The following is a 380114-nucleotide window of genomic DNA, read 5'->3' on the forward strand; positions in this document are numbered from 1 at the left end:
AGGCGCAGCACCACGGGAATTCGATGCCGTCGAGCGTGAAGCCGAAAGCGCCGGCCGCTTTTTGCAGAACCGACCAGGCGGCAGCGGTCATGTCGCGTCCGATGCCGTCACCGGGGATCAATGCGATCTTGTACGGTTTCATGTTCATTGTCCTCAAAGACTGATCAAGACGCTCTTGCTCTTGCGGTTGGCCTGGAACGCCTCGCGGCCGAGATCCTTGCCGATACCGGATTGCTTGTAGCCGCCGGTCGGCAGAATGTGGTCATGCGAACGGCTATAGCGGTTCACCCAGACCGTTCCGGCCTGCAAGCGGCGGGTCAGCCGGATGGCGCGGGAGAGATCACGGGTGAAGAGACCCGCAGCCAGTCCGTAGCTCGGATGGTCGGCGAGCTGCAGGGCTTCCTCTTCGTCCTCGAATGTCTGGAGCGTCAGCACCGGGCCGAAGATCTCCTCGACGATGGCCGGAGAATTCTGATCGACGCCGGCCACCAGTGTCGGGGCATAGAAATAGCCTGGTGCGTCCATGCATGCGCCACCGGCAAGGCAGTCTCCGCCGGCCGCGACGGTCGTGGAGACGATCGCATCGATACGCTGCCTCTGCTTCTCCGAGATGATGGGAGAATACCGGCTTGCCGCGTCCCAGGTCGGGCCGGGGATGATGCCTGTCATCCGGCTCTTGATGGAATCGATCAGCTGGCCTGCGATTTTTTTCTCGACGATCAGTCGTGATCCGGCCACACAGGCTTGGCCCGCATTACCCAGGATGCTCGCCGTGACCGCAGCCGCAGCCTTGTCGAGGTCCGCATCGGCGAAGACGATCTGGGGGCTTTTGCCGCCGAGTTCGAGCGTCATCGGCTTTATGCCGGTGCGGGCGATATTCTCCATGATCGCCGATCCGGCCCGGGTCGAACCCGTGAAGCTGATCTTGGCGACTTCGGGATGGCCGGTGATCGCGTTGCCCGTCGTCATGCCGTCACCCAGCACCACGTTGATCAAACCGGCCGGCAGACCGGCACGTACCGCGAGCTGAGCGAGGTAGATGGTCGAGAACGGCGTCATCTCGGATGGCTTCAAGACGACGGCGTTTCCGGCGGCCAGCGCCGGGCCAAGCTTCCAGGCGGCCATGTTGATCGGGAAGTTCCAGGGCGTGATGGCTCCGATGACGCCATAGGGCTCCGTCATGATCATGCCGAGATTGCCGTCGTCGGTCGGCACGAGATCGCTGCCTTCCTTGTCGGCGAATTCGGCGAAGAAGCGGATCTGCTCTGCCGAAACCGCAACATCGCCTTCGACGAGCTGGCCCACGGGGCGCGTCGACGCGACGGCCTCCAGCCTGGCCAGCGTTTCGGCTTCCCGTTCAATAAGGTCAGCCCAGCGGTGAAGCACGTACAGGCGTTCGCGCGGCCGAACACCGCCCCAATTGCTTTCCCTCAGCGCCGCCTTTGCGGTCTGCACCGCCTTGTCGACAAGATCGGCATCTGCGATCGGGCATTCGGCATAGGCCTTCCCGTCGGAGGGGCGGTGCATCGGGATGACGCCGTTTGCAGCGGTGAAATGGTCGCCGATGAAATGTCCGACGGGAAGAGAAAGACTGTCGGGATCGAAGCTCAGGTCCATGTGTGCCTCCGGTCACTTTACGGAGATGCTATCGGATCGGCGAAGTAGCTTGATCCGATCGCGCCGACCGTTGCGGCGGAAAAACCCGTTTTGAGGCGGTCCTACAGCGTATTCTTCGGTCGGATCCGGATGCGGCGCGGGCCTTGGAAGCCCGCGCCGTGGCGGTGGGGCTCAAGGCGTGACGGTCACGTAGATCTTGCGGACCGTTTCGATCGTCTTCCAGATGCCGACAAAGCCCGGCTTCATGACGAAACTGTCGCCTGCCTTGTAGACGACGGGCTCGCCGCCTTCCGGGGTCAGTTCGATGACGCCGGAGAGAATGTGGCAGAATTCGAAGGTTTCGCCCTTGATCGAACGGGTTACGCCGGGTGTGGCCTCCCAGACGCCGGTGTGCACCGTTTCGTTACGGGCAACATCCTGCGCCCAGGTCTTGAGCTTCGGATCGCCGGAGATCAGCCGGTCCGGAGCGGGAACGTTTTCGCGCGGCGCGAAGGAGGGATTTGGATCAATCGTCTTGAGGAGGGACATCGGTTTCCTTTCGAGGTTGAGGTCAGTAGCCGCGGCGGCGGTCGACAAGACCGAGCGGATCCAGTCCTGCCCGGATCCTTTTGATGTTGTCGATGACGGTGCGCGCGGCGCCATGGGGCTGAGTGACGCTTGCGACATGTGGCGTGAGCAAAATGCGCTCGTGCTTCCAGAACGGGTGCCCGGCGGGCAGCGGTTCTGGATCGGTCACGTCGATCACGGCGCCGGCAAGCCGGCCGTCATCGAGCGCGGACAGCAAGTCTTCGGCAACGAGTTGCGGTCCGCGGCCGACATGCACGAGACCAGCACCCTGCGGCAATTGCTCGAAGAGACCGGAATTGAGGAAGCCGCGGGTCTCGTCGGTCAGCGGCAGCAGGCAGATCAGGATATCTGTCGCGGAAAGCATGGCATGAAGGCCTGCCGCGCCGGCAAAACAGGTGACGCCTTCCAGTTCACGTTCATTGCGGCTCCAGCCGGAAAGCGCGAAGCCGAACGGCTTCAGCCTTTCCAGCACGGCCTGGCCAAGGTTTCCGAGCCCCAGCACGCCGATGCGGCGGTCGGCGGCCTGGACCTGCGGCAAGGCATTCCAGACCTGGTTGCGCTGCTGGCCGAGGTAGGCGGGAAGATTGCGGTGAAGCGCCAGGACTCCAAGCGTCACATATTCCTGCATCATGCGAGTGATGCCGTCTTCGACCATCCGGACGACTTTTACGTGATCGGGGATATGCGTCGTATTGAATTGATCGATACCTGCGCCGATGGAGAACAGCACTTCGAGATTGCGGTAGCGCGGCAGATCGTCAGGAACCGTCCAGGTTATGAGATAGCGCACCGCCTCGGGATCGACCGACGCCGGATCCATGGAGAAGGGAATGTCCGGCAGCTCCCGGGCGAAGGCTTCCTGAAAGATATGGCCGCGGCGGGCATCTGAGTTGAAGAGAAACGTCATGGGCTATTTCTTCCTTCGGTCTTGCGGCATCACGTCCGGCAACGGTGACCGAGAGCCTCGACCAGGGCTTGGCAGGCGGTAAGTTCATCCATGAGAATGAATTCGTCCGGCTTGTGTGCGCGTCCGATATCGCCCGGACCGCAGATGATCGCCTCCAGGCCTGCGCGTTGGTAGAGCCCGGCTTCCGTGCCATAGCTGACGGCCGGCAGCGGTTCGGTGCCCGTCAGTTTCGTCAGTAGATCGGCAAGGGGCGCCGCCCGTGGAAGGGAGAGGGCGGGGTAGGAGCTCAGTGCTTCCCATTCGACCTGGAATCCCCGGTGCTCAAGCGCGGCAGCGGCTTGGCGCACTGGAAAAAGCAGTGCAGCCGGGTCTGCGTTGGAAATCGCCCGCGCTTCGATCTCTAACGTACAGAGGTCGGGAATGATGTTGACAGCCTGCCCGCCGCAGATGGTGCCAACCGAGACAGAGGAATGGGGTGGCTCAAACTCTGTTTCGAACGGTCCTTGTGCGAGAGCGTGGGCGGTCGAAACGGCTGCCTGCAAGACCTCGCCGGCGGCATGGATCGCATTGAGCCCCAGATCGGGTCGCGACGAATGACCGGAGCGCCCTTGCACGGTGACGCGAGCCGCAGCCTTGCCCTTGTGCGCGAGGATGGCGCGCATGTTGCTCGGCTCCCCAACAATGACGCCCAGCGGCGTTTCGCAAAGCTCCGGCAGGCGCGCAATAAGGTGCGGAACGCCGCGGCAACCTGCCTCCTCGTCATAAGAGAAGGCAAGATGTATCGGCCGCATGAGAGGGCTTGCGGCAAGCGTGGGCACAGCCGCCAGGGTTGTGGCCAGAAATCCCTTCATGTCGCTGGTGCCGCGACCGTATACTCTGTCGCCGTCGACGCGCAGCACGAAGGGATCGCTCGTCCAGCCCGTCTCGTTGGCCGGCACGACATCCATGTGACCGGAGAGGACATAACCCGGCTTGTCGCGGGGACCGATCGTCGCAAAAAGGTTGGACCGGTCGCCTTCAGGGCCGGCAATGATCTCAACCATGATGTCGAAGGATCTCAGGTAGCCCCTGATCCACTCAACGATGTTCCTATTCGGCGTTCCGACGACCGACTCGAAACTGACCAGTTTTGCCAAGATGTCCGGGGCGCGCATCGAGGTGTTCCCATGTCCGATTGCCGTCAACGCCTGTGGGAGTGACGTAGTGATCGAGGGCAAGGTTAAGCGCCTGCTAGAAGAATAGCTGCCGAAAGTGCAGCTCATACGGTCAATTCTTGCGCCGCCGTTTGCATACGCAGTCAAATGTTTTGCAGGGTCTCGGCTAAGGTCGGCCAAGCATAATGCCGGCATGCGCGAATATGCAGGCGGCAGATCAGATGGCGGCTGGATCACGAATGGATACAGAAGTACCCGAGAGACTGCATGTCGATGCATTCGAAATGCGCTTTGCCGACATTAAGGATGTCGACCTGTCACAGCTTCAAGCTCTCTCGATGTCGGTGGGGTGGCCGCATCGATCGCAGGACTGGCAGCACCTGCGGGATGTCGGCCGCGGCTTTGTGGCGCTTGACGAAATCGGTAGAGTCTCCGGTTCGACCATGTGGTTCCCGCACGGGGAGAGTTTCGCCACATTCGGCATGCTGATTACCGCACCGCGGCTGCAAACGAACGGTACGGCCAAATGGCTCGTCAAACGGATGCTGGCTGAATGCCACCATGAAAGGTTCAGGCTGAATGCCACGAGAGCGGCGCGCCGGATGTGCGTAACTCTTGGATTTACGCCGAAACAAACGGTCTTTCAGTGTCAGGGCGAGGTTGTCGCCGTGCCCGAGATCGGCAGTCTCAAGCCGGGGCTTCAACTGAGGCGGCTCGAACGCGATGATCTAGATGCAGTCGTCGCTCTGGATGAGCCTGCTTTCGGTACACCGCGCCATCGGCATCTTCTGCGGCTGTTCGAGAGCTCTATCTGCTACGGTCTCTATGACGGCGACAGGCTTATGGCTTATTCCATGCGGCGCCGGTTTGGCCGAGGTTACGTCGTCGGCCCTGTCGTTGCCTATTGTGACGAAGGCGCAATTGCCGTCGTTCAGCCGCATGTCGCCGCGCATTTTGGCAGCTTTCTCCGGCTCGATACGCATTTCGACACAGGTCCATTCGCCGATTTCGTGCAGCAAAGCGGAATGTCTGTCTTTGACACCGTAACAACCATGGTTTCCTGCGAGGCGGCCGCCTATGGTAGCCCAAACATCGGTTCTCCGATAGTTTTCGCCCTTGCTTCGCAGTCTTTCGGATGATCGCGGAGTGGTGCCATCCAGACAAATCGCACTACGATTCCAAAGCCCAGTTCACGACAGCCTAGCGCGCTTGATTAGAAGATTAACATTACCGGCAATAAAGTAATCTCTCAGGAAAATAGAGGAGACACTCTATGCACCGTCCACGGAGTTGCAGACGATCTCGTAGTTCCTGGCGAATTCATCGAATGTGCTCAGCGCTGCCTGTCCTTCGGGTTCGACATGGGCGACTTCGGGATCGTCTCCTGAGAACGTCTTGATAGCTTCGATCGAGTCCCAAAGAGTTACGGCCACGAACTCAACCTCACCGTTCACGACGCGGCGCATCAGATACGCACCCTTGCTTCCCGCAATATTCTTGAGGTTCTGAACAACCTTGGTCGTGAAGTGGCGAGAGTATTCGTCTGCCTTTTCAGTCGTAGCTCGTGCGTGCCATGTTCGGGCGATCATGTCATTCTCCTGGCGATTGATTCAGTTTCGTAGCCTCCGCCGCGCTTCCCACTGTGGCAAGCATAGGGGAGGTATGCTCGGAGACCTTCCTGCTGACTTTGCGGTCAGACGAGCGCGCCTACAAGGTCGTGCCCCCAACTCCGCAAATGCCTCGTGCTGGAAGCGGCCTACGCAGCTTATTCTCCACCGATCTCGTCGCCACAGCCAGAGCCCTTGGAGAACGACAGGTTTGGGCCGGTAACCATTGTTCTGTACCTTGTGGTTCAGCGATGCGTATTGGCGAAAATTGTACCGAACTTCCCGTTCCCGCGGCGAATTGCAGGGTCGCCAGGCATTGAGCAAAGTATGTATGCTGCGGCATCGACGTGGAGATTCGTCATAACGGCGGATTCCCGAGGTGACGCGCCGAGATAAAAGGAATCGCGCGATGTATTGGTACAGCGATCGTGTTCCAGGTATGAGTCTCATGCACGCGGACTTCACAACGCACGACTATGCTCCACATATGCATGATGCTTTCGTTATCGCCATTACCGAGGCCGGTGGCGCTGAAGTAAGTAGTCGGCACGTCGTGGAGCCTGTCTGTCCTTCCGTTTTGTTCGTTTCCAATCCGCAAGAGCGACAGTCGGCACGCATGGGGCATAGCAAGCGGTGGCTCTACCGTTCCTTCTACCTCACCGAACAAGCCGCCACGCACATTGCTCGTCGTTTGCGTATCGAAACCGCGCCCTATTTCACGCGAAGCATGTTCGAGAATGCCGATTTGATCGCTCGGTTCAGCCGCCTGCATCGCACACTTGAGGTGGACGAGGACAGCGTGCGGACCGAGGAAGCTCTGATTGATGCCTTCAGCGAATTGTTCCTGCGTTATGGCAGCGGCGGGGCTCGGCCGGACCGGGCGCCAGGGGACGGCCGATCGGGTGATCGAGTTGATGCACGCACGACACGACGAACGTCTAGCTCTTGAGGAACTTGCGTGTGTCGCCGGCCTGACCAGCTTTCAACTCATAGATTTGTTCAAGCGTACTGTCGGGCTCACGCCGCACGCCTATTTGATCCAGTTCCGCCTAAGCGCCGCCCGCCGCCATCTCAAGCAGGGATATGCGCTGGCTGAGAGCGCACTGGCGGCGGGCTTTTGCGATCAAAGTGCGCTGACGAAGCATTTCAGGCGTAGCTACGGCATCACGCCACTGCAGTTCGCCGAAGCCGTCCGGGCGGGCTAGCTCCAGGAGTTCAGTTCGCTACCGCGCCGTGATCAAAACACCGGCGGCAGTCAGGTTCCGCTCAGAAATCTTGACCAATAATATACCGAGCGGGCGAGTGCGCCAAAGGTTCATACGCGGTGGTATGACGTATATCGGCAGATATCTCGCCTGCTGTAGCGGACGTAACGAGGCAATGCTAAGCTCGACCGTGACTCAGACCGAGACGTGAAAGCAATGCCGGACGCTCCTATTCTGCCCATAGATGATCCCTTGCTGTGCAGGCCATCTCTGCCGGTGGATGTCGTCAACGAAGCCGTCAAACGGTTGGCGGAGGAAATGTTCGCGATCATGGATCGTGAGCAGGGAGCGGGATTGGCTGCAGTGCAGATCGGAAAACCTTTGCGTCTTGTCGTGATCGACACACTAGACAGCCACAAGCAGCGTCACCGTCTTGCCATGATCAACGCTGAAATCATTAGCGTTTCCGAAGATCTGGTCATTGGTGAAGAAGGCTGCCTGTCAATGCCAGGCTACGGTATTCCTGTTCCGCGCTACCGCGAGGTCAACATATCCTATCGTGACCTCGATGGGCGAGACCACCATTTGCACGCGACGGGGCCGCTTGCGGTTTGCGTGCAGCACGAGGTTGACCATACAAACGGCGTCCTGTTCTTTGACCGGGTCTCGAGGCTGCGGCGTCAGCGCGCAAAAGATTATTTCCGCAAAGTTCGACGTCACCACGAAGTCCAACTATCCTAGGAAGCTCCAGAACATCCGCCGTCGACACGATCCCGGCCTTGACTTTCGGCAAAACCTCGATCCGCTGCAGATTGGGCTCGCCCATCGCAATCAGTCCTATCCGCAATCTCCCACATCATCAAATGGCAGTTTGGAAGGAAGCTCAGTACAGACTGGAAAATCGAAAACGACATTGCCTTTATTACGGAAATCGCGGGGGAGGCGCCTCTTATTCAAAGGGGAAGAGTCATGGAATTTAGAGAGGCGCAGATCATCAAGTATGATCTTCGGATACCCGTTCATTCGGACAATGCATGAGATGGAATATACAGCATAACCACCTATTATTTATTGCCTGAAGAGCAGACAACGACGGTCATGCTCATCCAAGAGGACGACAGAAGCGGAGAGACATTCTATCCGCCGTTGAAAAACATACTCCGAGAGGTTCGACGGGTTGCTGAGGATTACACCACGGATCGCGCATAGAAAATCGCATGTGGTCGGAGGCCCTGCACCGCGGACATCCTCACAGGAAGAATGAGCCGTTCAGCGTGACCCTGGTAAGCTCGCTGCTAGTGCGAGCGCACCGGCGCTCAGCACCGTGACATTTGGCCGACACGCCAGCTCGATCCGGTCGCGGAATCAGGCTATGGCGAAGCCCACGTCTTCCGTGCCGCCGCCGATAGACCGTCAAGAGTACCTTCACGCGCACGATAGAGCATTCCGATGGTGGTATTTGCTAAGTTGGACTTCCCTTATGCAACCCGCCTGCATTCAACGATGTAACGCTCAAGTTCCTCGCCGTTGATTTCGATACCCAAACCTGGTCCGTCAGGAAGATGCACGGCGCCACTCACATCAAGCTGAGGCCTACCAGCCAAATCGAGCAACGGGTTCGGGCCCACGTCGAATTCCAGGTAGGGAAACGCCCCACGCCCGCCGCCCCGATGTTCAGGAAGCGTCGAAACGAGATGCAGGGCCGCGTGAAAATTGACAGCGCTACCCCAAACATGTGGGATGAGCGGGCGATCGTAAATATCCGCCAGCATGCTCACTCTCGAGACACCCGTCAGGCCGCCGCAGATCGCTATATCGGGCTGGAGAATGTCGATACATCCATCCTGCAGCAGAGGAAGGAAGGTTGAAGCCTTGGTAAATGTCTCTCCGCCGGCTATCGACACATCGATGTGATTGGCCGCCAGGCGATACCCCGCAATGTCGCCTGGTTTCGTTGGTTCTTCGATCCACAACAGATTGGCCTCGTCCATAAGCGCGGCTGTGGCGATGGCGCGGCGTGCGGAGCACGACTGGTTGAAATCGACCATAAGATCACAGTCTGATCCAATCTGCCGCCTGGCGGCGAGTACTGCTACGGCATCGTCGTCGATGTTGAAGCCGCTTCGCAGTTTTACCGCCCTAAACCCTTCGGCGAGATAGCCATCAATCTCTCTCTCGAAGTCGCGGTACGGGTGGCCACCAGGCTTGAAGAAGGGGCCACTGGCATAGGCCCGAACTTTGCTGCGTTTAGCACCGCCGAGCAGGGTTGAGAGCGGGATTCCATGGGCACGTGCCGCCAAGTCGTGCAGAGCCATGTCGAGCGCCGAAATTCCCGCAGCCGCGGTCTCGCCTTCGACTGTCCGGCACATGTCATGCCATAGTGATAGAACATGGGTGGGATCCTTGCCCAGGATATGTTTTGCCAGCTGGAACTCGATGACGGCCGCCGCGGTCTGAGGCGATAGCCACGCTTCGCCCCAACCCTTGAGATCACCGGCGACAACCTCAACCAGCAGCGTCTCCCTCTTCGGAAACGAGACAAGCGCGTTGCCGATGGGCTCCGGCAGCACGGCTGCCAGATGATAGAGACGAATTTCATTAATCTTCATTTTTACGCCTTTGCTGCAACGCCGCCTCGATCGTGGCGCGCGAGAAGCTCCCTCATGGTGTACCCGAGAACCAATATCGCCACTGCGGTTGTCACCATGACGGCTGCGAGGAAGAGCAGCGCACCCTGAAACCCGCCCGTGGCATCGCGCACCCAGCCGATAATGGATGGACCGAAGAACCCTCCTGTACTGCCGACGGAGTTGATAAGTGCGATGCCCGCAGCCGCCGCCACTCCAGTCAGCAGTGTCGACGGGAATGTCCAGATGGTCGGAGACGCTCCGCCGATGCCAGCGGCGCCAATCGTAAGACCGATGACTGCAATGATCGGATTGATCGACAATGCGGCGATCAGAAAGCCGACGGCACTGGCGATGAATGGTCCGGCAGTATGCCATACCCGCTCACCGGTTCGGTCGGAATGGCGACCTACGAGGATCATGGCAATCGCCATGAAAGCGGGCGGGATCGCTGCAACAAAACTTGTCTGGAGGTTAGAAAGACCAAATTGCTTGATGAACTGAGGCATCCAGATCGCGATGCCAGTCGTACCCATGACAAGTCCCACGGCGATCAGGCACATCAGCAGGACTCTCCGATCGACAAGCGCTCGCACAACCGAGAAGTGCTCGGTTGCTTCTTGATTTAGGCTATCTTCATCGAGCTGTTTCGTGAGCCAGAGGCGTTCATCGTTTGTCAGAAAATCTGCGGTTTTCGGCGACTCCGGTAGCCTAAAGAAGACGACGAAGCCCATGACAATTGCAGGCAGTGCTTCGATCAGAAACATCCACTGCCAGCCGTGCAGGCCCGCGACGCCCTCGAAATGGTCTATGATCAGTCCCGATAAAGGAGCGCCGATGACGGATGCGAGAGGAACCGCAACGTTGAAAAGAGCAAAGGTTGATCCCCGATAGGCGCGTGGGAACCAAAGCGTGATGTAAAAGATGATGCCGGGGAAGAACCCCGCCTCGGCCGCGCCCAGCAAAATCCGCACGATATAGAAGCTCGCCGGAGACCAGACGAATGCCGTGAGAGCGGATAGTATGCCCCAGCTGATCAGGATACGAGCGATCCAGACACGCGCGCCAACCCTGGCAAGCATCAGGTTGCTCGGCAGTTCGCATAAGACGTAACCTAAGAAGAATATACCGGCACCGAATCCAAACACGGATGCGCTGAACCCAAGATCTGCGTTCATGGTGAGAGCCGCGAAGCCGATGTTCACGCGATCAAGAAACGCCGCAAGGTAGCAAAGCAGCAGGATTGGTATGACCCTCTTGCGTGCCTTTGTGATGATGTCGCTGCCGTCACCCATGAAATTGCTCCTCCCCAAAGCTTGAACTGATTTCCTCTTGCCCTGTTAGCTACATTGACAATCGTGATCAAATTTGATGTTTAAAGATTCTGATATAGGAATTTTAAATATTGCGTATCACGCTTGCTCAGATCGAAGCGTTTTACTGGACCGCGCAGCTCGGTTCCGTGCAAAAGGCGGCTGGGCAGCTCAACCTCGCCCAACCCACGGTCTCCCTCAGGCTTAAAGAGCTGAACGCGTCACTGGGCGTTGAACTGTTTCAACGAACGAGTCGCGGCTTGGAAATGACCGTCCAAGGCCGCGATCTTCTACCGCGGGCCAAAATGATCATGGCGGAGATGCGCGGAATCCAGGAGCAGGAGTTCGATCCGAAAGTCGTTGGTCCTTTGCGGGTCGGTCTAGCGGAAGGATTTGCAGTTACATGTCTTGCACCGCTGCTTGCCGGCCTGTCAGAAGATTATCCCGGGCTGGAGCCGGAATGGATCGTCTCCACGAGCACGACGCTCGAGACGCTGCTGGTTGAAAATAGGCTGGACGTCGCAGTCCTGCTCAATCCCTTGGGCAATGAAAAGCTGGAATTACGCCCGCTTGGGCCACAGCCTACACGATGGGTCGCTCCAACGGCATGGAGCCTCCACGGAACTGTCACGCCAAAACTACTCGCCGACAAGCCGATCATCTCGAATCCGCCCCCATCGGCTATGTATCGCCAAGTCACTCATTGGTTTGCGCTCGCTGGCCTGAAACCCGCCAGGATAATCATCTGCAACAGCGTCGCTGTCATCGCCGAACTGGTGTCGGCTGGGCTCGGGGCCGGAATATTGCCGACACCAATGGCAAAGCGCTACGCGGCGGCCGGTACAATCCATTTCTTGACCTGTGCACCGGAGATCGAAAACGGACGACTTTTCGTGGGATTTCGGACCGACATAAGCGATTTGAAGATTTCGGCATTCGAAAAGACAACACAGCGCGTACTTGCGGAGAGCGGCTATCTGTCCATTGTGCCGGAAAGAAGCCTCGACAGGTAAGAGCCGTCTGCCATTTTGTCGACCGTGAACTTCGCTCGGATCGCCGGTGGAAAGGCGAGCACTGATCTTTCCCGACCGCCTTGACCACAATACGCGCTATGGCAGAGACGACCGCAAGCCTCCTGCGGTCTTAGGACTCAACGCGGTTATCTTTCAGAAGAAGATCTGGCGGGGTCAAGCGTCTTGGTGGAGTCCCATAACGAGGGTGATTTCTTCAGTTCAATGTATCGAGCAGACCCGCCAGGCGATCGGACATGGACTGACCAATTGGTGCGGACCTCGCAGCGCGCGTGCTTTGGCGAAACTCGGAGCCATTTTCTGACCCGAGCGCAGTTGTTCATATTTCACCATTTGGAGAATTGACATTGGCCTGCCCTCGGCTATGCTTTTTTGTGCGCGAAAACTTTTTCGCATTCCGAAACTTTGGGATGGAACAGGATCTTGTCAGTATCTTCAAAGGGTGGAAGAGGCCGCTCGGCAACGTCGATCGACCTGCGCGCCGCTCCAGATCCGGAGCAGTTGCGCAGCACGGTGCAATCGTTGGCGAAGGGCTTTCGTGTTTTGGAGGCTTTCGCGCCCGAACGAGAAGAGTTGACCTTAAGCGAAGTCGCGTTGACGTCCAGGCTGGATCCAGGAACCACGTACCGGATGCTGAATACGCTTGTCGATCTTGGTTATGTTGAACGCATCGAACAAACCAAGCGTTTTCGATTGACCCTTAAGGTTCTCGATTTAGGATTCAACGCGATCGCACATCAGGATCTTCGATCGGTCGTTCGCCCCGTATTGCGCCGGCTTGTAAATGACGTTAGCGAAGCTGTGAGCTTTGGCGTACTGGATGGCGCCGAGGTCCTCTATATCGAACGTGTTCGCGCAGGCGTCACCCGCCTTGGTGTCGACATAAGGCTCGGCACCACCGTTCCCGCACATCAGAGCGTCATTGGCCATAGCATTTTGGCATTCCTCCCGGACGAGGAGCTTCGACGACTTGCGGCACTCCCGCAACGCCAGAGCATCGCCGCTCTTCGGCCTACGCAATGGAGCGACATCGGCCCGTCCTTGGACGAGATCAGGCGAGACGGTTACGCATTGCGTCCCTCAACCCTCAGCGAGGGCCTGCGGATACTCGCCGTTCCGGTCCTCGATGTCGATGGGTTCGCGATGGGTGCACTGAGTGTCGCGTCGCCGGCGGGGCGTATGTCGGAACAGGAATTTGCCAAGCTCGCACTGGAGCCGGTGACGGCGGCCGCCAAAGGCATTGCGCGGGCCATGGAGGCGTCGGGTACCGTAAGCGCCAGTTTCTAGGTTGTAACCGACATCGTCGTCGACAGGAGACGGTTCACACGAACCCGGGAGACGATTGTCACGTCAGGGAGGCATGGATGGAGCAATCCGTCAACGCAGCACAGCTGCATTCAGTGGGATCAATTACCGCACGGCTGGAAAGACTGCCCATCACGAGGCGTCTGGCAATGATCCGCATCGTCATCGGCATCGCAACGTTCTTTGATGCCTACACGGTCCTGGCAATCGCTTTCGCGATGCCGGTTCTCGTGAAGGAATGGCAGCTTACTCCAAGCCAGATCGGAATGATCATTTCAGCCGGTTACGTGGGGCAACTCATCGGGGCCGTTTTCTTCGGCTGCCTCGCCGAGCGGATTGGCCGGCTGAGGGTGCTGATGCTGACGATCACGCTCTTTGTCAGCATGGACATCGCTTGTCTCTTCGCAGGCGGCCCAGTCTGGATGATCCTATTCCGCATTTTTCAAGGGATTGGAACGGGTGGCGAGGTTCCAGTCGCCAGCGCCTATGTCAATGAGATGGTTGGCGCCAAAAAAAGAGGCCGTTTCTTCCTGTTATATGAAGTGATCTTCCCAATCGGGCTGATGTTCGCTGGGATCGTCGGTTATTTCATTGTGCCAGTCTATGGATGGAGAGCAATGTTTGCCGTCGGTCTCGTCCCCGCAGTCATTATGATCCCCCTGCGGTTCCTTATGCCGGAATCGCCGCGTTGGCTCGCTTCACGCGGACGGTTTGTCGAGGCAGATGCGATCGTTTCTGCTTTCGAACAGTCAGCAACCAACAGGGGCGTGAACCTTCCCGACCCGCAGCCCGTCGCCAACACAGCAAAGCCGGTTGCAACCGACTGGAAGGAAATGTTCGGCAGCTTCTACCGCAGACGTACGCTTATGCTGTGGTCACTCTGGTTCTGTGTCTATCTCGTCATCAATGGCATGATCACCTGGATGCCGACGCTTTACCGCGAAACCTTCGGCCTCCCTCTGTCGGCCAGCCTCGGATTCGGCTTTATCACCTCGGCTTGCGGCGTTGCGGCTTCGATCATCTGCGCGCTTCTTATCGACCGTGTTGGCCGGAAGACCTGGTACTCCTGGGCGTTTGCGATCGCCGTGCTGCCGCTTGCCGGCCTGGCGGTCACCGGCGCCGACACGGCAAAACACGTCCTTGTGTTCGTGTCGCTCGGCTACGCGATCGCTCAGACGATCGCATTCTCACTCTATCTCTACACAGCCGAGCTTTATCCGACGCGCCTGCGTGCCCTGGGCGTTGGGTGCGGCAGCGCCTGGCTGCGTCTCGGTTCATCCACTGGGCCGCTGATCGTTGGGGTACTGGCCACACCTCATGGAGTTGGATCGGTCTTCGCGGTCTTCGGAGGGGTTCTTGCCCTTGGAGCAGTGATTACCTGGCTGTTTGCGATTGAAACGGCAGGCAAATCGCTCGAAAGCCTGTCACCGTAAGATGCCTGTGTTCTCCAGCCCAGCCTGGCGACCAACGCGGACTATGCTACGCTGCAATGTGGAGGGTGATGGACAACTCCTTGCCATCACCCTCGTCCGAGAAATTACCATTGAACCTGCGGACAGGTCATTGAGCGGTATCAATCTGGTTCACGCTAACATAGCTGAGGACTAGCTCTTTTATGTGCTTGAGGCGATCCTGTTTCGCTTTCGCGGCGAACAGGTTCCTGCCGAAGACGGCCGACAGCGTATAGTTGTTGGAGAGATAAAAGTAGGAGAGCGAGGCGATCGAGATATAAAGCTGAACGGGGTCGATGCCTAGCTTGAACGTTCCCTCTTCGACGCCGCGTTTCAATATCTGGTCAAGCAGGGCCACCAGTGGCGAATTGAGGTTACGGATATTAGGGAGGCCGCTGATGTGCCGCGCGCGATGGAGATTTTCGCTGTTCAGCAGGGTGATGAAATCGGGATTCGCCAGATAATATTCCCAGGTAAACTCCGTCAGCCTGCAGATGGCTTGCGAGGGAGTCATCTCGGAGAGATTGAGCGCCGACTCCGCGCGTCGAATCTTCGCGTAGGTTTCCGCGAGGACCTCGGTATACAGGGTCTCCTTGTTTTTGAAGTAGTAGAAGATCAGCTTCTTGTCGAGATTGGCTTTTTCGGCAATGCGCGCCATGCGCGCGCCACCTAACCCAAATTCGGCAAATTCGGACCGCGCCACTTCGAGAAGGAGTTTCTTCGATCGATCGGCGTCCCTGGATTTTGTCGTCAGATCGGGCGGGACTGCTTCTTCCAGTTCGAGGCCTTTCACTTTCCGACGCGCCATGCAGCCATCCTTTTCCTTCGGGCAAGGTTCGGCCGCGCCAGGTGTGGCAACCGAACCCAAAACGACCGTCTAATGCGTTAAGTCGTTGAGTTGGGCGCCACTATAGACAAGCGTTCATACCGCGGCCAGCCTTCTCAAGAAGATATCCATCGCAAGCAATGTTTCGAGCAGGCCGCGGTTCAGGCGAATCTTCAAAACTGCGACGTGAAATCCACCTGGGCCAGCTTGTTGATGTTCTTGTTTGCGATGATTACCACGTCTTCCGCCGATAGGCCGGCCTCAGAGAAGGAGCGGATCGTTTCTCGGATGAGATAGGTTCCGCCTTCAGCGTCAAACGGAAAGTCCGTGGCAAAAAAGACCCGCTCTTTTCCAAAGAAATCCAGGCCACAAGACAGGGCGCCGGCGGCCCCGGACAGCGACGTATCTCCAAAGAACGCTTTGAAATAATCAATGACGGGCCGCTTGAGGTCCTTAGGCAGCAGATGAGCGTCCGAAGGAGGTGTCCTGGATCCCATTTCGAGTCCAAGTCCTTGTGCAATGCGGCCTGAGAAGAACGGGATCATGCCACCCATATGGTGGGTAAGGATTCGAAGATGGGGATGACTGTCAAAAAGCCCGGAGAGCGCCAAGCGTGACATGGCGACTGTCGATTCGTATGGCCACCCGAAACACCACCAGATCTCGAACTTCGATTTTTCCTCGGTGGGATAATCCGGAACAGGTCCTTTGATCGGATGAAGCCATACGGGCCGTCCGGCGGCGGCGATCGCATCCCAGATACCCTGGAACTTCTCGTGGTCGAGCGGAGCGCCGCGCACGTGCGTGGGAAGCTGAAACCCGATCGCCCCAATTTCAATCGCACGTTCGATCTCATGTTGTGCCGCCTGTTCGCTTTCCATCGACAGGCCTGCCACAAAATAGGGAAAACGATCAGGATGCGCGCGTACCAGCTCGGCGAGCCCATCGTTCATCAGCTGAGCGAGGGAGGCGGCCTTTTCCGGTTCGGCGATTTCGTCGAACGCCGGCATAGAGGGGGTGAGAACCTGTTGGTAGCCCGCGAACTTGTCCATGAGCCGAAATCGTTCATCAAGATCGAACAGAGGCTTGAGCGACATCCAACGCTTCAATGGGCCAGACATGCTCGAGACAGATTGAATGACCTCGAAATAGGCGGGGGGGAAGATATGGGTCCAGCCGTCGATCAACGGTGTTTGGCTGGCCTGTTTCAGCATATCTGACACTTGTAACTTCCTCCTCGAGAACACTGATTTCTCTCATTGGCCGCTAATCCGCCACAGCGCGTGCTCCGCGGTACGACAACGTTGTTCCTAAACGCATCGAGGAACAAGCGATTTACCGAATAATTCACCAGATGATGAACTGTCAATCTCGTCGGTCTCGACATTCTGCGCAATCGAAAATAATTCTCCATATGGTGAAGTAGATCCTTGACCATCAATATTACCAACTGGTAGGTAATATCAATCAGAAAGGGAGGCTAACATGGCCAACAATAGAGCTATCGGTATCGTGATGCACGGCGTGACCGGCAGAATGGGGATGAATCAGCACCTCATTCGTTCGGTCCTCGCCATCAGGAATCAGGGCGGAGTCGTTCTGTCCGACGGCAGCCGCATAGTCCCAGATCCGATCATCATCGGTCGCGACGGCGCCAAGATCGAAAGGCTTGCAAAGTCTCACAACGTTACCCGCTGGTCGACGGACCTCGACGGCGCTCTGGCCGATCCATACAACGAGATCTTTTTCGACGCCGCCTCGACCAAGCTTCGTCCGAGCTTGCTTCGCAAGGCGATCGATGCCGGAAAGCACGTCTATTGCGAGAAGCCGATTTCCGAAGGTCTTGAGGAGGCGATCGACATCGCCCGCTACGCAGAGTCGAAGGGCGTCAAGAACGGCATCGTTCATGACAAGCTTGATCTACCCGGCCTGGTAAAGTTAAAGCGACTGCGCGACAGCGGCTTTTTCGGCAAGATTCTCTCGGTCAAGGGAGAGTTCGGCTACTGGGTCTTCGAGGGCGATTACCTGCCGGCTCAGCGGCCGAGCTGGAATTATCGCGCGGAAGATGGCGGCGGCATGGTGTCGGACATGCTTTGCCATTGGCGCTACGTCCTCGACAACGTCATCGCTCCCGTCAGATCCGTCAGCTGCACGACTGCGATACATATTGACAAGCGCTGGGATGAGGCCGGCAAGGAATACAGGGCGACTGCCGACGACGCAGCCTACGCGACCTTCCTGCTGGAGGGCGATATTGTGGCCCACATCAATTCGAGCTGGTGCACCCGCGTTCGCCGCGATGATCTCGTTACCTTCCAGATCGACGGCACGCACGGTTCGGCCGTTGCTGGGCTTCACAAGTGCTACAGCCAGCATCGGGTGAATACACCAAAGCCGGTCTGGAATCCCGACGTGCCGCAGCCGTTGAACTTCTACGAGTCCTGGGAGGAGGTACCGGACAATGTTCCGCTTGATAACGGGTTCAAGGTTCAGTGGGAGCAGTTCCTTCGCCACGTTCTGGAAGGTGCTCCATGGCGTTACACGCTTGCCGAAGGGGCTAAGGGCGTTCAACTCGCGGAAGCCGGATACAAGAGCGCCCGAGAGCGCCGCTGGATCGACCTCGAAGACCTGGGGCTTTGAACATGACTTCGGTTGTCCTTCCTACAAAAGATGGTGGGCTTGAGACTTTTGATATCGGGCCTCCCATGGTGGCAACCCAGGGCGTCGAATGGAACCGCACGGCCTACGCGGCAGCACATGTCGTCGTAAATCCCTATGCCGACACCGATCCGTGGCTTGATTGCTCTGTCGACTGGGATCGCACGCTGGCGTTCCGCGAACATCTCTGGTCCAAGGGCTTCGGCGTCGCCGAAGCCATGGACACCGCCCAGCGCGGCATGGGTATGGATTGGCCGACGTCGCTCGAAGTGATCCAGCGGAGCGTCTCGCTCGCGAGGTCGGGCGGTCATCTGATCGCCTGTGGTGCCGGAACCGATCACCTTGCCGCATCTGATGCGGTGACGCTCGACGAAGTCATCGCCGCCTACGAGCAGCAGTGCGAGGCGGTCGAGGCGGCTGGCGGACGCATCATTCTCATGGCTTCCCGGGCACTTGCGAAGGTCGCGAAGTCCCCGGACGACTACCACAAGGTCTACGGTCGGATACTGGGCTCCCTAAAGGAGCCCGCCATCCTTCACTGGCTCGGCGAAATGTTCGATCCGGCGCTCGACGGCTACTGGGGCGATCCGGACCACATGGCCGCGATGGAGACCTGCCTCGGCGTGATCGCCGAGAATGCTTCCAAGATCGACGGGATCAAGATTTCGCTGCTTTCGGCGGAGAAGGAAATCGCCATGCGGCGGCGGCTGCCCGAAGATGTTCGGATGTATACCGGCGATGACTTCAACTATCCGGAACTCATCGCCGGGGACGAGCACGGCTACAGCCACGCCCTTCTTGGAATATTCGATCCGATCGCTACCGCAGCGGCGCAGGCGCTCAGCGCGCTGAACAAGGGGGACAAGGCGACTTACCGTGCCGCATTTGGTCCGACGGTTCCGTTGTCCCGGCACATCTTCAAGGCTCCGACCCGCTTCTACAAGACCGGCGTGGTGTTCATGGCGTACCTGAATGGGCATCAGGATCACTTTACGATGCTGGGCGGCCAGCAGAGCACGCGGTCTGCTCAGCACCTTGGCGACATCGTGCGTCTCGCAAGCAAAGCCGGTCTCTTTGATGACCCTGATCGGGCAGCTGTACGCGCGGCTCGGGTGATGGCGGTCCATGGAATTGGAGTGTGACATGGTGACTGCACAACAGCTTTCCCTCAACACGGCGACCGTCAGGGCGCAGTGGGATCTTCGCCAGGCTATCGAGGGCTGCGCCCGTCACGGCTTCGGCGGAATTTCGCCGTGGCGTGACAAACTCGACGAGATGGGCGCGAGCACGGCCGCCAAGCTGATCCGCGACGCGGGCCTTTCTGTATCAGGCCTTTGCCGAGGAGGATGGTACACGATCGCCGACCCGCTCGACCAGCAAGCCATCGACGACAACAAGAAGGCCATCGACGACGCTGCGACCATCGGCGCTGAGTGCTTGGTCATGGTCGTCGGCGGCATCGTACCGGGCTCGAAAGATATTGCGAGCGCACGGAAGATCGTGGAGGAAGGTCTGGCCCGGTCTCTGGAATATGCCCGCAGCTGCGGCATCAAGATCGCGATCGAGCCGCTGCACCCGATGTATGCGGCGGATCGGGCCTGCGTGAATACTATGCGACAGGCTCTCGACGTCTGCGATCGCCTTGGTCCAGGCATCGGCGTGGCCGTAGACGTCTATCATGTCTGGTGGGATCCGGAAGTCGAGGCACAAATCGACAGGGCCGGCCCTGAGCGGCTTATGGCGTTTCATATCTGCGACTGGCTTGTTCCCACGAACGATCTGCTGCTCGATCGCGGCATGATGGGAGACGGTGTGATCGATATCGCCAGGCTGCGGTCACGCGTAGTGGCCAACGGCTTCTCTGGCCTGAATGAGGTCGAAATCTTTTCTGTCAACAATTGGTGGAAGCGCGATCCCGACGAAGTGATGCGAACCATCATTGAACGGGCAGCCAACTGTTAATACGCCGCGGGGGGGAAGGGAATGAGGATCGGGACTCCTAGGGAGGGTGCCGCCGGTGAAGCGCGTGTTGCGCTGACGCCGGAAAGCGCCGGGCAGCTGCACAAGCTCGGATATGAATGCGTGCTGGAGGCCGGTGCAGGCCAGGCGGCTGGGTTCTCGGATGACGCTTATCGTACCGCAGGCGTCACGGTCGTTGCCGACACGAAGACGTTGTATGAAGCGTCCGACGTGATCGTGAAGGTCCGACCTCCGAGTGCGGCGGAGGCGAGCTATCTCGCCTCCGCACAGACATTGATCTCCTTCTTCTATCCGGCGCAGAACGCAGACCTGCTTGAGGTTTGCCGGGCATCCGGTGCGAGCGTGATCGCCATGGACATGGTGCCGCGGATTTCGCGCGCCCAGAAGATGGATGCACTCTCATCCATGGCCAACATCGCCGGCTATCGCGCAGTCATTGAGGCCGGCAACAATTTCGGCCGCTTCTTCACCGGCCAGGTGACGGCCGCCGGCAAGGTACCGCCGGCGAAGGTGCTGGTCATCGGCGCGGGGGTTGCCGGCCTTGCGGCGATCGGCGTCGCCACCTCGCTCGGCGCCCAGACCTATGCCTTCGACGTGCGTCCGGAGGTCGCCGAGCAGATCGAGAGCATGGGCGCGCAGTTCGTCTATCTCGATTTCGACGGCGATCAGCAGGCCGGCGCCGCCACCGGAGGCTATGCCGTTCCCTCCTCGCCGGAATTCCGCGAGAAGCAGCTTGCGAAGTTCCGGTCACTGGCACCCGAGATGGACATCGTCATCACCACGGCGCTGATCCCCGGCCGCGATGCCCCGAAGCTTTGGCTTGCCGACATGGTGGCGGCGATGAAGCCGGGCTCGGTGGTGGTCGATCTTGCCGCCGAACGCGGCGGCAACTGCGACCTGACGGTCGCCGACCAGCGCATCGTCTCCGACAATGGCGTGATCATCATCGGCTATACGGATTTCCCGAGCCGCATGGCCGCGCAGTCGTCCGCCCTTTACGCCACCAACATCCGCCACATGCTGACCGACCTGACGCCCCGCAAGGACGGCAGGATCGTCCACAACATGGAGGATGACGTCATTCGCGGCGCGACCGTGACGAAGGATGGGGAGATCACCTATCCGCCGCCGCCGCCGAAGATCGCGGCGATTGCCGCGCAGAAGCCGAAGGAAAAGGCGAAGGAGCCGACGCCGGAGGAGAAGCGCGCCGCCGCTGCTGCCGCCTGGAAGGCGCAGACCCGGAACCAGCTCGCCCTTCTCGCCGCGGCCACGGCCCTGCTGCTGATCGCCGGTGCCTATGCGCCGTCCGCCTTCATGAGCCACGTCATCGTCTTCGTGCTCGCCTGTTTCGTGGGCTTCCAGGTCATCTGGAACGTCTCGCATTCGCTGCACACACCGCTGATGGCCGTAACCAACGCCGTCTCCGGCATCGTCATTCTTGGTGCGTTGTTGCAGATCGGCTCTGCCAATGGGGTGGTTGTGGTGCTGGCGGCGCTCTCGGTGCTGATCGCCACGATCAACATCGTCGGCGGTTTCTTCGTGACGCAGCGCATGCTTGCCATGTTCCAGAAGTCGTGATCGAGCAGGGGTAATCAACATGACGATCGGTATTGTTTCGGCCGCTTATCTCGCGGCAGCTGTTCTCTTCATCCTGTCGCTCGGCGGGCTTTCGGGACAAGAAAGCGCCAAGCGCGCCGTCTGGTACGGCATTGTCGGCATGGGTTTTGCCGTGGTCGCTACGATCTTCGGACCTGATGTCGGCAACTGGCTCATCATCGTGCTGATGATCGCGGGCGGCGCGGTGCTCGGGACATACGTCGCGGCCCGCGTGCAGATGACCGAGATGCCGCAGCTCGTGGCCGCACTACACTCCTTCGTCGGCCTTGCCGCCGTCTTCATCGGCTTTAACACCCATATCGAGGCGGCGCATGTCGCGGGTCTGGATGAAGCCTTCCGCGCCGCGCTCACCGGCTTTGCCGCGATCCTCGCCCATAAGGAACCGATGGAATTGTCGATCATGAAGGTCGAGGCCTTCCTCGGCATCTTCATCGGAGCCGTTACCTTCACCGGCTCGGTCATCGCCTTCGGCAAGCTCGCCGGCAAGGTGGACGGCAAGGCGAAGAAGCTGCCGGGCGGACATATCCTCAATGCCGGCGCGGCGCTGCTCTCGGTTGTCCTGCTCGTGCTCTACGTCAACGGCGCCGACATCTGGACGCTCGTCCTCATGACGCTTGCCGCCTTCTTCATCGGCTATCACCTAATCATGGGGATCGGCGGGGCCGACATGCCGGTGGTGGTCTCGATGCTGAACTCCTATTCCGGCTGGGCGGCCGCCGCGATCGGCTTCACGCTCGGCAACGATCTTCTGATCATCACCGGCGCGCTGGTCGGCTCGTCGGGCGCGATCCTCTCCTACATCATGTGCAAGGCGATGAACCGTTCGTTCATCTCGGTCATCCTCGGCGGCTTCGGCGCGACCAGCGGTCCGCAGATGGAGATCATCGGCGAGCAGATCGCCATCGATGCCGACGGCGTGGCGTCCGCGCTCAACGAGGCCGACAGCGTCATCATCGTACCAGGCTACGGCATGGCCGTCGCTCAAGCCCAGCAATCCGTTTCCGAATTGACCCGCAAGCTCCGTGCCGCCGGCAAGCAAGTGCGCTTCGCCATCCACCCGGTCGCCGGCCGGCTGCCGGGCCACATGAACGTGCTGCTCGCCGAGGCCAAGGTGCCCTATGACATCGTGCTCGAGATGGACGAGATCAACGACGACTTCCACGAAACCGACGTCGTTATCGTCATCGGCTCCAACGACATCGTCAATCCGGCCGCCCAGGACGATCCGAACTCGCCGATAGCAGGCATGCCGGTGCTCGAAGTCTGGAAAGCCAAGCAGGTCTTTGTCTCCAAGCGTGGCCAGGGCACAGGCTATTCCGGCATCGAAAATCCGCTCTTCTTCAAGGAAAACACCCGCATGTTCTATGGGGACGCCAAAAACAGCGTGACAGCTCTCTTGCCAAAACTGGCTTGAGAAGCATGAGGCTGTTCGAGGACCCGCTGATGTCGATGCAAAATGCCAAGGACTTGCTGAAGCTGCTTCTCCAACGAAGCCTCGAGAAGGTTTCCGGGGTAAGCATCGTTACGCGAGAGCTCGCCGACAATCCTCGGATCTCGCCGACTCGGATCATTGCAATCGGCAAAGCCGCCGTTTCTATGTACGAAGGCTGCCAGGACCGGTTCTCCGACGTACCCGGCTTTGTCGTAACGAAAGTCGGACACGGCGCGATCTCCAGCCAGAATGCTGAGTTTCTCGAATCCGCACACCCTGTGCCGGATAACAGCTCTCTTTATGCTGGTGAGCGGCTCGTATCGTGGTTGTCCGATGCCCAGGTCGACGACCGCCTGTTGCTGTTGATTTCCGGTGGAGCATCCTCTTTGGTCGAAAAGCTGCGACCCGGCATGTCATTGAATGACCTGCGAGCTTGGACATCGGCAGCATTGGCGGACGGCAGCCCGATCGAAGCCATCAATGCCAAACGTGTCGAACTCTCCGAAATCAAGGGCGGAAAGCTCTTGAGCACTTTCGTCGGCTCCGACGTGGATGTGCTGGCAATATCCGATGTTGTATCAGATGGTATCGACCTGATTGGCTCAGGACTTGCCCATCGCGGCGCCTTCAGGGGACGTTACACGTCGAAGGTACTGACTTCGAACAGATCCCTCAGGCAAGAACTGGCGCAGGGGGCGAATTTCTTCGGGTTCAAGGTTCGGGCCAACGAAGAGAACATGTCCGCTCCGCTAGAGGAGGTGGTTCAGCGACTTCTCGCGCAGACGGCACAGGGGGAACCTGGAATCTACATCTTTGGCGGCGAGCCTACGCTTACGCTGCCTGAAGCTCCTGGAATTGGAGGAAGAGCCCAGGCAATGGCACTTCATCTGGCCAGATCGATAAGCGGACGGCGCGAATACACGATCATGATCGCGGGATCGGATGGAAGCGACGGAGTATCCGAGGCGGCGGGCGCGATTGTCGACGGAGAGACGTTCGGTCGTCTTCCCGGCGGCGAGGAGTATATTCTCCGCGCCGACTCCGGCACATTTTTCCACAAAACGGGAGAGGCTCTATATACAGGTCCGACTGGGACAAATGTCGCTGATGTGGCAGTAGTGCTCAAGCACGCATGACATTCGCTTCCACGCCAATCTGCAACCGGGTGACCCGCCTGATGAGAAAACGAACAGCCAGCTCCGCCGTCGGCCACCAAAGAGATGCGCAAGCCTCTCGGGCCGCGATTTTGAAGGCGGCGCTGAATGAGTTTTCAGAGATGGGCTATGATGGCTCGAGGGTCGACAGGATCGCCCAGAGCGCTGGTGTCAGCAAGCCACTTCTATATGATTATTTCGGCGACAAGGAAGAGCTCTACAGGCACGTTCTTCGAGAAGCTTATCTTCAGATCCGAACGGCCGAACAGGAACTCGATCTTTTATCTTTCTCACCGCAGGACGCCGTTGAAGTGCTCGTGAAATTCACGATCGAGCACTTTCACAAGAACCCTTGGTTTATCCGATTGCTAAACACGGAAAATCTTCGAAAAGGCTCGACGGTCCAAACGATCGAAGACCGGCAACTCATCCAGTCGAACCTTTTGGACAAAGTCGCTGCTATCCTCACGAAAGGCAACGAGACCGGCATTTTCCTTCGACGGGTTAAGCCATTCGACCTCTATCTCATCATTGCGTCTCTCTGCTATTTTCCGGTATCGAACCGGCACACCCTTGAAGGTGTTTTCGGCTACGAATTCGGGCGCGAGAGCCTTATCGCCCACGCAGAACGATCCGCCCAGATGATCGTGGCCTGGCTCAAGACGCCGGACGCGTAAGCCGGCTTTTACATACCTTAGTCTTTCTGCGTACCTGCAATTATGCCGGTCGAGCAACTGCGTCTGTGTCGAGACCTACAAGTGACCGCGACGCATAATTTTATGAGACGATCTCCTTGACTTCGAACCCGTAATTCGCCATTAATTCCCTAGATGGTGAATTGCTGGAGGTCATCGTCGGCGCACGTCGCACTTAGTATGCGTAAGCGCGCTTTTTTGAGCGGGAGGATGTGACGCTCAAAGGCAAGGAGAATCAAGCGGACCGATCCTTTCAGTCTTTGCACCTTCCTTGAAGACGTCGCGAAACACTCCATTGGAAATTCGAAGGAGGAGATTGCATGCATCACAAACTGCTTACGAAAGCCGGGGAGGGGAGGGTCTGATGCGACTGTCGATCAATTCCCCGCTTTTGCGACCGATCTTGCTTGTCGTGGTGCTGGTGGTCGTCTGGGATCTGATGATCCGCATTTTCGCCATTCCTGCCTATCTCATCCCGACGCCCGTCGATGTCGCCGTGCAGATGTATGAGCAGTGGCCGATGTTGCTCTCCGAGACGATACCGACGTTGCAGGCGACCGTGGGTGGCTTCCTGTTATCTGTGATCGTTGGCGTGCCACTGGCGATGTTGATCGCCTATTCCAAGACCGTGGAAAGTTACCTTTATCCGCTCCTTGTGTTTTCGCAGAGCATTCCCAAGGTGGCCATTGCGCCTCTTTTTGTCGTGTGGTTCGGGTTTGGAATCTTCCCCAAGATCATCGTCGCCTTTTTGCTCGGGTTCTTTCCTGTCGTTGTTTCGACCGTCATGGGCTTCAAGTCGCTGGAGGCTGATCTGATCGACCTTGCGAAATCGATGGGAAGCACGCGCCTGAAGATGTTCTACAAGATTAGTCTACCGAACGCGTTGCCAGCCATTTTTTCGAGCATGAAGGTGTCGATCACCCTCTGTGTCGTTGGCGCCGTGGTCGGGGAGTTTGTCGGCTCAAATTCCGGGATCGGCTATGTCCTGCAGCGCGCTAACGGCAATTTCGATCTGCCATTGATGTTCTCCGCCCTGATCATCCTGTCGCTGATGGGCGTGGTGCTGTTCGTCATCATCGACCTGATCGAGAAGCTCATGCTGCCTTGGCATATTTCCAACCGCATTAACGCAGCGAACGCGCATTGACGGCGCAAAAAGAGGAGGAAAAAAGATGAATTTTGCAAAGCTTCTTACGAGGTGCGCGCTCTCGGCCGCGCTTGTTTTGGCAGCCGGGAGCGCGGCGCTAGCTCAACAGACGGAGAAGGCAACTCTGATGTTGAACTGGTATGCTACCGGCCTTCACTCGCCCCTGATCCTCGGCCAACAGAAAGGCTTCTTCAAGGAGGAAGGCGTCGAGCTTGAGATTCAGGAGGGCCGCGGATCCGGTCCTACCGTCCAGGCCGTAGCAGCCAACAACGTGACGATCGGATTTGCCGATTTGACAACGATGATGGCGCTGGCTTCCAAGGGCGCTCCAGTCATTTCGATCGGATCGGCGCTGCAGCGCAGTCCTTTCGCGGTGATCAGTCTCAAGGAAAAGGGCATTGACACACCCGAGAAGGTCAAGGGCCTTACCATCGCTACGACGGCAGGGGATTCTCCGTCCCAGTCGTGGCCGCTCTTCCTCGAGAAGAACGGATTGAAGAATTCTGATTTCAAGACCGTCAGTGGCGATGCGAAGACAAAGGTGAATGCAGTCATCACCGGTCAGGCGGACGCGCTGCTCGGCTTTGCGACCGACCAGGGTAGCCAAATCGAGGCAGCAACGGGCAAGCCAATCACCAACATGTTGTTTGCGGATTTCGGCGTTAACAGCATTGGCTCGTCCTTCATCGTGAATATGCAAACAGTCGAGTCCAATCCTGAACTGCTGCGAAAGTTCATGCGCGCTGCGACCCGTTCTTTTGAATATGCCACGCAGCATCCCGATGAGGCTGTTGACGCCGTTCGCAGCACCTATCCGAACGCGGGCAACAAGGAGAGCCTGATGACCGGCTTGAAGATCGCAATCCCGCTCTTCAAGTCGAAAGAGACGGAAACCCTGCGTCCGCTCCGGGTTACCAAGACACAGGTGGAAGAGACGGTCGCCACCATGATCGCGATCGGAATCCTTAAGGCCTCCGACAATGACGCGTCGAAATACTACACCGATGCATTTCTTCCGTGAGGCCCGACGATGAGATCCGTACGCATTTCCGAGGACCCCATGATAGATGATGCTGCAAGGCTGCAAGACAGGGCCAACCTTATCCAGCTGAACAAGGTCACGAAGAAGTTCGGCGCCTTCGAAGCTTTGCGGCCCATAGATCTTTCGATCAGAGACGGAGAGTTTGTTTCAGTGGTCGGACCGTCTGGTTGCGGCAAAAGTACATTGCTGCGATTGGTGGCCGGCTTGGCGCCAATCACTGAGGGTGAACTTCTGCTGGCGGGGAATCGGATTGCCGGGCCACAGACGGACGTCGGTATCGTGTTCCAGGGCGCAGTGCTTCTGGCTTGGCGCACTATCATCAATAACATCCTTCTTCAGGCGGAAATGCGTAGCATGAACAAGGCGGAGGCCCGTCAGCGGGCCGAAGCCCTGATTGCCATGGCTGGACTGAAGGGTTTCGAAAACAAGTATCCTTGGCAGCTTTCCGGCGGCATGCAGCAACGTGCATCGATCTGCCGCGCCCTGCTGCACGACCCCAAGGTGCTGCTGATGGATGAACCCTTCGGCGCTCTCGACGCAATGACTCGAGAGAAGATGAATGTCGAGTTGCAGCGCATCTGGCTTGAATCGAAGAAAACGGTCCTTCTTATTACCCATAGCATTCCGGAAGCGGTCTACCTTTCCGATCGGGTTGTCGTGATGAGCGAGCGGCCGGGGTCGATCGCAGCGATTTACGACATTAAGTTGCCTCGTCCCCGCGATCTCAGCGTGATGGCGTCTCCAGAATTTGCCTCTTACACTCGCACCATTCGGCAGCACTTTTACGCGCAGGGGTCTCTGGACGACCATTGAAGCGATTTCGACTAGATCGCCGGTGACGACAACTGCAGAACGACTGATGTCGCGGCAATTGGCTGCCGCGACCTGAAGCTTACCCGTATACGAGATGCGCTGACGATCCGCCACACGACGGCCACGTCCACGCCTGCGGCAATCAAGTCCGAGTTTGCGGTGATCCTGAAGTTAGAAGGCCTGTTCCGGCACTACGACAATCGAAGGCAGAAAGCAGGCAGTTCCCGGCCGCGAACGACAATGGTCGAGCTGCCTGGCTATGGCTGCGCTACCAACCGGAGTCGTTTCTCACCTGCCGGTTTAAGGAGAGCGTCGCACGCAATGTGGGGGCGCCTCAAGAAGGCGATGATCGTGGCGCTCGCCCGCAAGCTGCTAGTCGCATTTTGGAAATATCTCAACGCCGGAGTCATCACTGAGGGGCGGTCACGAAGCCCGCCTGATCGGCGACAGCTCAACTGAAAACTAATCCCATCCGCAGGACCTGATCAGTCCTGACGGATCCGGCTGAACGGACCACGGCCCTCATGGGTTTAATAGCCAAGATCAAGAATGGTCCCGTTTCCTGAGCCCCTCCCGCCGCAAGCGGGACCGTGGTGCAGCCGCCCGGAGCGGCGACCGGATGTGACATTTGTACACACTCGCGGACCGCGCCGGTAAACTGTCGGGCTCAGACATGGATGGGCAATAGGCAAAGACGTACTGCCACGGAGATAATCTTTGACTGTAAACTCCTCATGTTAGGAGGATCCAACTGCCCCCCACGACGGCATCTTCGACATTGTGCGTCACTGGCCCGGCCGGGGCGGGCGGTGACCTCGTCAAGGTCTTGACGAAGTTCAAGTGGACCCAAACACCCTGCTCGACAGCTTACAGCGCCGTGCGTCTTACAAGACGCACAAAGGTGGCTGTAGCACTTTGAAATGCTGTATATTTTATCCTTAGATCGGCTCCGATTTAAGGAAACGTGCAGTAGGCGCCTACGTGTGGCAGATCAATTATCCAACGGGAGCGAAAAAGAGCCAGCGGCTGCACAGCGATGCAGATGGCCACAAGCAGGTCGGCTGGCTGCATTCGCTTTGGTTTAGCCGCTAACAGCATTCAACAGATCGTAACGGGAGATCGTGCCGATCGGCCGCTCGCCATCGGATACTGTAATTACTCCATCATGCTCTTTCGCTATCTGAAGAAGCTTGGAAAGCTTGTCGGTTGAGAGAACGGAGGGGCCAGAAAGATTGGGAACTTGTCCGTCGACGATAGGCCGCATCACCTTGCCTGCGGAAACGAGTTCCAGGCGGGAGATGCCCTTCACGAAGTCGGCGACGTAATCGTCGACAGGGGCCGTCACGATTTCCTCTGCTGTTCCGACTTGCACGAACCGTCCGTCCTTCATGATCGCGATGTGGGTGCCCAGTCTAATCGACTCTTCCAGGTCATGGGTAATAAAGACGGTGGTTTTCTTCAGCTCCTTGGAAAGGTCGAGGAACTGCTCCTGAAGCTGGCGTCTGATGAGCGGATCAAGCGCGGAGAAAGGCTCGTCCATCAACAGGATTTCGGGATCGGCGGCCATCGCCCGGGCCAGGCCCACGCGCTGTTTCATGCCACCGGACAACTCCTCTGGGAAGCGGTCGCTCCAGCCGTCGAGGCTCACCAGGCCAAGCTTTTCCATGGCGATGTCATGCCGCTGTTGCCTGCTCATGCCGCGCAGCTCCAAACTCAGGGCGACGTTATCGATCACCGAGCGATGGGGGAGCAGGGCCATGTTCTGGAACACCATTCCCACGCTCTGGGATCGCAACTGCCTGAGCTGAGGGCCGTCCAGCGCGTTAACGTCCTGACCAGCGACGCGGATAATGCCCGCCGTCGGCTCGACAAGACGATTGAGGTGACGCACCAACGTGGACTTTCCGGAACCGGAAAGCCCCATGATACAGAAGATCTCGCCCCTGCCGACGGTAAACGATACATCGGCGACGGCGACAACACATCCGTATTCGGCGAGAATATTCTTCTTACTCAACCCGCGCTCGTTGACGGCCTTCTGTGCGTCCTTCGACTTCTGCCCGAATATTTTCCAGACGTTCCTGCATTCTATAACTGCATCGGTCATTTGTGGCTCCTCAGTTCTTGACAGCCGACGACTGAGGCAATCCGCTCCGCGCTTGCGGCTCTGGTGTCTTGATGAACGATCTCACGATTCCAATTGGACCACGCGTCAGCCATTCGCCTCTCTTCCGGGGTCTTGCGAGCGCTTGTGTTAGTCGGTCCAATACGATTGCGAGGGCAACGATTCCAAGGCCACCTACCGTGGCAAGGCCAATATCGAGCCGCCCGATCCCGCGCAAAACCATCTGACCAAGACCGCCTACGGCGATCATCGAAGCAATGACGACCATCGAAAGCGACATCATTAGCGTCTGGTTGACGCCCGCCATAATCGTTGGAAGTGCCAACGGCAATTGCGCCTTCCAGAGCAATTGGGATTCCGTGGAACCGAAAGCACGCATTGCTTCTACCACATCGCCAGGAACCTGCTTCATCCCGAGATATGTAAGTCGAACAACCGGCGCGACAGCGAAGATGACAGTCACAATGACACCCGGCACGTTACCTATTCCGAACAACATAACGACCGGCACAAGATACACGAACGCAGGTATCGTCTGCATTCCGTCCAGCATCGGGCGGAGGATTGCGTAAAGCATGTCGGATCGCGACGCCCAGATGCCGAGCGGGATGCCGATAACCACGGCGAAAATCAGCGAGGTCAAGACAATCGACAAAGTGAGCATTGTATCCGGCCAGACGCCAATGAAGCCGACAAACAAAAGAGTGGAGGCAAGGCCCAAGGCCAGCCTGATCCCGGCAATTTGCCATGCAACAAGAGTGACGACGACGATGACAAGTGTCGGAGGTATTGTGCTTAATGCTGTCATGAATGACTGAAGCATCGAGTCGATGGGACCTTTCACCGCCTGGAAAAAGGGGCGGTAATTGTCGACCACCCACCTGAGACCAATCGTCATCCAGTCGGCGAGTGGAAGCTTCCCGCAAGCAAACGGATTGAGAATTCCGCATTCTGCCATTTGTTCCCTCTTTTCGTTAGTTTTTGCTTAAGAGTTCTAAATAGCACATCCCGAATACCCTACCGGCGCAAAAAAGTAGCGTCTCAGGTGACTTTATTTCTGCTGTCTTTGTTTCGCCGAGCTCATAAGCTTCCTCTTCGAAGAGAATGGAGACACTGATGAAGCTGACCGGGATCAATGTGTACAACGTCGACGTGCCCGCTGCGGGTGGATACAAAATGGCGTCTGCGACGGTGGTTCATCTCCAGAGCACGGTGGTCGAACTCGTCACGGACGAGGGCATCATCGGCTTCGGTGAAACCTGCCCGATAGGTCCTGTCTACCAGCCTCAGCATATGCTCGGCGCGCGGGCGGCGTTGAAGGAAATCGGGCCGAGCCTTATCGGCCTCGACCCCAGGAACATCGGTCAGTTGAACCGCGCGATGGATGCTGCCCTGAACGGCAGCAGGTATGGGAAGGCTGCCATCGATGTCGCCGCTTGGGACATAACGGGCAAGAGCTATGAGCGGCGGGTATGCGACCTTCTCGGCGGAGCCACAGGAGACACGATTCCGACCTACTTCTCGATCACGACGGCGTCGCCTGACGAAATGGCGAGGGAGGCCCGGGAACGGCAGCTAGAAGGCTATGCCCGCATCCAGCTGAAGATCGGAGGGCGTGACGTCGAGGAGGACATCGAGACTCTGCACAAGGTGAAAGAGGCGGTCAAACCTGGATTGAGGATCGCAGCCGATGCCAACCGCAGTCTTACAAGCCGGGACGCGCTGTTCCTGTCGCAGCGCTGCCGGGACATTTCCATGGTTATGGAGCAACCCTGCAACACGATGGAGGAGATCGCCTCCATTCGCCATCAGCTCTGCCACCCGGTCTACATGGACGAGCTTGCAGAGGACGTGAATAGCGTCATGCGTGCTATTTGTGGCGGTCTGGTAGACGGTTTCGGTATCAAACTGACGAGGGTGGGAGGTATCTCCGCGTTGAGAACGGTTCGGGACATCTGCGACGCCCGCAGCCTTCCCCATACGTGCGACGACGCGTGGGGCGGCGACATCATTGCCGCGGCCTGCGTGCATGTCGGCGCAACGGTAGCACCGTCCCGGTTCGAGGGATCCTGGATCGCCGCGCCCTACATCGAGGGGCACTATGACGAATCCAATCCCGTCCGCATCGAAGGTGGCCGCATCAAGGTGCCGACCGGACCGGGACTAGGCGTAACACCGGACAAGGCGAAGCTAGGCTCACCAGTCATGACGTTTGGCTGAGGCCATCTGGTCAGGAGCGATCTTTCGCTCCTGCTCGGCCATCTCCCGCAACCAGTCCCGGAGGACTTCGGCTGCACCTGATAGTTCTCGGTTATTGTTGGTCGTCAGGTAGTAAGCGCCTGGCGCCGGGATCATGAGATCGGTGAGGCGCACCAATCTCCCCTCATCGATGAAGGCTCGGATTAGTCGATCCCAGCCGACGGCAACGCCTTGGCCAGCCATGGCAGCCTGCACCGCGACGTTGAATTTGCCGAATCTCCGGCCGCCGCCATGCCCATGGGGAATTCCGGCACGCAGAAGAACCTCGTCCCAACTCGCCCAGTCAGGGTCGACCCAGTCGACATGGAGATGTGGCAATTCGCCGAGTTCTGCCGCGGTCACGTCCGGATGCGCTGCCGCAAACGCCGGGCTGCAGACGGGATAGATTGTATCATCGAAGAGCAGTTCAGCTGTCTCGTCGAGCCACGCTCCAAACCCGTAACGGACGCGCAATTCAACCTCGGCGCGACGGTAATCCTTGGCATTGTCCGAAATCAGATGGTCGACTGCGATGTCGGGGTAGCGTCGCCAGAAGTCCGGCATCCGGGGGATAAGCCACATTGTCGCAAAGGCGTCCGTGCAAGCGATGGTCACATTGCGGGCTCGATCACCCCGTTTGATCGCTCGCACCACGTCCGAGGCCTTGGAAAATCCGCTAGCCAGGACGTTGTAAAGCTCTTCACCGGCAGGAGTGAGGGCCACACCCTTTCCATTCCGCAAAAAGAGCGGCACTCCCACCTCCTCTTCGATTGCTTTCACCTGCCGGCTGATGGCGCCTGGCGTGACATTCAGTTCGCTGGCCGCCAATTTAAAACTTAGATGGCGCGCTGACGCCTCAAAGACGGCGAGCGTTGTAAGTGACGGAAGGTCGTAGAACCTACGAACCATTTGGTCCACCCCTCCAGAGCGACTGTGACTGCGAATGCTAGCACAATAGTCAACTGCCGCGTGAGACTTTTGCATTTGGTTATTCACGAACCCTCGGTCATTAGTCTAGTCCGTGCGCGACGTCGAGTTTCCGCACACACAAATCCGGCAGGAGGCAGGCGCAATGAACGCTCAAATTAATGCGACTAGAAGGGGGGGCCGCGACGCTCGCAGGGCGCTTCGAACCACCCCCAGGTTCCAAATGCTTCCCACACTTAAGCGGGGGCTTCCGAACGTGGAGCCTATGAATCGGGAGCAGATCGAGCGCATTCACAACGCTTCAATGGATATTCTTGAAGAAGTCGGTGTCGTGTTCCGCGATCCCATCGCGTTGGAAGACTGGAAACGCGCCGGTGCTGATGTGCGGGAAGAGCGCGTTCATCTCGATCGCGCTCTCGTCATGGACCTCATTAAGACCATCCCGCCCGAGATCAAATACTACGCCCGGAATCCGGAGAACAATGTCGAGCTTGGAGGCAGAAAATCAATTTTTGTTCCGATGACGGGCGCGCCCTACATGCGGGATCTTGACGATGTGCGCCGCGGACCGACGATCGCCGATTTGGAAACGTTTCACAAGCTCGCCCACATGATGCCGGCGCTGCATTCGTCCGCCCATCACATTGTAGAGCCGATGGATATCGTGGTGGCACACCGCCACCTTCACATCACCTACTCATCGATGAAATACTCAGACAAAATGTTCATGGGGATGACGACATCGCCCAAGAACGCCGAAGACGTGCTCGACATGTGCGCCATTCTGTTCGGCGCAGAATTCTTGGAAACACACGCCGTTGCGACGGGAAATTGCAACGGCAACTCCCCGCTCGTGTGGGACCAGACCATGCTCGGAGCCATGCGCGCTTTCAACCGCCGAAATCAGCCGGTTCTATGCTCTCCGTTCGTTCTCGGAGGGGCGAATACTCCTGCGTCGACAGCCGCGGCCGTGGCTCAGTTAAATGCTGAAGCCCTTTCAGCTCTTGCGTATACTCAGGTTGTGCGTCGCGGGTGCCCCGCAATTTACGGACATTACTTGTCGACGGTCTCAATGCAGTCGGGCGCTCCAATGGCTGGAACGCCCGAGATCTCGCTCATGAACTTTATGATCGGGCAGATGGCACGGCACTACAACGTTCCCTGGCGTACCTCAAACCTCCTTGGCGGCGCGAAGATGTTTGACGCACAATCCGGTTATGAAAGCGCCATGACTATGATGGCGGTTCTCATGTCCGGGGCGAACTACATCTGGCATTCGGCGGGATGGAATGAGGCGGGGATGCATTGCTCCATCGCGAAGTTCATGGTCGACTCCGAAGTCTGTGCAATGGGATATCGGATGGCTGAAGGCATAAAGTGGGATGACTTCGACGAGGCTCTCGCAGCCGTGCGTGATGTCGGTCCCGGCGGCCATTACCTCGGACATCCGCATACCCAGGCGAACTTCGAAAAGGCCTTCTTCATTCCGCGGCTTTTCGACAACAATTCGATTGAGCAATGGGTGGCGGACGGCTCCAAAGACATCAAGCAGCGCGCACTTGAACAGGCCCGATACCTCTTGTCGGAATATCAAGAGCCCAAGCTCGACGAAGCAATCGACGAGGAGTTGCGCGCCTACATTGACCGCCGGAGCCGAGAGATCCCTGCGGTCGACGCACTCAATGAAGATCATTGATTTATTGGAGCCTAGCTTTGCCTTGAAGAAGCGAGCCCGGATATGAGGAGACATTCGGAACAAGTGAGCGGGCTAGGCTCCCTGTGGACTGATCGGTTGATGCCCGAAGCTGCCACTTCGATCGCGGATGAAAGCATGACGATCGCCATTCTTCTCTTCCCGGGCTTTTCACTTCTCAGCCTCTCCTCATTTCTCGCACCGTTCGAGACGGCAAATACTATTTTAGGAACACAGAGATATCAGTGGCTATTCGCGAGCGAGTCCGGCATCGCGGAATCCTGCAGCGTCGGTTTGGAGGTGCCCGCCCCGCATCATTTTCTGCAGATCATGCCAAAAATGCCGTCATTTGGTAGGAAGGATATGGTTGTCTTGGTTGCGGATGGCAGCACCGAGCCAAGTACACCGACCGAACTTGCCGGCGCGATACGACGCTGCATCCGCCAGAACACTCCGGTGGTGGCCTTGGGAACGGCAACATGGCTTCTCGCGGAAATGGGCGCACTGGCTAATATGGAGTGTACCATCCATTGGGAGAAGATGGCCGCATTCTCGGAGACCTTCAGGGAACTGCGGGTGAGGGATTCCATCTACACAGACGACGGTGGCATTTGGAGCTGTGCCGGCGAAACTTCTGCATTTGACCTTGCGATCGCTCTGCTCGAAAGAACTATCGGAACACATCTGACAGCCGATATCTGCAAACGCAATGTGGCCGACAGAGCGAGGGACCAGACACATCGCCAAAAGGGCTGGATACCGTGGAGCGCCTATTGTACGAGCGGGAAACTGCTAACAGCCATCTCATTAATGGAGGAGTGTGTCGACGAGCCGCTAACACTTGACCGCATAGCCGATACGGTACGGACCTCTCGGCGGCAACTTGAACGACTATTTGAGACCTACCTTAGCACCACGCCTCACAAATATTACATGAAGCTGCGGCTTGATCGGGCAAAGCAACTCGTCGAGCTCACAAACAAGTCGATCGTCGAGATCGCGATTGCCTGTGGCTTCGTTTCGGCATCGCATTTCTCCAAATGCTATCGACTTCAGTATGGCTGCAGTCCCGCCCAAACAAGACACCTTCGTGCGAGCAACTTGCGTAACTCAAGCACCGTGTCGAGCGGCTGATTTTCGCAGACCTACGGATAGGATCTGGCTTCCATTGGAACGGTCTTTGCAATTGCGCGTCGGTGCAGCCGGAGGAATGGTCGAAGCTGAGCAAACCAAGCGGATCAACGCATTTAAGTCACCTGACGGTCTACTTTTTTGCGGCGTGGACTTCGAAAAACATGTGCTACCACTTTTACAACTCCTCGGGAGGACAAGGTCGCGGTTCCTCTAGGCGCTGAGTGCCGCGCAGCCAAGGACGGTTGAGCGTCGACAAAATAGGGGAACTGAGCCATGAAAATTAGAACTACCGCTGCCATCGTCGCCGCACTTCTGTATTCCGGCGGCCTTGCATCCGCCGCTGACAAAGTCACTCCCGCCTATTCGGGCATTACCGAGGAGCTCTTCCAGACCTATGTTGTATCCCAAGGCTTGACGGAGCTTGGTTATGACGTCGCCGAACCTACTCAAATCCAAATTCAGCTCGCCCATGTTGCAGTCGCCAATGGCGATGCCACATTTTACGCCGCACACTGGGAACCGCTTCACGAAGCATATTGGAAGGAGAACGGAGGCGACGAAAAGCTCGTTCGTCTCGGAAAGCTCTCGACTAACTCCCTACAAGGCTATTTGATCGACAAGAAGACTGCCGATGCCTCCGGCATCAAGTTCCTCGAAGACCTCAAGGATCCGGAGAAGGCGAAGCTATTCGACACCAACGGCAACGGCAAGGCCGACCTCTACGGTTGTGAGCCCGGCTGGGGCTGCGAGCGGGTCATCGAGCACCAGCTCGACGCCTACGGGCTCCGTGACACGGTCGAACATCAGCAGGGCGGTTACTTCACCATCATTCCCGACGCGATCGAGCGCGTGAAGGAAGGCAAGCCAGTTCTCTACTACACCTGGACCCCGCTTTGGGTCTCCGCGATACTGCGCCCGGGCCACGAAGTCATCTGGCTCAATGTCAAGGAAACCTCCCTGCCTGATGGTCAGACCGGCAACACTTCCGTCGAGGGACTCGGCAACCTCGGCTTTCCGGTCAACGATCAGATGGTGATCGCGAATACCAAGTTCGTGAATGCCAATCCGTCTGCCAAGAAGTTTTTCGAGTTGGTGCAAATCCCGGTTGAAGACATCAACGCTGAAAACAAACTCGTCAACGACGGTGAGAAGTCGAACGAGCAGATCATGAAGCATGCCACGGATTGGATCGCCGCCCACAAAACTGAATGGGACCAATGGATCGCGGAAGCCAAGGCCGCGAAGTGATCGAGGGAGCCACGCTGCCGCCGACGAGCGGCAGCGTGGCTCCCTGTATTCGACCGCGGGCGCATGCAAGACCGGAGCCGTACGCTCGTGGTAGCACAAGGCCTGAATGGGCGTCCTCCTCCCGGTCCGAGACCTCGGGCGCCGATGCCATGACGACCACGGATGCGTAGCGACCGCACCCGAAACCGGCCGGATGCCTGAGAGTGCCGCAGCAAAATGGAGAAACCGCTTGAAATTCGAAGGCATCTATACCCCGGCGGTCACGCCACTGGGCCCGGACGGGCAGATTGACAAGAGGGCGTTCGCTGCCGTGCTCGAATCCCTCATCGAGGCGAAGGTGCACGGCATCATCGTCGGAGGATCGACGGGTGAGTACTACTCCCAAACCGCCCAGGAGCGGTTCGATCTTGGCTCCTACGCCAAAGAAGTAATTGGCACGAGAATCCCTCTTATCATCGGCACCGGCGCAACCCGGACCGAGGACTCGGTGGCATACGCGACAGCGGCCAGGGAGATCGGCGCGGACGCGATCCTCGTCTCCTCGCCGCCCTACGCGCTCCCGACGGAGCGAGAGAACGCCGTCCATGCGCTCACCGTAGACCGCGCCGCCAACCTGCCGATCATGCTCTACAACTATCCCGCGCGTATGGGCGTGATGATGAGTGACGAGTACTTCTCCCGCGTGGGTAAGTCGAAGAACGTCGTCGCGATCAAGGAAAGCTCCGGCGAGATGGGCAATGTTCATCTGCTAGCTCGAAAATTCCCGCACATCTCGCTCTCCTGCGGCTGGGATGACCAGGCGCTCGAGTTCTTCGCATGGGGTGCCAAGAGCTGGGTCTGTGCCGGTTCCAACTTCTTGCCCCGGGAGCATGTCGGCCTCTACGAAGCGTGCGTTCTCGAGAAGAACTTCGACAAGGGCCGCGCGATGATGACCGCGATGCTGCCTCTCATGGATTTCCTGGAAATGGGCAAATTCGTCCAGTCCATCAAGCACGGCTGCGAGATCGTCGGACTGAAGACGGGCGGCGTGCGCACGCCGCTTCGCCCGCTTAACTGCGAAGAAAAAAGAACACTCGAGACCGTTATCGCCACTCTCAAGCGCACAGTCGCACAGATCACGTCTGGAGCAAACCATGCATGAACCTTTGACTGCCGCCGAATACAAGTCCATTGCCGCGAATCTCGAGCTGCCGTCGAACTGCTTCATCGACGGCTCCTACCGTCCCGCGAACACCGGCAGGACCTTCACCACAATCAACCCAGCAACAGGTCAAACACTTGGCGAAGTCGCCGCCTGCGATGCGTCGGATGTCGATCACGCTGTTTTCAAGGCCAGGCAGGCGTTCGACGACGGCCGCTGGCGTCTCATTTCGCCGGGCGAGCGCAAGGCCACATTGCTGAAATTCGCGAAACTTCTCGAGCGCAACCGTCACGAGCTCGCCGTCATGGAAAGCCTCGATAGCGGCAAGCCGATCCGGGAATGCCAGACGGTCGACGTCCCTGATACAATTCACACGATCCGCTGGCACGCCGAGCTGATCGATAAGCTTTACGACAATGCCGCCCCCGTAGGGCATAACGCGCTGACCATGGTCGTGCGCGAGCCGGTGGGTGTGGTCGGCTGCGTTCTGCCGTGGAATTTCCCTCTCCTCATGCTCGCCTGGAAGATCGGCCCGGCACTCGCCGCAGGATGCTCTGTGATCGTAAAGCCCGCAGAAGACACGTCGCTGACCACGTTGCGTGTCGCCGAGCTCGCATGCGAAGCCGGGATTCCTGCGGGCGTGTTCAACGTGGTGACGGGAAGTGGCAAGGATGTCGGCGAACCGATCGGGATGCACATGGGCATCGACATGGTGGCTTTCACCGGCTCGACTCCGACCGGCCGCCGCTTCTTGCGCTACGCCGCCGATTCCAACCTGAAGCGTGTCGTCCTCGAATGCGGCGGCAAGAACCCGGCTGTAGTGCTTGATGACGCCGAGGATCTGGATCTCGTCGCCGAACAGGTCGTCAACGGTGCGTTCTGGAACATGGGTGAGAACTGCTCCGCGACCTCGCGACTGATCGTCCACGAAAGTGTGAAGGACGACCTCCTCAACCGCATCGGCGCCTACATGCGCGAATGGAAGACGGGCAATCCGCTCGACCCCGAAAACCGCATCGGCGCGCTTGTGAGCAAGAAGCACTTCGAAAAGGTGAGCTCCTATTTGGACGACGTCAAGAAGGAGAAACTGACGGTAGCCCACGGCGGCAAGACGCAGGATGGCATCTTTGTCGAACCGACGGTCGTCGAGGGCGTGAAAACTTCCAGCCGCCTCTTTCAGGAGGAGATTTTCGGACCGATCCTTTCAGTGACTACGTTTAAGACAATGGCGGAAGCCGTCGCCCTGGCGAACGACACCAACTACGGCCTCACCGCATCGCTGTTCACTGGGAGCCTGAAGAAGGCGATCCGTCTGTCCCGCGAGATCCGCGCTGGCGTTGTTACGGTGAATTGCTTCGGCGAGGGCGACGCCACGACTCCGTTCGGCGGCTATAAGGAATCGGGCTTCGGCGGCCGCGACAAGTCGGTTTTCGCGCATGACAACTATTGCGAACTGAAGACCATTTGGATCGACGTCTCGGATCGCTCAGTGGATGAGACAATCCGATGATCGAAAAGACTGTGAAGCGGCTCCCCGCCGAGAACGGAAGGTCGGGTTGGGAGGCGATCAGCGAGCGCAGGTTTCCCGTCCGCACCCTCGAAGGCAATACCAGCGCCGACTGGTTGATCGTCGGTGCTGGCTTCGCCGGGTTGTCAGCGGCACGTCGTCTCTCCCAGGTCCGGCCCGGCGATAAGGTCGTCGTGCTAGACGCGCGTGAGGTGGCGGTCAACACGGCAGGGCGGAATTCCGGTTTCATGATCGACGTTCCGCATAATCTCTCGTCGGGCGAATACGCCAGCGCAGGAGCGGATGCCTCAAAAATCGAGATGGCGCAGAACCGGTTCGCCATTGGTTTCGCTGCCGAGATTGCCGAGGAGTTCGGCATGTCGTCCGAGACGTTCAACCGATCCGGCAAGATCAACGCCGCCGCGACCGAACGCGGGATGAGGCTCAACGCCAGTTTCGGAAAATCGTTGAAGGCAAACAATGAACCGCATACGTTTCTGGATGCCGCCGAGATGCGAGAACTCGCGGGAACGTCCTACTACATTGGCGGGCTGTTGACGCCCGGTGCGGTGACGATCCAACCCGCCGACTACATCCGCGGCCTCGCGGGCGGCTTGTCGTCCAAGGTCGACATATTCGAGAACTCCCCAGTCACGTCGCTGAGGCGTGCGAATGGAAACTGGACCGCCGTCACCCCTCGCGGGACAGTTACTGCGCCGAAGGTGATCCTCGGGGTGAACGGCCACATCGAGGACTTTGGGCATTACAAGCGTCGGCTAATGCACATCTTCGCCTATGCATCGATGACGGCACCGTTTCCGGCCGACGATCTCGGACGTCGTGCTTCCGGGCGCGATCGTTGGGCCTTGCTGCCCGCCGACTCGATGGGAGCGACAGTTAGGAAGTTCACGACGGAAGGACAGTCTCGTATCGTGATCCGGACCAAATACACTTACGAGACCACCGTCATCGCTTCCCAATCCCGGATGGAGAAGATGGCAAGGGCCCATCGCCGCGCTTTTGACGCGCGGTTTCCCGGACTGCGTGAGATCCCTTTCGAGCACACATGGTCCGGCCGTCTTTGCCTAAGTCGCAATCACGTACCCGCTTTTGGAGAGATCGAAGAGGGCCTCTACTCCGCTTGCTGTGAAAACGGCCTCGGGACGGTGAAAAGCACGCTGGCGGGTATCATGGCGGTCGATCTTGCGACTGGAAAGACATCGCCTGAACTCTCGGAGTTCATGGACAATCCTCCTCCGTCGAAGCTGCCGCCGGAGCCATTCGCCTGGCTCGGCATCAATTCCGTCATTCGTTACCAGGAATTCCGAGCGGGTCGCGAAGGCTGATGTTCGATAGCAGAATGTCGGGGCTACTGAACCAGTTCTCCATAGCTTCCCGTCGCAGCCGCGGCTGATGAAACGTCCGCCGCTGCTTGCGCGACAGCCAAAGCCCGGCCTGTGACATCCAGCTGCGCAGCGTCTCGCGCGTCACCGTCAAGCCATGGTCTTCCGCCAGCTTCTCGCGCGCCAGCGTCGGCCCGAAATCCAGATAGCGTTCGCGGATCAGATCTAGCGCCGCATTGCGAAAATCCTCACTGTGGCGCCGATTGCTCGGTGGTGATCGCTTCTTCGAAACAAGGTCGGCTTCACCGGAACGGTCAGCCTGTGGACCTGACTTCGGCTGAGATTGAGCAGTTCGGCAGCCTGCACAACGCTCAGACGCTGACTGCGGATCTTCCGGACGACTTCGAGGCGATGCAACTCTTTCTGCGACATGGTGATCAAACAGGACACGATAACTCCAACCGCTCATGGTCTGGACCAGGCTGAAGGTCGTCATCCTTACTCCCAACGTTGGCATTGACCAGAACGTCGAGACGCGGGACTGTCGCATCTCTATTGGAGAATCTAAGCCAAGTGCATCATGGCCGGTTTTGAGGGTAGGGGATCAGCTCCCGTCTTGCAAATGCGCCATGAACACCTCGGCCGGCGTTTTGTAGCCGAGGCATTTTCGCGGCTTATTGGCATGTCGCACTTGGAAATAGAATGTACCCCCTTACACACAATGTGGCGGCAAGCTTGAAATGTTGCGGATTCTGCAAAGTTAAAATGTCATCCGCGGCTCTGTCAGCTCGTTAGAAATGCGACACTTGCTCTAACAGTCAGCCCCCGACCTGACCGACTGGGCCGGGTTGCGAGGGAAGGGAGGGGGCGGGCGTGACGCTCCCTCGGCTTTAGCTTCCTCAATCGTGGATATCAGATTGCTTCCGCTTTGCGGCCCTTAGCAGCCATCGGAGGATTGCGGCGACACTTCAACTATCGCGATCAGCAGAAAGCTTTTGCACCACAGTAATATGTCTGGGCGATAGACACCCCCGCTGGCAGCGACGACACCGAGAAGAAGAATGAATTGTCTGGCCTTATGGCCGGACGATGACCTTGATCTCGCCGGACAACGGAGTACCCCCAACCGCGGTGGCAACCTCCTCGAGAGCTATGGTTTTGGTTACCAGCGCGTCCAATTCCAACGCTCCATTCGCGACCATGGCTGCAGCCCGAGAATGCGTGAAGGGATTGAGGAAGGCGGGCCTTATATCGACCTCGTTCACGAGCAGGTCGAACGGCAGGACGGGCACTTCGACGCCCGCTGGCGTCACTCCAAAGAGAACGAAAATGCCACCGCGCCGCGCCATCTGGAGGCCTGTTCGAAAGGTGTCAGCGACGCCCGCACACTCGATGACGACGTAAGCACCGCCTCGGGTAACGTCTCGGACAGCGGAGATGGTGTCTAAGGAGGTCGGATCGAGGGCATGCGTGGCCCCGAGGCGCAGCGCCGTCTGGCGTCTCGATAGTTGTCGCGTGATCAAGATCACCTGGCTTGCTCCAGCCAAGCGGGCCAGTTGCACCATGAGCAGGCCGATCACACCCCCGCCTAGAATGGCCACGCTCTCACCTGGGCGGATCCCGGCTTTATCGATGGCATGGAGGCAGCAAGCAAGCGGTTCGCAGAAGGCACCATGAACCGGATTAAGATCGGAAGGTAGCGTGAATGCCTGATCGTGCGGCACCGCCACATATTCCGCAAAGCCACCGTCTCTGGTCACCCCGATCGCATTGAGGCTCTCGCACAAGTTGACCCGCCCGCGCGCGCAAGCCTGACAACGACCGCAAGCGATGTTTGGGTCCACCGTTACGAGTTCGCCACCGGTAAAGGTCGCCACCCCATCGCCGATCTCTTCGACGATACCACAGAATTCGTGACCTAATGTGACGGGGCGCGCGGTCGGATACTCCCCTTTGTACATGTGGCGATCGGAGCCGCAGATACCGGCGGCTAGGACCCGGACGAGTATCTCACCCGCTCGGACAACTGGTCTATCAACCGCGCGCATGACCATGGACCCGATTGTTTCTAGGCGGACAGCCCTCATTTCTCTCCTCCACAATTGGCGTGCACGACCCGGTGGAATCGTTGCCGATCAACGTGACCTGCACTTTCGCGATGATTCTTGTAAAATTTTCGTCACAAACGACCCTCAGTTGAGGCAATTGCCTCCATCGACATTTAGTGTCTGGCCAACAATGTAGTCGGACTACCGCAACCTTATTATCCAATCGCATCTCTTTTCTCCTTCGGGAGTTGCTCAGCCAGGTGCGCCCGCCACTTGCGGCGCGGGTCTCGGGGTTTACCTGGACCGGAGCGATCGTCGCCGGCCGGTTTCTGGCTTATTGAAAGCCGAATGCTACGCTGCGAAGTCACACGTTCCGCGGGTGTAGAGTTCGAGGGGGCACGATGAACTGCGGATACAGTTGTCCAGCGCCATGCTCGAATCGCGCCACTTCCCCTCCGTTTCGAGCAGCGCCGACTGCCTGGCGAAGTGCGTTCACCGTACGCTTCATTCCCTGGTCCTCTCAATGGGCCAGAGCTTACTTCAAAATGGATTATTTCATCGGGGTAAGGTCACAAGCCATTTCGAGCGGCGGCCTCTGAAAGGGACCTGTGGAGCTGGCGTTTTCGGCCATTCTGCGAACGCCCTGCGGTGGGTGACAAAAAATGCGAGTGAACGCGCGACGCATCCTTTCAGGATCCATAAACCGACCTGCTGCGCTGTCTTCCGTGACATCTTTGACGCTGAGGACCGCCGAACATCCGCAATACTCGTTAGCGTGCTTCACAACTTGGAATTGTGGACAGATTGGAAATTGTTCCACCCTCTGAAAATTAGCCAAAACCGCACTTTAAATTGGACGGACATTGGGTTAAAAATTGTCGCATCATGAGTAAAGAATCGTCGCCTTCATACTACGTCCGAAAAGTCCGCCCTAAGATCGTGGAGGCTCTTTCTGACACCCGCGTCGTGCTGATCTCCGGTCCAAGGCAGGCCGGAAAAACGACGCTAGCTCGAGAATTCATCGCAGACGACCGTCCATACATTACGTTGGACGATATCGGTACTCTGACGGCTGCTCGAAATGATCCGATTGGATTCGTTCGCGGCCTCGACAAAGCCATTATCGACGAAGTGCAGAGAGCACCGGAGTTGATGCTGGCTCTTAAGGAAAGCGTCGATATGGATGACAGGCCCGGCCGATTTCTGCTCACCGGCTCCGCCAATCTTGCGACCGTGCCTGCGATCGCGGACTCCCTTGCCGGCCGCATGGCCGTCGTTTCGCTTCTACCGTTGGCGCAGGCGGAAATCAACGACGCACCTGGGAGATTCCTGGACCTGCTCTTTTCAGGAGAACGGCTCGCCGCAGGAGGACCCCACAAGACCGGACGAGATCTCATCGATGTCGTTTTAAAGGGCGGATACCCGGAAGTGCTGAGACGAGCCAGCCAGAGCCGGCGCCGGGCCTGGCTCGATGACTACGTCTCTCTGATCCTCGATCGTGACGTTCGCGATGTCGCTAACATCGACCAGCTAGACCGACTCCCACGATTGCTCAGGATCCTGGCAGAACATGCTAGCCAACTTACCAACAATTCAAGCTTCGGCTCAGCGCTGTCGCTATCAAGCATCACAGCCCAGAAATACGTTGGCATTCTCGAGCGCCTATATTTATTGAAGCTACTTCCGCCTTGGTCGACAAACAGTCTCAGCCGTCTAGTCAAAACGCCGAAGATGCACTTTCTGGATAGCGGTCTGCTTGCGGCGGTGCGCGACGATGATGAAGAACTGTTGCTGCGGGATCGCGGTCGCTTTGGTCCATTGCTCGAGACATTCGTTGTTTCCGAAGTCATGAAGATTGCAGCATGGACAGATCTTCGACTGACCTTTTCCCATTATCGCACCAAGGATCAGGATGAGGTTGATCTTGTTATCGAAGATAGAAGAGGCCGAGTGGTCGGGATTGAGGTAAAGGCGTCAGCGACGGTGCGCGCATCTGACGTGAGAGGCCTACGACAGCTCCAAGCCGCGACAGGCGATCGTTTCCTGCAGGGTCTTGTTCTTCACGATCATGATCGCATCACGCCATTTGGCGAGCAGATAGCTGCAATACCAATATCGATTCTGTGGATGTTATAACATCACATAATATGTATTATGGAACACTCGGTTTTTTTCTGTTGCTTTAACGGTCGAAACCGCGTTTTTGCAAGGTTGCGGATCCAAACGGTAAAGAGCGGTTTTGGCACGTTCGCTAACGAATCAAACGCGAGCCTTTATGGCCCTGTTGCCGATGCGCTTGCTGCCGGTTTCAGCACCGCCATACGGCACTGCGTCATGGATCATGTTTTCCATAGCGTGAATGCAATGCTCGTTGGTTAGCAGGCCCCTGGTGCTGCCGTCTTCGGCGCCGTTGCTCGGTGGGAATCGAGGCTGTCGTTACCTGACGGCTCCCGTCGCTCGCTGCTCCTCGGCTTTCGCTGCGGCAGAACCGGTTATCTCCATCGGCCGGTCCGTTTCCAGCAGGCTCTTCAGGCTGGAAAGAATCATCGACCACCCGCGAGCGCAGCCTTCCCGGACCCGTGAGTCGGACTGGAAACCGGTATGGGTAACGCAAAGCCGCACCTCTGAGCCGACCGGCTCGATCTCGAACGTCACGCGGGTATGGCCTTCCGCGCGCAATCCAGCATCGAATTCGACACGCATCGTGAATACGAGGCGTCGCGGCGGATCGAACTCGATGATCTCACCCGAATCGGCAAGAATGTCGTTTGCATACCAATTCATCACCCCCCTCGGTTGCCCGCCGCACTCGACGCGGCGTCCGAACCAATAGCGCTCGGTGAACTCCGGTTTCGAGATAGCGTCCCACAGCCTTTCAGGCGTCGTTCGGATGTAGGTGACGTAGACCAGTTCGTTGTTGGCCATGTTTCAACTCCCTTCAAATATCAACATTGGGCAGAAGCACGGCACCTCGGTTTGCGACGGTCCGCATCCGGCTCTTCCCCGTTTTCAATCGCCTCCTTCGAGGCCCTGTTTGAGTTCATGCAGCAGGCTGAGCCGCTTCCGCTCGAACTTGCTCACCCAGCGCTGATAGACATCATGTAGCGGCACGGGATTGAGGAAATGCAGCTTCTCCCGGCCTCGCCTGACGGTGACGACCAGATTGGCCGCCTCCAATATCCCGAGGTGTTGCGTGACGGATTGCCGGGCCATGTCCAGCTTTTCGCAGAGCTGCCTAAGCGTCTGACCATTCCTCTCGTGCAGAAGATCGAGCAGCTTCCTGCGAGTAGGATCGGCCAGCGCCTTGAAAACCTTTTCAGCATCCATTCGCACCTCTCAATCACGAGAGCAATTATGCAGGTAAATACCTGCATGTCAAGGCTCGCTTGAACGGGCTCTGTAGGTTGTGACCAATCGCTGGATGCGTCCGGTCGTCTCTGCCTAAGTCGCAATCACGTACCCGCTGTTTGGTGAGATCGAGGAGGCCTCTATCCCGCCCGCTGTGAAAACGGCCTTGGGACAGTGAAAAGCACGCTGGCGGGTATCATGGCGATCAATCTTGCGACTGGGATGACATCGCCTGAGCTCTCGCAACGGCCGTTTGCGAAACCAGACGATTGCGAAGCCAAATCCCAGCAATCAGCCACTACGCTTACGACTACCCATTTATCCAAATGCGGATTGAGTATCGATCTCGAGGTTGATCAGCTAACCGATCACCTCAAACGATCCCATCGTCACAACATAACCCAACATTAAAGTACAATCCGCAATTTCGATCCGAGACATAGTGCCTTGTCCCGAGCGAGCTTCGCATTCTGCAAAGTTCTCTCAGTCGCAACACATGACGAGGCATCCATGCATATCAAAATTCTCGCGTTCGCCGCCTTTGCCCTTTGCGCCACTATGCCCGCCGTGGCCGCGGACGTGGTCTTAGAACAGCCTACACTCCAAGCCGAACAGCGGTCACATTCGGCTTATGACTGGTCTGGTTTCTATCTCGGTGTTCAAGGCGGATATACCTGGAACCAGGCTACTTTTCTGGGCACAGACCAGGATGTCGACAACGGCACGTTTGGAGCACACGCCGGCTACAATTTCCAGTCCGGAAATATCGTTTACGGCTTCGAAAACGACTTCAACTACAACTTCGAAGACGGTAACGAAGCCAGTCTCGAATGGGACGCTTCCGGACGCGGCCGTGTCGGTTACGCCCTGGATCGGACCCTTGTTTTCGCCACGGCCGGCGTTGCGGTGACTGGCGGCAAGGTCGACGTCCCAGATATCAGGAAGAAAGACGACATTCTGATCGGCTGGACGGCGGGTGGCGGCATCGAGCACGCCGTCACCGACAAAATTCTTGTTCGTGGCGAATATCGCTACTCCGACTTCGGCAGCAAGGACTTCGGCTCGGCGATCGGAGATTTCGGGGCCAACCAGCACAAGGTCATCTTCGGCGCGAGCTACAAGTTCTAATCCCAAGGGCAGCAGCTGAGTTGATTTTCAGGCTGCCCAAGCACCCCCGCGCATTGGCGTTCCCCGGGGCCGAGGCGGAACAGCTATCTCGATGCATTCCAGAAGCCCCCCAACACCGGCAACGGTCGAACCGATCGGCTTCGCCGTATTCCTTACGATCACAGGGAAAAACGCTCCCGAAATAATTCGACCAACCATCCCGACTTGAAGGGAGGCGGTCCGCGGCTTGCGACTAGGGGCAGATTCTTTCAGAGTGTCGCCGATAATAGAATATGCGGACTCGACCGCGGCGTCGGAAGCTCCACGATATTGGCTAGTCCCCAGGGGAGCTAGCATTTTTGCTGAGGTGGTACGGCGTTTAAGCTCTCGTTAGCTATCTTTCTATTACAAAGGTGGTGCTAAGGACTTCGCCTCCCCGCCCGTTCAATGACTGAACAGCCATGTCAATCATCCATGCCATCTCGGTGAACAACGGCCGCCTCAAAGAGCTGACCTTTGGCTCCAAATGGCGTACTCGCCAATTTCGAGCGGACAGAAAACATGCAAAATCACGCGTCCTGGTGATTATCGGCTGTATTGCCGCCGCCTACATCGCCATATTCGCGAAGCTTGCGTATCTAGGGCTCACGCCAGAGGATACGACATCCTCCATTCCGCCAAGCCACGGGCCAGCGTTCCGCCCTGACATCGTCGATCGGAACGGCGAGCTGCTGGCGACCGATATTCGTACTGTATCGATGTACGCGGAGCCGAACCGCGTCGTCGACGTCGATGAGACGGTCGAGAAGCTGGCAGAGTTATTCCCCGATCTGGATAGAAAGGCCCTCTTTCAAAGACTCTCCAACAAGCAGTCGCGATTCATATGGTTGCGCCGGCAGCTGACACCCAAGCAGCAAAGCAAGGTTCTGGCCCTTGGTCTGCCGGCGATCGGCTTTCGCCCGGAGGTTAAACGTTTTTACCCTGGCGGACGCACCGCTGCACATATCCTCGGTTATGTCGATATCGACAATCGCGGGATGGCTGGGATGGAAAAATATCTCGATATGCAAGGCCTGTCGGACCTCGCCGCCACCGGTCTGGCGACCAACGATGCGCTAAAGCCGATTCGCCTGTCGATCGACATCCGCGTGCAAAACATCGTGCACGACGTGGTGTCCAACGCCCTTGATTTATACAAGGGCAAGGCGGCCGGCGCGGTGGTCCTCGACATCCACACGGGAGAGGTCCTTGCCATGGCCTCGGTACCCGACTTCGATCCCAATGACCCGCAGGAGACGGGCGGGGAAGGTTGGTTGAACCGGATGTCTGATGGCACATTTGAGATGGGCTCGACATTCAAGACATTCTCGATGGCCATGGCCTTTGATACCGGATCGGTGAAACTCAACGACACGTTCGACGCGAGTGCACCGCTTCGCTACGGCGGTTTCACCATCCATGACGACCATGACGTGCCGCGCCGCTGGCTGTCTATCCCCGAAATCTTCCGCTACTCGTCCAACATCGGCACGGCGAGGATGATGGATCGGGTCGGCGTGGAGGCTCAGAAGGCATATTTGACGCGATTTGGCCTGCTTTCGAAGCTTCAGACAGAACTGCCCGAGGTGAAAATGCCCAGCCAGCCCAAGGTCTGGAAGAAACTCAATTCGATCACAATCTCCTTCGGCCACGGCGTCGCCACCACACCGTTGCAGACGGCGGTCGCCGGCGCGGCCCTCCTGGACGGCGGCGAACTGATCGAACCGACCTTCCTGCCGCGCACGCGAGAAGAGGCGGAAAAGACCGCAAAAGTCATCGTCAAGATGAGCACCAGCGACGTCATTCGTTCCCTGTTCAAGCTGAACGGCGAACAGGGCTCCGGTCGCCCTGCTGATGTTCCGGGCTATCATGTCGGCGGCAAGACCGGCACAGCGAACAAGGTGATTAACGGGGTTTATTCCCACAAGCTCAGCTTCAATTCCTTCCTTGGAGCCTTTCCGATAGACCATCCCCGATACGTGGTTCTTTCCTTTGTCGATCAGCCGCTTACTGGCGAACACAACCTGACATTCGCGACGAACACGGCAGCACCGATGGTTCGCGATATCATCAGCCGCGCCGCACCGCTGCTCGGCGTGGAACCGGATTTCGGTACTAACCTTTTAGCTTCCTATTGATATCTGCGCCGTTTGGTTGGTTCGCCCTGGAACCTAGAGAAAATAGACAGTGGCGAACCTGCCGCTTTCTTGCCGGGACTTGCCCCGTGAAAGTTACCCATACTCTGGACGCTGACATATCCATCGTGTCCATCAAGATCAGAGGTGAAGTCATATCGGAATTTGGGCAACTTAGAGAAATCAGGAACTCGGGTCGCGGCATGCACTGGTGCTTCACGACTGCGAAATTCTGTTCTCTCATGAACAAGATGTAATCTCGATATATCTTGAATGCCGATATATCGTGACTATATCGGTGGCATGAAACACAAACACATAGGCGAGCCGGGCCGCCACGACATCAAGCCCGGCGAATTCACCGATCATCATCATGGCAGGCATCACCGCCATCTTCGCGGCGGCCGGAGCAGGCGTTTCTTCGACTATGGGGAGCTTCGCCTCCTGCTTCTCGCCATGATCGCCGAGAAGCCTCGCCACGGTTACGAACTCATTAAGGCGATCGAGGGGCGGATGGGCGGGAGCTACAGCCCAAGCCCAGGCGTGATCTATCCGACGCTCGCCTGGCTCGACGACATGGGCTACGCCTTGATCCAGACCGAGGAAGCCGGTCGCAAGCGCTATGGCATCACGGCGGAGGGCGAGGCCTTCCTGACCGCCAATCGCGCCGCGGTCGACGAGCTTGTTGTTCGCGCCAGTGCTGGCGGACCGGATGGTCCTGCTCCCGTGCCGGCGCCGGTTGTGCGCGCGATGGAAAACCTCAAACTCGCCATGCGTCTGCGCCTGAGGCGTGGGTCGATCGACGAGCATGCTGCCGAACGTATCGCCGCCGCACTCGACCAAGCGGCGTGGACGGTAGAGCGCTGTTGAAGCACGGTGCGATGACACCGAATCGCACCATCCCCACTGAACAAGCAGGAGACCGTTATGGACGAGAAAATCGCAACCGTACTCGATGTCTATCACGAGAAGATCCGCGACGAGCGGGAAAGACCCCGGCAATCGCCGCCGGGCGGTCACGATGGTGGTCAGGATCGCTTCATGGCCGTCGGGCCGGATACTGGCCAACTCATCAACATTCTGGCCCGGAGCCTGAGGGCTCCTACCATTCTCGAACTCGGCACTTCCTTCGGTTATTCCGGCATCTGGCTTGCCGAAGCGGCACGGGCGAGCGGCGGCCGCCTAATCACGATGGAGCGCTATGAACATAAGTCGGCCTACGCGCACGAGATGGCGCAAAAGGCCGGGCTCGCCGACTACATCGACTTTAAGGTGGGCGATGCGGTAGAGATGATCCCTGCCCTGCCCGACAAGGCCGACTTCGTACTCGTCGATCTCTACAAGGATCTCTACGTTCCCTGCCTTGAGGCTTTCTATCCCAAGCTCAATTCAGGGGCGATCATCGTGGCTGACAACATGCTGGGCCGCGCCATGCCTGGCGTGAAAGCCTATAGCCATGCCATCCGTGCCAAGCCCGGCATCACCAGCGTGCTGCTACCAGTGGGCGCGGGCATCGAAGTCAGTCGGTTCGAACCGGCCTGAGGGACGAAACATTTCCTGGCCGGCGCGAGGCCATGAACAACGCTTCGATCGCGACAATCGCCTCGCAGAGCTTGCGGTCGGCCATTGCCATTGCCGCGCTTGCCCTTAGTACCGCGAGCTCAGTGCCGGAGGCGGCACAAGCACAAATCCGGCCGCCAGCAAATGCGCGCTGGCGGTCAACTCAACAGTCTCTTTCGGTGTGTGCATCAAGCCCCGTCACCTCCCGCAGAGGTTCTCGTCGTGCTTTGCAAGATCGGGGGCTGATCCCCTACCCTCAAAAGGACATGATGGACTTGGCGTAGCTTCTTACGGACTATTGATTTTCCAAGAATTTTAAGGTTGGTTTTGTTACTGAGCGGGCAACGGCCATCCCATCCATTCGCTGATAGAGCGGCCCATGATTAAGTCGAGATCCCTGTCGGAAAGCCAGGACAACCTTGTAAAGGAATCGATGCACTCATTGTAGGTAACCTTGAGAGGTTCGAGTGAAGTGATGTCGGAACCCCAGAACATCCGTTCGGGACCGAATGTGTCATAGGTTTTGCGCAGATAGGGCGTGAGGTTGTCGAACGGGTAAGAGGAAGCGGATTGCTGCGGTAGACCCGATGCCTTGATGACAACGTTGGGAAACTTCGCCAGCGCAAGAATGGAATCATGCCGAGCAAGTCCGTCCAGGCCGTCCTTGCCAGGAATGGCGCCGAGGGAATCGATACAAAGCTTCATGCCGGGATATTTTTCAATGACCTGCTGCAAAGCCGGTAAAATCGTGGGATAGATCATCAGCGGAATTTTCCTTTGCTCGATGATCGGCCAGAACCAGTCGCCAGATCCATCAGTCATCCAGGCCTGCCCCTTAGATGAGTTCAGAAACAGTCGGAGACCGGCAATTCCTTCACGCTTCATAAGTAAGTCGATGCTCGCCCGCTCGGGTGGGGCGGCGAGGTCGTAGATTCCGAACACACGGAATCGGTCCGGATAGGCTCGCACGGCAGCAAGCGGGGACTCTACGCCGTCGGGGTTCCAAGATACCGGAATAATCACCGCGCGCGCCACGCCAGCGGCTGTCATTTCGGTCAACAGGTCAGTTGCGAGAAACGGTGTTTGCCTGCGCGTAGGCGGTGGCTTGCCGCCCGTCCAGATGTTCACCTGCCCGTCAACGATTGTCTTTGGACGCCGACCGGTTTGGGCGAACGTGTTGCGGATAACCAATGGCGCCGCGATTGCCGTCGCGCTGCCAGCTAGAAAGCTACGCCTTATATATGATTTACTGAATACCATGGACTCCCCTCCCGAGGTTCTTCAGTTTCGTTCCGCCCCTTAACGCGCATAGTGCGGCGTTTCCGATGGGCGTCATTTCAACATACGGCTGCTGCCGTTCATCGATCAAAGTTCGACGCGGTTGATCATGTCCTTCAAACGGTTTTCCAGGAAGCAACGCAGGTTCGGCTTGATGACGCGCATCGCATTGAAAACGCCCTGATCCGTCTGGCCCCCCGTCCATGGAGTCATGAAGACGTTTTCCATGTCCCAAAGCGCGCTTGATTGAGGAAGCGGAAACTCGCTGTAAACATCAAGGCCGGCACCGGCAATCGTTCCATTACGCAGTGCCTCGACAAGTGCCGGCTCATCCACCACCCCTCCGCGAGCCAGATTGATGAGGATGGCCGAGGGTTTCATCGCACTGAGGACAGCCGCATTGATGAGTTTGTCAGTTTCCACCGAATAGGGCACGAGCAGAAGGAGAAAGTCGGCCTCAGCAGCTGCGCTCTTCAGCTCTTCCCTGGCATAAATGCGGTCGAAGCACTCAGGAATGCGCGATGAGCGGGAGACGCCCGTCACCCGCATTCCGAGGGCCTGGAAGACCTTGGCTGCATGTTCGGCGATAGCACCCACGCCGACGATGCAAATCGTACGATTAGCCAGAACCCGGATCTTCGGCCTGTCCGACCGCCTCTGGTCGCGGGTATGAACGATATCCGGTATTGAGCGATAGAAGGCCATCATGTGGAGGATCGCCATCTCAGTGATCTGAACGCCGTGATTGCCTCGGCCGTTCGTCAAAGTGATTCCATGGCCCGCGAGCACAGGTGCAATATGGTCAGTACCCGTCATCGTCACATGGAACCATTTGAGTCGCTGCGACCGTTCCAGGCAGGCTGCATCAAATCCATGACCACGGCTGATGATCGCATCGGCATCTGACAGAGCATCCAGCGCTTCGGTCGCATTTTCGACCGGACGCTGAATGAACTCGACATCGGGAAACTCCGGTTCGAGCATGGCTGCGAACTGGTTCGCGCCGGGAATGAGCAACAAAACTTTGGCGGACACGAACTCGATCCTTTCGGTTTGGTGTGCTTACAGTCAAACAACTGCGCTGGGGCGGCCCGCCGAAAGAGCCTCGGGGGCCGAATCCAAGCGATGGGAGCGTCAGCGTCCGGTCTGCCTTTTCTCGCCGTCCTTGATAAGATCGTCAAAGACCTTGCGAAGGTCGGCGGGCATGTTCAGATAGGCCGAAATTCGCTGTTGAACCAGTTCACCGGGCCATTCCCGCGCGGCCGGGCCCTTGCCGCGAAGCTTTTCCGCGTCAGCGATGAAGGCTGGATCCGTGTCGAGCTGGATAACGGCCTTTCGAAGGATGTCCACGGCTTCCTTGGGGGCGTCCGGCGGCAAAGCAACCCAGCGTCCTGCTACGTTCTGATGCCCGGAAATCATCTCGATCAGCTGCCACACCGGACCTGTCGCCGGTTTGCCGAAATGCTTTTCGTAGAATTCCGCATAGGTCGGAATATCGGGCAGGCGTGAATCGCGGACGCGTTTGCCATTCTCGTCGAGTTGGCCGGACTGGGCGATCGGAACGACCGTGCCGGGAGTGACCAGCGCGCTCCTGGTGATGTTGCTGAAGGCCGTCGCAGACTCTTTGTAGAGATTGATGAAGCCCTGCTGGATCGCTGCACGGCCGCTGGCGTCACCGCTGAAGCCGGTCACGTACTTATAGTCTTCGATGCCGAGCGCCTTTAAAATTGCGCGCGACTTGGTATCGCTCTGCGAATTGTAGGAGTCGCCGCCGAGAACAAGGGTTCCGGGAGCGAGCTTGAAGATGTCTTCAGCTGTCTTTACGCCGCTGCCTGCGTTTGCGGCGACATACATGACGTCGCTGTCGCCGTTTCCGCTGATCACATTGAACCTCGTTAGATCCACCTTGAGGTTGGGCTCACCGAAGAGCTGATACGCCGGACCATAGGAGCCGCAGGCCAGGGTCAAACCATCCTTTTTCGCCTGCAGCCCGACGAAGTTTGTCGCCGCCAAGGCACCCTCGCTGGGCATGTTCTTGACAATGAAGGTCGGGTTACCCGGCACGACACGGCTCAGATGTTCACCTAGCATGCGGCAGGAGATGCTCGATGATCCTCCCGGATCGGCACCATTCACAAAGGTGACGGTTTTGCCGGCGTAGAAATCGGCGGCATGGCTTATAGCCGGAGCCGCCATCATTGTAGCGACGACAGCCAAGGCGGGCGAGATGCGTTTCATGATCTACTCCTCCTCAGATCACTGGTTGCATTGTTGCCGGGTTGATAGTCACGCCCCCGGGACCGCGTGTGCAGGCCAATTCGGGCCCGATTTCGTCAATCGATCTCAAATATATGCTGGGGGGTACGGTGCAGCCGCTCGGTCCCGTTATCCCCGATCAGGAAGTTGTCGCACATCCAGGTCAGGTTGCCTTCGTGACGGTACATCGGATGCACTGCGACGTTCATGCGTGGTCTTATCGGCATCCGTTCGTCAAAACGGATCAGCGGCCGTTCGACGAGGAAATAGCCCTGCCCATGCGCATAGAGCCTGTCCTCCTCCGGGCGCCCGCGCTCGCGAAGGAAGCGGTTATGCGCCTCCCAAACGTCCGCGCAGGATGCTCCTGCACCCAGCATTTCGGTTGTCAGCTTCTGGGCTTCAATGACCGTATTCACCTCATCCTTCATCTTCTGCGTCGCTCTGCCGAAGAGGAAGGTTCTCCCCAGCTCGCAGAAGAAGCCGCCCGGTCCGGCGGTTTCGATCAGAAGGGTAAATTGGTCGCCCTTGTTCATCATTCGGTTCTGCATCTGCCTGAACTGCATCTGCACACCGGAGCCGATTGGCGCGGATGCACCGGAGAGCAGCCCCGTCTCACTGCCTCCCAGCCGCGCGACCTGATCGGCGATGGTTGTTATCTCGAAATCGCGCATGCCGGGGCGGGCTTGTGCCAGCACAGCCTCGAATGCCTGGTCCTGCAATTCCGCCGAACGCCGGATTGCGGCGATTTCCTCGTCACTCTTGATCACCATAAGACCGTCGACGATGTCGGTCGCATCGATAATGCGTGCATTGGCAAGCTTGCCTCGCCTCAGATAGTCCATCAGGGTGTAGCCGATCATACCGGGTCCGACGAGGCCGATCGTGGCACCTGCAAATTCTTCGAGCGCTGTCTCAGTCGCCTCATGAAGATAGGCTTCCGAGAACGTTGCGCCGAGGAAGTAGGGGGCGGACATGGCTCGCTTCACGCCACGCAGAACATCGTCGCCGCCCGGCGGCAGGCGCTTGTCGCCTCCAAAGCCACCGGGGCCGACGACTGTCATCTCCTCGTCCCTCGGAAATATGATGGAGAAATAGATGCCATTGCCGGGCATGCGATCGGTTAGCCATTTGATGTAGCCGCTCGACCATTCGTTGGTCGAAAAGGTGTAAAGTACGTCGATCTTCTTTTCCGCCATTTGCTGACGGAGTGCGGACCACCGCCTTTCCAGTTCAGCGGTGGAGATCGGGTACATCTTCCTGTGGGATATGCCGGGCATGGAGCCTCCGCTGTGTCAAACCGATCGGATTTCGTCAGAGTGGAAGGGCGAACCAGGAGTCGATCCAGGTGACGTGGATGATCTTGTCGAACATGACGTAGATGAACACGAACATGCCGATCGCCTGCCCGAGCGCGATCTTCCAGCTTTCCCGATGCCACAGAAGGTACCCGGCGACGGCGAGCGGGAGGCCCAGCAACTGGCCGAACACGATGGACAGCAGGACGATGAAGATCAGAAAGCCGAACATTGCCACAACGCCTCGAAAGTCGTTCTTCTCCTCCACGACCACGCCGCCTTCGGCGATCCGCTGCTTTTCGGCGCGCCGGCTGCGGATGTCGCAGAACAGTGAGAGCAGCGACAGGGGAATGCCGATCCCGCAGATAATGCCTGGGAAGAACCTGGCGTCGTGCCTCCAATCCTTCGCGGTCCAGAGTGCTGCGGCGAACAGGGCAAGCGCCAGAGCCGACAGGATCATGGAGATGCGGATGCGGCGCAGATCGCTGACGCCGACATCGGAGCCCATCGCGTGCCCGGCGTGTTCGACTTGCTGGCCCGAGGCAAGGCCCTGACGCGTCTTGCGTACCGAGCGGACGGTAAAGAACAGGGCCAGAAGCAGAATGCAGAAGATTGCCATCACCATAGGGCGCTGAACCCAGGTCCAGCCGAGGGCCTGATAGGAGAGATCGAGGTTCTTTTCCAGCACAGGGCCGAGGACGAAACCGAGAATGACCGGCGGGCGCGACAGGCCGGCTCGCTTCATCGCCAAACCGATGATTGTGAAGACCAAGAGCGTGATCCAGTCGGCGATGTCGTTCTGCGTCATCCATGCTCCGACGAAGCAGATGACCAGTACAGCCGGGACAATGAGGTTGGAGCGGACGAAAATGAGCCTAGCGACCTGCCGGCTCCACTGCATCAGCATCAGCGCACCGATGATGTTCGCCAGGATGAGCGTCCAGACGAGCGAGAAGGTGAAGTTCAGGTGGGTCGTCAGCATCTCAGGGCCGGGGCTAATGCCGTGGATGAGAAGGGCACTGAGCAGAAGGGACATGGTCGCCGTCGCCGGGATGCCGAAAGCTACCGTCGGAATAAGTTCGGCGCCCTTTACCGAATGTGTTGAAGCTTCGGGGCCGATCAGGCCGCGCACGTCGCCCTTGCCAAACATGGACTTGTCCTTGGCTGCCTGGACCGCCAAGCCATAAGCAGCCCATTCGGCGACCACGGCGCCGACACCTGGAAGGATGCCGACATAGATGCCGAGCATGCTTGAACGCAGCACGAGCTTCCACTCCCGCATAGCGTCTCGGATGCCCTGCATTAGCTGGCCCTTAGTGCCGGCTTTGGCGAGATCGACCTTGGCGATCGGTTCCTTGGCGACGCCAAGCATGATGATCTCAGGCAGAGCGAACAGGCCGAGCACCACAGGAGCGACCCCTAGTCCGTCCATCAGATAGAGCGTGTCGAAGCTATAGCGGGACATCCCTCCGCGCGGGGCGAAGCCGATGGTCGAAAGTAGCAGTCCGAAGAGGACTGCGATCAAGCCCATTGTTATGGAACGCCCGGTCAGGGTTCCGACGAAGGCCAGTGCAAGCAGGCCCAGCATCAGGAATTCTGGTGGCCCGAAAGCCAGTATGAGCGGCTTGATGATGGGAATGGAAATGGCCAGCGCCAGGGCTCCGGCTATCCCGCTCATGATCGACGTCATGTAGGCCGCGCCAAGCGCTCTCAGACCTTCGCCGCGTTGCGTCATCGGATAGCCATCCAGCACGTTCGCCGCGCTGTTAGGGCTTGGCACACCCAGCAGAACGGCCGTCAAAGTGTCGCCGGTGGTGGTTACAGCAAATACGCCGAGCAAAAGAGCGATGGACGAGCCCGGGTCCATGTGAAATGTGAAGGGGATTAGCAGAGAGAATGTGACCAGTGCTCCAATTCCGGGTACTGCGCCAACATAAAGGCCGATAACTGTTCCGAGGAACAGGAAGCCGATGGCTGGCCACGCGAGGACCAGGCCAAGACCTTGCATCACTGCATCCCAAGTATTCATGCTTTCACTCCCACTCTTGTCCTTTCAAAATTTCCACCTTGGCGGGAACTTCCGCAGACGTGCAGGTGCGTTCTCAACGGAGGCCCTCGCCTTCAAGAGTGGTGAACTAGCTGATCGCCTCGACTGCATCCGCCGCCAGCCTCATGTCAGCGACTCGCGCGCCTTGGTCGATCGCAACAAGGAACCCGGTCTGGATGCAGCCGTCGGCTCTGCGGATCAGCAATTCGTGAGTGACCTTCGACCCGTCAACCACATTAACGGGCGTCGCATCGAGGCCGAGGGGGGCGCAGATGTCCTATGATATCGCGTGACGAAGGCGTTAAGACCGAGGCTCGGCCGAAACAGTTCCTACGGCTAATCCCTGACGCCGCCTCAGGTTTGGAAATCCCGGCATCGTTGCCCCTCCCGTTACAATCCATATTTTGGAATCCTCAGGGTGCATTTTGGATATGGCATGCTCGCCGGTGGCACGACCGCACCTTCCGACCTGGGCATCGGTTTTGGATGCAGCGCTCATTCAGAATCTAGCGGGCTATAGTGGCCAGCCGGCAGCGGCCGCGTTATCCTCCTGCTCCTCCATGTTGCCGAAATGTGATCCGGCGATCATCATCGGGCTCCCCCGCACGAAGATGATCTTTTCTCGCACGCATACTTCCATGACTTTTGCGAAATCTCGTTTCGAGATTCGTGAGCTGCATGCGAATTTCGTGATGTCGGGGAATGGCTAGGTGTTTGAACGCGGCTTGCCTCAGAGGCCTTGCGCCGCGAAACGAAGTGCATCGACGACCATTTTCGCTGCCGACGAAAGCATCGCTCCCTCCCTGGTGAGAAGTGCTATCTTGCGTACGGTTCCTGGTAGCCTAAGAGGTAGTTCGTGCAGCACACCGCTTTTGATCTCGAACGTCATCTGGTTACGTCCAGCAACAGCCAACATGCCACTGGTGCGCAGGACTTCACGGATCAGAGCCGAGTCGCTCGATTCGAGCGAAGGTGCGGGTGGATCGAGCCCCTGGTTGCGGAAGACGTTCTCCGTCATTTTTCGCGCTAATGTGCTCCGGTCGGGCAAAATCCACTGCCACGTCACCAGTTCGCTTAAGGCGATCTCACGTCGAACAGCGAGAGGATGGCCGCTGCGAACGAGAATGCAGAGATCATCATTGAATAGCCATTCGGAAGCGATCTCATGACGCCGCGCGCTGTCACGCAGGATGCCGACAAATATGTCTATTTCACCTGTTCGCAGCCCCTGAATAAGATGAACTCCCGGGCTCTCGACTGAAGTCAACTGCAAGCCAGGATATCGAGACAATAACGCAGCGACTGTGCTTGGAACCAGATACGAGCGACCTACTGGCAACGTGCCGATGACGACCGTTCCTCTGAGTTCGCCGTTGAATGCCGATACGTCTGAAGACAAATGACGTAACTCAGCGAAAACGCGCTTTCCCCGCACGATCAAATTGACCGCCGCATCAGTGGCAACAATGCCCTGCGCTTTCTTTTCAAAAAGTGGCTGACCGATAACCTCTTGCATGCGCGCAAGTGCCATGCTTGCACCGGCCGGCTTTAAGCCGAGTTGCTCGGCCGCCCTCTTAAAGCTTCTAGTCGTTGCGAGGGCGACGACGAGTTGCAGCTTTTTTTCACTGAACAGGTAACTAGCTATGCTGCTTCTTGAGCCTGCGCCTGCGCCTCGGGATCGGACTAGCTCGTCTGCAGCAAAGTGAATCTCAGATTGAATCCGACAAGCTCGGACGTAGACCAGTTCCCCCAGCTCATTGAGCCGCATGCCACGCGGTTCACGATCGAAGAGCGGGAGCCCCATCGCGGCTTCGAGTTGTAGAATTGACCTGCTAACGGCGGATGGCGCCTTGAATAGCTGCTTCGCTGCACCGGCGATGCTTTCTGCCTGCGCAACGGCGACCAAAACCTGTATATTATGGAGTTGCGCTGCGTAATTGTTCGTCGAGGCAGCTGCTGACTTGGCTGCTGGAAGCTCTATCGGATTTCCATTCAGTTCAATGTCGGACTGAACCATCGCGTTCTTCCATTTCAGATCGGGACATTATGCGCGATGCATTGTCGCCACCGCAGAGCCTGAGCGCCCTCGCGTTCCACGCCTGTTGTACTCCGTTGAACCATTTTGGACGGTTCCGCAGGAGCTAACGTCTGCCGCTCTTCTGATAGTGGTGTAGCGGTTGGGATTTACTTTCTCAAGATCACATCGGGCCTGCAGAGACGCCGGGTATAAGACTGCAGATGCGACGCCAGGCTTTCCTGAAGTTTTTGGCGAAAGATGCTTCTTGACGTTCGATCGCTTCGGTTAATTTTTCCTCCGAAAACCTGACTTGGCCGGCGCCCGGACATGAACCACGGTTCGACGCGGCAGTCGTTCCGAAGCGGAGGAACCGCAAAACAGGTGCGTGCGACGCCGTTGGCCACGGCCGTGGGGGCCGGTAACCCGCGATGTCACGTCAACTTTTGCGGGATGGCATATCAACCAATCACCATACGCTCCGTGAATACCGGCTGCAGCTCTCCATCCTGTGATTACAAGGGGCACTTTCCGGATATCGGCGTCATCTCTAATACGAGCCTGCATGTGTGCTGGAGCGCTCAGCGGCTTCATCCATGCACCGGGAGCTGAAGCCGTTAGAACACCACTGTCGGCGGCTATCAAGCGATCTGGGTGCGTTCGAAAGAGTTGGAACGGTCCTGGCCGGCAAGATGGATCAGTCGCTGGCTATCATCTGATCTTCGCTCTTGCCCCTACGCCAGTAGGAAACGACGAGATGCTCAGCTTTCGACAATTTGCGGTTCCGCCGAAAATACTCGCGGATCTGCCTGAAGGCCTCGAACTCGCACGCCGCCCAAGCATAGATCCTCGTCCCTTCAGAGGGAAAGGTCACGCTTCGGATGGCCTCGGTCAGAAGCGCTCCGGGTTGGGACCTTGCTTCCCGGCGACAGAGCCAGCGGATATCGGCGCGTACAGACGACGAAAGCGCCTGGATCTCCTGCCGATCGGCAACCTCGATGAGAATGACTGCGCGTGCTTCGGAAGGCAGGTGCTCGGCCATGCGCGCGATTGCCGGCAACGCCGTTTCATCGCCCGCCAGCAGATACCAGTCCGCTTCGACGAGGCCACCACCGCCGGGGCCGAGGGCGCCGATTACATCGTCCGGACGTGCCCGTTCGGCAAAAGAGGAACCGGGGCCAGCATCCGCATGGCGAACGAAATCGATGTCGATCGTACTTGCGGCTTGGTCGATCGAACGGACTGTATATTTGCGGGTGACTGGCCGCCTTTGCGGGTTTTCCCACTTGATCAGGCCATCCGCTCCTACGCTCGGCCACTGTGGTTCGGCCACATCCTGATGAGGAAGCAGCAGGTTCAGATGCAGTGCATCGAGAGAAAGGAAACGCCGCGCATCATCGCACAGAAATGTGATGCGTCGCATCCTTGGCGTCAAATCACGGACGGTGCCTACCTTCAGGATCGTGAAGTTCGGCGGGCGAGACAGTTCAATGCCGTCACCCTTCCACTCGATCGCAAGCTCTCGCTCATTGGCGAATTCCAGTATATGCGATGCCACCGCCATTCGCATAAAATAGAGACCTTCCAGGCTTGGCGCGGTTACGCGCACAGCGGTGTCATTGCCTTGACGGGAGAAACGGGCTGAGGATCCATTGAAAGACAGTATGCTATCATCGCCGTCCCGTTTATGCTCGGCATTGTGTTCAAGCATATGCGCACAGAGTTTGGCGATCACAACGTCAGCGTTCGAAAGGCTCACGCGTGTCCAGGCATACAGAAGCTCAGACATCATGGCTTGCTCCGAAGTTCGATCCAGAAGGTTCCTTCGAGAGGAACCGCAAGGAAGCGTTGGTTGATGTCCGCTAGCGTTTGCTCAGGGCTAAGATCTGCAAACAACACAGGATGGGTCCATTTCGCGAAACATTCGAAAGCGAGGATGCTCAGCGCTGAAATCGACAGCTGATGCGAAATCCCATAGGCACGACCTTCACGAACCGCCTTCAGTTCCCGTCGGACCCCTTGCGATAGCACCGCCTGAAGTGACGCGCGCGCGCTTTCGGGATTGATCTTGCCGCCAAGGACGAGGCCGTCCTGGGCGGAAAGATGCGGCCCGCCAGTACCGACGTAGACCGAGGGTTCCTCGCCGATGACAGCCTCCGGACTGACGCGGCCGTCATAGCCCGGGATGACATCTTCTCCGACGCTCTTTGCCCCGGCGAGATGCAGATATTCGGTCAGTCGGTTACCGCGGCCGGGCGTGGAGCAGCATTCGGTGCCGGCAAAGGCATCAATGAGGACCAGGGGACGGTCCTTGAGCGAGCTCAGCCGTTCGACGACCGCGCGGTAATGCGAAAGCATGTAGGCGGAAAATTCGTTCGCCTGCGCCTCCCGCCCTATAGCCTTGCCGAGGAGCTCGACGGAGAATCCGACCGCTTCTGCGGGGTTGCTTGTGGTCTTGCCCGGAGCATCGAGGAATATCGTTGGCACGCCGGCAGCCTCAAGACCCGCCGAGATTTCTTCCCACCCCGGATCCCAGAGACTGACGACAAAAAGATCGGGATCGACACTCAGCAGGCTCTCGATATTCGTATTTGGCGGGACGACACCGCCTACGACGGGGATGGAATCTATAGCCGGAAAACGCTGGCGAAATCTGGCGTAGATGCCGCGATCGAGGCGACGTGGAGCAGCCCATCCCGCCAGCTTCGAAACCGGATCGCGATCGATGAGTGCAAGCTCCAGCAGAAGCAGGCTCTCATTGGTCACGATACGCTCTGCGGGCTTCGCCAGCCGGACCTCTCTGCCGGCTGCATCACGCAGCAGGACCTCCGCCCTGCCTGCATCCGCCCAGAAGAGCCCAAACACGACCAGCGCGAACAGGAGGAGAAGAGCCTTCCTGGGAATTACGCTTCTCATTTTGTGCAATTGCATGTCGATTACCATATGTATTTCAGGCTCACGGTGACGGTCCTGCGTGCTCCGTAATTGCAGCTGCCACCGGTCAGGTTGAGGCAATGCGAGACATATTTTTCGTCGAACAGGTTTGAGACGTTCACCTGCAGCTTAGTACCGTCGAACTCGGGCTTGATGGCCCCGAAGTCGTAGGCGGCGCCGATATCGACAAGCGTGCGGGCCGGTATGCGCAGTTCATCGAGATAGGTCACGTCCGTCTGATAGGGTGACATGTAGCGCAGGCCAGCGCTGAGTGAGAGGCCTTCCACCATGTTCGGACGGTAGTTCAGCCATAGGCTGGCCTGGTGCTTCGGCAGCCGCAACACCTCGTTGCCGATAGCAAGCACGTTGGTGGATTCCAGCACTTCGGACTGCGAATAGGCATAGGCGGCGAGTATATCAAGCTCCGGCGTAAGTTCGTATTTGCCCTCGATTTCAATGCCGCGAACACGTTGCTTGCCATCCTGGGCATAACTCACCGGATTGGCCGGCCGTGGGCCGACAGGGGTCAGGGCGTTCTTGATGTCCAGATTGAAGAAGGAGAGTCCGATCATGCCACGACCTTCGACCGGCTCGTACTTGACGCCAAGTTCGAACTGCTCGGCCTCCTGCGCCTTGAAGGGATCGCCCGCGGCGTCCGTTCCCATGACCGGCAGGAAGGCTGTGGAATAGCTGACATAGGGCGCCAGGCCATTGTCGAAGAGATAGGTCAGGCCGGCACGCCAGGTCAGCGCCTTGTCATCGGTTTCAACAGTTCGGTTAGTAAGGCGGTTTTGAGAGTCAATATCAGACAGATCGTACCGCAAGCCAAATGTGCCGAGCCAGCCGCCATAGCGGATCTGGTCCTGCATGTAGAGGCCCAGCTGGTTTTGTGTCTGCATGCCGGACGCCGTCACAGGCGCGACCGGAAAGTCATAGCCGTAGATCGGATCGAGATAGTCGATGCCAGGGACGAACGTGCCCAAGCCGGTATTGCCGAAGTTGGTGCTGGACTTGCCAAGCACATAGTCGATTCCGAACAGCGCCGTATGATCGAAATTGCCGGTGCCGAACTTTGCCTCGAGTTGTGTATCAACCGCGAAAGTCGAGGTCCAATCGTCCGAAACGGCGGTCACACGGCTGAGATCGCTGGTTGGCGTGCCGGCGAACGCAAAGGCCGGGTTGACCAGAACCAGATCCATATGCTGGCCGGAGCGGCCGTAGCGAAGATTTTGCCTGACGGTCCAGGTCTCGTCGAAGGAATGCTCGAACTCGTAGCCGGCATGATAGTAATCGCGCCTGAAACCGCCCCAGTCCGGATCGCCCAGGAAGACGTCGCGCGGGATCTGCCCGTCGGGATTGGGAAGAAGTGTGCCATAAGCCGGGTAGAAGCGCGGATTGAAGATCGGCTCGTCATGCTGATAGTAGCCGTAAAGTGTCAGCGACGTTTCGGCATCGGGCGACCATGTAAGGCTGGGAGCAATCATGCCCTGCCGGTCGCGCTCGTGGTCGATCTGGGTGTGCATGTTACGGGCCTGGCCAAGCAGCCGGTAGGACCAGACGCCATCCTCGCTGATCAGGCCGGTGGTATCGAAGGAGATCTGCGCGCCGAAACCGGACGTACCGATTGAGACCTCATGATACGGCGTTGTCTGCGGCCGCTTGCTGACCTGGTTGACAAGCCCTCCTGGGACCGTTCGTCCGTAAAGGACCGAAGCTGGTCCCTTGATTACCTCGACGCGTTCCAACGCGTAGGGATTGATGGTGGGCGTCGCATAGTTGTTGGGATCGCCTGCAACCGCAAGACCATCGAGCCACATGACCCCGTAGGTGTTGAAGCCGCGGATATAGAGCCAGTCATAGCGAATGTCATAGCCGTTCGATTCGGCAAAGACACCCGGTGTATAACGTAGGGCTTCCGACACAGTATTTGCGCCCTGCTCCGTCATCTGCGCACGGGTGACGACACTGACGGCCTGCGGCGTTTCGAGCAAGGGTGTATCGGTCTTGGAAGCGCTCATACTTTCCGTGGCGACAATGCCCTGGTCCAATCCTCCAGACGCCTCGGATTGAATTACGATCGGCTTTAGCATCGTGCTCTGTGGGGGCTCCTGGGCAAAGACCGCCGCCGCGCAAGCGGTCATCACCGTCGATGCGGGAAGAATACCCAGCCGAAGCCTCCTTCCATTCGAAGTCCTCTTGGCCGATCCATATCTATCCGTATGCCCCACTTTACTGCCCCACTCTTGCATTCGATCGCATATCCTTTAAACTTGATTTAAACAATCAAGTTAATATAACCATTATGAAAACGGTGGGTGGGAGAGCAACGGTTGGATGTTTGCAGGACGATCTCAGACCTTTGCCGAACAATGAAATTACGCCGTCACGCTTTCTCTTGCTTTAAATGGATCAGATGAACACACGTCGAGACACAGGATCCTTGGCAGGCTCTACCGGTCACAGGCGCTTTCGGGTTCGCGATTTCGCCGAACGTACCGGCGTCACGTTCGACAGTCCCGACGATGGGTTGTCTATGGACGATACGCTGATGGAGGGCGATTTCTTCCACCAGGAACTACGACCTGGTCTCGTTCTGCATGTAAGTGATGCCGTCGAGGCGCGGCCCTTCACCGCCTCCTCATATGTCCATGAAGGCCTTTCCTGCATTTTCTTTCTCGACGGGCAGGTCGGGCTGAAGATTGGCGATAGGCATTTTTCGTTTGACGGCCGTCGGAGCGGCTTGATGGAAGGCACCGCTATCATGAGTGCGCGTCCCGAAAGTTTCGAGCGGCAGTCGCAAGGTTCTCAGAGGCTAAGACATCTGGTGGTATCCGCATCACCCGAATGGCTCGATATTGAAGGCTTGCAGGAGCAGGCGGGCGCCAGCGCTGGCAACCATCTCTTCCGTGACCATCTTGCCAATCAGCGTTGGAGACTAACGCCCCGAGCGATTGAGCTTGTTGGCCAGATTGCAAAAGCACCAGCCTTCGCACCTGCTCTTCGCAAACTCCATCTGGAGGGCTGCGCCGTTGGATTGGTCGCGGAAACGCTGACCGCATTGATGCAGGCTAACCACCAGGATGGAGCCAGCGATATGCTAACGCATCACGATCTAATCCGTTTGAAGCGCGCCAAGGAATTCATCGAGACCAGGGTTGAAGAAACACTGAGCGTCGAGGTTATTGCGCGGGAGGCAGGCATCAATCCCAGCGGATTACAGCGACTTTTTCGTCTCTCCGAAAGAACCAGCGTGTTCGGATATGTGCGCAAGCTAAGGTTGGAGAGGGCCCTCGAGGCATTACGGTCCGGAGAAATGAGTATTGCCGAGGCAAGTCTTTTTGCTGGTTACTCGAGCCCAGCCAACTTCGCAACGGCGTTTCGCCATAGGTTCGGTGTGTCGCCTCGTCTGGCTGCTCGCGGCGGATACCGAGCGCCATGAAACAGATTTCCAACCCTGCGAACTGACCGAAGCTGCCTCCACGACCGCTCAGTCGACAGCGCTTCCCAGTTTCAGTCCGACAAGCAGCTCTGTTGCTTCTCAGGCGACGTCAGCAATATTCTTTGACGCATACAATGTCGGATTCGCTGCCTGTCGGGCCCGTTCGACACCGCATCTGCGATAGTGGCGAGCCACGGCTCACGATCCTCGTCAATAAGCGGGATGCTGTTAGCCATCTCTTGAATATTGGCAGGTGTTTGGAAATCTCCCGAGGCGTTGAGCTCCTGATAGAGGCGCAAGCTGTATACCCACGGTTGTCTTGCTGCTATCGGAAACGCCCAGATGACGTCCGGGTCGCGTTCCGAACCGGGCATCTCGGCTTGACGGCTCCTGCTTTACCGACATCAGTTCGCCGTCAGGCGGGCTGACCGACTGCGGAGGTTTCCGGTAAGGCCTGTCATTGTTTCCTCATGAATGAGCCCAAGCGCTCCCGCGACATGCCACCAGCCGTGATCTGCCTGCCTGACGATCATGCATTCTGCACTGACGCCCATGTGGTTTCCCTCGAAGGAGTGGCCAACGGCGATATGTGCGACTTCTTCAGGAAGACCGACGATCAAGCAGACGTACATGCCGAATACGGAATGACGGAAGGTTGGCTGGCCGGCATCGGCAGGCTCCTGTCTCCAGCGTTCGCGGTTAATCGGGTCGAACTCATATGGCTTTCCGACGTCATGACATGCGGCTCCAGCGAGAAGAACGTCCCAATCGATTCTCACCTGAGGATATGTTTGCTCGAACTCGCTGGCGATCAGGTTCGTGTATCTGAAGACACCCCTGACGTGGTCCGCCTGTGTCCCGGCCTTGAGAACCGGCGACCCTGGATTTCCTTCCGGCGGCATGTCCGCAATGCGCTCAAACTCAGAACAGCAAAGCGCATGACTCCACGCCTCCACCACATTCTTCCGCATCTCAGGGTCTGCGATTTGCATGATTTCTGGAAAGTCTTCGAGAACCGCGGCTCTCGTCTCCTGCGTGATCGGACGTCGTAGTCCTGGGTAATGATGTGTCATGCCGTTGCCGTATCGGTTGGTTGGCCGGTGGGGATCGCCGCCGACGTTGTGAATTCGGGTGCGATGGGTTTGCGCGTCATCGTCAGCGTGGTGATCGCCCCTGAGACCAGGAGGCCGGCCGCGATGCCGAACGCCATTTCATATCCGCCCGTCGAGGCGACCACGTAGCCGGTGATGATGGGCGCGATCAGTCCAAAGAAGTTGCCGCCAAGGGCAGTAATGGCAATGACACGCGAGACGTCTCGAGGATTGCCCAAAAGGTCGCTGGCGAGAGAGAAGTTCAAGCCTGCGCCCGTCGTCGAGCCGGTGAGAACCAGGGTCAGAACAATCAGAAGTTCTGTCAGGTTGCTGACGAAGGGCGCCGCGACAATCAGAAGGGACAAAGTTGCCATTGCCGCGATGTAATTGCGTCTCTTGCCGCTTCCGACCGCTTTTGAGGACAGGAACCGGTCGCTTGCTCGTGCGATCACAAGGCTCAGCATGACGGTGACGAGATAGGGGATCGCGGTGAGGTAGCCGGTATTCATCGTCGACAGCTCTTGGGTCGATTGAAGGAATGTCGGGAGCCAAGTAAGGAAGATGTACGCGGTGTAGACCAGGCAAGCTTGGGTTACAACGAGCCCCCAGACGCTCGTTTGCGAGAGCAGGTAGCGCAGTGTCGACGGTGCAGCCCCGCTATCCGATGCCTGCCCCTGGCCATTTCGTTCACTGAGGATTTCCTGCCGCTCGGCGTCGGAAATCCATGATGCCTTTTCTGGAGGCGCATACCAGAACATCCATGCCGCTAGCCAGACATAGCCCAGAAGTCCAAGCAGCACGAAGGACACGCGCCAACCGGCGAATTCGACAAGTCCGGCGGTAACGATCGCGCCGATCGCGGGTCCTGCGGACGAGCCGCCGTTGAGCAGGGTTGTCACCAGGCCCCGCTCCCGCTCCGGAAACCAATCGCGTATCACCCGCCCTGATGCCGGGTAGGAGGATGCTTCGCTTGCGCCCATGACGAGACGAGCTGCGAAGATGAATGCGAATCCCGTCGTCGCTGCTGTCAGTGCGGTCGCTGCGGACCATAGCGCAATGCCACCGCTGATGACGCGCTTGGCGCCCACTCTTTCGACAAGGAGCCCAACCGGGATAAGGCAGACGACGTATGTCCACAGGAACCCCGAGAAGAGATAGCCCATCTGGACGGGAGTGAATCCGTATTCGGCTGCAATGGACTTCGACGCGATCGAAAGAGCAATCCGGTCGATGTAGTTGATGATGACAGCGGTGAAAATAAGAATGGCGATCCATATCCGACGTCGCGGCATGCTTCTCCTCCGAAAATCCAAATCAATGGCCGTGCGAACGAACCTCAGTTGAGCCGCTTGCCGCTCTCGGCATCGAACAGATGGACGGCCGCGCTGTCTGCCCGTAGCCAAAGCGCGTCGCCCGGCGTCACCTTCGGCCGCTCCTTCAGGCAAATCGTAAGCGCTTCGTCGCCATGCCTGAGCAGCAGCAGGGTGTCTGCGCCCGTCGGCTCGACGACATCGACTGTCACCTGCAGCAAGGCCGGATCAGCCACCCCGACGGTCCAGTTTTCGGGACGCAGACCAAGCTTCACAGGTCGCCCTGCCAGCGCGTGGTGGCTCCGTCCAAGCAGGATCCTTCCACCGCAGCCGGTTTCGAAGACGCTCGGATCGGTTTTCGAGACGAGGCCGCCGATGAAGTTCATTCCCGGCGATCCCAGAAATGAAGCGACGAAGAGATTGGCAGGACGATCGTAGAGGTCGAGAGGCGCTCCGATCTGCTCCACGCGTCCATCGCGCATGACCACGATCTTGTCCGCCATCGTCATCGCCTCGACCTGGTCGTGCGTGACGTAGACAGTGGTCGTGCGCAGCCGCTGGTGCAGTTGCTTGATCTCTGCCCTCATTTGAATTCGAAGCTTGGCGTCCAGGTTCGAGAGCGGCTCGTCGAAAAGAAAAACCTGCGGCTTGCGCACGAGCGCCCTTCCCATCGCGACACGCTGTCGCTGTCCTCCGGAAAGTTCCCTCGGGTAGCGGGCCAGGAGGGCCTCGAGCCCCAGTATTTTTGCCGCCTCTTGAACCTTTGCTTTTCTTTCCGCCTCCGAGACGCCTTTTAGCCTCAGAGCGAAGCTCATATTGTCGGCTACCGTCATGTGGGGATACAAGGCGTAATTTTGGAAAACCATTGCAATGTCGCGTTGCTTCGGCGCGACGTCGTTGACCACTTTTTCTCCGATGGCGATCGTTCCTCCCGAGATGGATTCAAGTCCGGCCAACATGCGCAGAAGTGTGGACTTCCCGCAGCCGGAAGGTCCGACCAGAACGACGAATTCACCGTCTTCTATCTCCACGTCGACGCCGTGCAGCACTTTTGCCGCGCCGTAGGCCTTTTCCGTGTTTCTGATGCTTACCGAGCCCATCGGACTCCTCCTTCCGCAAAAGTGGTTACTTTCCGCCATTCGTTTGTGGTTCGTAGGAACCCAATATTCATGGGGTGTTGCTCCCGATCAGGACGCCAGCCCGCCGTCGACGGCATGTATGTGCCCGGTAACGAAACTGCTCATGCTCGATGCGAGGTAGAGCGCAACGTTGGCCACTTCGGCTGGATCGGCGTGACGACGAAGGGGGATCTCCTCGTTGATCAGAGCCGTGACGTCCTTGCCAGTGAGTGAACCGATCTGGTCTTCGATAGAGTGCTGGAATTGATTGTCGATCGGGCCCGGATTGAGCGAGTTGACTCTGATCCCCCGGGGCGCCAGCGCACGCGCCGCTGCGCGCACGACGCCTGTTTGTGCGTGCTTTGACGCAACGTACGCGATGTTCTGGCCGGCACCCTCACCGCCCCTCGTGCCCGCCATGCTTGAAGTGACGATGATGCTGCCACCGTCGCGCATATGCTTCGGTCCATGCTTGCAGGCCAGAAAAGCTCCTTTCACATGTATCTGATATGTCCGGTCGAAAGCCTCCTCGTCGTACTCGCTGAGATCTCCGATGAAGCCGTGGTTGCCGGCGTTGCTGAACAGGACGTCGATCTGGCCCCACCTCGAGGCTGTGGCCTGCAGGTAGGCTTGCACCTCGTTCGAGTTTGAAACGTCGCCGGCGAAGATCGCCACCTGGTCTGAACCGAGTTTTGATCGGACGGCGGAGAGCGCCCGTTCGTCGAGATCTACCAGCATGACCTTGGCGCCGTGCTCCAGAAACAGCATTGCACTGGCAGTTCCGACACTTCCACAGCCGCCGGTGATAACGCAGATCTTGTCTTGCAGCAGCTTCATCGAATTGGTTCCTTGTCGTTCGGGATCATCCGGACTACTTCACGCTACCGGCGACGAAGCCTCTGCCGAGCTGCTTCCTGATCATCGCAAGGGCCACGATCGGTACGATGAAGTAGATGGTCGAACCGGCGAAGATTTGCCCGTAGAGGGGGCCTTGAGGCGGTACGTACCGCATCAGCAAGGGCAGGAAGGTCAGCGCATTTCGATCCGTGAGGACGAGCGCGAATAGGAACTCGTTCCAGCAGAAGCAGAAGATCAGGACAGCGGTCGTCAGGATGGGTCCGGCCGATATCGGCACGATGATCTGCCAGAGGATCGTCCACGAGCTCGCGCCGTCCAGACGGGCCGCCTCGTCGATCGTTAAGGGAATGGCTGCAAAGAAGCCGCGGATCATCCAGATCGAGAAGGGTAGCGAGAACGTCAGATAGGTCGCCGTAAGACCGGTAACGGTGTCGAGATATCCCGTGCTGCGAAAGAAGAGATAGAACGGGATCACCAGAACGATGCTGGGCACCATCCTCATCGCAAGGATTGCAAGCGCCAGACGATTGAACTCATGCCCCAGGCGGGTCATTCCGAATGCTGCCATGGATCCCAGCGCGATCGAGATGGCGGTGCTCAAGGATGCGGTGAGGAAAGAATTTAAGAGAGATCCCCAGAACTGCCCTTGAGAAAGCACGTCCCGATAATTCTCGAAGCCAAGCGTTGCTCCGGCATCAGTCGAAATGGAGAACGACACGTAAAGTGCCCATAGCGGCGGCAGGACAGTGAGCGCGCAAGCGCCCAGCGCAATGATGTAGAGAAGCCCAACCCTCATGCGGCGCTTCCTTGTCGACGGGATCGATTCAGCGCTGCCATGAGAGCAAGCACGAGGCCCATGATGACGACGAACACGATCAGTGCCAAAGCCGCGCCGTATCCCACCTGGAACTCCTGGAAGCTCGTGCTGTATGCGTAATAGTTCAGGATCTCGGTGCTCGTTCCAGGCCCGCCCTGGGTGATGACGATCATGAGGTCGATGTTCTTCAGTGAATCGATAAGACGAAGGAGCAGCGCGACCATCAAAATTGGCTTGAGCAGCGGAATTTCGATCCACCGCAGTACTTGCCATCGCGTCGCCCCGTCGATGATCGCAGCCTCCGTCACCTCTTCGGGAAGAGTAAGCAAGCCAGCGAGCAGGACTGCAAACATGAATGGCGTCCATTGCCAGGTATCCGCCACGATCAGGGAGTAGAGGGCGAGCTGCGGACTGTTCACCCATGCGACTGGCCCGATGCCAAGCCAACCGAGGGCTAAGTTAAAAGCCCCGAACTGCGGGCTGAACATGCTCTTGAAGTAAAACGCCCAGATGAGCGGCGCGATCATGATCGGAATGCATAAAACGACGCGAAAGGCAGCGAAACCGGACCAGCCTTTTGCGAGCCCGTGCCGGATGAGCAGCGCGAGAGCCAGCCCAAGGCCAAGCTGCAGCACCACGGAGATGCCGGTGTACTGCAGCGTGACGCCGACAACCCGAGCGGTATCGACCGACGTCAGGATGTCGGCGAAGTTGCGCGCTCCCGCCCATCGCCTCGTCCCCGAAATGAGATTCCATCGATATAGGCTTGTCGAAACCGCCTGGACCAGGGAGTAGCCTATTGTGCCGGCAAGGCACAATAGGCTTGGCGCGATGAAGGCGTAGGCGACGCACTTTGCCTGGCGCATCAATAGTAGCCCGCGTCACGCATGATCTCGTCGACAGATTTTTGTGCAGTCTCCAGGGCCTCCTTCGGAGAAATCTCGCCGGCAAAAGCCCGGCTGAGCTGCACGCCTACTTCTGCGTCGACCTCACTCCACTCCGGTATCTGTGGCCGGACCTTTGCCACCTTCAGACTGTCAGCGACGGCGGAAAACCACGGCTTTGCAGACGCATTCGCCTCCCATGCCGAGTTCCTGCACGGCTGGCCGCCGTGCTGGACGATCATATTGGACTGGACGTCGCGGCTGTTGAACCAGGCGACGTACTGCGCCGCCGCCTTTGCATCCTGTCCGTACTTCGAAACCGTAAGGCCGAGCCCGCCCATCACGGGCGCGGTCGTCACCGTTCCCTTTGGAGGGACGGCGCTGACGAGCTCGGCTTTCGTCTTCGCGTCGGCCGTTACGTGAGCATCGGGAATCCAGGCCACTGGGTCGAGCGTTCCGAGCCCGGTTGCCATTGCCCGGACTTCATCGCTCTCGGTGTAGGCTGCTCCGCCGGGAGGCATCGTCTTGACCAGTTCAAGCAGGAACGACAGCGTGTCGATGCCGTTCTGATCGGCGAAGATAGGCCTCATGCCATCGTCGAAGAGAACGCCGCCATTCGCCCAATAGATTGGCAGCCAGACCGAAAACGCCTTGGCAAGTCTTTCGGTGCCGGCGATGAAGCCGAAGCGGTTCGCGCTCCGATCGACCACCTTTTGCGAGGCGGTCAGAAGTTCGTCCCACGTCTGGGGCACTGCAAGTCCTGCCGCGTCGAGGTGGGCTTTGTTATAGATCAGGCGCTGGCAATTTCCGATAGTCGCCATCCCGTAGGTCTTCCCATCGGCCCCATACATGTCACGGAAGGTTTGCGGAATGTCACCGAAGAAGTCGTTGAGCTCCTCGGTAGAAATCAGATCGTCCAGTGGCAGCAAATGGCGGGCCTTTGCGTAGCCCTTGAGATAGATGGAGTCGACCTGCACGACGTCATAGGCGGAGCTGTTCGCGGCAAAGGCAGCGACTTGCTTCTGAATGGCCTCGTTATAGCCCATCGTGATGTTGTTGACTTTTATACCGGTGGCTTTCGTGAATTCCGGCGAGAGATCCACGAATGGTTGGCCGAACATGCCTTCGCTCAAAGACAGAACGTTGATCGTGCTCGATGCAGAGATCGCCGGTGCGGGAAATGCCCCTGCAAACGCGGCCGCGCCAGTCAGCGCCGCCGCTCCCTTGATAAGATTGCGTCGAGTAGTCTGAAACTGTTCAGCGTTCGAACTTGTCACCGCAGTGCCCTCCCTGGTGTTCGTGCGGCGAATATTCAGATATAGGTGAATAAAGTCCAATTGGAAAAATTTCCCGATTCCCATAGGAAAGGTCAATGAATAACATAACAATCGCCCAACTGTCGGCGTTTCGTTGGGTCGCGGAGCTCGGTAGTGTCCAAAAGGCGGCTGACCGCCTCAACATCACCCAGCCATCGCTGTCGCTTCGCGTGAAGCAGTTGGAGGCGGAAGTTGAACTGCCGCTCCTTGAACGACATGGCAGAGGCGTAAGGCTCACCCGCCATGGCCATGCCTTTTTGTCTCGCGCCAGGCTCGTGCTGGGCGCCTACGAGGAATTGCTGAGAAAATCTCGTGCGACGGCTCTGGTCGGGCCGTTGAGAATGGGGGTTGCCGAAGGCTTTGCCGTCGCCTCCATGGCGACCCTTATTGCGCGTCTTCGGAAAGACTTTCCGCTTCTTAGACCCGAATGGGTCGTTGCGACCAGTGCGGGCCTTGAGCAACAATTGGCCGACGGCGAGCTGGACATGGCCATCATCGTCGATCCGCTTGGTCTCAGAAACGTCAGACTATTCGCGCTAGGAGTGCAGAGTAACTGTTGGGCCGTGTCTACGGAAGACTTTCCCGACGTCGGCTCATCGCCATCCGAGTTGGCGAAACTGACCGTGATCACGACCCCTCCTCCGACGGCGATGTACCGAGCAACCATGGGGTGGTTTGCGGAAGACAAGGTGACACCAGAGAACCTGTGCCTCTGCTCAAGCCTTAATGCCGCAGTACAACTCGTTGCGGCGGGCTTGGGCGCGGGCATCTTCCCAACCAAGGTCATCGACGCGTATCCCCTCGAAGGCGCAATTCGTAAGCTGAAGGTGGGAGACACACTTCGTGCGGGCCGAGTCTTTGTAGCTGATCGAACCACGTCCGACGAGGCGAGGACCCAAGCCATAATTGCGATAATTGAACAGACTGCGAAGAAGATCGGCTACTTCGACCACTGAATGGTCGCGCGCATAAATCTCATACTATGTCGGCTGGAGCTGTTTCTGCCGCCGGGTCAGCGGCAGCCCGACCTCGGGCGTCGTTCGAACGAATGACCAGGTTTGCAGCGCTGATCGTTCCGCTCAAACAAAACTAGCCAAAAGCGGCACTGCGTAATATCGTTTGATGACGGACGCATGCTTTGGGATGGAGAGCATGGAAAGAGTTGTGGTATCGAACCTCAGGCACCTTCGTGCCTTTCAGATGGTTGCTAAATTCCAGAACGTTCGAAAGGCTGCCGAGGCAGTATGCCTCACTCAACCCGCGGTGACGCAGGCAATTGCAAAGCTCGAGCACCAGATAGGGGTGTCGCTTTTCGAACGCCGTAGCTCCGGTACCTATCCGACGCCGGCAGGGGAAATATTCGCGTCGCGAATTTCAGGCATGTTCGCCCAGATCGAAGACGCACTTGCGGAAGCAGGCGCGGTCAACACTCCAAATCGCTCGCGTGCGTCGGTGGCGGACCGGATAACGCACTCACAGATACGGGCACTGTCCGCAATCGCTGCGGTGGATCTTGAGGACGTGCGGGAATGTTCCGTCATCTCAAAGGCATCGTTGCACAGAGCGGTTCGCGATCTCGAGCGAAGCACCGATCTTATGCTTTTACGCCAAGGTGCAGATGGTGCATCGGCGACCGATGTCGGCCGTATCCTCGCCCGCAGGATCAAGCTTGCCTTGAGCGAGGTTGAGCTCGCGATCAACGAGATAGCGAGTGAGGTCCGGGAACAGGGCGATCGCCTGCGCGTCGGTGCGATGCCGTTGACCGGGAGCCTCATCGTCGCCCCGATTCTCAATGACCTGATGCGCCTTTTTCCGCACGCGCATATCGAAGTTCAGACCGCCGGCCGCAAGGCACTCACGGACGCCTTAAGGCGGGGCCAGATCGATATCTTTGTTGGCCTTCTGTGCGAGCCTCCGGATGCAGACTCACTCGTCAGGGAGCCGCTCGTTTCGCTGCCGTATGTCGTGGTTGCGCGCCCCGATCATCCGCTGGCACTGAAGTCCGACGTCATGATTTCGGACTTCGACGACTACAGTTGGGTTGTTCCGAACCAGAATACAGTTCGCCGTGCGGCCTTCGACCAGTTCAGTCACGCACTGAGCAGCCCACCTAAGGTTGATGTCCAGGCATCGTCCACCTCTACCATCAGCTTACTCGTCGCCGGCAGCGACCGGCTCGGCCTGTTGACCAGACTCGAATTCGAGAATGAAAAGCGGGCGGGCGGGATCGTCGCGATTCCCTTCGGGCCAATCGAGCCGTCGCACTGGCTCGGCATTACGAGGCGGGCGGACTGGTCACCGACGGCCGTGCAGAAGACCTTCATCGACCTCGTACACCGCAAGGCGGCACGCATTGCCAAGGCCGCGAGACCTCAAGCCAAGATAGTTGCGGCATGATCAAGTGCTTTCAATGCTTTGACCGATAAAACCTCGCGGCCCTAATCTAATCCCCTCCGGAAAAAACCGCACCGGCCGGAAGCCAGCATATGCGCCCCGAACGGGCGTAAGCAAATCTAATGGCCGCTCAACCCATTATGATTGGCGGCAAACGGCGGAATGCGAAAAATAGCGATGACGGCGTTTGAATGGTGCAAGCGCGGTTCAACCGTCGCGGAGAGGAGTGCCGCGGTTGACGATTGCGCCTTCGATTGGAACCGGTCGTATCAGGCGGAATGAGTCCCTGGTGCGTCAATAAATCTGAGGAGGAGGAATTCATGAAAAAGACCAGAGCATTTGTTGCAGCTATACTGTTCACTGCTGCTGCGTTGGCAGGAATGTCGGATGCGTTTGCCAGGGATACCCTGCGGGTGGCCACTACCAGGACGTCCGGCTCGGCGACGCTCTACCTAGCCAAAGACAAGGGCTACTTCGACGAGGAAGGCATTGATGTCGAATGGACCTATTTCGAGAACCAGAACGACCTGACTGCCAGCATCATCGCTAGCCAGAACGACGTGGCGACGGCAGGCATTATAGCCGGCTTTTACAATGTCGCCGCCAAGCAGAATCTCAGGGTCATTGCCGGGCTGATCAGCGAGAAGCCGCATTTCGTTTCCGCCACCTACGTGGTGACGCCCAGCGCTTACGAAAAGGGCATCCGTACGCCTAAGGACCTGCTCAACGGCGCCCGGATTGCCATCGCGACAAAAGGTTCGGCGCATCAGTATGCCCTGCTGCGGCTAGCCGACAAGTATGGTGTCGATCCGAACAGCATAAAGGTCGTGACCATGCAATCGAACGGCAACATTCTTGCTGCACTCAAGACGAACGCCGTCGACGCCGCCGTGATGTCGGCCGTTCCCGGAGCGGCGGCGGCCGCGGACGGGGCCGGAAAGATCGCTGGTTACGTTGGTGACGAAACGCCCGGCAACGGCCCCTCCTTCTTCGCGCGTGCCGATGTTGTCAAGACCAAGCGCGACACGATGGTGCGTTTTCTGCGAGCCATGCTGAGAGCGGCCAAGGACTACGACGCCGCCTTCCAGCAACTGGGCAGCGACGGGCGGCCGGTCAGGACGAAAGAGGCCGACGATATCCTCGCGATCGTTTCCAAGTACACTGGGCAGCCGGTTTCGGTCATCAGCGGTGCCATGACCTACATCGAGCCGGATGGCGACTTTCCTGCCTCCGAGATGAAAACCCAGATCGAAACCTGGCAGCAGGTGGGCATGGTCGACAGCTCCGTCACCGCTGACGAACTGCTCGATACGACGCTTCTGAACGATGCGAAATCGAAGAAGACGAACTAGCGATCATCTGCAACGCGTTTTTACAGGTATCAGAATGGATCTGCATATCAATATAGTCGAGCACCGCTACGGATCGCTGGTCGTGCTGAACGACATCAGGTTCGATGTCGCCAGCGGCGAGATTGTCTGTGTCGTCGGCCCCTCCGGCTGCGGAAAATCGACCCTTCTCGGCATTATCGGCGGGCTGGTGCAGCCGGCGTCCGGTGAGGTGACGTTTTCCGGCGAGCGCCATGCCGATTGCCTCAATCCCCTGACCTTCGTGTTTCAGGACTTCGCCTTGCTGCCCTGGCTCTCCGTCAAAAACAATATAGCCTTTGTCCTGAAGCACCATAACCTTGCACCGTCCGTCCGGGATACGCGGATCAGGCAGGCGCTAGCGCGCACGGGACTCACCGACTTCGCCGATGCCTTCCCAAGACAGTTATCCGGTGGGATGCGACAGCGCGTCGGCATTGCAAGGGCACTGGTTGTCCGTCCCGCCGTCCTTCTCATGGACGAACCGTTTTCCGCGCTGGATGCACAGACACGCGAGATCCTGATGGATGACTTTCTCAATCTGTGGCTTAAGGAGCGGATTACCGCGGTCCACATCACCCACAATCTGGATGAGGCGCTGAGACTGGCGGACCGGATCGTGGTTATGTCCAGGCGTCCAGGCCGGATCAAGAAAATCTTCAAACTCACCGTCCCCAAGACCGAGCGAATGGATCCCGAGCGAAAAGTCGAACTGGCGAAGATCCATGACGACATCTGGTCGCTGATCAAAGACGAAGCAATCCTTGCAAATCAGGAGATGGAACATGGCTGATATCGCTCACGCCCCAGCGCAATTCGAACGCTCCGATCCGGTCTCCGGCATCGTGCCGTTCCGTGGCGGAGGCTTTCAGAGCGGCGACGGCAAGCGCAATCCGCTTTCGTGGATCGGTCTGCTCGGGTTGCTCGTGGTATGGCAGGTCGCTTCCTATTTCAACCTGGTCAGCGCAACATTCCTGCCGGGCCCGGTGACGATCCTGGCGACGCTTTACCAGCTCGCGGTCTCCGGCAGTCTCGCGGCGGACATTGCCGCCTCGCTGACCCGCATCGTCATCGGCTGGAGCCTGGGGACGCTCGCGGGACTGATCTTCGGCGTGACCATGGCATTATTTGCACCGATGAGGGCAGTCGGAAAGCCGCTGGTCACTGCGCTCTTTCCCATACCGAAGATCGCGATCCTGCCGCTTCTCATCTTATGGCTCGGGGTTGGCGAACTTCCGAAGATCATGACGATCAGCGTCGGCGTTTTCTTCCCGACGACGATCGCCACCTATTCGAGCATCGACAACGTCCAGCGCAATATCATTCGGATGGCCCAGAGCTTTGGCGTGCCGATGCGCTCCATCATCCGCGACGTACTCCTGCCGGGAGCTCTGCCGGGCATCGTCGCTGGCATGAGGATCACGACAGCCTATTCGCTGACGCTCGTCGTCGCGGCCGAAATGATTGCCGCAGACCGCGGCATCGGAGCCTTCATCATTCTCGCGGGGACACTGATGCGCAGTGACCAGCTGGTTGCCGGCGTAGTCGTGCTCTCGATCATCGGCCTGCTGACGGGGCGTGCCTTGTCCGCGCTCGAGGAAGCCTGGTTCAAATGGCGATGACTGTCCGCGACTTTCATTCAAACTCAAACATTTGAGCACCAAGGAGAAAAACTGTGGAGATAACATTGTCCTTTGACAATGGGCCGGATCTCGAGGAGACGCCCAAGGTCCTGGATATTTTGAAAAAGTACGGTGTGCTCGCGACCTTCTTCCTTGTCTGCAACAAGCTTGAAGCTCCGGCGATGCGCGACATGGCCAAACGCACGAAAGACGAGGGTCACTGGATCGGCAATCATACATTGAGCCATCGGACACCGCTCGGCATGAACCCCGATCCCGGCGCTCCTTTGAGAGAGATCGGACGAGCGCAGGAATTGTTGGGAGACTTAGCGCATCCGCGAAAATTCTTCAGGCCGAATGGAAAAGGACAGGTCGGGCCGCATCTTTTAAGCCGCGCGGCGGTAGAACTCCTGGAGGCGGAAAGGTTCACCTGCATCCTGTGGAGCATCATGCCGCGCGATGGTACCGATCCTCCGGGTTGGGTCGATCGTGCGCTCGGCCACTGCGTCAAATCTCCGCGATCGACGGTCGTTGTGCATGATCGGGTTAACGGCGGAATGCCCTACCTCGAAGACTTCATTGTGAAGGTCCGCCAGGCCGGCGGGACGTTCAACCAGGAATTCAATCCGGAAGTCGTGGCGGTCAGCGAAGGTCGAAGATTGCTGCCTTTCGAAACAATCGCCAGTGACGACAATCAAATACAGGACACCGTGTCCCGATGACTGCACCCATGCCTCTACCGATCATCAACTACACCCCGCCTTTTTGCGTCACCCGCGCCAGCCACATAGCGATGACGGTGACGGATCTGCCGAAAAGCCTGGATTTCTATCAGGAGATCGCCGGGCTGGCGCTGACCGAGCGCATCGGCGATGTGGCATACCTGCGGGGGCTGGAGGAAGATTGCCATCACAGCCTGACATTGACCGGGGCTCGCGGAGGTGATGCCGAATGCGAACAGGTGGGGTTTCGGGTGCGCAGCGATGACGACCTCGACCGGGCAGCGAACTTTTTCGAGGAGCTCGGCCTCGATCCGGTCTGGGCCGATGTGCCGCACCAACAAAAAACCTTACGGGTGCGTGATCCCCAAGGCATCCCGTTGGAGTTCTGCTCAGCGATGACAACACAGCCTCGCCTTCATAGCCGGATAGAACGCCATCGCGGTGGCTGTGCGCTTCGGTTCGACCATACGCAGGTCAACGTATCGGACGTGCGCAAGGCAGCCCAGTTCTTCGCATCCTTCGGCTTCATGATCTCCGATTATGCCTACACGCCGAAGGGCGATATGGTGTCGGCTTTCATGCGCCGGAAGAACAATCCGCATGACATCGTATTCGGCTCACGCACAGGGCCGCGTCTGCATCATTTCGCCTATGTCGTCGAATCCCAGAATCTGCTCCGGGCGGGAGACGTGGCTGCGAGTCTTGGACTAAGCCGGCAGGTCGAGTTTGGCCCGAGCCGACACGGCCAGGATCACGCCGCGTTCATCTATTTGAGAGATCCCGATGGCCATCGCGTCGAGTTACTTGGCCATCCAATCCAACTCGTGGACATGGAGAGCGAGCCCATCGGACGGGATATAACGGACCGGGCTCAGTTCGCACCATGGGGGCAGCTTGCACCCGCGACGTTTCTGGCAGATGCATCGCCTTTTCCAGGTGAGCCACAATACGAGCCGTTGGTTCCCCGGACATGGTAGCTACGGCAGGCTGAGAGTTCGGCTGGAGTTTCCATGTCGGCTCGGGCGGTCGAGGAAGAAACACGACAATGCGACATTCATTTCATTGAGGGAGGATCAGGATGGCGGAAGGGCAACGCAGCAACAGGGTAATCGAGATCGACAGGCAGGGTCTGGACGGTGAGCAGGAACGGATCCTGACCCGTCTGGAAAGCGGCCGCGGGAAGGTCCTGACGCCATATAAGATCTGGATCCATTGCGCCGGTGTCGCCGACGGCATGGAGGTTCTCGGCACCTATCTCAACACGACCGGTTCGATCACCGAGGCGGAGCGCGAGATCGCCATTCTGATGACGGCCGTGTTCTGGAAATCCCCCTTCGTGATCCACGCTCACGCCCGCCACGGGCGCAAGGCCGGTATCGACGAACGGGCGGTCGAGGCCATGCTGGCCGGCAGCCGCGCGGTCTTCAGCGATCAGCGGCAACAGGCCGTCCATGATCTCGTAAGCGATTCACTGGAAGGCGGCTCGATCGAGGACGAAACCTTCGCGCGCTATGAGGCCGTGCTCGGTCGCAGCGGCATTGCGCAGTTCGTCAGCCTCGTCGGCTATTACACCTCGGTGTCGATCGCGATGCGAATGCATGAGGTCGTTCCAGCCGCGCAATAAGCCTAGACAAAAAGGAATCGTCCTGCATGAAGACAATTCAGGTCATCATCGGCAGCGTCAGACCGTCACGCATCGGCGACCAGATCGCTTCCTGGGTGCTGCAGACCGTCAAAGGGCTTACCGATCTCAGGTTCGAGATCGTCGACCTCAAGGACTGGCACCTGCCGCTGGACGACGAGCCGAACCAGCCGAAACACGGCGGCTATGTGCAGCCGCACACGCAGGCATGGAGCGACAAGATAAGGCAGGCGGATGGCTTTATCTTCCTGACGCCGCAGTACAACTGGGGCTATCCGGCGTCGTTGAAGAACGCGCTCGACCATCTCTACTCCGAATGGGAGGCCAAGCCGACCGTGATCGTCAGCTACGGCCACCGCGGCGGTGTCAAGGCGGCCGAGCAGCTCCGCCAGGTGCTGGTTGGCCTGCACATGGTGCCGACGCAGACCGACACCAACCTTTTCCTCGATCGCGGCATGCTGGATACCGACCGGCGGCTCGTCGATGCCGCGACGGCCTTTGCCGATCGCCGGCAGGCGCTCCTGAAATCGATCGGCGAAATGGCTTTCGGGGCGTAGGCGCACTGAGCGCCCGCGTCCTACGCCGTTTCCTTGACGACGGTGTTGCGCAACGTGCCGATCTGGCTGATCGACACTTCGACGACGTCTCCATGCTTCAGGAAGACCGGTGGGGTCCGGCGTGAGCCAACTCCGGCCGGCGTGCCGGTCGCGATGAGATCGCCCGGGCCGAGCGGGATCCAGGTCGTGATGTATTCGATCATGTCGGCGACCGACCAGATCATGTCCCTGGTATTGGCCTTCTGCATCGTGGTGCCGTTGACCTTGAGTTCCAGGTCGAGCGCCTGCACGTCGGCAATCTCATCCGCCGTAACAATAAAGGGGCCGACGGGGCCGGTCCCGACGAAGTTCTTGCCGGCGGTCACCTGCGAGGAATGCCTCTGCCAATCCCGTACGCTCCCCTCGTTCATGCAGCTATAGCCGAATACTTTTTCCAGCGCCTTGCCTGCAGGAAGGTACCGCCCCGTGTCCTGACCGATCACGACGACAAGCTCCGCTTCGAAATCGAGCATGTCCGAGACCCTAGGAATGACCATAGGATCGCCATGCGCGATCAGGGTCTCTGCCCAGCGGGCAAACAGCATCGGCTTGTCATCCGGATTGCGAATGCCTTCCTTCTTGTGTTCTTCGTAATTCAGTCCGATGCAGATGATCTTTCTCGGATTGGGGACGACCGGCAGCAGCCGCAAGTCAGCAAATGCGAAGCCGTGGCGTCCTTCACTCACGAGCTTCCGGCATTCCGCCCTTGGGTTGGCGCCGATGAATTCGATGATATCGCGATAGGGCAGCCGGCTCGAAAGATCGATCACCCGGTCGCCGTCCACCAATCCGTAACGCGCCTCTCCGTCGATCTCAAAGGACACTATTCTCATCGTTTGCCTCCCATGTTGCACGGGGCCGCAACCGGGCCCAGTCAAGCGATATAGGGAGCCCCGACACCTCGCCGCCAATCATATTCCTGCGCTCGGCCATTAATTTGCCAGCTGATATCCGCCCAGTGCCTTGAACCGGTAAGCCAGGACAAGGTGACATTGCCCACGTGTATCTCCCTTGCTCGGCCGCGGTCACAGCTGGCTTCATCCAACGCGTGGGAAGACACCATGCCGTCAAGTCAGATTGAATTTCAGGTCTGGCCCATAAGAAATCATTGGACGCCAATTGCCGTAGCGGGACGCAGCAGACAAACTCACGGCTGTTGAAGAGCGGAGCACTTGCCGTCGTCGCGAAGTCCGTTCTCGACGGACTGCCGAACGGAGCCGACGGGAGGACCCGAAGCGGCGCACTTGGTGTCATCAAATAGAGTAACGGCCTGTGACACCGATAGAATGAACGGGGAGGAAATGATGCCGTTATTGAAAAGGATGCTGCTGCGCGGCGTCGCGGCTGCCGTCGCCATGTCCTTGATGTCCTGGTTGGCACTCGAACCCGCGCGCGCCGATGAAGTCGAGGATTTCTACAAGGGTAAGTCAGTGACATTCCTTGTCAGCGCCCCGGCCGGAAGCCTGACGGACTTCGTTGCCCGCAACTTCGCCGAACATTTCCAATCACACATGGCGGGGCATCCGGATGTCGTCGTCTTAAACCTGCCCGGCGCCGGTGGCATGATGGCTGCGGCCCAGCTGCAGCTGAAGGAAGTCAAGGACGGTACCGTCATCGGCTTTCTGCAGCGAAACAACCTTTACGTGCCGTTGATCGAGGGACCCAAAAGCGGCTTCGACCCGCGCGAACTTCAATGGCTTGGTAGCCTCGAGAAGGTTGCTTACGCGATCGTCGCGATGAACACCGCCGAGGTCAAGACCACTGAGGATCTGTTCACCAAGCCGCTGATCCTCGGCGCGACTGGTTATTCCAATGAAAACCGGACGCTGCCAGCAATGCTCAATGATATGATTGGCACGAAATTCAAGATCATCCATGGCTATGACGCCCGCGGTGAAGTCTATCTTGCCATGGAGCGCGGTGAGGTGGACGGCTGGGCCTCCACGGTGGCTGGCCTTTCGATACCTGATACCAAGCAGATGCTCGACCAGGGCCGGCTGAAGGTGCTTCTGCATCTTGGTTTCGAGAGCCCGGCTCCCTTCGACAACGTGCCGAACCTCTCCTCTTACCTGAAAAAGCCGGAGGACAAGGAGCTCTACGCTTTCTTCACCCGCAGCATGGAGGCAGGCCGTCCGATAGCCGTGCCCAAGGGCGTGCCGAATGACAGATTGGCCGCATTGCGCAAGGCCTTTGACGAGTCGGCCGCCGACCCTGACTTCATCGCGGCCATGAAAGAGAAGGACTACCCGGTCGATCCCATCAATGGGCAAGAGGTCGAACAAGTGCTGAAGGACCTTTACGCCACCTCCGCCCCCACCATGGAAAAGGTGCGTGCGATCATGACCGCCAAAGAGCCGAGGAACTGATCACTGCTATAGCGCCGGAGCCGGAGCCGGACTCCGAGGCCGTTCTGCCGAATTATGAGAGGAAAGTATGATGCCAAGCCGGATTGTCGATATTCATCCGCACGTGATTTCACCGGACACTGTCAAGTACCCGCACGCGCCTCTCGGCGGCGTGCATTCCAACTGGTCTGCCACCCGGCCTGTCAGCTTTGAGCAGATGCTGGTCGAAATGGACGAGTCGGGCGTGGACAAGGCGGCGATCGTCCACTCCTCGACCACTTACGGCTTCGATAATTCATATCTTGCCGACTGCATCGCTCGGATACCCGAGCGCCTCACCGGTGTCTACGCTGTCGATGTGCTGCAACCCGACGCCGTCGAGAAAATCGAGTACTGGCGCGGCCGCGGCATGGGTGGTCTTCGGCTCTTCACCGGCGGCGCAACCAACCAGACCAAGGGAAGCTGGCTGCTGGACCCGGTAACCTTTCCCGTTTGGGAACATTGCCAGGAGATCGGCATGTCGGTGGTGATCCAGACCACGCCCGAGGGCCTCTCTATGGTTGAAGAGCTGCTGAAGCGCTTTCCGCGAGCAAAGATCCTGCTCGATCACATGGGGCGCCCGGTGCTGGAGGATGGCCCGCCGTATGCCGCAGCCAAAAGCCTGTTCGCCATCGCGAAATATCCCAACCTCTACCTCAAGATCACGCCGCGCAGCTTTGATTTGGCCGCCACCGGCCAGGCCACTCCGGATACCTTCTTCCCGAAACTGGTGGCCGAGTTCGGTGCCAACCGACTGGCCTTCGGATCGAATTACCCGGCCTCGCCAGGGCCGCTGAAGAAGCTTGTCGATCAGGGACATGCCTGCTTCGCGAATCTCTCCGACGGAGATCGCTCGTGGATCTGGGCAAAGACTGCCCAGACCATCTATCCGGAACTTGCCGATTGAACTGAAGCGCCCGCAGCGCCCGGCGACGAACGTGTCCGCAGCGATGTGCCGCGCGGGAGGAAGAACAGTATGGAACATATTGCCGGATCCGGCCTATTGGAAGCTGCGGGGCACGCGCTGATCTCGCTCATCTCGCCTGATCGGCTCATATTCCTCTGGTTCGGGGTGCTGGTCGGCCTGATGCTCGGCCTCTTGCCGGGTATCGGTGGTCTGACGGGTTTCGCTCTCCTCGTGCCCTTCACCTACACCATGGACCCCGTCGCAGGACTCGCCATGCTGCTTGGGATGCATGCATCGAACACCATGTCTGATACGATCCCGGCAGTTCTGTTCGGGGTACCGGGCGGTGCGGCCTCGCAGGCCACGGTGCTTGACGGTCTGCGGATGACCAAGCGAGGCGAAGGCGGGCGGGCACTGAGCGCCGCCTATACAAGCTCGCTGATCGGCGGTCTGGTCGGCGCGTTGATCATGGCCGTCGCGCTGCCTTCAGTGCGGCCGCTGGTCCTGTCGATCGCCACGCCCGAGCTTCTCGCGATGACCATCTTCGGGATCGCTATGGTGTCGACCCTGTCGGGACGCGCCCCCCTGCGTGGCATGGTCGCGGCTTGTTTTGGTATCCTGATCGGCATGATCGGCACCAACGTGCAGACCGGGCAGATGCGCTGGACGCTCGATCTGATCTATCTGCGGGAGGGCTTGCCCATCATGCCTGTCCTGCTTGGCGTGTTCGCGCTGCCTGAGCTTTGCGATCTCGCCGTCGGTCGCAAGGCCCTGACTGACAAGCTCGAATTCAGCACCCGCAAGGGAATGTGGCAAGGGGTCAAGGACGCCATCGGGAACTGGTTCATGATCTTGCGCTGCAGCTCGATCGGCACGGTTCTTGGAGCAATCCCCGGTGTATCGAGTGCGGTCACCGACTGGATCGTCTACGGCCATGCGCTGCGGACCGAACGAGGGGCTGACAAGAGCTTCGGCACCGGCGATGTCCGCGGCGTCATCGCGCCGGAATGCGCCGTGAACGCATCGGAAGGCGGGCGACTGGTGCCGCTCCTGGCCTTCGGCGTGCCGGGGGGTGCCGCAGGAGCGATCCTTTTGAACGCGATGATGGTGCAGGGCTTCATTCCGGGTCCGGACATGCTCACGCGCAACCTCGAGCTCACCTATACCCTGGTGTGGTCGCTCGCACTCGCCAATGTCTTCGGCGCCGGACTCTGCTTCCTCCTTTCGGGACAGTTTGCCAAGATCTCCACCCTGCGCTACACGTTGATCCTGCCCAGTATCATGGCGGTCACCTTTGTCGGCGCATTCCAGGGGTCGCGCAGCTGGGGCGATTTTTATGCGCTGCTGATCTTCGGCGTCATCGGCTGGACGATGAAGCGTCTCAAATGGCCGCGCCCGCCGTTGATCCTCGGGCTTGTGCTGGGCGTGCTCATCGAACGCTATCTGGCGATCGCGACACTTCGCTACGGTGCCGACTGGCTGACGCGGCCGGGCGTGATGTTGATCCTTGCCGCCTCGGCCTGGGTCATGCTGAGCCCCCTCTACCGCATCGTTCGTCGCAAGGGGCTGCGCGGGCTCCTGCCGCGCGGCCGATTCTCGGCACAGCCGGAGGATCTGGTCTATGTGTTTTTTCTCGGCATCGCGATGTGGATGCTGATCGAGGCGCAGAGCTGGTTCTTCAACGCGCGTATCGGACCGACCTTCGCAGCCGGCACTCTCATCATTGCCGGATCGATCAGTCTGATCTGGATGCTGTTTTCGGGCCGCGGCAGCGTCGAGCCGGTCGCCGATGACAACGATGGAATTCATATGGATCTCCTGGCCGATGACGACCTCCCGCCAAGGGAGGTTGGCGCGCGCGCGGCACAATTCTTCGGCTGGTATCTATTCTTCCTGTTGGGGACCGCAGTGATCGGCCTGATCCCAACCGTTCCGCTGATGATCGTCGGCTACATGCGAGCCGAGAGGCGCGAACCCTGGGCCCTTAGCTTATCCATCGCGATTGGCGCCACGCTGTTCATCTGGTTGGTGTTCGACCGCATGGTCGCAGTACCCTGGCCACACAGCTACCTCGGCGAGTGGGTGCCGGCACTGCGCGATCTGATTCCATCTGTCTGATCACCTCACCCCAAGGCGACGCCGATGCTGCTGCACCTTTCCCTACTGCTTGAACGGAGATCCTCGAAATGACCGGCACATGCGAACTGACGTTAAAATGCTGCCTGCGCAGCTACCCCTATACCGATGCGATCAAAGCTGGAAACATTACCGTGCCCGGTGTGAAGCTCGACTTTATCGATGTGAAGCCGCATATCGGTGCGTTCCGTCGGATGGTGCGCGAGCTGGAGTTCGACATCTGCGAACTGGCACCGACCACCTATGTGATTGCTCGCGCCTACGGCGTACCGATCAAGGCGCTGCCGATCTTCTTTGTCCGCCGCTTCCATCACGATGGCCTGATGGTCCCGGAAAGCTCCGCCATTCACGGCCCCAAGGACCTGATCGGTAAGAAGGTGGGCGTCCGCGCCTGGTCGGTGACGACGGGAGTCTGGAAGCGGGGCATCCTGCAAAACGAATATGGAGTGGATCCGTCTGAAATCACCTGGGTCGTCGATGACGAGGAGCATGTTGAAGCACTGAAGCTACCCCCCTACGTCCAGCACGCGCCAGAGGGCAAGTCGATCGCCGGCATGTTTGCCGCAGGCGAGATAGACGCGGGCTTCACGGGCGATGCCGGCGTGGGACGCGAGGGCAAGCCGACCGGCGACTGGCACGCTGCCGCGACCCAGCCGACGCATGCCCTTCGTGACGTCTTTGCCGGCGATAAGGGTGCAGAGCGCAGCTATTACGAGCGTACCGGGATCTTCCCGATGCACGGCACCCTTGCCGTGCGTGAGGACGTCCTCGATGCCAATCCGCATCTTGCCCGTGATCTTTACAACGCATTCGTGGCTGCCAGAGCCCCTTATATCGAGGATCTGAAGACTGGCCGCGCCACCGGCAAGCAGGCCGAGAAGGATCGGAAGCTTGCGTCCATCGTCGGCGACCCCCTGCCCTACGGCATCGAAGCCAACCGCACTTCGATCGAAGGGCTGATCCGCTACGCGCATCAGCAGGGGCTCATTCCGCGAAGCTATACGGCCGAAGAGATGTTCGTCGCCTTTTGAAGAACCGCTGGCGTCCCATCCAGAGAGGAGGAAAAGAAAATGACCGGAACCACACGCCGCAACCGGCTGACCGACATTGATCGCAAAAAAATCACGCCTGAGCAGGAGGCGGTGGTTGCAAGGCTCGGCGAGGGCCGCGGGAGGATTCCCACGCCCTTTCGGGTCTGGCTGCACAGTCCGCGCCTCGCAGAAGGAATGGAGGTGATCGGCACATACCTGAACAATGGTGCCCACCTGAGCGATGCGGAATTCGAGGCCGCGACGCTTGCGACTGCGGTGTTCTGGCGCTCTCCTTATGTGGTCACAAACCATACTCGCCATGCGTTGAAAGCGGGTGTACCCGCCAATGCGGTGCAAGCTATCCTTGCTGGCCAAAGGCCTGCGATCGAGGACAAACGGCTGCAGGCGGTCTGCGATTTCGTTGGCGACCTTCTCGCCGGTGCCTCGATTGAAGATGAGCGGTTTGACGCCCACGACGCCGTTCTGGGACGTGAAGGGATCGCCGAACTGACCATCCTTGTCGGCTACTACTCAACCGTGTCGCTGGCGATGCGGCTCCACGAGGTCCCAAGCCGGGGCGACTGACACGACCTCTTGCGCTTTGGCACCGGCAAGGCTGAGGCCTCACATCGAAATCACTGGGCGAGATCATGTCCCGGCGATGGCGGAGGAAGTTTGGTGCAGCGATTGGCGGTATTCACCTCATCGGTCGCCGAGGTCAATTATCTATCGGATGCGCTTTGGAATTATCTCCAAAGCGCGCCAGGATCGCCTATCTGTTGGCGCTCGGCTGAACACCAGGTCGTGACTTGTCCGCGTAGAATGATGGCAGATATCAACCATCTCTGTTTCCTGCCTGCCCGCCGTTAAACCCCCTGACAGCTTGAACGAGGTCATCTCCATGAATTTTCCCAGCTCAGTCGTTTCCAGGCGCCATTTCTTGCTTGGCACTGCAGCCTTGTTCGCGACAACCGGCCCGGTCGCCCGCACCGCGCGCGGACAGGCCCGGCTCGATCAGGTCAATATAATCAGCGCGTCCGGCAATTTGACCGCAATTTTCGAAGAGCTTATGAAACAGCAGGGTTTTCTGGAGAAGTTCGGGCTTACAGCAAAGCCAGTCTATGTTTCCGACGGCTCGAAGTTGCTCGGCAGCCTGATCAACGGAGAGATGGATATATGCCCTCTTGCAGGGTTCGCTAACGTTTTTCCGGCAATTGCGCGCGGCGCCGAGATCAAGCTCGTCAATGGCGGTGTCGTGCTTGGCCAGCAAACGGTGGTCAGCGCCAAGCCGGAGATAAACTCGATCAAGGATCTTGAAGGCAAAACGATCGGGGTCGGCTCGCTTGGAGCGCAATTGCACCAGACTATGGTCGCCCTTCTTCTCAAAAACGGTATCAATCCTGCGCACGTGACCTTTGCAAATATCGGCAGCAGCGCCGACGTGCTGCGGGCTGTCGTCGCAAAGACCGTGGACGCAGGGCCGAGCCAGATCGATGTGATCCCCAATGCTGGCAAAATGGGCATCCACCAGCTGAAAGGCGGCAATATGTGGAGCGATCTGGCGGAATACCCCTTCCAGGGCGGTTTCACCTCCGAGCAGATGATCGGCGCTAAACGCGATCTCCTGGTACGAACGCTTGCCGCGTACGGATCGCTTTTCCGATTTTTGAACGAAGCCGGCTCAAAAGACGCCTTCCTGGCAGCGCGACGAACGGCTCTCAGCGGCTCGGGGGAAGAATTCGACAAGGCCTCCGATTTCCAGTGGACGTTCTTTCAGGATGTCAAACCGTTCGCGCTGGACCTCAAGCTTTCGCCGCAAAGCATAGCCTACATCCAGGACTTGAACGTAAGGCTGGGTGTCCAGAAGGAGACGTTGCCTTATGCGAAGGTCGCCGACATGTCGTTGGCCGAGGATGCGGTAAGAATGATGTGATCGATCCTGAAAACCTTCCGTCAATTGAGGCTTTGCCTGCTGAGCAATTCTGTTAACATCGAATTGGGAGAATGCTTAGCGAGGAGGAAGAATTTATGGAAACCCGCTCGATGCCGAGCCTCCGCCATTTGCGGGTATTTTTGATGGTTGCGGAATTGCAGAGCGTGCGGAAGGCGGCAGACGCCGTATTCTTGAGCCAGCCGGCTGTTACCCAGGCCATAGCAAAAGTTGAAGCCCAGATCGGCGCGGTGCTGTTCGAGCGGCGCAGCAGCGGCACTTATCTCAGTGAGGCAGGTACTATTCTCGCCTCCCGCGCAGCCAGCATGTTCCGCCAAATCCATGAGGCGTTGGCCGGCCTCGGTTTGACCGAGGATTTGGTCGACAGTGTTTCGCAAAGGATCACGCGTTCACAGATCCGTGGCCTGATCGCTGCGGCGGGGGGCACGTCATTTGCCGAAGCCGCCGAGGCGCTGCATCTTTCCCAGGTTTCGCTATATCGCTCCGCGCGAGATCTCGAGCGCACGCTCGGAAGGACCCTTTTTTATAACAGCGTTTCCGGGATTGTCCCGGCGCCGGCTGGGATGGAACTCGCGTGCAGGCTTTCCACAGCGATGAGGGAAGTCGAGTGGGCAATGGAGGAGATAAGGGCGGCGGAAGGAAAGCAGGACGGCGAGCTGCGCGTCGGAGCCATGCCGCTGGCGGGCAGTTTCGTCCTTGGACCCGTTATCCACGAGCTGACGAGACTGTGCCCTGGAGCGCATGTAAACATGCGCACGGGCAGTTGCAGCGCTCTCGCGCGCGCTCTGCAAATCGGTGAAATCGACTTTGTCGTCGGCCTGATCAGGAACACCGTTGATCCTGCCGAGATCGAGCAGGAAGCCCTTTTTTCTTCGCCATACGTGATTGTCGGGCGCCCCGGACACCCACTCAGCAAGAAGGCAAAGATCACACCTGCGGACCTTGAAGCCTTTGACTGGATCGCTCCCAGCAATGGTTCGGTCAGACGGGCAGCGCTCGACCGTCTTCTGGCGTCCATGAAGCGCCCTCCCGTCGCCAACATCGAGGCTTATTCGATATCTACGATCAGGCTGCTGATGAGCGAAAGCGACCGCCTCACCATCATGACCAAATTCGAGTTCGAATGCGAACGGGCTGGAGGAGCACTTGCCATGCTTCCTTACGACCGGATCGAACCAGCCCACACGACAGGTGTGGCCTGGCGCGCAGGGTGGACGCCGACGCCGCTGCATCTGAAGTTTCTCAAATTGCTTCGAGCCCAAGGGGCGAAGATTGCCAGTTCGGACGCCTTGGTGCAGGCGGCCTGACAGCATCCGGCGCGCCTGTAATGGCGTTTCCGTGCAATAACCCGTCTGAACTGGGCAGCGCGCACGCGCCAAGAGTGTCGTCGTGCGGGAACTCGCGAAGCGACCATGAGGAAAGCCCGCCCATGGTCGAGCATTCTGGTTGGCAATCGGTTCCTGTGTCAGACGGCAGCGTGTTTGGCGAGTGCGGCGTTACGCAGGCTGGTCAGGGTCGCGCGCGGCGTGATCGCCTCAGCATCGACACGCAGTTCCAGCACCGCTGGCCCGTCGAAGGCCTGGGCTCTTCGGAAGGCCGGCGCGAAATCCGCCGTCTCCGCGACAATCTCGCCATAAGCGCCGAACGACTTTGCGAAAAGCGCGAAGTCGGGATTGTGGAGATCAGTGGCGATGACACGGCCCGGATAGTGGTTTTCCTGATGCATGCGGATTGTCCCGTACATGCCGTTGTTGATCAGGATCACGATCACCTTCAGCCCGTAGGCGACGGCCGTCGCCATCTCCTGCGAGGTCATCATGAAATCGCCGTCGCCGGCAAAGCAGATCACCGGCGACCCTGGCCGTACGAGCTTTGCGGCAAGCGCTGCCGGAAAGCCGTAGCCCATCGAGCCGCTGGTAGGCGCCAGTTCCGTGCCGAAACGCCGGTACTGATGGAACCGGTGCAGCCAGACGGTAAAATTGCCGGCGCCGTTCGTATAGATCGTCTCCGATGGCATATTTGCTTCGAGCCATTCCACCACTTCGCCGAGCTGGATGTGGCCGGGCGTCGGCGGGCATTTCTGCCAGGCGAGGTACTCGGCGTGAGCCTCCTGCGGGGTCGCCGCCCAGCGCGGTTCGGCGATCGGCTCCATGGTAGCCACCATATGGGCGAATTCACGCGGCGTCGCGTTTATCGCAAGCGTCGGCTGATAGACGCGGCCGAGCTCTTCCGGATCGGGGTGGATGTGGATCAGCGGCTGCAGCGGCGTTGGGATGGCCAACAGCTTGTAGCCGCCGGTTGTCATCTCGGTCAACCGGCCGCCGACGACGATCAGGAGGTCGGAGGCGTTCAGCCGTTCGACCAGTTTCGGATTCGGCCCGATCCCGAGATCGCCGGCATAGCATTCATGTGCATTGTCGAAGCGGTCGGCCCGCCGGAACGTGGTTGCGACCGGAAGCCGGTTGGCTTGTGCAAATCGCTGGATGGCGGATACGGAGGCTTCGTCCCAAGGTGCGCCGCCGAGCAGCATGAAGGGCCGCCCAGCCTTGCCGAGAAGGTCGCGCAGCGCGTCGATCTGGTTCGGCCCGGGCCAGCTTTCCACCAGGCGGTAGGGCTGCGCGTCGCCGACATGCTCGACCACGATCCGCAACATGTCTTCCGGGAGTGCGATGGCCACCGGCCCGGGTCGCCCGCTGGTCGCCACCTGGAAGGCGCGAGCGACGAGTTCGGGGATGCGCGCCGGATCGTCGATCTGGCACGTCCATTTGGTCAATTGACCGAGCATGCGGCGGTAGTCGAGTTCCTGGAACGCCTCGCGTTCCACCTGGTCGCTCGCGACCTGTCCGATGAACAGGATCATCGGCGTCGAATCCTGCATTGCCACATGCAGGCCGGCGCTGGCGTTGCAGGCGCCGGGACCACGCGTCACCATGCAGATGCCTGGCCGGTTCGTGAGCTTGCCATAGGCATCCGCCATCATCGCCGCCCCGCCTTCCTGGCGGCAGGAGACGACGCGGATCGCTGGTGCGTCGTTCAATGCGTCCAGGACGGCGAGATAGCTCTCGCCGGGAACGCAGAAGACCGTGTCGACACCGTGGACCTTGAGCTGGTCCACGATGAGCTGTCCGCCTGTCCGGCGCTGCGTGCTCATCTGCGCTTCCCTCACCGACCGACGAGTTTCAGGGTCTTGTCGAGAGATGCGAAGCTGCGCCGTGGCGGGGTGATCAGGATGCGGTAGCCTTCGGAAATGATGCGCTCGACATTTTCCGGTTCCACATGCGGATGGCCGACCGGGACGTTGTACGCCTTGCAGGTCGCCACGACTTCCGCCATTGCCTCCAGCACGACCGGATGCTCGTATTGCCGTGGATAGCCAAGCTCCTGACTGAGGTCGCCTTCGCCGATCAGCACCGCGCCGATGCCCGGGACACTCTTCAGCATCTCCGGCAGGTTGCGGATACCCGCAGTGTCCTCGATCATCAGCATGACCAGGATCTCCCCTTCCGGGGCCAGCGGCCAGACATCCGCCTTCTTGTAGTATTGCTGGTTGGTCAGGCCCCAATATCGGCACGCCGCATGCGGGCCGTCGCCACGCACACCGGCCGGCTCGTAAAGTGGCGCCGTCTTCAGTCGCGGATAGCGGCAGGCGGAAACAGCGTTATAGGCTTCCTCGACCGTGCTGATATGGGGCCACACGACGCCATAGACGCCGAGGTCCAGCGCCTGCTTGGCGAACCACTGGTTCTTCTCGGCTCCGTTCGGCGGGATGCGCACGATCGGCGTCACCTTCGGCGCCAGCGTCGCGGAACTGACGATCTGGGCGCGGTTGAGAAGGAACTGCATGGAATCGCGCAGCGCCCGGCCGTCCCAGGCTCCATGCTCCTTCTCGATGATGATGCCGTCATAGTTCGATGTGGCGAACGCGATCGCCTCTTCGACATCGGGCTTGGCGAAGGACATGACCGCATGCTTGCCCTGTTCGAGGGCGCGGATCACTCCGTTGAGGCGGGGAAGATCAGACATGGTCTCAACCTTTCTTGGCGTTGGCAATACGATCGAGGATCGGCCCGACGCGCGGATAGACCTTGCGGGCGTTGCCCTCGAAGATCTTGGCGCGGTCGGCATCCGTCAGCCAGGAGACCTGGTCGATGTAGCGCTTCGTATCGTCGTAGTAATGCCCCGTTTCCGGGTCGATGCCGCGCACCGCCCCGACCATCTCCGTGGCGAAGAGGATGTTGTCGACCGGGATGACGCGGGTTAAAAGCTCGATGCCGGCGAGATGATAGACACAGGTGTCGAAGAACACGTTGTTCAAGAGATGCTCGGACAACAGCGGCTTCATGAGGTCCTGCGCCAGTCCGCGGTAGCGGCCCCAGTGATAGGGCACGGCGCCGCCGCCATGCGGGATGATGAACTTCAGCGTCGGAAAATCCTTGAAGAGGTCGCCGGTCAGAAACTGCATGAAGGCTGTCGTATCGCCGTTGATGTAGTGCGCGCCGGTATGATGGAAGCAGGCATTACACGAGCCGCTGACATGGATCATCGCGGGCACGTCGAGCTCAACCATCTTTTCGTAGAGAGGATACCAGAAGCGGTCGGTCAGCGGTGCGTCCTTCCAGTGGCCGCCGGACGGGTCGGGATTGAGGTTGCAGCCGACGAAGCCCAGCTCCTTCACGCAGCGTTCGAGCTCGGGAATGACGCTCGTGATCGCAATATTGGTCGACTGCGGCAGCTGGCATACGCCGATGAACTTGTCCGGATAGAGCTGTGTCACACGGTAGATCAGATCGTTGCAGGCTTCCGACCACACCTGGCTCGTGATGGCATTGCCGATATGGTGGGCCATCTGTCCGGCGATCGGCGAGAAAATCGCGACGTCGATGCCGCGTTCGCGCTGCAGCTTGATCTGGGCGTTCTCCAGGCTTTCGCGGATCTGATCGTCACTGATCTTGATCATCTCCCTGGATGGATTTTTGGAGGGATCCTCAAGCGCTGCGATCTGCAGAGCGCGAAAGTCCTTGAGAGGCTGCGGGGCGGTCGTATAGTGACCGTGGCAATCGACGATCATGAGCGTCTCCTTGTTTTCACGGGCGTTTGGATTTGAATTGCCTTTCCAACGGTCAAACCGGGCACGACGAAAGCCACGCCGGTGATAGCTGCGACCAGCAATCGAATTGATCCGTGGTAAGACCCAGAAGGTTTCGGCCCTCTGGGAAGTTTATGTGCGTTGGGCTGCCCTTAAGGGAGCTGTCCAGTCCTGAAGGCTCCCGACGAGGAGACTGAATTCCAGTTGTCTGACATTCAGCGGCCCCCGTTCGCAATCGTAGGGCTCGTCGACGTCCTGGATTCCAAGCCTCATTGAAAACGGCAGGAGAACCAGTTCCTTCCCGCAGCTGAGCGCCTGCAGTTTCGTGACGGCTGCGCCTTCCGCAACGTCCTTGAGCTTGCGCACCGCGGCTTTGACGTTTTCGTTTACGATCTTTCCCTCGTGAAAGTCGAAAACGAACGGCGACGACGCAAAGCCTTGCTGTTGGAATCTTCGGTCGACAGGCAATACAGTCGAACGGGGGCAGCCGGGTCCGCCATGTCATCGTCCCAGAGGTGGATAGAGCTGTTCGGCGGTCTTCCAGAAGATCCACTCGAGATCGTTTTGCGAAAGCGACGACATCCTTTCCATGCAGCGCCGCAGAAGCTCCTTCAGCGACCCCTCGTTGGCGGGGAAATTCGAGCCCCAGGCCAGTCGGTCGGCGCCGAATTCCTTGACGAGCCGCGGGAAAAAGGTCTCAGGGGTCGCTTTGCCGGCCACGGAAGCATCGGCCGAACGTGGCGTCAGCTTGATGTAGACGTTCTTGAACTGAGCGAGCTCGAAGAACGGCTGTGCGTTGAGATAGGGCGGGCCGTCGGCGATGTCGGCCCGGCCGTGGTGGTCGATCAACACCTTTACCTTCGGAAAGCGCCTGATCATCGTCGTTGCGGCCGGATAGGCGTCTGGGCTCATCTGCAGGCAAATCGACAGGCCTTTTTCGCCAGCATAGTCCCAGGCGGCGAAGCTGCGTTCGTCGTCGATGCCTTCCATCTGCGTCTTGATCGTCGTGCCGATGGTGAAGAGACGAAGTCCGCAGATCCCGCGTGCCATCCAGTAGTCGATCTTCTCGATCGCATCCGGTGCCTTGAGGTCGACGGTGCCGACGCCGGTGAAGCGGTCCGGATACCTGGCTATAGAATCCGTGACATAGCTGTTGTCGTAGCCGTAGGACGTGGACGCCTGCACCATTGCGGATTTGGCGACCCCGGCCTCGTCCATGGCCTGGACCATCTGCTCGGCGCTCACCGGCCGGTCACGCGACCATTCGGACTGGATGCCGCCGAGCGGATCATGCGGGTAGCGCTTGGTATCCTGCGAAATGATATGTGGGTGTATGTCATAGATTTTGCTTGGCATTTAACTATTCCTTTGCAATGCGGCGTGAAGCATCAAGCGTCGGGATCGATGAACATCTCATCGATGGTCAGGCGGCGGGGGATCAGGCCCTGCTGGAAGGCGTAATCATGCATGGCCTGGATGGACGGTAGGTTGGCCTTCATGCCGTAGGGAAGAGGATCGGGCCCGACGACCTTGGTGAGTTCGCGGTAGCGCCTGTCCTCTGCGGTATCGGCCTCGCCTGAACTGAGCTTCTTCAGCCAGGCGTCGTGGGCGTCCACATAGGCCTGGTAGATTGCCTTCGGCACATGCGGGTGATCGCGCACGATATCGTCCTTGACAACGATCAGGCCGTGCATTGGATAGACCTTGGTACGGCGGTACCAGTCGGCCTCAAGTTCGGCGGTATTCGGAAAGAGATCCTGATAGATCTGCGGCATTGGTTTCTGGCCCTCAGCCTCCCACCCGGCCTTCGGAGGGCCCTCGCGGCCGATGCCGGCGCGCGCGGTGAACCCTGCCTGGATCTCGCCCTCGGCCATCATGCCGGCGAGCGACTTGCCTTGCGGGACGTGGATCACATTCTCCGGAAGCCTGAGTTGGGTGACATGCTCCTCGTCGTCGACGACCCACGTGACCTTCTTGTCGTCCAGGCCGAATTCATTGACCAGAATGCCGCGCGTCCACACCCCGGTCGTCACCGAATAGGCCCGCACACCGACTTTCTTGCCCTCGAGGTCTTTGGGCGTCTTGATATCGGCGTCCTCGCGGCAGACGAGACCACCATGATGAAACTTCCGGGACACGAAAATCGGCAGCGCCTTGTAAGGGGCGCCATAGCCGCGCGCGATCATGAACGTTGTCGGCGCCATTTCGCAGACGTCGAACTCAAGCCCGCGCACCATGCGCCGGTAGGCGGCAATAATGGGATCCACCTTGATGAAGTTCGCGTCGATGTCATGCATGGGATAAGTGCCGTCCTTGAGCCCAGAGGTCTGGGGATAATCGGCCACAGCAATATCCAGACGGACGGAGGTCCGTGATTCACTCATTGAACTTTTCCTTCTTTGTGGTTCGGCGGGAGTCGCCTTGATCAGCTCATTCGTCCCGGGCGGCTTTCCAGGGTGCGATCCAGTCTTCGAGCCGTTTGACGAGGATGCTGAGGGCAATACCGAGGAGCATGAGGACCAGGATCGGTACGAACATGGATGCGGTGTCGTACTGGTTCCCGTATTTGATGATGAGGGCGCCAAGCCCTGTGATGGCCGTGAAGAACTCGGCGACGACCATGCCGATGATGGCGCGTCCGATGCCGAGCCTGAGGCCAGTCATCATGTAGGGAAGAGCTGACGGCAGGATGATCTTTTTGAAGATCTGCCGTTCGTTTGCGGCGAACGCGTTGCCGAGTTCGATAAGCTGGTCCGGCACGTTGCGCACGCCGGCGGAAGTGTTGATGAGGACGGGGAACAGCGTCATGATGAAGACGATGAACAGCTTGGCCTCGAAGCCGAGGCCGAACCACAGGGTCACCAGCGGTACGATGGCGACAAGCGGGGTGGCATAGAGGGCGTTGATGGCCCAATCGGTGGCGGCTTCGACCGTTTTATAGCGACCGCTCGCAAGCCCGACGCAGATGCCGAAGGCGGACGAGACGACAAAGCCGACGAGCAGCGTTTTCAGGGATTCCAGCAGGGCCGCGGGCAGTTCGCCGCTGGCGATCATCCGCATGGCGGACTGTGCGATGGCCGATGGGTAGGACATGAACAGCGGGTTGACCTGCCGGCCCAAAAGCTCCCATGCCAGGAGCACGATCACGATCGACGCAAGCCTGATCCAGCGGGTCCGGTTCGAGCGTGGCGGCGGTCCGAGTTCCTCGATCATGTCGTGGGCTCCGGTGCCGGGCTGGTCCTGTACGGCCTGGCCGGAGGCTTGTGCGAGGGTCTTATTGAGCATGGTGTCTGGCTCCTGTCAGGCTGCCGCTGCGGCGCTGGCCGGGGTGTTGCGGATGAGATCCCACATTTCGGCGCGGATGCGCTGGAATTCGGGATCGCCGCGCAGTTCGGGCAATTCCGGTCGGTTGCGTCCGAAGGGGATCTCGATAATTTTTTTGACGCGGCCAGGCTTGGCGCCAAGCACGACGACGCGGTTGCTGAGATAGATGGCCTCATCGAGATCGTGGGTAACGAAAAGCAGCGTCTTGTTGGTCTCGGCCTGGATGCGCAGCAGCTCGTGCTGCAGGACTTCCCGCGTCTGTGCGTCGAGCGCGCTGAAGGGTTCGTCCATCAAAAGGATGGCCGGGTCTATGGCAAGCGCTCGGGCGAGATTGACGCGCTGTTGCATGCCGCCGGAGAGCTCGTGCGGATATTGTTCGGTGGCGTGCCCGAGGCCGACAAGTTCCAGCAGGCGGGTGGACGTTTCGTTACGGGCGCCCTTCGGCACGCCGGCGAGCTCGAGGCCGAACTCGACGTTCTGGCGTGCCGTGCGCCAGGGCAAAAGGCTCGATTGTTGGAAGACGAAGCCGCGGTCCCTGCCCGGCTCGCCGACGGTGTTGCCGTCGACCCGGATGGTTCCGGAATCGAGCCGGATGAGGCCTTGGACGATGCGAAGCAGGGTCGTCTTACCGCAGCCGCTCTCGCCGATCAGCGAGACGATCTCGTTCTCGTAGACGTCGAAGCTCAGACCGCGCAGGACCTGTAGCAGCCCCGCGCCCTCTCCCGACGTCCCTCGGATCCGGAACGCCTTTGAGACGCTCTGTACTGAAAGCTTTATTTTCGTTGTTTGCATTTTTCCTCCAACGCTTGCGAACCGATCCCATCTCAAGGCCGTCTTTCGAAAGCATTGCGGCCGTAGGCTCAGGCGAAACCTGTGCTGCGCTGCCTCAATCCGACGAAAATCGACTTCTCCAAGGAGACGACGATGGTCCTTCCGCTTGCGAGAAGGGTGAGACAATCGCCGGCCGTTCGCCAATTGGAATGCCGTGCCCCCCGATAAGTTCTTTGTGAAGGCGCGGTCGTTCGGACGGCCTTGCCCCGTCGGGAACACCGCCAGACGCGGCTCGAACCAAATTCTTATCAGGTCCGCTGACAATTGAATTGGCGAGGTCCGCCCCGCTGGACCACTTTCTGCAGAGTGGCGGAAGGCTGCCGCCCGATGCAGCGCGCCCGCACGAATTACTATGGGAGAAGTTCATGGATTCTATGTCAAGCACGCCAGTCAAGCTGCGGACGAACCTCGCCGATTACGCGGTTACAAAGGCGCTGAAGAGCGGCTCATTGAGCTCGCCGCTCGTCGATTTTGACTTCTGCGGCCCCAAGACCGCCCATGACGGCTTCAAGCCGATGCTGCGCCAGAATGCCTTCGATGCGGGCGAACTCGCCATCGTCACCTTCCTGCAAGCCAAGATCTACGACAAACCCTATGTTCTGCTCCCGGCGCCGATATCCGGCCGTCTGCAGCACCACTGCATCGGTTTCAACAACGCGCTGAACGACCTGAAGCCGAAGGATATCGAAGGCAAGAAAGTGGGCGTGCGCACCTATGCGCAGACGACCGGCCTCTGGGTGCGCGGCATCCTCCAGGACGAATACGGCGTCGACCTCGAGAAGGTCACTTGGCTGACGATCGACGAGAGCCACCTCGCCGAATATCGTGACCCACCGAATTGCCAGCAGCTGCCGAAGGGCGCGAAGCTGGACGAGATGCTGTTTTCCGGCGAGATCGCCGCGGCGATCCTCGGCAACGACATGCCGGATGATCCGCGGATCAGCACGCTCATTCCTTTCGCGATGGAAGCAGGAAAGAAGTGGTATGAGCGCGAGCATATCGTACCGATCAACCACATGTTTGTCGTCCATCGTGATCTCTCGAAGAAGAGGCCGGACGTCGTCAAGGAGATCTACCGCCTGCTCGTGGAAAGCCGTGCGGCGGCGCCGGCAGCCCTGCTGCCGCCTTTCGGTCTCGAAGCCAATCGCAAGGGTATCCAGCTGGCGATCGACTGGGCCTATGACCAGAAGATCATTCCCCGCAAGCCGAGCGTCGACGAACTGTTCGATGACACGACCGCCGGCCTGGGTGCCTGACCGGCTCGCTGCTTGTGCCCTACCGCTTCGGGCGGGGGGCGTTTGGCGCGTTCGCTTTCACTTTTTGTATTCTCGGCGCGCGCATCAATTTCCGGCGGGTGCTCCACCGCCGGTAGCCATGGGCGATGCTGGCCGCTTTTTCCGGGGGAGCTGCCGGACCGATGAGAAAATCCGGCTCGACATGGTGCTCTGCTGAAGCCATCGGCGCATCCGGATCGAGACTCAAGGCGAGGTCAGTTGCGTCGAAAACCAGAGGGAGGAAATATGTTCGATATCCGTATCACACGTCGTGGCGTCTTGGGCGGAATGCTTGTGGCGGGCGCTCTTGGGCCCCGTCTTGCCATGGCGGCGACGTCAGGCCAGCCCTTGCCGGTCACCGTCGCCAACGCGTCGGGCGCTGTAAACCTGACGATGCAGGAACTGATGAAGCAGCAGGGCTTCCTCGAGGAGTTCGGATTGGCGCCGAACGTCATGGGGGTCGCCGATGGCTCCAAGATTCTCAGCGGCATCGTCGGGGGTAGTATCGATCTCAGCACCATGTCGGGTTTCGGACAGCTTTTTCCGGCCATCGAGCGCGGCGCAGATATCCGTGTTCTCGGTGGTGCCGCGGTGCTGCCATTGCTCGCGCTCTTCACCAGCAAGGCTGACGTGAAGACCTTGAAGGATCTGGAAGGCCGGACGATCGGCACCGGCTCGATCGGCGCGCTCGTCCACCAGTTGATGGTGGCGCTCCTGCGTAAACATGGGGTCGACGTCAACAAGATCCAGTTCGTCAACATCGGCGCCAGCGTGGACATCTTCAAGGGCGCCGCCATGGGCACCATCGATGCCGGTGTCGGCGAACTGGCGATTATCGAGCAGCAGGATCAGTACAAGGTCAGGATGGTCGAAAACGGCAATCTGGCGGTCGAGCTGCCCGAATACACCTACCAGGGCGCTTGGACCTCCAGCGCACTGATCGAGAAGGAGCGCGACAAGCTGGTTCGCACGCTGGCGGCCTACGCGAAGCTCTATCGCTTCGTCCAGACACCGGAGGCGAAGGATGCCTTCTTCAAGGCACGCAAGAGCGTGTTCCCGAATGCCAGCGAGGCGGATAATACCGCGGTCTGGACAATCATTCAGAAGTACAAGCCGTTCGCATCGGATCTGCTTCTCGGCGAGGAGCGGCTGAACTTCATGCAGCAGCTCAACATCGATCTCAAGGTGCAGACCAAGATGCTGCCCCTCGACAAGGTGGCGGATATGTCCATTGCGCGCGATGCCATCGCGCTGTTGAACAAGTAGACATCCGTGCGCGTTCCTCCCGGGCTGTCGATGGTCGGGCTGATGACGGGCGGGTCAACAATGGGATTGTACGTTGCCGCCTGCACCGCCAGGCTCGATCATCCGCCTGTGGGGGATTTTGGTCGACAACCGCTCCGAGCCGCGCGGTCTCGCAGCGCAGCGTTTGATTGACGGGATGTCTTGGCAAAGGGAGAGCGGGTCGGCCATGAACCGAAGCGAAAATACGATGAACGGCGCGGAAGTCGTGGTCAGAATGCTCGAAGCCCATGGTGTGACCCATATTTTCGGACTCTGCGGCGATACCAGCCTGCCCCTTTACGATGCACTCGCCCGCCTTGATCACGGCATAACCCATGTTCTCACGCGCGACGAACGCTCGGCAGCCTATATGGCCGACGGCTATGCCCGCGTCACCGGCAAGGTCGGCGTCTGCGAAGGCCCAAGCGGCGGTGGCGCCACCTATCTTCTGCCCGGACTGGTGGAATCGAACGAATCCTCCGTGCCCATTCTCGCGATCACGACCGACGTTCCTGTGACGGCACGCGGTCACTATCCGCTGACGCAACTCGATCAGGCCCGGCTCTATGCGCCCCTTACGAAGTGGAACAAGGTGATCGACACGGTGGGCGAAATCCCGCACACGCTGCGTACCGCCTTTCGCGCCATGACGACGGGTAAGCCGGGTGCTGCGCATATCGGCCTGCCCTATGACATCCAGAAACAGCGCACCGGCGGGGAAGGCATCTGGGCCCAACCCGAACTTGGCGCGGTTCCAGCCTGGCGCTCAGGCCCCGACCTGACCGCGGTCAAGGCTGCCGCCGATCTCATCATGGATGCCGGCTTTCCGGTCTTCGTCTGCGGCGGCGGCGTGGTCATTTCCGGCGCCATGGACGTGCTGGCGGAGGTCGCAGAGCTGGTCGATGCACCGGTCTGCACGACGATCAGCGGCCAGGGATCGCTGGCGGAAACGCATCCGCTTTGTGTCGGCGTCGTCGGTGCCAATGGCGGAATACCAGCCACCCGCGATGTGCTTGCCCGCGCGGATCTGGTGATCTTCGTCGGCTGCCGCGCCGGCTCGACCTCGACCGAACATCGCACCGTACCTGGCCCTGACGTCACCATCGTCCACGTCGACATCGACCCGATGGTGATCTCCTGCAACTACCACACCGCCGTGGGCGTTGCCGCTGACGCGCGGCTGGCGCTCGAGGCCTTGCGCGACACCTTGAAATCGTCCGTCCGCCCGCTGCCCCTGTCGCGCGGCGCGGCAGCGGTCGTTGCCCGAGCGCAGCAGGAGAAGGCCGAGACGCTCGCAGCCCTCGCCGAGGGCGACCATCGCCCAATCCGGCCGGAGGCCGTCGTCGCGGAACTCAATTCCGCGCTGCCCGACGATGCCATCGTCGTTGCGGACCCCGGCACGCCTTGTCCCTATCTGTCGGCCTACTACCGACTGAAGAGGCCCGGCCGCCATTTCATCACCAATCGTGCGCATGGCGCGCTCGGCTATTCCATGGCCGCTGCGGTGGGCGCCTGGTTCGGGCGACCGTCGGCCAAGGTCGTCTCGGTCATGGGCGACGGCAGCTTCGGCTTCACGGTCGGCGAGCTGGAGACAATCACCCGATATCATGTCCCCCTGACGATGATCGTCTTTTCGAACTCCGTCTTCGGCTGGATCAAGGCCAGCCAGAAGACCGGCTACGGCGAGCGCTATTTCTCGGTTGATTTCAATCGCACCGACCATGCCGCGGTGGCGGAAGCTTACGGCGTGAAGGCTTGGCGCGTGGAGGATCCGGCGGAACTCGGTTCTGTTCTTCGCCGGGCGCTCGTCCATAGCGGTCCCACGCTGATCGATGTGATCAGCCAGCCTCTCCAGGACGCGGCCGCACCTGTGAGCCAGTGGATGGGCTGATCCTCATAGTAACCGAAACCCGGAACGCCGGCGTTTCGCCGGACGCTCCGGGTCCGCCGCGCTTACGATTGATGTGTGGAGGTGGTGGGCGGCGCGACGCTTCGCCGAACGTGATGCGGCAACAGCCGGATCCCCTCCGCCGGCTATTGCCCGGCTTTTGGTATTTCGCCAGAAAGCGCGAGGTGTCGTCTCGCTTGCGTCGTGCGTTCTCCGCGTTTTGGATGACCTTTGCGCCGGTCAAAGAGACGGCACGATATCGGTAAGCCAGGGATAGAGCGTTCCGAGCAGCGTGGGCGGCCAGGCCAGCGTCAGCAGTTTGGCGAACACAATGTACACAAAGATCGTGAGCCCCACCGCCTGTCCGATCACGAGCCTCCAGGGCTCCCGGGCTTCCAGGCGCATATAGCTGATCACGAAGAGCGGAATTGTCGGGATGAGGCCGATGATCGACATGGACGCCATGAACGCGAGCAGCCATCCGAAGAAAATCGCTGCCCTGAGAAGCGTCAGTCCGGGCGAAACGTGGTCGGTGTCGCTCTGCATGTCCATGTGCATTCCCGCCTCGACATCTGCGTCGAGGCGTTCGGCGAGCGAAGGGCCGGACCCCCGTACCCATACGGTCTGAACAAGGTTGCCGATGATCGCTATGAACGCAACAGTCGCGACGATCCGCGGCACCAGTGCGGAGGAGCCGGCCCAGCCCAAGGTGTTGTACATCAGGAACCCGATGGCAAGCAGCAGGAAAACCGAGAACAGATCAGTGGGCTTTAACGCGATCCTGCCGCGCAGCTTCATTGCCTTTCCATTGCCGCTTCGTCCCGCTCTCAGGCGTTTGACGAAAGGAGCGGCAAGCCCGTAGAGCGCGATCGCGAAGAAAACGAGCACGACGGGATGCAGCAGCCAGGCGATGCCGTCGAGTTCGATCGAGATGAACATGTAGCGTTCGATCGCGGCACCAAGTACGACGCCGAGGATCAGGGGAGGACGGGGCCATTTCAGCCGCTTCATTACCCATCCCAGCACGCCGTATACCAGCAGCGCTATGAGATCGCCCCACTCCCGCGAACCACCATAGGCCCCAATATAGATGATGCTGAGCACGCTTGGCAGGATCAGTGTGTAGCGCAGCGTCGCGAGCTTGGCAAACTGGCCGCTGAAGGCGTAGCACAAGCCTGCACCGAAGATGTTGGCGATCGCGATGCTCCACACCATGGAATAGGTGATGCTGAGGTTCTTGCTGAGCATGTCGGGGCCGGGCACAAGGCCCTGGGCGATGAAGGCGCCGAGAATGATCGCCATGCCGGCGCTGCCCGGTATGCCGAAGGCGACCGTCGTCAGCAGCGAGCCACCTTCCTTGGCGTTGTTGGCACTTTCCGAGGCGATGACGCCGCGAACGTCGCCTCGACCGAAGGTCTTGCGGGCACCTTTTTCCGTGCGGCTGGCATGGCCATAGGCCATCCAGTCGATGACGGCGCCGCCAATGCCGGGAATTGCGCCCATCGCCGCGCCGATCCAGCTGCAGCGCAAGACCAGCCACCAATGTTGGAAGCTGTCCCTGGCGCCCTGCATCATGCCCGTCTTGACGCTGTAGCGGACACCTTCGGATATCGAGGTCCTGCCGATGGCGAGATCGCAGAGTTCCGGCAGGGCGAATATGCCGAGCGTGATCGGCACGAGCGGCATGCCGTCCCAAAGATAGAGGCTGTTGAAGGTCCAGCGAAAGGTCCCGGTCCGCGGATCGGTGCCGATCATCGCGATCATGATGCCGATGCACGCTGCCGCAAGGCCGCGTAGCGGCGCATTTCCGCTGAGCGCGGCAACGGTCGAAAGCCCGAGGATGGCAAGGGCGGCCATTTCGGGCGTTCCGACATGCAGCATGATCGGCCGCAGGACCGGCACGGCGATCGCCATCAGCGCCGCACCGAAGAGGCCGCCCATGAGCGATGACATATAGGCGGCGCTAAGCGCCCGGCCGGCCTCTCCGCGCTTTGCCATCGGCAGCCCGTCAAGCACCGTCGCCGCCGAGCCGGCGCCTCCCGGCACGCCGAAAAGAATGGCCGGAATGGGATCGCCGGTCGACGTGGTCGCGCCGAGACCGAGCAGGAATGCAAAGGCCGTATAGGGATCCATCGTGTAGGTGAACGGCAGCAGAAGCGCAGTCCCGGCAAGACCACCGATGCCGGGAAGGATGCCGAGGATGACACCGAGAAGCGCTGCGAAGGCGAGGATCGCCAGGCGCATCGGATCGAAAATGATCTGGAACGCCTCCCATGCGGCACCGAGCATGCTTACGTCAACAACGGATTCCAAAGCTCGTCTCCTGCTTATCCACGCGAATTCCACCGGCATGTATGAGATCTTGATGCAGAATGCGCTCAATTGATCGGACAAAGGGCCGCGCGAGGCTCCTTGCCGCGGGGCCACTGGTGACGGTCGCCGGACTTACTTTGGGGTCAGGAGCTTGCGGACCTTTTCAAGAACGGGGGCGGGTGTCTTGTAAAGGTCGGCGATCACCGCCTCCACTTCCTCCCCCGTGATCGGATCGACTGCCGAATTGACCTTCTTCATCTCGGCCAGGAATTCCGGATCGGCCGCGGCGTCGTTGAAAGCCTTGCGCAGTGCTGCAAGCCGGTCTTCCGGCACGCCCGGCGGAACAGCAAACGGCCGGCCTGCCTTCAACGGCGCGAGCATGAAATTGGCGAGGGCCACCGTATCGGGCTCCTTGGCATAGTCCATGATGCTCGGCACGTTCGGGAAATTGGGATCCTTCTCGAGCGAGACCTGCAAAAGGACGTTGATTTTCTTGTCCTTCAGCCATGCAGCCTCGCTGCCGGCCATCAGGCTGTTGACAGTCTGCATGCGGCCCTGCACCTCGCCGCGTTCCATCGCCAGGCTGATTGCTTCGTTGCCCTCGTAGCCGGTGACGATGGCGAACTTGGCGCCGAAGTACTCGTTCATCATCGCCGCGAAGGTGCGGTTCTCGTTTGCAAAGGAGCTGGCTCCGATCTGGACCGGCGTCGTGAAAAGATCCTCGGCCTTGCTCACCGGTGCAGTGTTCCAGGTGATGACCGTGTAGTTTTCCTTATTGAGGCTACCGAGCCAGCGCACCTGACGTGGGTCGAACTGCTTGTTCTGTTCGGAGACCAGCGGCAGGTAGAAATTATTTCGTTGCAGCAGCGCCACGACGGAGCCGTCCTTCGGTTGGGAACTCTGCAGCTGTAGTGCTGCCTGCATTCCGCTCGCGCCAGGCTGGTTGACGATGATCATCCGCGGCTTGCCGGGGATGTGCTTGGAAAAATACTTCGCAAATTCTCTTGCGAAGAAATCGCTTGCACCGCCCGGCGCGGCGCTGACGACCAGTGTCACGTTGTGCTTACTGTAGAATTCCTCGACGCTTTCCGCCTTGGCGAGCCCGATTGACGCCGCCGCCAGACCCGTCGCAAGGCCTGTGATTTTGATAAGGTTTTGCAGGTTCATGTGTTCCTCCCAATAAGCGTTCCCTTGTCGCGGCTTCAGATCCCGAGATTTGGCCTGGCCTGCCGCAAACGGCGTCATCCGTCATCGAGATCGTATCGATGCTTCCACCGCCAGGACGCGATGTCGCGGTACGCTGCCTCCAGATGTTCTGGTACTCCCAACCGCCATCCAATCCAGATGGTCGATACCGCAATCGTCTCTGCCGTCGCTTCATGTTGCGGTCACTCGGGATCGCCTCTCCTGCCCACGACACATCGACAGCTATCCCATCGCCCGAAGCTCGGGAATATGGCTTTTCGCAAATCTTATCATTGCATGCGGGCTTCTTATTGCCGGCATGCTGGCGACCGTCGGCATGGGGTTCTTGACATGATCCTGGTGGGCCGCCGTCGTGACTTGCGATTTACCCGCTTTCGCTCGACGCGGAATCCCTGATGATTTACACAATCGATCTTGCTATTGATCAAGAATGGGAGAGGTCATGAAAGGGAGGAACCGTGACTTGTCCGAATTCTAACCTGCGGCACCTGCGCGCATTCCAATTGGTGGCCAAGCTTCAGAACGTCCGGAAGGCGGCCGAGGCTGTGCATCTCACGCAGCCTGCGGTGACGCTTGCGATTGCCAAGCTCGAAAAACAGATGGGCGCCGTGCTGTTCGAGCGATCGAGCCGTGGCACCTATACGACTGCCGCCGGAAAACTGCTGGCGGCACGGGTCGATAGAATGTTCGGTCAGATTGACGACGCGCTGGAAGTTGTAGGCATCAACCGTGCGAACACGTCATCTTACTCCGCCGTGATCGACCGCATCACCAGGCCGCAAGTCCGAGCGCTCTGCGCGATCGCGGGCGGTGACCTGGCAAATGTGGACGAAAGCGCGATTTCACGAGCGTCGATCTACCGGACCGCGCGGGACCTCGAAAAGAGCCTCGGCCGGATGCTGATGGTCCGCACCGTCAACGGCCTGACGACTACGGAGGCGGGAGCCACGCTCGGCCGCCGGCTGTCTATCGCGCTTCAGGAGATCAATTACGCACTGGAGGAGATTTCGGCTGAAGAGAACCGTGGGTTTGGCGAATTGCGCATCGGCGCCATGCCACTTTCCGGAAGCTTCGTCGTCGGCCCCGTACTAAATAACCTGACGCAATTCTATCCCGATGCCTGCCTGGAGGTGAAGGTCGGAGAAATCCAGCAGTTAACGGCCGACCTGCAGCATGGAGACATCGACATGTATGTTGGTCTGCTTTCCGGCACGGACGAAATGCAGGAGATTGAACAGGAGCCCCTGGTCGCCCTGCCGTATGTCATTGTTGCCCGGTCGGGCCACCCGCTGTCCTGCAAAAATTCGCTGACATACGAGGACCTTCACGGCTACGACTGGATCGCGCCGGGGCCCCATGCGGCACGCCGCGCCACGTTCGATCGCCTCATCAGCAACCTGACGCGCAAGCCGAACACGATCCAGGTCACCTCCCTTTCGACCATGCGCCTTCTTCTGTCGGGGTCCGATCGCCTGGCGCTTGTCACGCGCTTCGAGTTCGAGCAGGAGAAGGAACTCGGCGCACTTGTCGAAATTTCGTTTGGTCCAATCGAGCCAATCCATTCGCTCGGCATCGCGCGACGCTCCAACTGGATGCCGACACCCCTGCACCAGAAATTCATCGATTTGGTGCGGCGCGAGGCCGACAGGATTTTCGAATCGCAGCTCTGAGAGGCTGATGGAGCACTGCGCAGCCCATCCAGTTGTGTCCGCGCCCTTGATTTCCAAACTTTTGGCAATTGCCCATCACCGCAGTTCGGCTGCGCATGGTCATGCGTGCGCGCCAGTTCCCCTCGCCTGGCAATCTTATCATGTGCCCGTTGATTCTAATGAGCGGCGAGCCCGGCAAGCGTTCATAAGGATGCTGACCGTGCTGCAGCAATCAGAGAGCGTGCCCGATCCATGAACCGAGCCTTTTGCAATCCACCATTCCAAGTTACGCGAGCGAGCCATGTATGCCTCACCACAGGCGATATTGAAGCCTCCCGTGCGTTCTATGAGGACATTGCTGGCCTCAAGGTCAGCCACCGAGAGCCAGATGCGGTCTACATGCGCGGCGTCGAGGAAGTTTGCCATCACAGCCTGATATTGCGGCGGTCCGACGAGCCGCCAAGTTGCGACGCTATCGGTTTTCGCGTGCTGCAGGATGCCGATCTCGATGCTGCAGAGGCCTATTTCCGAGGTATCGGCGAGAGCATCGAATGGATAGACCGGCGGGGCCAGGGGCGGACGCTACTCGTTCGTCATTCCTCCAAAGTTGTTTTCGAGCTGGTCGCGGAAATGGAGACGCTTGCACGAGGCCACACGGAATACCAAGCCCCTCGCGGCGGCAGGGCGTTGCGCCTCGACCACGTGCAGATCGTAGTGCCTGACGTCGGTGCGACCGGTGACAAGTTCGTCGACATGGGATTCCGGGCCTCAGAGGCTATCGTCGAGAGCGGCACCCAACGGTGCATCGGGCTTTTCCTGCATCGCAAGAACAATCCGCATGATCTCGTTCTTGCGATGGGGGCTGGGCCTCGCCTGCATCACTTCGCCTATGTCGTTTCGGACCTGCAATCGGTCTTCCGCGCCTGCGATGTTGCCGGAAGCATGGGCATCGGCAATGACGTAGAGCGGGGGCCGGGGCGGCATGGTCCTGGAAACGGCACCTTCGTCTACTTCCGCGATCCGATGGGACATCGGCTGGAACTTATTCTCCCTCCGATGCAGTACATGGACCAGGAGGAGGAGACGCGTATCTGGACCGCGAGCGAAAAGCACATGATCGTGCCCTGGGGCGGACCGGCGCCGCAGCGCTGGCGTGAGGAGGCGACGGTCTTCACCGGCGTTCCCTTGAGCGGCGATTCACTGGCGCGGTGGACGTCGAGATAATCGAAAGGGCACGGCTGGCGTCTGTGCGGCATGCATTCATTGAGGGGGATCGGCTTGGCGGAAAGGCAACGCATGAAGACAGTTCAGGTGATCATCGGCAGCGTCAGGCCGTCGCGCATCGGCGGCCAGATCGCTTCCTGGGTGCTGCAGACCGTCAAAGGGCTTCCCGATCTCAGGTTCGAGATCGTCGACCTCAAGGACTGGCATCTGCCGCTGGACGACGAGCCGAACCAGCCGAAGCATGGCGGCTATCTGCAGCCGCACACTCAGGCATGGAGCGACAAGGTAAAGCAGGCGGATGGCTTTGTCTTCCTGACGCCGCAGTACAACTGGGGCTATCCGGCGTCGCTGAAGAACGCGCTCGACCATCTCTACTCCGAATGGGAAGCAAAGCCGGCGGTTATCGTCAGCTACGGCCACCGCGGCGGTGTCAAGGCGGCCGAGCAGCTCCGTCAGGTGCTGGTCGGCCTGCACATGATGCCGACGGAAACCGACACCAACCTTTTCCTCGATCACGACATGCTGGATGCCGACCGGCGGCTCGTCGACGCCGCGACGGCCTTTGCCGATCGCCGGCAGACGCTCCTGAAATCGATCGGCGAAATGGCCTTCGGGACACAGGCGCACTGAGTGCGGGGGCGCCATCTACCGTAACGCGCGGCTCCGTGGATCTAAGGACACGCTTCTCATCGCTTGCCTGCCGCTTCGCACGCAGCCGCGATCGGTCTTGACACGAATATACCAAGGCAAGCAGCGCAGACCAGGCTTTCGGCGGGAATGCCAGCCGAGCGCAGTCAAAACTTATCGCCATGACAAACTTATTGATCTTGTTGCTGGCTGATTTTGATGCAGTCTTTGCGCTTACGCCGCAGTGCTTCCGGCCAAGGAGTGCCGGACTTGCGGAGCAAGAGACACAGTCGGCGCGCGCCGGTTACGAGAGCCGTCGAGACGCTTGTCTTGCGGCAGTGGGGAGGTAAACAATGAAGACTGACAGGATCAATCTATCGCGCCGGGATATCATGCGCTCGAGCGGGGCGGCTCTTGCTTTGATGGCCAGCACACCGTTCGACAAGCTGCTCGCGGCCGGCGAGGCAAAGCTTGCCGATCTTCCCTATACCGTCAACATCGTCAATACGAGTTCCAACGCCACGCTCGTCGTCCAGACGCTGATCGATCAGCTCGGTTATTTCAAGGATTTCAACGTTAAGACGACCACCGTCAACGTGGCGGACGGATCGAAGCTCATGGGCAGCCTGATCAGCGCGGAAAGTGATATCTGTATTCTCTCCGGCTTCTCGCAGGTGCTTCCGGCAATCGAGAAGGGGGCTAAGCTCAAGGTCGTGGCGGCAGCCAATCAGCTGATCGCGCAGGCGCTCTACACGAGCGACCCGAACATCAAGAAAGTGGAGGACCTCAGGGGCAAGACCGTGGGGACCGGAGCGATCGGCGCGCTTTTGCACCAGATGATGGTGGCTTTGCTGCGCAAGCACGGAGTCAACCCTAATGACGTGCAGTTCGTCAATATCGGCAGCAGCGCTGCCGTTTTCAAGTCGGTGATTGCCGGCAGGGTGGCTGCAGGGCCGGCGATGACCGACGTGTACGATCAGCAGGCCGCCTACGGTGTTCACGCCATTGCCGATTTCTGGTCGGAACTGCCGGAATATCCCTATCAGGGCTCCTATGCTTCCGACACGGCAATCGAAACCAAACGTGAGGGTCTTGTCCGCGTGCTGGCGGCCTACTGCAAGCTGTATCGCTTCATGATGGAGGATCCAAAGGCCGATGAAGCGTTCATGCAGGCTTACAACACCGCCATTGGCGCAACGGAAGAGGCGCAGGGCCGCATGATGATCAAGTTCACCCGCGAGTACAAGACCTACTCGCGTGATCTTGTCCTCACTCCAAAGCAGATTGACTACATGCAGGATCTGAATCTGGAATTCCAGATCCAGAAGGAGAAGCTTCCTTTCGATAGGGTAGTGGACCTTTCACTTGCCAAGGAGGCGACGAAGCTCCTGGACGGTTGATGCTTCGATACCAGTCCTCGGTCCGTGATTGCCTTGAGCGGCGTCAGGCCCCATCAAGCGCTTGCGGCGTACCGATCTTGATCTCTTCGCGGGATGCATCGTGATCGGTCCCACTCACGATGCCGTAATCTCGGCAAGATAGTCGATAACCGCCCTGACCCTCGCCGGAAGGTGGCGCCCGGCCGGAAATATCACCGACACAGCGCGTCCTTCGACCTGATAAGCTTCAAGGATCGGGATCAGCCTGCGCCCGCCTGCAAATCCTGCCTGAGGGCCCACCATGACGAGTGGACGATGCCCAGTCCCTTTACCGCCGCTTCGCGTAGGGCGTCACCATTGTAGATGGCAAGATTGCCCGAAGTCCGGATGCGCAGCCGTCCCGCCTGTTCGTTCCTGAAGCTCCAGTCGAAGCCGAACCGGCCGTGGATGCAGTTGTGTTCCAACAAATCCTCGGGCTTTTCTGGGGTGCCGTGCTTGGTCAGGTAGGCCGGGGATGCGGCGGTGATCATAGGACCTTTGGTCAGCTGTCGGCGGATCGTACTCGAATCGGCGAGCTCACCGGTATGCACGCCGAGGTCGTAGCCCGATTCGATGAGGTCGACGGACCTGTCACTAAAATGGATCTGCAGCTTCACGTCCGGATATCGGGTGAAAAACTCCTCGAGAGCAGGGACGAGGGTCAAGCGTCCGAACAGGTATGGGACAACGAGCCTTACCGTGCCCTGCACGGATTTGCTGGCCACGTGCATCACGCTCTCGGCCTCTGCGAGATCGACAAGAATCTTCTGCGCGCGCTCGAAAAGCTCCTGGCCCTGCTCGGTGAGGACAAGTTGTCGCGTCGTTCGGTTGAAGAGCCTGACGCGCAACTCATCCTCCAGGCGGCTGATCGCCTTGGTGACGGTCGAGGCGGATGTGCCGAGCTTTTTGGCTGCCGCAGTAAAGCTGCCCTGCTCCGAGACGGCGACGAACATGCGCAACGCGGCAAACTTGTTCAAACCTACTTCCTCACCTTCTCGGAAAAAATTTCACAAGTAATTTTCTAACTAATGCAATTTATCGCGGCAAGACGCTGGCTATATTCGCCAAGGTTTTCTCAACAACAGGCGCCCCAATGCATGACAAGTTCGTTCAGACGGCACATGGTCGGATCCACTTACTGACCGCAGGCAGCGGCACGCCGCTCCTTCTCCTCCATAGCAACGGCGGCTCCGCTTACGAATATGAGCACGTCATCGAGCCACTTTCCGAGCGCTTCGAGGTTTTCGCGTGGGACATGCCGGGCCAGGGCGATTCCGATCCGCTGCTGCGCCATCTCAGCGTTCGCGAATATGCCGATGCGGTCATAGAGACCATGGACGAGCTTGGCCTCGAAAAAGCCATCGTCGCGGGCGCGTCGATCGGCGGGGCGATTTGCGTAGCCCTTGGCGCTCATTATGCTGACCGGTTCCAGAGAATCTTCGTCGTCGAATGCCCGTTCCGCTCAGGCGAGGAGTGGAAAGGCAATTGGGCGAACACCGAAGCCAACTACGCTCCGGTGACCCAAACATTTGAACGCATTGCTCCGCGCCTGCGTGAAGTCACGCCCGAACTTCTCCAGCGCTGGAACATCGACCGCTCCAAAGCGGGATCGAAGACATGCCTCAGCGTCATGTGGGCGCTGCGCGAATATGATATCGCGGCCGACCTTAAGGCATTCCCGGCCGATCAGGTCCTCATCTTCGGGGACAAGAGCCCGACAGTCTCCAAGGCCGCCAATTTCAAGACGATCCTCAAGAGCGTCAGAACTCACATTATCGATAATTGCGGGCACTTCCCGATGATCGACGATCCAGCAAGGTTCGTCGCCATTATCGAAAGCGAATGCACATCGGCCCACTAGCGCAGGAGACGCCATATGAGACTCGGCTATTTCGCGATGCCAATGCATCCGCTTCACAGGTCATGGGCCGAGACCTTGGAAGAGGATCGTCAAGCCGTCATCCTTGCCGACAAGTTGGGTTTTTACGACGCCTTCATCGGGGAACACCTGACCGACCGCGTCGAAAACATCACCAACAGCATGCTGTTTCTCGCGACGCTGATTCATTCGACCGAGAAGATCAAGTTGGCTACGGGCACGACCAACCTCTCCTACATGCACCCGACGCTGATCGCCTCGAATGCGGCCATGTTCGACCATCTGGCCAAGGGACGCTTCATCCTTGGCATCAGCCCCGGCAACCTGCGATCCGACGCCGAGGCACTGGGACAGCTGGAACAGGATCGAGGCAAGATGTTTGCCGAGGCCATAGATGTCATCTTGGAAATCTGGGGCCGTGAGGCGCCTTACAAGATTGATCTGCCGGACAACCGCTTCAAGGTCTCGACCGAACAGACGGCATGGCTCGACCTGGGCATCGGCTATCTCGGACAACCCTTTCAGGCGCCTCGGCCGGAGATCGTGGGAACGGTCGTCGCCCCGTTCTCCAAGGGCGTCGTCCTCATGGGTCAGCGCGATTTCCATCCTCTGTCGGCAAACTTCCTGCAGGCGAAGTGGGCGAAGACGCATTGGGCCAACTATGTCGAAGGCAAGACCTCGGTGGGCCAGCAGGCAAACCCCGCTGACTGGCGCGTCGCGCGCACGATCTTCGTGGCCGACGACGCCGCGACGGCGGCGCGATATGCGGGTGAAGACGCCAGGAGTCCCTACCGCTTCTACTACAACCAGATGCTCACGAAATTCGCCAAGATTGGCCGCCTTCCGCTGTTCAAGGAAAGCCGAGACCAACCCGACGAGGAGGTCACGCTCGACTATGTGCTCGACAAGCTTGTTATCCGCGGGACGGTCAACAACGTCGTGGACCAGATTCTTTCATTACGCGAAGAAGTCGGCAATTTCGGCGAGCTGGTCTATGCGGGCATGGACTGGGTCGATCCGGTGCTCGGCAGACGCTCGATGGAACTCATGGCGACCGAGGTCATGCCGCGCGTCAATGCCGCCATCGGCTTAAGATAGAACCTGACGCGGTCAGCAAAAGCAAATGCCTCCCCGGTTCCTTAAGCCAAGGGAGGCAGGCACGGTCACGAGAGGAGAGACGGCATGAACGGGGCGGAAAGCCTGGTGCGGACGATGGTTGCGTCGGGAGTAGATACGTGTTTCGTAAATCCGGGCACGTCCGAGATGCATTTCGTTGCTGCCCTGGACAGGACCGAGGGCATGCGCTCGGTTCTAGTCCTTTTCGAGGGCGTGGCAACCGGTGCGGCCGACGGCTACTGGCGAATGACTGGCAGGCCTGCCTCGACATTGCTGCATCTCGGCCCGGGCCTTGCCAATGCGCTCGCGAACATCCACAACGCGCGCAAGGCTTCATCCGGAATGGTCAATATCATCGGCGAGCATGCCACCTGGCATCTGGCGTTCGACGCCCCACTTGCCTCGGACATCGAAGGGCTTGCGCGCCCGCTTTCGGATTGGGTGAAGACATCGCGCGGATCGCAATTCATAGGCGCCGACGCTGCAGAAGCGATTGCAATGGCCCATCGGTCGCAGATCGCCTCCCTGATCATGCCGGGCGATGCCGCCTGGGACGGTGGCGGGCGGATTGCGTTGGCCAACGCCGCCGACACACGTGCGACGGTCGATACCGGTGCGGTCGAGGCGGCGGCCCGAGCGCTGCTATCGGGCGAAAAGACCATGATCATCATCGGCGGTCGCTCCATCCGCGGCGAGGCCCTCGAACTGGCCGGGCGCATCGCGGGCAAGACCGGCGCCACACTCGCCACCCAGTTCTTCAGTTCCCGCGTCGAGCGGGGCGCCGGGCGTGTACCCGCCTTCCGCATCCCGTACAATGTAGATGCCGCGCTAACGGCGCTGCGCGATTATCGCCGGATTGTCACCGTCGAGACCCGCGAACCGGTTTCCTTCTTCGCCTATCCCAACAAGCCGAGCCAGATGAAGCATCCCGACGCGGAGCTCATTGAACTATGCCCACGCAGTGTTCATGGGCTCGCCGCTCTCGAGGCGCTTGCCGATGCGGTGGGCGCGAAGCCTTCGCACGCTCGGCATCAGGAGTGGACGGAAGACAGTCTGCCTTCGGGCGCATTGAACCAGACGAGTATCGCGCAGATCCTTTCGGTTCTGATCCCGGAGAATGCGATTGTCATCGACGAATCCGTCACCACGGGGCGCGAGAGCTTTGCGTTGACCGCTGGCGCACGCCCTCACGACTGGCTTCAAAACATGGGTGGCTCCATCGGATATGGAATGCCGGTCGCGACCGGCGCGGCCATCGCCTGCCCGGACCGGCGCGTGATCAGCCTCTCCGGCGACGGCAGCGCGATGTACACGCTTCAAGCACTTTGGACGCAGGCGCGGGAGGGGCTCAATGTGACGACGCTGATCTTTGCAAATCGCGCCTATCAGATCCTGCGGCAGGAATTCGCCGGCGTCGGTGCTGGCGAACCGGGGGAAAAAGCCGCCGCGATGCTCAGCCTCGAAAATCCGTCGCTCGATTTCGTCGCGCTGGCGAGGGGTATGGGTGTTCCAGCAGAACGCGTCGAAACCTGCGAAGCTCTGATTGCGTCGCTTCGCCGTCGGCTTGCCGAGCCCGGCCCGCGTCTCATCGAGGTGGTTCTGTAGGTCGAAATGGAGCGTCTTATGAGTGGAATTGACAGCGAAACGCCTGTCGCGCTGGTGACGGGAGCATCTTACGGCATTGGCGCGGCTACGGCGGTCGCCCTGGCGCGCGACGGCTTTGATCTCGCTATATGCGATCTCTCGACGGATATGCTTGCGGAAGCTGCCGAAGCTATCGGCAGGCTCGGCAGGCGCGTCGATAAAATCACTTTGGACCTGCGGGACGATGCCAGCATTGCTGTGGCCACAGAAACGGCTCTCGATTCGTTCGGCAGGATCGACGTTCTCGTCAACAATGCCGGCATCCCGTTCCGCAAGCCCGCGCTCGAAGTCACCCGCGACGATTTCCATAGGGTGATGGATGTCAATCTGGCAGGGACATTCTTCATGTCCCAAAGGGTTGGAGCACACTGGATCGCCGCCAAGCGACCAGGCGCCATCATCAGCGTCGCCTCGACCCACGGCATTCATGGCGTCCCAGGCAGTTCCACCTACGGCATCGCAAAGGCCGGAATTTCGCACATGACACGCATGCTTGCCATCGAATGGGCGCCACACCGCATTCGTGTCAACGCCATAGCACCCGGCTCCACTGAAACCCCGACCCGCACAGGTCTGTCGGACCCGGCCCGACGCGATGCTCTGCTCAGCCGGTTTCCACTCGGACGGTTCGGCAAGCCAGAGGACATGGCCGAGGCCGTGGCCTATCTAGCCGGGCCCAAGGCGGATTTCATAACCGGACACGTCCTGGTGATCGACGGCGGTCTGACGGCGAAGTGATGACGGGACATAAGGAAAAGCAGACATGAGCGACATCAGCACTCAGCTCCCGGACCACGAGGTGGCGCAAGAAGAAAATTTCTTACGCACGTTGCACTGGGAGAAGTTTTATATCGGCGGCGCCTGGGTTGATCCCGCCGCGTTCGCCGACCGTGAGGTCATAAACCCCGCGACTGAAGCGCCGTTCGCCCGTATTGCGATAGGCAGCGCGGCCGATGTCGACAGGGCTGTGGCAGCCGCTCGGTCGGCCTTTCCCGATTTTGCCGGCACGACCGTCGCCGAACGCGCTGCCTTGATCGAACGTATTCGCGATGCTTGCCTTGCTCGGACCGGCGATCTGGCAAAGGCCATATCGATGGAAATGGGAGCACCGGTGGCTTTCGCGCGGGACTTCCACGTTCCCGCCGGAATCTCGCATCTGACCGAGATTCTGCACGTGCTCGAGGAGTTCCGGTTCGAGCGCAGCATCGGGCGCACGCTGGTGGTCAAGGAGCCGATCGGCGTCTGCGGACTGATCACACCCTGGAACTGGCCGCTCAATCAGACGCTCTGCAAAATCGCGCCTGCGCTTGCCGCCGGATGCACCATGGTGCTCAAGCCCAGTGAGATGGCGCCCGTGAGCGCATTGATCCTCGCGGAGATCATGGAGGCTGCGGCGACGCCCGCTGGGGTCTTCAACCTCGTCAACGGCGACGGTCCCTGTGTGGGCGCCGCGATTGCCGCGCATCCAGATATCGATATGATATCCTTTACCGGCTCGACACGGGCGGGCGTGCTTGTCACGAAGACCGCCGCCGATACGGTCAAGCGCGTCACGCTGGAACTCGGCGGCAAGAGCGCGAACATCCTGCTGCCGGACGTGAATTTCAAGGACGCAGTGACCAAAGGGGTCGCCCGCTGCTTCATCAACAGCGGCCAGTCCTGCAATGCTCCGACCCGTATGCTCGTGCCGCATGACCGGCTCGACGAGGTCAAGACGATTGCGCGGGAAGTGGCGGAGGCGACGACCGTCGGACATCCGTCGGCGGCATTCGCCCTCGGCCCACTTGCCAATAGGCCGCAGTTCGAAAAGGTTCAGCAGATGATCGAAGACGCTATCGCAGAAGGCGCCGAACTGATCTGCGGTGGCCCCGGACGCCCGCCCGGCCTCAACCAGGGCTACTATGCTCGCCCGACCATTTTCGTCGCATCGCCTGACATGACCATCGCGCGCGAGGAGGTCTTCGGCCCGGTGCTGACGATCCTCGGCTATATCGACGAGGACGACGCAGTGCGTATTGCGGAGGCCACCCAATATGGTCTTGCGGGTTATGTTTCCAGCGCCGACAGTGAGCGCGCCCGCCGCATCGCCCGCCGCCTTCGCGCCGGCACGATCCACCTCAACTATCCCGCCCGCGATCCGGCAGCGCCGTTCGGGGGCTACAAGCGTTCCGGTCTCGGGCGGGAATGGGGTGAATTCGGTCTGGAAGACTATCTCGAGATCAAAGGCATTGTCGGATATGGCGCTGCATGAGGCGGTGATTTCGGCTTACTGCATGTCGCGCAAAAGTGCGCAGCGGTTTTGCGGCAACGACATGCATGAAAACAATAGCCTAAAGCCTGTCACGTGAATCTCCTTTCGCGACAGGCTCTAGCGGCGCCGGCGGCATGCGCAATATGCGCATTTTTCGCTATGACGGGGTTTTCGCTGGCGACCCACGACTGCTATCGAGCAGACACAGCGCCAAGAATGGCGCTGCGATGGCCGCGGCCTCACGAGAAGGCGGAGCTGCCAAGTGCAAGAAGCCAAGCTCGGTACCGTCAACCGGGCGAACATTCCTGGCTTGTTCGCAGACATACTCTGCCGCGGGACAAGCATTTCCATACCTTATCTGATGCGCTCGCTCTTGCTGCCCGCGAAGCGCGACAGATGCAGACTGCTTGGGCGAGTTAGGCCCGGGTCGCGCTTCGCAATGCGCGTGGAGCGACAGCAAGTAAACGCGACAGAACCTCTCTCGAGACGCACCAAGCCAACAAGGCGGAAAAACCAAGGGCTGTTCTCAACAACGGCGCATGGCGAAACTGTTTGCATGCTCGTGCCGCAGACCGAAGCTCTAGCTCGATCACGAATATCCGTCGCTGCGGCCATATCCGGATACACCCGTTTGGCTCTTAATTCGGAAATAAATTCATAAATGAATTGCGTATTTTAACCTTTTCATCTGGAGGTGCGACTTGCTTAATATCAAAAATGAAGGGCGTTGGAGCGAGATCGGCACGAGCTAGGCACTCGCCACTCGACAACACTCTTTGCCATTTGCGCGCGCTGGCTGCGTCAGATTTCGGCTGACCCGAAAGATGACAAGGCAACGACGCATACGATGAAATGGCTGGGCGGATCAGGAGGAGATTCGCCCTCACGCGGAAAGGGACGGAGATCGCATGCGCGTTTGTCGCCTGAAAAGTGCCTTTCTGCAAGCCACGTCCGCCCTTGAAACCGAAAGCGGGGCCACCGGCTAGGCTCGGCCACCAAAGCGGGATTGAGGGGACGTCAGCGGCACACGGCAGAGGCGGAGGAGGCCAGCCGTGTCTATGGTCAACGGTGGAGGAGAACGATGCAAATAACAATTGGTTTAGGCAGCGGCGGAATGGCATTTGCTGTCGCGGCCCTTCTTGTTGCGGCTGATCCGCAGTCAGTCAGAGCCGATGAATATCCGAGCAAGCCGATTACGATCATCAACCCGTTTGGACCGGGCGGTCACTCCGACTTGGTCACCAGGCCGTTGGTCGCAGTCGCCAAGCAATATCTCGGGCAGCCGCTCGTGCTGGAGATGAAGCCCGGAGGTCAGGGCATCATTGGCACCGACTATGCCGCCAAAAGCGATCCGGACGGCTATACGCTGCTGACGACCGGCGTCGGCTGGAATGCAGCTTTTCCGGCGATCGAAGGGCGATCGCACGGCCCTGACGACTTCGAGCCAGTCGCACTCATCAGTCAGGAATCGACCTTCCTGACGGTGCGTGCGGACTCCCCCTACAAAACCCTCAAGGACCTCATCGACGACGTGAAAGCCAATCCGGGCAAGATCACCGTCGGTATCGGCGGCCCATACACCACATCCGAGACCTTCTGGCGCTGGATGACCAAAACGCAGGGCGTCAAGGTTCGGCTGGTGAAGTTCGGCGGCGGCGCACAGATGATGCTTGCCGGCCTCGGCGGCCACGTCGACGTCTTCGGCGGTTCCCCTCTTTCTGTCTCCGAGCAGGTTCGCGCAGGAAAGATCAGGCCGCTCGTCTACTATGGTGAGCATCGCCACTCCGATTATCCGGATGTTCCGACGGCGCGCGAGCAGGGGTTGGATATCGCGCTTGAGATCTGGAACGGATTGGCGGCGCCCAAAGGTACACCGAGACCGATTGTCGACAAGCTGGCCAGCGCCATCAAGCAGATGCTCGACGATCCGACCGTCAAGGACGCGATGGAGAAGGCGGGTGAGCATGTCACCTACCTTGGTCCAGACGATTACGCGAAGGAGTGGCGTCAGTCCTACGACTTCTACAGAAATTTGAAGGACGCCTACGCGATCAACGGCCTCGTGGAGCAAGGCGAGGCGCCGAAGCAATAGCCTCTTGCGGTCGGACTGCAGCTCCGGCCGGTTTCTGCACACCAATTCCTTGGCCTGGAGTCGAACGCGCGGGTCGGCTCCAGGCAGGGACCTCTTGGACGGGAATTCGTGAATGGCCAAATACGCCAACATTTTCGCAAGCGTGGCTTTTATCCTGTTTGCCGGCGCCTGCATGGCCGCCTCGCTGCGCCTGCCGCTCGGAACACCCCTGGAACCGATGCCAGGCTTCCTGCCGCTGATCGTCAGCATCTTTCTCTTGTTCGTGTCGCTGTTGCAGCTTGCACAGACATTTCGCGGCATGGCCAAACCTGTCGAGCCGATGGGAGAACACTGGATGCCGCCGGTTGTCATTATCGCCGGCCTGCTGATCTACAGCGCTGCCCTGGAATTAGTGGGATACATCGTCGCGACGACGGGCCTGTCGTTTCTTATCATGCGGATGTTCGAGTCGCGGGCATGGCTGAAATCCATCGTCATCGCTGCCTCGCTTTCCGTGCTCAGCTACATCCTGTTTGACCGCCTGCTGGAGGTACGGCTTCCGCCGGGCCTTCTCAAGGGCCTGCTTTAATCCTCCGGAGCGATCATGGAACTCTTTTCGAACCTTTACCAGGGACTGAGCATCGCGCTGTTGCCGACGAACCTTCTCTACGGATTGATCGGAGCTGTCCTCGGCACCGCCGTGGGCGTGCTGCCCGGCCTTGGTCCCTCCGCGACAATCGCATTGCTGCTGCCCCTCACCTACCAGATGGATCCGGTGGGAGCGATCATCATGCTGGCAGGCATATATTACGGCGCCATGTTCGGCGGCTCGACGACCTCAATCCTGCTTAATATCCCCGGCGAGAATTCATCGGTAGTCACCTGCATCGACGGCTATCAGATGGCTCGCAAGGGAAGAGCGGGAGCCGCGCTCGGCATGTGCGCCATCGGCTCCTTCATCGGCGGCCTGATCAGCGTGGCGATCCTGGTCTTCGTCGCACCGGCGCTGGCCGATGTCGCACTCGACTTCGGGCCGCCGGAATATACTGCCCTGCTGCTGCTCGGTCTGTTCATGGTGGTCTATCTCTCTTCCTCGTCCATCCTCAAAGGCCTAATGGCCATGGGGCTGGGGTGCATTCTTGGCATGGTGGGCCGCGATGTCTCCTACGGCATGGATCGCTTTACCTTCGGCAGCGACTACCTGGTGACCGGTCTGAATTTCGTGCCGGTCGCCATGGGCCTTTACGGGATTTCGGAAGTCCTCCTGAATATGGAGGAGCGTGAAGAGCGTAGCGTCTTCAAGACCAGCCTGACGGGACTATGGCCGACCTTGGCCGATTGGAAGGCCTGCATCGGCCCGATCTTTCGCGGCGGTGCGCTTGGCGCGATTCTCGGTGTGCTGCCTGGCGGCGGCACGGTCATCGCAACTTTCGGCTCCTATGCTATCGAAAAACGCCTGTCCAAGTCCCCCGAAAGATTTGGCCAGGGAGCGATCGAAGGCGTGGCCGCGCCGGAAACGTCCAACAATGCGTCGGCGACCACCGCTTTCGTGCCACTGCTCACGCTGGGTATTCCAACCCACACCGCGCATGCGCTGATCTTCATGGCGATGATGATCCACGGCATCAGGCCGGGACCGCTGCTAATGACAGAGCACCCGGAGATGTTTTGGGGCGTCATTGCCTCGATGATCACCGGCAACTTCCTGCTTCTTCTGCTCAACTTGCCGCTGGTGGGAGTGTGGGCGCGAATGCTGACGATGCCCTACAAATATCTCGTGCTGGTCATCATCACCGTCTGCGTGATTGGCGCCTATAGCGTCAACTACTCCTCCTTCGACGTCGCCGCCATGGCCGTGTTCGGCGCGCTTGGCTATGTGCTGCGAAAGTTTGGCTTCCCCGTCTCCCCGATTGTGCTGTCGATGGTGCTGGTCCCGAACCTTGAGTCCTCCTTCCAGCAATCGATGACGCTTGGCATGGGCGATCCGAGCATTCTCTTCTCACGGCCGATCTCGGGCTCGTTCATGCTGATCATTTGCCTGATCCTGCTGATTCCAGCTGTCAAGTGGCTGTGGAAGCGGCGCAGAAAGTTCAAAGAAGTCAGTCTCGTGTAACGGCATCCAACGATGTCCATTTCAACTGTGGCCAGGAGGAAAACTGAGGACCCTTCTTGACCAGACACCCACCGGTTCCCATGGCGGGTTTTTTTGCTCGACTGATGGATTGAATCAAATTGGAGAAACCACTCGAATGAACCAGGCGGCCATAACCGGCAAATACCGCTTCCTTCTCATCCCGGCATTCAGGCTCCCTGAAACATCACCGTTCCTCCACCGCAAGCTCACCGGTCCCAAGGAGCAAGCGCTGATGAACTTCGCCAGTCTCGCACCTATGCTCGATGATGTGAGCTGGGAGCTGCATCCTGGAGCGCTTGCAAGCTATGGCGACTGGGCGGTGGAGACGCGGGAGGAGTTCTGTTACTCGGCTGCAGCGCGCCTGCCGATCGTGCGGGAGGCGTGCGAAAGCGGACTCTATAACGGGATTGTGCTTCTCGGAGGAGGCGAACCAGGCTTTCTGGAGTCGCGCGAGATCGGCCGGCGCTATCGGATACCGGTCACATCCTGCGCTTTCTCGCAGATGCACGTCGCCACTATGCTCGGCAACAAGTTCAGCGTCATCGACCTCGCTGAAAATCACAATATGTACTACTATAACCTAATCGTGCAGCACCGGATGACTGATCGGTGCGCCTCCATCCGCATGATCAATTTTCCGCATGAACGCCCGGGCTGCGAACCGGGAAGGCCGCTTCACGTGGAGCGGGAAAAGGCTCGCAGCGGCGAGCGCTCGGATGCCGTCGAAGAGGCTGTGGCGGCAGCCATTGCGGCTATCGAGGAGGACGGTGCGGAAGTCATCATCTTCGGCTGCTCCGGCTCATTCTGGCTGCAGCCAATCGTCGAGAAGCGATTAGCGGAGTTGGGCTGGGAGGTGCCGGTGCTGGAGGGTTATCGCTGCGCGATCTCGCTCGCGAAGATTATGGTCGATCTCGGCGTCGACGCCAGCGGTCTGATGTTTCCTGGAGCCAGACCGCGGCGCTGGCGCAAGAAGAAGGTTTTCTAAGTCTCTTCCAGGCGACCGCCCGGACCGATTTTTTATAGGCAACGCCGCAGATCCGATTGGTCGGGATGCGGCCGCCTCGATAGGCTATCGCGGCAGCGATCAGTCTCGATCGCATGCTGCGAGTAGAGCCGGAAGCTTCGTCAGCGCGAGGCGGGCAGATTTGGGCAGGGAATGATGCATCGGATCACGCTCCATCCTACCAACATGTCCGGTGGTTCGGCGGGTATAGCCTTCGGGCCGGATAACAGGCTGGAACGCGGCGCTGCGGCCGACAAGCCTGAGGCAAATTATGCGTCGCCACTCAATCCGCGCAACGCTGCCTTTCACAGTTTCCGCGTCGGAGATCTCGAAATATTTCAGCTCTTTGACGGCGCAACGTCGCGCGAACTGGATCAGGCCATCTTCAAGAATGTCGGCGTTGACGAGGTCAGTTCATCCTTGGAGGCGGCCGGTTTCTCCAAAAACCGGATGCCGAACTCGTACACGATCACCATCGCCCGTATCGGCGGTCAACTCGTGATGTTCGACAGCGGCAACGGCGAAAGCGGCCAGCCGGCGTCGGGGCACTTGCACCGCAATATGCTCTTGGCCGGGCTCAGCCCGACCGACATCTCGAAAATTGTCATCACGCACTTCCATCCCGACCATATCTTCGGGCTGATGTCGAACGCCGGCGAACAAATCTATCCGGATGTCGAGATCCTCGTCCCTGCTGCAGAATATTCCTTTTGGACCGATCCCGATTGCATCAATCAATTGCCCCAGTCGCGCGTGGCGCTGGCAAGGCGCATTCAGGCGACTTTGCCGACCTGGAATAACATCAGCCAGTACGACGCCAACAAAGATGTCTTACCCGGCATCCATGCGATACCCACCTATGGTCACTCGCCCGGTCACACCAGTCTGCTGCTGAGCTCCGGCAATGCACAACTCATGGTCTCGGGCGACGTCACCAATGTCCCCGTCTTGAACATGCATCATCCCCATTGGCATCTCGCGGCAGACCATGATCCGCATTTGGCGGCCGAGACGCGCATTCGCATGCTCGACCGCGTAGCGGCCGACGGAATTGTCTGCACGGGGTACCACTGGGGCATGCCGGGCGCCGGAACCATCATTAGGGACGGCGATGGCTATGCGCTTGTCCCCACCGCCATGGATTGAAGACGGTATCAGGCAAATGCCTGAGCGCTGATTGCGTATCCACGGCTAATCCGCAGGAGGCGGGTACCAGCGTCGGGAGCAATCCGCGTTGGCTTGAGAATTTCCATAGAAGCAGGAGGATGAAATGGAAACGCAATTCACACTGGGTCGTCGGGATGTCATCAAGGCGATCGGAGCGGCCGCAGCCGCTTCTTGGATCGGACCAAGGAAAGCCTTCTCACAGGAGAAGGATCAGGTCGTCAACATCGTCAATACCCGCGGCGTTGCCACGCTCACCATGCAGGAGCTGATGAAGCGTCGCGGCCACCTCGAAGAGATGGGCATCAAGGCGAACATTCTATACGTGGTGGATGCGTCAAAGGTGATGGGCTCGCTTATCAGCGGCGAAAACGACGTGTGTATGTTCTCAGGCATCGGCACCGTTCTGGCGGCGATCGACAAGGGCGCGAAAATCAGGCTGATCGCCGGCTCGCTCGTCAAGCCGGAACATGCCGTTTACGCCAAGAACCCCGACATCAGGTCGGTCACGGATCTTGAAGGCAAGACGCTTGGATCCGGCTCGACGGGCGCCCTTCTCCACACCATGTGGATCGCGCTGCTGCGGAAATATGGCGTCGACGAGACCAAGGTCAGTTTCGTCAACGTCGGCGGCACGCCCGAAGTCTTCCGCGCTGTGGCTGCGGGTGTTGTGGATGCGGGTATTTCGGAGATCGACGTCTATCAGGAACAAGAAAAATACGGCGTCCACGTCATAAAAGAAGGCGACCTTTGGACAGAACTGCCGGAGTTCACTTTCCAGGGCGCCTATGCTTCCGAAGATGCCATCAAGAACAAACGCGATGCGATCGTGCGGACGCTGGCGGCCTACGCCAAGCTCTACAGATACGTGGCGAGTCCCCAGTCGCAACAAGATTTTATCGACGCACAGCTTAACGTGTCCGGCGGCATTCCCAATCCTGCGAAAGCGCAGTGGCAATGGACATTCTTCAAGGACAGCCAGATTTATGCCACGGATCTCGTACTGTCGCAGGAGCGGTTGCGCTACATGCAGGATCTGAACGTCTCGCTAGGTGTGCAAAAACGCCTGCTCCCCTATGCGGAGGCAACGGATATGTCGCTGGCGAAGGAGGCTCTCAGCCTTATCGGTTAATTGCTGGAATTCTACGCCTATTCGCTACCGTGCCCGAGCGGTAGCCAGGGTCGCTTGAAGCTCAAATGACAAAGCTGAGCGCCGCGTGCACCTCGCGCGGCGTACAATTAACCATGCTGGTCATGCCCACGGCGAAAGAACTCGATGTGCATCGAGAAGCGCTTACCCGCATCGCCGGCAAGCCCAGAGCAAACCATCATATCGCCGCGAAAGATGATGGGATTAATCGGCTTGCTGGCCCGATCACCATCAATACTTGCTTTGCTGAGTTTCGGTCCCTGTGGATGGCGGTGACAGAACGAACGTGATCGCCATTGGGGTGAGTCCCCATCGCGGGAAACTTCGGAAAAAAAATCACAAATCACTTGTTAATATAGTCGCTTTCGGAACTGAAAAGGGCAGCTTACATTAACTTCAGCTCTGGTTTTTGAGGTGGAGAAGCGAATGGAACAGGTGGATCTTGTAAGCGAGGCGCGCCGCATGGACAAACAAGCGTTTCGCACCACAATGGGTAAATTTGCGACGGGCGTCGCGGTTTTGACCGCAAGCAATGGGGGGCAGCGCTTTGGGATGACCATCAATTCCCTGACGTCGGTTTCACTTGATCCCCATCAGATCCTGGTTTGCATTAACCACGGCAGTTCGACGGGCAACGCCATCAAGGAGAGTGGAGCTTTCGCCGTCAGCCTTCTTGGCCGGAACCAGCAGGACGTGGCACGCAGCTTCGTCGGCCGGAACGCGGCGCGTTTTGACACCATCGCCTGCACTGATCATGCCGTGGGCCTGCCGATTATAGGGGGAGCACTCGGAAGCCTGGTTTGTCGTGTCAGCGACATAGTGGTCAGCGGCGATCACGACGTGGTGATCGGCGAAGTGATTGAGTGCTGGCAGCGCGATGGCGAACCCTTGGTTTTCTTTGGCGGCGCATATGGCAGATTCGAGGCGGACGCGGCCAAGATCATGACGTGAACCTATGAGAAACGAGGGGCGCGGTTCCATTGATGTATCGAATGTTGGATGTAGGGCGGGCGGTTCACCTAGATGGAACGAACAGGTCCCAGGCGGCGGAGAAGATCGACAGCATTACTCCAGCTATCTGGTCGACCGGAAGCGTTCTCGTGGCGGCGCGCCGCACCACGCAGCGAAGGCGGCGCCCGTTGTCCACTCCCCGCGCGATCATGAGCGATCGGGAGGCAATGCACCCCCTGACGCTATTGCAGGTTCTTCAGCAGATTGATGATCTACGCGCGAATTGAGATATCCAGCGCAGTTACCGGCTCGTCCGGGAACGACCGACGAAGCCCTTTCGGCACTGAACGGAGTCGGTTTGCGCGGGCATCAGAGCTGCCGCGCAAACCGAGCCATTCGATCGCGCGCTGTCAGATCAGCTTCCGTTCGGCAGTACTGAGCAATTCCAGCCCGTCTTCCTTGATAAGGATGTTGTCTTCGAACCGGATCGAATAGGTCTCCGTACGAACCGAAGGCTGGAAGGAAATAACCATACCCGCTTCGAGGATGGTCTCGCGATGGGTCGGATGCGGGAAGTCGTGGAACGGCCCCAGGCCGACGCCGTGGATGGCGAACTGCTGGCAGGGCATGGCAGCCTTGTTGGCCGGATAACCCATATCGCTCATCACCTGACGGATATAATCGAAGATCTCGGCGAAGGTCATTCCGGGCTTAAGATGCTCCATGAACAGATCGTGGGTCTTGTAGAGATCATTGGCGATCTTCACGTATTCGTCCTTGGGTCTGCCGACCACCCATGTGCGGGCAATGTCGAAGCCGTAGCCGTGATAAAGGGCGCCAAGGTCGATGGTGACGAGTTCGCCATCCTCGATCTTCTTCCATTCCGAGGCGAAAGCTCGGTAGTTGGCCGTACGGATGCCGGCCTGGCACATTGTCTCAACCTCGCGCATAGCTCCGAGACGCTTCATCTCGATCTCCATCGCGAACTGCACTTCCATCTCGGTCACGCCTGGTTGCGCGGTCCTGATTGCGACATCGATGGCGGAATGTCCGATGGCGACCGCTTTGCGGATCAGCTCGATCTCGGCAGGCTCCTTGACCGAGCGAGCGATAAACAGCAGGTCGCCCGCTGGCTTGAATTTTGCATCAGGCAGGGCGGCGAGGAGACTATGATAAGTCTTGGTCGTGCAGGTGGTTTCCTCAAAGCCGATATTGCCGGCCTGGAGACCCTTTTCGGCGAGCACCTTGGCCACGCCATCGGCGGCACTTTTGGCAAAGCCGGTGTCATTTACGCGCACGTCCTTGATCCAGGTGCCTTCGCGGATCGCATTCATGGTGATGAAGGCACTGAGGAAGACTGGGTCGTGGTCCTTGAACAGGATGAGCGGCGCTTCGGTGATGTGGGTGTGAGAAAGCGGGTACCACGGCATATGCTGGTAGTGACCACCATAATAGTACTGATTGGTCCAGTTGTGGACGATGAAAGCGTCTAGCTCGTTTGCCTCCATCACCTTGCGAAGCTTGTCGAGGCGCCCTTGGTAGTCGAACTCGGTACCGAAAATATTCATGCACTAACCTTTCTGCCCTACGATCGTGAATATCTGCGCGGCAGTGCCGCGAATGGGTGCCTGCACGTGCACCGCGGAGGCAACGGCGGCATTATCGCCGACCGATTGCTTGAACGATTGTGAGAGAGGGCTCTCCTCCCCTCCGGCCGGAACGAAACCTAGCAAATGGCACCCGAGCCAATAAGGAGGCAAATGAGCATTAGATTTGTGAATAAATTTCCGGAAAAATTCGCTCAGCCCGGAACCCAGCGAAGCCAAAAAATCAATCAAAAAATTGACATTTGTTATTTCCTGAGCAGCACAGAATTCTGCTGTAAATAGCGCGCTCTGGTTGAGGCCAGATTACAGTTCGGAGCCGCCTGCTGAAAGTGCAGTCACCTGTGCCGATTTTGTAATCCTGCTGGAAAGGAACGCAGCACGATGAAAGACGACCGTCCCAGCATTCCAGAGGTTTCGCCCTCTCCTCCGTTCGATATTACCCGCTCGAGCCACGTGCGCTTAACGGTGCGGGATCTCGCCGCCAGCGTGCATTTCTACACCGAAGTGCTGGGAATGGTGGTCAGCGATCTGGATGGCGATTTCGCCTACCTGCGGGGTATCGAAGAGGCTTGCCACCACAGTCTTGTCCTCGTTCGCAGCGACGAAGCCCCGAGCTGCGAGTGCGTTGGCATGCGGGTCCGTTCTGAAGGGGACCTGATCCGTGCCAAGGGTCATTTCGAAAGCCTCGGCGGCGAGGCTCGTTTCATCGAGCGTCCGCACCAGGGGCCAACGTTGCTGACATCGTTCGGTCCGGGTTTCCCACCGGTTGAACTCTGCGCATGGATGCCGATCCTGCCCCGGCTCCTCAACAATTTCGTGGCTCAAAAGGGCGGCCGAGCCCTGCGTCTCGATCATTACCAGTGCGTTATTCCGGACGTGAATGTCGGAGCGGCGCGTTTCATGGCGCTTGGTTTTCGCCCCTCGAAATACACGACCGATGTCGATAGCGGAAAGCTGCTCAGCATCTTTCTGCACCGGAAGAACAATCCCCATGACATCGTACTTGCGCAGGGTGCGGGTCCGCGATTGCATCACGTCGCTTTCATCGTGTCCGACCTGCAGGCCATGTTGCGGGCGTGCGACATCGCAGCCAACCTCGGATTCGGGCGCAATGTCGAGCATGGTCCTGGCCGGCATGGCCCTCCGAACGGAATATTCACCTACTTTCGCGATCCCGACGGACACCGTATCGAATTCGGGCTGCCGCCAATGCAGTACATGGACCCTGAAGAAGTGCCGAATGCCTGGGATTCGACGCAGGGTGTTTCGCTCGTTCCCTGGGGCAGCGGTCCTCCTCAAAGGTGGCGGGAGGAAATGACGCAATTCGCGGGGATTGAGCCGGCCGGAGGGACGTTGGCTCGCTGGACATCGCTTGCGCAGACTGCAGGCGCCGCGGACTAGGCAAGGCAGAGCACTGCTGTTACCCCGCCCACGTCTCGGCCGCGCGCGCCGCTTTTCAGTACGCAAAGCCAAGTTGTCGGCGCAACGACCTGTGTGCCTTCTCTGCTCGCTAATAGGTACGCCAGTCTTGTAGGGGATCTGGAGTAGTGAAAATCACTGTCGCTGCAGTCGGTTGTCAGGATGGAAAGAGGAGTTCCAGCCCTGCATGAACGTTTGAAGGGCTAGGCCTCGCGCTGCCCGCGAATACCCGTCGATCAACCAGGTGCGGATAACGCCGAGCGTCATCCCATGGTCGCATCGGCGGCCGACGGGGCAAATGCAGCCAATATTGTGACAATCAAACCTTGGGAGGAAAAAATGACAGCAGGCATAACCAACCGGCGACAAGTTCTCTTGGCAGGCGCCATAGGAGCAGCAGCAATCGTTGCTCCCCGAAGTGTATTGGGCCAGTCGAGCAACCCTGCAAAGATAACAGTGGTGATGACCCAGGGCGTATCGGGCCTCGCCTTGCACCAGCTTGCAAAAGACAAGGGTTTCTTCGAAGAGTTCAACGTCGTTCCCGAGGTGACCCTCGTATCCGATGGCGCCAAATGCGTATCCGCGCTGCTGAGCGGCACCAGCGAGATCTGCATGTGGTCAGGGTTCAACCAGGTCGTTCCGGCAATCGCCAAGGGCGCCCAGATCAAGATACTTGCGGGAGCTCTGAACGTACCCTCGCTCGCCGTGTATTCGCGGCGCCCGGAGATCAAGACACTTGCCGATGTTCAGGGAAAGGTTATGGGCATCGGTGCACCAGGGTCTGTCTTGCATCAGATGATCGTCTACATGATGACCAAACAGGGGCTGAACCCCGACACCGTCACGTTCCGGAACGTCGGGAGCAATGCCGATATCTTCAAGGCGGTCGTTGCGGGAACGGTCGATGCGGGTCCCTCCGATGTCGATGTTTTCGATCAGCAGCAGCAATTCGGCGTGCATGCCCTCGCGCGCGGCCTGCTGTGGTCGGAGATTCCCGAATACACAAACCAAGCCTCCTATGCATCCGATGCGGCGATCCGGAGCAACCGGGCAAACTTGGTAAAGATTCTGGCCGCCTATGCGAAAGCCTACCGATACGTCTGCAGTCCGGAATCTCGTGACGATTTCATCAAGGCTCGCCAGACGGTGACCGGTGAATCCAACACGCCGCATGCCGTCAGTCAATGGACCTGGATCCAGAAATACCAGCCTTATGCTACCGGTCTGACCCTATCGGATGATCAGATCAATCTGGTTCAGAAACTGAACGTACAGTTCAAATCCCAGACAGAATTGCTTCCCATTGCTTCCGTCGCCGACATGTCGGTAGCGAAGGACGCACTGAAACTGCTCTCCTGATCGACGAGAACCCGGAGCCGCGGTTGGCCCGGGTCTCAAAAACTTCTTAAACGTATGCCTCCGTCCCGTCCGCGCGCTTCTAGAGCGGTTCAGCTTTTCTTTGAATCGCAGAACCGCTCCACCGCTTTGTTTTTACGCAATTCCGGACGGAAAACCGCTTCGCACGTTTCCTGGAATTGCTCCAATGCATGTCGCGCAAAAGTGTGCAGCAGTTTTGCGGCAGCGACATGCATGAAAACAACGGCTTTAGAACCGCCCAGGTTTTGACACCCATTCATCGACAAAGTCAAAAACCCGCTTTTTCGTATCCCCATATTCGGGCCTGCAAGGCTGAAAAAGATGGGTTGCGCCTTCCACAGATGCGTATGTCTTATCTTTTGCCGCCAGATGGTCGAAGATCACTTCGCCGGGAACGATGAGGTAGTGACAACTCATCGTCAGGACGAGCGAAGGAACCGTAACACCCTCGGCATTCGAGGGCGTCGACGTATAGGATGAGGCCCAGTCTATGCCGGTGATGTCATCGGCGGTGAACGCAAAGTCCGCGTTTGCGCGGATGGCCGAGTTCGCCAAAAACCCTCGCACCGTGGTCGAATAGTTCATCGCGCCAAGTTCGTTCAACATGCCGAGCACCTGTTTTCCCCCCGCTGACGGGCGAACCGATTTGATGATTTCCTCGGTACGCGTACCGTCCGCCCGGATCAGAGTGTGCGGCACTTTCGTATGGGCGGCAAAGCTCAGGTCTGGATGATACAGGCGTGCACCGAGTGCCCGGATGCCGACGCCTTTGACGACGAACGGTTCGTCATTGGAAAAGTCACCCTTGCCCTCGTTGATGAGCTTCAGGCGTCCAAGGGCGGCATCGACGATCTCGTTGTTGCGGGCCGCCTGAGCCTTATAGAAACGTCGCGCGAATTCAGGTGTGTAGGCCGCCTTCCTCCCCTCGGCGTCGTAACCGTTTTCCTTGGCAAACATGTCTATGGATTTGTCTCTGACCTTCCCCCCGGCGGCCGGATCGACCGCGCTCATCTGGTGAGCCGCGCCAAGCGTCGGATCGAGCAGTATGAGGCCATCGGGTTTTTCGAGCTTGGCGATCTTCTTGCCGTCGCAGGGAATGATCTTTTTTGAATCCTGGCAGACGGAGGGTCCATGTTCGGCGACGTTCTCGTAGAGTGTGCCCATGTGGGTTCCGCCACTATGGGCAAGCAGAACGACTTTCTCCACGCCAGGTAATTTGCGAAGATATGAGATCCCTTCGGAAATGCTCGGCAGGAAGTCCTCCGGAGGCGCGTCCGGATTGTCACGGTCGCCGCGATAGTTCACGAGCATTACACGATAACCGTGATTTGCCATTGCAGGCCCGGGGAGTTCCTTGAAGTTGTCGCGGTTCGGATGTGAGAACACGAATGCGATGCGTGAATTCGCATTGGATTCGGTCGGTTCGAGAAGCATGCCTTCCGTGTCTGCGCTGAGACGGACGTATTGCGAGCGAAATTTGTCCGGTGTTTGCGAAGCCTCAGCTTGTCCGGATGACTGCTGCGCAAGAAGCGATGCCGGCACCAGGCTCAAGACCACGGTAAGTGCTGCCGATGCGACGTATCTCATAAATAATCCTCCTACTCATCTATGGAGACGCGTTTGCTATTGCGAGCCGAGAGGCGCCCGCCGATCTCATCGATTTCAATCTATCCGATCTTCATCAAATATATCAGTGCCTTAGCATCAACCTGACGAGTTGCTCAGGCAAATTCGATCTCCTCAACCAGTCATAAGAATTTGCTTAAGAGGGGTGGGTAAATGGCGCCGACGACATCAGTCAAGGTATAGCTGTGGTTAGCCAGTGGGCGCGATGAGACCGCCACTTCCCGAACCATCCCGTCATTTGTAAATAGTCTGGAGCTCAACAACGGCGGACAGATCAATGGCACCCAGTGCTGAAAACCAATCCACGTCCCGCGGTCGGAACACGTACCAGGCTATCCTTGCGGCTATCCGTGATGGCGTATACCGCCCGGGTGCTGCACTACGGGAGGAGGAGGTTGCGGCGCGCCTGGGCGTCAGCCGGACACCTGTCAGAGAGGCGCTTGGACGGCTGCAGGAAAAAGGCCTACTGGAAGCAGCGCCGGGTCGGGGATTGGCAGTCGCCATTTTGTCCACACCTCAAATCTTCGAACTCTACGCGATGCGCGAGGAGATGGAGGGTATCGTCGCTCGCTATGCCGCCCACCATGCGACGGACGCCGAGATCGCAAATCTCGAGCGTATCAACTCCGCATTTGCCGGCACCGGAGACGATCCTCGTGCGGCCGCACAGCTCAATCGTGAATTCCACGCGCGGCTCTATGACGCCGCTCGTAACCGTTATCTGCGACAGGCGGTCGAAGATCTGCATGAGACGATTGCGCTTCTGTCCGATACGACTTTCATCCATCCGGGGCGCACTGAAATTGCGGCCCGCGAGCATGAGCTTTTGCTTCAAGCCATACGCAAACGGAATGTAGCGGAGGCTCAGGCGAAAGCAGTGGAGCACATCCGTGAGGCGCTGAAAGTCCGCCTCATAATTTCTGAAATCCAGCCATAGAGCCGACTGTCGCCCACAATCGGGCACATTTGCGGCTTCCCAGACCTGGTATCTTGAAAACGAGCGGTTTGACATCAATCGATATGTGTCTTATCCATCTGCATGCAATTGTATGCAAACGGATTCAACAATGATTGACTCATCGAGGGAATACGATGTGCTCGTCATCGGTGGCGGGAACGCCGCTCTTTGCGCGGCAATCGGCGCTGCCCGCGACGGCGCAAGCGTCTTCATCGTTGAGGCGGCGCCGAAGTTCTATCGCGGCGGCAATACACGGCACACCCGCAATATGCGCTGCGCACATGACACCGCGACTGAGACGCTCTCGGGCCCCTACTCCGAAGAAGAATTTTTCGAGGACCTGCTGCGTGTGACCGGCGGCAACACCGATGAACGCCTCTCGCGAATGATGATCCGGGAATCAAAGGGGATGTTGGACTGGATCGTCGAGCAGGGCGTGAGATTTCAGCCGTCCCTGGGCGGCACATTGAGCCTCGGCCGCACCAACTCGTTTTTCCTCGGCGGCGGTCGGGCGATGCTCAACGCGCTCTATCGTACCGCCGAGGAACTCGGCGTGGAGATCGCCTATGACGCCGAAGTCGTCGGTCTCGAAACGGACAACGGTCATTTCACCTCAGCCTCGGTCATGCACGAAGGGGGCGAACATGCGGTCCGAGCCAAGGCACTGGTTGCGGCCTGCGGCGGGTTCGAGTCGAATTTCGAATGGTTGAAGGAAGGATGGGGCGAGATCGCCGACAATTTCCTGATCCGCGGCACGCCGTACAACCGTGGCACCGTGACGAGGATGCTGGTCAAGCAGGGAGTGAGGCAGATCGGTGATCCGACGCAATGCCATGCGGTCGCGATCGATGCCCGTGCCCCCAAATTCGACGGCGGCATCATAACCCGGCTCGATTGCGTCGTCTTCGGGATTGTCGTGAATAGCCACTGTCAGCGCTTCTACGACGAAGGCGAGGATGTCTGGCCGAAGCGCTACGCAATCTGGGGCCGGCTGGTGGCCGCTCAGCCGGGACAAATCGCCTACATCATCTTCGATGCGAATTCGCTCGAGTTGTTCATGCCGTCGCTATTTCCAGCAATCAGAGCCGATACCGTCTCTGGTCTTGCCGAGAAACTGGATCTGAATCCGTCTGCGCTTTCAGAAACGGTATCGTCCTTCAACGCCGCCGTGCGCCCTGGTCAATTTGATCACACGATCCTGGACAATTGCCGGACGGAGGGCATCGATCCGCCAAAGAGCCATTGGGCACGCCGGATCGAGAAGGCGCCGTTCTACGCCTATCCCGTCCGCCCCGGCATCACGTTCACCTATCTCGGCGTCCAGGTCGACGAAAAGGCGCGCATGGTGATGGCCGACGGCACTTCGGCCCCGAACATGTTCGCGGCCGGCGAGATCATGGCCGGAAACGTGCTTGGCCAAGGCTATGCGGCGGGAATCGGCATGACGATTGGAAGCGTCTTTGGCCGCATCGCCGGACGGGCAGCAGCCGCTGCTGCACGGACGAGCTCGGCACACGTCATGCACGAATCGGCAGTCCTGGAGGGCGCATGAATATTCACGCGACAACAATCGATCTTGCTCACGCCAGCGCAATGCTCGAAGAGGCAGACAGGCTTATGACGGTGTGCAATTCCTGCCGCTACTGCGAAGGATTGTGCGCCGTTTTTCCCGCAATGGAGATGCGCCGTGCCTTTTCGGATGGCGATCTGAACTACCTTGCCAATCTGTGTCACGGGTGCGGCGCCTGCCTGGCCGATTGCCAGTTTGCCCCTCCCCACGAATTCAACGTCAATGTTCCTCGCACACTCGCAGCAGTTCGCGGCGATACCTATCAGGCCTATGCCTGGCCGAGATCTTTCTCGGTGCTCTTTGAACGCAACGGACTTTCCATCGCGTTGATATCCGCCTTGAGCGTCGCCCTTTTCATCGGCGGCTTTGCAGCATGGAATGATCCGGCCACCCTGTTTGGATCTCATCAGGGTTCAGGCGCCTTCTACAGACTCATGCCGCACAACGCGATGGCCGGTCTTTTCATGGCGGTTTCCCTCTATGCAATCGTTGCCGCAGCAATGGGCATCCGCGGTTTCTGGAATGATATCGGAAGGCCCATCGAATCCGTCACACGGCCGACTTCAATCTGGCGGGCAATATGCGATGCCGGCACGCTTCGCTATCTCGACGGAGGCGGAGTGGGTTGCATGAATTCCGATGATGCGCCAACGGACCATCGGCGGCTTTATCACCACGTGACCTTCTACGGCTTCCTGCTCTGCTTTGCTGCTACATCGACGGCGACGCTGTATCACTATCTCCTCGGCATGGAAGCGCCCTATCCCTGGTACGACCTGCCAGTCGTGCTTGGCACGATCGGCGGCTTCGGCCTGGTGATCGGGCCGGTCGGCCTGCTCAAGGCAAAATGGCAGCGGGATCCGCTTCTTGTCGACAAACCGCGATTTGGCATGGATGTAGCTTTCATTGTCATGCTGTTTTTAGCGGGTTTGACGGGCCTGCTGCTCCTTGTCCTCAGAGCTACGCCGGCAATGGGTTTGCTGCTGGCGATCCACCTCGGAGTGGTATTCAGCCTGCTCCTGAGCATGCCCTATGGCAAGTTCATGCATGGCATCTACCGGTTTCTGGCGCTCGTGCGTTATGCCGAAGAGCGCCAGGCCTTCGGAACCGATCGCTAGCAATACGGCCTTTACCGGGCCCTTTTGGCATGGCTTCTCAAGAGATTGAGGAAGCGCGACTGAATGGGCGTGGGCAGCCAGTCCGATCGGGTTGTAATACCCTTTTGCATTGGCGGCAGGTTGGGCGTCCAGTTCAAGACCGAAAGAAGCTTCAATCTCTCTTCCGTTTCAACCTCGTGCCGGTTAACCAGCGTCAGTCGGTCGCTGCAGGTGATGATTGACCGGATCGTCGAGAGCGAACTCGTCTCGATGCCGACACGCGGCCGCTTGTCCGCATGGTCAAAAAGCGCTTCATACTGGCGCCGACGCGGGGACCCTTCTCCCGGGACGATCCAGTCGTAATGTGTCAGGTCCGCAATCGAGATGGTCGGACACGCTGCGAGCGGATGGGCGGCGCGAGCGATGATGCAATAGGGGTCGGAAAAAAGAGGCTCTTCCTCAATGTCGACCGCCCATTCAGGCTTGCGCAGCACGCCAAAAATGACATCGATGGCGCCCGTTCGAAGACTATTGAGTAGAATGTTGTAAGGCGAGTTCGTGACCGACACCCGCGCTTCCGGAAACTGGTTGGTCAAGTCGGCGATTGCTGCCCCGATCAGATAGGCGCCGGACATCGGCAAAGTGCCGATCGCGATCCTGCCGCTTTCAACACCGTCCAGATATCGGATGTCATCTTCGATGGCTTTTATCTCACCGATGGCAAGGCCGATTTTTCTGGCGAACTCGAGGCCGACAGGGGAGAGCACAAGGCCATATTTAGTCGCCTGATAGAGTGGACGTTGCAACGTTGCCTCGATCTCGCGCGCCGCCCGGTGGAGAGACGCTGTTGAAATGCCAACCGAGCGCGCAGCCTGGGAGAAGGACGTGCTTTTCGCGATCGCAAGAAGACAGCGGATCTGTGCACTGGTGATATGCCAGGACAAGGGCTGGGACCCTTCGTTGGCCTTCACATCCCACAAAGCGCGGTCGACCTGGTCTAGGAAGCGCCTGATGCGATGTAGGAATACCTCGCCGGCAGCCGTCGGATAGGATCCGTTCTGTCGGCGATCAAACAGCGGGCGGCCTACGCTCAACTCCATTTTCGCGATTGCCTGGGTGACGGCCGGCTGCGACAGGTTGATCTCCGTCGAGGCACGGCTGACGCTGGCATTTCGGGCAACGGCATCAATGGCTCGCAGATGTCGTATGTTGGGCACAGCGAACCTCGAAGATTCGCTGCTTTCGTCTTCCTGAAATTCGCTCATTAGTTAGTATCAATGGCGTCTGGTGCTACGGACTTCCGCTCAAATCCGCATTGCCGACAGCGCCTCCTCCTTTCCCAGCGTCTAGAAAAATAGCATTTTGATGCCGGAATCCACCCCAAATTGGTTTTCTGCTTTCGCGCGTCTCACCCAAAATCGACTCTGCTGCAACGAAAGAAAAAAGCTGACTTTAGGATAATCTTATATCGTGCCACGCAGTTTCAATTTGCAATGAAGCGGCCGCGAGCGTTCTGTAGGACCACCGGCCTGGATGGGAGCCATGCCTGTCAGAACTGCAATCTCGGGGAGGAGAAACATGCAGATGCCTTGGGAAAGACGAATCCGGAAACTGGCATTCAGCGCCATTGCGATCGTTGGCCTGGCGATTTCCGGTGCGGCTGGCCTGGCGGCCGACTTCCAGCTCGACAAGCCGCTGGAAATGGTGATCGGCAATGCGCCCGGCGGAGCAATGGATCGTCTCGCACGCCTGACTGATGCCTATATGAAATCGGAAAACCTTATTCCTTCCGACAGCATCGTCCTGCCGAAACCCGGCGGCGGTCACGCTGTTGCACTGGCTTACATCAAGAGCCACGCCAAGGACCCTTCGCGGCTGATGGCGGTCAACACCTTGCTGATTTCGAACAATCTGCTCGGCCGCTCTGCACTCAAATACACCGACTTCACGCCCATCTCGATCCTCTACGAAGAGCCGATGATGTTCGCCGTGAGGTATGATTCGCCGATCAAGGATGGCGCGGACCTCGCCCAGCGCCTGAAGGCCGACCCGTCCTCCGTCAGCTTCTCCGTCTCAAGCGGACTGGGAACTGCAAACCACATGGCCGCGGTGCTACTCGCCAAAGCCGTCGGCGCCGACATCAAAGCCCTCAAGGCGGTCAGCTTTGAGTCCGGCAGCGAGGGCATCACCTCCGTTCTCGGCGGTCACGTCGATGTCGTCGTGACACCGCCCGGTTCGATGATGCAGTTCATCGAGACCAAGCAGCTTCGCTTCATCGCTGTTGCCGGCGAACACCGCGCCAGCGCACCGCTGGCGGATGTCCCGACCTGGAAAGAGCTCGGATATGACGTTTCCGTCTCTGCCTGGCGCGGCATCATCGGCCCTCCCGGCCTGACGGCTGCGGAGATCGACTTCTGGCAGAAGGCGTTCGAGGGCTTTCTGAAATCCGAGGAATACAAGAAGAGCGCACAGGAAGAGATCTTCGAGGCCCGCTACCTGAACGCCGCCGACAGCGCGAAATTCCTCGCGGACATGGATGCTCAGTTCCGGCAGTACCTGACCCTGGTCGGCGCAGGCAAGTCGAACTAGCGCCGGTCTTCCTGGCGTCCAATTCGAACAAAACAAAGACTGGAGTCGGAAATGTCCAAGCTGGTCGACAAATCGCGTCTCTTCATGGCTGCCTTCGGTTTCGTGCTGGCCGTCGTCTATGGCACCGCCGCCAGCCGGCTTCCGATCCCGGCTTTCAGTGACCCGGTTGGCCCACGCATGTTTCCATATATCCTCGCAGCCGGCCTTTGCATCGCCTCGGTCGCGCTCCTCATCGAGTATGCTGCGCTGAAAAGACGGGACGGTAACCGCCGGTCCATAGCTGCCGGGGAAGAAGACGGCGTCAGCGGTGTTGCCCTGGCTGCCCTCGGAATGCTGACCGTCTATTACATGGTCTTCGACTATCTCGGCTTCCTTATCGCTTCGATCTTGTTTTTGCTCGCGTTTCTGACCTACAGCAACCGGAGCCAATGGAAGGTGAACCTTATCGTCGCCCTGCTGTTTCCGGCGGCCGCCTATCTTCTTCTCGACACGCTTTTCGGCGCCCGGCTGCCGGAGGGCATCCTTGATTTCGGATAGGTCGCATGGAACAGTTTTTTCACTTCATCGGCGGTTTTGCGGTCGCGCTTGAGCCCATAAACCTGTGGTACGCCTTTCTTGGCTGCGTCATGGGAACGATCGTCGGCGTACTGCCAGGGCTCGGGCCGGCAGCAGGCATGGCCCTTCTGATACCCGCGACCTTCGGCATGGAGCCGGCTTCTGCGATCATCATGCTGGCGGGCCTCTACTATGGTGCGCAATACGGCGGATCGACCACGTCGATCCTGATCAATACGCCCGGCGAGGCATCCTCGGTCATGACCACGCTCGACGGCTTCCAAATGGCGCGATCAGGCCGCGCCGGTGCTGCGCTTGCCGTGGCGGCGATTGGATCCTTCATCGCCGGCACGATCGGCGTCATCCTGCTCAGCGTGCTCGCCGTGCCGTTGTCGCGCCTGGCGCTGACGATCGGTCCTGCGGAATATTTCGCGCTCCTGCTCTTCTCGATGGCTTCGGTTACGTCTCTCACCGGTTCGTCCCTGCCGAAGGCCGCATTCGCGGTGATGATCGGCCTGATGATTGCGACCGTCGGGATCGATCTGCAGAGCGGCACATCGCGCTTTACCGGCGATATCCCGGAATTGCAGGACGGTATCGGCTTCATTGTTGCCGCCGTCGGCCTTTTCGCCATCTCGGAGGTGTTCGTGACGCTCGAGCAGTTGTTCAAGGGCAAGAGCGAGTTTATCGGCATCAAGGGAACGCTCTGGCTTAACCGGGAGGAGTGGCGGCGTGCGCGCATGCCGATCCTGCGCGGCAGCTTCATCGGCTTCTTCAAAGGTATCCTGCCCGGCGGCGGAGCGACGATTGCCACCATTCTGTCCTACAGTCTTGAACGCAGCCTGTCGAAAGAGCCGGAAAAGTTCGGTACCGGCATGATCGAAGGGGTCGCGGGCCCGGAATCAGCCAACAATGCCGCCGCAACCGGCGCCTTCGTGCCGCTGCTGGCGCTCGGCTTGCCGGGCTCGGCCTCGACCGCCATCCTGCTCGGCGCGTTCATGATCTATGGCGTCCAGCCCGGTCCGCAACTGCTGGTCAACGAGCCTCAACTCGTCTGGGGCCTGATCGACAGCATGTATATCGGCAACGTCATCCTGTTCATCCTGAACCTTCCGCTGATCATGCTCTTCGTCCGGATCCTTTACGTACCGGCCGGCATCATGCTCCCGCTCATCCTCGTCGTCGCCAGCATCGGTGTCTACTCGCTGAACGAAAGCGTCGTGGAACTGTTCCTTGCGTTGAGCTTCGGGGTTCTGGGTTACCTGATGCGCAAGCTGTCCATTCCCATTCCGCCGCTCGTGCTTTCGATTGTCCTCGGCGGACTGCTCGAGAAGTCGTTCCGTCAAGCTCTCACCATCTCCGGCGGCGACATCGGCATCCTGGTCGGAAGCCCGATTGCGATCACTCTGCTGCTCGCCAGCGTCTTCGTCTTCTGCATTCCTTTCATCCCGAAGCGAAAGCACACCAAAGTGGAAAGCATTGCGAAATGAACTCGATCTCTACCATCAGCTCAAATCCGTTGGCCTATCGGGCCCTGGCGGCCGCGTTTCATGCAGAGGGAACGGAGGTGCTCTTCACACTGCTCGGCGACGGCAACATGCATTGGGCCGCAAGCCTGACCGAACTCGGCGTGCGCGGCATTTATGCCAGGCATGAGCATGCCGCCTGCGCCATGGCGACCATGTATGCCCGCGCCACACGAAAGGTCGGGGTTGCGTCGGTTACCTGTGGCCCCGGCCTCACCCAAATCATGACGGCTCTCACGACCGCCGCTCAGGCCCGCATACCTCTGGTCGTTTTCGCCGGTGAAAGCCCCATGCACGCCGGCTTTTACAATCAGCATGTCGACCAGCGACCGCTCGTCGTCGCCACCGGTGCCCATTACATCACAGCGCACAGCCTCCAGCGGATGACCGATTACGTGCGGGAAGCATTCTTCCTGGCCCGGACCGAGCGTATGCCGGTCGTGCTCGGTGTCCCGCTTGACCTTCAGAAGCAGATGCTGCCCAAGCCTTACAGCTATGAGCCCTCCTCGTCCGTCATTCCCCACTACGGGCGAATGTCCGCAAACCGTGCGGACGTGGATCGGGCCGTCGAGGCGATCGAACAGTCGAAAAAGATCGTTCTGGTCGCCGGACTAGGTGCCCTCCATTCGCAAGCACAGGCAGATTGCGAAGCATTGGCCGATGCCTGCGGCGGCATGCTGGCGACGACATTGCCCGCGCGAGGCATGTTCGACCATCATCCTTTCGGCATCGGGATTTCGGGCGGCTATGCCCGTGCCACCGGCCGTCGGCTGATGCAGGAAGCAGACCTTCTCATCGCCGTTGGTGCAAGCCTGGCGCACTTCACAGCCGACGGCGGAAAACTCTATCGCTGCGCCAGGACGATCCAGATCGATACCCAGCCGCTCGGCCTCAAGCATGGCCGCAAGGCAGCCGACATTTACGTCCGCGCCGATGCTCGCGAGGGCGTCAGGGCTATTCTCGAGAGGCTGTCAAAAGACCAGCCAGAGCGAAGCTGGCGCAGCGACGCGCTGGCCGAGGAGATTGCGCAGGCGCCGGCGGACGACACCAGCTTTCCACCGCAGCCGGGTGTTATCGACCCGCGCGAAGCCGTCGCAGCGATCGACAGGGTTGTCCCGAAGGATTGGGAGGTCATCAACAGCTCCGGACACTGCGCATATTTCACGGCCCAGCTTCGTGGGCGCAAGCCCGAGAACTTCAACGTCATCCGCGAATTCGGCGCGATCGGCAACGGCCTTTCCTATGCGATGGGCGCGGCCGCCGGCAAGCCGGAGCGCACGATCGTGCTGCTCGACGGCGACGGAAGCTTGCTGATGCATGCCCAGGAACTCGAAACCGTCCGCAGGCACGGGCTGAAGCTTTTGATCTGCGTGCTGAACGACGGCGCCTACGGTTCCGAAATCCATAAGATGCATTCAGACGGCATCAGCGCAGAAGGCGCCACTTTCGGCCGTGGCGACCTGGCTGCTGTCGCGCGCGGCTTTGGCCTGCGCGGCAGGATGATCAACGGCGTCGATCAGTTTGGTCCGGCATTCGAGGAATTCCTGAACGCAGGCCCAGGCGCCGAGCTGTGGGACATCCACATTGCCGATAATGTCACGACACCCGTCATGCGCGCGCATATGAGCCACTAATCGCTCATGTCCGGCATCAATTTCAGTCGAAACGAGAGAGTGCGCGATGCGCTCCGATGGAGGATCCCGATTTCAATGAATGACCACATCCCTCAACACAAAGCCTCGTCGATCGTGTCGCTGGCGCAATGGACCCTTTACACCGATCCGGCTTACATCTCCGATCTCGCGCTTCGGCAGGCCGAGCTGCTGACGCTCGATTCCATCGGGTGCGCTTTTGCCAGCCATGATGCGGGTTCGCCGCGCCGTGTCGCCGAACTCGTGCAGGAACTCGGCGGAAATCCGCAATGCGCCGCAATCGGCCACGGTTTCCGCACCTCGGTTCTGAATGCGACGCTGCTCAACTGCGCCCTTGTGCGATCGCTCGATTTCAATGACGTGCAGTTCATCATGAAGGAGGGCAAGCTTCACGTCGGCGGGCATTGCAGCGATACGCTGGCCTCCGCACTTGCCGTCGGCGAAATGATGGGTTCCCCAGGGCGCGACGTCCTGACGGCGATCGTCATGGGCTATGAGCTGTTCCGCCGGATGCGCAACCTGATGCCCTATTCCTCGGTCTGGGACGGGACCAGTGCGCTCGGCCTAGTGGCCGCGGCAATGGCCGGCAGGCTTCTCAAGCTGGATGTCGAAAAACAGACGAATGCGCTGGCGCTTGCGGCGGCGCGCTGCGCCACCCCCTCGATTGTGCGCTATGGCGAGCTCTCCGGCGCCAAGAACATGGTGAGCGCCTTCACGGCGCAACAGGGCGTGCAGGCAGCACTCCTCGCATCCAAGGGGATGACGGGGCCGAAGCAGATCCTCGACCATAAATGGGGGCTGACGACCGTCTTCGATCCGGCACTCGGAATTGAGGACCTGTGGGCGCCGATCGACAACACGCTCTACATCATGGACTCTCACGTAAAGACCTATGCCTGCATTGGTACCGCGCAGTCGGAAATCGTCGCCGCACTTCAGGCCCATGAGAAGGTGAAGGGCCGGATCGATCAGATCGAGGCGATCGACGTTACCATGGCGGACCTGCCGATCATCCGCAAACAACAGGCGGAAGTGCACCGGCTGACACCGTCGACACGCGAAACCGCGGATCACAGTTTCACTTTCCTTCCGGCGGTCGTGCTGATCGATGGGACGCTGACCAAGAAGCAATTCGACAACCAGCGCTGGGACGAACCGGTGACGAAAGCGCTGACGGCCAAGGTGAGATTGGCGGTCTCCGAGGAACTGTCCGCCCGGGCTCCGACGGCTATGCCGTGCAATCTCAAGATTCGGATGGCCGGCGGCGAGACGATCGAAACCGAGTGCCTCTATCCGCCGGGGCATTCCTTCCCCGATCGCGGCCTCAACGAGGCACCGGTCGTGGAGAAATTCCAGGACATTACCGGCGACTTCATGGACCGTGCGGCTCAGCAGCAGCTGATCGATGGTCTGCTCGACCTGCGAAACGCGGCGTCCGTTGCTGCGGTCATGGGCATGCTGTCCGTTTCGCCGAAACACTAGACGGCCGTCGCCCGTCTCATTCAGTCGTTATAAAAATGGGAGGTAAATGCATGACGACTCGACGCAATGTGATCAAGGCCACCCTGGCGCTGGTCCTCACTACGACAACCGCACAGGTCACCCACGCTCAGACTCCGGAGGAGTTCTACAAGGGCAAGACGGTGACGCTCATCGTCAGCGCCGCTCCGGGCGGCGGCGCCGACCTCTATGCACGCGCCTTCATCAAATACTTCTCGAAGTATCTTCCCGGAAAGCCGAACGTCGTGATCAACAACCTGCCCGGCGCCGGCGGACTCACGGCCGCTGCCCAGCTGCAGAATTCCGAAGCTCGTGATGGCACGGTCGTGGCGATGCTCCAGCGCAACAACCTTTACCTGCCACTCGTCTCAGACGACAAGATCGCCTTCGATCCGCGCAAGGTGGGTTGGCTCGGCAGCCTGAACAAGGAAACCTATGCGCTGGCGACCTGGCAGAATGCACCAGTCAAGAAGATCGACGATCTCTTCACGCAGCCGCTGACCGTTGGCTCTACCTCGTTCAACAACGAGAACCGGACCTTCCCGGCGATCATCAACGAATACCTTGGCGGCAAGATGGATATCGTCGCGGGTTACAAGGGCAATGACGAAATCGCCCTTGCGATGGAGCGCGGCGAAGTGCAGGGGCGTTTCCTGACGGTAACCAGCCTGATGGGCGGCAATGACGCAAGCTGGCTCAAGGAAGGAAAGATCAATGTGATCGCCCAGATGGGCATGGAAGCCAATCCGGCGATCCCGAACGTGCCGCTGATCCTGAACTACGCCAAGGATCCCAAGGTTAAGGCGCTGTTTGAATTCATGTTCCTACCGCTGCAGACCGGCCGCCCGTTTGCGGCTCCGCCGGAGGTCCCTGAAGACCGGCTGGCGGCATTGCGCAAGGCCTTCGAGGACGCCGCCAATGATGCGGAGTTCAAGGATGAACTCGTCAAGCAGAACGCCACGGTCGAACTGGTGGACGGCAAACAGACCGAGGAAATCGTGAAAACGCTTTACGCAACGCCGGATGAGACCATAGAGGCGGTCAAGACTCTCCTCAAACCGCAATAATGCGAGACAGGGCGCGATCCGCTGATCGCGTCCTGCCCACACGCCGCTGACATCTTTCTCACGCCAAGGACGCCCTATGGACGCCTCAACAGCCATGGGCATGCTCAACGCCGCCGGCGATGCGCTGCTCATCATCCTCGACCCGATGCGGCTTGCCATCCTTTGTTTTGCAGCGCTGCTGGGTGTGATTCTCGGCATTGTTCCCGGCATCGGCGGGCTGGCGGGTACCGCACTGCTCTTGCCCTTCACCTTCTCGATGGACCCCTACACCGCTTTCGCCTTCCTTCTCGGACTGAGCGCGACGACATCCACGGGCGACCCCATCCCAGCGATCCTGTTCGGCGTTCCCGGTGGCGCAAGTTCGGCAGCTACGGTCCTTGACGGCCTGCCCATGGCGCGGCGGGGCGAGGCCGGGCGCGCGCTCAGTGCTGCCTACATGTCGTCATTGCTGGGTGGCCTTTTCGGAGCCGCGCTCCTGGGACTTGCCGTACCGATTCTTAGGCCGGTGATGCTCTTCATAGGCACGCCTGAAATGCTCGCCATTTCGATTCTCGGCCTGTCCATGGTCGCCGCACTTTCGAGCAGCGCTCCGCTGAGGGGGCTTGCCGCTGCATCGATCGGCATCATGATTTCGATGGTGGGCTCGGAACCTAGGACCGGTACCTATCGCTGGACTTTCGAAAATCTCTACCTGTGGGAGGGCATCCCGCTTGTTCCGATCACCCTCGGCCTGTTCGCCCTGCCGGAACTATGCGAGATGGCAATCTCCCGCCAGAAATTGCAGCCGGATCAGAAATACGACGTCAACAAAGGCATATGGCAAGGCGCAAAAGATTGCTTCGAGCACTGGTGGCTGATCATGCGCTGCAGCTGGATCGGGACCGCGCTTGGCGCAATCCCGGGCATCGGCGGCTCTGTCGTCGACTGGGTCGCCTATGCTCATGCCGCGCGCAGCGTGAAGGGTGGTCAAAAAACCTTTGGCAGTGGCGACGTAAGAGGCGTCATTGCCTCGGAAAGCTCGAACAACGCCAAGGAAGGCGGCTCTTTAATCACTACCGTTGCCTTCGGTATTCCCGGCACTGCCGGCATGGCGATCATTCTGGGAGCATTTCTGTCGCAAGGGTTGGTCCCAGGTCCGGACATGCTGACCAAGAATCTCAGCGTCACCTATTCGATGGTCTGGAGCATCGCGCTCGCCAACATCGTGGGCGCCGGCCTTTGCTATGCCTTCAGCGGCCAATTCGCCAAAATTGCGACACTGCGCTACACACTGGTGCTGCCGATGGTGGCCTCGATCATTTTCATCGGAGCCTTCGAGGGGTCGCGGCAGTGGGGCGACCTGATCTCCCTGCTCTGCTTCGGCGTGGTCGGCTGGACGATGAAGCGCCTGCGCTGGCCCCGCGCGCCGCTTATCCTCGGCATTGTCCTCGGAGATACGATCGAGCGCCAGCTTTTCATTTCGATCCGCCTCTATGGCGCCGATTGGCTTCTGCGACCGATCGTGCTGATCATACTCTGCATCGCGCTCTATGGCATTCTGCGCCCGATGATCCAAAGCATATTGAACAACCGCCGCAGCGGAGGATCCGGCCTGCGGTTCGCGAAGCCGAAATTTGCGCCTAGCGATCTGTTTGCGGTGGCTTTGCTGATCGTGCTGAGTTACCTCCTGCTGTTGACTGTCGGCTGGCCCTACACGACCCTTCTGGTCCCGAGAATCGTCACTCTGACCGCCATGATGGCGGTTGGACTTTCGCTGTTCAACTCGGTGTTCAGCCGCGGCGCCGTCGCGAAGGCACTGGGGCCTAATGAAGAAGAAGACGACCAGCCACTCTATATGGACAATGTCGGGGAAAACGGACACCTCACCAACAGCGAAATCGGATTGCGCGCCGCTGTTTTCCTGGGTTGGATGCTTTCCTTCTTCCTGTCGATGGCGACGATCGGAATCGTGCCCACGATCTTGTGGTTCGTCATAGCCTATATGCGGTTCGAAGGACGCGAGCGTTGGACGCTGGTACTGCCGATGGCCATCGGTCTTGCTGCATTCGTCTATGTCGTTTTCGATCAGCTCCTGATGATTGCATGGCCGAGGACATTCGTCGGCGCCCTCTTTCCTGCCTTGCAGCAGTTCATCCCGACGCTGCGATGAGAAGAAAAGGGGCAGGCAAGCGATGCGCAGCAAAAAGGTCCGGCCGGCATGAAGTCGACAGCGAGAGATGCGGAGATAGGCGGCGAAACCCGTTTGTCGGCCGTCCTGCAACGCGACGTGCTGCTTTATCTCGTCGGTCGTTTCCTTTGGGTCTGCGCTGTCCAGATCCTCAACGTCGCTGTCGGTTGGCTTATCTACGACGTGACCCGCAGCGCGCTAGCGCTCGGCATGGTGGGCCTTGCGGCATTCGCACCGAAACTGGTCCTCTCGCTCATCTCCGGCATGGTCGCCGACAAATTCGATCGGCGTCTGGTGTGCGGGATCGCCTTTCTCGTCATGAGCCTTGTTACCCTAGGGCTGCTTGTGGTCGCTTTGAGCAGCCCAATCATTCCGGGCGTCGTCTATGCCTTGTTTGTCGTCTTTGGCACCGCAAGAGGTTTTGCCACCCCGGCGTCACAGGCAATGGTGGCCAACCTCGTTCCACGAGAAGTTTTCAGCCGAGTTATCGGCATCTCCTCTTCCACGAGCCAGATGGCGACGATCATCGGCCCGGCCCTCGGCGGCCTGCTTTATGTGATCGGGCCCTGGGCGCCCTTCGCCGTGTCTGCTGCGGCGTTTTTCCTTGCATCGATCCTAAACTTCCTGATTTCAAAAAGGCCACAGGCCAATTCCAAGGCTCCCGTCAAGTTGAGCGATGCCTTTGCCGGCCTCCATTTCATCCGGACGAAGCCGGTCATCCTTGGCGCCATTTCGCTGGACCTCTTCACTGTCTTGCTTGGCGGCGCCACCGCACTGCTTCCGATGATCGCAAGCGAAATACTGCATCTTGGCCCGTTCGGACTCGGCATCCTGCGATCCATGCCGGCGCTCGGGGCGATGTCTCTCGGTCTGACGCTTGCCTACCGTCCAATCAAACGGCACGCCGGTATCAAGCTGTTCATCGCCACCACCACATTCGGGCTGGCGACGATCATCCTCGCGCTTTCCGGCGATCTCTATTTATCGCTTGCGGCTCTTTGGCTGATTGGCGCTTCCGACGTCTTCAGCGTCGTCATCCGCCAGACGCTGGTTCAGAGCGACACGCCTGATGAGATGCGCGGTCGCGTCGCCGCCGTCAATTCTCTGTTCGTGGGCGCTTCCAACGAGCTTGGCGAATTCGAATCCGGGGCGACCGCCGCCGCGTTCGGCCTGGTGCCTGCGATCCTGCTTGGCGGTTTGGGCACGATCGCCGTCTCGGTGATCTGGGCCCTTGCCTTCCCGCAACTCAGGAGACGCGACGGGCTGATCGATCCCTGAGATCGAGCGCCCCAGAAATCCTGCAGTCGCGTGTAGCTCTTCCAGCCTATTCGCAGTCAAAACTTCACGTCCGGCGCAGCTTTGGCTGTTTTCGGCGTCGTCAACGTGCCCCTGGCAAAAATACCCTTCAGTCTTTTCTTATGGAGATTGCTACCCTTACGATTGGCAAGCGCCCAACGAGCCCTCTAGATTTTCTATTGAAGTCAATGGGATATTCCCGAGGTCGGTCAGCGGGCGGCATGTTTTTGCTGACCCCGCTTTTCGCTCGGAATGTCTTCCATAAGCCTAGGGAGGTCTCTGATGGGCGCTGCTTTTGAGCCCCTATCCTTGTCTTTTGCTGTCCGCACATACGGTCATACAGCTGACGTCAAAAACGGTGCGGTACCGATCGAAGGCGTTACGCCGAACTGGATCGAAGTGAAGCCGCAGATTGCAGCTTACCGCCGGATGGTGCGAGAGCTTGAATTCGACGTCTGTGAGCTTGCACCCACGACCTATATTATCGCGAAGGCTTACGGCGTGAAATTCACCGCTCTGCCGGTCTTCGTCTCCCGCCGCTTCCATCATAACGGACTTCTCGTACGCCCCGACGCCGGCATCGAAAAGCCGAGGGACCTTGAGGGCAAGAAGGTCGGGGTCCGCGCTTATTCGGTCACCACGGGTGTTTGGACCCGCGGCATACTGGTCGATGAGTACCGGCTTGACGACCAGAAGGTAACCTGGGTCGTCGACGATGAGGAGCATGTCCAGGCTCTGAACCTGCCGGCGAACGTGATCCACGCACCTGCAGGCAAATCGCTCGCCTCGATGATGGAGACCGGAGAGATCCAGGCAGGCTTTGCGGCCAACGCGGGAATCGGACGGGAAGGCAAGCCTGACCAGAACTGGTCGGAAAAGAATCCGGCCGGCGCGATAGAGTATCGCGAACTGCTGCCCGATGCCGAGCGGCTCGCGGCCGACTGGCACAGGCGTACCGGCATTTATCCGATGCATGGCTTGCTGGTCGTCAAGGACGACGTGCTGAAAGCAAATCCCTGGGTCGCTGGCGCACTCTACAAGGCATTCCGCCAATCAAAGGACCAATATGTCGAGCGTCTCCATGCCGGCAAACATGCCGGCGGCGACGACCGCAAATATCTCGAGCTCGCCAAGGTCGTGGGGTCCGATCCCCTTCCCTACGGCGTTACAGAAAACCGCGCGTCGATCGAGGCGCTGCAGCGCTACGCGAAGCACCAGGGGCTGATCCCGGACGAGCTTCCCCTCAGCGAGCTGTTCGTAGACCCCGCCAGCAAGTGAGATTCAATAGGATTAAGGGAGGCACGGAATGTCCCAGAAGATTCACGATATTCACCCGCACGTCATCTCGAAGGATGACGTTCGTTTCCCCCGCTCGCCGCTCGGCGGCACGCAATCGGACTGGTCCAGGGAGCATCAGGTGACCGTCGAGGACATGGTCGCGGCCATGGACGAGGCGGGCATCGCGAGCTCGGCGCTGGTCCAGTCGGCAACCTGCTACGGCTACAACAACAGCTATGTCACCCACGCGATCGAGCGCTATCCCGACCGCTTCACGGGCGTCGGCACGATCGATGTCCTGCAGCCGGACGCGGTGGATACCATGAAGAGCTGGATGGCGCGCGGCATAACGGGTCTGCGTCTCTATACCGGCGGCAGCAAGCTCGAGTTCGACTTCAGCTGGCTCGACGATCCGCGCTCCTACCCGGTCTGGGAATATGCCGGGGAGAAGGGTGTTTCGATCTGCGTCCAGGCGCGGCCGCCGGCGTTCCCGATCATCGTCGAAATGGCCAAGCGCTTCCCCCAGACGCGCATCATCCTTGACCATCTGGCGCGCATGGATACGACGGACGGCCCCCCCTATGCAAATGCCGCGCCCCTCTTCGGCCTTGCCGCCTACGCCAATATCTATCTGAAGGTGACGCCGCGCTCCTTCGATCTCGCCAATACCGGCAAGGCATCTCCCGAGACCTTCTTCCCGAAGCTGGTCGGCGAATTCGGCGCTAAGCGGATCGCCTTCGGCTCCAACTATCCGGCATCGACGGGCACGCTCAAGCAGATCGTCGATCGCGCGAAGGACAATCTGAAATCCCTGTCGAAGGACGACCAGGACTGGATTTTGGGCCGCACAGCAGAATTCCTGTACCCGAAACTCGCTTGACAGGCAGGAGCCGATCATGACCCATTCCTATCCCACGACCGGCGCCGTCAGGCTGCACACGCTGCTCGCCGAAAAAAACGCCAGCACGAGATCGCTGACGTCCGGGGCTGTGAAGAGCGATCTCGTCATTTTTGATTTCGACGCGCCGGAGCTCATCCACCACGGCTTCAAGCCGATGGTCCGCGAAGGCAAGTTCGACTGGGGCGAGCTGGCGATCGTCACATTCCTGCAAGCGAAATTCTACGGCAAACCTCTGGTGCTGTTGCCGGCCGTCATTGGCGGCCGCTTCCAGCACAATTGCGTCGCCTACAATAGCGCGTTTGGCACGCTCAGGCCTGCGGACCTCAATGGCAAGCGCATCGGCGTGCGCTCCTACACGCAGACGACGGGCGTGTGGATCCGCGGCATCCTGCAGAACGAATATGGAGTCGATCCGGCGAGCGTCCACTGGATCACGTTCGAGGATGCCCACCTTGGCGAGTACAAGGAACCGGCCAACGTCGTAGTGGCTCCGAAAGGCATGAAACTCAAGGACATGCTTTTTGCGGGCGAGGTCGACGCGGCGATGATCGGCAGCGATATGCCGAAGGACGATCGTATCAAGACCGTCATTCCCGATCCGAAGAAGGACGCTTTGGCCTGGCACGCGCGGACCGGTGTCATTCCGATGAACCATATGGTTGTCGTGCGCGAAGAATTGTCGCGGCGGCGCCCCGACGTCGTGCGCGAGATTTACCGCATGCTGCTTGAAAGCCGCGATCTCGACACCCAGCCGGTGGACGGCCTGCAGATGCGTCCATTCGGCGTCGAAGCGCTGCGGCCCTCGCTGGAGATGATTATCGACTATGCGTTCCAGCAGAAAGTTATCGGGCGCAGGCTTTCGGTAGACGAACTGTTCGACGACACAACGCGCAAGCTCGGCGTCTGAAACAAGGAAGAAAAAAACGTGATCATCGATTGCCACGGTCACTATACGACCGCACCCTTCAAGCTCCGGGAGTTTCGCAAGGCGCAGGTTGCCGCATTTGAAAATGGCGGGAAGAAGCCGGACGAGCCGGTCTTTTCCGACGACGAGGTCCGGGAGACCCTCGTTGACGCTCAGTTGAAGCTGCAAAGAGAGCGCGGCACCGATGTCACAATCTTCTCGCCGATCGCCAGCCTCATGGGGCACCATCAGGGCGACGAAGCGATGAGCCAACGCTGGAGCCGCCTTTCCAACAACCTGATCCATCAGGTCTGCAGGCTCTTCCCGGAAAGTTTCGTCGGCGTATGCCAGCTGCCGCAGTCGCCCGGCGCATCGCTTGCCGGTTCCGTTGCGGAGCTCGAACGCTGCGTCACGGAACTTGGCTTCGTCGGTTGCAATCTCAATCCGGACCCCTCCGGAGGACATTGGCAAGGTCCGGCCTTGACCGACCGTTCCTTCTATCCGCTCTACGAGAAGATGGTTGAACTCGACGTTCCGGCGATGATCCACGTGAGCTCCACCTGCACGCCGGCGGTCCATCACACCGGGGCGCATTATCTCGCCGGGGACACGATCGCCTTCATGCAGCTTCTCATGTCTGACATCTTCAGGGATTTCCCGACACTTCGCTTCATCATCCCGCATGGTGGCGGCGCGGTGCCTTTCCACTGGGGACGCTATCGCGGGCTCGCCTATGACCTGAAACGTCCTCCGCTCGCGGAGATGATCCGTGACAACGTGTTCTTCGACACCTGCGTCTACCACTATCCCGGCGTGGCGCTGATGGCGGACGTCATTCCGGTCGACAACATCATCTTCGCATCCGAGATGATCGGCGCCGTGCGCTGCGTCGACCCGGACACGGGTCACTACTTCGACGATACCAAGCGCTACATCGATCGTCTCGCACACCTGACGGACGAGGATCGCCACAAGATCTTCGAGGGCAATGCCCGCAAGGTCTTCCCGCGCCTCGACAAGGCGCTTCCTCACTGAAATGGCTTAGGGAGAAACCAGTCATGACGAGACTGAACGGAATCATCAAGGCGTTCGAAAATGGCCAGAAGGCTTTCGGGACCTTCGCTCCGGCGAGCATGGAATCCGCGCTCTGGGTGTCGTCGGCACCTTATGACGGAGTCATCTATGAGATGGAGCATCGGCCCTGGAACCCGGCCGAGCTCCGCGACACGATGCAGTATATGCTGAGCCGCAAGCAGATCCGTGCCTCTGCCGATTCCGGTCCGTCAGTCACGCCGATCTGCCGAATCCCTGCCAATGGCGGCGAGATGAACCAGTGGCTGGCCAAGCAGGCGCTCGACGTGGGTGTGTTCGGGGTGGTGTGGCCGCATGTCAGCACCGCCGAGCAAGCCTACAACGCGGTAGCTGCCTGCCGCTATCCGCGCCTGAAGACCGCGCCGCGCTATGAGCCCGCGGGGATCCGCGGCGACAGCCCCGGCACGGCCGCGCGTTTCTGGGGTCTTTCGCAGACGGAATACTATCAGAGGGCAGACGTATGGCCGCTCGATCCCCAGGGCGAGATCCTGGTCATCCTGATGATCGAGGATACGCTGGCCATCGAGAATCTCGACGAGATGCTGACAAAGGTGCCTGGTATCGGCGCCGTGCTCATCGGTGAAGGGGATCTCAGCCAGGAACTCGGCTATCCGCGCGAATACGAACATCCGGAAGTCGTCAGGCACATGGCGGAAGTCGTGCGTATCTGCAAGGCGCACGGTGTCCCGGTCGGCCATCCGCATGTCGGCTCCAAGAACGTCGAGCGCGTCATCAACGACGGCTTCGATCTTCTCCTGACGTCGCCCGTGCGCTCCTTCTCCGCGCTCGAAAATGGCCGCAAGCTCGCCGGTCGCGATTGAGAAAGGCATTACCGTCGCACGCTTCGCACCGGCCGCACAATCGACCGGTGCTCCTTCACCCATTTAAGGAACGGGAATGATCACGCAAACGCTTGCGGATTATATCGCCTCCACCGGCACCCGCCAACTACCGGGGGAGGTCCGCCGCTCGGCGATGCATCACCTGATCGACACGGTCGCGGCTATGGTTTCCGGCAGCCTGCTCGAGGCAAGGCCGGGCGCTATCGCTTTCGTCCGCGAATTGTCCGGGCGCGAGCAGGCGACCGTCGTCGGCACCGATATCCTGACCTCGGCGGAGAGCGCCGCCCTTGCCAACGGCATGTTCGCCCATGCCGACGAATCCGACGATTCCCATGGGGCGTCGGTCACCCATCCCGGTTGCTCGATCGTGCCGGCGGCGCTCGCCATCGGCGAGGCGCAGGGCTCGTCGGGTGAGGATTTCCTGCGCGCGATCGTCACCGGCTACGACGTCGGCACGCGCGTTGCAGCGGCAATCGGCGGCGGCGATTTCATGCTGCGCTACCACCATTGCTCATTCGGTGGGATCTTCGGCGCGGCGGCCGCATCGGCCGCACTCCTCGGTCTGGATCCCGCCGGTTGCGCTCGAACGCTGACATTCGCCACCCACCTTGCATCGGGCAGCACTTGCTGGGTGCGCGATCCGGCGCATATCGAAAAGGGCTTCGTTTTCGGGGGCCTTCCGGCCCACAACGGCGTCAAGGCGGCGCTGCTGGGCCGGACGGGCATTCCGACTTCGACCGAGCCGCTTGAAGGCACGCCGGGCCTCTTTGCCGGCTATGCCCGCACATCGAGACCCGCACTTGCAATTGAGGCACTCGGCGACCGTTTCGAGGTGATGCGAACCGCCATCAAGAAGTGGTGTGTGGGCTCCCCCTGCCAGGCTGCACTCGATTCGATCGAGGATCTCCTGAAGCAGCATCGGTTTTCGGCCGATGACGTCGTGGATATCCACGTCACCCTGCCGGAGCGGCGCGTTCTGATCGTCAACAGCAAGATGTCCAATCTCAATCTGTCGCACCTGCTCTCGCTGTTCATCACCGATGGCGGCGTCACGTTCGAATCCGTACACGAAATGTCCCGCATGGCGGATCCGGCGGTGCTTGCATTGCGCAGCCGGGTTCGCATTGAACCGCGTCCCGGTGCGCACCGACGCGAGCATGCGATCATGACGCTCACGCTCAAGGATGGAAGGATCCTCGTGAAGAACCCGCAAACGGTGCGCGGCCAGCCGGAAGACCCGATGGATACCGACGAGGTGATCGCCAAGGCAGAGGGCCTGATCGGTCCCGTGCTCGGCAGTGGTAAGACGGCGCGCTTGATAGAGACGCTGGCGGCGATCGATCGCCTGGACGACGTGCGCAAGCTGCGTCCGCTGCTTCAGCGCGAAACCGCCTGAGGACAGCGCAAGCCCGTTTCGCAAATGGGCGGCACCCAGTCAAAGCCGCGCGCCGCCTAACCTATTTCCAACGACCTTGCAGTCCGGGCCGCCCTATTAGGTCTGAACAGGAGCGTCGAGACAGGAGGCACCGATCAGCAGCACCTCCTTCCCGTTGCCGATCAATGCTTCGCCATGCGGTCGAGCGCGGCATTGAGACGCCCGTAGACCCGGCGCGCATTGCCCTCATAGATCTTCTGGCGGTCGTCATCGGTGAACAACGATACGGCGTCGATGTAGCGCTTGGTATCGTCGAAACGATAGCCGGTCGTGGGATCGACGCCGCGGACTGCGCCGATCATTTCCGATGCGAACAGCACGTTATCAATCGGAATGACCTTCGCCATCAGCTCGATCCCCGGACGATGGTAGACGCAGGTATCGAAGAAGACGTTGTTCAGCAGGAGTTCGTCAAGCGGAGGGCGCTTCAGGTCCTGTGCCAGGCCACGATAACGGCCCCAATGGAAGGGCACGGCCCCGCCGCCATGCGGGATCACGAATTTCAGCGTCGGGAAATCCTTGAACAGGTCCGACAACAGCATCTGCATGAAGGCGGTCGTGTCGCCGCAGAGATAATGGGCTCCGGTCCCATGGAAGGCCGGGTTGCAGGACGCTGCGACGTGAACCATGGCCGGAACGTCGAGCTCGACCATCTTCTCGTAGAACGGATACCAATAGCGGTCGGTAAGCGGCGGGTCGGTCCAGTAGCCGCCGGACGGATCCGGATTGAGATTGCAGCCGACAAAGCCAAGTTCCGTGACGCAACGCTCCAGCTCCTTGATGCAATTGGCCGGTGGCACACCGGGCGACTGCGGCAGCTGGCACACGCCGACGAAGCTCGTCGGGAATATCTGCGTCGCGCGGTAGATGAGATCGTTGCAGACTTCGGCCCAGAGCTGGCTGGTGTTCGCATTGCCAATGTGATGCGACATCTTGCCTGCGCCCGGGGAAAGCAGCGTGACGTCCGTGCCGCGCTCGCGCTGCAGCTTCACCTGATTGTTGAAGAGCGTTTCATGGATCTGGTCGTCGCTGATCTTCAGCGAGTCCCGGGACGGCGTCTTGGTCGGGTCCTTCAGGCCGGCGATCTGTTCCTGTCGAAACAGCGCGAGCGCTTCCGGAGCCGTCGTATAGTGCCCATGGATATCGATGATCATCTCGCTTCTCCTTTTTCGCTTAGGCCGGGATCTTGGCAAGTGCCGGATAGAGCCGCTTGGCGGTGCCCGAGAGGATCCCCACCTGGTCCTTCTCGCTGAGAACCGACACGGCCTTCCGCATCGCATTCACCAGTTCCGGCATCGTCCCTTCGGAAGACGGGTAGTTGGAGCCAAAGGCAATCCTGTCGGAGCCGAACTCCTGCACCAGCTTCGGCAGGAAGCTTTCCGAAGTGGCCTTGCTGTCGGTCGCACTGATGTCTTCAAGCAGCCTCGGCGTCAGCTTGAGGAACATGTTGGGATAAGCGGCGAGGTCGAAAAGCGGCTTCGCCTTGGCATAGGGTGCGCCGTCGCCAACCTTGACGCGGCCGAGATGGTCGAGCAGCAGGCTGACGCCGGGAAACCGCTTCAGGACGGCGTGCACCTGCTTCAGTTCCTCCTCGTTGGCATGGATGTTGATGCAGACCGGAAGCCCCAGGTCCTGGCATTTCTCATAGGCCGGATAGACCCGCGGATCGTCGAGCGAGAGCCACTGCCTGGCGATCGTGCTTCCCTTCGAGAAGATGCGCAGCCCTGTCAGGCCCCTTCCGTGCCAGTAGACGATCTTCTGGACGGCATCATCGGCCAGCACATCGCTGGAAAACACGCCCGTGAACCGATCAGGATACTGTGCAACGGCATCGGCCACGTAGCTGTTGTCGAATCCGTAGGTCGTCGAGGAATGCACGATCGCCGCCTTGGCGACACCCGCCTCCTTCATGCCGGCGATAAGCTGGTCGAGGTCGGTCGAGCGCTCATGCGACCACTCGGAGCGCTTTCCCATCAGGGGAACCACCGGATAGCGGCTGGTATCGCGCGAAACGATATGCGGATGGATGTCGTAGATCTCAATCATCGTGAGCGTCCATGGTTGGAGGGATCGGGTCAGAACTTGTCGGCGTCGATGAAGAGATCTTCGATCGGCAGTTCGCGCGGCATCAGTCCCTGCTGGACGGCATAGAGGCGCAACGTATCGATGGCCGGGCGATTGACGGCGATGCCATAGGGCAGCGGGTCGGGTCCGACGACTGCCGTCTGCTTCAGCATGCGCTTGTCGGTCTTGCTGGTGGCTTCGCCCGAATGAAGCTGGCGAAGGTAGATTTCCTTGGCTTCAACGAAGGCCTTATAGATTTTACGCGCGACGTCGGGGTGCGCGGCCAGGATCGAGTCCTTGATGACCAGCGTGCTGTGCATCGGATAAATACCGGTGCGGCGATACCACTCCGCGCCAAGCTCGTCGGCATTCGGGAAGAGTTCGCGGTAATTGTCGGTCGAGGGTACCGCGTTGGCCGCCCAGCCTTCCTTGGGAGCGCCCTTGCGGCCGATCCCGGCATTGGCGAGGAAGCCCGCCTGGATTCTGCCCTCTGCCATCATGTCGGCGAGTGAGTCGCCCTTCTCGACATGGATGACGTTCGGCGGCAGGACGAGCTGCGGCACATGCTCCTCGTCATCGACCACCCATGTCACCTTGGAGGAATCGAGGCCGAATTCATTGGCGAGGATGCCGCGCGTCCAGACGCCGGTCGTGACGGAATAGGCCCGGACGCCAACCTTCTTGCCTTCCAAATCCTTCGGGCCATTGATGCCCGCATCCGGGCGCACGACGAGACCCGCATGATGGAACCGGCGCTCGAAGAATATCGGCAACGCCTTGTACGGCGCCCCGTAGGCGCGGGCTATGAAATACGTCGTCGGCGCGAGTTCGCAGACGTCGAACTCCACGTCGCGCACCATGCGGCGGAAGGCGGCGATCTGGGGCTCGACCTCGATGAAATCGAAGACGACGCCATCCATCTTGACGCGCCCGTCCTTCAGGGCGGCGGTGTGGCCATGCGTTCTGAGCGCGATGGTCAGGTGAAGTGGTTCGGACATGGGTACTCCTCCATTTGATCGAATATCCGCCGCCCGTCGGGCATGCTGGCGAGCGTGTGGTCGGTATGACTCAGCTATAGTTGGCCGCGTCCTTGCCGCGGTCATCCAAAGCCTCGGCAAAGCCATAAGACTTGCGGTTTCACCGTCGCTCGGTCATCAGCCGCAGCACGCCGTAGAAGCGCTCCACAATCAGCATGAGGATGACGGCGAAGATGATCATCGCGCCGCTGACGGCGGTTATGACCGGGTCGGAGCCCTGCGAGGCGAAGCTGAAGATTTCAGCCGGCAGGGTCGTGTGGCCAGGCAGTGCCAGGAACAGCGAGATCGTCACCTCGTCGAAAGAGATGAGAAAGGCAAAGATCGTCCCCGCAGCCGCACCCGGCGCGATCATCGGCAGGATTATGTGTCTGAGCGTCTGGAACGGCGAGGCGCCCAGGCTGTAGCTCGCCCGTTCCGCCAGCGGATCGAGCGCAAGTACGCTCGTCATCGTCAGGCGGAGCACGAAGGGCAGGCTGATCAGGATATGCCCGGCGATGATGCCGATGGGAGCACTCGGAAGTGCCAACAGGGCCATGAATTGCAGCAGTGCGATCGCCAGGACGATGTGCGGGATCGCCATCGGCATCAGAAGGATCGACAGGATGGTACTGCGGCCTGGAAACTCATAGCGTCCCAGGACCAGCGAAGCGAGGACCCCTAGCGTTCCCGAGACGAGCGCCACCAGCAACGCGATCTGCACGCTGACGACGAGGCCGGATTGAAAATACACGTTCTGCAGCGCCGCTGCGTACCACCTGAACCCGAAGGAGGCGGGCGGAAACCGCACATAGCCCTCGTCGGTGAACGAAACCACCATGATGACAACGAGCGGCAACAGCATGAAGATGCTGAACAGGATCGCGAAGATGCGGCGTGCGAGGTGCCAATGTTCGTTCGAGCGGTTCATTGCAGGGCCTCCTTGAGGTCGCGCCTCTCGAGCAGCCGGTTCATGATGAAGACGAAGGCCAAGGTCATGGCCAGCAGCACGAAAGCGACGGCGCCGCCCATATTCCAGTTCGCGAGCAGGATACTCTGCTGATAGATCATGTAGGCCATGGTCTTGTTGGACGAGCCGCCGAGTAGCAGCGGGGTAGCGAAGGCCGTCATGGCGCTCGCGAACACGATCACGCATCCGGACTGCACCCCTGGCAGGCTCAGCGGCATGATTACGTCGCAAAAACTGCGCCAGCCGGAAGCGCCGAGGCTTGCGGCCGCCGACAGGAGACGCTGGTCCACCTTGAGAAGCGATGCATTGAGCGAAAGCACCATGAACGGGAGGTAGATATGAACGAGACCGAGGATGATTGCCGTCTGCGTGTTCAGGAGATGCAGCGCATAACGTGTCGGCAGCAGCGCGTCGATGAGCCCGTTCGGACTGAACACCACCATCCAGCCATATGTCCTGACGATGACGCTGATGAAGAGCGGCGAGACCACGATCAGCAGCATCACCCGCCGCCAGTTGCTGCGCGAAAAGTAGATGTAAAGCGCGGCGGGATAGGCGAGCGCAAGGGCGACGATAGTTGCCAGCGCACTGAACTTGATCGTCCGCAGCATGATCTCCCAATAGAAGTCGTCGGTGACCACGCTGATGTAATTGGACAGCGTTAGGTGCGTCGCACCCGGCGTGCCCTCCTTCAGGCTGTTGACGAAGATCGCAGCCATCGGGATCACGAAGAAGAAGACGGTGATGACGAGCACCGGCAGCAAAAGAAGGAAAACCGTCGTCTGGCGGCTGAGCCGTCTGGCCGGTAAGGTCACATTGGTGAAGGTTGCGCTCATTGCCCGCCCCCCCTCATGATGCGGCCCGCATCCGCCGCCCAGGACACATCCACCCGATCGCCCGGACGCAGCACCTGCTTGATGTCATTGAGGCGATAGACGAGCAGCGATCCGATCGGCGTATCGACGCGCACGTTGAGTGTACTGCCCAGCGCCGCGATGCCTTCCACGACGCCCGGAAGTACATTTGCCTGTCGCTCGCCGCCGATGCGGATCTCTTCCGGACGCAGAAAGAGCACGGCCGGTGCATCGCCCGACTCGGATTTCAGGCATTGAAATTCATGGACGCCCACCTGGAAAACATTGCGCGCGCGGTCGTCTACGCCGGCGAAAATATTGGCTTGCCCAATAAAACGGGCCACGAACTGGGTCTGCGGTGACCAGTAGATCTCGGAGGGTGTACCGACCTGCTCGAGCCGCCCCTTGTTCATGATGGCGATCCGATCGGCAATGCCGAAGGCTTCCTCCTGGTCATGGGTCACCAGCAGCGTCGTCACTCCGGTTGTCCTCTGGATGCGCTTGAGCTCGGTACGCATCTCCTCGCGAAGCCGTGCATCGAGGTTGGAGAGCGGTTCGTCGAGCAGCATCAGCTGCGGCTCGATCGCCAGCGCGCGGGCGATGGCGACGCGCTGCTGTTCGCCGCCCGACATCTGCCGCGGATACCGCCCGCCCTTGCCTTCGAGCTGGACGAGGCAGAGCAGCTCGGCTGCGCGGCGCTGGATACGCTCCTTGGCTTCGCCTCTTATCTTCAGCCCGTAGCCGATATTCTCCTCGGCCGTCATATGCGGAAACAAAGCATAGCTCTGAAAGACGACGCCCATCTCGCGCCGCTGCGGCGAGACATTGGTAATGTCCCGCCCGGCCAATCCGACCCTTCCCTTGGAAACCTCGGTGAAGCCTGCAATCACCCCGAGCGCTGTGGTCTTGCCCGACCCGGAAGGTCCGAGCAGGCAGAAGAATTCCCCGGGGCTGAGAGATAGGCTCAGCGACTGAATGGCTACAAACGCCCCGTAGGACACCCCTACGTCATCGAGCGACAGAAAAGGCTGCATTCCGAAATTACCCGTCAATTTTAACCACAGAAATCGGTACTTGCCGTGACCCGTTACCGTTCGACCTCCCGGTTCCAGCGCTCGACATATTTCGGCAGGTTCGCCGCGATGTAGCGCCAGTCCGGGATGAACACGCTCTTGAGGTCCGGGAAGTAGATGCGGTCTTCTTCAGGGATCGGCACCGACGAGATGACGGGGGTGTACCCGAAGCCCTCGCGGACCTTCTGCTGGCCCTCAGGCGAAAGCAGGTAGTTGACCCATGCGTGGGCGGCCTTGCGATGGGGAGCCCCCTTCACGACACTTACCCAGGTCTGATAGCCGATACCGCCTTCCTTGGACTGCGACATGCCGATCGGTGTTCCTGCCGTCTTGAGCTGGTAACCGCGGTGTGCCGTCAGGTTGCCAATCCATAGATCACCTTGCTGAAGCGCCGTCTCCATGTTTCCGAGCGATGAATAGAAGTTCAGCATCTGCGGACGCAGCTCCTTGAGCTTGGCAAAAGCCGGATCGACGTTCTTCTCGTCCCCGCCCAGCTGCTTGGCCAAGAGCGCAAGGAACCCGGCCGCGCTCGAAATGTTGATCGACGGCAGCCCGACATGGCCTTTGAAACGGGTGTCCCAAAGATCGAACCAGGAACTCGGCGGCGCCCAGCCGTTCTTCTGGAAGACGGGAATGCTGTACATGAGCTGCACGACGGCGATGCCGATCGGCGCCGCTGCCGCTTCCCTGCCGGCATTTGCCGGAACCTGCGCCAGGTTCGGGACAAGCGATGCATCGAGCGGAGCGACGAGACCCGCATCGATAGCCTGATAGGTCGTGCCGCCGGCAAGCCATATCGCGTCGATGGTAGGGCTTGCCGCCTGTGTGCGCAGTTTCGCTACGTTGTCCGCCGGCTGTCCGGTGATCAGAGTCACGTTGATGTCGCCGTACATTTTCTTGAAGTCCGGGATCAGCATTTCCTCCAGCACCTGCTGCGAGGCCCCGCCTGGCCCGGCAAAAACCAGCTCCGACTCGATGTCGGCGGCGCGAGCGGGCGATGCTCCCCACCCAGGCAATCCTGCGGTTGCAAGATAAGCCCCAGCACCGGCAATCCCTCCAAGGACACCGCGTCGCGTTATGGTCGACAAGGCATTAAAATCACGCAAATCTTCCTTCATAGCGTCTCCTCCCAGCCGTGAATGTCATGCGTCAGGCGATCATTGCCGAGCGTCGGAAGGTTTTACGCATTGAAAAGGGATACCGGGCCATAAGATTTGGCGAATGGCAACTCCGCCCGCGATGATTGCAGTGTGCAAATTGAGCGGGACGGTGGCTTGCGCTGTGCCGTCTCAACGGCGTCTAAGCTATTGTAGAATTGTGGAAACCTTGGACCCGTGCACGAGGCAGTAGTCACTGTCGATGCTCTTCTTTGTTGTAGCGCTCTCGGGTGATTAACTCGGCTAACATGCGTGGTGCCGGCTAGGCCATATTGTCGTGCCGCAAAACTCAGGCTAATTTTCTTGAGGGAGGTAAAACGAGCGACTTCTGCCGCGCACGCGGTAGTTGCGAAGCCGTGCTAAGCCTGCGAGCAAATAGACAGGTATCTCCGCGGATGCTGAGAGGAGCCACGTGCACCGTCTGAGGAGGAGATCATGATTGCGCTACCCAACCTTCGCCACCTGAAGGCCTTGCAGGCTGTCGCCCGTTTGGGAAGCGTTGGCCAGGCTTCGGCCAGCATTCACGTTTCTCAACCGGCCGTCACCCAGGCGATTGCCAAGCTGGAGTCCCAGATCGGAGCTCCGGTTTTCGACCGGCGTCCGACGGGATCCTATCCCACCGAATTCGGAAATATCCTGTTACGCCGGGTGGATCGCTTCTTCGCGATGATGGAGGAAGGCTTTTCGGCCATCTATGGGAGTTCCGAAGTGCAGGATCGGAGCTTTTCGCCGGTCAATATGGTCACGAGCACGCAGATTCGCTCGCTGGTGGCGACGACTGACCCAATGACTGCGACGCAAACGGCAGTCGCCATGGGCGTCTCCGAGACGGCGCTCTACCGGTCAGCCCGCGAACTCGAGCAGATCCTCAACTGTCGCCTGTTTCAGGCTTCCGCCGATGGTGTCATCAACACCCCGGCAGGGGCAGAGCTCACCAGAAAGATTGGGCTTGCCATTAGGGAAATCGAATACGCGCTGGAGGAGGTCGAGGTTGCCAAGGGCCGCGCGGCAACGCAACTAAGCATCGGCGTCCTGCCGATGTCCGCCTCGAACGTGCTCTCGTCAGCCGTCGACGCCCTGACGAGGCGGCATCCAAAGGTCCGTATCAAGATACAGGAGGGCACATACCTCGCGATGCTCAATTGCTTGAGGCTCGGCCAGGTCGATATGAATTTCGGCCTTTTGAGGCGGCCGGACTGGGTTCATGACGTGGTCGAGGAACCGCTGTTCGATGATTCGTTCTGTATCGTCGTGCGCCGGGGGCACCCGCTGCAGCATGCCAAGAACCTTACGCGGGCCGACCTCATGCAATACGAGTGGGTCATGCCTGCTCCTGCCACCCCGCGCCGCCGCGCCATCGAAGAGTTCTTCGCCGGCGAGCCCAGGACATCCTACGCCGTTGAAACTGGCTCGCTCTCCATCATCCGCAGCCTTCTGTCGAACAGCGACCGCATCAGCGTTCTAAGCCGTCACGAAGTCGAGATGGATGATCGAGGTGACCGCTTCTCCATATTGCCGCTGACCCTGAAGCGCCCGTCCGTGAAAGGTGTCACGACAAGGGCGAATTGGCTGCCGACACCATTGCATCTGGAGTTCATCGAGCTTTTGAGGTCCCACACAGCGCAATGCGCGGCACGTGGGTAGTCCAGCAGCCAATCACGGGGACTTGTCGTAAAGGAACCGGAAGGCTTTTCCAGGATAAGGCGAAAAGGCTCGCCGGTTCCCGGGCCGCAGATGATCGGATCGAACCGGGGCGATGCAGCACCTGTTGTTCGGGGGTGACGTCGATCGGCAGCGAAACGGTTGGAAGCCACGCAGGACCGTCCGGGTCCTGCACCCGACCCCATCAGGTAAAGCCGTCAGAGATCTCTGCCCTGATTAGCCGCCGCACCCGGCCGCGAGCGTCGCATTGAGCGCAAGCAGAAATGCACTGCGCCCGGCATGGCGAAATTGATGGATCTGTCCCAATCTGCTCCTGATTCAGCTGTGCGCTCAGCGGTGCCCGTGGCGCGTCGGAACCTCGGGATCGAAATGCTCCCAATGGGAGCCTTCCTTGCGCGCAATGTGCCGCACGAGGATACCGGCTGCGCGTGCGAAGTCCCTGGCACCGATCGCCTCCGCGATCTCGACATGTTCCCGCATGCCGACGCGACAGGAAGCACCACGCCGTCATTCCACGCTGCGCGCGAATTGACCGGGACTGCAGATAACGCTATCGCGCGTTGCCGAAAAGGTCAGGCCGGTTGGTTATCCCGGTCCCGAACACTCGGGATCAGTCGCGAAGGCGAACCCACGGCGCCAATCGATGGTGCTGATTTTGCTGAACACCGGTCAAGCTCCACCTCAAGATCAAGGCAGGCTTTCGTGCTTGCATGGCCACTCGCTTTCTGCCTCTGAGTGGTGATGGGGAGGATCTCGTTCAACCTTGCAAGCGCGATAACGCAACATTGATAAAAAAGGTTCGGCGGCACTGGCCGCCGGACCTTTTTATTCACACGAGATATTTTTGAAACCATGCCACAGTCCGATCCCATGCGAGCTTGGCGGCCTTCTCGTCATAGCGCGGCGTGGAATCGTTGTGAAAGCCATGGTTTACATCTGGGTAGATATACGCCTCGTAGGTCTTGCCCGCCGCCTTTAAGGCCTCTTCGTAAGCGGGCCATCCCTCATTGATGCCCTTATCGAGCCCCGCATAGTGGAGAAGAAGGGGCGCCTTGATGCGAGGAACGTCGGCTGCAGGCGGCTGGCGGCCATAAAACGGTACGGCAACCGCAAGCTCCGGATATGCAACCGCAGCCGCGTTAGCGACGCCGCCGCCGTAGCAAAAGCCGGTAATGCCGACCTTGCCAGTCGTCAGATCGCTATTCATCAGATATTCGACGGCGGCGAAGAAGTCGTTCATTAGCTTTTGCGGATCCACCTGCCGTTGAAGTTCCCGCCCCTTGTCGTCATTGCCAGGATATCCACCCACAGAGGTGAGCCCGTCCGGCGCCAAAGCGATAAAGCCTGACTTTGCAACGCGTCGCGCGACATCCTCGATGTAGGGATTGAGGCCCCGGTTTTCGTGAACGACGACGACCGCAGGGACTTTCCCTTTCATTGCCGTTGGTTTTACCAGATAGCCTCGCACTTCTCCATTTCCGTTGGGAGAGGAATACTGGATATATTCTGCTGAAATGTCTGGATCGGTGAATTCGACTTGCTGAGCCAGCGCGTAGTTCGGGCTCATCGCGGAAAGAATGGCAGCGGCCGTAAGACCGCCGACGGCGTATTTCGCGGCTCGGTCGAGGAACTCGCGTTTAGTAATCCTACCGTGAGCGTAGTAGTCGTAAAGTTCTAGAAGTTCCTGCGGGAAGTCCTTGGCGGTCAACCGTGTCATGGGAGGAAATCCTGTTTCGCTTTCAACCGTATGCACGATAGCGCGAGATCAGCCGGAAAGTGATCACGATTGCGGGAGGTTTCGGTTTGTCAACGCCTAACTCCCTGGCCGCGCCAGCCACGTGCCAGATTGCCAGGTTGGGATTGGCGTCAGGGATCGGTACTGTTATCCCAGCTCACCCTTGCAGAAAGGAGCGGTCGAGAACGCAAGCGCATCATCCGTTCCATGGCGGCAATACGGACCTGGATCTTCCATTCAAACGAAATTAGCTAAAAACGGTACTGCGTAATATCGTCGGTGACTGATGCATGCTTTGGAGAGCGTGGAAACAGTTGTGGCATCGAATCTCAGGCACCTTCGTGCATTTCAAACGGTTGCCAAATTCCAGAACGTGCGAAAGGCTGCACCGCAGCATGCCTCACCCGGCTCACGGACCAATCCTGCTCAACCGACATGGTATCCGCCATCAACGGGCAAGGTGACGCCGGTTACGAATGCCGCCGCCGGCGAACAAAGGAACAGGATCGGTCCTAAAAGATCATCAGTCGTCCCCCAGCGCTTCAAGGCAGAACGCTCGGCAATCTTTTGCTCGCTCTCAGGGACAGACCAAAGAGGCTTCGTCATGTCCGTCCTGTGATAACCAGGTGCGACTGCATTTACGCGGACGCCGTCACGACCGTACTTGTGGGCCATCGCCCGGGTCAATCCGACAATACCGGTCTTGCTGGCAGTATACGAGGGCACGCTCTCGTCGGCCAAGTAGCTCAGCATTGACGCAAAATTGACGATGCTTCCGCCGCTGCGCTTCAATAACGGAAAGGCGGCACGAGAAAGCCGCATGGCGCCGTTGAGGTTGACATCCATGACGTCGAGAAAGACGTCTTCGTGCCATTCCGCATCGGGACGCGCAATACCCTGGCAATTGACGAGCACGTCCAACCTTTGAAACGCAGCAAAGAAACGCTCGACCGCACCGCGATTGCGGACGTCCAGCTTCTCGAACCGCACAGATCCGGCGGCCTGAGCCCGCGCAGTCTCAAGGCGCCCCTCAGAACTTCCCGTCGCGATGACGGTCGCGCCCGCGGTCGCAAAACCTTCTGCCACAGTAAGCCCGATGCCGCTCGTTCCGCCAGATACGACAACCGTCTTGCCCGCCAGAAAATTGGGTGCAAATGCAGCTACACCGTCCATGTCGTTCCCTCCCGTTATCTCCGTGCTGGAGCGGTTCAGCTTTTCATGGAATCGCAGAACCGTTGTAAGCTTTGTTTCTTCGCAATTCCGAACGGAAAACCGCTTCACATTTTTCCTGGAATTGTCTAGATGAGCGCCCTCAACGCGCCCACCACCATCTCTTCGCTGACCGCCATCGGTTCGTTGTGGATGATTTCGCCCGGTCGGCAGGCTCGCCGCGCGACGATCGCAAGCTTTTCATCGGATGGGTCCGTGATGCCGATGTCGGCCAGGCGCGTCGGCAGCCGGACCTGAAGGCAGAACTCGCGAACACGCCGGTATTCATCCTCCCGGCCCTGGATCTTCAGTCCGGCAAGCACGCCGATCGCTACCTTTTCGCCGTGCAGATGGTGATGGACGTCCTCGAGTTCGCAAAGTCCGTGATGAATCGCATGAGCGGCAGCCACCCCGCCGGATTCGAAGCCGATGCCCGAAAGAAGGATATTGGCTTCGACAACGCGCTCAAGCGCGGGGCCGGCCTCCTTCCTGTCGCATTCGGCTAGCGCTGCCGGACCATGTTCGAAGATCGTGTCGCGGCAGAAGCGCGCGACCTCGAGGGCGAGACCGACACCGGGCATCTTCATGCAGTTATGGGCACCGCTCCGGCGGCAGGCGTCGGCCTCATACCACGTCGCCAGCGCATCGCCGATGCCCGCGGCCAGAAAGCGGGCCGGCGCCCTGGCGATCAATGCGGTGTCGACGAGTACGAGGTCAGGATTGCTGGGAAGGAACATGTCGTAAGCAACCGTCCCGTCTTCGTTATAGACCACCGCCAGCGCGCTGCAGGGTGCATCGGAGGCGGCAATGGTCGGAAAGACAATGACCGGAAGATCGAGGTCACGTGCGGCAGCCTTGGTCGTATCCAGCGCTTTGCCACCGCCGACACCGATAATGACCTGCGCATCTGAATTCCGGGCCGCTAAAGCGAGCACGGCTATCTGGCTCTCCGAGCATTCGCCGCCGTGGCAGATGAGTTGTGCCTCGACATGGCCGGAAAGTGCTGCTGCCACGTCTTTTTCGACCAGCTCGAAAATCCCGCGATCGATCAGGGCGATGGCACGCCGGCCAAATCTGCCTGCTTCAATTCCAAGGCGTTCAATCGCACCTGCACCCTGGATATAGCGACCCGGAAACCGGGCGCCGCGGATGATGCCGGCCTCAGCGCCTTCTACCAGCATACATAGCCTCCGTCCGCCAGAACGATCGATCCCGTCATGAGGCTCGACGCTTCGCTTGCTAGAAACAGGATGACGGAGGCGACTTCATCGGTGCGGCCAAGACGGTTCATCGGCGTGCCGCCGACCCAGTGCCGGTACATCTCCGCATCTTCATAGACGTATTTGTTCATTTCGGTGTCGATGTAAGTCGGGGCGACGGAGTTGACGCGAACACCGCGTGCACCCCATTCCGCAGCAAGCGACTTCGTCAGGTGGTGCACGGCCGCCTTCGATGCGTTGTAATTCGCCTGCTCCTGCGGTCGGTTGACGATGAAACCTGACATCGATCCGACGTTGACGATGCTGCCGGCGCCGCGCTCCAGCATGGATTTGCCGAAGGCGCGGCAGCACCAGAAGACGCCGTTCAGGTTTACGTCGATGACTTTGTTCCAGACCTCGTCGGCCATGGTCTCCGCCGGGTGGTTGCTGATCGCGATGCCGGCATTGTTGACGAGGACGTCCACCCGGCCGTGCCGCGCGATGATCGCGTCATGAACCGCTTGGACTGTCCTGACGTCCGTCACGTCGAGCGCCTCGCTGTCGACCTTGTAGCCTTTCGCCACCAGCGCTTCCGTTGCGGTCTTCAGAAGATCGGGGTTCATGTCGGTCAGCACGACCGTGGCGCCAGCCTCCGCCAATGCTTCCGCAGCGGCAAGGCCGATGCCCCGCCCGGCGCCGGTGACCACCGCGATTTTGTCTGTCAGCCTGAATTTATCGAGATACATGAAGCGCATCCTCAAGGGTTGGAATATCGAGCTTGCCCCCCAGGCACTTGGAAAGAGAGGCTCTCAGATCATGGGGCGCAGCGATGATTGTGCCCTCGGGAAAGACCAGATCGCCGCGATGGGGCTCCGGCCAGCCGATTACCGTCATTCCTGCGGCATGACCGGCGATGGCGCCCGGAATGCTGTCTTCCACCACGATGCAGGCCGCCGGCTCGATGCCAAGCAGATAAGCGGCGCGAAGATAGGGCTCCGGATCCGGCTTGCCGTTGCGGACATCATTGCAGCTGACCGAAATCAGTCCCGGCCGCGCAAGGCCGACCGCCCGAAGATTGGCCTCGACGAGTATCCGGTCGGAATTCGACACGATGGCAAAGGGCGTGCCGCTGTCACGTAGCAAGGCAAGGGCTGCTTCCGCGCCCTGACGCATCCGCAGCAACGGAGCCGTCTCCAGATAGGTCCGATATTTCGCCCGGATATAGTCGTCGAATGACGGTGCGAATCCGACGAGGCGCTGCAGGAGGGCATGGCAGTCCTCCCCGCTCAAGCCCGTAATCGTTTCGGCGAGACCATCCGGGATCGAGTAACCCGTGGCGGCAGGGACCGCAGTCATGGCGTCGTAATGCATGCGCTCGCTGTCGACGAGCGCGCCATCCATGTCGAAAAGTACAGCGCACCTGGTCATTGCGGCAATCCGTCGAGGTCGTCGTAGAGCGACTGACTGTGCTCGTAGAGCTTTTCGAAGAAGCCCTGCATCGGTCTGTAGATCTCGGCCCAGCGCGGATCGGGGAGAATTTCCTCGTCGTAAGAGACAAAGGCATCGGCGCCTTCCTCCACGGTCCGGAAACCGCCGGTCGCCGTTGCCGCCATAATGGCGCAGCCGACGAGTCCGCATTCCGGCTCCGCGGGCACGAGGATCGGAAGATCGTAGACGCTCGCCTTGATCTTCATCCAAAGCCTGGTCTTGGCACCGCCGCCGGATGCGATAATGCGCTGCAGAGGCGCCCCGGAAATGCGGTCAAGTATATTGATGTGACGCTTGACGGCGAAGGCGACGCCCTCGAGAACCGCGCGGTGCATGTGCGCGAGACCATGGGCCGCACCGATCCCGAAATACTGCGCCCGCGCGTTGCGGTGGTCACCGAGGCGCTCGCCGGTCAGATATGGCATGAAGAACAATCGTTCCGAACCCGACGGCGCCTCGGCCGCCTTTGCGACGATATCCTCGTAGGAAAACTGCTTTTCGTGAAAGGCACGGCGCGCCCAGCGCATCGCGTCGCCACCCGATTCCAGAAGCATGAAGGCGCCCCAGTTGCCTTCCACTGTACCGACGTTGCAGACCGAAGGATCCAGAAGGGGCTGGCGGGCGATCGCAGTAATGATCGCCGAAGTGCCCATGACCTCCGAACCGATGCCGGGTCGGCAGACGCCCGAGCCGAGAAGGGCCACGGGATAATCGGCGCCACCGACCAGAACCGGCGTGCCTTCCAGAAGATTGGTCTCCACCGCTGCCGCGGCGGTTACACGCCCTAAGACCTCGACCGGATTGCGAAGCGGCGCGAGCTTGCCGCCATCAAGGCCAAGCAGTGCGAGCATCTTCTGCGACCACTCGCCCGTCTTGGGATCCATGAGGAAGCTTGCGCCGCCATCATTGCGATCCATGGCGATTTCACCCGTCAGCCTGAGATTGATGTAGTCCTTCGGCATGAGGACTGCCGCGGTCCGGCTATAGGCGATCGGGTCGTTGTCGCGCAGCCACTGCAGCTTGAACCCCGGCCAGGCCGGGGTCGGCGGATTGGCGCAATCGGCCAGATAGCTTGCCGGCGCATGCGCAGTCTCGAAGGCGGTGACGTAGTCAACGGTCCGCTTGTCATTCCAGAGCGGCGCGGTCTCCCTTACCAATTCACCGCCATCGCCCACGAGCACGGTGCCATGCATCTGGCCACAGGCTGCAACTGCTGCAATCCTCGCCCGCGCACCGGACACCTTGCCCAGAACGTCACGGACGGCACTTGCAACACCCTGCCACCAGTCCTGCGGGCGCTGTTCGGACCACCCGAACTGCGGGACGATCTGCTCGTGCTCACGACTGCAGACGCCGAGGATCTTGCCTTTGGTATCGATGAGGGCTGCGCGTACGCTGCCCGTGCCGACGTCGATGGCGAGAAAGAGATCTTGATGCATGGCTTTCATTCCCGGCGAGGGCGCAATGCTATTTGCGGAACCAGTTGGAGGCGTATTGCAGAAGCATTGCACCGATGATGATGCAGCCCATGAAAACCTGCTGGTGATAGCCGGGCACGCGGGCAAGGTTCATCATATTCGCGATGATGCCGAGCACAATCACACCGACGAACGTATTGAAGACGCCGCCGCGTCCGCCCATCAGGCTTGCACCGCCGATCACGACAGCCGCGATCGCGTCGAGCTCGGAGCCGACGCCGATATTGGCTGAACCAATGCCGGTGCGGCTCGTCGATACGATGCCGGCGGCAGCGGCCAGAACACCGGAAATGACGTAGACGGATGTCGTGTAGTAAGCGACCGGAATGCCGGATAGCCGCACCGCCTCGACATTTGAACCGATCGCCTTCACGAGACGGCCGAAGCGCGTGAAGACAAGCACGATGCCGGCGACGACGAAGACCATTGCCATCAGAACGACAGGATAAGGAATGGTCGCGATCGAACCCGAGCCGAAAGTCGTGATGAGTGCACCGGCATCGCCCATCTGGATAGGCTGTCCGGCCGAGACAATGAGCGAGAGGCCGCGGGCAACCGTCATCATGGCAAGGGTCGTGACGAATGGCGGCAGTTTCAGGAAGGCGACAAGGACGCCCGATACCAGGCCGCATGCCGCCCCTGCCAGCAGCGCGCCACCGACCGAAGCACCGGTGCCGTAATCCTGGATGATGATGGCCGAAAGCACGCTGCCGAGCGCGGCAACGGAGCCGACGGAAAGGTCGATGCCACGCGTCAGGATCACGAACAGCATGCCGATCGCCATCAGGCTCGTGCCGGCGCTCTGGCGCAGCACGTTTATGATGTTGCGCTGCGTCAGGAAGACATCCGACATCGAGCTCGCAACGATGAGGAGCGCGATCAAAATGGCAATCGTTCCATAGCGATGCAGGATGTTGCTGATGTTCAGCGAATGCGGGCGGTGGGCGGTTTCAGTAAGTTCGGTCACGGCTTTACCCAATCAATTACTGGTCGCGATGGCTTCGGCCTGCGTGACGGTGTTGACCATCGCCAGCTTCAGCAGTTTCTCTTCTGTATAATTTTCGGGATCGAGCGATCCGGTCAGTTCCCCCTCCCGCATCACAAGGATGCGGTCGCAGAGTCCGAAGAGCTCGATATGTTCGGACGATATGACAAGGATTGCCCGACCCTCGGCCGCAAGCGACTTGATGAGGGAATAGATTTCAGTCTTGGCACCGACGTCCACCCCGCGGGTGGGTTCATCGAAGATCAGGAGATCGCCATCGGCGTGAAACCATTTGGCAAGCACGACCTTTTGCTGGTTGCCGCCCGACAGACTGGATGTCGGATCGTTGAGGCTATCCGCCTTGATCCGCAAACGTGATGCCAGTTTCTCGACGGTTTTCATTTCGGCAGAGCGGCGGACAAAACCGAAGGCATTCACGAGCGGCGCCAGCTTCGACATGGTGGCATTGACACGGATCGGGAAATCCAGAACGAGACCCTGTTCTTTCCGGCTTTCGGGCACAAGGCCGATGCCGGCCTTGACGGCATCGCGCGGACTGTTGATGCGGACTTCCTTGCCGCGCAGGAATATCCGTCCGGACGTCGCCCGTTCCGCCCCGAATATCATTCGCACCAGCTCCGTCCGCCCGGCGCCGACAAGCCCTCCGAGGCCTACAATCTCGCCTGCCCGCACGCTCAGCGAAACATCGCGAATGCGTGCGCCATCGGAAAGGCTTTCGACGCGCAACACCTCCTCACCGCGCTTGCGTTCGACGTCCTCACCGAAAAGCGCCCTCAGCGAGCGGCCAACCATCATCCGGATCACGTCATCGATTTCGACATCCTTGCGATCGACCGTCGCAACGGAGGCCCCATCCTTCATCACCGTGATCCGATCGGCGATCCGAAACACCTCGTCGAGACGATGCGAAATATAGATAATACCCACGCCGCGGGCGCGCAGGGTGCGAATGATGCCAAGCAGGCGCTCGGCGTCGCGGACGGACAGCACCGCAGTCGGCTCATCGAAGACCATGACACCGGCATTGCGGGAAAGCGCTTTGGCAATTTCCACGACCTGCTGATGGGCAACGGAGAGATCCGAAACCGTGGCGGACGGCGATATCGAAAAGCCGAGGCTGGAAATGAGATCGGCAGCGCGCTGATTGAGATCGCGCCAGGAAATAACGGAAGGGATTTCGGCGAGGAAGATATTTTCCGCGACCGTCAGATCGGTCGCCAGCGCCATTTCCTGATGGATGATCGCGATGCCCTTGTCGAGAGCATCCATCGGTCCGCGAAACTGCTGTTCCGCGCCGCCAACCTTCACGGTCCCCGCCTCCGGGATGTATTCGCCGCCAAGCACGCGCATGAGCGTCGACTTGCCTGCACCGTTTTCACCCAGGAGCGCATGAACTTCACCGGCGCGAAGCGCAAAATCCACGCCTTGCAAGGCGCGAACACCGCCGAAGGTCTTTCGGATCCCGGTCAGCTCAACAACAGTTTCCATAGCGTCACATTCTACAGGTCGTGATCCGATGCCAATCGCTCCATGAACATCAAACGCATGCCCGGCGTCGGCACCAAAGGTCTTCGAATGGGTGGACCGGCGCGGCGGACGCCGCACCGGCCACAGGGAAGATCTGGTCTTAGAATACCGCGTCCTTCTTGAGATACTTGTCGACATTGTCCTTGGTGATCGCCGTCGGCGTCGTATAGGTGATCTTGGAGATGTCGGCAGGCAGGTTGCCGTCGAGGGCCTTCTTGGCAAGATCGACGGCGGTGGCGGCCACAAGCGCCGGATCGTTCAGGCCCGTTGCGCCATATTTGCCGTCCTTGATGGACTGAAGCGCTTCCTTCTGTCCGTCCGCAGCTGCCAGGAAGAGCACGCCATCCAGGTGGTTTGCCTGCTCCATGGCCTTCTGCGCGCCGAGAACCATCGAGTCGTTCTCGCCGAGCACGACGTTGACATCAGGGTTGGCCGTCAGAAGGTCTTCCATCGCCTTGAGGCCGCCCTCGTTGGTCCAGCCGCCCCAGCCCTGGCCGACGACTTCAAAATGGGCTCGCCCTTCGTTGCGCAGCTGTCCTTCCGTCAGGCCGGCGAGCACGCCGAGGCGACGCTCCTGGCCGACTTCATTGCCCTTGTCGCCGGAGATCAGCGCGATCTTCAGGTCCTTGCCCTTGGTGTTGTCGGCTAGCCACTGGCCGACGAGCAGGCCGTTCTGGGAGTTCGAGGACTGCACGAGAGTGACGAAGTTGGCTTGCGGATCGATCGTCGAGTCGATGACGAAGACCTTGACGCCGGCTGCCGTCGCAGCGTTGACGGCCGGGACGAGACCCTTGCTGTCGCGCGGATTGATGATCAGCGCGCCGATGCCCTGCGCGACCATGTCTTCCACATCGGCGACCTGCTTGTTCAGATCGTTCTGGCCATCGACGGAGATGACTTCGCAGCCGAGTTCTTCGGCGTGCTTCTTGGCGGAGACTTCCTGTGCGGCGAAATAGGGCGCGTCGAGCGTCTTCATGGAAACGCCGATCTTGCAATCGGCAGCCTCGGCAGCCGACATTGCCAGCAGCGATGCAGCCGCGCCGAGGGCCAGCTTCATTACGGTCTTTTTCATATCTTTTCTCCTCCGAGTGGGCGCACCAGGCGCGAGCCAGTTCCATTGGCTGATATGTAGCGTAATTACGCACTTTTTTGGCGTCAACATATTTTTTAGGCGTTTCTCGTAATTTCGATGGGAATATTGCCCAAAAATTTCGCTTGCACGTGCAATGTGATCTATTTATGTAATTTTACTACCAAATGGAGGATGCATCATGATGCGGGAACCAGTCTCGAGTATCGTCGATCCGGTCGGCGGCGGAATGAGCGGAAATACGGGCCGCTATGAGAAGCGCCTGAGCGATCTCAATGGACTCTACGCTGACGCGGAGGCGTATCGGGCTCTGCTGAAAAAGGTCGGCGACATCGTCGTCTACGACGTGGAAGACTATCGTCCGGGCACACATAGCGGCGACCTGATCTACGGCGTCACGCGCATGAATCCCGGCCGCGTCGGTGATGAGTACTTCCTGACGCGTGGCCACATTCACGCCAAGGCAGACCGTCCGGAGATCTATTTCGGCCAGAAAGGCCACGGGCTGATGCAGCTCGAATCGCCGGAAGGCGAGACCCGCATCGTCGAGATAAAGCCGCAGACCATTTGCTATGTGCCGCCCTTCTGGATCCACCGGTCGATCAACATCGGAGACGAGGACCTGGTCATGGTCTTCGCCTACCCATCCGATAGCGGCCAGGATTACGGGATCATCGAAACATCGAACGGCATGCGCCACCGTGTCATGGCCAGAGACGGCGGCGGCTGGCAGCTCTTCGAAAACTCCGCCTACATGCCGCGCAGCGCCGAAACTGCCCGCACCCTGATGAAGACCTACGCCTGACGTGGTCCCGCCATATTGGAGAAATTTTGACCATGAAGAACCCAATCGACCTGATTGCCGGTCTCGGCGTCGTCCCGGTCATCGCCATCGAGCGTGCTTCGGATGCGGTCGCGCTTGCCGATGCACTTCTCGAAGGCGGATTGCCAGTTGCCGAAATCACGTTCCGTACGGAGGCTGCGGCAGATGTGCTCGCGGCCATGCGGGACGCCCGTCCGGAGCTCTGCATAGGCGCCGGCACCGTGCTCGACACCTCCAATCTTAAGAAAGCGATCGACGCCGGTGCGCGTTTCGGGCTGGCGCCGGGTTTTGACCCGGAGATCGTCGATGCCGCGAAAGCCGCCGGCCTGCCGTTCTGCCCAGGCATCATGACGCCCTCCGATCTGACCTTGGCGGCTGCCCGTGGTGTGCGGCTTGCAAAATTCTTTCCGGCCGGCGTCGCCGGCGGCCCGAAGGCTCTGTCAGGCATTTCCGCCCCCTTTGCCCATCTCGGTATCCGCTTCATTCCGACCGGTGGCGTGACCGAGGCAACGATCGGTGAATGGCTGGCGCTAAAGCAGGTCATTGCCGTCGGCGGCACCTGGATCGCCAAGACCGAAGATATTCGGGAAGGACGTTTCGCAGCGATCGCAAGGAATGCGGCAGCAGCCGTGAAGGTCGCCGAGGAAGCCCTGGAGAAGCGCGCGTGAGCACCTACGAACCAGCAACGAGCCCGACCCTCTATTTCATCGGCGTCACGACCGGCAAGAGTTCGATCATGAAGGTCTTCCCCGCCTGGGCCGAGTATCTCGGCCTGAAGAATGCGGTCATCAAGGGGATCGACTTCAAGCTGCACGATGATCCTTCCGCATACCGGAAGGCCGTCGAATTCATCCGCGACGACCCGCTGTCGATGGGGGCGCTGGTCACCACCCACAAGATCGATCTCTTCCATGCCTGCCGGGACCTCTTCGACGTGATCGATCCTCACGCCCTGTTGATGGACGAAACGAGCTGCATTTCCAAGCGCAATGGCAAGCTCGTCTGCCATGCGAAGGATCCGATATCTTCAGGTCTGTCGATCGATGGATTCCTCGGTGAAGACTACTATGAAAAGAACGATTCGGATCTCTTCTCGATGGGTGCCGGAGGCTCGACGATCGCGTTGACCTGGCATCTGATGCGCAAAAGCCGCGGCAACAACGTGCCGGCCCGGATCGTCGTGACAAACCGCAGCGAGCATCGGCTGGACGAGATCAGGCGCATTCACCAGCAGATCGAAAGCAGCGTCCCGGTGGAATATCTCCTGGCTGAAAGGCCCGAAGACAATGATGCGGTTCTCAAGACGCTGAAACCCGGCTCGCTCGTCATCAATGCCACGGGTCTCGGCAAGGACGCGCCGGGTTCGCCGCTTACTGATGCCGCGATATTCCCGGTGCGTTCCGTCGCCTGGGATCTGAACTATCGAGGCGACCTGATCTTTCTGGATCAAGCCCGGCGGCAGCAGGGCGCAAAGTCGCTGCAGATCGAAGACGGCTGGACCTATTTCATCCACGGATGGACGCAGGTGATCGCCGAGGTGTTCGATGTCGTCATCCCGACGGCCGGGCCGTCGTTTGATCGGATTTCGGAGATCGCGCTCAAGGCGGCAGGGAGATAAGGATGAACCAGCGCATTCTGGTCACACCGCGCTCGCTGACGGCCGAGCCTCATCCTGATGTCGAACGCATGAGAGAGAGCGGCTTCGAGATCGTCTATTCGACCGCCGGCGCCATGCCGAGCGAGCAGGAGCTGATCGATCTTGTGCCCGGCTGCGTCGGCTGGCTGGCCGGCGTGGAGCCCGTGACGCCGAAGATCATCGAAGCAGCGGAGAAGTTGAGGGTCATCAGCCGCAACGGCGTCGGCATCGACAATCTGCCGTTGGACGTACTCAACAAGCGCGGCGTCAAGGTGATGATCGCCGAAGGCGCCAATTCGATGGGCGTTGCCGAACTGACCATCGGCCTGATCTTCAGCGCCTTGCGATCGATCCCGCATTCCGATGCCGGCATCAAATCCGGTGGCTGGCCGCGGCTGCGTGGTTCGGAAATCCATGGCCGGACGGTCGGCATCGTCGGTTGCGGGGCGATCGGCCGCGAGGTTGCGCGCATGGTCATTGCGCTTGGCGCGCGCGTGGTCGCATTCGATCCTGTCCGGCCAAATCTCGACCTCCCCTCGCAAGCCTTTGCCTATGCGGACGTCGACGCCATCATTGCAGAATCCGACATCCTGTCGCTGCATTGCCCGCTGCCGCGCGACGGTTCGACTTTCCTGGATCGGCGACGGATCCTCGCAAGCAAAGAAGGTCAGGTTCTCATCAACACCGCACGCGCCCGGCTGGTGGATGAGGACGCGCTGATAGAGGCTCTCGATGCCGGCCATATCGGCTGCTATGCGACCGACGTGTTCGAACAGGAGCCGCCGGCCTCTCTCGATCTCGCGGCTCATCGCCGCGTCATCGCAACCAGCCATATCGGTGGCTTCACCGCTGAAAGCGTCGATCGCGCGACGCGGATCGCCGCCAACAACCTGCTTGCGGCACTGAAATCGTGAGGCAGACCATGCGCGGCGAGCTTCAAGAGAATCCGTTCGAAGGTCCCCTTAACGAGTGCTTGAACAGGCGCCCTGAAGGCGGCCTTCGGATCTTTTGGCTGGGCCAGGCAGGCTTCGTTGTCGATATCGGCGGATACCGACTCGTCATCGACCCCTATCTGTCCAATACGCTCGCCGAAAAATATGCAGGCACGCCGCGTCCGCATATCCGTATGATGCCGCCGCCCATCCTCGCGGAGTGTGTTCCTTTCGTCGACCTCGTGCTTTGCACGCATGCGCATACGGATCATATGGATCCAGGCACGTTGCCACCGTTGCTCCGAGCCAATCCGTCGGCGAAATTGGTGGTACCCCGCGCGACGCGCCAGCAAGCTGTTGATCGATCCATCACGGCGGAGGAGCACCTTGTGCTTGCGCGGGCCGGAGAGAAACTTTTCCCCCTGCCCGACCTGTCGATCATCCCGACAAGGGCCGCGCATGAAACTCTCGAAACCGACGCCGAAGGCAATCATCGCTTTCTCGGCTACGTCATCGATGCCGGATCCGTGCGTATCTGGCACTCGGGCGATTGCGTCCCTTTCCCCGGTCTGGAGAGCGAGGTCAGCGCGTTTATGCCAGACATCGCACTGCTGCCCGTCAACGGCAGGCGCCCCGAGCTCTCCGGTCACGGCGTGCCTGGAAACTTCTCCCTCGAGGAGGCGATCGAGATCGCGCGCGGTGTCGGCGTCACGGACGTGGTCGCCCACCATTATGGGCTCTTCGACTTTAATACCGAAAGTCCGCAGACCATTGATGCCGCAGTCGCTTCGGTGAAAGACGTGCATCTTCATCGCGCCAGGACCAATGTTGCGTTTTCCTGGCGTGGCGCATGATGTGCTCAATACAGAGCCGTGCCTCTTATGAGACGCACAAAGGTCGCTGTAACACCTTGAACTGCTGCATGGACGCGGTCTTGCTCTGGCAGAACGAAACTCTTAGCCTTTGTGCAAGAGCCGGATGATTTCAGGTCGAATCGATCTGAAATCTGAATCCGCCTCTCAATCAAAAAGTAAGAGCGGGATGTCACTCGAAAACCGCGCACACTTTTCGGCATCCCGCTCTAAACAATGCAGGAAAGGCGATCCGCATGGATAGCGACATCCGGACCAACAGCGGCCGGAACATCATCGAGATCATCAGGACGATGCGCCCAGAATTGCGCAAATCTGATCGCAAGGTGGCCGATGTCGTGCTGGAGGATCCGCGCCGCATCTTGAATGCGACGGTTGGCGAGACCGCTGCTCTTGCTGAGGTCAGCCAGCCGACCGTGTTGCGTTTCACGGCGGCGATCGGTTGCAGCGGCTTCCAGGACTTCAAGATACGGCTTGCCCAGAGCCTCGCCTTCGGCACGCCTGCAACGCATTCCGTATTGCTCGATACCGACGGTCCGGAAGTCATTGCCGAGAAGATCTTCGACTATACGATGACGAGCCTCGATTGGGCGCGTTCCAAGCTCGACAAGGCTGCGCTGAACAAGGCGATCGACGTCCTGTCGGCCGCCCGTTCGATTGTCTTCTTCGGATTTGGCGCCTCCGGCATCGTTGCACGTGACGCCCAGCAGAAGTTTCCTCTTTTCGGCGTTCCCTGCGGTGCCGAACTGGATTCGCATCAGCAGCTGATGGTGGCTTCGATGATGAAGCCGGGCGACGTCGCCTTCGTTATTTCAAACACGGGCACGACACGGTCGATCATCGAGATCGCCCGCATCGCCAGTGATAACGGCGCAGTCGTCATCTGTCTCACCGGATCGGAATCGCCGCTGACGCATTACTGTGATGTCGCGTTGATCGTCGAGACTCTTGAAAACACCAACATGTATACGCCGACCATCTCCCGCATCGCCGCGCTGGTCGTCATCGACATCCTGTCGACGAGTGTTGCCATGCGGCGGCCCGAGAGCGAGCGCGCCCGCATCAGCCAGATGAAACGGCAGCTGAGCGATATGCGAAAGATGCAGCCGATCTGACCGGCACTCACGGTCGGAAGAGCATGCCGGGATTCATTCCTGTTTTCCGTATCGATCACCCCCCTTGAGCGCGGCCAGCTCGTGAGCTTGCGCAGACTGCAGCCCATGGCATAAGCGATCGCCAGGCAGTCGGGCATGAGGGAAGCCAGTTGTGCTTCGGCCTCGCTTACGAAGGCTGCGAGGTCCGAAAGCGAGACGGATACGTCGGTCCGCAGATGCCGTCCGCGTTTGGCCTGCCCCTCGACCGTGCCTTCCCGGAAATGCCAGAGCGTTCTTGTCTGCGCTTCGGAAGCGGCGATGACGCCGTCCATGACGAGTTCGCGTTCAAGACCGAGTTCGAGAAACCTCTGCATCAGCTCCGGAATATCGACCAGGCCGGAGCCGGAGATCTCCAGCAGAACATAGGCCGGATGCTCGGCTGAAAGCGGCACGACGAGATCCGGCATGGCTTCCCGCGCCAAGGTGAAGGCTGCCGGCGGCATGAATTCAAAAGCCGACATCAGATCGCAACATTCTCGGCGTGCAAGCCGATAGAGTGCCACGGCATCTTCCAATGAGCCGACGGCGAGCAACGCCGTTTCGCGTTGCGTCGGCAGCGGTGTCAACTTGACGGCGACTGTGGTGGCGATGCCGGGCCGGCGATCGGAACTGGCCCAGAGTCAATGAGCGGTTGCCGATCCGGCTTGGGAGATTGTCGGCAGTCTTAGAAAATTCGACGGCCTGCCTTCATCACGAATACCGGCGCTTCCAAGCTCTTTATGCGTGTCAGCGGGTTGTCGGTCACCGCAATCAAATCCGCACGTTTTCCCCTCTCGATGGATCCGGTCTCCTCCGCAATACCGAGAGCTTCGGCAGCAACACTCGTACCTGCCTGAAGCGCCTGCTTGTGGCTCATCCCGGCGTCGACCGCGAGCGCGAATTCCATGGCGGCCTCCCGCAGCGGATGTGTCGGGGCACCAATCAAATCCGTGCCGAGCGCGAAGCGAACACCGGCCTTCAGCCCAAGCCGCAAATCATGCAGCATGACTTGCCAGTGCCGTTCATAGACTGTCCGCTCCCAATCGGGATAGTGGAAGCTGTCGTAAGCGCGACGATGGAAGTGGACCTGCGAGAGGGTTGTGACAACAATCTTGCGAGCTTCGACCAGCCTGGTCCGCGTTTCTGGCGTGATGCCATAACCATGTTCGATGATGTCGATCCCGCCGTCCAGCGCAAGAACAACCGCAGCTTCACCGATGGCATGTGCGCTTACTTTCAGGCCATTGCGATGCGCCTCCTCGACAGCGGCTTTGACCTCATCCAGCCCGTAAGCGGGAATCTGGCTCAGAGGATCATCCCCCCAGGCGTGATATCGGTCATGAACGCCGCCCTTGGAGAGCCCGAGCTTGATGAAGTCGGCTCCATCGCGAACCCGCTCTCGCACCGCTCGTCTTACGCCATCAACCCCATCAGCAAGTTCTCCGCTAAGACGGGCTGCCGCAAGCGGCGTTCCGTTCGTGTCCCAGGTACCCGATGTGGACGAAATGAACCCTCCCGCCACCTTCAAGGTCGGCCCGTCGGCCAATCCTTCGTCAATCGCCCGGCGAACTTGCGGGCCAATGTTCGAGCCAAGGCATCGCGCGGCGGTAAAGCCTGCCTGCAGCATCTCGCGCAATTCGCTCAATGAACGGGCGGCGCGATAGGCTTCTCGTTCGGTTGCCAGGGTGTGGAGGCGGGTACTGTCGACTCCAAACGTATGGATATGACAGTCGATCATGCCCGGCATAAGCGTCGCGTTCGTCAAATCGATGGCGTCGCATCCCTCAGGTACGGGAATGTCCGCGTTCTTGCCGACGGCAATGATGGATCCTGCTTCGACGAGGACAGCGCCGTTTTCGATGGCATCCAATTCCCCCCCGGCAAGCACGACGGCTGCACTAATCCTCTTGATGTTGGCCATTGCGCCTCGAATTTGTTCGATTTAAGACAAACATTTAAAATGTTATGTACTGGATTTGACATATCAAGTTCTTCATGTCAAACGAATGGCACCGGAGGGGACTTCATGGGCATGGCATCATCTCAGACACGCCTGAGGACAAGCGCACTGGACGTGCTGGCGACGAGCGGGCCGCAATCGCGCGCCGAACTTGCGCGCCGTATCGGCACCTCTCGCTCGACGGCGTCTCTGCTCGTTGCATCTTTGATCGCCGACGGCTTGGTCGAGGAAATCGAAAGCGACGGCGAAGCGTCGAAATCGGCGGGAAGACCAGGGACAAGAGTCGCACTCACCAATCCCAAAGGCTATTACGTTGGGATCGATTTCGGCCGCATCTTCATCAAAGCCGCCGTCTCTGATGCCAACTACCGCATAATCGAACAAATCTCCGGTGATTTCGACATCGACATGCCGGCCGAGGCCGCGCTGGACTTTGCGGCAGAAAAGGTCGATCGGATCGTATCTGCCGCCGGAATTGATCGCTCGGAGATCAACGCCGTCGGGATAGGTGTCCCAGGTCCGGTCGATGCTGCCACAGGCCGTCTTCACGCAGGCTCCATCCTCGCCCGCTGGGTCGGCACGGATGTCCCCGGAGGGTTGTCGAAACGGCTTCGCTTGCCGGTTTATATGGACAACGACGCCAACCTCGGGGCACTCGCGGAAAGCGTTTATGGCGCCGCGCGGCAAGCCAGTGTCGCTCTCTACGTTCTGTTGTCCGTGGGCGTCGGTCTCGGTATCGTCATCAACGGTCAGGTCTTTCGCGGCGCGAGCGGCATCGCAGGTGAACTGGGTCACGTAGTCGTCGATGAGCATGGTGACGTTTGCCGCTGCGGCAGCCGCGGTTGTCTGGAGGCAAAGATCTCCGTCAACGCGTTGGCAAAGGCCCTGAGTGCCTCCCATGGAAATATAACTTCCGATGAAATGTTGAGGCAGGCCGTGGCCGGCGATGTTGGCGCCAACCGGATCGTGGCGGACGCAGGAGCCCTTGCGGGCCGCTCTGTCGGAGCCCTGTGCAGTTATTTCAACCCGGATATCGTCATCGTCGGCGGTGAATTGATGCGGGCAGGCGAAAGCCTGCTTGCGCCGCTCAAGGACTCGATGCGGCGCTTCTCGATCGCTCGAGCCACCGAGAACGTCAGGGTCGTACCGGCTGCTCTCGGCGAACAGGCAGAGCTTATCGGCACCCTCTTGTTTGCGGGCGAGAAGCATCGCCAGGCAGCGACCGTCGCCCAGCTTTTTGGAGATCAGGAATAATGACAACAACCCCGACAGAGGTCCGCCAAGGCCAGGGCAATGGCTCGCGATTGCGCTGGTCGGCGCTGTCCGGCTACGCGCTGCCGATCATATTCGTGCTGCTGCTCATCATTTTCAGTCTGACGATTCCCTATTTCGCCACCTGGGCAAACTTCGCCAACGTGCTGCAGCGCAACTCGATCATCGGCATCGTCGCCTGCGGCATGCTGCTGATGATCGTCACGGGCGGCTTCGATCTTTCGGTGGGAGCGGTCGGCGCCATGTCCTCTGTCGTCGCTGCCGCCGTCATCGTTCAATATTCGATCCCCCTTGGCGTTCTTACGGCGCTCGCACTCGGCCTTCTCGTCGGATTGGCCAATGGCTTCTTCATCGCCAAGATCGGTATTAGTCCTTTCGTGACGACGCTTGCCACCCAGGTTCTTGTCACGGGCTTCCTCTTCGTCGGGACGGCGGCGCAACCGGTCTACGGCGTCCCCGAAGCCTTCACCGTCCTTGGCCTTGGCCGCATCGGACCGGTGCCCATCCCGACCATCATCTTCGCGGTCGTGGCATTGATTACCTGGGCCATTCTCCGCTTCACGACGCTCGGTCACTACATCTACATCGTCGGCGGCAACAAGCAGGCAGCCCGGCTTGCCGGCATCAACGTCGACCGCGTTCTGCTCGTTACCTACGCATTGGGTGCGCTGTTTGCGGCCGTCGCAGGGATCGTCCTTCTGGGGCAGACCAATATCGGCCAGCCTGCGAGCGCCACGGACTGGCCTTTGACCGCGATCGCAGCCGTTGTCGTCGGGGGCGTACCGCTTTCCGGCGGGGTTGGCCAGGTCTGGAGTGCCGTGCTCGGCACCCTTCTTCTCGGCATCATCGCCAATGCTCTCAACCTGCTGGGCGTCTCGCCTTTCTGGCAGCCGGCCGTGACCGGTGCCGTCATTCTCGTGGCCGTCGGCCTCGACAGCTATCACCGCAAGCAGCGCGAAATGCGCTGAAACCCTAGAGGAGGAAATGCAATGAAAGACATCTCTCGCCGACACGTGCTCGTTGGAGCGTCGGCCATTGCCGTGCTCGCCACCACAGGATTGACACGCGCCCAGGAGGGAAAGCGGGTCGGATTCATGATCTGGAACACTTCCGTGCCGTTCTATTCGAATCTGATCAAAATGGCCAAGGAGACTGCTGAAAAGAACGGCATCAAGCTCGACATCCAAAGCGGCAACGGTGATCTGGCGACGCAGATCTCGATCGTCCAGCAGTTCATCGCGCAGCAGGTCGACATGATCATGATCGCGCCGAGCGATCCGAAGGGTATTGTTCCGGTAATCCGGCAGGCCAGCGCCGCCAACATCCCGGTCATGGCGGTCAACACCAAGGCAGACGTCAGCACCGGCGCCAAGGTCCTCACCTATGTCGGCGTCGACGACTTCGCCTTCGGTCAACGTCAGGGTGAACTGGTGGTCAAGGCCGTCGGCGAGAAGGCAAAGATCGCCTACATTCTCGGCAAGCTCGGCACCTCTGCCCAACTCGACCGCGAAGCGGGACTGTTGGATACATTGAAGAAATATCCCGGTATCGAGATCGTCGAAAAACAGGCAGCCGACTGGGACAACTCGAAGGCTCTGGCGATCACGCAGGATTATCTGAGCAAGTATCAGCCGGGCGCCATCGCAGCCATCGTCGATCAGGGTCCTGAGGGCGTCAACGGAGCCAACTTTGCCGCGGAAAATGGACGCACGGATGTCAAGTTCGTCATGGGCGACTACCCGGCCGACGTGCGGAATGCCATCATCAAGGGCACGGTCTATGGAACAGTAAACCAGGATCCTGCCCCGCAAGGCACGACGGCGATCGACGATGCGGTGCTGTTCTTCGCCGGCAAGGCTGACCAGATCCCAACGCCCAATCATTTCCTGGATCTGCCGATCATCACCAAGGAAAATGTCGAGCAGTTCAAGGCTGCCTGGGGCGGCTGATGTCGAACGGTAAGTCGATGCTTCTGGAAATGCGGAACATCCGCAAGGCATTTTCGGGTGTTCAAGTACTTCGCGGTGTCGACTTCTCGCTAAAACCCGGCGAGATTCACGCTCTTGTCGGCCACAACGGCGCCGGCAAGAGCACTTTGATGAAAGTCCTTGGCGGCAATTATGCCGATTACGAAGGCGACATTTTGCTTTTTGGCGAGGATGTCCATCTGCGTAGCCCCAAAGATGCGCTGGAGCGAGGCGTTGCAATCATCTACCAGGACTTCTCACTCGTTCCCGAGTTGACAGTCGCAGAAAACATCGCGCTCGGACGCGAGCCGAAAGGATCGCTGCGCGGGACCATTGCACACAAGAAGATGCGCGAACGATCGGCCGCAGAGGCAGCAAGTCTTGGCATATCGCTCCCCATGGATGAGCCGGTGCGTGCGCTGGGGGTCGGCGGGCAACAACTCACCGAAATCGTGCGAGCCTGCTCCAAGGACGTCCGCATCCTCGTCATGGACGAGCCGACGGCACGCCTGGCGCCAGCGGAACGCGAGCTGCTTTTTGCGACGATGCGCCGGATGGCGACAGAGCGGCAGGTCGGCATTGTCTATATCAGCCATTTCCTCGAGGAGGTCTGCCGGCTGGCTGACCGCATCACATTGATGCGCGATGGCAAGGTCGTCGAGTCAGGCCCCGGCAGCACTTACAGCGTCGACACGCTGGCCCATCTTCTGGTCGGCCACGACATGCCGGAAAAGGTCGTATCAGCAACACCCTCGACCGAGCACCCTCCCCATGAAGAAGCGTTATCTGCTTCCGGTCTGATTATCCATGGACGCCCACCGGTAGACTTCACCATCCGCAAGGGTGAGATCGTCGGCCTTGCCGGCCTCGTCGGATCCGGGCGCACCCGGCTTGCCCGCGCCCTTATCGGCGATGTTCGCTCGCGAGGCTCGATCAGTATTGCCGGCCGACCGATGGGGCGCCTGACACCCGAGAAAGCCACAAGAAACGGTCTTGCCCTCGTGCCGGAAGATCGCAAGGCAACAGGCCTTGCTCTCGGGGCTTCGGTCGAAGCCAATATTGCCGTCAGTGCTCTCGCAAAGTTCATGTCGGTTGCGGGGGTCGTGCTGCCGGGCAGCCGCCGACGGCTGGCGGAAGAGATGATCCGACGTTTTGTCATCCGGCCGCCGGATCGCAATAAGATCGTCGGCAACCTGAGCGGCGGAAACGCTCAAAAAGTACTGTTGGCGCGGGCGGTCGGCTCAAGGCCTGCCGCCCTCATTCTGGATCAACCAACGGCCGGTGTGGACATTGGCGCCAAAGGCGAGCTGCACAAGCAGATTCGATTGGCGGCCCAACAGGGAGCCGGCGTGCTCGTGATCTCCGACGATCTCGATGAGCTTCTCGATCTCAGCGATACTGTGCTCGTTATGAATGCAGGCGCTGTGACTGCGAGGTATAAAAAGGAAAAGATGACGCGTGCGAAGCTACTTGCCGCGATCAGCAGATCGCGAGAAGGCCGCTGATCGTCAGCGGCTCCTGAATGCTTTGAGGGCGTCGAGCATCGCTTGCCCCTTCTTTGTCCCCCGCAGGTCGAGCAGGTCGGTGAAGGTGAAAACACAAACGCCTTCGACAGCCGACGATTCGAGGGCTTCAAGTGCCCGGGCAAACTCATCTGCGGTGATTTCCGCACGACGTCCTCTGCCTGCATGCATGCCATCGAGATAGAGTGCGCTGCCCTGCAAGGTGCATATCGCCTTCTGGCCGCTCCTGCGGATAATGTCGGAAGCGACCTCGGCAGGCCATAGCTCCGACTTTGCGAGGATCTGGTGGTAGGCCATGACCTCGAAAATATCGACCACGCTCGCTAGCATCGACATATCCTGCCCAAATACCTCTTCAACCGCATTGTCGAAGTCCGAACGGAAGAACGGCAGTGTGTTGATCGAATACTGAAGCCCTTGCTTTATCGGGGCCAGTGCATCTCGAATGCGTGCAATTGCCTTGACGGTCTTCTCGCATTTCCAGCGTGTCCAGGCATCGCGATGCTGCGACAGGATGAGCGTTGATGCGTCGATCGGATCGGCAATCGGAACATCCCGGCCCGTGTCGCGGTTGAAACGCTGCAGCGTCTCTTTCGAAAAGCAGTATTCCGGCTTGTCACTGCGAGCGTCTCCGTCCAGCCATGTTTCCCAGAACCCCGGCCAGCGAATGAAGCCAAGGTGCACGGCATCGGGCTGGAGTGCTGCCACCCCGCGCTCCAGCAGCCCGATCTTATGCGCAAGGTTTTCTTCACGATCGGGGGGAAGACCAACGTACCAGTCCTGTTGCCGGCCAGGTTTGCCCCACTGATCAATAGTGACGAGCTCCGGATGCGTCTGTGAGAACAGCGGGTCGAAACAAATGTTGAGGCAGGCGAAATAGGCGATACCGCGCTCCCTCAGAAGCTCGCGAAAAACGACGTCGTCGAGCGCTTCGTAAGCAGCGCGATCGACGTCCGATACGCTGCTGGTCACGGCCGAGTTCGGCATCGGCAAGAACTTGCTCTGCGCAATGACGTAAGTCGCGCCCCAATCCGCGAGCAGATCGGCGGCTTTCTCAGGCGTTAGCCGATGTCTCAGAAACCAGTCATTGTCATAGATTTTTACGCCAAATCTGAGATCCAAAGTTGCCTCCCGCAATGCGCTAGCTCGTTGTCTGATAAAAAGATAGGCACTGCATTGCAAGCCGGTCGCCTTATTCACCCGGGTCGGTGGATTGCTGCTGGGCGAGGCAAATCGAAGTCACTGCGAACCATCGTGCGTGCCTGGCGCAAGGCGAACTAAGCGCTGTCTTGACGGGTCCGAACCGCAGAGCATGCAATCTGCATCGCTGACGTAAGGGTATGACGGCCATGCACCCGCTCCTGGTTTTCAACATGTGGCACGGCGAACTTGTTGAAAAGGCTCCACTTAGCCTGCCCGCTCGTCGGGCGGCGCGTCCTGATGCTGTCCGGCCGATACCTCATGCTGGTCAGCTATCAGCGCCGATATGATTGCATCGGCTTCCTCGACGCTGCCGGCAAGCCTCACGGGAATGCCCAGCATGGCCTGCATTCCTGCGGCCTGCTTTTGCTGAAGGACTTCGTCCGAGGCCTTGTCGAGTACGGAGACGACCCCTCGGCAGGATGCGGCCATTCGGTCACGGTTTTCCTTGAGCCACAACATCCAGCGCTTTTGATCCTCGTGTGAGAGCTCGGCATCCCGTTCCCCCGTCAGCGATAGCACGAAAGCTTGTCCATCGGAGAGCAAAGCCTCGAAATCCGCAATCATCGCCTCGATGCCACTGGCGACCACCTTGCTTCTCTCCGCCAAGATGATCGGGAACCGGCTGGCATCGAGTACGGCAGATTCTGACACCGTCATTCAGCATCTCCATCGTCTGAAAAATTCTTCAGTGGCGGCGCGCCCAGCAGGGTGAGTATCCGGGCCAGGAATTCGTCGTCCGTGGGCAGTTCGTCACCCGTCACCGCCAGGGCATCCCGGATCTCGGTTTGGCTATGAAGCCAGAACTGAACGAGGCTTCCTCCGACAATCATGGCAAGCCCTGGCGGCATATCTGATCTCAGAAAGCCAGCATCCTGCGCTTTTTGAAACAGCGGAACGCCGCGCTCATTGAGAGCCTTCGACCGCGATTCCCGCTCTGCCCTCGGTCCCTCTAGAAGGCGCCACAGATTGAATCGGAACATTGCGGGATGATCGCGCCAATAGGCCATGTAGGTGCGAAGGGCATTGGCGACGCTCTCAGGGCCGAGCGGCTGGTTCATCGCCTTAGCCGTATAGTCGAGAAAATCAGCCGAGATGCGATCGCCGACGAAGTTCCATAGTGCTTCCTTGCTGCCGAAATGGTGATGCACCAGGCTTTGCGAGACCCCGGCGCGGTTTGCGATGTCACGCATGCTTGCACCATGAAACCCGTGTTCCGCGAAGGCAGCCAGGGCGCCCTCCAGTATGAGGTCGCGCGCATCTGGCTGCGAAAAAACTGATTTCAATTCCGGCATCGCGATTCTCCGTTGGGTTTCCTTCCCGAGTTATAATTGCGAAAACCTGACTGATCGAGACATCTATTGACTGATCGCACGATCAGCGCGATATAGCAAGCCGTTCGCAAGTACCCAGAGCAGTGAGCCAAGCCAGGGAAGCGAGACCACGCGTTTCTCAGGACGAGGTTTCTATGAATTCCATTATCGATGTCACGCGCGAGCATACCCATGCCAATCTTTCTCACGATCGGCGGAAAAGGCATTGTGGGACGTCGTTTCTGTCCCTTGCCTTGGCTGCTCTAACATTGCCGCTGCCAGTCGGTGCGCAGGATGCGGGCGACGATGCGGCCACTGTCCTTGAGCCAATCATCGTTACCGCCCGCAAGCGGGAAGAAGACGTCCAGAAAATCCCGGACAGCATAACGGTCCTGAAGAGTGATCGCCTTCAGCTCAATCCCAACACGACCAACGCCGACATCGCTCGTTCCGTACCGAACTTCAGCTATGTCGATTCCGGCGGCCAGAACTCGAACCAGGCGAATATCCGAGGCGTCGGATCGTTCTCGCCGCTTTCGGGCGATGACACTTCTGTCGTCTATTACATGGACGAAGTGCCGCTCTCGGGGTACGGAACGCCGCCTACGCTGCTGGATGTCGATCGAGTCGAGATTCTGCGCGGACCGCAGGGAACGCTGTTCGGCCGCAATACCCAGGGTGGCGCCGTCAGCATCGTGCCGAACAGGCCAGACTTCGAGAATTCCCTTTCCATAAACACCGAGGTCGGAACCGACGGCTACGCGTTCGGGCAACTCACCGCGAACGGGACCATTGTTCCCGATACGGTCGCCGGGCGCCTCGCTTTGAGCTGGTCAAGCTTCGATGGCGACATTCCCAACATCGCTGCCGGCGGCAAGGACGGCGGGGTCGATGTCGGCGCGGCGCGGGGAACCCTGCTGTTTGCACCCGATGCTGCGACCGAGGCGCTGCTGTCGTTCAACTACGGTCGCAACGAGTCGCACTCCCCGCGCTTTTTGCTGCGCGACACGGCGGATTTTCCGACCAGCGCAACAGATCCGCAGACCGATGTCGACAGCGAAACCTATGGCTTCAATTTCCGCTTCAAGCATGAGTTTGAGAATTTTGTACTGACGTCGCTGACCAGCATCCAGCGCAACGATTCCACACAGACGCTGGATATGACCGATGGCCTGGTCTTCTCCGCGCTGACCGGACTTCCCGCCTCCTTTTTCAACAGATCCGGCGCCGACACTGCCGTCATTGATCTCGGCGAGACAGCCTACATGCAGGAGGTCCGTTTTTCGTCGCTGCCGGAAAGCGAGATTTCCTGGACCGCCGGCACTAACTTCTATCGCTCGGAGGCGTCTACGGACCGGTACGCCAATATTGCGACGCCAACCTACTACTCACTGAACGGCACCCAGGACAACGACTTCACCACGAACAGCTATGCCGCATTCGGAGAGGTCACGGTTCCCGTCGTTGATCGCCTGAAGGCCACCTTCGGCCTGCGAGCGACACACGAGGACAAACAGGCCTCGTACCAGTTCAGCGGCGATGGCCTGCCGGGGGTCGTTTCCTTCCATTCAGACAGCATGGAGCTCAGCGATAATGCCCTCACCGGACGGGCGGCACTCAGCTACAACTGGACCGACAGCTTCATGACCTATGCCTCCGTTGCAAACGGACACGTCTCGGCCGGATTTCCTGCGGTCGCGATCAACTCCTATCTCGGCAAGGACGAGACATCCTTCCCGGCCTCCACTAGCTGGACCTATGAGGTCGGCTTTAAGTCCGAATTGCTGGACCAGCGTCTGACGCTCAACGGCTCCGTCTTTTTCAACGACGTCACTAACGGGCATCTTGCCGTTTTCGACGGCACGCAGGCAATGTTCACGGTGGCCGCGCTCGACTATCGCAGTTACGGCGGCGAACTCGAAGCCACGGCGCGCGTCGCCCCAGGTTTCGATCTCTTCGGCGGCATCGGCTATACCCATGCTGAACTGGTCGACGTGCCGCCGGATACGTTGACGGGCGCGGCGTCCGGTAACCGTGTTCCCAATGTTCCCGAACTTACCGGCAACCTCGGGCTGCAATATCGCTGGTCTGCAGAAAGCGTCCGACTGCCGGGCGATTTCGTCGGGCGTGTCACCTACCAGTATGTCGGGGCGAGAGCAGCCAACCCCGCCAACAGCTTCGATCTTGATGCCTACAGCCTCGTCAATGCTCGACTGACTTGGGAGAACAACGACAGGAGCATCTACGTCTTTGCCAACAACATCTTTGATGAACGCTACGAGACCTGGGGTCAAAGCTTCGCAAGCGTCCAGACGGTCAGAGTTGGCCAGGGTCGCGTCATAGGCGTCGGCACGTCGTTCCGGTTCTGATTGCGGGAGGTACCGGCAATGATCGAGGAGACCATGACTGCCCGACCACAGAATTCCCGAGGAGGTGGCGCGCTGATCCTATTGACCGTGGCGCTGATGTATGTTTCGCTCGGTTCGATACTCGGCTTTATTCAAGGCGGCATAGCTCCTGTGTTGCGCTCGCAGGGAATGGAGCTTACCTCGCTGCGCTGGGCCTACGCGCTGTACGTGCCGTTTGGCGTGGCGTTTGCCTGGTCGCCCTGGATCGATCGATGGCGTTGGCCGTGGCTCGGACGGCGCACAGGCTGGATCGTACCGATGCAGGCTGTCGCAGTGGGCGCGGTTGTCGGCGCTGCCACGCTGACGCCCGAGCGCGGAGCCTGGACGGCATTGCTTACCCTGGGGCTTCTGGCGACGGCGTGCTCTGCGACCGTGGATCTGGCGCTTGATGCGCTGACGGTCGAGCATATCCCCGACTCTCGTCGAACGGCGGCGGCCGCCGCCAAGATGGGAGGTATGTCGATCGGCACCGTTCTCGGTGGCGGACTTCTGGTCGCGCTCTATCCGCGCATAGGCTGGAGCGGATCGATGATGTTCATTGCGGGTGTCATGACGATCTCAGGGCTTCTCACCTTCATGCTGGTCAGCACGGATCGCGCTCTTCCCGGTCGCCTCGAGCATCGGCGCGCGGCATTGAAGGAGACGTTTCGCAAGCCCGGGATGAAGGTACGGCTGGTACGGCTCACCCTGTTGGCTTGCACATTGGTCGCCCTCTTCAACTTCAATCGGCTGATGCTCATCGATATGGGGGTGCCGTTGGAAAGGATCGGCAGCGTTCTAGGCACGGCCGCGCCAGCAGCCAATGCCGGCGCTTCCCTGCTGGTGGCGATGCTCGTGCGAACGGTCAGCCCGCGCAATCTCGCATGGATTGTGGGTGGGCTTTGCCTTGCGGCTGCCGGCACGGTGTTGTCGGGATATGTCAGCGGTAGCGCCACATCGGTAATTCTCGGTGCGATTCTTACCAGCGCAGGAGCAGCATCGATGTATGTCGTCCTTGGCAGCCTCATTCTACAATGGGCCGAGGGCACACAGCCTGCCACGGACTATGCACTACTCTACGGGCTCGGTCGGCTGGTCGCGACCATTTCGCTCATGGCCCTGCCCGGATTGATCCAGGCCGTCGGCTGGCCCGCGTTCCAGGCAACGCTGATGGTCGCCTTTGCCATCTCGATTTGGTACTTCATGCGCCTGTTTCCAAAGTGAAGCCATCTAAGCGGTCGGGGCAACAACAGCAGTCGCGAATGACGGCATAAAAGCTGTTGCTTACGCTTACGTCACGAGCTTCACCACGCCGAGATAATCACGAAACCTCAGGAGCCGGGCTGAATTCGCGCTGGCCTGCCTCCGAGGCGGATAATTCAGTCGAATCGACCTGAAGTATCCGCCACTAAATTCAGAGAGTCAGAGCGGGATGTCGCCCGAAAACCGCACACACCTTTCGACACCCCGCTCCAGCTCAAGGAAATAATTGTCGCCGCCGCAACCGTGTGGTCTTTTGATCGGACCGATGGCGAATGTCTGAACCTGGAGCTGTCTGCGTGAACCCTTCCCTGGAATTGTGTTCCTACCCCGATCTTGATGATCGGATCGTAATTGTTCGGGCCGGAGATGAAGTGGACAGCGCGTTTGTACGCACCGAAAGATTCAACGTCCTGATCGATACTCTGGCCACCCCAGAGCTGTGCCAGCAAGCCCTGGACTTGCTCGGAGAAACGGTACGGGATTGTCCGCTGATCGTTATCAATTCCCATATGGATTGGGATCATTTCTGGGGAAACGCTGCTATAGCGGGACGAGCCCCGATTATTTCACATGCTGCAGCACTCGAACGTTTGAGCAATCCTTCTGCGCTGCAGACATTGGGCGATAAGGTGTGCGAAGATCCACGATTTCACAGTGTCAAAATTGTCGAGCCGAATATCACCTTCTCAGGCCGGATGGTGCTTCATGGCGGCGATCTTACGCTGGAACTCATTCATACCCCTGGGCATACGCCCGATCATGTTGCCGTGTGGATCCCTGAGATCCGCGTCTGCCTGGCCGTCGACGCCGTCGAATATCCAATTCCGGAGGTCTGGAGTACATCTCCAAATGACCTGCGCGCGCTCCGTTCGTCACTGAAGCGGATCCGTGATCTGGATGCGAAGTTCGTTATTCCCGCGCATGGCAGGACATCCTCGCCTTCTACGGTAGTCAAGAATCTTGCCTACTTTGAAGACGTGCAGGATCGTATTGGAAAGCTGGACGAAAGGCGGCTAGCAGACCTGGAGCTAAGCCAATTAGCTGGCTTTCGGCTTCAGGATTTTGTGTTGGTCCCGAATGATATCCCCGTGGAGTCGGTCGCCTTCTATGAGAAGTGCCACAGGACCAACATTGATGCGACGATACAGGCTCACAAAGAGCAAGTGTTCTTTGCGAGGGGTCAAAAGTAGTGAAGGCGTTCTGCTGTCCGCTCGATCGCATTGAGTAGCGTCCTCGTACGTGTTTCATCCGATGTTGCATGATCGGCAACGAATACCCGGCCATTCTCAAGTGGCGGAGATACATTGATGATGCCGATGACGCCTTGCAGCGGATAAGCATCGATGACTTTCGTCGGGAAAATGCCGATGCCTAGTCCGGCTGCGACCAGCTGTAATGCGGCATTCAGGCTGGAACAGACGCAGACATTGTCAGGGGTTATATTGTCGTTTGCGAACCAGCCAAGCGTGGCGCGATGCATTGCCGTGGGTGGTGGCGTAGTGATGACCGTGAATTGGGAAAGATCTCGGGGCGTGCCCTTCGTGGTATCCATGAGCCTTGTCGAACCGGCCCAGTCGTTCGACTGAAGGCCGAGAGCAAACAACCGCACGCCCCTCAAACCGAGCGGATCGACGAGAATAGCCAGATCGAGTTTGCCCTCGGCCAGCGCCTGTTCGAGGCCTGCGCTCGTAGCGATCATCCATTCCGGGCGCAACAAGGGAAATTCACTGCGCAAGTCCTCTATCAATGCGGCCATGCAGGCGAATGCGAACCCCTCAGCGACGCCGATCCTCAGCGCCCCTTCTATCTCCGCAGCGCGCGATAGATTGGCCAGATCATCATAGGCGTCGAGAACGATCTTTACCCGAGCAAGGAATACATGCCCATGACGGGTCAGGCGAAGCCCTCGTCCGTGGCGCTCGAGCAGCGGTTGACTCGTTCGCGCCTCAAGCTGTTTGAGGCGAAGGGAAAGAGTGGGCTGTGTGACATTCAACCGGTCGGCTGCCTTCTGAACGTTCCCAAGTTGAACCGTCCAGAAAAATGCTTCGAGTTGTGCGATCGAATAGCGATTCATAAAAAAATCCTATGAATTCGTGCAGCGAATCTCAATTAGACATTTCAATCTTATGCATCAAATATGTTTCGCCGGACACCATGGTAGGGAGGAGGCCATGATGGTGAAGCAAAGCCACCGCGATGTTGTCATCGACTGGAACATCGTGCTGCCGGTGCAGCATGCCACGACGTTGGGAAGCCCTATAAGTTCGCCCCGGACAATCGCAAACGGTGGGCCGAACTTCCGGCCGATGACGGCGTATCGACGTTTCGTCACGCCGTCTTCGGGAGCATATCCGCCTTGTTCGCGAGCCTGCCGGATGGAATGGCCTACATCGTCATCGGCCATTCCTTCGAAGGCAACCATACCGGGGTCAGCGTGGAATGCATGATCGCCCGCCAGCCCGATCAGGGCTGGTGACAGTGGCTGCGGCACTCGGTCTCGTGGACGAGACGACGATGAGCGGGCCGGCCACAAACCTCACAAGTCGACAACTGCGTTCCGGCTAGCAAGTCCCTGGCATTCGGCCGGACAAACAATTGTTGAACTGGACATTAAACGGGAGGATCGTGTTCGATGCAGCAGAAATTCGGAATAGGTTTGAAGGCAATCGCGCTCTGCGCGGCGTTCCTTGGTCTGACTTTGACGTCGTCTGTTGCGAGCGAGTTCGTCGCATCGCAAGACAAGACTGTGGCGCAGACCAAGCAGGGAGCTCTCCTCGGCGCTCTCAACGACGGCATCTACAGTTATCTAGGCGTTCCATACGCCCAGGCAGAACGCTTCATGCCTGCAGCTGAGATCAAGCCATGGAGCGGGATACGGCCTGCGGTCACATATGGCGAAAATTGCTATATCCCGCAGATGAAGGCTGTTGCCGGGGACGAGCTGTTCAATCCGCATCGCTATCTGCCGATGAGTGAGAACTGCCAGTTCCTGAACGTCTGGACGCCGGGTCTGAACGATGGCAAGAAGCGGCCGGTGATGGTGTGGATCCATGGCGGGGGGTTCACCAATGGCTCAGGTATCGAGCTCACCTCCTATGACGGCAAGAATCTCAGCAAGAAGGGAGACGTCGTCGTCGTAACCCTTAACCACCGGCTGAATGTTCTCGGTTTCCTCGACCTTTCGGCTTACGGGGAGAAGTTCAAGCTTTCCGGTAACGCCAGCATGACCGATCTCGTTGCTGCCCTGAAGTGGGTTCATCAGAACATCGAAACGTTTGGTGGAGACCCCGCAAACGTGACGATCTTCGGCCAATCGGGAGGCGGTTACAAGGTACGGGCGCTGATGGGTACGCCGTCGGCCAAAGGCCTTTTCCACAAGGCGATCGTCGAAAGTGGATCGCGGGTGGACTCGGTCACCGACCAGGCATCGTCGCGCAAGGTCGCCGAACTGACCTTGGCAAATCTGGGGCTCAAGCCTGAGGATGTCGGTAAGCTCGCGAGCATAGATTATTATCAGCTTCTCGCCGCCACCGACAAGGCGATCAAAGACGCTACAGCCCAAGGAGCGAAGGACGCCCGCTGGGCTCCGGTCCTCGACGGAGATTTCATTCCCGAAAACCCGGTTGGAACGAAATGGGTCGATCAGGCCAAGGACATCCCCCTGCTGGTCGGCAACACGCTCAACGAATTTGAAACCGTGATCAGCAACAAGACCGCCGATCTCATCGCCGACAACAAGAATAAGTGGAGCGAAGAACAAGCCCGCGCCAAACTCAAGCAGCGTTTTGGCGACAAGGCCGATGCCGTGGGGCAGGCCTTCCTTGAAGCCTATCCGGAGAAAAAGCTCGGCGACGCCTTCTTCGTCGACCTCCGCTTCCGGCCAGGCACGATCCGCGATTCGGATCTGAAGGCCAAACAGGGCGGAGCGCCGGTCTATTCCTATATGTTCGCCTACGAATCTCCCGTGCTGGATGGCATAGCCATGGCTTGGCATTGCTCGGAGTTGCCTTACGTCTTTGCCAACGCCGAGCTGGTGAAGACCTCTACCGGCGGTGGTCCCGACGCAATTGCTCTGTCGGACAAGATGAGCCAGGCCTGGGTCAATTTTGCCCGCAACGGCAAGCCGAGCGCCGAGGGCCTACCGGATTGGCCCGCCTACACGGTTGGGCATGGCGCGACCATGATTTTCGACAAGCAATCCCGCCTTGCCGAGGATCCGGATCGCAAACTGCTGCAAGCGGCAGGCGCTCTTTGGAGCGACTGAAGTCCCGCCAGGAACTGCCGCGGTGGTCGGGCACGCCCTTTGAAAAAAGGCCCCGCTCGATCGAGCCGCCACCCCAAACCGATTTGATCACAAGATGGAAATTGAACCTGTCCGACCATTCGGGCAGGCAGCCCTCAACGGCCGTTTCATATCGGCTCGACCCGGGACCGCAGGAGGAGGATATTGGCGATGCAAACAAAATTAACGCCGAGGATCAGGAACTACTTCCGGCTGGGGGCGGTTGCCATGGTCTTATCGATTGTCCCGCTGACCAGGGCGGCCAATGCACAGCCTGAAGTCGACGTCGTCAAGGTCGAAGGCGGCCTTGTGCGAGGTGTTGCGACAGATGTGCCGGGAGTCCAGGTTTTCAAAGGCGTGCCGTTTGCGGGTCCGACCGGAGGAGAGAACCGCTTCAAGCCGCCACAGCCAGTGCAACTGTGGGACGGAGTGAGAGTGGCCGATCACTGGGGTGATCAAGAGCTGCAGGATATCCATGGAAATCCGGTCGGACAGTTCTGGGGAGACGAGTTTTATTTCGATCCCGCTTTCATGCCGAAAGCCAGCGAAGAGGGGCTGAACCTCAATGTCTGGACGCCCGCGAAAAGCGCCTCCGACAGGCTGCCGGTCTATGTCTGGATCCATGGCGGCGCAAACCACCACGGCTACGCCTCCGAAATGGAGTTCCATGCCTCCAAACTTGCGGCGAAAGGCATTATCGTCGTCGCGATCCAGTACCGCGTCGGCGCCCTCGGATTCCTGGCGCTTCCCGAGCTGTCGCAGGAGAGCCCGCAGAAGGTTTCCGGCAACTATGCGATGCTGGATCAGATCAAGGCCCTGCAATGGGTGCGCGACAATATCGCCGGCTTCGGAGGAGATCCGAATAACGTCACCATCGGCGGCCAGTCCGCGGGCGCCCGCAATTCCACCATGCTGCTGCGCTCGCCCCTCGCCAAGGGTCTCTTTCACCGAGCCGTCATCGAAAGCGGCTCCGCGGGATTCTTCGCTTCGCCGATGATGCAGCTTGCCGAACGCGAGAAGGCGAACGCCAAAGGCATCGAGCAGGTGTTCGGAAAACCTATGACGCTCGCCGACCTGCGCAAAATTCCAACGGACGACTTCATTACGAAGACGGCCGCCGACGGCAAGACGCAGCTCTATGAAGCGCTTCATAAAGCTACCAATCTTCCTTCCCAGCATGCCATCGACGGCTACGTCTTCACCGACGAATCCATCGATCTCCTGCGGCCTGGCGCCCTTGACGGCCTCGACATCATGATCGGCGGTACCTCGAACGAATATAGTTCGCTCAATGGCGGCCCCGACAAGACCATGTCGCCGACCGAGTTCGACGATGCCATGAAGAAGATCGGCTACGACGACGACTGGAAGAAAGTCTACAGACCGTCCGATCCGCGGGAGGCTTATCGCATGTGGCTGCGTGCCAGGGCCGACTACAATCTGCAGAACTATCTGGTCTCCTCGGAACTGGTGAAATCGAGAAACAGGAATCTGCGCGTCTACGATTTCTATTTCAACCATGCCCCACCCGGTCGCGATTCCGAGTTCTACGGCTCATTTCATTCGTCGGACCTCTGGTATTTCATGAATTCGATGCGCGACGTTCCAGGCCAACGGGCTTGGACCAGCGCCGATTATAAAATGGCCGACACGATGTCGTCCTACCTCGCCAATTTCGTCAAAACCGGCAATCCGAACGGAGCCGGTCTTCCCGAATGGCCACAGACATCCGCCGACACCGGCGGCTCCTTCATTTGGTTCCGTGACGGCTATGCCTATCCGGCAAGACAGACCCCTTATCCGGAGAGGGACGCGCTCAACCGCCAGGCGGTCCTCAAGGCCCAGCATCTCTCCGCCTCGGATCTGCCCCGGTAAGGGCCGTCACGCCAGCATTGTGCAAACTGCTATGAACATCGACAAAGGAGGAAACATGACGTACGGGAATTTCCGCAGCGGCCGCCATCAGGGCATCGCCGCACTCATGGCCATCACCGGTCTGCTTTCCGTTTCGAGCGCGGCGCTGGCGCAGACGGTTTACGCGCCCGTCGGACAGATCATCGGCACGCAATCCGATGGCCTTGTCTTCTATCAGGGCATACCCTATGCGGCGCCACCGGTTGGCAGTCTCCGCTGGGCCGCACCCCAACCTGTGGCGCCCTTCGAGGAGCCCTTCATCGCTGACAAGCCAGGAAACGAGTGTGTCCAGAAGGCGATTTTCTGGCGGCCCGGCAAGGCTGCGAGCTGGAACGAGGATTGCCTTAGCCTGACGGTCTACGTGCCGTCCTCCGGCGGCAAGAATATGCCGGTCATGGTCGGCTTTCACGGCGGCGGATCGGTTAACGGCGCCAAGACGGATTGGGATCCGAGAGAGCTGGCAAAGGACGGCAATATTGTCGTGACGATCAATTATCGTCTGGGTGCCACAGGCTTTCTTGCGCTGCCCGAACTCAACAAGGAATCGAAGGACGGAAAAAGCAGCGGCAACTACGGCGACCTCGACAAGATCCAGGCACTGCGCTGGGTCCATGACAACATCTCTGCCTTTGGTGGCAATCCGGAACGTGTAACGATTGCCGGACAGTCTGCGGGCGCCAGAGGCGTCTGCTTCGCCGTCGCCTCGCCGGAAGCGAAAGGGCTCTTTCAAGGCGCCATCATTGAGAGCGGCCGGGACTGCCCCAGCATCTCCAACGAGGAGGCCGTCAAATCCGGCGAGGCGTTCGTCGAAGCCATCGGCTGCGCGAGGACTTCCGATAGATTGAGCTGCCTGCGTGCCAAATCTCCCGCCGAGATTCTTGACGCCCAGACAAAGTCCAAGATGACGATCAGCACAGTCTATGGCGGCTATGCGCAACCTCTACAGACACTGAAGGCTTTGGAAACGGGCGAATTCAATCGCGTGCCGATGATCATCGGCAATACGCGCGACGAAACCCGCGTCTTCGTCTACGAGGCGAACGACCTGCTCGACCAGCCCGTAAATAGAGCTCAGTACGAATCCGAGGTGCGTTCGAGAATGGGCGATAAGGCGGAGGCGGCCTTCAAGATCTACGGCGACGGAGTTGACACCAATCCGGGGCTGGCTCTGGGGCAACTGGACGCGGAACAGAAATATATCTGCCCAACGAGCCTCGCCATCGTCGCCGCTGCAAAGTGGACACCTGTTCACGCCTACGAGTTCGCTGACGTGAGCGCCCCGATCAGATCCTATGCAAACGTTCCTCCTTCCTTTGATCTCGGTGTACCCCATAGTGCCGAGCTGCCTTATATCTGGGGGGAAGACACTGTGGTTGGCGGGCTGACATCACCACAAAGGAAACTTGCTGCACTGATGCGAGCCTATTGGAGCAGCTTGACCGCCCCCGATGGTCCAAGTGGGCTCAGCGACTGGCCAGCGTTCACCGGGCAGGATCCTAGGCGGATTGTCTTCGAGGCAGGAGGCATGATCAAAGTCATTGCCGAGAGCGACTATAGGGCCTCGCGCCATTGCGATCTGTTTAGTAACAAGACAAACTAAACATGTGAGACGCAGCCTGCGATGGCGCATTGCAGGTTTCGCTGTCACCGACCGCGATCCCACTGTTAACAGCCCCTCGAGCTGAACGGTAAGCGGACACGAACCGCAGTCCTCTGTTATCGAGTTATGGTGCTTTAGGTTGCGATTGCTACTACTTTGATGGCGAGGCTATTTTCGTCCAGGCATGGTTATTTATTTACGGTCTCCGTAAGATCAAGCCGCTCGAGCATCTTCTTGAGCTGCAGGTTCTCTTGATGGAGCTGTTTGGCCAACAGCCTCTTGAGTCGCTGGCTTTCCGCATCGAGGGCGGCCAATTCCTCAAAGGAGACTGGATCGTCACCAGCCACGGATAGCTCGCCTTGATCTTCTTGTGCATCCATCGAAGCAGGCGCAGCCGCGGTGCCCGGGAATATCTTGTCCATCAGGCTAGGGTCTGCGAACGGGCTGCGATCGCATCGCACCGACTACCTTGCGGCAAATCCTCGGTTACCCTCGAAGCTGGCGCGCGGTCTCACCAAGGGCGCAGCCCTTATCCATTCGGATCCAACAAAGGCAGGCACCTTACTTCACGATCAGTTCTTCTCGCAGAGCGAAAAGAACCTCGTCGTCAGCACAGTCCAAGACCAAAAAGCGACTGTTGCGTCTCCGCCTGCCTTGACGCAACAGCAGTTCAAGCAGAACTTGGATTTTATGCTGCGCTTCGGGCACGACGTCGGACAAGTTGCTTATGCCGACGTGATCGACGCCCGTTGGATAACTTCCCCGTGAATGCCGGCAAATATCCGGTTCCGACCGTCCTCGATCAACAGAACGGGACACCCGGACATAAGCGGCCCGATTGGTCAGTCTCGGTGCAGCAAATCAATATCAACTGCACGCCGATTCTCTTTCATCGGCGCTTCCGGCTCGGGGTGGAACCTGCTGAAGCAAAGGCGACGCCCCGTTCGAACCCGTGCCGACCAGATCAATGAAGCCTTTCTTCGTTCTCTCATCGGGCAACGGTCACGAGCTGCTCCGCTCCAGGGGCCAGGCAGTCGACGAGGATCGTCGACATGTAGCAGGCGAGCGCGAGTTGCATCAGGAACGTGACTATACGCCGGGCCGTTCCGCCCGCCGACCTGGTATTCGTCGCAGCCCAGCATTGCACGGCGCCCGCGCCCACATAGAGAATGTTGAAGGTGGCAAACTCATAGAAGCGGATGCCGATCAGGGCGAAGAGCGCATTGCAGAAGAAGCAGCCCACCATCTGCGGACGCAGATCGCCCGCAAGCATTCGACGTATGGTGGCGGAGAACGATCTAGCACCATCGCAGTGAGAGGTGTTCAAAATCGGGTTTGGCACAATTTACGACCTTGTTCCCTGCCGCGACCGTAAGGGTTGCGGATAGGCGGGCCCGGAACACATCTGCTGCCACAGCCGCCACAGACGGGCAACACCGCTAGCAGCAGCGGTCGCTGTCACCCCCGTCTGAGATTCTGTTGCCAGTACCCTGGTCTGGCGGGCTCCAGTCAGTGCACCGACCCTTTTGAGAAATGCCTTGCTGTCGAAACGCCGAAGCGCTCCCTCACACTCAAGGCCGCGCACGACGTCGAAGAAGACTTCGATGTTGACGACCGGCATCGGTCGGATATGGCGGACGATATCGATATCCGACCGGGTTGCCACCGCGAGTGCGTATTCGGACGCATACAGGGCTTCATGCAGTTCCGCGACCGACGACACCGCCATCGCAGCATAGCCGCCTTCTCTAAGCTTCGCGACCACGATGCGGGCTGCACCAACCGGAAGGAATACGATGGTCTTGAGTTCGTCTGTGGTCTTCAAAGGACTAACCTCCATTCGGCAAGTTGCATAGAGACCGCTACCACCTTCGATCACTGTGGAGTGTTCTGTTTTGTTGCGTTTTATTGGCAGCCGGATGGGACTGGCGCATGCCGCCGTCTCGCAACAATTCGCAACATAAATGAACATCCCTTTGCAACGGAGCTGCTATCCTGGCGGACCGCAGCCTGGGGTTGGCAACGATCGACAGGTTTCTGGCAACGACATCAGGATACGGATTGGCTTCGACAGACTTCGCCGGACCCTGTAAACCCCGGGAAGAAGGGCCGTCCGCGGTAAGAGCGCGAAGACTCCGGCTCCAGGAAGAGAACGATGATGTCACAGGATCGGGCGGTGTCTGGCAGAAGCCACATTTTGATCGTCGAGGACGATGAGGATATCGCCGGAATGCTGGTCGACCTCGTCAAGGACAACAGCTTCGATGCCACTGCGGTGAAGAGCGGAAGCGAGATGGACCGCGTGCTGACCAAAGGCCGCTTCGACCTTGTGGTGCTCGACGCGATGCTGCCAGGCGAGGACGGCTTCAGCATCTGCCGGCGCGTGCGCGCGTCGAGCAAAACGCCGATCGTCATGCTGACGGCATTGCGGGAGGATATCGACCGGATCATCGGACTGGAGCTCGGCGCCGACGACTATGTCACGAAGCCGTTCAACCCGCGCGAACTCATGGCGCGGATCAAGGCAATCCTGCGCCGGGCATCCTACGCTTCCGAAGCGGCGGGAGAAGATCTTTCCTCTCTGACGTTTTCGGGCTGGGTCATCGATCCCAGGAGCCGACAGCTTGTGGATCCTGACGGCGCCCATGTGTCGATGACGACGGCCGAATTCGACTTGCTGCTTGCGTTCTGCAACAACCCCAACAGGGTGCTGACCCGCGAACAGCTCCTCTCGATGACCCATGCCGGAGCGGCCGGCCCGGTGGAGCGAAGCGTCGATGCCCACATCAGCCGTTTGCGGCAGAAAATAGAGCCGAACCTCAAGGATCCGACATTCATCAAGACAGTGCGCCTTGGCGGCTATCTGTTTGCGTCGAAAGTGGAACCTCTGTCGTGAGGCGTCTGTTCAGGGCCTCCATCGGGACGCAGATCGCCGTACTGGCAGCGACACTGATTGTCCTTGTCTCCGTCGTGGCGACCGTTTCCGAGCCGTTTATCTACGGCCGTCATGACAAGGGCATCCAGATTGGCCTGTTTGCGGGTCGGGCGGAAACGATCTTCGACGAATACAGGAATGCCGATACGGCGCAGAAGGAAGATGCCGCGCTCGATCGCGCCGCGAGATCAGGCATGCGTGTGGAGCGGGCATCGGCCGAACAGCTTGTCAAGGCAGGCCCGGTGCCGAGCGATGTCGCGGACCGGGTCAGGGCACTCCTCGAGGACAACTTCTTCAGTACTTTGAGGCATTTGTTCGATGAACGCCCGCGGCCGAACATCCTCGTCGTTCCGGCCGGCGCAGGGCGCGGGCTCGTCTTCCACCTGCCGGTGTTCCCCAGATATCTATGGTTCGCGCCTGCCGTTGCGAGCGGTCTTCTGAAAATTCTCGTGCCTCTGGCGCTGCTCGCCTATTTCAGCGGCTGGCTTATCGTGCGCCCACTCGTTGGCTTTGCAGCCGCAGCCGAGCGGGCAAGTATGGACGACACCCTCGAGGAGCCCTTCGCGGCCGAAGGTTCGGCGGAAATCCGCAGTCTGGCGGCTTCCCTAAACGTGATGCGCGGCCGCGTTCTGGAGCTGATGGGAGCCCGCACCAGAATGCTGACATCGGTCAGTCATGACCTTCGCACCCCTCTTACGCGGCTGCGCATGCGCGCCGAACGCTGCGGACAGGCCGACCTCCGGCAGCAGATGCTGAAGGATATAGAGACGCTGGCGGCCATGGTCGACGAAAGCCTGGCGTTTCTGAACAACGCCATCGAAGAGCAGATGAAGGTGGAACTATCAAGCCTTCTGCAGACGATTGCGACGGACTTCACTGACATGGGCGTAGACGTCGGTTTCCGAGGTCCGCGGCGCGTCATATATACCTGCAAGCCTCGGGCGATTTCTCGGGCCATATCCAACCTGGTCGATAATGCGTCCCGTTTCGCCACGAAAATCGAGATCGAACTTCAGACGGCCGCCGACGGCACAATCCTTATCACCGTCAGCGACAACGGACCCGGACTGACGGACAAACTCAAGGGTCAGGTTCTTCAGCCGTTTTTCAAGGCGGACGAGGGACGCCCGGTCACAAGGCGCGGCGGCTTCGGCCTGGGTCTTCCCACGGCGCACGGCATCATCACGAAGGGGCACGGGGGAACGTTCAGGCTGGCCGATAGAGAGCCGCACGGGCTCGTCGCCGAGATATCACTTCCACCCTTGCGCTAAGACCGTCCGGAACCGCCAATGTTTTCTTAAAAAACAGCACACAACGCAACAATTGGGCCGCCTAGAAGACGCTTCATCTCGAATGATTGGATGGAGCCCCTAATTTATGAGATCTCTTAAAACAGGTGTGTTGATCGCTTCGTTATGTTCGACCATCGCAGGATGCACCACTGCCGATCCAGTGGCCTACGCGGGACTGGCATCGGCGACACAGCTCAAGCCGAACACGGAAGACAAGTCAGGTCGGACGCCATATCGCTACAATGTTCCGACGGACTGGAAACAATACAACAAGATAATCGTGGAACCGGTCGTCCTCTACCGCGGCGCCGACAACCAGTTCGTGAAGATGTCCGAGACGGACAAGGCGGCACTGGCGAGCTACATGCAGAGCCAGTTCACCGAGATACTGAAGCAGCAGTTCGCGATCGTGAGCATGCCGGCGCCCGGGACACTTCGGCTGCGCCTGACGCTTGCCGGCGGCCGAACCACGACGCCCGTGCTGGGGCCCTTCTCCCATCTCGATGTCGCAGGAGGTGTCTACAACACCGTTCAGGCGGTTCGTGGCAAGGAAGGCACCATGACGGGCTCCACGAGCTATGCCGTCGAGGTCTATGACGCCGTGAGCGACCATCTTCTCCTGGCATATGTATCCAAGCAATATCCGAATGCGGTGAACATAGGCGCGAGTTTCGGTTTGATGGCGGCCGCCCGCGTCGGCGTGCGCAAGGGTGCCGAGGATCTGCTCGCGCAGATCCGATGAGCACCATTTCAGCGCCTGCAGGCTGGAAGCGGGCTCTTTGAGCCAGAGCTGCCCGATGCACTCAGGCCCGGAGCCTATAACGGCTCTCCGTTCAACTTTGGCGCTTGTAACCGCCTCCAATGCAAAATAATCGTAAGAGGATCGCTGATTGTCCAGTCCTTGCATTCATTGCGAGATGATCCGTTTGGGATGGAGTACACACGTCATATGTCGACGTAACCCGCGTGATCGCGATGGAAAACAAGATAGGGATATCGCTTCAGAGAAACGCTCCGCAGGTCAGGTAATCCCAATTCGTATGCAAACCGCAGCGATCCACACTCCGGATGGCTTTGCCTTGTGGCGCGCGATCATCGCGACGATGTCGACTTGGTTCTCGACCTCATCGCCGTGGCGACTGCAGGCGACAGCGTCGGTGGATATTTCGAACGATTCGGAAAGCGTGTCGCGGATGTCCATGTCGTGGACGGAACGCCGACTGGTCATCTGGCCTGGGGCGGCGGCAACCTGCCACTCGCCGATTATCTCGCCGAACTCGGCGCGCGCTGGTTCGAGGGGACGCTTACCTTCGAGCCCTTCGGCAGCGGGTCCTATGCGCTTTATCCGGTCTTCACCTGGCGGCGGTGCCTCGAGGCGACTTCTCCTCACTTCGATCAAGCGAAAGAAGAATGAAGAAGGCCAGTCCCAACCTGATCGCAGTCGGCGATAACTGCCTCGATGCCCATCTGACCAAGGGATTCGTTACTGTGGGCGGCAACGCCCTCAATGTCGCCGGCGGCAAGCGCAACCCGTTAGCCGCGCATGCGTTCGCGCGAGGTGAAGCTGCGCATGTCGTCCTGCAAAAGCCCCTATGCGGCGATGGCCCATCGGGATCAGGCGCTCGATTGCCTTGCGGGCACCGCCCCAGTTGTCGACAACGATGCTGTCGCACTCCACGCCCTCCGCGACGCGGTCGATCAGCACAAGAGGCACATTCTCGGCGATCAGGCGCTGCAGATGGGCATTGCTGCCTGCCGACGTCGGCGCGACGATGAAGCCACGGATACTGAGTGACTGGAGCTCGCCAGGAGGGAGACTTCCTGTTCCAGCTCCTCTTGGCTGCTGCCGATGACGAGATTGTGCCCGCGCTCGCGGGCAAGGACTTCGATAGCGTGGGCAATGCGGGCAAAGAGCGGATTCTGTATGTCGCCAAGGATGCAGCCCACGATCGGCAGTTGCCCGATGCGCCAGCGCCTGCGCCAGGCGATTGCCGCGATAGCCGAGCTTTTCCGCAGCCGCGTGAACCTTTTGGGCCGTTTCATCGCCGACATAGCCGTAGCTGTTCAGGGCGCGGGCAGCCGTTGCACGCGACACATTCGCAATTGCGGCCACGTCCTTCAAAGTCGCCGGTTTCCGAACCGTTTCACCCTTCGCCATCGTACAAGCAGGACCCTCAACGATCCTCCTTGTTGCTTCGGGTTGCCAGCTCGCATAGGCATGTCGCCGCAGATTGCGGCGAGACCTCGCAAACATCGGCCTCCCGCCGGGCACGTGTCCGGGAGCCGACGGAGTTACTGCGACGTGAAGCGCCCCGGGCGAAATGTGGCGAGCATCGGATGTTCGGCGCCCGTTGCGACCTCGTAGGCGAGCAACTCGCCCACGATAAGTCCAAGTGTCGCGCCGCTATGGCTGAAGGCGACATAGCAACCCGGCATGGCCTTGAGCGCACCGACCACCGGTTCGCCGTCACCAGGAATGGGCTTGCCGCCGACGCCGATGGAAGCGATTTCCAGTTTCGGGTTGCCTTCCATCACCTTGGAGGCCTCTGTCAGAAGGGCATCGACTACCGCATTGTCTATCTCATAACTGCCGTCTGCGCGCACCTTCACCCCTTCGTCCGCCGCCCAGTCGGCATCAAGCGAGAAGGTGCCGCCCGGCGCCGGACGGACGGCGACACGCGGGGTGTTGAGGACGGCGCGCAGGGGGTGGGCGAGCGGCCTGGTCTTGACCAGCAGCGCGATCGGGGTTCCATCGCCGATCACCTGGCCCACTTCCGCCGCCATTTTCGGCACTTCGGGACCGGTGGCGAGAACCACGGCGTCGGTCTGGAAACGGCCGCCCGTCGCGGTTTCCGCGCCGACGGCATGGTCGCCTTCGATCAGAATCCTTGCCGCGCCCTGATCGGCAATAAGCGTTCCGCCGAGTGCGGCAAACTCCTTAAGAAGCAGATCGATAAGGATCGGCAGGTCGACCCAGCCCTCGCCGGGGTTGAAGATCGCCCCTTGCGGTGTGATCGCCCGCGTATCGAGGCCCGGCGTCGCGGCCGCGACATCGCCTGCCGCCAGATGCAGCGCATCATAGCCGAGCGAAACCTCGTGGCGGTAGGCCGCGTCGATCTCGTTGCCTTCATCGTCGGCGTCCCAGGTCAGACCGCCTTCGAAACGCAGCCAGTCCGCATTGGGAAAGTGGGCCGAAAGCGTGCGGTAGCGGTCGATGCCGGCCATGCGCAGGCGGTGATAGGGCTCCGAGCGCATGCGCGCCGAATTCAGCCAGGAGAGCGAGCGGCCCGATGCGCCGTTGGCCGGCGGACCATCGTTGAGAATGGTCACCCGGACGCCGCGCCGGGCCAGCTGCACGCCCGTTGAAACGCCGAAAATTCCGGCGCCGATGATGACCGCCGAAGCGATGATATTGTCTGTCATGGTCCTTCGTCTTTCATTTCGTGGGACAGTCGGGATGGAGGAAGAGATCAGAGGGCTTGCCACTCGACTGGATCGTCGGGATGACCGCCTTGGCGGCAATCCCGGCGCGCGCCCCGCACCCGATCGGATCGTCATTGTCATATCCTTGGACGGGTTCAGAGCACTTCTGCAAGGAAGCGTTGCAGGCGATGGCTCTGCGGATGGTCAAAGATCGCCTCGGGCGACCCCGCCTCCACGACGCGCCCCTCGTCCATGAACACGACCTGATCGGCCACGCGCCGGGCAAAACCCATTTCGTGCGTCACCACGACCATTGTCATGCCACGGTTACCGAGATCGGCCATGAGGTTGAGCACGCCCTTCACGAGTTCCGGGTCGAGCGCGCTCGTCACCTCGTCGAAGAGGATGACTTCCGGCTCCATGGCAAGCGCGCGTGCGATGGCGACGCGCTGCTGCTGGCCGCCGGAAAGCCCGCCGGGACGGTGATGCTGTCGGTTTGCGAGGCCGACATCGGCAAGCCGCGCCTTGGCGATCAGCTCGGCTTCGGCCTGCGGCATGCCCTTGATCTTGGTCAGCGACAACATAACGTTTTCAAGCGCGGTGTGATCCGGGAAGAGATTGAAGTGTTGGAAGACCATGCCCACGCGGCGGCGCAGCCGCTCCGGCTTCATGGCAAGAATGCTGTCGCCGTCGAGCAGGATGTCGCCGCCCTTCGGCTCGACCAGCCGGTTGAGGCAACGCAGCAGCGTCGATTTGCCCGAGCCGGACGGACCGACGATGCAGGTCACGCTGCCCGGCTTCACCGAAAGGTCGATGCCCTTCAGGACGTCGAGGTCTCCGTAGGCCATGCCGAGCTGGCGGACATCCAGGCTGCCGCCCTTGAAGGTGGCCCGAGAAGCGCGACTGGCGCCATCGAGTTCGCTGACCTCCTTCAGCCCGCTGGTGACGGTGGCGGGGCGCTGCTTGCCGAGCCGGAGACGGCTGTCGATGGCGTTGACGACATGGGTGAGCGGCACCGTGACGACGAGGTAGAAGATGCCCGCAAGAAGCAGCGGCGAAAGATTGCCGGTCACGACCGCCTGATCCTGACCGACGCGGAAGATCTCGCGCTCGGAAGCAAGTAGGCCGAGGAAATAGACGAGGCTCGAATCCTTTACGTTGCCAATGAACTGATTGACCAGCGCCGGCAGCACGCGGCGCACTCCCTGCGGCACGACGATGAGCCTCATGCCCTGGCCATGGCTCATGCTGAGGGCCCGGCAGGCCTCCATCTGGCCGCGGTCGACGCTCTGGATACCCGAGCGGAAGATTTCGCCGATATAGGCGCCGGCGATGAGGCTCAACGCCAGAATCCCGAGCGGATAGGGTGACGGCCCGAAGAGTTCGCGGCCGAGGCGGGCAAAGCCCTGGCCGATCAAGAGGATGGTGACGATCGCCGGCAGACCGCGAAAGATGTCGGTATAGATGCGGGCCGGAATGCGCAGCCAGGACGAGCGGGAAATACCCATGATGGCAAGCACCATGCCGATGACGACGCCAAGCACCGTCGAGGCAGCCGCAAGGATCAGCGTATTCTTGAGGCCGACTGTGATCATGGTCGGCAGCACTTCGGCCATAGCATTGAAGTCGAGGAAGCTGCGGCGCAGGTTTTCAAGCCAGTTCATCAGGCGGTCCCTTCAGGGCAAGGCCGGTCCGACCGGCTGGGCGGACCGGAAGTCGGCGTCAGGGCTTGGGAAGATATGCGGCCGGCATCGGCGTGCCGGGGAACCATTTTTCGTGCAGCATTTTCCAGGTGCCGTCCGCCATGGCCGCGCGGAGGCCTTTGTTCAGTGCCTTGCGCAGGGCATCGTTGCCCTTGCGCACGACGAAGCCGGCCGGCGCGTCGAAGCTCGGAATGTTGACCGCAATCTTCAGATCCGGATAGCGGCCGGAATAGTCCTTCGCCGCCTCATAGTCGAGGAAATGGGCATCGATCGTGCCATTGTTGAGAGCCGCCACCGCAGAGTTATTGTCGGGGAATTTCACGAGATCGGTGTCCGTGAAGTTCTTCTGAGCGTAGATTTCCTGCAGCGTGCCCTGCACGACGCCGAGCCGCTTGCCCTTAAGGCCGGCGGGGTCGGTGATGGCGCTGTCGGCTGTGAGGACGGAGAGGTAGCCCGCCAGATAGCCCTCTGAAAAATCCACCGTCTCCTTGCGCTTCTCTGTCGTACCGATGGCGGCGGCCGCGACGTCGAAGCGGCTGTTGGCAACGGACGGCATCAGGGCAGAGAATTCCTGGCCGGTGAAGATCACCTGGTCCTTCTTGAAACCCATGCGCTCGGCGACATTGAGAAAGAGTTCGATGTCGAAGCCGGTGAAACCGCCATCGGAGGTGGTGAAGGCGTAAGGCTTGGCATCGCCCATCGTGCCGACGCTGATGACGGCGGGATCGATCAGGCCATAAGGATTGTCATCTGCAGCGGCCGGCACGCCCGTGCCTGCCGCAAGGCAGATGGCGGCCACAGCCAGGGCAGCGCGCAGCCGGAGGAATGGGGTCGTGATCACTTCGGGCAAGTTCATTATTTCGATCTCCTCTGGTGGTATTGTTTGCGATTTTTTGAAGTCGCAGGCACCCCTTCCGGACGACGGCGGAACCCGTCGGTCAGAATAACTGGATGGCATGCTTAGGGTTGGATTTTTTCATTAAGATACCGGTCTCAAACGAAAAGAGACCGGTCTCTTTGACTTTCGCAATTGTTATCTTCGCATTTGCCAGTCGTCAATATCTCTTGTAAGGCTATCGTTCATGGACCAGACCCCGCCGCGATCCATCTCCGTCACCGTTGCCGACGTCGCCCGCAGGGCAGGCGTCTCCAAGGCGACGGCCGCACGTGTCCTGGGTGGTTATGGAACGGTCAGCGATCGGATCCGTGACGCGGTGATCGCCGCCGCCCGTGCGCTCGACTACCGACCCAACGAACTTGCCCGCAGCATGACGACGGGACGCTCAGGCACGATCGGTGTCGTCGTGGGCGATATCGAGAACCCTTTCTTCAGCCTTGCCATGCGGGGGATAACCGACGTCGCGCGTTTGGCTGGCTTCACCGTGATCCTCATCAATTCGGGCGAGGACGTCGGTGCGGAAAGAGCCGCCGTCCGCACGCTCCTTGGCAAGCGTGTGGACGGGCTGATCGTCTCGCCCGCCAAGGAAAACGATGTCGAGCACCTGCGGGAAACCGCCCGCTCGGGCCGCCCGCTGGCGCTGCTCGACCGCGGCAACGAGGCGTTGGACGTCGATACGGTGATCGCCGACGACAGGCATGCCGCCGAAGGCGTCACGCGCCGGCTGATCGACCTCGGTCACCGCCGCATTGCATACATCACCGCCTGCGATACGCCCGACCACGCTTTCCGCAAGCCTGCCGACATCAATACGGGCTCGGTGCGCCGGCGCATCGAAGGCTTCCTCGGCGTGTGCCGCGAGGCGGGTCTGGCGGGAATGGAGAACCGGGTGCATGTCGGTGCTGTCACGCCGGAAGAGACGCGCCGCATCGTCATGGACACCCTGCAGGCAAAAGACCGGCCGACCGCGATCATCGCGTCCGACAGTGTGATCGGTCCCGAGGTGTTCAAGACGAGTCGTGCGATCGGCCTTGCCATTCCCGCAGACCTGTCTTTGGTCTCGTTCCACGATGCCGATTGGACAACCGTCACCTCTCCGCCCGTGACCGTGGTGCGCCAGCCGGTCTATCGCCTGGGGGAGACCGCCGCGAAGTTGCTTGTTGAACGGCTTAACGGCGATGCCGAAAAGGCCCGCAGCATCGTGCTCGAAACAGAGTTCGTCGAGAGGGCCTCCGTCGGCAAGGCATCGGATTGAGTTGCCCGGCGCGGACATGGCCGGATCGCATGAGCTCAACAGAAAGGCGAAAGTCCATTATTCGGTCCCACGTGGCGCTTTAGACCGCGTCAAAGCCGCCGCAAACAGTTCGTCTTTCGACCGGCTGCCGATGCCTTTCAGGCCATCACCGACAAAGCGCTGCATGGCCGTGATTTTTTCGTTGCCCTCCTGATCCTCGGGGATCAGATCGCGCACAGTCGCTGGCGTTTGCATCGCGGCCCGTTCGCGTCTGCGCCTCAACGCTTCATCGGATCGGGCAGCGATACGTTCATCGTGGCCATGTCAGCCTCCGTTTTGCTACGGCAAGTTTGACATGTTTTGGCCAAGGTAAAGCTGGGAGGCTTGCGTCTCGCCCAGCACACCGGCCAGGATGGGCCGCAGCCGGTCGACGAATTCGCTCTCCGGCAAGGGCTTGACAAGCTCGAATTCAAACAGCGGTTCGACTAGTCAAGAAGAGGCAGATTGCCAAAGGCAGTCGCACTTTCGCGCATGGTTTTCGCCGAAATGCAGAACCCAGATTGCGCGGCATATTCTGATCCTTGAGAACGTGCTGCTATTCCTTTAAGCCCCAGTCATGCGGTTGAAAAAAGGTTCAGAAGATTTTCGATGGTCATCATCGACTGTGCCGTGGGCTGCCCAATAGTATGGCACCACGCGGCGGCCGAGGCGCCGTAGTGGGTGACCTGTTCGGGCTGGCCGGTCGCTGGCATGGCGGATGGGATTCGAGCGGCCCCGCGGTGAGGTTGCGGCACCATCAAATAGCTCTGCCTGTGGCGATCAGACCTGTTCAACCGAAAGGGTCCCGGCCGGAAGCGGCTTGATCAGGGATTGCGCCGGAACGGCTGGGTCGAGCCAATCGGCCCACGCGCTGCGCTCCAGAATGACGATCTGCCGATCATGATAGGGCGCGATATCCGGACCGGGCGCCATGGTGAGCATCGTGAAGGCTTCGCCCACCTCCTTGGTGTCACGCCAGATGCCGGCGATGCAGAAGATCGTCTCGTCCTTTTTCGTGAAGAGCCACTTGTCCTTGCGCTTCTTGTTGGGGTCGACCGGATCGGTGAACTCGTAAAACCCGTCGGCGACGACCAGGCAGCGGTTCGACGTGAATTCGCGACCCTCCGACCGGAAGTTATAGACCGGACGCCTGTTCGGGCCCGGCCAGCTCCACCGTCGCTGCACCATGTCGCCTTCGCCCCGCACGCCGTTGATGGTCCGGATAGTCGGGCCGACATCGGTGATCTTGATGTCCTCGCGCGCCTCGATGTTCGGCGTGCCCTCGCCGAAACGGATCTTGATCTTCAGGTCGGCGAAATCCTCCACGATCGAGGCGACATTCACCATCAGCCGGTAGTCGTTGCACATAGGTCCTCCATCTCGATCGCCATTGCCCCGCGATCGTGTTCCTGTTATGTTCGCATGGCTATGAACGCGAAGGTTTTCAGTACCGACGCTCCGCTTGACGAACGCCGTGTCATCATAAGGCGTTGCGGCGGCGATGTTGAGATGGTGGAGCTGCCCTGGGGCTTGCGGCCACGAAAGGCCGGAGGACGGCCGATCAGCGTTGTTCGTGCCGAGGGGCGGACATTTCCCAGTCACCGCTGTCTCGTGCCCGCCTCCGAGTTTCGCCATCGCAACGGCGGCAAGAATTACAGCTTCTCGCTTGCCGACGGCGACTGGTTTTATTTCGCTGGCATCTGGCGGCCCGCGACGCGGTCTTGGCCGGAGGCCTACGCAATCCTGACGGTCGAGGCAAGCAACGATATCAAGCCGTTCCACGATCGTCAGATGGCGGTGGTGCGGCGTGAACAAAGGACGGCATGGCTCGACCTGACACGGCCGCAGGACGAGTTGCTTCGGCCTTTGCCGGCCGGGAGCTTCAAGGTCTTGCCAAAGCGCGTTGCACCTGCCCAGTCCGCGCTCGCATTCTGAAAAAATCGTTGCAAGATCGGTGGTCCAAGATGCGTCGCCGGGCTGAGGCAAGCCCTGCATGTGCCCTCGCATGCGGTGGGTGAGCGGGTGAGAGTGAGAGGGCGGTCGGAGTTTTCCGCGACGGGTTGAGGGCTGGGAGAGAGGCTTCCGGCGCCCGTCGCGGAGACCCGCGATGACCAAGCATCAACATCAGGCCGCGTCCGCCCGGACCAGCCTCTACGACGGCATCACCAACAAGATCATCGCCGAGTTGGAAGCCGGCAAGCTGCCCTGGATCCAGCCATGGGGGACGGCGGCGGAGGCGCCTCTCGCCATGCCGAAGAATGGCGCCACGGGCCGGCACTATTCCGGAATCAATGTCCTGATCCTCTGGGACGCCGTCATCGAGAACGGCTTTCCCGGCCAAAGCTGGCTAACCTTCCGCCAGGCGCTTGCGCTGGGCGGCAACGTCAGGAAAGGTGAGCACGGCACGACCGTCGTCTACGCCGACCGCTTTGTGCCTGACGACGAAAGGGAACGCGAGCGCGACGCCGGCGAAGCAGCGCGAGGAATCCCGTTTCTCAAGCGCTTCACCGTGTTCAATGTGGCGCAATGCGAGAACCTGCCCGACGACATCGCTGCGGCCGTGCCGTCGCTGCCAAGCCTCGTCGAGCCAAAAGTCGATGCGCTGGTCCGGGCAACCGGCATCGACTTCCGCATCGGCGGCAACCGCGCCTTCTACGCTCCAGAGTCGGATTTCGTCCAGGTACCGCCGCCGCAGGCCTATTGCGAGCCGATCAACTGGTACAGCACTGCGCTGCACGAGCTCGGTCACGCGACCGGCCATTCCTCCCGCCTCGGCCGCGATCTCTCGGGGGGCTTCGGCACCAGGAAATATGCTTTCGAGGAACTGGTCGCCGAGATCAGCGCGGCCTTCTGCTGCGCCTCGCTCGGCATCATCCCGACCGTGCGCCATGCCGATTACATTGGCTCCTGGGTGGAGGTGTTGCGCCAGGACAATCGCGCCATCGTCCGTGCGGCCAGCCAAGCGAGCAAGGCGGCGGACTGGCTGCTCTCGTTCTTACCGGAGGACGCGCAGGCCGGGTCCTCCCTCGACAGGAGGGTGGCATGATCCTCCTTACACCAGAGCTGCGCGAGCGGCTGCTCGCCAATGGCCGACGGCCCGATGCGGATCATGTGCCGGTGGTCAAATTCTTCAATCCGCTCGGCGTCGGCACCTGGCTTGTGTCAGAGCTCGATGAAGACTGCGACACTCTCTTCGGCCTCGCCGATCTGGGCGAGCCCGAACTTGGTTCCTTCAGCCTTGCCGAGGTGATGTCCGTCCGCCTGCCGTTTGGCCTGGGCATCGAGCGCGACATCCTTTTCGAGGGGATGTTTCCGATGTCGGTCTGGGCCGAAGTGGCGCGGCAGGCCGGGAGCATCCCGGCCGCCGAACGCGTGCTCCGCGCCGCGAAACTGACACGGCGGGAGGACATGTGAAGCGCTTGCCGCGCGGGCACAGCCGCTGCCTGCGCGAGATGCGGTGCCGACGCGGATGTTCTTGCGCAAGGCAGCACCTGCTCGGGAGACGTTTGTAGTCCATGCCGCACCTTGCCCGCGCGTCTCGATAGACCGTCATCGAGAGATCCGAACGTTGCTCCCTCCGGCTGTTGCGAAGGCTGCTGTGATTGCCGCAGCGCCAGCGCCAAACAGGAGAGGCAGAGGAGTGATGGGATTTCGTGACGGGTTGGAGGCCGAGAGAGAGGCTTTCGGCCGCCCGTCGAAGGAGTACATCCCGATGGCTACTGCCGTTCAGAAGGTCATCCTGTCGCCCTCACGCGACATCCCCTTCAACAAGCTCGTGCTCAGTCAATCGAACGTCCGGCGCGTTAAGGCCGGCGTCTCGATCGAGGAGCTTGCCGAGGACATCGCCCGCCGCGGCCTGCTTCAAGGTCTTAGCGTCCGCCCCGTCGTCAATGAGGCTGGTGTCGAGACCGACATGTTCGAGATTCCCGCCGGCGGAAGGCGGTATCGGGCGCTGGAGCTGCTCGTGAAGCAGAAGCGCCTGGCGAAGACCGCGCCCGTGCCCTGCGTCGTCCGCGAGGGCGGCATCGCAGAAGAGGACTCGCTCGCCGAAAACGTCCAGCGCGCGCCCCTGCATCCGCTCGACCAGTTTCGCGCCTTCCTGGCGCTGCGCGAGAAAGGCCAATCCGAAGAGGAGATCGCCGCCGCCTTCTTCGTCGCGGTCAACGTGGTCAAGCAGCGGCTGAAGCTCGCATCGGTGTCGCCCAAGTTGCTCGACGTCTATGCCGAGGACGGCATGACACTCGACCAGCTCATGGCCTTCACCGTCTCGGGCGAGCATGAACGCCAGGAGCAGGTCTTCCAGCGGCTGCAACACGCCTACGACAAGCAGCCCTATGTCATCCGCAGGATGCTGACCGAAGGTGCCGTGCGGGCGACCGACAAGAGGGCGCAGTTTATCGGCGTGAACGCGTATGTCGAGGCGGGAGGCACGGTGATGCGAGACCTCTTCCAGGGCGACGATGGCGGCTGGCTGCAGGATGTCGGTCTCGTCGACCACATGGTGGCCGCCAAGTTGAAGGCGGAATCCGAGGCGATCGCGGCCGAGGGTTGGAAGTGGATCGAGGTCGCGCCCGATTTCGCTTATGGCCACACCTTCGGCCTGCGTCAGCTTCGCGGCGAACCCTTGCCACTAACGGTCGAGGAGGAGACGGCGCGGGATGCCTTCCGGGCGGAATACAATCGCCTCTCGGAAGAATACGCCGACAGCGACGAACTGCCGGATGAGGTCGACAAGCGTTTTGGCGAGCTCGAGACGGTACTTGAAAGCTTCGCGGTGCGGCCTCTCGCCTTCGATCCGAGCGAAGTCGCCCGCGCAGGCGTGTTCATCAGCATTGCGCATGACGGCAGTCTGCGCGTCGAGCGCGGCTACGTCCGTCCTGAGGATGAGCTACCGGTCAAGCATGCGTCCGACCCGGCAGACAGCGATGATGGGCGCGCCGTGGCCGCCGATCATGAGGCAGACGACCCTGTCTCCAGCAAAACCGACGCGCAACCTTCGGAGGCTGAGGCGGAAGACAGGCTGTCGCCGATCTCGGATCGGCTGATGGTGGAGCTGACCGCGCACCGGACTTTGGGTTTGCGCCAAGCGCTCGGCGAACAGCCGGACGTGGCGTTTCTTGCTGCGCTGCACGCCCTGACGCTGAAAGTCTTCTACCGCTACGGCTCGGATAGCTGCCTCGAACTGGACCTGAAGAGTGTCGGTTTCGGCACACAGGCGCCGGGGCTGAACGACAGCCGTGCCGCCGAGACGATCCAGGCCCGGCATGAGGGCTGGGTGCAGGCGCTGCCGAAGGAACCGGCCGAGCTATGGGATGCGCTCGAAGCCTGGGACGCAGACAGGCGCTCGTCACTCTTCGCCCATGTCGTCAGCCTCTCGGTCAACGCCGCAAACGAGAGCTGGAACCGGCGTCCCCGGGCATTGGCTCATGCGGATCGGCTCGCGCAGGCAGTCGAACTCGACATGGCGGCTGCGGGCTGGCGACCGACGATCGACGCCTTCCTCGGCCGCGTGACCAAGGCGCGAATCCTCCAGGCCGTCGCCGAGGCGAAGGGGCAAAACGCCGCTGACCGGATTGCCCATTTGAAGAAGGGCGACATGGCGGCTGAGGCGGAGGCGCTGCTCGCGGAGACCGGCTGGTTGCCCGAGCCGCTCCGCACCCCTGGCCACACTCAGGGCGATGGGATGCCCGGACGCCTCGGCGAAGCGGACTTAACCGGTGCTGAACCTGCTACCAATGGCTGCGAAACGGCAATTGTCGAAGAGGGTCCGATCACGGCCGATGAACCGGCTGACGACGCACCCAACACGATCGCGGCCGAGTAGCCGACAACGCCTTGAGAGACTGGCCCGCCGCGACGGCGGGCCTTTTTCCATCAAGGAGGCAAGCATGACGGGAAGCCCGCACCCTCTGGCGCGCCGCCTTGCCGAACGAGCCGAGGCTGTCTGCCGCCGCTACCTGTGGAACGGCCGGCGTCATGGCAGCTACTGGCTCGTCGGCGATGTCCGCAACGCACCCGGCCGCTCCATGTTCGTCCGGCTGAAGGATTCCGCGAAAGGCCTCGCCGGCAAATGGACCGACGCAGCCACCGGCGAGCACGGTGATCTGCTAGATGTCATTCGCGAAAGCTGCGGTCTCGTCGACTTCAGGGATGTCGCCGAGGAGGCGCGGTCCTTCCTCGGCATGCCGCCACTTGAACCGGAGCAGCGTCGGCAAGAGCGTCGAGGATCGGCACCGAACGGCTCGCCCGAGGCTGCCCGCCGCCTCTTCGGGATGTCGCACCCGATTTCAGGCACAATCGTGGAGGCGTATCTGCGGCACCGCGGCATTACGGATTTAAGAGGCACGGCGAGCCTGCGCTTCCACCCCTGCTGCTACTATCGGCGCGACGAGCACTCCCCGACCGAAACCTGGCCGGCGATGATTGCGGCCGTCACCGATCTCGATGGCCGCATCACCGGCGTGCATCGCACCTGGCTCGACAGCCGACGCCGCGACAAGGCGCCGATCGAGACCCCGCGTCGCGCAATGGGCGACCTCTTCGGCAATGCCGTGCGCTTCGGCGTGACCGGCGATGTCATGGCGGCTGGCGAGGGCATCGAAACGGTGCTCTCGCTGAGGCAGATCCTGCCCGGCATGCCGATGCTGGCGGCACTGTCGGCTGCCCATCTCGCGGCCGTTCTGTTTCCGCAAACGCTGCGGAGGCTGTATATCTTGCGCGATAAGGATCAGGCCGGCGACTATGCGCGCGACCGCCTGATCGAACGGGCGAGCGCCGCCGCAATTCAGGCGATCGTGCTGACGCCTTCGCTCGGCGACTTCAACGAGGACCTCGGCGCAATGCGCTTTGTTACCTTTCGGGCGGAAGTGGGCAAGCAGCTCGCTCCAGAGGACCCCACGCGCTTCATGACGCTGGCGATATAGCCCGGAACGGGGAAGCAGGACGGCCGTGCACCGTCATGCCCGTCCGGATGCATCGAGCCGGAGAGGACCGGTCTCCGGCCTTCAAGAGGGCGATCGGCCGGCAGGCGGACCGGCCCGGCAACGGCTGCGGCCGGCGATTTTCCGGCGGCCCTTCGGGCCTTTCCAGCGCGAATCAAAATCGCCCGCCTCCACCATCCTGCGCTGGCGCTGCGGCCCTGCGCTGGCGCTGGGGTGCAGGTCCGGCTCGCCCGCCAGCTTCGTCGCCATGAAGGCCCGCGACGGTCGCGGTCCAACCGACGGAGCATCCGATGAACGAGCACGACGACTTTGAACCGCATCACGCCTCTTCACCAGCCGGCCATGTCCTCGAAGAGCTTCAGCTCTATGGCTATCGGCCCTTTTCCGACGAGCCCGACCAGCGGCTCCTGCCCGACGGAAATCAGGTCACGGGCGCCATCGCCGATATCTTTGACGCCCTGGTCGCGACGCTTGCTGACACCCGCCTCGAGCCCGACCTGCACGACCTCCTCTGGTCGGCCGTCAACATCTTCCACAGAGCCGCCGAGCGGATCGCGCGCGAGCTTGACGAAAACGAGCAGGCGCAACGCCGTGCGCAGCGGGAACAGGATGGCAGCGAGGTGAAATCGGTCGAACTGGAGCGCCTGATCGCCGAGGGCGGGACGCTGATCGAGCGCCAGAACGCCTTCGAGCTGATGCGCGACCAGGCAGCCGAGCATTACGAGCGTCACGCCGGCGGGACGTGGCTTCCGCGGACCGGATCCAGGGTGAGCCATCGCAATCTCACCTCTGCGATGATCGACAGCCGCGACTTCCTTGCGGCGAGGCGGCGCGCTGAGCAAACGGTGCTTCTTCCACCCGGCCCCAAGATCGTGGTCACCGGAGGGCTCGACTTCAACGATCACCATCTGATCTGGGCCAAGCTCGACCAGGTCCACCAGAAACATCCGGACATGGTTCTGATGCACGGAAAGTCGCTGAAGGGTACCGACAAGATCGCCTCGCTGTGGGCCAGGAACCGCGACGTGCCGCAGATCGGCTTTTCGCCAGATTGGACGAAGCACGGCCGCGCCGCACCCTTCAAGCGCAATGACGCCATGCTCGAACTCCTCCCGATCGGCGTCATGCACTTCCCCGGTACCGGCATTCACGACAATCTGGCCGACAAGGCGAAGAAGCTCGGCATCCCCGTCTGGACGTTCGGCGGCGCGTGAGCGCCGCATCGGCTTGCGCGGATCAGGCACCCCGCTGACGTTGGGGGAAGTTTTTCGGTCTCCTTGCCCCGGGCATAGCCCCGCTTCCTTGATCTGATCGTCAGGCTGGGGACCGGCGACGCCATCTCACGATCCCGGTACTGGAGACAACGACTTGCCATAGAGATCGAGCAGGGCGGCCAGCTCGCCCAGCATCGCGGGCAGAGGCGTGGTTGCGGCGCAGGTCAACCGCATGTCTTGCCGCGCAAACAACGCGATGCAGATCTCGGAGGAATCATGCCGTGACTGATAAGCGAGCCCGTCCGGCTGATCGGGATGATCCCAGAGCGCATCCGCCCACAGGCCGCAAGGCTCATAGGGTCCGGTCGATATCGCATTGTCCGTGCCGAGCGCCTGAAGGCCGTTCCCATGCATTCGCACGATCCGCAAGGGACGATCGCAGGTCACATCTGTCGCCGAGCGCTCGGTGATCTCGGTCATCGACACCATCAGCCGCCGCGGATTGCGCAGGATCGTTTCGGTAAGCGCCGCCCTCCGGCTCTGGCCGACATAGAGCACGCCGAATCGGCCGCTGTCACTATCGAAACGGTTGGTCGCAGGCACGCCGGTTCCCGGGCCGAAGAAGATCGGGTCGTACCCGGTGCGATGCACCCGATGCAGAACCTGTCCCTCGGGGACGACGTCGATCGGCAGCGAAATGGTCGCAAGCCACGCGGGTGGCGGAGGAGCCGCGCCGGACGGTCCGCGTCCTGCGTGCGGCCCCATCAGGCAAAGCCGTCAGAGATCTCTGCCGCAATCAGCCGCCGCACCGCCTCGCTTTCACCAGCGTGCAGCGCCTGCAGCGGCGTGCGACCGCCGAGCGTCGCATCGGGCGCAAGCAGGAAATCAAGCGCAGTCCACGGCCCCTGCTCGGCAAAGCTGCGCACCACGTCGCCGATACCGGAAACGGCTTCACCGTCCTTGAACTGGCAGACCGGATAGCGCCAGTCGCTTGCCTCGCGCACTGCCAGCAGCGCGCGAGCGCGCCGCCGCTTGTCGACGGCCTGTCTGGTTATGCCGAGGAGACGGCCGACATCATCGGCCGACACGGCGCCACCCGCCATTTCCAGGAGCTTGCGCCGATGCTCGACATTGCGGGCAAGTGCCGGGACAAGGGGATCGAGTTCCGTGACGGCAGATCCCACCATGTCCGACCGGCTCAGCATCAGAGCAAGCGATCCGGCATCTGTCGGCGCCGCAAGGGCATCGGCAAGCGCCTTGGCCGGAGCCTTTGCGGCAATCCGCTCGAGCGCCGACATCGCGCGGCGCAGGAAGGCCGCCTGGACCGAATCCGGTTCGGCATGGATATTGAGCACGAGGCCTGATGTCGCCTGCTGGGTCATGGCAAGCTCCTGTGGTTGTCTTGCTCCTAATATGGCTATGCGAGCTATGAAGTCAACCAGGTAAGGCGATCGAGCGTGGCCGACTGTTACTGAAAATTCCGGCTCTTGATCTTCAGCGTGTCGATATGCAGGTCGGGAATGTAGATGTCCCTTGCCCTGCCGGCGGCCTTCGGCTTTTCGCGCGAATCCGGGCTGCCCGGCGAGCCGTGCGAGAATTCGTCGCCGCGTCCGGTCGGCGGCCGGAATTGGCCGTCGCGGTCCGCGAGCCCCGAAAGATCGGCGGACAGATCGAACAGCTGCTGCGCCACCAGGTGCACCACCTCCCCTTCCCGCTGGATCCTGCCGTTGATCGCCATCATGCTGGCGCCGAGAACCGTTCGACGCGAGCGCTCGAACAGTTGCGGCCAGACGACGATATTGGCGATGCCCGTCTCGTCCTCTATGGTGACGAACATCACGCCCTTGGCCGAACCGGGCTTCTGGCGCACGAGCACGAGACCTGCCGCCATCAGCCACTGGCCGTCGCGCGCCGACATCGCCTCGGCACAGGTCACGATCCGACGCCTTGCGAGATCGCCGCGCAGGAAGCTGACAGGATGATGACGGAGCGTCAGGCCGGTATGGCCGTAGTCCTCGACCACATTATGACCCTCCGTCATCTGCCGGAGTTCCACTTTCGGCTCAAGCTGTTCGGCGATTGCCTTTGCCTCGCGCTCCGCCGCCGCCGCAAAGAGGGGGAGCGGTTCGTCGCGCAGCGCCTTCAGCGCCCAGAGAGCGTCGCGGCGCTTAAGCCCGAGCGAGGGCAGGAACGCGTCGGCCTCGGCAAGCTCGACGAGCGAGGCAGCCGGAACACCCGATCGATGCCACATGTCATCAATCGAACTAAACGGCATATCGGCGCGAGCGGCGACGATGCGAGCGGCGTCGCCGACGGCAAGGCCGCGCACCAGGCGCATGCCCAGCCTGACGGCATGGCTTTGCGATCCTTGGATCGGTTCAAGCGTGCAGTCCCAGCGAGAGCGATTGATGCAGACCGGTCGGACCTCCACGCCGTGCTTGCGCGCGTCGATGACGATCTGTGCCGGCGCGTAGAAACCCATCGGCTGTGAGTTCAAAAGCGCCGCGCAAAAGATCTCCGGAAAATGACATTTCACATAGCTGGAGGCATAGGCGATCAGCGCGAAGGAGGCGGCATGGCTTTCCGGAAAGCCATAACTGCCGAACCCTTCCAGCTGGGAAAACGTCCGCTCGGCGAATTCCGGTGAATAGCCGTTGCGCACCATCCCGCAGACCAGTTTGTCCTTGAAGCGGCTGACCCCGCCGGTGAACTTGAAGGTCGCCATGGCGCGACGGAGCTGATCGGCCTCGCCGGCGGTAAAGCCCGCACAGGTCATCGCGACCTTCATCGCGCTCTCCTGAAACAACGGCACACCCAATGTCTTGCCGAGCACCGCTTCCAGCTCCGGCGTCGGATATTCCACCTTCTCCTTGCCTTCCCGGCGGCGAAGATAAGGATGCACCATGTCGCCCTGAATCGGGCCGGGCCGGACGATCGCCACCTGGATGACGAGGTCGTAGTAGGTCCGCGGCCGCATGCGCGGCAGCATTGCCATCTGCGCCCGGCTTTCGACCTGGAACGTGCCCAGCGTGTCGGCCTTGCGGATCATCGCGTACGTTGCGGGATCTTCCTGCGGGATCGACGCAAGGTCGAGATCCTGGTGCTTGTGCGCCCTGATGAGCGCGAAGGCCTTGGACATGCAGGTGAGCATCCCGAGCGCCAAAACGTCGACCTTCATCATTTTGAGCGCTTCGACGTCGTCCTTATCCCATTCAATGACCTGCCTGTTCTCCATGCTGGCGGGTTCGATCGGAACCAGATGGTCCAGCCGATCGTGGGTCAGAACAAATCCGCCCGGGTGCTGTCCGAGGTGTCTCGGCGCACCCATCAGCTGCTGCGCCAGCCTGAGTGTCAGGGCGAGGCGCCGATCGTCGGGACCGAGACCGAGTTCCCTCACCTGCCGCTCGCCGAACTCCTCCGACCAGGACCAGATGCCGGAAGAGAGCGCCTTGATCAGGTCCTCGGGCAGACTGAGCGCCTTGCCGACATCGCGGATGGCGCCCTTGGCGCGATAGCGGATCACGGTCGCGCAGAGTGCCGCCTTGTCGTGACCGTAGGTCCGGTAGATCCATTGAATGACCTCCTCCCTTCGCTCGTGTTCGAAATCGACATCGATGTCGGGCGGCTCGTCGCGTTCCTGGCTGACAAACCGTTCGAAGAGGAGGTCATGCGTTTCCGGGTCGATGGACGTAATGCCGAGCACATAGCTGACCGCCGAATTGGCCGCCGACCCCCTGCCCTGGCAGAGAATGCCTTCCGATCGGGCGTAGCGCACGATCGAGAAAACCGTCAGGAAGTACGGCGCATATCTCATCGTCTCGATCAGCGCGAGCTCATGCCGGATCGCCTTTTCGACATGGGCAGGCAGTCCTTCGGGATAGCGGGTCTTCACGCCCTGCCAGGTATAGTGTTCCAGCGACTGCTGCGCCGTCATGCCGGGTATGAGCGCCTCCTCCGGATACTGGTAGACGAGCTCCTCCAGCGAGAACCGGCAGCGCTCGACGATCTCCATCGTGCGGGCAAGCGCCTCCGGGTGACGGGAAAAGAGACGGGCCATTTCTTCCGGTGGTTTGAGGAAACGATCGGCATGCCGCTCGCGCTCGAAGCCGACATCATCGATCGTGGCTCCAGTGCGGATGCAGGTGACGACGTCCTGCAGCTGGCGCCGGCCAGGCTCATGAAACAGCACGTCGTTGGTGACGACCGTCTGCACCTTGTATCGGCTGGCCAGATTGGAGAGCTGGTGCAGCCTGAGCTGGTCGTTCGGCCGCCGGCGGAGGCAGAGCGACATGTAGGCGCGGTCGGCGAAGATCTCGGCCATCTTGCGCAGCTGCACGGCGCATGTCTCGTCCGGCATGTCCGGCACGAGAATGCCGATCAGGCCTTCGGCATATAGGGAAACGTCATCGAGAGTGAGGATGCAGTTCGCCTTGCCGCCCCTGCCCTTGCCGAGCGTCAGAAGCCGCGTCAGCCGCGAATAGGCGGCGCGATCGGTCGGATAGACGAGCATCGACATCCCGTCCTTGAGGTCGAGTCTGCAGCCGACGACAAGCCGAATGCCGGTCGCCCTCGACGCTTCCAGCGCGCGAACGATACCGGCGAGCGAATTGCGATCGATGACGCCGAGCGCCTCTATTCCAAGCAGCTTCGCCGTTGCAAACAACTCGTCCGCGGAGGAGGCTCCGCGCAGAAACGAGAAATGGGTGGTGACCTGAAGTTCGGCATATCTCATGCGAAGATCCCGTGCAGGAACCACTTGCGCGACCCGGTCTCCGCATCGACGCCGTCGCCGGAACGATAGACCCAGAACCGTTCGCTGCGCTCGTTTTCGACCACGAAGTAATCGCGGACCGCCATCCATTCGGCGCGTCTCGCCCACCATTCCCCAAAAATGCGTTCCGGGCCATCGGCGCGCGCGACGCGGTGGCGCTTGCCGCGCCAGGTGAAGGAAGCCGGCGGATGGTCCGGGAGCAGTGCGACAACCTCGATCGGCTCCGGACGCGACAGAAGACGCGGCGGCCGCGGCCACTGCGACGGCCATGTCGTCCCCTCTTCCTCTGCGGTTGCCGCAACCAGCCGTACGCTTCGCTCGGGAACGTCGCTTGCGACCGGAGCGGCCCGGTAAATCCGCTGGCCGCCGCGATTGCCAAGGATATCGATGAGGGGCGTGACGTCCTTTACTGCCTCCTCGACAAGCGAGGAAGCGGCCTGCATCTGATCAAGCGGCTCGACCATGGTCGCAACAAGGCTGAGCTTTTCGATCCCGAAGCCGGGGTCTATGCGCTCGATACGGTCCCTGAACAGCTTGGAGAGCCACGAGGCGTCGCGTACCGGTTTAGCGGTGCCGGCTCTGAGCGCCTGGATCGTGTTGTCGACGCGATGGACGAGGAGGTCGGTACGGCGCACACCAAGCTCGCGCTTCTCCAGTTGCAGACAGAGCTGCCGCACGAGCCGGCTCACGTGTTTTTCGATCGTTTCCGGCGCGCCGATGGGATCGGCGAAGCAGCGATGCACTTCGACAAACCCGGCAGGCCGGATCGGATCGATCGGTTCGGCGAGGTATCCGAACATCTGATCCAGCCGGCGGCCGACGTCAGGGCCGAAGCGCAGCGTCAACGGTGCGCGGGGCGTGGCCGCCAGCTTGCCGACAGTCGCAAAGCCGAGCGTGCGCAGGCTGGAAACCGTCTCTGCCGGCAGGCGCAACGATGAGATCGGCAGGCGCCCGACGGCGTGAACCGTCTTTCCGGGCGGCACGATCACGATCTCCTGCTTCGTCGCACGGGCAAATGCATGCGCCGCGCCCCAAGCGTCGGCGATTGCGGCACGAGCGTCGAGGCCTTTTGCGCGGAACCGGTTGACAAGGCCGGACAGCATCAACTCCTCGCCGCCCTGCAGATGGTCGGCGCCCTCCGTATCCATGACGATTCCGTCGGGAGCGTCCATCGCCACGACTGGCGAATATTGCGTCAGCGCCCAGAGCGTCAGCCGCTCAAGCGCTTCGGCATTTGCGCGCGGATCGGCATCAACCGCGATCAACCTCTGCACGAGCGCCTGAGCCTTGGCCGCGGGCATGCCGACATGCAGGCCAAGTCTTGCCGCGTTCATGTCCGCCGCCGAGACCCAGCGCTTAGATCCGCTCCTGGCGATGACCACGAGCGGAACGTCGGGCGGAAGCGAAGGATCGGCGCGTCTGATCCGGTCCGTCGGCAGCGTCGGAAAGAAAACAGATACGACCCTGGCCATCACAAGCTCCAATAACGAATTCCGCGCTCTCCCCCGCCCTGACCCTGACCAACTCCGCCAGCCATCGCGCACGCCCGATGCCCGGAACCGGGAGCGGCTCGGACGGCAGCACGGAAATCCGCCATCGGGTCGCCGCTGCCGTCGGCATCCCGAAGTCCGATGCCTCGGTCTGCCGGCGCCATCGCCGGATCGCCAAGCCCAGCGTACCGGAGCTTTCGGCGGCGAGCTGCAGCCGGCGCGATGCAACCATCGGCAAGCGCACGAGTTCGGCCACCACCGCGCCGAGGCCGCCGTAGCGCAAGGCTTCCTCGAAGCTAGCTAGCACATCCTCCTCCCGTCCGGCTTCGACATAGATGACCCGGTCGGGATGAAGGCCGACCTGCGCCAGTGCCGGCGCGAACAGGTCGGCGCGGCTGAGACACCAGACGACCTTGCCCCTCGTCCGCGCGGCTATGCCGCCGACGAAGAGCGCGGCCGCGGCTCCATCCACGGCGCCGTTGCCGCCGCCCGCCACCTCGTGGATCGCGCCATAGGCGAGCCCGCCTCCCGGCAGGCGGGCATCTATTGCGTCGGTACCGAAGGGAAGAGCGGCATGCTTGCGCGCCGTGCCTCCCTCCAAGTGCGCGATGCGTTCGCGCAGGTCAGAAAGGGCGGTATTGGAGGCAAGTCGGCTCATGTTCTCCTTCTTCACGGAAGGTGATATCTGCTTGTGGGAAACGATTATGTTCCGTATTTGTTCTCAATGCGTAACTGAGTCAATCTGCATGTTTGAAAGGGGAGAATCGTCGTTGACCTTTTCGATCGATTCAGTGAGCGGATTCAAAGTGATGCCCGACAGACAAATTTTTTTCGGATGCAGAGACCGACCGACGAATACTAAATCCCAGGACTCAGGGACTATCGCGCGATGGTTGTCGAACTAGACTGCCGCATCCGTACCGGCAGCAACGCTTCAAGCGAAAACTGCTGGTGGAGTGTCTCGGCGCATGATGCGCAACGTCATCGAATCGGAGCATACGCGTTCCCGACGAGTTCGTAGATTTTCCTGGTGCACATGATTGAGATATCGGATTTGAAGCCGGAAGGCTTTTATTGGGCGAGGCGTAAGAAGGCCGGAAGCGATTGGGAGATCGTGCGCGTGTCGACTGTATTTGGTGTGACCCGCGATTACTGGACGGTGGCGCGGACCGGATCTGATACCCACGGCATGTTGGAGGAATACGAGTTTATCGTCGAAATCGAACGCCCGGATCGCTGAACGATTTTTGACGCATCTGCTGGCGAGTAGCCCCGCCCCGCCCCTCACCTCCCCGGCCGTGCCAATGATCGTGCGATATCAATGATGTCGTCGCGCGCGGCGGTCGGATCCTCCTTTTTCCAGGTAACGCCGAGGGCGATCTTGAAGTCGACGCCCCTCACCTTCTTGAGCTCGAAGCCGCGGTTCGGCAGCTCCCTCGTCCATTCCGGCACGAAGCCGACGCCGAGACCGGCTGCGACCAGCGAGACGAGCGACAGCGTGTCGTCGCAGCTATAGGCGACGACAGGTCGAGCCAAGTTCTAAGAGCATCATGGCCTCCTGATCGAGAACTTGCTGCCACATCAACGGCCGTGCGACTGCCGGGGCCATACAACTTACCGGTAAGATTGATTTGACGTAGCGTCAAAATGGGACGTGAATAGTTGGTTGGCGGAGCCGGGCATCCTGCCCGCAATGTCAAGATTGGGGAGGTTCTCATGCGCATGTCCTTGGTTTCGATGATTTGCGGAACTGCTTTTGTTTGGTCGACCGCCGTGATCGGCCAAGAGGTCAAAGGAGAGTTTTCGTCTCCGAAAACCGATGAGGAGATGATTGCCAACGCTGTGTCGGCAGCTCCGGAACAGATCGGAAATAATGCAACGGTGATCGCTTTCGATGCGAATGGAAAGGTGCGGACACTTCGGAAGGGCACGAACAACTTCACCTGCATTCCAGACGATCCGACCAACCCGGCTAACGATCCGAACTGCGTCGACGCAAACGGCCTGGAGTGGGTTATGGCGTGGGCGAATAAGAGTGAGCCGCCCAAGGGCAAGGTGGGTTTCGGATACATGCTCCAGGGTGGCACTACGCCCAGCAACGTAGACCCTTTCGCAACGAAGCCACCGGAGGGAATGAAGTGGATGCAGGAGCCGCCGCACGTCATGATATTCAATTATGGGGGTGAAGGAACAATCAAGGACTATCCAAGACCTGGCGAGATGGCGGACATGACACAGCCCTGGGTAATGTGGGCGGGGAGCCCTTACGAGCACCTCATGATACCGGTCGGCGGCGCCCAATAGATTTCACGACCGCCATTCTTTGGAGAGGCAGTTTTAGCACATGCTGGGCACCAACTTTGGCAGAGCTGCTGTCATTGTTCTGACAGGCTTTACTGTGGGTGCGGCCTTTGCCCATGAGGGAGCGCACGGCATCGTTGCCGTGCGTATGAAGGCGATGAAGACCATGCAGCAGGAGTTGAAAGCCATCGGCGAGATGCTCGTCGGCAAACAGCCTTTTGATCCAGCTTCAATCCGGCGCCATGCCGAAATCTGCACGAGAATTGCCACGAGATTGGGAACATGTTCCCGCCGGCAAGCATCGATCATCATAGTCAGGCCGACCCCACCATCTGGAAGCAGCCTGAGGTTTTCCAAGACGACGTTCAGAAGCTGGAGATTTCGTGACTAAGGCTACTGCCGGGGATAGCAAACAGAAGCTTCGCGAATCTTTCGAGGCGCTCGCGAGTGCCTGCAAGAGTTGCCATGAGGTTTTCGGCACGCCCGATGAGTAGGTCGTCCCGGCTGGAAAGGGCACACCGGCTTGCCCGCCTTGTCGAATTGTTATCACGGACGAAAACGACCCAGGCTTCGATCCACGTTCCGCTCGGCCACCCCAATATCTGGGAACCAGCGGCTGAGGCGAAGACAATGCAAGCAAGGGCCAGGGCCAGCCGGTAGTGTCGTTTTCTCTCGAGTGCCCAAGCCCGTCGGCACAGCGTCCCTATCAGAAGCCATGGCCCATGGCCTTGAGGGGAAACGAACCGCAGTGCCTAAAGGAGTAATTCGACGACGTGATGATGGCGCGCCTTAAGGCGCTAGTATCATGGACCGCGTCGTTGACCCGGCTCCTCGTCCGGACGCGACAATCATCTTGTAGCGGTCTCGCTCGCAACATCAAACCGCTCGAGCATCTTGTTGAGTTGCGCGTTCTCCAGACGCAGCTGTTCGACCAACAGCCTCTTGAGCTGCTTGTTTTCAGAATCAAGAGCGGCCAATTCTTCGAAGGAGACGTGATCGTCAGCGGTCCTGGATGGTGCGCCTTGAGTTTCTTGTGCACCAACCGGAACAGGCGCAGCCGCGGAGTCGGGAGCACGTTCGCGGCGCTTTTGGGAGGTACCCTTTGATATTCTTCGAGGTTGTGACACTGGTTCGTGCACTTGCACCACAGCTTCGACTGCACCGTGGTCGGCTTCATGATGACTCCGCTCTTCCACCGCTGCGTCATCAGACGGCGGCGCCGCTGCCGATGAAATCTCGACATCGCCAGCGGGTTGGTTGGAAGAATCCGATTTCATGAGATCAGGCGAGGTGTCTCGACCTTCATCAGTTACGCCAGATGCTTCATTTGACTTGAACAGATGCGGTGCGTTGTCTTCCGCGTCGCGGACCAAAGCCTTGAGGTCCATATCCCCCCAAATTGAATTCGTCCGCGACTTTGGCTGACGTCGCGCCGACTTAAACTCAACGGTGAACTTCCGTTGTGGCGTTTTCATATGTATCTCAACCCTAAGCAGTCCGTGAAAAGCAGGCGCCGATCAGCGCCACCGTATCCATGCTGGAGGACCCATATATCTGAGCAACGCGCGCTTCAACACATTCGGGCGCGTGGGGCGATTTGTCCTTCGCGCCGATCCTATCGCTTCCAGATTTCTGGGCTATCCGGAAGAAGCGTTCGCGTCTTAGATCGCTCGCACCAACCGGGACATTGGCGGAGAGCCAAGGTCAGGCAAGGCGAGCCCGGAGAAACTGAGGCCGCGTCTCAATCTTGGATCAATCCATGCCCAGCCTTCTGCGCAGCTCGGCATTTTCCTTGCGCAACTTTTCGGCCAGAAGCTTGCGGAGCCTCTTGTTCTCTTCTTCGAGTTGAACAAGATCCGCCAATTCATCGCCAGCCGGAGCAGGCGTCTTGTCGCTTTGATCAACAGGCTTCACGACGTTTTTCCAGTTATAGTAGGTCTGCTCCGATATGCCAGCGCTCTTGATGGCATCCTTGAGTGTGCCTGTGCCTTCGACAACCTGCGCCTCTATCAGCTTCAGCTTCTCAGCCTTTTCTTGCCCGCTGTACTTTCTGACCTGCGGCTTTGCAGCAGTTGACCTTGATGCAGTTCCTACACTTTCGGCTGCTGTCTTTTGGCGCCGCCGTGATGTCTGCTTCTTGACCGGGGGCTTTTTCTCCTGAGTATCGGTCTCCGCCTCCGCGGCAATCGATCCAGTGTCACTCTCATCGACCATCAACAGGTCTCCTTCAACTCTATAACTCCAGCGCTGTTTTCGGCTGAGTTAACTACGGAGTCAACATGGCCGCGGACCGCCCTTGCGTTGATCTGTCGGCGGATGTGAAGACGAGCCGACAGCCGCTTCACCTCGGCGGAACAGAGGTCCTCAAACGCGGCGTATCCCTCCTCCTCTCAGCTTTCGACAATGTGTGAATCTGATAGGGAGGAGGCGGGAGTGGCCGACGTGCGTCAGAAGTTCGCACGGAAGCTGTGAGAGTCGGCCTGCGAAGGGCTGGAAGACTTCACGAACGAACTATCTGATATCTGATTGTCGTCGCCCAACGAACGCATGGGGTGGCACCGAACCGGATTTCGCGAAGGAGAAACGAATGGATAGGCGAGTGCTTGGAAAGACGGGAATCGAGATCGCTCCGATCGTATTTGGAGGGAACGTCTTTGGATGGACCATAGACGAGAAGACCAGCTTTGACGTCCTGGACGCCTTCGTTGACCATGGATTCGACGCCATCGATACGGCGGACTGCTACTCCGCATGGGCGCCCGGCAACAAGGGCGGCGAATCCGAGACGATCATCGGAAACTGGCTCAAGGCCAGACCCGGGAACCGCGAGAAGATGAAGATCTTCACAAAGGTCGGGTCGGTGGACGGTGGGCCGGAACCGCGAGGTCTTTCTGAAGAGTGGATAGCCGGCGCGTCGGAACAATCCCTTCGGCGGCTCGGAATCGAAAAGATCGATCTGTATTTCGCGCATTGGCCGGATCCGGCCGGCACGACCTATCAGGAAACGCTCGGCGCCTTCCTAAGCCTGGTCGAGGCGAGGAAAGTCGGGGCGGTCGGCGTCTCGAACGTGGACGCGTCCCAGCTCGCGGAGGCGCTGAAAGTCGCGCGGGAGAACGGATTGCCTTCCTATCAGGTGCTGCAGCCGAAATACAATCTCTACGACCGCGACTCCTTCGAGGGGCCGCTTCGGGATCTTTGCATCAATGAGAGGCTGGGCGTCGTCACCTACTCCAGTCTGGCCTCAGGATTCCTGTCCGGAAAGTATCGTTCGGCGAAGGATTTCGACAAGTCGAAGCGCGGCGGGGGTATGGAGAAATACATGAACCCGCGTGGTGAAATGATACTCAAGGCTCTCGACGAAATATCCGCCGCACATGGAGCCAAGCCAGCCGAAGTGGCGCTCGCTTGGCTGATTACCAGGGCGGGCGTCACTGCCCCAATCGCGAGTGCGACGTCGGTCGCTCAAGTCGAAAGCTTTGCCAAGGCAGCCTTTCTTAAGCTTGCACCGGATGAGTTGGACGCACTGACAAAGGCCGGCGCCTGACTCTTCCGTTATTGCCGTGCCGCATTGATAATATTGGCGAGCCGGGCACCTGCGAGCGCTGCCTGGCTTGGCGCGACATTACCAGCATTGGTCTCGTGGTCGCGCGACAGCGGCGTTGCATTGGTACCGCGGCTGACCGGAAGCGCATAGGCATAGGTCTTTGCGAGCTCGGCACTCTCCTTGATCCAGTGCTCGGGATCGACGTCCTTCACCATGTCGGCACTGACGTCCAGCGATGAGATACCGTCTTGGCCTTCCCTCCCCCGAACAGGCGTACATTCACGCAACCAAGTGTGCATCGTAATCTTCTAGAGGTGAGCTATTCGTCGCTGACGTTACTCCGCTGCAGATGTGCAGCTTACTGGAGTTTGATCTTGAGTTTGCTGAACAGCGCTTCGGTTTTCGCCAATTCAACTCGGCCCATGTAGCCGAGCCCCGTCTTGATGGCATTACGCCAGCCCTCTCCCCTCTCCAGCGCCTCTATGAGCGCGTCCGCAAGATCATCGAGGCGGTTACAGAGATCGAGCGCTTCGAAAAGCAAGGAAGCTTGCCGCAGGTCTTTGTCACGCTTTGCGGTCCCAATCGTATCAACCATGCGGCGGGCCGCGACGATGAGCTTGTGGATCGCAAACCGCTCGGGGGCCGGGACGATCACTGAGATTCCGCTTTTGTGCAGCATGACGGCTCGCACAGCGTCGCGGATCAGAAAATCGAGGAAGCGCAGCGGTTCGGCCGACGCTCCCCCAGGGGCAGGCATGTTGGCCGGTTTGTCAGCATACTCGTCCGACCCCCGGTTTCCCGTAAGGAATTCGACCTTGTAGCCGCCGCCATTGACGAAGCCGGCGGATTGCTGTGATCCCGAGCGATGCATCATCGGCCGGAATGTCGGATCGACAGACTTCAGGATGTCGAGGATAGGTGGAAGGCTATCCCCTACTTCGGCCGAGATCGCATAGTCCTGCGCGAAGTCGGCGTCCCCCGTCATCATTGACGAGGCGGGCAGTCGGAAGCCAAGCAGGGGGGCCGTAAGCCGAGAATGCGACGGATCCAACTAGGCACGCACGTAGACGGAAGATACCGGCGTTGGCCAGGGCTTCAACGACATCGCCAGTGAACCTTTCCGGTTCCGGCAAGGCAGCTTCGCGAACGAGCGTTGAAAGATATTTGCGGCGAACCCTGGCATCGTCCTTAATAGCCTTGAAGTCCTCGACCCGCTTGTTGATCTCCGGATCGTCGGCCGGTCCGACATAGCGCCGATCCTGTCGATGTCCCTCCCCTTCGGTCGGTGTACCAGTATTTGCGGCCCTTCACCGTGACCGGCACGAAACGGCCTTCGACCGGAAAGTCAGCCATAAAGGAGGCATCGAGCAAACGCTGCCCGAGTTCAGCGGTCATGGTGCGATACATCAGGTCGATTTGGCGCAATGTCAGCTCCGTTATACTAAATCCGGCATTTTGATATAATGCGACTAAAAAGCGGCCTGGAGGCTGCTGCCCAAGCCGGCATGGCGATTATACTAAGCGCACGAATTTAGTATAACGCCGACCACTTATTTCAAGAGTTTCGTTGTCTGTGAGGTACCGGCCAATTCTCCGAAAATGTCACCGGGTCCGATGTCCCCATATGAAACCTCCCGCCCGGTCTCTGAGTGGACGGTTACGCGGGCGCTCCCCTTCAGAATGAAAAAGACGTCCCGCGCGTGTCACCATACGCAATCATCAGCCGTCCCGCAGGTAGCGACGCACGGTCCATTGCTCGGTCAGTGAGGTAAGGGCCTTGTCATCCAGCTTCGACAGAAAGGAAACGGACGTGGTCATGGCCATGTAGCCAAGGAGGCGTTACGGTCGTAAGTCCATTCGTCGGCGCTCTCGTTGAATTCCGCCAGTTTAACCTTCGACTGATCGCAAGCTATCAGACCCATCGGTTTGCCGCGGGAGCAACGCTCTGCGCCGATAGGGCCGCTCCAAATCCGATTGCCAAACCGACGATGAAATGAAGCGCCATGTCGCCTCCTCGAGGCTCTCCTCGATCGTTCAACAATTTCCTGTGGGGATAGTTCCAACGGAGCACAGTAATTTGTCACAAATTCGTCATCTCTCCGTCACACGACTGGCCCAGCGGAAACGCGTTCAGGCAGCCAGGCCCTGGGGAACGCGAGAGTTGCGCAGTCATCCTGTTTTCGAAACCGGTTGATGTGTTCCCAACAATCACCCGGCCGATCTGCCGATACGTCGCAAGAGTGCCAATTTTCGCTCGTCGGCTCAGGGACATCCTGTCGATCCAAATCTGTTCACGGTCACAAGGGGGGCGTCCGGATGCCCGGAACAATCTTGAGGCACTGGCCTTTCTACGATCAATTGAAGGCTCTCCCGCATCCGCGTGGCCTTCTCAATCCCTGGGAGGCAATGTGATGTACATCATTGCACTTGCGACGGACTATGACGGAACGCTGGCCGAAGACGGAGCAGTCGACGCGGCGACCATCCAAGCGCTCCATCGGTTCCGCGATAGCGGGCGTCGGCTCATCCTCGTCACGGGTCGTGAACTCCCCGATTTGAAGCGCGTGTTCGACCGGCTGGATTTGTTCGATCGGGTCGTTGCGGAAAACGGAGCTCTGCTCTACGCGCCAGCAACAGAAGAAGAGCGTCCCGTCGCGCCCGCGCCTCCTCCTCAATTCGTGGAGAAGCTGCGCCGCAAGGGTGTCGAGCAGATATCCGTCGGCCGATCGATTGTCGCAACCTGGGAGCCGCATCAGACAACCGTTCTGGACACAATCAGGGAAATGGGCCTTGAGCTTGAGATCATCTTCAACAAAGGCGCGGTCATGGTTTTACCCAGCGGCGTCAATAAGGCGAGCGGCCTAACGGCCGCACTTGAAGAGCTTGAGCTTTCACCGCTGAATGTGGCCGGCGTCGGCGACGCCGAAAACGACCATGCCTTGCTGCGGTTTTGCGGTTTCGGTGCCGCAGTCGCCAACGCACTGCCTGCTTTGAAGCAAGGCGCCGACCTGGTGTTGACGGGCGCGAGAGGCGCAGGCGTGGTCGAACTCATTACGACTATATGCGATGACGAGACGGCAATACCTCTAAATGATCGCCATCGTATTCCGATCGGCGAGAATGATGATGGCCCGATCGCGCTCTATCCCAATGACGTTCTTCTGATCGCCGGCAGTTCGGGTATCGGAAAATCGACGCTCGCGATCGCTCTGACGGAGCGGATGAGCGAAAGGCAGGCCCAGTTCTGTATTTTCGATCCAGAGGGTGACTATGAAGGGCTCGAGGGTACGGTAACGCTGGGTGACGGGAAAACGCCACCCACCAAGGAACAGGTACTTCAATTGCTGTCCGATCCCTCGAGGAGTGTCGTTGTCAACACGCTCGCGTTCGAACTGCAGGAACGACCAGGGTTCTTCGCGACACTTATGCCCGACATTGCGGCCCTGCGCGCACGCACGGGCCGACCGCATTACCTGATTATCGACGAGGCTCACCACCTGATGCCATCAGGACGCGATAGCGCTTCGCTTGCTCTGTCCGACGACGTCTCTGGAACCATAATGATTACGGTTCATCCCGATTCACTATCCCCTGCCGCGCTGAAGACGGTGACCAAAGTGGTCGCACTCGGGCCTTCGGCTGCTGATGTCATTCGCACCGTCTGCGCGATCGTCGGTGAAACGCCACATGATATTTCGGCCGCTCCAAAAGACGACAATGTTCTCTTGTGGGATAGGAGAGCGAAGGCATCGGGGAAACTGATCCAGGTAGCAAAACCCCGACAATCACATAAGCGGCATACGCGCAAGTATGCGGAAGGGCACCTCGACGAAGAGCAGAGCTTTTATTTTCGCGGACCGAACAGGGAGATGAAGCTTCGTGCCCATAATCTGATGATGTTCCTGCAGATCGCAGAAGGCATCGACGACGGGACTTGGCAGCATCACCTGCGCGCCCACGATTATTCGAAATGGTTCAAGGGGCACATAGGCGATCCGGCACTCGCTGAGGAAACCGCCGCAGTCGAACAAAAGGACTCTCTGTCTGCAAGCGAGAGCCGACGCCTGATCTTCGAGGCGGTTAGAAGGCGCTATACGGCGCCCGCCTCGGAGAAGGACTGATCGATCACGTTGGCCAAGGACCGTAAGGTCAGCACAGAAGGTCGGGCGACGGTCCTGCACTCGGCGGAACTTCTGGAACCAACATCGTCGCAGTGTCTGCCCCGATAGCCTCGGGGCTCCTCGTTCATGTGAGAGTCCGCGCGCCCCTTGTTTGCGATCGCAGCGGCGGAACGATCTCGCAACATGGTCGTTCCGATGAAAAAAGGAGGCTGACGATGGCAAAGAACAAGATGCCGAAGAAATTCGCAGGATACAAAGTCCCGAAGTCGATCCGACAATCGCCGGTGGTCAAGGCTTTGCTTTCGAGTGACATCGGAAGAAATGTCCTTGCCAATGCCCTTACGGCGGGAGCTGGCGCGGCTGCAGCCGTTTTAATCGGCGACCGCGATGAGATTGCCGATGCGGCAAAAAAGGGTACGAAAAAGAGCGTTCGAGCAATGACCATCGTCAGCGATGCTTTGTCTCGCGGTGCCGAGGCGGCATTTGCCGTCGTCAAAGACTCGGCACATGACGCGTTGCCAAAGAAACTTCGAAAGGGTTATCCCGATCGCCCTTCCCGCGCCGGCGCGGTTCACTAGTACCCGCGACGCCGGCACCTCGTCAGGAGCAAGAACAGCTCCTGGAAGGCAGGGTTCCTGGTAACAACGCTCGCGACAAACGCTCGCCTCTTGAGCGCGCCGTCATTGCCGCCGGTTTAAAGATGGCCAGCCGCTTGTTGCGCAAGCACCCACTGATTGCGGCCGAGCTTCTGGCCACTGGCTTGAGTGAAGGCGGGAAGGTTGGAGTGACGGAGATCCAGGATATGCTGCAAAGCCGCAGGCAACGAAGACACGCTACTTCAAATGCTTGATTGAATTTCTAAATCTTTACGGATTTTGTTGCCGAATAGTTGAAAGTCCATGTGCGATGCCTCCGCATAAATGCAAGAGCCGAGGCCGAGTCGCCGAATGATTCGGCGTAAAGGCTCGCTGGCGCTCACGCCATTGTCACATCAGAAGGCCGGTTCGTTGCAAGAATTTCATCGCCCTCGAAGCCAGACAGTAAAGGGGCTGGTCAATTTGGTCATCATGGCGGCGTTCGCTGTTTGGAATATCCGGGACGGTTTGGAAGGATCCACATCCTGGCTGATCATCGGATGCATCTTCGCCCTATGGGCCGTGTTCATCGCTCTCAACTTGATACGCCGCCGGATTCCTGTAATCGTGAATGAAACAGGCTTGGTGGTAAACCGGATCATCCGATCGCCGGTCCAAATTCAATGGCCACAGATGGAAGCGGCCAAGCTTCCTGAGACCGCCTCTCCGGTCCTCATCGGGTGGCGCGCATCGCCGGGCGCCAAGCTTCAATACACCGGCGTGTCGCAGCGGGTGCTCGGTGAGGTCGGCGCCAAAGCACTTCGTAGCTCCATACTCGCTGCTCGCCCGGACCTCGACGGCGAGCGTCTGGATGAGCAACACGAGGGGAGTGCGTAACCCCAGCGAGATTGGCACTCCCCGTCGGCGGTCGATCATCGGTGATAAATCCCGCCGCCGTCGCATCGCTGCCCGTCTCCTGTCATTCGGTGGCATCCTTGACCTTGGCCGGGAGGGCAAAGGCCGCGAGAAGGCTGACGAGGATGCCGGCGGCGGCGAGCCAAAAGGCGAGTTGCGTGCCTTCGGAGACGGCGCTGTGAAGTGCATGGCCCTCCAATCCGCCCACATGGCGGTTGGCGACGGCGATCAAGACGGCGAGGCCGATGGAGTTTCCGACACTGAGCGTCGTGGATGCCATGCCCGACGCCACGCCCTGCTCGTCGTGATGCACGCCGGAGGCGGCCGCGATCCACATGCCGGTCCAGACGATGCCTTGGCCGATGCCCGATAAGATCAGGCCCGGCACGATGGCGAGATAGGTGCTGTCCGCATGGGAGCCGGGGATGAGCAACACAGTGCCGACCGCGCCCCCCACCATGCCGACAATCAGGGTCGTGCGCGTGGAGAACCGCGTCGCCAGCCGCTCGCCCGTCTGCGTGCCGACTGCGATGGCGATGGAGGGCACGAGGAAGGCCCATCCGGTCTGGAGCGCGGTCAAGCCCTGCACATTCTGGAACAGCACGGTCAGGAAGTAAGGCAGCGCGCCGAAAGTGCCCATGTAGAGGAAGGTGATCGTCATGCCCGCGACGAGGCTGCGATTGCTGAACAGGCGCAGCGGCATCAGTGGATCGGCGCTGCGCGCCTCTATCATCGCGAAGGCGACAAGGAAGGCCACCGACAGGATCAGTGCCCCGATAACGCTGGACGAACTCCAGCCAACCTCCGGTCCCTCGACCAGCGCGAATACCAGCAGTGTCGCGCCGGCCGTCGCGGTCAGCGCGCCCGGCAGGTCGAAGCTGCGATGCTCCTGTCGCTTCGAGTCGCGCGGTACGACGAAGAACGCTGCGATGATAGCGATGCCGGCCAGCACGACGTTGACGTAGAACACGGCGGGCCAGCCCCAGACGGCGGTCAGGAAGCCGCCCGCCAGCGCGCCGATGCTGAGGCCGCTTGCCCCCGCGCCGCCCCATACGGCCAGCGCCCGGTTACGCTCCGCCCCCTCCGCGAACAAGCGGTTGATGAGCGAGAGCGTGGCCGGGAACAGGAAAGCCGCCCCGATGCCCTGCACGGCGCGCGCTGCGACAATGATTATCGGCGACCATGCCAGCCCGCCAGCCAGCGACGACAGCGCATAGAGCCAGAGGGCGACGATGAACATGCGCCGCTGGCCGATCAGATCAGACGCCCGGCCACCCAGCAGCAGGAACCCGCCGCAGAACACCATGTAGGCGCTGACAACCCATTGTAGGGTTTGTCCCGAAAAGCCAATCCCTGCGCCGATCTCCGGCAGCGAAACGAAGACGATGTTGATGTCCAGCGAATAGATGAGCTGGGCGAATGCGAGCAGCGCGAGCGCCGCGCCCCGTTGCGCGCCAATGCCTGATGCCGGCGCTGCGTCGGCATGATCCGATGCGGTCATATCTAACTCCATGGTGACGATTCTTTGTCGATCACCAAAGAATATGACCTTGCATCGCGCGGTCAAGCGAATTATTTGTTGGTCACTCAAGAATGGAGGTAGCGATGGCGGGACGCCCGCGTGAGTTTGACCGGGATGCGGCATTGGCCAAGGCGCGCGATGCGTTCTGGTCGCGCGGCTATGAAGGCGTCTCGATGTCCGATCTGGTGGAGACTCTGGGGATTGCCTCGGCGCGTATCTATGCCGCCTTCGGATCGAAGGAAAAGCTGTTTCAGGAAGCGGTGGCGCTCTACGATGAAGGCGAAGGCGGCTTCGCCACGCGGGCGCTGGTGGAGGAACCGACAGCTGTCCGTGCCATTGAACGCAGTCTACGCGACGCCGTTGAAACCTATACTCGCCAAGGCCGCCCACACGGCTGCATGGTCGTATCGGCAGCGACCAATTGCTCGGCTGAGAATGCCAATGTGCAAGAATTCCTGGCCGACTATCGCCGTCGCCGCACCGCCTCTCTTGTTCGGCGTCTGGAACGCGCCGTAGTGGAAGGCGAGTTGCTGCCGGAGACGGACGCGCAGGCGCTCGGTGAGTACTATGCTGCCGTCCTGCACGGGCTTTCCGTGCAGGCGCGCGATCGCGTTTCTCGGAGGCGACTGCTGGCGATCATCCCAACCGCTATGCTGGCAATCCAGACCGCAAAGGCGTGAACCCGTCGCGTTGATGGTCCCGCTGCACAATTCGGCTAAGGTGGTTCATCATGCTCACTGTAGGAGTATTTGCGGGAGCCTTAGTCACCCATCTCGACCTTCATCGGTGCCTTATTTTTTGGCTCGATCCAGTTCGCCTGCGCTTGTTGGCGCGGCTGGTCGATTCCGGTCAGGAGAACTGTTCCAGCATCGGTGAGGGTATCAAGGTGCATAAGTCCACGATGTCCCATCACTACCGCGTGCTTCGCGAGGCGGGCATCACACGGACCATTGTGGAAGGCCGCTCTCGATATGTCAGTCTCCGGCGCGACGATCTCAATCGCCGGTTTCCTGGCCTGCGGGATGCAATTCTGACCCAAGTGCGCTGACGAATAGACCCTCCCATTGCTCGCCAGGTCGAGCAGGGTTCGGAGCGCCGCGCCTTGATTGAACGGCGACCACACGGCGGAGAACGGAATCGACTCCGGCTCGTCCGCAAACGGCAGGAAGACGACACCCAATGTTTGCATCAGCGACGTGGCCGCGGCGACGAGAGTGATGCCGAAGTCCTGTCCGACCATTGGCAGCAGCGTGGCGCGTTCCGCGACCGGCTCGACAACGTGGCGTCCGGCCTTCGTTGGTCGAACGACGCGTGCGTGGCGCTCGATCGAATGACAGCAGCCAATACCGGAGCCTGCTTCAGGCTACAGAGGCGCTCATTCGCCCAGATAATCTGGCTAAGCCGCCCGACGTGCCGTCGAGGGGGAGCGTCAGGCCGGTCACCGTGACGATGATCATTGAGATGATCTTGGCGACCGGCCCCCGCACCGCCTCCAAGATGGAGCTGAGCGGCGCCGCCGGACCCTGTTATATCCTCTTGCTTTCGTCTCGTTCAGCCTTGCGCCACCGCTTCGCCAAGCGCCGCGTTCGTAAAGGCCGCGCCGCCTACGGCTTTACTCTAATCTGCAATTTAACATCTGCGGGCCGGCCTTCGGCCGCGCGTTCGAATGTCGCTCCATCCGGAGAGACGGTCATCGATCGCAAGAAATGCACCGCGTGAGGCAAGTGCCGGGGTCATGACTTGCCCCATCATCCTGACATCGGCCATGGGCACGCCGACTGTCAGCTACAAGAGCCATCGTTTTCCACGATCGATCGTCGCTCATTGCGGTCTGGCTTTATTTCGGGCTTCCACTTGTGTGGTCGAATTTCTAGAACTTGCTGAGATATTGCGCTTCGATGCATATGAGGTGTTAGGTCAGTTGGCCAAAATCAAACTCCGGTGATAATAAGCGGCCCAATCTTTCATTTTCTTTCAGACTTTGTCGCCTTGAACGGCATCGGGCCGGCGGCCATCTTGATGATCCGCTTCGATAGTCAATGAAAGCCGAGGTTTACTAGCTGTCACGCCGTTGAATTGCTGGGTCAACCATCGTGGATCGGTAATCAATAGGGATTGCTTGTGCAAAGTTTGAGAGTTGACCGCTTTCGATGGCGAGGCGACATTCGCAACCCGTAGCAAGGCAGGAGGAAAACGATGGACGAGCCAGACCGGTGGCGCCATATGGCAAGCGCGCCGAAAGACGGTAGTCGGATCCTAGTCACGATCCGCCCGTCCGAACAGGGCCCAGCAGAGGTTGACCTCGTTTATTGGTCGAATGGCGATCAGTTGCGGGAGAAGGCTGGCGCGCGTCTGATTCCTCGCCCGGGCAGATCATCGAATATGCCGAACCGGAATTGAAGTGTTGGATGCCGATGCCCTCGGCCAACCTTAGTCGCACCTCAATGCCCTCTCCTTGGGAAGGCGACGACGACCAGCACCTCGACGGGTCAGGGATTTAAAAACTCGCGCCGAATAAAAATAGTTCCTGCCTCCGCGAAGAGGTCTAGATTGTCGTCCGCCACTGCACTGACCAATCGGCTCTCAAACCACTTTGCAGGCCGGTACGGCGACCTATTCCATGCTGTGCGCACTACTCCGCGCTGCATGGTAATGCTTCCAATCCAAGCTCAGATGCAGAAAGGTCGGCGAGAACTGAGTACCAGTCGCCCATCAAAGGTGGTTCAGCTGCGCCTTGAGGGCAACAAACCGCCACCTCAATGGTCTCTAAGCTGTTTCCGCGGTGAGCCGCCAATCGAGCGCTATTCAAAATGACGCTAGCGGTCGAACGGTTTTCGGCGGCCAAATTTAACATCCCGTTTCGGCTAATTGGAGCGCGTGAAATTTGCGGCTCGCCGGTGCGAGGAATTTGACGTGCAATAGCTGATCGCACTCGCAGGAATTGCGCGAGCGTGGTAGCTTTTCGATCATTCACGGGAGGGCGGCATCATGAGAATTCCAGAGTTGTTGATAGTGACACTGATTGTTTTGCCATCTGTGGCGATGGCATCTCAATCGACCACAATCCCTCAAATCCAGGGTCCGGGTCATTCTTCGCCGCTTGACGGCAAAATGGTTCGCTTTGAGGGCGTTGTCACCCAACTGCGGGACGGGAGCTTCTATGTACAGGACCCGGTTGGCGACGGCGACGACATGACCTCGGACGGCATCCTCGTCAGGCGCAAACCTGCCGGGCTATCAGTCGGCGACATGGTCAGGATCGAGGGAATTGTCGAGGAACAGCAAGGCAAATTCGTCGAATTTAGCCAGACAACCATCAAGGACCTTGTCTACAAGAAGATCGGACAAGGGGTTCTCCCCAATCCCGTTATCATCGGCGGCGGGCGGCTGCCTCCAACAGAAGCTGTCGTCTCGACGTCCAGAGGATTCGATGCCAGCCGATCGGGAGCGGATTTCTTTGAGACGCTGGAAGGCATGATGGTCGAGGTCAAGTCGCCGATCGTCGTTGGCCCCATGAAAGGGGATGCCTTTTACGTAGTCGCCGATCAGGGTAAGAACGCGACTGGTATGAATTCGCTTGGAGGCATCACCGCGACACCCGGTGACGCCAACCCTGAGCGTATTCGCGTCAAAATCGACAAGCCCCTACTGCCTGTGAACTTTCAAGTCAGCCTTGGCGACACTTTCACATCTCTCAAGGGAGCCGTCACCACCGATGGCGGCGCCTACGGAATCCAGCTTTCCGAACCATCGGGATACGTGCCTAAAGCCTGGACGTGGACATCCGTAGCCTCACCGCCGGCGTCGGATGTTCTTACCATCGCCAGCTACAACGTGGAAAATCTCGATACCCGTTTGGAAGACGTGACAATGGTCCCATCCAAGGATGATATCGACGACGATGTGGGCGACGGCAAGTTCGCAGCAATAGCAAAGCACATCGTCGGACTCCTTGGCTCGCCTGACATCGTGGCACTGCAGGAGGTCCAGGATGACGATGGAGGCGAGTATAGCGACGCTGTCGGCGGGGATAAAACTCTCCAGGCGCTCATCGATGCGATCGTCATGGAAGGCGGGCCCAGGTACAAGACGATCTCACTCGATCCCATCGACGACGCCGAAGGAGGCCAGCCCGGCGCCAACATCCGCGTCGCATTCCTCTACAACTCCGACCGGGTGGCAACTGATCCGGCCAACGCACGTCGGATTGAGGACGCTTCCTTCGAACGCACACGCCTTCCACTTGCTGTGCCGTTCATTTTCACGGGTAGGCAGGTGATGGTGATCAATGTCCACTTTTCGTCGAAAGGCGGGAGCGATCCTCTCTACGGCAAGAACCAACCGCCGAAGGACGCGACGGTCGCGGCGCGAACCGAACAGGCTCGGGCGGTCAGAGCGTTCGTACGAAAACTACCGGCCGACGCGAACCGCTCGGTGCTTGTCATGGGCGACTTCAACACGCTTTGGTATGAGGAACCGATGCTTCTCCTGACGGGCGGCGATCCGGCAATGTCGAACCTCGCTATGACTGAGCCGCCAGAAGAGCGGATCAGTTATGTCTTCGACGGTAACTCCCAGTCTCTCGATCAGGTCGTGGCGTTGCTTGGATCAAATCAGTCGGCCGTTCTGACCACCGTACACGTGAATTCTGTTATGCCGGAATCGAAACAGACAAGCGACCACGATCCGAAATACGTGAAGCTGAAGGTTCGTTGATTGGTTGGGAGTCGGCTTTTGCAAAATGAAATTCGTCGACTACCGGCACCGGTGACGACAATACCGTCTGAGTGAAGTTTGGTCACGACATCAATTCGTGCTCTTGAGCGGATTCGAACCCCCGGCCTGTAGTCCAAGCTCGGGTTCAAGAGATACTCGTTTCTTCTTACCGAGGCTTCAAATATCCAATGACACAGAAGGGCTTGCGGCCGTTGATCGGAAAGTATTCACGCTATAGGGTCGGCGCGCGAGTCATCAATGCGGAAGCGAAGAGGAACTATCATGCCTACGGGTACTGTTAAATTTTTCAACGACGACAAGGGGTTTGGCTTCATCACGCCTGAGAATGGGGGAACGGACGTCTTCGTTCATGTGTCTGCCTTGCAGCGCGGCGGCTCGCTTAGAGAAGGCGATAAGGTTAGCTACGAGGTGGGCCAAGATCGCAAGACTGGTAAGTCGAAGGCGGAAAACGTGTCCGTACTCTGATCGCTGGACGAGCGCTTTTAGCCTGGGTCTGAGTTCGAGCAGGCTAAACCTTTTCCGAGGTTAACGAAACTCAGTGAAATTCCGGCTCCTCACCTTGAGCGTGGCGATGTGCGGATCTGCAGTTATGACCAAACTGCTGAGACCAAATTCGTCGGCAGCAGAATCTTAGTGATCACATAAAAACCTGCGGAAATGTCCAGTCTCTCGTTAGCATCATCGACAAGAATTGAAGAGTCTGCACCGATGACCGCGTCGCCAATCTTGTCGCCAGAGACTGCCAAACCAAAACTATAGCCTCGGTTATATGCATCCATAGAAAGAAGTGCCATCATGAGGTCGGATGAAATGGTCATTGCATTATTCTCCGGTCAGAAAATCATTTCGCTGTAGCTGAAAGGCAAAAGGACGATCTCCGAAAGGTCCGGCGTCCCTCAATGCCGCTTTGAATTTGGTGGCCCAAGTCTTGAAGAACGAATGACCAAGAACCTTCTCGACCATTCCTCGGGTCACCGGCTCGTCGGTGATGGAAATGGTAACGGATTTGAGGCCATAGCCTGGGCCGAAGGTCGCTTCGAGATTGGATGGATCGACCTGTCGTGCGCTCGCAGGGTCAGAGACGTTCGTAAAGGTTACAAAGATAGGAAACAGGGAACTAGGAAGCTCCCGCGTCTCACGCAACTTTTCGAGGGTATCATAGGCCGCTATCGACTGTTGTCTGCTACGCGGCCCATTCGTCGGCTTAAAGAAAGTCTTGGTAGCAGTTTCGTGACTGTAGCCTTTCAGGAGTGCAAACAAGTATTTGTCGTGCTCAACGTCCAGGACCACTGCTTCGCCGGATAGGCTGCTGGTCCCCGAACCGGCAAAGTCTCCGACGCCCCACCAACGTGGTGAGAGGGATACTTCCACCAAACTTACCGCGCTACCTGCCCGTTCGCCCTCAGGAGTTTCCACAACGATTGTGAGCTTCTGGTGCCATTGCCATGAGTGGAACCCGAGAACATCGCATCCCGCTAGAACAGCGGGAAGCAGGGAAGTCATCAGAAGGACCGCAAGATGCCGTATCGACATGCGTGTCTCGCGCAGGGTTGAGCTGATTTCTGAAATATTATGCCGGAAACCGGGCAATCAGTTGATGATCGTACCCAGCTCGCCGACGGCCACATCCGATTGTCCGGATTTGGAGGTGAGTTTCGTGAGGACTTCGCGATCAACCAGCTGGGCGACCATAGGGTGGATTTTCAGCGTGTCGCGCTTGACGACCTGATGGAAGTTCGAAAGCACCATCGTCGCAAGATCGCGAGTCGGCGCGATGACATCGAGCAGCCAGACGATCTCACCGCTCTTCCATTCATCGGGCTTCAGCCGAACCGGGAACCCACCTGCTTTCACTTGTTCGGCAATCTTGGCATCGACCGCCTCGGATACGCTTGCCCAGATCGCAATCGCCGGAGGTTCGATTCCCGTGGCCGCTTTCGGCATCGCGATGGCGATGCGGTCATTGATCAGGGGATCAATCACCAGATGGGAGAGATCCGAAAGCATCTGGCTGCGATACCGAGGAACCGAGCTCATCGCCAGGACAACCTGGCCGAAGGTCGACTGGAGCACCGCCTTGGCTCCCGCGAGCTTCTTCCTCGCCTCCTCGGTCATCTGACTATTGGTTGGAATTGCAGGCGCTTGTGTCGCCGCGTTGTCCATATCCCCGCCCCCGGTGCCGCAATGGCCGAAATTGTAATCGCCGATAGGTTGCGAATACGCTGCATCCGCAGCGGCAAACAGCACATTATTGGTTGTAATTTCAATTGCAAGTAAATTTTGCTGTCATAATGCTCTTATTAAGAGCTTGTTCAAAAGCTCAAGTTTGCTTCAGACAAGCGCCGCCCTTTCCGGCCCCGCCAGCTGTCGTCGCAAGATAGCGGCGATTGAGCTCCGCCCATTTCTCGGCCATAAGATGTCCGAAGCCTGCAAGGTCTTCCGCAACCATGAGAGACCCGCCACACGAAAGGCATCCACGCCAGCCGCCGACATCTTGCCTTGCCGGTCGAGGAACCTTCGCCGCGATGGCTGAGCATATGTTTCATCCCACGCAACGCCCATTTCGTTCCACGCGCCAAAAGCGTCCACCGCAGTGCCCTCTGAGTTTCACTGAAATTGTGAGGCTGCCAACCTGCCCGTCTTAGCCGCTTGATCGTGTCTTCAAACTTCACTGCTGGTCGTTCATTGAAAACGAGCGTTATCTCGACACGGCAGGATTTGGCCGTTGATCACGTTGCAGGCCACCACGACCGAGGCAGCCGGCGAAGGAGCTTATATAACAAAATGGGATAGTCTCACGCTCTGGCGTCAATCGCGCTGAAGAATGTATGGCATTTTAATGCACCGTTTAATGCTTGAAGAGCGAGTTGCGTCTAACCTCATCGTCTCGTTTAGGAGCGCATAGTGATCAGACTCATTGGAATTTCCCTCGCGTTCGCCACTGTCGCGTTCTTCTTGACTGAAAGCGTCCGATCGTACTGGGGCTTAACGACGATTTTCCGTGACATTGATAAGGGTGCTTGGTTCACACTTGGCATGCTCGTGGCCGGTATCTTCGTCCAGACCGTATTCGGCCTGATTGTCGGCCTGGTCATGATTGTTGTTTCGCCCTCTCAACATAAGCGCAGGCGGGCCATTATCGCATCGGCGGTCACAACCGTTGTCGTAACATCGTTGATGCTGTGTGGAGCACATGGCCGTCGCGTCGATGACACACACCTGAGCGTCGGCTCGACCAGTTTAAGAAGGTCGTTATGACCCAGCACCTACGATGTTGTCCGTCCCGGGTGCCTCGCGAGCGTGTGCGGAAGCTCCCCTTCTGCAGGCTGCTCGTCAGATGCTTCGGGTCGATGTTATCGTGCAGGATACCAAACGGAACCGCTTGCCGGGGGCAGTCGGTCCCGGTTTCCGCCCTTCGGGCGGCGCTATGCTAAACCTCCTGCGGCTGCCCTTTTTAACCGGTCAAGCGGTGCGCGAACTGGCTGCGGCAGCTACGCTGCCTTCGCCTGGTACGCTCATTGTTTGTTGGGAAGCCGGCTCTGTTCCAAGAATACTATGATTCTTGCAGATAAGCCTCACTTACACGGTCGCTCGACCTTGTGTGTATTCACACATGCAAAACGAAATGCGCGAAGACGATCGTTAGCTTCGCCGGTTCGACGCCTCGAAAGCGCAAAGCGGCAAGGCGCCTGTCGCCGGATCGTTCGGGATTGCCAACGTTCCACGAGCAGTCTGGGCTCTCTGGACGTCAGTCGAGCGCCGTCGCCCACGCGGCCGCCAGCGACCGTGCGATGTCGATGATGTCGTCGCTGTGCTACGGCGGATTCTCCTTATTCCGGGCACCTCCGAGAGCGATCATTAACTCCACTCCCCTCACCTTCTTGAGTTCGAGGCAGCGGTTCGGCAGCTCGCGCCCGTTTCGGCGCCGTCCGCTGGTGATTATCCATCTTGCCGAGGGCCGCGAGATCGGTCAGATGCTTCTTCGTGAAAGATTCGCGCGCAAGTAGCGACTGAAGAAACGAACGACTGGTGTAAGGGCAGGGAATGAAAAAGCTTGTGAGCGCAGTCGCACTGATATGGCTATATGCTCAGCCGACATTGGCGTATTTCGTGTCCGGCAATGACATCTACCAGCTTTGCGAGAGCCAGGAACCGGGCGATGGATCCAGTGCGATGTATTATATTTGGGGCGTTTATGACTCCGAGAAGATGCAACTCGCACTGGGAACGGCGACGAAGAAGTATCAGATCTGCCTGAGCCCTGAGGTGACCGCAGCGGAACTTTATGACGTCGTTTGCAAGTGGCTTGGTGCGAACCCGAAGTATCGCAACGAGCCCGCGAGCATCCTGCTGCGCGGCGCCATGGTCAAGGCGTGGCCTTGCCGCTGAAGTTTTTGCGCCGGTCGCAAGGCGTGGAAGCCTCGCGGCCCTTCCAATGTTACTGCGAAGCTGACTGGTTTATGCGGTTCAGATCATTCCTCGCGCCTCTATGAAGCTTCCGAGCGGCTCCTTTCGCACGTAGAACCCGTTCGGAATGCTCTCCTGGACGAGCGGAACGTGCGATATCAGACCGACTACGCGACGCTGGCCGACAAGATTGGTCAGGACCTGAAGCACCTGATCGAGCGTGCCGGACTCGTTCTCGGTGTCGAGACTGCCGAAGCCTTCATCGATGAAGATGGTATCGAGCCGCACCTGGCCGCTTACACTCTCGACAATGTCCGAAAGACCGAGAGCCAGTGAAAGGGCAGCCATGAAGGTTTCGCCGCCCGACAGCGTTGAGGTCGGACGCGCCTTGCCGGTGTGAACGTCGAAAGCGCGAATGCCGAGGCCCTGGCGCGAGCGCCCTCCGCCGGTCTCGATCTCGCGCTCGAGGCTATAGCGTCCGCCCGACATTGGACCGAGCCGCTGATTGGCCGCGGCCAGCACCTGGTCGAACATCGCGCCGATCGCAAAGGTTTCAAGATCGAGGCGAAGCGGGTTATCGGCGTTGAACAGAGCCGCAAGCGTTCGCAGCGACGCTGTCTCGGCTTCGACGCGGTCGAGACGCTGGAGTTCGCTGGCAATCTCAAACCGCAGCCTGTTGAGATGCTGCAGTCGAGCCTGCGATCGAGCCAAGACGCTCTTTACCGCATCAAGATCGTCTTCTGCTGTGCGTTGAGCGGCTTCGAGAGCAGTGATGTCGGGTCTCTCGCGTCCCTCCATGGCCCTGGAAAAAGTCTCGTCGTTGCTGCGGGCAATCGCTACGGCACTGCGGTAGTCCGCGACCTCCTGCTCGTACGTCTCGATCAGATCGATCAGTGGCTTGAAGGCCGCAAATTGCTCTTCGGTCAATCCGCTCTGCTCAAGCCGCGCAGTCAATTCGGCGCTGGTCTTGTCACGGCGCAGAGCTGCCAATTCAAGCGCCTGCCTTGCCGCCTCCATCTTCGAACTGGCAATCAGAGCTGCTTCGCGACACTGTCGCGCGTCCTCCTCGGCGTTTCGCGCAGTCGTTCGCCTGGCCGACAGCTCGCGTTGATTTTCCGCCAGTGCCGTCGAAAGCGCGTTCGGCTCGCGCAGCAATTCCGGCACAGATGCGATCGCCTGTTCAAACCTGTCGCGAGCAACGGTTTCGGCGGTTTTCAAGCTGTTCAGTTCCGTGCGGATGTCCTCCCGCAGGTGCTCCGCCGATTTGATCTCCGTTGTGATCGCAACTATCCGCATCTCAGCCGCAGCGAGGTCTGCGACAGGCCCGAGCTCTCCCATCTGGGCAATAATCTCGGACACGGCCGCCTGAAGATCTTCAACGGGCCATTCGGGGGGCGCCAACTCTTCGAGCCGCGCCTGGCGCTCCTGCAGGCGCGTTTCGGCGGAGGCCAGTCGCCGTGCCGCATCCTGGCTAGACAGTTGCGCCCTTTCCAAATCGACCTTCGCGTCCTTGAAGGCTTGATCAAGCCCAACGTTCTCGATTCTGCCGGAGGCAGGTGTCGGATGCGTCAGGGATCCGCAAACGGAACAAGCCTCCCCTGGCCGCAATTTGGCGGCAAGATGGATGGCCTGCACATTCGCAAGTGCGAGCTCCGCGGCAACAAAGCGTGCCTGTGCGTCCGTCTCCCTTTGGATGCAGGCCGTGTGCTCGATCGCTAAAGCATCCTTCTCTTCCAAAGCTTCCTTAGCCGCAGCCGTGGCAGTATCGTAGAGTTCAGCTGACTTGAGTGCGCTTTCGGCGATCATGCGATCAACCGCAAGACGCTGTCTCAGCGTCTCCCGCTCCCGAGCGGCCTGAAGTGCCTGCTCGCGCGCCGTCTTTTCGTGATAGTGTCCTTCAATCCGATCAAGCACGCCATCGAAGGCAATTTGAGCCTGCTCGACGGCCGATCTTGTCGCAGCCACCTTCGCCGCAGACTGATCGGCATCCGACAATGTCGCCCGGTGGCGTCTAAGTTCCTCGCCGATCTGGCTGAGGCGGTCAAGCTCGCCCGCGCGTGCCAATTCCTGTTCGTGTGTTCTCGCTGCGGCCTCGGCCTTGACCACAGCCGCTTCGTTGGTCTCCGTTGCCGATTCCAAGGCCGCTATGGCCTTTGCCACGTCATCTTCGGCCTCCCGTGCGTGACGCTCGACGTCGACAAGCAATCGAGCGCGTTTGGCGCTGTCAATGCGGAGTTCCAATTCGTGGATATGGTCAGCTCTGCCGGCAAGAGCCGCCAACTCCAATTTCGCACGCTCGGTCTGAAGGAATTGATCCTCCAGCTGCCGCGCTGCGGAGAGCGCCGACGTGGTGGTTGCGAATGCCGCCGCGGCGGTCATCTCCCTGGTGGTTTCGACCTCGATGGCAGCGTGGGCAGCGTCGATTCCTGCCACGAGCGCGTCCGGGCTCTCAAAGCCTTCCGAAGCAAGCCTTGCGGCGCAGACCTGCCGGGCTTGTTTGATCTCGCGTTCGGCCTCTGCCGCATCTTCCTTGAACTTTGCAGCCATGCGCCGATAGATCGAGACGTCGAACAGCTCGCGCAGGATCTCAAGCCGCTTGTCGGTCTTGGCGGCCATGAAGGTTTCGAACTTGCCCTGCGGCAACAGGACGATTTGCCGGAATTGCTCGGCGCCATAGCCGAGGATGCCCACAATCGCGTCCCGGACCTGGCCGGTCTTCCTTTCCGCGATCGGCTCTCCTGGACTGGCGTCTGTAATCTCTTCCAGCGACCGCCCTGTTGCCTTGAAGAGCCAGGCCTCGTGAGCGTCCCGGGTCTCACCGCCGCCGCGCTGTTTAGGCCGGGTCTGCTCGGGCCGCCGCCGCACGACGTAGCGATCGGCGCCGATGTCGAACACGAACTCGACTTCTGTTGGAAGGCTGGCGTCGGCGTGGTCGGAGCGAAGCGATGCGGTCTCCTGGTCCGCTTTCGAAGACTCGCCGAAAAGCGCAAATGTCATGGCGCTGAATATCGACGATTTGCCGGAACCTGTCGGCCCGTAAATTCCAAATAAGCCTGACGACACCGCTTCCCGAAAATCCACGACGGTGCGGCCGGCATAAGGCCCGAACGCCTGCATCGTCAGCCTGATCGGTCTCATGCGTCGGCTCCCGCGCGGTGAAGATCCGCGAGAGCGGCGCCGATCAGTTGCAGCTCCGGGTCGACCGGATCTTCGTTGCGGACATGGCTGAGGAAGTCCCGCACCAACCTGGCCGGATCATGCATCGAGGCCCGTTCGACCAATATCGGTTGTGATCCGAGGGGCCGTTCATCGCGCTCGTAGACAATCTGGCAGGCGTTCGGGAACACTTCGCGAAGACGCTTCATCGGATCGATCAGCGGCGCCTCATCTGTCAGGATGGCCTTGATGAAGTCCAGCGATGCCGGGTTGTCGAGTAGGTCCGCGAGCTTTCCGCGCACCACCCGAACGCTGCGGAGTGGCATGAAGGGGACAGGCGTGATCTCGGCATTGCCGTCTCGGTCAAGATCCACAAGGGTCATCGATTTTGTCTTGCCGGCCTCGTCAAAGCCGAATGCCAGCGGTGCGCCGGAATAGCGGATGTGTTTCATGCCGACCGAATGCGGCAGGTGCAGGTGGCCAAGCGCGACATAGTGGGCACCGTCAAACGCGTCGTGACGCACCGTCTCGATACCGCCGACACGCGCAAGCGGCCGCTCTGTTTCGCCGGCGGATCCGCCTTCGACATAGGCATGCGCAACGATGACCCAGCGCGCCCCCGCGGGAATATGCTTCCTTGCTGCGGAGATCTGCGCCTTGATGACGTCGGCAGGCAGCGCGATCGTCTCGTCTGCAAAGCACTCGCGGGCGGCAAACTCGTAGCCGAAGGGAAGCGCGGAAAAAGCGACAGGCCCGAATTCGTCACTCAGGATGAGCGGCGTTTCGTCCGAAAGCAGAGGACCACGGATCAAGGCGCGCCGCGTGTCGGTCATGACTGACATCGCGCCGATCCTGTCGCCGGAATCATGGTTGCCGGCGATCATGATGACGGCTGCGTCGGTCTCGCGCGCGATACGGCCAAGGAAATCATTGAACTGGCGTACCGAGCTTGCAGGCGGTGAAGCGCGATCAAAGATGTCGCCGGCGATGATGACCGCATCAGGCCGGTACGCCTGGATGGCCTGGACGATCTGGGAAAGGATGTCTGCGTGATCGTCCTCGAGGGAGATGCCGTGAAACTGGCGTCCGAGATGCAGGTCTGCGGTGTGAAGGATGCGCATGCAGTATCCGTGTTTTGCCCGTAGGGAAGCGGCTGGACGGACGATCATATGCCATCATCAATGGGGAGTGGCCTTCGTCCGGTCTAGGCCAAGCCACTATACGTCAATGACGTCGGGCGCCGACCCGGGGCGCTGGATTGTCCCCACATTTTTGCCGGGGAGCCAGGCATTACAATGCGCAAAGTCAGGCGGCGAGCTTGTTGTTGAGCTCATCGCCTGGGGAAATTTACCGGTGGTTATCCTTACCTGGGCGTTGAATTTGCAAGGCCAGTTTTCGCATGCCTGAATGAGCGGGCGCGATCGCTATTTTTCCATAGCAATCGTGTGGGGAGGCCCGGTCCGGTCCGTCTCAGCCACTGCAGCGGCCGGGTCTCTTCTTCTGACACGGTGACGGAAAGGTGAACAAGACGGCAGCTCGGTGCGGTGGATGATATCGTTTCCAGGGCGCTGTTTGCGGAATGGTTTCGGAACGTCGCTAGGCGACCACGCTCTTTGCCTTCGGCACGGAGCCTGAAGTCTCCGCCCGTGCGGGTAACGATCGCTCGCGCACGTACGTGAAGCCGGCAGTAGAATCGATCACTCCAGTGAGACCGGCCGCCGCCCTATCCTCTCAGACCTTGTGTAGAAGCGTCGTTCTTCACGCGCGCAGGCAATCGTGACGTCGGAAGGTGCCGCCTTTGCAACGGCTGCTCGTGACATAAATGAAGAAGCGATGGCGGTCACTGCGGCCGCGCTTGGCAAGGCCGTTAGCGACGCCGTGCTCGAAGTCTTCGACGGCCTGCTTGATGGATGATCTCAAGCCACGGGCTTTCAAAAGATTGAACACCTGATGCGGCCACAAGGCTGCCTTGAACGGATTCGAACCGGAGACCGCGTTTCGCGCACAGATTTGAGATCGTAATTTCATCCGTTTCCGTCGATGAACAGATTGGACCAATGACTGCGTCTTCCTTCGGTATTCGTCTTGAGAAGGCCGACTTCTTGCTCTATATGATGCGTGATGATTGATGCGTGATGAGGCGGATATGAGAACGACCCTGGCAATCGACGACGATGTCCTGATCGCCGCAAAGGCGATGGCAGCGCAGCAGCGCCGAAGCGTCGGCGAGGTCATTTCCGAGCTGGCGAGACGTTCCCTGCGTCGGCCGCACAGCAGCGGCGAGCGCAATGGAATACCTCTCCTGTCACCTCGGCCGGATGCGCCGCCTGTAACGCTCGAAATCGTCAACGCCTTGCGGGACGAGCTACCGTGACTTTCCTGCTCGACGTCAACGTGCTTATTGCCTTGATCGATCCGGGCCATGTAGCCCATGACGATGCGCACGAATGGTTCGCGGCGATGGGTCAGACCGCGTGGGCTACCTGCCCCATTACCGAAAATGGTGTCATCCGGATTGTCGGCAACCCCAAATATCCCAATTCTCCCGGTTCACCGTCACTCGTGGTGGCGATCATCGGCAAATTGCGGTCGCTCCCCGGTCATAGTTTTTGGCCGGACGATGTGAGCCTTGTCGGGTCAGGTGATATCGCTCCTACGAAAATCCTAACGCCGGGGCAGGTAACTGATACCTATCTGCTTGCGCTCGCCAAGACCCGTGGGGGCCAGCTGGCGACATTCGATCGCAAGCTCTCAGCAGCGGCGGTTACAAGGGGCAATACTGCCTTGCACCTGATCACCACAGATAAATCGTGAGTTCCCTCGATACATATGCGACTTTTCGGAGAACGGATGACGAACTCCAGATGCTTGGGATCAGCTCTCCTCAAACCGTAACTGGAACTATGTCCGGCCGCGATCAGGTCTGCCGGTTTCAGGTCGGGAGCTGTCATCAATTCGCTACTCATCCTGATTGTCCCGCATGACGTGGTGTGCCGCTCCGGCGGGGTGGTCTCGGGCGCGGCAGAGTAGGTCAGGAGTTCAGGGCGCTGTTGAGATCATGCAACCCGACGATCAGGCCGGCATGCTGAATGGATCCGGCCCAGTTCTCAAGCGCAGCACAGCATCCAGCCCTCTTTCACCAGGTGGCGAGTAGTCGTCTTTTGGCCCACGTAAATCGGTTGCCGAGTCCGGAGCAATGCCTTTGACTTATTACATCGCAACGAGATGAAGGGACAAAGAACGACCGGGAGGACCCTTCTCCGACCGCTCATCATGCTTCGGTCTCGGTGGCTGGCAACGCTTTGGCACCGATAACAAGGGCGGCGACAACAACGGCTGTCGCCGCAAGAAGTGCGATTTGCAGGCGAGCCGTATCTCTCACTCCATCAGCGCCGCCAAGAAGGATTCCATAGCATGCGACGCCAAATGCTCCGCCAAGTTGCCTCGCCGTGGTGAGCGTACCTCCTGCAATGCCGGCAAGTGCGCTTTCAACCACAGACAGTGCCTCAGCGGAAAGCGCCGTCACGGCAATCGCTGATCCCGCACCAATTGTGAACATTCCGGGGATCAGCCAACCGTAACTGCCAAGGCCCATGCCGGCGCTGAGTTCGACATATCCAAGACTTGCCAGGCCGAGACCACTCAGGATGGGAACGCGGGCGCCATATCGAGCGACCATCGCACCACCGACGAGATTGGCTCCTGAAATGCAAAGCGTCAGCGGCAGCAGTGCAAGTCCTGTCTCGAAGGCCCCGAAACCGAGACTACGGAACCTCAGGCTGAGCGCGAAGAGCATGCCATAGAAACCATAGTTGAGCGCAAAACCGGCAAGGCAACATACCGTAAACCTGGCCGAGGCGAACAGCGCAGGCGGAAGCATAGGATCGACCCGACGCTTCTCGAGAGATAGAAACAGGAGCAAGCCAGCCGCGGCCACGGCGAGCGCAGCCAAAACCATGGGACTTGCGAAGCTTCTCTGTCCGGCTTCGATGAGCGCCAGCGTAAAGCTGGCCATTGTCACGATCGCAAAACACTGACCAAGAGCGTCGAACGATCGGCCGTTCTCCAGGGGATCGCCGCGGGCCAAATTGCCGAGGTACAAGGCCGCAAGCAGGACTGGAACATTTATGAGGAAGATCGCGCGCCACCCGGCAAGTTCCAGCAGCGCTCCGCCGATCAGCGGACCGGCGGCCATTGCACTGCCACCGCACATGGCCCAGATGGCAACTGCTCTTGATCGTCGCTGACGGTCAGGAAATCCGGCGGCAATGAGTGCCAGGGATGCCGTCACAATCGCGGCGGCCCCTATCCCCTGCAATGCGCGTGCGAAGATCAATCCGCTGGCGCTTCCTGCCGTCCCGCAGTAAACCGACGCCGAGAGGAAGATCATCGAGCCCGCCAGGTAGGAGCGCCTGGCACCTAATCTGTCGCTCACGGCACCGGCACTGAGCAAGAACCCGGCAAAAGCGATTGTATAAGCATTCAGAACCCATTCGAGCATACTCAGGTCGCCGCCGAACGACAGCCGAAAATCCTCGAGAGCCACATTCGCGACGGTCCCGTCCAAGCTGACAACGACGAAGCCCAGACAGGCGGCCGCGAGGGCAAAGGCGGCCGAGGATGATTTTTCAGACATCGATCTCGCTTTCAAAAGAAATGAGACCGACTTAATTCATAACTTCGTCCATGATAATCGAATGAAAATTAGGCGCAGAATCAAGGAAAACTTGGGAATGGATCTCTTGGTCGCTATCGAGGCCTTCGTCAAAGTGGTCGATACCGGCAGCATGGCAGCGGCAGCGCGGTACCTCGGCGTGTCCGCTACGCAGGTCGGCAACCGCATTACAGCGCTTGAGGACAGGCTCCATGCGAAGCTCCTGATCCGCAGCACGCGTCGCCTCGATCTCACATCCTTCGGCCGCGATTATCTGGAACGATCCCGGGAGATTCTGCAGCGGTTGGCGGACGCCGACCTGTTGGCCGAGGCTCGACAGGCGGAGCCACGTGGCCACCTCCGCTTGACAGCGCCGGTGGTATTCGGATCGGAGATGCTGCTTCCCGGCTTGGCCCCATATCTTGAGCGCTATCCGAACGTCAGTGTCGACGTGGATCTTACCGATACGCTCGTCGACATCGATGCTGCCGGCTTCGACGCCGGCATCAGGATCGGCACGCCTCCCCCGAGCGATTTCGTGGCGCGTCCGCTCGCACCCTATAGTCTGATGATCTGCGCGGCTCCCTCCTACCTCGCGCGTCGGGGCGTTCCCGTCGCCCCTTCGGATCTGGCCGGCCACGACTGCTTGCTCTATGGAAGTCCAGGCACAGGCGACGATAGGGAAACATGGCGGCTTAATGGTCCGGATGGCCCGATTACCGTCCAGGTTACCGGTCGCCTACGAGCTTTCGGTGCCCAGGGATTGCGCCGTGCAGCGGGGGCAGGAATCGGCATTGCTTTGCTGCCGGATGTGATTGCGCAGGCCGATATCGAGGTTGGCCTCCTATGTCCGGTGCTGGAGAGCTATCGTCCTGCCGAGCGCCCTTTGAATATTCTATTCCGCAGGGAGCGGCATATGTCCAGGCTGTTCCGCAGCCTGCTTGATCACGTGATGGAGGTGCATGGCTCCAACAGCCAGTAAATGAGCGACGTGGCTGCTGTCGACCGCAAACGGAGAATCCGGCATCCAATTCATCATTGGACATCTCGTCTCCTTCTGGTGCCTGCCGACGATTTATGAGAGATCGGCGCGAGCGGTAAAACCTACAATCGCGATTTAGCGACCGTCGCGGTCGCAAGCCGGCTCCTGATATTATGACATTGCGTGAAGACTAATTTGGTGCGGCACGCTCACAATCGTCCGGATCGGGCTTTGAGTCCCACCCTTCAGCCAGATTTCATGGAAATTTCCTCGAATGATCCGGACATTCAATCAGCCGGATGGGAGCCTTGCTCATCTTCACAAACCAGCGGAGAGAGCGATGGCAGATATTCGCACCGACCGGCCAATGTCAGCGGCGGCCATAATTCAGGTCATGCACCGGTTCCTGAGACGAGCGATTGCAATCGAGCCCCCCGATGGCGTGGACCTGGAGTTGCGTCGGTGGGATAGAAAGACTATCCAGGCGCTTTCCATGTTGAGCGACGAGCACCTGAACGATATTGGCCTCTACCGCAAGCCGTGCCGTGTCAGGACCGACCATCTCTCCCGGGACTTTCATCTGGGTAAGGAAATCGAATTTACTTACCATCGCTTGGATGACTAACTGTATTTTCGTGCTTGCGTGTTGAGCTTCGCCGTTCGGAAGGGCAATCGTGAACAACAAGCAGGTTGGTTGTATGACAACAGACGTGCTCTTACGGCGCCTCTATAACGAAAGGGAATGCAGGGGGACCGGCCTGGCCGGCCGGCTGCTCGATGAGGCCCGAAGCGAATGCCGTCGGCGCGGAGCGGTCAAATTGCGGCTGACCGTGTTCGAAAAAAACGCTCGCGCGATTGCCTTCTATAGGCAATCGCGATTTGCTGTGAAAGGATTGACAGCCTTTCACGTCGCCCATGATGTGCAGAGAGATATCGAAATGGCGATCCCGGTCGATGCGGCCGAGCGCGGCCACAATACCGGACCTGGTGGCCAAGGCGGCTAATTCAGGAAGATGTTCGCACCGACTGATCAGGGGAGGTCGATGAAGCCCGCGCTGATCTACGAATTCAGAGGCCACCTACTCGATCTCGGCCGTCGACGGCTTCAGCGTGGCGGCAGCGACATCACAATACGTCCGAAATCGTTGGCGCTTCTGGTGTATCTGATAGAGAATCCTGGCAGGGTCATAGACAAGGAAGAGCTGATCGGCGCGATCTGGCCGAACTCTATTGTCACGGACGATTCTCTCAGCCAGTGCCTGAAGGATGTGCGCGCAGCCCTGGGCGCGGAAGCTGAGGGTCTTATCAGGACGGTGCCGCGACGCGGCTATATCGTGGACGAAGGGCAGATCCGGTGTCGAAGCGAGCTTCCTTCGCCGCAATCGGAGAAGCCTTCCATAGCTATCCTGTCCTTCCGGCCGCTGGCGAGCGACCGCGAACACCATTGGTTCGCGGAAGGATTGACCGAGGACATTGCGATGGCGCTGACACGAAGTCGACAACTGATGGTCGTCTCGAGGCTCGCCCGACCTGTCGAGCCGAACGTTTCGCGGTCGGTGGCAGAGGTCGCCGGCGCGCTCGGCGTCCGCTACGTCGTGGACGGCAGCATTCGATTGGTGGGGGATCGTCTACGCGTGTCATCCCAGCTTGTCGACGCGCATTCGGGCGCAATCCTATGGGCGGATCGCTTCGATCGATATCTGAACGACGTCTTTGCCATTCAGGATGAGATTACCGAAGCGATCGTAAGACACCTCGAAATCAAACTCCTGCCTCAGGAACGGCGCTCCATACAACTGTCCCGAACCGATAGTATGGAGGCCTACACCTACTACCGGCACGGATGGCAACTGGCGCGCCATTGGACGAAGGCTTATCTACTGGTCGCTCGCCGGATGTTCACCCGGGCGACCGAACTCGATCCGACCTTCGCACGCGCGCATTCGGCCATTGCCCTGTGCGATTGTTTTCTGCTGGAATGGTTCGCCAGCAAGGAAACCCCGGGCTCAATTCTCGCCATGGCGGAAAAGGCGCTTGCGTTCGATGCAAACCTTGCGGAGGCGCATGTGGCCCGCGCCCTGGCTTTCCAGAAATCCGGCCGCATAGACGATGCCTGGACCGCTTATGCGGAAGCCCTGGCCATCGACCCGACCTGTTTTGAAGCGCGGTTGTTTGCGGGTTTCCTTGCCTGGACACAGGGACAACGCGACGTCGCCATGGCGCAATTCGTCGAGGCGGCGCAGCTGCGGAGGGACGACTACCTCGGCCCATATTTCGTTCTCGCCGCAATCGACAAAGCCAATCCCGAAAAGCTCAAATGGGCTCAACTCGCTCTCGAACTGGCGGAACACGCGGCAGTCCTTCAACCCGACAACCCCGCACCTTTGTCCCGGGGTGCTGTGGCGCTCTATCACCTCGGCAAATTCCAGGAAGCCGTCTCGTGGATCAAGCGCGCCTTGATACTCGATCCCGACGATCCGATCACAAACTACAATGCCGCGGCGGTATATTCCGTCATCGGCGACCAGGAGACCGCGTTCCGATTTCTCGAAGCCTATGTCCAGCGCAGCTCGGAGGACATGGTTGATCTGGTCAGGAATGACGACGATCTGGCTGGCATCCGGGCCCATCCGGGGTACGATGAACTCCTGGCAAGGAGCTGGGGTCTCATTTCGTCGCCCTGATGGCCGGTCCGTCCTCCCGACGGCCTCTGCGCACGAGGTTACTCAAAGATGACCACGGCGTCCGGTCGTCTAGGCGGATTGTTTTCGCTGGATTGTTACATGGACGGATTGCCGCGTTCATTACGTGAGCAGATTTCATCCAACTGACGCCATTCCAACAGAACTGTCTGTAAATGTCACTCTGCGTCCGATCACGGCCATCACTGACGCATGCTCGCTCGCCGACGATGGGCGAGCAAGCCAGGCCACGATGCGGTCCTCAGCCAACTCGTCTCTCTGTGTCTTTGACCGCCAGATCGGCCAGCGCAAGTGCGGCCTCTCGCGTTCTGGCGACTGCGATAAAACGGCCGTTATGGCAAAAGCTGGCGCCTTCGACCCCGGTAACTACCTCAAGGTCGCGGCCACTCAGCCCCGCCCAGGCGGCGGGAAGATCCGCGCGCAGTTCGAACCCCTCCTCCGCGCGACGAATTCCGGTCAGGCACCAATCGTTCTCCCGCGGATGGACCACGAACAGGAGATGATCGGCACCCGCCTTGACGATAGCCGGCCGAAACGGCATGCCCATCGGCAGTTCGAGAACGCGACCCGCTCCGACAGAGCCGATGGCCCGCAGCACCAGCGCTTCTGCGCGCAGCTTGGCATGGATTCCGCCAATTTTCGCTTCGACGAAACTGCGGGCGATCGCCATCGCAGCGTGGAATGCCCGATCGGTCGCCTCCGGATGCGCATCATCGAACACAGGTTTCAGTGTTTCGAGCAAAGACGGCAGCGTCAGTCCGGCCAGCAGCCCGGCGCTGTCGGGGCTGAGCGCACCATTGTCGACCAGGTCGACCGGCAGCACGAAGCTCACATCGAAGGCAGCATGCACGGGTTCGATGTAGGCGTCCGGTACAGAGAGGGCGGCGAGATAGTCGCGGCCGAAATGTTTCCAGATCAACCCGAACGAACTGTAAGGCCGGCCATCGTCGCGCTGCGGTGCTCCGCGCTGATGATGATCGAAAATTCCGGCATCGGCATCATAGGCACCGCCGACATCGTAGACGATGCGATCGGCGCCGGCGGTGGTCCATTCCGGCGCCCTGCTTCGAAGCAGTCGCGCTTCTGGGAAAAGTCGCGTGAGGAGGACGCTGGACAACACTTCGTCGGCATGAAAGCCGCCGGAATGCGTGACGAGGAAAGCTGGAATCATACCGCCATGACCTTATTGTTCGCGAACTGGACGGACCGGCAGATAGCCAGTTTTGGATGTCATCTCAACCCGCTCACTGCTGAGGCGGAGAGACGTGCACAAGCGGCTCACCGATTTTTGTCGCTGGACAGAAGCGATCTGCGCGCTGTGGCTCCCACGGGATATCGCCCGGGGAAATTTACCGGTCGTTATCCTTACCTGAGCGTTGAATTTGAAAGGCCAGTTTTCGCATGCCTGAATGAGCGGGCGCGATCGCTATGCTTTCCCATAGCGGTCCGTGGGGAGGCTCGGTCCCGTCCGTCTCAGCAGCTGCACGGCCGAGCCTCTTCTCTTGGCAGAGTGGCGGAAAGGTGAAGGAGCCTCCGAGATCAGGCCACCGTGGATGGGATGATACCGTTGACCAGCGGCTGTTTGCAGGTCCGTAACTGAGGGCAGGATAATGGCTTGGCGCGTCGCCATGCGACCGCGCTCTATGCCTTCGGCACGGAGCCTGAAGTCTCCGCCCATGCGGGAAACGATCGCTCGCGCACCTACGTGAAGCCGGCGGCAGGAGCGATCACTCCGGTGAAACCGGCCGCCGCCCTGCGTGCTGGCCGAGCCCTTGGGGCGCCGTTGGGGGACTCAGTAGGTTTTCAGGTGTTCCAGAAGCGCCATGCGATCGGGGTCGGCCAGGTCAGTACCCCACAGGTGGCCACCGCTTTCCGTCGCCGGTGCGCGTCGTGTCGACGAGACAGTTCGGCAGATTGCACTCTGTGGTCACGACGAAGCCGAGCTTCATCGGATCGTATTCGGACGGTTTAGCGAAACGAAAGATGTTACCTTGCAATCGTTTGGTTCTCGTTGTTCCGACGTGGCCATTTTAGCATCAGCCGTTTGAAGTAAGGCGGCATGGAGCGCAGGTCTTTTCGGACTGCAGCGAGCACATCCTTCGCAACATCGATGGCGTCCTTGCTACAATCGGGTTCCAACAATTGCTTCACTGTGGTGTGGATGGCTTGCAACTCGGTGATTGAGTCGCGAAGATTGTCGGAGAAAAAGGCGTCATCATCGATTTTTCCCAGAAAACTGCGCAGCATGCTTTCTTCGGTTCGGATGGCGGACAAGGCACGGGACGAGGGTGTATTGAACGCTCGAAACGCCGATATGTAGGCCTTGACAAGATGCGCTTCTATTAATTGAACTGAGTTTCCCTCTTCTGCGTAAATTGCAATCGCGTCCAGTATGTCGGCATGAGCGTCTTGAAGTAGGGATGAAGCATTCGGACTGAGCCTTTCGCCGATGTCAGAACGCGTGGCCGCAAGATTATGTTTCATCCATGCCCATTGAGGACGGTTCAGCCCTTTGTCGGTGGAATCGATTGCAGCGAGGTGAAAAGCACGCGCTTTCTCGAGCATTGGCAGTGCCTGGTCGTCGTCTAATTTTCCGGCATGCGCCCATAAGACGATGCCGAGGTTGGATTTCGCGACGCACCAAGCCTCGCTTCCGGCCTCAAGCATATCAATCGCCTTTTCGAAGGATACGACTGCGGCTCGAAAATGCTTTGTCGCTGCCGGGCCTTTCGATCGTTCTGCCAACAACTTGAGAGCGCAACCTCGACCATGGTGAACCGCCGACTCTGTTGTCTTGCTGAGGCCTCCGTTCTTCGCTGCGACGTATTCTAGCAATTGGGCCGCTTCTATCAGCGCCTTGCTGCCTGCGCGACCATGATCGCGTTCACCATATTGCGTGAGTGCGCTGGCAAGATCGATCGTGAATTGCAGACGCTCAACCTGCGGAAGACACGCGCAGTCCAAAGCCAGGAATTTGCGGCAAAGAGCGATAGCCGAGCGAAGGCCGTCTTGAGCGACCCTGGAGGGTACGCGGCGGGATAGAGCAACGTAGCCGCGCTGCACGGCCGCCAGCGCTTTGAAAGCAAAAGTTACACCGTGCTCGGCCGGGCTGGATGCGGCAAGAATTTCCTCCGACAGCGCAATTGCCTGGCGCAGCGGCGCGTGGTCGACATGACATTCACTAAAGCGGATTAGTTCATTTGCAAAATGGAGCTTGACAGCCAGACCATGTGTTTTGTCGGTCAAAGATGCGATATCGGCGCATTTGAGGAAAGCCGCACTCGCTGCCCTCCAATCGTTGTCCAACAGACTCGCTTGACCATAACTGAAATAGACGTCAGCAAGCTCGGTTAAAGGCTCTTTGATGGCCTCCTGCTGGCGTTCAATTGCCTTTGCGAAAGCGCGTCTGGCCTGCCCAATATCGCCTCGCTCCAATGCGGTTTGCGCTTCGATGACCAGCTTTTTAGACTCACTGTCGGAAACGCGAAGGGCACTGATCTCCTCTTGGAGTTGTTTGTAGCGAGCGGCGAAGGCCGCCGTCTCGTCCGCGAGTTCGGCAATCGTTGCGTTTGGGCTACCTCCCACCAAATAAGCGATTTGCCGACGAAGGGCATTTTCCGGTGTATTTTCGATCAGCGATCTCTCTCCGGACGAGACCCGCGCCAAAATCTCCGCCACCGTGGTCTGAAGCTTTCTCAGGTCGGGATTCGAGACTTTTTGATTGGGCAGATCGTCCCTGATGTCCGGATAGTCATCAATTGCAAGCGACAGGCGCTCCACACCAATAATCGTCGCTGTTTTCAGACCGAGCGTGAGCAGATCTCTAACAAGCGTCTCATCGGCGCTCGCGGTGTATTTACGGTTTGTGAAGACCACATAGTGATCGCAGATTTTGAGCTCGACGAGACGCCTGACCTTGTCATGCTCTTTTTTGAGTAAGGCAATAAAATCGCGATCCGAGCACGACTTGTCAGCAGACTTTACATGCTTTGCCTGAATAACCACGTGCCCGGTCAATGGAGCAGCAGCACTAGGAAAGCAAAGCGCAGTACCGAGGAACTTTCCGTCTCTTCCGCCATCCTTTCCAAGTGCGAAAGGTGTGACGCCGTTGCCGAACCACCGGGTACAGATTCGAACAACGAGAGTCTCGAATTCGTCGCTATCAAGCTCGTGAAGTCTGTAGTCCCTCCTCATCAGTCGATCCCATGGTTCGATACGAAGCTGTCGACCGTCGGCACCAGCTGACAGGTTCCGCAACACCGGCTTTCCTCGCTTTTAGGGTTCCTTTCGCTGCATGGTTAAGCAATGCTGCCGTTTTGCCATCGGGCGCCGTCAATGGCAGCATTCTGCGATTTTCGGCCAATCAGTATACAGCAAACGAGGGCAGCCTTCATTCTCCTGAGATGTGGAGCAACCTTGCTGCGCCGGATCGCCGAAACTGCTGCATTCAACCCGCCATCGTCATTCCAGCCGGTGCCGTATCGTGCGTGGCCAATTCGATGATGAGTTCAAACGCGGGGTCCCAATCCAAGCCGCCGCCCGGCAACCTGCTGGTAACCGGATCCCCATAGCGCCACAAAAGATCCCTGAAAGAAAGTCCGCCCAAGTGATCGCGCTCGATTCGAAGAGGTCATTTGAACCCAGAGAACGCGCAACGACGGCTGGGAAGAGGCAGATGCCATCGCGTGCCGAATAGACCATGACGGAGGCTTCTGCCGAGTGGCCTAGCATCTTGTCGACCTGCGAAAGCAATCTATCGTGATCCGCCCGGCGCAGTCCTTCGCCGGGCTCCTGCCGCTTCGCCTGGATCAGGATCATCGTATTGATCGTCCATTCTTGTTCATTGCAGCGGAAGCGAACCAGAGCATCGGCGCCGTTTTCACTTTCCTCTTTCTTGCGCGTCAGCTTTGCGCGAAGTTCAAACCTTCGAGGCAGGCCATTGAGCCTCGATTCTCCCTGCATATCGAGGATAGTCTGTAGAGCTGACAACAGCCCACTAGTGACATTTTCCTCGTCGGGCCACTGCCCAAGATATTTCTTATGAAACATGGTCGCCGACCTGTCTGCTGCCACCCTTGCGAGACCATCGAGCATGGTCTGAAACTCTGCTGCCGACATGGAAACCCCTCTCTACTTGTGTGGCCATATCTTAGATGCTTGGACCGCGCCCTCAGGCAATTTATAATTCCTGAGCATCCAAGCACTGTCATGGACGATTGGGTTCGGGCCAGGATCCCGGCGCCGGAAGACGTTGAAGCGCCAGCCTTTGCGGCCGGTCAAACTATCGAAACGGCGCTTCGGGACAAACTCGGCACCCCACCACTTCCACGTGAGAGATTCGTGAATTGGCAGGTCGTTATGATCGGCGTCCGCCGCGATCCGTTCAAGGAGCCACTTCTTGGCGTCATCGTCACAAATCAGGCCATTCTCCTCGGCTTCCTCCAGCATCCAAGCCAGCGCTACGCGCGACAGGCCGCTCTCGTCCTCTTTATAGCCGCCGCCCACGTCGCAATGCACACCGGCAAACCATATCTGCCTCACGTTGCGACCTTCGGGCGTCGCCGCTCGGTTGGTCCTGAAAAAGGCGCGCCTCTCGTCAAGTGCAAGGGCGTGGCGCAGGATTGCAATATCAGGGTTATCGTGCGTGTAAGGCAGGGCAGTAGGCGAACCAATCCAGCCGACGGAGCTCACGGTATCCCAGACGCCAACGAAGTGCGGCTTGCAATCTTGCGTTGCAAGCGTCTGCTTGAAGTCGGCGGCGAGTTGGAAATAGGCTCGACGGCGTTGTTCATTATTGCGCGCCTTCTCGATCGCCCAAAACATATCAACGAGATAAGGCACCAAGGCATCATTGCCTGGCATGAGGAGTCCATACATCTTGATGAGAGCAGCAAGAGCCCGTGCGGTGTAGGCACCGCGGCTGAAGCCAAAGATGAACAGCCGGTCCCCGGGCTTATAGTGCGCCATGATAAAGATGTAAGCATCAGCTATGTCACGCTTGAGGCCGTAACCGAAGGCAAGCCCTGCGATCTTGGCGAGTTTGCTACCCACGCCAGTTACAAATCCTGGTGGCGCTTTGGTGCCGACACCCGGGTGATAGTAGACCAGCTGGCGGTCGCGGTCCTTCACGAGGAGTTGGCAGAGCTTCGCGACGTTGGTTCGGTCCTCGGTAAATTGATTGGAGGTGCCGTCACAGCAAACGACGAGATTGCGAGAGACCGGCCTTTCCGGATCAATCTGCGTCACTTCGTTCATGAACTCCCCCCGGCTTTGTCTTCAAGTCCTCGTGACCATTGACAGGCATTTGGCGCTTGCAGCGCTCGCAAAGTGCATTTCAGATGCAGCTCATCCTGTCAGCCGGTTGCTTCGACCCGGTAGGTCAGCTCGACCCAGAGATCGCCATGGTCGATCGATACCGGATTCTTGGGGTCTGTCGGATTTGTCGTGAAAGCCAGCTTTTCGGTCGGCGGATCCCCGTCGCCTTTGACGATCCGCCCCCGGGTTTTGCTTTTCAAGTCCTCATACATCGGTCCATAGGGCATTTTCCACCCCTTGCCGGCCTCTGTCCGCCCCTTGCCTTGGATGGCCGCCACGGCTTCGACGACCGGAATGGCGGCTGACAGTCTCGGATCAGTCATCCGTTCAAGTCCGAGCGCCTTCAGAGTGGAATTGTGGCTGCCGTGATGGCCGGCCTTGTAGAAGGTCACGCGCCTTAACAAATCCTCGGCCGTAACCGGCGCGCGATCAGAATCGCTCTTGCGGACTGGCGGATAGGTCTGATTGTTCCACGACACCCAGTTGCCGACCTGGGCATCGCCCGGGAACAGCAGCACCTGTCTGTCGGGCAGCTCAAAAGCCAGTGCCAGGCTGGTGTTGTTGGTATCGGAATCCATTTTCAGCGCCAGCGCTTCGATCGACCCGGTCCAGTCGCTGTCGATTTGACGCCACCCTGCTGCCGGATCGTTGTAGAGGTTCTGCACAATGGGGCCGGTATCCATCTTTTTTCCGCGGGTGGTTTTTGGCTTGAGGGGCCGGTGATGCATTCGGGCAAAGGGTGTCGCATCACCGGTAGTCTCGGTGTGATTTGGTGCCGCATGCAGGGCCAACTGTGCCCTGGCGGCGCTTTCCGCCGCCGCTGCCGAATCCAATTGCGTCAGGTAGACTTCTTTCGTCGGTCCGGCTGAAGGACTGTCCTTCCTGAGCAGTGCCTCCAGTCGTGGAGGTCCGAGCACGTAGGCCGTGAGACCAAAATCGGAAAGGTCGATGACCTGCCCAGGCTCGAGATAGGACGTCGCCTCGACCCCGACTTTATCCTTCAGCATCTTGATGATGTCGGCCGTGCTCATCTGCCCGCTGGCAGCGAGGCCTGGCGCGTCGAGCGGCCCGGAAAAGGCTGCGAGAGCTGCGGCATTTTGGAGAGGTGCCGGAGCGGCGACGCCGAGCGCGGCGGCCAAGGATACCGCCGCCGCGAGGGCCTGTCTCGCCTGGCGAAAGCGCGCGCGCAACGCATTGGCTTGCGCATCCTTCGGGTTTTCCGTCCAGGCCAGCCAAAGCCGGTCAATCGTAAGATCGCTGGAAAGAAAGCCAGTCTTCTCGGCGGCAAAGCCGGACAGATGATCGAAGTGCTCGTGCGTGATGACTAGCAGATCGATCCGGCCATTCACCTCTTTAAGGACGTTTTTCGCGATCGCCGATATCTGATTTGGGCCGGCGATCACCGCCGCGAGCCGGTCTCGGCCGACTTCCTTCACGACAGCCTCACTGAGCTTACTGATCGCGTCACCACCTGAAACGACGTTTTGAAGAACGCCGCAATCGATCAGGATGGTTTTCGTAATATCGCCGGTCCCGCCCTTCACGGTCGGGCGAATAAGGAAGCAATCGCCGAGAATGCCACGATACATTCTGATAGTGAGTGATTTCAGAACAGCCATCTCAGCACCCTCTATGGACAAAGGCGAAAGGCTCTTCGCTGTCGGCGTGATCAGACGCATCCCGAAGGCCGTATGCGAAGGCAAGACCACCGAAGCGGTGGTTCAGAAGGAAATTGCGCTGCTGCCCTAGTCGCACATTATCGGAGATGCGCTTGCGTATCGCGTAGCGCAGGTGACCTTCACGCAGGTCGAAAATCAGAGTTGCGCCGCCGCGAAAGGCAAAGTCGCCGGGCGCGACCACGCCCGAGACTGGCCCATCCTGTTGCTTCTGACGAGCTTCATCCAGAAATCCACGACGCTGCTGGGCGATTTCGATGATCAGCTGGCGCAGATCCTGGCCGTCCGGTCCGGTGCGCCTCGTCGTCCGGACGGAATGTATCTCGACCGGCGGATAGTCGGTCTTGGCCTTCTTCGGACGCCTGAGGATTGTCTCCAGATCGTCCTCGTCATGGAGCCCGCGGCGAAACACGACGCCACAAACTTCTTGCCACGGCTTATCCTCGGTGTCGCGAAACGTCTCCGAACCCGTGATCCAGGCATGCACCATCTCAGCATTTTTATCCGCGGTCTCAAGCGCTTCGGCGCGACTGAATTTTGGCTCGAGATCAAGGTCAAGATCGTCGTAGTCGGCCGTCAGCCGGTGAGCCGGCGCTTCCCAGAGAAGACTATCCGGAGCAAGCGACAGGCAATGGTCAGGAACGATTCCACGCCGCCTGAAGCCTTCGATTACGGCGAGACGATAGCCCATGACGTCATCAGGGACGAGGTCATGGTCGGCGGTTATGATGGCCCTAAGAAAATCGCCAAAGCGTATATCCACCGGAGGTAGGTAATCGAGGGCACGGATACACATGCGCATGACGTGCTCGGCCGCTTTGCTCGCTTCACGCGTCAGGCGCGCAACGAGATCCGGATGAAGGTCATGCACAGGCTGAATCCCGGGTCTGATCCCGGCGATGCGGAAGAGATCCGAAGTTCTTTTGTCGTAGATCGAAAGAAAGGCTTCGAACACAGCGGCAACGAGAATCGCACCGCGCTCGTGCGGCTCCGTCATGTCCTCGCTCAGCATTGCCGGCTCGCCGCCGACGGGCGTATCAATGGCTTCGCGAAGCGCGCCGTCACGCCCCGTTGCCGTCCCGAACTGGCGGGCAAGTCCGCTGAGTAGCGAGCGATTGTCGAGCTTTCCCCCCTGCTTTGCGATCTGCGCCTCCACCGCTTCTTCCAGGGTGAAGTGGGAGAACAGGGCAACGATGTCGGCGAAGGCCTCATGAAAGGCAAGACTGTCGACGCTTGTCGGTTCGGCGAAACGCCGATGCAGGCCATCGAGGATCGCGTGCGTGACTTCGTGCACGATGATGTCGTGGGAGAGAGCTGTGAAGACCCAGCTCGCACCGGCGCTTTGTGCAGTTGACTGGAAATAGCCGAAAAGCAGTGCCTTTTTCTCACGGCTGTAATAGGCATTCGGCTCCCTGAGCGCGTGCGGATAGATTCTGAGTTTCGCGACAGGCTCGTAGGGTTCGCTTGATCCCGTTCGCTGTGATTTCGGTACGAAACGCGGGGCCCAGAAGACGCGCCTGCCGAGCGCCCGCTCGAAGGTCTTAATGGTCTTCATCGCCACGGCGAAGACCATCTGCTGGTGAAATCGGGGATCTCCTTCCGACGGCGCCAGACCATCCTGGGCCAGAAGATGAGCATGGTTGAGATCGACCGGTTCGTAGAACTGCCCGCTGACCGGGTCGACATCGATGACTTCGAGATAATCGTTGACCGGCCCGGGCTGAAGTTGCTCTTCCCAACTTTGCTCCCAAGGCAGTTTGATCGTCGCCACATTGACGCCGGCCGTATCCAGCCGTGTGGAAGCCTGTGGATCGAATGCATAGACCCGCAGCCGCCGCATCGGCGGTGCGGGATATTGAGCGTCCCCCATGACAGCCCCCTCGCATCAATGAAAAGATAATATCAAATATTGCGTAATACGGCGAGTGGTATTGTTGATTAGTTTCAACTTAAAAGGGGTGCCGTTCCCAGCTGCTAGATCGCATCGAGTAAGCCGAAGCGAATGGCCAATCGCATTGTCGCAGGTAGCTAAAGGTCATCGCCGTCCGCGATAACGAGAAACTCCGCCCCCAACGAAAAGCAATCGGCACGAGCGCCAAGAAGCAATGCGTCGAGTTGCTGCATCCGCCGAACATCCGCCTGGCCGCCGTCGCCCATTTTACCGCGGACGTCGTTGAACACTGAATGACGCACGCTCGGCTGCATCACGACCACCTTCTTTTTCAGGTTGGATCCGAGGCCGTCCAGCACTGCAAGCAGTTTGTCTCGATTCTTTTGCCTATCACCGTCGTGCCAAACGGCGTCCTTGAGCACTCCGTCAGCGTTGGCGACGAGCTTTGCTCGCAGCAAACCCCTGTCGATGTGCCGGAGATTCTTGATCGCCTGTCCAACCACAACTTCATAGTCGGAGACCGACAGTCCCCGTTCGGTCGTTTTGGAGCCACTTCCCTTTACATGGATCAGCGTCAGTTCAGGCGGATCGCCTGTATCGTTGATATGAATGAAATCAGCCGACTCCATCGATCCATCGTCGCAAACCAACCATCCTGACGGCTTGCCCCGAGGCTGGACGTTCGGCCAATGTCTTGCGACCATGCCGAAGAGTGATTTGTCAGCGGCGTTTGCAATGTTCTCGACTGCGAACCGCTTGCCAACGAGCGGCTTCTCCTGCCAAAACTCGGTGTCGTCGGTCGCCATCTTCACCCATTGCCATTCTGAAAATCTGGCATCCCGAAACCTGGTTTCGTAGAACTGGCCGCGGGAGAATGTGTGCCCGGTATCGAAATAGATAGTGAGGTTCTCTGGATCCTTGCAGATTTTCAGGATCGCTGCGTCTCGGTCGTCGCCATCAAAGCCCTCCACCTTGTTTGTCTTTAGCCGGACCTCCGACGTCACCGTCTCCTCAAATTCGTAGGACAACCGTCCAACTAGGGCGTCTGCCCAAGAGACATCTGCGGTGAAATTGGGACTTCCAGGCTTCGGGGTAACCTCAAAACGGGCTGCGTCACCGAATTGCTGAAGCCATCGAACGTCCTCTTCCGTATTGTCCTGAGTTCCATCATTCACCTGTTCCGGGACGATAAGCGCGATGTCATAGGGTTGCTGGATACCCGTCAGACCGGTCAGGGCAGAGGCGAGAATTGGCAGCGGCTTATCCGGACGCCCGGCGGCGTCCATGCAATCATGAGCCCGGGCAAGAACAAGATTGACGGTGTGAGTGAACTCGTCCCAGGATCTCGTCGGGCCAATCCAGATCCGACTTCCGGAAGGACTCGCGCCAACGACGGAACTCTTTAATTGATCCGACAACGACATGGTGCTGCGGACCGAGCTAAAATAATAGGTTTGGTCGCCGAGCGGGTCGAGCGAGGTCTCAAGTTCGAGGCCGGAGAGGATTTTGGAGTCCGGCTTGGTGGTTGTTCGCCGATGTGTTCCGCTTAGCCAGAGTGTACGCACCTGGCTTTCGACGAACGCCTTGTTGATCTGTGTGCTCGAGAGGCGCTTGATCGTCGAAAGTGTTCCGGCTGCCGCGTTTGCAATTTTCTTCGCAACGGCGCTTCGAAGGCCGTTGTCGGAGAATAAGAGGGCGTAGAGTTGCCCGCGCTTTGCCACCACTGTGACATGGTGGAGCACGTCCATCAGTCCTTCACCGTTATACCAGCTCGGGGGTCGTTTCTCGACATAATGGGTCCATGCGATGGTTGTCCCTTCACGTTCAAGGTCGGGATCGTCGGGCGTGTGATAGCTCGGCCTCTCCAGACCCTTCTTGTCTGCGGCCTCCCTTGAAATGTTTTGGATCGCAGCAAGAAGATCAGCGGCGGCCGGCTCGGCGGCGCCAGTAGCCCTATAAAGCGAAACGGACAGATAAGGTGTGCACTGACTGCTAGATAGAGCCATAGGAGTGCGTCCATATTGCCAAAGTTGCTTAAAACAGTGTGTTCGGCGCCTACGTTTGGGTTCAACGGTCGATCGGATTTCGCCGCTTTGTTATTATGACGGACCCGAGATTTTCGACAATTTCGCCCCTTCCCACCGTCATCCAATCTACCATAGATAGACGCTGGCGCAATAAACTCGCCCGCCTCTAATGTTGAAGCGTTGGCCGGCGTCCCGCGAGCCGAAAATCACCCGAATCAAGTCGGAACCCCAGGAAATCTAACTTTCCTCCGACCGAGGGTGGTTCTGGCGCCAACCATTCATAGGTCATGGCTTGCGCACGAGCGAATTCAAAATTCTAAAGACTCTTGCCAACGCATCCTGTCAGGCATCATCCTCACAGTCTTTTGGAGCCAACGGATTTACTAGGGGCTTGGCCGCTTCAAGGGGAACCCGCATCGCATCGGCAACTGCCAGATTGACACTTCGAGCCGACAAGACCGGCTCCCGCGGGAAATGCAATGCGCGCATCGTTGCGGTCACTCTTGTTCATTTGCGACGCCTTTAAGAAAGCCTTCGTGTGGCGCGTCTCGATGCAGAATACTGGAAAGCCGGCCTTTGTCAGTCCTTCGAAAAGCCATTGAGACATTGGCTCGGCCTCAGGCCTACGCGTTCCAAGCTGAACGCGGGATCACTCAGGATGGCAACCAAGTCCTCCGGGTGAGACACTACCTTTTTCTCCCGGCCGGTCTTTCCACTTGCATCGACAATACAAACACTCGCTTCTTTGACAGAGACGTCGAGGCCGGCGTAATGTTTCATGGCTGCGCTTCCTCTTCCTGATGCCTGTGGCTGTTTCGAACAGACCACGTTTTATCATCAGCTCGGAGCGCAGCACCTTTCTTTCCGGTCGGCGGCGACAAGCGGATCGCCCTCGGGACAAACCGCATCGATCCAGGCGGCGATCTCTCTGATCATCCGTCATGAACGGCCCGCCTCCAGGCATGCCGAAGGCGTTCCGGTGAACTTTCCTTCCCCTTTCAACGCCCAGATAAGTGCCGAACCCGCAGAATTGCCGGGGATTAGAATTCTGACCGCCGTTGCTATTCCTGGCACAATGCGCCGCGTGAACTCACTGGAGGTCAGCGACGACCAGAACTCCTCGTGGGGCGCGAACTCCGCGTCAACGTCCATGGCGGCCATTTCCTTGCCGGTAGGATAGTTCTTGGCTTTCGTCGCTCAGGATCTTTTCACGGCAATGAACGAAGCAGTGTAACCAGCCGGCGCCCCATTGTGCGGCTTTGTTCTGATCACCGTTCCGACGAGCGAAGCGATCTGATTTGTGCCATTTGGCCAGCGGTAGGCCACGCAGCCGTTGTAATCGTACTGCCAACCTTCTGTCTGGCTCCCCACCCGGCCCGTTCCGACTATCGAGAAGGCAACGGGGGTCTCCGGTGAACCAGGCTTCAATCTGCCCGCCATGTCCAGGCCGCCGCTTTTCCAGTCGATTACACCGCTGAACTCGGTATCGGATACCGTTTCAAAGTGGAACTCGGCTTCCGCGAAGAAGAGATCGAGAGCCTTTTGAGGATCACCATCGACGGGATCCGGGTCGTTGTGGAAGCTGCGGTAGGTCCATCTCCCTGCAAGTTCGGAAATTGTCATCATCTACCTCCCACGTTGCTTTTCAGCTGAAATCAAACATGCATTGCGGTGGCTCCTGCAGGTTGCTCGGATACGGAGGCACAGGATAATACTGCAGAACCTTTTGGACCTCGCGAGCGACGTTGTCGCCTTTGAGCAGTCGGACAAGTTCCAGCGACTCATCGAGACCGGATGAGATTCCACCCGCCGTGAGGCGATTACGGTCGAGGTGAAAACGCGGGAATCCGCAGACGACCTTCACCTTCTCGAAGGCCTTCAGGCATGGAAGTTCCAATGCGTCGTGGCCTCATATCCGTCGAGCAGACTGGCCGCCGCCAGCAGAAGTGCTCCCTCGCAGACCGAGCAGACCCATTGCGCCTTTTCGGCTGTCCGAATGAGTAATCCAAGTAGCGCCCGTCGCCGCGGCGGTTCATGATAGGTGCCATGGCGCCCGGATTTCCTCCCGGAACCCAGAGCACATCAACGGAGGTATCATCGTCGAAAGAATGGGTGGCGAGAAATCGAAAACCGTCTCGTGTTACGATCGGCATATCCACTGAGCCGGCTACCAGCCTGATCTTGAGGTCCGGCACCCACTTCAGCACTTCGTGCGGGCCGGCTACGTCCAAAAGGTCTACTTCATCATAGACTGGAATGCTGACAATCATGACGCCCCTCGAGCGATTGGAAAGTGACCTAGAGAAATGCTGTGCGAAAAGTGCCGGAGAGCGGAGAACCATCCAGGCGCTCGTGGTTCACGACTGCGTTCGAACAGAGAGACGGACATGGTAATTGCCATGACGCCCCACTGGAGCAAGCCGCTGCTAAGAAGCGTGCAAAGCATCAATGCCCAGCATGTGCCGACACACCAGAGGGCACGCATGAAGCCAAAACGAAGAGCATCCAGTTCGGCATCAAGCCCGAAAGCAGCCAGGGTTGGCCGTCTGTGGCAGCGGTTGAGAGAAAGCTGCTTCCAAGGGGTGACTTGCCACGACAGTGCTATGAAAGCCGCAACCACGATCGAATCGACGCCGATCTCCAACAGCAGGGATTGTACCAGTACCGCCGTTGGGATCAGGAGCCCGCCAGCCACCATCCAGATGAATATGTAGGCGCATAGAAACAACCCTATCGCGCGCCATCGACGGCGGCCCAGGCTTTCTCGCCAAACATGCAGCAATGGCGCCGATAACAGGGGCGGCATCATCGCGATGAGCATTGCCAGCCACGAACCTGCGACGAGAACGAGATCCGCGGATGCGAAAGTCGCTTCCGCTCTCACGATGATCTGTTGCTCGAAAGTCGTGGTCGACAGGCAGAGGTCGGGCATGGCGGGAACAACCGCCGAAGCTGCCATGAGGATCCAGCCAGCTGCCGTCATAATAAGGATCGGTCGTGGCAGTCGCAATAGCACGAACCATGCGACGGAGACCGCCCGCATCTTACTGTTCCTGTCGATAGATGCTTATGCGCCCTATGGAGATATCGTCGCTCGTGGCCCCCGGAACGGCAGCCACCAACTTCACCGATAGCTCGTCCTCCAGGCCCGAAGCTGCGTGTTTGGCGTCGATGATGCTGGTGATATCAAAGGACGCGGTCACGCCATTACCGGAAGAGGCGGTGGGATCGCTTGCTTTGCTGACGCCGAACATGGAGAACGAACCGGCCAGATGCTCGGCGCCGTCCTCTGGATCGACGTCGTCGGGAAGATTGACGTAAACGTAGAATATCGCCGCGTCGCTCGGGCTTTTGACGTTTTCCAGGTTGAGAAACACCCGGTCCGGCTCACGTGCAATGCCAGGGGCGACGGACAGTTTTTGGGAAAGTCTTTGCCGTTCGGCGGTGTCCAGTTTGACCTTGGTTTCAACGACATCGCTGTTGAGGCGTACAACCGAGCTATTTGCGCCCACAAGGGCTGGAGATTTTGGTGGTGCCACTTGAAGGCCCCCTGAAAGCTGGGATGCGACCTGGGGCGAAACGCCTAGTCTTTCGAAACGGACCGCCACCCGGTCTGTCGCTTCTGCAACCTGCGTATCATCATCATAGAGATATCCGAGTTTCGGCGCTTCGGTATCCAGCACGTCCTGCGGCCTGAACGTATAAAATGTACCATCAATTGCCGGCATAATGAACTGCCGGTCTCTCGGCCCGTTCAACCAATCAGGGTCGGTCGGATCGGCAAAGACGTCAGGCCCATCATTCGGTCGGCGTACCTGCCGTAACCAGACCTTCCACAGGCGGTCGATATTTGCGTGGTGCAACCAGAAGACCGGATCAAGCGCCGCCGTGTCGGGATTAGTCATGAGACCGAGCTCGAACCGATCCTGGCTGAGGCCATTGCCCTTGAACCCTCCACCGACCCAGACATGCACCGGTCCATGCGGTTGTTGTTCCAAGCCACCGAACTTGCTTTCGCCTTCATCGCCGTGCCAAAAGGGCGTCCTGACCCCGCCAAAACCGGCAGGTCCTTCCCCGGGCGTACCTTCAAAGAACCTCTCGCCGAGCGCCGGACCAATCGGCACCAACCTTCGATCGAGGACCAACGGCATCTGAACGTTGGGAACCTCGGCGGATCCATACCTGCGGGTCACATGGAGGAAGTTTCGACTCCCATCTGGCCAGTTAGCCTGCGCGAACGCCCGCGGAAGCTCCAGGCTTCGCGTATCGCTGGAGTAGTCCCAGTAAGGCAGCGCCCAGTCGGACGGCCCTCCCACCTTGGCGATCGCATCGCGGACGATCGCCTCAAATGCTGCCAGGTAACCTCGATGCCACGGCAGAAAGAACCACGTAAGATGCTGGCATTGATTCCAGAGCGTCCGCAGCTGCTGGCTGTTCGGCAACAGCGTTCCGTCGGGGATGTAGCCAAACTCCCGCCAAACCTCTTCATCAATACCGTGCATGGCGGCGAGTGACCACCAGCTCGTGGGGTCAGACAGTTCCCGCTCCTGAAGTTTGCCTATGGCCCTGCTGTACCACAGCAAGGTTTCGTCGTTTGGCGGCAGGTTCCATACATTTCGGCGAACGAATGACATGATCTGCACCTCGATCGTCGCTCAGGCACACCCTAAGGCTGCATGCTAATGTACTTAAAGTTGGATTTCATGCAAGAGCTAGACTATCGCTCGAAAGTACTAGTTCAAGAAAGTCTGCAGTTATGAAGAGTACAGTCGTCGATCAGAACTTAATCCGACAAGTCATCGCCGCTTTAGACACTACCAAAAGCAGAAGGGACAGGTTACTAACCGATTTTGGTTCGACGTCCTGACAACACAGAGCGGGCGGGCGCCCGTCTCCGCATAGATCCGCCGCGAAGGGGTGCTGTCGTGCGGACGTCAAAATTATCATCAGTGGCTCACTTCTGGAGCCTGTCGTTTCATCTCGTTCAAGAAGCTTCGTTTAAGCCAGCGTGGATGTCTGCGTCATGCGCGGCAGCCTTAGGATTGAACGCGACCAACAAAAGGCCGAGAGAAAGGTCATTCCGATGTTCTTGCCCCATACTCCAACAATTCGATCGCGTTGAAGCCAGGTGAGTTTGGATCCCACTCAAGACGCCGCGTCACCCGACTGAGATCTGGTGCACTCGTGACGAAGCGTTCATCGTAGCGCAGATACAGGGTCTTGAAAAATCCCGCCAACAACAGCGGGCTTTCGTGGTCAGGAAAGGATTCGAACAGTCCATTCCGGCCTGGTCCATCCATTTCGACCAGACCAAATCCGATCGCTTCGTAGCGGCTCACGTCATCACGGATTCCGCGCCGGCCCACCAATTCCCTGAGCGCATTGTGAAACCGCACGATTCCTGCAACTGGTTCTCCACCGATCGCGATCGCAATGTCATTCGCAGCCAGGATCTTGCCAGACGGTGAAGGATCCGCAGATTCGCTAACGATCTCGGCAGCCTGTTCCAGGGCCTGTTCGCTCTGGCGGTTGGCACGAAGCAGGACAAAATAGCCAAGCACCAAAGCTGGATAGGTAATGTGGAGATTGGTGCACTCGCCGATCGTTTCTTCCATGCGATTCGTCAAGTTGCGGAAAGCTCCGGTCACGCCTTTGCACGAAATGGCAAGGACCGGTCCAACGCCTTCGCGCGTGACAACAATGTCGACGTTCTTTGTCTTCAAGCCGCCAAGGACGGTGCGTTCGCGACCGTCGGCTAGGGCCGGATCGTAATGCAAGATCGGAGAGCGCCCAGCCCTTCGCTCGACGCGGAAGGGAGGTCGAGGCGTGATGTCGTCCGGATTGAAACCGCCTTCGATAACAAGGCGGCAGGCGACGTACCAGTGAAGCGGCTTGATGTGACTGGCGCTTTGCGTTTTGCCGGTGAACTCCGCAAAAGCCTTCAGCGCGTCAGCCTGTGTAGTCCACCGACATATGTTGCCGTCTATCTCAGCCGGCATAGTGCCTCCATTTCTGCATAGTCGAGATGGCATCCTCCAAGACGTCATTTGGAAAGGTTTTGACCAACGATTGCGCCGGGAAAACAATATTGCCGGCCTCTCGCGGCTCAAGTTTCAGCATTCCGCCGCCGAGCGCGTGGCCCTCGATCTCGCAGCTCAGACGGACGAAGGCCGAAGACCAGAGCGGGAGCGCCCGGGACGCGAGGCGTTTATCGCGAATGCGAACTGCGTGGACGCTATTCGTGCACGTGACGCCAGCTGCATTATGAACCAGGTTTGCTGCTCGACCAGACATGTACTGAAGCACGTAATCCGGCATCAAGACATCAGGCACCGCATACCAGGGATCGCGATTGCGGCATTTGTATCCCAGTCGTGCTTGTCGACCGGCGCTACTATCGAGATAGCGCTTGACGCTAGTGGGCAGGTTCTGGCCACGTCGCAGACGCAGCAGCAACACCGGCTTATCTTTCGCCTTCCAAGCGTTGACTGTCTCAGCCGTGATGCTATGCGTCGGCAAAGCCTTCGCATTTCTGACGCTCGGAAGAAGAAACTCTGCAGGGATGCCAAGCTTCTGCGCGGCTGACGGCGTCAGGTGAAAGAAGTCGTTGTCGCCACTGACATAGCCGATACCCACATTGGCAAAGTCGGAAAATCGGGACGTATCCGGATGGCGGAGCGCGGATTTATAGAGCTCACGCGTGGCCTTCGACAACAAATAAGGCCGTAAGCGGCAATTCCAGACTGTTCGCCACTCGGTGACGTCGATCGATATGGTTGAACGCGGCGGCTCGTTTGCAGGGACGAACCGGCCCATTTCCGTCAACTCAATACGATCCGTCGTCCCACCGAAGCCATCCGCATAGAGAAGCCAGCAATCCTCGGAGAGACTTGGGAACAGTTTATCACGCACTGCGACCAGCTTTACCTGTTCGAACGAAGCGACGAGATATTCCAACAGGGGCGCTGCATAGGGTGCGTGGCCGATCTCGGCCGGGACCACAAACGCTATCCGGCCGCCCGGTGAAAGCAGTGCTGCCGTGGCGACAAGAAATGGAGCCCATGAAGAACTCAAGCCGCTGAATTGGGCTCCGTGGCGGGCGCAAAGCGCGATGGCTCGTTTGCGCACATCCCCTTTGAATGTCTGATAGCGGATGAACGGCGGATTTCCTGCGGCACACTCGAAACGCTCGTTCGTTTCTGAGGCCCAGGCGAAAAAATCACCCTCGTGCACGAGAGCCCACGGAGCTCGGCTCATCGCTGTCCTTGCGGATTCGAAATCTTGCTCGATGCCGACGGCATTGCGGTGGTGCGCGAGGAAGCCGCCATCTCCGCAGGACGGATCAAGCAAGCGGTCGTCAGCTCGTCGTATCGCCCAGCGCACCAGACTTGCGGCAATATCATCGGGCGTGAAGTATGCGCCTGCGTGTTTCTGTGACAATCGAATCGGCGTGATAAAGTTCATAGCGCACCATAGATTTGCTTGGAAACTTTTGGAACTCTACCGGGAAAACGATTAAAAGAACATACCATGAACACACCGGGCATTTCATGAGTGCGGAACACTTCCGGCCGGCCTCGATTTGGGGGCCGCGCCCGCCGTCATCGTCAAACCGAATCCCCGCTCGGCTAACTAGAAAATCGGCCGCTTAACCATTAGCCCTTTTGCATGAAAATGGACTGGTCACGGTAAGTCCCCGCCAACGGTGCCGAGAAATTCACAGAGTGCCGATTTTTGTGGCGCGTATGTCTTACGGGCTTAACTTTAAGGTTGAACTCCAGCCTAAAATATAGTGTATTATCTATTGCTAACTCAACTAATACTCGTCATCGCAGGTTTAACCTAGGCGCAAGCTTCCGCAAGAAGCTTGAGCTTTGCGATACGCCGTATTGGTGCATCAAGTACCAGAGAAATTGCTAGGAGGGGAGCGATGGGACGTGCCACCACCACAAAAAAAGCTATGCTAACGTCGACTGAAAGCAGTCCTTTTACTTTGCGCACGCCTAAAGAGGCGGCAAAAATGGCCGATCGACATGTTCATATCATCCGAAACGGCGTTCGTTGTGATACGGAAAATCGCGGTTTTTCCAGTCCACGCGGTCGTTCGCCACTTGAGATCGTGGTCGACGCTTCCGAAGGTTTCGTGCCTTTATGGGAGAAAGGGGCCACACTTCGCTGGCGGTTTCAGGAAGGATCTCTCCAGATCTTCCAAGATCCAGAAGGGGCAAAGACCGCGATCGAACAGTTGTTAGGTGAAGCGATCCTGGCCTGGGGGGAGGCGGCTCCCGTCAAGTTTGCCCGAAGAGACGACGCATGGGATTTCGAGATCGTCGTGCGAGAGGCCGACGAATGCAACGTGACCGGCTGCGTTCTTGCCAGTGCGTTCTTCCCGGACGCGGGCCAGCATCAGTTGACGATTTACCCAAAGCTATTCAGTCAGGATCGGCAAGAACAGGTCGAGACTCTGATTCATGAGATCGGCCATATCTTCGGCCTAAGGCACTTCTTTGCGCTTGTTGAGGAAACTGCTTGGCCCGCCGAGGTGTTTGGAGCCCACAATAAGTTCAGTATCATGAACTATGGTGACGACAGCAGGCTGACATCGGCTGACAAATCTGATTTGAAGACACTTTATCAGCAAGCCTGGAACGGCCACTTGACGGATATCAACGGCACACCCATCAAATTTGTTCGCCCCTTCCATACCGCTGGCGAAGTGGCTGCAACCGCCGTTGCTGTCGCTGCTGTTCGCACGGATGTTCATGCCGGACATGATCAACCGCAGGGCTGAATCGGTGTCTGCTCAACCCGTCGGAAGCCCGCTCATAGCCTGTTTAACGGCCTCGGATTTGGGCAGTAGCGTCGGATAAGCCGCATAGGCCTGTTTGACTCGAACGGAAGTGCGGTCAAAAATGGACCGACTTCGTGGAGCTTGGGCTATTCGAAGCTGTTTCAATGTTGACGAAGATCATACGCCTGAGAGCGGCATTCAACTCTGGCAGGCTGAACTCTATTTGGACGTCAATCCTGTGTCGAAGCGCGCGTGTTCGGGCATCTCGGCGAGCGTCTGGAATACCGCCGCCGACGATGGCAGGCCGTATCGGTTCCTTTCGAGGTGATCTACACCGATGGTGATGTGATCTCTGTGTGCTTTTTGCGCATCCGTTTTATTTTGTGGAGCGACAGTCCTGCAAATCGGTCTCGTGCAGGTCGCCGGCCGACACGCTTGCCGAGCACGATTAACCGACGGTTTCGCGCATGACCTTGCGCGAATATCGTCGTAGCCTGGGCTGTCGCCAGTCATTGAAAAAGCTCCGGCGCATATCGCTTCAAACGAGCACGCACAAGTGCTCGTCCATGGCGCACCAGCACGTCCATTTCCGCTGCGCTCAAGCTCTTCAGATTGGTACCGATGAGTGAGGCGAACGCTGCATCTCCCTGTCGCTCTTCACCTTCCACACTGTCGATGGAAAACCACAACGGCTTCGGTCCTTTCTTTGCCTCGTGTGCCAGTTGTAGTCGGGTGAACTGCAAGCCTCTTACCTGCTCCATCAGAATGTTGATCGCTTCTTTCAATACGATCGTGCCCGATTCGGTTGGCTCCACGACTATGCTGAACGGCTTTCCGCCGTCGCTGACAATACAATAGTCAACAGGGTTGCGCCGCGTGCGCAGTAGTGGATTGACGCCAAGATTGTCGTATACGCCACCGTCTGTCAGAGTGACGTATTCGGTAAGCGCATTTGGATAGACGTGAGCGTCGATCCGCAACGGTGGAAAGACCGGCGGAAATGCGGACGAAGCGGCAACGGCATGGCTGATCGGATAGTCGCTGGCAACCGCTGTACCGCTCTCATGTTCCCCCATAGTCTCGTCGGCATCTTCCCCTGCCGCCAGGGCCTTGCCAGCCACGAAGAAGAACATATTCCCCGTCGCGAGATTTGTTGCGTTGAAGTAGATGCGGGGTCCATTCCGGAGAGAGGATAAGGTTTCACCGGCGAATAGATCACGGTCATAGGTTTCGGCGAGCTTTTCCAGACGTGTGTCGAACGGGCTTAAGAGACCTCCGACAACAGAAGAAACTGCGATCGACTTTGTCGATAGATATGCCTCCAGCCGATCAAGCACGTCTGCCTTATCCCAATTGGCTGCGAGGAACCCGCCTGCGATGCTACCACCACTGACGCACGTCAGAAGATCGAGTTTGTCAAGCAGCTCCAGTTCTTTGAGCTCCCTGAAAACACCGAGATGAAATGCAGCCGCTCGGAATCCGCCCCCAGACAGCGCAAGTCCAATCTTTTTCTCTTCTCCATTGATTGTAATTGCCATTCTCTCCCCCTCTCCTCCTCAGTGCCGTGGTGACCCAGAGCTCCGACCGGACGGCGGCATCAGCTTGTCTCTAGCCTCTTCATCATCGATCTAAGGCCGAGGGCTCAGCTCGAGGTTGGTGATCCCCTGCCCGAGCAGGACTGCCTTTTCGGCGACCGCTTTCTTGCCATCCGCCATAGCGACCTCGGCCCGGATCGTTTTCATCCCAGGCTTAAGATTGACGAGGGCGAACGATCGATGCATGCCCCTTGCTGCCACGCTGCCGTCCACGGTGACGATTGCTTCACCGGGCTCCGCGAATTTGACGTCCAGATTGAGGACGGCTGGTTTGGTTGCGTCCTTGGCCTCGGCTGCAACCTTTTTAAGCTCCGCGATCGTGTTGTCCAGCTCTGTCTTGCTGCCCTTCACTCCCTCGGCGGCTGCCTTATACAGAACGTCCAGCGTGGCTTCGTAGGCGCCTCTCCATTCGCTGGCTTCCTTGACCGACGCAGCATCGATGACCTTGCAGAAACTCTCCGCCGCATTTAGCCACTGCTGCTTCAGGGCTTTTTCCTCCGGCGCATCCTTCGGTGTTTCAAGGCGCAGCTTCGCAGCCTCGAACAGGAAGGCTGTCCAGGCGTCGCGCACGACGAAAGTCGCCAGAACGCTGCGGAAATATCCGCCGGCCTGATCGCTCGTCTGCAGGTAGAAGGTGATGCCCGTCATTGCGCCGTAGGCCAGTAGCGCCATCGTCAGAAACCAGAGATCGAGCACGCCAAAGCGCGAACCGGCGGCAATCAACCCCGCCGCCGCGCAGTAGCGGACCACTGCTGCCGCGATCGTCAGTACGATCCCGATCACTCCCAGCCACGTCAGGATTCGGCGCCAGCGATGCACATTGTCGTATTCCTGGCGTCTTTTCCAATAGTAGTTGTCATGGTTGCTTTTATGCTTCAGAAGTATGTCTTCAAGCGTCGCGACATAGCGGCTGTAGTCCTGCTCAGCCTCCTTAAGAACCTCAAGTTGGACAGCTTTGAAAGTGGTGCCGGGTGGGTCGCTTACGGGTGCCGTCCCTGTTTTGCTATTTTCGGAAGTGATGTCGGGTGGGTTGCTCATGGGTGCCTCCACTGTCATGCGACTGTGAATGTCAGTTCGACCCACAGGTGGTCATGCGTCTCCGTAACCGGTCTCTCCGGATTGATCTTCGGGGCACGCAGACCGGTGATGTCGACCTCGTCCTCAAGGGTCCAGAAAACCGGCGCGAGAACACTAAGAACCGGCTGCCCAGTCCGCGATTGGGAGAGCAAGCAAGTGCACGCCAGCAATCAGGTCGGCAAACTTTTCGTCGCTTAGTATTGGCAATACCCTGCCGCCATGCTTGCGAATAATTGCCGCCACGTCTTGCGGTGAGTCTGAGACAAGTTGAAGAGGTTTGAGATTGCCGATGGATAGGGCGGACCTCACTCCATCTCTGCGGAAACCTTGCGCTAGATGTCTCGGCCCGACACATATCTTTGCATTGAACCACAAAGGCCCGAGCTTAGGTGTGTTGAGTGCATCAAGCGTCGGCAGCTCCGCGGCGACCCTTGTTGCGAGATCTTCCGGATCATCTGTTACATAGTATAAATCGTCCCAATCCACACGAGTAAGCAATACCTTCGATTTCTTCCCCAGTGGATTTTCGCCCTTGGTCGCACGACGAATTCTCAAAACGTGAGTACCGTCAATCTCAACTTGCTGGCCGGTGTGCAAAGTTACTTGGATCATATCCCCCTCCTCATTCGACCCATTTCAAGAGTGCACTATTAGGTTGAATTAGTCGAGTAAAATATACGGGTCGTGCAGATGCTTCAGGAGAGCTTTCAGACCGGGATCTTCAACCAGCCCATGCACGCTTCGGATAGTGAACCGACTGCAACGGACCACGTCGAGGAATAGGCGGGATAGGTTGCCCTGGCTGCCGTGTTGCGAAAGCTTAACCAAGTCAAACCGGCGCTCGTCTGCGGGTAGCGCACGAAGAGAAGCTGTCAGCACCTTGGGATGCTCGTCGGCGGTAAGGAGCACGCGCTTGCTTCCAAAGGCGGAGGCGAGAGCGATGACGAGCCGTTCGGCGCCTTGTCATCCACGTCACAGGTTTCGCTCAAGACAATCGTATCGCTTACGAAGCGAAGCGATCCGAGCATCGCTGCCGGCAATCTTGCTCTGAACGCGAAATTGACCGGCGGCGAAATTTCAGATCTTGAACGGTATCTGGATTCCACGAAAGGCAGCCTCCTTTACGCATGGAAGGTCATGCCCGTTGATGGGGCCGTGGAGCTCTTTCTGATACCGGCCCTTATTGAAAGCGTGCACAAGATAAAGCTGGAGCGTGTCGGAATCTCTCTTACGGCGATCCACAGGGTGCATTTCGATATTTATGCCAAGCTCTTCGCTCGTGGCTCGCTAGAAAAGAGATGCGCAATTACGCCGATGCTGACCTCATACCGTCAGACGCCGATGCACTTGATTTTGATCCGGACGAATCCGCTCCAGACTTGATGGCGCTTGAGAACGATTTCGTGCAGGTCTTTCTGAGAGCGACCACCTTTGAGCGTGAGCTTACCACCAAATGCCTCAATCCGGAAAAGGCTCTCAAGCTGATTACGATGCAACATTCCAGAGCCGGGAATTCGATGCTGTTGCCGTTATCCGCATCAACCATGGACATCTGCCCCATTTTTCAACCCGCGCGCAAGAACAGTATGATGAGACGCGTCGGCTGTTCTACGTAGGAATAACGCGAGCAAAGAGAGTGTTGCTTGTCGCCTCTGACTACTCTGACGGGCGCAATCGCCCCTGTCCGTTCATTGCGGAAGCTGGTCTAGAGCTGCCGGGATCGGAAGATTGATGAGCCCGAGAACGACGGCGCACCGATGCGTAATTGCGGACGCGCGTCATCGATATCGATCACCAGCAAGTGACCTCAAGCAGCCAGTTGACTTATCGGCAATAAATGCCACTATTGCGCGAGCAGTCTGTTGGTCAGTCTTCGGGGGATCACATGAAGCGCTTCGTGAGTGATTACGCGACGAGGGCTGCGGAGAAGCGAAAACTTCGAATCTATGCTACCGATCCGATGAGCGGCCGGCGGGCTCCCTACAGGATAACAGTCGAGGTTGACAATGAACCGGAGCTTTCTCCAGGCCCTGTCGGGGAGATCGTCGAGGTCATAGATTACGATGGTTGGAACAAGACATTCTACCGCGCTGTCGATCTCAATGATCCCGCATTGCTGATGGAGTCGGGGCTAGCGCCCAGCGAATCCGATCCGAGATTTCATCAGCAGATGGTCTATGCGGTGGCGATGAAGGTCATCGAAAGTGCGAGACGTGCGCTCGGCAGGCCGATTAACTTCAGGAAAAGCTCCACGCAAACTAAGCTTCGTCTCGTCCCCCACGCATTTTGCGGAAAGAACGCCTTCTTCGATCCTGAACTGGACGCGATCATGTTTGGCTATTTCCAAGCAGACTCCGTCTCACCCGGTCCGAACATACCAAGCCAGACTGTCTTCACCTGTCTGTCTCACGACATCATCGCACATGAGATGACCCATGTCATCGTCCACCGCCTTCGCCCCTATTTCATCGAGCCTAGCAACATCGACGTCTTGGCATTTCATGAAGCTTTTTCGGACATCGTCGCCCTATTCTAGCGCTTTTCATACCGAGAGCTACTCGCTGAGCACATTCAGACCTCGCAGGGGATGTTGCATAAGTCCGAGATGCTTGTCGAACTCGCCCAGCAGTTCGGTTATGCGGCCGGCAGGGGCAAGGCCCTGCGGTCTGCCATTGGCAAGAGCCCGAAATTGGCTGGAACGCATGAGCCGCACGACCGTGGTGCAATCCTGGTCAGCGCAGTTTTTGGCGGATACTTCGATGCCTATCAGAAACGCGTCGCCGACCTGCTTCGTATCGCGACAGGCGGATCCGGACAGTTGCCCACCGGTAGGCTGCACCCCGATCTCGTGAACCGGCTTGCGAGCGAAGCCTCGCAACTGGCGGAGCGCTTTCTGCGAATGTGCTTTAGAGCCTTCGACTATATGCCCCCGGTCGATGTGACATTCGGGGATTTCCTTCGAGCCCTCGTGACGTCCGATTTCGAGCTTAACCCGCAAGACAGCGACGAAGTGCGGTTTTCCATCATCGAGGCGTTTCGCGAGCGGGGTATCTACCCTGCAGGCGTGGTTTCACTGGCGGAAGAATCGCTGCTGTGGCCCAGCCAGATCAACGGCCAGCCCCCACCACTCGACGCTGGCCTTCTCGAGGATGCTCGTCGGTTCCTCAACTATTCAGCAACTGCCTTGGACCAGGGTCGTATTGCGCGCCGAAGCAGGTCGCGTAACAAAAGCGAAAGCGCAACCGCCGCTTACGAGAGTACCGTGATCGAGACGGACGAGGCAGAGGCAGAGGTTGGAGGCGACCGAGTATTGCGCGACGGGCTTTTCAGCGCTTTGACGCACTATGCACGGCTCAATCTAGACATTTTCGGGCTTGACCCAAATCTCAAGGTCGCAGTCGTCGGGTTTCACGCCGTCCACCGGGTTACATCGGATCAGCGACTGGTGATCGAGTTCGTCGCGCAGTTTATGCAGATCGATGAACAGACCAGAGAGCGGTTCAAAGGCATTCCATTCAGAGGCGGCGCAACAGTCATTTTCGGCAGCGAAGGCGAGGTTCGTTACATAGCGTCTAAGCCGATGAAAAGTGAAAACCTGCCGCCGGAATTTCGAAAAACGGCAACCGCCCGCCTCCACGCCACCGACCTCTGTCTCGAAGAGCTCGATCGGCGGGATCCTATGATGGCTTTCGCTGACGAGGAGTACCTGCAAAATCGTATGAAGCTGCGCGCGCAGTTCCGCGCCCTCCACGGCGAAGTATGAACGCATGGCCAAGCTGAGAATAACGAAATCCAAGGCCAGATTGGACGAGCCGGTTGCAGAGGTCCAGCAGGCAAAGATCCGCGTGCGCATGTACAATGTCGGCTGCGGTGATTGTTTCCTTCTGCAGATCCTTGGCGATCCGCGTCCGATGCGGGTTGTGATCGACTGCGGTTCACTGAAAAACAAACACTATAACATTCAGCAAATTTCTGATCAGCTTATCGCCGATGTCACAGATCGCGACGGCGTTGCTCGGATAGACCTGCTCGTGATGTCCCATCGGCATGCTGATCATATTTCGGGATTTGCGAACAGGAAGTGGGCCGCAGTCGAGGTTGGCGAAGTTTGGATGCCCTGGATCGAGTCGCCTACCGACCCCGAAGCAAAAAAGCTCTGGAAAAAGCAAAAGGAGCGGGCGAAAGCGCTGCAGTTCGCAGTCGAGAAACAGGCAGCTTTGGGCTTGGAACTGGACCCGCTCCTCGCTGACGTCGCCGCGGCCGCACTGTCGAACGATGACTGTCTTGCCGTATTGCATGGTGGCTTTGCAAAGAAGGTTGCGCCAAAATTTTACCCGGAGGGAGACACGGTCGTCGAAAAAATCGAATGCGCGGTTCTGCCCGGTGTCGATATATTTGTTCTTGGTCCTCCTCGCACGAGGGATGCCCTGAACCAAGCTGACCCGCCAACCAGTCAAATCCTCCTTGACGGTTTCAATGTCGACATCGATGGCAACAGGGAGAAAGTCCGTCCGTTCGGAGAAGACTGGGTGGATGAGAGCGCCTTTTGGCCCGGCTTTGACGGCCAGGCTATTGACGAAGCGGCTTCGCAGAAACGGCTTTATGAAGCGGTTGCGGCTGAACTTGATGCCGAATTGAACAACACGAGCTTGATCCTGCTCTTTAAGATCGGCGAGGATTATCTTCTGTTTCCGGGCGATGCCCAATGGGGACCGTGGGAACGCGTATTAGCCGACGACCAGGCTGTGAACTTGCTTGGCAAGGTCACCTTCCTCAAGATCGGGCATCATGCTAGCCACAATGCAACCCCGGCAACATTGCTGCGGGATCTGGTGGGCAGGGAGAACAAGCATGGCGGCAAGGTACGTGCGATGATCTCAATGACCCCCTACTCTCGTTGGAAGGGTATCCCGCATCCTGCTCTTCTTGCAGAGCTGACAAAACGTGAGGATCCCTTCGTCATCAGCGATGCACCAACCTCTGTCGACGGAGTTACCCGAGAAGGCGACTACTGGCTGGAGTTCGAACTTGGCTGAGGACGACCATCCTCGTGACCCGTCCACATCTGATCAGCGACCTCTACCGTGCAATCTCGAAAATCTGGATGCTGCGACCCTGCGCGCCAGCACTGGGGCCATCGCTAACAGTCACTCGGAAAAGGAAGTCATGATCAGCACAGCCGTTGGCGTCCGTGCCCTGGCGGTATAGCGGACCCCGACGTCGAACGCCAATGCATGCCTAACACCCCGCAAGCTTGGGTATATTGAGTTCGAAGATATCTTCGCACATTTGCAGAAGATCCGCCCCAACGAACGGCATGGCGTATCCTATTATCAAGAGCGCAAGAAAAAATTGAAAGGCGATACCAATTGCCATCCCGCCGACGATTTGGGAAGCATAAACTAGAGAAATCCACGCGACATTCGATTTCGAAGGTGGGCCGTCAACCGGCATAAATCGCAACATGATCTTCGGCAGTCCCGGTGCTCCGCAACACAGCGACGCGCCTCCGATCATCAAGTTCACCATACTGGGAATAAGCGTCGAAAGGAGTAGAAGGTAGGCCCACCAATATTCGGCACTTAATGGGTTGGCAGATATTCCATCGAGCAGAGGGCGCAGCTCAACGACGGGACGAAGTGAGCACTCGTTGAAAGTCTGATTTCCCACGACAAGGGTAATTGCTAAGAGCGCGATAAGGGGTACGGCGATAGCGGCATCAGCAACAGCATAGACGAGCGGCCACCAGCCACCACGATCTATCCCCCTTTGTAACAGGTAACGCGTCGTGCCTATCGATATCCAGTCGAAGGGCGTGTTGAGCAGTGGGAGCAAGCCCATGAATAAAAGCATCGGGCCGGCCTTTCCCCACGTTGGGTCGGCTGAAATGAGACGCGCAAAAGAAAAACTAAGTCCGACTAGGATGAGCCAGGTGAGGGCAAGAGTGCGCGCCGCCCCAAGCAGAAGGTTCAATCGCCTGATCGTATAAGACGCAATTCCCGTAACCAAGATCGCGATCGCCCCTCCGGCTACGCCGCCGGCGATCGGATGCAATATGCCGATCGTTGCATAACCGAAGGTGCTGATAAGTATTCCAAACATTGCCGCAACGCCTTGGACAGAGCCACGCAAAGCACCCACTCTTTTCAAAAATAAAATAGCGACTACGCCGGTCGCCACGGCACCAACCGCCGCGGATGCGAACACGATGGCCGGCCCGCGGACGTTTGCCAAGCCGACGACCCCGGTGATCGCCGCTATTCCTCCTCCAATGGCCCAAACGGCGCTTGTCCATCCTCTTGTGCTCATAATCTTCCAGATCGCGTAAGCTTCGAAGAGAAGTGCACCTACTTGGAGAGCCAGTTGCCAGCGCTGAAGATCTGCAGGCAGCTTTAGAACCGCTTGCGCTTGGCTCACTTTTCCAGAAAGCGCCCATGCTACAACGATTGATGTCAACGGATAGATGATAGCAAGCCATAGACATCGATCGAAAGCTCGATGTGTCCAAAGGGGCGCCGGTGGCCAGAGTTTTACAAACTGGGATCCTTCTGGCTTAAGGTGAGGTCCGCCGAAGAAGAGCGCCGTCTCTTCAAGTACCTTTGTAACAATTCCGCGGAAGATCTGTGTTATGTAAGGGCTGCGCTGCAAACTGTCGCGAAATCTTCGGTATTCTGATCGGTCGCCTTCACTCTCCTTTGATCCCCCGTCCTCTAAAATATGCCGAGTGCGCGAATATGAAAGATAGAAAGGACAAATGAGCGCTGCTGATAGTAGGCTCCAGAACTCGTGAATGAAGACACACAGCGCCACGATCGTCAGGACGACTGGCGTCAATAAATCAATTGACGATGCGTTGCCAACGGCCGCCCTTTTCCCGAGAAATGCTTTCGGCACCCAGGCTCCGGTCGCCTGCTCGAATTCATACATAAAGTCTGAGCGACGAAGAACCCGCTTCTCGCTACTTTTGGCACATTCCCAAGCCAGTTGGACAAGCTTTGAATAAGCAGCGCCAGCATCGGTAGCCGTGACATTAATTGTAGCTCCATATTCCACTAGTCGGTCGATTACCGCAGCATCGATTGCCTCCTGATCGGGGGCAGACGTGACGAAGCGTACCGGCCGTATTATCCGATCCACGAAGGCGCCGTCACTCGCATTTGCGACGAAGGTCACCAGATCGGCTTGGTCATCACCCTCCAATGCGCTCAACAGAAATGCTCGTGTCTCCGCGATCTCCTTCGATAGAGATGAATGATCTGAAGAGGAAGCGATCTTCATCCAGGTCGAAATGCCTGTCACTCCTGGGCCGAATGGACTTCCTTTTTCGACACAAGGCTCTGCGGTACTCTGATAGAAAAATTCGGTGGTGGGGAAGACGGTCAATGAATATGTCCAACAGCTTTGTATAGCCGAGATCACAGAGGCGGTACGCAGGGACAATGGCCCGCTAGTTTTCTTGATTTGAACGAGCCTATGTAGGTTCGCAGACCTGATCGCGTAGTCTTCGTAATCCTCGATGTAGAGCCTTTCACCCTCAGCAAGATTCAACCACGCCAACACACTGCAGCTCATCTGATAATAATACCCGCCCACAGCATAGGTTGCCTCGCGCCTGTTATTCATGGTTGCTCCATCGTCGGGTTTCAAATCGTCGTTCGAAACTACTTTTCAGTTGGAGGGGATTTCGAGCATTAGGTATGCGCGCTAACTGCGCCGCTTTCTTCGATCGCCTTCAACAGCAGCGCATAGGAACGTTGGAGCATTCCCTCTATCGAGCTCCAATCCTCGTTAGTAATCGTCCTACGCCGTGCGTCTCGAAAAGCCATAGCTTCCGCTCGCAGTATTCCGGAGCGTTCGACCGTTTCGCCCTCGACGCCATAGACCAGAGACGCCACCTTAGCGATCGAGAGGCCATAGACCTCGGGGGCGACGTTTTCCCGGCGCCCCTGCCACCATTCAAGTTCGCATCTCGCCGCAAGGTCGACTGAGTACAGAGCGGGCGCAGCGTGCGATAGAATCGAGTAGTAGGCTCTCAGCGATGGCAAAGCTCGCTGCGCCTGCAGCCGTGATCGTGAGCGTTGAAAAATGAACGCCGCTCTGCCGGCTTGAAACGCTATCGCTATGCATTGGAAAGGCGAAAACCCAACATGCCGTGACGATCGATATAAACCAAACAGCAGGCGAAAGTACCGCCGATCGTAGTAACTGTGCCACATCGATGTCTCAAACCCAGCCATCTGATTTGGCGTGAAGCGGCGTAAGTCGGCATGGCGTGGCATACATACGTAGGCGGCAACACAAGCGCTACAAATACCTGCGACAGCCCAAATCACCGACGCACTCCGCATGAAGCTCTCAGTTGCGGGATCTCAGGCTAAGCTTCGCGACTTACGTGTCAAGTAATCACAATGACTTATTGCGAATTCTATTCGCCTGCCGCCAGTTATCAGCTCCGAGATTGACGAAATCGACTAGACTCGCCGGCTGCAGGGGGGCCGAAGCTGCCGATCCGCCTCGGCTTCTCGCTAACGAGTTCATGTGAAGAATGCGAGATGTTCATGGAACCAGTTCGGTTTCGTATCGCCAACTCGTGACGTCAATTGCCAATGAAACCCTCGCCCGCCTCGCAGACATCGACAAGGTCACGGCCATCCTCGTCGATGAAAAAGAGATGGACCTTCGAAACGAGGGCAACGGAACGAAACGGACCTCTCCGCCCGTGTATTGCGATACCATTGGTGTCACCCAGCAGCCAAGGCTTTGGTCGCTCAGCAAACGTTCGAGAGACAAAGAGACGCAGATGTTTGAAGTGGAGTCCCATCGACGCGTGGACGTCCGCTTTTGTTGCGATAGATTAATGAGTCGACCGTGAACAATGATGAGCGCTAAACGGTTCGCGGTTTCGCTCCAGCGTGCAGCCAGGCGAGCAGCAGGCACAAAAGCTGCCTCAACCAATTGAGGAGGAGCGAGAAGTTGTAGCCGGCGGCGGCCAGGACGGCGTTGATGGCGTCGCCGTGTTCGCCGGCGAGATAATTGCGGCCCATGCGGTGCTCGGCCTTGAGATGGCCGATGACCGGCTCGACGGCGGCGCGCCGCCGAATCTCGCGCTTGATCGCCGGGGTGACGCGGCGCTTCTGGCCGCTGGTGAAGACCCGGAACCGGTGGCTTTCGGGGCATTATGGCCGCGGTAACCGGCATCGGCGAGGATGCGGGCGATCTCGTTGCCGATGGTTTTCTCCATGTCGGGAATAATGGTTGCCAGCGTGTGGCCGTCATAGGGTTTGCCAGGCAGCGCCTTCGCATATAGGGCGAACTGGCCGCCCTTTGAGCGCTTGAGCGTGGTCGCGACCGAGACCTTGACGCCGAACTCGTAGGGCCGGTGCGCCTTGCCCTTGCCGATGCATTCGACCTCCGGCGCATGCAGGCTGTAGATCTTGCGGCCGCGCTGGCGCTGCCGCTGCTCCGGAACCGTTGATGCCTGGTGGAGCGGCCACAGGAAGACGGCCCGCAACTTCTCGTCATCGCCGATCTGGCGGCGAATGTCGCGAATGGTGCGGCCGAGATAGGTCCTGAGCGTCCGCAGCGCTTTGTTGGCCCGTTTGAACTGGCATGGGCGTAGCGCTGGTGCTTGATCAGCGCCAGCTTGCCGACCCGGACATAGCTCTGGCGCAGCTTCACGCCGGTCTTCTTCGCCAGCCGCACCAATCGCTCGCGCGCCCGCTGGATCAGCTTCGCGTCGGTCGGGAACATCACGTTCTTCGGCTGTACGGTGGTGTCGGTCCTCGGACTTGATCCGGGGATCACCCGGCGGGTATCCTGCGGCTGCATCGCCCCGATCTTGACGGCCACGGCCAAGCTTTCCTGCAACAGCGCCATCAGCCGCGCCTCGCCCATGCGGCCCCGGTGAGGAGGTGGTGGCAATAATGCCGGTCCAAAAGCACGGAACGCACGAGCGGGGCAGTCGGTCCCGCCTCCCCTATGGGCCGCTATGCTGAGGCTCCTGCGGCTGCCCTTGTTCCGCCCTTAGCATGTCGAGAACTCCCGAAATCCCGCCTGCGCGGAGGCGGTGCTTGTTGCCCATATCCTAGTCGGATTTGGCAAGCGGCCCAACCAAAGTTGGGAGCCTTTGTTTGATGAGGAGGTTGAAGGAGCGCCATGATATAACCGGTCCTAGACCTGAAACGGTTATGCCGTTGTTTTCATTGGTAGCGTCAATCCACTCTCACAAAACCCGGATAAAGGCGAGTGATCTGGTTGAGTCGAATGAAACAGCAAAAAAGAGCTTAGCGTTCAAAACGCGGATAAAAATCCGCATCGAAATACCAGCGGTATCGCTTTGTTTTTTATAGGAAAACTCCGCCATCTCCGCGGACTGCACGGTTCTTAAACCACCGAATCTGATATAAGGGGGATAAAACGAGGAAGCCCGATGCCGATTCACGATCCTTGCGCACTTCTCAACCGATTGCTGGACGAACCCATTGAAAGCGCATGGCTGGAATTCAAGGTCAATAATAAAGACCCGCGCGAGATTGGGGAATATGTGTCGGCCCTTGCGAATTCGGCTATGCTTGCAGGGCGAGACCGCTCTTTCCTGGTGTTCGGAGTTGAGGACCGAACAAAGAGGCGAGTTGGCACAGAACTCCGCCTGCGGCAAGAGAAATACGGCAATGAGGATTTTACCAACTGGCTGGTCCGAATGGTCGAGCCGCGGGTACTCATCGAAGTCCTGGATTTTGCCTGCGATGGCTTAGCCTATTCCGTGGTTGCAATTGAGCCATCCTATGAGAGGCCCGTTAAATTCGCCGGCACCGAATTTATCCGGATTGGCGAGAACAAGAAGAAGCTCGCCGAGTTTCCAGAGCACGAGCGAGCGCTCTGGATAGCAACAGGAAGGCGACGCTTCGAGACTGCAGTCGCCTCGGCGAATGTCACAGCGGACGATGTTTTCGCCACGCTTGACCCAGACCCGATTTACGAACTGACAGGTGAGCCCAAACCGAAAAATGCCCAGGAAACAATTCGGAAGATGGTAGATGCCGGCTTTCTACTCGATAACCTTGAAAACAGGTTCGACATCACCAACCTGGGCGCCATTATGTTGGCTCGCGATGTTACCGCATTTCCGTCCATTGCGGGCAAGACCATTCGCATCATCAAGTATGTCGGCCGCGACAAATCTCGTTCCGATTTCGAACAGGAGGGCAAGAAAGGGTATGCCGTTGGCTTTACCGGCATGATGCGCTTTCTTATGGAGCGACTGCCGAAAGAGGAACGATACGTGGACGGCGTTCGACGAATGGTGCCTCATTTCCCAGAAACCGCTGTTCGTGAAGTGATTGCCAACGCCCTCATACACCAGGACTTCACAGCGACCGGCGTTGGTCCTGTTGTCGAGATCTACGATAATCGCATCGAAGTCACCAATCCGGGCAATTCGCTGATCAGCACAGACCGCCTTCTCGATGAGCGCCGATCGAGAAACGAGAAGCTTGCTGCGACCATGCGTTCATTTGGTCTTTGCGAGGAGCGCGGGGGTGGCCTCGATAAGACCCTTATTGAGATCGAGGCCCAGCATCTGCCCGCACCCGACTTCATTTCATCCGAAAATTCAATGCGCGTCGTGCTGTTCGCGCCGAAAACCTTTGGCCAAATGTCGAAAGCCGAGAAGCTGCGGGCTTGCTTTTTTCACTGCATATTACGTTGGCTGACCCATGACTACATGAGCAATGCGACGCTGAGAGAGCGGTTCTCATTGCCGCCGGAAGAATATCAGGCCGTTTCTGCCGTTATTGCCGAATCGATCAAGCTTGGACGTATTGCGCCAGCCGACCCCGATCAGGGGAAAAGGAATGCACGCTATGTTCCTTATTGGGCTGCCTAGATGAAAGCGGAATGCACGGGCGGGGCAGTCGGTCCCGCCTCCCCTTCGGGCCGCTATGCTGAGGCTCCTGCGGCTGCCCTTCTTCCGCCCTTAGCGTGTCGAGAATTCCCGAAATCCCCCTGCGGCGGACGCTATGCTGATTTCTCCGATGCTCTCCATTGTTCTTTTGGCAACCCGCCTGCCGGCGGGTTGCTGGTCGTTCCCAGCAGAGACTTGCGTGTGCGTACAACAATTGGGAAAACAGGATCCGAAAGCTCGAGCCTCGCGTTTCATGCGGTTAGGGCCACCTGGGCTTCAGCCGAGAGCTGCCGTCCTCCCCGGCCGTGCCAGCGACCGTGCGATATCGATGATGTCGTCGCGCGCGGCAGTCGGATCCTCCTTATTCCAGGCAACGCCGAGGGCGATTTTGAAGTCCACGCCCCTCACCTTCTTGAGCTCAAAGCCGCGGTTCGGCAGCTCGCGCGTCCATTCCGGCACGAAGCCGACGCCGAGGCCGGCCGACACCAGCGAGACGAGCGACAGCGTGTCGTCGCAGCTGTAGGCGACGTTGCCCGAGAGATCGTGGGCTTCGAAGGTCTCGGCGAAATAGCGCTCGGTGTAGGAGAGGTTCGCCCTTGCAAAGGCGATGATCTTCTCGCCGCGCAGATCGGCGATCTCGATCTCGTCACGTCCGGCAAGGACACTGCCCTTGGCGACCGCCAGGAGATAGCGCTCATGGGCGATCGAGAAGAAGCGCAGGGAGCCGATGTTTTCCACCGGGCGGATAAAGCCGAGATTGATGCGGCCGGCCTCGATGTGGCGGATGATGTCGTCGGTGGTGCCGCTCTCGACATGCATGCGCAGATCGGGGAACTTGCGGGCGATCCGGGCGAGGAAGGACGGCAGCAGGCCGATGGTAGCGGGATAGACGGTGCCGATGGCGATCTTGCGGGACGTCTTGCCGGCGATCGCCCGGGTGATCTCGGCGGAGAGATCGATCTCGCTGAGGATCCTCACACAACGCTCGTAGAAGGCGGCCCCTGCCCTGGTCAGCTCGACCCGTCTGGTCGAGCGGATGAAGAGCTGCACCCCGAGTTCCTTCTCCAGCGCCTGCACCTGGTTGGAGAGCGCCGGCTGGGCGATGTGCACCTTGGCCGCCGCCCTGCCGAAATGTAGCTCCTCGGCAACTGCGACGAAATAGGAGAGTTGGCGTAGTTCCATTGAAACCACATTCTGTTGTGAAATTACACAACGTATTGTACATGGACCCGTGGTCTCTGTCATGAACAAAATGTGGGGATGGAGACCTTCTCTTCAAACCTGAAAAAACGTGCTGAACAGCTCGGAATCTCTAACGCCGAGGTTGCTCGGCGCGTTGGTTTAAGTGAGCGCAGATATGGGAACTACATATCCGGAACGAGAGAGCCGGATCTCGCTACGCTTGTAAAAATATCGTCGGTATTGGTGATGAGCCTGGACGAGTTGCTCTCGAACAATCTTGAAAAACGTCCAGTAAGCGCCAAGCGCAAGCTTCAAGATCGCATATCATCCGCAGCCGAAGCCTTAGACGAAGAAGACCTCACGCGGCTAGCTATTATGATCGATGCCTTAGCAGCGTCGCGCTCTTAATTCTCGGACTAGCAATCCTAACACCCGACCCTTCATCGTTGGTGCAGTTGAAAGGATATGAACCGTCGACCCAGCGTGACTTGATAGCCATGCAATTGAACACAACGCCCCTGGGAGGGCGAGCCGCCTTGTGATCACCCGCTTCATAGCCCGCATGTATTACAGTCGGCTTGACCGCGGATTACCGATGACCAGTGTGCCTGATTGGAAACATGTCCTCGCCGTAATGGTGAAGCCTCGTGTGATGCTTTCGGCACAACCATCGGACCTGCAGAGGGTCGTCATATTTGCTCGTGGTGGGCGTCGACAGCTTCACCAGCACAGTCTTCACACGCCTGCTTTTCCAGATCGCCTGCCTTCAAGGCTCTTTTGGACCGCGAGATGATCATCGTATTTGGCCGAATTTGCCCGCCGCCAGTTTGCTGCCGGGTATCGGTCTTTAGCATCGTCGCATCCTACTGCGTCACGTTGGTGAGAAATCGTACCACGGTTTTGACTGATTTGCGAAATGGCGAGTCATCCACCACAAAACGATACCGGAACCGCCCTTGATGGTTGCAATTAGACAACTTTGCTGCCAACAATCGTCCTGAAATTTCGAGTTGCTTCGAAGTTGAGGCGGGGGAGCTACGTCTGCGACGTGCGGTACGCTTTAAGTTGACATAGACTATGTGCGCGCATGAAGTTGGCAGAAGAAAATCTCGACCACTGGCTCTCCTCGGCAACTATCCCCGGCGTAGACGGGCTTTACTTTGTCGGCACGTTTGATCGCCGAATAACATTCTATTCGCAGCAAGTACGTGCCTTGCGATTGGCTAGAGCCATGCATGAAGCAGGCAAGACCGACGCGAACGGCTCTATTGCAGTCGTCGGGGCGGGTGCAGCGGGCGTCACCATAGCTCTGGCGCTGGCTTTGCTTGACTGCCGTGTGACCTTGTTCGATCCCGCCGACGAGGTGCTTCAGCTGCAAAGCGACTCACCGCGGCTCCTACACCCCCACATCTACGAATGGCCATCTCTTGGTTCGCTCGAAAACGACGCCGGCTTACCTTTTCTCAACTGGGGGCTGGACACTGGGGGCGTTGTTGCGGCCAAGCTCGTTCAGGAATTTCATGGTCACCAGGCTCGACTGCAGCAGAACCTGGTCTGGAAATCGCGCCACGAGCTTACGAGCCTCACTCAAGAAGGATCGGAATGGCGGCTGCGTTTCGATGACGGCTCGAACTTTGTCGCCCAGCAAGTCGTCTTGGCTATGGGTTTTGGTGATGAAAAGAAGACAGGCGATGCCGATGTCTATGACTATTGGAAGCAGCGTGGAGTTGGCACCGCTGCGATTGAGCCAAAGGCGCCTGCCACTTATCTCGTGAGCGGCAACGGCGATGGAGCACTGACGGACATCCTGAATCTAATGATAAGTGGGTTTGAGCATGTGTCGTTTACCAAGACGTTCCTGGGCTATTTCGGTCAGGACGTGTTGAGAACAACCGTTCTGGCGGCCCATGAAGATAAGAATCCGGAGGCCGACCTTGAACCCATGTTCCAGGCTGACCTTCATACGGTTTTGGGTGAGCGGGGTATCCTCGACAGTCTGACGCCTCTCCTTCGCCGTGACCGATTGCTAACCGTCAATACGAGTGGACCACTCCTTTCTCTCGGCCGTGCCGCACAACTCAATCAATGCATGGTTTATGCAGTACTGGCGGCGGCTCGGCAGGCAGGCATCGTCGTGCGCCGTAGCGCTGGAATGATTTCGGATGTCAAGAAGCACGCCGATGGATTGGAGGCGTTTGGGATTTCGGTTGGGGGAGTGCCACTATCAGAGCATTTCCACCACGTCATCCTGCGCCACGGCCCGGATAAGAAGGTTCGGTATCGTCCAGCTGCCGATTTTTTCGAGGCGTTTGGGGCGGCGTCGCTCGAGCGGTTTAAGAAACAGCCCGACCTCCTCGCCCCTCCCTCGCTGGACGCCGAGACTTACACCTTCTTTTACGAACGGCATCTGGACAAGCTAGCTGATGCTGCACTCAAGCAGCAGCTCGCGGGACAAAGTGCCCGTGAGGCGTCGACCATCATCATCAGCTGGGACATGGCTACACAAAGCTTAGTGCAGCGTGGAAAGGTGGAGCTGCGAAACCTCGCTGAACAGTGTGAAACAGCGCCGGCGACATTCACGATCCAAATGGATGCGCCAATAAACCGGGTCAAAGCGGACGATTTTCTCAGATTGGCCAAAGCAAGCGGCGGAAAGATTTTGTTGAGCGTCGCTCCGGCCGTGCAGGGGTCTTGGCAGGCAAAGTTGCCCAGCGCGCCGGTCGCGCACTCCAGCTCCTCACGATATCCTTATCGTCCGATCGGAGCCCTCTCCATTGAAGAGTTCGTTGATGCATCGCTCGTCCGTCAGCTGGACGCCGTGCTTTCGAAAGTCAAGGTGAACGGAAAATGTTTTGGGCTCGGGCACATCGCTCGTGATATTCTGGAAGAAACGCTCACCACCTGGCATGACTGGCGCGGAACGCTTCACGCTTCGCCCTCTCTCCGACGCGACTTCTTGGCTTGGCTAGGCAGTATAGGAGCCTCGAAGGCGGACCCGTGGGACGGCGACGGTCAAGCAGTGGAGCGGATGGCAAGCGCTTTACTGCTCATCCTAGCCACACATCTCGGCGAGCCTCTGAAGCCGGCGATAGTCCCAAGAGGAAACTTGACATTCGACGTTCATGGACTTGCGCTCGGATCGGCAGCCCAGGAAATCTATGGTGGAGATCCGCTGACCGAATGGAGCCGGCCTGAGCATTGGGACGTCGACGCGCTAATCTTATCCGGAAGTGCCGAAGTGCGGGTCACAGGGCCGGATGATACGGTGCTCACCGCAGGCGAACCAGGCTTGAGCCTCAGTGTCGCCCGCAGGATAAAGCCGGCCATTGTGCGAAACGATATTAATTGGCGATCTGCTTTGAGTACAGATCTCGATACGTGGCGAAAGGCGGTCGAGGAAGAGTTCGGCCGATGGCGGAAGCGCCAGGACGACGACCGAGCGAGGGTTCTTGCATGACGCCTGAGATACTCAAATCATTTCTGTTTGACGCTACAAAAAAGCTAGGCTGGCAAGCTGACGAGGTTGCAGAGTTCACCTCACCGGAATTCCGTAGTCGGCCGGCGCAGCCCGACGTTAAACCGCTTGATGGACTGCTTGGGCTTCGCCTCGGCGACTATCCTGTCGTCATCGCTCCGATAACGCTGGAGTCCCCCGATCAGGTGAAACTGTCCCTGAAGAAACTCCATGCACAAATGGTCGTAGCGCGCTCGTTCATGCGTGAATGCGAGGTCATCAACGCTCATCTGTTTCTCTGTGCGACATCGCCGACGCCGTCGGGCGACTGGAAACGTCTTGTCGATCTTCTCGAGCGCGATGAGACAGTTTGCAGGAAAGTCGTTTGGATCCCCAAGAAGACCGACGTGCAGGGTTCCTTCGAGACTTTCCTCGGGAGAACCTTCTTGGCAATGCCGTGGGCGAGCGCAGATCCTGCCACCGGCGCCCCACTCGATGAAACCTATGAGCTGGCTGAGCGCATTCTTGAAAAGCATGGGCTGGACAAGAGAGTCGCTAAGCAATGGGTGATCAAAGCGGACCAACTTAAGGACGACGCCAAAAGCCTAGTTACCGAGCTCGTGCAAGCCAGAGAGGCGTCCAGATGAGCAACGTTTATCTCAACCGCATCCGGCTTCAACAGTATCGGACTTTCAAGACCCTGGACATCGAGCTGCCAGATGGTCCTGGCGTGCTGGTCGTTCACGGTAGCAACGGCATCGGAAAGTCGTCCATGTTCGATGGCCTGGAATGGGCGCTGACGGACAAGATCGACCATTTTCGGGACGCGGACGGAGTTAAAAAGGTCGGCAGCTATCTTTGCCGCTGGAATCAGGACTCTCCAGGACCCACTAGCGTGACGTTGGACTTTACGGGCGGCAATAGCCTATCGCGCACGTTGTCGTCTTCGAGAGCAATGAAGTCCACCGTCGCCGGCACGATCACAGACATTGCGAACTTTCTGCGGGATGAAGCGTGGGACCGCGACATATCAGGACTGTCGAGCTATCTGCTGCTGACACACTTTCTTGGGCAGTCGACGAAGTCGCGTTTGACCAATCGAGAGCCCGGCGAACGCTTTGACATCCTGAAGGAGGCCGCTCAAAGTAAACAAGTCGAAGAGATCGCAAAGGCGTTGCACGGGAAAGGAAATACCAAAGCCAGCCGCGCATTTTCCGACCGCATCGACGAATTAAGCAAGGATGTTTCCACACTTCAAAACCTTCTCGATACGGAAGCGAGCCTTTGGTCGGGTTTGACGAGTGTCTCCGCCCTCAGTGACGACGCGTCAACCCAGCTTGCGCAGGCGATCTCACAGTTGCTCGACGAAGCGACTGAAACCGGACAAAAGGCGCTCGTCACGGCATTTGATGAGGGGACAATAGGCGTGCTTGAGACCCGCCTTCACGGCCTGCGTGATGAAATGCGTGGGCTGACGACAATGATAACGTCTGGCAACGAGACGCTGGCGACTTGGGAAAGTACCTCTCGCCAGCTTTCGGAGTTTGAGGCTGCGCAAACCACTATCGATGCTCAGATTGCGGCGTTTGCGGCCAAGCGCCAGGACCTTGAGAAAGCGTTATCACGTTTAAAGGACAACGAGGATGCGAGCCAACTCGCCGCGAAGAATGCCCGCGAGCTGCGTGACCGTCTCAAGGGGCTAAGAGACGCACTTCAGTCGGCTGCGCTACTCTTACAGAAAAAGGAGATGGCAGACGCCAACGTCCTGAACGCACGCTCAAAACTGGAGGACGAATCCAAGCACCTATCTTCGTTGGAACGCCGCCTGCAGATCATGCGCCGCATCGAAGGTAACGTCCGCCGCTTAGACGAGCGAATCAAGCTCGCGCAAACCGAGCGGGAGAATGCTTTCACCTGGTTAACACGGGACGCCAGGATCACTGAGCTGCGGTCCTCGGTCGAGGCGTTGGACGCATCTGCACCCAATCTCGATGATGATATTGCGCGAGCCAGTAAAGAGTTGACGTCGATCGACGAGCTTGTCGAGGGGCAAGAGACGATCCTTGCAGACCTGCGATCGACCGTGAGTGCAATGTCGAGCGCCGTGGCAAGCGTAGCGGCGAACCTGACGCACGAGTCCTGCGATTGCCCGGTCTGCGCCACGCATTTTGACACTCAAGGAGAATTGCAGCGGCGCGCGGCGGGGGCCGCTGAACGGCTGGCGCCGCTCGTAGTAGCTCAGGAAACGCAGTTGATCAGTCTCATACGGCAGCGCGATGGGACGAAAGATAGGCTAAGCCAGCTTCGCGGACTTGAGAAACAGCGGAACGATCTTAACGAGGCGCGTCGCTCGGAAGAGCAGGCAAATAGGGATCTTGCTGCCATTATATTTGGCACGGATGTGACCGCTGACAACGAAACGGCGAAGCTGCGCCATGAGCAGCTTGAAGAGAGCTGCACATATATGGCTTGGCTGAGGCAACGCAAATTGTATTGGCGAAACAAGCTGTCCGGCACGCTGTATGCGCCAGGGGGAGAGCATGCGGCTGCCGTTCGGCGCCGAGACCAGGCGCAGAGCGACCTTTCGACCGCGACCCAAGGACAGGATGTTGCAGCCAAGGAGCTCGCATCCATGACAGCATCCGTCGCTCAATATGACCAGGCTCTTGGTACAGATCCGCTACGCGGAGATCGCCTGAATGAGGCGCTTGGCTCCTCGGAAGATGATCTGTCGACGAAGGAAGCGGCCAGCAAGCAAGCTGCATCCGACCGCGAGGCAGCTGAGCGGGAAATTGCCTCCCTGGACGTGTCAGCGAGCGCCGCAGCCGTCCGAAAACAACAAGGCGCCAAGCTGATCGAGGCTGCGGTGCAAGGGAAAAATAAAGCGGTCGAAGCATGGCGCGGGTTGAAAATCGAAGGATCCGACGAGCCGGACGCTGAGCGCCTCGGAGCACTGACGGTCCGCGCTGCAGAATTGCGGGCGAAACTAAGTGAAGCAGAAGATCTTCTTAAACGGCTGCGAGACGGGAGAACGGCCAAAACTCTTGTCGAAAATCACGTTGTGGCTCTCGAAAATCTTAGGGTTGCGGTCAGCGGCGCACCCAGTAGCGACAGGCTCCAGCTTCGTGTCGAGGCCCAGGCGGCGGTCGATGCAAAATCACGGCTTGCAAACGCGACACAGGAATCGAAAGATATCGCTCAGGCCGCGAGTTCAGAGATTCTCGATGAAGTCGCCGAATTCAACGCAAACTACATGAAGCCGCTCGCCAGTCTCATGAAATCGATCAGCCGGGCGATCCTTTGCGATCCGCGGGTTGGCATCGATCAGCATGTCCGGAATCGCCGTGTCGAGCACGGCGCAACCAAGGACGGGGAGGTCCCAGCCGAGGTCGGACAGATCGATCCTATCTTGGTCCATAGTGAAGGACAGATGGCGGCGCTTTCGGTTAGCATGCTCTGCGCCGCTAGTCTGACATATCCATGGTCGCGATGGCGCGGTCTCGTTCTCGATGATCCGCTGCAGCATAATGACGCAATTCATGCTGCAGCCTTTGCGGACTTCGTCTGCAACTTGGTGGCTGACCGCAAGTATCAGATCCTTTTGTCAACCCATGATCGCGCCCAGGCCGAATTCCTACGCCGCAAGGTAGCCTCACGAGGGCTGCCTTGCAGCATGCTGAGCCTGCAAGGTGTAGGGCAAGATGGCGTTGAGTGGAGCTACAGTCCGGCCGAGGGCATCCTACCTCTGGCCGCAATCTCAGTCTAGTGCGTAGCGCCGCCTTGTCAGGCGATACCGTGGGATCCCGGTAAATGGATTCGATGACGACATTAGATCGCAGGTTGTGCAGATCGCTGGCATGATCCTCATCCATATTGGTAATAACTACCCTCTCCAGGCTGAAAATACCTTGTTGTGACAGATAAAGCGATGGACGCCAGCCCGTCGTTGAGTTGTGACCGGCGTCAATCAGGAAGCGTTTGCCATTATCCGTCGAAAGAGAGCACATCCGCCGTGCTCAACATCGAAGATTTTTATGTGCATTACACGGGCATCCTATTAAGTTGTGTTGTTTAATCTATACAATTCTCTTTATAGGTGTAGTCAAAAGGTAGAGATGATGGCCGATTTTTACGAACTAGATTTTCTGGAAGTCCATACAAAGAAAAGCGGGGACGCAATCGCCATCCGCTATGAACAATGGGGACAGACTTCGATCCATGTTGTCGACGCGGGATATGCAGCTACCGGAGATACTCTAGTGGCGCACATAAGACAGTATTACGCTAACCCGGAGAAGATAGACCACGTTGTCGTTACTCACCCCGATCAGGATCACGCCGAAGGAATTATTAAGATCCTCGAAAACTTTGAGGTCGGTACACTTTGGATGAACCGCCCCTGGGTTCACGCGGCGGAGATGATCCATTACTTCCCGACATGCAATTCGATTCCTCACATTGAAAGTCGTCTACACCGGCTTTATCCCTACTTGGACGACATTGAAAAGCTCGCTATCGAAAAGGGCATTGATATTCGAGACGCCTTTCAAGGAGCAAGCATCGGTGCTTTTACTGTATTAGCCCCCACCCGACAGCGCTTCATTGAACTGGTTGCACACTCCGATCGAACGCCGGAGGTAATTGAGGAAGCGCGGGGAACGAACTGGTTTGGCCTTGACGCCTTGGTTGAGGTCGCCAAGAAGGCTATCGCCTACATCCAAATGGGTTGGGGAGAAGAAAGATTCTCTCCCGAAAGCACATCTAATGAAAACGAAATGAGCGTTGTGCAATTTGCTCAACTGAACGGCGACAAGATTCTTTTGACCGCCGATGCAGGGCGAGACGGGCTGGACGAGGCGGCGGACTATGCACCTCTCGCCGGAATTACATTACCCGGCATTACCCGTTTTCAGGCACCGCACCATGGTTCGCGCCGCAATGTCTCTACCGAGATTTTAGATCGCTGGCTAGGTGAACGCCTCCCTGAAGCCCCTGAGGAGGGTAAAGGTCACTTTACTGCCATCATCAGTGCGGCTCGCGAAGATCCGGATCATCCCCGCAAAGCAACAATTCGTGGCCTGCGCCATCGCGGCGCAAGGGTGCTAAGTACAGGGGACGGCCGGGGCACCAAACATCTCTACCGCAATGCGCCAGAGCGCGAAGGGTGGACGCCGGCGAACAGCCTGTCGTATCCTACGGACCAGGAAGACTAGGAAATGCTATGGCTGTACGCCGTGAGTACTTGGCGGGCGTAGGCTGAATAGTATTTTAGAAAACGGCCAAACATCCCGATTGCGGTGACAATTGCCGCGATCAGGATCCAGAAATCCTTTTCTGTGGGCTGCTGATAATAGCGATAGCCAAGCATCGCGCTCGCTATGACGCCGACAAAGCAAATATTGCGACAGAACCCGTAATTGTTCTGGAAGCTTTCCAAGCGCTTAATGGAATCCTCTTTTTCCCGCGCTGCTTGGAAAGCAACCTGAAAAATGGCATCAGTGGTAAGAGTGGCTGCAGGCACATTAAGCTTCGAGCTGGCCGCGTTCTTGATGCGGTCTTGCACGGGTTTGGCTAATGGTGCGTACTCGCGATTAGCAAACATCCAAGCCGCGACATAATCCCGCCAACGCCGTTTGCCAATACCGAGGGCTATAGCGGAAGGCGAGCGGAAGAACCCATGCGCTAGCATAAACTCAACCAGTGCTGAGGATGGCGCCGCGCAAATCTGGCCGAGTACATAAGAAACGACAGTCCAAAAAATTGCTTGCACAACAGTCCAGTCGGTCCGGCCGACGAGAATTCCGCCGGTAAAACAATAATCAACGGCAGCGATCAGGAGCATGCCAGACGAGACGAAAGCGTAAAACTCATAATTACTAAGAGGAAACCAGTCGCGCATGTGGTTACAACTTCTCCTGCCCCAAAGTGAAAGTTGGCGTGAATAGGACCATCTCTCCCCTTGGTAGCAGCTACCAGCTTATGACAGAATGTTTTTGTTCGACAACTGAATTCGTAAACAGTTACTTAGCGGCGCAATATAGCTTTATTTAACCGAAAGCCCCTTCGTAACATAAGTAAGCTTTATCCAGCACTGGCGGCGAAATATGCGACTTGGCGGGCGTCAGAGTTGTTTTCTTTACGTCAAACCCTGAGCCGCGGTCGAAGATCCGCTCTAAATGGCTGATCCCCGCCGCTGCATTTGCCTGCTCTGCCAACGCCTCTATCATTTTTACTATTGCCATTTCATCCATAAGCGCGTCTTGGACCAAGCGCTCAAAATAGCTAAAGTTGCTTATTTCAAATCTCTTGTCTCCAATCTGTCGGTGTATCTGCGTCACCTGTGATCGGTTATTTGTCGCGATGATAAAACCCCGCTCGCGCAGCAACGCCCATAACTGGGCGGGATTAAAGAGCGTGACCACGATCACATGGCCAAAGAGCACGTCACGCAAGGCATCTTTTTCAACAGGCCACCACATCAAAGGTACGCCACCGACCAGCATCGTCGGGAAACCGCTTTCATAACTACCAACACTGCCCACAAGAAGGCAATTGTCTGAGAGCTTAGGGTCTAGCACCTCCTGCACCACCTGCCGTGCCGGTTCTAATGTACGTTCCACATTCCCCTTTTTCGCGAAAAGCCTTTGCCCAAGACTTTCAGATTTGCGGAATCTCCATGCGCCAAGCACAAGACCCGCCCCTCCCTTTCGAAACTCAAACGCTCGAAGATGACTTCGCCGCACGACATCCGCAAAAACGTCAAAGTGAAAATCCGCCTGAGTCTTTAGCTTCACGTTCTCTGTGCTGCTCTCCTGCTTCTTAAGAGCCTTGGCGATTTGATCAACCTGCCGTTTTAGCGTTTGCTGGGTTATTCCATCGAGGATTTCGTGAGGGGTAGGATCTGATTTCGCCTGTCCTATAGCATGTTCCGCTTGCTGAAGGATTGGATTGTTTTTATCTCCGGCAATGAATCCCAAGGTAATGTGATATGTGTCACCGCCAACGTGGCGCGTCTTAATTTCCCCTATTGTCGTAATTCGCCCCGCTCGAGGATCAAAAAAGCTGACATCTCCCAGTCGCAAGAAAGACGTGACGGCATGGTACAAGACGAACGTGCCGCCAAGCCCCTGTAGTTTTTCAACGAATGCACGTTCTCCAATGCCACCGACGTTTGGCGGCAATAAGAGTTGTCGTTGCTCCTGCGCATGCTCTTCAAGCAAGGCCGCTTCGTCCCTATAAAATATCCAAGCAAAGCCGTCACCCAAACTGCGCCCTATTCCAAGTGCCTGCTTTATCGCACTCAGATACAGGTCAAGACTCTTCATCCGCGAACCGAACCAACTAGGTTGATATCGCGACTTTCTCCCAATCAGACGTCCTTGCTCGGCTTTAACTGCTCTGTAGGCCCGATCAAGCTTCGTAAAGGCTCTGATGAGTCGTACCTGGAAATCGATTAGATCTCGGACTTCTATCTCATGGCGCCTTAACTTTTGGAAGCATTCCCAGCACCAAGCAAATTCCGCATCGGCAGCGTCAATTGCGTCAATAACATCCTGCTGAAAAATCATTCTTTCACCGCATTATCTTCGAACCAACAGCACGTACGGGTACAACGGATCACGACGCCCCTTCTAAAAACGGCCGGCAGTATAAGCACTGTTAGCTCCCCTTCCCTGCAATTTCGGCCATGATCTCACTAAATTGCTTTCGGGCAGGACTGTCGCCGATAATGGTCCGACCACATGCAGTTCGAATATACGCAGCCCCGATTCGATGACCTGCAGGCGGCGGAAATTCATCTGGTCCGAACATAAATGAGATCGCCTCTCGCGGTTCTAATCGACAGGGTAAGGATCGACCGTCACTCGTGCGGTATTCACCAACTACGATCCGCCTTCTATTGGCCGTTTGGAACCCGATCTCGCAGAGCGTTAGAGGGAAGCCGCTCAGATTGATAGCTTCAATAGAAAAGCCGAACGGCGTTCCGTCCTGCTTGAGTAAAAATGCCGGCGTGACCCGAACACGCATCCGACGCTGGCTCATTGCGTTCCAGGTATTCATCACCCCAAGTACAGCACCGACGGTTCCAAGCCCGATTGTCGCCAGATCTTTCCAGAGATCAGCCATGTACCTCTCCCAACAACGATGGGGAAAATAATACCACCTGCAATGGAATTTGCATTACACATCAACATGCCACGAGTAGATATATCTAGTCCTATTTTGAAGGAGGGCCGGATCTTTTCAACGATCGCGCAAGGATAAGATTCTCTGGATAGCATCGATAAGACCGTCTGTGTTCGACGTCGAGCCGATCTGCAGGTTGCTGCCGATTCCCCCGTCAACCTTACGACAACGTCGCCAAAGGCGCCTAGACGTGATTGCCTGGCCGTCCGCCCCACGGCGTCATCGCATTGGAAATCGAGAGCGACGCATCTCCGAGGCGAACGTCATCATCTGTGGCGTGCGGAAGATCTGGGGGCAAGCCGGAGGGCTTTGATGTCGTGCCGACCGAACCAATCATGCCCGCATAACCTAAGCCAATCGGCCTCCGCCAAACCGGGTGCAGTTCACCGTCGTAAGAGAGATGGATCAGTGAGATTTAGTCCCCAAAATGCAAACGCGGCCCCTGCCTAGACAGGAACCGCGATCGAATTATGCTGGAACTGGTTGCCGGGGCTGGCTTCAATGACCGGCGAAGCCCCGGTTTGCCGCCCTCCCTCTTCAGCTTTGGCAAAGCCGAGGATGCCGAACAGCTCGCCGCGCTTGCTCCGGGCGTCAGCGCGATCTCGCCAATAAGCGAGCGCAGTGCCTCCGCCGCTTGCATGCCGCCTTCGGGACCGCTCAGAACCTCCGCGAACCGAGACTGGATACCTTGATGCGCGGCTTTCATTTCACACCTTCGTTAGTATTTGACGCGGATCCGGTGCGAGTGGGCTGCATCAACGCGCTGAGTTACAAGGCCAGATGAGATGCAATCCTTTTGCCTCGGGTCTAGTGCAATCAGCGGAAAGCTACGGTTTGTAGTTGAGCTGAAAGCGCATCGCGGTCCAACAGTTGTAGTACCGCTTCACAGTAATGCTGAACTTCCCCTCCGCACGCCATCGCTCTTTGCCGTGGATAACAGTCGGTGTCATATCTAATCTTCTCCGGAAATTTGTAGTGGAATGAACCGTGCCTATGAGGTTCTCCCACCCCTCCGAACCTGCGACATAAGCTTCCGGATCACCGGTGTACAGTGCGACCACGGCAGCGACGACCTTACCAGCCTCAACTAAGGTTTTCTGATCTTTACTTAGACCTTTTTCCAACTGTTGCTGTCTTGCTACCCGCGCATATCGCATGCCGTTGGCGTACCTGCCGAACTGAAACTTCCCCTTGGTCGCATTCACCTTATCGCGGCGATAGCATGCGTAGACGCCCTCTGCTGCACTCAGCTTCGCCTGTTCGCGGGCAGTTAAGGGATACATGTAATAACCGGGATCACCGCTCGCATTGTCCCCGATTGCCTTGAAATATGCGGTTCTCACAAACCAGCCGTCTTGGGGTTTTGCCTTCAAAACGCCTGTCACATTTACCGGTATCTTCAATAGCTCATCAGAATCTTCCATGAAACGTGTCTCAGCTCGAGCTGAATCAGTAAAAACGCAGAGAACAAGGGCAAACGCTATCCAGACTCTCATCTCCTCCTCCTGATTTCGAATTCATGGGTACTGTCGGACCCTGATACGACTGGCAATGGCCGCCAAGCGACTACTATTCTTTTCAATCAGACATTCCCTTGCTACCCTCATTTGGGGGGACGGACGTCACAATACGGTCCACGTTGTCTGGCGCTCCAATTAATGGGCATTTTGGGCATTGACATCGGGAGCAAGTGCAACGCCAACATTAACGTTGAATTGTGGACGCCAACCTGCCGGCGTACTCGCGCTTACACTCACTGAGTGAAACCTGTCACAGGAGAACGGCGCATGCGGGAGGAGGAAATTCTTTCGGCAGTAGACCAATGCTTCGATGCCGTGTTTCTACCAGACACGTGGCCGCAAGCCCTGCATCGCCTCGCTCGCGCGCTCGATGCGGGCTGCACGATGTTTTATCCGCGCAATCCTGACACAAATAGCCACGACCCTCGAAACCCTAGCCGAGCCATCAGCCAGCTTCCTGCTTCGTGGGATTATTTCGACCTGCTGCAGGAGTATACGGCCAATCGTTGGTATCTCGACCATTACCGAGCTTTACGCGGTTTCCGTTTGTTGGACAGCGGCAGGCCCGTTGTAATCGAGCATGATCTAGCCACCGATGAGGAACGCAAGACATTCAGACACTATAACGAGCTTTATCTACCTTTTGGCTTTCCGGGCTTCGCAATGCTGGGGTTCGAAGTGGCGGGACAGCCTTGGGCCATGCCCTTTCTGAGGGGAACGGGACAAGGTCATTTCTCGCGCAAAGATGCTCGTCGTCTCGTCAGGCTGATTCCGGAGGTCCGGCGTATGATCCGTTTGATGGACAAGATCGGCGGCCAATGGGAAGCGCTGGGACTCGCGCTCTTCGATGAACTTGAGTTCGGAGCCCTCCTGGTGGATGGGGCGGGTTGTGTGTTGAACCTCAACAAGGCAGCCGAGTCCGTGATTGGCGCGGAGCTCAGGCTTCGATCCGGCCGTCTTTCCTCGATCGATGCCGCAAGCGATGCCCGGCTTCAGCGTTTCATGGCGCAGGTTACGGCCGTCGCAAGTACATCCATGCCGGAACCGATATCCGTGACGCGTCGTCTCGGGCGTTCGCCACTGCGCATTGATGCCATCCGTTTGAAAGGCGTATCCGCAGAAATATTCCGCCGCGGCCATGCCCTGCTCATCATCGAGGCCTTGCATCGCAGGCGCGGCGCCTCCCCTGAGTTGCTCGCTCAGGCCTTCAACCTCTCGCCGGCTCAGGCGAGGCTCGCATACCAGATTGGCTCCGGTATCGGGCTCCCCGACGCGGCGGAGCTGCTCCACATCACCCGAGAGACGGCGCGATCCACTCTAAAGGCGATCTTTCTGCAGACGGATACGCACCGGCAATCGGAACTCGTTGCGCTTCTGGAGCAGGCCAAATCCCGACTTGCACGCAATGAAACAGGGGGGTAGACAGAACGCTTTCGCTGTGAATTTTTCGGTTGTCGGTCAAACGATGAGATGATCTCCATTTGCGAAGATTGTATCGTGTTCAAAGGCTGCCATCGGTGAATCCGGGCGTGGGATGGTCTCTGGCACGGCCGAGAGCCTGTGTGATGTGATGGAGGAGCGCCGCATCGACTATTCGACGGTCGATCGCGGGTGGCGCATTTTTTTCGCCACTGTTGATCCTCGATCATGGAGCGACAAATAAAGGCGAAGCCACGCGTTCGTCTTAGTATTTGCTGACCGGGGTGTCCATGTCTTGGCTAGTGTTTGCGGTTCGAATCTTATCCGGCGGAATGGCCCACTCGAAGAGATTCGAACCCCTGCCCAGGATCGTAGTCTCATAGCGGAGCGGGAATCATGCTGCTTGGTCTGCAGGCCAAAAGATCACCGCTGCCGCGAAGGCCGGACCAGCCGAAACCAAGTGGTTGGTCGTTGGCGCGTTGTTGGCGCAGCGATCTGCTTCATGATCGGCGAGGTCGCTTTTATCGGCATGGGCGGCGCGGCTGGAGTGCCCGCCGCAGTCTGTTGCTCTGTGGGGTGCTGTCGTCGGCGACCAGGTACGTGATTCAAGATTCAAAGGACAGGTCAGTCCGATGAAGCCAAAAAGCCCCGCTGCCTTTCTGCGGGACTTGTGTAGGGGCTAAATCACTGCTCTGAGCGAGTTATGCTGGAACTGGTTGCGGGGGCAGGATTTGAACCTATCGCCTGACCTAGCCCGCGGCGTGAAACCTGCTGACAACGAGTTTCGCACATGCTGATAACGGCGAAAGTTGATCTTTCTGAAAAACGGAACCGCTTGCCGGGGGCAGTCGGTCCCGGTTTCCGCCCTTCGGGCGGCGCTATGCTAAGCCTCCTGCGGCGACCCTTTTAACCGGTCAAGCGGTGCGCGAACTGGCTGCGGCAGCTGCGCTGCCTTCGCCTAGTACGCTCATTGTTTGTTTGGAGGGCCACCTGTTTCTAGAATGCTGCGCCGTGACGGGCCGCCTGCGGTGTGACGTCGAGGTCTTGACGATCATACCGGCCGAGACCAGTGGCGGGATGATGACAAGATCGCTCAGGGCCGGCAGCAAGGCGTCATTCCATCATCGGTTTCGCCGGCGCCAGCCGGTCGTAGTCGTTCAGACCAAGCGTGTAAGCATGGCGTCGAGCATCGAAAATCCGCTCATAAACTCACACATGCTCGTGTTCCCGCACGGACAACCAGTCGCGGCACCGTTACGCAGTAGCTGACATCGACGTCCAGACGAGCGATTGTAGTGAAACAACGCCTCATGCCCACTACCGTCGGAGGCAATTCGTGCAGGAACACGTTGACGACGTGTAGATTTGCAGTTAACTCTACCATCCATGGCAATCGCAACGGTTCTCGTAGTAGTGATATCGCGCATGGGCAGGACGGTTTGACCGTCCGGCATCTGTCACCCATGCGCCGAGAACAAGGTCCCTGACGGGGCCTTTTTTTATGCCCCGTCGCTCCCATCGTCTTCAATCACGACGGAACGAACATGGCCAGCGGTCAGACAATCTCTTTTCCCGGCAATCTCTTTGACAGTCCGGTGAAGGGAGGCGTTCACCGCCCGGTTTCGCCAAACTCGCGGCAGCCTGCGGCGCCTTCGGCATTTGTTGCGAGAGCTCGGCCGGGCTCAATGCCACGAAAGAGGAGATGATCGACGCAGACCGGCCGGTCCTTTTTGACTGCCGCGTCGCAAATCTCGCCGATGCCTTTGGCGGTGACGCCGACAGTTCCCTTTCGAGCATACGCGCGATTTGGGCCGGGCGGGGCGCCTGACGATTGAACTGCAGCTTCCGGGGCCGTCCGCTTTGAAGCGGCCTCGCTCATGACAGTCCCCAATTGGAGCCAGATTTGAATGACGACCTTGAAAAAGCAGCCGAAACTTGCCGTCTTGATTTTCCTCGCAGCACTGTCGGTGCTTCCGTTGAACATGTTCATACCGTCGCTTCCGCACATCGCCAATACTTTGAATTCGGATTACGCATTGATGAACCTGGCGATCTCCGGCTATGCGCTCATGAGCGCGCTAACTCACATCGTTGCGGGGGTTCTATCGGACAGGTTCGGCCGCCGGCCGGTGGCGCTGATAGCGCTCTGCATCTTCTGCGGCGCCTCGCTGATATGCAGTTTCGCACAGAGCATCGGTATGTTTCTTGTGTTTCGGACGCTGCAGGGCGTGGTGATCGCCTGTTATGCGGTTTCTCTTGCATCGATACGCGATACGTCAGGCGAACGAGAAGCAACGAGCAGGATTGCCTTGGTGTCGTCCGCCTGGGCGCTGGCCCCGATGCTCGGACCAGCGATCGGGGGCACGCTCGATGCACTGTTTGGATGGCGGGCGAATTTTATAGCCTTCGCTGTCCTGGGTTTGAGCGGCATCGTGTTGGTCATGCACGGTTTCGAGGAGACCAAAGCGCGGGATCCCTGTGCCACGTTCCGGCTGCGGACCTACCTTGCTCCGATGGGTTCGCGCACCTTCTGGGGCTACGCAATCTGCATGGTTTTCTCCATGGGCACCCTTTATATTTTTCTTGGCGGTGCACCGTTGGTCGCAAGGAGCTTCGGCGTCGGATCGGCCATCGCGGTCGGTGTCCTGATGGGTCTTGTGCCGGGAGCGTTCATCCTGGGAAGCACATTTGCGGGCCGGTTTGGAAAGAACTACGCCCCACCGGTCCTGATGGCCGGAGGCCGGCTTTTGACCTTGTTCGGTCTTTCGGCCGGCATGCTGCTTGTCTATTTCGGCGTCCATCATGTTGCGGCCTTCTTCTTGCCCTGTGCCTTCGTCGGGCTGGGAAACGGCCTCACCATGCCCGCTGCCAACTCAGGCGTCCTTTCGTTGCGCTCGGATCTGTCGGCGACAGCGTTGGGTCTTGCCAATGCGACGACCGTTGCCGGCGGCGCAGCGATCGTCTCGATCTCGGGCATGTTCATAACCGCCGCGAACGCCCACTGGACGACCATCGCCATGATGATTGGGACGACGTTCATATCTCTTCTTGCCGCTCTGACCGTCGCCCCGCAAGCCAAAGTGAGGGTGAGCCGTTAGAAGCGTCGTTCTTCGCGCGATGAGTTGCGCACCAGAACCGCATCACCGACGTAAGGCAGCGCACACAGCTTTCGACGCCGAAGTAAAGGTTAAGGCGACGTCGTTCACGATACGGTTGCGGCATCTTTCAAAAATCCGTTCGCCCAAGCCCGAAACCCGACCAGTGAGCGGCGATGCACGCGTCGAGATGGGCCAGCGCGATGCTGCGTTGCTGATCGGCCGCAGCCGGGCCTGCGAGGCGTCCTTTTTGAAATCGTAATCCATTGAAAATATGGTAAATGTCCCGTTAATCGGAAGCTATATTGGATGACGCTTCCGCCATATATTGTGATCCTGAGAGCGATACCTAACTAGTGATAATCACCAATTATCGATAGTTAGATGATCCACCACTTGACCAACTTCGGTTTTGCGCCTATCGTCGAGCAAAATCTCGAATTGCAGGCTCGGCCACGGTCTGCACGACGAGAATCAATTCCAGTCGCCGGAGAAACGATTATGAGCGTCACCGTCAAGGTTGCCGAAGCCAAGGCCCATCTGTCCGAGTTGCTCGCCCGGGTCGAGGCCGGCGAGGAGGTCATCATCTCCCGCGGCAACGATCCGATCGCCGTGCTGACGCGCATTCGCAAGGAGAACGCCATCGAAACCACGATTGCCGAGATCCGGGCGATGCGCCAGATGGCCAAGCCGGTCACGCAGGAGGAAATCCGAGCCTGGCGCGACGAGGGCCGCGCCTGACATGTCTTTCGTCGTTGATGCTTCCGCCGCCGCCAGTTGGTTCCTGCCGGATGAACAGAGTGAAGCCGATGAGCGGCTGATCGCCGCGCTCGGCGTTTCGCCCGGCCTTGTCCCTTCCCTCTTCTGGTTCGAGACCCGCAACCTCTTCGTTATGGCCGAACGGCGCGGTCGGCTGAATCCGGGCATGGCGCTGGCCATGGCTTTGAAGCTACGCACTCTGCCGCTGCAGGACGGCGGCACCGGCAATGACGTCACGGTGGTCGAGCTCGCGCTCAAGCATGGCCTGTCGGCCTATGACGCGAGCTATGTGGCGCTCGCAAAGGCGAACGCCATGCCCTTGGCGACGGCGGACCGGAAAATGGCCGCCGCCGCGCGCAGCGAAGGGATCGTCATTCTGGGACCGCTCGAGCATGAGCACTGATCGCAATAACGATGAGCAGGCGGGAGCCGAGCTGGCGGGACGTCCATCCGACCTGGCAGAGTGTAGTCGCCGCGCAGGGAGAGCAACGTCCCTCGATATGGTGTGGGCGCTTGCCGCGGCGACAAGACCCGGCGGAGCCACCTCTGATCACGGCGAGCTTTATGACGAATACGAATTACCGAAATGACGAGGGTCGGCGCGTCGGCAGCAGTTTTCGGCCGCGCGATACCCTCGCCATTCGGGCCGGTCCAGCAACAACGGAGCCGAGACAGTGGAAGACCGCGTCAGATTTGCGCTTGAAAAATTGCTGAACGTCGCCCACGAAGACACCGGCCAGGGGCGCCGAGTTGCCAACTTCATCTTGGCCTGGTGGAACGCAGAGGTTCATGGCGGCTTCGATCTGACCGATCTCGCCAATGTCGATCCTCACATCGGCGAGGACATGGCGACGATCTTCACCTTTCTCGCCCGCGAGGAGGATGTCGTCTACCCCTACGACTATCGCAGCGAAATCGAAGAGATCATTGCCCTGTGGCGGCCTGCTCCTTCGGGTGCGTGAGGACAGGTGCGGAGATGCCGGCGTCAATTCCAACAGATGGTCGATTGGTGGATTTGCCGGCAAGGGGCGCGAGCGCAGCGCCCGGGCAGGACGAGCGACTGACACGGGCAGAGCAGCTCGACGCGCTCGACGCCGTCCTGCCCTTCGATCGCCGTGACAAGCTTGCCGAGATCCTGACGGATGACGACATCGCAACGCTGCGTCATCTGGTCAAATCGGGCGCGGGCGAAAACACGCTCAGGGCTCTTGCCTCCGATCTCGCCTATATCGAACGATGGTGCCAGCTTGCGACCGGCTCTCCCCTCCCCTGGCCTGCGCCGGAAGCCCTGATCCTGAAATTCGTTGCCCATCATCTCTGGGATCCCGCCGAACGGGAGAAGGATCCGCAACATGGCATGCCGGACGAGGTCGCCGAGGTGCTGCGGGCGGAAAAGCTTTTGAAGGTGTCCGGCCCTCACGCGCCCTCGTCCGTACGCCGGCGACTTGCCAACTGGAGCACGTTGACGCGCTGGCGCGGCGTCGAGGGGCTTTTTTCTTCTTCGTCGGTCAGGGATGCGGTCCGTCTCGCTGTACGTGCAGCCAATCGGCCACGCCAGCGCAAGAGCAACAAGGCCGTGACCGCCTCCGTGCTCCTGAAGCTGCTTTCGACCTGTGAAACGGATCGGCTCATCGATCTGCGCGACACCGCGCTTCTGCTTGTCGCCTTTGCCGCTGGCGGCCGACGCCGCTCCGAGATGGCCAGTCTACGCGTCGAGCAGCTGATCGACGAAGCCCCTGTTCGGGCCGACCCGAAGGACGAAAACTCCCCTCTCCTGCCCTGCCTGACGATCGCGCTCGGCCGAACGAAACGATCGAACAGCGATGACGGCAAAAGCGTCGTTTTGATCGGACGTCCCGTCATGGAGCTGAAAGCTTGGCTGAAGCGCGCCGGAATCACCACCGGCGCGGTGTTCCGGAAAATAGATCAGTGGGGCAATGTCGATCGCCGCCCCCTTACCCCGCAGTCGGTCAATCTCATCTTGAAGTCCCGCGTTCGACGAGCCGGACTGGATATGGCCGCCTTCTCGGCTCACGGGCTGCGATCCGGCTTCATGACAGAGTCCGCGAACCTGGGTATCCCGTTGGTGGAGACCATGCAGCAGTCCTTGCACAAGTCAGTGACCCAGGCTGCAGGCTACTATAACGACGCGGAACGGAAATTGGGCCGCGCAGTCCGCGTCTTGATATAGAACCTGCTCTGATGCGGTACGCCCCAACCAAGGGCGTTTGCCGGAGGCCGCCCTCACCGGGAGAATGAACGCTTTGGGCGGAGAGCCGACCTCAATGGAATGCAACCTGCTTACGCACCCCGTCCTCAAGAAGATGTGGCTCAGATGAGCTCTGACTGTTAGAGATTGAAAATATTGGCGGACGTCGATGATGGCGCCGAGCGGGTAGAAGAGCTGATAGAGCTGGCTGCGTCAAGACGAGATTCTCGTTTGTCGGAGCGGCCGATCGGCCGCTTTGCTTGCTGCATTTTCCGATGGAAGTGAACAGCGACCCCGCAGGAATGTGTCCGGCCCTGCCTCCCCTTCGTTGAGGCGAATGATGTCGGCTTCAGAAGCTGCAGGTCGTGGATCAATGGGCTTGCTCCCTGGCAAACGCAACAAAGCGTTGCTCACTTCGGCAAACAACGCCGGCGGCAATGGTCCATAATAGCCGCCGTCGCTGTCGATCGGGCGGACATCCGGTTCCGGCCAGACAAAGCGATTGCTTTCGGTCAATACGATCCAGGAGCGTTCATCATCGAGACCGAGACGGTGCTTCGTAGCAGCCGGGATTTCTATGGTGTCGGGCTGCGTCGCCGCGTGGCGAATGCGTAATCGGCAGGACCCGCACCACTGGCGTTCCGTCGTCAACTGTGGCGACGAATGCCAGCACCAGGCTCGGCCGATCCTTGTCGCCCCCTTGCTACCTCCGAGACGGTGTCGCTGCCAAAGATAGGAATAACGGAAGACCCAGCCGACCTTCGGTTCAGTCGGCAGCATTCTTACCTCAGCAGTTCGGCATTGAGGTGATCGAGGCCAGGCTCCATTTCGGAAGCTTCGACCGCAGCAATGTCTGCGTCCCCCAAGGCACCCGTCAGTTCCACACCGCGTTCCCGTTGCATCAGCCGGAGAATAATCGTCATAGGTGAGCAACACCGTGCGCGGCAGACCGTTCTTGGTGATAATCACCGGCTCTCGTACAGCCGCGTCCTGATAGGCGCCGAAATTTTTCGAAACCGCCGCGGTGGTCACCGTCGATGTCGTGTGAACCTCTTTTTACGGAATGTACGGATTTTTCCAGAATTTCCGCAAGGGTGTACTCAGTGGACGGTAGAGAAATGGAAACCACAACAGCAACACTCCACAGCGCAACCTGCTTGCGCACCCCCGCCCTCAAGAAGATGTGGCTCAGATGCGCTCTGACTGTTGTGGCCGTGATGGCGAGCCGGACAGCGGCGACGTCGGCCGCTGCCCGGTCGTCGCATACAGGGGCATTTTCATGGCTGCCTTCCCAGTGTAGCCAACCCATTCCAGCTTCTTTGATGTCATAGCTTTTTCGGGAACAAATAGTCTTTCGAAACATTTGCTTATCGGACCGCCGTAATCACGGACCAAACCATGGACCCGTGAACCTCCTTATTACGATCACCGGGAGCGACGGTCCACCATTCCTCTTCCTCTAACGGCTGTGATGAAAGGGAGAAGTATGTCATGCAATTACTATTCAAACATTTTGACGTCGGATGACTTCACGGTGCTTGAACCTGCGTTCCGCATTGCTGCAGCCAGCGTGGCGGAATGTGATCGTGAGAGAGTGGCCGCGTGGACTGTCAAGCTCTATCGGCGTGGGATGACCGATCCGTGCAAGTTAAACTACCTCGTGCTCCGTTTTGTAGCGGCAGAGGCCCAGTTAGCCGGGCGCGAAGTTATGATCTTGCCTGAAGAGGCAAGAAAGGCACTCATGGGCTCTGTTGGCAGGTGGATGCAGCCAACACTAAACTGCAGATTCGTCCGCTTCCCATGAGGAAACGCCGCGATCCCGCCATTTTGCCGTATTGCGTTCGCACGCGCAGTCATTCACTATTTTACAGCAGCTGCGGTCACCGACATGTGTCGCAAAGGAAACGGCACTCTATGTTTCGGATCAAACACAGCGTCCAGAGTCGAACCGGCGAAATTCTGTCAGATGAGACCTTAGCAGCAACCTTTTCACAGGCTGGATTGGCCACTCCTCTCATTGAAGAGCTTATATCGACATTCGATAAGCATAGCTTCGACAAGCGAAACGGCCGATGGTGGGCCTTCAATAAGAAACGATCTCGTGAAATTCACTTCTGGTGGATCTTTTTTGAGGGCGATTGTCTCGATAAGAACGGCAATGAATAGGGTCATTATCCGCTGAATTCAGGGCTTTGGAACCCTAAGTTATCAGGAGCGTTACTCTTGTTGGACCGCCGGTACCAATGTTGATGAGCGACAGGTTTGCTTCGCTTCCTATCCATCAGGAAGCAGCGCGACGGTCCACCTTAAACGTCACTTGGTTAGCCGCTTTTCTCTTGGAACAAAAACTCTCATGAGACGTTGGAGATGCCGGACCGCCGCACACGGACTGCGCCAGACCCTCCGTGAACACCTCTATCACTGGCAGGCGACGGTCCACCTTCGCTTCGACAATCCCTCCCTTCGGGTCCCGCTCGCGTCGTTCGGGGCCTGTTTTTTTGACCGCTATGGAGCACCCTCGAAGCTGGTTTGAATGCAAGAAAAATCGCAAAGCAGTCGAACTAAGGAGGCGTTCAGCGCTTATTCAGACCGCATATGAAACCATTAGATCTGCTGCGTGCTAGTGAGGTCCTCTGATGCTGAAATATCTCGTTCTTGCTGGTGGCGTCGCTCTGATCGCATCGCCCGCGCTCGCTGATCCCGATAAGAATAAGAGCGGTAAGCACTCATACCGCGTTTGGGGCCACGACGACGTCAACCGGGATCGGCGATCGCGCTATTCGTTCCGCACTCCCAAGGGGCATTTACCGCCGCCCGGAACCTGCCGCGTGTGGTTCTACGACCGCCCGGCTGGCCAGCAGCCCCCGCCGACAAGCTGTGGTGAGGCCCGCCGACTTGCTTATCGATACGGCGGCCAGATTATCTGGGGCGGTGAGCGGGACTAGGCTTGCGGTGGCTCTCTGCTCTTCGCGCCATAGCGGATATTTCCCACCGGCCGATTTCGGGAAGTCAATATCCTCACTGGCGCAGGGGTGAAATGACGGACATGATGGACACTCCATACCGACCGATCAGGCACATCAGCGCGGAGCTTCATCAGTCCCGACATACAAGCCTCAACACTGTAGATCTTGCCAGAGCGCTCTTGACACAGTGGTCGGTGAATGAGGGAAAGGCTTTCGAAGAGGCGCTTCACACATGCTTGACTGTGCTTGTAGACGAAGACCGACCTCCACAGGAGGCTCGCGCAGCTTTCGTCAAGGCAGCCAGGGAGGCCGGAATAGTGGTCCTTTCTGATGACGGCTGATCGAGTGTCAATGGCGCTTTCGCAGCCGAGCCCACAGAGAATCCAGTGTGCCCTCCTTAAGGAGGACAAGGCCATAGGTATCGGCAAGGTCGATGAGCGTGACCAAGGCCTCCTCGGGAAGCCATCCTGCCTGCATCGTACGCTCCAGAAACGCTTGAAACTCTGGCTCAAGGGCCTCTTGGCAGCGAGCGGCTCTGTCGGGATGACCCAAGGGGACTCTAGGAAGGGGAATTCTTGCCATGCCAAAAGCATGCGCCAGTTGGGCAGTTAATCAACTGATGCATTAGGTGGATGATAAAAGTCCCACGTACATCCTCCAAACCGCTCCCAGCTGAAGAAATGTCTCAGATCTGCGGCAGACCGCGCAAACGGCGCGATCCTGCACAGCGGGACCTGCCTTTTGTTGAACAAATTTCTCCTGATGCGCGTTTTTAACACTCAGATGATGGTTTTAGGAGGATCTGATGGCAGAAGGCAGACGGGACATCGGCCGAGACAGGAAGAGGGTCGCGGCGGGACAGCAGTATAAACTCTCTTATTTTCGCCGGAAGCACCGCCTCACAGCCGAGCAAGCAAAAGAGATCATCAAGAAAGCGGGGAATGATCGCGGCAGGGCGAACGAGCTGGCGGAAAAGGTAAAACACTGACCCGGCTGACGTGCCTCGGCCGAGGCCGGGGCACTTTGGTGTTTAGGGCATGGTTCTATGCATGGCCCGGACGGCGCTGGCCAAAGCGTCGAGCCTTTCCTGCATCTCGTCGGAGAAGACGGCAGGTGTGGGCGAGGCGAGGGACCTGGGTGTATGCATCCCGAAAACACCGTCGATTTTGATCCGGGCAGGTACGGCGGGTCTGATTCGCGCGCGGTACACAGCAAAACACGAGTATCCGCAGACGCCGGCCAGGCACGTTCAACAGATAAATCGTCTCTGTCCAAGATAGGCCTCGGGCCTCTCAGCAATGCCAGCAGCTGCCGGTAAGCATCGGCAGGCGAACCCCAGTTTCGCATCAAGTTCCTGCTTTTATTCGCTAATTATCACCTTTTGACGGCAGTCAACTTTCTTGTGCATAAGCCATTGAGCGTCTTTTCGGCAGCGGAGAATCGCCTTCCTGGTCGTCGCGGCGTGGATGTTAACTTCCTGTTAACGCTAATTTCCTTGTCACCCCGAGAGAATCGGCGATAATGACGGCATTTCGCCGATTTCGGCTGTTTTATCGACATAATGGTCGGAGAGACAATGAACGCGTTCAACCCGCTGCCGTCATTTGAATTCGATGACAAGATTCTCATGCAGGGTGCGGAGATTTCACGCAAGCTCGATCAACTGCGCCTGGAGAATTTCCCTCCGAACGCAAAGAAGACCCTGCGATCATTTTCCGTCGCCGAGGTCGCACATTACCTGGGCATCACTCCGAGCAACCTGAAGCGCCTCTATCTCGAGGGCAAGGGTCCGGTCCCGACGACGATGTCGGGCAATCGCAAGTACTACACCGCCGAACAGATGCTCGAGCTCCGCTTCTTTCTCGATAAGACGGGCAAGAGCGAGGCGAAAAAGTACGTGCCGCATCGCAAGGCGGGCGACAAGCTGCAGGTTATCGCCGTCGTCAACTTCAAGGGCGGCTCCGGCAAGACGACGACATCGGCGCATCTTGCCCAGCACCTGGCCCTTACCGGGCATCGCGTACTGGCGGTCGATCTCGATCCGCAGGCATCCTTATCCGCCCTGCACGGCTTTCAGCCCGAGCTCGATCGGAATCCGTCCCTTTACGATTCCATTCGCTACGACGACGCGCGAAAGCCCATCGCGGACGTCATATTGCAGACGAACTTTCCCGGGCTCGACATCATCCCGGCGAATCTCGAGCTCCAGGAGTACGAGTACGACACGCCGCTAGCTATTCAAGCGGGCGCGGATGGCCGGCGGTTCTACACACGCTTCGGCAAGGCTCTCGAGGATGTCGATGATCGATACGACGTCGTCATCGTCGATTGTCCGCCGCAGCTCGGATATCTCACCCTGACCGCCCTTACGGCCTCGACATCCATGCTGATCACCGTCCATCCGCAGATGCTCGATCTGATGTCGATGTCGCAGTTTCTGCTGATGCTCGGCAACATCACCAAGACGATCAAGAAGGCCGGCGCCAATGTGCGCATGGATTGGCTGCGCTACCTGATCACGCGCTTCGAACCGACGGACGTGCCCCAGGTACAGATGCTCGGCTTCATGCAGTCGATGCTTGCCGAGGAAATGCTCAAAAGCCCCATGGTGAAGACCACGGCGATCTCGGACGCCGGCCTGACAAAACGAACGCTGTACGAACTCGACCGATCGGCCTTTACGCGCGAGACCTACGATCGCGCCATGGAATGCATGGATGCGGTAAATTTCGAGATCCAGGGGCTGATTCACAGGGCATGGGGGAGGATGTGATGTTGACGGCCGTCAAAAGGGCAACTTCCTTCCGAAAAAACAACGCAGTATCGGATTTGAAAGGCTGAAGATATGGCTCGGAAAAATCCCTTTATGAATGTCATGGGTGAAGCAGCTTCGGACGTCAGCCGGCCAGCACTCGATTACGCGATGAAGGGGGCATCGAAGTCGCTCCTGAGCTCGATCGACGAGATTTCCGCACGCGCCGACAAGCTCCTCGAGGGGGAGACGGTCGTCGAGCTCGATCCGGATCTGGTCGACAGCTCCTTCGTCCGGGATCGGCTGGAGGAGGACGACCAGGAATTCGAGGAGCTTCTCGCCGCCATTCGCGAACGCGGTCAGGACAGTCCGATTCTGGTCAGGCCGCATCCACGATCATCCGGCCGCTATATGGTGGTGTTCGGTCATAGGCGACTGCGTGTCGCTAAGGCGCTCGGACGCAAGGTTCGCGTGGTCGTTAAGGAGCTCAGCGACAGCGATCATCTCGTCGCCCAGGGCCAGGAGAACTCCGCCCGTTCGAACCTCTCCTTTCTGGAAAAGGCGATGTTCGCGAGCCACATCGCGCATCTTCATTTCGACAACGACAATCGCGTCGTCATGTCCGCCCTTTCTCTCGACAAGGCCACATTGTCGAAGATGCTGGCGGTCGCAGGCATGCCCCCCGAACTTTTGGGCGCCGTGGGTGCTGCCAAGGGGATTGGCCGTGACCGCTGGTACGAGCTGAAGACGCTGTTGGAAAAGCCCGCCAATCTCGAGCGGGCTCGGGCATATATCCAGACGGAAGAGTTTGCCGCCAAGAACGGCGACGAGCGCTTTAATGCGTTGCTTGCCTTTGTCAAGTCGAGCGGTCGACCGACGAAGGCCAAACAGATCCGCGCCGGGAAGTGGACGTCGGACGACAAGCAGGTTGACGTCGAGACGAAGAACGACGGCAAGTCATACATGCTTGCTTTGAAGGCGAAGGACGCGGTCGGCTTCGGAGAGTTCATCTCTGAAAGGCTGGCCGAGCTCTACAGCGCTTATCGAAGCCGGAAAGGTAACGAAGGAGAGTAGACCGCAAAAGAAAAAGGCCCCCAAACGACCAGGTCGTGGAAGCCTTCCTCTGATTTGTAGCAAGATCGAGAATCGCATTTCCACGAATCACAGTCAAGAGTCCTTGAGCGTCATTTTGGCGAGCTGACTTCTTTTGCCTTTGAAAAGGTGAAGGACGATGGAGAGTGGAAGTGTGACGACGCCCTTTGGGCGGCGGCCGATGACGCTTGGCATGCTCGCAGCTCAAAAGCGTGCCGAGGAAATCGAGCCGGGGACAAGACGCAACAAATGGAAGCTCTTTCGAGCGATCTGCGAGGCTCGAGCGGCCCTTGGCGTGACCGACAGGGCGCTGACGGTGCTTGATGCGCTGCTGACTTTCTATCCGGACGACGAAATTTCCGAAGAGCGCGGACTCATCGTGTTTCCGTCCAATGCGCAGCTGTCGATCAGGGCGCGCGGCATGACGCCTGCTACGCTGCGGCGCCATCTCGCGGTTTTGGTCGAAGCGGGGCTGATCTCGCGCAAGGACAGCCCGAACGGCAAGCGGTATGCACGTCGGGGGAGGGAAGGGGAGATCGATGATGCCTTCGGCTTCAGCCTTGCAACACTTCTGGCGCGTGCATCGGAGATCGAGGATCTGGCCGCTCAGGCAAATGCGGAACGCGAGCTGTTGCGCGTCACCAAGGAACGCCTGACCGTCTGCCGGCGTGACATTGCCAAGCTGATTACAACGGCGATCGACGAGGCTGTCCCAGGCGATTGGGGTGGGATTCAGGCGATGTACCGCATGCTTGTCGAACGGATCCCACGGTCTGCGACACTCGACAATCTACCGCCGATCCTCGAAGAGATGGACATGCTGCGTGAAGAGATCGTCAACCAACTGGAATTAACAATAGAAACGCAAAAATTGAGCGCCAATGAGTCCCATTTTGAGCGTCACAAACAGAATTCAAACCCCGACTCCATTTCTGAATTTGAACCAAGCTTCGAAACGAAGCAGGGCGCGAAGCCGGAGGAAGGAGGCGCGCCACCGGCCGAGCCGCACTTTGGCAAGAGGGGAAGGGACGCGGTCAGTCCGACCGCGAAAATTGGTGGCGCGGTGTCTCGACCGGGCGCGGTGCTGAAATCCTTCCCGCTTGGCCTCGTCCTGCAGGCATGCCCGCAGATCGGCGATTATGGCCCCGGCGGCAAGATCGGCAATTGGCGGGACCTCATGTCGGCCGCCGTTGTCGTCCGCTCGATGCTGGGCGTCAGTCCGTCGGCCTATGAGGAAGCGAGCTCCGTCATGGGGCCGGAAAATGCCGCGACAGTCATGGCCTGCATCCTGGAAAGGGGAGGGCATATCAATTCGGCTGGCGGCTATCTTCGCGACCTGACAAGGCGAGCCGAACGCGGCGAATTTGCGATTGGACCCATGCTGATGGCGCTCCTGCGTGCAAATATCCCCTCGGCGAAGCAGGTCAGTTGAGGTGGCACGTGCGACCGTCGTGGTCGGCAACCGAGGTTCGTGGGTGCTGTTCATTGCCGGGGTTGTCCATCGGAAATGCGCGGAAAACCCTGACAGCTGTCAGGGTTTTACAGCGATCATCAACGTGACGGTGAGCTTCAACAAGGCCTCTCTTTGGCGCGATCCGGAAGGTTCTTGACCGACGAAGGCGTCCAGTTGCTTCTGCCGTGCGCCGCATGTCATGCAATTGATCTCCGGCGCGGGATCGTCTTATTCCGCCGAACGCCGTGGGGCATGATGGCCGGGACACTACGACGCTGGCGAGATCCGATGTCGGCCGCTCGACACTGAGCGTCAGTCTGTCGCAATACGAGGAAGCGATGAGCGGCATGGGCCTGGAAAATCATGGCCTGCACTGTGGAGAGGGCAGAGCGTATCAATTGGGCCAGCGGTTATCTGTCCGGCTGACAAGACGAGAAGGCGACGAGTTCGCCGATGCATCCATTCGCAAGGCGCTCTTGGGAACGAATGCCCCACGACAAGCGCGTTAGCTGAACGGTGGTGTGAGATGGGCGAGAGAGAACCGAGGTGGCGCTCATATGAAATTCGTGCTCCTCCGTCTTATATTCATTTTTTAGCTTGAGCGGCAGCTACGGAAGCAATAGCGCCATTGACTTCCGTTTACCAAAAATTAGTCAGCAACGTTTGGGAGTTATTTACCACGTGAAGAGCCTGAAATCGCGTCAACGAAGCAAATCTCCGGGCGAACTCCTCGAAGATCAGGCAATCGCGGGATTGTCGCGTGTTTTGCGAACCGGAGTGCTCCCACAGCGAAATCTGCTGAACGCTTGAAAGGCGATTGATTCCGCAACAGCAATCACCTAAGGCGCTGCGACGTGTCTCCAGTCGCACAGGTTTTAAGAGAGCGGTGGATTCTGTTCGCATCGAAGTTCATGAGAGGTCCGATCCACCGGGAGCCCAGCAGATTAGCGAGGGACTACTTTCCGATGTGATTGCGAAAGCGGGTGGTTGGCCACGCATCCCCTTGACCATTCTTCCAAAAGATAACACCGGAGAGGTGCGCGGCGGCATTAGGGCAATGCTGACCTTGTGCTGGTTGCAAGTCGATCGTTTCTGGATAGATGAGACCCTTCGCGGTCAGGGGCACGGAAGCACTCTCCTTGTCCGTGCCGAAATGAAGCGCGAGCCAAAGGGGCTATTGGTGCGCAGCTAACAACTTCCACCTTCCAGGCCATCGGGTTCTATGTGAAGCACGGTTATGTCGAGATCGGCCGCCTGCGCGACCGCCCGCCCGGACAAGGATCGTGTATGGATGGCGAAGAGGTGGGCGTAATGGGTTGAGCTCGGTAAATGAATAGTCTTGCTACTGCAGCGCCCGTTTGGCCTTACTGAGCAGCGTCACTGCTTCGGTGGTGATGATGGCAAGTCCCGGAGAAAGTGAAGCCGACACGCAAAATCAGCCAATCAAGACGAGATGCGATAGCCGCCCAAGTTGATTTCCCTTCGTTCGGCCACCATGATGCTGTCTTGCATTGGAGCGGATAGGATGGACAATGAAAGGAGCCCTTGTAGCAGCGATGATGCTTGCCTTGTGTACGACCGCATCCGCACGGACAGCTGCCGATGCAGGCGGTCACGAAAGTGGCAATGGAGGCGGTGGCCCTATCGCAAATTCCGCCGTGTTTCATGCTGAGCATATTAAAGCCGTGACCGCGGTCACCGAGGTGTTCGGCCGTGGCCAAAGGACGACCGCGGCCATCGTCGAATACGACCAGCCGATCAAGAACAGCAGCCTCACGGACGCGACCTTTGCCGTCAGCGGACGAACCATCACGAGGGTCTATGCCAACGACCATGCGGTCAAGGCGGCGGAAGGCGGGGATGGCCGGTTCGTGATCATCGAGCTCGATCCGAACGACGACAGCGCCATCACTTTCGCGCCCCAGATCGACACTGCCGCGACGATCGTCGTGAGCCAAGCCGCCACCGTCGAGACAGCCACCGGCAGGACCTATCAGCCAACCAACACTCCGGTCATCAACACGCGACTATCGAACTTGATCGTGGACGAATTCCAGCAGCTCCGGTTCTTGGATCCTGTTACCGGACTCTCTCTTGCCTATAATCTCTACATCCCAAAGGATTACGATTCGAGCCGCGAATATCCGCTGGTCTTGTTCATGCATGACTATGGGGTGACGGGTACCAACCCCTTTCGCACGCTCGTGCAGGGGCTCGGCGCAGTCTCCTTCGCCAGCCCTGAAGATCAGGCCAGGCATCCTGCCTTCGTGCTAGCGCCGCAATATCCGGCGGCGCTCGCAAATGATGGTTCTCAGGTCAGCGAATATCCCGACATCACTGTCCGCCTGATCAAGGAACTGGCCTCGACCTACAGCATTGACGAAAACCGACTTTATGCGACCGGGCAATCAGGTGGATGCATGGCATCGATTGCCCTCAACATCAAATACCCGGACCTTTTTGCCGCATCGCTCCTTGTGGCCGGCCAGTGGGATCCCGCGCAGGTCGCTCCAATGGCAAAGAACAAGCTGTGGGTGGTTGTATCGCAGGACGACAGCAAGGCTTATCCGGGAATGAACGCGATCATGGACGAGCTGGAAACCAATGGGGCGAAGATCACCCGAGGTGTTTGGAACGGCAGGGCCAGCGAAACGCAGTTCAGCGACGACGTCGCAGCCATGCTGAAGCAAGGCCCCGACAGCAATGTCTTCTATGTCGCCTTCGAGAAAGGTACGGTCATCCCTGAAGGAGTGACTGCCAATCCTGGGGCAGGGCACGTCTATACCTGGTCGGTTGCCTATACGATAGCCGGATTGCGAGACTGGCTGTTCCAACAAAGAAAGTAGGCGCTGCATACTGCGTTCTGCCGGACCTCTGCGGGGGCCTTTCCAGTTCAAGTCGTCATCATTCGTCCATTGATCCAGGCGTATGTTCGCTTTCGAAATGACCGACGGGCACGGATTCAGCTATGTTCGAGCACCGATGAGGCAGGACCAGAGGTGCTCATGTTCCACGAAATGCCGTATTCGAGGAAGGCTTGCGCAGTTGGCGGTCGGCGGAGTGCCGTGACCCGCCGGTTCTTCGCCGGCATCGCGACGAGCCTTGCGCTGCTCGCAAGCCTGCTGCCCGTTTGGGCCGACGAGCTCCACATAGTCGAAATCTCGCTGGTCGACGGTGTGGCGCACGGTGAAGGTCTGTCAGCACCCGCGGGCGGGGCACCCACGCTTGTGCTTGCAGAAGGCGATAGCGTGGACCTCCGGTGGACGAGCGATCGCGACATGGTGCTGCATTTTCACGGCTACGACTTGGAGGCGCGGGTCGGACCGGAACGCGACGCAACTATGGTCTTTGAAGCACGCGCGGCAGGGCGCTTCCCGGTTGAAACACACGACGCCGACGGCCGTCACAGGGCCGTGCTCTATATAGAGATTTATCCGAAGTGAATGGCCGCTGGCGTCTACGGGCGTATTCGAACTCGTCACCTCGCACACCAATGTTCACGCACTCCCACCTCCAGGGTTCTTCTGGTCGACGCCCTGGATGCCTTGTTCGTAGGCGATGTCGTCCGGTGATCCCCAGAACCTCGAGGGGCGCATTCAGTGAGCACAGGTGCATGCGTTTGGCTGCTCAGGTCATGGACGCTGCACATGTCCGTGACCTGCATCCGTCTCCATCGCCTGGTAGTGCTGTTTGAGCAGGTCTCTGCCGTAGTCGTTGCCGTTGGGTGTGCGCACGACAGTATGGACGTGATTACGCGTCGGCTCCGATCCCTCAAGCGCGATGGGACCCTGGTGATCGAACTCGATGAAGATGACCGGGCTTTGTATGCGATAGTAGTAGACACTGTCGGCATCCGTTCCGCCCCTCCACGCGAAATGGGTCTCGTCGATGTGCTCCAACACCTCGTTCATTTTCAGTTCGGCATGACCGGGAGGAAGGTTCTCGACATAGAGCGTAATGAGGTCGATCAGCACCCGGCGGCTTGCTTCGCTCAGTCGGTTGGCGGCAAGGCCTTCGTAGGGCACGACGATGTTGTCCTTGAAGAGCTCGCCTAGGGCAGACGAACGGCCCTGCTTCCGGCCGATGATGGCCTCCTCGCGCTGACTTTCCGACAGAGACATCATGAAGGCGAGCCCGGCGTCCTGCACATCCTGTAGCACCTCTGTGCCGGCATACTTGCCGCTCTCGGCGCGCACCGGCTCCGACCCCATGAAGGTTGGCGTCATTACGAGCTGATCGCCAAGGAGAAAGTAGTTGATCACCAGATGGTGGCCCTCGAACTGCCATCCCCACGGCTCGTCCGAGGAGGGATCGCTGAACATCGTCACCCAATACTTGTGCTCTCCATACTGCTCGAAGTTGTTCACGAGCTCGGCCAGATGACTGTTGAGGCGCATGATGTCGCGGGAGGTCTCATAACCTTTCGCGCTCAGGGAGGCGCGCAGAAGGTCGTAGGCTGCCTGCCGCTGCGTGTCGGTCATCTCCTCGATCATCACTCCCGCGCGACCAGGAAACTGGTGAAAGTTCGACCAATGGCGCCACTGCTCGCTGTCGATTGGAAACACCGTCTCGCTGCGTTGTCGTTCCGAAAGCGATTCCAGGAAAGCGCGGGCAGCTTTGCGCACCGGCTCCATGGAGGGCCTGGGCGGTTTGATCACGAACAGATCCGGTTCTGGCGTGCCGTCGGTCGTTACTCCGACGAACGGCTCCTGCAAAGCCTTTCTTGCCATTTCGGCGGGAGAGAATCCGCCGTCTTGGGTCAAGGCCGGTCCGACATGAACCAAACAGAAGATGCAGAGCGAGGTCGTGAATGTAAGTCGCATCGTGGCTCCCCCAGGCTTATGCGATTCTTATCGACATGCGGGCCGCCCGCACGCGACGCACAGAGCACTCTAGCAGACTTCATCCGGCTGTTCGGCTTCGTTTCATTCAACTTGCTGTCAGTTCGACGGTCGATCACAGTCACACATTCGTTAACGGCCTGACTCGTGGACGTCGTTTTTCGCGCAGGCTGTGGCAAACCAGGAGACCATGAGACATCCTTTGCGGGAGAGGAGGCGCCGCTGCACGATCATATTCCCCGTTTGTCGCCGGTATCCGCTCATATGCCTGGTGCGGCGGCTATCCTTGCCTTGCTCGCGATCGTTTTGCCGGCTTCTGGTGACGAACGGCGCATGGCCAAAATGCCGGATGGATGGCGTGCCGCGCGCGCGGGGGCTCTTCGTGATCGAACCGTACGAGGCGGACGGTCGTCATCGAGCCGTTCTGCGTATCAAGCGGCATCCGGATTGAAGAGCGCCTGCCGCCTTGCCTGCCTTTTCGTACTCGCCACCTCCGAGGCCGATGCTCATGCATTCGCCCAGCGTTATGATCTGCCATTACCGCTCTGGCACTATATCGTCGGCGCCGGCGCGGCGGTGCTTCTCTCCTTCCTGGTCACCGCAGTCGTTGTCGGGGGCGGCGACGGTCTGCGTGCGAACCGACGGCTCCCTCTGCCGCGGTGGTTGGTGAACGGTGTGCGACGCGTGCTCGGCGGGCTCGCTCTTGCCGTGTTCCTCCTGCTTCTGCTTGCCGGCTTCTTCGGCGCACAGGAGGACTGGGACAGCAACCTGCTGCCGGTCAGTGTCTGGGTCGTCTGGTGGGTCGGGGTAACCTATGTCAGTGCGCTGGTCGGCGGGGTTTGGCCGTTGATCGATCCCTGGCGTGCCGCTGCAAGAATATTCCCGAGACCCCGGGCACCGCTCGTCTGGCCTGGCCGCGTCGGCGCGTGGCCGGCCGTCTTCCTCTTTCTGGCATTCGCGTGGTGCGAGCTCGCCTGGACCGAGAACGCGGTACCAGGAAAACTCGCGACGCTTATTCTGGCCTATTCGCTCCTGACCTGGATGGGTATGGCACTCTTCAGCGTCAAGGAATGGTGCGCCAACGCCGATCCCTTTGCCGTCTTCTTCGGCCTGATCGGGCGGTTTGCTGCGTTTGACGTTAAGAACGGCGCCCTCGTCATCCGCCCGTTCGGCGCCGGCCTGAGCATGGCAAGGCCACCGACCGCGGCCACGGCAGCGTTCGTGATCGTAGCACTTGCCACGGTCTCGTTCGACGGCATTCGTGAGACACCTTTTTGGGACAACGTCGTCGGCCTCATCATGCGCCTCTTCTACGACAGCGGAATCATTGCGGGCATCGGCTACACCGCGGCAGACAGCGTCGTCAAAACCCTCGGCCTCTTGGTGACGCCGCTCGTGTTCGCTATGGTCTATCTCGGCACCTGTGCCCTCGTCGGACGGATCGCCGGCGAACCTTTGGACCATACCGCGCGGCGCTATGTGCTCTCGTTCGTGCCGATCGCACTCGGCTACCACCTTGCGCACTACCTCTCGTATCTGCTGATCCAAGGACAGGCGGTATGGCCGCTCCTATCCGATCCGCTCAATCTCGGTTGGGACTTGTTCGGCACTCGCCACTCCACGATCGACATCGGCGTGATCGGAATGCGTTTTGTCTGGTTGTTTGCGGTGCTTGCCATTGTCCTGGGACATGTCGCTGCGGTGATGCTCGCGCATCAGGAGGCTCTGCGGAAGGCACCGAGCCGGGTGACTGCAGTCACAAGCCAAGCGCCGATGGTCGTGCTCATGGTCGCCTATACGATGCTCAGCCTATGGATATTGTCGCAGCCGGTGGTTGAGGTATGATCGCGTGTCCGCCATCGATATGGGAGACGTCAATGCTGAAGAGTTTCATCGCGGTCGGCTTCGCCGTCGGCATGAGCGCCACCGCTTGGGCGCAAGCCGACCCGGGTCCCGGCAGCTGGGGTCGCAGAGCATCACTCCTTGAGCCGAACTCCGAGTTCACGCTGACAAGCACCGGGGGCAAGATCTATGTACTGGGCGGCTATCCGGCCGGCCGGGTCAGCGTGAAGACCGTCCAGATCTACGACATTGCCACAGACACCTGGACGCGCGGCCCTGATCTGCCCGAGGTCAACAACCACGGGATGGCGGCAGCCTATGAGGATGTCATATACCTCTTCGGTGGTCAGACCGATCCGCAGACGGCCTATGTCGATACCGTCTATAGTCTCGACACGCGGAAAGGAGCGAATGCTCGCTGGGAGGAGCGGTCGCGCATGCCGACCAAGCGCAGTGCCGGAGCGGCGGTGGTCCACGAGGGGAAGATCTACGTGGTCGGTGGCCGCCCGCCGCGCGGTCACGATTTCGCGGTCTACGACCCGCGCGCGGACAGCTGGGAAACGCTGCCTGATCTGCCGAGCCAGCGTAACCACATTGCCGCACAGGTGATCGACGGCAAGATCCACGTCTTTGGCGGACGACTTGGCGGCGGTTTCATGAGCGACAAGACCGCCGCCCATGAAGTTTACGATCCGGGCACGCGGCAGTGGACCGTGGCCGCGCCGATGCTGAAGCCGCGCAGCGGCATCAATAGCGCTATCGCCTATGGCTGCGTGCACGTCTGGGGCGGCGAGGAGGAAGCCGGCGTCTTTCCCGATCACGACATTTATAACCCGCGTCGTGACTCTTGGTCGAAGCTGCCCAACATGCCCATCCCGGTGCACGGCGTGACCGGCGCCACGTTCGCCGAAGGCCTGATCTATGTCACCGGCGGCGGCACTGAGGTCGGTGGCAACAGCGGCAGCCTGCTAAACCAAGTCTATCGGCCGGAGGTGAAATGCGAATGAAAAGTGCCGTCGAACCGGCGCCTCCGACTCCGGCGCAGCGTCTCGGCGATCGGTGACCACTCAGCACCGCAAAAGACTGTGCGCTTACGTATTCTCGCGGCGCGGCGGTCGGCCCCCGCAAGCCGCTGCGACAATCTCCAAGACAGCAAAGCCTCGTGTGGTGAGGTCGCTTGCGGCGGCGGCTTCTGAGGAAGAGGGGTGGTATCGTTCTGCGGAATTGGCGGCACCGCCTGAAAGGCAGCCGCCCGCTACAAGGCAGTTACGATTTTGCCCCTTCGCCAGTAAAACCTTAAGCTGAATTTAAGCAATCGGCATGAAGATCTGATTCGATCCAGCTGAACTTGCCACCGCAGATCGTATCTTCGCGGTATGACGCCGCCCGAATTTCTTAACAATCTGATCCAAGCTGTCCTCGCACGGCGTCAAATCCCATGAGGTTTCTCCATGAAGCGTCCGAATATTAAGACCGCGATGGTCGCCATCTTCACCACTGTTGCTGTACTGTTTGGTGCTACCGGCTACATCGCCATCAGCGGGCTGGAGATGTTCAATGAGAACACCGAAAGATTTGCGACCAGCATTCAGCCGGGCATCTCAAAAGCCAAGGACATACAGCTTGCCCGCTACTCCCTTCGCGGCTCCTATGCCGATTACGCAATGGGAAGGACCTCCGGGGATATCGGCGCGCTCGAGGCAAAGATAAAGGAGCGGGAGGCCAAGCTTCGAAAGACGGTTCTCGCCTACCAGGATCTGGTGGATTCGGATGTCGAGCGAAAGGCCTTCGCCGAGATGGACGCTTCCTCGGCCAAGTATCTCGAGGAGGGCCAGAAGATGATGGCCGTCATGAGGGCCGGCAAGAGGCAGGAGGCGATCGACGCATTCGACAATGATCTGGGGCCGGTTGCCGATGATCTTGCCGCCAATGTCGACATCCTCGTGGAATTCAATCAGAAGGCAGCCGATGCTGGCCTTGTCAGCAGCCGCAGCGAATATTCCCGCACTCTGACACTGATCTATGCCATCCTGGGCCTCAGCGCCGTTCTGGTCTGCGGCGCATCCTATTTCGGAATTGCGGGGATCGCCATGCCGATCGTCCGGATCACCCGGGCAATGCGCGGCCTGGCGAATGGTGATACGGCGTCGGAAATATCCGGCAAGGACCGGAGAGACGAAATCGGCGAAATGGCCAACGCGGTCGAGATCTTCCGACAGGCCGCCATCCAGAACAAGGAACTGGAAGCTGAAGCTGAAGCCAATCGCGCCAGAGCGGAAGGCGAACGCGCAAAACTGGCGTCCGAAGCCGAAGCGGCAGCCCAGGCGCGCCTTGAGGAGGCGACCGCTGGTTTTGCGGCCGGCCTTCGCCGGCTTGCCGCCGGCGACCTGACGTTCCAGCTTACGGATCCGTTTGCGCCCGAATTCGAGACGTTGCGCCATGATCTGAACGCTGCGGTTGCGCAGCTTGCAGAAACGCTGGGCCAGGTCGCCGTCGCGGCCGGTACGATCGATGGCGGAACGCGCGAGATCAGCCAGGGCGCGGAGGATCTTTCCCGGCGCACGGAACAGCAGGCCGCGTCTTTGGAGGAGACCGCAGCTGCGCTCGACCAGATCACGGTTAACGTGACGAACTCGTCCAAGCGCGTCGACGAGGCCCGACGGGTCGCAATTCGCGCGAACGACAGTGCCTCTCAGTCGGAGAAGGTCGTCGCCGACGCCGTCGAGGCCATGCGCAGGATAGAGCAGTCGTCCGACCAGATCTCCAGCATTATCGGTGTCATCGACGAAATTGCCTTCCAGACCAATCTGCTCGCCTTGAACGCGGGCGTCGAGGCGGCCCGTGCAGGCGAAGCCGGTAAGGGATTTGCCGTCGTCGCGCAGGAAGTCCGCGAACTCGCGCAGCGTTCGGCGCAAGCGGCAAAGCAGATCAAGGAATTGATCGGCAATTCTTCGGTTGAGGTGGAAAGCGGGGTCAAACTTGTTCGCGAGACCGGCGAGGCTTTGAAGGCCATCGGCAGCCTCGTGGTGACGATCAACCAGCACATGGAGGCGATTGCAACGTCGGCGCAGGAACAGTCGACGGGGCTTTCGCAGGTGAACACGGCCGTCAATCAGATGGACCAGGTCACCCAGCAGAACGCTGCCATGGTGGAGGAGACCAATGCCGCCGGCGCAACGCTTGCGACCGAGGCCAGCCGCATGAAGGAACTGGTTGCGCGCTTCCAGCTGAATGGTGCAAACGTCGAAGGCACGCCATCCGGTGCCTTGCGTCAGATGGCGGCGACGATGGCATCTCCCTCGCACAGAAGAACGGCTGCCGGTCTCGCGCCTGCGACACATGGCAATGCTGCGCTCAAACAGGAATGGTCGGAGTTCTGATCGTTCAGAGGCAATGTTCGCGTTGAGCCGGCAAAAAATGGAAGATGAAGATCGTCCCGATCGGCAAACCGGGGGTTCGGTTGGCCCTGAACGTGGAGATCGACACCCGAACGGCAGAAGCGGACGTTTTGTGCGGAGGCCGAGACTGCGATCGCGGGCCCAAAGATGGTTACGAATGTCACCCGATGGCACTTGTGTCGGGGGACCAGATCGACGGCGGTCAATAGAAGTCCAGATGGCTTCTTGCCGCCCGCGCGAATCTCCCGTTCAATCCCGGTGCTTGCGAGAAAATGTCGAGTCATCCGACGTCCAGCCAAAAACAAGCGTTTCGTCAAACTCGAGCTACGACGGCTGCGCTGGACTTGCTTCAGCCATAGGACAAGACGAGCCCGGACCATCTAGCGCGGCGCCGCGGATCGCCTTTGTGTGAAAAGCGGACAATGCCCTCACGCTAATGATCCAATACCACGCAATCGCCCGATCGGCTCAACCTCCTCTGCTATGTGTTTGCACACGGACGGAATCTGAAATAGAGAGCCAGGGAATTGATTGGATCTGGGCTCTCGCATGACGGATGACGCGCTCAAGGGATTATTCCTTGCGCATAGGCGCGAGCTCCAGGCGTATCTGACGAAGAAACTGCGCGATTCGGATGCGGCGGCCGATCTCACACAGGAAACGTTTCTGCGCTATGCCGAGCTTGGCTCTTCGGCAGGAGCAACGGTTTCCAACGAGCGCTCCTATCTCTATCGGATGGCACATAATCTGGCGGTCGATCATGCTCGCCAGCGCCTGCGCCGAAAAACCGATGTCACCTCTGACGAGGACCTGACTCATATCGCGGACGACAGGCCGACACTGGAAGACGAGACGGACGCGCGCCAGCGGCTTGAACGGCTGCGGCAGATTGTCGACGAACTGCCTGAACTGACGCGTACGATCTTCATCCTCAACCGGATCGATGGGCTGACCTATTCGCAGGTGGCGGCAAACCTCGGAATTTCGGACAGCAGCGTCCAAAAGCATCTCGCCAAGGCTCTGCTTCACGTCACGCGGCGGCTTCCAAAGTCAACTCCAAGATAAATTAGGCCCCGCTTACCGAACAGGGCACGGCAAAACGTCCTATAATCGAGATGTTCGAGTTGCGGCAAAAGGAATAATACGAGATCGGACGTGGCACACTCGGAAGAAGCGCAGGAAAAGATAGAGGCGGAGGCGGCCGAATGGGTCATCCGCCTGGGCGGGGAACATGTAACGGCGGCTGACCGACACCGTTTCGAGCGCTGGCTTACAAGCGACCCGCGACATCGCGATGCCTTCGACTTCGCCTCCCGGACGTGGGACGAACTGGCGGGTCTGAAAGCGATCATCGAGCCGGCAGCGCCAATGGTACCGGCAATGCCGTTTCATGCCGCCGGCAACCATCCGGTGAGGGTAAAGTCACGCTATCTGCCGACGCTGTCGCTCGCCGCGAGCCTCGTCGTCGCTGCTGGTCTTGGTCTCTTCTGGTTCGGAAATCCGTTGATCCGGATGTCGGCGGACTATGTGACTGCGCCCGGTGAGCAGCAGTCCGTCACGCTGTCGGACGGAACGGTTGTCGATCTCGGCTCGGATTCGGCACTGGCAGTCGAATTCGATGACCGGGAGCGGGGTGTGGAGTTGCTTTCGGGATTGGCCTATTTCACGGCTGCTCCGAAAGCGGGGAGCGAAACGCGCCCGTTTGTCGTCAAAAGCAGTGTCGGAACTGCCCGAGCGCTGGGCACGCAGTTCGTTGTCGACAAGTTCGATGGAGCAGTCGAGGTGACGGTCGCCGAACATCAGGTCAACGTTGAGGTGAACGGGCCAACTCAGTCCCGCGACGCGCTCCTGTCGTCGGGTCAGGCGGTTCGATATTCGTCTGACGGCGTTCTCGGCAAAGTGGAGGAAAGGGACGTGGACCAGGCGACGTCCTGGCGACGGGGAAAATTGATCTTCAATGACGTGCCGTTATCCAAAGTCGTGGCCGAACTGAACAGATATCGCCGCGGCCGGATCGTGATTGCCAGAGATTCCTTGGCGCGCTTGCATGTCAGCGGGGTCTTCGACACGAAGGATGTGGGCAATGCGCTTGGTCGCATTGCCGCCGAGCTTCGCGTTCGCACGGCTTCCGTTCCGCCGCTGGTCACCGTTCTTTATTGATTTCACTGCGTCGATAGCGCCGATCAAAAAACCGAAAAACCTTTACTGAAAAACATGACTGAGTTCGTCTTATTTTACGAAGCGTCCGTGGGGGACGCCGGATAGACGGATTCAGGGGCATTTCATGGACGTGAAGGGGAAGGGCCAAACTCACTCGGTTTTGGTCCGGTTTGCAAGTGCGATCAGCGCAACGGCGCTGCTGATGGGCCTTTCGACTTTACCGGACGACGCGTCTGCTCAGGGCACGACCAGCAGGGTTTCTTCACCGGCAGCGACGGTTGCACTCGACATTCCCGCGCAAAACCTCAATGGGGCCATATTGTCCTTTGCCGACAAGGCCGGAATCCAGGTCTTTTACGACACGGCACGCGTTCAGGGTCTGAGAAGCCCGGGAGTGCAGGGGAGCTTCACGCCACAGGAAGCGCTTGCGCGTATTCTCGCGGGAACGGGGTTGGCCTATCGGTTTACTGGACCGAACACCGCGACGATCGGCACGCCATCCTCCGAAACCGGATTGCCCGCCGATGGCGCTACAACGCTTGCGCCCATCGTCGTCCAGGCTCAGACGGCGTGGGGCCCTGTCGAAGGTTTCGTCGCCACCCGCTCGGCGACCGGAAGCAAGACCGACACGCCGATCATCGAGATCCCGCAGTCGGTATCCGTCGTGTCTACGGCCAAGGGCTCGCCAGCGTCGGCGGCGTTCCAACTGATTGGCGGACGTTGAAGCGGGGCACATACCATTCGATCGAAGAAATGGGTGCGTTCACGGTCGACAACCAGCTTCAGGCGGAGTTCGATACGGCGGCAATCGCGCATACGCTGCTGCTGGGCCTGGACTACCAGCATGTCGATTCCGATGTGAGGATCGGCTACGGAACGGCGCCGACGGTCGATGTCTTCGATCCGGTCTACAAGCTGACGATCGTCCCGCCGACGCTAACGCAGGATATCGACCAGACCAGGGATCAGATCGGCATCTACGTTCAGGATCAGTTGAAATGGGACCGTCTCGTCGTTTCCCTCGGCGGTCGCTATGACTGGGCCTCAAGCGAGACGACGACCCGATCGCTGACGTCATCGGCTCCGGCGAGCACGGTCAAGCAAGACGACGGCGCCTTCACGGGCCGTATCGGGGCCATCTATCTCTTCGATAATGGTATCGCGCCCTATGCCAGCTATTCGACGTCTTTCGAACCGCTGGCTGGTGTCACGATCGAAGGAAATCCGTTCGAGCCCACGACAGCCGAACAATTCGAGATCGGTGTGCGATATCAGCCGCCTGGATCGGAAAGTCTCGTCTCGCTGGCTGCCTTCGACATTACCCAGGAGAACTTGCGCACGGCAGTAACGGATCTGCCTGGTCAATATCGTCAGCTTGGCGAAGTCCGCTCCCGTGGTTTCGAGGCTGAAGCCAAACTCAATCTGTCGGCCGGCTTCAATGTCATCGGCTCTTATACCTATCAGGACGTCGAGACCGTGAAGGACACACCTTCCACGGCAGGTGGAACGAGCCTTGAGGGCAAAGTTCCCTATAACGTTCCGCGGCAGATGGGTTCGATCTGGCTCGATTACGAAGTGCAGACGGGACCGCTTGAAGGTCTCGGTCTTGGCGTTGGCGTGCGCTATGTCGGTTCGAGCTGGGCCGACAGTACCAATACGACGAAGGTACCATCTTACACCCTGGTCGATCTCGGGCTGCGATATGACTTCGGCAAGAAGTCGCCCGACCTCGACGGACTGCACCTCGACCTCAACCTGAAGAACCTGTTCGACGAGGAATATGTGTCGGGATGCGCCGGCCGCTTGACCTCCTGCTATTGGGGCAATGGGCGAACGGCATTGGCGACGCTGACCTATCGGTGGTGAGCGATGAGACATCTCCGCCGCCGCGATCTGTTGAAATTCGTACCCGCAGTTCTTACCGCGGGTATGCGTCCACGATCGGCGTTCGGTGGAAATCCGCCTGATCGTATTGCGGCGCTTGAATGGGCCTCGGCGGAGACCCTTATCGCCCTGAAGGCTCCGCCGATCGGATTGGCCGATGTGGAAGGCTATCGCCGCTGGGTGGTGGAGCCGGCGCCGCCACCCGACGTCGTGGATCTCGGTCTGCGGACCGAACCCAATCTCGAACTCCTGCAGTGGCTCGCTCCCGACCTCATCACGATGGTTCCCGGATATTCAGCCGATCGCGCACGACTGGAGCGCATCGCACCCTCGATGTCACTGGAGATCTACACCGAACAACGTGCTCCCTTTGAAGCCGCCCGCCGCGAGACGCTGCGCCTCGCGCAGACGCTTGGACGAACGGATGAGGCCGAAATGGTGATCCGAGAAGCGGCCGAAGCAATCGAAGCAGCGCGATCACGCCTGAAGGCGTCACGGATCCAGCCGATCTATCTCATCAATCTCATCGATCCGCGCCATGTCTCGGTCTTCGGTCGAAACAGCATGTTCGACGACGTTTTGCGACTTCTTGGTCTGCGCAATGCATGGACCGGCAAGACGAATTTCTGGGGGTGGGCGACGGGAGTCGGTCTCGAGAACCTGACCGCCTCCGATGCGCGGCTTGTGTATTTTCGGCCGCGCTCACGCCTCATCGAGGATGAACTGGCGCAGAACCGACTCTGGAACAGCCTTCCGTTCGCGAAGACGGGCAGGATCACGCGGGTCGAGCCGGTTTGGTACTTCGGCGGACTCGTTGCAGCCGCGCGTTTTGCGCGCCTCTTGACTGACGCTCTCCTGGAAGAAGGGCGTCGAGCATGATGATAGGAAGCACTGTCAAAGAAAGCTCTACAAAGCTCCGGTCCATTGCGGCCCTTGTGGTTATTGTGATCATGCCGGTTTCGGTCGCCGAGGGAGTTCACCACCTGTTGCCCGCGCAACTCTGGTGGTCCGCACTGGTTTCTCCCGACCCTTCGGATGTTCGCCAGATCATCGTGCATGACAGTTTCCTCCCCCGTGTGGCAGTCAGCCTTCTGGCGGGCGCGCTGCTGGCGCTTTCCGGTACTGTCATGCAACAGGTATTGAACAATCCGCTTGCCGAGCCGGGGACGCTTGGAACGTCAGCCGGAGCACACCTTGCGCTGGTCGTCGCCTCCGTTGCTGCTCCGGAGCTACCTGCCTGGATGCGCGAGTGGGTAGCTGTCCTGGGTTCTGCCATTGCCACGTTTGCCGTGATCGGCTTTGCCGCCGTCCGGACCTTCTCGCCCATTACGCTGATCCTGGCCGGCCTTGTCGTCGGTCTTCTTTGCGGCTCCCTTAGCACCGTGCTGGTCCTCTTCAATCATGAAGGCCTGACGGATATTTTCGTATGGAGCACAGGGTCGCTGGTACAGAGCGACTGGTGGGCGGCCTATCAGTTCGTTTTGCGGCTGCTTCCCGCATGGCTCCTGCTTGCCCTGTTGGCCCGCCACCTCACATTGCTCTCGCTCGGCGATGACATGGCGCGTGGTCTTGGCCTTTCCCCGGCCAAGACCCGGCTGGCCGCACTCTTCATCGCCGTTGCGTTGAGCGCCTCTGTCGTCAGCTGTGTCGGGGTTGTCGGTTTCATCGGATTCGCGGCGCCGCTGATTGCCCGAGCGGTGGGAGCGAGGACGTTCATGGCGCGGATATGGGCTGCTCCTTTCGTCGGCGCCATCCTTCTTTACTTCGCCGACCGGTTCGTGCTTCTGGCACAGCTCTGGATTGGAACAATTCCGACCGGCGCGCTAACCGCCTTGCTGGCGGCTCCATTCATGATGTTCCTGCTGCCGCGCCTGCGGGCAACCGATCCCGCAGTTGAGCAGATGCCGGTTTCAAGAGCTAGGTCGAACCAAACGATTGTTTTTGTATGCGGCAGTCTCCTGCTCACTGCGGCCGTCATAGTCGCATTGTCATTGGGGCGCCTGCCGGTTGGCTGGTATTGGGCGAGTGGGGCCGCTTTCGAATTGCTGCTTGACTGGCGCGGCCCTCGCGTTCTGGCGGCGCTGGCCAGCGGTGCTCTGTTGGCCATGGCTGGAACGGTCGTCCAGCGTTTGTCGGGAAACGGAATGGCAAGCCCCGAGTCGCTGGGAATAAGCTCGGGCGCCGCCTTCGGTACGATTGTCCTGCTGCTGGCTTATCCCGGTTTTGATCGATGGTCGCAGCTGATTGCTTCATTCATCGGCGCCTTGACGGCGATCGTCGGCATGCTGGGAGTGAGCCGACGATGCGGTTTCTCGCCGGAGCGCACCATTCTTGCGGGCGTCATGCTCTCTACCCTCTTTGGGGCACTTGCATCGGTCCTCGTTGCAAGCGGCGACCCGCGCCTGCCGGGTCTGCTGAGCTGGATGGCCGGGTCGACTTATCGCGTCACCATGGATGAGGCGCTGGTTGCCTGTGGCGCGATGGTCATTCTCATGGCTGCAATACCTGCGATGTCCCGCTGGCTCACGATCCTGCCCTTGGGAGAAGCGGCGGCTCGGGAACTCGGCATGGCCATTTCTGCGGCCCGGATGGTGGTCCTTGCTTTTGCCGCAGTTGCAACCGGTGCGGCGACACTGGTCGTCGGTCCGTTGAGCTTCGTCGGTCTAATGGCCCCCCACATGGCGCGGCTTGCCGGATTGAGGAGCGCCGTATCGCAAACGATCGGCGCAGCGCTTTTTGGCGCCTTGCTCATGGTGGTCGCAGACTGGCTGGGCCGCAATCTGCTCTTTCCCCGCCAGGTCCCTGCGGGACTTCTCGCGAGCATGCTCGGCTCGCCCTACCTGATCTGGCTCCTTTGGCGCGGAAACAAGATGAAAGGGATCTGATTTGACGAGTACTCAATTCAAGTCGCCCGGTGCACCTCGGATGTCCGGTTTCCAGGTATTGGAAGTGCTTCGCGTCAGAGATGTCGCGCCGTGGCTCAGGCGTGTCACCTTCGGCGGCGAAGAGTTTTCAAGGATGAACCTTGATCCGAACCTCATGGGGCCGCATGTGAAGGTACTTCTTCCCCCTTATGATATCGGTGCACCGGAATGGCCGGCGAGGGTCGACGGACGTATCATCTGGCCGGCCCAGGAGCGTCGGCCGGCGATGCGAACCTATAGCGTGCGGCGGTTCGATACGGTCGCCGGTGAGCTGGACATCGAGTTCGTGATGCATGGCGATGAAGGGATTGCTTCCCGCTGGGCGGCCAACGTCCGACCAGGCGAGATTGCCGGAATCTGGGGACCAGGCGGCCAGGCGCCGGGGTCGCCGGTCGACTGGTACCTGCTTGGTGGTGATCTCACGGCCGTTCCGGCAATCGCCTACGTTCTCGAGAACCTGCCGCAAGGCGCGGCCGGACATGTGGTGATCGAGCCCAACTCGGCGGACCAGTTTCTGCCGCTGAAGGCGCCGTCGGGCGTCGAGATCCGCTGGGTGGCGCGCGAGGGCAAATCGTCCCGTCTTCACGAGCTGATGACGGCGATCCGTCCGCCTCGTGACGCCAGGCCATTCGTCTGGGGCGGTGCCGAGGCCTCGATCGCTCGCGAGCTCAGAGCGCATTTTCGCAAGGCCGAAGGCTTCGACCGGCGAAACTGCTATATCCTCAACTACTGGAAGCAGGGCGTGGCCGAAGGAAGCTTCGGTTGTTCGGAATAGACCACGCTCCGTCAAGCGCTCGGACTGACGAAAGCCTACCGCAAGCTCAGCTCGCCATCTCCTCTTGTCACTATCTCTGCGATAGGCGCGACGACGATACCGGCAGACCTGAAATACCGCCACTCGCCGACCGGGGATTACACCGGATTGACGGCCCTCCCGTCGGAAGCGGACGCGTTGCCGGCAGCCATGCAAGCTCTATGACCCTCAGCAGTCTCTCCCAACCGATCGGACTGATATGTTTCGCGCCGAGGGACGACGAGCGAGAGGCTTCTCGCTCGTCACCAGCGTTCAAGGCACCAGGTCAACGACCTTCGAGAAATCGAGGTTGGCGGGAGGGATCCATGCCGGAGCTTGTGCCGGTTCCATGTACGGTTTTGCGGTGAGAGCATGGCTATCATCCACGACCGACAAAGAAAACTCGCGCGACCAAACGGTACCCGTCCCCTTAAGGAAGAACCCAAATTGCATTGAGACCCCCTCGTTTGGTACGTCAATGACGACTTTCCGCTGGATCCAGCTACTATCGCCAAAAAGCCACCCCATGTCAGGGCACTCCTTCAGGTTGTCAAAGGCCAGAATGTTGCCAGGAGACCTGTCTACCCGCACCCAGATCGTGGCCCCATGCGACACTCCCTCGGTCGCAAGGTCGGCGCGAACTTCCAAACGCCTTCCACGGAACGGAACGGCTGACACGGTTTGTGCGAGCGTTCCAAAGACGCGTTTGACGTCTCGATAGCGAGTCGGCCTCCTTCCGCTGTACCTTATCATCGCGGCGCGGCGGCCTGATCCGCGGGCGTTGTGATCGACGCCGTAATCAAATTCCGTCGGATGCTGTCCCACGAAATCCCACGCAAGCAATGCCTGCAATCGTCTGGCCTCTGCAGCGTCGGCCTGTTTGATGAGGGCTGAAAGCGTGTTCCAGTTGTTGAGCCCGAATTGCTTCGCTACGAGGTCGAGACTTTCACCGTGAGAAATGTCGACCTTTCTCTCACGCAATACGGCTTCGAGTACTTTTGCCATGCTCTTGGCGTCTCGGCAGGTGTGCATAATTTTTCCCGTGATGGATGGGACCATTCGGCCAGTGCTCACATTGCTGACGGACCGATCTCTCGCGAGAAATTGATGGTCAATCTGATGCTTTCACCATCCTCGACGGGTGTGAGCGGCCGGCAGCATCAACCTTGATCCACAATTTGAAACGAGCTCTGATTCTCGTCAAGTACGTCCACGCACTATCATGGCTGTTGTCGGTGACTTGCAGTCAGTCATCAGAGATGACTTTTGACAGCGGGCTCCCAATTTGATTGTGCCGCCAAATCTATCCCCATCGATCTTGAGTACGGAGAGCAGATTTGTGAAAGAGGCCAATGAATCTTGGCGGTCTTGTTGAGGAACTGCGAGGCAAGATCGTCCGGCAGAAGAATTTGCCGCCTCAGCCACCGTTCGACCAGCTGGCATAAAAGAAGGCAATGTAGCCACAAAAGCTGATGGGAAGGCTCGCAAATCCGCACCATCGTCCGAGCGGGCGCCAACGAATTGAAATCATTGGCACGAAATCCCCGCAAACAGATGCCAAACGACAGCGCTCTCAACTGACCGTTTGCTCGACCTGTCGGGTCCGTCCGAGTAAGCTGGCACGGATTTTCTCAGCCTTGCTCAGGGCCGCCGGGGCACAGATCGGCTCCGTTTTGGCACCACCAGCTTCGACGGCGGTTCGTTTCAGATTTAGAAAGCGCTGCTGCGCGACAAGCCGATCTTCAGCCGAAAGCGGCCCGAGAGGTTTGCCATCGATGTCATGGCGCATTGAGTCGGGTTGGGCGCTCGCAAAATAGTAACGTTTCGCATGGAGGTACGCCCCAGTTGCGCGTCGCAGCGCGGTAGATCCGGCATCAGGCTTCAGCAGAGGACGGATTTCGTTCCAGAGGCCGATCGCGAAAGGTCGGATAGGATCGCCAGCTTTGACCGGAAGAATACCGATCGGGCGGACCAACAGAGTGTTGATCGCCTGCGCCTTTAGAACATCGAGCTCGGTTGCCGCAATCGGTCCACGACTGACCGTCCAGGGTCTATCCATCAATTATACCTCTCTCTTCAACCACTATGGGCTGATTATGAATTGAATTTGACATGAGGCGTTGAAGACTAAGCTCTGCGTGCCACAACATAGACGCTTTATCGGAGACTCTTAAACGAATCGACGCCGCGTATCAGTCTCGTTTCTCGCGCCCAGCTTCGTCGAACAGCCACTTGCAAAACTGATCTGCGTCGCCTCTGTCCGGATTCCGGTTCAGGACGTAATAATACTCGCGCTTCAGAGGCCGGATGCCGGGGATGCGCAGTAACGAACCGTTTTCCAGATGGGCATTAACCAATGGATATCCAGCGAGCGCAACGCCCTGACCCTCAATCGCGGCTTGAACCATATTTGAGTACGTGTTGACTTGGATGCCGGACCGTTCGGCTGGCACCTTCAGGCCTTGGCTGCGAAACCAGTTGTCCCATCGCGCTTCAGCCCGATAGCTTCCGGACAGTAGCAGGAGGCATTCTGCCAGAAGGTCTTGCGGAGCCGACATGGCCGTTCTGGCATCATACTTGGGGCTGTATACCGGAAATATTTCCTCTTGCATCAACGGCCGCCAATCCATGCCACTCGCCGGAACCGGCATGTAGCGAATAGCGATATCAATGTCCTCTGATGCCAGGTCGAGATAGTGGTCCGAGACAACGACGTTAATACCCAAGTCTGGGAACTTCGAGCCAAACGAAGCCAGCCGAGGCATCAGCCAATATGTCGCAAACGCCGTCGTTACCGTGACCGACAGTCTCTTAGCCGCAGGACCGCGCCTTTGTTTCGCCAAAGCTTCGGATATCGCGCGAAGGGCAGGATCGATGGCCAGTGCAAGCGCCTCGCCCGCCGCAGTGAGGGTGACGTTTCGGTGATTGCGGACAAAGAGCTTTTGTCCAAGGTTCATTTCAAGGTCGGCGATCTGGCGACTCACCGCTACCCGGGTGAGACCCATCTCCTCGGCCGCACGTGTAAAGTTATCGAGACGGGAGGCAGCCTCGAACGCGATCAGATTCTTAATGAGAGGAAGGTCTTTGCGGAAGCTTGCCATATAGCGGAGGTTAACGATTTGCAGGCTCTTTGGCAACTTCAAGGGAGGCGCGCGATGAAAGGACATGACTGGCGGGAAACCAGTAGGCACAATTGATCTCGACAGGAAGTGGCGCCAGTTCCTCAAAATAGGAAAGACGGCGCCATCCGCTAATGCGCGTCGGGGAGGGGACGCAATGTGCGCCCTTCCACCTCACGCCGTGTCGATGATCTTGTCCTGCGAGGGATACGAGTGTCGCGACGCCTGCGTGCCGCCAACGTGCACCCTTGTGTAAACCGGGTCAGCCGAGCAGGCTCCCGCACACCCCTGCGACCTTACGACGTGATTTCATGGGAGATAGCTGAAGGCCCATTCGTTATAGCTTCCCTGACCGCGATACCACAGAACCTTTTCGCCCGGCTCTTCGTCGTGGTTCCAGCGCGTCGGCGTTCCGATCTTGGTCGCCTCGCGCACGAGCAGTCGGCGGGCCTGGCTGAGGAGAATGTCGGCCGTCAGCTCTCTTTCATTCCACTTTTCGCGGACGATAGTCTGGAGGCGGTCTTCCGCGTCGGCGTGGTCCGTAGTGCCCGAGAGATTGCGTCGCTCGTGCGGGTCCGTTTCGAGGTCGTAGAGAAGATTGCCGTCGTGGGATGACGAAATCAGCTTGTAGCGACCCTGGCGGACCATAAACATCGGCACCGGTGTGGCTTCGGCCAGGTATTCAGCGAAGACCGTCCGCTTGGGAGGTCCCATTTCCGCGTCAAGAAGACCAGTCAGATCGACGCCCTCAAGAAGCTCCGTATCGGACCGCCAAGGGCTCCCGGTCGCCAGGCCCATGAAGGTGGGAAGCAAATCAACGAGTGACGCAAGCTCCGAAACCCTTTGAGGTTTGATCCAAGGGGCATTCAACAATAGGGGCACCCGCAGGGCAGGTTCGAAGAAGTGCTTCTTGAACCACATACCGCGCTCGCCCAGCATTTCTCCGTGATCGGAAGCGAAGACGATGGCGGTATTTTGTCTGGCCCCGATGGCGTCCAGCGTCTCGAGGATCTTCCCGATCATGCTGTCGATATAGCTGATCGAGCCATAGTATGCCCGGCGCGCGCGCAGGATGTCTTCGTCCGCAAACCTCACGTCGAGCATGCCGAAGTCTTTCAGCAGCCTGACGGAGTGGGGATCATGTTCCTGTTCCGACATGGCGTCGACCGCAGGCATTGGAATTTCGACCCGCGCATACAGGTCCCAGAATTCCCGCCGGCAAAGATACGGTTCGTGAGGATGCGTATAGGAAACCTGAAGGAAAAACGGTCGTTTGTCCTCGGAGCGGGCGATGTTGTAGAGGTGCTGGATCGCCTGGAACGTCACGTTTTCGTCGAAATCGATCTGGACGCTGCGCTCGCAGACCCCCGAAATCAGCACCCCTCGCGCATCGTTTGTGTCTCTCTTGCCCTCGTTTCTCCAGTTCGGGACCCAGCTGAAATCCGCAGGGTAAAGGTCCGGCGTAAGACGTTTTTCGAAACCGTGATATTGGTCCGGGCCGATGAAGTGCATTTTTCCCGACAATGCCGTCTGGTATCCCGCAGCCCTCAGGTAGTGGGCGTAGGTCGGGATCGATGCAGGCATTTCGGCGGCATTGTCGTATGCGCCGATCGTGGAGCACAACTGCCCACCGGCCATGGAAAAGCGCGAAGGTGCACAAAGCGGGAAATTGCAGTATGCCGTTTCGAACACGACCCCGGTATCCGCCAAGTGGTCGATGTACGGCGAATGGCAAACGAGGTCGCCGTAGGCCTTCAGTGAACCCGCCGTAAGCTGGTCGACTTGAATGAACAGTATATTGGGCTGGCTCGACACAATCACTTCCTTCCGAAAATCCCGAGCATGAGCCCCGCAGGCCCGGTCTCGTACCATTTCTTGTGCCCGCGATCACGGGCCGACGTTCCAAAACTCTGCGAGATGCGGTCGATGACGATCGCAAGAAACACGATGCCGAGGCCGCCGACGGTTGCGAGGCCCATGTCAAGTCGCCCGATTCCCCGTAGGACCATTTGGCCGAGACCCGTGACGGATATCATCGAAGAGACGACGCTCATCGACAGTGCAAGCATCACGGTCTGGTTGACCCCGGCCATGATCGTCGGCATCGCCAACGGCAGTTCGACTTTCATCAGGGTCTGAAGTTTGCTCGCGCCGAAGGCGTTGGACGCCTCGACCATATCGGGGCGCACCTGTCGGATGCCCAGATTCGTGAGCCGGACCACCGGGGACAGTGCGTAGATGCAAGTCACGATCACGCCCGACACGTTGCCGATCGAGAAAAGCATGACGATCGGCACAAGGTAGACGAACGATGGAATCGTCTGCATCAAATCGAGGATCGGGCGGAGGATCATCCAGAACCAGTCGTTCTTGGCCGCGGCGATGCCCAGGGGAATGCCCACGAGCGCACAGAAGATCACGCAGGTCAGAACGATCGAAAGGGTGGTCATCGCCGGCTCCCATGCGCCCATGAGGCCGATCCCGAGCAGCGCCGCCGCGCAGAGGCCGGCCAGCTTGCGCCCGCCGCTTTGCCACGCCGCCAGAACGATCACGGCATAGACCAGCAAGTCCGGAGCGCCGGTCAAAGTTTGTTGCAGGGCCCGCAGCACCACGTCGAACGGAAACTTGATTGCCTGGAATATGAACCGGTATTCGACAACGACCCACTGAAGAATCAGGTCCACCCAAGTGCCGACCGGTACCCATTCCTTGTCGAAGATATTATACAAATTCATATGCTTCGCCTTAGCCACGTAGCGCGCGGAGCGCGGCAGATATCGTTATTTGCCCGATGGGGATGCCGTCGCGGTCCACCACCGTCACCGGGGACTGGTCATCGACGAACTCGTTCAGGACGCTGCCGAGTTCGAGGTCCTGAGAAATGCGGCGTTGGCCGGCCACAGGGTAGTCGACCGTGTTCATGATGGTTTTGGCGCGAATGAGATTAGACTTGGGAACCCCTTTCACAAACTCACGCACGTAATCGTCCGCCGGGTTCAGAACGATCTCTTCCGGACTGCCGATCTGAACGATGACACCGTCGTTCATGATCGCGATTTTGTGGCCGATCCTGATCGCCTCGTCCAAGTCGTGAGTGATGAAAATCGTCGTCTTTTGCAGTTGGCAGGACAATTGCAGGAACTGATCCTGCAACTGTCGCCTAATCAGTGGATCCAATGCCGAGAACGGCTCATCCATGAGCAGAATCTCCGGGTCGGCGGCAAGAGCTCGCGCGATCCCGACCCGTTGCTGCATGCCCCCGGAAAGCTGATCCGGGTAGTGATTGGACCATCCATCGAGGCCCATGGCAGCAAGTGCCCGTTCGGCGACCTGCCGGCGCTTGGCCTTCGGAACCGAGCGACATTCGAGGCCGTACCCCACGTTGTCCGCAAGGTTTCGATGCGGCCACAGCGCCATATGCTGGAACACCATCCCGATGGACTCGGATCGCAGCCTGCGCAGGGACTTGTCATCCATGGTGTCCACGCGGACACCGCCGACCTGGATTTCTCCCGAAGTGGGTTCGATCAGACGGTTTATGTGCCGAACCAGGGTCGATTTACCGGATCCAGAAAGGCCCATGATGCAGAAAATCTCACCGCGTCTGACGGAGAAGCTTGCGTCGCGCACCCCCACGATGCATCCGAACCGATCCCGGACGTCAAGTTTGCTGAGCTGCTCTTCTCGGACGGCCCGCGCAGCCTCCTTGGCGCGCGCGCCGTAGATTTTCCAGAGATTGCGGCATTCGATCTGAATGTCGTCCATGCTGCTTCTTTCAATTTTTTCGCGACGGAACTGCGCGATCGCAGGAAAAATCAATGAGAGGCCTTTGCCGCCTCAGCTACCCAGTGATCAAATTCGGCTTGGTGCGCCGCCACCCAGCCTTCGGCCTGCTTGCGGATTTCCTCAACTTTGACATTTCCCTGCTTTAAGCTCACCTGCGCTGCGTTCACATCGGCAATCGGGATGGTGACAAGCTCAAGGAAACGCTTCGCCGATGGATTTTTTGCCAAGAATTGATTATTCGCAACGATGTACACATCACCGGTGATGAACCCGTAGTTGGTGCCGTCCGCGTTCTGAGTATCCATGCCGGGCAGCGAGGAAGGGACCTGAAGGCGGATAACGTCTTTACCTTCGACGAGCTCATCGGCGATCCAGTTCGGCGTCCAGGTGTAGTAGAGTACAGGGTTTCCCTGTTTATAGCGGGAGATCACATCAGCCATGATGGCGAAGTAACTGCCCTGGTCGTGTTGAACGCGATCGCGCAGTTTATAGTAATCCAAATGCTTTTCGATCATACCCTCACAACCCCATCCCGGGTTGCATCCGGCCAAGTTCGCTTTCTCATCTCCGTCCGTGTCGAACAGCTTGGCGACTTTCGGATCCTTGAGCTGGTCGATGTTTGTTATGTGATAGGCGTCAGCGGTTTTCTTGTCGATATAGTATCCCTCGGTGGTCCCCGAGATGATCACGTGCAGCCGTGTCATGACGGCGTCGCCTCCTGCCTTCTCGTAGAACGCGGAATGGGTCGGTTTCCAACTCCCTGCGGTGTAGTCGGCGTCACCGGAAGCCACGGCCAGATGGACGGCCGGGAAATCCGCCTCCTGCGTCTCCGCTACGGTGTAGCCAAGCCTCTCCAAGCCGATCTGGACGATGAGGTGTTGGAACCAGGCGTTTGCGGGTGTGCCTTTGATCGGTCGAACTGTAACGCCTTCTCCCGGAAGACTGGCTGAAAAGCTGGGCGGTGCCAGCGAAAGTGTGAAGCAAATTGCGGCGACGACGGCTTTCGATAAAAGAATGCGCATTGGAAACTCCCCTCGATCCGAGTTGTTTTTTCGAAAGTTCGCAATAACGCCTGTTGATGTAAAGCCGGGAATTTATTTGCGGATTGATAACCTGAAGTATACGCAAGGACCTTTAGTCCTGCGATACGCATTGTCACTTACGGTCATTGAATCGGGCGCGCTGTATTGATCGAGGTTCGGCATTAATATCTGCTACGACACCAATTTTCCCGAACGATGCGTCGGCTCCGCCAAAATCCGTGGGTGCAAGTCCCCGAAGAGAATGGATTTACGGCGTCGACACGCATGCTCGGCGAATTGCCACCGACCCGCGGAGATCAAGCGTGGTCGTGGCGCAAATCAGTGGATCACGTGACAATTCTAGTCAATGTGTCAACAAGGCGAACGAAATCATAAAAATGGTTGTATGCTGCCGCGGACAGCCGGAGCCAGACCGATCGGCCGAAGTTTCGCAGTTCCCATGGCCGTCATCGAGAATGAGATGTGGTTGGGTAATGACAGGCTTTTCATGGCAGGGGCATGGCTAAGGGACGCTGCCCTGCGATGAATTCGAGCCTTGTTTCTTGGATCACCGTACGGAACCAATCAGCGCTAGATGATGGAGCAGGGCTGTACCCGCACCGCCGAGCAGTACAATTGGTACCGGGAGTCTTGGCAACAGGACGACAGCGGCCGCGGAAGAAAACGCAATCATCAGTGTCAGCGGGCCGCCGTCCGCCAATTGCACGATGGCAATAACGCTGCTGATCACGAGCCCGGTCCCGACCGGCGCCAGACCATGGCGAAAGGCACGGTGCCAAGCCTTTTGCCGATGAGCGTTCGACAGACGGAACGCAGCGTAGCAAACAAGAGAGGACGGCAGGAAGAAAGCAAGCGTCGCAACGGCGGCGCCCATCCAGCCGGAGACCCGCCAGCCGATGAGCGTGGCAATCATCGTACCAGGGCCCGGCGAAGCCCGGGAGATGGCGAAGAGCTGTACGAAGTCCTGGGCGGAGATCCATCCACGCACCGCGACGATTTCGTGCTGGATCCCCGAGAGGACACCGATACCGCCCCCGATCGAAATCAGCGAAAATGGCGCGAAAACGGACACCAGTCCGATCAGGTGATCGTCATCACGCATTCCTGCCTCCCCGCCGCCATGCGATCACGATACTAATCGGAGCGACAATTAATGTGACGAGGAGGAGAGGCAGCTTGAGAATGCCTGCACCAAGCACCACGGCGGCGATGACCACGAGCATCGCAGGATGGTTTCTTTCCCGCCTCACGCCGCGCCAGCATAGATTGAACAGAAAGCCGACCGCGGCGGCCGCGGCACCTCCCAAGGCGACGTCGAGGGTCTCAGCCTGGGGAATGGCGCCGACAATGCCTGCCATGAGAATGACGGAGAAGAAGGGGCCGACGAGCAGGCCGAAAACTGCTACGGCCGCACCGAGCGGACCGCGCAGCTGTTCCCCAAGGCAGATAACCAGATTGGCAACGTTGCCACCGGGCAACATCTGGCCCATGGCAAAGCTGCTCGCAAAGTCTTCATCACTGATCCAGCCGCGGCGCAGGACGAAATCCTGGTATACCCAACCGGACAGTCCGCCGCCGAAGCTTAGCAGCCCCAGTTTAAGGCAGGCGAGAAACAGGGTCAGCAGATTAACGCCGACGACGGGTTCATCGACACGCGTGGTCATGGCGAAGGTCTCCGCCGTGCTGAGAATATTTTAGTCACTCGAATCTCGACCAGATTTTTTCGATCGCTGCAAACTGTGCGGCGTCGAGCGGTCCAGCGGACGACGCGGCTGCCGCCACATTAATTTGATCGGCTGCAGAGAACCCGCCGATCAGCGTGCTGACGCCAGAATCGCTAAGGATGAATCGATAGGCGAGTTCGGCGAGCCGCATGTCGTTGGCCTGCGCGATCTCTTGGAAACGGCGGGCACGTGCGAGTTCGCCTTTCGCCTCCAGCTTTCCGATATCCTTCCGGCGAGCGAGCGGATGGGTTTGTTGTCCCGCCACTAGATTGTCGGTCAGCAAGCCGCCTGCAAGCGGGCTGAAGACCGCAATCCCGGCACCAGCGGCCTGCGCTGCGCCGATGACGTTGCCGTAATCGGGCGCCGGCCGCGGACAGGGTCCAAAGCGGCCTGCGGTAGGATTAAGCAGTGTGTAGGGAAGGTTGATCAGGTGAAAAAGCCCGGTTTTCAGCAGAGTTCCTACCTCGGAGGAATCGTTGCCCCGGCAGATGAAACCGGCGTGGCGAGCCTTACCGCTTTCCAAAATGCGGCGCACTCCCTCGATAGCCCCGCCCGGTCTTAGGTAGTCCTCCAGCCAGAGTGTTCCGTAATAGGCTCCCTCCATCACACGGGGCTGCGCCACCGGCCCGTTGTGTATCTGCAGGATGTCGATGGTGTCGACCTGAAGCCGGCGCAAACTGTCTTCGACCGAGCGGACAATATGGTTGGAGATGTCTTCAAGATTTTCGGCGCGGATTTCCACCTTGGTGGTGATGACCGGCCTGGCCCCCAATTCCTTCAATGCCAGTCCGAGATTCTCCTCGGCTTTGCCATCTCCATAATCGGGCGCATTATCGAAATATGTGATGCCCCGTTCCAGCGCCTGGGCGATAACACGCACCTGCTCGGCGGCCTCGCCACTTACCATCAATCCGGCATTCCCCCCGCAGCCGAAGCCGATTTCGGAGATCGAAAGATCGGTGGCGCCAATACGTCGTTGTCTCATAGAAGGTCCAATCACTTGATGACGGGCGGCAATCCAAGGCCGCAGCGGAATGCTCGAGCGTCCAAGAACATACGCCCGCTGCTGCAAGCCATGCCCCCCGACGTCGGGGCGGCATCGGTCGATGAATTCCTGCTCATGCGGAAAAAGAGACGGCGGAGCTGCCGTCACATTTCGATCACTCGGGCCGAATGGAGGCTGGGACTGTCAAGCCCGTTATCGGTGCGTATTATGCATAACACGCTGCGGTTGTGAGCGACCGTGATGCGCGCAATCACCTCGTCGCCGACAACCGGTGCCGACGGCGAGAGGACAATGGACTCGACGTCCATGGTCGGCACCTGGTCGATCAGTTCCTTGACTACGCCGTCAATCGCGTCGTGAATGGCCGACATGATCAGACGCTTTCGACCGATCTCGTTTCGGCCTCGCGTGCCAGATGATATTCCTCGATCCGCCGGTGCAGCGCCTTGACCTCCTCGATGAGCGGGCCGTACCGATCCGCATCGTCATTGGCGAAGCCCTTGTGGTAGTATTTGCGGAAAGCGTGTTTGTGGAACGACTCGGCCTTGCCTGCGGTCGGCTGAAGCATATCCGGGCTCTTGGCGAAGGTGTTCATCGGTTCGAGACCCAGCTCTACGCGCTTGATCTGCTCGTCGAGCTGGCGGCGCAGAACAACGATCGGGATGTCGGTGCGGCCCAACAGCTCTGTTGTGCGGTCCGCAATCGGGCCCTGCGCAACCCACACGATCGCATCCTGCGCCAGCACGTAATCAAGAATGGCGTTGCCGTTTTCGTCGTACTGGGGCGGTGCGTAATAGGGCACGACGTCCTGCTTGGGTACTTCGACCCCTTCGGGGGCAGCATAACACTGATAGCAGATGTGGTAGGTATGGGTATCGTCGATCGGCACCCGGATCTGGTATTCCGACCGCGGCGCGCCGCTTCGGCCAGTCTGGGTGTAGAATGGGAAGATCACCGCCGAGTGCTCTTGATCCTTGTCCTCGTCCGCTCCCAGCGCCTTGGAATAGCGGATCCCCTTGCGGAAGCCGAACTCACTCTGCTCGGCGTAGAGTTCCTTGATGCCGATGCCGACCTTCTTGCGCTGGTGCAGGGTGTGGAGCTGATCGGCGCTGTGATGCTCAAAGCCTTTCTGGCGGCTGAGCGCGTATTCGAACAAGTGGCCATGCGCCCATGCACTGTGGGCCGGATCGCCGGTGTTTTCCTGGCATTGAAGCCAATTGCAGTCGAGAACCGTGATGCCGATCTGGCGGATGGCGTTCGGCAGAACGAATAGGTCCCAGCGCGGCAGGTCGGGCGCCGGCAGCGGCCCCATGTAGGTGAAGACGAGCCCACCCAGTTCCCGCACCGGATAGCCTTTGAGCTTCTGCTTGATCTCCGCCTGTGGCGCGCCCTCCATTGGGCGTTCGACGCATTTGCCGGTCTCGTCGAACAGCCAACCGTGATAGGGACACCGAAGCCCGCATTTGTCCGGAATCCCATACTGAAGATCGACGTTTCGGTGAAGGCAGCGATCGCCGATGAGACCAAGGCCGCCGCTGGTATCCTTGTAGAGGATGAGATCTTCGCCAAGGATACGGACCTTGCGAACCGGATTCTCCAGAAGCTGTGCATAGGGCGCGATTGGTATCCAATATCGGCGCATAAGCTCGCCGCATGGTGTGCCGGGCCCAACCCGGGTCAAGCGATCGTTCTGTTCCTTGCTGAGCATTTGCTTCTCCCAAAATTGCGAACGCCGGAAATCGATATCCCGGGGCGGATCCTTCAACGTTCGATACGTTGTTCCGCGCGTGGAAAGCCACGCCGCGCGCATGCTATGCCGTTGCTGAAATCAAGGCGTCGTGCCTTGGCCGACATACTATTAGCGAAGAAAATCGTTCTGTCAAGCAGACCAAATTCTGCTAGACGGAATAGCGAGGAAGTGGTAAATGAAAAAAATGGACACTGTAAACGAAGAGAGCGATGTAGGCAGGGAGCGGGTCGAGGCCGTCGAGCGCGCCATCGCTTTGCTGCAATGCTTTTCGGAGCCGGGAGAAAGCCTGACACTATCGGCGCTTGCCCAACGGTCAGGCTTTTACAAGAGCACGATCCTCAGGCTTGCCGGTTCGTTGCTCCATACCGGCTTCCTCGATCGCAGCAGCGACGGGCGCTACCAGCTCGGGCCAGAACTCCGGCGGCTGGGCGAGCTATGCCGTTCGAACTTCACGCTCGAGGGTGTCATCCGGCCCGTGCTGCAGCACCTAAGCGCAATCACGCAGGAAACTGCATCCTTCTACGTTCCGGATGGCGACGAGCGCGTCTGCCTGTATCGGGTAAATTCGCCGCGCAGCGCCCGGCATCACCTGGAGGAAGGGACCCGTCATCCACTCGGCTCCGGCGCGGCTGGCGTCCTACTGACCTGGTTCGGCGACGAGTCCGATAATCCGAGCGCGGTCGAACTGCGCGAGACGGGCTCAATTGTCTCGAAGGGCGGACGCGACGAGGATCTGGCAGCGGTCGCCGTGCCGATCACCAATATGTCCGGAGAGCTGATCGGATCACTTTCGGTCTCCGGCCTCATCGGCCGGTTCACCGATGAGCGGATCGCCACGGCGCGGGCATTGCTCAAGGACGCCGCCGACGGGCTGAGACCCCGTCTGCCCCGTCTCGAGCAGATCAACCTGCGCCGATCGAACGAGTAATCAGACAGCGCCGGCGCGCGAGGATGCGAGCAGCCTCCAATGGACGCCAACAGGGAGAGAGAATTGGAAATAGCAGTGACGAAAACGGTCGAGATGCGGCTTACCGCGATCCGCTATCTCGCGCACGAAACCAACCTATTCGAGTTCGAAACCCTCGACGGCGGGGAGGTACCGACCGCCAAGGCCGGCGCCCATATCGCGGTCAATCTGCCCAATGACATGGTCCGGCTGTATTCCCTCGTCAACCCCGTCGAGCATGGCAATCGTTATACGATCGGCGTCAAGCGCGACCAAAGCGGTCGTGGCGGTTCGGTGTGCCTCCACGATGCCGTCCGCGTCGGCTCGGTGTTGAAGATCCGCGCGCCGCGCAACAATTTCACCCTCGACGAGAATGCCGGCCACAGCGTTCTGATCGCCGGGGGCATTGGAATCACACCGATCTGGTCGATGGCCCAGCGGCTCACCGAGCTCGGACGCAGCTTCGAGCTCCACTACGCCTGTCGCGACCGGCGCGACGTCGCCTTCGCCGAGCTGATCGGCAAGCTTGCAAATGCCAACATCCATATCGATTCGGAGGCCGCATGCTTTCTCGACATTGGCAGCATCATCGAAAATGCCCCGGCCGGTTCGCATTTCTACTGTTGCGGTCCCGGGCCGATGTTGGACACGTTCGAGGACCGAACGAGCCACCTTCCGCCCGAACAGGTCCATCTCGAACGTTTCGCTCCTGCGCAGCAGGCCGCCCTCGACGGCGGTTTCGTCGTGGCGCTGGAAGACAGCGGTCAAGAGTTTGACATCCCCAAGGGACAGTCCATCCTCGGCGTCCTGCGCGACGCCGGCTTCAATCTGGATTTCTCCTGTGAGATGGGCATTTGCGGCGCCTGCCAGGTCAAGGTGTTGGACGGTATCCCCGACCACCAGGACATGGTTTTGAGTGACGAAGAGAAGGCGCGCGGGGACACGATGATGATCTGCTGCTCGGGCTCAAAAACCGCGCGCCTGACCCTCGCGCTGTGAAACCGTTATCCGTTATCCGAATTGTTCTCGAGTAGACGAAGCAAATGCACGAACAGATCAAACAGCGGCTGATCGAAGCCGGCCTTATCCTCGGCCTCGCCGACCTGGGCGATTTCACCAGGGGTCACGTTTCCATTCGCGATCCGGGCGACCCGTCCCGCTTTTTCATGAAGCCGCACAGCCTGGGTTTCGAGGAAATCACCCCGGAAAACATAGTGGTGTGCGATCTTGAGGGCCAGAAGATCGGCGGCGGCGGGAGGCGCCATAGCGAGGTTTTCATCCATTCGGAAATCTATAGGGCGCGGCCGGATCTCGGTTCAGTCATCCATACCCATCCCAAGTACGCAACGATCTGGTGTTCCGGTGAGCGGCCATGGCGGATCGTGTCGCAGGCCTGTGTGCTCTTCGCCGACGGGCTTGGTTATTATCACGACACCGTCAATTTGATCCGGTCACCACAAACCGGTCGGGCTGTCGCCGAGGCGCTCGGTCATCACAAGGTGGTCATGATGCGCGGCCATGGCGTGACAGTTACCGGTGTATCGGTTGAAGAGGCGGTGATACGCACGCTGACGCTGGAAAATGCCTGCCACGATCAGGTTCTCTGTCTTGCTATGGGCGGAGATATCGTGGAGTTTGAGGAGAGCGACATAGCAAGTCTGGCGGCCAACCTCGATAATCGGGAGCAGTATGTCGTCAATTTTGACTATTTGGCGAGAAAGGCCAAACGCCGCGTCTTGTGAGGCAGGCAGGTAAGAGGAGGCCTCGCCATTAATCTAAAGCAGATCAATAATTTTCTCCGGGCGGTTGAAGCCGGCAATATGACAAAGGCGGCTGAGCAGCTTCACGTCTCTCAGACAGCGCTCGGCTTACAGATCCGCAACCTCGAAGCTATGCTTGGGGTTGAATTGCTGGTTCGTCACTCGCGTGGCATTTCAATGACGGAACCAGGGCGCTTGCTGTATGAGCGTGGTGCAGAGATTATGCGCCTCGTCGAAGAAGCTCGACGTGACATCTCCGCGTTCAGAAAAACGGGCGATCGCACTGTCTCAATAGGACTGACTCCGAGCACGATGAGGATGGTCGGCACCGATTTTCTCGTAACGGCGACATCCGACCTGCCTGGCATCACCCTTCGATTGGTCGAAGAATTGAGTTTCGTGCTCATGGACCTCCTCCAGCGCGAGGAGATCGATTTCGCCTTGGCCTATGATAGCTCCAGCAATCAAGGGTCAATGAGAACCGCACTCATGCAGGAAACCTTGTTTTTCATCACGGCTCCTGCTTCATCCTTTGACCCCGGCCCGGTTCCCTTCAATGAAGTCGTCGCATCGAACTTGGCCCTGCCAGGTGACAGAGATAATGTCTGGCACGCAGTTCATCGTGCCGCCAAGACGTCAACTCTACCGGTAAATGTTCGCTTTACCGTGCAATCGCTTGAGGCGATAAAGACTCTCGTTGAGCGAGGTCTTGCTACCAGCATCGTCCCATACGGGGCGGTTAAAGATAAGGTCGAGGAAGGCACTGTAGTGGCGCATCGGATCGTTGATCCTGAATTGAAACGTACGCTTTATCTTTTTGAACCGCCGAGCCGCTTGCCGGCCGCGCAGGACAAGATCTTGAAATCATTTATTGATGAACTTGTAGCGACATTGGCGCTCAGGATCGGAGATGGGGCGCAGGTTATCGGGCACTGTGGCGACGAGCCGTTGTGATCACAGAAAAGCGGGCTTCAGCCCGCTTTTCATTCCTCTTAACTGCGGGCTTAGTTCGGATTGCCCTGTATGATGATGCGATCGTACAGTGGTTCCCATTTTTTCGCACTGTCGAGCTTATCCGTCGGATCGGAAATCTCAATCTTGACACCCTTGAGCGGCGACTCGACTTTGGTCGACGTCGGGACGTAACCCAAATCGACAAAAGCTTTTTGTCCTTCCGAAAGCAAGTAATCCACAAACAGTGCCGCTGCATTGGGGTGAGGAGAGGTCTTGACCACACCGACCCCGTTCGAACGCGCGATCGCCGGCTCGAGTGCGAACCAATCAATTGGCGCTCCGTCTCTTTTCGCCTGTGCTGGCATGTAGTTATAAAGCGTGAGGCCCATCGGGACTTCGCCTGCGACGACAAGATTGTTCAGCAGCGAGTGCCCTTTTCGGATTGAGAGGCCGTTAACCCGGACGAGATCTCGAAAATACTGGAGCCCCTTTTCCTCGCCCATCGTTTTGGCGACTGTCGAAAACCAATCAATATCCTCCAACTCGAACCCCAGTTTGCCTTTCCACTTGGGATCGAGCAAGTCCTGATAGTTCTTCGGCAGTTCATCCTGCGAGATCAAATCGGTATTATAAGCTTGCACCCAAACTGACAGCAGCGTGCTCACCCATTCCTTGTGTGGTGGGATAGCTCCAGGCAGCAGATCAGCAAAATACGGTGATTCAACCTTCTGGAGCACACCTTCTCGATGCAGGGCTTCCATTTCCGGCGCGCTGATGTGAATTGCATCGACAGTCGCTCGCTCCGCCTTCTGCTCCTGCACGGTTCGTTGCAAAACGTCGTCGCCACTGGCGCGCCAAACCGTCACTTTGATCCCATATTTCTTTTCAAAGGGTTCGATGAGCGGCTGTACATCTTTCTGCGCGATAGAGGTGTAAAGCATCAACTCGCCTTCTGCCTTCGCCGCCGCTTCCAGTCTCGATGCCCGGTCGGGCGATGTGGACGTCAAGATCGAGTTATCTGCGGCGGCCGTGGTCATGCAACCAGCTGCGATGACGCTCGTCACGGTCGCAACTCTAATCAGTCCTCTACGAAAAAGCATTTTCTCCTCCTCACGTGGTCGCGCATTCGCTGCGCCATCGTCAATGGGTCTCAAGTCCTGACTGCAACCCGTCAGTGGATCACAGGTTCTTCCTCACCCCTCGAACGGTACACAGACGATGATCCTGCCAAAACAGCAAAAAACTGCGATCTGACCCATGAAAAATCTCGTGGTCATGTGGATGACCTTTATTTTATCAAACCTTAAAGGCGAGCGAAGAGCGGCTCGCACCCAAGAGGAATTGCAGGGAGCAAGCGGCCATGGCGGATTTGCGGCTAACGATGGGATGTTGGGATTACGATCGCACACGAGCGATCATGGACGGCTCCATAAAGCCGGACGGCATCGATCTGACATGTCTCAGTTTGCCGGTAGAGGAAACATTTTTCCGGATGCTGCGGTACCGGGAATTTGACATTGCTGAAATGTCTTTGTCTTCCTATGTCGTTTCGCTGTTCAAACCTGAACGATCGTTCATTGCAATCCCGTTCTTTCCGTCGCGCTTTTTCCGCCATTCATCGATTTACGTAAACACCGCATCGGGTATCAGCGAGCCAAAGGACCTGATCGGCAAGCGCGTCGGATGTCCGGAATATCAGATGACGGCCCCGGTTTGGATCCGTGGTATCCTGTCGGATGAATACGGCGTCCCGGTCGATAGCGTGACCTATTACACGGGCGGTGAAGAAGCGCCCAATCGATCCGAGAAATTGAAGCTGCAACTGCCGGAAAATATCAGGGTGCACCCAATAGGGCCCGAGAAGACGTTGGCAACAATGTTGCGCGACGGCGAAATCGACGCCCTTTACACCGCGCGAAAGCCGTCCACGTTTTCCTGCAAGGCCGGCAACGTTAGACGCTTGTTCGATGACTACGTTGGCGTCGAGCGAGCCTATTTCGCTCGAACGGGCATTTTTCCGATAATGCACACGGTCGTCATCAGACGCGAAGTCTATGAACGTAATCGATGGATCGCGCGTTCGATCTTCAAGGCGTTGCAGCAGTCGCAGCGAAAGACCTACCAGGATCTCAGCGAAACGGCGGCCCTGAAGACCATGTTGCCGTGGGCGATGGCCCACTACGAGGAGGCCGAAGGCGATATGGGGAAGGATTTCTGGCCGAACGGCTTCGAGAAAAATCGAAAAGTGCTGAATACCTTCCTTCGTTACTCCTATGAGCAGGGCCTTTCGCAAAGGCAGCTGGATGCCGAGGAGATCTTCGCTCCGGAGATACTAGAGGAATTCGTCATCTGAGGGCCGCGCGCCCCAAGCGAGTTGATAGACAAAGAGCCGCGTGAACCGCGCGGTCGTCCACTGGGAGGAGGGCGAAATGGCAGTTTTTACCCCTGAGAACGAGCGCATCCGCTCTTCATTTTCCATGCCAACTTGGCTCAACGCAAAGGGCATTGTCATAGCCGTCGCGATGTTGATCGTTTTCTGGCTTGCAGTTATCCCGCTCGGCTTCCTTTTGTGGCAAAGCTTCCATTCGACCGGGACCTTGCAAACGCCCTCGGTACTAACGCTCGAAAATTATGCGACCGTTTTTGAGAGTGCCGAGTCGCTGGTCTTGATGGGAAACTCATTGCAGTTCGCCCTTTTCACGGCAGCGTTCGCTCTCGTCTTGGGTACATTCTTCGCGTGGGTGAATGAGCGTACAAACACGCCCTTCAAATCGCTGTTTTTTGCGATGTCGATTATCCCTTTGATCATACCGGGCATCTTGTTCACGGTGTCCTGGATCATGTTGGCGAGCCCAAAGATCGGGATATTGAACAAAATCCTCGGCAACTGGTTTGACATCTATTCCATGGCGGGGATGGTGTGGGTCGATGGCTTGCACTACGCGCCCGTTGCTTTTCTCCTGGTGACCGCAGCTTTCCGCTCAATGGATCCCTCACTGGAGGAGTCAGCCATGATGAGCGGTGCATCGATCGCTCAGACTGCATTCAAGGTGACCCTCAAGCTTGCTTGGCCCGCCGTTCTCGCCGCCTTCATTATTCTATTCATTCGGGCTATCGAATCCTTCGAGGTGCCCGCTCTGTTGGGATTGCCAATAGGTCTGCAGGTTTACACGTCTGCAATTTACGACGCCGTTCATAGCTATCCAAGCAATATAGGTTTGGCATCAACCTATGCGGTCGTACTGCTTCTTATCACGTCGATAGGGATTTATTACCAGTCGCGGCTGTCGAGCCAGGGAAGCAAGTATTCGACCGTTACAGGAAAGGGCTTCCGTCCAAGGGTCGCTGACATCGGGCGCTGGCGCTATGTTACGGGAGGGGTTTTTATCCTCTATGTGACGCTGGTTGTCGGTCTTCCCTTCCTCGTCCTTCTATGGGCTTCGCTTCAACGTTACTATTCGGCGCCCTCCTGGGCTGCAGTTCAGCGTTTGTCGTTCGGTGCATATCAAAAGGTACTTGAGTATCCTGGTTTCTATACGGCCGTGTGGAATAGCGTAAAGCTCGCGCTCGGCGGAGCAACCGTTGTCATGTTGCTAACGTCCGTCATCTGTTGGATCACCGTCCGGACCAAAATACCCGGCCGTTGGCTGCTGGACGTGCTGGCTTCGCTGCCGCTCGTGTTTCCGGGCATCGTGCTTGGACTTGCGCTCATGGTGTTTTACCTCAACGTCGACATTGGCATCTACGGTACGCTTTGGATCATGCTCATGTCGTATGTTATCAAGTTCATGCCTTATGGAATGCGATACAACGCGACCTCCATGGTGCAGATCCACAAGGAGCTTGAAGAGTCCGCAGAAATGTGCGGTGCCTCGTGGCTCATGACCTTCAGAAGTGTTGTTCTCCCTCTCCTGAAGCCGGGATTCGTAGCCGGGTGGATCTATATTATCGTCGTGTCCGTGCGAGAACTATCAAGTTCCATTCTTCTGTATAGTCCGGGCAATGAAGTCATTTCCATCATGATCTGGGAGTTCTGGCAGAACGGTCAGTATACAGAGTTGTCCGCTTTTGGCGTCATGATGATTACGGTGCTTTTCTGCTTCGTCATGCTTGTCCAACTCGTGTCAAAGCGCCTTGGTGTAAAGGGAATTTAGGGAGGAACCTATGCTTACGATCGAAAACCTCAGCACCATCTATCAGGCGCCGTCGTCAAAGCCTGTGCTCGCAGCAAGCGATATCAGCTTCTCTGTTCCCAAAGGCCGCCTATTCACATTGCTTGGCCCCAGCGGTTGCGGCAAGACGACGACGCTCCGTTCCATTGCCGGATTGGAGCGGCCCACCGAGGGCCGAATTACGGCCGGAGGGCGTGTGATGTTCTCTGGAACCTCCAACATATTTGTCGCGCCTAATCAACGGCAGTTCGGCATGGTTTTTCAATCTTACGCGATCTGGCCGCACATGACTGTCTTCGAGAATGCTGCTTTTCCGCTGCGGGTGCGATCGCAGCGACTATCAGCCAAGGATATCAAGGACAAGGTGATGCGAATGCTAAACGCCGTGTCGCTTGATTATCTGGCCGATCGAGCTGCGACTCGACTCTCGGGTGGGCAGCAACAACGTCTTGCTCTGGCAAGAGCACTTGTGATGGAACCCGAGTTGCTGCTTCTTGACGAGCCGCTTTCAAACCTTGATGCGAAGTTGCGTGAGAAGATGCGGTTCGAGCTGAAAAAGATACAGCGCGAATTGGGCATCACGACGATATATGTCACTCATGACCAAAGCGAAGCTCTCGCACTTTCTCACGAGATCGCCGTCATGAACCAGGGGAAAATCGTTCAGATTGGCTCGCCGCGAGACATTTACGACCGCCCGGCAACTAGTTTCGTCGCCGACTTTATCGGGAATACCAATTTCGTCGAAGGTAATGTACGAAGCGCAATGGGTGATTGCCTCATGATCGACAGCGCCATCGGTACCCTGAGTGCGGTTAAAAAAGAAGGTTTACCCGACGGATCCCGTGTCTTCCTGTCCATTCGTCCCGAGGATCTACGGCTTTCTGAGACCGAACCAACGGCGAGCAATCATACTATGCTTATCGGGACCGTGCGCGCTAAGGTTTTCCTCGGGGAATGCGTTGACTTCAAGGTAGAGATCAACGGCGTCGAGCTAATGGCGCGTAGCCACCCATCCGTCCGGACGCATGTTGATGAGACGATTTTCATTTCGGTCGATCCGTCAAAGTGCACTGTTCTTTCGGATGTCCCTCCGATTGGAGAGCGAATGCACTGATTAGACGGCGCGCGGTGAACGCATCGGAGTTACACGGTGCGCTACGCATTGCTGTCGAGTGTGCTACTCCACTATGAAGATCGGATGTCTCAAAGAGAGACCGACGCGTCCTCATATTGGCGAAGTGATAGAGCAGAAGCTATTTCAATCGCAAGCGATTGATTTCGCTACCCGCACCGGCATCACGATCCGGTGGAAGGAAGCTTCGGATCAACACTCATGCTCACCCTCATATCCTCTCAATCTCGTGCTGACGCGTGCGCTCTGAGGATCGCGTCAGCGTGGAGCGTGGTTATTTGAGACGGCTAGCGATTGCCGGCTCGGCCTGCAGTTGGAGGATCGTCCGGTAGAGTTTGATTCTCTTCATCGTCTCCTTGGCGTTTGTGAAGACGGATGCGTGGATCGATTGTCTGACCGGCGGCGTCATTGACGAGATCGTTCTTATGAAAAACCTCCTGCAGAGGAAGGTGATTTCACTTGGTGAAGTACAGGGCCGACATCAAGCTTGGCGGTTGGACGTCATCGGTCGCTTGGCAAGCGTGGTGGAAATTTTGCAATTGGATTGGAAATGTTTCCCTGAGGCGCACAAAGTACCGTCGACAACTGGTGCCGGGGGAGATGTCGTCAGCGAGCAGGAATTCCTAGAGGGCAGGGGCTGGAAGGACTTCTGGCGCCTGGATCCCTCTCTTTATCTGCCGATATTTCAGGATTCGGCGGCTGGGTGCTGCATCGCCACATTTCCAAAGAACGAAGTTTAGGTCTTTACCAGTTGCGCCGGGAGCAAAGCTCTTCGTGAGCAATCCGGCGTATTGCTCCGGTGGCTCAGTGCAATCGATATAAGGTTGCAGTTTGTTGATTGGGCTTACGCAGGATTGTCAATACCGTAGTTTCCGAAGTTGTCCCCCCGCGCAGCTAGAAGTAGGGTGTAATTCTCAACTTTAGTTTTTTACCCGATAGGATCTAAAGTTCTCCTGGGAGGCACGATGGAGGAAAGCCGAAGCGTCGTCGCCGTGTTTCTGCAGCACCGAGCAAACCTCATCGAATATGCAGCTGCAAGGGCGGGGCGAGAACACGCCGAAGACGTTGTGCAGGAAGCATTTGTTCGGCTCTCGGCGATCCGGGCAGATGGCACGGATTGGGCCTATGGCCCGCGCGGAGAAATTCGCAGCCTGAATGGCTATCTCTTCGGGATCGTGCGCAATCTCTGCGCCGATCGATTGCGCATATTGGCACAGGATCGGTCGCGCCACTCACCCGAGGACGCCCTCGAAAACGTGGCCCAGCAGGATCTGTCGCCCGAAGAGACTGTATCGGTTCGACAGCAACTTGAATTGGTGAAGCAGGCGATCGAAGCTTTGCCACCTCGCATAGCGACGGCGTTCAAGATGCGATGGATTGAGGGGGCTTCCTTCAAGCACATCGCGGCGAAACTGGGCGTCTCGGTCGCCCGGGCCGATCAGCTTGTCCGACAGGCGGAGATCAGGCTTGCGCAGCAATTGCCGGACTTCACTCCTCGTTATAAATGATATTTTATGTCGGCCCGGAAGTGCTGTTCATTTCTGAATGGGGTAGCGTTTACGTTCGGGCGAAATCTGCGTTTATACGGTGAAAAGCAGGAATGGTGAATTTGACCGATGAGCTCTCGGAGCAGGATTGGAGTGATGCCCGAACCTGGATTGACCGACTGAAGGCGGATCCGGATAACGAGGGTCTGCTGGTGGAATTCGAGGAGTGGTTGGGCGAAATCCCCTCCAGAGCGGGGGCCTATCGGAAGATACTTGATACGCTTGAAGCATTGCCACTGCTCAAGGAGCACTCGAAACATCAGAGCGGCGACCGCTGGCCCGGGGCGGGACCTGGATCCGAGGGAGGTTGATGGCTTGCGGAGTCAAGGGTGTTACTCGACAAGCTTGATCACGCTCAGCTGATCCCGTTGGATTTCCGCATCTGTAAAGGGTCGCCTCGGCAATATCTTCGCCAAGAAGGTGACGGTCTGATCAGCGTAGTGCGGAGAGTTCCTGTCCGATGATTGCCCGTAGGTGAGAAGGGCAAGCGCGACCGGACCGTCCTGATCCCAGCTCACGACCTGAATGTAACTCGAACCGCCCATCAACTGCGTTGAATAACCTTGCGACCCAAGCGGTCCGAGCGCCATCAGGTTCAGCACACCTTCCGCGCCGGTGCCGCCGTTCAGGGGTATTCTCCCAATAGCGCTGGGACGCGCCTGGGTAACGCCAAGCGGTACGTCGACTTCGAATCCCATGCGCTGCAACTCATCGACCGTATCTGCAATGGCTTGGAGAAGGGCATCTCTCACATCCGATTTCTCCCAGGCAATTCCTCGAGGGGTGGTGAGCGGATTCGATGGATCGAAGGGGTACCTCCATAGGTCAAGTTGGGACAATCCGCTGACGCGCCGCCAAAGTTCCCTGAACAGAACGGCGCCTTGACTACTGGCGTCGTCGCGTCTGTCCCACCGGCGCAGCGCCGCGCACCCGATCAGTGCCGATGGGGCTGCCACCGGCGCGGCGTCGTCGCAGAGATGATCGATATCGTCGAGGACCATCTCGGCTGCGTAATTGCGATCCCTCAAAAGCATCTGCCGCAGGTCGGTTGTCTCGAGCCTGCCTTTCTTTTCGGAAATCAGCTCGCGAAGCTGAAGATATCCCATCCTTGTGCGAAGATTTTGCTGCTCATTCACCCCTCCGATGATCGGTGGGTAATCCGTGAGCGGATGCTCGGCATTGGCAAGCCAATAGGAGTCGTTGCTGTTCAGCACATAGTCGCCGCGCTCGAGGACGGGCATCCGTTCCGCCGGAACGATCCCTGGCTGTGGAGATCCCTCCACCGTCTCCCAATCACATGCGGCTTGGGAACCGTCAAGGACAACCCTGTTGAAACGCGCTGCGGTTTGTCTTGCCTTTTCCGACGGCCGGCAGCTGCTGTATTGCTTTTCGGAAATGTTCGGAACGATGGACATGTCTGCGTAGAGGGTGTTGCCGAACCGGTCTGCGGCGATCGTGTTCACCCACGGTGTCCCGTGGAGCCGCACCAGTGCAGCGCGAAGCTCGGCAATGCTTCGTGCGCCGTCGATGCCGAGCCACTGATCCAAGGCTCGGCTGTTTTCCAGCATTGCATCGCGAACGGCATAGGCATGTTTGCGATCCCAGGTCAGGCCGCCATCGGCATCCTGGATGATCGGGCCAAAACGGCTCCAATATGTCGTGCGCATCACCGTCTGGATCGTGCCATCCGGCAGGAGCACATCGATCGGGACTTGCTTGGTCCGTATCTTTTCGGGTTGGCCGCCGTAGAAATACGACATGACATCATCAGGATGGAGCGTCAGTTCATAAAAGGTTCTGCGCTGGCCGGTAGAGACGGTATGGGTCCAGGCGACGTCCTTGTTGAAGCCGATAAGGATAGCCGGGAAGGGAAGGATGGAAGCGCCCATGACATCCAGTTGCCCCGGGATCGTCAGATGCATTTCATAGAACCGATCTGGACCATCCCAAGGGAAGTGGGGATTGGCGACAAGAATTCCGGTGCCTCCCGCAACCACATCCCGGCCCAACGCGTAGCCGTTGCTTCCAGGAGGAGATGGCTCAGCCTCGCCCGAAGATGCGGGGGAAGCTTCGAGCGAACCCGCGCCAGCCGGTGGCGGAACGGCAGCCGTGATCTCCTCCTTCAAGCTGGCCACGCTGCCTTCGATCATCTTGTCAGCCATCAGCAGAAGGATATCGTTCTCGGTCGCTGGCGTTACCCAATCGCTATTGCGGCAACTTGTTGGCCGCGATGGCGATGGCGTGTCGGACAGGTAACGATTGTATCCCGCGGCATAGCCGGCCACCAATTCTGCGGCATCCTGGCTGATGCCGGCGTAAAGCCGAGAGATTTGGTCAGGCTCGAGGTAAGAGCGGTAAAACGCATCACTTGCGAGATTGGCTGGCCCACCCCACGATGGCCGGCCTTCTGCGCCGAAATAGCGTGATCGTTGCCCGCGCACGGTGACAAGCATTTCAGCGATGAGGCAGAGATTGTCCTGCGCATAGGCATATGCCACCCCGTAGCCAAGGCTTCGGAAGTCCGAAGCCCTGATATGCGGTATGCCAAAGGTCGTCCGTGTGATCTGAACGTCGATCGCGCGGGCTTTCTCTCCGCCGGCATATGCCAGGTGTACCGGGACCAGGGCGACCATCAACGCGCTGCGAAGGAGCAGCGATACCCATTTGAAGGCTACTGGGCGAAGTTGGCGCTTTGTCATCTGGGATCCCCGTTTCGTCATCGGCCGATGAGGCGAGAAGCAATCGCCTCCCAGGGACGACGAAAGCGTGGCCAACTTTTCAAGGGCTCGTTTCTATTCGCCTTGATTCCGTGCGCCGAGATTCGCTGGCGCCAAAAAAGTTTCCATGCACCCCTAGAAAACCTTTCCGCAGCTCCGTCTTCCCACCGTTCGCCCGAGGCAACGACATCCTTGGGCCGCCGATGAACTGATTCCGGTGCCGCATTTGCGCATCATTTCGCGCGGCAAGGATCGAAGTGGGAGCGTTTCACATGAGTTGGGGTGACGAAAGCACTGACTTCACCGTAGTGGTCAATCACGAAGAGCAATATTCTATCTGGCCGACCTACAAGACGATTCCGGACGGATGGCGCGCCGCTGGAAAGACCGGAAATAAGGCGGAATGCCTCGCCTATATCGAAGAGGTATGGACGGACATGCGTCCGCTGTCCCTGAGAAAGGCGCTTGCCGAGCGTCAAGCGGCCGAAAGCGCATCGGCCTGAAGGGTGCGAAAATGCCGGGGCTCAATCTCCTTTGCATTCCTTATGCCGGCGGCACCGCGACGATCTATCGGAGCTGGAACAACGCACTGCCGCCATGGACAAAGGTCCATGCCTTTGACCTGCCTGGTCACGGAGCGCGTCGGCTGGAGCCGCTGGTCTCGGACTGGTCGTCGCTTACCGGATGGCTGCTGCGGCAGGTCGAGGACATCGTGCATGAGCCCTGCGCGATTTTCGGGCACAGCATGGGCGCCCTGCTTGCTCTCGAGCTTGCCCACGCGCTCAGGGCGCGCGGAAGTGAGCCGAAATGGCTGGGCATCAGTGCGTGCCGCGCGCCCGGTTACCGCGATAAGGAGCTCCAGTGGCTGGGCTGCCCCGAGCAGGAGGTTCTGAGTGAACTCAGATCGCTGGGCGGCACACCGGCAGAGCTTCTGGAAAGCCGAGAATTGCTGGACCTTGTCGTTCCGGTCATTCGCAACGACTTCCATCTGTGCGGCACTTACGCCCGGCCCGAACGGGAGCGGCTCAAATGCCCCATCACGGTCTTTGGGGGCACGCATGACGAAGACGTCTCGCACCCGCGCATTCATCTTACCGCATGGCAGAACGAAACATCGGGCCCCTGCTTTCTCACAATGATCGATGGTGATCACTTCTTCATCGAGTCACGCCGAGCAGAGGTCCTGACAGCGATCAGGAAAACGCTCTCCGAACTGAGGGCAGCAATGGGGTTCGTCGATGCCTGCTGAGCGCGTCTCACCAAAAGCGATGCTATTGACAGAACGAGCGGCGAGGGAAAAAAACGATCCGTCGCCGGCGGCGAATGCCCTGCTGTCGGCGGAACCAACGACGATACTGACCGCTCCCGGGGAGGTTCATCTCTGGATTTTCGATGTCGCCCAACTGAGCGCATCAACGAGCGAATTTTGCAGACGCTATCTTTCTCCCGATGAGCTGGAGCGGGCCCGACGATTTCGCTTCGCAGAAGACCAGATCAGATTTGCGATCGGTCGGGGCTTCATCCGCAAAATCCTGTCTTTCTACGTTGATCGGCCGCCATCTGACATCAGGTTCGATCTTGGCCGCCATGGCAAGCCCGTTCTTTGCGATGCCGATCTCAATGTCAATTGGAGCCACAGTGGCTCCATGTGGTCGCTGGCCGTATCAGGAGGCGGACGCGTCGGCATCGACATAGAGGCTGAAGCACGCGCTGCGGACTGGGCCGGCCCCGCATCGATCGCCTTCGGCCCGGATGAGATCGAATACATCATCCACGAACGGGATCCAGACCGGCGGAAACGCCAGTTCCTGCAGTTGTGGACCCGCAAGGAGGCTCTTCTAAAGGCCATTGGCAAAGGTCTACACGATAAGATGGCGGCTATCTCCGTCATCGGTCGGCATGGGGCGCCGGCAGACGTGCTCGATCTTGGTATCGATGGCCGTTGGTGGCTCAACCCATTTGCGACCGGGCCATTGTTTTGCGGCGCGCTGGTTACGGATTTTGAGGCCGCCGGCATTCGGGTCCTGGATGGCCAGGTGCTGATCGAAGGGCCGGCAGGCATCAACCCGCCTCCAACTCCGGCACGGCACTGTCTTGCCTCACACAAAGTGGAGCCATTGCCATGAGAGCATTGCAGCCCAATCCTGCGACAGCAATCGATGTCGCCGACACATGGAAGCATAAAGGAACGGAAGTCGTCCTCGTCCGTGGCGGGCGTGACGATATTCTCGCAGAGCATGCCGACGAGATAAAGGCCCTGGTCGACCGGCACCTGTGCCGAGAGGGCGCGATCCTCTTCCGCGGGTTCCGCAAAGTCGACGTGCCGGGCTTCAACGCCTTCGCCAGAAGCTTTGGGAACGAGCTCGCTTCCTATGAGTTCGCCTCGACGCCGCGCAGCAAGATCGATACGGGTGTCTATTCGTCGACGGAATATCCGGCGCACCAGTGGATTCCCCAGCATAACGAGCAGGCATACACACTGCGCTGGCCCCTTAAGATCTGGTTCTATTGCGACATCCCGGCGGAGGAAGGTGGAGCAACGCCACTCATGGACAGCCGCGAAGTCTACCGCAGGCTTCGGCCGGAGCTGCGCCGCACGTTTGCCGACAAGGGGCTGATGTATGTTCGCAATTACGGCAACGGCCTTGATCTCCCATGGCAGCAAGTATTCCAGACCGAAGACCGATCTGTCGTCGAAAAATTTTGCCGCCAGCAAGATATTCGCTGGGAGTGGTTGCCGGACGGGCAGCTGCGTACCCGGCAGGTCTGCCAGGCTGTCGCCAAGCATCCGGTGACCGGGGAGGACCTCTGGTTCAACCAGGCGCATCTCTTCCATGTTTCCGGCCTGGAACCGTCGGTACGAGAATCGCTGCTGGACGTCGTCGACGAGCAGGACCTTCCCCGCAATGTCTACTTCGGCGATGGCAGCCGCATCGACGATGCCCTGCTTGACGAAGTGCGCGACGTCTATCTCGACGGCCTTTTCAGCTTCCCCTGGGAGGAAGGCGACGTCCTGATGCTCGACAACATGCTGGTCACCCACGGACGCGCGCCGTTCAAGGGCAAACGGCGGGTGCTTGTCGCCATGGCCGAAACCTATCCGAACTGAAACCACCTTCGTCAAAGCGCGGTCCTTTACCGCTTCAACCCCGCAAAGGAGCTCCCGATGTCGGCGAACCCCGAAAGGCTTTTTGATTTTTCTCCGTATCTTGAACACCTCGATTTCTACCGCGACCTGGTGAAACAGTTTGCGGCTCATGACGCGTTTCGAAGCGCCGAGGTCGAGGAACTCGAACTTGACGAGGATTTTTACCGCCGCCCGCTTCGCCCGGAAGATCTGGACTACATCAAGTTCAAACGCGCGGTGACGCCCGACCGGATCAGCCTGCTTCCGTCATTGGCGGGCCAGCGGATGCTGCTTTGCATCAACGAGCTCGACGTCGCGCGCCTGCCGAAGGAAGGCAGCGAGAAAAGCTTCGAGGAGTTTCATCGCTTCTATGGCGGGGATGGCCGCATCTTGGCAGCCCGCATCAGGCCGTTCCTGGAGAACTACGTCTTCAGCCATCTGGCCGAGCCGTTCGAAGCCGCAGATATCGATGGGTATGTTTCGCAGCTTGCCGATCACCTGCGGAGCGAGGCGACAGAATGGAACAAGCTCTTCGAGCTTCTGCAGTACCGTGACTACGTAGAGGAAGGGCTTCGCTTCATTTTCATCCAGCGATGGAGCCTGTTGCCTGCTAAACGCGCTGCTCTGGCTAAGGCCGCAGCGGCGGGCTATTTCGACATTCTTCCTGAACCCGTCCGGCCGACGTTTTCGGTTGCCGGTTTTGATGACGCGCTGATGCGCAAGCTGGCCGACCGGGTCGGTGTGACCAAGCGGGAGCACTCCTACTGGCAGTTCTACCTGTCGACCAGCCTGGCCGGCGGCAATCTGCTGCATTCGTTCGCCGCCCGCCCAGACCGCGCCTTATCATTGTACGGGGCGGCGTTTGCCGCGGAAGCGGAATTCATCGCTTTCGGCTGCGTTGTCGGACAAGGGCTTGCACGCCTTAGCATGATGTCGGGCGACCAATTCGGTCTTGAGCTTCCCGCCACCATCGAGAGCATTACGCAACGCTTCAGGACTGTGCTGATTGAAGTCGAGCGGCTCTATGGAGCGCGTGGCGTTGCAGAGGTCGCCCAGGGCTTTGTCGCAGCCCGCAGGCTCGCCGCCTGCGCGTGGGATGACCTTCTTGAGCAGATGCGCTGGATCTCGGCGGTCGAACAGTATCGCGACATCGCCAAGTCGATCAGCGAGCGCATCGAGGCCGAACGTCCCGACATCGACAGGGAAACATTCATCGAGCCGCGCGAAATGTGCTCGACGACACATGTCCATAACGATCATCGCCTGGTCGTCATCCAGTCCGGCGACATGGTCTTCTGGGCAAATCTCGGCATGAAGCTGCGCATGAAGCCCGGCGAAATGGTCTTCGTCCCGAAGGGCCGGCTGCATGGATCCTCGATCGAATCGGACGAATGCACCTACCACCAGCCGATCATTCCTCCGGAGTGGATCGAACCGCTGGTGAACGAAGTCCAGCAACGCAAGGCGGCCGCCGAGTAGCGGCCTCTCACTCTGCCTGCCGTCGCACGGGGAAGCGGACATGTCGAACGAGCAAGAACGAGCCAAGTCGCCTGTCGAGGAGACGGCAACTTGGGAGGCAAGGATTATCCTGGGGGATCGGCACGGCAATGTCCTCCCGCCGGACTGGGTAGTTTCGGCCTATGACCGATTCCGCGCAGATGTCATGCATCCGAAGTTTCCGTGCTTCTTCGGCACGCAGGCGGAGCGGCGCGGCGAGATGTTCTACTCCTTCGTCAATGGGGCGGATCTGACGGATCTGCCCCGGACGATGGCCAAGTTTTCGGAGCTTTCGGCCGCAAGGGAGCATGAGAAGAATAATTTCGCGCTCTTCTTCGAACCGGATCCCGTCCCGCTCGGCCACGACGAATATCGCAAGCGCTTCTGGCACGTGCTGCAGTATCTGCACGACCACGATCCGACAATCACACATGACAGCGAGCTTCTCGAGCCGGACCATCCCGACTGGGAGTTCGAATTCGCCGGTGTCCAGATGTTCGTTGTCGGCTGCACGCCTTCCTATCAAAGGCGGCGCAGCCGCAATCTCGGCCCCGGAATGATCATGCTCTTCCAGCCGCGAAGCGTGTTCGTCGACGCGATTACACAAAAGGCCATCGGGCCCCAAGCCCGTGATCAGGTACGCAAGCGCCTGCTGGAATGGGACGGCATTTCCCACCATCCGGACCTCGGGGTCTACGGAGATCCGGAAAATCGCGAGTGGAAGCAATATTTTCTGCCCGACGACGACGACCCGAGCGCAGGACGGTGCCCGTTCCTCTCGCGCAAGCGCGAGCTGGAAAGGGAAGCTCTTCTTTCCATCCGTACTCTCAATTCAGTCACTGATCCCATCTTAACCGGATCGTCGGACAGCATCATCGATCGCCTCGCGCGATATGCGCGCGACATGCCCGATCAAGTCGCGATCCGCTTCCTGGTCGACGGTGAAAGCCTCGAGGAGGTCCTCACCTATCGGGAGCTTGATGTTCAGGCACGTCGGCTGGCCCATCGGCTGCGGGAAAGGGCTGAGTCGGGAGATCGCGCCGTGCTCCTGATGCCTTCCGGACTTAACTACGTCGTTAGCCTGTTCGCCTGCTTTTACGCCGGCATGATCGCTGTTCCGGCGTTTCCGCCGGAGGCGCAGCATCAGCAGAACCTCGACAGGCTTCGGTCGATGCTATCGGACAGCGAACCCAGCCTCCTCCTGACTGATGCAGAGCACTATCAGGACACCGCCTCCTTTGCACAGGAAGAGATCCTCGGGCAGTCGGTCCTTTTCCGGGTGGACAGGCATGCAGATTCCCCTCTGCTTTCCCTCAGCGGCGTTGAGCCGGAAGCGGTCGCCTTCCTGCAATACACGTCGGGATCGACCTCGACACCAAAGGGCGTCATGGTCACCCATTCAAACATCGCGGCGAATGAGGTTCTCATCGGCGAGGCCATGCAATTCGGCCCTCGCGACGTGATGGTGAGCTGGGCGCCGCTCTACCACGACATGGGTCTGATCGGAGGGCTTTTTGCGCCGATCTATCATGGCTTTCCGCTCGTGCTGATGACGCCGCAAGCCTTTCTTGAGCGACCCTCCCGCTGGTTGAAGGCGATTTCGAAGCATCGTGGCACGGCTGGCGGAGGGCCGGATTTTGCCTTCCAACTGTGCATCGATCGCGTTCGCGAAAGCCAGTTGCAGGAGCTCGACCTGTCGAGCTGGAGGGTCGCTTATTGCGGTGCCGAGCCGATACGGCCGGAAACCGTGACAAGTTTCGGTAATTATTTCGCATCGGCCGGCTTCCGGCCTCAAGCGCTCTACCCCTGCTATGGGCTGGCGGAAGGGACGCTGATGGCATCGGGTGGCCAGCCGCTATCGGGTGCGACGGCACGTTTCTTCGACCCCGAGGCGCTGGCGCGTGGGCGTGCGGTCGCCGCCGCGTCCGGGACCGGAATCATCGACTGCGGAGTGACCCAGAGGTGCCATGATATACGCATCCTCGATCCTCAGAGCCTCCTGCCTTGCCCTGATGGACATATCGGCGAGATTTGCCTTGCCGGGCCTAGCATCGCCAAAGGCTATTGGAAGAACCGCAAAGCCACCCGCGAAATCTTCATTACCGATCCCGATGGCAGGGTCAGTCTGCGCACGGGTGACTTGGGCTTTCTTCTTGAGGGCCGTCTCTTCGTCAGCGGCAGGCTCAAGGACCTCATCATCATCCGAGGGCAGAACAGCTATCCGCAGGACATCGAGAGGGCGATTGGCGATCATGTCGATGCCCTTCGCAAAGGTCGGATTTCAGCCTTTCCGATCACTGCCGGCGGTCACGAAGCCATCGGCATCGCGGCGGAGGTGTCGCCGGCAAAATTCGAACGGCTTGGCAGCGAAGCGATCCTTCATGCCGTACGCTCGGCGGTCTCCTCATCGCACGGAGAGGTGCCCGGGCTTGTGCTCCTCCTGAGGCCTGGCGATCTCCCACGGACATCGAGCGGCAAGCTCCGGCGCAGCGCCTGCCTGCCGGAATGGCTGAGCGGTTCGATTTCTCCCTTGGCCCACTACCATGCCGACGATCGCCAGCTTTTGGGACGCCCGCCATATTCCGCGCCGATCAGCGATGACGAGAAAACCATAGCATCCGTTTGGGAAGAGACTTTGGATATCGCCCGCATCGGCCGCGATGACGACTTCATTTCCCTCGGGGGCCAGTCGATCCTTGCAGCGCAGCTTGCTGCGCGTCTGGGCGAGATTTTCGCTGTCTCCGTTTCTCCCGCGATCGCCTTCAGTGCTCCGACGGTCGTCGAGCAGGCAGAAATCATCCGCTTGCTCAAAGACCGGCCTGGTCCGGTCGCAAGCCTGCCTCGAAGAGGACGATTTGTGCCTCTGACGCATGAACAGGAAGCGCTCTGGTTTCAATGGCAGCTGGAACCGCAGAGCGTTGCTTACAATGTGGTTCAGGTGCTCAGGATAGAGGGTGAAATCAGCGAGCAGGCGATGCTCGAAAGCCTCGGCGTGCTCTTGCAACGGCATGAAGCGTTAAGGGCGCGTTTTGTCGAGATCGACGGCATCCCCCATCAGGAATTTGGGCTCGAGCCGGCATTCGACTGGGCGCGCGACGATGTCTCAATCCTGTCTTCAGACAATAGGCTGGATGCGGCGCGCTCGATCCTGGCCGACGACATCGCCAGACCATTCGACCTGACACGCGACCCCCTGCTGCGCGTTCGCTGCGTGGCTGTTGGCGACGGCGCCTGCCTGGTCCAGTTTGTCACCCACCACATCGTGGCTGATGCTCGCTCGGCGGAAATTTTCCTCTCTGAACTTGCGGTGATCTACACGGCTGCCTGCAATGGAGAAAGGCGGCCGCTGCCGCTCCCCGCTTTTACCTATGGCGATTACTGCGTCTCGCAACGCGCGCATGAGGACCTTGGCGGCGCGTATGAGCGGCAACTTGCCTATTGGCGATCCTATCTAGGAACGGGCGACATCGTAGCGACGCTTCCCCCCGATGCCCGATCAACGGCTGAATATCGTGGGATCGGCAAAACGCTGGAAAGGGGGCTGGGACGATCGGCGTCGGAACGTGTCGGCGAGCTTGCGCAACAGTGGCGAACGACACCTTTCGCGGTCATGCTTTCGGCCCTTCTCCTGCTTGTCGGGCGCTATGGCGGCCAGACGACCGTTCAGGTCGGCGTGCCGATTGCCGGACGCGATTATCCCGGCACACGCGAGCTTGTTGGCGATTTCGTCAAGATGCTGGTCGTGCGCGGCGACGTTACCGGCAGCAAGACGATCGGCTCCTTCATTCGCGAGGTGCATCAAGGTCTGATCGTCGGGCAGCTCAACCAAAACATTCCTTTTACAAAGCTCGTCGAAGCGCTGCGCCCGGAGCGCGATGCGTCTGCGTCGCCTCTGTTCAATATCACCTTCAACCTCAGGAATCATGGAAACGGGACGAGCCTGCTTCTGGGCGATGCAATCGCTCGCCATCAAACGCAAATCATTCGGCCGGTCGCTTTCGACCTGATGATCGACGTGGATGAATTCGATCACGGCTTCTCGCTCTCGTGGTCCTATCGTCCTGATGTGTTCCATGCTGCTACCATTGATCGTCTTTCCGCCCATTACGGCGAGCTGCTCACCCAGATCGCCGCTGCCGGCGAGGAGACCCGACTTGCCGCGCTGACGCTGACTGTGCCGGTCGATCATGGCGAGCCGGCGAGCTACCCGTTCGTTCCCGTGACGGAGCGGATCGCCCGGCAGGCGTCTCTTGCGCCTCAGGCCGAGGCTGTCGTGTGCGAGGGCGAGCGTCTTTCCTATGGCGCGCTCGAGGCCTGGTCCAACCGCATCGCAAGGCGGCTGCAGTCCCTCGGGGTTGGTCCCGACGAGCGCGT

At 59.0% G+C, this 380114-nt stretch carries 319 protein-coding genes and 15 pseudogenes (1 of these 334 only partly in view); 187 read left to right on the top strand and 147 right to left on the bottom strand.

Features of this window, described 5'->3' with window-relative positions:
• The 5 genes from AAE029_RS07425 to argE all read right to left on the bottom strand — a co-directional run.
• Positions 1 to 142, bottom strand: the 5' end (the start) of a protein-coding gene (locus tag AAE029_RS07425) for a tartrate dehydrogenase (protein WP_371072186.1). 899 nt of this gene lie to the left of the window's left edge; 142 of the gene's 1041 nt are visible here — the first part of the coding sequence; its start codon is at positions 140 to 142; its stop codon lies off the left edge, out of view.
• 11 nt (positions 143 to 153) lie between these two features.
• A complete protein-coding gene (locus AAE029_RS07430) occupies positions 154 to 1617 on the bottom strand; it encodes an aldehyde dehydrogenase (RefSeq protein ID WP_371072187.1) in 1464 nt (487 codons plus the stop codon).
• Between the two features lie 171 nt (positions 1618 to 1788).
• Positions 1789 to 2145 carry a cupin domain-containing protein gene (locus AAE029_RS07435; protein WP_371072188.1) on the bottom strand — a complete coding sequence of 119 codons (357 nt, stop codon included), beginning with the start codon at positions 2143 to 2145 and terminating at the stop codon, positions 1789 to 1791.
• A 22-nt stretch (positions 2146 to 2167) separates the two neighbouring features.
• Positions 2168 to 3091, bottom strand: coding sequence for a 2-hydroxyacid dehydrogenase (locus AAE029_RS07440; RefSeq protein ID WP_371072189.1), 924 nt, complete (start codon positions 3089 to 3091; stop codon positions 2168 to 2170).
• Between the two features lie 29 nt (positions 3092 to 3120).
• The gene (argE, locus tag AAE029_RS07445) at positions 3121 to 4245 is read right to left on the bottom strand and encodes an acetylornithine deacetylase (protein WP_371072190.1); all 1125 of its coding nucleotides are present in this window, start codon (positions 4243 to 4245) and stop codon (positions 3121 to 3123) included.
• Between the two features lie 239 nt (positions 4246 to 4484).
• Here argE and AAE029_RS07450 point away from each other — a divergent pair, with 239 nt between their 5' ends.
• Positions 4485 to 5384 carry a GNAT family N-acetyltransferase gene (locus AAE029_RS07450; protein WP_371072191.1) on the top strand — a complete coding sequence of 300 codons (900 nt, stop codon included), beginning with the start codon at positions 4485 to 4487 and terminating at the stop codon, positions 5382 to 5384.
• Positions 5385 to 5516: 132 nt separating this feature from the next.
• On the opposite strand, the gene AAE029_RS07455 is transcribed toward AAE029_RS07450, so the two are convergent.
• Positions 5517 to 5834, bottom strand: a complete 318-nt coding sequence (locus AAE029_RS07455; RefSeq protein ID WP_371072192.1) for an antibiotic biosynthesis monooxygenase — start codon at positions 5832 to 5834, stop codon at positions 5517 to 5519.
• Between the two features lie 427 nt (positions 5835 to 6261).
• Here AAE029_RS07455 and AAE029_RS07460 point away from each other — a divergent pair, with 427 nt between their 5' ends.
• The 3 genes from AAE029_RS07460 to def all read left to right on the top strand — a co-directional run bounded on the left by AAE029_RS07460 (position 6262) and on the right by def (position 7798).
• Positions 6262 to 6801, top strand: coding sequence for an AraC family ligand binding domain-containing protein (locus AAE029_RS07460; protein WP_371072193.1), 540 nt, complete (start codon positions 6262 to 6264; stop codon positions 6799 to 6801).
• Complete coding sequence (locus tag AAE029_RS07465) at positions 6767 to 7057, top strand: helix-turn-helix domain-containing protein (protein WP_371072194.1); 291 nt, start codon at positions 6767 to 6769, stop codon at positions 7055 to 7057. The genes AAE029_RS07460 and AAE029_RS07465 overlap by 35 nt, the downstream gene beginning before the upstream one ends.
• A 216-nt stretch (positions 7058 to 7273) precedes the next feature.
• A complete protein-coding gene (gene def, locus AAE029_RS07470) occupies positions 7274 to 7798 on the top strand; it encodes a peptide deformylase (RefSeq protein WP_371072195.1) in 525 nt (174 codons plus the stop codon).
• Between the two features lie 737 nt (positions 7799 to 8535).
• Here the strand turns inward: def and AAE029_RS07475 are convergent.
• A complete protein-coding gene (locus AAE029_RS07475) occupies positions 8536 to 9666 on the bottom strand; it encodes a mandelate racemase/muconate lactonizing enzyme family protein (RefSeq protein ID WP_371072196.1) in 1131 nt (376 codons plus the stop codon).
• A 2-nt stretch (positions 9667 to 9668) separates the two neighbouring features.
• Entirely contained in the window at positions 9669 to 10979 is a 1311-nt protein-coding gene (locus tag AAE029_RS07480; RefSeq protein WP_371072197.1) for an MFS transporter, read from the bottom strand.
• Between the two features lie 110 nt (positions 10980 to 11089).
• Between AAE029_RS07480 and AAE029_RS07485 the strand changes: the two genes are divergently transcribed.
• The 3 genes from AAE029_RS07485 (at position 11090) to AAE029_RS07495 (ending at position 14766) form a co-directional block, all read left to right on the top strand.
• Positions 11090 to 12010 (top strand): LysR family transcriptional regulator, encoded by a 921-nt coding sequence (locus AAE029_RS07485; RefSeq protein ID WP_371072198.1) that lies wholly within the window; start codon positions 11090 to 11092, stop codon positions 12008 to 12010.
• Positions 12011 to 12451: 441 nt separating this feature from the next.
• Positions 12452 to 13315 (top strand): IclR family transcriptional regulator, encoded by an 864-nt coding sequence (locus AAE029_RS07490; protein WP_371072199.1) that lies wholly within the window; start codon positions 12452 to 12454, stop codon positions 13313 to 13315.
• A gap of 77 nt (positions 13316 to 13392) precedes the next feature.
• Complete coding sequence (locus AAE029_RS07495) at positions 13393 to 14766, top strand: MFS transporter (RefSeq protein WP_371072200.1); 1374 nt, start codon at positions 13393 to 13395, stop codon at positions 14764 to 14766.
• A gap of 127 nt (positions 14767 to 14893) precedes the next feature.
• Here AAE029_RS07495 and AAE029_RS07500 read toward each other — a convergent pair whose 3' ends face one another.
• Positions 14894 to 15577 (bottom strand): TetR/AcrR family transcriptional regulator, encoded by a 684-nt coding sequence (locus tag AAE029_RS07500; RefSeq protein WP_371072201.1) that lies wholly within the window; start codon positions 15575 to 15577, stop codon positions 14894 to 14896.
• A gap of 206 nt (positions 15578 to 15783) precedes the next feature.
• Entirely contained in the window at positions 15784 to 16824 is a 1041-nt protein-coding gene (locus tag AAE029_RS07505) for an amidohydrolase family protein (RefSeq protein ID WP_371072495.1), read from the bottom strand.
• Between the two features lie 271 nt (positions 16825 to 17095).
• Between AAE029_RS07505 and AAE029_RS07510 the strand changes: the two genes are divergently transcribed.
• From AAE029_RS07510 to AAE029_RS07560, 11 genes and pseudogenes are all read left to right on the top strand, one after another.
• The gene (locus AAE029_RS07510) at positions 17096 to 18250 is read left to right on the top strand and encodes a Gfo/Idh/MocA family protein (protein WP_371072202.1); all 1155 of its coding nucleotides are present in this window, start codon (positions 17096 to 17098) and stop codon (positions 18248 to 18250) included.
• 2 nt (positions 18251 to 18252) lie between these two features.
• Positions 18253 to 19410 (top strand): dihydrodipicolinate synthase family protein, encoded by a 1158-nt coding sequence (locus tag AAE029_RS07515; RefSeq protein WP_371072203.1) that lies wholly within the window; start codon positions 18253 to 18255, stop codon positions 19408 to 19410.
• A gap of 4 nt (positions 19411 to 19414) precedes the next feature.
• The gene (locus AAE029_RS07520) at positions 19415 to 20230 is read left to right on the top strand and encodes a sugar phosphate isomerase/epimerase family protein (protein WP_371072496.1); all 816 of its coding nucleotides are present in this window, start codon (positions 19415 to 19417) and stop codon (positions 20228 to 20230) included.
• Between the two features lie 21 nt (positions 20231 to 20251).
• Entirely contained in the window at positions 20252 to 21826 is a 1575-nt protein-coding gene (locus AAE029_RS07525; protein WP_371072204.1) for a Re/Si-specific NAD(P)(+) transhydrogenase subunit alpha, read from the top strand.
• Positions 21827 to 21845: 19 nt separating this feature from the next.
• Positions 21846 to 23279, top strand: coding sequence for an NAD(P)(+) transhydrogenase (Re/Si-specific) subunit beta (locus AAE029_RS07530; RefSeq protein WP_371072205.1), 1434 nt, complete (start codon positions 21846 to 21848; stop codon positions 23277 to 23279).
• 29 nt (positions 23280 to 23308) lie between these two features.
• Positions 23309 to 24433: a DUF4147 domain-containing protein gene (locus AAE029_RS07535; protein ID WP_371072206.1), complete on the top strand. Its 1125-nt coding sequence runs from the start codon at positions 23309 to 23311 to the stop codon at positions 24431 to 24433.
• A gap of 41 nt (positions 24434 to 24474) precedes the next feature.
• Entirely contained in the window at positions 24475 to 25128 is a 654-nt protein-coding gene (locus AAE029_RS07540; RefSeq protein ID WP_371072207.1) for a TetR/AcrR family transcriptional regulator, read from the top strand.
• Positions 25129 to 25510: 382 nt separating this feature from the next.
• Positions 25511 to 26293 (top strand): ABC transporter permease, encoded by a 783-nt coding sequence (locus AAE029_RS07545; RefSeq protein ID WP_371072208.1) that lies wholly within the window; start codon positions 25511 to 25513, stop codon positions 26291 to 26293.
• Between the two features lie 25 nt (positions 26294 to 26318).
• A complete protein-coding gene (locus tag AAE029_RS07550) occupies positions 26319 to 27314 on the top strand; it encodes an ABC transporter substrate-binding protein (protein ID WP_371072209.1) in 996 nt (331 codons plus the stop codon).
• A 39-nt stretch (positions 27315 to 27353) separates the two neighbouring features.
• Positions 27354 to 28148 (top strand): ABC transporter ATP-binding protein, encoded by a 795-nt coding sequence (locus tag AAE029_RS07555; protein WP_371072210.1) that lies wholly within the window; start codon positions 27354 to 27356, stop codon positions 28146 to 28148.
• A 156-nt stretch (positions 28149 to 28304) separates the two neighbouring features.
• Positions 28305 to 28607, top strand: a pseudogene (locus tag AAE029_RS07560) (IS110 family transposase); the annotation flags it as partial.
• Between the two features lie 622 nt (positions 28608 to 29229).
• Here the strand turns inward: AAE029_RS07560 and AAE029_RS07565 are convergent.
• Positions 29230 to 30255 carry a glycine betaine/L-proline ABC transporter ATP-binding protein gene (locus AAE029_RS07565; protein ID WP_371072211.1) on the bottom strand — a complete coding sequence of 342 codons (1026 nt, stop codon included), beginning with the start codon at positions 30253 to 30255 and terminating at the stop codon, positions 29230 to 29232.
• Positions 30256 to 30265: 10 nt separating this feature from the next.
• Positions 30266 to 31171 (bottom strand): ABC transporter permease, encoded by a 906-nt coding sequence (locus tag AAE029_RS07570; protein WP_371072212.1) that lies wholly within the window; start codon positions 31169 to 31171, stop codon positions 30266 to 30268.
• A 218-nt stretch (positions 31172 to 31389) separates the two neighbouring features.
• Between AAE029_RS07570 and AAE029_RS07575 the strand changes: the two genes are divergently transcribed.
• A complete protein-coding gene (locus AAE029_RS07575) occupies positions 31390 to 32493 on the top strand; it encodes a mandelate racemase/muconate lactonizing enzyme family protein (protein WP_371072213.1) in 1104 nt (367 codons plus the stop codon).
• On the opposite strand, the gene AAE029_RS07580 is transcribed toward AAE029_RS07575, so the two are convergent.
• Entirely contained in the window at positions 32470 to 33420 is a 951-nt protein-coding gene (locus AAE029_RS07580) for a LysR substrate-binding domain-containing protein (protein WP_371072214.1), read from the bottom strand. The two genes, AAE029_RS07575 and AAE029_RS07580, sit on opposite strands and share 24 nt — an antisense overlap.
• A 163-nt stretch (positions 33421 to 33583) precedes the next feature.
• On the opposite strand from AAE029_RS07580, the gene AAE029_RS07585 reads away from it, so the two are divergent.
• The 6 genes from AAE029_RS07585 (at position 33584) to AAE029_RS07610 (ending at position 41507) form a co-directional block, all read left to right on the top strand.
• Positions 33584 to 35134, top strand: a complete 1551-nt coding sequence (locus tag AAE029_RS07585; protein ID WP_371072215.1) for a trimethylamine methyltransferase family protein — start codon at positions 33584 to 33586, stop codon at positions 35132 to 35134.
• 135 nt (positions 35135 to 35269) lie between these two features.
• Positions 35270 to 36265: a GlxA family transcriptional regulator gene (locus AAE029_RS07590; protein ID WP_371072216.1), complete on the top strand. Its 996-nt coding sequence runs from the start codon at positions 35270 to 35272 to the stop codon at positions 36263 to 36265.
• 273 nt (positions 36266 to 36538) lie between these two features.
• Entirely contained in the window at positions 36539 to 37513 is a 975-nt protein-coding gene (gene proX / locus AAE029_RS07595; RefSeq protein WP_371072217.1) for a glycine betaine/L-proline ABC transporter substrate-binding protein ProX, read from the top strand.
• A gap of 229 nt (positions 37514 to 37742) precedes the next feature.
• Positions 37743 to 38654: a dihydrodipicolinate synthase family protein gene (locus AAE029_RS07600; RefSeq protein WP_371072218.1), complete on the top strand. Its 912-nt coding sequence runs from the start codon at positions 37743 to 37745 to the stop codon at positions 38652 to 38654.
• On the top strand, positions 38647 to 40164 hold the full coding sequence (locus AAE029_RS07605; RefSeq protein ID WP_371072219.1) for an aldehyde dehydrogenase: 1518 nt from the start codon (positions 38647 to 38649) through the stop codon (positions 40162 to 40164). Before AAE029_RS07600 ends, AAE029_RS07605 begins: the two co-directional genes overlap by 8 nt.
• Positions 40161 to 41507 (top strand): NAD(P)/FAD-dependent oxidoreductase, encoded by a 1347-nt coding sequence (locus tag AAE029_RS07610; RefSeq protein ID WP_371072220.1) that lies wholly within the window; start codon positions 40161 to 40163, stop codon positions 41505 to 41507. The genes AAE029_RS07605 and AAE029_RS07610 overlap by 4 nt, the downstream gene beginning before the upstream one ends.
• Before the next feature lie 26 nt (positions 41508 to 41533).
• Here AAE029_RS07610 and AAE029_RS07615 read toward each other — a convergent pair.
• Both AAE029_RS07615 and AAE029_RS07620 read right to left on the bottom strand, forming a co-directional pair.
• A pseudogene (locus tag AAE029_RS07615) lies at positions 41534 to 41954 on the bottom strand (ISNCY family transposase); the annotation flags it as partial.
• A gap of 626 nt (positions 41955 to 42580) precedes the next feature.
• The gene (locus AAE029_RS07620; protein WP_371072221.1) at positions 42581 to 43591 is read right to left on the bottom strand and encodes a zinc-dependent alcohol dehydrogenase family protein; all 1011 of its coding nucleotides are present in this window, start codon (positions 43589 to 43591) and stop codon (positions 42581 to 42583) included.
• Positions 43592 to 44437: 846 nt separating this feature from the next.
• Between AAE029_RS07620 and AAE029_RS07625 the strand changes: the two genes are divergently transcribed.
• On the top strand, positions 44438 to 45688 hold the full coding sequence (locus tag AAE029_RS07625) for an ATP-binding protein (RefSeq protein WP_371072497.1): 1251 nt from the start codon (positions 44438 to 44440) through the stop codon (positions 45686 to 45688).
• A 300-nt stretch (positions 45689 to 45988) separates the two neighbouring features.
• Here the strand turns inward: AAE029_RS07625 and AAE029_RS07630 are convergent, their stop codons facing one another.
• Both AAE029_RS07630 and AAE029_RS07635 read right to left on the bottom strand, forming a co-directional pair.
• Complete coding sequence (locus AAE029_RS07630; RefSeq protein ID WP_371072222.1) at positions 45989 to 46477, bottom strand: SRPBCC family protein; 489 nt, start codon at positions 46475 to 46477, stop codon at positions 45989 to 45991.
• A gap of 84 nt (positions 46478 to 46561) precedes the next feature.
• A complete protein-coding gene (locus tag AAE029_RS07635) occupies positions 46562 to 46879 on the bottom strand; it encodes an ArsR/SmtB family transcription factor (protein ID WP_371072223.1) in 318 nt (105 codons plus the stop codon).
• 99 nt (positions 46880 to 46978) lie between these two features.
• Between AAE029_RS07635 and AAE029_RS07640 the strand changes: the two are divergent.
• The 5 genes and pseudogenes from AAE029_RS07640 to AAE029_RS07660 all read left to right on the top strand — a co-directional run.
• Positions 46979 to 47146: pseudogene (locus AAE029_RS07640) on the top strand (FAD-dependent oxidoreductase); the annotation flags it as partial.
• A 264-nt stretch (positions 47147 to 47410) separates the two neighbouring features.
• Positions 47411 to 48028: an outer membrane protein gene (locus tag AAE029_RS07645; RefSeq protein ID WP_371072224.1), complete on the top strand. Its 618-nt coding sequence runs from the start codon at positions 47411 to 47413 to the stop codon at positions 48026 to 48028.
• A gap of 440 nt (positions 48029 to 48468) precedes the next feature.
• Positions 48469 to 50184, top strand: coding sequence for a peptidoglycan D,D-transpeptidase FtsI family protein (locus AAE029_RS07650; RefSeq protein ID WP_371072225.1), 1716 nt, complete (start codon positions 48469 to 48471; stop codon positions 50182 to 50184).
• 270 nt (positions 50185 to 50454) lie between these two features.
• Positions 50455 to 51051 carry a PadR family transcriptional regulator gene (locus AAE029_RS07655; protein WP_371072226.1) on the top strand — a complete coding sequence of 199 codons (597 nt, stop codon included), beginning with the start codon at positions 50455 to 50457 and terminating at the stop codon, positions 51049 to 51051.
• Positions 51052 to 51108: 57 nt separating this feature from the next.
• Positions 51109 to 51723 (top strand): O-methyltransferase, encoded by a 615-nt coding sequence (locus tag AAE029_RS07660; RefSeq protein ID WP_371072227.1) that lies wholly within the window; start codon positions 51109 to 51111, stop codon positions 51721 to 51723.
• A gap of 348 nt (positions 51724 to 52071) precedes the next feature.
• Here the strand turns inward: AAE029_RS07660 and AAE029_RS07665 are convergent, their stop codons facing one another.
• The 9 genes from AAE029_RS07665 to AAE029_RS07705 all read right to left on the bottom strand — a co-directional run bounded on the left by AAE029_RS07665 (position 52072) and on the right by AAE029_RS07705 (position 65583).
• Positions 52072 to 53001 carry an amidohydrolase gene (locus AAE029_RS07665; protein ID WP_371072228.1) on the bottom strand — a complete coding sequence of 310 codons (930 nt, stop codon included), beginning with the start codon at positions 52999 to 53001 and terminating at the stop codon, positions 52072 to 52074.
• A gap of 105 nt (positions 53002 to 53106) precedes the next feature.
• Positions 53107 to 54054 carry a D-2-hydroxyacid dehydrogenase gene (locus tag AAE029_RS07670; protein WP_371072229.1) on the bottom strand — a complete coding sequence of 316 codons (948 nt, stop codon included), beginning with the start codon at positions 54052 to 54054 and terminating at the stop codon, positions 53107 to 53109.
• A gap of 99 nt (positions 54055 to 54153) precedes the next feature.
• Positions 54154 to 55257, bottom strand: coding sequence for a hypothetical protein (locus tag AAE029_RS07675; RefSeq protein ID WP_371072230.1), 1104 nt, complete (start codon positions 55255 to 55257; stop codon positions 54154 to 54156).
• 95 nt (positions 55258 to 55352) lie between these two features.
• Positions 55353 to 56552 carry a M24 family metallopeptidase gene (locus tag AAE029_RS07680; RefSeq protein ID WP_371072231.1) on the bottom strand — a complete coding sequence of 400 codons (1200 nt, stop codon included), beginning with the start codon at positions 56550 to 56552 and terminating at the stop codon, positions 55353 to 55355.
• A gap of 34 nt (positions 56553 to 56586) precedes the next feature.
• Positions 56587 to 58599: a tripartite tricarboxylate transporter permease gene (locus AAE029_RS07685; RefSeq protein ID WP_371072232.1), complete on the bottom strand. Its 2013-nt coding sequence runs from the start codon at positions 58597 to 58599 to the stop codon at positions 56587 to 56589.
• Between the two features lie 748 nt (positions 58600 to 59347).
• Positions 59348 to 60634: a LysR family transcriptional regulator gene (locus tag AAE029_RS07690; RefSeq protein ID WP_371072233.1), complete on the bottom strand. Its 1287-nt coding sequence runs from the start codon at positions 60632 to 60634 to the stop codon at positions 59348 to 59350.
• Between the two features lie 694 nt (positions 60635 to 61328).
• Complete coding sequence (locus tag AAE029_RS07695; protein ID WP_371072234.1) at positions 61329 to 62423, bottom strand: DUF2218 domain-containing protein; 1095 nt, start codon at positions 62421 to 62423, stop codon at positions 61329 to 61331.
• Positions 62420 to 63547 carry an ABC transporter substrate-binding protein gene (locus AAE029_RS07700; protein ID WP_371072235.1) on the bottom strand — a complete coding sequence of 376 codons (1128 nt, stop codon included), beginning with the start codon at positions 63545 to 63547 and terminating at the stop codon, positions 62420 to 62422. The genes AAE029_RS07695 and AAE029_RS07700 overlap by 4 nt, the downstream gene beginning before the upstream one ends.
• 20 nt (positions 63548 to 63567) lie before the next feature.
• On the bottom strand, positions 63568 to 65583 hold the full coding sequence (locus tag AAE029_RS07705) for a TonB-dependent siderophore receptor (protein ID WP_371072236.1): 2016 nt from the start codon (positions 65581 to 65583) through the stop codon (positions 63568 to 63570).
• Between the two features lie 725 nt (positions 65584 to 66308).
• On the opposite strand from AAE029_RS07705, the gene AAE029_RS07710 reads away from it, so the two are divergent.
• Complete coding sequence (locus AAE029_RS07710; RefSeq protein ID WP_371072237.1) at positions 66309 to 67004, top strand: helix-turn-helix transcriptional regulator; 696 nt, start codon at positions 66309 to 66311, stop codon at positions 67002 to 67004.
• Between the two features lie 404 nt (positions 67005 to 67408).
• Here AAE029_RS07710 and AAE029_RS07715 read toward each other — a convergent pair whose 3' ends face one another.
• From AAE029_RS07715 to AAE029_RS07745, 7 genes are all read right to left on the bottom strand, one after another.
• Positions 67409 to 67975, bottom strand: a complete 567-nt coding sequence (locus AAE029_RS07715) for an HD domain-containing protein (RefSeq protein WP_371072238.1) — start codon at positions 67973 to 67975, stop codon at positions 67409 to 67411.
• Positions 67976 to 68073: 98 nt separating this feature from the next.
• Complete coding sequence (locus AAE029_RS07720; RefSeq protein WP_371072239.1) at positions 68074 to 69387, bottom strand: MFS transporter; 1314 nt, start codon at positions 69385 to 69387, stop codon at positions 68074 to 68076.
• Between the two features lie 44 nt (positions 69388 to 69431).
• Entirely contained in the window at positions 69432 to 70505 is a 1074-nt protein-coding gene (locus AAE029_RS07725) for an ABC transporter ATP-binding protein (RefSeq protein WP_371072240.1), read from the bottom strand.
• Positions 70506 to 70592: 87 nt separating this feature from the next.
• Positions 70593 to 71360 (bottom strand): SDR family NAD(P)-dependent oxidoreductase, encoded by a 768-nt coding sequence (locus tag AAE029_RS07730; protein WP_371072241.1) that lies wholly within the window; start codon positions 71358 to 71360, stop codon positions 70593 to 70595.
• A 34-nt stretch (positions 71361 to 71394) separates the two neighbouring features.
• On the bottom strand, positions 71395 to 72177 hold the full coding sequence (locus AAE029_RS07735; RefSeq protein WP_371072242.1) for a carbohydrate ABC transporter permease: 783 nt from the start codon (positions 72175 to 72177) through the stop codon (positions 71395 to 71397).
• Positions 72174 to 73064: a carbohydrate ABC transporter permease gene (locus AAE029_RS07740; RefSeq protein ID WP_371072243.1), complete on the bottom strand. Its 891-nt coding sequence runs from the start codon at positions 73062 to 73064 to the stop codon at positions 72174 to 72176. The genes AAE029_RS07735 and AAE029_RS07740 overlap by 4 nt, the downstream gene beginning before the upstream one ends.
• On the bottom strand, positions 73064 to 74359 hold the full coding sequence (locus AAE029_RS07745) for an ABC transporter substrate-binding protein (RefSeq protein WP_371072244.1): 1296 nt from the start codon (positions 74357 to 74359) through the stop codon (positions 73064 to 73066). Before AAE029_RS07745 ends, AAE029_RS07740 begins: the two co-directional genes overlap by 1 nt.
• A gap of 95 nt (positions 74360 to 74454) precedes the next feature.
• On the opposite strand from AAE029_RS07745, the gene AAE029_RS07750 reads away from it, so the two are divergent.
• From AAE029_RS07750 to AAE029_RS07790, 9 genes are all read left to right on the top strand, one after another.
• Complete coding sequence (locus AAE029_RS07750) at positions 74455 to 75354, top strand: LysR family transcriptional regulator (protein WP_371072245.1); 900 nt, start codon at positions 74455 to 74457, stop codon at positions 75352 to 75354.
• Between the two features lie 196 nt (positions 75355 to 75550).
• Positions 75551 to 76795 carry a LysR family transcriptional regulator gene (locus AAE029_RS07755; RefSeq protein ID WP_371072246.1) on the top strand — a complete coding sequence of 415 codons (1245 nt, stop codon included), beginning with the start codon at positions 75551 to 75553 and terminating at the stop codon, positions 76793 to 76795.
• Between the two features lie 317 nt (positions 76796 to 77112).
• Positions 77113 to 78144, top strand: coding sequence for an ABC transporter substrate-binding protein (locus AAE029_RS07760; protein ID WP_371072247.1), 1032 nt, complete (start codon positions 77113 to 77115; stop codon positions 78142 to 78144).
• A 34-nt stretch (positions 78145 to 78178) separates the two neighbouring features.
• Entirely contained in the window at positions 78179 to 78952 is a 774-nt protein-coding gene (locus tag AAE029_RS07765; protein ID WP_371072248.1) for an ABC transporter ATP-binding protein, read from the top strand.
• The gene (locus tag AAE029_RS07770) at positions 78945 to 79781 is read left to right on the top strand and encodes an ABC transporter permease (RefSeq protein WP_371072249.1); all 837 of its coding nucleotides are present in this window, start codon (positions 78945 to 78947) and stop codon (positions 79779 to 79781) included. Before AAE029_RS07765 ends, AAE029_RS07770 begins: the two co-directional genes overlap by 8 nt.
• A 65-nt stretch (positions 79782 to 79846) precedes the next feature.
• Complete coding sequence (locus tag AAE029_RS07775) at positions 79847 to 80503, top strand: polysaccharide deacetylase family protein (protein WP_371072250.1); 657 nt, start codon at positions 79847 to 79849, stop codon at positions 80501 to 80503.
• Entirely contained in the window at positions 80500 to 81480 is a 981-nt protein-coding gene (locus AAE029_RS07780; protein ID WP_371072251.1) for a VOC family protein, read from the top strand. The genes AAE029_RS07775 and AAE029_RS07780 overlap by 4 nt, the downstream gene beginning before the upstream one ends.
• Positions 81481 to 81581: 101 nt before the next feature.
• A complete protein-coding gene (locus AAE029_RS07785; protein WP_371072252.1) occupies positions 81582 to 82127 on the top strand; it encodes a carboxymuconolactone decarboxylase family protein in 546 nt (181 codons plus the stop codon).
• A 26-nt stretch (positions 82128 to 82153) separates the two neighbouring features.
• Positions 82154 to 82702, top strand: coding sequence for an NADPH-dependent FMN reductase (locus AAE029_RS07790; protein WP_371072253.1), 549 nt, complete (start codon positions 82154 to 82156; stop codon positions 82700 to 82702).
• A 20-nt stretch (positions 82703 to 82722) separates the two neighbouring features.
• Here the strand turns inward: AAE029_RS07790 and AAE029_RS07795 are convergent, their stop codons facing one another.
• Positions 82723 to 83574 carry a fumarylacetoacetate hydrolase family protein gene (locus AAE029_RS07795; protein WP_371072254.1) on the bottom strand — a complete coding sequence of 284 codons (852 nt, stop codon included), beginning with the start codon at positions 83572 to 83574 and terminating at the stop codon, positions 82723 to 82725.
• 468 nt (positions 83575 to 84042) lie between these two features.
• Here AAE029_RS07795 and AAE029_RS07800 point away from each other — a divergent pair, with 468 nt between their 5' ends.
• The 7 genes from AAE029_RS07800 to AAE029_RS07830 all read left to right on the top strand — a co-directional run bounded on the left by AAE029_RS07800 (position 84043) and on the right by AAE029_RS07830 (position 92457).
• Positions 84043 to 85107 carry a Bug family tripartite tricarboxylate transporter substrate binding protein gene (locus tag AAE029_RS07800; protein WP_371072255.1) on the top strand — a complete coding sequence of 355 codons (1065 nt, stop codon included), beginning with the start codon at positions 84043 to 84045 and terminating at the stop codon, positions 85105 to 85107.
• 67 nt (positions 85108 to 85174) lie between these two features.
• Positions 85175 to 86032, top strand: coding sequence for an amidohydrolase (locus AAE029_RS07805; protein WP_371072256.1), 858 nt, complete (start codon positions 85175 to 85177; stop codon positions 86030 to 86032).
• A gap of 69 nt (positions 86033 to 86101) precedes the next feature.
• Entirely contained in the window at positions 86102 to 88150 is a 2049-nt protein-coding gene (locus AAE029_RS07810) for a tripartite tricarboxylate transporter permease (protein WP_371072257.1), read from the top strand.
• Positions 88151 to 88218: 68 nt separating this feature from the next.
• Positions 88219 to 89199 (top strand): ABC transporter substrate-binding protein, encoded by a 981-nt coding sequence (locus AAE029_RS07815; RefSeq protein ID WP_371072258.1) that lies wholly within the window; start codon positions 88219 to 88221, stop codon positions 89197 to 89199.
• A 39-nt stretch (positions 89200 to 89238) separates the two neighbouring features.
• Positions 89239 to 89784: a carboxymuconolactone decarboxylase family protein gene (locus tag AAE029_RS07820; RefSeq protein WP_371072259.1), complete on the top strand. Its 546-nt coding sequence runs from the start codon at positions 89239 to 89241 to the stop codon at positions 89782 to 89784.
• Between the two features lie 316 nt (positions 89785 to 90100).
• Complete coding sequence (locus AAE029_RS07825; RefSeq protein ID WP_371072260.1) at positions 90101 to 91132, top strand: ABC transporter substrate-binding protein; 1032 nt, start codon at positions 90101 to 90103, stop codon at positions 91130 to 91132.
• A 95-nt stretch (positions 91133 to 91227) separates the two neighbouring features.
• Positions 91228 to 92457, top strand: coding sequence for a LysR family transcriptional regulator (locus AAE029_RS07830; RefSeq protein ID WP_371072261.1), 1230 nt, complete (start codon positions 91228 to 91230; stop codon positions 92455 to 92457).
• A 158-nt stretch (positions 92458 to 92615) separates the two neighbouring features.
• On the opposite strand, the gene AAE029_RS07835 is transcribed toward AAE029_RS07830, so the two are convergent.
• From AAE029_RS07835 to AAE029_RS07870, 8 genes are all read right to left on the bottom strand, one after another.
• The gene (locus AAE029_RS07835; RefSeq protein ID WP_371072262.1) at positions 92616 to 94301 is read right to left on the bottom strand and encodes a thiamine pyrophosphate-binding protein; all 1686 of its coding nucleotides are present in this window, start codon (positions 94299 to 94301) and stop codon (positions 92616 to 92618) included.
• Positions 94302 to 94312: 11 nt separating this feature from the next.
• Positions 94313 to 95173 (bottom strand): HpcH/HpaI aldolase/citrate lyase family protein, encoded by an 861-nt coding sequence (locus AAE029_RS07840; protein WP_371072263.1) that lies wholly within the window; start codon positions 95171 to 95173, stop codon positions 94313 to 94315.
• 4 nt (positions 95174 to 95177) lie between these two features.
• Positions 95178 to 96218, bottom strand: a complete 1041-nt coding sequence (locus tag AAE029_RS07845; protein WP_371072264.1) for an amidohydrolase family protein — start codon at positions 96216 to 96218, stop codon at positions 95178 to 95180.
• 150 nt (positions 96219 to 96368) lie between these two features.
• Entirely contained in the window at positions 96369 to 96602 is a 234-nt protein-coding gene (locus AAE029_RS07850) for a hypothetical protein (protein ID WP_371072265.1), read from the bottom strand.
• 135 nt (positions 96603 to 96737) lie between these two features.
• Positions 96738 to 97592 (bottom strand): amidohydrolase, encoded by an 855-nt coding sequence (locus tag AAE029_RS07855; protein WP_371072266.1) that lies wholly within the window; start codon positions 97590 to 97592, stop codon positions 96738 to 96740.
• Between the two features lie 32 nt (positions 97593 to 97624).
• Positions 97625 to 98620 (bottom strand): ABC transporter substrate-binding protein, encoded by a 996-nt coding sequence (locus tag AAE029_RS07860; protein WP_371072267.1) that lies wholly within the window; start codon positions 98618 to 98620, stop codon positions 97625 to 97627.
• Positions 98621 to 98666: 46 nt separating this feature from the next.
• Positions 98667 to 99521, bottom strand: a complete 855-nt coding sequence (locus tag AAE029_RS07865) for an ABC transporter permease (RefSeq protein ID WP_371072268.1) — start codon at positions 99519 to 99521, stop codon at positions 98667 to 98669.
• A 15-nt stretch (positions 99522 to 99536) separates the two neighbouring features.
• Positions 99537 to 100352: an ABC transporter ATP-binding protein gene (locus tag AAE029_RS07870; RefSeq protein ID WP_371072269.1), complete on the bottom strand. Its 816-nt coding sequence runs from the start codon at positions 100350 to 100352 to the stop codon at positions 99537 to 99539.
• Positions 100353 to 100756: 404 nt separating this feature from the next.
• Between AAE029_RS07870 and AAE029_RS07875 the strand changes: the two genes are divergently transcribed.
• From AAE029_RS07875 to AAE029_RS07885, 3 genes are all read left to right on the top strand, one after another.
• Positions 100757 to 101647, top strand: a complete 891-nt coding sequence (locus AAE029_RS07875) for a phosphate ABC transporter substrate-binding protein (protein WP_371072270.1) — start codon at positions 100757 to 100759, stop codon at positions 101645 to 101647.
• Positions 101648 to 101911: 264 nt separating this feature from the next.
• On the top strand, positions 101912 to 102931 hold the full coding sequence (locus AAE029_RS07880) for an ABC transporter substrate-binding protein (protein WP_371072271.1): 1020 nt from the start codon (positions 101912 to 101914) through the stop codon (positions 102929 to 102931).
• Positions 102932 to 103136: 205 nt separating this feature from the next.
• Positions 103137 to 104840: a thiamine pyrophosphate-binding protein gene (locus AAE029_RS07885; protein ID WP_371072272.1), complete on the top strand. Its 1704-nt coding sequence runs from the start codon at positions 103137 to 103139 to the stop codon at positions 104838 to 104840.
• 237 nt (positions 104841 to 105077) lie between these two features.
• On the opposite strand, the gene AAE029_RS07890 is transcribed toward AAE029_RS07885, so the two are convergent.
• A complete protein-coding gene (locus AAE029_RS07890; protein ID WP_371072273.1) occupies positions 105078 to 107150 on the bottom strand; it encodes a tripartite tricarboxylate transporter permease in 2073 nt (690 codons plus the stop codon).
• Between the two features lie 132 nt (positions 107151 to 107282).
• Positions 107283 to 108317, bottom strand: coding sequence for a Bug family tripartite tricarboxylate transporter substrate binding protein (locus AAE029_RS07895; protein ID WP_371072274.1), 1035 nt, complete (start codon positions 108315 to 108317; stop codon positions 107283 to 107285).
• A 497-nt stretch (positions 108318 to 108814) separates the two neighbouring features.
• On the opposite strand from AAE029_RS07895, the gene AAE029_RS07900 reads away from it, so the two are divergent.
• The 4 genes from AAE029_RS07900 to AAE029_RS07915 all read left to right on the top strand — a co-directional run bounded on the left by AAE029_RS07900 (position 108815) and on the right by AAE029_RS07915 (position 113256).
• Positions 108815 to 110026 (top strand): LysR family transcriptional regulator, encoded by a 1212-nt coding sequence (locus AAE029_RS07900; RefSeq protein WP_371072275.1) that lies wholly within the window; start codon positions 108815 to 108817, stop codon positions 110024 to 110026.
• A gap of 231 nt (positions 110027 to 110257) precedes the next feature.
• Positions 110258 to 111229: a VOC family protein gene (locus tag AAE029_RS07905; RefSeq protein ID WP_371072276.1), complete on the top strand. Its 972-nt coding sequence runs from the start codon at positions 110258 to 110260 to the stop codon at positions 111227 to 111229.
• A gap of 72 nt (positions 111230 to 111301) precedes the next feature.
• Positions 111302 to 111859 carry an NADPH-dependent FMN reductase gene (locus AAE029_RS07910; protein ID WP_371072277.1) on the top strand — a complete coding sequence of 186 codons (558 nt, stop codon included), beginning with the start codon at positions 111302 to 111304 and terminating at the stop codon, positions 111857 to 111859.
• Between the two features lie 350 nt (positions 111860 to 112209).
• Positions 112210 to 113256 (top strand): ABC transporter substrate-binding protein, encoded by a 1047-nt coding sequence (locus AAE029_RS07915; protein WP_371072278.1) that lies wholly within the window; start codon positions 112210 to 112212, stop codon positions 113254 to 113256.
• A 239-nt stretch (positions 113257 to 113495) separates the two neighbouring features.
• Here the strand turns inward: AAE029_RS07915 and AAE029_RS07920 are convergent, their stop codons facing one another.
• The gene (locus AAE029_RS07920) at positions 113496 to 114251 is read right to left on the bottom strand and encodes a LysR substrate-binding domain-containing protein (RefSeq protein WP_371072279.1); all 756 of its coding nucleotides are present in this window, start codon (positions 114249 to 114251) and stop codon (positions 113496 to 113498) included.
• A 116-nt stretch (positions 114252 to 114367) separates the two neighbouring features.
• On the opposite strand from AAE029_RS07920, the gene AAE029_RS07925 reads away from it, so the two are divergent.
• From AAE029_RS07925 to AAE029_RS07985, 13 genes are all read left to right on the top strand, one after another.
• A complete protein-coding gene (locus AAE029_RS07925; protein ID WP_371072280.1) occupies positions 114368 to 115135 on the top strand; it encodes an alpha/beta fold hydrolase in 768 nt (255 codons plus the stop codon).
• A 15-nt stretch (positions 115136 to 115150) separates the two neighbouring features.
• Positions 115151 to 116251: an LLM class flavin-dependent oxidoreductase gene (locus AAE029_RS07930; RefSeq protein ID WP_371072281.1), complete on the top strand. Its 1101-nt coding sequence runs from the start codon at positions 115151 to 115153 to the stop codon at positions 116249 to 116251.
• Positions 116252 to 116335: 84 nt separating this feature from the next.
• Positions 116336 to 117874, top strand: coding sequence for an acetolactate synthase large subunit (locus AAE029_RS07935; protein ID WP_371072282.1), 1539 nt, complete (start codon positions 116336 to 116338; stop codon positions 117872 to 117874).
• 18 nt (positions 117875 to 117892) lie between these two features.
• The gene (locus tag AAE029_RS07940) at positions 117893 to 118651 is read left to right on the top strand and encodes an SDR family NAD(P)-dependent oxidoreductase (protein ID WP_371072283.1); all 759 of its coding nucleotides are present in this window, start codon (positions 117893 to 117895) and stop codon (positions 118649 to 118651) included.
• A 25-nt stretch (positions 118652 to 118676) separates the two neighbouring features.
• Positions 118677 to 120164, top strand: a complete 1488-nt coding sequence (locus tag AAE029_RS07945; RefSeq protein ID WP_371072284.1) for an aldehyde dehydrogenase family protein — start codon at positions 118677 to 118679, stop codon at positions 120162 to 120164.
• Positions 120165 to 121278: 1114 nt separating this feature from the next.
• Complete coding sequence (locus tag AAE029_RS07950; RefSeq protein WP_371072285.1) at positions 121279 to 122256, top strand: Bug family tripartite tricarboxylate transporter substrate binding protein; 978 nt, start codon at positions 121279 to 121281, stop codon at positions 122254 to 122256.
• 112 nt (positions 122257 to 122368) lie between these two features.
• On the top strand, positions 122369 to 122824 hold the full coding sequence (locus tag AAE029_RS07955; protein WP_371072286.1) for a tripartite tricarboxylate transporter TctB family protein: 456 nt from the start codon (positions 122369 to 122371) through the stop codon (positions 122822 to 122824).
• 15 nt (positions 122825 to 122839) lie between these two features.
• Complete coding sequence (locus AAE029_RS07960) at positions 122840 to 124348, top strand: tripartite tricarboxylate transporter permease (protein ID WP_371072287.1); 1509 nt, start codon at positions 122840 to 122842, stop codon at positions 124346 to 124348.
• Between the two features lie 136 nt (positions 124349 to 124484).
• Positions 124485 to 125354: an aspartate/glutamate racemase family protein gene (locus AAE029_RS07965; protein ID WP_371072288.1), complete on the top strand. Its 870-nt coding sequence runs from the start codon at positions 124485 to 124487 to the stop codon at positions 125352 to 125354.
• 171 nt (positions 125355 to 125525) lie between these two features.
• The gene (locus AAE029_RS07970) at positions 125526 to 126518 is read left to right on the top strand and encodes an MBL fold metallo-hydrolase (protein ID WP_371072289.1); all 993 of its coding nucleotides are present in this window, start codon (positions 125526 to 125528) and stop codon (positions 126516 to 126518) included.
• 124 nt (positions 126519 to 126642) lie between these two features.
• Complete coding sequence (locus AAE029_RS07975; RefSeq protein WP_371072290.1) at positions 126643 to 127668, top strand: ABC transporter substrate-binding protein; 1026 nt, start codon at positions 126643 to 126645, stop codon at positions 127666 to 127668.
• A gap of 65 nt (positions 127669 to 127733) precedes the next feature.
• A complete protein-coding gene (locus AAE029_RS07980; RefSeq protein ID WP_371072291.1) occupies positions 127734 to 127976 on the top strand; it encodes a hypothetical protein in 243 nt (80 codons plus the stop codon).
• A gap of 136 nt (positions 127977 to 128112) precedes the next feature.
• A complete protein-coding gene (locus AAE029_RS07985; protein ID WP_371072292.1) occupies positions 128113 to 128637 on the top strand; it encodes a flavin reductase family protein in 525 nt (174 codons plus the stop codon).
• Positions 128638 to 129047: 410 nt separating this feature from the next.
• On the opposite strand, the gene AAE029_RS07990 is transcribed toward AAE029_RS07985, so the two are convergent.
• Positions 129048 to 130205, bottom strand: a complete 1158-nt coding sequence (locus AAE029_RS07990) for a M24 family metallopeptidase (RefSeq protein ID WP_371072293.1) — start codon at positions 130203 to 130205, stop codon at positions 129048 to 129050.
• Positions 130206 to 130625: 420 nt separating this feature from the next.
• Between AAE029_RS07990 and AAE029_RS07995 the strand changes: the two genes are divergently transcribed.
• Both AAE029_RS07995 and AAE029_RS08000 read left to right on the top strand, forming a co-directional pair.
• A complete protein-coding gene (locus AAE029_RS07995) occupies positions 130626 to 131645 on the top strand; it encodes a VOC family protein (protein ID WP_371072294.1) in 1020 nt (339 codons plus the stop codon).
• A gap of 357 nt (positions 131646 to 132002) precedes the next feature.
• Positions 132003 to 133022, top strand: coding sequence for an ABC transporter substrate-binding protein (locus tag AAE029_RS08000; RefSeq protein WP_371072295.1), 1020 nt, complete (start codon positions 132003 to 132005; stop codon positions 133020 to 133022).
• A gap of 246 nt (positions 133023 to 133268) precedes the next feature.
• Here the strand turns inward: AAE029_RS08000 and AAE029_RS08005 are convergent, their stop codons facing one another.
• Entirely contained in the window at positions 133269 to 134627 is a 1359-nt protein-coding gene (locus AAE029_RS08005; protein WP_371072296.1) for an alpha/beta hydrolase family protein, read from the bottom strand.
• Between the two features lie 316 nt (positions 134628 to 134943).
• Here AAE029_RS08005 and AAE029_RS08010 point away from each other — a divergent pair, with 316 nt between their 5' ends.
• From AAE029_RS08010 to tcuB, 3 genes are all read left to right on the top strand, one after another.
• On the top strand, positions 134944 to 135603 hold the full coding sequence (locus tag AAE029_RS08010; RefSeq protein WP_371072297.1) for a GntR family transcriptional regulator: 660 nt from the start codon (positions 134944 to 134946) through the stop codon (positions 135601 to 135603).
• 112 nt (positions 135604 to 135715) lie between these two features.
• Positions 135716 to 137176 (top strand): FAD-dependent tricarballylate dehydrogenase TcuA, encoded by a 1461-nt coding sequence (tcuA, locus tag AAE029_RS08015; RefSeq protein ID WP_371072298.1) that lies wholly within the window; start codon positions 135716 to 135718, stop codon positions 137174 to 137176.
• On the top strand, positions 137173 to 138312 hold the full coding sequence (gene tcuB, locus AAE029_RS08020; protein ID WP_371072299.1) for a tricarballylate utilization 4Fe-4S protein TcuB: 1140 nt from the start codon (positions 137173 to 137175) through the stop codon (positions 138310 to 138312). The genes tcuA and tcuB overlap by 4 nt, the downstream gene beginning before the upstream one ends.
• Before the next feature lie 11 nt (positions 138313 to 138323).
• Here tcuB and AAE029_RS08025 read toward each other — a convergent pair whose 3' ends face one another.
• The gene (locus tag AAE029_RS08025) at positions 138324 to 139508 is read right to left on the bottom strand and encodes a LysR family transcriptional regulator (RefSeq protein ID WP_371072300.1); all 1185 of its coding nucleotides are present in this window, start codon (positions 139506 to 139508) and stop codon (positions 138324 to 138326) included.
• Between the two features lie 361 nt (positions 139509 to 139869).
• On the opposite strand from AAE029_RS08025, the gene AAE029_RS08030 reads away from it, so the two are divergent.
• The 14 genes from AAE029_RS08030 to AAE029_RS08095 all read left to right on the top strand — a co-directional run bounded on the left by AAE029_RS08030 (position 139870) and on the right by AAE029_RS08095 (position 157056).
• Positions 139870 to 140880 (top strand): tripartite tricarboxylate transporter substrate binding protein, encoded by a 1011-nt coding sequence (locus AAE029_RS08030; RefSeq protein WP_371072301.1) that lies wholly within the window; start codon positions 139870 to 139872, stop codon positions 140878 to 140880.
• Between the two features lie 51 nt (positions 140881 to 140931).
• Positions 140932 to 141417, top strand: coding sequence for a tripartite tricarboxylate transporter TctB family protein (locus AAE029_RS08035; RefSeq protein ID WP_371072302.1), 486 nt, complete (start codon positions 140932 to 140934; stop codon positions 141415 to 141417).
• 5 nt (positions 141418 to 141422) lie between these two features.
• Positions 141423 to 142925 (top strand): tripartite tricarboxylate transporter permease, encoded by a 1503-nt coding sequence (locus tag AAE029_RS08040; protein ID WP_371072303.1) that lies wholly within the window; start codon positions 141423 to 141425, stop codon positions 142923 to 142925.
• Complete coding sequence (locus AAE029_RS08045; RefSeq protein ID WP_371072304.1) at positions 142922 to 144595, top strand: thiamine pyrophosphate-binding protein; 1674 nt, start codon at positions 142922 to 142924, stop codon at positions 144593 to 144595. The genes AAE029_RS08040 and AAE029_RS08045 overlap by 4 nt, the downstream gene beginning before the upstream one ends.
• A gap of 75 nt (positions 144596 to 144670) precedes the next feature.
• Complete coding sequence (locus tag AAE029_RS08050; RefSeq protein WP_371072305.1) at positions 144671 to 146095, top strand: MmgE/PrpD family protein; 1425 nt, start codon at positions 144671 to 144673, stop codon at positions 146093 to 146095.
• 50 nt (positions 146096 to 146145) lie between these two features.
• Positions 146146 to 147180, top strand: coding sequence for a Bug family tripartite tricarboxylate transporter substrate binding protein (locus AAE029_RS08055; RefSeq protein WP_371072306.1), 1035 nt, complete (start codon positions 146146 to 146148; stop codon positions 147178 to 147180).
• Between the two features lie 76 nt (positions 147181 to 147256).
• A complete protein-coding gene (locus tag AAE029_RS08060; protein WP_371072307.1) occupies positions 147257 to 149329 on the top strand; it encodes a tripartite tricarboxylate transporter permease in 2073 nt (690 codons plus the stop codon).
• Between the two features lie 48 nt (positions 149330 to 149377).
• Positions 149378 to 150625, top strand: a complete 1248-nt coding sequence (locus AAE029_RS08065) for an MFS transporter (protein WP_371072308.1) — start codon at positions 149378 to 149380, stop codon at positions 150623 to 150625.
• Positions 150626 to 150925: 300 nt separating this feature from the next.
• A complete protein-coding gene (locus tag AAE029_RS08070; protein WP_371072309.1) occupies positions 150926 to 151921 on the top strand; it encodes a PhnD/SsuA/transferrin family substrate-binding protein in 996 nt (331 codons plus the stop codon).
• Positions 151922 to 151949: 28 nt separating this feature from the next.
• Positions 151950 to 152801, top strand: a complete 852-nt coding sequence (locus AAE029_RS08075) for an amidohydrolase (RefSeq protein ID WP_371072310.1) — start codon at positions 151950 to 151952, stop codon at positions 152799 to 152801.
• Between the two features lie 16 nt (positions 152802 to 152817).
• The gene (locus tag AAE029_RS08080; RefSeq protein ID WP_371072311.1) at positions 152818 to 153729 is read left to right on the top strand and encodes an ABC transporter substrate-binding protein; all 912 of its coding nucleotides are present in this window, start codon (positions 152818 to 152820) and stop codon (positions 153727 to 153729) included.
• A gap of 18 nt (positions 153730 to 153747) precedes the next feature.
• Positions 153748 to 154761, top strand: coding sequence for an amidohydrolase family protein (locus tag AAE029_RS08085; RefSeq protein WP_371072312.1), 1014 nt, complete (start codon positions 153748 to 153750; stop codon positions 154759 to 154761).
• 23 nt (positions 154762 to 154784) lie between these two features.
• Positions 154785 to 155639: an HpcH/HpaI aldolase/citrate lyase family protein gene (locus tag AAE029_RS08090; protein WP_371072313.1), complete on the top strand. Its 855-nt coding sequence runs from the start codon at positions 154785 to 154787 to the stop codon at positions 155637 to 155639.
• Between the two features lie 76 nt (positions 155640 to 155715).
• Complete coding sequence (locus tag AAE029_RS08095) at positions 155716 to 157056, top strand: MmgE/PrpD family protein (RefSeq protein ID WP_371072314.1); 1341 nt, start codon at positions 155716 to 155718, stop codon at positions 157054 to 157056.
• 161 nt (positions 157057 to 157217) lie between these two features.
• Here the strand turns inward: AAE029_RS08095 and AAE029_RS08100 are convergent, their stop codons facing one another.
• The 7 genes from AAE029_RS08100 to AAE029_RS08130 form a co-directional block, all read right to left on the bottom strand.
• Complete coding sequence (locus tag AAE029_RS08100) at positions 157218 to 158249, bottom strand: amidohydrolase family protein (RefSeq protein WP_371072315.1); 1032 nt, start codon at positions 158247 to 158249, stop codon at positions 157218 to 157220.
• Positions 158250 to 158268: 19 nt separating this feature from the next.
• Positions 158269 to 159141: an amidohydrolase gene (locus AAE029_RS08105; protein ID WP_371072316.1), complete on the bottom strand. Its 873-nt coding sequence runs from the start codon at positions 159139 to 159141 to the stop codon at positions 158269 to 158271.
• 29 nt (positions 159142 to 159170) lie between these two features.
• Complete coding sequence (locus AAE029_RS08110) at positions 159171 to 160157, bottom strand: ABC transporter substrate-binding protein (protein WP_371072317.1); 987 nt, start codon at positions 160155 to 160157, stop codon at positions 159171 to 159173.
• Positions 160158 to 160296: 139 nt separating this feature from the next.
• Positions 160297 to 161103 (bottom strand): ABC transporter permease, encoded by an 807-nt coding sequence (locus AAE029_RS08115; protein ID WP_371072318.1) that lies wholly within the window; start codon positions 161101 to 161103, stop codon positions 160297 to 160299.
• Positions 161100 to 161978, bottom strand: coding sequence for an ABC transporter permease (locus AAE029_RS08120; protein ID WP_371072319.1), 879 nt, complete (start codon positions 161976 to 161978; stop codon positions 161100 to 161102). The genes AAE029_RS08115 and AAE029_RS08120 overlap by 4 nt, the downstream gene beginning before the upstream one ends.
• On the bottom strand, positions 161975 to 163030 hold the full coding sequence (locus AAE029_RS08125) for an ABC transporter ATP-binding protein (RefSeq protein WP_371072320.1): 1056 nt from the start codon (positions 163028 to 163030) through the stop codon (positions 161975 to 161977). The genes AAE029_RS08120 and AAE029_RS08125 overlap by 4 nt, the downstream gene beginning before the upstream one ends.
• A 53-nt stretch (positions 163031 to 163083) precedes the next feature.
• Positions 163084 to 164187, bottom strand: coding sequence for an extracellular solute-binding protein (locus AAE029_RS08130; protein WP_371072321.1), 1104 nt, complete (start codon positions 164185 to 164187; stop codon positions 163084 to 163086).
• Positions 164188 to 164661: 474 nt separating this feature from the next.
• On the opposite strand from AAE029_RS08130, the gene AAE029_RS08135 reads away from it, so the two are divergent.
• Positions 164662 to 165870, top strand: a complete 1209-nt coding sequence (locus AAE029_RS08135; protein ID WP_371072322.1) for a LysR family transcriptional regulator — start codon at positions 164662 to 164664, stop codon at positions 165868 to 165870.
• Positions 165871 to 166218: 348 nt separating this feature from the next.
• Here AAE029_RS08135 and AAE029_RS08140 read toward each other — a convergent pair whose 3' ends face one another.
• The 10 genes from AAE029_RS08140 to AAE029_RS08185 all read right to left on the bottom strand — a co-directional run bounded on the left by AAE029_RS08140 (position 166219) and on the right by AAE029_RS08185 (position 176602).
• Positions 166219 to 166368, bottom strand: a complete 150-nt coding sequence (locus AAE029_RS08140; RefSeq protein WP_371072323.1) for a hypothetical protein — start codon at positions 166366 to 166368, stop codon at positions 166219 to 166221.
• A gap of 349 nt (positions 166369 to 166717) precedes the next feature.
• Entirely contained in the window at positions 166718 to 167605 is an 888-nt protein-coding gene (gene yghX / locus AAE029_RS08145) for a YghX family hydrolase (RefSeq protein WP_371072324.1), read from the bottom strand.
• A gap of 444 nt (positions 167606 to 168049) precedes the next feature.
• Positions 168050 to 168796 (bottom strand): SDR family NAD(P)-dependent oxidoreductase, encoded by a 747-nt coding sequence (locus AAE029_RS08150; protein ID WP_371072325.1) that lies wholly within the window; start codon positions 168794 to 168796, stop codon positions 168050 to 168052.
• Positions 168797 to 168921: 125 nt separating this feature from the next.
• Positions 168922 to 170013: a glycerol dehydrogenase gene (locus tag AAE029_RS08155; protein ID WP_371072326.1), complete on the bottom strand. Its 1092-nt coding sequence runs from the start codon at positions 170011 to 170013 to the stop codon at positions 168922 to 168924.
• Positions 170004 to 170777 carry an SDR family NAD(P)-dependent oxidoreductase gene (locus AAE029_RS08160; protein ID WP_371072327.1) on the bottom strand — a complete coding sequence of 258 codons (774 nt, stop codon included), beginning with the start codon at positions 170775 to 170777 and terminating at the stop codon, positions 170004 to 170006. The genes AAE029_RS08155 and AAE029_RS08160 overlap by 10 nt, the downstream gene beginning before the upstream one ends.
• Positions 170764 to 171459 (bottom strand): HAD family hydrolase, encoded by a 696-nt coding sequence (locus AAE029_RS08165; RefSeq protein ID WP_371072328.1) that lies wholly within the window; start codon positions 171457 to 171459, stop codon positions 170764 to 170766. The genes AAE029_RS08160 and AAE029_RS08165 overlap by 14 nt, the downstream gene beginning before the upstream one ends.
• Complete coding sequence (locus AAE029_RS08170; RefSeq protein WP_371072329.1) at positions 171456 to 172958, bottom strand: FGGY-family carbohydrate kinase; 1503 nt, start codon at positions 172956 to 172958, stop codon at positions 171456 to 171458. Before AAE029_RS08170 ends, AAE029_RS08165 begins: the two co-directional genes overlap by 4 nt.
• Before the next feature lie 28 nt (positions 172959 to 172986).
• Positions 172987 to 173964, bottom strand: a complete 978-nt coding sequence (locus tag AAE029_RS08175) for an ABC transporter permease (protein WP_371072330.1) — start codon at positions 173962 to 173964, stop codon at positions 172987 to 172989.
• Between the two features lie 12 nt (positions 173965 to 173976).
• Positions 173977 to 175491 carry a sugar ABC transporter ATP-binding protein gene (locus AAE029_RS08180; protein WP_371072331.1) on the bottom strand — a complete coding sequence of 505 codons (1515 nt, stop codon included), beginning with the start codon at positions 175489 to 175491 and terminating at the stop codon, positions 173977 to 173979.
• Between the two features lie 139 nt (positions 175492 to 175630).
• Positions 175631 to 176602, bottom strand: a complete 972-nt coding sequence (locus AAE029_RS08185) for a substrate-binding domain-containing protein (RefSeq protein WP_371072332.1) — start codon at positions 176600 to 176602, stop codon at positions 175631 to 175633.
• A gap of 199 nt (positions 176603 to 176801) precedes the next feature.
• On the opposite strand from AAE029_RS08185, the gene AAE029_RS08190 reads away from it, so the two are divergent.
• From AAE029_RS08190 to AAE029_RS08215, 6 genes are all read left to right on the top strand, one after another.
• Positions 176802 to 177425, top strand: a complete 624-nt coding sequence (locus tag AAE029_RS08190; protein WP_371072333.1) for a glucose-6-phosphate isomerase — start codon at positions 176802 to 176804, stop codon at positions 177423 to 177425.
• Positions 177426 to 177457: 32 nt separating this feature from the next.
• Positions 177458 to 178111: a bifunctional 4-hydroxy-2-oxoglutarate aldolase/2-dehydro-3-deoxy-phosphogluconate aldolase gene (gene eda, locus AAE029_RS08195; protein ID WP_371072334.1), complete on the top strand. Its 654-nt coding sequence runs from the start codon at positions 177458 to 177460 to the stop codon at positions 178109 to 178111.
• The gene (locus AAE029_RS08200) at positions 178108 to 179061 is read left to right on the top strand and encodes a shikimate dehydrogenase (RefSeq protein ID WP_371072335.1); all 954 of its coding nucleotides are present in this window, start codon (positions 178108 to 178110) and stop codon (positions 179059 to 179061) included. Before eda ends, AAE029_RS08200 begins: the two co-directional genes overlap by 4 nt.
• Before the next feature lie 2 nt (positions 179062 to 179063).
• Entirely contained in the window at positions 179064 to 179993 is a 930-nt protein-coding gene (locus tag AAE029_RS08205; protein WP_371072336.1) for a phosphoglycerate dehydrogenase, read from the top strand.
• Between the two features lie 59 nt (positions 179994 to 180052).
• Positions 180053 to 180865 (top strand): MBL fold metallo-hydrolase, encoded by an 813-nt coding sequence (locus AAE029_RS08210; protein WP_371072337.1) that lies wholly within the window; start codon positions 180053 to 180055, stop codon positions 180863 to 180865.
• A gap of 254 nt (positions 180866 to 181119) precedes the next feature.
• The gene (locus AAE029_RS08215; protein ID WP_371072338.1) at positions 181120 to 181998 is read left to right on the top strand and encodes an SIS domain-containing protein; all 879 of its coding nucleotides are present in this window, start codon (positions 181120 to 181122) and stop codon (positions 181996 to 181998) included.
• Positions 181999 to 182108: 110 nt separating this feature from the next.
• On the opposite strand, the pseudogene AAE029_RS08220 reads toward AAE029_RS08215, so the two are convergent.
• Positions 182109 to 182630: pseudogene (locus AAE029_RS08220) on the bottom strand (FAD-binding oxidoreductase); the annotation flags it as partial.
• Between the two features lie 71 nt (positions 182631 to 182701).
• Entirely contained in the window at positions 182702 to 183937 is a 1236-nt protein-coding gene (locus AAE029_RS08225; RefSeq protein WP_371072339.1) for an amidohydrolase family protein, read from the bottom strand.
• A 105-nt stretch (positions 183938 to 184042) separates the two neighbouring features.
• Here AAE029_RS08225 and AAE029_RS08230 point away from each other — a divergent pair, with 105 nt between their 5' ends.
• From AAE029_RS08230 to AAE029_RS08245, 4 genes are read left to right on the top strand one after another with little or no spacing between them, the layout of a single operon-like run.
• Positions 184043 to 185230 (top strand): ROK family transcriptional regulator, encoded by a 1188-nt coding sequence (locus tag AAE029_RS08230; protein WP_371072340.1) that lies wholly within the window; start codon positions 184043 to 184045, stop codon positions 185228 to 185230.
• Positions 185230 to 186216, top strand: a complete 987-nt coding sequence (locus AAE029_RS08235) for an ABC transporter permease (RefSeq protein WP_371072341.1) — start codon at positions 185230 to 185232, stop codon at positions 186214 to 186216. The genes AAE029_RS08230 and AAE029_RS08235 overlap by 1 nt, the downstream gene beginning before the upstream one ends.
• A 21-nt stretch (positions 186217 to 186237) precedes the next feature.
• Positions 186238 to 187197, top strand: coding sequence for a sugar ABC transporter substrate-binding protein (locus AAE029_RS08240; RefSeq protein ID WP_371072342.1), 960 nt, complete (start codon positions 186238 to 186240; stop codon positions 187195 to 187197).
• Complete coding sequence (locus AAE029_RS08245; protein WP_371072343.1) at positions 187197 to 188720, top strand: sugar ABC transporter ATP-binding protein; 1524 nt, start codon at positions 187197 to 187199, stop codon at positions 188718 to 188720. The genes AAE029_RS08240 and AAE029_RS08245 overlap by 1 nt, the downstream gene beginning before the upstream one ends.
• Before the next feature lie 3 nt (positions 188721 to 188723).
• On the opposite strand, the gene AAE029_RS08250 is transcribed toward AAE029_RS08245, so the two are convergent.
• The 3 genes from AAE029_RS08250 to AAE029_RS08260 all read right to left on the bottom strand — a co-directional run bounded on the left by AAE029_RS08250 (position 188724) and on the right by AAE029_RS08260 (position 191233).
• On the bottom strand, positions 188724 to 189860 hold the full coding sequence (locus AAE029_RS08250) for a hypothetical protein (protein WP_371072344.1): 1137 nt from the start codon (positions 189858 to 189860) through the stop codon (positions 188724 to 188726).
• Between the two features lie 285 nt (positions 189861 to 190145).
• Positions 190146 to 190598: a hypothetical protein gene (locus AAE029_RS08255; protein WP_371072345.1), complete on the bottom strand. Its 453-nt coding sequence runs from the start codon at positions 190596 to 190598 to the stop codon at positions 190146 to 190148.
• Entirely contained in the window at positions 190595 to 191233 is a 639-nt protein-coding gene (locus AAE029_RS08260) for a TetR/AcrR family transcriptional regulator (protein WP_371072346.1), read from the bottom strand. The genes AAE029_RS08255 and AAE029_RS08260 overlap by 4 nt, the downstream gene beginning before the upstream one ends.
• A 173-nt stretch (positions 191234 to 191406) precedes the next feature.
• On the opposite strand from AAE029_RS08260, the gene AAE029_RS08265 reads away from it, so the two are divergent.
• The 3 genes from AAE029_RS08265 (at position 191407) to AAE029_RS08275 (ending at position 196091) form a co-directional block, all read left to right on the top strand.
• Positions 191407 to 193620 carry a TonB-dependent receptor gene (locus tag AAE029_RS08265; RefSeq protein WP_371072347.1) on the top strand — a complete coding sequence of 738 codons (2214 nt, stop codon included), beginning with the start codon at positions 191407 to 191409 and terminating at the stop codon, positions 193618 to 193620.
• 18 nt (positions 193621 to 193638) lie between these two features.
• A complete protein-coding gene (locus AAE029_RS08270; protein ID WP_371072348.1) occupies positions 193639 to 194862 on the top strand; it encodes an MFS transporter in 1224 nt (407 codons plus the stop codon).
• 335 nt (positions 194863 to 195197) lie between these two features.
• Positions 195198 to 196091: an MBL fold metallo-hydrolase gene (locus tag AAE029_RS08275; RefSeq protein ID WP_371072349.1), complete on the top strand. Its 894-nt coding sequence runs from the start codon at positions 195198 to 195200 to the stop codon at positions 196089 to 196091.
• On the opposite strand, the gene AAE029_RS08280 is transcribed toward AAE029_RS08275, so the two are convergent.
• Positions 196082 to 196975, bottom strand: a complete 894-nt coding sequence (locus AAE029_RS08280) for a LysR family transcriptional regulator (RefSeq protein WP_371072350.1) — start codon at positions 196973 to 196975, stop codon at positions 196082 to 196084. The two genes, AAE029_RS08275 and AAE029_RS08280, sit on opposite strands and share 10 nt — an antisense overlap.
• Before the next feature lie 558 nt (positions 196976 to 197533).
• Here AAE029_RS08280 and AAE029_RS08285 point away from each other — a divergent pair.
• The 3 genes from AAE029_RS08285 to AAE029_RS08295 all read left to right on the top strand — a co-directional run bounded on the left by AAE029_RS08285 (position 197534) and on the right by AAE029_RS08295 (position 202697).
• Complete coding sequence (locus AAE029_RS08285; RefSeq protein ID WP_371072351.1) at positions 197534 to 199165, top strand: carboxylesterase/lipase family protein; 1632 nt, start codon at positions 197534 to 197536, stop codon at positions 199163 to 199165.
• Positions 199166 to 199354: 189 nt separating this feature from the next.
• A complete protein-coding gene (locus AAE029_RS08290; protein WP_371072352.1) occupies positions 199355 to 201058 on the top strand; it encodes a carboxylesterase/lipase family protein in 1704 nt (567 codons plus the stop codon).
• A gap of 55 nt (positions 201059 to 201113) precedes the next feature.
• Positions 201114 to 202697 carry a carboxylesterase/lipase family protein gene (locus tag AAE029_RS08295; protein WP_371072353.1) on the top strand — a complete coding sequence of 528 codons (1584 nt, stop codon included), beginning with the start codon at positions 201114 to 201116 and terminating at the stop codon, positions 202695 to 202697.
• Between the two features lie 188 nt (positions 202698 to 202885).
• On the opposite strand, the gene AAE029_RS08300 is transcribed toward AAE029_RS08295, so the two are convergent.
• From AAE029_RS08300 to AAE029_RS08310, 3 genes are all read right to left on the bottom strand, one after another.
• Complete coding sequence (locus AAE029_RS08300) at positions 202886 to 203119, bottom strand: hypothetical protein (protein WP_371072354.1); 234 nt, start codon at positions 203117 to 203119, stop codon at positions 202886 to 202888.
• Positions 203120 to 203685: 566 nt separating this feature from the next.
• The gene (locus AAE029_RS08305) at positions 203686 to 203970 is read right to left on the bottom strand and encodes a hypothetical protein (protein ID WP_371072355.1); all 285 of its coding nucleotides are present in this window, start codon (positions 203968 to 203970) and stop codon (positions 203686 to 203688) included.
• A gap of 72 nt (positions 203971 to 204042) precedes the next feature.
• Entirely contained in the window at positions 204043 to 204522 is a 480-nt protein-coding gene (locus AAE029_RS08310; protein WP_371072356.1) for a hypothetical protein, read from the bottom strand.
• A gap of 333 nt (positions 204523 to 204855) precedes the next feature.
• Between AAE029_RS08310 and AAE029_RS08315 the strand changes: the two genes are divergently transcribed.
• From AAE029_RS08315 to AAE029_RS08325, 3 genes are all read left to right on the top strand, one after another.
• Entirely contained in the window at positions 204856 to 205593 is a 738-nt protein-coding gene (locus tag AAE029_RS08315; protein WP_371072498.1) for a response regulator, read from the top strand.
• Positions 205590 to 206903 (top strand): ATP-binding protein, encoded by a 1314-nt coding sequence (locus tag AAE029_RS08320; protein ID WP_371072357.1) that lies wholly within the window; start codon positions 205590 to 205592, stop codon positions 206901 to 206903. Before AAE029_RS08315 ends, AAE029_RS08320 begins: the two co-directional genes overlap by 4 nt.
• Before the next feature lie 106 nt (positions 206904 to 207009).
• On the top strand, positions 207010 to 207666 hold the full coding sequence (locus AAE029_RS08325; protein WP_371072358.1) for a DUF3313 domain-containing protein: 657 nt from the start codon (positions 207010 to 207012) through the stop codon (positions 207664 to 207666).
• 165 nt (positions 207667 to 207831) lie between these two features.
• Here AAE029_RS08325 and AAE029_RS08330 read toward each other — a convergent pair.
• Positions 207832 to 208010, bottom strand: a pseudogene (locus tag AAE029_RS08330) (type II toxin-antitoxin system RelE/ParE family toxin); the annotation flags it as partial.
• Between AAE029_RS08330 and AAE029_RS08335 the strand changes: the two are divergent.
• Complete coding sequence (locus tag AAE029_RS08335; RefSeq protein ID WP_371072359.1) at positions 208006 to 208338, top strand: hypothetical protein; 333 nt, start codon at positions 208006 to 208008, stop codon at positions 208336 to 208338. The pseudogene AAE029_RS08330 and the gene AAE029_RS08335 sit on opposite strands and share 5 nt — an antisense overlap.
• A 90-nt stretch (positions 208339 to 208428) precedes the next feature.
• On the opposite strand, the gene AAE029_RS08340 is transcribed toward AAE029_RS08335, so the two are convergent.
• From AAE029_RS08340 to AAE029_RS08355, 4 genes are all read right to left on the bottom strand, one after another.
• Positions 208429 to 209082 carry a LacI family DNA-binding transcriptional regulator gene (locus tag AAE029_RS08340; RefSeq protein WP_371072360.1) on the bottom strand — a complete coding sequence of 218 codons (654 nt, stop codon included), beginning with the start codon at positions 209080 to 209082 and terminating at the stop codon, positions 208429 to 208431.
• Between the two features lie 134 nt (positions 209083 to 209216).
• The gene (locus tag AAE029_RS08345) at positions 209217 to 210347 is read right to left on the bottom strand and encodes an NAD(P)/FAD-dependent oxidoreductase (RefSeq protein ID WP_371072361.1); all 1131 of its coding nucleotides are present in this window, start codon (positions 210345 to 210347) and stop codon (positions 209217 to 209219) included.
• Positions 210348 to 210502: 155 nt separating this feature from the next.
• Entirely contained in the window at positions 210503 to 212011 is a 1509-nt protein-coding gene (locus AAE029_RS08350; protein ID WP_371072362.1) for an amino acid ABC transporter permease/ATP-binding protein, read from the bottom strand.
• A 58-nt stretch (positions 212012 to 212069) separates the two neighbouring features.
• Complete coding sequence (locus AAE029_RS08355) at positions 212070 to 212906, bottom strand: ABC transporter substrate-binding protein (RefSeq protein WP_371072363.1); 837 nt, start codon at positions 212904 to 212906, stop codon at positions 212070 to 212072.
• 226 nt (positions 212907 to 213132) lie between these two features.
• Here AAE029_RS08355 and AAE029_RS08360 point away from each other — a divergent pair, with 226 nt between their 5' ends.
• The gene (locus AAE029_RS08360) at positions 213133 to 214203 is read left to right on the top strand and encodes a LacI family DNA-binding transcriptional regulator (RefSeq protein WP_371072364.1); all 1071 of its coding nucleotides are present in this window, start codon (positions 213133 to 213135) and stop codon (positions 214201 to 214203) included.
• A gap of 57 nt (positions 214204 to 214260) precedes the next feature.
• On the opposite strand, the pseudogene AAE029_RS08365 reads toward AAE029_RS08360, so the two are convergent.
• Positions 214261 to 214505: pseudogene (locus AAE029_RS08365) on the bottom strand (type II toxin-antitoxin system ParD family antitoxin).
• 496 nt (positions 214506 to 215001) lie between these two features.
• On the bottom strand, positions 215002 to 215589 hold the full coding sequence (locus tag AAE029_RS08370) for an SOS response-associated peptidase (RefSeq protein WP_371072365.1): 588 nt from the start codon (positions 215587 to 215589) through the stop codon (positions 215002 to 215004).
• A gap of 60 nt (positions 215590 to 215649) precedes the next feature.
• Between AAE029_RS08370 and AAE029_RS08375 the strand changes: the two genes are divergently transcribed.
• The 6 genes from AAE029_RS08375 to AAE029_RS08400 all read left to right on the top strand — a co-directional run bounded on the left by AAE029_RS08375 (position 215650) and on the right by AAE029_RS08400 (position 222376).
• A complete protein-coding gene (locus AAE029_RS08375; RefSeq protein ID WP_371072499.1) occupies positions 215650 to 216156 on the top strand; it encodes an SOS response-associated peptidase family protein in 507 nt (168 codons plus the stop codon).
• Positions 216157 to 216328: 172 nt separating this feature from the next.
• Positions 216329 to 217267, top strand: a complete 939-nt coding sequence (locus AAE029_RS08380) for an ArdC family protein (RefSeq protein ID WP_371072366.1) — start codon at positions 216329 to 216331, stop codon at positions 217265 to 217267.
• Positions 217264 to 217635, top strand: coding sequence for a DUF2958 domain-containing protein (locus AAE029_RS08385; RefSeq protein ID WP_371072367.1), 372 nt, complete (start codon positions 217264 to 217266; stop codon positions 217633 to 217635). The genes AAE029_RS08380 and AAE029_RS08385 overlap by 4 nt, the downstream gene beginning before the upstream one ends.
• Before the next feature lie 298 nt (positions 217636 to 217933).
• The gene (locus AAE029_RS08390) at positions 217934 to 220045 is read left to right on the top strand and encodes a ParB/RepB/Spo0J family partition protein (protein ID WP_371072500.1); all 2112 of its coding nucleotides are present in this window, start codon (positions 217934 to 217936) and stop codon (positions 220043 to 220045) included.
• Positions 220046 to 220109: 64 nt separating this feature from the next.
• Positions 220110 to 221144 (top strand): toprim domain-containing protein, encoded by a 1035-nt coding sequence (locus AAE029_RS08395; protein ID WP_371072368.1) that lies wholly within the window; start codon positions 220110 to 220112, stop codon positions 221142 to 221144.
• Between the two features lie 308 nt (positions 221145 to 221452).
• Entirely contained in the window at positions 221453 to 222376 is a 924-nt protein-coding gene (locus tag AAE029_RS08400) for a DUF2493 domain-containing protein (protein ID WP_371072369.1), read from the top strand.
• A gap of 126 nt (positions 222377 to 222502) precedes the next feature.
• Here the strand turns inward: AAE029_RS08400 and AAE029_RS08405 are convergent, their stop codons facing one another.
• The 6 genes and pseudogenes from AAE029_RS08405 to AAE029_RS08430 all read right to left on the bottom strand — a co-directional run.
• Positions 222503 to 223141 (bottom strand): RES family NAD+ phosphorylase, encoded by a 639-nt coding sequence (locus AAE029_RS08405; protein ID WP_371072370.1) that lies wholly within the window; start codon positions 223139 to 223141, stop codon positions 222503 to 222505.
• Complete coding sequence (locus AAE029_RS08410) at positions 223141 to 223758, bottom strand: DNA-binding protein (RefSeq protein ID WP_371072371.1); 618 nt, start codon at positions 223756 to 223758, stop codon at positions 223141 to 223143. The genes AAE029_RS08405 and AAE029_RS08410 overlap by 1 nt, the downstream gene beginning before the upstream one ends.
• An 86-nt stretch (positions 223759 to 223844) precedes the next feature.
• Entirely contained in the window at positions 223845 to 227108 is a 3264-nt protein-coding gene (locus tag AAE029_RS08415; protein WP_371072372.1) for an error-prone DNA polymerase, read from the bottom strand.
• Positions 227105 to 228619 (bottom strand): DNA polymerase Y family protein, encoded by a 1515-nt coding sequence (locus AAE029_RS08420; protein ID WP_371072373.1) that lies wholly within the window; start codon positions 228617 to 228619, stop codon positions 227105 to 227107. Before AAE029_RS08420 ends, AAE029_RS08415 begins: the two co-directional genes overlap by 4 nt.
• A complete protein-coding gene (locus AAE029_RS08425) occupies positions 228504 to 229295 on the bottom strand; it encodes an ImuA family protein (RefSeq protein WP_371072374.1) in 792 nt (263 codons plus the stop codon). Before AAE029_RS08425 ends, AAE029_RS08420 begins: the two co-directional genes overlap by 116 nt.
• 626 nt (positions 229296 to 229921) lie before the next feature.
• Positions 229922 to 230158, bottom strand: a pseudogene (locus tag AAE029_RS08430) (LysR substrate-binding domain-containing protein); the annotation flags it as partial.
• A 195-nt stretch (positions 230159 to 230353) separates the two neighbouring features.
• Here AAE029_RS08430 and AAE029_RS08435 point away from each other — a divergent pair.
• Positions 230354 to 230941, top strand: coding sequence for a hypothetical protein (locus AAE029_RS08435; protein ID WP_371072375.1), 588 nt, complete (start codon positions 230354 to 230356; stop codon positions 230939 to 230941).
• 845 nt (positions 230942 to 231786) lie between these two features.
• On the opposite strand, the gene AAE029_RS08440 is transcribed toward AAE029_RS08435, so the two are convergent.
• Both AAE029_RS08440 and AAE029_RS08445 read right to left on the bottom strand, forming a co-directional pair.
• Positions 231787 to 232413, bottom strand: coding sequence for a hypothetical protein (locus tag AAE029_RS08440; RefSeq protein WP_371072376.1), 627 nt, complete (start codon positions 232411 to 232413; stop codon positions 231787 to 231789).
• 277 nt (positions 232414 to 232690) lie between these two features.
• Complete coding sequence (locus tag AAE029_RS08445; protein WP_371072501.1) at positions 232691 to 233152, bottom strand: transposase; 462 nt, start codon at positions 233150 to 233152, stop codon at positions 232691 to 232693.
• 373 nt (positions 233153 to 233525) lie between these two features.
• Here AAE029_RS08445 and AAE029_RS08450 point away from each other — a divergent pair, with 373 nt between their 5' ends.
• Positions 233526 to 234482, top strand: a complete 957-nt coding sequence (locus tag AAE029_RS08450; protein ID WP_371072377.1) for an aldo/keto reductase — start codon at positions 233526 to 233528, stop codon at positions 234480 to 234482.
• Between the two features lie 8 nt (positions 234483 to 234490).
• Here AAE029_RS08450 and AAE029_RS08455 read toward each other — a convergent pair whose 3' ends face one another.
• The 3 genes and pseudogenes from AAE029_RS08455 to AAE029_RS08465 all read right to left on the bottom strand — a co-directional run bounded on the left by AAE029_RS08455 (position 234491) and on the right by AAE029_RS08465 (position 236164).
• Positions 234491 to 234781: a S1/P1 nuclease gene (locus tag AAE029_RS08455; protein ID WP_371072378.1), complete on the bottom strand. Its 291-nt coding sequence runs from the start codon at positions 234779 to 234781 to the stop codon at positions 234491 to 234493.
• Between the two features lie 59 nt (positions 234782 to 234840).
• Positions 234841 to 235907: pseudogene (locus tag AAE029_RS08460) on the bottom strand (GSU2403 family nucleotidyltransferase fold protein).
• Positions 235908 to 236032: 125 nt separating this feature from the next.
• On the bottom strand, positions 236033 to 236164 hold the full coding sequence (locus AAE029_RS08465; RefSeq protein ID WP_371072502.1) for a hypothetical protein: 132 nt from the start codon (positions 236162 to 236164) through the stop codon (positions 236033 to 236035).
• Between the two features lie 729 nt (positions 236165 to 236893).
• On the opposite strand from AAE029_RS08465, the gene AAE029_RS08470 reads away from it, so the two are divergent.
• From AAE029_RS08470 to AAE029_RS08480, 3 genes are all read left to right on the top strand, one after another.
• Positions 236894 to 238603 carry an HAD-IIB family hydrolase gene (locus AAE029_RS08470; RefSeq protein WP_371072379.1) on the top strand — a complete coding sequence of 570 codons (1710 nt, stop codon included), beginning with the start codon at positions 236894 to 236896 and terminating at the stop codon, positions 238601 to 238603.
• Between the two features lie 215 nt (positions 238604 to 238818).
• Positions 238819 to 239181 carry a hypothetical protein gene (locus tag AAE029_RS08475; protein ID WP_371072380.1) on the top strand — a complete coding sequence of 121 codons (363 nt, stop codon included), beginning with the start codon at positions 238819 to 238821 and terminating at the stop codon, positions 239179 to 239181.
• Between the two features lie 369 nt (positions 239182 to 239550).
• On the top strand, positions 239551 to 240075 hold the full coding sequence (locus AAE029_RS08480) for a hypothetical protein (protein WP_371072381.1): 525 nt from the start codon (positions 239551 to 239553) through the stop codon (positions 240073 to 240075).
• An 82-nt stretch (positions 240076 to 240157) separates the two neighbouring features.
• Here the strand turns inward: AAE029_RS08480 and AAE029_RS08485 are convergent, their stop codons facing one another.
• On the bottom strand, positions 240158 to 241594 hold the full coding sequence (locus tag AAE029_RS08485) for an MFS transporter (protein WP_371072382.1): 1437 nt from the start codon (positions 241592 to 241594) through the stop codon (positions 240158 to 240160).
• Positions 241595 to 241698: 104 nt separating this feature from the next.
• On the opposite strand from AAE029_RS08485, the gene AAE029_RS08490 reads away from it, so the two are divergent.
• The 5 genes and pseudogenes from AAE029_RS08490 to AAE029_RS08510 all read left to right on the top strand — a co-directional run bounded on the left by AAE029_RS08490 (position 241699) and on the right by AAE029_RS08510 (position 246817).
• Complete coding sequence (locus tag AAE029_RS08490; RefSeq protein WP_371072383.1) at positions 241699 to 242295, top strand: TetR/AcrR family transcriptional regulator; 597 nt, start codon at positions 241699 to 241701, stop codon at positions 242293 to 242295.
• A gap of 50 nt (positions 242296 to 242345) precedes the next feature.
• Positions 242346 to 242663 carry an ArsR/SmtB family transcription factor gene (locus AAE029_RS08495; RefSeq protein ID WP_371072384.1) on the top strand — a complete coding sequence of 106 codons (318 nt, stop codon included), beginning with the start codon at positions 242346 to 242348 and terminating at the stop codon, positions 242661 to 242663.
• Positions 242664 to 243811: 1148 nt separating this feature from the next.
• Positions 243812 to 244116: pseudogene (locus AAE029_RS08500) on the top strand (hypothetical protein).
• Positions 244117 to 244726: 610 nt separating this feature from the next.
• Positions 244727 to 246331, top strand: a complete 1605-nt coding sequence (locus AAE029_RS08505) for an endonuclease/exonuclease/phosphatase family protein (RefSeq protein ID WP_371072385.1) — start codon at positions 244727 to 244729, stop codon at positions 246329 to 246331.
• 282 nt (positions 246332 to 246613) lie between these two features.
• Positions 246614 to 246817 carry a cold-shock protein gene (locus AAE029_RS08510; protein WP_371072386.1) on the top strand — a complete coding sequence of 68 codons (204 nt, stop codon included), beginning with the start codon at positions 246614 to 246616 and terminating at the stop codon, positions 246815 to 246817.
• Between the two features lie 122 nt (positions 246818 to 246939).
• On the opposite strand, the gene AAE029_RS08515 is transcribed toward AAE029_RS08510, so the two are convergent.
• Genes AAE029_RS08515 through AAE029_RS08525 form a run of 3 tightly spaced genes read right to left on the bottom strand, consistent with a single transcriptional unit; the run spans position 246940 to position 248515 of the window.
• Positions 246940 to 247170: a hypothetical protein gene (locus AAE029_RS08515; RefSeq protein ID WP_371072387.1), complete on the bottom strand. Its 231-nt coding sequence runs from the start codon at positions 247168 to 247170 to the stop codon at positions 246940 to 246942.
• A gap of 4 nt (positions 247171 to 247174) precedes the next feature.
• On the bottom strand, positions 247175 to 247885 hold the full coding sequence (locus AAE029_RS08520) for a hypothetical protein (protein ID WP_371072388.1): 711 nt from the start codon (positions 247883 to 247885) through the stop codon (positions 247175 to 247177).
• 57 nt (positions 247886 to 247942) lie between these two features.
• Entirely contained in the window at positions 247943 to 248515 is a 573-nt protein-coding gene (locus tag AAE029_RS08525) for a toxin-activating lysine-acyltransferase (protein ID WP_371072389.1), read from the bottom strand.
• Positions 248516 to 249256: 741 nt separating this feature from the next.
• On the opposite strand from AAE029_RS08525, the gene AAE029_RS08530 reads away from it, so the two are divergent.
• Complete coding sequence (locus AAE029_RS08530) at positions 249257 to 249610, top strand: hypothetical protein (protein WP_371072390.1); 354 nt, start codon at positions 249257 to 249259, stop codon at positions 249608 to 249610.
• A 556-nt stretch (positions 249611 to 250166) separates the two neighbouring features.
• On the opposite strand, the pseudogene AAE029_RS08535 reads toward AAE029_RS08530, so the two are convergent.
• Positions 250167 to 250259: pseudogene (locus AAE029_RS08535) on the bottom strand (LysR family transcriptional regulator); the annotation flags it as partial.
• Between the two features lie 137 nt (positions 250260 to 250396).
• On the opposite strand from AAE029_RS08535, the gene AAE029_RS08540 reads away from it, so the two are divergent.
• The gene (locus AAE029_RS08540) at positions 250397 to 250741 is read left to right on the top strand and encodes a Rap1a/Tai family immunity protein (RefSeq protein WP_371072391.1); all 345 of its coding nucleotides are present in this window, start codon (positions 250397 to 250399) and stop codon (positions 250739 to 250741) included.
• A gap of 78 nt (positions 250742 to 250819) precedes the next feature.
• Here the strand turns inward: AAE029_RS08540 and AAE029_RS08545 are convergent, their stop codons facing one another.
• Entirely contained in the window at positions 250820 to 253897 is a 3078-nt protein-coding gene (locus AAE029_RS08545; RefSeq protein WP_371072392.1) for an AAA family ATPase, read from the bottom strand.
• Complete coding sequence (locus tag AAE029_RS08550) at positions 253894 to 255036, bottom strand: exonuclease SbcCD subunit D (RefSeq protein WP_371072393.1); 1143 nt, start codon at positions 255034 to 255036, stop codon at positions 253894 to 253896. The genes AAE029_RS08545 and AAE029_RS08550 overlap by 4 nt, the downstream gene beginning before the upstream one ends.
• 655 nt (positions 255037 to 255691) lie before the next feature.
• Here AAE029_RS08550 and AAE029_RS08555 point away from each other — a divergent pair.
• The 3 genes from AAE029_RS08555 to AAE029_RS08565 all read left to right on the top strand — a co-directional run bounded on the left by AAE029_RS08555 (position 255692) and on the right by AAE029_RS08565 (position 256729).
• Positions 255692 to 255829, top strand: a complete 138-nt coding sequence (locus AAE029_RS08555; RefSeq protein WP_371072394.1) for a hypothetical protein — start codon at positions 255692 to 255694, stop codon at positions 255827 to 255829.
• Between the two features lie 232 nt (positions 255830 to 256061).
• Positions 256062 to 256289, top strand: coding sequence for a CopG family transcriptional regulator (locus AAE029_RS08560; RefSeq protein ID WP_371072395.1), 228 nt, complete (start codon positions 256062 to 256064; stop codon positions 256287 to 256289).
• Entirely contained in the window at positions 256286 to 256729 is a 444-nt protein-coding gene (locus AAE029_RS08565) for a TA system VapC family ribonuclease toxin (protein ID WP_371072396.1), read from the top strand. Before AAE029_RS08560 ends, AAE029_RS08565 begins: the two co-directional genes overlap by 4 nt.
• A gap of 457 nt (positions 256730 to 257186) precedes the next feature.
• Here AAE029_RS08565 and AAE029_RS08570 read toward each other — a convergent pair whose 3' ends face one another.
• On the bottom strand, positions 257187 to 258551 hold the full coding sequence (locus AAE029_RS08570; RefSeq protein WP_371072397.1) for an MFS transporter: 1365 nt from the start codon (positions 258549 to 258551) through the stop codon (positions 257187 to 257189).
• A 97-nt stretch (positions 258552 to 258648) separates the two neighbouring features.
• Between AAE029_RS08570 and AAE029_RS08575 the strand changes: the two genes are divergently transcribed.
• The 4 genes from AAE029_RS08575 to AAE029_RS08590 all read left to right on the top strand — a co-directional run bounded on the left by AAE029_RS08575 (position 258649) and on the right by AAE029_RS08590 (position 262235).
• On the top strand, positions 258649 to 259551 hold the full coding sequence (locus tag AAE029_RS08575; protein ID WP_371072398.1) for a LysR family transcriptional regulator: 903 nt from the start codon (positions 258649 to 258651) through the stop codon (positions 259549 to 259551).
• A 340-nt stretch (positions 259552 to 259891) separates the two neighbouring features.
• Entirely contained in the window at positions 259892 to 260176 is a 285-nt protein-coding gene (locus AAE029_RS08580; protein ID WP_371072399.1) for a hypothetical protein, read from the top strand.
• Between the two features lie 49 nt (positions 260177 to 260225).
• Complete coding sequence (locus tag AAE029_RS08585) at positions 260226 to 260555, top strand: GNAT family N-acetyltransferase (RefSeq protein ID WP_371072400.1); 330 nt, start codon at positions 260226 to 260228, stop codon at positions 260553 to 260555.
• A 39-nt stretch (positions 260556 to 260594) separates the two neighbouring features.
• On the top strand, positions 260595 to 262235 hold the full coding sequence (locus tag AAE029_RS08590; protein WP_371072401.1) for a winged helix-turn-helix domain-containing protein: 1641 nt from the start codon (positions 260595 to 260597) through the stop codon (positions 262233 to 262235).
• A gap of 259 nt (positions 262236 to 262494) precedes the next feature.
• Here the strand turns inward: AAE029_RS08590 and AAE029_RS08595 are convergent, their stop codons facing one another.
• From AAE029_RS08595 to AAE029_RS08665, 15 genes and pseudogenes are all read right to left on the bottom strand, one after another.
• Positions 262495 to 263424: an MYG1 family protein gene (locus AAE029_RS08595; RefSeq protein ID WP_371072402.1), complete on the bottom strand. Its 930-nt coding sequence runs from the start codon at positions 263422 to 263424 to the stop codon at positions 262495 to 262497.
• A gap of 815 nt (positions 263425 to 264239) precedes the next feature.
• The gene (locus AAE029_RS08600) at positions 264240 to 266447 is read right to left on the bottom strand and encodes a hypothetical protein (protein ID WP_371072403.1); all 2208 of its coding nucleotides are present in this window, start codon (positions 266445 to 266447) and stop codon (positions 264240 to 264242) included.
• Positions 266448 to 266714: 267 nt separating this feature from the next.
• The gene (locus AAE029_RS08605; RefSeq protein ID WP_371072404.1) at positions 266715 to 267371 is read right to left on the bottom strand and encodes a hypothetical protein; all 657 of its coding nucleotides are present in this window, start codon (positions 267369 to 267371) and stop codon (positions 266715 to 266717) included.
• 12 nt (positions 267372 to 267383) lie between these two features.
• Complete coding sequence (locus AAE029_RS08610; RefSeq protein ID WP_371072405.1) at positions 267384 to 268508, bottom strand: DUF2235 domain-containing protein; 1125 nt, start codon at positions 268506 to 268508, stop codon at positions 267384 to 267386.
• 98 nt (positions 268509 to 268606) lie between these two features.
• Positions 268607 to 270187, bottom strand: a complete 1581-nt coding sequence (locus AAE029_RS08615; protein ID WP_371072406.1) for a hypothetical protein — start codon at positions 270185 to 270187, stop codon at positions 268607 to 268609.
• Position 270188: 1 nt separating this feature from the next.
• A complete protein-coding gene (locus AAE029_RS08620) occupies positions 270189 to 272114 on the bottom strand; it encodes a hypothetical protein (RefSeq protein ID WP_371072407.1) in 1926 nt (641 codons plus the stop codon).
• 158 nt (positions 272115 to 272272) lie between these two features.
• Positions 272273 to 274141, bottom strand: a complete 1869-nt coding sequence (locus AAE029_RS08625; RefSeq protein ID WP_371072408.1) for a hypothetical protein — start codon at positions 274139 to 274141, stop codon at positions 272273 to 272275.
• Positions 274142 to 274643: 502 nt separating this feature from the next.
• Positions 274644 to 274942: pseudogene (locus AAE029_RS08630) on the bottom strand (transposase); the annotation flags it as partial.
• Positions 274943 to 275101: 159 nt separating this feature from the next.
• Positions 275102 to 275314: a hypothetical protein gene (locus AAE029_RS08635; protein ID WP_371072409.1), complete on the bottom strand. Its 213-nt coding sequence runs from the start codon at positions 275312 to 275314 to the stop codon at positions 275102 to 275104.
• Positions 275315 to 275359: 45 nt separating this feature from the next.
• Entirely contained in the window at positions 275360 to 275788 is a 429-nt protein-coding gene (locus tag AAE029_RS08640) for a hypothetical protein (protein ID WP_371072410.1), read from the bottom strand.
• 252 nt (positions 275789 to 276040) lie between these two features.
• Entirely contained in the window at positions 276041 to 276238 is a 198-nt protein-coding gene (locus tag AAE029_RS08645) for a DJ-1/PfpI family protein (RefSeq protein WP_371072503.1), read from the bottom strand.
• A gap of 190 nt (positions 276239 to 276428) precedes the next feature.
• Positions 276429 to 277205 carry a DUF2182 domain-containing protein gene (locus AAE029_RS08650; protein ID WP_371072411.1) on the bottom strand — a complete coding sequence of 259 codons (777 nt, stop codon included), beginning with the start codon at positions 277203 to 277205 and terminating at the stop codon, positions 276429 to 276431.
• 1 nt (position 277206) lies between these two features.
• Positions 277207 to 278796: a tyrosinase family protein gene (locus tag AAE029_RS08655; protein WP_371072412.1), complete on the bottom strand. Its 1590-nt coding sequence runs from the start codon at positions 278794 to 278796 to the stop codon at positions 277207 to 277209.
• Positions 278797 to 279237: 441 nt separating this feature from the next.
• A complete protein-coding gene (locus AAE029_RS08660; RefSeq protein WP_371072413.1) occupies positions 279238 to 279939 on the bottom strand; it encodes a hypothetical protein in 702 nt (233 codons plus the stop codon).
• 211 nt (positions 279940 to 280150) lie between these two features.
• Positions 280151 to 281626: an N-6 DNA methylase gene (locus AAE029_RS08665; protein ID WP_371072414.1), complete on the bottom strand. Its 1476-nt coding sequence runs from the start codon at positions 281624 to 281626 to the stop codon at positions 280151 to 280153.
• 466 nt (positions 281627 to 282092) lie between these two features.
• Here AAE029_RS08665 and AAE029_RS08670 point away from each other — a divergent pair, with 466 nt between their 5' ends.
• Positions 282093 to 282953 carry a matrixin family metalloprotease gene (locus AAE029_RS08670; protein ID WP_371072415.1) on the top strand — a complete coding sequence of 287 codons (861 nt, stop codon included), beginning with the start codon at positions 282093 to 282095 and terminating at the stop codon, positions 282951 to 282953.
• A gap of 509 nt (positions 282954 to 283462) precedes the next feature.
• On the opposite strand, the gene AAE029_RS08675 is transcribed toward AAE029_RS08670, so the two are convergent.
• From AAE029_RS08675 to AAE029_RS08685, 3 genes are all read right to left on the bottom strand, one after another.
• Positions 283463 to 284491: a patatin-like phospholipase family protein gene (locus AAE029_RS08675; protein ID WP_371072416.1), complete on the bottom strand. Its 1029-nt coding sequence runs from the start codon at positions 284489 to 284491 to the stop codon at positions 283463 to 283465.
• Positions 284492 to 284581: 90 nt separating this feature from the next.
• Complete coding sequence (locus tag AAE029_RS08680) at positions 284582 to 285586, bottom strand: hypothetical protein (protein WP_371072417.1); 1005 nt, start codon at positions 285584 to 285586, stop codon at positions 284582 to 284584.
• 153 nt (positions 285587 to 285739) lie between these two features.
• Positions 285740 to 286237, bottom strand: a complete 498-nt coding sequence (locus tag AAE029_RS08685) for a hypothetical protein (protein ID WP_371072418.1) — start codon at positions 286235 to 286237, stop codon at positions 285740 to 285742.
• Between the two features lie 447 nt (positions 286238 to 286684).
• On the opposite strand from AAE029_RS08685, the gene AAE029_RS08690 reads away from it, so the two are divergent.
• From AAE029_RS08690 to AAE029_RS08715, 6 genes are all read left to right on the top strand, one after another.
• Positions 286685 to 287008, top strand: coding sequence for a TOPRIM nucleotidyl transferase/hydrolase domain-containing protein (locus AAE029_RS08690; protein ID WP_371072419.1), 324 nt, complete (start codon positions 286685 to 286687; stop codon positions 287006 to 287008).
• Positions 286924 to 287241 carry a hypothetical protein gene (locus AAE029_RS08695; protein ID WP_371072508.1) on the top strand — a complete coding sequence of 106 codons (318 nt, stop codon included), beginning with the start codon at positions 286924 to 286926 and terminating at the stop codon, positions 287239 to 287241. Before AAE029_RS08690 ends, AAE029_RS08695 begins: the two co-directional genes overlap by 85 nt.
• Positions 287178 to 287357 carry a 3'-5' exonuclease gene (locus tag AAE029_RS08700; RefSeq protein ID WP_371072504.1) on the top strand — a complete coding sequence of 60 codons (180 nt, stop codon included), beginning with the start codon at positions 287178 to 287180 and terminating at the stop codon, positions 287355 to 287357. Before AAE029_RS08695 ends, AAE029_RS08700 begins: the two co-directional genes overlap by 64 nt.
• 153 nt (positions 287358 to 287510) lie before the next feature.
• Entirely contained in the window at positions 287511 to 288161 is a 651-nt protein-coding gene (locus AAE029_RS08705) for a hypothetical protein (RefSeq protein WP_371072420.1), read from the top strand.
• Positions 288162 to 288230: 69 nt separating this feature from the next.
• Complete coding sequence (locus AAE029_RS08710) at positions 288231 to 289388, top strand: hypothetical protein (RefSeq protein ID WP_371072421.1); 1158 nt, start codon at positions 288231 to 288233, stop codon at positions 289386 to 289388.
• Positions 289389 to 289392: 4 nt separating this feature from the next.
• A complete protein-coding gene (locus AAE029_RS08715; protein ID WP_371072422.1) occupies positions 289393 to 290661 on the top strand; it encodes a hypothetical protein in 1269 nt (422 codons plus the stop codon).
• A 202-nt stretch (positions 290662 to 290863) separates the two neighbouring features.
• Here AAE029_RS08715 and AAE029_RS08720 read toward each other — a convergent pair whose 3' ends face one another.
• From AAE029_RS08720 to AAE029_RS08730, 3 genes and pseudogenes are all read right to left on the bottom strand, one after another.
• Positions 290864 to 293248: a hypothetical protein gene (locus tag AAE029_RS08720; protein ID WP_371072423.1), complete on the bottom strand. Its 2385-nt coding sequence runs from the start codon at positions 293246 to 293248 to the stop codon at positions 290864 to 290866.
• Positions 293249 to 293316: 68 nt separating this feature from the next.
• Positions 293317 to 293670 carry a hypothetical protein gene (locus AAE029_RS08725; protein WP_371072424.1) on the bottom strand — a complete coding sequence of 118 codons (354 nt, stop codon included), beginning with the start codon at positions 293668 to 293670 and terminating at the stop codon, positions 293317 to 293319.
• Between the two features lie 840 nt (positions 293671 to 294510).
• A pseudogene (locus AAE029_RS08730) lies at positions 294511 to 295528 on the bottom strand (IS5 family transposase); the annotation flags it as partial.
• 526 nt (positions 295529 to 296054) lie between these two features.
• Between AAE029_RS08730 and AAE029_RS08735 the strand changes: the two are divergent.
• Positions 296055 to 297509, top strand: coding sequence for an ATP-binding protein (locus AAE029_RS08735; RefSeq protein WP_371072425.1), 1455 nt, complete (start codon positions 296055 to 296057; stop codon positions 297507 to 297509).
• A 294-nt stretch (positions 297510 to 297803) separates the two neighbouring features.
• Here the strand turns inward: AAE029_RS08735 and AAE029_RS08740 are convergent, their stop codons facing one another.
• Positions 297804 to 298709, bottom strand: coding sequence for a LysR family transcriptional regulator (locus AAE029_RS08740; RefSeq protein WP_371072426.1), 906 nt, complete (start codon positions 298707 to 298709; stop codon positions 297804 to 297806).
• A 78-nt stretch (positions 298710 to 298787) separates the two neighbouring features.
• Here AAE029_RS08740 and AAE029_RS08745 point away from each other — a divergent pair, with 78 nt between their 5' ends.
• The gene (locus AAE029_RS08745; protein ID WP_371072427.1) at positions 298788 to 299117 is read left to right on the top strand and encodes a helix-turn-helix domain-containing protein; all 330 of its coding nucleotides are present in this window, start codon (positions 298788 to 298790) and stop codon (positions 299115 to 299117) included.
• A 181-nt stretch (positions 299118 to 299298) separates the two neighbouring features.
• Here AAE029_RS08745 and AAE029_RS08750 read toward each other — a convergent pair.
• Positions 299299 to 299563: pseudogene (locus AAE029_RS08750) on the bottom strand (hypothetical protein).
• A 233-nt stretch (positions 299564 to 299796) separates the two neighbouring features.
• Between AAE029_RS08750 and AAE029_RS08755 the strand changes: the two are divergent.
• Genes AAE029_RS08755 through AAE029_RS08765 form a run of 3 tightly spaced genes read left to right on the top strand, consistent with a single transcriptional unit; the run spans position 299797 to position 305929 of the window.
• Positions 299797 to 302166 (top strand): ABC-three component system protein, encoded by a 2370-nt coding sequence (locus AAE029_RS08755; RefSeq protein ID WP_371072428.1) that lies wholly within the window; start codon positions 299797 to 299799, stop codon positions 302164 to 302166.
• Entirely contained in the window at positions 302163 to 302810 is a 648-nt protein-coding gene (locus AAE029_RS08760) for an ABC-three component system middle component 1 (protein WP_371072429.1), read from the top strand. Before AAE029_RS08755 ends, AAE029_RS08760 begins: the two co-directional genes overlap by 4 nt.
• A complete protein-coding gene (locus tag AAE029_RS08765; protein WP_371072430.1) occupies positions 302807 to 305929 on the top strand; it encodes an AAA family ATPase in 3123 nt (1040 codons plus the stop codon). The genes AAE029_RS08760 and AAE029_RS08765 overlap by 4 nt, the downstream gene beginning before the upstream one ends.
• 43 nt (positions 305930 to 305972) lie before the next feature.
• On the opposite strand, the pseudogene AAE029_RS08770 reads toward AAE029_RS08765, so the two are convergent.
• Positions 305973 to 306170, bottom strand: a pseudogene (locus AAE029_RS08770) (MBL fold metallo-hydrolase); the annotation flags it as partial.
• 108 nt (positions 306171 to 306278) lie between these two features.
• Here AAE029_RS08770 and AAE029_RS08775 point away from each other — a divergent pair.
• Complete coding sequence (locus tag AAE029_RS08775; protein ID WP_371072431.1) at positions 306279 to 307376, top strand: ComEC/Rec2 family competence protein; 1098 nt, start codon at positions 306279 to 306281, stop codon at positions 307374 to 307376.
• On the opposite strand, the gene AAE029_RS08780 is transcribed toward AAE029_RS08775, so the two are convergent.
• From AAE029_RS08780 to AAE029_RS08795, 4 genes are all read right to left on the bottom strand, one after another.
• Positions 307373 to 308062, bottom strand: a complete 690-nt coding sequence (locus tag AAE029_RS08780; protein WP_371072432.1) for a hypothetical protein — start codon at positions 308060 to 308062, stop codon at positions 307373 to 307375. The two genes, AAE029_RS08775 and AAE029_RS08780, sit on opposite strands and share 4 nt — an antisense overlap.
• 148 nt (positions 308063 to 308210) lie before the next feature.
• The gene (locus tag AAE029_RS08785) at positions 308211 to 309731 is read right to left on the bottom strand and encodes a hypothetical protein (protein WP_371072433.1); all 1521 of its coding nucleotides are present in this window, start codon (positions 309729 to 309731) and stop codon (positions 308211 to 308213) included.
• A 91-nt stretch (positions 309732 to 309822) separates the two neighbouring features.
• A complete protein-coding gene (locus AAE029_RS08790) occupies positions 309823 to 310290 on the bottom strand; it encodes a hypothetical protein (protein ID WP_371072434.1) in 468 nt (155 codons plus the stop codon).
• Positions 310291 to 311177: 887 nt separating this feature from the next.
• Positions 311178 to 311846: a hypothetical protein gene (locus tag AAE029_RS08795; RefSeq protein ID WP_371072435.1), complete on the bottom strand. Its 669-nt coding sequence runs from the start codon at positions 311844 to 311846 to the stop codon at positions 311178 to 311180.
• 291 nt (positions 311847 to 312137) lie between these two features.
• On the opposite strand from AAE029_RS08795, the gene AAE029_RS08800 reads away from it, so the two are divergent.
• From AAE029_RS08800 to AAE029_RS08825, 6 genes are all read left to right on the top strand, one after another.
• Positions 312138 to 313292 (top strand): helix-turn-helix transcriptional regulator, encoded by a 1155-nt coding sequence (locus tag AAE029_RS08800; RefSeq protein ID WP_371072436.1) that lies wholly within the window; start codon positions 312138 to 312140, stop codon positions 313290 to 313292.
• Between the two features lie 1904 nt (positions 313293 to 315196).
• Positions 315197 to 316387, top strand: a complete 1191-nt coding sequence (locus tag AAE029_RS08805) for an MFS transporter (RefSeq protein ID WP_371072437.1) — start codon at positions 315197 to 315199, stop codon at positions 316385 to 316387.
• A gap of 498 nt (positions 316388 to 316885) precedes the next feature.
• Positions 316886 to 317125, top strand: coding sequence for a type II toxin-antitoxin system Phd/YefM family antitoxin (locus tag AAE029_RS08810; protein WP_371072438.1), 240 nt, complete (start codon positions 316886 to 316888; stop codon positions 317123 to 317125).
• Between the two features lies 1 nt (position 317126).
• Positions 317127 to 317546 (top strand): type II toxin-antitoxin system VapC family toxin, encoded by a 420-nt coding sequence (locus tag AAE029_RS08815; RefSeq protein ID WP_371072439.1) that lies wholly within the window; start codon positions 317127 to 317129, stop codon positions 317544 to 317546.
• 271 nt (positions 317547 to 317817) lie between these two features.
• Entirely contained in the window at positions 317818 to 318105 is a 288-nt protein-coding gene (locus AAE029_RS08820) for a hypothetical protein (protein ID WP_371072440.1), read from the top strand.
• 14 nt (positions 318106 to 318119) lie between these two features.
• The gene (locus tag AAE029_RS08825) at positions 318120 to 319334 is read left to right on the top strand and encodes a tyrosine-type recombinase/integrase (RefSeq protein ID WP_371072441.1); all 1215 of its coding nucleotides are present in this window, start codon (positions 318120 to 318122) and stop codon (positions 319332 to 319334) included.
• A gap of 231 nt (positions 319335 to 319565) precedes the next feature.
• On the opposite strand, the gene AAE029_RS08830 is transcribed toward AAE029_RS08825, so the two are convergent.
• The 3 genes and pseudogenes from AAE029_RS08830 to AAE029_RS08840 form a co-directional block, all read right to left on the bottom strand.
• The gene (locus tag AAE029_RS08830; protein ID WP_371072442.1) at positions 319566 to 320003 is read right to left on the bottom strand and encodes a hypothetical protein; all 438 of its coding nucleotides are present in this window, start codon (positions 320001 to 320003) and stop codon (positions 319566 to 319568) included.
• 115 nt (positions 320004 to 320118) lie between these two features.
• A pseudogene (locus tag AAE029_RS08835) lies at positions 320119 to 320384 on the bottom strand (type II toxin-antitoxin system prevent-host-death family antitoxin).
• Positions 320272 to 320715: a hypothetical protein gene (locus AAE029_RS08840; protein WP_371072509.1), complete on the bottom strand. Its 444-nt coding sequence runs from the start codon at positions 320713 to 320715 to the stop codon at positions 320272 to 320274. Before AAE029_RS08840 ends, AAE029_RS08835 begins: the two are co-directional and overlap by 113 nt.
• A gap of 1686 nt (positions 320716 to 322401) precedes the next feature.
• Here AAE029_RS08840 and AAE029_RS08845 point away from each other — a divergent pair.
• Positions 322402 to 322659, top strand: coding sequence for a DUF982 domain-containing protein (locus AAE029_RS08845; RefSeq protein ID WP_371072505.1), 258 nt, complete (start codon positions 322402 to 322404; stop codon positions 322657 to 322659).
• Positions 322660 to 322666: 7 nt separating this feature from the next.
• On the opposite strand, the gene AAE029_RS08850 is transcribed toward AAE029_RS08845, so the two are convergent.
• Positions 322667 to 322795 (bottom strand): hypothetical protein, encoded by a 129-nt coding sequence (locus AAE029_RS08850; RefSeq protein ID WP_371072443.1) that lies wholly within the window; start codon positions 322793 to 322795, stop codon positions 322667 to 322669.
• A 328-nt stretch (positions 322796 to 323123) separates the two neighbouring features.
• Here AAE029_RS08850 and AAE029_RS08855 point away from each other — a divergent pair, with 328 nt between their 5' ends.
• The 7 genes from AAE029_RS08855 to AAE029_RS08885 all read left to right on the top strand — a co-directional run bounded on the left by AAE029_RS08855 (position 323124) and on the right by AAE029_RS08885 (position 331058).
• Complete coding sequence (locus AAE029_RS08855; protein ID WP_371072444.1) at positions 323124 to 323306, top strand: DUF3606 domain-containing protein; 183 nt, start codon at positions 323124 to 323126, stop codon at positions 323304 to 323306.
• A 588-nt stretch (positions 323307 to 323894) separates the two neighbouring features.
• Complete coding sequence (repA, locus tag AAE029_RS08860) at positions 323895 to 325091, top strand: plasmid partitioning protein RepA (RefSeq protein ID WP_371072445.1); 1197 nt, start codon at positions 323895 to 323897, stop codon at positions 325089 to 325091.
• 72 nt (positions 325092 to 325163) lie between these two features.
• The gene (repB, locus tag AAE029_RS08865) at positions 325164 to 326144 is read left to right on the top strand and encodes a plasmid partitioning protein RepB (protein ID WP_371072446.1); all 981 of its coding nucleotides are present in this window, start codon (positions 325164 to 325166) and stop codon (positions 326142 to 326144) included.
• 157 nt (positions 326145 to 326301) lie between these two features.
• Positions 326302 to 327594: a plasmid replication protein RepC gene (gene repC, locus AAE029_RS08870; RefSeq protein ID WP_371072447.1), complete on the top strand. Its 1293-nt coding sequence runs from the start codon at positions 326302 to 326304 to the stop codon at positions 327592 to 327594.
• A gap of 1 nt (position 327595) precedes the next feature.
• The gene (locus tag AAE029_RS08875) at positions 327596 to 327772 is read left to right on the top strand and encodes a hypothetical protein (protein ID WP_371072448.1); all 177 of its coding nucleotides are present in this window, start codon (positions 327596 to 327598) and stop codon (positions 327770 to 327772) included.
• Between the two features lie 1528 nt (positions 327773 to 329300).
• Positions 329301 to 330461 (top strand): alpha/beta hydrolase-fold protein, encoded by a 1161-nt coding sequence (locus AAE029_RS08880; protein WP_371072449.1) that lies wholly within the window; start codon positions 329301 to 329303, stop codon positions 330459 to 330461.
• Positions 330462 to 330680: 219 nt separating this feature from the next.
• Complete coding sequence (locus AAE029_RS08885) at positions 330681 to 331058, top strand: hypothetical protein (protein WP_371072450.1); 378 nt, start codon at positions 330681 to 330683, stop codon at positions 331056 to 331058.
• A 189-nt stretch (positions 331059 to 331247) separates the two neighbouring features.
• Here the strand turns inward: AAE029_RS08885 and AAE029_RS08890 are convergent, their stop codons facing one another.
• Positions 331248 to 332438 carry a DUF3500 domain-containing protein gene (locus AAE029_RS08890; RefSeq protein ID WP_371072451.1) on the bottom strand — a complete coding sequence of 397 codons (1191 nt, stop codon included), beginning with the start codon at positions 332436 to 332438 and terminating at the stop codon, positions 331248 to 331250.
• Between the two features lie 465 nt (positions 332439 to 332903).
• Here AAE029_RS08890 and AAE029_RS08895 point away from each other — a divergent pair, with 465 nt between their 5' ends.
• From AAE029_RS08895 to AAE029_RS08940, 10 genes are all read left to right on the top strand, one after another.
• A complete protein-coding gene (locus AAE029_RS08895; protein ID WP_371072452.1) occupies positions 332904 to 334301 on the top strand; it encodes a hypothetical protein in 1398 nt (465 codons plus the stop codon).
• Positions 334302 to 334333: 32 nt separating this feature from the next.
• Positions 334334 to 335305, top strand: coding sequence for a Kelch repeat-containing protein (locus tag AAE029_RS08900; protein WP_371072453.1), 972 nt, complete (start codon positions 334334 to 334336; stop codon positions 335303 to 335305).
• A 444-nt stretch (positions 335306 to 335749) separates the two neighbouring features.
• Entirely contained in the window at positions 335750 to 337678 is a 1929-nt protein-coding gene (locus AAE029_RS08905; RefSeq protein ID WP_371072454.1) for a methyl-accepting chemotaxis protein, read from the top strand.
• 549 nt (positions 337679 to 338227) lie between these two features.
• Positions 338228 to 338761, top strand: coding sequence for an RNA polymerase sigma factor (locus tag AAE029_RS08910; RefSeq protein ID WP_371072455.1), 534 nt, complete (start codon positions 338228 to 338230; stop codon positions 338759 to 338761).
• 90 nt (positions 338762 to 338851) lie between these two features.
• Positions 338852 to 339856: a FecR domain-containing protein gene (locus AAE029_RS08915; RefSeq protein WP_371072456.1), complete on the top strand. Its 1005-nt coding sequence runs from the start codon at positions 338852 to 338854 to the stop codon at positions 339854 to 339856.
• A gap of 124 nt (positions 339857 to 339980) precedes the next feature.
• Entirely contained in the window at positions 339981 to 340580 is a 600-nt protein-coding gene (locus tag AAE029_RS08920) for a secretin and TonB N-terminal domain-containing protein (RefSeq protein ID WP_371072457.1), read from the top strand.
• Positions 340577 to 341722 carry a TonB-dependent siderophore receptor gene (locus AAE029_RS08925; RefSeq protein WP_371072458.1) on the top strand — a complete coding sequence of 382 codons (1146 nt, stop codon included), beginning with the start codon at positions 340577 to 340579 and terminating at the stop codon, positions 341720 to 341722. Before AAE029_RS08920 ends, AAE029_RS08925 begins: the two co-directional genes overlap by 4 nt.
• A gap of 3 nt (positions 341723 to 341725) precedes the next feature.
• Positions 341726 to 342619, top strand: coding sequence for a Fe(3+)-hydroxamate ABC transporter substrate-binding protein FhuD (gene fhuD, locus AAE029_RS08930; protein WP_371072459.1), 894 nt, complete (start codon positions 341726 to 341728; stop codon positions 342617 to 342619).
• Complete coding sequence (gene fhuB / locus AAE029_RS08935) at positions 342616 to 344625, top strand: Fe(3+)-hydroxamate ABC transporter permease FhuB (protein WP_371072460.1); 2010 nt, start codon at positions 342616 to 342618, stop codon at positions 344623 to 344625. Before fhuD ends, fhuB begins: the two co-directional genes overlap by 4 nt.
• Positions 344626 to 344665: 40 nt before the next feature.
• Positions 344666 to 345439, top strand: coding sequence for a siderophore-interacting protein (locus AAE029_RS08940; protein WP_371072461.1), 774 nt, complete (start codon positions 344666 to 344668; stop codon positions 345437 to 345439).
• A gap of 291 nt (positions 345440 to 345730) precedes the next feature.
• On the opposite strand, the gene AAE029_RS08945 is transcribed toward AAE029_RS08940, so the two are convergent.
• From AAE029_RS08945 to AAE029_RS09000, 12 genes are all read right to left on the bottom strand, one after another.
• Positions 345731 to 346516: a glyoxalase superfamily protein gene (locus tag AAE029_RS08945; RefSeq protein WP_371072462.1), complete on the bottom strand. Its 786-nt coding sequence runs from the start codon at positions 346514 to 346516 to the stop codon at positions 345731 to 345733.
• A 514-nt stretch (positions 346517 to 347030) separates the two neighbouring features.
• On the bottom strand, positions 347031 to 347516 hold the full coding sequence (locus AAE029_RS08950; RefSeq protein ID WP_371072463.1) for a ProQ/FINO family protein: 486 nt from the start codon (positions 347514 to 347516) through the stop codon (positions 347031 to 347033).
• Between the two features lie 133 nt (positions 347517 to 347649).
• Positions 347650 to 348648 carry a LysR substrate-binding domain-containing protein gene (locus AAE029_RS08955; protein WP_371072464.1) on the bottom strand — a complete coding sequence of 333 codons (999 nt, stop codon included), beginning with the start codon at positions 348646 to 348648 and terminating at the stop codon, positions 347650 to 347652.
• A gap of 237 nt (positions 348649 to 348885) precedes the next feature.
• Positions 348886 to 350391, bottom strand: a complete 1506-nt coding sequence (gene betC / locus AAE029_RS08960; RefSeq protein WP_371072465.1) for a choline-sulfatase — start codon at positions 350389 to 350391, stop codon at positions 348886 to 348888.
• Between the two features lie 2 nt (positions 350392 to 350393).
• Positions 350394 to 351311 carry an ABC transporter permease subunit gene (locus AAE029_RS08965; protein WP_371072466.1) on the bottom strand — a complete coding sequence of 306 codons (918 nt, stop codon included), beginning with the start codon at positions 351309 to 351311 and terminating at the stop codon, positions 350394 to 350396.
• Positions 351312 to 351321: 10 nt separating this feature from the next.
• Positions 351322 to 352341 carry a glycine betaine/L-proline ABC transporter ATP-binding protein gene (locus AAE029_RS08970; protein ID WP_371072467.1) on the bottom strand — a complete coding sequence of 340 codons (1020 nt, stop codon included), beginning with the start codon at positions 352339 to 352341 and terminating at the stop codon, positions 351322 to 351324.
• A gap of 50 nt (positions 352342 to 352391) precedes the next feature.
• On the bottom strand, positions 352392 to 353384 hold the full coding sequence (gene proX, locus AAE029_RS08975) for a glycine betaine/L-proline ABC transporter substrate-binding protein ProX (RefSeq protein WP_371072468.1): 993 nt from the start codon (positions 353382 to 353384) through the stop codon (positions 352392 to 352394).
• A 568-nt stretch (positions 353385 to 353952) separates the two neighbouring features.
• Complete coding sequence (locus AAE029_RS08980; RefSeq protein ID WP_371072469.1) at positions 353953 to 354507, bottom strand: chromate transporter; 555 nt, start codon at positions 354505 to 354507, stop codon at positions 353953 to 353955.
• On the bottom strand, positions 354500 to 355069 hold the full coding sequence (locus AAE029_RS08985) for a chromate transporter (RefSeq protein WP_371072470.1): 570 nt from the start codon (positions 355067 to 355069) through the stop codon (positions 354500 to 354502). The genes AAE029_RS08980 and AAE029_RS08985 overlap by 8 nt, the downstream gene beginning before the upstream one ends.
• 34 nt (positions 355070 to 355103) lie before the next feature.
• On the bottom strand, positions 355104 to 356201 hold the full coding sequence (locus AAE029_RS08990; RefSeq protein ID WP_371072471.1) for an aldo/keto reductase: 1098 nt from the start codon (positions 356199 to 356201) through the stop codon (positions 355104 to 355106).
• A gap of 77 nt (positions 356202 to 356278) precedes the next feature.
• A complete protein-coding gene (locus AAE029_RS08995; RefSeq protein ID WP_371072472.1) occupies positions 356279 to 356506 on the bottom strand; it encodes a hypothetical protein in 228 nt (75 codons plus the stop codon).
• Between the two features lie 2 nt (positions 356507 to 356508).
• The gene (locus AAE029_RS09000) at positions 356509 to 357843 is read right to left on the bottom strand and encodes a Rieske 2Fe-2S domain-containing protein (protein WP_371072473.1); all 1335 of its coding nucleotides are present in this window, start codon (positions 357841 to 357843) and stop codon (positions 356509 to 356511) included.
• Between the two features lie 217 nt (positions 357844 to 358060).
• On the opposite strand from AAE029_RS09000, the gene AAE029_RS09005 reads away from it, so the two are divergent.
• From AAE029_RS09005 to AAE029_RS09020, 4 genes are all read left to right on the top strand, one after another.
• Positions 358061 to 358813 carry an IclR family transcriptional regulator gene (locus AAE029_RS09005; protein WP_371072474.1) on the top strand — a complete coding sequence of 251 codons (753 nt, stop codon included), beginning with the start codon at positions 358061 to 358063 and terminating at the stop codon, positions 358811 to 358813.
• 75 nt (positions 358814 to 358888) lie between these two features.
• Entirely contained in the window at positions 358889 to 359830 is a 942-nt protein-coding gene (locus AAE029_RS09010; RefSeq protein WP_371072475.1) for a 2Fe-2S iron-sulfur cluster-binding protein, read from the top strand.
• A 44-nt stretch (positions 359831 to 359874) separates the two neighbouring features.
• A complete protein-coding gene (locus tag AAE029_RS09015) occupies positions 359875 to 360573 on the top strand; it encodes a class II aldolase/adducin family protein (RefSeq protein WP_371072476.1) in 699 nt (232 codons plus the stop codon).
• Positions 360574 to 360615: 42 nt separating this feature from the next.
• Positions 360616 to 361545 carry a LysR family transcriptional regulator gene (locus AAE029_RS09020; RefSeq protein ID WP_371072506.1) on the top strand — a complete coding sequence of 310 codons (930 nt, stop codon included), beginning with the start codon at positions 360616 to 360618 and terminating at the stop codon, positions 361543 to 361545.
• Positions 361546 to 361595: 50 nt separating this feature from the next.
• Here the strand turns inward: AAE029_RS09020 and AAE029_RS09025 are convergent, their stop codons facing one another.
• Positions 361596 to 362645, bottom strand: coding sequence for an ABC transporter substrate-binding protein (locus AAE029_RS09025; RefSeq protein WP_371072477.1), 1050 nt, complete (start codon positions 362643 to 362645; stop codon positions 361596 to 361598).
• 599 nt (positions 362646 to 363244) lie between these two features.
• On the opposite strand from AAE029_RS09025, the gene AAE029_RS09030 reads away from it, so the two are divergent.
• The 6 genes from AAE029_RS09030 (at position 363245) to AAE029_RS09055 (ending at position 368710) form a co-directional block, all read left to right on the top strand.
• A complete protein-coding gene (locus tag AAE029_RS09030; protein WP_371072478.1) occupies positions 363245 to 363898 on the top strand; it encodes a hypothetical protein in 654 nt (217 codons plus the stop codon).
• Positions 363899 to 363974: 76 nt separating this feature from the next.
• The gene (locus AAE029_RS09035; RefSeq protein WP_371072479.1) at positions 363975 to 365699 is read left to right on the top strand and encodes an ABC transporter permease; all 1725 of its coding nucleotides are present in this window, start codon (positions 363975 to 363977) and stop codon (positions 365697 to 365699) included.
• 10 nt (positions 365700 to 365709) lie between these two features.
• Complete coding sequence (locus AAE029_RS09040; protein WP_371072480.1) at positions 365710 to 366834, top strand: ABC transporter ATP-binding protein; 1125 nt, start codon at positions 365710 to 365712, stop codon at positions 366832 to 366834.
• Between the two features lie 353 nt (positions 366835 to 367187).
• A complete protein-coding gene (locus tag AAE029_RS09045; protein WP_371072481.1) occupies positions 367188 to 367592 on the top strand; it encodes a hypothetical protein in 405 nt (134 codons plus the stop codon).
• A 225-nt stretch (positions 367593 to 367817) separates the two neighbouring features.
• Complete coding sequence (locus AAE029_RS09050; protein ID WP_371072482.1) at positions 367818 to 368360, top strand: RNA polymerase sigma factor; 543 nt, start codon at positions 367818 to 367820, stop codon at positions 368358 to 368360.
• A gap of 92 nt (positions 368361 to 368452) precedes the next feature.
• Positions 368453 to 368710: a hypothetical protein gene (locus AAE029_RS09055; RefSeq protein WP_371072483.1), complete on the top strand. Its 258-nt coding sequence runs from the start codon at positions 368453 to 368455 to the stop codon at positions 368708 to 368710.
• A gap of 21 nt (positions 368711 to 368731) precedes the next feature.
• On the opposite strand, the gene AAE029_RS09060 is transcribed toward AAE029_RS09055, so the two are convergent.
• Entirely contained in the window at positions 368732 to 371098 is a 2367-nt protein-coding gene (locus tag AAE029_RS09060; protein ID WP_371072484.1) for an acylase, read from the bottom strand.
• A 290-nt stretch (positions 371099 to 371388) separates the two neighbouring features.
• Here AAE029_RS09060 and AAE029_RS09065 point away from each other — a divergent pair, with 290 nt between their 5' ends.
• The 6 genes from AAE029_RS09065 to AAE029_RS09090 all read left to right on the top strand — a co-directional run.
• Positions 371389 to 371619, top strand: coding sequence for an MbtH family protein (locus AAE029_RS09065; RefSeq protein ID WP_371072485.1), 231 nt, complete (start codon positions 371389 to 371391; stop codon positions 371617 to 371619).
• Between the two features lie 11 nt (positions 371620 to 371630).
• Positions 371631 to 372365, top strand: coding sequence for a thioesterase II family protein (locus AAE029_RS09070; RefSeq protein WP_371072486.1), 735 nt, complete (start codon positions 371631 to 371633; stop codon positions 372363 to 372365).
• 25 nt (positions 372366 to 372390) lie between these two features.
• Positions 372391 to 373242, top strand: a complete 852-nt coding sequence (locus AAE029_RS09075) for a 4'-phosphopantetheinyl transferase superfamily protein (protein ID WP_371072487.1) — start codon at positions 372391 to 372393, stop codon at positions 373240 to 373242.
• Positions 373239 to 374225, top strand: coding sequence for a TauD/TfdA family dioxygenase (locus AAE029_RS09080; RefSeq protein WP_371072488.1), 987 nt, complete (start codon positions 373239 to 373241; stop codon positions 374223 to 374225). The genes AAE029_RS09075 and AAE029_RS09080 overlap by 4 nt, the downstream gene beginning before the upstream one ends.
• A gap of 57 nt (positions 374226 to 374282) precedes the next feature.
• The gene (locus AAE029_RS09085; protein WP_371072489.1) at positions 374283 to 375722 is read left to right on the top strand and encodes a hypothetical protein; all 1440 of its coding nucleotides are present in this window, start codon (positions 374283 to 374285) and stop codon (positions 375720 to 375722) included.
• A gap of 40 nt (positions 375723 to 375762) precedes the next feature.
• Positions 375763 to 380114 (top strand): AMP-binding protein (locus AAE029_RS09090; protein ID WP_371072490.1); only part of this gene is annotated, 4352 nt, incomplete at its 3' end.

This window comes from Sinorhizobium sp. CB7 (genome assembly GCF_041357635.1).
GTDB lineage: Bacteria > Pseudomonadota > Alphaproteobacteria > Rhizobiales > Rhizobiaceae > Rhizobium.

Bases quoted from the DNA above. Each gene is read 5' to 3' on its own strand.
- AAE029_RS07430 (WP_371072187.1), bottom strand. From the start codon at position 1,617: ATGGACCTGAGCTTCGATCCCGACAGTCTTTCTCTTCCCGTCGGACAT.
- AAE029_RS07435 (WP_371072188.1), bottom strand. From the start codon at position 2,145: ATGTCCCTCCTCAAGACGATTGATCCAAATCCCTCCTTCGCGCCGCGC.
- AAE029_RS07440 (WP_371072189.1), bottom strand. From the start codon at position 3,091: ATGACGTTTCTCTTCAACTCAGATGCCCGCCGCGGCCATATCTTTCAG.
- argE (WP_371072190.1), bottom strand. From the start codon at position 4,245: ATGCGCGCCCCGGACATCTTGGCAAAACTGGTCAGTTTCGAGTCGGTC.
- AAE029_RS07450 (WP_371072191.1), top strand. From the start codon at position 4,485: ATGGATACAGAAGTACCCGAGAGACTGCATGTCGATGCATTCGAAATG.
- AAE029_RS07455 (WP_371072192.1), bottom strand. From the start codon at position 5,834: ATGATCGCCCGAACATGGCACGCACGAGCTACGACTGAAAAGGCAGAC.
- AAE029_RS07460 (WP_371072193.1), top strand. From the start codon at position 6,262: ATGTATTGGTACAGCGATCGTGTTCCAGGTATGAGTCTCATGCACGCG.
- AAE029_RS07465 (WP_371072194.1), top strand. From the start codon at position 6,767: ATGCACGCACGACACGACGAACGTCTAGCTCTTGAGGAACTTGCGTGT.
- def (WP_371072195.1), top strand. From the start codon at position 7,274: ATGCCGGACGCTCCTATTCTGCCCATAGATGATCCCTTGCTGTGCAGG.
- AAE029_RS07475 (WP_371072196.1), bottom strand. From the start codon at position 9,666: ATGAAGATTAATGAAATTCGTCTCTATCATCTGGCAGCCGTGCTGCCG.
- AAE029_RS07480 (WP_371072197.1), bottom strand. From the start codon at position 10,979: ATGGGTGACGGCAGCGACATCATCACAAAGGCACGCAAGAGGGTCATA.
- AAE029_RS07495 (WP_371072200.1), top strand. From the start codon at position 13,393: ATGGAGCAATCCGTCAACGCAGCACAGCTGCATTCAGTGGGATCAATT.
- AAE029_RS07505 (WP_371072495.1), bottom strand. From the start codon at position 16,824: ATGCTGAAACAGGCCAGCCAAACACCGTTGATCGACGGCTGGACCCAT.
- AAE029_RS07510 (WP_371072202.1), top strand. From the start codon at position 17,096: ATGGCCAACAATAGAGCTATCGGTATCGTGATGCACGGCGTGACCGGC.
- AAE029_RS07515 (WP_371072203.1), top strand. From the start codon at position 18,253: ATGACTTCGGTTGTCCTTCCTACAAAAGATGGTGGGCTTGAGACTTTT.
- AAE029_RS07525 (WP_371072204.1), top strand. From the start codon at position 20,252: ATGAGGATCGGGACTCCTAGGGAGGGTGCCGCCGGTGAAGCGCGTGTT.
- AAE029_RS07530 (WP_371072205.1), top strand. From the start codon at position 21,846: ATGACGATCGGTATTGTTTCGGCCGCTTATCTCGCGGCAGCTGTTCTC.
- AAE029_RS07535 (WP_371072206.1), top strand. From the start codon at position 23,309: ATGTCGATGCAAAATGCCAAGGACTTGCTGAAGCTGCTTCTCCAACGA.
- AAE029_RS07540 (WP_371072207.1), top strand. From the start codon at position 24,475: ATGAGAAAACGAACAGCCAGCTCCGCCGTCGGCCACCAAAGAGATGCG.
- AAE029_RS07545 (WP_371072208.1), top strand. From the start codon at position 25,511: ATGCGACTGTCGATCAATTCCCCGCTTTTGCGACCGATCTTGCTTGTC.
- AAE029_RS07550 (WP_371072209.1), top strand. From the start codon at position 26,319: ATGAATTTTGCAAAGCTTCTTACGAGGTGCGCGCTCTCGGCCGCGCTT.
- AAE029_RS07555 (WP_371072210.1), top strand. From the start codon at position 27,354: ATGATAGATGATGCTGCAAGGCTGCAAGACAGGGCCAACCTTATCCAG.
- AAE029_RS07565 (WP_371072211.1), bottom strand. From the start codon at position 30,255: ATGACCGATGCAGTTATAGAATGCAGGAACGTCTGGAAAATATTCGGG.
- AAE029_RS07570 (WP_371072212.1), bottom strand. From the start codon at position 31,171: ATGACGATTGGTCTCAGGTGGGTGGTCGACAATTACCGCCCCTTTTTC.
- AAE029_RS07575 (WP_371072213.1), top strand. From the start codon at position 31,390: ATGAAGCTGACCGGGATCAATGTGTACAACGTCGACGTGCCCGCTGCG.
- AAE029_RS07580 (WP_371072214.1), bottom strand. From the start codon at position 33,420: ATGGTTCGTAGGTTCTACGACCTTCCGTCACTTACAACGCTCGCCGTC.
- AAE029_RS07585 (WP_371072215.1), top strand. From the start codon at position 33,584: ATGAACGCTCAAATTAATGCGACTAGAAGGGGGGGCCGCGACGCTCGC.
- AAE029_RS07590 (WP_371072216.1), top strand. From the start codon at position 35,270: ATGACGATCGCCATTCTTCTCTTCCCGGGCTTTTCACTTCTCAGCCTC.
- proX (WP_371072217.1), top strand. From the start codon at position 36,539: ATGAAAATTAGAACTACCGCTGCCATCGTCGCCGCACTTCTGTATTCC.
- AAE029_RS07605 (WP_371072219.1), top strand. From the start codon at position 38,647: ATGCATGAACCTTTGACTGCCGCCGAATACAAGTCCATTGCCGCGAAT.
- AAE029_RS07610 (WP_371072220.1), top strand. From the start codon at position 40,161: ATGATCGAAAAGACTGTGAAGCGGCTCCCCGCCGAGAACGGAAGGTCG.
- AAE029_RS07620 (WP_371072221.1), bottom strand. From the start codon at position 43,591: ATGAGGGCTGTCCGCCTAGAAACAATCGGGTCCATGGTCATGCGCGCG.
- AAE029_RS07625 (WP_371072497.1), top strand. From the start codon at position 44,438: ATGAGTAAAGAATCGTCGCCTTCATACTACGTCCGAAAAGTCCGCCCT.
- AAE029_RS07630 (WP_371072222.1), bottom strand. From the start codon at position 46,477: ATGGCCAACAACGAACTGGTCTACGTCACCTACATCCGAACGACGCCT.
- AAE029_RS07635 (WP_371072223.1), bottom strand. From the start codon at position 46,879: ATGGATGCTGAAAAGGTTTTCAAGGCGCTGGCCGATCCTACTCGCAGG.
- AAE029_RS07645 (WP_371072224.1), top strand. From the start codon at position 47,411: ATGCATATCAAAATTCTCGCGTTCGCCGCCTTTGCCCTTTGCGCCACT.
- AAE029_RS07650 (WP_371072225.1), top strand. From the start codon at position 48,469: ATGTCAATCATCCATGCCATCTCGGTGAACAACGGCCGCCTCAAAGAG.
- AAE029_RS07655 (WP_371072226.1), top strand. From the start codon at position 50,455: ATGCCGATATATCGTGACTATATCGGTGGCATGAAACACAAACACATA.
- AAE029_RS07660 (WP_371072227.1), top strand. From the start codon at position 51,109: ATGGACGAGAAAATCGCAACCGTACTCGATGTCTATCACGAGAAGATC.
- AAE029_RS07665 (WP_371072228.1), bottom strand. From the start codon at position 53,001: ATGGTATTCAGTAAATCATATATAAGGCGTAGCTTTCTAGCTGGCAGC.
- AAE029_RS07675 (WP_371072230.1), bottom strand. From the start codon at position 55,257: ATGAAACGCATCTCGCCCGCCTTGGCTGTCGTCGCTACAATGATGGCG.
- AAE029_RS07680 (WP_371072231.1), bottom strand. From the start codon at position 56,552: ATGCCCGGCATATCCCACAGGAAGATGTACCCGATCTCCACCGCTGAA.
- AAE029_RS07685 (WP_371072232.1), bottom strand. From the start codon at position 58,599: ATGAATACTTGGGATGCAGTGATGCAAGGTCTTGGCCTGGTCCTCGCG.
- AAE029_RS07690 (WP_371072233.1), bottom strand. From the start codon at position 60,634: ATGGTTCAGTCCGACATTGAACTGAATGGAAATCCGATAGAGCTTCCA.
- AAE029_RS07695 (WP_371072234.1), bottom strand. From the start codon at position 62,423: ATGATGTCTGAGCTTCTGTATGCCTGGACACGCGTGAGCCTTTCGAAC.
- AAE029_RS07700 (WP_371072235.1), bottom strand. From the start codon at position 63,547: ATGAGAAGCGTAATTCCCAGGAAGGCTCTTCTCCTCCTGTTCGCGCTG.
- AAE029_RS07705 (WP_371072236.1), bottom strand. From the start codon at position 65,583: ATGAGCGCTTCCAAGACCGATACACCCTTGCTCGAAACGCCGCAGGCC.
- AAE029_RS07710 (WP_371072237.1), top strand. From the start codon at position 66,309: ATGGAAGGCACCGCTATCATGAGTGCGCGTCCCGAAAGTTTCGAGCGG.
- AAE029_RS07715 (WP_371072238.1), bottom strand. From the start codon at position 67,975: ATGCGGAAGAATGTGGTGGAGGCGTGGAGTCATGCGCTTTGCTGTTCT.
- AAE029_RS07720 (WP_371072239.1), bottom strand. From the start codon at position 69,387: ATGCCGCGACGTCGGATATGGATCGCCATTCTTATTTTCACCGCTGTC.
- AAE029_RS07725 (WP_371072240.1), bottom strand. From the start codon at position 70,505: ATGGGCTCGGTAAGCATCAGAAACACGGAAAAGGCCTACGGCGCGGCA.
- AAE029_RS07730 (WP_371072241.1), bottom strand. From the start codon at position 71,360: ATGAAGCTGCTGCAAGACAAGATCTGCGTTATCACCGGCGGCTGTGGA.
- AAE029_RS07735 (WP_371072242.1), bottom strand. From the start codon at position 72,177: ATGAGGGTTGGGCTTCTCTACATCATTGCGCTGGGCGCTTGCGCGCTC.
- AAE029_RS07740 (WP_371072243.1), bottom strand. From the start codon at position 73,064: ATGCGCCAGGCAAAGTGCGTCGCCTACGCCTTCATCGCGCCAAGCCTA.
- AAE029_RS07750 (WP_371072245.1), top strand. From the start codon at position 74,455: ATGAATAACATAACAATCGCCCAACTGTCGGCGTTTCGTTGGGTCGCG.
- AAE029_RS07755 (WP_371072246.1), top strand. From the start codon at position 75,551: ATGGAAAGAGTTGTGGTATCGAACCTCAGGCACCTTCGTGCCTTTCAG.
- AAE029_RS07760 (WP_371072247.1), top strand. From the start codon at position 77,113: ATGAAAAAGACCAGAGCATTTGTTGCAGCTATACTGTTCACTGCTGCT.
- AAE029_RS07765 (WP_371072248.1), top strand. From the start codon at position 78,179: ATGGATCTGCATATCAATATAGTCGAGCACCGCTACGGATCGCTGGTC.
- AAE029_RS07770 (WP_371072249.1), top strand. From the start codon at position 78,945: ATGGCTGATATCGCTCACGCCCCAGCGCAATTCGAACGCTCCGATCCG.
- AAE029_RS07780 (WP_371072251.1), top strand. From the start codon at position 80,500: ATGACTGCACCCATGCCTCTACCGATCATCAACTACACCCCGCCTTTT.
- AAE029_RS07785 (WP_371072252.1), top strand. From the start codon at position 81,582: ATGGCGGAAGGGCAACGCAGCAACAGGGTAATCGAGATCGACAGGCAG.
- AAE029_RS07790 (WP_371072253.1), top strand. From the start codon at position 82,154: ATGAAGACAATTCAGGTCATCATCGGCAGCGTCAGACCGTCACGCATC.
- AAE029_RS07795 (WP_371072254.1), bottom strand. From the start codon at position 83,574: ATGAGAATAGTGTCCTTTGAGATCGACGGAGAGGCGCGTTACGGATTG.
- AAE029_RS07800 (WP_371072255.1), top strand. From the start codon at position 84,043: ATGATGCCGTTATTGAAAAGGATGCTGCTGCGCGGCGTCGCGGCTGCC.
- AAE029_RS07805 (WP_371072256.1), top strand. From the start codon at position 85,175: ATGATGCCAAGCCGGATTGTCGATATTCATCCGCACGTGATTTCACCG.
- AAE029_RS07810 (WP_371072257.1), top strand. From the start codon at position 86,102: ATGGAACATATTGCCGGATCCGGCCTATTGGAAGCTGCGGGGCACGCG.
- AAE029_RS07815 (WP_371072258.1), top strand. From the start codon at position 88,219: ATGACCGGCACATGCGAACTGACGTTAAAATGCTGCCTGCGCAGCTAC.
- AAE029_RS07820 (WP_371072259.1), top strand. From the start codon at position 89,239: ATGACCGGAACCACACGCCGCAACCGGCTGACCGACATTGATCGCAAA.
- AAE029_RS07825 (WP_371072260.1), top strand. From the start codon at position 90,101: ATGAATTTTCCCAGCTCAGTCGTTTCCAGGCGCCATTTCTTGCTTGGC.
- AAE029_RS07830 (WP_371072261.1), top strand. From the start codon at position 91,228: ATGGAAACCCGCTCGATGCCGAGCCTCCGCCATTTGCGGGTATTTTTG.
- AAE029_RS07835 (WP_371072262.1), bottom strand. From the start codon at position 94,301: ATGAGCACGCAGCGCCGGACAGGCGGACAGCTCATCGTGGACCAGCTC.
- AAE029_RS07840 (WP_371072263.1), bottom strand. From the start codon at position 95,173: ATGTCTGATCTTCCCCGCCTCAACGGAGTGATCCGCGCCCTCGAACAG.
- AAE029_RS07845 (WP_371072264.1), bottom strand. From the start codon at position 96,218: ATGATCGTCGATTGCCACGGTCACTATACGACCGCCCCGCAGCCTCTC.
- AAE029_RS07855 (WP_371072266.1), bottom strand. From the start codon at position 97,592: ATGCCAAGCAAAATCTATGACATACACCCACATATCATTTCGCAGGAT.
- AAE029_RS07860 (WP_371072267.1), bottom strand. From the start codon at position 98,620: ATGAGTGAATCACGGACCTCCGTCCGTCTGGATATTGCTGTGGCCGAT.
- AAE029_RS07865 (WP_371072268.1), bottom strand. From the start codon at position 99,521: ATGCTCAATAAGACCCTCGCACAAGCCTCCGGCCAGGCCGTACAGGAC.
- AAE029_RS07870 (WP_371072269.1), bottom strand. From the start codon at position 100,352: ATGCAAACAACGAAAATAAAGCTTTCAGTACAGAGCGTCTCAAAGGCG.
- AAE029_RS07875 (WP_371072270.1), top strand. From the start codon at position 100,757: ATGGATTCTATGTCAAGCACGCCAGTCAAGCTGCGGACGAACCTCGCC.
- AAE029_RS07880 (WP_371072271.1), top strand. From the start codon at position 101,912: ATGTTCGATATCCGTATCACACGTCGTGGCGTCTTGGGCGGAATGCTT.
- AAE029_RS07885 (WP_371072272.1), top strand. From the start codon at position 103,137: ATGAACCGAAGCGAAAATACGATGAACGGCGCGGAAGTCGTGGTCAGA.
- AAE029_RS07895 (WP_371072274.1), bottom strand. From the start codon at position 108,317: ATGAACCTGCAAAACCTTATCAAAATCACAGGCCTTGCGACGGGTCTG.
- AAE029_RS07905 (WP_371072276.1), top strand. From the start codon at position 110,258: ATGAACCGAGCCTTTTGCAATCCACCATTCCAAGTTACGCGAGCGAGC.
- AAE029_RS07910 (WP_371072277.1), top strand. From the start codon at position 111,302: ATGAAGACAGTTCAGGTGATCATCGGCAGCGTCAGGCCGTCGCGCATC.
- AAE029_RS07915 (WP_371072278.1), top strand. From the start codon at position 112,210: ATGAAGACTGACAGGATCAATCTATCGCGCCGGGATATCATGCGCTCG.
- AAE029_RS07925 (WP_371072280.1), top strand. From the start codon at position 114,368: ATGCATGACAAGTTCGTTCAGACGGCACATGGTCGGATCCACTTACTG.
- AAE029_RS07930 (WP_371072281.1), top strand. From the start codon at position 115,151: ATGAGACTCGGCTATTTCGCGATGCCAATGCATCCGCTTCACAGGTCA.
- AAE029_RS07935 (WP_371072282.1), top strand. From the start codon at position 116,336: ATGAACGGGGCGGAAAGCCTGGTGCGGACGATGGTTGCGTCGGGAGTA.
- AAE029_RS07940 (WP_371072283.1), top strand. From the start codon at position 117,893: ATGAGTGGAATTGACAGCGAAACGCCTGTCGCGCTGGTGACGGGAGCA.
- AAE029_RS07945 (WP_371072284.1), top strand. From the start codon at position 118,677: ATGAGCGACATCAGCACTCAGCTCCCGGACCACGAGGTGGCGCAAGAA.
- AAE029_RS07950 (WP_371072285.1), top strand. From the start codon at position 121,279: ATGGCATTTGCTGTCGCGGCCCTTCTTGTTGCGGCTGATCCGCAGTCA.
- AAE029_RS07955 (WP_371072286.1), top strand. From the start codon at position 122,369: ATGGCCAAATACGCCAACATTTTCGCAAGCGTGGCTTTTATCCTGTTT.
- AAE029_RS07960 (WP_371072287.1), top strand. From the start codon at position 122,840: ATGGAACTCTTTTCGAACCTTTACCAGGGACTGAGCATCGCGCTGTTG.
- AAE029_RS07965 (WP_371072288.1), top strand. From the start codon at position 124,485: ATGAACCAGGCGGCCATAACCGGCAAATACCGCTTCCTTCTCATCCCG.
- AAE029_RS07970 (WP_371072289.1), top strand. From the start codon at position 125,526: ATGATGCATCGGATCACGCTCCATCCTACCAACATGTCCGGTGGTTCG.
- AAE029_RS07975 (WP_371072290.1), top strand. From the start codon at position 126,643: ATGGAAACGCAATTCACACTGGGTCGTCGGGATGTCATCAAGGCGATC.
- AAE029_RS07980 (WP_371072291.1), top strand. From the start codon at position 127,734: ATGACAAAGCTGAGCGCCGCGTGCACCTCGCGCGGCGTACAATTAACC.
- AAE029_RS07985 (WP_371072292.1), top strand. From the start codon at position 128,113: ATGGAACAGGTGGATCTTGTAAGCGAGGCGCGCCGCATGGACAAACAA.
- AAE029_RS07990 (WP_371072293.1), bottom strand. From the start codon at position 130,205: ATGAATATTTTCGGTACCGAGTTCGACTACCAAGGGCGCCTCGACAAG.
- AAE029_RS07995 (WP_371072294.1), top strand. From the start codon at position 130,626: ATGAAAGACGACCGTCCCAGCATTCCAGAGGTTTCGCCCTCTCCTCCG.
- AAE029_RS08000 (WP_371072295.1), top strand. From the start codon at position 132,003: ATGACAGCAGGCATAACCAACCGGCGACAAGTTCTCTTGGCAGGCGCC.
- AAE029_RS08005 (WP_371072296.1), bottom strand. From the start codon at position 134,627: ATGAGATACGTCGCATCGGCAGCACTTACCGTGGTCTTGAGCCTGGTG.
- AAE029_RS08010 (WP_371072297.1), top strand. From the start codon at position 134,944: ATGGCACCCAGTGCTGAAAACCAATCCACGTCCCGCGGTCGGAACACG.
- tcuA (WP_371072298.1), top strand. From the start codon at position 135,716: ATGCAAACGGATTCAACAATGATTGACTCATCGAGGGAATACGATGTG.
- tcuB (WP_371072299.1), top strand. From the start codon at position 137,173: ATGAATATTCACGCGACAACAATCGATCTTGCTCACGCCAGCGCAATG.
- AAE029_RS08030 (WP_371072301.1), top strand. From the start codon at position 139,870: ATGCAGATGCCTTGGGAAAGACGAATCCGGAAACTGGCATTCAGCGCC.
- AAE029_RS08035 (WP_371072302.1), top strand. From the start codon at position 140,932: ATGTCCAAGCTGGTCGACAAATCGCGTCTCTTCATGGCTGCCTTCGGT.
- AAE029_RS08040 (WP_371072303.1), top strand. From the start codon at position 141,423: ATGGAACAGTTTTTTCACTTCATCGGCGGTTTTGCGGTCGCGCTTGAG.
- AAE029_RS08045 (WP_371072304.1), top strand. From the start codon at position 142,922: ATGAACTCGATCTCTACCATCAGCTCAAATCCGTTGGCCTATCGGGCC.
- AAE029_RS08050 (WP_371072305.1), top strand. From the start codon at position 144,671: ATGAATGACCACATCCCTCAACACAAAGCCTCGTCGATCGTGTCGCTG.
- AAE029_RS08055 (WP_371072306.1), top strand. From the start codon at position 146,146: ATGACGACTCGACGCAATGTGATCAAGGCCACCCTGGCGCTGGTCCTC.
- AAE029_RS08060 (WP_371072307.1), top strand. From the start codon at position 147,257: ATGGACGCCTCAACAGCCATGGGCATGCTCAACGCCGCCGGCGATGCG.
- AAE029_RS08065 (WP_371072308.1), top strand. From the start codon at position 149,378: ATGAAGTCGACAGCGAGAGATGCGGAGATAGGCGGCGAAACCCGTTTG.
- AAE029_RS08070 (WP_371072309.1), top strand. From the start codon at position 150,926: ATGGGCGCTGCTTTTGAGCCCCTATCCTTGTCTTTTGCTGTCCGCACA.
- AAE029_RS08075 (WP_371072310.1), top strand. From the start codon at position 151,950: ATGTCCCAGAAGATTCACGATATTCACCCGCACGTCATCTCGAAGGAT.
- AAE029_RS08080 (WP_371072311.1), top strand. From the start codon at position 152,818: ATGACCCATTCCTATCCCACGACCGGCGCCGTCAGGCTGCACACGCTG.
- AAE029_RS08090 (WP_371072313.1), top strand. From the start codon at position 154,785: ATGACGAGACTGAACGGAATCATCAAGGCGTTCGAAAATGGCCAGAAG.
- AAE029_RS08095 (WP_371072314.1), top strand. From the start codon at position 155,716: ATGATCACGCAAACGCTTGCGGATTATATCGCCTCCACCGGCACCCGC.
- AAE029_RS08100 (WP_371072315.1), bottom strand. From the start codon at position 158,249: ATGATCATCGATATCCATGGGCACTATACGACGGCTCCGGAAGCGCTC.
- AAE029_RS08105 (WP_371072316.1), bottom strand. From the start codon at position 159,141: ATGATTGAGATCTACGACATCCATCCGCATATCGTTTCGCGCGATACC.
- AAE029_RS08110 (WP_371072317.1), bottom strand. From the start codon at position 160,157: ATGTCCGAACCACTTCACCTGACCATCGCGCTCAGAACGCATGGCCAC.
- AAE029_RS08115 (WP_371072318.1), bottom strand. From the start codon at position 161,103: ATGAACCGCTCGAACGAACATTGGCACCTCGCACGCCGCATCTTCGCG.
- AAE029_RS08120 (WP_371072319.1), bottom strand. From the start codon at position 161,978: ATGAGCGCAACCTTCACCAATGTGACCTTACCGGCCAGACGGCTCAGC.
- AAE029_RS08125 (WP_371072320.1), bottom strand. From the start codon at position 163,030: ATGCAGCCTTTTCTGTCGCTCGATGACGTAGGGGTGTCCTACGGGGCG.
- AAE029_RS08130 (WP_371072321.1), bottom strand. From the start codon at position 164,187: ATGAAGGAAGATTTGCGTGATTTTAATGCCTTGTCGACCATAACGCGA.
- AAE029_RS08135 (WP_371072322.1), top strand. From the start codon at position 164,662: ATGATTGCGCTACCCAACCTTCGCCACCTGAAGGCCTTGCAGGCTGTC.
- AAE029_RS08140 (WP_371072323.1), bottom strand. From the start codon at position 166,368: ATGCGGGAACATGTCGAGATCGCGGAGGCGATCGGTGCCAGGGACTTC.
- yghX (WP_371072324.1), bottom strand. From the start codon at position 167,605: ATGACACGGTTGACCGCCAAGGACTTCCCGCAGGAACTTCTAGAACTT.
- AAE029_RS08150 (WP_371072325.1), bottom strand. From the start codon at position 168,796: ATGGACGGTGTAGCTGCATTTGCACCCAATTTTCTGGCGGGCAAGACG.
- AAE029_RS08155 (WP_371072326.1), bottom strand. From the start codon at position 170,013: ATGCTGGTAGAAGGCGCTGAGGCCGGCATCATCCGCGGCGCCCGGTTT.
- AAE029_RS08160 (WP_371072327.1), bottom strand. From the start codon at position 170,777: ATGTATCTCGATAAATTCAGGCTGACAGACAAAATCGCGGTGGTCACC.
- AAE029_RS08165 (WP_371072328.1), bottom strand. From the start codon at position 171,459: ATGACCAGGTGCGCTGTACTTTTCGACATGGATGGCGCGCTCGTCGAC.
- AAE029_RS08170 (WP_371072329.1), bottom strand. From the start codon at position 172,958: ATGCATCAAGATCTCTTTCTCGCCATCGACGTCGGCACGGGCAGCGTA.
- AAE029_RS08180 (WP_371072331.1), bottom strand. From the start codon at position 175,491: ATGGAAACTGTTGTTGAGCTGACCGGGATCCGAAAGACCTTCGGCGGT.
- AAE029_RS08185 (WP_371072332.1), bottom strand. From the start codon at position 176,602: ATGAAAAAGACCGTAATGAAGCTGGCCCTCGGCGCGGCTGCATCGCTG.
- AAE029_RS08190 (WP_371072333.1), top strand. From the start codon at position 176,802: ATGATGCGGGAACCAGTCTCGAGTATCGTCGATCCGGTCGGCGGCGGA.
- eda (WP_371072334.1), top strand. From the start codon at position 177,458: ATGAAGAACCCAATCGACCTGATTGCCGGTCTCGGCGTCGTCCCGGTC.
- AAE029_RS08205 (WP_371072336.1), top strand. From the start codon at position 179,064: ATGAACCAGCGCATTCTGGTCACACCGCGCTCGCTGACGGCCGAGCCT.
- AAE029_RS08215 (WP_371072338.1), top strand. From the start codon at position 181,120: ATGGATAGCGACATCCGGACCAACAGCGGCCGGAACATCATCGAGATC.
- AAE029_RS08225 (WP_371072339.1), bottom strand. From the start codon at position 183,937: ATGGCCAACATCAAGAGGATTAGTGCAGCCGTCGTGCTTGCCGGGGGG.
- AAE029_RS08230 (WP_371072340.1), top strand. From the start codon at position 184,043: ATGGGCATGGCATCATCTCAGACACGCCTGAGGACAAGCGCACTGGAC.
- AAE029_RS08235 (WP_371072341.1), top strand. From the start codon at position 185,230: ATGACAACAACCCCGACAGAGGTCCGCCAAGGCCAGGGCAATGGCTCG.
- AAE029_RS08240 (WP_371072342.1), top strand. From the start codon at position 186,238: ATGAAAGACATCTCTCGCCGACACGTGCTCGTTGGAGCGTCGGCCATT.
- AAE029_RS08245 (WP_371072343.1), top strand. From the start codon at position 187,197: ATGTCGAACGGTAAGTCGATGCTTCTGGAAATGCGGAACATCCGCAAG.
- AAE029_RS08255 (WP_371072345.1), bottom strand. From the start codon at position 190,598: ATGACGGTGTCAGAATCTGCCGTACTCGATGCCAGCCGGTTCCCGATC.
- AAE029_RS08260 (WP_371072346.1), bottom strand. From the start codon at position 191,233: ATGCCGGAATTGAAATCAGTTTTTTCGCAGCCAGATGCGCGCGACCTC.
- AAE029_RS08265 (WP_371072347.1), top strand. From the start codon at position 191,407: ATGAATTCCATTATCGATGTCACGCGCGAGCATACCCATGCCAATCTT.
- AAE029_RS08270 (WP_371072348.1), top strand. From the start codon at position 193,639: ATGATCGAGGAGACCATGACTGCCCGACCACAGAATTCCCGAGGAGGT.
- AAE029_RS08280 (WP_371072350.1), bottom strand. From the start codon at position 196,975: ATGAATCGCTATTCGATCGCACAACTCGAAGCATTTTTCTGGACGGTT.
- AAE029_RS08285 (WP_371072351.1), top strand. From the start codon at position 197,534: ATGCAGCAGAAATTCGGAATAGGTTTGAAGGCAATCGCGCTCTGCGCG.
- AAE029_RS08290 (WP_371072352.1), top strand. From the start codon at position 199,355: ATGCAAACAAAATTAACGCCGAGGATCAGGAACTACTTCCGGCTGGGG.
- AAE029_RS08295 (WP_371072353.1), top strand. From the start codon at position 201,114: ATGACGTACGGGAATTTCCGCAGCGGCCGCCATCAGGGCATCGCCGCA.
- AAE029_RS08300 (WP_371072354.1), bottom strand. From the start codon at position 203,119: ATGGACAAGATATTCCCGGGCACCGCGGCTGCGCCTGCTTCGATGGAT.
- AAE029_RS08305 (WP_371072355.1), bottom strand. From the start codon at position 203,970: ATGCTTGCGGGCGATCTGCGTCCGCAGATGGTGGGCTGCTTCTTCTGC.
- AAE029_RS08315 (WP_371072498.1), top strand. From the start codon at position 204,856: ATGTCACAGGATCGGGCGGTGTCTGGCAGAAGCCACATTTTGATCGTC.
- AAE029_RS08325 (WP_371072358.1), top strand. From the start codon at position 207,010: ATGAGATCTCTTAAAACAGGTGTGTTGATCGCTTCGTTATGTTCGACC.
- AAE029_RS08340 (WP_371072360.1), bottom strand. From the start codon at position 209,082: ATGGCGAAGGGTGAAACGGTTCGGAAACCGGCGACTTTGAAGGACGTG.
- AAE029_RS08345 (WP_371072361.1), bottom strand. From the start codon at position 210,347: ATGACAGACAATATCATCGCTTCGGCGGTCATCATCGGCGCCGGAATT.
- AAE029_RS08350 (WP_371072362.1), bottom strand. From the start codon at position 212,011: ATGAACTGGCTTGAAAACCTGCGCCGCAGCTTCCTCGACTTCAATGCT.
- AAE029_RS08355 (WP_371072363.1), bottom strand. From the start codon at position 212,906: ATGAACTTGCCCGAAGTGATCACGACCCCATTCCTCCGGCTGCGCGCT.
- AAE029_RS08360 (WP_371072364.1), top strand. From the start codon at position 213,133: ATGGACCAGACCCCGCCGCGATCCATCTCCGTCACCGTTGCCGACGTC.
- AAE029_RS08370 (WP_371072365.1), bottom strand. From the start codon at position 215,589: ATGTGCAACGACTACCGGCTGATGGTGAATGTCGCCTCGATCGTGGAG.
- AAE029_RS08375 (WP_371072499.1), top strand. From the start codon at position 215,650: ATGAACGCGAAGGTTTTCAGTACCGACGCTCCGCTTGACGAACGCCGT.
- AAE029_RS08380 (WP_371072366.1), top strand. From the start codon at position 216,329: ATGACCAAGCATCAACATCAGGCCGCGTCCGCCCGGACCAGCCTCTAC.
- AAE029_RS08385 (WP_371072367.1), top strand. From the start codon at position 217,264: ATGATCCTCCTTACACCAGAGCTGCGCGAGCGGCTGCTCGCCAATGGC.
- AAE029_RS08390 (WP_371072500.1), top strand. From the start codon at position 217,934: ATGGCTACTGCCGTTCAGAAGGTCATCCTGTCGCCCTCACGCGACATC.
- AAE029_RS08395 (WP_371072368.1), top strand. From the start codon at position 220,110: ATGACGGGAAGCCCGCACCCTCTGGCGCGCCGCCTTGCCGAACGAGCC.
- AAE029_RS08400 (WP_371072369.1), top strand. From the start codon at position 221,453: ATGAACGAGCACGACGACTTTGAACCGCATCACGCCTCTTCACCAGCC.
- AAE029_RS08405 (WP_371072370.1), bottom strand. From the start codon at position 223,141: ATGGGGCCGCACGCAGGACGCGGACCGTCCGGCGCGGCTCCTCCGCCA.
- AAE029_RS08410 (WP_371072371.1), bottom strand. From the start codon at position 223,758: ATGACCCAGCAGGCGACATCAGGCCTCGTGCTCAATATCCATGCCGAA.
- AAE029_RS08415 (WP_371072372.1), bottom strand. From the start codon at position 227,108: ATGAGATATGCCGAACTTCAGGTCACCACCCATTTCTCGTTTCTGCGC.
- AAE029_RS08420 (WP_371072373.1), bottom strand. From the start codon at position 228,619: ATGGCCAGGGTCGTATCTGTTTTCTTTCCGACGCTGCCGACGGACCGG.
- AAE029_RS08425 (WP_371072374.1), bottom strand. From the start codon at position 229,295: ATGAGCCGACTTGCCTCCAATACCGCCCTTTCTGACCTGCGCGAACGC.
- AAE029_RS08435 (WP_371072375.1), top strand. From the start codon at position 230,354: ATGCGCATGTCCTTGGTTTCGATGATTTGCGGAACTGCTTTTGTTTGG.
- AAE029_RS08440 (WP_371072376.1), bottom strand. From the start codon at position 232,413: ATGAAAACGCCACAACGGAAGTTCACCGTTGAGTTTAAGTCGGCGCGA.
- AAE029_RS08445 (WP_371072501.1), bottom strand. From the start codon at position 233,152: ATGGTCGATGAGAGTGACACTGGATCGATTGCCGCGGAGGCGGAGACC.
- AAE029_RS08450 (WP_371072377.1), top strand. From the start codon at position 233,526: ATGGATAGGCGAGTGCTTGGAAAGACGGGAATCGAGATCGCTCCGATC.
- AAE029_RS08455 (WP_371072378.1), bottom strand. From the start codon at position 234,781: ATGCACACTTGGTTGCGTGAATGTACGCCTGTTCGGGGGAGGGAAGGC.
- AAE029_RS08470 (WP_371072379.1), top strand. From the start codon at position 236,894: ATGTACATCATTGCACTTGCGACGGACTATGACGGAACGCTGGCCGAA.
- AAE029_RS08475 (WP_371072380.1), top strand. From the start codon at position 238,819: ATGGCAAAGAACAAGATGCCGAAGAAATTCGCAGGATACAAAGTCCCG.
- AAE029_RS08480 (WP_371072381.1), top strand. From the start codon at position 239,551: ATGATTCGGCGTAAAGGCTCGCTGGCGCTCACGCCATTGTCACATCAG.
- AAE029_RS08485 (WP_371072382.1), bottom strand. From the start codon at position 241,594: ATGACCGCATCGGATCATGCCGACGCAGCGCCGGCATCAGGCATTGGC.
- AAE029_RS08490 (WP_371072383.1), top strand. From the start codon at position 241,699: ATGGCGGGACGCCCGCGTGAGTTTGACCGGGATGCGGCATTGGCCAAG.
- AAE029_RS08495 (WP_371072384.1), top strand. From the start codon at position 242,346: ATGCTCACTGTAGGAGTATTTGCGGGAGCCTTAGTCACCCATCTCGAC.
- AAE029_RS08505 (WP_371072385.1), top strand. From the start codon at position 244,727: ATGGTTCGCTTTGAGGGCGTTGTCACCCAACTGCGGGACGGGAGCTTC.
- AAE029_RS08510 (WP_371072386.1), top strand. From the start codon at position 246,614: ATGCCTACGGGTACTGTTAAATTTTTCAACGACGACAAGGGGTTTGGC.
- AAE029_RS08515 (WP_371072387.1), bottom strand. From the start codon at position 247,170: ATGACCATTTCATCCGACCTCATGATGGCACTTCTTTCTATGGATGCA.
- AAE029_RS08520 (WP_371072388.1), bottom strand. From the start codon at position 247,885: ATGTCGATACGGCATCTTGCGGTCCTTCTGATGACTTCCCTGCTTCCC.
- AAE029_RS08525 (WP_371072389.1), bottom strand. From the start codon at position 248,515: ATGGACAACGCGGCGACACAAGCGCCTGCAATTCCAACCAATAGTCAG.
- AAE029_RS08540 (WP_371072391.1), top strand. From the start codon at position 250,397: ATGAAAAAGCTTGTGAGCGCAGTCGCACTGATATGGCTATATGCTCAG.
- AAE029_RS08545 (WP_371072392.1), bottom strand. From the start codon at position 253,897: ATGAGACCGATCAGGCTGACGATGCAGGCGTTCGGGCCTTATGCCGGC.
- AAE029_RS08550 (WP_371072393.1), bottom strand. From the start codon at position 255,036: ATGCGCATCCTTCACACCGCAGACCTGCATCTCGGACGCCAGTTTCAC.
- AAE029_RS08560 (WP_371072395.1), top strand. From the start codon at position 256,062: ATGAGAACGACCCTGGCAATCGACGACGATGTCCTGATCGCCGCAAAG.
- AAE029_RS08570 (WP_371072397.1), bottom strand. From the start codon at position 258,551: ATGTCTGAAAAATCATCCTCGGCCGCCTTTGCCCTCGCGGCCGCCTGT.
- AAE029_RS08575 (WP_371072398.1), top strand. From the start codon at position 258,649: ATGGATCTCTTGGTCGCTATCGAGGCCTTCGTCAAAGTGGTCGATACC.
- AAE029_RS08580 (WP_371072399.1), top strand. From the start codon at position 259,892: ATGGCAGATATTCGCACCGACCGGCCAATGTCAGCGGCGGCCATAATT.
- AAE029_RS08590 (WP_371072401.1), top strand. From the start codon at position 260,595: ATGAAGCCCGCGCTGATCTACGAATTCAGAGGCCACCTACTCGATCTC.
- AAE029_RS08595 (WP_371072402.1), bottom strand. From the start codon at position 263,424: ATGATTCCAGCTTTCCTCGTCACGCATTCCGGCGGCTTTCATGCCGAC.
- AAE029_RS08600 (WP_371072403.1), bottom strand. From the start codon at position 266,447: ATGAGGAGGGACTACAGACTTCACGAGCTTGATAGCGACGAATTCGAG.
- AAE029_RS08605 (WP_371072404.1), bottom strand. From the start codon at position 267,371: ATGTCGGCAGCAGAGTTTCAGACCATGCTCGATGGTCTCGCAAGGGTG.
- AAE029_RS08610 (WP_371072405.1), bottom strand. From the start codon at position 268,508: ATGAACGAAGTGACGCAGATTGATCCGGAAAGGCCGGTCTCTCGCAAT.
- AAE029_RS08615 (WP_371072406.1), bottom strand. From the start codon at position 270,187: ATGGCTGTTCTGAAATCACTCACTATCAGAATGTATCGTGGCATTCTC.
- AAE029_RS08620 (WP_371072407.1), bottom strand. From the start codon at position 272,114: ATGGGGGACGCTCAATATCCCGCACCGCCGATGCGGCGGCTGCGGGTC.
- AAE029_RS08625 (WP_371072408.1), bottom strand. From the start codon at position 274,141: ATGGCTCTATCTAGCAGTCAGTGCACACCTTATCTGTCCGTTTCGCTT.
- AAE029_RS08635 (WP_371072409.1), bottom strand. From the start codon at position 275,314: ATGGACGTTGACGCGGAGTTCGCGCCCCACGAGGAGTTCTGGTCGTCG.
- AAE029_RS08640 (WP_371072410.1), bottom strand. From the start codon at position 275,788: ATGATGACAATTTCCGAACTTGCAGGGAGATGGACCTACCGCAGCTTC.
- AAE029_RS08650 (WP_371072411.1), bottom strand. From the start codon at position 277,205: ATGCGGGCGGTCTCCGTCGCATGGTTCGTGCTATTGCGACTGCCACGA.
- AAE029_RS08655 (WP_371072412.1), bottom strand. From the start codon at position 278,796: ATGTCATTCGTTCGCCGAAATGTATGGAACCTGCCGCCAAACGACGAA.
- AAE029_RS08665 (WP_371072414.1), bottom strand. From the start codon at position 281,626: ATGAACTTTATCACGCCGATTCGATTGTCACAGAAACACGCAGGCGCA.
- AAE029_RS08670 (WP_371072415.1), top strand. From the start codon at position 282,093: ATGGGACGTGCCACCACCACAAAAAAAGCTATGCTAACGTCGACTGAA.
- AAE029_RS08675 (WP_371072416.1), bottom strand. From the start codon at position 284,491: ATGGCAATTACAATCAATGGAGAAGAGAAAAAGATTGGACTTGCGCTG.
- AAE029_RS08680 (WP_371072417.1), bottom strand. From the start codon at position 285,586: ATGAGCAACCCACCCGACATCACTTCCGAAAATAGCAAAACAGGGACG.
- AAE029_RS08685 (WP_371072418.1), bottom strand. From the start codon at position 286,237: ATGATCCAAGTAACTTTGCACACCGGCCAGCAAGTTGAGATTGACGGT.
- AAE029_RS08695 (WP_371072508.1), top strand. From the start codon at position 286,924: ATGCGCAATTACGCCGATGCTGACCTCATACCGTCAGACGCCGATGCA.
- AAE029_RS08705 (WP_371072420.1), top strand. From the start codon at position 287,511: ATGAAGCGCTTCGTGAGTGATTACGCGACGAGGGCTGCGGAGAAGCGA.
- AAE029_RS08710 (WP_371072421.1), top strand. From the start codon at position 288,231: ATGCTTGTCGAACTCGCCCAGCAGTTCGGTTATGCGGCCGGCAGGGGC.
- AAE029_RS08715 (WP_371072422.1), top strand. From the start codon at position 289,393: ATGGCCAAGCTGAGAATAACGAAATCCAAGGCCAGATTGGACGAGCCG.
- AAE029_RS08720 (WP_371072423.1), bottom strand. From the start codon at position 293,248: ATGAATAACAGGCGCGAGGCAACCTATGCTGTGGGCGGGTATTATTAT.
- AAE029_RS08735 (WP_371072425.1), top strand. From the start codon at position 296,055: ATGCCGATTCACGATCCTTGCGCACTTCTCAACCGATTGCTGGACGAA.
- AAE029_RS08740 (WP_371072426.1), bottom strand. From the start codon at position 298,709: ATGGAACTACGCCAACTCTCCTATTTCGTCGCAGTTGCCGAGGAGCTA.
- AAE029_RS08745 (WP_371072427.1), top strand. From the start codon at position 298,788: ATGGAGACCTTCTCTTCAAACCTGAAAAAACGTGCTGAACAGCTCGGA.
- AAE029_RS08755 (WP_371072428.1), top strand. From the start codon at position 299,797: ATGAAGTTGGCAGAAGAAAATCTCGACCACTGGCTCTCCTCGGCAACT.
- AAE029_RS08760 (WP_371072429.1), top strand. From the start codon at position 302,163: ATGACGCCTGAGATACTCAAATCATTTCTGTTTGACGCTACAAAAAAG.
- AAE029_RS08765 (WP_371072430.1), top strand. From the start codon at position 302,807: ATGAGCAACGTTTATCTCAACCGCATCCGGCTTCAACAGTATCGGACT.
- AAE029_RS08775 (WP_371072431.1), top strand. From the start codon at position 306,279: ATGATGGCCGATTTTTACGAACTAGATTTTCTGGAAGTCCATACAAAG.
- AAE029_RS08780 (WP_371072432.1), bottom strand. From the start codon at position 308,062: ATGCGCGACTGGTTTCCTCTTAGTAATTATGAGTTTTACGCTTTCGTC.
- AAE029_RS08785 (WP_371072433.1), bottom strand. From the start codon at position 309,731: ATGATTTTTCAGCAGGATGTTATTGACGCAATTGACGCTGCCGATGCG.
- AAE029_RS08790 (WP_371072434.1), bottom strand. From the start codon at position 310,290: ATGGCTGATCTCTGGAAAGATCTGGCGACAATCGGGCTTGGAACCGTC.
- AAE029_RS08795 (WP_371072435.1), bottom strand. From the start codon at position 311,846: ATGAGAGTCTGGATAGCGTTTGCCCTTGTTCTCTGCGTTTTTACTGAT.
- AAE029_RS08800 (WP_371072436.1), top strand. From the start codon at position 312,138: ATGCGGGAGGAGGAAATTCTTTCGGCAGTAGACCAATGCTTCGATGCC.
- AAE029_RS08805 (WP_371072437.1), top strand. From the start codon at position 315,197: ATGACGACCTTGAAAAAGCAGCCGAAACTTGCCGTCTTGATTTTCCTC.
- AAE029_RS08810 (WP_371072438.1), top strand. From the start codon at position 316,886: ATGAGCGTCACCGTCAAGGTTGCCGAAGCCAAGGCCCATCTGTCCGAG.
- AAE029_RS08815 (WP_371072439.1), top strand. From the start codon at position 317,127: ATGTCTTTCGTCGTTGATGCTTCCGCCGCCGCCAGTTGGTTCCTGCCG.
- AAE029_RS08825 (WP_371072441.1), top strand. From the start codon at position 318,120: ATGCCGGCGTCAATTCCAACAGATGGTCGATTGGTGGATTTGCCGGCA.
- AAE029_RS08840 (WP_371072509.1), bottom strand. From the start codon at position 320,715: ATGTTTCGAAAGACTATTTGTTCCCGAAAAAGCTATGACATCAAAGAA.
- AAE029_RS08845 (WP_371072505.1), top strand. From the start codon at position 322,402: ATGGACACTCCATACCGACCGATCAGGCACATCAGCGCGGAGCTTCAT.
- AAE029_RS08850 (WP_371072443.1), bottom strand. From the start codon at position 322,795: ATGCAGGCAGGATGGCTTCCCGAGGAGGCCTTGGTCACGCTCATCGAC.
- AAE029_RS08855 (WP_371072444.1), top strand. From the start codon at position 323,124: ATGGCAGAAGGCAGACGGGACATCGGCCGAGACAGGAAGAGGGTCGCG.
- repA (WP_371072445.1), top strand. From the start codon at position 323,895: ATGAACGCGTTCAACCCGCTGCCGTCATTTGAATTCGATGACAAGATT.
- repB (WP_371072446.1), top strand. From the start codon at position 325,164: ATGGCTCGGAAAAATCCCTTTATGAATGTCATGGGTGAAGCAGCTTCG.
- repC (WP_371072447.1), top strand. From the start codon at position 326,302: ATGGAGAGTGGAAGTGTGACGACGCCCTTTGGGCGGCGGCCGATGACG.
- AAE029_RS08890 (WP_371072451.1), bottom strand. From the start codon at position 332,438: ATGCGACTTACATTCACGACCTCGCTCTGCATCTTCTGTTTGGTTCAT.
- AAE029_RS08900 (WP_371072453.1), top strand. From the start codon at position 334,334: ATGCTGAAGAGTTTCATCGCGGTCGGCTTCGCCGTCGGCATGAGCGCC.
- AAE029_RS08905 (WP_371072454.1), top strand. From the start codon at position 335,750: ATGAAGCGTCCGAATATTAAGACCGCGATGGTCGCCATCTTCACCACT.
- AAE029_RS08920 (WP_371072457.1), top strand. From the start codon at position 339,981: ATGGACGTGAAGGGGAAGGGCCAAACTCACTCGGTTTTGGTCCGGTTT.
- fhuD (WP_371072459.1), top strand. From the start codon at position 341,726: ATGAGACATCTCCGCCGCCGCGATCTGTTGAAATTCGTACCCGCAGTT.
- fhuB (WP_371072460.1), top strand. From the start codon at position 342,616: ATGATGATAGGAAGCACTGTCAAAGAAAGCTCTACAAAGCTCCGGTCC.
- AAE029_RS08940 (WP_371072461.1), top strand. From the start codon at position 344,666: ATGTCCGGTTTCCAGGTATTGGAAGTGCTTCGCGTCAGAGATGTCGCG.
- AAE029_RS08945 (WP_371072462.1), bottom strand. From the start codon at position 346,516: ATGGTCCCATCCATCACGGGAAAAATTATGCACACCTGCCGAGACGCC.
- AAE029_RS08950 (WP_371072463.1), bottom strand. From the start codon at position 347,516: ATGGATAGACCCTGGACGGTCAGTCGTGGACCGATTGCGGCAACCGAG.
- AAE029_RS08965 (WP_371072466.1), bottom strand. From the start codon at position 351,311: ATGAATTTGTATAATATCTTCGACAAGGAATGGGTACCGGTCGGCACT.
- AAE029_RS08970 (WP_371072467.1), bottom strand. From the start codon at position 352,341: ATGGACGACATTCAGATCGAATGCCGCAATCTCTGGAAAATCTACGGC.
- proX (WP_371072468.1), bottom strand. From the start codon at position 353,384: ATGCGCATTCTTTTATCGAAAGCCGTCGTCGCCGCAATTTGCTTCACA.
- AAE029_RS08980 (WP_371072469.1), bottom strand. From the start codon at position 354,507: ATGCGTGATGACGATCACCTGATCGGACTGGTGTCCGTTTTCGCGCCA.
- AAE029_RS08985 (WP_371072470.1), bottom strand. From the start codon at position 355,069: ATGACCACGCGTGTCGATGAACCCGTCGTCGGCGTTAATCTGCTGACC.
- AAE029_RS08995 (WP_371072472.1), bottom strand. From the start codon at position 356,506: ATGTCGGCCATTCACGACGCGATTGACGGCGTAGTCAAGGAACTGATC.
- AAE029_RS09000 (WP_371072473.1), bottom strand. From the start codon at position 357,843: ATGCTCAGCAAGGAACAGAACGATCGCTTGACCCGGGTTGGGCCCGGC.
- AAE029_RS09005 (WP_371072474.1), top strand. From the start codon at position 358,061: ATGAAAAAAATGGACACTGTAAACGAAGAGAGCGATGTAGGCAGGGAG.
- AAE029_RS09015 (WP_371072476.1), top strand. From the start codon at position 359,875: ATGCACGAACAGATCAAACAGCGGCTGATCGAAGCCGGCCTTATCCTC.
- AAE029_RS09025 (WP_371072477.1), bottom strand. From the start codon at position 362,645: ATGCTTTTTCGTAGAGGACTGATTAGAGTTGCGACCGTGACGAGCGTC.
- AAE029_RS09030 (WP_371072478.1), top strand. From the start codon at position 363,245: ATGACGGCCCCGGTTTGGATCCGTGGTATCCTGTCGGATGAATACGGC.
- AAE029_RS09035 (WP_371072479.1), top strand. From the start codon at position 363,975: ATGGCAGTTTTTACCCCTGAGAACGAGCGCATCCGCTCTTCATTTTCC.
- AAE029_RS09040 (WP_371072480.1), top strand. From the start codon at position 365,710: ATGCTTACGATCGAAAACCTCAGCACCATCTATCAGGCGCCGTCGTCA.
- AAE029_RS09050 (WP_371072482.1), top strand. From the start codon at position 367,818: ATGGAGGAAAGCCGAAGCGTCGTCGCCGTGTTTCTGCAGCACCGAGCA.
- AAE029_RS09055 (WP_371072483.1), top strand. From the start codon at position 368,453: ATGGTGAATTTGACCGATGAGCTCTCGGAGCAGGATTGGAGTGATGCC.
- AAE029_RS09060 (WP_371072484.1), bottom strand. From the start codon at position 371,098: ATGACAAAGCGCCAACTTCGCCCAGTAGCCTTCAAATGGGTATCGCTG.
- AAE029_RS09065 (WP_371072485.1), top strand. From the start codon at position 371,389: ATGAGTTGGGGTGACGAAAGCACTGACTTCACCGTAGTGGTCAATCAC.
- AAE029_RS09070 (WP_371072486.1), top strand. From the start codon at position 371,631: ATGCCGGGGCTCAATCTCCTTTGCATTCCTTATGCCGGCGGCACCGCG.
- AAE029_RS09080 (WP_371072488.1), top strand. From the start codon at position 373,239: ATGAGAGCATTGCAGCCCAATCCTGCGACAGCAATCGATGTCGCCGAC.
- AAE029_RS09085 (WP_371072489.1), top strand. From the start codon at position 374,283: ATGTCGGCGAACCCCGAAAGGCTTTTTGATTTTTCTCCGTATCTTGAA.